Origin of the sequence: Priestia megaterium, from assembly GCF_009497655.1 — a bacterium.
GTDB classification, from domain to species: domain Bacteria; phylum Bacillota; class Bacilli; order Bacillales; family Bacillaceae_H; genus Priestia; species Priestia zanthoxyli.
This window is the reverse complement of record NZ_CP023317.1, coordinates 3,975,842-4,437,214: the sequence shown is the minus strand read 5'-3', so window position 1 is coordinate 4,437,214 and position 461,373 is coordinate 3,975,842. Positions and strand designations below refer to the sequence as shown.

The following is a 461,373-nucleotide window of genomic DNA, read 5'->3' as shown; positions in this document are numbered from 1 at the left end:
ATTAATTCATTTCTCATCTGAAACAGGTGAAGGAAAAGATAAAGCGTGGAAATCTTTGCAGTATCGCATGACTCACTAAACAAAGGAATAGAAGCTAAAAAAATGGAACGTTTATCATCACTCTACCAGGAAGTGAGTCAAACGTTCCATTTTTTTAACTTGTTTACATAGATTACTTTCGTTTGAAAAATAATAAATATAGCCCAACTAGTAACAATAAAATAGGCCAGAAGGTTGTTAAATAATTTACGCCGTCTTCAACTTTTGGCAAAAATAGTTTAAGACGGTCTGAAAACATCATTAAAATGGCAATAATTAAAAGGGTGCCGCCTTGGAAAAAGCCCGATTTGGCTTTTCTAGCACTGAGTAAAAAGCTAATGGCCACCATAAAAACGACCATGCTAATATTCGTAGGCCAAAAGGGAATTTGTTCACTTACATAGAAATGAATACCTAAAGTGATTAATATGTAACTTGCAAGCAAGTTTGAATGATCTTGAGATAAAGCAGACTCAGTTAACAGTGCCGCTCCTATTAAAATTAACAGTACAGGCCACGTGTATACCTTTGCTGCAATGCTCATATGTAGTTCATTCAGTAAGAAAAAGATTCCAAATCCAACTAGTAAGACACCAAAAAACATTGATTGCTTTTTCATAGTAACCTCCAGGTGTTTCAAAACAGAAAACGTGATAAAACGCTGCTTTTTTGATACAATTTATTACGGAATAACAGTTAATATCTTAACACATGTTTTCAAAGACTGTTCACATTTTTTTTTCGAATGACTTATAGAACATGTTATAATAGTTAGAGATAAGGCGAAGATTACATCTGTGTAATGTCCGCCGGTTTTTACGAATAGTAGAATGAAGAACGCCGGATTTTACGGGCAGTTATCTCACTGTAGCTCTTTGGAAATTTAGGGGTTACTGCCCGTCAAATTCGGATAAATAAGCACATTTCAATTATAGGGGGTATGTACAAATGCATATTATAGCAGTCGGCTTAAACTTTCGAACAGCCCCTGTTGAAATAAGAGAAAAGCTTAGTTTTAATGAGCAAGAACTAGCATCTGCCATGAAAACGTTAAGCGGCCAAAAAAGCATTTTGGAGAACATCATTGTTTCAACATGCAATCGTACGGAAATTTATGCTGTTGTTGATCAATTACACACGGGCCGTTATTATGTAAAAGCATTTTTAGCTGAATGGTTCGGAATAGATAAAGAAGAGTTTTCGCCTTATTTAACGATCTATGAAAATGATGGAGCCATCGAACACTTATACCGAGTAGCATGTGGATTAGATTCAATGGTGATTGGTGAAACACAAATTCTTGGACAAGTGCGTTCAAGCTTTTTGCTTGCTCAAGAAGAAGAAACAATTGGAACGGTTTTTAATCAGCTGTTTAAACAAGCTGTGACATTAGCCAAAAAAGCTCATCATGAAACAGAAATTGGTGCGAATGCAGTTTCTGTCAGCTACGCAGCCGTAGAGCTTGCTAAAAAGATTTTTGGAGACTTATCATCTAAACACGTATTGATTCTTGGTGCGGGAAAAATGGGTCAGCTGGCCGTGCAGAATTTATATGGCAGCGGAGCTAAAAAAGTAACGGTAGTGAATCGAACATTTGAAAAGGCACAGGAGCTAGCAAACCGTTTTTCTGGAGAAGCCAAACCATTTGCTGATCTTCAACATGCTTTAAGCGAAGCAGATATTTTAATTAGTTCAACAGGAGCTAATGACTATGTAGTAACGAAACGAATGATGAGTGAAGCAGAGCGTACGCGTAAAGGTCGTCCATTGTTTATGGTAGACATCGCCGTTCCGCGTGACTTAGATCCAGAACTAGATGAGCTAGAGACGGTCTTTTTATACGATATCGACGATTTAAACGGGATTGTAGAATCTAATTTGCAAGAGCGTCAAAAAGCTGCGGATGAAATTGAAATTATGCTTGAAGCTGAAATTGTTGCTTTCAAGTCTTGGCTTGGTACATTAGGCGTTGTACCTGTTATTTCTGCACTTCGTCAAAAAGCACTTACCATTCAAGCTGAAACGATGAAAAGCATTGATCGTAAGCTCCCAGATTTATCTGAGCGTGAGCGCAAAGTGTTAAATAAACATACAAAAAGTATAATTAATCAACTTCTTCGCGATCCAATTTTACACGCGAAAGAATTGGCTGGAGAGAAACATGCTGAAGAGTCTTTAGAGCTGTTCATGAAGATTTTTAATATTGAACAGGAAGTTGCTTTGCAAAAAGAAAAAGAAGAGCAGCTTCATACATCGATTACGTCTCATTCAGTAGCTTATCAGTCTTAAGTGAGGATTGAATAATGGTTGATATGGAATTAACCAGAATCTATGAATTGATTGTGATTTTATACGCGGTGAGCGTTTTATTATATTTTATTGATTTTGTACAAAATAACCGGAAGGCAAACTCGATAGCCTTCTGGTTACTTTCTATTGTATGGGTTTTGCAAACAGCCTTTTTAATTTTACGAATGTTTGAGACGGGAAGGTTTCCTATTCTTACTGTTTCTGAAGGGCTGTATTTTTACGCGTGGGTGTTAATTACTCTTTCACTTGTGATTAATCGCCTGTTCCGCGTTGATTTTATGGTGTTTTTTACAAATGTGATTGGTTTCTTAATTATGGCTATTCATACGTTTGCTCCACTTGAAACATACACGGCTGTCCAGTCGGAGCGCCTTGTGTCAGAATTATTAATCATCCATATTACCATGGCTATTTTATCTTACGGCGCTTTTTCAGTTTCTTTTGTTTTTTCTGCACTGTATCTTGTTCAGTATAATTTATTGAAAAAGAAGAAATGGGGCAAGCGCTTGCTAAGAATTGAAGATTTAACAAAGCTAGATTACATGTCCTATGTATTAATTTTAATTGGTGTACCGCTGTTATTGCTTTCGTTAATCTTAGGAATCATATGGGCTTATATTAAATACGTAGATTTTCATTGGTACGATACAAAAGTGTTAGGTTCATTTTTAATGTTTGTTGCATACAGCGCTTACTTGTATGCTAGACTGCGTAGAGGTATTCAAGGAAAGGCAATCGCGATGTGGAATATTGGATTGTTCTTAGTCTTACTTATTAATTTCTTTTTATTTGGCAGTTTATCGAATTTTCACTTTTGGGGTTCGTAATTAGGAGGACAACATGCGAAAAATTATTGTCGGCTCTCGTCGAAGCAAACTTGCGTTAACACAGACCAAGTGGGTCATTGAACAGTTAAAAAAACAAGGTCTTCCTTTTGAGTTTGAAATTAAAGAAATGGTGACAAAAGGGGACAAAATTTTAAATGTAACGCTGTCCAAAGTAGGCGGTAAAGGTCTTTTTGTAAAAGAAATTGAACAAGCCATGTTAGATAAAGAAATTGATATGGCCGTTCATAGTATGAAAGATATGCCGGCTGTTTTGCCAGAAGGATTAACGATTGGATGTATTCCTTTACGAGAAGATCACCGTGATGCGCTTATTTCAAAAAATGGTGAGCGATTTGAGGAGCTGCCAAGCGGTGCTGTGATTGGGACAAGCAGCTTGCGTCGAGGGGCACAGCTTCTATCTATGCGTTCAGATATCGAAATTAAATGGATTCGAGGAAATATCGATACACGCCTAGAGAAATTAAAAAATGAAGATTACGATGCGATTATCTTGGCCGCTGCAGGACTATCTCGTATGGGCTGGTCGAGAGATACGGTCACTCAGTACCTAGAGCCGGAAATAAGTGTTCCTGCTGTAGGACAAGGAGCTTTAGCTATCGAATGCCGAGAAAATGACGATGAATTATTATCGCTTCTTCAAACTCTAAATCATGATGAAACGGCTCGTGCTGTTAGAGCTGAACGCGTATTTTTAAAAGAGATGGAAGGCGGATGCCAAGTGCCGATTGCGGGATATGGGCGTATAGTAGACGGTGGAAATATTGAGCTAACGTCGCTAGTCGCATCTCCTGATGGCAAAACGATTTATAAAGAGCACATTACGGGAAAAGACCCCGTTGCTATCGGTTCAGAAGCTGCTAGTCGCTTAACATCTCAAGGAGCTAAGCTTTTAATTGACCGCGTAAAAGAGGAGCTGGACAAATAATGAGTCATGAGGCTCCTCTTTTTTTGAAAAAAGTTTTGATTACAAGAGAAGCGAAGCAGGCTCATTCATTTGCAGCACAGATTAAAAAGCTTGGAGGCATACCTTTAAGCTTACCAGTCCTCACGTTTGCACGTTCTAACAATGAAAAAGAAGTGGAAGATGTCCTGCTGTCGATTGACTGTTTTGATTGGATTGTTTTTACAAGTCAAAACGGCATTTCTTTTTTCTTTGAATGGCTAAAAGAGTTAAATATCAGTCGGAGTGCTTTAAAAAGATTAAAAGTGGCTGCGGTTGGAGAAAAAACCGCAAAATTGCTGGAAAAATACGATGTTAACGTGCAACTTGTTCCAAAAGAATACGTTGCCGAATCACTTCTTGAGTCGTTAAAAGCAAATGTGTTACATCACGAGCGAGTTCTCCTTGTACGAGGACAATTAGCCCGCTCTGTTTTAAAAGATGGGTTAAAAGAGTGTGAGGTAACGGATTTAGTTGTATATCAGACCATTCGAAATCAAGGCTCTGAACGCTTGGTTAAGCAACATTTAGAAACAGGAATTGATGCCATTACTTTTACAAGTTCTTCTACAGTGAGATTTTTTGTCGAGTCAGTTAAAGATATTCCGAATTGGCTTGAGCTTATAAATGAAACCAAAGTTGTTTGCATCGGTCCTATTACGAGTCAGACAGCGAGCGAATATGGAATTAAGCATCTTGTTCCTAACACATACACAATAAATGGTATGATAGATATGTTGGTTAGTTGTTTTGAATAATAAAGGAGGATTTTAACATGAAAGATTTACAAATTACACGTCATCGTCGTCTTCGTAATTCTGTAAATATGCGTGCGCTTGTACGTGAAACACATTTACATCCGGAAGACTTTATATATCCTATTTTTATTGTAGAAGGTGAACAAAAAAGAAATGCTGTAAAATCAATGCCAGGTGTGGACCAAATTTCTTTAGACTACTTGAATGATGAAATCCAAGAGTTAGTCGATTTAGGAATCAAGTCAGCTATGGTATTTGGTGTTCCCGCTGAAAAAGATGCGGTCGGCTCACAGGCATACCATGACCACGGAATTGTCCAAAAAGGTATTCGTCAAATTAAAGAAAATTTTCCAGATTTTGTTGTTATCGCAGATACATGCTTGTGTCAATACACAGATCATGGCCACTGTGGTGTAATTGAAGACGGAAAAATCTTAAACGATCCTAGCCTTGACTTATTAGCGCGTACAGCGGTTAGTCAAGCTAAAGCAGGAGCGGATATTATTGCGCCTTCAAACATGATGGACGGTTTCGTGGCAGCTATTCGCCACGGTCTAGACGAAGCTGGATTTGAAGATGTGCCGGTGATGTCTTATGCTGTTAAATATGCATCTGCTTTTTACGGACCATTCCGTGATGCAGCGCATTCTTCTCCTCAATTTGGAGACCGTAAAACATATCAAATGGACCCAGCTAATCGCTTAGAGGCACTTCGAGAAGCGGAATCTGATGTCGAAGAAGGAGCAGATTTCTTAATTGTAAAACCAGCTCTATCATATTTAGATATTATGCGCGATGTGAAAAATACGTTTAATTTACCTGTAGTGGCTTATAATGTGAGCGGTGAATATTCAATGATTAAAGCGGCAGCTCAAAACGGCTGGGTAAATGAAAAAGAGATTGTTCTTGAAAAATTAATTAGCATGAAGCGTGCAGGAGCGGATTTAATTGTAACGTATCATGCTAAAGACGCAGCACGCTGGTTATCTGACAAGTAATTAAGGAGGCTTACACATGAGAAGTTATGAAAAGTCAAAAGCAGCTTTTTTAGAAGCGCAGCAACTAATGCCGGGTGGAGTAAACAGTCCTGTTCGTGCATTTAAATCAGTAGATATGGATCCTATTTTTATGGAACGAGGAAAAGGCGCTACGATTTACGATATTGACGGCAACAAATATATTGACTACGTCTTATCATGGGGACCTTTAATTCACGGACATTCCAACGATCAAGTAGTTGAAGCAGTAAAAAAAGTAACGGAATCTGGTACAAGCTTTGGTGCACCAACATTAATTGAAAATGAGCTCGCTAAAGTTGTGATTGAGCGCGTTCCTTCAATCGAAATCGTCCGTATGGTGAGTTCAGGTACGGAAGCAACGATGAGCGCACTGCGTTTAGCGCGTGGCTATACGGGCCGCAACAAAATTTTAAAATTTGAAGGCTGTTACCATGGACACGGTGACTCTCTTCTCATTAAAGCTGGCTCAGGCGTTGCAACGTTAGGCCTACCAGATAGCCCGGGAGTGCCTGAAGGAATCGCTAAAAACACGATTACAGTGCCGTACAATGATTTAGAAAGCGTACAATATGCTTTTAAAGAATTCGGAGATGACATTGCCGGAGTAATCGTTGAACCGGTAGCAGGAAATATGGGTGTGGTACCACCTCAGCCCGGTTTCTTACAAGGGCTTCGTGATATCACATCAGAATATGGCTCACTGCTCATTTTTGATGAAGTAATGACAGGGTTCCGCGTAGCGTACAACTGTGCACAGGGCTACTACAACATTACGCCTGACTTAACTTGCTTAGGAAAAGTAATCGGTGGTGGTTTACCAGTAGGTGCTTACGGTGGTAAAGCTGAAATTATGGAGCGAGTTGCACCAAGCGGCCCGATTTATCAAGCAGGTACATTATCAGGTAATCCGCTTGCGATGACAGCTGGATACGAGACATTAACACAGCTGACACCTCAATCCTACGATGAGTTCATTCGTAAAGCAGATCGCTTAGAAGAAGGATTGATGGCAGCAGCTGAAAAATATGATGTGCCGTTTACCGTAAACCGAGCTGGTTCAATGATCGGTTTCTTCTTCACAAACGAACAGGTCATAAATTACGAAACAGCGAAAACATCGAATTTAGATTATTTTGCAGCTTACTATCGTGAAATGGCTAATGAAGGCGTGTTTTTACCTCCTTCTCAATTCGAAGGAATGTTTTTATCAACTTCTCATACAGATGCAGACATTGAACATACAATTGCAGCAGCTGAAAAAGCTTTTTCAAAGTTGCGTGGATAAACAGCTAAATAGAAATAACTTTTATAAAGAAGCTTACGGAGGATTCCGTAAGCTTTTTTAGTTTTCAAGACATATTTTAATTTATTTGTTCATACATCTTTAATGACCGCGCTATTACCTGGCGGGTGTTGGAAGGGGGAGAACAATTTGTCGCAGGATAATTTATCATGTCTGCGTTTTTCCGTAGAAGAATCAGTATGGTTTCAAAAAGGACAGGAAGTCTCACAACTTTTGTCTATCTCCTTAGAGCCTCAAGTATCTATTCAAGAATATGACCAATATGTGTCTATTCGAGGAGCATTACAATTAACAGGTGAATACGAAACGTACGAGGGAGAGCACTCGTTACGCGAATATACAAATGAGAATCAAGTGCAATCTATCTCTGTCCGTGAAGACGGAACGGCTGAATTATCACATCAATTTCCTGTTGATATTACCATTCCTAAAAATCGTATTCAAAGTATTGAAGATGTATATGTATCTATTGATTTATTTGATTATGAATTACCAGGCACAAATCAGCTGCAGCTAATGGCTGACTTGTCCATCACAGGATTGTACGGGGAACAGCATGAAGAACAAGAACGAGAAGAAGAGGAAGAGTTTGCGGAAGAACAGCACATCGTCTCCTATGAAGAAGCAGACGATGCTGAAGAGGTATATACTGAAAACTTTGCTCAAGAAGAAGAGAAACAAGAGGAGCAAGAGTTTGACGTAAGCTATCGTGAAGCTCCCGCACTTTTAGAGGCAGAGGCTATTGAAGAAGATCATTCAGAAAAGCCTCCTAGTTATTTTTCATCTGTATTTAAAAAAGAATCTCGTGCTGAGCCGGTCGTGGAATATGAAGAGGAAGCATATGAACCATTTGAAGTCGAAGTGAAAAAAGAGGCACCAATCGAGGAAGAAAGAGAAGACAACGTGATTGAGCTCTTTCAGCTTCGTCAAGAGCAAGAAAGCTTCGAAGAATCGCAAGCTAGTGAATTAAATACGTATGCTGACGTTCAACAAGAGGCTGAGCAAGAAAAGGAAAAGATTATTGTTGAATTTCGGAAAGAAGAAAATGAAAGCGGCCGAAATGAAAACGCCCTTTATTTAACAAAGCTCTTTTCGCGGGAAGAAGAAGCTTTTTCAACGTGGAAGCTTTGTATTGTTCAAGACGGAGATTCGCTTGATACGATAGCAAACCGCTATAATACGAATGTACAAAACATTTTACGAGTGAATAATTTAGGAGATGAATATGAGCTGGAAGAAGGAAGCATCTTAAATATTCCCGTTCGTTAAAGTCGGAAAGAAAACAGTTTTGACGCATATAATGTCTTAACTGTTTTCTTTATTTTTTACGAGGAAGGAGAATATAGATGCAGCGGACAGTAGCAGACTACAAAGTATTGTTAAAAGAATATGACTTAGATGTTGACTTTATCGAAGACTACGGAAAAGTAAAAAAAGTCTATACAAAAACTGGCGTATTTGCGCTTAAAGAAATGGCGAATCATCAAGAGCGAAATCAGAACTTCATTCAAAAGTTGCAGAACGTGTATCAAAAAGGGTGGATGGGCTTTGTCCCTATTTATCAAACGAAGCGTTCTCAGCCCATTGTTTCAGATGAAAGCGGCTCGTATTACTTAATGCCGTGGCTCCCAAATAACCCAACCGAAGAGCGTGATATTCGATATCATAAATTATTTCAAGAGCTTGCTAAGCTTCACGGTGCTTCGGCGCAGGAAGTAGAAGTAAAAAAAGAAGATATAGAAAATCATTATACATCGATGAAAGAAACGTGGGAAAAACGTCAGGAAGAGCTGAAGCAGTACGTAGTAGAATGCGAGAAGAAAGTGTATATGTCCCCGTTTGAGTTGCATTACTGTACATTTTATTATGAAATGACAAGAGCGCTTGAGTTTGGTTTTGGAAAGCTCGATCAGTGGAACGATGAAATGGAAGAAAAGGAAAAGATCCGGCTGGTTACGTCTCATGGAAAGCTATCGGCTAAACATTTTATCTATGACGAACGGGGAAATGGTTTTTTTATTAACTTTGAACATGCAAAAGATGCTTCACCGATTTATGATTTGGTCTCATTTTATTTCCGTACTCTTCGCACGTACCCAGTAACTACCTATGACAGCTATGAGTGGTTTAGTACGTATGAAAAACATTTTGCTCTCAGAGAAGAGGAAAGACTGCTTTTGCACAGTTATTTAGCGTTTCCAGAACCCTTGTATCAGTGTATCGTTCAATATAGGCAGCATAAAGAAAGTAAAACGGAGCTTGAACATATGCAGTCATTTATTCGAGCATACTGGCTGACGAAAAACATTGAACAGCTCAATATTAAAATATTTGAAGTAGATCAGCAAAAAAAAATGGCAGCGGAAGCAGCTGCACAAGCCCAAGCGAACGAATAGCGCTTGGGTTTTTAAATCCAGTCCGAATATAAAGCAACCGCTAGTATGGCAAGAAGTGCCAACAACAGTACATCAAAGGTTGTGGGGAAGAATAGTGTACGTATACCTTGAAAAATTGTTAAAGGAACAATAAACTGTCCACAAGCCGCTCCTGCTGTTTTGAGCCACCGCTGCAGCTGATACGAATTTACATTTATTCGTTTCTTCATTTGTACATGCCCCTTTCAATCCACGTGCCCAGGTTAAAGTAAGTATATGAAAAAAGAAAGAAATGGTGCCATTTTTTTGAGCGGACTTTTCATTTTATTTCCAAAATTAGCGAGTGAATGAAAAAATAAAGAGCAGAACAAAAAAATTATGAATATAATCATAAAAAAATGGAGAAGATTATTGACGATTCAACATTTTTTCATATAGTATAATTAAGAGAAATTCATACATAAATACAGTGAATAGGAAGAGTACGGGATGTTCGTCTTTCAGAGAGAGAAATCAGCTGCTGTGAGATTTCTTAAGAATGTGCACTCGGAATGTCGCCTATGAGTAGCTTTTTTGAACAGCTGCATAGCTCAGTAGAAAAAGCCGGTTAATCAACCGTTATGAAATGAAGTGTATAGGCTTATCAAACGGGATACGTCTATAAAAAAAGGTGGTACCGCGAAATCAACTCCTTTCGTCCTTTTATTAGGAAAGGAGTTTTTTTATGTTTATAAAAGCTTTACACAGTTTCTAAAGACTGAAACTTTATATTATGGAGGTATACATTATGTCTGAAAAAGAAGTGACTCTTCCAACGAAGTATGATCCAAAAGCCGTTGAAGAAAATCGTTATCAGTATTGGTTAGACGGGAAGTTTTTTGAAGCAACAAATGACCCTGAAAAAGAGCCATATACAATTGTAATTCCACCCCCAAACGTAACGGGCAAGCTGCATTTAGGCCACGCTTGGGATACAACGTTACAAGACATCTTAACGCGTATGAAGCGCATGCAAGGCTATGACGTTTTATGGCTTCCCGGCATGGACCATGCGGGGATTGCAACGCAGGCAAAAGTAGAAGAAAAGCTTCGCAGCGAAGGGAAAAGCCGCTACGATCTAGGCCGCGAAAATTTTGTAGCCGAAACGTGGAAATGGAAAGAAGAATATGCAAGCTTTATTCGCCAGCAGTGGTCGAAGCTAGGACTTGGCTTAGACTATTCACGCGAGCGCTTCACGCTTGATGAAGGCCTTTCTAAAGCAGTGCGCGAAGTATTCGTAACGCTTTACAAAAAAGGGTTAATCTATCGCGGAGAATATATTATTAACTGGGATCCAGCTACAAAAACAGCTCTTTCAGACATCGAGGTTATTTACAAAGATGTACAAGGTGCGTTTTATCATATGCGCTATCCGTTGGCAGATGGTTCTGGACATATTGAAATCGCAACAACTCGTCCTGAAACAATGCTAGGAGATACGGCTGTAGCTGTTCACCCTGAAGATGATCGCTATAAGCACTTAATCGGCAAAAAGGTTGTCCTTCCGATTGTAGGTCGTGAAATTCCAATCGTAGGCGATGATTATGTAGATATGGAATTCGGTTCTGGTGCAGTAAAAATTACGCCTGCTCATGACCCGAACGATTTTGAAATTGGAAACCGTCATAATTTAGAGCGTATTTTAGTGATGAATCAAGACGGTACGATGAATGACAAAGCAGGTAAATATGAAGGAATGGATCGTTTTGCTTGCCGTAAGCAAATTGTTAAAGACCTTCAAGAAGACGGCGTATTGTTCGACATTGAAGACCACATGCATTCAGTAGGTCACAGTGAACGAAGCGGTGCCGTTGTTGAACCTTATTTATCAACTCAGTGGTTTGTAAAAATGCAGCCGTTAGCAGATAAAGCAGTAGATCTTCAAAAACAAGAAGAAAAAGTAAACTTTGTGCCTGATCGTTTTGAAAAGACATACTTACACTGGATGGAAAATATTCGCGACTGGTGTATTTCGCGTCAGCTTTGGTGGGGACACCGCATTCCAGCTTGGTATCATAAAGAAACTGGAGAAGTATACGTAGATCATGAGGCTCCAGCAGATATCGAAAACTGGGAACAGGATTCAGATGTATTAGACACATGGTTCAGTTCAGCGCTATGGCCGTTCTCAACAATGGGCTGGCCGGATGTGGATGCAGCTGATTTCAAACGCTACTACCCAACAAATGTGCTTGTAACGGGCTACGACATTATTTTCTTCTGGGTATCTCGTATGATTTTCCAAGGTCTTGAATTTACGGGTAAACGTCCGTTTGACGATGTACTTATTCACGGTCTTGTACGAGATGCTGAAGGTCGTAAAATGAGTAAATCACTTGGTAACGGCGTAGATCCAATGGAAGTAATCGAGAAATACGGTGCAGATTCTCTTCGCTATTTCTTATCTACAGGAAGCTCACCGGGACAAGATTTACGCTTTAGCTTTGAAAAAGTCGAAGCGACATGGAACTTTGCAAATAAAATTTGGAATGCTTCTCGTTTCGCATTAATGAACATGGACGGCATCACATTTGAAGAGCTTGATTTATCAGGCGAAAAGTCAGTTGCGGATAAATGGATTTTAACGCGCTTAAATGAAACGATTGAGCACGTAACAAAATTAGCTGACAAATATGAATTTGGTGAAGTTGGACGCATTCTTTATAACTTTATTTGGGATGACTTCTGCGATTGGTACATTGAAATGGCTAAACTTCCTCTTTACGGAGAAGATGAAGCAGCTAAAAAGACCACTCGCTCAATTTTAGCTTATGTACTTGATAACACAATGCGACTTTTACATCCATTCATGCCGTTTATTACTGAAGAAATTTGGCAAAGCTTGCCGCATGAAGGTGAATCAATTACAGTAGCTAAATGGCCGGAAGTACGCGCTGAGCTTTCGGATAAAGAAGCTGCTAACGATATGCGTTTACTTGTAGATATTATCCGTGCTGTTCGTAACATTCGTGCTGAAGTGAACACGCCGATGAGCAAACAAGTAAAATTATTTATTAAAGCTAAAGATGAAAATATTCAAAGTCAGCTTGAAAAGAATCGTGCGTATGTAGAACGTTTCTGTAATCCAAGTGAGCTTGTAATTTCAACCGATGTTTCATTAGATGAAAAAGCGATGACTGCTGTTGTAACAGGCGCAGAATTAATTTTACCTCTTGAAGGTTTAATTAATATCGAAGAAGAAATCGCCCGTTTAGAAAAAGAACACGATAAGTTAAACAAAGAAGTAGAACGTGTACAAAAGAAATTAAACAACCAAGGCTTTATTGCAAAAGCGCCTGCTAAAGTAGTAGAAGAAGAGCGTGCAAAAGAGCAAGATTACGTTGAAAAACGTGAAGCTGTTCAGTCTCGTATTGCTGAATTACGCGGATAATCAATGGGTTAATAAACCAACAGAAAAAGCGTGGCTTGTATAGCGACGCTTTTTCTTTACATAATAATAGCGATGGAAAAGAAAGGTGAATAAAAGATGATAACGACATATGAAGAAGCGCTTGATTGGATTCATAACAGACTTCGCTTTGGAATCAAGCCGGGGTTAGAACGAATGGAATGGATGCTAGAGCAGCTTGATTTTCCGCAGCAAAATATAAATGCTATTCACGTTGCTGGGACGAATGGTAAAGGTTCTACTGTTTCGTATTTGCGAAATATGTTAGAAGAAGCAGGGTATAAAGTTGGAACGTTTACTTCCCCTTATATCGAAACATTTAATGAGCGGATTAGCGTGAATGGACAGCCTATTTCAAATGAAGCAATGACCGCTCTTGTTCAGGAAGTAAAGCCTGTAGTGGAGCGACTAGAACATACGGACTTAGGGTCAGCAACGGAATTTGAAGTGATTACAATCATGGCTTTTCTTTATTTCGGCTATCATGATTCAGTTGACTATGTTGTGTTTGAAACAGGTCTTGGGGGACGATATGATTCAACAAACGTTGTGAATCCTATGGTGAGTATTATTACAAACATTGGATTTGATCACATGGCGATACTAGGTGATACGGTAGAAGAAATTGCAGCAGAAAAAGCGGGGATTATTAAAAAAGAAGTCCCTATTATTACTGGTGCAGAGCAAGTAAAGGCGCTTGACGTCATTACAGAAGAGGCAAATTTGAAGCAGGCTTCGTTATTTGTGTTAGGAAAAGAATTTAAAATTGAAAACTATGAGCCCTTAGCAAATGGAGAAGGCTTTACGTTAAAAACGCCGTATGGTACATTTGAACACTTGCAATTAAATATGCTTGGCTATCATCAAGTTAAAAATGCAGCTTTGGCTGTGATGGCCGTTTGTTATTTAAAAGAAAAGAAAAAGCTTTCTATCTCCAATGAGCAAATGATAAAAGGGATTCAGCATACAAAGTGGAACGGCCGCTTTGAGATAGTAAATGAGCATCCTTTAACGATTATTGACGGGGCTCATAATGCAGAAGGCATTGATAGCTTGTTATCTACTTTACGCCTTCATTATGAAGATCGAAACATTCATTTAATCTTCAGCTGCTTAAATGATAAAAGCGCTGATCGAATGGTCCAAGAACTTGAAACAATCGCTGCAAGTATTACATTTACGTCGTTTGACTTTCCTCGTGCTCGCGCAGCTGGGGAGCTTTATGAGATGAGTACTCATCGTAATAAGCATATGGACGAGGAGTGGAAAAAAGCAATTGCTTACGTAAAGGAAAAGGCGACAGGTGAACAAGACATGGTCGTGATTACAGGGTCTCTGTATTTTATATCAGAAGTGCGGGCCTTTCTTCTCAAATGAGCAGAAGCAGCAAGTGAACTCTTGCTGCTTTTAACATAATGTAAGAAAGGGATACAAATAATAAGGAAGCACTAAGTTCAAAGTATTGTCACTTTCACCCCCTAGGTAAGTGATATATAATAAACATGTACATCACTAAATAAGGAGATTGTTAACATGAGTAAGAATAATGAAAAAATTGTACCGAAAAGTAATAAAAACTTTACCGGTATTATTCTTACCTTTTCAGTGATAGCGAATGTTATTATCTTACTGCTATTCTTTTCGAATATTGGCTATCAAGGAAAAGTAAGTTTTGATTTGACTATCTTTCCACGGTTAAATGCTATTTTGAATAGTTTTACGTTTATTTTTTTAGTTGCAGCGTTGATTTCAATCTTTAGAAAAAACATCAATGCTCATAGAGGGTTTATCTTAGCGGCATTCACTTCTACACTGCTCTTTTTAGTTTCATATTTAACGTTCCACTATATCTCAACGGAAACAGCTACGTTTGGTGGAGAAGGAATTGTTCGTCCCATTTACTTCTTTATTTTGATCACACACAGTTTCTTAGCAGCGATTATCGTTCCGCTGGCACTGTTTGCACTTGTGTGGGGCTGGACAATGCAAGTTGAAAAACATAAAAAAATTGTGCGATGGACAATGCCAATCTGGCTTTATGTAAGCCTTACAGGTGTAATTGTCTACTTATTTATGGCTCCTTACTATTAAAAAACGTCTGCTTTTGCAGACGTTTTTTTATGCTGTTTTTGTTTTTTAGTGGTATAATCCTTATTACCTATAAAAGGTGTGTTTTAAGGAAGGAGGCATACAGAATATGACTTTTATGGGTATTAAGATTCAGTTTATTAATGAAGGAGCTGTTTGATACTAATCAATAAAAGAGAGGTGTGGAAATGGATAAACTGTCAAAAGAGAATAAAGGACTTTCTCTCACGCAAGTGATCATACTGGTTATCGTAATAGGTCTTCTAGCAGCTTTTCTCATACCGTTTATTGGCAGCTATTTAAAAGGAAAAGATACATTGCCCCATTCAAAAGAAAATCTACAGTTAGTATTCTATACCCCTGAAATGGAAGGAGTCGTATGAGTATAATTTACCTTTATCTATTCGTTTCAGGTATCACTCTAGGTTCATTTTACAACGTAGCAGGCCTTAGAATTCCTCAGGGAAAATCTATTTTATCTCCAAGATCTCATTGTCCACACTGTTTATACGTTCTTTCTCCACAACAGTTAATCCCCGTAGTCTCCTACATTAAAAATGCAGGAAAATGTAGTATGTGTCGCAAAAAAATCTCCTTCATCTACCCGTTCGTAGAATTTTCGACAGGAAGTTTATTTGTATATGCTTTTTTAAAATTGAATATGACGTTAGAACTGATTGTCATATTAACTTTTGTTTCTTTTTTAACAATTATCGTTGTCTCAGATATAGCCTATATGATTGTCCCAAATAAGGTGCTGCTTTTCTTTTTGCCTATCTTTCTTCTTGAGCGTCTTTTCATTCCATTAACTTCGTGGAGTGATTCTTTAATGGGAGGAGGAATCGCATTTTTTCTCCTCTTTCTAATCGCATTTCTCAGCAGAGGAGGCCTTGGAGAAGGAGATATTAAATTGTATGGTTTGATTGGTATTGTGCTTGGAGTAAAGCTTGTTTTGCTATCACTTTTTTTAGCTATATTAATAGGCGGAACCGTTAGTATAGGAGCATTATTAATGAAAAAGGCAAAGGTAGGTGTACCAATTCCTTTCGTTCCTTTTATTTTTATAGGGACAATCGCTGCTTATTTTCATGGAAACGAATTGATAGATTGGTATGTTAGCAACTATTTTTATTGAGCTTCAAGTCTTCGACAAAGTTAAAATTTCTGTAACTAAATAGCGAAAACCTTTTGTAACAAGACGACAAATGTCTTGTTATTTTTTTTTTCTTCTATGATAGCATGGAAAAAAGTGTATGTTTTATGTCGGTTTACCTCAGCTTACAACCGGTACTAAGACTACGTTAACTAAAGGCGGTGGGGCAGTGGACAAGCAGGAACGAAAAATTTCAATTAAAATCAATGGTCAATCTAAGGATGAGAAGGAAGAACAAGCGCCGGAAAAAGACGAATTTACGTGGGTTCTTCCGGAACCGGCATCCAAAGATTCTCATGTGGAAGAAAATAAAGTGGTGTTTATTGAAGATGTAAGAAATGAAAAGAAGAAAAAGCCGCGATTACACCCTAAAAATGTTTCGATTAAAACAGTAAACGGCGGTGTGATCAAACGAACGGCTGTGATTGTATTACTAGCAGTCGGAATAGGCAGCGGCATCGGTATGGTTGGTGTGAAAATGATGACAGGAAGCGAACAGCCTGTAGGAAAAGCACAAACAAGTGAGCGAGCGAAAGAAGAAAAAGCTGCTCAAACAGCGTCTGCCACTGAAAGTGTTGGTAAAGCTGAAAAGAAAAGCGAACAGGAATCGAAGGATACGTCAGCTGCTGCTTCTACTTTAGACCCTTTTTCCTTTTACATTGTGCAAGCAGGTGCTTTTTCATCAAAAACTGCTGCAAATAAAGCAATGGATAAATGGAAAGAAGAGAACGAAGCAGGCGAGATTTTTTCACCTAAAACCTATTCTCTTGTCGTTGGTGCTGCCACTGGAGAAGAAAAAGCAAAGGCACTTAGTAAAACGTATAAACAACAAGGTAAAGATGTATATGTAAAGTCTTATGAAATTAAGCCCACCAGCGAATTAGGGAAAAAAGATCAAACGGTTATAACAACAGCGCAGCCGTTTATGGCTAATCTCTTAGATCAATCTGTTAAAGCGATTGAGGGAGAGCGGGTAGCCGATATCAAATCTTTGAAAAAAGAGCTGACAAAAGTTCAGAAAGAAGCGTCAAATGAAGACATTAAAACCATGGTGAGAACCCTTCAAAAGGCTGCGGCTTCTCTTTCTTCATATGAAGACAATAAAAGCAGTAAAGACGCTTGGCTTGCTCAGGGATACGTGTTAAAAGCTCTTCAGCAGTATGAAAGCCTTGTAACGTCTTAACAGGTGAGGTAGTGTAATGCTGCCTCACTTGTTTATTGTCATTTAGAGATGAAATTGCTAAAATAACGGTGTGTCCTTCTTTTTTTAAATCAAAATGCAAAGGTGAGATGTATGAAACAAACATTAATTTTAGCCTCAGGCTCTCCTCGTCGAAAAGAATTACTTCAGCAGCTTCACATTTCCTTTACCGTTCACGTTAGTACAATTGAAGAAATCGTCAATCCATCATACACTCCGTCCGAGGTAGTAATGGATTTAGCTAGGCAAAAAGCAGTGGACGTCGCTTCGCATTATAAAGAGGATATGGTCCTAGGCGCCGATACAGTTGTCGTATATGGCAATCGTATTTTAGGAAAGCCAAAAACGAAACAAGAAGCGATTGAAACACTTACGATGCTGTCAGGTCAAAAACATCAGGTGTTAACTGGAGTAGCGTTCGTATCAAATGCAAAAGTTCATACGTTTTATGAACAAACTGATGTAGAGTTTTGGCCGATTGAACAAGATGAAATCGTACAGTACGTAGAGTCAGGAGAGCCTATGGATAAGGCTGGTTCTTATGGAATTCAAGGTCTCGGTGCTGCGCTAGTTAAAAAAATTGAAGGAGACTATTTCTCCGTGGTGGGCTTGCCGCTCTCCCGAACAATACGTGAGCTAAAACAATACGGTTTCGTCTACTAAAAAGGAGTGACGAAATTGGATCAATCATTGCTAATTAAAGATTTTCCTCAAGATGAAAGACCTCGAGAGCGCCTTGTGGCAATGGGTGCTTCTAGTCTTTCTAACCACGAGCTTATTGCTATTTTGCTGCGCACCGGAACCAAAGATGAATCTGTTCTTCAGCTGTCCAATCGCATATTAACGCATTTTGAAGGTCTTCAACTTTTACAGCATGCATCGCTTGATGAAATGATGAATATTAAAGGTATCGGACCTGCAAAAGCGATTCAAATTATAGCGGCTATTGAAATAGGTAAGAGGATTGTACAGCGGAAATCTAGTGAGCGATATACCATTCATGGCCCTGAAGACGGAGCTAATTATGTGATGGAAGAAATGCGCGTGCTGTCCCAAGAGCATTTCGTCTGTTTATACCTCAACACGAAAAATCAAGTTCTCCACAAGCAAACCATTTTTATCGGAAGCCTCAATTCATCTATTGTCCATCCAAGAGAAGTATTTAAAGAAGCCTTTCGCCGTTCAGCTGCATCTCTTATTTGTATTCATAATCATCCCTCCGGCGACCCTACTCCCAGCAGAGAAGATATAGAGGTAACGAAGCGCTTAAAAGAGTGCGGATTTATCATAGGAATTGAATTGTTAGATCATTTAATTATCGGAGATCGAAAATATATTAGTTTAAAAGAAAAAGGATACATGTAAGGCTATGCTTTTTAAAATCCTTGGGTTATAATAGTAGTCATGATTTTAAATGACAAGTTCTTTACAATCATTCGTTATTAATAGACAAAGTATGACTTTTTATCATACAATATTTGGCGTTGACATCTATGAAAAAAGTATAGAAAATAAAAAATGTTACTTATGAAATGAAGAAATTGAATTATGGAATTTTTACCTTTGCATTTTGGTAAGAGAAAGGAAGAGACACATGTTTGGAATCGGTACTAGAGACCTTGGAATAGATTTGGGTACTGCAAATACGCTCGTTTATGTAAAAGGAAAAGGAATTGTTGTGCGTGAGCCGTCTGTTGTGGCTTTGCAAACTGATACAAAACAAATCGTTGCGGTAGGTAACGATGCAAAAAATATGATTGGTCGTACACCTGGGAACGTAGTAGCCCTTCGTCCAATGAAAGATGGAGTTATTGCAGATTACGAAACAACTGCGACGATGATGAAATATTACATCAATCAAGCTCAAAAAACAAAAAGTTTGTTTGCGGGTAAGCCGTATGTAATGGTTTGTGTACCTTCTGGCATTACAGCTGTTGAGAAGCGTGCCGTTATTGATGCGACTCGTCAGGCTGGCGCGCGTGATGCGTATACAATTGAAGAACCGTTTGCTGCAGCAATCGGCGCCAATCTACCGGTTTGGGAGCCAACGGGAAGTATGGTAGTAGATATTGGTGGAGGAACAACAGAAGTTGCGATTATTTCTTTAGGCGGAATCGTAACATGTCAGTCAATCCGTATCGCTGGGGACGAGATGGATGAAGCGATTATTCAATATATTCGCAAGAATTACAATTTAATGATCGGTGAGCGTACGTCAGAAGCATTAAAAGTAGAAGTCGGTTCTGCCGGAATTCCAGAAGGTATTGAAAACATGGAAATTCGCGGACGTGACTTACTAACAGGTCTACCGAAAACAATCGAAATTTCAGCAGAAGAAATTGCAGAAGCGCTAAAAGATACAGTGGCTTCTATTGTCGATTCAGTAAAAAGTACATTAGAAAAAACACCACCTGAACTTGCGGCAGATATTATGGATCGCGGTATTGTATTAACAGGCGGTGGCGCATTGCTACGTAATTTAGATAAAGTTATTAGTGAAGAAACAAATATGCCGGTTGTCATCGCAGAAGATCCGCTTGACTGTGTTGCAATTGGAACTGGTAAAGCGTTAGAACACATTGATTTATTTAAAAATCGTACAAGCGATTCATATCGCTAAATATTAAGAGGTGTAGATCGTGCCACAATTTTTCTTAAATAAACGTTTAGTTATTTTATTGGTCAGTATTATTGTATTAGTGGCATTGATTGGTTTTTCGTTAAATGGTCGTAAAAATGTAACGTGGCCTGAACAGTTTGTCAAAGATACGGTTGGTCTTGTTCAGGCTACCTTTAATGAACCCGCACAATTTGTAGCGGGTTTCTTTCAGAATGTAGGTGACTTAAAGCGTACATACGAAGAAAACGAGGTATTAAAAGCCCGTTTAGACGAACGCATGCAATTAGAAACGAAAGCCAACGCTTTGCAGCAAGAAAATAAAAAATTAAGAGCACAGCTCGACAAAAAAACGGATTTAAGTCAATACAATCCAATCGAAGCAACAGTTATTGCTCGTAATCCAGACCGTTGGCATGAGGTAATTGCCATTGATAAAGGGACGGTTCATAATGTACAGGAAAATATGGCTGTTATGACTCCTGAAGGGCTGATTGGTAAAGTGAAGCATGCATCTAAGTTCACATCTACTGTGCAGTTAATTAGTTCATCAGATCGTACAAACCGTGTATCTGCTAAAATTCAGGCTAAAAAAGAAGTGTTTGGTTTAATTGAAGGCTATGATGATAAAGAACAGGCGCTTGTTATGCGTCGTATTCCTTTTGATGCTGATATTAAAGAAAAGCAAAAAGTAGTAACGTCCGGTCTAGGACAAGAAGACGGCATTTTTCCTAGCAATCTTCCAATTGGCGTTATCACAAAAATTGAGCCTGATGAATATGGATTAACGAAAAAAGCTTATATCAAACCTGCTGCTGACTTGTATGACTTAGATAACGTAGTTGTAGCTAAAAGAAGTGCGCCCGCTGCTGAAGACGATTTAGGGGCGGAGGAGGCTAACTGATGAAGCGGTTTGTCCTTCCTATTCTCGTGCTTGTCGTTTTTATGTTTGAAAGTATCTTTGTTAATTTTGTCGCCATGGCATCACCATGGCGAGACTGGATTCTATCGCCTCACTTTGTTGTAGTGGTACTGGCTTTTATGGCAGTGTATTATCACCCAAAGCAAGCGATGCTATATGGGGTAATCCTTGGATTCATGTACGATATTGCCTTTACGGATGTCTTAGGAGTATACGCGCTTGGATTGCCGGCCGTATGCTATATCGTATCAAAACTAATGAAGATTTTTCAGCAAAATACGCTTATCGTGATCTGCATGTCGCTATTAGCTGTAGCCATTATTGAGTTTTATGTATATGGAATTAATAGCATTATTAATATATCCGATATGACCATTGGTCGCTTCTTGCAAGAGCGATTTTACGCAACCATCATTTTAAATGCCATATTTGCACTCATTTTTGCATTTCCGCTTCAAAGATGTTTTCAATATTTCGCTAAATTTATCGATGAACGCTGATCCGAAAATATATTACGCTTCTCGTTCGTGATGTGATAAAAATGCTGATTGAAGAAACGAAAAAAAGGAATTGAGTAAGTCTCTGTCGAAATTATATATTCGTTGAGGTGAGCGTCTTGAATAAACAAAAGCAACAAAATGTGACAATTAAAGGAACAAAAGATGGATTAACGTTGCATCTCAATGATACATGTTCATTTGCAGAGCTTTTGACGGAACTTAAGACGAAGCTTTTGACAAATAAGCATGGCGATGCCGATCAAATCGTCACAGTGTATGTCAAAATCGGAAATCGTTATTTAACTACAGAGCAGGAAACCGAATTGAAGGCGCTCATAGAAGAAAATCAGTATTTAGTAGTTAAACAAATTGATAGTAACGTTATTTTAAAGCAAGATGCAGTCCGAGTAAGAGAAGAAAGTGAATTAGTATCTGTTACAAAGGTAGTTCGTTCAGGACAGGTTCTCCATGTAGAAGGCGATTTGCTTCTAGTCGGAGACGTAAATCCCGGAGGAACCGTTGTAGCTGGAGGAAATTTATTTGTATTAGGTGCTTTAAAAGGGATTGCTCATGCAGGATATCGCGGCAATAAAAACGCCGTTATTGCTGCATCGTTAATGAAACCTTCACAGCTGCGCATTGCTGATATCATTACCCGATCAGAAGAAGAGCGCAGTGAGAAGGAAGAGAATATAATGGAATGTGCATACTTAGATGATAATGATCAAATGGTGATAGATCGCGTGCAAGCTTTACCGCATCTAAGACCGAATTTGACCAGGGTAGAAAGGAGAATTTGACAGTGGGAGAGGCTATTGTTGTTACGTCTGGTAAAGGTGGAGTTGGAAAAACAACGACATCAGCCAATTTAGGTACTGCTCTAGCATTAGCTGGAAAGCGCGTGTGTCTAGTAGACACTGATATCGGCTTACGCAACTTGGATGTTGTAATGGGGCTTGAAAATCGTATTATTTATGATCTTGTAGACGTGGTAGAAGGTCGATGCCAACCGCAAAAAGCCTTGATTAAGGACAAGCGTTTTGAATGTTTGTACTTACTTCCTGCTGCTCAAACGAGTGACAAAACAGCTGTTCAACCAGAACAAATGCGAGAGTTAGTTCTTCAGTTAAAGCAAGACTATGACTATGTGGTTATTGATTGCCCAGCTGGTATTGAACAAGGCTATAAGAATGCCGTAGCTGGCGCTGATAAGGCACTCGTTGTGACAACACCGGAAGTTTCAGCTGTTCGTGATGCTGACCGTATTATTGGATTATTGGAGCAAGAGGATATCGAATCTCCAAAACTGGTTATTAACCGAATCCGTAGTCATATGATGAAAAATGGAGACATGCTGGACGTGGAAGAAATTTCTCAGCTTCTGGCTGTTGATTTAATTGGAATCGTTGCTGACGATGAAAATGTTATTCGTGCTTCTAACAACGGTGAACCAATTGTCATGGATCCATCAAGCAAAGCATCAATTGCATATCGTAATATTGCAAGACGTATTCTAGGTGAAACGGTTCCTCTTCAATCGTTAGATGAAGAAGATAAGGGAATGTTTGCACGTATTAAACGATTCTTTGGTGTTCGTTCTTAAAAAGCTTCCGATAGAGGAAGCTTTTTTTATTTGTGTGATTTTGTAGAGTCAAGCTGTCATAAGCTCCACGGACAAGTCATATAGTTGATTATACGATAAGAACAAGGAGAATGATGAATCATGAATCGACGTGCTGATGAAATCCGTAAACGAATTGCTGAGCGCAAGCGAAAACAATTAAATACAACGAAGCGTCTTCCTCAAGAACCTCTTCATACGTCCTTAATGAGTGAAGAAGAAAAATATGGATCGATGGATTATTCTGCGGTTGAATACACACCATCAGCAAAGGAATATCACCCGTTATTTCGAAAAGAACGCTTTTTATTTAAAATTTTAGCTTCGGCCTGCTTAGTGTTAATTGTAGGGATTATGTTCAAGAACGCTTCTCCTGCTTTTGAACAGGCCAGAGTGGTGGTTCAACAAACAATGGATAAAGAATTTCAGTTTGCAGCTGTTTCCTCTTGGTATGAAGATAAGTTTGGGAAGCCGTTAACGCTACTGCCGAATAAGGAGTCTAGCAAAACGGAGCAAAGTGTAAGCGGAGAATACGCTACTCCAGCTTCAGGGAAAGTAACGGAAACATTTGCTCAAAGTAAGCAAGGCGTGACGGTTCAAACAGGAGTGGATTCTGTTGTAGAAGCAATGAGTGAAGGTATTGTAAGGTATGTAGGAAAACGTGATGATACTGGGAATACCGTTATCATTCAACATGCCGATGGAACTGAAACTTGGTATGGACAGCTCAAAAAAATCAATGTTAGCATGTATGATTTTGTGAATAAAGGCAAAGAAGTAGGAATTGTGGAAAACAGTAAAAAAGGCGATGCTGGAACGTTCTATTTTGCTATTAAAAAAGGCGATAAGTTTGTGGATCCTAGTCAGGTGATTCAATTTGAATAGTGCTTTTTCGTTATTAATGAAAATTCACATTCATCCATTGTTTTGGGGGATTTTCGTAATTGGTATCTTAACGGCTACGGTAAAGCAGCTTTTTTTGTTATTTATTATTGTAATTATTCATGAACTGGGCCACGCCGTAGCGGCTCAGTGTTTTTCTTGGCGAATTCGTAGAATTATGCTCTTACCTTTTGGAGGAGTAGCAGAAGTAGATGAACATGGTAATCGTCCATTTCGAGAAGAGTTTATTGTGACAATAAGTGGACCTCTTCAGCATCTTTGGATGTTTGGAGCTGCTTTCTTATTAATGAAAATAAATGTGTTGTCTTTGGAAACGTATGAGCAATTTATGTTTCAATGCACAGTAATTTTACTGTTTAACCTTTTGCCCATTTGGCCATTGGACGGAGGGAAGCTGCTTTTTTTAATGTGCAGTCGTTCTTTACCATTTTTAGAAGCGCATAAGCTTGCACTCCGGTTATCAACGTTTTTTTTAGCTATCGGTATTATATACGCCGTCATTATGCATCCTTTTCAGCTGCACTTATGGATTGTTATTTCATTTTTAATTATATCCGGATATTTGGAATGGAAGAGCAGGCAATTTGTCTACATGCGCTTTTTGTTGGAGAGGTATCATGGAAAAGAGCATCCAATTGGAGTTTTAAAAACGCTAAGTGTATCAACCAGTGAGACGCTCCATCAAGTCCTGCAAAAATTCCAAAGAGGTTGTAAGCATATGATTATTGCTACATCTCAAACAGGCGAGCATGTACAAATTGATGAAAATGAACTTTTACACGCTTACTTTGTAGAAAAAAGAACAAATAGCCCACTAGATGAACTTGTAACAGTTTACTGATTTCTAGTAACATAGAATAGAATGAAAAAAGTTCGGTTGCACTGACCGAACTTTTTCCTATGAATTTAGATTAAAGTGAGGCAATGTATGTGAAGGCATGTATCATTAACGCGGCTACTTCTTCCAAACGTATAGCCGTGATAAACGATAAAACACTAGAAAAAATATATTTAGAAGAACAAAGCGAGAATCAAATTATTGGTGATATATATTGGGGTAAAGTCGTAAAAGTCCTGCCGCATATGCAAGCAGCCTTTATCGATATTGGTTTATCAATGAACGGATTTATTCATCGAAATGAACTTGTATCCTATCAGCAGTCAGATAATCCTCACAAGGATCAGCAGCCGATGTCTGCTTTTATTCGTGAAGGAGAAAAAGTATTGGTTCAAGTTGTAAAAGAAGGCATTGGAACAAAAGGGCCGAAGCTGACGGGTATTATTGAATTTTCTTCTGATGAGCTTGTATATTTACCGCACGGAAACTATGTCGCTGTATCCAAAAAAATAGATGAGCCAAAACGCCAACAGTGGAAACAGCTTGGCGAGCGGTTAAAACAGGGGATGGAAGGCTTTTTATTTCGAACAGCGATTGAGGAAAAATCAGAAGCTGCGGTCCAACACAAAATAAAAGAGCTACAGAAGAAATATGAGCGCCTTGAACGACAGACACAGGGAATGAAAGCTCCTGCCCTAGTCAGCAAAGGACAAGATTTTCTCGAAACAAGAGTGCAAGCTGCACTTCAACAAGGAATTGACGGGATAGTAGTAGATGACTTTGACCTATATCAACATTTTCAAGCTGCCTACCCTAACTCGTCAATAGAGTACTATAAAGGAAATGAAAATATTTTCTCCTTTTATGATGTGGAACGGCAAATAGAGAAGCTTTTAAAGCGAATCGTGTGGCTCAAAAGTGGAGGTTATATCGTTATTGACGAAACGGAAGCGATGACGGTCGTAGACGTGAACACGGGGAAGTTTTCAGGAAAAGATAATATTCGAAAGACGATGCTTCAAACAAATATGGAAGCTGCGTATGAACTGTCCAAACAGATGCAATTACGTCACTTAGGCGGCATGATCTTAATTGATTTTATAAATATGTCTCATAAAGAAGATCGGACAGAAGTAGAAAGGTATATGAAAAAGCTATGTGAACAAGATGAAGTGCGGACGAATGTAGTTGGCTTTACAGAGCTCGGCATATTGCAATTAACGCGGAAGAAAGTGCGCAATAGCATTGGGTCAACATTAACTATGCCTTGTGAAGTATGTGAAGGAACCGGTAAAATGATTGATTCCAAAACGGTTGCTTTTCAAATTGAACGTGTAATTTGGGAACATCGCGGCGCGGAAGAAGAGGCTATTTGGATTGAGACGCGAAGTGATGTTATAAATGAAATGAAAGCTCAAGGGTTTCTCAAAGCTCTAGAGAAAATGGTTAAAAAAACCGTATATCTTACGCCAAACGATGATTATACAAACGCATTTGTTTTGCGTCAATTGGGGTCGAAAGAGCAGATTCAAAAAAGGGTCTCTGCTTCTATATAAATTTTTAGAAGAAAACATGAATTCCAATTGACACTAACCTTTGATTTGTAGTAAGATTTAATATGTTGGTTTGTAGCACCCGTGCTACAACCGCTCAGAACAGGTTTTAAGTTCACTTGAACACCTGTGATGGCGAGTCTTAGTTTTTAGAGGAGGTGCAGAGAATGTACGCAATTATTGAAACTGGTGGTAAGCAAATTAAAGTAGAGGCTGGTCAAGCAATCTACGTTGAAAAACTTGCTGGTGAACAAGGCGAAACAGTTACTTTTGACAAAGTATTATTTGTAGGTGGCGACAGCGTGAAAGTTGGTGTTCCTTTCGTAGAAGGTGCAACAGTTACGGCTAAAGTTGAAAAACAAGGTCGCGCTAAAAAGATCACTGTATTTAAATACAAAGCAAAGAAAAACTATCGTCGTAAGCAAGGTCACCGTCAACCTTACACAAAAGTTGTAATCGACGCTATCAACGCGTAATTATAACAAATGATTAAGGTGACGATTTCTCGTGATGCAAATAAGAAAGTTGACGGGTTCACGATGAGTGGACATGCTGACTTTTCCGAACACGGAAAAGATCTTGTTTGTGCGGGAGCATCTGCAGTTTCATTTGGAACAATTAATGCTATCTTTTCAATAAGTGGGGTTGAACCGCACTTAGAGCAAGGTGGAGATGGTGGCTATCTCCGTTGTGAGATTCCGAAAGATGTGGATTCGTTCACATTGGAACAGATTCAATTGCTATTAGAAGGTATGGTTGTTTCACTGAAAACGATCGAATTAGATTACAGTAATTATATAAAAATTAACGACAACTAAACAGGAGGTGGATGTCATGTTAGTAAGATTAGACCTTCAATTCTTCGCTTCTAAAAAAGGAGTAGGTAGTACTAAAAACGGTCGTGATTCAATCTCGAAACGTCTTGGTGCTAAACGTGCTGATGGCCAATTCGTATCTGGTGGTTCAATTTTATACCGTCAACGCGGTACTAAAATTTACCCAGGTGCAAACGTAGGTCGTGGTGGAGATGATACTTTATTCGCTCAAATCGACGGTATCGTTAAATTTGAACGTTTCGGTCGTGACCGTAAAAAAGTATCTGTATACCCTGTTGCTCAAGAAGCATAAGATACAAAAAGAAAACTCTAACCCAAGTAGGTTAGAGTTTTCTTTTTGTAGAATATTTCACCTATTACCCATTGGAATTTGTTATAATCGAACATATCTAAGAAGATTGATACGAGATGTTTGTCAGCGTTGTGAAATACTTATGCTCGAGTCAAAGTTAGGAGTGCTAAGATGGAAAAAGAATGGGATGTCGTAGAGGTATTAAGATACGCGCGGCATGATTGGTTAAATAAGCTGCAATTAATCAAAGGCAATCTAGCGTTGAATCGGCTTGATCGAGCGAATGAAATCATTGAAGAAATTGTAAATGAATCCAAACATGAATCCAAGTTAACAAACATCAATATGCGACTGTTTGCGGGCTTTGTTATGACCTATCATTGGAATAACCATGCTGTTCGCTTAGATGTGGAAGTGCTTGGAGAATTGAAGGATTTATCACAATACGATGAGTTCGTATACAACTGGTGTTGCTATTTGACAGAAGCACTCGAAAAATATGTTGATTATCATGCAGAAAACTATTTGAGTATTTCAGTATGCATTGAAGAACAGGGAATTCGTTTCTTTTTTGACTTTAGTGGAATACTAACAGATATACAGAAGCTACAAAACAAGCTACAATGTTATGAGTGCGCTCAAGGAGCTGCATTGGTTGAACAGCATATGTCTGAAGATGAATTTAGCCTTATGCTCACAATAAGTTAAAAGCGCTTTTGCTATGGCAAGAGCTAAGATATAGAACGGAGTGAAAAAGAAATGTTTGTAGATCAGGTCAAGGTATATGTAAAAGGTGGCGACGGAGGAAATGGAATGGTTGCCTTCCGTCGCGAAAAGTACGTACCAAAAGGAGGTCCTGCAGGTGGTGACGGTGGTCACGGTGCAGATGTCATTTTTGAAGTAGAAGAAGGATTACGTACGCTGATGGATTTCCGCTATAAGCGTCACTTTAAAGCAAGCCGTGGTGAACATGGAATGTCAAAAGGACAGCACGGACGTAACGCTGAGCCGATGATTGTAAAAGTTCCACCAGGTACCGTTGTGTTGGATGAAGATACGAACGAAACGATTGCTGATTTAGTTGAGCACGGCCAGCGCGCAGTGATTGCTAAAGGTGGACGCGGAGGGCGTGGGAATACGCGTTTTGCTACACCTGCAAATCCAGCACCGGAGCTTTCAGAAAATGGAGAGCCAGGTAAAGAGAGAAATGTCATTCTTGAATTAAAAGTATTAGCCGATGTAGGATTAGTTGGTTTCCCAAGTGTTGGAAAGTCAACGTTATTATCCGTAACGTCTGCTGCAAAGCCAAAAATTGCTGAATATCATTTTACAACAATTAATCCGAATTTGGGAGTAGTTGAAACAGAAGATAATCGCAGTTTTGTGATGGCAGATTTACCAGGGCTAATCGAAGGTGCACATGAAGGTGTAGGATTAGGTCATCAGTTTTTACGTCACATTGAACGTACCCGCGTGATTGTCCATGTAATCGATATGTCAGGTTTAGAAGGCCGTGATCCATATGAAGATTACTTAACTATTAATGAAGAGCTGCGTCAGTATAATATGCGTTTAACGGAACGTCCGCAAGTAGTGGTAGCAAATAAAATGGATATCCCGCAAGCCGAAGAGAATTTAGCTGCATTCAAAGAAAAAGTAGGGGACGAAGTGAAAATCTTTCCAATTTCTGCGGCAACGCGTGATGGAATACGCGAACTGTTATTTACAGTAGCTGATCTTGTAGAAACGACGCCGGAATTCCCAATGCAAGAAGAGGAAGATCTATCTATGCACCGCGTACTGTACAAGCATGAAAAGAAAGAAGTGGAATTTGTTATTACGCGTGATAGCGATGGCTCATACGTATTAAGCGGTGAAAAAATCGAAAAATTATTCAAGATGACTGACTTCTCACGTGAAGAATCAGTTCGTCGATTCGCGCGCCAGCTTCGAGGCATGGGCGTCGATGAAGCCCTTCGTGAACGAGGAGCAAAAGATGGCGACATTGTAAAGCTGTTTGAATATGAATTTGAATTTATCGACTAATTGTTGTTCATAGGATAAGGGGAGGGGCTTTACTTGCATAAGAGCGATAAGCAGTTTTATTTAGTTCGCGAAGATGTATTACCAGAAGCGATGAAAAAAACATTGGATGCGAAGCTGTTAATTGAACGGGGAAAAGCTGAGTCGGTAGCAGATGCTGTACAAGCCGTAGACTTGAGTCGCAGTGCTTTTTATAAGTACCGCGACACGGTCTTTCCGTTTCAGACGGTTGTCAAACAGCGCATTATTTCACTATTTTTTCATATTGAAGATCGATCAGGAACTTTATCACATTTATTGAGCACCGTTGCATCATCAGGATGCAATGTGCTAACAATTCACCAAACCATCCCTTTACAAGGGCGTGCCAACGTAACTCTTTCATTAGATACAGCAAGTATGAGTGTTGAGTTAAATGAAATGCTGCGAAGACTGAAAAGCTTAGAGTTTGTAGATAAAGTGGACGTGCTTGGTTCAGGGGCATAATGGTAAACAGATATAGATAAGGAGAGGCATGATTGTGGGGAAAGTAGGATATTTAGGACCAAAGGCAACATTTACACATGTGGCCGTCCAAGGCGTATTTAAACAGCACGACCATATTCCATACAAAACAATTCCAGCATGCATTGATGCAGTGGATAAAGGAAAGATTGAGTATGGAATTGTACCGTTAGAAAATGCACTTGAAGGATCTGTAAATTTAACACTTGATTATCTTATTCACGAACGTCGTCTGCCGATTGTTGGAGAAATTGTGCTTCCAATTCGTCAGCATTTAATGGTTCATCCATCTCATGCAGAACAGTGGAAAAACATTGAAACGATTTATTCTCATCCTCATGCAATTGCGCAGTGTCATAAATTTTTACACGGAGAATGTACGTCAACTGCAGTAGAAGAGATGACATCAACGGCGTTTGCTGCTAAATATGTAAGCGAACACCCTGAGCTTAATATTGGAGCTATTGCGAATGGATTAGCAGCCCGTGAATATGGATTACATATTGCTTGCCCGAATATTCATGATTATGATCATAATACAACAAGGTTTGTTATTTTGCATAAAGATGGAGGGCAAGAGGTGCCATTTTTAGCTGGAAACGGGTGCAAGACAACGTTAATGATTACACTTCCATCTGATCAGGCAGGAGCGCTTCATCAAGTGCTTTCAGCTTTCTCCTGGCGTAAGCTAAATCTGTCTAAAATTGAATCCCGTCCCATGAAAACAGGGCTTGGAAACTATTTCTTTATCGTTGATATTGAACAAAAAATGGATGAAGTATTAATCCCTGGGGCTATGGCTGAACTTGAGGCACTGGGCTGTAGCGTAGAGCTGTTAGGAAGCTATCCTCATACACTACTTGAAACAGAAATCCCGCTTTAAAGCGGGATTTTTTTTGTTATAACACCTTTTTACTCATTCGAAACTAAATAACCTTCCGCTTCAAGAGCTAAGCAGGCAGCATTCAGTTTTTCAATTGTATCTGCTTCAATCGTATGAAGGTGAATCCCCTCTGTTAACTGAGATAAATAAGTTGCGTTTGTTTCTTGAATTTTTTTTATGAACGTTTCTACTTCTTTTCGGGTTTGAATCATAACGGAAGCCGTTAATTCACCATACACAGGGTGTTCAACGGTTACATTTTTTACAAGAACGCCGTGGTCAACAAGCAGGAGAAGCTCCTTTTCAGCATCTTCTGGCGTATGCTGACAGGCAATAATTCGCTGATGCACGGTAGTTTGAGATGGATTTTGAATATAAATATATCCTTGGCTTGTTGCGATAATGGGCTCATTTTTAGCTTTAAGCAGCGAAATATCTTGTACAATGACTTGGCGGCTAACGTTTGTTCTTTTCGAAAGCTCACTGCCCGTCATTGGTTTATTCTCTGTTTGTAACCATTGTAGAATAAGTTCTCTTCTTTCTTCTCCAAGAATTTTTTTTTGAGTTCCTGGCACCTTTAATCCCTCCTTTTACACTGTCATAAATTCTTGCTGTAATAAATGAAAAACGGATATGAGTCGATCAATATGCTTAAACGTTGAATGTTGACTAAATGAAAGACGTACAAAGTTCTTAGCATTCGCAGTCGATTTGCCAATCGCAAGTAAAGAAGCTAATGGTTCCTGCTGATTTACATGGCAGGCACTTCCCGTAGATATAGCAATTCCGTGACGATTACATTGTAACATAACATATTGACCCTGTATGTTTGAAAATGTCAGTCCAATAATTCCAGGAAAATGAGAGTTCCCAAGGCCTTCTACCTCTATAAAAGGAGCAAGAGATTCTAGTTTTTCCAGTAAGTACGATTTTAAGCGCTCATAATGGCTTCTGGCGGTCTTCATTTCTGCATATGCGCATTCAGCTGCTGCAGTAAAGGCAGCAATGCCTGTGGTATTTACAGTCCCAGGGCGAAAGCCTTTTTCATGAGTTGCTTTATGATAAATAGGCTTCCAAGAAGAACTTGAATTCATGTATACCATTCCTACACCTTTTGGTCCGTAAATTTTATGACTAGAAACTGAGATGCTATCAGCTTTCAGCTTTTTAACATCAATAGGAAGCTTACCGAAAGATTGAACACAATCACAGTGAAAGAGAATTTCTTTTTTAGATAAAAAATGGCCAATATCCTCAACTGGCTGAATTGTACCGAGCTCATGATTGATATGCTGAATGGCTACTAGCACAGTGTCAGGTCGAATCGTCTTCTTTAAGTCGTCTACAGACACAACGCCGTTTTGATCTACAGGTACGTAAGATAAGGAAAAGCCTTCTTTTTCAAGCTGCTGCAACGTATGAAGAACTGAAGAATGTTCAAGCTTCGTTGTAACCAAATGTTTTCGTTTGCTAGTGTTTCCTTTTAAAAGAGAGTGGATAGCTAAGTAATTAGCTTCTGTTCCCCCGCTTGTAAAAAAAAGATCATCCTCTCGGCAATTTACTAACAGACTTAATTTTTTTCTGCATAGTGTAAGCAGATTCTCTGCTTGTGTTCCAAGTGTGTGAAGACTGCTGGAATTTCCATAATAGCTCGTTGCCGCTTCAGTATATACCTCAATTGCTTCTTGTCTCATTGGCGTTGTTGCTGCATAGTCCAGATAAATCATTTTCTCCCCCCGATAAAAAAACTTCTTGTCTTTCATTTAATAATATGTAAATATAGGTGTCAAGACACATGTAAATAAAGAGGTGTAAAATGTTAGAGACGGATGTTTTAATTATTGGAAGCGGATTAGCAGCGTTTTCTGCAGCTTATGAACTGTGTCGTCATAACAGAGTTGTAATGGTAACGAAAGGGAAAATTGACCGCAATAACTCAGTTCTTGCTCAAGGCGGAGTAGCAGCTGCTATTGGAAGCAGCGATCACTGGAGTGAACATCTCTATGATACGTTGATTGCGGGCAATAAGCATTGCAATGAACAAGCGGTACGCACTTTAGTGGAAGAAGGTGCGGCTGTAGTAAATGAATTGATTCATAAAGGAATGAAGTTTGATAAAAATCCAGATGGTACGCTGCATTTTGGAAAAGAAGGAGCCCATCGTGTCAATCGTATTCTGCATGCAGGTGGGGATGCAACAGGACAAGCGCTGTTCGCTTTTTTGAAAAAAGAAGTACTGCCATATATTACAGTGATTGAAAACGAAATGATTCAGCATTTAGTAACTGTAGATGGAACGTGTAGAGGTGCTATCGGACAAGGTGAAAACAACAAAATTACTATATATTATGCTCGCCAAACCATTATTGCTACCGGAGGAATCGGCGCTTTGTACAAGCATACATCTAACCAGCCGCTTGCGACAGGAGATGGGCTAGCGCTTGCGTACAGGGCTGGAGCAAAATTAGCGGACTTAGAATTTGTTCAGTTTCATCCGACCCTTTTGTATCAAAAGGAAGCGAAAGGTCTAGTATCCGAAGCGGTTCGAGGTGAAGGTGGTGTACTGGTAAATGAATGGAATGAACGCATAATGGAAGGCGTTCATCTCTTTAAGGATTTAGCACCGCGAGATGTTGTAGCAAGGACGATTTTTAATGAAATGAAAAAAGGAAGATCCGTATTTTTAGACATTGAAAAAGTGGCTCATTTTGAACAAAAATTTCCTACGATTACGGCACTGTGTCGAAAGTATAAAATTCAATTGGACAAAAAACGAATACCTGTTACTCCGGGCGCACATTTTTTAATGGGTGGAATTGAAGTAGATGCTTACGGACAAACAAGTGTTGAAGGATTGTATGCCGTGGGGGAAGTTTCTTCTACAGGCGTTCATGGAGCAAATCGTCTAGCAAGCAATTCATTGTTAGAGTGTCTTGTATTCGGAAAACGGGCAGGGCGTCATATTTTACATAAAGCGAGAACGGTATCTCGTTATACTCCCGTTCGTTACGTCTATAAAGGCATGCCTAAAATACTGCCTGCCACAAGACAAATTCAGCATAAAATGATGGATTGTGTAGGAATCATTCGTCATGAAAACGAATTGGCTACCATTGTGCATGAATTCACAAATTATTTGGATGGAATACCTCTTGATCAAGAAGTTATATATTCGAGGGAAGCTGCAACCATCTGCAATATGCTAACTGCAGGTCTGCTTATTGCCGAGTCCTCTCTTGCAAGAAAAGAAAGTAGAGGAGGTCATTACCGAAGTGACTTTCCGCATGAAAAGCAAGAGTGGGAGCATAAGCGAATTATTAAGCAGTCTGCTGCTTCAACAAAACAATCATTGATTTTATAAGCAAGGAAATCTAAAAAGAAAGGTGAGGTAGCATAATGAACACGTTGAAATTACAAACACTGTTGCATTCTTTTTTTATAGAAGACATTGGAGATGGAGATATAACTTGTGAAGCTATTTTTTCTCCGTCTGACCAAGGGAAGGCTGTGTTTACGGCAAAGCAATCAGGTATTATCGCAGGAGTGGAATTGATTAAAGAAGGATTTCATTTAATAGACCCTAATGTGAAAGTGGATTTCGAAAAAAAAGATGGAGATGTTCTTAAGCCTGGAGATAAAATAGCTGCCGTTTCAGGATCCGTGCGATCTATTTTGACCGGTGAACGGGTAATTTTAAACTTACTTCAAAGAATGAGCGGCATTGCCACGATGACGCACAAAGCCGTAGCGATGCTTGGCAGCTCACATACCCGCATATGTGACACGCGAAAAACAACGCCTGGTCTGCGAATGTTAGAGAAGTATGCCGTTCGTGCTGGAGGAGGTTATAATCATCGTTTTGGCTTGTACGATGGCGTCATGTTAAAAGATAACCATATTGCACATGCAGGATCTATTCTAGACGCTGTTGTGAGAGTAAGAGAGCAGCTTGGACATATGGTTAAGGTGGAAGTAGAAATTGAAAATAAAAGTCAATTGCTAGAAGCAATAGAGGCAGGAGCAGATGTCATTATGTTCGATAACTGTTCTCCAGAAGTCATTAAAGATTGGATACCGCTGGTTCCCGCTCATATTGTCACAGAAGCATCCGGTGGAATTACGCTTGGCACGCTCCATTCTTTTAGAGACAGCGGAGTGGACTATATTTCACTTGGAGCTTTAACGCATTCAGCAGGGTCTATCGATATCAGCTTGGACTTATTAACAGAAAGGGGAACAGAAAATGATGAGTTTATTACAAACGCTTCAGCAGCAAACGCTGCCCGCTAAATATACGGAGCTCACAGAAAATGAAATGAAAAGAAGAGTATTAGAAATCAAGAAAAAACTCGGAAGCAAATTGTTTCTGCTCGGCCACCATTATCAAAAAGACGAAGTGTACGAGTTTGCAGATGCGGTAGGAGACTCCTTACAGCTGGCTCAAATAGCGGCTGAAAATAGAGAAGCTGAGCATATTGTGTTTTGCGGCGTTCACTTCATGGCAGAAACAGCTGATATTTTAACAGATGAAAACCAAAAAGTCATTTTACCCGATATGCGAGCTGGCTGTTCAATGGCTGATATGGCTACTATTCAGCAAACAGAAAAGGCATGGCCTGTCTTGCAGGATCTTTTCGGAGATACGATTATTCCGCTTACGTATGTAAATTCTACAGCTGCAATTAAATCTTTTGTAGGCGAACATGATGGTGCAACAGTAACATCTTCAAATGCAAAAAATATGGTGGAGTGGGCATTTTCTAAAAAAGAGCGCATTCTCTTTTTACCAGATCAGCATTTGGGCAGAAACACAGCTTATGATTTAGGTGTTGGACTAGATGAAATGGCCATTTGGAATCCTATTGAAGAAATGCTCGAATATGAAGGCGATATAAACAACATCAAGGTGATTCTATGGAAAGGTCACTGTTCTGTGCACGAAAATTTCACGGTTAAAAATATTGATTATTTACGCGAGAAGCAGCCTAGGATGAATATTATTGTTCATCCGGAGTGTTCCTATGAAGTGGTGCAAAAATCAGATTATGCAGGTTCTACAAAATATATTATTGATACAATTGAAAAAGCTCCTTCAGGCTCTAAATGGGCCATTGGCACGGAAATGAACTTAGTGAAACGGATTATCAACAGTCATCCGGATAAAGAAATTGTTTCGCTTAATCCCTATATGTGTCCTTGTTTGACGATGAACCGAATTGATTTGCCTCACTTGCTGTGGGCTTTAGAAAGCATTGAAGAAGGAATAGAAGTAAATCAAATCAAGGTAGATAAGCATACAGCGCAAGGTGCAATCAAAGCGCTAACGAATATGCTAGAACGAGCATAAAGATTTTTAAGACAATTGAAAAGAGAAGGTCTAAAAGAAGACTTATTGACATATTGTTTGTGTTGATAAGTCTTTTTTTCTTTATCATAAAAACTTGAACCAAACTGTGGGCAAAATGAATAAAAAAATGGTTCAAGGCATATCTTGTGATGAACAAACAGAACTTACTTTGATTTTGCACATATAGATGGCAGAGACTCTACTCGGGAGGGGAATGACGTTGAAAATCCATATCGTTCAAAAAGGGGATACCCTTTGGAAAATCGCTGAAAAGTATGGGGTTAATTTTGAAGAGTTAAAAAAAGCGAATTCTCAATTAAGCAATCCAGACATGATCATGCCTGGAATGAAAATTAAAGTGCCGACAAGCGGAGTGCCTGTTCAAAAAGAAGGAGCTCCTTCACCTGGTATAAAAGAAATGCCTAAAGTTCAACACCCTTATAGTGACCAATCCACTAAAGCTTATCCAGTAACGGAAATTGATGAAAGTTCAGATGACAATAAATCAGCTAATCAGCCTGCTCAGACGCCCTTTATGCAGCCGATAAAAGAAGCACCAATTGCGCAGCCAAAGAAAGAAGCACCGATTGCTCAACCGAAAAAGGAAGCGCCCATTGCGCAGCCAAAGAAAGAAGCGCCGGTCGCGCAGCCTAAAAAAGAGGCACCAATTGCGCAGCCTAAAAAAGAAATGCCTGTTGCACCAAAGCTTCCTAAATTAAAGCCGATTGCACCTGAGATTGATATTAACAACTATTACACGGTTAATATGGCGATGCAGGCTCCAAAAAAAGAAGCGCCAAAAGAACTGCCAAAGCATGAATCGCCAGAAAGTCCTGAAATGGAGAGTATCGAAATGCCTCCTCAAATGCCATGTTATCCAATCACGCCGATATCGCCTGTGATGCCAGGCTACGGATTTAATTATATGCCGTGTCATCCGCCAATGTATGCACCACAGCCGTATCCAATGCCAATGTATCAACAGGCTCCAATGTATCATCACGGTTATGAAAACGAATCGTTTGAAGAACATGCAATGGGTGCTCATATGGCACCGATGCCAATGTATCCAATGATGCCACACAGCTGCTATGGACCGGTACAATGCTCTCCTTGTCCGCCTCCATGGGGATATCAGCAGCCCGTTTATCCGGCCTATCATCAAGCACCAATGTATCCACAAGTGCAGGGAGCCATGACAGGTGGACATTATGAAAGTTCTTCGGAAGGTTTTGGAAACGTGCCTTACCATTATGGGCAGCACTATGTCCCACAGCAGCAAGGAGACTGCGGCTGCGGTGAACCAAGACCTGACGACTATGCCACACAGCAGCCTTATCCACAGTATCAGCAGCCGGTACCTTACGGCTTTCAGGATCCAAGGGCACTCTATCCAGCCCCATATGGCATGATTGGTGTACCTCCGTATCCTGCGTTTGACCCAAATGCATTTAGTATTCCAGAATATGATGAGTACGACGAAGATGAAGATTGATTATTATAGACGAGACGATTTTAATTTAAATCGTCTCTTTCTCTATTTGAAAAAAAGAGATATTCACGTTGAGACCTACCGTATGAAAAAGCCTCACGTCATCATCGCGGATACGAATAAAGGAAGAAAAGTAATAAAAGCATACAGAGACAAAGGTAAAATTGAACATGTTTATCACGTTTTATCTCAAATTAAGCAGGGGTATGCGGTTAATTTTGAAACTTACCCAGAAGGTGAACTTTATATAAAGGACCGTCATTTGTATTGGGCGATGATGCCCTTTGTTAAGCAAGTAAAAGAGATAACGTACGAAAGTTTTCAGGATCGGGAAGAGGTATTACAAACATTGATCCGCTATCATGGAGAAGTTCGTAAAAAGAAAATAGCTGCGTATACAAAGCTTCCTGAATATGATCTTATTTTAAAATGGAAAAAGCGGCTTTCCTCTTTTCGAGAAACGTCGTATATATTTAAAGAGTGTAATCAATTTCATGTATATAAAGATATTGTGACTTGGGGGGAAAAAGCTTTAGTTTTAATGGAGCGTTTCAGAGATAGTCAGTTGAACCACTCCATTATTCATGGTGACGTTGCTTCACATAATTTCTTGAAAACAAACCACTTGGATATTGTTATGATTGATTTTGACTTAGCGGCTAAAGCTCCTGCTCTTTATGACTATGTTCAGCTGGCCCAGCGCTTTTTGCCTTACGTCCAGTGGTCGATGAAAGAACTACTTCAACACTCGAAAATAAAAGAATTAAGCAAGCAGCGTTTTTTTCTTGCTTCTTTGCTATTTCCATCGATGCTGATGAGAAACTGGAATATAAACCCCTCTGCTTTATCATGGGCAAACCGTCAAAGGTTAATGCAGCAATCAGTTGAAGAATGGTCACAGCGTACACGGTTTTATCGAGTGATTTACCAGCACTTACAAAACCTACATGACATGTAAAGAGTTTATAAACACTTCATCGAATAAGAAACGGCTTGTCTTTTAATCCTAATAGTAAGCTCAGAGTAAATAGAGCTTAAATTAGGGGGCGATTATGTTGAATAGGTATGTAGCAACTTCTTTAGCTTTTGCATGTATGATGGGACTTGGCGCTTGCAATAACAAAGACCAAGGTATGGAACAACGCTATACAGATACGACACAGCCTGTTGGGTATCATACAAATGAAAAAGCGAATGAACATCGCGTAGATAATCCGAAAGGTCCAATGACTGAAGTTTTAGATGGGAATGGAACACCTAATTATCCGTTAAACGTAAGTGATGGACGTTTTGACAATCCGACAAACCCTTATGGAAACATCAATAATACAAATGATCGTACAAATGGCGTGGCTAATATGTATTACGGTGAAGATTATCCAAGAGACTTTACGGAAAAAGTGGCTGATCGAGCTGCAAGCGTTAAAGGTGTAGAAAATAGTCGCGCCGTTGTCCGTGGAGATCAGCTATTAGTTGCTGTGGATCCTGCCAAAGACATAAATAACGGCCGTTTAAGACAAAATGTGCTCGATAAAGTAAAGCCTATTGCGAAGGACTACAATGTTCAAGTAAAAGTAGATCACGATGTATTTATGAATGCTCGTTCTCTTGATGACGATATTCGAAATGGAAAAGACCGAAATACGATTCAAACTAATTTCAATGGTCTATTTGAATCAGTCGATGAGAATGTCAATCATAAACATCGTTAAATGAAGAAGCAGCTGTCTGTGAAGGGCGGCTGTTTTTTTGATGAGAATACATATAAAAAAGCTGCCATTGAAGCCAGGCAGCTATTCCTCGAACATGTAACTATTAATTTTTCTTGTTAGAAGCAGATTTGTTTGTTGTTTTAGATTCCGCTTCTTCATTTTGAGCGTTAGTTTCGTTTTGTTTGAGGCGACCTTCTCTTTTTTTCGTATCTGCTGGTGCCGTAGCGACACTCTTTGTATTTTTAACATTTTTTGCAGAAGAGCTTGTCTTATTAGCTTGTGTGTTTGGCTTCTCGTTGTTAGTTGTCTGACTATTTTCGTATTCAGCTTCCACGTCGCTTGCTAGAGCTGCAGAAACTTGAGCGTAAGTATGGTCTGTATAGTTCATCATATTTTCGTATACTTCAGGGCTCGCGAGTCCATCAGGTTCTACGCTTGCTTCTTCTTTCTTAATCGTTTCAGTCCATTCTTTTGTTTCTTGAATAAGTTTTTTTCCTATAATTACTTCTTCAACAATAACTGGTCTTTTGGTTATTTCTACTCGTTCTTCCATGATTGGAACACGAATAATTTCATCTTCTGTAAGTGGGCCAGCGTTATAGTCTCCGTCAATTACAGGGCGGCGTTCAATATAAAACTCTTCTCTTGTAACAGGAACGTGTACAGTTCTTTCTTCCTCTATTACTTTTTTGTGGAGTTTTACTTCACCTACTTGAACGCGTTCTTTTAAGACATCTAATTTTTCTTCACGCAGTTGGACAGCTCTATGCTCGTTGTGTTCCGTATAGGTTCCGTACGCTGGAGTTTGTTCAGAGCTTACGGCATCTATCAAAATTAGAATTTTACCAGCAGCTACATCTGTCTCGCACTGCACGGCTGAGATGTCTGGGATGCCCATGCGGATTAATTTTGATTTCAAGCCGCTTCCTTGTTTGAGCCCCATGCCGCCTGTCATCATGGTAAAAAAGTTATCCATCATGACGCCAGCTAATGAACTTACGGCAGGCGAACCAGCTTCAATAATTACATTTGTATCATGACCTATTTGAAATGTATTGCTTTTACTATTAGAAATGACCATGATGTCTGTTTCTCGATAACCTTGACGTTTTAAATTATGGATAACATCTAAAGCTTCTTTTTCTGAAAAAAAAGTTCCGACTACACGTTTATTCATTCTCATTACTTCAGCTCCCTTTTTTATGAAAATAGATAATAGAAGTCCTTACAATTACTTCCACTATGTACATACCCTGCGAAAATTTAATTAAAACGTTTAAGAGAAAATTTTACAAATAGTGTGCAAATGTAACAAATACTCCATGTTTTCTTAACATAATATCGTGAAAAGGATTCGCTTCATAAAATAAGAGGATAAAAGAAAATAAGTAGGTCAAACTATTAGTGTAGATTTTCACAAAACCTTTTTAGATAATACTAAAAAGAGTATGATTAACGTGTGAGGTGAAGGTGAGTGAAGAAAGTCATTCATCAAGCAGCTTTTTTAATGCTAGTAAGTATTGTGCTTTGTATAATGCCATACCGTGCAGATGCGAATGAAAAGGAGCCGATGACATTATTTCTTGAGCGCGTGTATGTGGATGGAGTCGTAAGTCAAGAGATGATCAAAAGCCCTTCTATGACAAAAAAACAATTAATGAAAAAATATAAAAATTGGCGACTGCTTAAAGAAACCGATCGAGAGCTAGTTTTTAGAACAAGCATAGACGATATTTCACCTATTTTAAAAGACAACGGCTACGTAGGGCTTTCTGTTAACGGTATTCTCTCAGCATTTGAAGGCAAGCCAGCTTCGTCGCAGCACATTATACAGTCGTTTTTTCAAATTGACATCAAAAGGCTTGAAAGCTATCAGCATGAACAATTAAAGAAAGGTATTCGCGTTCAATCAAAAGATGAATATCTTTCCCTCATTAATTTCTATAAAATCTATCAGCTCCAGCAGCGGCCGCTTTCGATCAAGCAGCCGTTTTTTAGTATGGTAAAATAATTATTGAATTCAACATTCTAAATTGCTTCTATTTGCTTTTGGCGATATGTTAAAATGGTATTCAGCAGTCTAGTATTGTATATAACTTAAAAGGTCATTCATCAATAAAAGTGGGCGGTTCTATTTTTTACAGCTATTGTAAAAGTGGGTTGAGAAAGATGAAAAGAGGCGAACGTTCTCTTGAACGTCTTTTTAAAAGGAACTGTAAAGGAAAATAGAGAACGATGCGGGCAGGACTCTTCATAGGTAAGATGGAAGGTCACTGCCCGCGCGTACGTGAGTAAGGAGAGAGCTTATTGTTTGATTATATCAAAGGCACGGTTACATATATAAATCCTGAGTATATAGTAATTGAAAACAACGGAATAGGCTATCAGGTCTTTACGCCGAATCCATACGTGTTTTCAATTGATGAACAACCAAAAACGGTTTACACCTATCAATATGTAAGAGAAGATGTAATTGCACTTTACGGGTTTGCTTCGCGAGAACAAAAGGATTTATTTATGAAGTTAATTAGCGTGTCAGGAATCGGCCCAAAAGGCGGTTTAGCTATTTTAGCGTCAGGTAATCCAGCGCAGGTTGTCCAAGCTGTGGAGGAGGAAGACGAGAAGTTTTTAGTTAAGTTTCCAGGAGTAGGTAAAAAAACAGCTCGACAGATGATTCTAGATTTAAAAGGAAAGCTGCATGATATTGTGCCAGATGCCGTTCCTTCTTTATTTGCAGATTTGGACGCACAAGAAGTCAAATCTCAAAGTTCAGAAGCACTCGATGAAGCGATTGAAGCACTTAAAGTATTAGGTTACGCAGAAAGAGAAATCAAAAAAATTGTTCCAGCTTTAATGAAGGAAACGATGACAACAGATCAGTATATTAAAGAAGCGCTAAAACGATTATTGAAACAATAAGTAAGGGAGGAGTAAAATGGACGATCGTATTGTAACGGGAGATGTTCTTGGTGAAGAAGAAATCATCGAGCAAAGTTTGCGGCCGCAAACCTTACAGCAGTATATTGGTCAGCATAAAGTAAAATCCCATCTTGACATTTTTATTAAAGCTGCCAAAATGCGAAGCGAAACGTTAGATCACGTGCTCTTATATGGTCCTCCAGGATTAGGTAAAACAACCCTTGCCACTATTATCGCTAATGAAATGGGCGTGCAAATCCGAACGACCTCAGGGCCAGCCATTGAGCGTCCAGGCGACTTAGCCGCGGTTTTAACCAGCTTAGAGCCTGGAGATGTGCTTTTTATTGATGAAATTCATCGATTAAATCGTTCAGTTGAAGAAGTACTGTACCCAGCAATGGAAGACTTCTGTTTGGACATTGTGATTGGAAAAGGGCCGAGTGCACGTTCTGTCCGTCTTGATTTGCCTCCGTTTACGCTAGTAGGTGCAACAACAAGAGCAGGGCTTTTATCTTCTCCTTTACGTGATCGCTTCGGCGTTTTAAGCCGTTTGGAATACTATCAAGAAGAAGATCTTGCTTCGATAGTAGAAAGAACAGCAGCTATTTTAGATGTAGAGATTGATCAGAAAGCGACGTTTGAGATGGCTAGGCGTGCTAGGGGAACTCCACGTATTGCGAATCGCTTGCTTCGAAGAGTCAGAGATTTTGCCCAGGTAAAAGGAGACGGAGCTATAACTGAAACCCTTGCTACTGAAGCATTAGAAATGTTACAGGTGGACCGTTTAGGTCTTGATCATATTGACCATAAATTATTAAGAGGGATTATTGAAAAATTTAGAGGCGGGCCTGTAGGCTTAGATACAATATCAGCTACTATTGGTGAAGAATCTCACACGATTGAAGATGTATACGAGCCTTATTTACTACAAATTGGCTTTTTGCAGCGAACGCCTCGAGGACGAATTGTGACTCCTTTGGTTTATGATCATTTTCAGCTGGAGGTGCCTGATCAGTGAATGATATGCCTAAGATGCTGATCACATTAGGAGGCATTTTAGTAGTCATTGGGCTGTTATGGCAGTTCGTTGGCAAGCTTCCTGGCGATATTTTTATTAAAAAAGGAAATACAACCTTTTATTTCCCGATTGTGACATGTATCCTAGTAAGCGTTGTGTTATCACTTATTTTTTATGTAATTGGCAGGTTTAAATAATTAAGTAGAAACAGGTGAACATTTTGAAAGTAGATTTATTTGATTTTCATTTACCAGAAGAATTGATTGCGCAAACACCACTTGAGCAGCGAGATGCATCAAGACTCATGGTATTAAACAAAGAAACAGGAAATGTGAAACATCATATGTTTCATGACCTTCTTGATTATGTGCAAGAAGGAGATTGTTTAGTGTTAAACGATACGCGTGTTCTTCCTGCACGTTTATTTGGCACAAAAGAAGATACAGGTGCTAATATTGAAGTATTGCTTTTAAAACAAACACAAGGCGATACGTGGGAGACGCTTGTAAAACCGGCTAAGAGAGTAAAAGAAGGAACGGTTATTTCGTTTGGTGACGGACGTCTGACTGCTGTATGTAAAGAAACGAGCGATCAAGGCGGACGTTTGCTAGAATTCAACTATGAAGGCATCTTTTATGAGGTGCTTGAACAGTTAGGAGAAATGCCGCTGCCGCCTTATATTAAAGAACGTTTGGATGATCAAGAGCGCTATCAAACGGTTTTTGCCCGTGAGCAAGGTTCTGCAGCAGCGCCAACAGCAGGTCTTCACTTTACAGAAGAGATGCTTGAACAGTTAAAAACAAAAGGTGTGCATATTGCATTTTTAACGCTTCATGTCGGATTAGGTACGTTCCGTCCAGTCAGCGTTGACGACTTAGAAGAGCACGATATGCACGCAGAGTTTTATCAAGTGAGTGAAGGAACCGCGGCTTTACTAAACAGCGTACGCGAAAAAGGCGGACGCATTATTTCAGTAGGTACAACTTCTACCCGTACTCTTGAAACAATTGCAACTGAGCATAACGGAAAATTTGTTGCTTCTTCAGGCTGGACCAATATTTTTATTTTCCCAGGGTATGAATTTAAAGCAATTGATGGAATGATTACAAACTTCCATCTTCCAAAATCTACGCTCATTATGCTTGTAAGTGCCTTAGCAGGAAGAGAAAACGTCATTTCTGCCTATGAACAAGCTGTAGCAGAGAAGTATCGCTTTTTCAGCTTCGGCGACGCGATGCTAATCGTGTAATTTAACATGAAAGGAATACATCAATGACAGCAATTCGTTACGAACATATAAAAACTTGTAAACAAACAGGAGCGCGTTTAGGTATTGTCCACACGCCTCATGGTTCATTTGAAACGCCTATTTTTATGCCAGTAGGCACATTAGCTACAGTAAAAACAATGTCTCCGGAAGATTTAAAAGCAATGGGGGCAGGCATTATTTTAAGTAATACGTACCATTTATGGCTTCGTCCAGGTCATGAAATTGTTAAAAAAGCAGGTGGTCTGCATAAATTTATGAACTGGGATCGTCCTATCTTAACAGATTCAGGCGGCTTCCAAGTTTTTAGTTTAAGCGATTTGCGCCGTATTGAAGAAGAAGGCGTTCATTTCCGCAACCATTTGAATGGAGACAAGCTTTTCCTATCTCCAGAAAAAGCGATGGACATTCAAAATGCGCTTGGGTCTGATATTATGATGGCATTTGATGAATGCCCACCTTATCCAGCAGAATATGACTACTTAAAACGTTCAGTAGAGCGTACTAGCCGATGGGCAGAGCGATGCCTTGAGGCTCACAGCCGCCCTCAAGACCAAGGTCTTTTTGGAATTGTTCAAGGCGGAGAGTTTGAAGATTTACGCCGTCAAAGTGCAGCTGATTTAGTATCAATGGACTTCCCAGGTTATGCTGTGGGAGGCCTGTCAGTTGGAGAACCAAAAGATGTGATGAATCGTGTGCTTGAGTTTACGACGCCATACTTGCCAACTGACAAACCTCGTTATTTAATGGGAGTAGGATCACCTGACTCGTTAATTGATGGAGCAATTCGCGGGATTGACATGTTTGACTGCGTATTACCAACGCGTATTGCACGTAACGGAACGCTTATGACAAGTGAAGGTCGTCTTGTTGTTAAAAATGCCAAATATGCAGAAGACTTCGGTCCGATTGATCCAAACTGTGACTGCTACACATGTCAAAATTATTCAAGAGCGTATATTCGCCACTTAATTCGCTGTAATGAAACGTTTGGAATTCGTTTAACATCTTACCATAACTTATATTTTCTGCTAAACTTAATGGAGCAAGTCCGTGAAGCCATTCGCGAAGACCGACTTGGCGATTTCCGCGATGAGTTCTTTGAAAAATATGGGTTTAACGGCCCAGACGCAAAGAATTTCTAGGTCACTACAGGAATTTTCATCAAATTTATGAATGAGTACCTGTTGATAATATAAATAAAAGGAGGAGTTTTCATGGGTGTTTTACAAAATATTTGGCCATTACTTTTAATGTTTGTCATTTTCTATTTCTTGTTAATCCGTCCACAGCAAAAACGTCAAAAAAACGTACAGCAAATGCAATCAGCACTTAAAAAAGGTGATAAGATTGTTACAATTGGCGGTATGCACGGTTTGGTAGAAGCAATCGATGAGTCACAAGTTGTGGTTCGCAGCACTGACGGTTCAAAATTAACATTTGACCGCAATGCTATTCGTGAAGTAAGAAGCGTAGATTAATAAAAAAACGTCACGTACATGTACGTGACGTTTTTTTATGCTTCTCGTGAACCGGCAATGTTTACGCCAACAATTCCCCCGAGAATAGCGACTCCAATAAACCCAGCGTGAAATAAAAGCTGCTGTGCAGAAAACAGGTGACTATAGCCGAGGAATTGTAGTAAAAACATTAAAAAAGAATAAGAAATACCAGTGGCTCCTCCAACAAGCAGTCCCTTTGAACCGTTTCGTCCTCCCGCGATAAATCCTCCGATAAACAGTGTAATAAATGAGAGAATAAGTAAAAATAAACGTACGGACTGTTCTTCAAGCGATGTGAATTTTAAAATAAGCGAAAAGATAATGCTAATCGCTAAAGCCATCACTAAGATTGTTGCTACCCCTGCAAATACAGCGTTGCTCATTCGTTTTGCACCCAACTTGTTTCCCCCTCATGAAATAAAAAGATAGGTGAACCCTTAGTACGAGCATATTCGGGATGACTTCAAAATAGACGCATAAAAGTAAGGCTATTTTAAAATAAATGGTACAAACTACAAGGGAATACATAAAGGAGGTCTTTGCAGTGGAACTATTAATCATGGTTGCGCGAACCGTGCTTTTGTATGTAGTAGTTTTAATTATTTTTCGCGTTATGGGCAAAAGGGAAATAGGAGAGCTGAGCATTTTGGATTTAGTTGTCTTTATTATGATTGCTGAAATGGCAGTAATGGCTATTGAAAACCCAAAAGATCCTTTGCTGTATTCAATTCTTCCGATGTTAACGCTTCTTATTATTCAAATTGGTTTAGCTATATGGTCTCTTAAAAGCAATCGAATGCGAAATTTTATTGATGGTAAACCTAGTATTATCATTGAAAATGGAAAAATAAATGAACATGAAATGAAAAGGCAGCGATATAACTTCAATGATTTGCTTGTGCAGCTACGAGATAAAAATATAAAAAATGTAGCTGATGTTGAATTTGCTATTTTAGAATCTTCAGGAAGGCTATCCGTGTTTGAAAAAGATCAGCAATCAGGTAAAAAAGGCAATTTGAATTTGCCTTTTATCATTGACGGCGTTATTCAAGAAGAGCATCTGTTGCATGAACATAAAACAACGGAATGGTTAAGGCAGGAGTTAGAGAAACTGGGGCATTCAAACTTAGACAAGATTTCATATTGCAGCTACGACAACGGAAAATTTTTTATAGATTTAATAGATGTGAAACAATAAAACGCGGAGTGCTCCGCGTTTTATTTTCGTTTAAAATAACGTAAAACAGAAAAGCGATTTAATTCTTCTTTTGTTATCAGTCTAAAAAGCAGCAAAAACAGTACATATACAAAGCTTGTCAGTGCAATTGATAAAATGGTTCGTAAGCTTAACGGGATGGAAGTGAAAAGGTTCATATAAGCAAAGTGTCCAATAAAGCCTGATATGCCCATTACAGCAAAGCTGCGAAGATACTCAAACACATGAAGCTTATACGTGATTTTTTTCATGACCGTAGACAGATGTAAAAGAGTGACAAGCATCATTCCCACAACAATTGCAAGGCCAGCTCCCATAATGCCTAGATTGGGCTGAGTTGCGAGTAAGAAGATAAGAGACGTTTTGACCGCTGCTCCTATAAAACTGTTAATCATGGCGGCTTTTGCAAGGTCTAGCGCCTGCAAAACAGCTTGAAGCGGCCCTTGAAAGTAATAAAAGATAAAAAAAGGCGCCATGACTTTGACAAAAATAGCAGCTTTGTCAGAACCATACATCAATTCCATTACCGGATTAGCAAATACATAAAGAACAACAACGGCCAGTCCGCCTGTTACAAACGACAAGCGGAGAGCTTGATGAAGCCGATATTCGATTTGTTTCATTTGATTCTGTGCAAGAGATTCACTGATTGCGGGAACCAAAGAAGTGGATAGAGACACCGTTACAAAAGAAGGCAGCATCAGGAGAGGGAGTGCAAAGCCTGTTAATTCTCCGTACTGCTTCGTTGCTACCGCTGTCGCTACTCCTGCAATTGCTAAACTTTGAGCTACTACAATAGGTTCTAAAAACCAAGAAATTGACCCAATCATGCGGCTTCCTGTCGTGGGAAGAGCGATTCGCATTAAGTCAAGGAACGTATCTTTGCCCGCATGTAAAGAAGCAAAAAATTTTCGTCTTACCGTTATTTTCTTCTTTCGCTTGAACATAAACACCATGTAAAACAGGGAAGCGAGCTCTCCAAATACCGAAGAGAGCATAGCGCCAGCCGCGGCGTACTCAATTCCATAAGGTAAAAATGCTTTTGTACAGACAGCAATTAACGTAATTCGCACCACTTGTTCAATAATTTGAGAATAAGCAGCGGGCTTCATTTGCTGCTTTCCTTGAAAATATCCGCGAATGACAGACGACACGGCGATGATCGGAATAACAGGAATAATCGCAAGCAGCGGATAGATCGTACGTGAATCTGTAAAGAAGGTTTTTGCTACAACGGGAGCGAATAATATTAGTCCGAGCGTAAATAAAACGCTCAGCGTACACGTAATACTTAAAGAGACGACAAGTATTTTTTTTATTTTATGCCTGTCACCTAAAGCTTCTGCTTCTGCCACTAACTTCGATATGGCAACCGGTAGCCCAAGCTGTGTTAAGGTGATTACTAATACCAGCGTGGGGACCGCCATCATATAAAGTCCCACACCTTCGTCTCCAATCATTCGAGCCACCACAATTCGATTGACAAACCCGAGTACACGTGTAATTAAGCCAGCAATTATTAAAATAATAGTTCCCTGTAAAAATTTAGACATATACTCACTGCTTTCTTGAGGTTTATACAGTGAATATATGCGCCGTCGGTGTCCAAGCATGACAAGTATTCCTCATACGAGAAAGAAATTTTACGCAAAATGTCAAACGGAAAGGAGGATCAATATGACACATCCATTTATTTCAGCTTCGAAAGAACTTATACAGCCTGTCGTATCCAGCAAAATGGAAGAATTTCATATGCTCGGATATGAAGAAGTAACGGAGAACGATTTATTGAGTTATTTGGAAATGAAAAAATGGAAAAAAGAAAAGGAGCTATCTCTCCATCAAGTTGTAAATGATATTTTATCTGTTAAGATCACGCAGGTGATGAGCTATGTAACCATTGAATCTTATAAATCTGATATGTTCTCAAGTGTTAATAATGGAGAAGACTGGAAAGAATTATTAAAGTAGAGTTTGTAAAATACATGTATTAAAATTTGATAAGGTCTTTATTTGACAGACATTAGGTTATGAATGATAATTAGATTGGTCATTTATCTATTGTTATCATTTCATGTTTTTTACATAAGAAGGAGGATTTTCTGTCGATGGTTAAAAGAGGACGTATCGTTGCCTTTTTCCTCTTAGTACTGCTTGTGTTTAGTACAATCGGAACAACGATGACTGGAATTACAAAAGATATTAAACTTGGCCTCGACCTTCAAGGTGGATTTGAAATTTTATATAAAGTCAGTCCAGCTAAAAAAGGCGATGTCATTGACAAAAAGGCACTTAACAGCACGGTTGAAGCGCTGCGTCAACGTGTCGATGTACTGGGAGTTAGTGAGCCCAGCATTCAAATTGAAGGAAACGACCGCATCCGTGTTCAGCTAGCTGGTGTCACGAATCAAAAGCAGGCCAGGGATCTGTTATCAACTCAAGCAAACTTAACGTTCCGTGACGTGAACGATAAGGTGCTGATGGATGGTACAGACTTAGCGCAAGGCGGAGCAAAGCAATCGTTTGACCAAAGCAATCAGCCTAGCGTCTCACTAAAGTTAAAAAATGCGAAAAAATTTGAAAAGATTACGCGAGAGCTTTCTCAAAAACCAGCACCTAACAATTTAATTGTCATTTGGCTGGATTATGAAGAAGGAAAAGACTCGTACCAAAAAGAATCAGCAAAACAAAATCCGAAGTACCTGTCTGCAGCTTCTGTTAGCAGCGTGTTAACACAGCCAGATGTTGAAATTTCAGGTGGAAACTTCACAGTGAAAAGTGCAACGCAGCTGGCGGAATTGTTAAATGCCGGGTCGCTGCCAGTTAAATTAGATGAGCTATACTCTACATCCGTTGGAGCTCAGTTTGGAGAAGAAGCTCTTCATACGACTATATTAGCGGGTATTATCGGCATCGGAATTATCTTCCTTTACATGCTGTTTTTCTACCGTTTACCGGGGCTTATTGCCATTATTACACTCAGTTTTTATATCTACTTAAACTTAGTTGTATTTGACTGGATGCACGTGGTTATGACGCTTCCAGGGATTGCGGCTCTTATTCTCGGCGTAGGTATGGCAGTAGATGCGAATATTATTACCTACGAGCGGATTAAAGATGAACTGAAAACAGGAAGGTCTGTTATATCGGCTTACCGGGCAGGAAATCGTCGCTCACTTGCGACCATTTTTGATGCCAATATTACAACAATGTTAGCGGCTCTTGTACTGTTCTTTTATGGTCAAAGTTCAGTAAAGGGATTTGCAACAACATTAATGATTGGGATTGTGCTAAGTTTTATTACGGCCGTATACGGTACGCGTTTATTAATGAGCCTTTTAGTAAACAGCCGCTGGTTTGATAAAAAACCAGGCTACTTTGGCGTGAAGAAAGAGCAAATTCACGATTTAAGCAAAGATGACGGCACAACCGTTTTACCTACAGCGTGGGATAAAATTGACTTTGTTAAATACCGTAAAGCGTTCTTCACATTCTCAAGCGTGCTCGTGATTATCGGTATTATCTCGGTTGCTGTGTTTAGGCTGAACCTCGGTATTGACTTTACGAGCGGAACTCGCATAGAGATTCCCGCAAATCATACCGTTACGCAGGCTGAGATACAGCGTGAAATGAAGTCTCTTGATATCAAAACGGATGACATAGTTATTACAGGAAAAAGTAATGATACGGGTGTCGTACGTGTAGTTGGGGTCTTGAATAAAAAAGAAATTGCCAATTTAAAAGACCACTTTAAAGACAAATACGGTTCTGAACCAAACGTAAGCACCGTTTCGCCGACAGTTGGAAAAGAACTGGCGAAAAATGCAATGATGGCGATCGTGATTGCTTCAATTGGAATTATCATCTATGTAACGATTCGATTCGAGTTTTACATGGCGCTTGCAGCCGTGCTTGCTCTGCTGCATGATGCGTTCTTTATCGTTACGGTCTTTAGCTTAACAAAGTTAGAAGTAGATTTAACGTTTATCGCCGCTGTCTTGACGATTGTTGGTTACTCAATTAACGATACAATCGTTACGTTTGACCGCATTCGTGAAAATATGCAGAAATTCAAATCCAAAACGTTTGACGATTTGGCATTTATCGTAAATCTAAGTTTACGCGAAACGTTTACTCGTTCGATGAATACCGTGTTAACAGTTGTGATTGCAGTTGTAGCACTTCTTGTATTCGGAAGTGAGTCCATTCAAAACTTCTCAATTGCCCTGTTAGTAGGTTTAATTCTTGGTGCATATTCATCTGTGTTTATTGCTGCGCAGCTATGGCTTGTGTGGAAAGGTAAACAGTTGAAGCGTGAGGAACAAAAAGAAGTAGAAAGCAAGTAATTCAAAAACGTGCGAAGTGTTCGCACGTTTTTTTGTACGTGAAAATTTAAGGCGCACTGTCAGAAAAATATGCTTATTTTCTTTCGTTGCTCCATTTCATCCACTCTAGTATAATAATGTGGGTTAAGGGGTGAAGAGACATGTTACAGTCAAAAAAACGTTGGAATGTTCAAGAATGTGATGAACAACTTGTTAATGAATTTGTAGAAAACCTCAATATTACACCTCTAGTAGCTTCGTTATTACTTAATAGAGGCATGACAACAGTAGAAGCGGCACGTGAGTTTTTACACGTTGATGCACAAACGTTCCACGATCCGTTTTTATTGCACGATATGGACAAAGCAGTAGCTCGTATTCAGCAAGCAATTGATCATAATGAAAAAATTATGATCTATGGAGATTACGATGCGGACGGCGTCAGCAGTACTTCAGTTATGTTATCTGCTTTACAGCAGCTCGGCGCTGATACTGATTTTTATATTCCTAATCGCTTTACAGAAGGTTATGGGCCGAATAAGGCAGCATTTGATAAAATAAACGCAGGCGGCTATCAGCTGGTGATTACGGTAGACACAGGTATTTCGGCAGTCGAAGAAACGGCGTATGCACGTGAATTAGATTTTGATTTAATTATTACTGATCACCACGAGCCGGGTCCGGTTTTACCCGATGCCTATGCAATTATTCATCCAAAGCTGCCGGGCAGTACATATCCATTTAAAGAACTGGCAGGTGTAGGAGTTGCTTTTAAACTTGCTCATGCGCTGTTAGGGGAGCTTCCGGAACATTTGTTAGAACTAGCAGTGATTGGGACGATTGCTGACTTAGTTCCTTTAGTCGACGAAAACCGCTTAATTGCTCGCAAAGGTCTTGACTATCTCAAGCTCACGAAGCGTACTGGAATTGAAGCGCTGCTGAGCGTATGTGGAGTAAAACGCGAAGAAATTACTGAAGATACAATTGGATTTGCCATGGCTCCTCGCATTAATGCAGTAGGACGTCTTCAAGATGCTGATCCAGCTGTTCATTTGCTTATGACAACAAATGCTGAAGAAGCAAAAGGTTTAGCTAAAGAAATTGATGCGTTAAACAAGGAAAGGCAGCAAATCGTAAACGATATTACGGAAGAAGCCGTTGAATTTGTTGAAAGTATGTATCCTCCGGATGAAAATAGCGTTCTTATTGTAGAGGGAGAAGGATGGAATGCAGGCGTTGTTGGAATTGTTGCTTCTAGGCTCGTAGAAAAGTTCTACAGACCAACAATTGTATTAAGTGTTGACTCTGAAAACCGTATTGCTAAAGGTTCAGCAAGAAGTATCCAAGGCTTTGACTTATTCGCGAACTTATCTAAATGCCGTGACATTTTGCCGCATTTTGGAGGGCATCCAATGGCAGCCGGCATGACGTTAAACAGCGAGGATGTAGAAGAACTGCGCAGACGCCTTAATGAACAAGCAAGCAACGTGTTAACTCAACAGGACTTTATTCCAATTACATCAGTTGATACAGTATGCAAAACAGAGGAAATTACCCTGGAAAACATTGAACAAATGAGTGCGCTTGCTCCATTTGGTATGCATAATCCGAAGCCAAAAGTTCTCATTAAAGATGTTCATACAACATCTATGCGGAAAATTGGTGCGAATAAAAATCATTTAAAACTCGTATTTGAAGACAGCGGTGTATCGGTTGATGCAGTAGGATTTGGGTTAGGCTATATATTAGATGAAGTATCTCCTATAGCTAAGGTATCATTAGTAGGTGAACTATCCATTAATGAGTGGAACAATATGCGCAAACCGCAGCTGATGGTAGAAGATATCTCTGTAGATGAGTGGCAGATGTTTGATTATCGCAGCGCGGTTGATGTCAAACGTTTCTTTGAACAGGTATTCACAGATCAAATGAAAGTTGTTGCTTTTCACGATTCAACAATTGATAAATACAAGTCGATGCTGCCGATGGAACATGTTGTTCTTATTCAAAATGAAGAACAGGCAAAAGCATGCATGTTTGCAGGAGAACAGATCGTTTTATTAGATTTGCCTCCATCACAGAAGTGGCTTGAAGCTTTGTTTGTCCAAGGTATTCCTTCTAGGATATACGCTATTTTCTTAACGGAAGAAGACCATTATTTTGATACAATCCCAACTCGCGATCACTTTAAATGGTTCTACGGCTTTTTAGCGAAAAAGGGTCCTTTTGATTTAAAACGCTACAAAGAAGATTTAGCAATTCATAAGGGCTGGTCGAAAGAAACGATTGATTTTATGGCAAAGGTGTTTTTTGAGTTAGAATTTGTTACAATAAACAATGGCTTAATTTCGTTAGTGAAAAATTCTACGAAACGTGATTTAATAGAATCTGCGACTTATCGCCAAAAGCAGCAGCAGATTGAAATAGAAAAAAACTTTATTTATACGTCATATGTACAGCTTAAAAATCAATTTCAAGATATTTTTAAGCGTTCGATTGAATGAGGAGGCAACATTAGAATGAATTTTAAAGATTATATTACAATTGTACCTGACTGGCCAAAACCAGGTATTACATTTAAAGATATCTCAACATTAATGGATAACGGTGACGCATACCGTGCCGCAACGGATGAGATTGTAAAATATGCCAATGATAAACAAGTTGATATTATCGTAGGACCGGAAGCTCGCGGATTTATCGTTGGTTGTCCAGTAGCCTATGCGTTAGGTATCGGCTTTGCACCTGTTCGTAAAGAAGGAAAATTACCGCGTGAAGTAATTAAAGTAGATTACGGTTTAGAATACGGTAAAGACGTATTAACGATTCACAAAGATGCAATTAAGCCAGGTCAGCGCGTGTTGATTACAGATGATTTATTAGCAACAGGCGGTACAATTGAAGCGACAATTAAGCTTGTTGAAGAATTAGGCGGAATTGTTGTTGGAGCTGCGTTCTTAATTGAACTTTCTTACCTTGACGGCCGTGACAAACTAGACGGTTACGATGTATTCACATTAATGACGTATTAAGAAGAACGATCACATAAAAAAGAGTACCTGATACAGGTGCTCTTTTTTCGTTAAAAAACGTGAATACGTAAAATGGAAATGATGTAAATTTCATAAATTAGACGCAAAGGCTTTACATCCTTGGATTTTTTCAAGATAATAGTTACAATATGAATTAAAAATGCTAGTTGATAAAAGGTGATTTCATGGCAAATGAGCAAGTCCTAACAGCGGAACAGGTCATTGACAATACGAAGCGATATTTAAATGAAGAAGACGTGGCTTTTGTACAAAAAGCATATGATTTTGCAAAAGAAGCTCACAAAGAACAATATCGCAAGTCGGGTGAACCATATATTATCCACCCGATTCAAGTCGCAGGAATTTTAGTTGATCTAGATATGGATCCAGCAACAATTGCAGCTGGATTTCTACATGATGTGGTCGAAGATACAGAGATAACACTAAAGGATTTAGAAAAAGCTTTTAACGAAGAAGTAGCAATGCTAGTAGACGGCGTAACGAAACTTGGAAAAATTAAATATAAGTCTAAAGAAGAGCAGCAGGCTGAAAATCACCGCAAGATGTTTGTGGCAATGGCTCAAGATATTCGAGTCATACTGATCAAACTTGCGGATCGTCTTCATAACATGCGTACGCTGAAGCATTTACCGCAGGAAAAGCAGCGACGCATTTCAAATGAAACGCTTGAAATTTTTGCTCCTCTTGCTCATCGTCTTGGTATTTCAAAAATTAAGTGGGAGCTTGAAGATACAGCTTTACGTTACTTAAATCCTCAGCAATATTATCGCATTGTCAATTTGATGAAGAAAAAGCGTGCGGAACGCGAGCAATATTTGGCTGAAGTTATTGATGAAGTTCGTGAGCAAGTAGATGAAGTGTCGATTAAAGTTGAAATTTCAGGACGTCCAAAACATATTTATTCCATTTATCGTAAAATGGCACTGCAAAACAAGCAGTTTAATGAAATTTACGATTTACTAGCTGTGCGCATTATTGTAAATAGCATTAAAGACTGCTATGCGGTGTTAGGGATTATTCACACGTGCTGGAAACCAATGCCAGGACGTTTCAAAGATTATATTGCGATGCCAAAACAAAATATGTACCAGTCTCTTCATACGACGGTTATCGGACCAAAAGGTGATCCGTTAGAAGTTCAAATTCGAACATTTGACATGCACCAAATTGCTGAGTATGGAATTGCTGCTCACTGGGCTTACAAAGAGGGAAAAACAGCTGAGCATGCTTCATTTGAAGAAAAGTTAACGTGGTTTAGAGAAATTTTAGAATTTCAAAATGATGCAAACGATGCAGAAGAGTTTATGGAATCTCTAAAAGTTGATTTGTTTTCTGACATGGTTTATATTTTTACGCCAAAAGGCGACGTCATTGAGCTTCCTTCGGGTTCTGTTCCAATTGATTTTTCCTATCGTATTCATTCTGAAATCGGAAATAAAACCATTGGAGCAAAAGTCAACGGCAAGATGGTTACGCTTGATTACCGTTTGAAAACGGGGGACATTATCGAAATTTTGACGTCTAAGCATTCATATGGTCCAAGCAAGGACTGGTTAAAGCTTGCTCAAACGTCTCAAGCCAAAAATAAAATTCGCCAATTCTTTAAAAAGCAAAGCCGCGATGAAAATATTGAAAAAGGCAAAGAGCTGGTTGAAAAAGAAATTCGTCAAATGGAGTTTGACTTAAAAGAAGTATTAACAGCTGATAATATCAAACGAGTAGCGGAGAAGTTTAATTTCTCAAATGAAGATGATATGTATGCAGCTATTGGATATAACGGATTAACTGCGGCTCAAGTAGCTAATCGTTTAACCGAGAAGTGGAGAAAGCAGCGCGATCAAGAACAAGAGATCCAAATTGATGACATTGCACGCGACACTGCGGCTAAACGTGTTCGCCAGCATAAACGAAAAGATTCCGGTGTTATCGTACCGGGTGTAGAGAACATGCTGATTCGCTTGTCTAAATGCTGTAATCCAGTTCCCGGAGATGAGATTGTTGGTTTTATTACAAAGGGGCGGGGAGTATCTGTTCATAGAGCAGATTGTTTAAACGTTCACACAGATGATGCTGAAAGCCGTCTTATTCCTGTAGAGTGGGAAACACATATTAAAGAGGGCAAAGAGTTTAATGTGGAAATTGAAATTTCGGGCTACGACCGTCGAGGCTTACTAAATGAAGTTCTGCAGGTTGTAAACGAGACTAAAACGAATATTTCAGCCGTTTCAGGAAAATCGGACCGAAACAAAATGGCTACGATTCATATGTCAATTTCTATTCATAACATCAGTCATCTTCATAAAGTGGTCGAGCGCATTAAGCAGCTTCGAGACATTTATTCAGTTCGCCGAATTATGCATTAAGAAAGGTCGTTATACATGAGAGTAGTCGTACAAAGAGCAAAGAATGCAAAAGTAACTGTTGCAGGGGAGACGGTCGGCGAGATTGAGCACGGATATATGCTTTTAGTCGGTATTACCCACGAGGATACTGAAGCCGATGCAGAGTATGTAGCAGACAAAATTGTAAATTTGCGAGTGTTTGAAGATGAGTCTGGCAAAATGAATTTGTCGCTTCTAGATGTAGAAGGAGAAATTTTATCGGTATCTCAATTTACGCTTTACGGAGATTGCCGAAAAGGCAGAAGACCAAACTTTATGGAAGCTGCTAGGCCAGATCATGCTGTAACGATTTACAACTATTTTAATAAAGTATTATCAGGAAAAAATATTCGAGTAGAAACCGGCGCATTTGGCGAAATGATGGACGTATCATTTACGAATGACGGACCGGTCACACTTATTGTAGAAAGCAAAGAAAAAACGCAGGCTCACAGATGAGTCTGCGTTTTTTCTTTGTTTTGAAAGTAGTGATTTAATCCTTCAGCGATAGCGGATGTAATCATTTGCTGATAACTGATGGAATTAATATACGTTTCTTCCCGTTCGTTGCTTAAAAAGCCCAGTTCAATTAATGTACTCGGACGTGTATTTTCGCGAAGAACATAATAGTTTCCAAATCGTTCTCCTTTGTCTTTCAATTTTGCATGTTCAATGAGTGACTGATGAATAGAATGTGTGAGTGGACTGTCCTGATGCTGATGATAATAATACGTCATAAGGCCAGTTAGCTGTGAGCTGTTCGTACTGTTGTAGTGAACGCTTATAAAAGCATCTGCTTTAGTCGATTGCAGCGTGCGCTGTGAAAGCAGAACGTACTCATCACGGGTGCGGGTTAAAATGACGTGTGCGCCTTCTTTTTGAAGTTTGTTTTGTAAAATCAGCGCTGTTCGGAGAGTGAGATCTTTTTCATATGTGCCCTGTGTGCCGATGGCTCCTTTGTCTTTTCCTCCATGGCCTGCATCAATAATAATGGTTTTGCCCTTTAGGTGCTGCAAGCTTTTACTCAGCGTATAAACAGGCTGGCGCTGCGCTACTTGCATGCTAGGCTGAACGCTGCGGAGCGCTACGGTTTTCGTGAATTTTTTAAACACCCAGCCTTGAATACCCGAGCTTTCTACATAATACCAATCTCCTTGACGGTCTGAAACGGATAGTCTTGTATTCTTCGTCAATTTATTTGTAATTGAAAATGAACGTCCTGGACCGCTGCGTACATGAAGAGAGTCAGCTGTTACAACAATGGGTTGATGCACCGGTACATTTGGGCGCTCAAATGAGGAAGAGCACAGTAACAAAAGGATACTTGCAGCCAAAACAGATACAGACTTCATGTTAAGATGGCGAATAGATAGACCTCCTTTTTATAACAAAATAGAGTATTCGATGAAAAGAAAAAAAATCCTTTCTCTTATGTAAAAACATCTTTTTTGGGCAATGCTAATAAAAGGATAAGTAAGTGTAGGCAGGGAGGAAGAAACGATGAAGTTTAGTGAAAAAGGTGAACAATCATTTCAGCAGGTAAATCCGGTATTTGGCATTCATTTTCATGATTTTATTGATAGAGAAAGTGAAGCTTCATCCCTTGAATTGGCTTCTGAATTTGGTTTAACGCTTCGAGATATTCAGAAACTAAGAAAACAATTAGACCGCTCTTAACATGAAAGGTGCTTGACAACTGCTCATTTCATTCGTAATATAGAAAGCAATTGCTAAATTAAAATGAATGTATAACATTTTTATATTGATAAGCCAAAGATCGAGAAAAGTAGTAAAGATGACACATGGCTAGAGAGGAAATGTCTTAGGCTGAAAGCATTTCTACATGATGACTTTATGAAAGAACACTCAGGAGGCTTCACTCTGAAAAGGGAAACTTAGTAGGAGATGAACGTGTTCGTGCGTTAACGAAATGAGTGGAAACATGTCATATGTTTCAATTAGGGTGGTACCACGTGAGATTAACTCTCGTCCCTACTATGGAAAAATAGTAGAGGCGAGAGTTTTTTTGTATTGTAAATTTTAAATATAGGAGGCATATCACGTTATGTCAGTTCAAATACCTAGAGGCACACAAGATATTTTACCGGGCAAAGTAGAATATTGGCAGTTTGTTGAACAGCGAGCAAGAGAAATCTGCCGTGCGTTCAACTACCAAGAAATTCGTACACCAATGTTTGAACACACTGAATTATTTTTGCGCGGAGTGGGAGAAACAACGGATATCGTGCAAAAAGAAATGTACACATTTAAGGATCGAGGCGACCGCAGCTTAACACTTCGTCCAGAAGGAACAGCTGCAGTTGGACGATCATTTGTTTCAAATAAAATGTTTGGAAATCCAACGCAGCCAACAAAGCTGTTTTATATCGGTCCTATGTTTCGTTATGAACGCCCTCAAGCGGGACGTTTCCGTCAATTCGTTCAGTTTGGCGTAGAAGCATTAGGGGTAAATGATCCAGCTATCGACGCTGAAGTTCTTGCCCTGTTAATGAGCTTTTACCAATCGCTTGGATTAAAAAAATTAAAGCTGGTTGTTAACAGTTTAGGAGATACAGAAAGTCGTCAAGCTCACCGTCAAGCACTTATCGATCACTTTGCACCTCGCATCGGAGAGTTTTGCAGCGACTGTCAAAGCCGATTGGAGAAAAATCCTCTTCGTATTTTAGATTGTAAAAAAGATCGTGACCATGAACTGATGGCTACAGCGCCGTCTATTCTTGATTATTTAAACGACTATTCAAAAGAATATTTTGAAAAAGTACAGCAGTACTTAACCGATTTAGACATTGACTATGTTGTAGATCCGACGCTAGTACGCGGGTTAGATTATTATAATCACACAGCATTTGAACTAATGAGTGAAGCAGAAGGATTTGGCGCCATTACAACTCTTTGCGGCGGAGGCCGTTATAATGGGCTGATTCAAGAAATCGGCGGACCTGAAACACCAGGTATCGGATTCGCTTTAAGCATTGAACGTTTATTATCTGCATTGGAAGCAGAAGGAATTGAGCTTCCGGTAGAAACTGGCGTAGATTGCTATGTAGTGACAATGGGCGATGAGGCGAAAGAAAAATCTGTTTCAATTGTAAATACGCTTCGACGTGCAGGTTTTGTAGCAGATAAAGATTATCAAGATAAAAAAATGAAAGCTCAGTTCAAAGCAGCCGATCGTGTACAAGCAAAATTTGTTGTTGTTCTAGGTGAAGATGAGCTAGCAAAACAAATTGTAAACGTAAAGAATATGGAATCTGGCGAACAGCAAGAAGTATCAATTGATCAATTGGTTAGCTATTTGCAGGAACAAGTATAAGGGGGAACCATGATGACAAAACGTTCATACTACTGTGGAGATGTAACAGAACAAGCAACTGGCGAAACAGTTCTATTAAAAGGATGGGTTCAAAAGCGCCGTGATTTAGGCGGATTAATTTTTATTGATTTACGCGACCGCGGCGGAGTTGTGCAAGTTGTATTTAATCCTGAAAAATCTGCTGAAGCGCTAAAAATTGCTGAAGATGTACGTAATGAATTCGTACTGGAAGTGCAGGGAACTGTTGTAGCTCGTGAAGAGGGAACCGTTAACCCGAACTTAAAAACAGGTAAAATTGAAGTTCACGCTGAGCAAATTACGGTGTTGAATAAAGCCAAAACACCTCCTTTTGCCATTGCGGATCAAACCGAAGTATCAGAAGATGTTCGATTAAAATATCGTTATTTAGATCTTCGACGTTCTGAAATGTTTAACACGCTTAAAATGCGCAATGACATTACAAAAACAATTCGCGACTTCTTAGATCAAAATGACTTTTTAGATGTTGAAACACCTATTTTAACAAAAAGCACGCCAGAAGGTGCACGTGATTATCTTGTGCCGAGCCGCGTACACGAAGGTGAGTTTTATGCTCTTCCTCAATCACCGCAAATCTTTAAGCAGCTGTTAATGGTAAGCGGAGTTGAGCGTTATTATCAAATTGCTCGCTGCTTCCGCGATGAGGACTTGCGTGCAGATCGTCAGCCTGAATTTACTCAAATCGATATTGAAACATCATTTTTATCTCAAGAGGACATCATGACAATGACGGAAGAAATGATGTCTAAAGTAATGAAGCGCGTAAAAGATTTAGATGTAACGACGCCTTTCCCGCGCATGTCATATGATGAAGCGATGAGCCGCTATGGTTCAGATAAGCCGGATACACGTTTTGAAATGGAGCTAGTCAACTTATCAGAGCTTGTGAAAGACTGCGGGTTTAAAGTATTTAGCGCAGCAGTTGAAAACGGCGGAGAAGTAAAAGCGATTAACGTAAAAGGTGCCGCTTCTAGCTATTCACGTAAAGATATCGATGCTTTAACAGAGTTCGTGAAAATTTACGGTGCTAAAGGGTTAGCATGGCTGAAAGTTGAAGCAGACGGCTTAAAAGGACCTATTGCAAAATTCTTCAACGAAGATGAGCAAAAGCAATTTGCTGAAGCTCTTCAAACGGAAGAAGGAGATTTACTTTTATTTGTAGCTGATAAAAAGTCAGTTGTAGCAGATGCACTTGGCGCTCTTCGTCTAAAGCTTGCAAAAGAACAAGGGATTATTGATGAAACGAAATTTAACTTCCTATGGGTAACAGATTGGCCTCTTCTTGAGCATGACGAAGAAGACAACCGTTACTACGCGGCTCATCATCCATTCACAATGCCAGTTCGTGAAGATTTACCAATGTTAGAAAGCGATCCTGGACAAGTCCGTGCACAAGCATATGACTTAGTGTTGAATGGTTACGAACTTGGCGGAGGATCTTTACGTATTTATGAGCGTGATATTCAAGAAAAAATGTTTAAAACGCTTGGATTTACATTAGAAGAAGCATATGAGCAGTTCGGTTTCTTACTTGAAGCATTTGAATACGGTACTCCTCCTCACGGCGGAATTGCGTTAGGTCTTGACCGTTTGGTTATGCTTTTAGCAGGACGCACAAACTTGCGCGATACAATTGCCTTCCCTAAAACAGCAAGTGCAAGCTGTCTATTAACAAACGCACCTGGTGAAGTAAGTGAAGCGCAATTAGACGAGCTGCATTTGCAGGTAAAAAAGCAAAAAACAGAAGCGTAATCGATTAAACCATCTGTTAAATCGAGCCTGTCACTGGAGCACGACAGGCTCGATTTTTTTTGTTTTACTTATTAATTGCAAAGTGATTTTTTCTGTGATAAGATACTTTCAAGAACTAAATAGTCCTGATGTGTTCGTCCTTAATCCAGTTTTGACCGAACAATTTTTTGCTTGGGAGCTCGGAGTTTTTAACGAGCGTACATGCCTCATCTCGAGGACTTACAATGGTTAAAGCAGAGCACCCACCTGCCGAGAGCGGGTTCAAAACGAAGGCACTCGAGACGGCACGATCGGGACTAGCATACATATAAGAAATCCTCTATGTAATGATTTGCATAGAGTTTTTTTATGGAGAAATAACGAATGCTCATGTTCGTTTTGCTAAAAATATGGTATAGTCAATTTCGTTGTTTATTTGAATTAATCATACACGTTGGTGTATTTAATAGAGGAGTGTTTTAACATGTTGCATCAGTTTTCGCGTAATGAACTGGCGATAGGAAAAGAAGGGTTAGCTACTTTAAAAGGCAGCACGGTTGCTATTTTAGGGATAGGAGGAGTAGGGTCGTTTTCTGCTGAGGCTTTGGCTCGGTCAGGAGTAGGTCGTTTAATTCTTGTAGATAAAGACGATGTTGATATTACAAACGTAAATCGTCAAATTCATGCGCTGCTTTCGACGGTAGGTCAGCCCAAGACAGAATTAATGAAACAGCGTATTTTGGATATTAACCCAGACTGTGACGTCGTTTCTCTTCAAATGTTTTATACGGAAGAAACGTATGAAGAGTTCTTTAGTTACAAACCGGACTTTGTAGTGGATGCATCCGATACGATTTCGTATAAAATTCATTTAATGAAAGAATGTTTAAAACGTGATATTCCGATTATTTCAAGTATGGGTGCTGCGAATAAAATGGATCCAACACGTTTTAAAATTGCAGACATTTCAAAGACGCATACAGATCCGATTGCAAAAGTGGTTCGTACTCGTCTGCGTAAAGAAGGAATTCGCAAAGGAATTAACGTCGTTTTTTCTGATGAACGTCCAATCGTTATTCGCGAAGAAGTTCGCAAAGAAGTAGGAAACGATCAAGCGCAAATTCGAAAAGCGAAAATGCCCCCATCTTCTAATGCTTTTGTTCCATCTGTAGCGGGATTAATTATGGGCGGTCATGTTATCAATGAATTATTAAGTAATATTAAGATTCGCCGCGTAGGTGATCAATAAAAAGAAGGCTATCGCAGCCTTCTTTTTTTATGGAAATATCTGTTCTATTTATGCTTTGGATGGAATCTTCTGTTTGATATGTATAAAAAGTACTAATAAATTGAAAAATATGGCTTGATGGTGAATTTACACTGTAGTAAAAAAAGAGATTTATGTAAATTTATTTAACGCTTTATTTACATAAAATTTACGTTTTGGCTTTCTTTCTGTTGTATCTTCTACAGTAATATTCAGAAAGTCTTATATATCAAGGGTTTTGATAGAAATAAGAAAAAATAAACCCCAAATAAGTAAGTTTACAGTAACTTAAAATTCACTTCATATAAAGACAACAATCTACTCGTATAATGTGTCTTGTACCTGTTGTTCGAGTACAAAGGACTAGTACTAATTACACATATATTTATTGGAGGGTAATGTAATGAAAACAAAGGGTTTTAAAGTAACATTAGCAGCTTTTTTAATGGTAGGAGCACTAGCAGCATGTGGTAAAGACGGAGCAAGCAACGACAGTGGTTCGGGCAGCAAAGAAGAAGTGTCAGGTACGTTAACAGCGGCGGGATCTACAGCTTTACAACCACTTGCAGAAGAAGCAGCGAATGGAATTACGGAAAAATATCCAAACCTTTCAGTAACGGTACAAGGTGGAGGTAGTGGAACTGGTGTTAACCAAGTAGCATCAGGAGCAGTTGACATTGGAAACTCTGACGTTCCAGCAGCCGATAAAATCGAAGATAAATCAAAAGCAGATAAACTTGTCGATACGAAAGTAGCGGGCATTGGGTTCGCACTTGTTGTAAATAAAGATGTAAAAGTAGAATCGTTAACAAAAGAGCAAATTCAAAAGATTTTCTCTGGTGAAATTAAAAACTGGAAAGAAGTTGGCGGAAACGACGAAAAAATTAACGTAATCAACCGTCCAGCATCATCTGGTACACGTGCTACATTTGAGAAAACATTAATGGGTGACGCAAAAGTAAATGACAGCGTTGGTACAGCTCAAGATTCAAACGGAGCGGTTGAGCAATCAGTAAACTCAACTCCAGGAGCAGTAAGTTACCTTGCTATGTCGTATTTAATTGGCGATAAAAAAGAAAGTTTAAAAATGCTTAATATTGATGGTGTGGAGCCAACAACAGAAAATATTGTTTCTAAAAAATATCCGTTCTGGTCTTATGAGTACATGATTACAAACGGTGAGCCAAAAGATGGTGCAAAAGAGTACATTGATTATGTATCTGGTAAAGACTTTGCTAAGCAAGTAGAAGATATGGGCTATATCCCAATGACTGAATTCAAAAAATAAAAGTGTTTTTAAAAAGAATAGGGCTGACTAACACAGTCAGTCTTATTCTATTTGAATGTTAATAAAGTATATAGCAAATAAAAAGAAAAGCGAATATATACTGAATATGTAAGGAGACAGAGCGATGAAGGGGAAAAAATCCATTAATTATGTAAAAAGCGAATACATTGGCCGTACGCTTTCTACATTTTGCGGTATTTTAATTGTACTTGTTACGTTAGCTATTATCGTATTTATTTGTGAAAAAGGCATACAGTCATTTTTACAAAGCAATATATCAATCGGTGAAATGTTGACTTCAACAAAATGGAGCCCAAACAATAAAGAATACGGGGCACTTGTGTTTATTCTGGGTTCAATGCTTGTATCAATCGGAGCCGTTATTATAAGTGCTCCAATTGGAATTGCTATTGCCATTTTTAACAACTATATTTCGCCTAAATTTGGGTCAACGGTTTTACGACCGGTTTTAGAGCTTTTAGTCGGAGTTCCTTCAGTGGTATACGGTCTTTTAGGGGTTACCATTTTAGTGCCGCTTCTTCGCGATAACTTCGGCGGAGTGGGCTTTAGTTTGATTGCCGGAATTATTGTCTTAAGCGTCATGATTCTTCCGACAATTGCAAGTATTGCTGACGATGCAATTCGAAGCGTAGCACCTGAATATTTAGAAGCTTCTTATGGACTAGGTTCAACAAGATGGCAGGCAATTAGCCGAGTTATTATTCCATCTGCTAAAACAGGTATTTTAACAGGTATCGTGTTAGGGCTTGCCCGTGCATTCGGAGAAGCGCTAGCTGTTCAAATGGTTATCGGAAATACGGTTAAGCTTCCTGAAAGCTTATACAGCCCAACGGCAACATTAACAGGTATTTTAACAATGGATATGTCTAATACGTTAAACGGAACGGCATGGAATAACGCATTGTGGACGTTAGCCATGATTTTACTGCTTATTTCTTTCGTGTTCATTTTAATTATCCGAGCAATTGGGAAACGAGGTGCTCATCAATGAGAAACAAAAATGCACGCACAGTAAATAATATATGGACAGGTATTTTTTATGGCATTGCCGCTCTAGTTGTGGCGCTATTAGTGTATTTAGTTGTTGAAATTATCGCCAAGGGCTGGGGATTTTGGGATCCGAACTTTTTATTTGGAAAGCCAAGCAATACGATGGCAGGTGGCGGTATTGGACCGCAGCTGTTTAACTCGTTTTACATGCTTGTTTTAACGCTGATCATTTCTATTCCTCTTGGTTTAGGAGCCGGAATTTACTTAGCGGAGTACGCGAAGCAAGGTCGTTTCCTAAATTTCGTCCGCTTATGTATTGAGACAATGGCGTCATTACCGTCCATTGTAGTTGGTTTATTTGGATTATTAATTTTCGTCACATTTTCAGGCTGGGGCTATACGCTTATCGGCGGAGCACTTGTGATTACAATTTTAAATTTACCGGGTTTAACGCGCGTATGTGAAAGTGCGATTGCATCTGTTCCTGCGAGTGTAAAAGAAGCGAGTTTAGGCTTGGGTGCGACTAAATGGCAAACAATTGTCAAAGTAGTGATTCCATCAGCGATTCAACAAATTATCACGGGCGTTATTTTAACAGCGGGACGAATCTTTGGAGAGGCAGCTGCGCTGATTTATACAGCTGGCTTAACGACGCCGATGTTAAATTCAAATGCCGACTTAACGAGTCCTGTAAACCCGTTTAATATTTTTCGACCAGCGGAGACGCTTGCCGTCCACATTTGGAAATTAAACTCTGAAGGAATTGTACCTGATGCGAGATTGATTGCAACAAAGTCAGCTGCTATTCTAATCATTATGGTTCTGTTGTTTAATATAATCGCTCGTTTAGTAGCAAAACTTTTAGACAGCTACTTTAAAGGTTCAACAAAAACGAAAAAACGAAAAGACGTTAAAAGTGCAGCTTAATAGATAAAGACAAAAAAGAAAATGGCTTTGAAACTGAGCAACAGTTTCAGCCATTTTCTTTTTTTAATGTCTCTAAACGATTGAAAACTTTTGAAAAGTATTTTTCTTGTCCATTTTGTTTAGGATGAAAATATTGTTTGTTTTTGATGCGATCCGGTAAATACTGTTGAAGGACCCATCCGTTATCAAAATCATGCGGGTATTGATATTCAACGCCTCGTCCAAGGTTCTCTGCTCCTTTGTAATGAGCATCCTTCAAATGAATGGGAACGTCGCCGGACAACCCTTTTTTAATATCACTTATCGCTTCATCTAATGCTTTGTAAGCAGCGTTGGACTTCGGTGATAGGCAAAGCTCAATAACGGCGTTTGCAAGCGGGATGCGTGCTTCTGGAAGTCCTAATCGCTCAGTTGCTTGAATAGCTGCTAGTGTCCTCATGCCGGCATCCGGATCAGCTAGTCCAATGTCTTCATAGGCAATGACTAAAAGGCGACGATTGATGCTGATCAAGTCTCCTGCTTCAATTAGCCGTCCCAAATAATGAAGAGCGGCATTTACGTCGCTCCCGCGAATCGATTTTTGAAAAGCCGATAATACATCATAGTGAGCGTCACCATTTTTATCATGTGAAAAATACTTTTGCTGCAGACATTCTTCTGCCGTTTGTAAGGTAATAACGATTTTACCATCGCTTTCACTTGTTGATAAAACAGCTAGTTCCAGAGCATTCAAAGCCGAGCGCACGTCACCGTTACAGCTGTTGGCAAAGTGGTTCATGGCGTCATCTTCTACGACAATTTTTCTATCCCCAAATCCATTGGATGAGTCGTTGAGTGCTCTTGTTAGCGCCATTTTGATATCATCTGGCGTAAGAGATTTTAATTCGAAGATTTGGCATCTGCTTCGAATAGCAGGATTAATCGCGTGATAAGGATTGCTTGTTGTCGCTCCGATTAGAATGATCATGCCGTTTTCTAAATAAGGAAGCAAAAAGTCTTGCTTGGCTTTGTCAAGGCGATGAACTTCATCTAGCAGAAGAATTACTTTGCCTGACATTTTGGCCTCTTCGGCGACAATTTCCATATCTTTTTTATTGTTTACAACGGCATTTAACTGACGAAACGCCGTGTTGGTTGTTTTTGCAATAGCTGTGGCAATTGTTGTTTTCCCGACGCCTGGAGGCCCATATAAAATCATCGAGCTTAAGTGATTTGCTTTTACCATTCGATAAATCATTTTATCTTTGCCAACTAAATGCTGCTGCCCGATAACGTCATCTAAATGAGTCGGACGCATTCGAAATGCGAGAGGTTTTGTAGACATGTTTTTCTCCTTTCTTTTCTTTCACTGTATCACAAGAGGTGAATAGGTGGTGGAAATTTATCTTATAGGCATAGTATGTTATAATATCAACAGTTACATTTGCAAGAAACGCGTATAGAGAAGTTCATATAGCTTAGTAAAAAACGACTCATCACAGCATTCAGTGACAACGTGAGGGTCTTATTTTTTTCATAAATAAAAAAAGTGTATTAAAGGAGTGTATCGTATGAAAATTTCAACAAAAGGACGCTACGGTTTAACGATTATGATTGAGCTTGCGAAGCGCTTTGGAGAAGGTCCTATCTCGCTTAAAACTATTGCTCAAACGCATGATTTATCTGAACATTATTTAGAACAGCTTATTTCACCGCTGCGTAACGCTGGGCTTGTAAAAAGCGTGCGCGGAGCTTATGGAGGTTACATCTTGGCACATGAACCTGCTAACATTACTTCTGGCGATATTATTTCCGTTTTAGAAGGTCCTATTAGTCCTGTAGAAGGAATTGAAGATGAAGAGCCTGCAAAACGCGAGCTGTGGATTCGTATTCGAGATGCAGTTAAAGAAGTGCTAGATAGCACAACGCTTGAAGATTTAGCAAATCATTCTGATGATGATCAAGCGTCTTATATGTTTTATATTTAATAATGAGCTAGGAGGCGTTTATTTTGGAACGTATTTATGTTGATCATGCAGCAACGTCTCCAATACATCCAGCAGTCGTTGAGAAAATGACGACTTTTATGCATGAGTACTTTGGAAATCCGTCTAGTATTCATCACTACGGGCGGGAAAGTCGACGCTATTTAGACGAAGCTCGCCAAACGATTGCAGCAAGTATTGGAGCACACGAAAATGAACTGATTTTTACAAGTGGTGGGACAGAAGCAGATAATATGGCACTGATCGGAGTCGCTCTTGCAAACCGCCATAAAGGAAATCATATTATTACCACGCAAATTGAACACCACGCTGTGCTTCATACGTGTGAATATTTAGAAACACAGGGCTTTGAAGTGACTTACCTACCAGTTAATGAGTACGGACAAGTATCTGTGGATGAAATAAAATCAGCCCTAACGGATCAAACAATTCTTGTGTCGGTGATGTTTGGAAATAATGAAGTAGGTGCTATTCAGCCAATTGGAGAAATTGGAGTTCTATTAAAAGAGCATGGAGCATATTTCCACACGGATGCAGTGCAAGCTTATGGATTAATTCCGTTAAATGTGCAACAATTAGGTGTCGATCTTTTATCCGTTTCGGCTCATAAAATTAACGGACCAAAAGGGATGGGCTTTTTATATGCAGCTGCTCACGTTTCACTGTCTCCTTTGCTATTTGGAGGAGAACAAGAGCGCAAACGACGAGCTGGAACTGAGAACATGACAAGTATCGTCGGGTTTGAAGAAGCTGTGAAAATTTCGCAACAAACGCTGCAAACACGTGCAGATGAATATAGAAGATACAAAGAAATAATGGTAGCTGTGTTGAAAGAAGAAGGTATTTCATTTGAAATTAACGGACATCTTGAAAATGCTCTGCCACATGTGTTAAATTTATCATTTCCAAAAACAAATGTTGAATCGATGCTCGTAAATTTAGACTTAGCAGGAATTGCGGCATCGAGCGGTTCAGCTTGCACAGCGGGAGCAATCGATCCTTCTCATGTGCTTGTTGCTATGTTTGGAAAAGGGTCTGAGCGTTTAACAACTTCTATTCGATTTAGCTTTGGCCTAGGAAACTCTGCTGAGCAAATTGAAAAAACCGCACGTCAAACAGCAAACATCGTTAAGCGACTAACGATGTAAATAGCAGCCATCAGTAGGGTCTTCATCCCTCACTGATGGTTTGTGTCGTTTCTTTCGCTTTTTAGCGAACAATTTAATTAAAATGAAGAAAACGGAGGTGGCGAAGTTGACAAAATCACCTAAAGATACACGTGTAGTAGTCGGAATGAGCGGAGGCGTTGATTCATCTGTAGCAGCTCTTTTATTAAAACAACAAGGATACGATGTGATCGGAATCTTTATGAAAAACTGGGACGATACGGATGAAAACGGCGTTTGTACTGCGACTGAAGATTATAACGATGTTATTCGCGTATGTAATCAAATTGGTATTCCCTACTATGCAGTCAACTTTGAGAAACAATATTGGGATAAAGTATTTACCTACTTTTTAGATGAATATAAAGCAGGTCGTACACCGAATCCTGATGTAATGTGTAATAAAGAAATTAAATTCAAAGCCTTTTTGGAGCATGCAATGACGCTAGGAGCAGACTATCTAGCGACAGGACATTATGCACGCGTTGCGTATCGTGACGGGGAGTATAAAATGCTTCGAGGCGTAGATGGAAATAAAGATCAAACGTATTTCTTAAATCAATTAGGACAAGATCAGCTTTCAAAAGTAATGTTCCCAATTGGAGAAATTGAGAAATCAAAAGTGCGTGAAATTGCAAAAGAAGCAGGCCTTGCTACAGCAACGAAAAAAGACAGCACAGGTATTTGCTTTATTGGCGAACGCAACTTCAAGGAATTTTTAAGTCAGTATCTTCCTGCTCAGCCAGGTGTGATGCAAACGCTTGACGGCGAAGTGAAAGGCAAGCATGACGGCCTTATGTACTACACGATTGGTCAACGCCATGGTTTGGGTATCGGAGGCAGCGGCGAACCTTGGTTTGTAGTTGGAAAAGATTTAGAAAAAAACGTTTTATACGTCGATCAAGGCTTTCACAATGAGCTGCTTTATTCTACATCTCTTACAGCAACAAATGTCAGCTGGGTAAGCGACCGTGACTGGTCGTCACCAATGACGTGCACAGCAAAATTCCGCTATCGTCAAACCGATTCAGCAGTAACCGTTGAGAAAGTCGATGATGATACAATTAAAGTTATTTTTGCTGAACCCGTGCGGGCAATTACGCCAGGTCAAGCAGTTGTGTTTTACAAAGATGACGAATGTCTTGGCGGAGCAACTATTGACAAAGTATTTCAAGAAGAAGAGCAAATTTGGTACGTATAATTTATATAAGCAAGAACGAAAAACCTCAGCTGTATATAGCTGAGGTTTTTCTATGATATACTTTACTTATTGGGTAAACTAATAACTTACATATTCTAGATTTTCATGATGTGAAAATCTTTTAAATCATAACTAAAACAGTGGAGTGAACGAAAAAATGACAGATAAAAATCAGCTAGGAATTCAGTATATGCAGGAAGGGAAATTTGAAGAGGCTGCTAAAACATTTTCAGAAGCAATTGAAGATAATCCAAAAGATCCAATTGTGTATGTGAATTTTGGCAATTTGTTAGCGGCTGTTAGTGAGATGGATCGTGCTTTGAAATTTTATGAACGTGCGATTGAATTAGATGAAGAAACGGCAACAGCGTATTACGGAGCAGGAAATATTTATTTTAATGCAGAGCAGCTTGAGCAGGCAAAGCACTACTTTGATTTAGCAATCAAAAAAGGCTTAGATTCATCCGATGCCTACTTTATGCTTGGTTTAACGCTGTTTCATATGGAAGAAATTCGTTTTGCGATGCCTTATCTGCAGCGAGCGGTAGAACTAAACGAACATGATGTAGAAGCAAAATTTCAGTACGGTCTTTGTTTAGCACAGCTCGAAATGGTAGATGAAGCGATTGCTGAATTTCTTAAGGTAGTAAATCAAGAGCCAGAACATGCCGATGCTTTCTATAATTTGGGCGTAGCGTATGCCATGAAAGATGATAAGGACAAAGCAATTGAGATGTTAGATGAAGCTTTAAACGTGCAGCCAGATCACGTAATGGCAGCAAATGCTAAACAAGTTCTGTCTACATTAGAACATTAAGAAAGCGGGTAAAGGAAGGATAACATGAACGAAGAACTAGTGAACCCTTCACAGCCAGAACGTCATTATATAAGCGGCACGTCAATTGTAACGGTTTTTCATAACGAAGAAAACTTATATAACGTTACGCGGATACGGATCAAAAAAACAAATTTAGAGATTGAAGATAAAGAAACGGTCGTTACAGGCTATTTTCCTAAGCTTAATGAAGATGAAGTATACACATTTTACGGGGACTTCAAAGAGCATCCAAAGTTTGGTCTGCAATTTCATGTTGAGCAGTTTAAAAAAGAACTTCCGCAATCAAGGCAAGGGGTTGTTCAGTACCTATCAAGCGATTTATTTCACGGAATCGGTAAAAAAACCGCTGAAAATATTGTGGACGCCCTAGGAGAACGCGCTATTTTTCGTATTTTGCAAAATGAGTCCGTGCTAAAAGAGGTTCCGAGGCTTTCAGCCGACAAGGCAGAGGCTTTAGTAACGCAGCTTCGTGAACATCAAGGGTTAGAAGAAGTAATGGTAAAGCTGACAGACCTCGGGTTTGGACCGCAGCTTTCGATGAAGATTTTCCAAGCGTACAAACAAGAAGCGCTTGAAATTGTTCAAAATAATCCTTATCAGCTCGTAGAAGATATTCAAGGTATTGGTTTTAGCAGGGCCGATGAACTTGGAAAGAGGCTTGGTATGGCAACCAACCATCCTGATCGTTTGCGTGCAGGTATTTTATACGTCATTGAGCAAGAATGTAATCAAATGGGACATGTATACGTCACGGCAGATCAGCTGTATGGAAAAACAGCAGAGCTTCTTCGAAAAAGCAGGCATGAGAATCTGTCTGAAATGGATCTTACAAGAGAAGTGGACGCATTAAAAGCAGACAAAAAGCTTATCATTCAAGACGAAAAAATTTATTTTCCTCCCCTTTTCTATGCTGAAAAAGGGCTGGTTAAAGCTATTCAAAAAATTATGGCCCAAACGCAATACGAAGAGCAGTTTCCAGAATCAGAATTTTTACTAGCTTTAGGTGAACTAGAAGAGCGATTAGACGTGCAATATGCACCGTCTCAGCGCAAGGGCATACAAACTGCTTTAATGTCTCCAATGCTTCTTTTAACAGGTGGACCAGGTACAGGGAAAACAACGGTTATTAAAGGAATAGTCGAACTCTATGCAGAACTTCACGGATGTTCGTTAAATCCAGGGGATTATAAAAAAGATGAAGCTTTTCCTGTTTTACTTGTGGCACCTACTGGACGCGCTGCTAAACGAATGAGCGAAGCGACCGGACTTCCGGCAGTTACGATTCACAGATTATTAAAATGGAACGGACAAGAAGGATTTGACCATAATGAGGAGAATCCAATTGACGGAAAATTATTGATTGTGGATGAAGTATCGATGGTAGATTTGTGGCTTGCTCATCAGCTGTTTAAGTCTCTTCCTGCTAATTTACAGGTTATTTTAGTTGGAGACGAAGACCAGCTTCCTTCAGTAGGTCCGGGACAGGTGTTAAAAGATTTACTGAGTTCAGAAGTAGTTCCTACCGTCCGTCTGACAGATGTATACCGGCAAGCGGAAGGGTCATCGATTATTGATTTGGCTCATGAAATAAAAAAAGGAAAGCTTCCGGAAGACTTATCGAGGCAGCAAGGAGATCGTTCCTTTATTCGCTGTCACGGACAGCACATCACGAATGTCGTGCAACAAGTTTGCGGGAATGCGTTAAAAAAAGGCTATACGGCTAAAGATATTCAAGTTCTAGCTCCTATGTATAAAGGTCCTGCAGGGATTGATAAACTGAATGAAGTTCTTCAGGAATTATTTAACCCGGCTTCTGAGCAAAGAAGAGAGCTTAAGCACGGAGATATTACGTACCGAGTCGGAGATAAAGTGCTGCAGCTTGTAAATCAGCCGGATAGCAACGTATTTAACGGAGATATGGGAGAAATCGTCTCAGTTTTCTTTGCCAAAGAAAATACGGAAAAACAGGATATGCTGGTTATTTCATATGAAGGAAACGAAGTAACTTATACAAAGCAAGACTTTAATCAAATAACTCATGCATACTGCTGTTCCATTCATAAATCGCAGGGAAGTGAATTTCCCATTGTTGTGCTTCCAATTGTCAAAAGCTATTACCGGATGCTGCGACGCAATTTACTTTATACCGCCGTTACGCGAAGTAAACAGTTTTTAATTTTATGCGGCGAAGACGAAGCGTTTCAGCTTGGAGTCAGCCGGAATGAAGACAGCGTTCGACAAACGAATTTACAGCCCCTGCTTCGAGAAAGCTTGGATAACGACATAGAAGATCCCGAAATTCCATTTATGAAAGATGCAAATATTGGGATGGAAAACGTTACGCCGTATGATTTCATGTAACCTTTCGCATGCTAACAAAGAGTTAAATAAACTCCTTTGTTGCCATCCTTCTTTGCTAATTGTCAGAAAATAAAGTATGGGCGTGAAAAAAAGTGGACATAATGCGTTTATATAAGTAGAACGTATAAAGAGGTGTCGACTTTGTTTAAATGTCCAAACTGTAAAAGTATTGACGTTGGCAAAATTGGTGTAAATCAGTATTACTGCTGGAATTGTTTTATTGAAATGACTATTTCAAAAGGACAAATTAATACTCACCAAGTAGAAGAAGATGGAACATTGAGCTCGCTTGATGATTTGTTCTCAGATGACGAGCGCACAATCAATTTCTAATTCTTTTTTACCGGGAGGAAGAGCAATGGGCAGAATCATTCCGTCAGTAGTCGCTTTCGGTCTTGGAGCTTATGCATTTAAAATGGCAGATGATCGAGAGATGTTTACAAAAAGAAATATGAAAAAAATGCGTAAACGTATGATGAAAGCTATTCACTAATAAAAAAGCACTATTGCACTGAGCTGCAATAGTGCTTTTTTGCAGGCAGAAGATACAACTGCATGTATAAACTCCTTTCTTTATCAAAAAATAGAAGAGAGGAGGAGTTTACGTTGAAAGATAGTTCATTCAAATGGTTCTATAGATTCGGACTGCTGTTATTAGCACTGCTGTGCATATTAGTCTTTTTTAAAGTCCAGTTTTTATGGCTGCCTGTTATTTACATGTTTTTAAAAGCACTGCTGCCTTTTTTTATTGCAGCATTCATTACATATTTACTTCATCCGCTTATTGAAAAAACGCATGATAAAGGCGTGCCTCGTCCTCTAGCTATTTTACTGATCTACATTATCTTTTTTGGAGGAATCGGGTTCGGAGCCTATAAGTCGTATCCTATTTTTGTGGAACAAGTAAAAGATTTAAATGAACAGCTGCCTCATTTTACGAATACATATAGACATTGGGTAGAATCGATTCATGATCGTACAACTTCACTTCCAAACGGTGTACATGAGAAAATTGAAGGCAGCATTGATGATGTAGAGGCTACGCTCAACGTGTGGCTTACAAAAGTGGCGGAAGGATTAAAATCATTGATTACCTCTTTTTTGATTTTAATCATTATTCCATTTATTGTTTTTTATATGCTGAAGGATTTTTCCTCTATTAAGAAAGCAACAGCTTATGTCACACCTAAAAAGTGGCACAAACCAGGCGAACGTTTTTTATCGGATGTGAATGAATCGCTTGGCAATTATATTAGAGGACAATTTTTTGTTTGTCTCATTATTGGTGTGATTGCCACAGCAGCACTTTGGTTCTTTCATGTACCTTATGCACTTCTTTTAGGCTTTATTATTGGCGTAACGAATATCATTCCGTATTTTGGCCCGATTATTGGTGCGGTTCCAGCAGCTATTATTGCAGCAACTATCTCGATAAAGTTGGTTATTACCATTGTCATTATTATCTTTGTGCTGCAGTTTCTAGAAGGAAATGTGCTGTCTCCGCTTATCGTAGGAAAGAGCCTTCATATTCATCCTTTGTTTATCATGCTTGCGCTCCTTTTAGGAGGAGAGTTTGGAGGAGTATTGGGTCTCATTTTGGCTGTGCCAATTTTAGCAGTCGTTAAAATATCTATTTTGCATATCCGCTCTTATACGCTCAAACATTGACAAAGAGCGGTTAATTTGTCATAATATCGCCATAAGAAAACGCTACATATTTTGAACACAATGATGGATCGAGTACGTTGCACACTGGTTTTTAGAGAAGGGCTTCCTTGGCTGAAAGAAGCGCTAAACAAAGAGCAGCTGAACGCTAGTCCAGAGTGCAGGCTAAAACCTGCCGTGTCAGCAACGTTAACGCTATGAAGGTGATAAATGCTTTTGGCATTTATAATCAGGGTGGTACCGCGAGTTCAACTCTCGTCCCTGCTACAGGGATGAGAGTTTTTTTGTGTGCAAATAACTAGCAATTACTTTTGGACACAGGCAAAATAGATGCTTTTATGTCATCATTTTTTTGTCTATAAATAAGAAGAGTATTAAAGGAGGACCAATCATGAAAAAACTGACGTCAGCACAAGTTCGTCAAATGTATTTAGATTTCTTTAAAGAAAAAGGCCATGATGTAGAACCAAGCGCATCTTTAGTTCCGCATGAAGATCCATCTTTATTATGGATTAACAGTGGAGTAGCTACATTAAAAAAATATTTTGATGGTCGTGTTATTCCTCAAAATCCGCGTATTTGTAACGCACAAAAATCTATTCGTACAAACGATATCGAAAACGTAGGTAAAACGGCTCGCCATCATACGTTTTTTGAAATGCTTGGTAACTTCTCTATCGGTGATTATTTCAAAGAAGAAGCAATCCAATGGGCATGGGAATTCTTAACGAGCGATAAATGGATTGGATTCGACGCAGATAAGCTATCTGTAACAGTTCACCCTGAAGATGAAGAAGCATTTAAGATCTGGAATGAAAAAATGGGCGTGCCTAAAGAGCGTATCATTCGTTTAGAAGGTAACTTCTGGGATATTGGAGAAGGTCCGAGTGGTCCAAATACAGAGATCTTTTATGATCGCGGAGAAGCATATGGAAATGACCTAACTGATCCGGAATTATATCCAGGTGGAGAAAATGAGCGTTATTTAGAAATTTGGAACCTTGTATTTTCTCAGTTTAATCATAATCCTGATAATACGTACACGCCGCTTCCAAAGAAAAATATTGATACAGGAATGGGCTTAGAGCGTATGGTTTCTGTTATTCAAGATGTGCAAACAAACTTTGATACAGATTTGTTTATGCCAATTATTGAAGCAACAGAAAATATTTCAGGCGCTAAATATCGTACAAATGATGAGCAAGATACGGCATTTAAAGTCATTGCTGACCACATTCGTACGGTAACATTTGCTGTAGGTGATGGTGCTCTTCCTTCAAATGAAGGCCGCGGGTATGTGCTGCGTCGTTTGTTACGCCGAGCAGTTCGCTATGCTAAAAAGTTAAACATTAATCGTCCGTTCATGTACGACCTAGTGCCGGTAGTAGGTGAAATCATGGTTGATTTCTATCCGGAAGTAAAGGAAAAAACGGATTTTATCCAGCGCGTAGTCAAAAATGAAGAAGAGCGTTTTCACGAAACGTTAAATGACGGACTAGCTATCTTGGCAACTGTTATTAAAAAAGAAAAAGCGCAAAACAGTGATACGGTACAAGGCGAAGATGTTTTCCGTCTATATGATACGTATGGCTTCCCTGTTGAATTAACGGAAGAATACGCAGAAGATGAGAACATGAAAATCGATCATGCAGGTTTTGAACGTGAAATGGAAGCACAGCGTGAGCGTGCGCGTGCTGCTCGTCAAGATTCTAGTTCTATGCAAGTTCAAGGCGGCGTACTTGGTGAAGTAACGGTTGCAAGTGAGTTTGTGGGCTATGATAAAAATGAAGTAGAAACAGTTGTTGAAGCAATTATTGTAGACGGTGAGCTTGTTGACCGTGCTGAAGCTGGAACAGAAGCGCAAGTCATCTTAAGCCACACGCCATTCTACGCAGAAAGCGGCGGTCAAATTGCGGACCAAGGTACGATCCAAAGTGCTTCAGGAAAAGCGGAAGTAAAAGACGTTCAAAAAGCGCCAAATGGTCAAAATGTCCAAACGGTATCTGTAACAAGCGGTGAGCTTGTAAAAGGTGAAACATACATGGCAACGCTTGATGAAGAAAACCGCAGTGCGATTGTGAAAAACCATACGGCAACGCATTTATTGCATCAAGCATTAAAAGATACGTTAGGAACGCATGTTAATCAAGCGGGTTCTTTAGTAACAGCGGATCGCTTGCGCTTTGACTTCTCTCACTTTGGTCAAGTGACACAAGAAGAGATTGAGAAAATTGAACAAATCGTTAATGAAAAGATTTGGGACAGCATCTCTGTACAAATTGAAAACAAAGCAATTGACGAAGCAAAAGCGATGGGTGCAATGGCACTATTTGGTGAGAAATACGGAGATATCGTGCGCGTAGTACAAGTAGGCGACTACAGCTTAGAATTATGTGGTGGATGTCACGTACCAAATACATCTGTTATCGGTTTATTTAAAATTGTATCAGAATCTGGAATCGGTGCAGGTACTCGACGTATTGAAGCTGTAACTGGAAAAGCTGCCTATCAGTTAATGAATGATCAAGTAGGTTTACTAAAAGAAGTTGCGGCAAAAGTAAAATCCAACCCGCGCGATTTAGTAGGGCGCGTTGAAGGATTACTAGAAGAAATTCGTAATCTTCAGCGTGAAAATGATTCACTATCTACAAAGCTTGGCAATATTGAAGCTGGCAATCTTGTTGACCGCGTACAAAACATTAATGGTGTAAATGTCCTAGCAGCAAAAGTGAATGCAACGGATATGAATAACCTTCGTGCAATGGTTGATGATTTAAAACAAAAATTAGAATCTGCTGTGATCGTATTAGCTTCTCCACAAGGTGAAAAGGTAAATATTATTGCAGGTGTAACAAAAGATTTAATTGCTAAAGGCCATCATGCTGGCAAACTTGTTAAAGAAGTAGCAACGATTTGCGGCGGAGGCGGAGGCGGACGCCCTGACATGGCGCAAGCTGGAGGAAAAGACGCTAGCCAAATTGAAAAAGCACTTAGCACTGTAGAAGAATGGGTTAAATCCGTTTAATTCTCCTCTTTCTTGGTGTACAATATAAATAAGACTTAGCATAGTGCACAATGTGTTCACAAATTAAGAGAGTGAGGTGGGACCGTGAGTTCATTTGATAAAACCATGCAATTTAATTTTCAAGATGAGCCAGCTGAAACAAACGTACATGAAGTATTGTTTACGGTTTATGACGCACTGCAAGAAAAAGGCTACAACCCGATTAACCAAATCGTTGGGTATTTGTTATCAGGAGACCCTGCTTACATTCCTCGTCATAACGATGCGAGAAACACAATTCGCCAGTTAGAGCGAGACGAGCTCATTGAAGAACTTGTTAAATCTTATTTACAACAGCATCGAAAGGATTCATAAATGCGCGTATTAGGATTAGATGTAGGAACCAAAACAATTGGTGTGGCAGTTAGTGATGAAATGGGATGGACAGCGCAAGGAATTGAAACAATTAAAATTGCAGATGAGCAGATGGAGCAATCATATCCTCGTTTACAGCAGTTAATTGACGAATATTCCGTAGAGAAAATCGTAGTGGGTCTTCCTAAAAATATGAATGGTACGATTGGCCCTCGAGGCGAAGCGTGCATCGAGTTTGCTGACAACGTCAAAGAAAAACTTAACATTGAAACGATGATGTGGGACGAGCGCTTGTCAACGATGGCAGCAGAGCGAGTACTGCTGTCTGCCGACGTAAGCCGCAAGAAACGCAAAAAAGTAATCGATAAAATGGCAGCTGTTATGATTCTTCAAGGATACTTAGACAGCAAGCAATAAGAAAAGCAGCAGGCTTTGCTTAAGCTGACAAGTTATGACTTTCCCTTTTACATATTCTTTCGTACGTAAAAGGGAAGTGAAATAACTGAACAGCTTGCTTTTCGCTGAAGAAAAAGTTAAGCTAAGAGCTTACAATATAAAATGAGGTGCAAACATGAGCGTAGAAGAAAATAAAATTACAATCGTCGATGAGAATGGAAATGAGCAGCTATGCGAAATTTTATTCACATTTGATTCTGATCAATATAACAAATCATATGTAATTTACTATCCAATCGGAGCAGACCAAGATGATGAAGAAGAAATTGAAATTCATGCATCTGCTTTCACACCAAGTGAAGACGGTCAAGACGGCGAGCTTCAACCGATTGAAACAGAAGAAGAGTGGGACATGGTTGAGGAAATGGTTAACACATTCCTTGACGAAGAAGGCGAATAATTATAGTGAAAAAGCTGATGACAATCGTTATCAGCTTTTTTTTACATAGCGGCCGTTCTTTTTAGATATAAAAAAGGTTTTTCCTTGCATTCTTAGGGGAGATTGTATGATAATGACGAAAAATGAGATAAATTGTAGTATAATAATTCCTGCGTGTGAGAGTGCATTTTAATAAAAGAATTCATTGTTTGAACGGATGAAACTAGACTTTGGGCAGACAATAACATAAATCATGGAAAAAATTTAGGAGAGGCGATAGTTTAAGGAAGCGATACCATCTCACACCTATAGGAGATACGAATGAATCGCAATCTCATGTATCCTCTCTGTTCATACTTACAAAAAATCAAGAAGAAAAGAGGTGAAACTGGTTGTATCTTCTTTTACAGAAGTAGATTTAACCAGGAAGCTGCTTGTCGCAACAAACATTTTTACCACCTAATCGTTCAAGGAAAAAACGAGTTATTTTTATTACAATTATCGTACTTCTTTTACTTGTTGGCGGTGCATTTTTCTATGCTCAATCCCGCTTAACACCCGTGGATCGAAACAGCAATAAAAAAGTAAATGTGACCATTCCACAAGGTTCTTCCGTTCAATCGATTGGTACGGTATTGAAAAAAGAAGATTTAATTAAAAGTAAAAGTGCCTTTCGCTATTACGTAAAATTAACCCATGTATCTGGATTTCAAGCTGGAACGTATTTATTTTCTCCTTCCATGAGCTTAGGGGAAATGGTTGAAAAAATGGAAAAAGGCGAGGTTTCAAAACAACCTGATATTCGTGTCACCATTCCAGAAGGACGCCAGCTTGTCGAAATTGCTGATATCATTGCTAAAAATACAAAGTTTACAAAAGACGAAGTCATGAAAAAGCTAGACGATAAGGCATTCATCAATAAAATGAAAGAAAAGTATCCAGATTTAGTAACGGATGAAGTGATGCAAAAAGATATTAAACATCCGCTAGAAGGTTATTTATATCCCGTTACGTATGATTTTTATGATAAAAATGTGTCGTTAGATGAAATATTGGATAAAATGGTAGGGAAAACAAATAATGTATTAGGTCAGTACAGTGGGCAAATGGAAAAGAAAAAATTCAGTGCACATAAATTGTTAACCATGTCTTCTCTAATTGAAGAGGAAGCGACTGCGAAAGTCGACCGAGAAAAAATTGCCAGCGTCTTTTATAATCGCCTTGAAAAAAACATGCCTCTTCAAACGGATCCAACCGTATTATATGCCTTAGGAGAGCATAAAGACCGGGTGTTCTATAAGCATTTAGAAGTGGACTCTCCTTACAATACGTATAAAGTAAAGGGGTTGCCTCCAGGACCAATTGCCAGCTCTGGATTGATGTCAATCAAAGCTGCGTTACATCCAGCCAATACAGATTATTTATACTTCTTGGCTACACCTGAAGGAAAAGTTATTTTTACCAAAACGTTAGAAGAACATAACAAAGAAAAAGCCAAGCATATTACAGGTAAAGAAAAGCAAAATACCGAAAAATAATTGGAAATTTAAAATTGGGGAATCGCGATACTTCGCATTCCCCATCTTTTATGTTAAAATATATCGGGTTTACGTAAAAACGAAAAAAACTTATAATAGACTAGTTGTCTTACTATTTTGCAGTAATGAAACGTTATGAAAACATAATGTAAAATGTACTTCTGAGAACGGAGGAAGTGTTTTGCTTTTACAAAACGTAGAGCAGTATGTGGAAAAGCTTATTCCTAAGCGCCAGGAGCTTATTGAAGAAATGGAAGCTTATGCAGAAGAACATCACGTTCCGATTATGGAATTGATTGGTGTTGAAACGCTATTGCAAATTCTTCGTCTTCATCAGCCAAAACATATATTAGAAATTGGAACAGCGATTGCATATTCGTCTATTCGAATCACCCATGCGCTTCCAGAGGCACGAGTGGTTACGGTAGAACGAAATGAAGAGCGTTACCAAAAAGCGCAAGAGTTTATTGAACGGGCGGGAAAACAAGATAAAATTGTGTCGTTGTTTGGAGATGCACTTGAGCTTAGAGATGAAATTGAACGTCATGGTCCTTATGATGCAGTCTTTATCGATGCAGCTAAAGGTCAGTATCAGCGTTTTTTCGAACATTATGAGCCGATGCTATCTTCTAAAGGAATGATTATTTCGGATAACGTACTATTTAAAGGTGACGTAGCGACCGATTTGGCGGAAGTAGAAACACGTCGACGCCGCAGCTTAATTAAAAAAATTCAGGCATACAATACGTGGCTGATGAATCATCCCGATTATTATACAACTATTCTCCCTATTGGAGACGGAATCGCGATTAGTATTAAAAGAGGTGACCAAGAATGAAAAAACCAGAACTATTAGTGACACCAACTGCAGTTTCGGAAATCGAATCATTACTACAAGCTGGAGCAACGGCTATTATGGTTGGTGAACAGCGCTACGGTTTGCGTTTAGCAGGTGAATTCAAACGTGAAGATATCGTAGAAGCTGTAAATATTGCTCATCAGCATGATGCAAAAGTCTACGTAGCGATGAACGGATTATTTCACAATGATAAAATCGCCGAATTAAATGAATATATTTTATTCTTAAAAGAAGCAAGCGTGGATGCGATTGTATTTGGAGATCCGGCTGTATTAATGGCAGTGCGTGAAACAGCTCCAGAAATGAAGATGCACTGGAGTACTGAAACAACGGGAACAAACTGGTATTCATGTAACTACTGGGGCCGCAAAGGAGCTAAGCGTGCAGTTCTTGCTCGTGAGCTAAGCATGGATAGCATCATTGATATCAAAGAAAAAGCCGAAGTAGAAATTGAAGTTCAGGTGCATGGCATGACGTGTATGTTCCAATCGAAACGTTCACTTCTTGGCAACTACTTTGAGTATCAAGGAAAAGTCATGGAAATTGAAAATCGTAAAGTAGAAAAAGATATGTTTTTACTTGATAATGAGCGAAACAATAAGTATCCAATTTTCGAAGATGAAAATGGAACGCACATTATGAGTCCAAATGATATGTGCATTATCGATGAGCTTTCCGAAATGATTGACGCTGAAGTAGATGTATTTAAAATTGACGGCGTATTAAAGTCACCGCAATATATTTTAGAAGTAACAAAAAAATATCGTCAAGCGATTGATTTATGTGTAGATGACCGTGAAGAATACGAAAACGTTAAAGACGATTTGTTAGAAGAAATTGAAAGCTTGCAGCCAATTAACCGCCCGTTAGACACAGGGTTTTTCTTTAAAGAAACTGTATATTAAAAAGCATGCAAAGAAAGATAAACAAAGGAGGTACAAACGATGGCTGTTCAAATCGATACTGTAGTAGAAGGTAAACGAGTTATTACGAAAAAGCCTGAGTTGTTAGCTCCAGCCGGTAACCTTGAAAAATTAAAAGTTGCCGTACACTATGGAGCAGATGCTGTGTTTATCGGAGGAAAAGAGTTTGGCCTTCGTTCAAATGCAGATAACTTTACATTTGAAGAAATGGCAGAAGGTGTTCAGTTTGCAAACAAATACGGCGCACGTATTTATGTTACAACAAACATTTTTGCTCACAATGAAAATATGGACGGACTTGAAGATTATTTAATGGGATTAGAGCGCGCTGGCGTTTCTGGAATCATCGTAGCTGATCCGTTAATTATCGAAACCTGTCGACGCGTTGCACCTAAGCTTGAAGTACACTTAAGTACGCAGCAATCACTTTCAAACTGGAAAGCCGTTCAATTCTGGAAAGAAGAAGGATTAGAACGTGTTGTACTTGCTCGTGAAACGGGTGCTGAAGAAATGCGCGAAATGAAAGAAAAAGTGGATATTGAAATTGAAGCTTTTATTCACGGAGCGATGTGTATTGCTTATTCAGGCCGCTGCGTGCTAAGTAACCACATGACAGCGCGTGATTCAAACCGTGGAGGCTGCTGTCAATCATGCCGTTGGGACTATGATTTATTTAAAGTAGAAGACGGTAAAACGGAAACGCCTTTATTTGATGAGCAAGACGATCCGTTTGCAATGAGTCCAAAAGATTTAAATTTAATTCAATCTATCCCTCAAATGATTGAGCTGGGTATTGATAGCTTGAAAATTGAAGGACGTATGAAGTCGATCCACTATATTGCAACAGTGGTGAGCGTATATCGCAAAGTGATTGACGCATACTGTGCAGATCCTGAGAATTTTGTGATTCAAAAAGAATGGCTTGATGAGCTAGACAAATGTGCGAACCGCGATACGGCTCCCGCCTTTTTTGAAGGGGTTCCTGGAGTGGATGAACAAATGTTTGGCGTACACGGCAAGAAAACAAAATTTGATTTTGCTGGTTTAGTATTGAATTATGATGAAGAAAAAAGCATCGTGACATTGCAACAGCGTAACTATTTTAAACCGGGAGAAGAAGTGGAATTTTTTGGTCCGGAAATTAAAAACTTTACGCAAAAAATAGATAAAATTTGGGACGAAGATGGCAATGAACTAGATGCTGCGCGTCATCCGCTGCAAATTGTGAAATTTAAAGTGGACCAACCTCTATTTTCATATAACATGATGCGAAAGGGGATTTAAATATAAAATGGGGAAAAAGCCCGTTGTAATCGGTATCGCTGGTGGATCCGGTTCTGGTAAAACAACTGTAACCAAAGCTATTTATGAGTATTTTAAAGGGCATTCTATTATGCTTCTTGAGCAAGACTATTATTATAAAGATCAAAGCGATGTACCGTTTGAACAGCGTTTGCAAACAAATTACGATCATCCTCTAGCATTTGATAATGATTTGCTGATTGAACACTTGCAAAACTTATTAAATTATGAGAGCATTGACAAACCGGTATATGATTACGCAATTCATACGCGCTCTGAGAAGGTAATTAAAGAAGAACCAAAAGATGTTATTATCTTAGAAGGTATTCTTGTACTAGAAGATCAGCGCTTGCGTAATTTAATGGATATCAAGCTATACGTAGATACAGATGCGGATCTTCGTATCATTCGTCGTATGCTTCGTGATATTAAAGAACGAGAGCGTACGCTTGAGTCAGTTGTTGATCAATACGTATCTGTCGTTCGCCCGATGCATAATCAGTTTGTTGAACCAACAAAACGCTATGCAGATATTATCATTCCTGAAGGCGGTCAAAACCACGTAGCGATTGACTTGATGGTCACTAAAATTCAAACAATTCTTGAACAAAATGCCATTTTATAATAACATAGCATAGATGCAGGAATTTTTTTGAAGACAATGCAGACATATTCTGCTAACTAAACACAAACATTATAAAGAATAGAGAAACGAGCAGCTTCTATTTTGAAGCTGTCATTTCTCTATTAACTGATTTTTCCACAGAGTGGAAAATTTTTTGTACATACAGAAATCGACTGTATACACTAGAGATTTTGAGTTCAAGAAGGAGTGAAGGGATTATGGCACAAGAAAAAGTATTTCCAATGACAGAAGAAGGAAAGCTAAAGCTAGAGCAAGAGCTAGAATATTTAAAAACAGTAAAACGTAAAGAAGTTGTAGAGCGTATCAAGATCGCCCGCAGTTTTGGAGATTTATCGGAGAACTCTGAGTACGATTCTGCAAAAGACGAGCAGGCTTTCGTGGAAGGACGTATTACAACGCTTGAGAATATGATTCGCAATGCGAAAATTATTGAAGAAGATGTAGAAAATTCTTCTATCGTATCATTAGGTAAATCTGTAACATTTGTAGAGTTGCCAGATGGTGACGAAGAAACGTATACAATTGTAGGTAGTGCAGAAGCAGATCCATTTGAAGGGAAAATTTCAAATGATTCGCCAATTGCTAAAAGTCTAATGGGCAAACAAATTGGAGATCAAGTAACTGTTCAAACTCCTGGTGGAGATATGTCAGTGAAAATTGTATCTGTTAAGTAAAACATATGGTTGGAAGCGTTCTACTGAATGCTCGTAAGTAAAAAAGCTGACACGCGTCAGCTTTTTTTATATGATTTAAAAAAACGGAGAGAATAGAAAAGATATGTAGGAAAGGAAAGATGAAGATGAAAGATATCGATTTTACTAAAACAGCGCTTGTTTTAATTGATTTACAAAAAGGGATTGTGCCAATTGGAGGAGACGAAATTGTAGAAAAATCTGTTCAGCTTGTGAATCATTTCCGCGAACAAAATGGATTTATTAGCTTTGTACGAGTAGATTTTCAAGATGGAAAAGATGCGTTGACGCCAGAAACGGATCAAAAGCCATCTGCTCCTCAAGAAAGACCTGCAGACTGGGCAGAATTCGATCCAAGACTTAATGTTCAAGAGACTGATTACATTGTGACAAAACGTCAGTGGGGAGCCTTTTTTGGGACAGATTTAGACCTTCAGCTTCGCCGAAGAGGAATTGATACAATTGTCCTTTGCGGAATTGCAACAAACATTGGTGTGGAAAGCACAGCTCGTGAAGCATTTCAGTATGGATATAACCAAATTTTTATCACGGATGCCATGGCGACATTTACAAAAGAAGAGCATGAGGCCACTCTTTCTTACATCTTTCCGAAAATAGGAAAGCTACGAACAACTCAACAATTTTTAACGGAAAATGAATAATAAAAACTTGCTGAATCAGCAAGTTTTTTTATGGAATGAAAAAAAGAATGAATATTTCTTAAGATAATGGTTTTAAAAGTAATGGCAACGTCGACACTTGTAAAGAGTGAGGTGTAGTCATGAAAATAATTCACAAGCGAATTTATATTACTCTTATTTTTATTTTATTATTAATTAGTGGACTGGGAGCACGGCTTGTTCAACTCCAGCTTGTCAGCACAGAATCTTTTACTGATAAAAATATTAACTTAATTGAAGGAAGCGTAAAACAGCGTACGCAGGAAATGGTGGTAGACGACGGGCGAGGGAAATTTGAAGATAAAAATGGGCAGTCTTTAACATCTATCACGCATAATCGCTTAGTCCTATTTCCGTTTTTAGAAAAAATGAAGTGGCCCGTTCAGCAAGTAAGCGAAATTGTGGGAATGCAACCACAGGAATTAACGAACAGACTAGCAAATGCTAAAACACCGGTTGTTATTACAAAAGAATTATCACATGCACAAGTCGAAAAAATAAATGCATTAAAGGTACCTGGCGTGTTTGGAATTCCTCTAAAAGATGAGCGTCCAGTTCCTCTTGCTGAACATTTAATCGGACTAGAAGCACAAAGCAAACAAATAATTGAAGAGAAGTACAGTGATAAATTGAAAAATGGAGCTATTAAATCAACTACGCCTGTAGGTATCTCAGGGATGCAGAGGGCTTTTGACGAGTTTTTGCTGCCTGAACAAGAGTCTAAGCTCCTTTATCATGTTGATCGCCTAGGTGGACCTATGTTTGGCATCGATGTAAAATATACGGGCACAGCTAACCCTTATTATCCAGTCAGTGTGCGTACGACGCTTGATTTGTCTGCTCAGGAGCTAGTGGAGAATACATTGAATCATTATAAGTTAAAAGACGGAGGAGCCGTCTTAATTGATATAAAAAACAATAAAGTAATTGCGATGGCCAGCAGGCCTTCGATTAATAAGAAAGATCCATTTAAAAAGCAAAACGGTTCAGACAGCGTAGAAAATCGTTTGCTGACGCCGCAAACTCCTGGATCTATATTTAAAACCGTAACAGCAGCTGCAGCGCTTGAACAAAATAAAATTCAGCCTTCTTTTACCTATAACTGCGATAAAAGTATTTATGGCAATAATGTAGAAGAAGATCATCAAAAAGGGCAGCTGACGTTTGAAGAAAGCTTTGCGCAAAGTTGTAATGCAACGTTTGCCCAGCTAGCAAAAGAAATGATAATATCTAATCCGGATATCATTGAACAATATGCTGATAAGTTAGGGCTTCTTCAGCCTGTAGGATGGACGGGTGATGTGTTTCACTTTGAACATTTTAAGCAGTTTTTAGGAGAAAAATCGGGAAGAGTTTGGACAAATGATAGAGAAAAAAAAGTACCAAATGCTGTAGCGCAAACAGCAATTGGACAGCTTGACGTAAAAGTGACTCCGCTTGCAGTAGCAAATATGATGGCGACAATTGCACGGGGAGGAGAAAAGAAGCAGGTAAAAGCGGTAGATGCGCTGGACTATAAGAACAATACGTCACTGTATACGTTTAAAGAGCATGAGCTAAAAGGAGATACGATTAATGAAGCCACAGCTGCTTCTATGCAGCAGCTTTTAAAAGGCGTCGTACAGAGCGAAAAAGGAACAGGAAGAAGATTTCAAACGCTTCCTTATGAAGTGGCAGGAAAGTCAGGAACTGCTGAAATCAATGTGAAGGCCGATATCGTCAATAAATGGTTTGCGGGTTACTTTCCGGCAGATGATCCAAAATACGCAATGGTAGTAGTGGATTTAAATACAAAAAGTGCGATATCTCCCACAAACAGCGTATTTTATGATATTGTTAAAGGGATGTATGACTTAAATACACGTTAAAATAAGAAGAATTTGTAAAAAATATTACAAATATACTTCAAATAAATTTTGATGCTTCATGTATAAGAAAACACATGTTAGAATAAAGCATTATAAAAGTTGGAGGAAATTGTAGCAATGAATAACAATCGTTCTTCAAGACACGAAAACAAAGAAAAAAAAGTAAACCGATTATATAATCTGTTAATTGCTGTCGTAGCAGTTTTAATTGTATTTGTCGGTGGTACGATGATTCTTGGAAACAAGGATAAATCGGATAACCAAGCGGAAACAACTCAAAACAATCCGCAAACAAATGACCAAAAAACGGACAAGACGGCTAAAAAAGACGATGATTCTTCGAAAGATGATCAAGCAACAGATGATCAAGCAACGGACGATCAAAGTTCTGAAGATGACCAAAGCTCTGAAGATGATCAAGCAACAGATGAAGAATCAAATGACTCAGATTCACAGGCTGAAGTAGAGAAAAATCCAGAGCCTGGCGTGGCAGAACGCAAGGTAGATCCTTCATGGGATTCAGTAGGTACGTCACAAGATGCACCTGCAGCAACTTATAAAAAAGGATCAACGGATTGGAACGAAATGCTAAAAGCTGTAGGCGAAGGATCAGGCATTAGCCCAAGCAATATGACCGTATGGCGTTTAGGGAATAACGGTGGCGTAGGTAAAGCCGTAGCTACGGTTAGTCCTAAAGGCAACTCATCAACAAAATACCGCGTTCAAATTGAATGGGTAGATGGAGAAGGCTGGAAGCCCGCAGTAGTGGATAAGCTTCAATAAGAAAAGCAGCGCGCTAGCGCTGCTTTTTTAATTTGAAATGAACAACTGCAGAGTACAGTTTTTTACCTTGTTCATAGTCCACAGACATTTGATGAGATACGCTGTGCACCTCAAGCAAAATCGCCTTATTTTGATCAATTTTTTCCGCAATTTGTTTCTCAAGCATTTTAACATCAGGCGCTTCAAAAAATTCTATTTTATCTTCAATCATTTCAAATTCAAAATTCATCTTACGACCTCCTTACCTCATTACTATAGTATAGCAAATAGAAAGTTAAAAGCTTAAAATATTTGTAAATGAAGAACAAACGATAGTTAAAAACATACTATATCCATAAGAATTGTTAGTTATAAGGAGGCGTTTTTTATGGGTCTAGAGTTTTTAGATATCTTTGAAAAGTGGGCGAATGAGTATGATGCATCGGTAAGCGGGAAAGATGAACAGTATAAAGAAGTGTTTCGCAATTATAATGAAATCTTAGAGTATGTAGCAAATCGTTCAATAGGGCATGTGATCGAATTTGGAACAGGGACTGGAAACTTAACAAAAAAACTTTTAGAAAAAGAACTTACGGTAGTAGGAATTGAGCCGTCAGTGCCAATGAGACAATTGGCACACCAGAAATTAGGAGCAGATGTTTTAGTCACACCGGGAGACTTTTTACAGTTTGATACATCGTTGTTTCCAGCAGAGAGCTTAGTTAGTACGTATGCATTTCATCATTTAACAGATAAAGAAAAAGAAGAAGCTGTGATAAACTATGGAAAGTTACTTCAAACCGGTGGTAAAATAGTGTTTGCCGATACAATGTTTGAAACAGCGGATTCATTTGCTGATACCATTGTTCAGGCAAAACAAAAAGGGTATACGCAACTAGCAGAAGATCTAGAGAGGGAATACTATACAACGATCCCTGTCTTAAAGCAAATCTTTGAAAGCAATGGTTTTCACATAACCTTTACACAATTTAATCACTTTGTGTGGGTATTGGAGGCAACGAAACAATAGTAGAAAGAGGTTTTAAAATGAAAGTAGCAATCATTGGAGCAATGGAAGAAGAAGTGACGATTTTACGCGATAAAATTGAGAATCGTCAAGAAACAGTAATCGCAGGATGTGAATACTCAACAGGAACAATCAGCGGCGTGGAGGTTGTATTATTAAAATCAGGTATTGGAAAAGTAAATGCGGCGTTATCTACAGCCATCTTACTAGAGAAGTTCAAACCTGATTACGTTATTAACACAGGATCAGCAGGCGGTTTCCATCCAGAGTTAAACGTAGGGGATGCGGTTATTTCAACAGAAGTTCGTCATCATGATGTAGATGTAACGGTATTCAACTATGAATACGGTCAAGTGCCAAACTTGCCTGCAGCTTTTAAAGCAGATGAAAAACTAGTTCGTCTTGCTGAAGAAAGCGCTCTTGAAGTAACGGATATGAAAATTGTAAAAGGATTAATTGCTACAGGAGATTCGTTCATGAACGATCCTGTGCGCGTAGAGTTTGTTCGCTCTAAGTTTCCAGACCTTTATGCAGCTGAAATGGAAGCAGCGGCTGTTGCTCAAGTATGCTATCAATTTGGCGTACCGTTCGTTATTCTTCGTGCTCTTTCTGACATCGCCGGCAAAGAATCAAATGTTTCTTTTGAGCAATTTTTAGAAAAAGCAGCTGTTAATTCAACAAAATTAGTATTGAATTTTATTACAAAATTAAAATAAGCTGTTCATAAAATATAGAGTTTGTTTTCGTCTACACTCTGCATCGTTTGTCATAACATGGGGTGTAGACTATATTTTCATCTTAATTCCTACTTTATTTATAGGTTAAGTTATATTATTTCGATAGCGAGGTGTTCAAGATTATGAAGGTAGTCAAAAACGTTCATGAATTGATTGGAAACACACCTATGATTGAGATTACACAATTTGATTTACCTAGGGAAATCAGGATATTTGCCAAGCTGGAATATGTTAATCCAGGAGGAAGTGTAAAAGATCGTTTAGGAAAAGAACTGCTGCAAGAAGCTCTTGGCTCTGGAAGACTGAAGCGAGGCGGAACGCTGGTTGAGCCTACTGCTGGGAATACGGGGATCGGGCTGGCTTTAGCTGCTCTTCAGTACGAAATAAACGTCATACTATGTGTTCCAGAAAAATTCAGTATTGAAAAACAGCAGCTTATGAAGGCTTTGGGGGCAACGGTGGTTCAAACGCCTACTGAAGCTGGTATGAAAGGTGCTATAAACAAAGCTCAAGAGCTGTTGCGTGAAATCCCTGGTTCTTATTGTCCTCAACAGTTTGCTAATCCGGCCAACCCTATGACTTATTATAAAACCTTAGGGCCAGAAATATATGAACAGCTTGATGGAAAAGTTGACGTGTTTGTAGCTGGAGCAGGTACAGGGGGAACATTTATGGGTACAGCGAAATTTTTGAAAGAAAAAAATCCTTCTCTAAAAACAGTCATCGTGGAGCCAGAAGGTTCAATTTTAAACGGGGGGAAATCCGGTCCTCACTTAACTGAAGGAATTGGAATGGAGTTCATCCCTGATTATATGGAGCGGTCTTATTTTAATGCTATTCATACTGTTGAAGATGTTTATGCTTTTCAAAGAGTGAAAGAGCTGGCTTTAAAAGAGGGGTTACTAGTAGGTAGCTCTTCAGGAGCAGCCTTTGAAGCAGCCCTGATCGAAGCAAAAAATGCAGAAAAAGGGGCTCATATCGTCACGATTTTTCCGGATAGCAGTGAACGGTACTTAAGTAAAAATATTTACAGTGGAGGAAGATAAGATGAAACGTAAAACACAGTTGATTCATGGTGGAATTGTTGGCGATGAACAGACGGGTGCTGTCTCTGTTCCTATTTATCAAGTGAGTACTTATAAACAAGAGGGAGCGGGAAAACATACGGGATATGAGTATTCGAGAACCGGTAACCCTACACGTCATGCCCTAGAAGAACTTATCAAAGAAATTGAAGGAGGATATGCTGGGTTTGCGTTTGGATCTGGTATGGCCGCTACTACTGCCGTGTTCATGCTATTTAACAGCGGAGATCATGTGTTAATTACAGATGACGTATACGGAGGAACGTATCGAGTGATCACAAAGGTACTAAGCCGTATCGGCATTGAGGCTACTTTTATTGATACAAGCGATATCCAAAATATCGAGAAAGAAATTCGCCCTAACACAAAAGCCATTTTTATTGAAACTCCAACGAATCCTCTTCTAAAAATTACTGACTTGCAGCATGCTTCTTCAGTAGCTAAACAACACCATTTACTTACCATCGTTGACAACACATTCAGTACGCCGTATTGGCAAAATCCTATCGAAAAAGGCGCAGATATTGTTCTGCACAGTGCAACTAAGTATTTAGGGGGACACAGTGACGTTGTAGCAGGGCTAGCAGTGGTGAATTCGCCTAAATTAGCTGAAGACCTTCATTTTATTCAAAATGCGACTGGAGGCATTTTAGGACCTCAGGATTCTTGGCTTTTAATGAGAGGGATTAAAACATTAGGAATACGAATGGAAGAACATGAATTCAACACGGGGAAAATAGTAGAATTTTTACTTGCCCATCCTGCTGTGGCAAAAGTATATTATCCAGGATTAAAAACCCACCCAAACCACCTCATTGCTAAAAAGCAAGCAAGAGGTTTTGGGGGAATGGTTTCGTTTGATGTGGGAAGCGAAGAGAAAGCGGAAGAAGTACTGAGCAAAGTGAAGTATTTTACATTAGCAGAAAGTTTAGGAGCCATCGAAAGCCTCATTTCCATTCCTTCTAAAATGACTCATGCTTCTATACCGAGCGACCGACGTAAAGAGCTAGGAATTACAGATGGATTAATTCGTATTTCTGTAGGTCTTGAAGATGTAGAAGATTTAATTGAAGACTTAGAAAGAGCATTGGAATAAAGGTGGTAAAAATAGGATTTTTATAGACCTATAGATCTATGATAGAGTAGAGTTATAACATTCTACTGAGAAGGTGATTGTATGAAAGCTCAACACATCAAAGCAAAAATTGAAGATTACAGCCGCTTTATTTACGTCCTTCTAGCCGTAAGTACATTCTTGTATATTGGTGTTATGATTGGCCAAGGTGAAAAAAGTGATATGCAGCTTGGAATAATGGAAGCGATCGTTATTCTTTTTACCGCCCTTGCTTTTTATTTTAGTTATCAAACTAAAAAACTAAAAAAAGAATTAATGAAAGAAAAAGAATAATAGATACAAAAAGGCGATGATCCATCGTCTTTTTTTTATGAGGGTTAAAAAAATAAAAAAATTCCCTATTTTTCAAAAAAACAGTTTACTTTTTATAAGTTCGTGGATATAATTACCATTGTAAGGAAAATACTTTATTAAAAGGAGGTCGAGTCATATGTTAAGACGTTTATCAGGTATGGATCATTCAGTTTGGGCTATGTTCAAAAATCGTCTATATATGTATACTATTCGGCCGTGTTCCTGTATCAAGTAACTTTCTTACCTTGATCGTTAAAACACGTTAATTCACCACAGGTGCGAATAGTAGCCCTGTGGTTTTTATTGTCTTTCAGCCACAGGATGCTTATGCATAACTGTGGTTTTTTTTGTATAAGGAGGTGATTGGAATGACACTGAATATTTTCTTTTTAACTATTACCATAAAGTCCCGTCAATACTCAGAGGAAGAAATTAAGCATGAACAGTATGTAAGACAATTAGAAGAAGAAATAAAAGACCGCAAGTATGAATTTTATCGTCATTTCTAATTTGAATAGTGGAAAGGAGTGGATGAATGATGATTAATCAAAAAGGATATATCGTTGTATGGCTGCTTGTGGAGAAAGATTCCACCTAAATGACTAGTAGGGGGAGTAATGATGTGTTTGCTGCGGATTATCATTTGGAAATTATTTTAAAAAAAGAGCGGAAAGAAGGATTAATTCTCCTTCTTTCCGCTCTTTTTTTTCTCTTTTTCGGCTCTGTAAAATTCGTGAAACATTTTCATCAGCGCTCGCTTTTCAATTCGCGAAACATAACTTCTTGAAATATTTAATTCCTTTGCAATTTCTCGCTGGGTTTTTTCATCCTGCAAATCCAAACCGAAGCGGCCAACAATTACTTCTTTTTCTCGATCATCGAGGATATCGATGTATTCTTTTATTTTTTCTAATTCCATATTTAGTTGAATCATATCAATTACATCGTCTGATTCTGATTTTAATACATCAATCAAACTGATTTCATTTCCTTCTTTATCCTGGCCAATTGGATCATGCAGCGACACATCTTTTTTTGTTTTTTTGAGCGCTCGCAAGTGCATCAATATTTCATTTTCAATACAGCGTGCGGCATAAGTAGCTAATTTTGTTCCTTTTCCTTGCGAATAACTTTCGATTGCTTTAATTAAACCGATTGTCCCAATTGAAATTAAATCTTCCGCATCCTCTCCCGTGTTTTCAAACTTTTTAACAATATGCGCAACGAGTCGGAGATTGTGTTCAATAAGAAGGTTTCGCGCTTCTTGATCTCCTTGTTCCATTAAAGATAAATATCTCTTTTCTTCAGCAGCAGACAAGGGTTGAGGAAACGCATTGTTTTTTACGTAGGAAACAAGGAAAACCAATTCTTTAAAGAAATAGCCTAGTGCGGTAAATAATGCAGACATCTCTTCACCTCCATAAGGGGATATCAACCTGTGAGAGACTAACATTACACTATATGTAAAAAGAAGGATGTCTTTGCCTGTACGTTTAAAATTCCCCCCAGGGACAAGAGAGTTTGAAAAAGTCCACAGATTTTTCTTTAGAGATAGTTACCAGCCTATACAGAGAAAAAGTATGTACATACGCTAGTAGTAGTTCATAGTGTAAGGAGGGAGAGTATGTACGGTTACGGAGGCTGCTGTTATCCTAATTATCCAGCTTACCCATGTGGAGGAGGGTTCGGCTGGGGACTTGGATTGTTGATTGTTCTATTTGTTCTGTTATTAATTTTCGGAAGCTTCTATTGGTTTTTTAGCTGCTGGTGTTAAAAAAAACTCATGCATGTGCATGAGTTTTTTTTAGATGACATATCCTACCGAATAGAACCATTCATTTTTAAGAATTCTTAAGGAATTTTCGCTTTGTTTCTTAAAGAAGATGATTTATTCTATAATTAAGAAAAGAAGCAAGATGATAATATTCCTTTGTAAAAGTAAATGGAGCTCTATACTTTTTTTAGCTTGAACGTACTAATCATCAAGCAAGCGAGTACGATAATTAAAAACATATAAAAGTGTGAAGGCAAATAAGGGACGCCCAAGTAGCTAAGAGTTAATAAACAACCTGCTGCGGTAATAGGGAGCCCTGTAAAATACCCAGTATTTTCTGTGATGTTAAAGCGGGCAAGACGAAGTGCTCCGCAAGCAATGTAACAGATGGTAACAATTGAACCTGCAGCACCAAAGTGAGATAAAATACTTTGATAAAGTAGTAGAGCTGGAGCGATGCCAAATGATATAATATCGCACATGGAGTCCAGTTGTTTTCCAAGTTCAGATTCAATTTGCAGCTTTCTGGCTACCATGCCGTCGAATCGGTCTGCTAACGCTGCTAAAAAAATTAGTAATAAACTTAAGTTCAATTCATTTTTCATGACAAATAAAATAGCAAAGCTTCCTAAACTTAAATTAACAATCGTTAAGGAGTTTGCCGCTTGGGATCTCAGCTTTTTAATTGTATGATCTAGATAGTCTAATAAAAACAATTTCCTCACTCCTTTAAAGGATGGAATGAACTAAAGGTAAAAATAATGGTAATTTCATTGTAGACGCAAACCTTATTCTAGTAAAGAACTATTCAGTATGTGGAGGTAAAATTATTGTTGCAGCACCTGTATCGAACGTTTATTGAGCTTACGAATCACCAGGGATCATCGAAGCTCATTCGAAAATTCACTTTCTCTAAATGGAGTCGGTTTATTATACCCTCCTATACAAAAGTTTTTAAAGTAAATAAAGAAGAAATGGACAAGCCTCTGCATCATTATCAAAACTTACACGAGCTATTTATTCGTCGTTTGAAGCCTTCTGCCCGTCCGGTCGATCAGCAGAAAGACAGCGTTGTCAGTCCTGTAGATGCAAAGATAGAAGCATATGGAGTCATTACGCCTCAAAAAGAAATGATTGTAAAAAACAAACCTTATTCTATACAGGAAATGGTTTCAAATGATCTCATTCTTGAAAAATATATAGAAGGACAGTTTATCATCCTCTATCTTAGTCCAAAAGACTATCATCGCATTCACAGTCCTCTTAAAGCACAAGTAGGGAATACGTGGACCGTTGGACAAAAGTCTTATCCAGTAAATTCATTAGGAATCAAGTATGGGAAAGAACCGCTTGTGAAAAATTTCCGGAAGCTCACGGAGTTAACATTTGAAAATGGTCACATGCTGATGGTAAAAGTAGGAGCCATGTTTATAAACAGCATTGAAGCGGTTTCTAAAAAAGAAGTAGTCGAAAAAGGGGAAGAAATGGCTTACTTCACGTTTGGCTCGACTGTCATTTTATTATTTGAGAAGAACTCAATCACTTTTGATTCTAACGTCCACTCAGGTTCTTACGTAAAATGTGGAGAACCAATTGCTCATTTGAAAAAATAGAGCCTATATAATAAAAGAGTAGATAGATAAATGAAGATGCAGCTTTCTTTTATTAAGAAGGCTCTTTTATTCGTTAAGAAGGAATTTGTATGCTAATCTTTAATGATCTTCTTTCAATTTCCTCTTCAATTAATTTTATAAAATCAGGGCTTAATTGCAGTTCGGTTGCTTTGCTGTATGACTCAATAAGCAGCTCATCTGATAATTTTCTCATAAGATTGCCGCCACCTCCTACTAAAATAAATATCCTAAAAAGTTATATTTAAATGCTAATAAATTCCTTATTTATAATCTAACATGAATCAAATAAAGGAACAATCGTTCTGTTATCCACAGCTTTCGGTGGATAAAATGTGGGTATGTTGTTTATAATTACCATTAATTGCTGAACTATAACAGAGGATAATGTGTATAACCTTATCCACATAGTTGGGGTTATCATTTTTTGTCGAAAACTTTTAACAGAATTTGTTTACCACTTACCCTATTTGATAAGTAATAAACGTTTTCTGCACTATTTTTTATTTTAAGTTTGCAGTGGGTAAATATATCGTAAGCTCACGAACAAATGGAGGTTTACTGCCTTTTGTCAATAACTTTCTGTATAAAGTTAAAGCATTCACAAGGCATATCCTTTATACTAAGAAAAGACCTGTTTTTGAAGAGAATAAAATTTTAGGTTGGAAAATAACAAGAAGTCGTTATAATGATAGACGGCGTTAATTTTAGTATGTAACTATATATTCGAGGTGCATGATACGTGTTGAAACTTTTTTTACCAAATGAACATGTGAAAAACGTGTTTCAAATTAAGCCAGACGATTTGAAAGAGCGCGGGATAAAAGGAATTATTACCGACTTAGATAACACGTTGGTGGAATGGGATCGCCCTGATGCCACTCCGGAATTAATTGAGTGGTTTCAGTTAATGAAAGATAGTGGAATTAAAATTACGATTGTATCGAATAATGTGGAGAAACGAGTCAAGCTGTTTTCAGATCCAGTTGGACTTCCATTTGTATATAAAGCACGCAAACCGATGCGTAAAGCATTTAGAAGAGCTCTTCGTGATATGGAGCTGCAAAAAGATGAGGTTGTGGTCATTGGCGACCAGCTTTTAACGGATGTATTAGGAGGAAATCGCCTAGGCGTATATACGGTTTTGGTTGTACCAGTTGCGCAAACAGATGGATTTGTAACGAAATTTAACCGTAAAATGGAACGAAGAATTTTAGGTTGGATGAAACGAAAAGGTATGATTAACTGGGAGGATTAAAACGTGAGTGAAGAAAAAATACAGTGCGTAGGATGCGGAGTGGAGATTCAAACAGAACGACCGAATGAACTTGGCTACGCTCCAAAATCAGCATTAGAAAAAGAAGCTATTATTTGCCAGCGATGCTTTCGCTTGAAGCATTATAATGAAGTACAAGATGTTTCCTTAACAGACGATGATTTTTTAAAAATCTTAAATGGAATTGGTCAAACGGACGGTTTGGTTGTAAAAGTTGTAGATATCTTTGACTTTAACGGCAGCTGGTTACCTGGTTTGCATCGATTTGTTGGAAATAATAAGGTTCTTTTAGTGGGAAATAAAGCAGATTTACTGCCGAAGTCTATAAAGAAAAATAAACTAATTCATTGGATGAAGCGAGAAGCGAAAGAGCTTGGCCTAAAATCAGTGGATGTGTTCCTCATGAGCGCGCAAAAAGGACAAGGAATTCGAGAAATTGCCGAAGCCATTGAACATTATCGCGAAGGTAAAGATGTATATGTTGTTGGATGTACAAACGTTGGTAAATCGACATTTATTAATGCCATTATTAAAGAAGTAACGGGAGAAAAAGATATTATTACTACGTCTCAATATCCGGGCACAACGCTTGATATGATTGATATCCCGCTTGATAACGGCGCGTCTTTATATGATACGCCTGGCATTATTAATCATCATCAAATGGCTCACTATGTAGATAAACGAGACTTAAAGTTAATTTCTCCTAAAAAAGAAATAAAGCCGAAGGTTTATCAGCTAAACGAAGGGCAAACGCTATACTTTGGAGGACTGGCGCGCTTAGATTATGTACAGGGAGGCCGCAAGTCGTTAACATGTTATGTATCGAATGATTTGCATATCCATCGTACAAAGCTTGAAAAAGCAGATGAGTTGTATGAAAAGCAAGCAGGTGAACTGCTTCAGCCGCCGCGCCCAGAGCAAATGAGTGAGTTTCCTGAACTTGTTGCACATGAATTTACAATCAAAAATGAAAAGACGGATATTGTTTTTTCAGGGCTTGGCTGGGTGACGGTTAATGAGTCAGGTTCAAAAGTTGTGGCGCATGCACCAAAAGGAGTCGGCGTATTTGTGCGCGATTCTTTAATTTAAACAAAAAGGGGAAAAAATCTTGAGTACATTATATGGGCTAGTTGGTTATCCGCTTGGGCATTCACTATCGCCATTGATGCAAAATGATGCCTTTAAACGTCTGAACATGGATGCGCATTATGAGGCTTTTCCAATTGAACCTGTTCATTTTGAGTCAGCTATTGGAGAGCTAAAAGATAAAAACATTCAAGGATTTAATGTCACGATTCCGTATAAAGTTGATATTATGAATCATTTGGATGAAGTCGATTCATTAGCAAAGGCAATTGGCGCTGTAAATACAGTTGTTAATCAAGATGGCCGTTATATTGGATACAATACCGACGGAGAGGGGTATGTGACTTCTTTACTCAAAGCAGTAGAAGGCGGCTTATCCCAAAAAAGAATTTTAATTATTGGAGCTGGAGGAGCTGCAAAAGCTATTTTTTATACAATTGCAGCTCAGCACGCTCCCGATGTAATTGCGATATGCAATCGTACCGTCGAAAAAGCAGCTTTACTAGCTAACGAGCTGCCTTTTTCGACGAAAACGGCGGCGATGTCTATTTCTGATGCGGAAAAACAACTAGATACATTCGATATTATTATTAATACCACTTCGGTGGGGATGTATCCTAACGTTGATGAGCTGCCTTTAGCACTTACTTTATTGCAAAAAGAAGCGGTAGTCAGCGATATTATTTACAACCCTTTAAAAACAAAGCTTTTGAAAGAGGCTGAAGCAAAAGGGGCAGGCACTCATAACGGTGTCGGTATGTTTGTACTGCAAGGTGCACTTGCATTTGAAAAATGGACGAAGGTCCGTCCTGACGAAGAGGCAATGGAACACATTGTTCTTTCAACACTAACTAAGAGATAAGATACAACGGAGGTTTTTATGTTAACAGGTAAACAAAAACGTTTTTTACGTTCAAAAGCACATCATTTAAATCCAATTTTCCAAGTAGGAAAAGGTGGAGTCAATGAAAATATGATTGGTCAAATTGCTGATGCATTAGAAGCAAGAGAATTATTAAAAGTAAGCATTCTGCAAAACTGTGACGAAGATCGTGACACGGTTGCTGCTCGATTAACAAAAGGAACAAAAGCAGAGCTTGTACAAGTGATTGGAAATACAATTGTGTTATATAAAGAATCACGTGAAAATAAGCAGTTAATGCTTCCAAAAGTGAAATGAAATAGAGCGGGGAAACCCGCTCTATTTAAAAATGAAGTAAATTAAAGGAGTCGGGGATTGTTGAAGAGTATTGGAATTTTAGGTGGAACGTTCAATCCGCCTCATTTGGGGCATTTAATGATGGCAAATGAGGTTTTGCATGCCTTGAAATTAGATGAGATATGGTTCATGCCGTCATATATTCCACCTCATAAAACAATCAAAGAGCCTATTGAGCCATATCATCGTTTACAAATGCTAAAGCTAGCTATTGAAGAACATGATCAATTCACCCTGCAGCCGATTGAATTTGAGCGCAAAGAGCCTTCATATACATATGATACGATGAGAATACTAACAGAGAAATATCCAACGTATCAGTTTCATTTCATCATTGGTGCTGATATGGTAGAATATTTGCCGAAGTGGTATGAAATTGATGAATTAGTCAATTTGGTTACATTTGTAGGTGTAAAGCGCCCGGGGTATACCATTACGTCCCCTTACCCGATAAAAGAAGTAGAAGTTCCGCAGTTTGATGTCTCCTCTTCCTTTATTCGCGAACGAGTAGTAAAGAAAGAAACCATTCGTTATTTTATACCTGCTGGTGTTAAACAATATATCGAGGAGAATCAATTATATGAATCGAACTGAGGCATTAGAAATCGTAAAGAAACAGTTAACAGAACGTCGTTATATTCATACTGTCGGGGTAATGGAAACAGCAATTGAATTAGCTAAACGTTTTGAAGCAGACGAAAAAAAAGCAGAACTGGCTGCTATTTTTCATGACTATGCCAAGTTTCGTCCAAAGGAAGAGATGAAGCAAATTATTATTGATCAAAACATGAACCCTTCTTTATTGGAATACAATACCGAATTATGGCATGCTCCAGTAGGCGCGTTTTTAGTGAGAAATGAAGTAGGGATTACGGATAAGGAAGTATTGGATGCAATTGCTTACCATACATCCGGAAGACCTGGCATGACGTTACTTGAAAAAATTGTGTACGTTGCTGATTATATTGAACCTGGAAGGAGATTTCCAGGTGTTGATGAAGTGCGGGAGTTAGCTAAAACCGACTTAAATGCAGCACTTATTCAATCATTAAAGAATACTATTTCTTTTTTAATGACCAAACATCAGGCCGTTTATCCCGATACGATGATGACATATAATGATTTAATCTTAGGAGGTCAAACACATGACTGAACGTGAATTGCTATCTCTTGTTGTAGAAGCAGCCGATGATAAAAAAGCAATCGATATCGTAGCGTTAAATATGGAAGGAATCTCACTTGTGGCAGATTATTTTGTTATTTGTCACGGTAACTCAGATAAACAAGTGCAGGCAATTGCTCGTGAAATTAAAGAAAAAGCACACGAACAAGGCATTTCTGTGAAGCGTTTAGAAGGGTTTGAGCAGGCTAAGTGGGTGCTTGTTGATCTTGGAGATGTTGTGGTTCACATTTTCCATAAAGATGAGCGCGGATATTATAACTTAGAACGCTTATGGGGAGATGCACCATTTGTAAGTTCAGAAGAGCTACAGCTATGAGCAGGTACGGAGAATTTGCCTACGTATATGATCAGCTAATGGCAGACGTTCCGTATGACGATTGGGCTGAATTTTTTAATCAGCAGGTGGCAAAAGCAAAAACAAAGCCTAACAGTATATTAGACCTTGCCTGCGGCACGGGAGAACTCTCCGTTCGATTTGCAAAAGAAGGTTTCTCCGTAGTCGGCGTTGATTTGTCTGATGATATGCTTATGGTAGCTCAAGAGAAGGCAGCAGAAGCAGGGGTAACGCTATCTCTTTTTCAGCAAAACATGGCGGAACTTGAGTTATTGAAAGAGTTTGATTGTGTAGTAATCTTTTGTGATTCTTTGAACTATTTGCAAAGTGATAAAGAAGTTCAAGAAACCATTCAACGTGTATATAAACACTTAAAACCAGGTGGGCTCTTTATATTTGATGTTCATTCAGTGCACAAGATGAAGGACGTATTTGGAAATCAATCTTTTTCTTATGTAGATGAAGACGTGTCATATATTTGGAACTGCACCTATGACGATACAGACATGCGTGTAGAGCATGATATTACGTTTTTTGCTTATGATGAAGAAATCGATGCATATCATCGCTTTGATGAGGTGCATGCTCAGCGCACTTGGTCGATTGACCATTATCAATCATGGTTGAGCCAAGCTGGTTTTATAAATATAGAAGTAAGTGCAGATTTCAAAATGAGTAAGCCTACTTCAAACAGTGAGCGCATCTTTTTCTCTGCGCAAAAAAAAGAAGCCGAGTAGAGGCTTCTTTTTTTGTTTCAAAGCAGGATTTCTACAGAAATTATGGAATAAGACTATCAAACTGATTGTGAACAAGCTCAATGTCTTCGTCAAATTTTTCGTGTGTTTTTTGAAATACGTGCACAAACATCTCTCCGAGTTCAGCTTCTAAAACTTTAATACCTTCTCCGGTTACACCGCCTTTTACGCATACTTTATCCTGCAAGGTAGGAAGCGTAAATATTTCTTTTTCCAACAGTTTTCCCATTCCAATAATCATATCGCTGGCCATGACGGTAGCTTCTTCTTCAGAAATATTTGTTTCTTGAACTGCTGCATCAATAAAGCGTTGAAGCAAAAAGCTGAAGAATGCAGGACCGCAGCTTACGATATCGGATGATACGCGGGTAATCGTTTGATCAATAGCCACAGGCTTTGACATAGATGAAAATAATTCATGTAAATAATTTTGGTAAAAAGGCGTACATCTTTCTCCAAACGTGAAAAGAGAAACACCTGCTAATGCCCGATTCGTAATGCTAGGGATAATTCTAGCTGCTTGACTCGGAATGAGGCGTTCGATTTGTTCTACGCTAATTGGACTGGTAATGGATACAATGCAGTGATCTTTCGTCAGCAGTGGTTCTAATTTTATTAAAAGGGGGTGAATATCCAATGGCTTAACACAAATAAAAATGACTTTGGATGCGTGAACAACTTCTTCAGCTGTATCAGCAACATGAATTTTTTTATGCTGCTGTTGAATCTCTTTGGCCCTTTTTTTTGTACGATTCATAATAGTAATTTTAGAAGGACGTACGGCTTTTGATTCAATAAACGCATCAATTAATATTTTCCCCATGTTTCCTGTTCCGATAAACCCTATGTTCACTGATTCATTCCCTCCTTCAAAAGCCTTTTCTTCTAAACACTATGAAGACGTAATGGAATTTATGACGTTACTTCAAAATTCAAAGGAGTGTACAAGTTGACTTTTTCAAAAAAACAATGGCTAATTGGGTGTATTTGCTTAGCAGTTGGGTTGGCTTTTTATATCTATCGCACAGGCGGAGAGAAACCGGAAAGTTCTCTTCAAACCTCAGATATAATCAAGGCAGAATCTTCTGGTACAAAAAAAGAAGGAGAGTCGTCTAATCAAGTAATTTCAAGCCAAGATTCCCCGTTTGTGATGGTGGATATTAAAGGAGCTGTTCAGAAGCCTGGTGTATACCAGCTTCCGAAAGATGCAAGGGTAAAAGATGCTCTAGCACAAGCCGGAGGCGCTACGAAAGAAGCGGACTTAAGACAGCTCAATTTAGCTAGCAAGCTACAAGATGAAATGGCTGTGTATATTCCAGCTGCTGGAGAAGAAATCCCCCCTTCATCTCCAGTTTCTTCAATTTCTTCCTCAGGAACTTCAAATGATCAGCCCCTTGTTAATATCAATACAGCGAACACTGATGAACTGCAAACGTTAAATGGCATTGGACCTTCAAAAGCCAGTGCCATCGTTTCATATCGAGAGGAAAATGGCTTGTTTCAAACAGTAGAGGATTTGGGAAAAGTATCAGGTATTGGCGAGAAGTCGCTAGAAAAAATCAAAGCTCAAATTACAGTACAGTAGAGACTTATTGACGAAAAAGGAAAAAAAACGCTACACTATGAAAGAGAAAAGTATCATTATTCAGTTTTAAATAAAAAGGCAGGGAATGAGATGAACCGGATTTCATGGGATCAATATTTTATGGCACAAAGCCATTTGCTAGCTTTAAGAAGCACTTGTGAACGTCTGGCTGTTGGAGCTACAGTGGTGCGTGATAAACGTATTATAGCTGGAGGATACAACGGTTCGATCAGCGGAGGCGTGCATTGTGCTGACGAAGGCTGCTATGTAATTGATGGCCACTGCGTAAGAACTGTCCATGCAGAAGTGAATGCACTCTTGCAGTGTGCTAAGTTTGGTGTAAAGACAGAAGATGCGGAAGTATACGTCACGCATTTTCCTTGTTTAAACTGCTGTAAAGCTCTTATTCAAGCGGGAATTAAAACAGTATATTATGCTAATGATTACAAAAATCATCCGTATGCTGTTGAGTTATTTGAACAGGCGGGAGTGAAAACAGCAAAAGTTGAACTTGATGAAGCAATCATTGACTTAAAAAGTAAAGAGAAGCTTCAATTTGTAACGGATGTTCTCGCTCGTTTAGAAAAAAGCGGAGCTGACGAAGCAGAAGTGATGAATTTACAGCGTGAAGCTCTCGCTTTGTTTACGGCAAATTAAAGGTAAAAGAGGTTTTTTACTTGGTAACAGTAAGAAGCCTCTTTCTTTTAAGGAAGAAAGGAGCTAAAAGTGAAAGGATATTATATTTACTGTGCTTTTAGCATGATGCTAGCCTTATATGTATATGATAATCATTCCGCTGTAAGCCTGTTTTTGCTAATCGTGCTTTTCATTTTTCAATGGCTACAATGTCCGAGGAAAGTGGTTATTGCTTCTGCACTGTTGAGCGTTTTGTGCGTCTACCTATTAGCTGAGGCAAATAACCATAACAAAACGGTTCTTTTAGCTGAATCTTCTACTTTTATAGGCGAAATTTCATCTGTTCCGCATAGTGACGGCGACAAGCTTACTTTTAAGTTTACGGTTCAAAATGAAGAAGTCATGGCTTTTTATAAACTAAAAACGCTGGAAGAGAAACAGCAGCTCGAAAAGCTAACGATTCATCAAGTTTGTCAACTAGCAGGGCAATTAACTTCTCCTTCAGCTGCTCGCAACCTTCATGCATTTGATTATCAGCAATATTTATACCATCAGTCTATTCATTGGCAGCTTAACGTCAAGAGACTTGATTTGGCAAAATGCCAGCTCCCCACCTTAACTCCACTTACGTACCTTACCTTTATTCTTCAAAAAGGAATTAATTATATTCAACAAAACATGTCGGATCCAGGCGCTGGATTTATGCAGGCACTAATTTACGGCGAGCGTACTGGGATCGAAGAAGAGAGTATCAAGCGCTATCAGCAATTTGGTTTAATACACTTGCTTGCCATATCAGGTCTTCATGTTGGACTGCTGACAGCGATGTGTTTTTATTTGCTTATTCGGATTGGAATAACGCGCGAGCGAGCCATTATGCTTTTACTTTTGCTTCTTCCTGTATACATGGTTTTGGCCGGTGGCAGCGCTTCAGTTGTCCGAGCTGTTTTTATGAGTATGCTGATGCTTATATCGATAAAAATACAAAGAAAAATTCTTTTGGTTGATAGCATCAGCCTTGCTTTTATGAGCATGCTTCTTTTCAAACCGTACTATTTATTTGATGTAGGATTTCAGCTTTCTTTTGCCGTTAGTTTTGCCTTGATTTTATCGAGTCAGACAATTTTACCTCGTTTTCATTCTTCTTTCAGCCAGCTCATGGCTGTTTCAGCGATTGCACAAGTCAGTTCACTTCCTTTATTGTTGTACTATTTTTATGGAGTATCTCTCCTCAGTTTGCCATTAAATATGGTTTTTGTACCGTTGTTTTCTCTTGTTGTATTACCTCTTTGTTTGCTCATTCTTTTTGTTCGTATCATCTTGCCGGGAGTGAGTGAATTGCTGGAGCAAATTCTTCATGTTCTTTTACTTGCTTGTGAAAAATTGCTTGATTTTTTTGAGTGGATTCCCGCTGATTTCGTAACGGGAAAACCCCATATTTTGCTGTTTTTGGGCATGTACCTATGCATTTATGCTTTATTTGTGGCGGTCGAAGCAGGGAAATTTTTCGTTCGCTATATGTTTCTTCTCGCGGCATTGTTAGCCGCACAATGTATGTATCCTTATTTGAATCCAAAAGGAACGGTCACAATGGTCGATGTAGGACAAGGAGACTGCTTTATCATTGAGCTTCCTTATCGAAAAGGCGTGTATATGATCGATACCGGAGGAACCGTTTCATTTCCAAAAGAACCATGGCAAAAACGCCGTTCTTCTTTTGACGTGGGAGAAGACGTACTTGTTCCCTTTTTGCATTCAAAAGGAATGACAAAGGTAGATAAAATGATTATCACACACGGCGATTATGATCACGCAGGGGCGGCACAACATTTATTTTCACAAGTGGCTGTCGGAGAGCTGGTGCTTGGAAAAAAAGCCGAATTAAATGACGTAGAGACTGGCTTGGTGATCGCTGCTCAAAAACAAAGCGTGCCTGTTCAAATTGTTCAACAAGGAGATAGCTGGCAAGAAGGAGGTGTCTTATTTCAGGTTATTTCTCCGACAGGTTTCGAAGAAACGAGCAACAACGGCTCAATTGTAATAGACGCTAAGTTAGGAAATTTAAGATGGCTATTCACCGGAGATTTAGAAAAGGAAGGAGAACAAAGAATATTGAAAGACTTTCCCAACCTTAAAGCAGATGTATTAAAAGTGGGTCATCATGGCAGTAAAACCTCAACTTCAGAAGAGTTTGTTCAACATTTAAACCCTAAAGTAGCGCTTGTTTCAGCGGGGCAAAAAAATCGTTATGGTCATCCCCATCAAGAAATATTAGAGCTTCTGAAAAGCTACGGGGTGTACATTTACCGAACGGATGAAGATGGTGGGGTAATGTATGAATTTACAAAAAAGTCAGGAACGTTTTCGCAGCAACTTCCATAGTCTATAGTAAGAAAAACGAACTGAAAAAGACTGCTAAGAAGCAGCCTTGAAGCAATTTTACGAACCCAAGTAGTGAATCACAGTTGCAATAACAAATAAGGCAGTGAAAAAGCCAAATGAAACACCAAATCCTACGGCAGAATCGACAGCGTCGTTTCGTTTACTTTGGACACTTTCTTCAAATTGGTTCATTAACACCCCTCCTGTTTACAGTATAATCTAACTTTTTTTAAAAATCTAGACAATTTAAAAGCGTTTTCACAAACTGACAACAGTTAACAACTATACTTTATGAGCATGAGGAGAAAATAGAGATAAGGGTTTAATCATTAACAAATAAGTAACCTAGGGCTTATATTGTTGATGTTTATCATAAACTGAGGAATTGTCGTTTTAAGACAATTCCTTTTGTATTGTTGCCAAAAACTCATAACACCTTTACGATAGAAATTGTATTTTGTTTATCAGTAACTATACATAATCAATATAGATGAATAAAAAAAGAGGAGCGTATATACGTTGGCAGTTGATAGCTTAAAAAGTATTACCAAAAATAATATCGCCCCCGTTTATTTAATACACGGGGTTAATGCATTTATGAGTAAAAAGATTAGAGATAAAATCGTCGACTATACGTTGAATGAAGAAGATAAAGAATTTAACTTGTCCCTATACGATTTAGAAGAGACATCGATTGATCAAGTTCTAGAAGATGCTGAAACGCTTCCTTTTTTAGGAGACAAGCGTGTAGTGGTTGCGAAAAATGCAGCATTTTTAACGGCTGAAAAATCAAAAGATAAAGTTGAGCATGATCTGGCAAAACTTCAGCAATATGTCGAACAGCCCCCGTCTTTTTCAACGTTAATTCTTCTAGCCCCTTATGAAAAGCTGGATGAAAGAAAAAAAATAACAAAATTATTAAAAAAACAAGCAGCTTACATCGAAGCGAACGAATTTGGTGAAAAAGAAATGAAGCAGTGGATTCATAATTTGCTTTCAAAAGATGGAGTGAATATGGATGAAGATGCTGAAACGCTGCTTATTCAGCTTGTGGGGCTTAATGTAACGCTTGTGACAAATGAAATTGAAAAAATGGTGTTATACGTTGGACAAGGAGGAGTCATTACAAAAGAAGTAGTGCTTAAGCTTGTGGCAAAAACGCTTGAACAAAACGTATTTACGCTTATTGACGCTGTTATTCAGCGAAAGGTTTCTATCGCTTTAAATATGTATCAGGATTTGCTGCGTAACAACGAAGAGCCTATTAAAATTTTATCTTTGTTAGCGACGCAGTTTCGTTTAATTTATCATACGAAGCAGCTGTCTAGCCAAGGGTACGGTCAGCAGCAAATTGCTCAAACGATTAAAGTTCATCCGTTTCGTGTGAAAATTGCTTTGCAGCAGAGCCGAAGTTTTGAGGAACAGCAGCTTAAAGAAATTTTAAAGGATTTAGCAGAGGCGGATTATGAAATGAAGACGGGGAAAATGGATAAAGCGCTTATTTTACAGCTGTTTTTATTAAAAAGAGCGCAATAAAAAAACGATCCTAATGGGATCGTTTTTGTCTCAATTATGCAGATAAACCGTTAAGTTTTACTGCTAAGCGAGATTTTTGACGAGCTGCAGCATTTTTGTGGATAAGACCAGATTGTGCGGCTTTGTCTAATTTTTTAGAAGCAACAGCAAATGCTGCTTTTGCGTTATCTACATCGTTGTTTTCAACTAAAGCTTCAAAGTTTTTGATTGCAGTACGCATAGCTGATTTAGCTTGAATGTTATGAGCACGGCGAGCTTCAGTAGTTTTTACACGTTTGATAGCTGATTTAATGTTTGGCATCCGTTTCACCTCCCGAAATGATAACAATCGAGATTATATAGAACTCGACATTCTTCACAATAAGAACAAAAGATATTTTATCAAACACAAGGACAGAATGCAATAGCCTTGACAAGGAATTTTATATGACAGACCTCTCTTTAAAAGCTTGTAGCTGATATTGCGCCCTTCCTTCTACTTTTCATTTCTTAAATGCATGAATCTGCCAGTCCTCGGTGACAATAATTTCAACAAAGATTGTCTAGGAGGTTAAGAAATGGAAAAAGAACTTGATTTAAGTCAATATAGCGTGCGCACGGATTTAGCTGTCGAAGCAAAAGACATAGCGTTAGAAAATCAGCCTAAACCGAATAACCAGTCAGAAATCAACGGCGTAATTGTAAAAGAAAAAGAAGAACAAGGTGTCAAAATTTCAATGGTAGAAATTACGGAAGAGGGCGCAGAAGCAATCGGTAAGAAAAAAGGCCGATATGTAACCCTTGAATCGGTAGGCATTCGCGAGCAGGATACTGAAAAGCAAGAGGCTATGGAAGAAGTATTTGCTAAAGAGCTGAATTTTTTTATTAAAAGCCTCAACATTCCAGATGATGCTAGCTGTCTTGTAGTAGGTCTTGGAAACTTAAGTGTGACACCAGATGCGCTTGGACCAAAGGCAGTAGATAATTTGTTGATTACAAGACATTTGTTTGAGTTACAGCCTGAAAGCGTGCAAGATGGCTTTAGACCCGTTAGCGCCATTGTTCCGGGAGTAATGGGAATGACGGGTATTGAGACAAGTGATATTATCTTTGGCGTTGTAAAGAAAGTGAATCCAGATTTTATTATTGCAATCGATGCGCTGGCCGCTCGCTCGATTGAACGGGTAAATGCTACCATTCAAATTTCAGATTCAGGTATTCATCCTGGGTCTGGGGTTGGAAACAAGCGCAAAGAAATCAGTTATGAAACACTTGGCATTCCAGTTATTGCAATAGGTATTCCAACGGTGGTGGATGCTGTGTCCATTACAAGCGATACAATTGACTTTATCCTAAAACATTTCGGCCGAGAAATGAAAGAGCAGGGAAAGCCGTCTAAGTCGCTGCTTCCGTCCGGTATGACGTTTGGAGAAAAAAAGAAGCTCACGGAGGATGATTTACCCAATGAAGAGCAGCGTCAAACGTACCTCGGTATGATTGGCACTCTTCCCGATGAAGAAAAAAGACGTCTTATTCATGAAGTGCTTGCACCTTTAGGTCATAATTTGATGGTTACGCCAAAAGAAGTGGATATGTTTATTGAAGATATGGCTAATGTAGTTGCAGGAGGACTTAACGCTGCTTTGCATCATGAAGTGGACCAAGAGAACTTTGGGGCATATACTCATTAATACGCTTTTAGATGAATGAGTTCTTCAGAATATAGTCATAATGGTTAGTACTACAGAAGATAAAGAAGTAAGGGGCCTAATAATATGATTAAATTTACTTTAAAATCAGTAGTGCTAACTATTTTTTTACTGTTCGTCGTATTTTTAGGAATGCAGACGGCTCAGCAAGGGTTGATTAAAATGAAGGGATATAATGATCCTTCGATTGAACATGTTATTAATGTGTCTAAAACGTCAGATGGTCAGGTGGAAGCTGCTGTTTTAGGTTCAAAAAAAGTTGTGAACATTGATGAAAAACAGCAGCTTTTAGAAAAACGAAAGGCTTTTAACTTTTTCTCCTCGCTAGGTCAAAGTCTAGCAGAAGGCGTGAAAAGTACAATAGGAAAAGCTTTTAAGGCTATCCATCATCTTCTTAATTAAAAGCAGAATCTCTTTCTGCTTTTTTGTATGGAAAAATCCCCAATGGAATGCTTATTGAATGTTGACGAATGTGTTGTTATAATTTAGTTTAGTGTATTTTGCCGATTTTCAGTAGGAGTGAAAAAAATATGGATAGAGAAGCAAGATTGAAACGACAATCGAAAATCAGAAACTTTTCGATTATTGCTCATATAGACCACGGTAAGTCAACATTAGCAGACCGTATTTTAGAAAAAACAAATGCGTTAACACAGCGAGAAATGAAAGCTCAGCTTTTAGATTCGATGGATTTAGAACGTGAACGTGGAATTACCATTAAATTAAATGCTGTGCAGCTTCAATACAAAGCAAAAGATGGAGAAGAGTATACTTTTCATCTAATTGACACACCGGGACACGTCGATTTTACATATGAAGTGTCGCGAAGTTTAGCCGCGTGTGAAGGTGCTATTCTAGTAGTAGATGCAGCTCAAGGTATTGAAGCTCAAACACTAGCAAACGTATATTTAGCGCTTGATAACAACCTTGAAATTTTACCTGTCATTAATAAGATTGACCTGCCGAGCGCAGAGCCAGAGCGAGTGCGCCAAGAGGTTGAAGACGTAATTGGATTAGATGCGTCAGAAGCAGTATTAGCTTCAGCTAAAGCAGGAATTGGAATCGAAGAAATTTTAGAACAAATTGTTGAAAAAGTTCCTGCTCCTGAAGGGGATCCAGATGCACCGCTTCAAGCGCTAATCTTTGATTCATTTTATGATGCATACCGAGGTGTAGTTGCATCTATTCGTATCGTACAGGGACGAGTAAAAGTAGGCGACAAAATTAAAATGATGGCAACAGGAAAAGAGTTTGAGGTAACGGAGCTAGGTGTGTTAACCCCAAAAGCCGTTGCTAAAGATGAACTTTCTGTTGGCGACGTAGGGTTTTTAACAGCAGCTATTAAAAATGTTGGAGATACGCGAGTAGGGGACACGATTACTCTTGCCAAAAACGGAGCAAGTGAACCTCTTCCTGGCTATCGTCGTCTGAATCCAATGGTATACTGCGGACTGTATCCGATTGATACAGCGAAGTATAACGATCTTCGTGAAGCACTAGAAAAGTTAGAGCTAAATGACTCTGCACTTCAGTTTGAGCCAGAGACGTCTCAGGCCTTAGGGTTTGGTTTCCGATGTGGATTCTTAGGACTGCTTCACATGGAGATTATCCAAGAGCGTATTGAGCGTGAATTTAAAATCGATTTAATTACAACAGCTCCAAGCGTTATTTATGACGTATATTTAACAGACGAGACTCATCTGTCTGTAGATAACCCTTCTAATATGCCGGACCCACAAAAGATTGAACGCGTGGAAGAACCGTATGTGAAGGCCACAATGATGGTACCAAACGATTATGTTGGTGCTGTGATGGAGCTTTGTCAGAAGAAGCGAGGCAACTTTATTGATATGCAGTACTTGGATGCTAATCGCGTGAGTATTGTATACGAAATTCCGCTGGCTGAAATTGTATATGATTTCTTTGATCAACTAAAATCAAATACAAAAGGCTACGCGTCGTTTGACTACGAGCTTATCGGATATCAGCCTTCGAAGCTTGTGAAGATGGATATTCTCTTAAACGGTGAAACGGTCGATGCGCTGTCCTTTATCGTTCACAGAGATTCAGCTTACGATCGTGGTAAAGTCATTGTAGAAAAGCTTAAAGAGCTTATTCCACGTCAACAGTTCGAAGTGCCGATTCAAGCGGCAATCGGTCAAAAAATTGTGGCGCGTTCAACAATTAAAGCCATTCGCAAAAACGTTTTAGCAAAATGTTACGGAGGAGATATCTCTCGTAAACGTAAACTTCTTGAAAAACAAAAAGAAGGTAAAAAACGTATGAAGCAGGTCGGTTCTGTTGAAGTACCGCAGGAAGCATTCATGGCTGTGCTTCGCATGGACGAAGATTAATAGCTGAAATTCTATTATTTAACATGTCAAATTAGTTTTGAAAATGAAGCGAATCTGATACGATAGTAAAGAGTTTTGAGCGCTGTAAATAAGTGTGAACGAACATAGATAAAAATACCGCAGAGAGACTCTGCGGTATTTTTATCATTTATAAATGTGATTGAGGTGAAAGTCCATGGTGAAGGCAGCATATCTGCATATCCCGTTTTGTCATCATATTTGTCACTATTGTGACTTTAATAAAGTGTTTTTCAAAAATCAGCCCGTTATGCCGTATTTGAAAAGCATGCGAGAAGAAATGAAACAAACAGTCGAACGTTATCCAACGACCAATTTGAACACGATATTCGTTGGGGGTGGAACGCCCACAGCCTTAGATGAACAGCAGCTGGAGTATTTTTTAGAATCCATTCGTATGTATCTTCCTTATGATGAGAAAGGTGAGTTTACATTTGAAGCGAATCCGAATGAATTGACAAAAGAAAAGCTTCAGCTTCTCCATGACTATGGCGTGAATCGTTTAAGTATTGGTGTACAAACGTTTAATGAAAGGTTATTGGAGAAAATTGGACGTGTGCATTCAAATAGGCAGGTATTTGATTGTATTGAGCAAGCGAGAAAGATTGGAATGTCGAATATAAGCTTAGACTTAATTTATAGCTTGCCGGAACAAACGGTAGCTGATTTTTCTTCTACGCTTCAAACCGCTTTTTCATTAGAGGTAGAGCATATGTCTGCCTATTCGTTAATTATTGAACCTAAAACGGTATTTTATAATTTAATGAATAAAGGGAAGCTGCCGCTGCCTGCTCAAGAAGAAGAAGCAGCTATGTATGAGCTGCTTATGAAAGAAATGGACAAACAAGGTTTTCATCAATATGAAATCAGTAATTTCGCAAAGTCAGGCTACGAGAGTATTCATAATCTAACATATTGGAACAACGACGATTATTACGGAATTGGTGCAGGCGCACACAGCTATATTGACGGAATAAGACGAGCAAATATTGGACCATTAAAAAAGTACATTGATTCAGTCGAGCAAAAAGGAAATGCATATCTTAATGAAGTGAGCGTGACCGAGGCTGAAAAAATGGAAGAAGAAATGTTTTTGGGCCTTCGTAAAACGAAAGGAGTCTCAAAAGAGGAGTTTAAGCAAAAATTCAATCGAGAATTAAAAGATGTATTTGGAGAACCTATTCAAGAATACAAAGAGAAAGGACTTCTGGGTGAAGACAATAGCTCCGTCTTTTTAACACACAATGGTCGATTTTTGGGGAATGAAGTTTTTCAAGCCTTTATTGGGATAATCTAATACCAAATCGTTGACATCGCTATAGTGATTTGGTAATTTATTATTAGATTTAGCACTCAGAGTTTTAGAGTGCTAACAGAGGTGATGAAGCGTGCTTACTGATCGACAGTTATTAATTTTACAAGTCATTATTGATGATTTCATTCGATCTGCGCAGCCGGTAGGCTCTCGAACATTATCTAAGAAAGAAGAGTTTAATTTTAGTTCGGCTACGATTCGTAATGAGATGTCAGACCTAGAAGAACTTGGATTTATTGAAAAAACTCATACTTCTTCAGGGCGCGTTCCGTCTGAGAAAGGCTATCGTTATTATGTTGATCACCTAGTGTCCCCGCAGCACTTGAAAGCAAGCGATGTTTCTACAGTACGTTCGGTATTTGCTGAGCGCATTGTAGAACTGGAGCAGCTCGTTCAAAAATCAGCGCAAATTTTATCTGATTTAACGAGTTTAACGTCCATTGTGCTAGGGCCAAAAGCGGTCAGCCATAAGTTAAAACAGCTGCAGATTTTACCTTTAACGGCTCAGTCAGCTGTTGCCATTATTGTGACTGATACAGGACACGTTGAAAGTCGGACGATTACGTTACCGAGCAGTATTCAACCTTCCGATATTGAAAAGATGGTTAACATTTTGAACGAAAAGCTCATCGGCGTTCGCATTACTGATTTACATGATAAAATGTACAAAGAAGTAGCGACGCTCTTAAAAAGCCACATTCAAGGGTATGAGCAGACGATGGACATACTCAATGATGCATTAAAGCTCAACATGAATGGCAAATTAGTAGTTGGCGGCAAAACGAATATGTTTGCTCAGCCGGAATTTCATGATCTTAATAAAATTCGCGGGCTGTTCAACATTATTGAACATGAACAGCAGTTTTATAAGCTGCTAAGCCCAAATGAGGCTGGCATACACGTGAAAATTGGTCATGAAAATAAGTTGAATGAAATGGTAGGCTGCAGCTTAATTACAGCTAGTTATTCTTTTGGTCACGAACAGCTCGGCACAATTGCTATACTGGGACCGACCCGCATGGAATATGCGCGTGTGATTAGTTTGCTTACACTGCTATCATCAGATATGTCTCAAGTGTTAACAAACTTGTATAAAGAATAAAGGAATCGGGTGGAATATATTACTTCCATCCTTTCCCTGTGATAAAATAAAAATCGTTGTTTAAAATGTGAAAATGTGTGTAAACATTTAAGGGAGGTGAATGAATTGTCAAACGAAAAGCAAGTAGAAGAACAAAACGAAGAAGTGGTTGAAGAAGTTCAAACAGAAGCTGCTGAAGCAACTGAAGCTGAAGCGTCTGAGGAAGTAAACCCTCTTCAACAAGAAAATGATCAATTAAAGCAACAGCTTGAAGAAGAAGAGAATCGCTACTTACGTCTACAAGCTGATTTCGATAATTTCCGTCGTCGTTCACGTCTCGATGCAGAAGCTGCTCAAAAATACCGTGCTCAATCATTGGTTGCGGATATTTTACCAGCACTTGATAACTTTGAACGTGCATTACAAGTTAACACAGCGGACGAACAAACCAAATCTGTGCTACAAGGTGTAGAAATGGTATACCGTCAATTGGTAGAGGCACTTCAAAAAGAAGGTGTTGAAGCAATTGAGTCAGTTGGGAAAACATTTGATCCATACGAGCATCAAGCAGTGATGCAAGTAGAAGACGATGAATACGAACCGAACACGGTAGTAGAAGAGCTTCAAAAAGGTTACAAATTAAAAGATAAAATCATCCGCCCTGCGATGGTTAAAGTGAATCAATAACACTACATATTATGAAGGAGGTCATTGTCAATGAGTAAGATCATTGGTATCGATTTAGGTACAACTAACTCTTGTGTCGCTGTATTAGAAGGCGGCGAACCAAAAGTAATTCCAAACCCAGAAGGAAACCGTACAACGCCATCAGTTGTGGCATTCAAAAACGGTGAGCGTCAAGTTGGGGAAGTAGCGAAACGTCAAGCTATTACAAACCCTAACACAATTATTTCAGTTAAACGTCATATGGGTACAGACCATAAGGTGGAAGCTGAAGGCAAGCAATACACGCCTCAAGAAATGTCAGCTATCATTCTTCAACATTTGAAAGGTTATGCTGAAGAGTATTTAGGTGAGCCTGTAACAAAAGCTGTTATCACAGTTCCTGCTTACTTTAATGATGCTGAGCGTCAAGCAACAAAAGATGCTGGTAAAATTGCTGGTTTAGAAGTAGAGCGTATTATTAACGAGCCTACTGCAGCAGCGCTTGCATACGGATTAGAAAAAACAGATGAAGATCAAACAGTTTTAGTTTATGACCTTGGTGGCGGTACGTTTGACGTATCTATTCTAGAACTTGGCGACGGCGTATTTGAAGTTCGCGCAACTGCAGGTGACAATCGCCTTGGTGGTGACGACTTTGACCAAGTAATCATCGACTATTTAGTAGCTGAATTCAAAAAAGAAAACGGCGTTGATTTAAGCAAAGATAAAATGGCGCTTCAACGTTTAAAAGATGCGGCTGAAAAAGCGAAAAAAGATTTATCAGGCGTAACATCTACACAAATTTCTTTACCATTTATCACTGCTGGAGAAGCTGGTCCTCTTCACTTAGAAGTATCTTTATCACGTGCTAAATTTGACGAGTTATCAGCAGGTCTTGTTGAACGTACAATGGCCCCTGTGCGTCAAGCTTTAAAAGATGCAGGTCTTTCTGCAAGCGAACTTGATAAAGTAATCTTAGTTGGTGGTTCAACTCGTATCCCAGCGGTACAAGATGCAATCAAAAAAGAAACTGGTCAAGATCCTCATAAAGGTGTAAACCCTGATGAAGTAGTTGCACTTGGTGCAGCAATTCAAGGTGGCGTATTAACTGGTGATGTAAAAGACGTTGTATTACTAGACGTAACGCCTTTATCACTAGGTATCGAAACAATGGGTGGCGTATTTACAAAGCTAATTGAGCGTAATACGACAATTCCAACAAGCAAATCACAAGTATTCTCAACGGCTGCAGATAGCCAAACGGCTGTAGATATTCACGTTCTTCAAGGTGAGCGTCCAATGTCTGCAGACAATAAAACGCTAGGACGTTTCCAATTAACAGACATTCCTCCTGCACCACGCGGAGTACCTCAAATCGAAGTATCATTCGATATTGATAAGAACGGTATCGTAAACGTTCGTGCAAAAGATTTAGGTACAAACAAAGAGCAGGCGATTACAATTAAATCTTCAACTGGTTTATCAGATGACGAAATCGAACGCATGGTAAAAGAGGCGGAAGAAAACGCAGATGCTGATAAGCAACGTAAAGAAGAAGTGGAACTACGCAACGAAGCAGATCAACTAGTGTTTACAACTGAAAAAACATTAAAAGATCTTGAAGGAAAAGTAGAAGAAGCTGAAGTAACAAAAGCTAACGAAGCAAAAGATGCTTTAAAAGCTGCGATTGAAAAGAATGACCTTGAAGAAATCAAAGCGAAAAAAGATGAACTTCAAGAAATCGTTCAAGCGTTAACTGTAAAATTGTATGAGCAAGCTCAACAAGCTCAGCAAGCAGGTGAACAAGGCGCTCAAAATGATGATGTTGTAGATGCAGAGTTTGAAGAAGTAAACGACGACAAAAAATAATGCATCTTGACGACTAACGTGAATGACGCCATGGTGCGATTCACATCTTTTTAAAAAGTCAAAGTCAAGCTTATTTCTTGGCTTTGACTTTTTTAACGTGGAAAAGCGAAAGGGGAAGTTTTTCTCTTGGCTCTCTGCGTGCACGTGAGCAATAGAAAGTAACTTTTATGTTGCTATGGAATTATTAATAATGATACAATTACGTTTATGTGAAACGATTCGGGAGTGAGTATTGATGAGTAAGCGAGATTACTATGAAGTACTCGGTATCAGTAAGAGCGCTACAAAAGATGAAATAAAAAAAGCATACCGCAAGCTTTCTAAACAATATCATCCAGATATTAATAAAGCGGAAGATGCTGCTGACAAATTTAAAGAAGTAAAAGAAGCATATGAAGTATTGAGTGATGACCAAAAAAAAGCACAATACGATCAATTTGGTCATACTGATCCAAATCAAGGCTTTGGCGGCTTTGGTGGAGGCGGCTCAGACTTTGGCGGCTTCGGCTTTGAAGATATTTTCAGCTCGATCTTTGGTGGTGGTGGTCGCAGACGTGACCCTAATGCTCCGAGACAAGGTGCCGATTTACAATACACGATGACACTTTCTTTTGAAGAAGCTGTTTTCGGAAAAGAAACAACAATTGAAATTCCACGTGAAGAAACGTGTGAAACATGTCACGGTTCAGGTGCAAAACCTGGAACAAAAGTTGATACATGTTCGCACTGTAATGGTTCAGGTCAGTTAAACGTTGAACAAAACACGCCGTTTGGTCGCGTGGTAAATCGACGTGCGTGTCATCATTGTAATGGTACGGGAAAAATCATTAAAGACAAATGTGCAACGTGCCACGGTGACGGTAAAGTAACAAAACGACGTAAAATTAATGTTAAAATCCCAGCTGGTGTAGATGATGGTCAACAGCTGCGCGTTAGTGCTCAAGGAGAACCAGGGGTAAATGGTGGTCCTCCGGGAGATTTATACGTAGTGTTCCACGTGCGCACTCATGAATTCTTTGAACGTGATGGAGACGATATCTACTGCGAAATGCCTTTAACGTTTGCTCAGGCAGCACTAGGTGATGAAGTAGAAGTACCAACTCTACACGGCAAGGTGAAGCTGAAGATTCCTGCTGGTACACAAACGGGGACGAAATTCCGTTTAAAAGGAAAAGGTGTGGCAAACGTACGAGGGTATGGTCAAGGAGATCAGCATATTCACGTTCGCGTTGTAACGCCAACAAAAATATCAGAAAAACAAAAACAATTATTGCGTGAGTTCGCTGAACTGAGCGGTCAAGAAGCCGTTGATGAGCAGCATGATTCCTTTTTTGCAAAAGTAAAACGAGCAATTAAAGGAGAATAATTGTCTTTCATAATAAACAGAGACAGGTTGGTAAAGGTACTTTGCCAACCTGTCATCTGTCATGTTCATATTTAAAATCCTATATTACTGAAGGCAGAAAGGATGAAGTTGGTAGCAATGAAATGGTCTGAAATTTGTATTCATACAGCGCAAGAAGCAATTGAACCCATCTCACATATTTTACATGAATCAGGAGCTAGCGGGGTAGTCATTGAAGATCCTGCTGATTTAGTGAAGGACAGAGATACAACTTTTGGTGAAATCTATGATTTAAACGTAGAAGACTACCCAGAGGAAGGTGTAGTGATTAAAGCATACCTTCCAGTTAACAGCTTTTTAGCAGAAACTGTGGATGGTATCAAAAAAGAAATTAATGGACTGCTTGTTTACGACTTTGATTTAGGAGCTAACAAAGTTACGATCAGTGAAGTGAACGAGGAAGAGTGGGCCACTGCTTGGAAAAAATATTACCACCCTGTGAAAATTTCAGAGCGTTTTACGATTGTACCAACTTGGGAAAACTATGAGAAAGTAAGCACAGATGAATTGATTATCGAGCTTGATCCCGGAATGGCTTTTGGTACAGGTACGCATCCAACGACGGTTATGTCTCTTCAAGCATTGGAAAGAACAGTGAAAGCAGGAGATACCGTTATTGACGTGGGTACAGGCTCAGGAGTGCTAAGTATTGGCGCAGCCCTGTTAGGAGCAAGTAATGTACAAGCTCTAGATCTTGATGAAGTAGCCGTACGTTCTGCCCGCGAAAATATTGAACTGAATCAAGTTGGAAATATCGTAACAGTAGGTCAAAACAACTTATTGCAAGGCATAGAAGGACCGGTTGACATTGTTGTGGCGAATATTCTAGCTGAGGTAATCGTTCGTTTTGTAGACGATGCTGCAAAGGTATTAAAGCCAGGAGGCATGTTCATTACATCAGGTATTATTAGTGCGAAAAAAGAAGATGTCAAAAAAGCGTTAACGGGAGCGGGCTTTGTTATTCAAGAAGTAACGCTTATGGAAGATTGGGTAGCAATTATTGCGCAAAAACAAGCTTAACAAGTGAGAAGGTGTCAAGATGCAACGTTATTTTCTGCCAAATGATCAATTTCAAGAGCAAAGTGTCATAGTGATACAAGATGATGCCCATCATATCTCACGCGTCATGAGAATGAATGAAGGATCACAGTTTATTGCCTGTAATGAACAGGGGCAAGCTGCTTTGTGTGAAATTGAAAATATTTCCGCTAACGAAGTGAAAGCATCTATTATAGAATGGATAAGCGAAGAAAAAGAGCTTCCAGTCCATGTTACAATTGTGAACGGTCTGCCTAAAGGGGATAAGCTCGAGCTTATTATCCAAAAAGGGACAGAACTTGGAGCGTATAGGTTTATCCCTTTTATTGCGGCTCGTTCAGTTGTTAAATGGGATGATAAAAAGAGTCAAAAAAAAGTAGATCGCTGGAACAAGATTGCTAAAGAGGCTGCAGAACAATCTCATCGTACGATTGTACCAGCAGTAGAAGCCCCAATTTCTTTTAAGAAACTAGTAGAAATTAGCGGTGACTATACTCATAAAGTTGTAGCCTATGAAGAAAGAGCAAAGCAAGGAGAAACATCTCATCTGCACGCTGTTCTTTCAGCTTTAAAACCCGGCAATTCCGTGCTTGTGGTTGTAGGCCCCGAGGGTGGTTTGACCGAGCAGGAAGTAGAAGTATTAGAAGAAAATGAATTTACAATAAGCGGATTTGGTCCGCGGATTTTACGAGCAGAAACAGCTCCATTATATGCGCTGTCTGCTATATCTTATCAAACTGAGTTAATGAGGTGACGATTATGTCAACAGTTGCTTTTCACACGCTAGGGTGTAAAGTAAATCACTATGAAACAGAAGCAATTTGGCAATTGTTCAAAGGCCAAGGCTATGAGCGTGTTGAATATGAACAAACTGCCGATGTATATGTAATTAATACATGTACGGTAACAAATACAGGAGATAAAAAGAGCCGTCAAGTTATTCGCAGAGCTGTGCGAAAAAATCCAGATGCGGTTATTTGTGTAACTGGATGTTATGCTCAAACTTCGCCAGCTGAAATTATGGCCATTCCTGGTGTTGATATCGTAGTAGGTACACAAGATCGTGTTAAGATGCTTGATTATATTGAACAATTTAAAAAAGAGCGTCAGCCGATTAACGGTGTAGGAAACATTATGAAAACACGCGTATATGAAGAGCTAGATGTACCGGCATTTACAGACCGTACGCGTGCTTCGTTAAAAATTCAAGAAGGCTGTAACAACTTCTGTACATTCTGTATTATTCCATGGGCACGCGGTTTAATGCGATCTCGTGATCCTAAAGAAGTAGTAGCACAAGCACAGCAGCTAGTGGATGCAGGCTATAAAGAAATCGTGTTAACAGGTATTCACACTGGCGGATACGGAGAAGACATGAAAGATTACAATCTTGCCCAGCTTCTTCGTGATTTAGAGTCTCAAGTAAAAGGATTAAAACGCATTCGTATTTCGTCAATTGAAGCAAGTCAAATTACGGACGAAGTGATAGAGGTACTAGATCAGTCAGAAATGGTTGTACGTCATTTGCATATCCCTCTTCAATCAGGTTCAAATACGGTATTGAAGCGCATGCGTCGTAAGTATACAATGGAGTTCTTTGGCGAGCGCTTAAACCGTCTGAAAGAAGCTCTTCCTGGATTAGCGATTACATCAGATGTGATTGTCGGGTTCCCAGGTGAGACAGAAGAAGAGTTTATGGAGACGTATAACTTTATTAAAGAGCACGGTTTTTCAGAGCTTCACGTATTCCCGTATTCTAAACGTACAGGTACGCCAGCAGCTCGTATGACCGACCAGATTGATGAAGAAGTAAAAAATCAACGTGTGCACCGTTTAATCGAACTTTCAAACCAATTGGCAAAAGAATATGCTTCAACGTTTGAAGGAGAAGTACTAGAAGTAATTCCGGAAGAAAAATATAAAGAAGATCCTGAAAGTGGTTTATATGTAGGATATACTGATAACTACTTAAAGGTTGTGTTTAAAGCGTCTGAAGAAATGGTTGGAAAGCTTGTAAAAGTGAAAATTTCAAAAGCTGGATATCCTTATAATGAAGGTGAGTTTGTTCGCGTGCTAGATGAGGTTCATCTTCAAGATCAGGTGAAAATGAGCTCATAACACTTATTGGAAAGCTGCGTGTTTGCGCAGCTTTTTTCATACGTATAAAACAGCTGAGTGAGTAATCTTTTATCAAGAAAGTTCATAAAATAAAGGGGGAATAACTGCATTACTTTATGTAAAGCGGTTGACCTTAAGGAATCATTATATTATAATTGCAAAAGACATGTCTAACATGTCATTTCATTATGATGTTAGTGGTTTTGTTCGGAGGGAGGGAATTAGAATGTCAAGAACAGTTGTTCGTAAAAACGAATCGCTTGAAGATGCTCTTCGTCGCTTCAAACGTTCAGTTTCAAAAACTGGTACGTTACAAGAAGCAAGAAAGCGCGAATTCTATGAAAAGCCTAGCGTAAAGCGTAAGAAGAAATCTGAAGCTGCTAGAAAACGCAAGTTCTAATAAGAGGGTGGATTTATGAGTCTTCTCGAGCGTTTAAATAGTGATATGAAACAAGCGATGAAAAACAAAGAGAAAGAGAAGCTTGGGGTCATTCGTATGGTCAAAGCATCTCTTCAAAACGAAGCCATTAAGTTAGGCACTGACCTAACTGAAGCAGACGAGTTGACGGTTATTTCTCGCGAATTCAAACAACGTAAAGACTCCCTCCATGAATTTGAGAAAGCAGGTCGTCAAGATCTTGTTGATAAAATTCATTCTGAATTAGCGGTTTTAGAAGTTTACGCTCCTAAACAGCTAACTGAAGAAGAGTTATCTGAAATTATTAAAACGACGATTGAAGAAACGCAGTCTTCCTCTAAAGCTGATATGGGGAAAGTTATGGGAGCGCTTATGCCGAAAGTAAAAGGCAAAGCGGATGGCTCTCTTGTTAATAAGCTTGTCCTTCAACACTTATCATAAAAAACACCTTACCTTGTGTAAGGTGTTTTTTATATAGATAATATCCGAACGTATGTTTTGTTTCTCTAGTGCAAAGAATAAAATAGATAAATTTTAAAAAATTTGAAACTATTGTTAAAGTTATTCGTATATACAGATACATACTCATACTATCTATGGAAGGAGGGAAGTGTATTCGGTGAAAACCTTATTTTCTTTCGTGTGCTTTCTTATTTTAGCCACTGGGTTATTCCCCACTATTAGCACCGCTGACGTGAAGCGTGTACACATTATTCCTGTCAATAAAACGGTAGAAAATGGACTGCTTTCTTTTTTAAACAGATCCATTGAAGATGCGGAAAATGACGGTGCAGATTTGATTATATTGGACATAGATACTCCTGGAGGAGCTGTAGATGCAGCTTCTGAAATAGCTAAAAGCTTAACCTCAACACCTATTCCTACCGCTGCTTTTGTCGACAAAAAAGCATTATCGGCCGGAGCGTATATTGCACTTAACGCCGATCAAATTTATATGACACCCGGCTCTACAATGGGATCGGCAGCTGTGATTGACCAACAGGGAAATGCAGCAGGAAAAAAAGCTCAGTCCTACTGGTTATCGGCTATGAAGAGCGCAGCAGAACAAAATAACCGAAACCCTAAATATGCAGAAGCGATGGCAAACACAAAGATGGTCATACCTGAGCTCAACTTAAAAGGAAACGAATTGTTGACGCTAACTCCGAAGCAAGCCGAGCAAGTTGGTTATTCAGAAGGAACTGTAAAAAATTTAGATGATCTCCTGAGCGTGCTTGGCTATGAAGATGCTAAACTGACGTATGCAAAAATGAGTGTAAGTGAACAAATTGCTCGTTTTCTTACCCATCCGCTTGTTGTTCCCATTTTATTATCCATTGGTGCTTTAGGAATTGTAATTGAATTGTTTACGCCTTCATTTGGTATTGCGGGCTCCATTGGAGTAGCTTCACTTCTTTTATTTTTCTATGGTCATATGGTAGCAGGATTAGCAGGAATGGAAGCCCTCGTTTTATTTATAGCAGGAATTATACTGCTTCTATTAGAGATTGTAGTGCCAGGCGGCGTTTTAGGGCTGCTAGGGCTTGGAGCTATCATTTTAAGTTTTTTTATGTCAACAGATAATAATGTCGAAATGGGAATTTCTCTTGTAATTGCAATAGTGGTGGCACTGGGAGGTGCGTTTGTGATGATGAAATTTTTTAAAAGAAAGCTTACACCTTTCAAAAAAATGGTGCTTAATGATTCACTTAATACCGAATCTGGTTATGTATCGAATCAAAATCGGTATGAATTAATAGGAAAACAAGGTAAAACAACAACACCGCTGCGTCCTTCAGGCACCGTGCTCATCGATGAAGAGTATGTGGATGTAGTCACTGAAGGCGGATATTTAGACAAAGATGTGTTAGTAAATATTATAAAAGTAGAGGGATCAAGGGTTGTGGTGCGGAAGCTCACAGAGCCTTTGAAAAAGGAGGACCTTAATTAATGGAAGCAGGTAGCGTATTGTTTTTTGTAGTTATTGGCCTAGCAATTATTGCTTTAGCTGTTTTTTTCACTTTTGTACCGATTATGTTATGGATCTCAGCATTAGCAGCAGGCGTTCGTATTAGTATTTTCACACTGGTCGGAATGAGACTTCGTCGAGTGATACCATCTCGCGTTGTGAACCCGTTAATTAAAGCAAGTAAAGCCGGTTTAGGTATTACCATTAATCAATTAGAAAGCCACTATTTAGCAGGCGGTAACGTGGACCGCGTGGTAAATGCGTTGATTGCAGCGCACCGAGCAAATATTGAGTTAACATTTGAGCGCGGAGCAGCTATCGACTTAGCGGGCCGTGATGTGCTAGAAGCTGTACAAATGAGCGTTAATCCAAAAGTTATTGAAACACCTTTTATTGCAGGGGTGGCTATGGATGGAATCGAAGTCAAAGCAAAAGCCCGAATTACCGTTCGTGCAAACATTGATCGACTAGTAGGGGGAGCTGGAGAAGAAACGATTATTGCCCGTGTTGGCGAGGGGATTGTTTCTACAATCGGTTCACAAAAAGATCACAAAAAAGTATTGGAAAACCCTGATATGATCTCTCAAACGGTTTTAGGAAAAGGGTTGGATTCCGGAACAGCGTTTGAAATCTTATCCATTGATATTGCTGATATCGACATTGGTAAAAATATTGGGGCAGTTCTTCAAACAGACCAAGCAGAAGCAGATAAAAATATTGCCCAAGCAAAAGCCGAAGAACGTCGTGCTATGGCCGTTGCTCAAGAACAAGAAATGCGTGCAAAAGTAGAAGAAATGCGTGCAAAAGTAGTAGAAGCAGAAGCAGAAGTACCATTAGCGATGGCAGAAGCACTGCGCTCTGGCAATATTGGCGTCATGGATTATATGAATATTCAAAACTTGACTGCTGATACGGATATGCGTGATTCAATTGGAAAAATGTCTAAAGAAGACGATGAGAAATAATGAATCAGTTTAACAAGGAGGTTTTCTCCTAATGAATATCGTTGAAACGCTTATTAAACTAATTATTAATAATGCTTTCATTTTTGTCATCATTGGAGGGATTATTTTTAACGTTGTGCAGCGTTTTATGGCTCAGTCAAAAGAGGAAGAACAGCAGCGTTCTAAAAGAGCTCCTATGCCTCCTGTAAACAATCCTTCAAGGCGGGAAAGACCTAGATATCGCCCTGTCAAAGAAGAGCCAAAAACAGCTCGTATGGAGCCAGAAATCGCTCCTTCAGCAGAAACAAATCCTTTGCAAGAAAAACTGGAAGAGCTAAAAAACCGTTCGTATCATGAACCTTCTATTCAAAAGAAAATCGCAGTTGAAAAACCAAAAACAACTGATGAGAAAAACGTTTTTAAGCCCATTTCTCGTAAAGAAGCTGTTCAAGGAGTGATATGGTCCGAAATTCTAGGGCCGCCAAAATCGAAACAACGTAAATATAAACGATAAATAGATGTGATACATTAACCCCCTTTCTCATAAACATGAGATGAAAGGGGGTTCTTTTTATGAGCAAAAAGTGGAGACACCAAATGAAAAGATGGATGACAAAAACAATGGAACTACCCGCTGATGTATTAATGGATCTTCCCCGTATTACGTTAGTTGGACAAATACACATTTATATTGAAAATCATAAAGGTTTATTAGCCTTTTCTGATACTGAAATACGCGTGTTACTAAAACAGGGACAAATGTTAATTCGAGGTGAAGGACTGGTCATTAAAGTAATACTGCCAGAAGAACTGGTTTTAGAAGGTAAAATCAATCAAGTTCTTTATTTAGAACAATAACACAAGGAGGAAAAAAATGAAGAATGGATGGACAAACTTTGTTATTGGTACCGTACGTATTCGAATTGTTGGAAAAGGAATTGAACGTTTCTTAAATAATTGTGTGAGACAACAGATTATGATCTCGAATGTCCATAAAGTTGACGGTCAGCTAGCGACAGCAACGATATTATTGAAAGATGTAAAGAAAATTCGTATACTAATTCGCAACGCAGACTGTAAAATTTATTTTATAAGAGGCCGAGGTTTTCCTTTTTTAACAAAACGAGTGATTAAAAATAGTGGATTTGCTTTAGGTTTTCTTTCTTTTTTTATTATTCTTGGTTTGCTTTCCAACATGGTGTGGAAAGTGGAAATTAGCGGTGCAGAACCACAAACAGAACATCAAATGACGAAGCAGCTGGCCAAAATAGGTGTAAAAAGAGGAGAGTTTCAATTTCTGTTAGAGAGTCCTGAAAAAATTCAGCGCTATTTAACGGATAATATGAACAATATTACCTGGGTGGGAGTAGAAGTGCGCGGCACTTCTTATCACTTCCAAGTGGTTGAAAAAAATGAGCCCAAGCCTCAGCAAAAAACACCTTACCAACATTTAATTGCTAAAAAGAAAGCTATTATTACGAATTTGTTTGTCGAAAAAGGACAACCTTTAGTCAAGGTTAATGATTTTGTCAACGAAGGCGAGGTCTTAGTTTCCGGTATTATTGGAAACGAAAAAAATAAAAAAGTAGTAGCTGCTAAAGGAAAAGTCTACGGTGAAACATGGTATAAGTCTGAGGTGGAAGTGCCTTTAAAAACTGATTTTCAAGTATTAACGGGTAATGGATATACGAAGCACTATTTAGATTTTCAAGCTTTTAAAATGCCTCTTTGGGCTTTTAACAAAGAGAAATACGGCTCAAAGGTGACAGAAAAAGTGGAGCATCCACTCTATTTTTTTAAATGGAAATTACCTCTGTCGTATGAGAAAGTTGCTGTACGAGAAGAACAGAATTCGCAGCGCGTCTATTCTAAACAAGAGGCGGTGGAAAAAGCTTTGGAAATCGGTCGAAAAAAATTACTATCAACTTTAGGTGAGGATGCTAAAATAAAAGGTGAAAAAGTTTTGCACCAAGAACAGGACAATGGTAAAGTTAGATTATCAATACATTACCAAGTTATAGAAAATATTGCGAACACTCAACCAATTATTCAAGGAGATTGATGAATGTCAGAACAGCTAGTAACAATTAACGTACAACTTGATGATTCAAACGAAGCCATTTCATTATTTGGCGTACAAGATGCGAATTTAAAGCGAATTGAAGAAGAAATGCAGGTCTCGATCATTTCAAGAGGTGAGACTGTTGTAGTCTCCGGAAGTACAGAAAATGTTCAGCTAGTGGAAGAAATGCTTAAAAAGTTACTGAACATTATCCGCAAAAATATTTCCATATCTGAACGAGATGTTGTGTATGCGATTCAATTAGCTAAGAAAAATTCTCTCGAGTTTTTTGAAGATGTATATGAAGAAGAGATTGGTAAAAACGTAAAAGGTAAGACTATTCGTGTTAAGACATTAGGACAAAGTCACTACATTTCTGCTATTAAGAAAAATGATTTGGTATTTGGAATTGGGCCTGCTGGTACGGGTAAAACGTATTTAGCCGTTGTCATGGCCGTTAATGCTCTTAAAAATGGTCACGTACAGCGTATTATTTTAACACGTCCTGCTGTTGAAGCAGGTGAAAGTCTTGGCTTCTTGCCAGGAGATTTGAAAGAAAAAGTAGATCCGTACTTGCGGCCTCTGTACGATGCATTACATGATGTATTAGGAACAGAACATACGCAACGCCTAATCGAACGCGGAGTTATTGAAATAGCACCCCTTGCTTATATGCGAGGTCGTACACTAGATGATGCGTTTGTTATCTTAGACGAAGCACAAAACACCACGATGGCGCAAATGAAGATGTTTTTAACACGACTAGGATTTGGGTCTAAAATGGTGATTACAGGAGATATTTCACAAATTGATTTACCAAAAGGAGCTCAGTCTGGTCTAGCGGCTGTCTCGAAAATCCTGACCAATGTTAAAGGTATTTCGTTTGTTCATCTAGAACAGTCAGATGTTGTGCGCCATCCACTTGTGGGACGTATCATTCAAGCGTACGAACACGCTGACCAAAAGACCCTTTCTTAATAGGGTCTATTTTTTGTAAAAGGGGGTACGTTTGTGTCAACGTTTCGGATAATCAAGCAAACAATGGCACAGATCGAGCGATTACGGTTAATTCAAATTGGGTTATATGCCTTGTTAGGTATAATGATGTTTGCGTCTATGTATAGCAATGTAAAGCCGCAGGAATTAGATCTTAGACTACTGTCTATTTCCCCGCAAACCATTTACTCACCCGTTACCATTGAAGATAAAGAGAGCACAGAGAAAAAACGGGCAGAGGCAGAACAAGCCGTTGAAGATGTGTATACACAAAAAACAGAATACGCACAGAACCAAGTCGATCTTGTTGCATCTATTTTTGATGCGATGATGGAAGTTAATACAAAATATGAAAAAGAAGATCATGAAGATGACAGTATCGATGCCGTATTAAAAACCAAACAAAAAATGCTAGAGGATAAGCTTCCTGAAGACATTCAAAAAAACTTGCCAAAGGATACCATCAAGCAGCTGCTTCAGTCTTCTAACAGTGATTTATCGATTGCGAAAGACGCTGTAGTTACAGCCGTTCATCATGTGATGAAAGATCAAGTGAAGATTAGCGATGTAGAAGAGAAAAAAGACCAGGTAGAAGGTCAGCTTGTTTACACCAATGTCAGCAACTCCCTAAAGGATTCAATGAATGCAATTGCTAAATTCGCTATCATTCCAAATGTGATTTATGATCCCAAAAAAACAGCTGAAAACCGTCAAGCAGCTGTGGAAAAAGTGGAGCCTGTTCGAATTAAACAAGGTCAGATTATTGTAGAAGAAAATCAGCTTATTAATCCTGATATATATCGTCAGCTCCAGCTCGCGGGATTGTTGAATAATAAAGGATCTATTCAGCCTTTTGCGGGATTAGCTTTGCTGATTGTGATGATGATAGCCGGCCTCATTTACTATTTGCGTGAATTTCACACCAAGACATATCAGCCCTTGTTGTTGTATGTATTGGTAGCAACCATTACGATTGGCCTCATGAAAATCTTAAGCTTGTTTCAACAAATTGATTTATCGGAAATTGGTTTCTTAGCTCCTGTTGCGGTGGGAGGTTTGCTGATTCGAATTTTAATGGATGAACGCATTGCTATTTTATCAAGTATTGTATTTGCTATTTGTGGAAGCATTATTTTTAATGGTGAATTGACAACCTCGTTTAATATGAACATTGGGATTTACTTTTTAATTAGCAATATTGCTGCTATTTTATTTTTAAGCAGGCAGCACAGGCGTTCACGGATTTTGCAGGCAGGTCTATTTGTGGCTATGGTAAACGTAATTATTAGCTTTGCTATTATTTTTATTAAAAATGGCCAAATTGGTACTGTAGAGCTTGGCTATTACAGCATGATGTCAATTGCATCTGGTGTTATTGCTTCCGTTTTAGCTATAGGTTTGCTTCCGTTTTTTGAAAGTGGATTTGGCATTTTATCTACGATGAAGCTGATTGAATTATCGAGTCCTAATCATCCGCTATTACGTAAAATCTTAACCGAAACACCGGGAACGTATCATCACAGTGTAATGGTGGCAAACTTATCTGAAGCGGCGTGCGAAACGATAGGAGCTAACGGTTTATTAGCGAGAGTGGGGGCTTATTACCACGATATTGGTAAAACGAAGCGACCGCAGTATTTTATTGAAAATCAAATGAATATTACCAATCCGCATGATAAACTAAGTCCGAAGACTAGTAAAAATATTATAATCGCACATGCTACAGATGGAGCGACCATTTTGCGAAATCACAAGTTTCCAAAAGAGATTGTAGATATTGCAGAGCAGCATCACGGAACGACCCTGCTTAAGTTTTTCTATCATAAGGCACTTGAACAAACAGAAGAAAAAATTGATGAAAAAGAATATCGCTATCCTGGACCAAAGCCTCAGTCAAAAGAAGCAGCGGTTATTTGCATAGCTGATAGTGTAGAAGCAGCCGTAAGGTCAATGTCCAATCCAACTCCGGAAAAGATTGAGAACTTGGTGCGAAATATTATTAAAGATCGCTTGCAGGATGAGCAGCTTAGCGAGTGTAACGTAACGCTCAAAGAGCTAGAGTTAATTCGCCAAGCACTATGTGAAACTTTAAATGGGATTTTTCATTCCCGAATTGAATATCCAGAGATAAAAAAAGAGAAGGTGAAGGTATGAGTTTAGTTATTGATTTTATTGATGAAACAAACGAAGTGAGTAAAGAGCAGCAAAAAGAGCTTGAGAAGCTGCTTGAAGCCGCTGCTATATATGAAAATCTTCAAGAGGATGCAGAAGTATCCGTTACATTTGTGGATAATGATCGAATTCAAGAAATCAATCATCAATACCGCCATAAAAATCAGCCAACGGATGTAATATCGTTTGCGCTAGAAGAAATGGGCGAAGATGAAATGCAAATTATCGGAGATGAGATGCCAAGAGTCCTGGGGGATATTGTCATTTCGATTCCAAAAGCTCATGAGCAAGCAGAAGAATACAATCACTCGTTTATGAGGGAGCTAGGATTCTTAACGGTTCACGGTTTCTTGCACTTGCTTGGGTATGACCATGAAACATCAGAAGATGAAAAAGAGATGTTTACACGTCAAAAAGATATTTTAGAACAATATGGACTCTCGCGATAAAAAAGGGATAGCTAAAGTTGTCAGTAGCTTTGGTTATGCAATAGAGGGGTTTCTCTATGTTTGTAAAACACAGAGAAATATGCAAATTCACGTAGCAGCTTCTTTCATCGTCCTTCTCTTAGGAGCCGTGCTGTCAATTACAGCTGGTGAATGGACGGTTGTGCTGCTTCTGATTGCAGGCATGTTCAGCTTAGAGTTAATGAATACAGCGGTTGAAAAAGTTGTTGATTTAGTTTCTCCTGAATATCACATACTAGCAAAACACGCAAAAGATGCAGCCGCAGCCGCGGTGTTGGTCTATGCGTGTTTTGCTGTCCTTATAGGAGGAATTATTTTCTTAAAGTATTTGTTTTAAAAAGGATTCTTTTTGGTTCTTTACACCCCCGTGGTATAATAAAAAAGGACAAGTTAAAAGACATGTAGAAGCGCAAAAGGAGAGCGGATAAATGGATAAGACCGGACTGATTGATGAGGCGAAAAAAGCTCGTGAAATGGCTTATGTACCGTATTCAAAATTTAAAGTTGGTGCAGCTTTATTGACGAAAGATGGAAAGGTTTATCGCGGCTGCAATATTGAAAATGCAGCTTATAGCATGTGCAATTGTGCTGAGCGTACGGCTTTATTTAAAGCCTATTCAGAAGGAGATAAAGAGTATAAAGCACTTGTTGTAGTAGCTGATACTGATCGTCCTGTTTCTCCGTGTGGAGCATGCAGACAAGTAATCTCTGAGCTTTGTCCAAAAGAAATGAAAGTTATATTAACCAATTTAAAAAATGACATACAAGAACTAACTGTGGAAGAATTACTTCCAGGAGCATTTTCATCGGAGGATTTACATGAGTAATAATGAATTTAAGTCAGGTTTTGTTTCAATTATTGGAAGACCAAACGTAGGGAAATCAACTTTTTTGAACCGAGTGATTGGTCAAAAGATTGCGATTATGAGTGACAAACCGCAAACAACTAGAAATAAAATTCAGGGTGTGTACACGGAAGATCAGGCGCAAATTGTGTTTATAGATACACCAGGAATTCACAAACCAAAGCATAAATTAGGCGACTTTATGATGAAGGTAGCACAAAATACGCTTAAAGAAGTAGATTTAATTTTATTTATGATTAACGCAACAGAAGGCTTAGGTCGAGGCGATGAATTTATTATCGAGCGTTTAAAAGATACAAAAACGCCTGTTTTCCTTGTGATTAATAAAATTGATGAAATTCATCCAGACGAATTGTTTTCAATTATCACGAATTATAAAGACTTATATCCTTTTGCTGAAATTGTGCCAATTTCAGCTTTACAAGGAAATAACGTGGAGCGTTTGCTTGATCAAATCAAGCAGCGATTGCCGGAAGGTCCGCAATATTACCCGGCAGATCAGGTAACAGATCACCCAGAGCGCTTTATTATTACGGAATTAATTCGTGAAAAAGTGCTGCATGCAACGAGGGAAGAAATACCTCATTCTATTGCCGTTGTGATGGATTCTATGCAAAGACGAGATAATGGCGCTGTTTACGTCGGGGCTACAATTATCGTCGAAAGAGATTCACAAAAAGGCATCGTAATTGGAAAGCAAGGAAAGATGTTAAAAGAGGTAGGAAGAAAAGCAAGAGCAGACATTGAAGCCCTTTTAGGTTCAAAAGTATTTTTAGAACTATGGGTAAAAGTACAAAAAGATTGGCGAAACCGAGCGTCGCATCTCCGTGACTTTGGATTTAGAGAAGACGAATATTAATCATTTGAGTTCTTGTTTGCGTCGATTTATATCCCTTCATAAAAGAAGGTGATTTGTAAAAAATTGTGTTACATGATTTTACGTCGGAAGGCTATTCTAAACATAAGGAATTGAAATATGTATCTGATCTTTATGGTTAGAAAGGTGGGAGTTCTATGTTGAATTTTACTTGGAACATTTTTTCACAAACAGGTAGCATTGATACTTATCTCATTTTTAAGGAACTTGAAAATGAAGTGAAAGAAAGACCCGAAACATATGAGGACAACAGCGAAAGTCTCAATTCTCCCTTGTCTTAGCCTTCTGTAAGATGGCGGTGATGATGATTGTTTAAAAAGTGTGAAGGAATTGTCATTCGAACGAATGATTACGGTGAATCAAATAAAATTGTCACCATTTATTCACGTGAACTCGGAAAAGTGGGTCTCATGGCAAGAGGGGCAAAAAAGCCCAGTAGTCGCTTAGCTTCCGTCACACAATTATTTACGTATGGATACTTTTTTATACAAGCAGGTTCAGGAATGGGTACTCTCCATCAAGGAGAAGTTATCTCATCTATGAGAAGCATACGCGAAGATATCTTCACAACAGCGTATGCTTCTTATATTCTTGAATTAACAGATAAAGCTACTGAGAACAATAAACCAAATCCATTTCTATTTGAACTGCTGCATCAAACCATTCATTATATGAACGAAGAGTATGATGCAGAGATCTTAACATTTATTTATGAAATGAAAATGTTAAACGTTCTAGGTCTTCATCCTACATTAAATGAATGTGCAGTCTGCCATCAAGGTGAAGGAACCTTTCATTTTTCCATTCGAGAAGGCGGGTTTATTTGTCATCGATGCTTAGAAAAAGATCCTTATCATTTGAAAATTAGTCCGATGACGGTTAAACTATTAAGGCTATTTTATTACATTGATTTAAAGCGGTTAGGTTCTATTTCTGTTAAACCCGAAACAAAAAAACAATTAAAGTTTGTAATTGATCAATATTATGAAGAATATTCAGGATTGTTTTTAAAAACAAAGCGGTTTTTGAATCAGATGGAGTCTTTAAAACAATCGCTCTCTGATGAGAAATAGAAAAGATAATCAGTGATATGCAAGGAATTGCTGTCGCTAGGGTGCCTCGTAGTGTGTAGAGGACACCCTTTTTACTGTGGAGCGAAGGGGTAGTTTCGCTTATTGTAAGCGTAATGTCTGCTTTTTTTGAGAAGCCATGGTAAAATAAACGGCATTCTAAAAAGATAAAATGCTAAAATTAATAAGTTATAGCTTTTACTTTTGCTTAAAAAGTATATAATGTTTTATAAATAGTATGTCACATTTAATGATTAGGTGGTGAGTACAATCGAACTGAACAAACGACAAGAACAAATTTTACAAATTGTCAAAGACGAAGGCCCTATTACAGGCGAGCATATTGCAGATCAGCTTAGCCTTACGCGGGCCACGCTAAGACCGGACCTTGCTATTTTAACAATGGCTGGTTATCTAGAAGCGCGACCGCGCGTAGGTTACTTTTACACAGGTAAAACAGGAGCACAGCTTCTTACAGATAAAATAAAAAAAATACAGGTGCAAGAGTATCAGTCTATCCCTGTAGTCGTGAACGAAAATGTGTCGGTATATGATGCTATTTGTACAATGTTTCTAGAAGACGTGGGGACCCTTTTTGTAGTGGATGAGAAATCACAGCTAGTGGGAGTACTGTCGCGTAAAGATTTATTGCGCGCGAGTATCGGAAAGCAAGAGCTCACATCTATTCCTGTTCATATTATCATGACGAGAATGCCCAACATTACATATTGCTATCGCGAAGATTTGTTAATTGATATTGCTAAGATCTTAATTGAAAAACAGATTGATGCTATGCCCGTTATTAAAGAGGGAGACGGCAATTTTGAAGTGGTGGGACGCATTACCAAAACAAATATTACAAAATTACTAGTAGCATTAGCAAATGATGAAGTATTATAAGTGAAAAAGGATTAAAAAGGGGATGCACAAAATATGAACAACCCATGTCTTTATGTCATTTCGGATTCTGTAGGTGAGACAGCTGAACTAGTTGTAAAGGCTGCCTCTAGTCAGTTCAATATGACAGACTTTGTAATTAAAAGAGTACCTTATGTAGAGGACATCGCAACACTTTCAGAAGTGGTTTCAGTAGCAAAGTTGAACAACGCTATTATTGGCTTTACGTTAGTAAAGCCCGAAATGAGAGAATTTTTAATTCAAGAAGCGTCCAAGAACGGGGTAGAGGTATTTGATATTATTGGACCTTTAATTGATAAAATTCAATCTTCTTATCAACTTTCTCCTCGCTATGAGCCTGGTATGGCTAGAAAATTAGACGAAGATTATTTTAAGAAAGTAGAAGCGATTGAATTTGCAGTGAAATATGATGATGGGCGTGATCCGAGAGGAATTCTTAGAGCGGATATCGTATTAATCGGTGTATCAAGAACGTCTAAAACGCCTCTTTCTCAATTTTTAGCACACAAGCGTTTGAAAGTAGCCAATGTTCCGATTGTACCTGAAGTAGATCCACCAGAAGAGCTGTTTCACGTATCACCTGAGAAGTGTATAGGGCTTACTATTAGTCCCGAAAAATTAAACGATATTCGTAAAGAGCGTTTAAAGTCTCTTGGTCTAAACGATAAAGCAATTTATGCTAATATTGGTCGTATTAAAGAAGAACTTGAATTTTTTCAAGGGATTGTAGATAAGATTGGCTGTGAAGTGGTTGACGTATCCAACAGGGCCGTAGAAGAAACAGCCGGTATCATTCTCAATACCATCAAAAAGAAATAAACGATGGATCTCCTCCGTGCGTAATATAAAGGAGATTGCTTTCTTATGTTTGTATGCTGTAAGCCTAAGAAAATATACCAAAGATGAATATGACAGAACTTTTAAAAACAAGTGACTTTGGTATAGAAAATATAGGTTGTTTATATTATAATAAAAAATTGTGATAAAAAAGAATAGTTTTAGGTTTAGACTTTGTTAAGAACGAATAAACTATTTATATAAAAGTCAAGTCAAAATCGAAAAAAGTATTCGACAAATGCCATCTACAGGAAATAACAATTTGTTAGAAGGAATCTCTGGAGGGATGTAGAATACAGAGTTATAGCAAAAGAAAAAGTAAAGTTTTTGTCGATGCTGATGCATGCCCTGTCAAAGCAGAAATCGTTGAACTTACACATACATATGACATCGAGCTTGTGTTTGTTGCTTCCTATGCTCACATGCAAACAAATCCTACACCAGGAAAATGGGTCTATGTGGATGCAGAAAAGGAAGCCGCAGATTTATATATTTTAAATCACGCAGCCAAGCAGGATATTGTCGTAACTCAAGATACTGGCTTGGCAAGCATGTTAGTAAGTCGAGGGGTTTATGCACTGTCTCCTCGTGGAAAGTACTATAATGACGACGAAATGAATACGGTGCTTTTCTTTCGCTATGTTTCTGCAAAAGAGCGACGATCAGGGCGTCATACTAAAGGCCCGAAGGCATTTAGTGAAGAAGATCGCCAGCATTTCATTCAAGCTTTTGAAAAAATGTTGTCGAAACTTGCAGGAATTTAGCACTTAGTGAAGAATATTATATGAAATACGGAGCTGTTACTATGGCAAATCGAATTCCTGATGAAGTAATCGACCGTATTCGGCATTCAGTAGATATTGTCGACGTCATAAGCGATTATGTACAACTAAAAAAACAAGGGCGCAATTATTTTGGACTCTGTCCGTTTCATGGGGAAAGCACACCATCTTTTTCAGTATCGCCTGATAAACAAATTTATCATTGCTTTGGATGCGGTGCAGGAGGGAATTCATTTTCATTCATAATGGAATTAGAAGGACTGTCCTTCACGGAAGCAGCTCAGCAGCTTGCTGAAAAAGGAGATATTCCTTTTGAACATGAGATACATCCTCATGAAGAAGATAATCAAAAGCCTAGCAATAAAATGATTGAAGCACACGAGCTTTTAAAGAAATTTTACCATCATTTATTGGTAAATACAAAAGAAGGCCAAGATGCTTATGATTATTTAATAAATCGAGGGTTTTCACGAGAAATTATCGATGAATTTGAGATAGGTTTTGCTTTAGATTCGTGGGAATTTGTAAGTAAGTTCTTAACAAAACGTGGGTTTAATCCGCAAGAGATGGAACATGCAGGTTTAATCATTAAACGCAACCAAGATGAAACGTACTTTGATCGTTTTCGCGATCGAATTATGTTTCCTATTGCTGACTTGCAAGGCAAAACAATTGCATTTTCAGGGCGCCTGCTAAAAGAGATAAAAGGGCAGCCTAAATATTTAAACAGTCCCGAAACTTCTATTTTTAACAAAAGTCGCACACTCTACAACTTTCACCGCGCTAAAAAACATATACGCAAAAATCAGCAGGTTATTTTATTTGAAGGATTTGCAGATGTTATTTCAGCTGTTAAAGCGGGGTGCCCAAACGCAATTGCAACAATGGGAACTGCCTTAACAGAAGAACAAGCCAAAATTATTCGCCGAAATGTAGAGTCCGTTATCATTTGCTATGATGCAGATTCTGCTGGAATTGAAGCAGCGCACAAAGCAACTGCTATCTTAACAAATGTGGGTTGTACCGTTAAGATTGCTGTGATGCCGGATGGTTATGACCCGGATGATTATATTAAAGAATACGGGGCAGAGAAGTTTCAAAATGATGTTATTAATAGCAGCTTGACCTTTATGGCATTTCAAATGAGGTATCTCCGCCGAAAGCGAAATCTACAAAATGAATCTGAACGTATGCAATACATTGAAGACGTTTTGAAAGAAATAAGCCTCCTTACAAAAGCTGTAGAGCGAGATCATTATTTACGCCAATTGGCACAAGAGTTTTCCATTTCATTAGATGCGCTTAAAGAACAGCAGTATCAAGTGTATCGAACGGAAAAAAAGAAAAAGGATAATGATTCTCCAAATCGAAATAATATAAATAGACAACCAGTCGTAAAGAGAAGCTTATTACCGGCTTATCAAAATGCAGAACGTTTTTTGATCGCTCATATGTTGAAAGATAAGGATGTAGCATTTAGAATTCAAGACCGACTTCAAGGTCAGTTCAATGTCGAAGAACATCGTGCGCTTGTTCTATATTTGTATGCCTATTACGAGGAAGGACACGAGCCTAATCCGAGCGGATTTATTGAGCGGTTGCCCGAATCTTCGTTGTCTAGTCTAGCTTCAGAATTGGCGATGATGTCAATCAATGATGAATTGTCGGAGCAAGCTTTGAATGATTATATCCAAACGATATTGATTTATCCACAAAGGGTAGCGATAGAAAAAAAAGAAGCAGAAAAGCAAGAAGCAGAGCGTCAAAAAGATTATTTAAAAGCTGCGACAATAGCAATGGAAATTTTACAGTTGAAAAAAACGTTAAAATAAACGATGTTGCGTATTAGTCCCACTTTTAGAAGGTTTTCCTTAAAATTTTGGAAGGAGGGGATCTGATGGCTGAAAAATCAGCTCAATCAAAACAACTTGATTCAGATTTAACAATTGAACAAGTAAAAGATCAATTGACCGAAATCGGAAAAAAACGTGGTGTGCTAACATACGAAGAAATTGCAGAGCGTATGGCGAACTTCGAAATTGAATCCGATCAAATGGATGAATATTATGAATACCTTGGAGAACAAGGTGTTGAAGTAATGAGTGAATCTGAAGCAAATGATGACGATGCCGATCCCGATATTCAAGAACTGTCAAAAGAAGAAGAGTTTGATTTAAATGATTTAAGTGTACCTCCTGGTGTGAAAATTAATGATCCAGTTCGTATGTACTTAAAAGAAATCGGACGCGTTGACTTATTGTCGGCAGAGGAAGAAATCAATTTAGCAAAACGTATTGAAGAAGGCGATGAAGAAGCGAAACGTCGTCTTGCTGAAGCAAACTTACGTCTTGTTGTAAGTATAGCTAAACGCTATGTTGGACGCGGTATGCTGTTTCTTGATTTAATTCAAGAAGGAAACATGGGTCTTATTAAAGCGGTAGAAAAATTTGATTATCGCAAAGGTTATAAATTCAGTACGTATGCGACATGGTGGATTCGTCAAGCTATTACTCGTGCGATTGCTGACCAAGCAAGAACGATTCGTATCCCTGTTCATATGGTTGAAACGATTAACAAACTAATTCGTGTTCAACGTCAGCTTCTACAAGATTTAGGTCGCGAACCATCTCCTGAAGAAATTGCAGAAGATATGGACTTAACACCAGAAAAAGTTCGTGAAATCTTAAAAATTGCCCAAGAGCCGGTTTCTCTTGAAACGCCAATTGGTGAGGAAGATGATTCTCATTTAGGTGACTTCATTGAAGACCAGGATGCAACATCACCTTCTGAACATGCTGCATATGAATTATTAAAAGAGCAGTTAGAAGACGTCCTTGATACGTTAACAGATCGCGAAGAAAATGTTCTTAGACTCCGCTTTGGTCTGGACGATGGGCGTACGCGTACGCTTGAAGAAGTAGGAAAAGTATTTGGCGTAACGCGTGAGCGTATTCGTCAAATTGAAGCTAAAGCGCTTCGCAAGCTTCGTCACCCTAGCCGAAGCAAACGTTTAAAAGATTTCTTAGAATAGATAAAAGCGTAAATAGCGCTTATGAGATAGCTTCTTTCCCTGCGGAAAGAGGCTATCTGTTTTTTATGGAATAAATTTCATGAAAACGCATTTTAAAGAAGTATATTGATTTTTTTACCAACTTTTCTTCTTTCATATATTTTACTGAATTGTCCTTCGTTTTGCAAATGCTCCTTTATATTCTTTTGTTATAGAAGCGTAAGATGTTCAAATTTCATTTAAACATCCGAAAAAAAATGGAATCGCTCTCATTTTATTCTTGCATTGATGAATACTCCTCTATTATAACATGAAAAAATTAAAACGTTTTAAAAGTTGAGAAAATTTACAAAAATGAATTATAATTAGATAATGTAAGCGTATACATTTTTAGGGGGAATAAAAATGAATTATGAATTAACCAATGAACAAAAGATGATTCAACGGACGCTGAGAGAATTTTCAGAAGCTGAGGTAGCACCAAATGCACTAGAGCGCGATCGAAGTAAGCAATTTCCGCTTGATGTTTTTAAAAAGTTAAGTGAGCTTGGTGTAATGGGCCTTCCTTTTCCTGAAGAGTATGGTGGCGGAGGCGCAGATACGGTTAGTTTTGCTATTGTCGTAGAGGAGTTAAGTAAAGCTTGTGGCTCTACAGGAATTACATACTCAGCTCATGTTTCGCTCGGGGGGGCACCTATTTATTTATTCGGAACAAAGGAGCAAAAAGAACAGTACCTACCTGCTTTATGCTCCGGGGAATCTTTTGGAGCGTTTGGTTTAACCGAACCGAACGCAGGAAGTGACGCGGGGGGAACGGAGACCGAAGCAGTGTTGAAGGATGGAACATTTAGGATTAATGGAAGTAAATGCTATATTACGAATGCCAGCTATGCAAAGTTTTTAGCTTTAACAGCTGTTACAAACCGTACAGAAGGTAAAAAAGAAATTTCAGCTATTATCGTGCCTACAGAAGCTCGAGGTTTTACTGTAATAGACAATTACGAGAAAATGGGTCTACATGCTTCAAATACAACTGAACTCGTTTTAGAGGATGTTCAAGTGCCTGAAGAGAATTTACTCGGTGTAAGAGGAGAAGGATTCAAACAATTTCTAATGACGCTTGACGGGGGAAGAATTGGAATTGGGGCAATGGCCGTTGGAATCGCTCAAGCGGCTTATGAAAAAGCACTGTCATATGCGCAGGAAAGAAAGCAGTTTGGGAAAGCTATTTCATCGTTTCAAGCGATTCAGTTTAAATTAGCTGATATGGCCATGAAAATTGAGTTAGCAAGAAATATGGTGTATAAAGCAGCGTGGTTAAAAGACCAAGGAAAGCCATTTACGAAAGAAGCAGCTATGTGTAAACTGTATGCTTCTGAAATTTGTATGGAAGTAGCCAGTCAAGCTGTGCAGATTCATGGAGGATACGGCTACATGAAAGAGTATCACGTGGAGCGGTATTTACGGGATGCCAAGCTTTTAGAAATTGGAGAAGGAACTTCGGAAATTCAGCGCTCTGTTATTGCAAGGCAAATTGGCTGTTAAGATAAGTAATAAGAAATTAGTTAATTATGTAAATAAAACCCTTTCACTTATGAGCATTTTCAAGTAAAATAAAAGTGCTTATACTATTTTGTTATTTCTAGGGATGGGAATACATAAAGGGGGTATAGTGAGTGAAGCGAAATCCGCTAATACCATTTTTATTAATTGCGGTAATCGGGATTGCTTTAATGTTAACGCTTTCGTTCAACGGATTGAACAATGCAAAAGAAATCGCGGCTGAAAAAGAAGGCGGTGGCGCGGAACAGCAGGCTTCAGCTAAACCAGAAGAAATTTATCAAAAAACTTGTATTGGTTGTCACGGTGATCAGTATCAAGGTGGAGTAGGTCCTTCGTTAAAAGGAATTGGGAAAAAAGTTTCTCAAGACGAAATTGCAAATATTGTTGTAAACGGTAAAGGAAACATGCCGGCCGGGCTGGTTCCACCGGAAAAAGCGAAGGAAATGGCTAAATGGGTATCCGAAATTAAATAGAGTTCAGAAACATGATTTTCTGGAAAGCCGCTCATTTATAAAGCAGGCTTTTTTTTTATGATTTTTTTATACGCATTCAGCTAGAAGGAAAACATGAAGAGAAATAGGAATCATGCAACTATCTATGTTAAAATAATGAACAGTAATCACATAGAGAATAGGTGACAAAATGAATGAATTAAACTTATCAACAAGACTTGAAGAAGTAGTAAAGTCGATTCCTTTGGGAGCAAAGATAGCAGACATTGGCTCAGATCATGCGTATTTGCCATGTTTTGCTTATTTAAATGGATATATTAGCGGCGCTGTAGCAGGTGAAATTACAGAAGGTCCCCTGCAATCGGCTATTCAGCAGGTGAAAAAAACAAGCTTAACGGATGTTATTGATGTTCGAAAAGGAAACGGCCTAGAAGTAATATCACCGAATGAAGTAGACTGTATTACAATCTGCGGAATGGGCGGAACGCTTATTACGATGATTTTAGAAGAAGGAAAGGCAAAATTAGAAGGAGTAAAAAGACTGGTGCTTCAGCCGAATATTGGTTCACATCATATTCGCAGCTGGCTGATTCAACACAACTGGGAAATCATTGATGAAAAAATCATCGAAGAAGACGGTCGTATGTATGAAGTCATCGTCGCTGAACCTGGAAACCCTTTAGCTCCGTATAACGGGGAAGTGGAAGCCGGTGTGTTAATGGGCCCTATTTTAAAAGAAAAGCGCTCTTCTGCTTTTATGACAAAGTGGACGCATGAACTAAATCATCTTAAACAAATTGTCAGTCAAATGGAACAGGCTCAGTCAGAGGAAAGCAAAGCAAAACTTCAAAAACTTACCCAAGACATCTCATTAATTGAGGAGGCGTTAAAATGAGTAAAATCCCTAACGGATTTCAAGTAATTGAGGCATTTGAATCATTTTCCCCCAAGCATTTAGCGGTTGAAGGAGATAAAATTGGTTTACAGATTGGAACGTTAAACAAGCCTGTAAAAAAAGTAATGGTAACGTTAGATGTTCTTGAAACGGTCGTAGACGAAGCAATTGAAAAACAAGTGGATTTAATTATTGCTCACCATCCTCCTATTTTTAGACCACTAAAACAAGTGGTTACAGATCGTCCTGAAGGGCGTATTTTAGAGAAATGCATTAAGCATGATATTGCCGTATATGCTGCTCATACAAACTTAGATATAGCTAAAGGCGGAGTAAATGACTTGTTAGCCGAAGCGTTGGGGCTACAAGAGACAAAAGTGCTGGTTCCAACAACGTCGATTCAATTGAAAAAGCTAGCTGTATTTGTTCCTTTAAATGACGCTGAAGCAGTGCGCACAGCTATTTGTGATGCGGGAGCTGGACATGTTGGCCTTTACAGCGACTGTACGTTTTCAACAGAAGGCGAAGGCACATTTAAACCTTCTTCAGAAGCCAATCCATACATTGGCTCAAAAGGAGAGCTAGAACGTGTCAATGAAACAAAAGTTGAAACTATTTTTGAAGCGGGTCAACAAAATAAAATTATTCGTGCCATGCTCAGTGCTCATCCTTACGAAGAAGTAGCCTATGACATTTATCCAGTGGAACAAACGGGCGAAACGCTTGGACTTGGACGAGTTGGTAAGTTAAAAGAAGAGATGACGTTAAAACAGTTTGCCGATCACGTTAAACAAGCATTGGATGTAGATGGTGTCAGAGTAGTAGGGTCTATGGATGCCACTGTGAAAAAAGTAGCTGTTCTTGGCGGAGACGGAAACAAATATATTACAAACGCAAAATTTAGCGGAGCAGATGCCTATGTAACAGGTGATTTGTATTTCCACGTTGCGCATGATGCAATGGCAATGGGATTAAACGTTGTAGATCCTGGTCATCATGTTGAAAAAGTCATGAGACAAGGTGTAACACGCGTATTAAACAGTCTTTTTGAAGCGAAAAACTTTGAGTGTGAAGTATTTGATTCAAAAGTAGACACAAACCCATTTACGTTTAGGTAACAAAGAAGGTGTTGACGAATGTCAACACCTTCTTTTGCGTCTATTAAGACGATTTTTTTGTTCGAACTTTTGGTAAAATTTTCGAAAGAGGCACACTTTTTTCACGTGTCCATGTTGTTTCATCTTCCGGATCGAACTGATCTAGAAAATTGATGACCTCTTTTGTGATTGGAGTAGGGGTAGATGCGCCTGCCGTAACAGCTACGGTTTTCGCGTTCATCAACCATTCGATCTGAAGCTCTGAGATGTCACCGATGCGATATGCCTCAGTGCCGGCAATCTCCATTGATACTTGAGCTAAACGGTTTGAATTGTTACTTTTAGGATCTCCTACTACGATTGTAACATCTGCTTCACCTGCTTGCTCAGCTACAGCTTCTTGGCGAACTTGTGTAGCTAAACAAATTTCCTTGTGAACTTCAGCGTGCGGATATTTTTCTTTTACTTTTTCCATTACATCTGCAACGTCCCACTGACTCATTGTTGTCTGATTGGTTACAATGACTTTTTCACGTTGAATATTTAAATGGGCTACGTCTTCTGCTTTCTCAATTAAATGAACGATATCTGGTGCGATGCCAAGTGCACCTTCTGGCTCAGGATGATTTCTTTTTCCGATATAAATAACGTCATAACCTTCTTTTTCTTTTTGGCGAATAAGGTCGTGGGTTTTTGTAACATCCGGACATGTAGCATCGATTGTTGTTAAACCTTTTTCTTTTGCTCGTTCTTTTACTTCTGGAGATACTCCGTGCGCCGTAAAAATAACGGTTCCTTCATTTATTTGGTCTAAGATTTCTAAGCGATTAGCACCGTCCAGTGTGATAATGCCGTCCTCTTCAAACGCATCTGTAACGTGTTTATTATGAACAATCATTCCTAAGATATAGATTGGTCGAGGCAATGATTTATCTAAAGCGGCGTTTCGTGCAATGACCATTGCGTCTACTACACCATAACAATAGCCGCGCGGTGCGATTTTAATAACTTTCATTTCAATTTCCTCCTCATCATAATCCTGACGAGCAATTCAACTCGCTTCTATTATATAAAAGAGGAAGGAAGAATACAAAGATATTCTTTTTTTACTTACTGTCTTTGCTTACGGAACTAGCAGATTTATCAAATATAAAGTTTTGGTTTAGACACTCGATCTCTAGAGGAAAGTTCAATTTCTTCTTCGAAGAAATCCAGCTCATCATCAGATGAATCCGTGCTTTCTGCGCCTGTTGACAAAACCTTACTGTCTTTGCTTTCATCAGTTTCAGCAACCTCTGTTCCTTCTGCTTCGAGTACTTCATCTGTATCGTCACTTGAGCGCAGGGCCTGATAGATTTTCCATAGAGAAGGAGCATTTTTGACAAGAGGTCCGTATTGTTGAATCATAGGTCCCATCGTTTCCGCAGCTTTTAATACTCGTTGAACATTTCCCATCATGGAGCTTAAGTTAGCAGGGTTCGTTAAACCTTGCAAACCTCCAAGCAGGGAAGAAGAGTTGGTCGCTCCTGCAGCACCTTGGGCTCCTGAAAGGCCTGAAAACAAAGAACCTCGAGGAGCAGCAGCTGCTGCTTGTTGAAAGGGGATGTTTCTATTCCCGCCTCTTCGGAATAGGCGAGTTAAGAAGTTACCTCCTCCACGGTTCAGGCCTTGCTGATTCGGGTAAAATGATTGTTGAGCATTTGTTTGCTGGGCAAAGTTACGAAACTGCTGTAATGGATTAAATTGGCCAAAGTTACCAGGTTGTTGCCCAAAACCGTTTTGCGGTGGCATTCCTGGCATCATTCTTCTTTGCATACCGGGTGGAAATGGTGGTCTTCGCTGTAGCAAAGGACGCACCTCCTTTAGTAAAGTAGATTTTCTTTTACTATCGTATGCAACTCGCGATAAAATGTTTTTGAAACAGGTAATAAGTTTTAGTAATATGAATGAGAAGTAGTCACAGAAGGAAAAATCGATTATAATCATATATTGTGCCTTAAAAGATGAACGTGAATGTAAAAAAGGAGACTATTATGGAAAAAACAAACTTTGAACGTTTTGAGTTTCAACCATTTTTAATAGAAGCAATTAAACAATTAGGTTTTTATCAGCCTACAGAGATTCAAGAGCGCTTAATTCCTTCCGTTTTAAAAGGGGAAAGTGTAATTGGTCAGTCACAAACAGGGACGGGCAAAACACACGCTTATTTATTGCCTTTACTTGAAAAGGTAGATCATAAAAAAGAAGAAGTACAAGTTGTAATTACCGCTCCAACTCGTGAGCTTGCTTCTCAAATTTATCAAGAAGTCTTAAAGCTAACAAAACACAGTGCTGAAGGAGAAGAAATTTCAGCAAAATGTTTTATCGGCGGTACAGATAAGCAGCGTACAATCGACAAATTAAAGAAACAGCCTCAAGTGGTTGTAGGAACACCGGCTCGTTTGTTTGATTTAGTAAATGAAAAAGCGTTAGTTGTGTATACAACTAAGGCGTTAGTAGTAGACGAAGCTGATTTAATGCTTGATATGGGATTTTTAGAAGATGTGGACCGTTTGGCAAGCAACATGCCTGAAAAATTACAGATGCTTGTTTTTTCAGCAACGATTCCTGAAAAATTAAAGCCATTCTTAAAAAAATACATGGAAAATCCAAAATTTACGCATGTTTCGCCGAAGCAAGCAGCAGCGGCTAAATTAGAGCATGTATTAGTTCCACTACGTCATCGTAACAAGTTTAAGCTGCTGCACGATATGCTTATTTCGTATAATCCTTATTTAGCTATCGTCTTTACAAATACAAAGAAAATGGCGGACGAAGTAGCAGATGACCTACTGTCTAAAGGCTTAAAAGTAGGAAGAATTCACGGAGACTTATCTCCTCGTGACCGTAAGAAAATGATGAAGCAAATTAATAATTTAGAATTTCAATACGTAGTAGCGACAGATTTAGCAGCTCGCGGTATTGATATTGAAGGGATTTCACACGTTATTAACTTTGAGCTTCCTTCAGATCTAGATTTCTACATTCACCGCGTAGGCCGTACAGCTCGTGCTGGTCATTCTGGAATTGCTGCTACAATCTTCGATGTGGAAGATGAAGATGCAGTAAATAAGCTAGAGAAAATGGGAATCGAGTTTGTAAACAAAGATCTTCAAAAGCAAGAGTGGGTTTCTATTGATGACCGTAACCGCCGTAAAAAGCGTGTGAAGAAAGCGGATGAAGTGGGAGAAGAGGCACATCGCTTTATTCAAAAGCCTAAGAAAGTAAAGCCTGGCTATAAGAAAAAACGTGCTCGTGAAATTACAAAGTACGTGCAAAAGAAAAAGCGTAGTGAAAGACGAAACAATCGTTAATCGCAATAGGTTAGAGGTGTAAAAAAGAATGTTGAAAATTGGTTCTCACGTATCGATGAGCGGCAAAAAGATGCTTTTAGGAGCAAGTGAAGAGGCAGCTTCTTATGGAGCAAATACGTTTATGATCTATACAGGCGCTCCACAAAATACTCGTCGCAAAAAGATTGAAGAGCTTAATATTGAAGCTGGTCTTTTGCATATGAAAGAGCATGGAATGAAAGATATTGTTGTACATGCTCCTTATATCATTAATTTAGGGAATACAACAAAGCCCGAAACATTTGAGCTTGGAGTAGATTTCTTAACGTCTGAAATTCAGCGCACCCATGCTCTTGGCGCAAAGCAAATTGTTCTTCATCCAGGGGCTCATGTGGGGGCAGGAGCAGATGCTGGTATTCAGCAAATTATCAACGGTCTAAACGAAGTGTTGACAGCTGATCAAGAAGTTCAAATTGCGCTTGAGACAATGGCTGGAAAAGGAACAGAGTGTGGAAGAAGCTTTGAAGAAATCGCCCAAATTATTGATGGTGTGACGCACAATGAAAAGCTCTCTGTTTGTTTTGACACATGTCACGTACATGATGCTGGTTACGATATCGTTCAAGACTTTGACGGTGTATTAAATGAATTTGACAAAACCGTAGGAATACAGCGAATTAAAGTGCTTCACATCAATGATAGTAAAAATGTATGCGGTGCTCGAAAAGACCGTCATGAAAACATTGGGTTTGGTGAAATCGGATTTGGTGCACTGAATTATATTGTTCATCACCCAGCGTTTAAAGAAGTTCCTAAAATTCTAGAAACTCCTTATGTAGGAGAAGATAAGAAAAATAAAAAAGCGCCATATCAATTGGAAATTGATATGATTCGTGCACAAAGCTTTGATTCAGAGTTAAAACAAAAGCTTATGTAATTTCATATGTGATTGAAAGAGGTCATGTCTACAGACATGACCTCTTCTTTTACATTAACTGCTGAAATAATTCGTTCACGCGTCTGGCAGTTTCACGATCTGTTACTTGAGCAATTTGTTTGATTAAATTTCGGCGCTCTTCAAGGTTATAAATATTTACGGGCTGCTGTCTAATGACAGATACAAGGGTGTGTGCCTGCTGATCTGTAATGGGGATGTTGTATTGTTTGCTATACTTTAAAAGCTCTTTCGGGGTAATATTGTTTACTTTCTTATTGACAATCTGCTGTACAATTTTCATATGATTACCTCCTCGTCATATACAGTTTATGAATAAAAAAGAAAGATGTGACTATATTGTGTAATAAAACAACATTTTGAGTCGGATGAACCTACGGGGTAAGAAAGCGAAAGAGTGAAACGGCTTAGTTTACAAATAAAAGACAATCCTGTATACTACATTAATGACTAAATCGTAATGATTCTGAGAAAGTAAATGGGTAACGGAGTATACGATAGAAACCGTGCCCTCTTTTGTATGGAGAAATATAAAAAAAGAATGGTGAGGCGCATATGAATACACCTGATATCATTGAAATTGATCATTTATCATTTCAATATGATGGAGTGAATGTATTAGAAGATATAAGTTTTTCAATTCCAAAAGGAGCTTTTTTGGGGCTCGTTGGTCCAAATGGTTCTGGGAAATCAACGCTAATTAAATGTTTGCTTGGTTTGCAAAAACCATCTCAAGGTTCAATTCGTTTATTTGGAAAAGATCAGAGAAGGTTTAAAGAACGAAGTAAAATTGGATATGTATCGCAAAAAGCGAATAGTTTCAACAGCGGCTTTCCTGCTACCGTTTTTGAAGTGGTTTCCACGGGCCTTACTTCAAAACTAGGTTTGTTTCGCTTTATGAATGCTTCTCATAAACAAAAAGTAAAAGAAGCGGTAGAAGCAGTGGGGATGAGCAAATTTTTAAATCGAAACATAGGAGAGCTATCCGGTGGTCAGCAGCAGCGAATTTTTATTGCACGCGCGCTTGTAAGTGAGCCCGAGCTGTTGATTTTAGATGAGCCTACGGTCGGAGTGGATGCACAAAATGTGTACACTTTTTATGAGCTTCTTGAAAAGTTAAATAAAGAAAAAGGAATTACGCTTGTGCTTGTTACTCACGATATTGGAACTGTCTCGGAAAAAGTAACCCACGTTGCTTGTTTAAATAAATTTTTACACTTTCATGGGAATGCCAAAGAATTCGAACAGCTTTGTGAACATGACGTATCTATGTTTTATGGTCATAATGTTCATGTGTTAACCCATGATCATCATCATGGAGGGCAGCACGTATGATAAGCAGTTTATTTCAATTTGAGTTTTTGCGAAATGCATTTTTAACAGGTATGATTATTGGCGTCTTAGCTCCTTTATTGGGCACGTTCATCGTAGTAAGACGTCTTTCTTTAATTGCAGACGCGTTAAGTCACGTGACGCTAGCCGGAATTTCTGCGAGCTTGCTTCTTAGTCAGAAAATAGGGTTTATGCAAGGAGTGAACCCCGTCTATTTAGGAATGGTGTCTTCCGTTACAGGGGCTCTTTTTATCGAGAAGCTTCGAGGGGTCTACAAGCACTATCAAGAGCTGGCCATTCCGATTATTTTATCGGGCGGAATTGGTATTAGTGCAATTTGTATCTCGCTGGCAGACGGTTTTAATAATGATTTAATGAATTATTTGTTTGGAAGCGTGAGTGCAGTTAGTCGTTCGGATCTTTGGACAGTTGTTGTCATAGCCGTATTTGTAATAGCTATTGTCTTTTTCTTATATAAAGAATTATTTATTTTATCTTTTGACGAGGAGCATGCTTCTGCTTCTGGAATTAAATCGAAGTGGATGCACTTTTTATTTATCGTGATGGTTGCTCTTGTCATTGCTGTATCGATGCGTATCGTCGGTATTCTATTGGTGTCATCGCTTATGACTCTTCCTGTAGCAGCAAGCATTCGCTTAGCTAGAGGCTTTAAACAAACGATTCTGCTTTCGGTGATTTTTGGTGAAATATCTGTTTTAGGCGGATTATTTTCAGCGTACTACTTGGATTTAGCACCAGGCGGTACAATTGTTGTCATTGCTGTTGTTATTTTAATCATATCTATTATGATTAATAAAGGACGGAAGGGGAAACAAAAATGAATTTAACTGAAGCCATTCATTTATTAAAAGATCAAGGATATAAACATACAGGAAAACGTGAAGAAATGCTTGCCTTGTTTTCAAAATCAAATAAGTACTTAACGGCAAAAGATGTATTAGAATATATGAAGCCTGATTATCCTGGTCTAAGTTTTGATACAATCTACCGTAATTTATCATTATTTGTGGAGTTAGGCGTACTTGAAATGACGGAGCTTTCGAGCGAAAAGCACTTTCGATTTAAATGTGCAACTGCTCATCATCATCACCACTTCATTTGTTTAGATTGTGGAAAAACAAAAGAAATTGAAGCTTGTCCGATGGAGTATGTAGACGAGGATTTGCGAGGGTATAATATTACAGGCCATAAATTCGAAATTTACGGTCAATGTATAGAATGTAATCAATAAAAAAGAGAGGGTGCTATGCACCTCTCTTTTTTATTTTTGCTGTTCTTTTAACCAGTCGGCTACCCACTGATCTGCTTCTAGCCAGTTATATAGGCGAACCACTCCTTTTGGAACAGGTAAGCGATTATAAGGAGTATCAAATAAGATAACGGGAATATTGCATTCTTCACTGATTTCACAAGCATTATCATGTTTGTCTTCAAAAAAGATATCAACATCGTATCGTTTTGCTGTCTCAACTTTAAAATGAGAGCCGACTAACTCAATGTGATGAAACGATAGCTCATTTTTTTGAAACCATTCTTCCGTGACGTCCAATAGCTGATCGTGCCTTGCACTAATAAAGAATAATTCGTGCTTTTGATGCCACTTTTGCAAAACCGCTTTTGCATCGTCTGCAAGTGGAGAGGTTTCGTAAATAGAGCGTTCATTTGCTTTAAACCATTTCCCGAGTTCTGCAGGTGATACATTTACAAAAGGGCTGAAATCATATTCTGTAATATCTTCAAGTGTTAAATTTAAGTTAAAGGCTTTATTTAAATGAGGAACAAAAGTTTCAGGAGAGGTAACAGTTCCATCAATGTCAATTCCAAACTTTTTTGTCAACTACGTGCACTCCTTTAATACGTTTATTCTGCTTAGGTGCTTGATTATTCTTGTCTAGTGTAACATAAAGCCTAAAGAGAAACAGTAATACTTTTTATACTCCTTAAGAAAAAAGATAAGGATGATTATACGGTGTGGGAATCGTGCAGGTATCTATTTTTGCAAGAAAATGAGCAGCTGTATAAGATTAACACTTATAATTTTTTCTCGCATTCAGATACTATAAATGCTCCTTATTTACGAAAGCGAGGGATTAAGCATGGAGAATGAAGAACAAAGGCGTAGAAAAGATGTATATGAAGCTGATTTCATGGAAGAAACTGCAGCTGAAGTGGGCGTTCCTTACCGAGTAGGAGAGCCACATGCAGAGCGTGAAGTTATAGATATTGACCGCAATCGCAATCATGAAGTCGCTGGACAAGGAGAAGGAACGGGATACGGTCGTTTCGCACTCGTGCTTTCGATTCTTTCACTATTCTTTTTACCAATTATTCTTGGTGCCGCTGGGATTATTCTAGGGTTTATCGCACGCAGAAAAGGAGCACTTACGCTAGGAGCATGGGCAATAGGGATCGGAGTTGTATCGATTATTGTCGGTACGTTTATATTACCGTTCTTTTCATAAAAAAAGCGAGGCGCATATGCGCCTCGCTTTTTTTGGTTATGATTTAGCTGCAGCTTTTTCAGCTTCTTGCTTTGCGTGATATTCAGCAGCAATTTTATCAATTTCTTTTTTTAGTTCCTCAACCATTGTTTCTTCCGGAACTTTGCGTACGATTTCACCTTTGCGGAATAGAAGACCTTCACCGCGTGCTCCTGCAATCCCGATATCAGCTTCACGAGCTTCGCCAGGACCGTTTACAGCGCAGCCAAGTACCGCTACTTTAATCGGTGCTTTTACAGTTGAAATATACTCTTCAACTTCATTAGCAATGCTAATTAAATCAATTTCAATACGTCCGCAAGTTGGGCAAGAAATAAGCGTTGCAGCATTGGAAGCTAAACCGAATGATTTTAGCAACTCGCGTGCAACTTTTACTTCTTCTACAGGATCCGCACTTAAAGAAATACGTAATGTATTTCCGATTCCTTTAGACAAAATAGCGCCAAGACCTGCTGCACTTTTTACAGTTCCCGCAAATAATGTACCCGATTCTGTAATTCCTAAGTGAAGAGGGTAGTCAAAAGCTTGAGCAGCTTTTTCATATGCTTCAATTGCCAAGTTAACATCGGATGCTTTCATTGAAACGATGATGTCATGGAAATCAAGGTCTTCTAAAATTTTAATGTGATGAAGTGCACTTTCTACCATGCCATCTGCTGTCGGATAGCCGTATTTATCTAAAATACGTTTTTCCAGTGAACCGGCGTTAACTCCAATACGAATTGGAATATTTTTAGCTTTTGCAGCATTTACAACAGCTTCCACTTTTTCACGGCGTCCAATATTACCTGGGTTGATACGGATTTTATCCGCTCCGCCTTCAATTGCTTTTAACGCTAAGCGATAGTCAAAATGAATATCTACAACTAATGGAATGTTAATGCGTTTTTTAATTTCAGGGATTGCATCTGCTGCGCGCTCATCTGGACAAGCAACACGAACAACTTGGCATCCTGCTTCTTCTAAACGTTTAATTTCTGCAACCGTTGCTTCAACATCATGTGTTTTAGTGGTTGTCATACTTTGAATAACTAATTCGTTACTGCCCCCAATTGTTAAATCTCCAACTTTAACGGGGCGTGTTTTTGTACGATGTATAATTTCACTCACGTGATAATCTCTCCTTCAAAATGAAATCAAGAATTTGAATTCATTAATAGAATAACTCTTTATGAACAAAATAACTAGTAGAAAGTACTACCTTAGCTATTTTAACAATGACTATCCCATCTTGACAAGAAGAATGCTGTCATTACTTGTAAATAGGGAACTTATACGTTTTTCCAATTTGAATATCTTCAGGCGCTGTACCGTTATTTAACTTCTTAAAGTCTTTAATCATTTGGTTCATAGAAACCGGTATCGATTTTTTTGTAAGCTCTTCAATGACGGACAAAACTGTATCGCCTGGCTTAATTTTTATTTTTGTATAGGTGGAAGAAGAGCTGGCGGCTTTTGTTTCTGCAGGCTGCGCTTTGCTGACTTGAACTGCTTCAGTCGCAGTAGGAATGGTCCCGTATTTAATGTCGTAGTGACAAATATATCCGATAAAAGCGAAAGCGGCTAATGCACATAGCTTTTTCATTATGCTCCTCCTTCATTCTTTTGCTTATGTGTAAAGCCTATGCTTGTCTTACTTAAATATGATTGGAGAACGAAAATTGAAAGAAAAATTAATGATTGTTTCATTAGGCTTATTGCCTTTAATCATGGTGCTGGGAAATTCCATGCTCATTCCTCTGCTGCCAAGCATTCAAAAGTCACTTCACTTAAGTGGAGTCCAAACCAGTTTGATACTGAGTGTATTTTCGATTCCGGCTGCATTGTGTATTCCTGCGGTAGGAATTTTATCAGATCGATATGGACGTAAAAAATTAATTATGTATTCCCTCATCGTGATGATAATCGGTAGCCTTGTCGCTGCTAGTAGCGCTTTGGTCTCTTCTGGAAGCTTTGCTGTGTTGATGGCTGGAAGAGTGATTCAAGGGATTGGCGCTGCTGGTACTACAACGTTGGCAATGGCATTAACTGGAGATGTATTTACAGGGGAAAAAAGAGCAAAAGTCCTTGGGATTTTAGAAGTATATAATGGAGCTGGAAAAGTGGTTGCACCTATAATTGGAGCAACGGCGGCACTCGTTGTATGGTATGCCGCATTTTTTGTGTATCCTTTAGCTGCAGGTGCTGCTTTAGTAGGTATAGCCATGTATGTGAGAGAAGCGAAAACAGGTTCAGATTCAGTATCTGTTGGAGAGTATTTAAAGAGAGCCATTGGGATCGTCTATGATAAAAGAAAATCGCTTTTTCCTTTATTCTTTGTCGGGGGACTGGGGTTGTTTTTATTATTTGGCATTTTATATTACTTATCTTTTTTAATAGAGGAAACGTATCATATAGACGGTTTTTTCAAAGGAACCGCTTTTTTATTTCCTCTTGGCGCGATGACGCTCGTTTCTTATTGGACCGGTCAGCGAATCAAAACAGATGTAGTGCTCATGAAAAAATTGATGATAGTAGGAATGATTCTTTTATTCGTAATGTTTGGAGTATTAACGGTGATTTATACGCTTCCTGTGCTGATGTTTTGTTTGACAGTCGCCTTTGGCGGCTTAGGATTTGTTCTTCCTTGTATTAATATGATGATTACTTCAGCGGCTTCAGACGAAGAAAGAGGATTTATTGTATCCATTTATGGAACGGTGAGATTTTTAGGAGTAGCGTTGGGACCCGTTGTTTTTGAAGTGTGGATGCATACTGAAAGGCTGATGTTTATTTATAGCTTTAGTTTGCTCGCAGCAGGAGGTTTGTGGGTTTTGTATCAGTTGAAAATTTTTTCTTCTGCAATGGGGAGAAGAAAAGTTGTACAGAAATAAAGAGGCTGGGACAAAAGTATGTTAGTTGAAGAAGCTCCCAACAAATTTGATTCTTGATCAAGAATTAAATTCGTTCGGAGCTTTTCATTGGCAGGGTAAACATAGATTTTATGTATGTAGGTGCTTCTAGCGGTTGATTGGATTCATTTCGTTATGTTTCAATCGCTTTATTAGGTTTTACCTTTTTTCTCATAGGAACCCTTGTGACGAGCAATAAGTAAATGAAGAACGTTCCTATCCAGTAAAGAGAGCTATGTGTTGCTAGAGAAAAAGAAAAAGCTTCAAAAAGCATATAAAGCAGCGTGAAGGCTACCGTACTATAAGCGCTCAGTGCCCATAGCTGTTTGAAAGGAAGCTGCTTCTTAGTGATGAGTCCAATCAGTTTTCCAAGATAAGCAAGGCAGGTAATAGAAAGGAAGTTTAGTCCAGATGTTAATACGTACAGTAAAAGCATAGCGATAGGGACAAGTATGTATAAAGAAAATTTTTGTTCGTGCAGCAAGTTTAACAGTTCATTTTTATCTTTATGATGCCAGTTTAGCAACTCATATGAATACGTTTGTGTTTGTGAATTAGTCGTGATGTAAATTCCATCCTTTAAAAAACCAATTGCATGAGCAGGGGAATGAAACCGTTCAATAGACTGTGAGGGGTCTAAGATAAAAGCGGTACCGTTTACTTTTTTTGTGAAAGGTTGGCTTGACGTAAGCTGTGAATTTGAAATAGAAAAAGAAGAAACAGATTTCGGGAGCTCTGTTGTAGCAATGTGATAGCCGTTTACAATTGTCAACGTCATAAAGAAAAATGTAGGCAGCAAAGAAATAAGTGTTAAAAACAATATGAAGCCAATGGTTTTGTTTGTATGCTCAAAGCGAAGAGACCTCATTTTTTGAAAAGAAGTAAGACTCCATCCCATCTTTTTTAACATGATTATTGTAAACCCTCCTTTTATTAAAAAATTCTAACTATAATTTATTCTATAGCGGAAATTCAAGGTTTACAATAGATTCTAGAAATCGTTTCCAATTACAATGTAAATATACTGTTAAGTTATTGTAAACATTAGCGTAAAAACGTTTACAGTGCTTTTAAGATTCGTTAATAATAGTGGGGACTTCTCTATGTCGTTAGAAAAAAATCAAGGAGTTGAGGTGTTTGGAACTAGATGTTCAAAAAATGATTTTTGAATTTATCGGTGGACTCGGAATCTTTTTATTCGGGATTAAGTTCATGGGAGATGGGTTGCAAAAATCAGCAGGAGATAGATTGCGCGATATTTTAGACAGATTCACAACTAATCCGTTTATGGGAGTTCTAGCAGGTATTCTGGTTACCGTTCTTATTCAGAGCAGCTCAGGAACCACTGTTATTACGGTAGGCTTAGTAAGTGCCGGTTTTATGACTTTGCGCCAAGCTATAGGGGTTATTATGGGCGCAAATATCGGTACGACAGTTACAGCTTTTATAATCGGAATTGACATTTCGAGCTACGCTCTTCCTATTCTCGCAGTGGGAGCGATTTTACTCTTTTTCTTTAAAAGTAAACCTGTTCAAAATTTTGGTCAAATCGCTTTTGGGTTTGGAATGTTATTCTTTGGTCTAGAGCTTATGGGAAGCGGGATGAAGCCGCTTCGCTCACTTCAACAGTTTCATGATTTAACTGTAAGCATGAGTGATAATCCGATTTTAGGAGTTGTAATTGGCACTTTATTTACGGTGATTGTGCAAAGCTCTAGCGCTACTATCGGAATTCTACAAGAACTTTTTGGACAGGGCGCTATTGATATACATGCCGCGCTGCCTGTATTGTTTGGAGACAACATTGGTACGACTATTACCGCTATTTTAGCTTCAATCGGGGCAAGTGTGGCAGCAAGAAGGGCTGCTTTAACGCACGTAATGTTCAACTTAATTGGTACAACTATCTTTTTAATTATCTTGCCGTTATTTACTCGTCTTGTGGAGTACTTGAGAGAGACGATGGGCTTAAACCCAGAAATGACGATTGCATTTGCTCATGGTCTCTTTAACACAACCAATACAATTATTCAGTTCCCTCTTATCGGTCTGCTTGCGTTAATTGTTACAAAGCTGATTCCTGGTGAAGATGCTGTTATAGACTTTAAACCTAAACATCTTGATCCTATTTTTATTGAACAGTCTTCTTCAATTGCTCTTGGGCAGGCAAAAGCAGAGCTTATTCGTATGGGAGAATTCGCGACGATTGGGTTAGAAGAAGCCAATAGTTATTTGAAGACGCGCCATCCTAAACATTCTGATGCTACTATGCAAATTGAAAATGCCATTAACAATTTAGATAAAAAAATCACGAATTATTTAGTGTTGTTATCCCGCTCTTCCATGTCAGAAGCTGAAAGCGAAGAGCATTCTGTGCTTCTAGATACTGCGCGAGATATTGAGCGTATTGGCGATCATTTTGAAAATATCATTGAACTTGTTGATTATCAAATTACAAATAAGGTGAGAATGACAAAAGAAGCTAATACCGACTTAGCTGATATGTTCGAATTGACTATTGTAACAGTTAAAGAAGCTGTTTTTGCTTTAGAAAAAGTAGATAGAGAAAAAGCAGTCCAGGTCATTCAAAAAGAAGAGCAGATTGATGCAATGGAGCGTCTGCTTCGTAAGAAGCACATTTTACGTCTAAATGAAAATGTATGTACAGGTTCTGCTGCTATTGTTTTTGTCGATATCATTAGCAATTTAGAACGAATTGGAGATCATGCTGTTAATATTGCGGAAGCGGTACTCGGAGATCGCTATCTAAAGACATATTCAAAGGTAAAATAAAGAAAGGCCTTGCTCATGCAAGGCCTTTCTTTATAAGAGTGGTTATTGTATGATAAATAGTAATAATAAAAAGGATAGGTGCGGGCATGGCTATTTTATGTTGGGCATTAGTTATCATTAGCTTTGTTGTATCGTTTGTTGGGTTGGTTTATCCCATCATCCCAAGCGTGCTATTTGTAGCGCTAGGATTTGTTATATACGGTTTATTTTATGATTTTAGCTCCTATAGCTGGTTATTTTGGGTGATACAAGGATTGTTAGTTGTCGCACTTTTTTTAGCAGACTATATCGCTAATATTATTGGTGTGAAAAAATTCGGAGGCACTAAAGCAGGCGTTTGGGGAAGTACAGTTGGATTGCTTGTGGGTCCGTTTGTTATTCCGGGATTTGGAATTATTTTAGGGCCGTTTATCGGAGCGATTGTAGGAGAACTGATTGTTCATCGGACCACAATTAGCAACGCAGTAAAAATTGGAGTAGGTTCGGTTATTGGCTTTTTTAGTGGCGCTATCTCGAAAGGATTTATTCAACTGTTGATGATTGCCTATTTTTTATACGCTGTTTTAAAATAATATATTGACTTTAGGCCAGAAACATGTTAAATTTTTAATGTCGCTAGTAAATGTTATATTGTTCCACAGTAGCTCAGTGGTAGAGCTATCGGCTGTTAACCGATCGGTCGTAGGTTCGAGTCCTACCTGTGGAGCCATGGCGGTGTAGCTCAGCTGGCTAGAGCGTACGGTTCATACCCGTGAGGTCGGGGGTTCGATCCCCTCCGCCGCTATTTTCCAATTTACGTTTGTGACATACATAATTCATATTGTTCCACAGTAGCTCAGTGGTAGAGCTATCGGCTGTTAACCGATCGGTCGTAGGTTCGAGTCCTACCTGTGGAGCCACGTGGACCCTTAGCTCAGCTGGTTAGAGCAGACGGCTCATAACCGTCCGGTCGCAGGTTCGAGTCCTGCAGGGTCCACCATTTATAGGGTTGGAGGAATACCCAAGTCCGGCTGAAGGGATCGGTCTTGAAAACCGACAGGGGTGTTAAAGCCCGCGGGGGTTCGAATCCCTCTTCCTCCGCCATACTATTGTCTATTCAAAGCTTCTTTTGAGAAAAAGAAGCTTTTTTTATGTTTAAAAGAATAGCGAATGGGAATTAGGTAAATATAAATCATGGATTAGGTACTTTTTATTTGAAAGAGTAGGGTAAATTTGCTAATCTAAACGTATATGGTGCTTTTGCGCCAAAATGCTTACATATTTTGAAGGAGGAATTATTCATGGCTTACAAATTACCAGAACTACCTTATGCATACGATGCACTGGAACCACATATCGACAAAGAAACAATGAATATTCACCACACAAAACATCACAACACATATGTTACAAACCTAAACGCTGCTGTTGAAGGCAAAGCGGATTTAGAAAGCAAAAGTATTGAAGAGTTAATTTCAAACTTAGATGCTGTTCCTGAAGATATCCGTACAGCAGTACGCAATAACGGTGGCGGTCATGCGAACCACTCATTATTTTGGACAATCCTTTGCCCTAACGGCGGCGGTGCTCCAACTGGTGAATTAGCAGACGCTATCGCTAGCAAATTCGGCAGCTTTGATCAATTCAAAGAAGAATTTGCAAATGCAGCTAAAACTCGCTTCGGTTCTGGCTGGGCTTGGTTAGTTGTAAACAACGGCCAATTAGAAGTAACAAGCACACCAAACCAAGATAGCCCATTAATGGAAGGCAAAACGCCAATTCTTGGTCTAGACGTTTGGGAGCACGCTTACTACTTAAATTATCAAAACCGCCGTCCAGATTACATTTCAGCATTCTTTAATGTTGTAAAATGGGACGAAGTTGCTAAGCGTTACGACGCTGCAAAATAAGCTGAAGACGTATTTAAGAGCCAGTAAAGTAATTATTACCTTTACTGGCTTTTTTGTTTTCCAATTCTTTTACATATCTCCTTTTCTTTTTCACACACTAGGTGTAGAAGAGAAAAGGAGTTTTTTGATATGCCTTTATTAAAAAAAGTAGTTGGAGATATAGAAGTTAGTAAAGATTTACTTTTGCTTTTAATTATAGGCGGTCTTTATGCCTTGGCTATTTCAATTTCCAATTCGTTTGTTAACATTTATCTGTGGAAACAATCAGGCGAATTTTCGGATCTCGCTATTTATAATTTAGCGGTAGTGGTGCTTCAGCCGCTTACGTTTATTTTAGCAGGTAAATGGGCCAAACGAATTGACCGGGTTGTGGTTTTAAGGTTAGGCGTATCTTTTTTAGCTGTTTTTTATATCGCTGTATTGGTCAGTGGAGCTAACGCAGCCGAGTATTTAGTATTGCTTGGTGGACTGCTGGGTATAGGATATGGCTTTTATTGGCTAGCTTTTAATGTGCTAACTTTTGAAATTACAGAACCTGATACAAGAGACTTTTTTAACGGATTTTTAGGGATCTTAAACTCTTTTGCAGGGATGATTGGTCCTTTAGGAGCGGGCTTTGTTATTTCCGCTTTGTATGAATCACTTGGGTATAAAATTGTGTTTGGTGTATCTCTGCTATTGTTTGTCGGTGCCGTTGTGCTTAGTTTTTTTATTACAAGACGCGCAGCTGAAGGAGTATACAAATTTAAAGAAGTGTGGGCTGAACGAAAAGTCAACAAAGACTGGAATCGAATATTACAGGCTCATTTCTTTCAAGGATTGCGTGAAGGTACGTTCATTTTTGTCGTATCCGTCATGGTATTTATTACGACGGGAAGTGAATTAGCTTTAGGAACTTATGGACTGGTGAATTCAGCGGTGGCGTTTGTAGGATACTATGTAGCCTCAAGATTTATTAAGCAAAAAAATCGCCTTCGATTTATTTTCACCGGGGGCCTCCTTCTCTATGGAGCAGTCTTTTTGCTTATCTTTAACTTATCGTATCCAAAGTTAATTATATATGCTGTTTGTATTGCTATTGCCTATCCTATTTTGTTGGTTCCATTCATTTCTCTAACGTACGATGTGATTGGACGAGCAAAGGACGTTGTTTCAAAAAGAATCGAATACATTGTTGTCAGAGAAGTATTTCTGAATATTGGGCGGGTCGTTTCCATATCTTTATTTTTAATAGCCGTACTATTTTTTGATGAAGCAAAAAGTATTCCCATTTTATTAGCTATTGTTGGAGCAGGGCATACGATCATTTATTTTTGTGTAAGACATATCTCACAGCCTCTGCACAAAAAAGAAACGACTGTTACTCCTCCAGTATTAAATGAAGGAGACGGAGAGTCTCCAGCTTAGAGTATTATTAGCTCCTTCATTTGTACTATGGAAAATGCCTCGCTTTTCTTTTAGAATAAATACGTTGTGTAAATAGGCACCTGCCAGGTGTCTATTTATTTGCTAAATGTCTGATTTTATGGTGTTATGGTATATATGTTTTATAAAGTGTAGGTGTTGGTATGAAAAAGAAAAAAAGAAGAAAAAGTCACGTGCCTTTTCGTGTGAACTTACTTTTCTTGACCGTATTTGCCCTATTTTCCGTATTAATTTTGCGGTTGGGACTTGTTCAAATTGTGTACGGTGAGAATTACGAACGAGAAGTCGAAAAAACACAGGACGTTACAGTCAGTACGCCTGTTCCTCGAGGGAAAATGTACGATCGGTATAACCGCGTAATTGTAGATAATACCTCTTTAAATACGATTACATATACTCGTTTTCAAGGAAATACAGCTGAAGAAAGGCTGCGTATCGCTAAAAAGTTAGCCACTATGATCGATGTTCCTTACACCACAAATGTGATTGATATTCCAGAAAATAGAAAGAATAAAGATGCTAAAAACGTGGTAAAAATTACAGAACGCGACATGAAGGATTATTGGATTATGCTTCACCCTAAAGAAGCGGAGCAGAAAATTACGAAAGCTGATCGCAAAAAAGTTCAAGATGGTGAAATGACTGATGACGAACTGTATCAACGTCAGTTAGACCGCATTTCTAAAAAAGATTTAGAAAGTTTAAAGAGTGATTTAGAAGTTCTAGCTATTAAGCGCCAAATGGAGGCAGGTTATTCTAGCACCCCGCAAATTGTTAAAAGCGGTGTGACAAATGAAGAGTATGCCGTTGTAAGTGAGCATTTAGATGAACTTCCGGGTGTTGATACAACAACGTATTGGGATCGCTCATACCCAGAAAACAGCACTCTCCGTACTTTGCTTGGAAATGTATCCTCTGCCAACGAGGGTCTGCCCAAAGATAAAGTACAGTATTACTTATCAAGAGGCTATAGTCGAAATGACCAAGTTGGGACGAGCTATTTAGAGAAGCAATACGAAGCTCAGCTCAGCGGTCAAAAAGAAAAAGTCCAGTATGTAACAGATGATAAAGGAAATCTCCTTGATACAATTCAAGTGTCGAAAGGCGAACGCGGCAGTGATTTAGTTTTAACTATTGATATGGAGCTTCAAAAAGCGGTAGAAAAACAAATTACGGACCAGCTTTTAGCCAAAAAGAAAATGAAAGGAACGCAGTTTTTAGACCGTGCTTTTGTGATTATGATGGATCCTCACACAGGAGAAATCTTAACAATGGCAGGTAAAAAATACACCATTGATAAGAAGACTGGGGTACCTAAAATAGAAGATTTTGCACTAGGGAATATTTCAACATCTTATACAATGGGCTCTGTTGTAAAAGGGGCAACGGTTCTAGCTGGCTTAGATTCAGGAGCTATTAAGCCAAACACAGTGTTCGTTGATGAACCGTTAAAAATTAAAGGAACACCAATTAAGAAATCAGCTGAGGCTGAGGGGTTAGGACCCTTAACGTATTCATCCGCGTTAAAATATTCATCCAACGTATTTATGTTTAAAACGGTAATGGCGATGGCTGGATTACAGTACCACAAGAACATGACTTTACCGATTAAACCTGACACATTCAGCGAACTGCGTTCGTACTACAGTCAGTTCGGCTTAGGCGTATCAACAGGCATAAACCTCGATAACGAATCAACAGGTGTACAAGGCGGAAGCAATGTTCCAGGTACAGCGCTTGATTTAGGAATTGGCCAGTATGATACGTACACGCCGCTGCAGCTTGTTCAATATACTTCTGCAATAGCTAATGGAGGGTATCGCATCAAGCCGCAGCTAGTAAAAGAAATCCGAAAGCCAACAATAAAAATCGATGAAATTGGCGGTACGCAGCATTCATTTGAACCTGATGTGTTAAATCGTATCACGATGAAAGAAGAATACATTAAAGATGTTCAAAATGGCTTTAAACGGGTTACGCAGGAACAAGGCGGTACAGGGTACGCAGCTTTCCATACAGCGAACTATAATCCTGCTGGTAAATCTGGAACGGCACAAGCCTATGAGAAAAACCCAAGCGGAGGGGATCCAATTAAAGTTAATAATTCAAACTTTGTGGCCTTTGCTCCGGCAAATGATCCTGAAATTGCAGTAGCTGTCGTGGTACCATCGGCATTTGTGCCAAGTGCACCAAATACCATTACAAAAGAGCTTGCTCGTTCTGCGCTCGATACGTATTTTGATTTAAAGAAAAAAGGTGAACAAGAAGTAAAAGATCAAGAAGAGAATCAACAGGCTGTCATTGCAAACGACGCCAATTAAAGAGGCTGGGAAAAAGCATATTAGTTGAAGTAAGATCCGAACGACGTTGATTAAGAATTAACGCTGTTCGGATTTTTTTATTGAGAGGGTGAACGTAGATTTCATGTAAGTAGGTGCTTTAAGCGGTTGATTGGAGGGCAGGGCGAAGACTTCTGCCGGAAAAGCGGAAGAAGTGAGACCCCGCAGGAGCGGAAGCGACAACGAGGCTCACCGGCCGCCTGCTTGCACGGAAATCAACAGTGGTGTCAGAAGTGATTCGTACTGGCTTATTTATCTAATTTACTTGTCTTTATATCAAATTAATTTAGTTATGTCTCAACCTCTTCTTTTTTTTGTTAGAAATCTTTACATATATGGTTTTTTATTGAATTTAAGGGTCGTAAGAACTAGTTTTTTACCTAAAAAACACGCAGATAGGCCTTCGTTTACAAAAGCTTTACATTGAGTTAAAACACAATTAATAGTCGGCTATTATTCTGTAAGTGTAAGGATTAATAGAAATGATCAAAATAAGGGGAAGCGTTCGGCTTCTCGTATGTATTTACACTAATAGTAAACAATAGATATTAAATAGACATAGAGAGACTTTTATTGTGCTCAAAACGGTTAAAGACGATGAAGGAGGATTATCCAATGGCAATAACAATGGAATTGACTAACAAAGAAAAAGTAAATACTCCGCAAACAAAAGAAATTGTATATAAAACAAAAGGTTTGAATTTATGGTATGGCAACACACATGCCTTAAAAAATATTGATTTAGACATTCATGCTAACGAAGTTACCGCGATCATCGGTCCATCAGGCTGCGGAAAATCAACATATATTAAAACGTTAAATCGTATGGTAGAAATGACGCCAATTGTCCGTACATCAGGTGAAATTGAGTATAGAGGAAAAAATATTTTTGATAAATCGTACCATGTGGAAGAGCTGCGCACGCAAGTAGGAATGGTTTTCCAAAAGCCAAATCCGTTCCCAAAATCTATTTATGATAATATCGCGTACGGTCCAAGAATTCATGGCGTTCGCAACAAGAAAAAACTAGATGAAATTGTTGAAAAAAGTTTACGAGGAGCAGCTATTTGGGACGAAGTTAAAGATCGTTTGAATCAAAATGCGAATGGGTTGTCAGGTGGACAACAGCAGCGTATCTGTATTGCGCGCTGCTTGGCTATTGAACCCGACGTTATTTTAATGGATGAGCCTACTTCTGCACTCGATCCAATTTCGACATTAAAAGTAGAAGAGTTAGTACAAGAATTAAAGAAAGACTTCAGCATTATTATTGTTACACATAATATGCAGCAAGCGGCACGTATTTCAGATAAAACAGCATTTTTCTTAAATGGAGAAGTGGTAGAGTACGCAGAAACAGATAAAATCTTCTCAATGCCATCTGATAAACGCACAGAAGATTATATTACAGGTCGTTTCGGTTAAGACATACAAGGAGATGGGATGAGTGGTTGTACGCGAAAAGTTTCATGGTGATTTAAAGATATTACGTGAAAAATTATTAGAAATAGGGCGCTTAACGCATGAGGCGTTATCAAAATCAATTGAAGCGTTGCAAACAAGTAACGTTGAGCTGGCGCTAGAAATTATCGACGGTGATTCATACGTGGATGACTTAGAAGAAGAAATTAATGACCTAGCTATCCTACTGATTGCAAAGCAGCAGCCCGTGGCTATTGATTTAAGACGTATTATTGTGGCAATTAAAATTGCTTCGGATGTTGAGCGTATGGCAGATTTTGCCGTTAATGTAGCAAAATCAGCTATACGAATTGGAAACGAAGAATTAATTAAGCCGTTAGAACATGTAAAGAAAATGCACGATATTTCGATTGAAATGCTGAGCCTTTCGTTAAAAGCTTATCACGAAGAAGATCTTGTGTTGGCTAAAAAAGTAGCGGAAATGGACGATCAAGTGGATGAGCTTTACGGAATAACAATTAAAGAACTTTTAAGTCTTGCTAAAGAAAAGCAGGAGGCTATGAACCAAATTACACAGCTTTTATTTGTAGCCCGTTATTTAGAGCGTATGGCTGATCATACCACTAACGTAGCAGAAAGCGTATTTTACCTTGTAAAAGGCAAACGCTACGATTTAAATGAATAGTGGAAAAAGAGGCTGGGACAAAAGTGTTTTAGTTGAAGGAAGATCCGAACGATGAATCGTTCGGATTTTTTTCATTGTATCGAGAAACGTAGGTTTAATGTAGCTGCTTCTAGCTGTTAATGAGAGGGAAGGGCAAAGACTCCTGCAGGAAAAGCGGAAGCGACGAGGAGGCTCATCGCCGCCCTCGGAAAGCGACATTTTGCACGGAAATCAACAGCGGTGTAACAAACGATTCATACGGGCTCATGCATCCAATTTGCTGGGCTGGATTTTTTAACACAAATCGACAAATTGCGTTTATTGTGGCAACTTTTTCTGAATGGTAAGATGTTAATAAGTTTATACGGCATTTATACGTAGAAAAAACAATCTAAGAAACGAAGTGATAAAACAGTGGCTCCTAATCTTATTCAAAACTTAAATGTGTGTATAGCTACTCAGCTTGACTCATCTCGTATTTATGTTCACTGGTCGTTTTCAGAGCATATTCGAGACATGGTAGAAAGTATGTTTTCGACACGATGGGAAGAATTGAATCTAGCTATGTGTACGTATGATATAACAGGCCTTCATTTTAACGGCCATGAATCAAACCGCTATTATATGAAGGGTCTTACTCCTAAGCAAGACTTCATGTTTATGAATAGCTTGGAAAGTGAGCGCACGTATGTAATAGATATTGGTATTCAAGATAAAGAAGGAAGTTTTTTTTCCCTTCTTCGTTCGAATCCGGTTTATTTGATGAAAGAACAGCATGAACAAGTGAATGTAAAGTCGTTGAGCTGGATGTACGAACCTGTAAAAGTTCACCAAGGTGTTCAAAATGAATTTAGCACATATTCCTTATATTCAAATGACTTGGAGCAGGTGAAGAAGCAATATGAATAGTGATGACTGTATTCTTTTAACTTATATGCATTATCCGTTGCTACATGTACTTCAAGCAGAGAGTGAGTATCCGCTGTTTGAACAAGTAACGAACGAATTCATCCCTTTTTTAGATCAAATTGAGTCTGAAAAATTGATAGGTGCAACAGCTGTGATGTCTTGTGTATTTTTGAACGTATTAAACGACGAGGAGTTTAATACTCGTTACGCTCAGTATTTACACCAGTTTTCAAGCCGGCAGCATCAGAGAGCACTCACTTTTTTAAAAAAGTGGGACGGGAGCTTGTTCTCAGCCTGCAAATATTTCTTTCAGCATGACATGATGGAATGTATTCCTACTACCGTAACGAACGCGTTCGTTTCCATCCTTAAAACAGAACAAACATTAAATCTCCAAATTACAGAAGCAATACGTGTTTTTCAACAGTTTTTTGAAAAAAAGCCCGTCGGTTTTTTTATACAGCAAGGAGAGTATACTCATCAAGTAGATATGCTCCTGAAATCTCATGAAATGCGCTATACCTTTGTGAAGTCATCAACAGATGAACTAAAAAAGTCCCCTGCTGGTATTATCTTGTTTCCATATCCTAAGCAAGGAAAACAAGTTGAGGAAGGAACAATGAATAAAGCGAGCGCTGTTTTGGATTTGAAAGCGAAGGACACGCTTGGCTTTCAGCGAATGCAAGCAGCAAGCGGTACATTTCAATATCCTTTAGATTACGCGAGGGATATACAGTTTCATCAAAACGAAACTCTTGCACTCTACGGTGCAACAAAAAGCGCCGAATTTGTCAGTGAGAACAATGAATTGTTTATTTCAACCGTACAGAAGTCAGAGGCGATGCTAGGTGTGATCGATTTTAAACATCCTAGCGTGGTGAATGCCATCTACCGACAGTGGCTCCTTTTAAGTAGCAGCGATTGGCTTTATACTTTTGAAAAAGTCAGAGGTGAATACGAAAGGCAAATAAAGCTGTTTGATTTTCTCTGTCACGAAGAGAATCCAAGGATGGATAGTGAAAACAGTTTTCTTTCAGGAAGTTCTTTTTTATACCCTGTAAAAGAGATAGAGCCGTCGGCTTTATCAGTAAATCAATATAAAGGCGGTCTCTCCATTTTAATGCTTGCATGGGAATTCCCTCCTCTAGTTATCGGAGGACTTGCACGACATGTATTTGATTTATCCAGAGCGTTAGCTAGAGCGGGCCATCACGTTAGTGTATTAACGACGTATGTAGAGGGGCTGCCGGAATATGAACGTTTATACGGTGTTCACGTTTACAGAGTTAAAAGCCTGCAGCCTCATCATCCGGATTTTTTGACATGGGTAAACAGTTTGAACGTGGCTATGGCTCTTAGAGGACTGCAGTTAGGCTACAAGCTGTCTTTTGACGTTATTCATGCTCATGACTGGCTTGTTGCATCCGCAGCAAAATGTTTAGCAGATAAAACGGATAGGCCGCTAATTACGACCATTCATGCGACAGAACATGGGCGCAATAATGGTATTCATAATGACATGCAGCAGAAAATTCACTTGCAAGAAGAGGAGCTGATTCGACAATCAAGCTCAATCATTGTCTGCAGCGACTATATGAAGAAAGAATTAATCACTTTATTTCACGTAGAACAGGATAAAATTGCTATATTTCCAAATGGAATTGACAAGCAGCTGGTAGTCGACGCAGTAAATGAACGGTTAAAAGAAAGTTTACAAAAGAAATATAATTTTAGAAAGGCCCCTATTATTTTTTCAATTGGACGAATTGTATATGAAAAAGGATTTCAGCTATTTATTGAAGCAGCGGAACTATTTAAGAAAAAACAAATAGATGTTCAATTTGTTGTGGCGGGAAAAGGGCCTTTACTTCATGAATTTCGAACACAGGTAAGTGAAAAGCAATTAGACAAATACGTGTATTTTATTGGATACATTACCGATAACGAACGAAATCAACTTCTTCAAGCTTGCAAAATGGTTGTTTTTCCAAGTCTATATGAACCTTTTGGAATTGTGGCTTTAGAGGGGATGGTAGCCAAGAAGCCAACCATCGTTGCCGATACAGGAGGTCTAAGCGATATTGTTTCACATTTCGACACGGGCCTGACGTTTGCCAGAGGAGATACGCTCGAATTAATCAACTGTATTGAATTTTTGTTAAAAAATGAAAAAATAGCTGCGAAAATCAGCGAAAATGGGTATAGAAAAGCAACAACGATGTTTAGCTGGGAGAAAATCGCTATCGATACAAGTAAGCTGTTTCAACATCACATTTGCCAGGATAAAAAAAGGAGGGAGGCAAAAAATTGAAAGCCATTATACTTGCTGGCGGTAAAGGAACAAGACTGCAGCCCTTGACCTACACGATTCCAAAGCCTATGCTGCCGCTTTACGATAAACCTGTGATGGAATATAGCATTGAACTGCTTAAGAAACATGGAATTACAGAGATTGGGATTACGCTGCAGTATAGGCATGAACAAATTATTGAATACTTTGGGGATGGCTCTCAGTGGGGAGTGACGCTTACTTATTTTATCGAAAAAGAGCCTCTTGGAACAGCGGGCGGAATTAAGCGAGCAGAGGCCTTTATTGAGGAAGACTGTATTATTATTAGTGGAGATGCCTTAACAGAAATTAATCTTCAAGACGTTATTCATTTTCATTATGAACAAAAAAGCGAAATGACTATTGTTACAAAAGAAGTAAACGACGTGCGGGGTTATGGAGTGGTGACGATAGATGAAGGGAATCGAGTCACGGGATTTGTAGAGAAACCGACCTACGAACAGGCCAATAGCCGATTGATTAATACGGGAGTGTATGTGATCAAAAAATCCGTTCTTGATTACGTGAATTCTTATGGTCCTACAGATTTTAGCTTTGACATTATCCCGCTTCTTTTGGAATATAATCATACTGTGTGCAGTTTTGTAACAGAGGATTATTGGATTGATATTGGGCAAATCCACCATTATCGTCAAGCACACTATGATCTGTGGAGCAAGTGGTTTGGCGATAGACAGGAAAGTATTGTCTCAGATGCCGCGCTTATAGAAGAAGGGGTGACTGTTTACGATCCGGTTTACGTAGGAGAAAATGTGGTGATTAGAAAAGGTGCTTCAATTGGTCCTTACACGATTATCGGAACCAATAGTATCATAGAAGCACATGCTGCAATCGATAAAACGATTTTGCTTCAAAACGTAACGGTGGGGGCAGAATCGTTTTTATACAACGCTACGATAGGTCCGTATGTAAATGTTCAAGCGATGACTACGTATGTCCAAGATACAGTAGCTGAAAATCAAGTGCTACCTCACCTTTCTGTAAAACCAGATGTTTCTATCTTCAAAAACGGTCGCCTGTATGTACATTCATCTGTTGATCGAGAAAGACTATACAATGCGTTATTACTTGTATGCAAACATCAAGGATCGTTCTGTCTAGCAAGCGATGATGAAGGAGAAGCCACTCAACTTCGCAAAGAATGCTTTTCTTTTTTACGGAGTAATCATTCAGCTGTGTATGATATTAAAAAAGAAGCTCTTCCGGTATTTCGATATTACATGATGACTTCACAAGCGAGCATTGGTATTTATATTGGTGTGGATAGCAAAAACAGCGGTCTATTTTTAGAAATATATGATAATAAAGGACAATTAGTTAATCAGCTTATTGAAAAAAAGATTGAGCGGATGTATCTTCAAGCTAAAAAAGCAAACATAACGACTTCTGTTTCACTTAAAGAAACAAGCATAGGAAATATCAAGGAAGAATATTGTGATGCTTTAGTAAAATCAATTAATCAGCATATTTTATTAGAAGACAGTACGCGGATTGGTGTGATTTGTTCACCGTTTATACAGGAAGTTGTCGAATTATTATGTAAGCGTCTTCGTATCCATGTGTTATTTTTAAACAAGTGGGAGAAAACAGAAGAAACCAAACGAATAATTAAACGAAATAAGCTGTCTTTTTGTATTCAGATTAAAGAAGATGGAGAAACATTTGCTCTATATGATGAAAAAGGCTGCAGCGTAAATGACTCAGAAATTATGTCGCTTTATATTTATAGCGTATACATGACAAAAAAAGTAGCATTCGTTCCTATTCCTATACACTATTCATCCACATTAGAAACATTTGCTCAATCTCTCAATCAATCATTTATGAGGACAAAAGCAAAAAAACGTGATTTGCTTAGTCTTTTGGGGCCTGTTCAATTTCAGTTAGATGCCATGTACGCTTTATGTCAGCTGATCGAATTAATTATGGTGCAGCAGCGGAAAATTTCTGAAATGATTCAATATGTCCCCCACGCTTATATGAACTGGCGCTATATTTCATGTCCGCTAGAAATTCAAGAACAAGTGATGAAGAAGTTATTAGAAGAAGCAATCGGTAAACAAGTGTATGTCATTGATGGTTTAAAAATTTACCATGATCCTCATGAATGGACGCTTATTTTGCCCGATGGTCACTTGCCTGTATTAAATATTTATTCAGAGGCGTTAAACACTCAGACTGCCAAGAAGCTGTCGGCATATTTTGTAGAAAAAATACAAGAATATCAAAGAGTGTAAATAATGGATTTTATTTAAAAGAAAGGAAGTACGCCTCTCATAAAAAGAGTTCCGCCTATTTTAAGAAACTTCATCTATGTATAAGGCGTAGCAGAGAAGGAGCTCAGGACTCTAAGAGGAAAGAAAAAGTGAAGAAATGAAATTAAATGACTTTCTTCAAAAAAACAGACTGGCATTTCCTTTCGAAAAATGATATTATATTAAAGTCTGATTTATGTTTATAATGTTTGGAGGGAAAATAGATGCGCGTAAACGTTACATTAGCTTGCACTGAAACTGGTGACCGTAATTACATTACAACTAAAAACAAGCGTAATAACCCAGATCGTCTTGAGTTAAAAAAATACAGCCCAAGACTTAAAAAAGTTACACTTCATCGTGAAACAAAGTAAGCAGTAGGAGTACAATCCTGCTGTTTTTTTTTATAGGGGGGAATTAAAATGAAATCTCATCTGCGCAAAGAGATGAAGCGCGTTCTTAATTTAATTTCTGAAGAGCAGCACGAGGCACATTCAACGAGCATAGCAAATGCACTGTATGAAACTTGTTTATGGAAAGAGGCTAGAGTCATTGCAGCTACGGTTTCAAGAAATAAAGAAGTTAATACGAAAGCCATCATTGAACGGGCTTGGAAAGATGGAAAGAAAGTAGCTGTTCCAAAATGCAACCCCACAACATCTCAAATGGTTTTCTACGAGATTACGAATTTTTCACAGCTTGAAACAGTGTACTACGGGTTAGCCGAACCAATTGTTGAAGAAACGGTTCCCGTTTCAAAATCTTCAATTGATTTACTCCTTGTGCCTGGCGTGGTATATAGCAAGAATGGATATCGTATCGGCTATGGAGGCGGCTATTACGATCGTTATTTAACAGATTATACCGGACAGAAGCTAAGCCTTGCGTTTGATTGTCAAGTCGTTTCAGAGGTTCCATATGAATCTCATGATATTCCCGTTGAATATATTTTGACAGAGAAGGAGCTTATTTGCTGTGAATCCGTTTGATGCTGTCATGATAATCGTGATATTACTCATGGCAGGAGCGGGCTACATAGCAAAAGCACTGACAGTATCGGGAGCCTGCATGTCTTTCATCGTAGGAGCGAGCGTTTATATCGGTTTTTCGCTTCAAGGTTTTTTACTCTTACTCTTATTTTTTAGCACTTCTACGTTGTGTAGTAAGTATAAAAAAGAAAAAAAACGCGCATTAGAAGAAAAGCTAGAGAAGCACGACAGGCGAGATTACATTCAAGTCCTTGCTAATGGAGGTGTAGCTGCTGCTTGCGGTTTGTTATATGCTGCAACAGCTTTGCCTGTTTACATGTGGATGTTTATGATTAGTATCTCAGCTGCTAATGCTGACACATGGGCATCTGAAATAGGGTCTCTTAGTAAGAAGCCGCCGTTTTACATTTGGACGTTAAAGAGAGTAGAAGCGGGTACTTCAGGAGCCGTTTCACTTTTAGGTACAGCAGCCGGAGCAGCCGGAACTTTTCTTATTGCTGCCGCTTGTTATTTTGCTTTTCCATCCGTATCGCTGAGTAGTATATTGCTAGTTGGGTGCTTTGGTTTTATTGGAAACGCTATAGACACTCTTCTTGGAGCAAGTGTGCAAGTTCGCTTTCGCTGTCAAAGCTGCGGTATTGAAACGGAACGGAAAGATCATTGCGGCAAGCCAACCGTAAAAGAAAAAGGAATAACGTTCTTTAACAATGATGTTGTGAATCTTGCCGCTATTTTGCTTGCTGCTTTTACAGGCGGAATCCTTATCCTGCTTTTACCTATATAAGAGCATAAAATGTTCGTCATAGGAGCAAAGTAAACGTAAGGAGGCTTGAAAATGAGACATATTGTATTAGTACTTACGCTTTTAGTTGTTGGAACGCTGGGCTACCAAATGAGATACCGTGTTTTAAATTCGCTGTTTGGAAATTCATTTATCCGCAGTCTAGCTGTTCGTTCATTTTTTAATTTGCCGTTTGTTCGGGATCGTTTAATGAAGCAGGTCTTCCGCTAAGAGCGAAAGATACATAAAAAACACCTTACAGACATGTAAGGTGTTTTTTCGTAGAAAAAGAAAAAGGGAAAATCGTTGCTTTTTTCCTGGCTTTCTGCCATCTTTACATATAGAGAGTGTGAGGAGGTGACTATTTGTCTAGGCAAGATTTTTATTATTTGCAGGTGGCACAGCAATTGCTTGGCCATTCTTCATATGAGCTGATTTCGATGAAAGCTGATGCTTCAGAGCTATGGTTTCAATCTCACTATCGCAAAGATAAGTCAATAATCCGCATAGTCCGCCGTAATTTCAAATCAGTCGTTGAGCAGCAAAAAGATGTACTGTATGCATTACAAAGAGCTGAGAATGTGCGAAAGCAGAGCGGTAAATCAACGCTTACTCTTAACACAATTTACTTTGCTGATTTTGATCCTTTTTATACAGAGCAGTCCTTAGAAAGTGCGCCGAGTCCCTCTAAAGTGAATAGTTATGTTGAACAACTAACGGCAGAGAAAGCAAGCGCTTATGAACCTCTATTCGAACGGCTGGGTCTTACATTAGAAAGCGCAGACAATTTCTCTTCCGAAGAAGAAGCTCAGCGGATAGAACAGTGGAAACATAAAATTGTGCTTTTTGTGCAGAAAAAACAAAGCGAAGAACAGCAAATAGCTGGATACGGAAAGCCTATTTTTACATATATATTTTTAGCGATGCAAATCTTAATGTTTCTATTTCTGGAGTGGAAAAGCAGTACGCAAAATACGCTCACTCTGATTCAATACGGAGCTAAATATAACCCCTTAATTATAGAAGGCGAATGGTGGCGTTTTTTTACACCTATAATTTTGCATATAGGACTTCTGCATTTGCTTATGAATAGTGTAGCCCTGTATTATTTAGGAACGCTTGTAGAGAGGATATATGGCAGCGGGCGTTTTGTCTTTATTTATATATTTGCCGGGTTTGCAGGATCTCTAGGAAGTTTTATATGGAATACGTCTATTTCCGCAGGAGCCTCAGGGGCCATTTTCGGTTGCTTTGGAGCTTTACTGTTTTTAGCAAGAACAAATCCACGCTTCTTTTTTCGAACAATGGGATCGAGTTTCATTGTCATCATTGTGATTAACTTGATTTTTGGATTTGTTGCGCCGAACGTCGATAATGCAGGGCATATTGGCGGTTTGGTTGGCGGATTTTTAGCTGCAAGCATCGTCAGTTTACCGAAACAAAAAAAGCTGTATATTCAGATTCCGGCTTTCATTTGCACGCTTTTATTAGTAGGAAGTCTGCTTTTTTATGGATATCATGAGCGTTCTGTTTATCAAGATGAGCCATATGCACTCAGCGTAGCGGCTACGTATCTTCAGCAGAAGCAGTATGAAGAAGCAAAAGACGCCATCAAGCTTTTTATTGAAAAAGGGACAAGCAATAGTGACATATATTTTATCAGTGCTAGCGCAGAACTTTATCTTGAAAATTATAAAGAAGCTAAACAGCAATTGAATCAGGCTGTAAAGTATGATTCAACTTTTCATGAGGCGTATTACTATTTAGCTTTGGTGAATATAAAACTGAACGATATTTCAGCGGCCACACAAAATATCGACAAAGCAATTGCGCTTGAACCACAAAGTAAAAAATATGAAAAGCTGAAGCAACAGCTAGAAAATTAAAACTGTTGAATGACGAATTTAATATTTTATACTTTACTATTGTGAGAACGTTTACTAGAATATTAATATGTAGACCTAGCAGTGGGCGTTAAATACGGCCGCTGTTTATGACTGAATGACTGTTGAGTTATCTCAAAATAAATGAATCATATCACCTAGAAAATAGGATAAAGGTGACAGAATGAATACGTTATATGATGTACAACAATTATTAAAGTCCTTCGGCATTTTTATATACGTAGGCGATCGTACTGCTGATTTAGAGCTGATGGAAGCGGAAGTAAAAGAATTATATCAGTCTAATTTGATTGATGTACGTGATTACCAAATGGCAATTCTTTTGCTTCGTCGAGAGTTAAAACAACAAAAAGAGAAAAAGGATGAATGAACATGGATGACAAATGGTTAGTTGGAGTTGATTTAGGCGGTACAACAATAAAAATGGCCTTTATTAATCATTATGGAGAAATCATTCACAAGTGGGAAATTAATACGGATGTGAGCGAGCAAGGCCGTAAAATTCCAACAGATATTGCAAAAGCAATTGATAAAAAGTTAAACGATCTTGGAGAAGTAAAGTCAAGGTTGGTAGGAATTGGTATTGGTGCACCGGGGCCTGTCAACTTTGCAAACGGTTCGATTGAAGTAGCTGTCAATTTAGGTTGGGAAAAATTCCCTATCAAAGATATCTTGGAAGTAGAAACTTCTCTTCCTGTTGTAGTAGACAATGATGCAAACATTGCAGCCATTGGAGAAATGTGGAAAGGTGCTGGAGACGGAGCAAAAGATTTGCTGTGCGTTACGCTTGGCACAGGTGTTGGCGGCGGTGTCATTGCCAACGGTGAAATTGTACAAGGCGTAAATGGAGCCGCTGGTGAGATCGGGCACATTACTTCTATTCCTGAAGGCGGAGCACCGTGTAACTGCGGCAAAACCGGCTGTTTAGAAACAATCGCTTCAGCAACTGGAATTGTACGTTTAACAATGGAAGAATTAACGGAAACGGACAAACCAAGTGAGCTTCGCACAGTGTTAGAACAAAATGGACAAGTTACATCTAAAGATGTATTTGATGCAGCTCGTTCAAAAGACGAGTTAGCGATGCATGTTGTAGATAAAGTTGCCTTTCATTTAGGTCTAGCACTAGCAAACTCTGCTAATGCATTAAACCCTGAGAAAATCGTTCTAGGCGGCGGTGTGTCTCGTGCAGGCGAGGTATTACTTGCACCGGTAAGAGGTTATTTCAAACGTTTTGCATTTCCTCGCGTAGCACAAGGTGCTGAACTAGCAATCGCTACTTTAGGAAACGATGCGGGAATTATTGGAGGAGCTTGGTTAGTTAAATCTTATTTTGAATAATAAGCAAGAATCTAACTGAGATAAAAAAGCGCTTTGACTAAATGTCAAAGCGCTTTTTTATCATGCATCTTTTCAATCTTTACATATACATAGTGTAAAGGAGTGAAGATTATGCGAATTATAGATATCCAAAAGCCTTACGATTACAAGCGAACCATAAAAGACATACAAACACTTTTGACTTATTATCCCTATGGTTCTCTTGAATGGATAGGGTGCAGCGTGCTTGGAAAGCCGATTCCTCATATTTTAATTGGAAACGGAAAGAGAAAGGTTCATATCAATGCGTCGTTTCATGCTAATGAATGGATTACGACAAATGTTCTTCTACAGTTTATGGAAGATTATTTAGCTGCTCTTCATTATGATCAGGCGTTGAACGGGCAAGATTCAAGAGCTCTTTTTAATCAAATTACGCTTTCTGCAGTTCCAATTGTTAACCCAGACGGAGTAGATCTGGTCTTAAAAGGTCCTGGTGTAGGCGAACCTTATGCGTCTTTTCTTTCTAAAATAGGGAGAGATTTTCCGGATTTTCAAAGCTGGAAAGCAAATATCCGAGGGGTGGACTTAAACAATCAGTTTCCGGCTTATTGGGAAATCGAAAAAAAGCGTAAAGAACCTAAAGCGCCGCATTATCGAGATTTTCCAGGCTATGAATCTCTCTCTGAACCTGAAGCTCAGGCAATGGTAAAACTCGTTGAGCGTCATGATTTTGATTGTGTGATTGCTTTACATACCCAAGGAGAAGAATTTTATTGGGGGTATATGAATGAAGAGCCTGAGGAAGCAGAGGAAATAGCAAGCTATTTTGAAAGGGTAAGCGGTTATAAAGCTGTCAAAACGATTGATAGTCACGCGGGATTTAAGGATTGGTTTATTTTAGAAAAGAAAAAGCTGGGGTTCACCCTAGAATTGGGAAAAGGGATTAATCCGCTGCCTTTATCTCAAATATCGCGCGTATATAATCCGACTAAAGCTATTTTAGTTGCGGCAATGGATTATCTGTCTATTTAAAAAGCCACGCAAAGCATATGCTTTGCATGGCTTTTTTAATGATGTACCGCCGGATAACCGTGATGTATGATGGTCATCACGGTAAACCATCCGAATACACCGAATGTTAGTACCGAAAAACCAATGCCTAATATGTTTTTATTTCTCAAAGATGAAATAGCTGCAAATACGCCTAGCAATGTTGTTAGTGCAAAAATAATCATAAGACCCACTCGAAGAAACCTCCTTTAGGTAACTTAAAATTAAAGCGCTATCATTAGCTTATCCCTTCAATTGTAAAACTTTTCTAACCGTTTGTCGAGATGAAAACCAATCTTTCTTTTGCTTCTTTGGCTTAGAAAGGTCCTTACTTTCATTTATAAGATGATGTGTGTATGATAATGCATATAACGGAAATAAATTTACACAAGGAGGACACATTATGAACTATCATCGTATACCGCTAGGACCTATTCAAACGAATTGTTATGTCGTTGCTAACGAAAAAAAAGAATGTTTAATTTTTGATCCGGGAGCTCAGGGAAAACAGCTCGTTGAATTTCTCGAAAAACAAACGTATAAACCATTAGCTATTTTGCTGACACACGCTCATTTCGATCACATTGGAGGAGTAGATGAGGTGATGAATCACTACTCTATCCCGCTTTATGTACATAAAAACGAAAAAGAATGGCTTCATAATAGTGACTTAAACGGGTCGAAATTTTTTGACCTAGGAGAAATTACAGCTCCAGATGCAACCGATATTATTTCATCAGAAGGCAATTTAACAATCGGTTCATTCCAATTTGAGGTGTATGAAACGCCTGGTCATTCTCCTGGCAGCGTTTCATATTATTTCAAACCGGGTAACTTTGTAGTATCTGGTGACGCGCTTTTTGCAGGCGGCATCGGGCGCACAGATTTACCTGGAGGTAATCAAGCTCAGCTGTTAGAAAGCATCGAATCGAAATTGCTGTCCCTTCCAGAAGATACGCTTGTACTAAGCGGTCACGGACCTGAAACAACTGTGGGACACGAAATGGATCAAAATCCTTTTCTAAATGGGTTTTAAGAATACAAAAAGCGATGGAAGCCCATCGCTTTTCTCTTTACTGTCCTGGTGTCATCATAAAAGTTGACCAGTACGTGAACCCCACAAAAAAGACGGTCAAATATGCTCCAAAAACGTAAATGTACATTCTTTCAGACAGCTTTAAATAACTAAGAATTACAAAAAAACCTGTTTGAGCTAAAAAGAGTAAAGAAGTCTTATGCATGTGACCGAGGTAAAACATTACAGTGAAAATTGCTGTCCAGAACCCCATTACACGGTACATTCGTTCCACGTCCATTTCCTCCTTTATCAAACTTAGTTAGTGTCATGATGAATGTCATCGCTGTGTAAGCACTAGAAAGCACTTATGAAACTATATCGATACTTTTCCATTATAATACATCCTTTCTTTCCTGAAAACGCTATCTTTTCCTTGAAATACGACAGAAGAAAAAAAGTTATACAAAACGTATGCAAAATACTATACAAAGGTTATACAAAACGTGTACAATGTATATAAACAATCTATAACTAAAAAACGGGAGGGTTTCATATGGAAGAAATTAAATTTTATACGTACCCGAGCTGTACATCATGTCGTAAAACGAAAAAGTGGCTAGTGAAGGAAGATGTAAATTTTAAAGAGCGTCATTTATTTAGAGAAACACCTACTCATAAAGAAATGCTTGAACTTCTTTCTATGACAACAGAAGGGATGGATGAACTTCTTGCTAAAAGAAGTCAGGAATATAAAAAGTTAAATGTTGATGTGGACAGCATGACGTTATCACAAGTAGTCAATCTATTAATTGAACATCCTCGTTTGCTTCGCCGCCCCATTTTAACGGATGGCAAAAAGCTTGTAGTAGGTTATAACGAATCTGCACTTAAAAATTTGGTCAAGAAAAAAACAAGTCTTGCGTCTCTAGTTGTGTAAGCATACATGATGAAGAAGCTCAATTCAGTAAATAACGAATAAAACGACAGCGTAGAGTTTTACATCACGTTGTCTTTTTTTTATGTAATCGTTTAGAGGTGTACAGAAGTTGTACATCGTGTACAAGGACTGAAGCGAAGAAAAGAAGCGTATACGAAAAAAATTATAAAAAATGAAAAAAGAAGGAGGGAAATCTCGAAAAAGGTCGAAATTACTGTTTCTAGGTGTTTTAAGAATCATCTTCATTACAAATAAAGGAGTGATGATCGTTTGACCGAAATTGAACAGTTTGCTACTTACGTTATACGAGATGCATGTGAGTGTCGAAGTTCTGATGTGCATATTGTGCCCCGAAAGAAAGATGCTGTGATTCAGCTGCGAATTGACCAGGAGCTTATTTTAAAGAGGGTTATTTCAAAGGAAATGTCTGAACGGCTCATTTCGCATTTTAAGTTTTTAGGGGGAATGGATATTGGGGAGCGCAGAAAACCTCAAAATGGTGCATTGACCACTTCCGTTGATCACTATCAAGTAAATTTGCGTTTATCAACTCTTCCTACTTCTCATGATGAAAGTCTTGTTATTCGGCTTTTGCCTCATCAACAATCTACCTCTCTCAAACATTTATCTCTTTTTCCTGAACATACTAAAAAGCTTATTTCTCTCTTGAAATTCTCTCATGGATTAATTATTTTTACCGGTCCTACAGGATCAGGTAAAACCACTACTCTATATACTCTTTTACACGAAGTAAAGCACCTTTTTAATCGAAATGTTATTACACTAGAAGATCCTATTGAAAAACCGAGTGAAACCGTGCTTCAAGTGCAGGTAAATGAACGCGCAGGGATTACGTATACGACTGGTTTAAAAGCTATATTGCGCCATGATCCAGACATTATCATGGTGGGAGAAATAAGAGATAGTGAGACCGCCAAAATTGCTGTGAGAGCAGCGCTTACCGGACACTTGGTTTTGACAACGATGCATACTAAAGATACAAAAGGATCTTTGTACAGGCTGCTTGAGTTTGGCGTTAGCTTTCAAGAAATGGAGCAGACTCTTGTAGCAGTAGCTGCACAGCGTCTTGTAGAAATTCGCTGTCCGCTGTGTTCGGGAAAATGCCACCCTGCTTGTAAAAAAATGAGGAAGCATCGTCAGTCCAGCATATACGAATTGCTTTATGGCAAGGAGCTTAGCGCAGTGATGAGAGAAGTGAAAGGAGAAAATGCGGATTATGATTATAAGACGCTCCGAGATGTTATTCTAAAAGGAATCGCGCTAGGCTATTTATATCCGCATTCGCTAGACGGATGGGGGTAAAGACAAATAGACAAAAAAGGTGGTCTCTGGCTCAGCAAGCAAAAATTCTTAAGCAGGTCTCCAAGCTCTTAGAAAAAGGCTACACTCTTTCTCAAGCTCTTTCATTTTTGACGTTTCAAGTATCTAACAAAGAAAAAACGGATATTGAAAAATGTCTTGAGCAGTTAAAACGAGGAGAATCTTTGCACGATGCTTTTGTTAAACTTCAGTTTCACCGTGATATTTTAAGCTATTTATATTTTGCGGAACAGCATGGAAATCTTCAATTTGCTTTAAAAGAAAGTAGCTCAATGATTGAAGAAAAAGTAAGGCATCGTAAAAAATTTCAAAAGCTTGTTCAATATCCCGTATTGCTGCTTCTGTTTATTCTTTCCATTTCATTTGTTTTAAGTACGGTTTTACTTCCGCAGTTTGAAGCTCTGTACTTATCCTTTGGAAACAAGCAGTCTTCGTTTATCCTCTTATTTATGCAGGCGATGTCGTTCTTTCCTTTTGTGTTACCTGCAGTCATCAGTATGCCAATCATCCTTTATTTGTTTTATGTAATTTACATTAAAAAATTGCCTCCAGTAGTTCAAATGCAGCTTTTTATGAGAGTTCCCGTTATCCGAACGTTCACACGGCTATTTAACTCCTACTTTTTTTCTGTTCATATGAGCAATTTATTAAACGGTGGTTTATCTATTTATGAATGTTTTGCTCTTTTTCAAAAGCAGGAGCATCATCCGTTCTTTCAAGTGGAAGCTTTTGCTTTTACAGATCAACTTTCCTCAGGAATGCGATTAGATCATATCGTTTCAGCTAAATCTCATTATGAAAAAGACTTGGCTCATGTTATTGTGCATGGCCAGCAGAACGGTGAGCTTTCTCAAGAGCTGTATGATTACAGTCTATTTATGATGGAAAGAATGGAACAATTTATTTTTCGTATTTTAAAATATGTACAGCCGCTTACATTTTTGTTCATCGGAATGGTCATTCTGCTTATGTATATGTCTGTTATGCTTCCGATGTTAGAAGTGATGTCGAGCTTGTAGAAGGGTGAAAGAATATGATTCTAAAAGGTAATAAAGGGTTTACCCTTATTGAAATGTTAATCGTTATGCTCGTTATTACCGTGCTTTTGCTCATTATGATTCCAAATGTATTAAAGCATAATACGGTTATTAACAACAAAGGCTGCTCAGCTCTTGTCAAAACCGTAGAGGCTGAGGTACAAGTATATGAGCTTGAAAACGGCGAAAAACCAAGTCTAGAAGAGCTTGAAGCAGGAGGCTACTTAAAAGAAGGCACCGTGTGTCCAAATGGTCAAGCTATTCAAATTGACGGTACCGGAAAGGTTACGGCTAGTGGTTCTTCTTAAGCAAAAAGGATTTACCCTCATTGAGATGCTGATGGTTTTATTTATTGTGCAAGTGATGATGTTTTCCATTATCGTAACCATTCGGCCGCTTGTGGAATATTACAAAATCACATTATTCTTGCGACAGCTGCAAAGCGACACGTTTTATGTGCAGCAGACAGCCATGAACCGAGAATCTCCAATTAAAATTAACTTCGCACCGAAGGGAACAGAATATATTGTTTCTGATTCTCGTGCCGTTCTTTATAAGCGCGCCTATGACTCCACCATTCATATCACGTTTGGAAGCGGCAATTCCACGATACAATACAACAAAAACGGCAATATTTCTCAAGCAAAGACCATTTTTATCAGCAGTCAAAAGTTTAAATACAAAGTTACTTTTCAAATAGGTAGAGGGCGTTTTTATGTGGACAAGATGTAAGGGTCAGCAGGGCTATACCTTGTTAGAAATGCTTGTTTCATTTAGCATGCTTTTACTCCTAACCGGTACAATTATTCCTTTGTATGTTCAGATGAAGGAAGCAGAAAAGAAGCAATATGTTTCGTATCAAGCTGATGCTATCTTGCACGAAGAGCTATTGAAATATAAATATGAAGCAGGATATAAACAGCGAGAAAAAATCATAAAAGAAAACGTTGTGTTTTATCTGAAGTGGAACGGAGAAAGTGCTCAAAAGCTTTGTGTAGAATGGACAGATTCCGCTGATAAAATGAAAAAGAAGTGTGATGTGATGTTGAAGTGAAAAGTGAAAAAGGCTTTACGCTTGTAGAGATGTTAGTCAGTTTTACTCTTTTTTTGATCATTGTTTCATTTTTCCCCATTATCATTCCGCTAGCTAAGCAAACGTATAATCCGGACTTTAGTATGAATGAAATGGAGTGGGGAATTTTTGTGAATCAACTTGCTATGGAATATCGAGAAGCAAAAGAAGTGGGAATTCATGCGACTACGCTTACGTTGAAAATGGAAAATAATCAGATCATCACTTATGAACGCTATGAAGATAAGATAAGAAGACGAGTGGATGAAAGCGGTCATGAAGTGGTGCTGCAGCACATTAAGAATATTATGTATGAACAGCAAAAAGAAAGGCTGCTGATTCGTTCAACAGACGGTGTTAACAAAGTTAGAGAAGAAACCATTACGACGTTTTTGATGCTTGCTTATGAAACATAATGAGCAAGGGTTTATTCTCCCGGTTGTGTTGGCATTCTGTGCGCTTTTTCTTCTGTTAGTAGCTCAGCAAACCACTTATTTTGTGACGAAAAGTTCATTTTATCAAGAAGTAGAGCAGAAAAATCGTCTGCAGCATCTTCTAGAAAACGCGGTGGTACATGTGAAAAAAGAAATAAAAGAACAGAATAAATCTCCATCTGCACCCTTAGTATTAGAAACGGGTACGGTTTCATACGAAGTAGTAAGTGAAGATGAACAGATGATTATTCTAAAAATAAAGTGTCAAACACTGCAAGGAAGAGCATTGACAGAAACCGCATATATTCAAAAAAAGGATCAGCACATTGTGAAGTGGACGGATTAAGTCTCTTTCTCTCCGGATATAATAGTGCTGAGGAGATGATTATATGAAAACGAATGATTATGTAAAATATATGACTCAGCAATTTGTACAATATATGGATCAGCCAAAAGAAGAGAGGAAAACGAAAAAGATTCAAAAAAAAGAAGAGCGAGCACCTTTTGCAAACAGATGGTTTGGAATGATTCCGCTGTCGTTTATGCTGTGGTACAGAAAGAAAAAAGAAAGATGAGCATATCATATGCTCATCTTTTTTTAACCGGCTTGTGTTTTATTAAATTGACGAGACATCGTTTCAGGCGATATGTAAAATAAGCCACCGTTTATAAACTTGAATAAAATAGTCGGTTCGTACAGCTCTTGAAGCGCTGTTTTTTCGGTCATATATATTTCTGGCAGCTCCTCCGCCGTTTCGTAAAAATGATCAAGAAGCGCTAAGTCTTCATACCATCTTTCCTGCGCTTTTTCAGCCCATTCAGTTGGCTGAGTTTTAACATAGTCAGTCACATATGATGTGAGTCGTGAGATGGCACTTTTCGGTTTAATAAAAGGTGAAAGAGTAAAGCAATAGTCTGAGATTTTAGATGACAAATTTTGATTAATGATTAATTCATGAAATGATTCAACGATTTGTCCATTGATTAAATTAATACCAAGCGACAAAAGCTCATCTTTTTTGCGATCGCATTTGTACGAGACTTTAATATTTAACGCAAGCCAAGGATGTAAAGGCTGATTTGTTTGCTGAGCTGATGCAACTTGTTCATACAAGTGAATAAACCCGCCTAGTTTTTGAGTAGAAGCGAAAATTTGGTGCAGCCTAGGTGAGCCAAAATGAATTCGTTCGCCTTGAACGGAATCGTCTTCAAATGCTGGGTCTGTAATGAAAGTGAGCGAAGCAGGAATTGCTTCTCCTCCCGTCTTTTCAATATAGTGCCAATAAAATGGACGATTCATCAATTCTTTGTCGAGTTCAATCGTTAATTGAACCGTCAGATAAGACGGTGTTTCTGTAACAATAGAACAATTATTAGCTAGAAAGTAACGCTTTAAAAATTGATGAATATCAGTTTGCTGCATGCTGATCCTCCTCGCTGTCTTCGTATTGAATAATAGACGTCAAGTTCTCCATTTTGATTTTTATTTCTCCTTCACTCCGTGAATGAAATAAAATATCTTGAATATGCTCTTCGATATTTTTTAAATCAAGCTTTGTTAAAATATCATCTAGCTCTCCAACAACTCGTTCAAACAGGTTTATTTTTTCGTATAACAATTTTAAAATATGTTCTTCGACCGTATGTTGAATGGCTAAATTGTAAATGTGAACATCATGTTTTTGACCTAAACGATGGACCCTTCCAATTCGCTGTTCTAGACGCATTGGATTCCACGGCAGATCATAGTTAATAATATGATGACAAAACTGAAGGTTGATTCCTTCGCCGCCCGCTTCAGTGGCAATAAATACTTGCGCGTGGCTTTCAAAAAGCTGCTTCATCCAGTCTTTTTTACCTCGCTTAAATCCTCCTCTAAACGGTACAGAGGTAATTCCATGCTGTTTTAAATACCACTGTAAGTACAGTTGAGTTGCTCTGTACTCAGTGAAAATAATAACTTTGTCATCAATTTTTTGAACGAGCTCCAGAACTTTTTCTGCTTTTGCATTTTGCGGTACTTGTTGAAGTAGTTGCATTAACGGAGTAATCATATGTTCCGTTAATGCGCTGTTTTGATCTTCCTGACGTTCCAGCATGTTTTTTAATGTCATATACACCGCTTCACGGCTGCTGCAGGCCTCTCGCTGCAGGGTTAAAATTGAAAAAGCACTTGAAGGGTGCAGTCCGTTTCCTTTAAAAGACGTAATCGCATCGTATAGCTCGCGTTCTTTCGGTGAAAATTCAACAGGAATGGTTTGAACAATTCGCTTCGTCCATTCGATACCCGTATCATGGCGGCGATTTCGAATCATAACTTTGTTAACAAGCTCTTTTAAGTGCTCATCGTTTTGCAAAGAGCGTTTTTTAGCAGAAAATAATTCTTCAAAATAGTCTTTATTGCCGAGATGGCCAGGCTTTAAAAGAGAGACTAAGTTGAAAATTTCTTCAATTCGATTTTGAATCGGTGTTGCGGTTAGCAACAGACAAAATTTCTTTTTCAGGCTTTGAACAAATTCATAGTTTTTTGTTTTGTTGTTTTTAAGTTTATGAGCTTCATCAATGATGATGAGGTCGTAGTCTTGTTCTAGCACAATTTCTCGATGAGGAGAACGTTTTGCTGTATCAATTGAAGACACAACGATGTCACACTGATCCCACACATATGATTTTCTTTGAGGGACCGCGGGAATATAAAATTTTTGATTCAATTCCATAGCCCACTGTGAAACAAGCGAAGCTGGAACTAAAATGAGAACTTTTTTAACAAGCCCGCGAATCATATATTCCTTCAAAATTAACCCTGCTTCAATCGTTTTCCCTAGTCCTACTTCATCTGCTAAAATGGCTTTCCCATTCATTGTTTCGACTACTTGTTTGGCTACTTCGAGCTGATGAGGAAGCGGCGTTAAATCGGCTAGATGTTTTGGGCTTTGTAGTCCTTCAAATTCTGAGATAAGCGTTTGGTCTTCTATTTCATAGGCAAGTTTATACAAATCCCATGCAGACCAAGGGCCGTCTTGCTCCAATTTAGTTGAGAAGGCTGCTTCCCATGTTTCATCGATGTTTAATTTCACTTTCATGATAAAAATGCTCCTTTGTAAAAAATTTTTATTGAACAAATGATAAGAATCAGGTAGGATAAAAATATATTTAGAAAATTTGAAAAAGAAAATAGATTAGCACTTTACAAATGATTGTGTGAATAAAGATAAATACATCTTTCAGTAGTATGCCCAACTTTACCAACTTTATAGAAGCGAATGACGACACGGGGAGAGACTACTTGAATGTAGCGCCGAAGGAGCAAGCAATAAAATTGTGAATCTCTCAGGCAAAAAGACTCTTGTTTGACGCAGCTCTGGAGAGTGTCTATGCGTTTATAGACCACCCACGAGGCAAACCTATTCGTTTATAGGTAAACTTTCAGGTGAAAAGGACAGAGACTTCCTACTAAATACAGTAGGGGGTTTTCTGTCCTTTTTTGTTTGGATACATAGTGATTCCCACACTATTTGAAAACTCCCCGTTATGAAAAGTTTCACGTGAAAAAGAGGAGGACATAAATATGACAACAGAATTACACAAAACGCCGCTTTATGATACCTATCAAAAATATGGTGCCAAAACAATTGATTTTGGAGGATGGGCTCTTCCCGTTCAATTTTCTTCTATTAAAGAAGAGCATGAAGCTGTACGTACAAAGGCAGGTCTTTTTGATGTCTCTCATATGGGAGAAATTCTTGTGACAGGAGCTGATAGCTTAGCTTTTCTTCAGCATACGATGACAAATGACGTTTCTACCCTTGTAGATGGAAAAGCGCAGTATACGGCTATGTGTTATGAAGACGGAGGCACGGTAGATGATTTGCTGATTTACAAAAAAGCAGATCAAGAGTATTTGCTGGTAGTAAACGCTGCTAATATTCAAAAAGACTATGAGTGGCTTGTGTCTCACAAGCAAGGAGATGTAACGCTCGTTAATCAATCTGATGAAACTGCGCAGCTAGCATTACAAGGTCCTTTAGCAGAAAAAGTTTTACAAACGTTAACGAATGAAAATTTAGCTTCATTAAAGCCATTTACATTTGCTGATGATGTAGAAGTAGCGAATGTAAATGCTCTTGTTTCACGTACTGGATATACCGGAGAAGATGGTTTTGAAATTTATTGTTCTTCAGCTGACGCCTCTCACTTGTGGACGGCTATTTTAGAAGCAGGAAGTGAGGACGGGGTGTTGCCTTGCGGACTAGGCGCTCGTGATACGCTTCGTTTTGAAGCTACTTTGGCTTTATATGGCCAAGAGCTTTCAAAAGATATTACGCCCATTGAAGCTCGAATTGGATTTGCAGTAAAGACGAACAAAGACAGCTTTATTGGAAAAGAAGTTTTAAAAGAACAGCGTGAAAGCGGGGCACCTCGTAAGCTGGTAGGAATTGAAATGATTGATAAAGGTATACCAAGACACGGTTACGAAGTATTTGCAGATGAAGAACAAATTGGATTTGTGACAACAGGTACACAGTCACCGACATTAAAGAAAAACATCGGTTTAGCGCTATTATCAGCAGAGTATACAGAGCTTGGTCAAGAAGTGGAAGTGCAGGTTCGGAAAAAACGCTTAAAAGCAAAAGTGGTTTCAACACCTTTTTATAAACGTTCAAAGTAAGCTTTGGGGAGGAATTTAACATGTTACATCGCTATTTACCAATGACAGAACAAGATCAGCAGCAAATGTTAGCAGCAATTGGTGTTTCATCTGTTGGTGATTTATTTTCAGATATTCCGCAGCGCGTTCGTTTTCAAGGAGAATACAATATTAAAAAAGCGGCTTCAGAGCCTCAGCTGTTAAAAGAATTAAATAATATGGCTGCTAAAAATGCTCATTTAAAAGACTATGCTTCTTTTTTAGGAGCAGGAGTTTACGATCATTACATGCCGGTTATTGTTGATCATGTTATTTCTCGTTCGGAATTTTATACGGCCTATACTCCGTATCAACCGGAAATTTCTCAAGGAGAACTTCAGGCCATCTTTGAATTTCAAACAATGATTTGTGAGTTAACGGGGATGGACGTGGCCAATTCTTCTATGTATGACGGAGGAACTGCTTTAGCAGAAGCCGCTATGCTCAGTGCGGGTCAAACGAAAAAGAAAAAAGTACTTGTCTCTGCGGCCGTTCACCCTGAGTCAAAAGATGTGTTAAAAACGTATGCGAAGGGTCAATACATTGAAGTGGTAGAAATCCCTGCAGCAGACGGCGTAACAGATATGATTGCATTAGAAAAAGAGATGGGAAGTGACGTGGCAGCTGTTATTGTCCAGTATCCAAATTTCTACGGACAAATCGAGCCGTTAAAAGAAATTGAAGAAATTACTCATCAAGAAAAATGTATGTTTGTGGTTTCAAGCAATCCTTTATCATTAGGTTTACTTACGCCTCCTGGAGAATTTGGAGCTGATATTGTCATTGGAGATGCACAGCCATTTGGTATTCCAAGTCAATTTGGAGGCCCGCACTGCGGATACTTTGCAACTACGTCTAAGCTTATGCGAAAAATTCCAGGACGATTAGTAGGGCAAACGGTGGATGAAAACGGTAAGCGAGGGTTTGTTTTAACCCTTCAAGCGCGTGAGCAGCATATACGCCGCGATAAAGCGACGTCTAACATTTGTTCAAATCAAGCGTTAAATGCTTTAGCAGCATCAGTTGCCATGACAGCTTTAGGCAAGCAAGGTGTAAAAGAAATGGCGCTGCAAAACTTATCAAAAACGCATTATGCATATGAAGCGTTAAAGGCAAAAGGGGTAAATGTAGCATTTGAAGGACCGTTTTTTAACGAACTAGTCGTGAAGCTTCCTGTTTCGGTAACAGAAGCAAACAATCATTTATTAGCATCAAAAATAATTGGCGGTTATGATCTTAGCCGTGATAACCAAGCGCTTGAAAATCACATGCTGCTTGCTTTTACAGAACTCCGTACAAAAGAGGAAATTGACCAACTTGTAAATGAATTGGGGGATCTTCATGCTTAATCAAAATCAATCACTTATTTTTGAAAGCAGTAAAGAAGGGCGAATCGGCTATTCATTGCCGGAGTTAGATGTTCCGCAAGTAAATGCTGAAGAGCTGCTTGGAAAAGCGTATGTCCGTACCGAAGCTCCTGAGCTTCCTGAAGTATCAGAACTCGATATTATGCGTCATTACACCGCGCTTTCAAAACGAAATCATGGAGTGGACTCAGGGTTTTATCCGCTTGGTTCATGTACGATGAAATATAATCCAAAAGTGAATGAACAAGCAGCACGCATTGCTGGGTTAGCGCATATTCATCCGCTTCAAGATGAGCAAACGGTTCAAGGTGCTCTCGAACTTTTATATGATTTACAAGAGCATTTAACAGAAATTACGGGAATGGATGAAGTAACACTTCAGCCAGCAGCGGGTGCTCATGGCGAGTGGACCGGGCTTATGATGATTCGTGCCTATCATGAAGCAAATGGTGAGACGCAGCGAACAAAAGTCATTGTTCCAGACTCAGCTCACGGAACGAACCCTGCTTCGGCAACAGTTGCAGGATTTGAAACGGTAACGGTAAAATCAAATGAACATGGTTTAGTGGACTTAGAGGATTTACGCCGCGTAGTGGGAGAAGATACAGCCGCTTTAATGTTAACAAACCCAAATACGCTAGGGTTATTTGAAGAAGATATTTTAGAAATGGCTGAAATTGTTCACGCAGCAGGTGGAAAACTTTATTATGATGGTGCAAATTTAAACGCAGTATTAAGCAAAGCTCGTCCTGGAGATATGGGATTTGACGTTGTTCATTTAAATCTTCATAAAACCTTTACAGGTCCTCATGGAGGCGGCGGTCCTGGTTCTGGTCCGGTAGGGGTAAAAGCAGATTTAATTCCGTATCTGCCTAAACCAGTGCTTGTGAAAACAGAACAAGGCTATCACTTTGACTATAACCGTCCTCAGTCAATTGGACGCGTAAAGCCGTTTTACGGCAACTTCGGTATCAACGTTCGCGCTTATACGTATATTCGTTCAATGGGTCCAGACGGCTTAAAAGCCGTAACGGAAAACGCTGTGCTAAATGCCAACTATATGATGCGTCGTTTAGCAGAACACTATGAGCTGCCGTTTGACCGTCACTGTAAGCACGAATTTGTTTTATCAGGAAAACGTCAGAAAAAGCTTGGTGTGCGCACATTGGATATCGCGAAACGACTGCTTGATTTTGGCTATCATCCGCCGACTATCTACTTCCCTCTTATCGTAGAAGAGTGCATGATGATCGAACCAACGGAAACGGAGTCGAAAGAAACGCTAGATGCGTTTATCGATGCGATGATTCAAATTGCAAAAGAAGCAGAAGAGACGCCTGAACTCGTACAGGAAGCTCCGCATACAACGGTTGTGAAGCGCCTTGACGAAACGCTGGCAGCGAGAAAACCAGTTCTTCGCTATCAGAAAGAACAGGCTGTTCAAAACGTCTAACAAAAAACCTCGCCCAAAGGCGAGGTTTTTCTATATACATACCATTATTTTTTCTTTTTTACTTTACCGTTCCACATTTTGAAGCCGCCTTTTAAATCATAGATTTCTTGAACACCGTGGCGACGAAGCATTTGTGCTGCACGTCCTGTGCGCATTCCGCTTTGACAATAGATGTACACAGGCTGATCCGCACGAAATTCTTTAATGCGCATACGGAACTGTGAAAGAGGAATATTTCGTGCGCCTAAAATATGTCCGTTTTCGAATTCATTCGGTTCGCGAATATCAACTAGCTGCGCCTTGCGGTAGCCGCTGCGGAATTCTTCTTCAGTTAACGTTTTCATAATGCGACGTTGGATAAAGAACATAACGACAGAGTATATGATGATTACTCCAAGTAAAATGAGTACTGCTGTAATTGCTGACATGCTGATTCTTCCTTTCTTCGACAAAATCCATACTCTTATTATATAAGTGAATGAAATTAGAAGTAAAGCGATTTTGCCTTGAATCTAGCGTATTTCTTCCCCGAAATGAAAAAACTACCACATTTGAATTCGTAGTTTTATGTTGCTCTTTGCTTTTCCTTAGCTCAATCTTTTGGTAGACTAAAAAACGGATTTATTTTTTATATTACATATAGCTGAGGATGAGGTAGATGAAAGCAAAGTGGAGATTTATTGATTCCAACAACCGTTCGCCTTATTACAATATGGCGTTAGATGAAGCGTTATTAGAATGGCATAGTAAAGGAGAAATTCCACCTACGATTCGTTTTTACGGATGGAACCCTCCAACGCTGTCGATCGGTTATTTTCAAAAAGCTGAAAAAGAAATTAACTTTGATAAAGTAAAAGAATTAGGATTAGGCTTTGTGAGACGTCCAACGGGCGGCAGGGGCGTGCTTCATGATGAAGAGCTTACTTACAGCGTCATTGTATCTGAAGAGTATCCTAATATGCCTAAGACAGTTACAGAGGCATATCGCGTCATCTCTGAAGGTTTACTGGAAGGATTTCGTTCGTTAGGGCTCGAGGCTTATTTTGCTATTCCTCGTTCAGAAGAAGAAAAAAATAGCTTAAAAAACCCTCGTTCGTCCGTGTGCTTTGATGCTCCTTCTTGGTATGAACTTGTTGTAGAGGGCCGCAAAATTGCTGGAAGTGCCCAAACTAGACAAAAAGGAGTTATTCTACAGCACGGCTCTATTCTGTTAGAGATTGATGAAGATAAATTATTCAGCGTGTTTAATTATCCAAATGACCGCGTGAAAGAAAGAATGCAGCGCGCATTTCGTTCTAAAGCGGTAGCCATCAATGCAATTGCGGGCCGCAAAATTTCTATCGAAGAAGCAAAAGAAGCGTTTTATAAAGGATTTGCTTCTGCTCTTGATATCGATTTAGAACCGTATACACTGTCTGAAGAAGAGGAAGCATATGTAGAAGAACTAGCGCGCACAAAGTACGGATCGGATGAATGGAACTTTAAGCGCTAAACGAATGCGGATGGTAAATAGATAAAAGTGCAACTTCTTATAAGTTGCACTTTTTATTGGAATTTTTAGAAACAATGCTTGGCTAATAGAATACATAGGGAAGAAAAGTCAAACACTTTTTTTACGAAAAAAAAAATATTTCACTTGACACCCTTCTATATGTAGATGTTTGGAGAAGTGTCAAATACTATATATTGAATTCGTCCAAGCCGTGTGGTAAGTTATTGATAGTTGATTGAAAAACTCTATTTCCTTTAAAAGGAAATAGAGTTAATAAATTTATAGATGTTCGATAGGTAAGGAGTTGTGAGAATGACTGTTTTGTTAAATCAAAAAGTGAATATGAATGTTGAAAAGCTCAATTCAGATATTGAACGCTTTCCGCAAGTACATCCGATTACACCGGATATGAAGTTAACTCATAAAGGTGTTTCAAGATTGGTAATGTTAGACCGCTATGCGTTTAAAGATACGGAAAAATTAACGTTATCAGAAGGAGATTTTGTTGTTCTAACTGTAAAGGAAGACCCAAAATTTCCAGCACGAGGACTTGGCTATGTGGAAAGCATTAATTTTGAGCAAAAAACCGCTGTTGTCAAGGTAGAAGATGAGTTTAGAGGAGCTTTATCACCTGAAGAAGCAGAAAATGGGTTAATTACTCGTTCTTTAGATGTCATTGAAAAACCTCTAGAGGTCTTCTATGAGCAAATTGCAAAACGTAATGCAACAGGATTAGCTTCTGTGGAAAAAACAGAAGAAAAGCGCAAAGAGTGGTTTGAAAAGTTCTATCAAGAGCTTGTTCAGCTAAACTTTGTACCCGCTGGCCGCGTTCTTTACGGTGCAGGTGCTGACACGGACGTAACGTACTTTAACTGTTACGTAATGCCTTATGTAAAAGATTCACGTGAAGGTATTTCAGAACACCGCAAACAAGTAATGGAAATCATGAGCCGCGGAGGCGGTGTTGGAACGAATGGTTCAACTCTTCGCCCGCGCAACACGCTGGCTCGCGGTGTAAACGGCAAATCATCTGGTTCGGTTTCATGGTTAGATGATATTGCTAAACTGACGCATCTTGTTGAGCAAGGTGGGTCGCGTCGTGGGGCTCAAATGATCATGCTTGCCGACTGGCATCCTGACATTGTAGAGTTTATTATTTCTAAAATGCAAAACCCTCGCATTTTACGTTTCTTAATTGAAAACACAAATGACGAAATGATTAAAAAGCACGCGCAAGATAAATTGAAGTTCACGCCGCTAACAGAGTCTGAAGAAGCAATGTACCAAGGAATCATTAACTATAAACAAATTCCTGGTCTTGGTGGATTTAATGAAAAAATCATTAAAGATGCAGAAGAAAAGCTGCAAACTGGCGGAACGTACAGCGTTCATAACTCAGAGTTTTTAACAGGAGCAAACATTTCTGTATGCTTAACAAAAGATTTTATGGATGCTGTTGAAAACGACGGTGAATACGAACTTCGCTTCCCAGACGTAGAAAGCTATTCAAAAGAAGAAATGGCTAACTACAATGAAAACTGGCACGAAGTAGGCGACGTGCGCGAGTGGGCAAAACAAGGAAACAAAGTTCGTACGTACCGTACTATCCGTGCAAAAGAGCTATGGAACTTAATTAATATTTGTGCAACGTACTCAGCTGAACCAGGCATTTTCTTCTTCGACAATGCCAATGACATGACAAATGCTCAAGCATATGGTCAGCACGTTGTTGCAACGAATCCATGTGGTGAATAGTTTGCCTCATGTAAAACATTGCGGAATAAAGCAGGAACCCTGAGATGGGAATCTGAACCGAAGGCTAAACGTAAAGGTTTAGTCAGGGGCAACGCATAGAAGCTGATCCTGTATAACAGACTATAATGCTTCCACGAGGCCGCAACGTTACAATTTTAAAGCTTTGAAAAAGTACTTGAGAGAAATGGCTGAATAATTGTAACGAAAACGTATGCTGAACTTACGTAAATATGAAGCGTAAGAGGTAGAGGATAAAAAGCCTTTACGATAACAAATTTGGAACAACCACTTGCACCATTCTCTGTTTGTAACTTAGCTGCTGTTAACTTAGCGCAAATGGCAGATAAAGAAACAAAAACAGTTAACTTTGAAAAGCTACGTCAAACGGTTGAAACGGGCGTTAGAATGCAAGATAACGTTATTGATGCAACTCCTTATTTCTTAGAAGAAAACCAAAAGCAAGCGCTTGGCGAACGCCGCGTTGGTCTTGGTGTAATGGGTCTTCACGATCTTCTTATTTATTGTGAAACAGAATACGGCTCTGACAAAGGCAATGAGTTAGTAGATAAAGTGTTTGAAACAATTGCCACGACGGCTTACCGCGCGTCTGTAGAGCTTGGAAAAGAAAAAGGAAGCTTCCCGTTCTTAGTGGGCGAAACAGATGCTGAAACGGCTTCTTTACGTGAAGCATTCACAAATACAGGCTTCATGAAAAAAATGCCTGAAGATATTCGTGAAAACATTAAAGAGCACGGTATTCGAAACTCTCATTTATTAACAGTAGCGCCAACAGGCAGTACTGGAACGATGGTTGGAGTATCAACGGGTCTTGAACCTTATTTCTCATTCTCATACTTCCGAAGCGGTCGTTTAGGTAAGTTTATTGAAGTGAAAGCTGATATCGTTCAAGAGTATTTAGATCAGCATCCAGAAGCAGATCCAAACAATCTTCCTGAATGGTTCATTTCAGCTATGGAACTTGCACCACAAGCTCACGCGGACGTGCAATGTGTGATTCAGCGCTGGATTGATAGCTCAATTAGTAAAACAGTAAACGCTCCTCGTGGTTACACGGTAGAGCAAGTTCAAAAAGTGTACGAGCGTCTGTATAAAGGCGGAGCAAAAGGCGGTACGGTGTACGTAGACGGAAGCCGTGATGCACAAGTCTTAACGCTAAAAGCAGAAGAAAATACGTTTGATGAAGAAATTGAAGCGCCAAAAGAAGAAACAAAACCACACGTTGTGTTAGTTGATACAATTAATGAAATTCGTTCAACTGATGTAACAATCGGTTCTGAAGTAGGTAATACGTGTCCGGTTTGCCGTCAAGGAACGGTAGAGGAAATGGGCGGATGCAACACATGTACAAACTGTGGTGCACAGCTGAAATGCGGCCTTTAATTTTTAATCATGATTGACTAGTAAAAGCTGACTCAAGTGAGTCGGCTTTTATTATGTATGAAAATGGGGCATAAATAAGAAGCGGGAGAGAACGGTTCTTGTATTTGAATAAGCATTGTAGTATGATTTTAATTGAATGTCTTTTATCCAGTTTTATCTTATGACATCGCTTTATTTACACGTTTTTTTCACATAGATTATCAAACATGAACACGATATCACTATAAGAAACAGACATTTATGACTTATTATTAGCAATACATAATATTAATTGGGGGAGATTTCATGCCTACACCGAGTATGGAAGATTATATTGAACAAATATATATGCTAATTGAAGATAAAGGATACGCTCGAGTGTCTGATATTGCTGATGCATTGGCGGTTCACCCCTCATCTGTAACAAAGATGGTTCAAAAACTAGACAAAGATGAGTACTTAATTTATGAAAAATATCGAGGCCTTGTTTTAACAGCTAAGGGACAGAAGATTGGAAAACGTCTTGTTTATCGCCACGAGCTCTTAGAGCAGCTATTGCGAATCATTGGCGTGGATGAGAAGAATATTTATGATGACGTAGAAGGAATTGAACATCATTTAAGCTGGAATTCCATTGATCGAATTGGGGACTTGGTTCAATACTTTGAAGAAAATCATAACCGTATTCAAGATCTTCGCAATGTACAGAAACGAAATGAAGAAGAGCAAAAATTATAAGGAAAAAGCAGCGGCCAATAGCGTCACTGCTTTTTTTCTTTTTATCATAACTTGTTGCTGAGTCGACTACAAATGTAGAGTAGGTAGTTTGGAGGAGAGGCTGTGTACGTCGACGGAGTATTTTCAGGTGGCGGTATTAAAGGGCTTGCACTGATTGGTGCGTTACAAGCTCTAGAAGAAAAAGGCTTTATTTTTCGCCGGTTAGCGGGAACGAGTGCGGGTTCCATTATTTGTGCATTTGTAGCAGCTGGTTATACAAGTGAAGAAATCGTTGAAATGATGAATGAAATTGAGTTATCTTCTTTCCTAGATCAAAGAATGTCCTTTTTACCATCGAGCTTGACAAAATGGCTGTTTTTATATTGGAAAATGGGATTATATAAAGGAGAAAGGCTTGAAAAGTGGATTGCTGAGAAGTTGCGGAGCAGAGGAATTCGTACATTTGCTGATTTGCCTGATCAGTCGCTGCGTATTATTGCGTCAGATTTGACCAACAGTACGATGCTTGTTCTTCCAGATGATTTGCCTAAATATCACATTGATCCGAATCGTTTTTCTGTAGCAAGAGCCGTTCGGATGAGCTGCAGCATTCCATATTTTTTTGAGCCGGTTAAATTAAAATCTACTCCAAGCAGTTTAATAGTCGACGGGGGAGTGTTAAGCAACTTTCCAATTTTTTTATTTGATGATGATAAAAGTTTGAAGAAACGACCGGTAATTGGTGTGAAGCTGAGTCCGAAGGACGAAGAGAGAGAACGGAATAAAATTAAAAATGCCGTTGGTTTATTCAGTGCGCTTTTTGAGACGATGAAAGATGCGCACGATGCAAGACATATTTCAAAACGTCACGAAAAAAATATTATCTTTTTACCTGTTAATCAAGTTTTTGCGACAGAATTTACCCTCACAGAAGAACGGAAGGAAGAGCTGATTGCGTTTGGCAAAAAGCGTACAAGGGCATTTTTGAAAAAATGGTGCTATTAAAAAAACAAGGAGGCTTTTCTCCTTGTTTTTTTAAAAGAATGCTCTATTTTTCTTTTTTCCTTTTTTACCTTCGATGACGGTCAAGTGTGAGTTGTTTTTCTTTTTCTTTAGCGGTTTCGTTGATTTGGATACCGGGCGCTTATTTGAGCTTCGGTACGTATGCATATCAACTTTGTTGCTTCCTCGCTCTTTTTCTTTTTGACGCAGTTTCGATTGCTTTACTGCGCGCACATAGCCTCTATCTTGACCTTTTGTCTGAGAAGGGCGGAGAATAAACCGATAAACTAAGTAAAACAAAATGATAAACAGAAAAATATAACCTGCTTGACGTAATAAAACAGCTGGATCTGTAATCAACGTAAATGCAAAGCCAATGACTCCTAACCCGATTAGACCATATACAAGTGGTTTCACGAATGGACGTCTCATTTTGTTCACCTCCTAAAATAGTAAAAAAAGAAAGCAAAACGGTGTGGATTAGACAACTTGTTCGTCAGTGGTAGAAGAAAGTTCATTTTCAACGCGTAAAAGTTCTTTAAATGAAGCAATCGCAACTTCAACTTGATCATCTTTTGGTTCTTTGGTTGTTAAAAGCTGAAGCCATAAACCGGGATAACCTAAAAAGCGAAGAAGAGGGACATGACGAACTTTATTGGTTAACTGTAACACTTCAAATGATAAACCAAGGACAACTGGAATTAATGCAAGGCGATCCACAATTCGTAACCAAAGAGGATCCGTTGGAACTAGTAGGTAGACAAACATTCCTACAACTACGGTAAAGAGGATAAAGCTACTTCCGCAGCGATAATGAAGTCGAGATTGTGCTTGAACGGCTTCTACCGTAAGTTCAGCATTGTTTTCATATGCATTAATGACCTTGTGTTCTGCTCCATGATATTGAAACACCCGTTTAATAAGTGGCGTTTGTGAAATCACATAAATATAGCCAAGGAGCAATAATAGTTTAAATACTCCTTCAATAAAAACTTGAGCTACACTTGAAGTGAAAACAGGACGTGTCAATTGTGCTAAAAACACAGGAATCAATGTAAATAGTACTTTCCCGAAAAGAAAGGATATTACACCAATAGTTGCAACGCCAAATATTAAAGATAGTTTTGATTCTTTTTTCTCTTTTTGTTGTTCTGCTGCTACTTGAGCATCATCTTCTGGATTCACGTCATAGCGTTCAGAGGAAAAGTTCAAGTGCTGCGTACCGTTTGCACTGGCTTCAACAATAGCAGCAATTCCTCGTAAAAAAGGAATTTTTTTTAAAGCAGTGAGTACGGAATTTGATTTTCTTTTTGAATGAAAATAATCAATAGATTGATCTTTGCGGCGAATAGCCGTCACCATCATACGTTTGCCACCGAACATGACACCTTCTATAACGGCTTGACCACCATACGCAGGTTTTTGTAATTTAGACATTTCAGGCACCAACCTAACTTAACTAGACTAGACTTCTTAGTATTTTATATTCTACAGCAAAATCAAATAAACCTCTAGGCGGATGCATGTTATCTAGTTTAGCCAATATTTTTCATCTCCACACCCTTCATATGAATTTTTTTCCTTTCATTTATAAAATTTGTTTATGAAACTCTGTGCGAAGTAGTTTTAAAATGTCTCTGCGATATCAGGCGCCCTTCTTGCGTATAGGAAGAGTAATAAACGTAAAAACTTAGAAATGAGTCGGTAGGAAATGAGAAAAAAGTTCATACTACATCAAGAGGTGATTAATATGTCAGAACCTAAAGAACAGCATGAAAAAAAACAGGATAACCAACCTACGCATAAACAGGAAATATCTTTTTTATTTAAAGCCATCTTTATTTCCTTTTTTGGAGGGGTTTTCTGGAGCTTTATTGGCTATTTAAATTATCTGTTTAGCTTTAGTGTTATCAATCCAAATATGCTTTTAGATCCATGGGCATTAGGTGATTGGAAGGATAAAGGAATAGGTGTTATCGTCAGTATTTTTCTCATAGGGGTATTATCTATTGTTGTCGGGTTGTTATACTACGTCCTATTAAAGAAGTTTAAAACAATTTGGATAGGTTTTGCTTACGGCTTATTATGGTGGGCAATCGTATTCGTTGTTTTGAATCCGCTCTTTCCTAACTTGAAAACAATTGGAGAGCTTCCAGCTAACACAATTATTTCATCCCTCTGTATTTATATTTTATATGGTGTATTCATCGGATATTCCATTTCTTTTGAAGCGGCAGAGCTTCAAACAAAAGATGAATCTACAGATTTTCAAACGGCGAATAAGTAGTGTGAATGTTCCAACGTATGCTAATATATTCTATATAATGATTTAAAAAGAAAAATAAAGTGTAAATTCACACAAGTGAGCTGCATAAAGGGTTCGTAGTAGGGGAGAGTGTTGAAATAAGATGAATAAGATTTTAGTAATAAACGGTCCTAATTTAAACCGTTTAGGCGTACGCGAACCAGCGGTATATGGGACAGATAATCTTCAAAATCTTGAAGAGAAGCTTCAGCGAGCAGGCAGAGACCATGGGGTAGAAGTTGAGTGCGTACAGTCTAATCACGAAGGTGTAATTATCGACTGGATTCACGAAGCGGATGAGAAGTTTGATGGGATTATGATCAATCCTGGTGCTTTTACTCACTACAGTTATGCCATTCGAGATGCGATTGCCAGTATATCTGTTCCTGTTATTGAAGTGCATATTTCGAACGTACATAAGCGTGAAGAGTTTCGCCACCATTCGGTGACGGCACCTGTTACGCATGGTCAAATTGTCGGGTTAGGTTTATACGGATACGAGCTTGCTCTGCAGGCACTTTTACAATTAAGGGGGAAATAAAATGAAAATCGAAAAACTACGCGAACAGTTTTCAAAGTTGAATGTAGACGGTGTTGTCGTTACAAGTGAATATAACAGACGCTATATGACCAATTTTACAGGATCTGCTGGTGTCGTTATCATTTCTGAAGACAAAGCGGCATTTGTAACAGATTTTCGTTATGTTGAACAAGCAACTAGTCAAACAGAAGGTTTTGATATCGTTCAGCACAAGGGTCCTATTGTAGAAGAAGTAGCGAATGTAGTGAAACAATTTGGAATTAAAAAGCTTGGTTTTGAACAGAATTATGTTACATATGGACAGCATCAATTATTTGATAAGCATATCGGAGCGGAACTTGTTCCAATCTCGCACGCAATCGAAAACTTACGCTTGATAAAGAGTGACTCAGAGATTAAGATATTAAAGGAAGCTGCAAAAATAGCAGATGCAGCATATGAACATATTTTAACCTTTGTTCGTCCTGGTTTAACAGAGCTTCAAGTATCGAATGAACTGGAGTTCTTTATGAGAAAACAAGGCGCAACATCTTCATCTTTTGATACAATTGTTGCTTCAGGGCATCGCGGGGCTTTACCGCATGGTGTTGCTTCTGACAAAGTAATTGAAAAAGGCGAACTTGTAACGCTTGATTTTGGCGCATACTATAATGGTTACTGTTCAGATATCACACGAACATTTGCCGTCGGTGAAGTAAGTGATAAGCTAAAAGAAATTTATAATGTCGTACTGCAAGCAGAGCTTAACGGAATGAACGGTATCAAAGCAGGTATGACGGGTAAAGAAGCAGATGCGCTAACGCGTGATTATATTACAGAACACGGATACGGCCAGTATTTTGGACATTCGACCGGTCACGGCGTAGGGTTAGAAGTACACGAAGGCCCATCGCTTTCTGTGAAATCTACAGATGTACTGCAGCCAGGTATGATTGTAACCGTTGAACCAGGTATTTACATACCAGACTTAGGGGGCGTTCGTATTGAAGATGATACGGTCGTCACAGCAGAAGGTAATGAGGCATTATCGCACTCATCAAAAGAGTTCATTATTTTATAAAATGTAGGAGGATTTCTTCATGATTTCAGTAAATGATTTTCGTACAGGTTTGACAGTAGAAGTAGACGGGGGTATTTGGCGTGTAATGGATTTCCAACACGTAAAGCCTGGTAAAGGCGCTGCATTCGTTCGCTCAAAACTACGTAACCTTCGTACAGGAGCTGTGCAAGAAAAAACGTTCCGTGCAGGTGAAAAGGTAGGAAAAGCTCAAATTGATAATCGTAAAATGCAATATCTATACGCAAGCGGCGATCAGCACGTATTCATGGACAACCAGTCTTATGAGCAATTAGAGCTTCCGGCAAGTACAATTGAATATGAACTAAAATTCTTAAAAGAAAATATGGAAGTAGCAATTATGATGTACCAAGGTGAGACATTAGGTGTTGAACTTCCAAACACAGTTGAGCTTAAAGTAACAGAAACTGAACCTGGTATTAAAGGTGACACAGCTTCTGGCGGTACAAAACCGGCAACTGTTGAAACTGGTTTAACAGTAAACGTTCCTTTCTTCGTAAATGAAGGCGACGTATTAATTATTAACACAACAGACAGCAGCTACGTATCACGCGCGTAATTCGGTCGTGTAAGCAAGCTGCAAACACACGAAAAAGGCAGAGAATGATTCTCTGCCTTTTTTGTGTGTTTTTTTGTGCTAACCCTTCCTTATTTTGCATAGGTTGTACTAAACAACGCAGAGATATAGGAGGGGCTTATGAAGCAGTGGTTGGATCATTTAAACGGTACGGTATTAACGATGGCGTGCCTTCGATTTATTTCTTCATTTATTGAGTTTATTGCCGCTATTTTAATTGTCACAAACAATGATGTGAAAAAAGCGTTAATGATTAATGGAATGCTAGCGCTTGTTGGTCCGATTGTAATGGTGAGTTCTTTCACCATTGGTTTAGTGTCCGTAGCAGATCAATTATCTTTTGGAAAATTAATCATGATTGTAATAGGAGTGCTCTTCATTTTAATCGGTGTTTTTAAATAAAAGGTAGGCATAAAATGGTCAAGCTCATAATACATTGAAGTGAGTTCAAATATGAGGGGATGAATATGTTAAACGAAATACTTGCAATTTTTCCGCCTAATTTAAAAAAGACTGTTGAATTTTATGTCACAAACCATTCTCATGTGCTAGAAGAAATTCGAGTGCGCATAGGAAGACCTGTCGAATTTACAATCAACAATCAGCCTTATTTCGAATCGTATCTTCCAAGTGCAGAAGATGCTTTATTTATCTTAAATAAACTAAGCCAGTTTTCGATTTATATGATTGAAGAAGAATTAAAAAAAGGATATGTCACCATTGAAGGCGGACACCGGGTTGGACTAGCGGGAAAAGTTGTAACGGAAAATGGACAGGTTCGTGTGATTCGTGATGTATCATCCTTTAATATCCGGATTGCTAAACAAAAGATTGGCATTTCGAATCAGCTTATTCCTTTTTTATACAATCGCTATTGGCAAAGTACGGTCATTATAGGACCTCCTCAAACAGGAAAAACAACCATGATTCGTGATTTAGCCAGAGTAATAAGCACTGGCATAGAGCGCTCTAAGATTCCTCCGTTTAAAGTAGGGATTGTAGATGAACGATCAGAAATTGCTGGGGCTGTTAAAGGGGTTCCTCAGCATACATTCGGATCTAGAATGGATTTATTAGATAGCTGTCCGAAAGCTGAAGGCATGATGATGATGATTCGCTCCATGAGTCCCGATGTACTGATCGTGGATGAAGTTGGAAGTGAAGAAGATTGTAAGGCCGTACTTGAAGCCGTTAATGCTGGTGTTCGTGTCATTATGACTGTTCATGGGTATGACATTGACGATTTAATGAAGCGTCCCACTTTGCAAGCTTTAATGAAACTTCACGTATTTAAAAAGTATGTTGTGCTATCGAACAGCCGAGGTCCTGGAACACTTCAGGCTATCTATGATGAGCATTATAACTCCATGAAATTGACCGCTGAAAAGTCGCTTATTGAAAATAGTAAAGGGTGATGGTGTATGAAACTGTTTGGTGCCATCTTTATCTTATTTGCTTCCACTTACACAGGATTTGAGTTTGCAAAGCAGCTTAGCGAAAGACCTAGGCAGCTCAGGCAATTAAAAACGGCTCTTCGGTCGTTAGAAGCGGAAATTATGTATAGCAACCGGCCTCTTCAAGAAGTTGCTCATTTGTTATCTCTACAGCTTCCTAACCCTTTAGCTTCTTTATTTAGTGAGTTTTCAATGAAATTAAAAGAAGGTACTGAAAGTGTCAAGGAAGCTTGGGAAAAGACGTTGGACCAATTTTGGAAACAAACCGCACTTAAAACAGGAGAACTGGAAATCTTAAAACAATTTGGTGAAACGCTTGGTCAGCATGATCGTTATTCGCAGCAAAAGCATATTTTGCTGACGCTGAACCATCTCGAACGCGAAGAACAAGATGCAGTTGATAAGCAGAATCGCTATGAAAAAATGGTTAAAAGTTTAGGCTTTCTATCTGGATTGCTACTGGTCATCCTATTGATGTAGCGATGGAGGAGGATTGAATGTGGGAATTGATATGAACACCATTTTTCAGATTGCTGGGATTGGTATCGTCGTAGCTTTTTTAGTCACCGTACTCGAACAGATGGGAAAAAAAGATTACGCGAATTGGGTTACCCTCATCGGTTTTATTTATATTTTATTTATGGTTGCTTCGATTGTGGAGGACTTATTTCAAAAAATCAAATCGGTTTTTTTATTTCAAGGGTAGAGGGGTGATTTGCCATTGAAATGCTTCAAATTGTGGGCTTAGGATTAGTAGCGACATTTTTGGCACTCATTTTAAAAGAACATAAATCACCTATTGCTTTTTTACTTGTCGTATTCGTGGGATCCGTGATCTTTCTTTTTTTAATTGATCAAATCTACGAGATTATTAAGATGGTCGAGCGGCTGTCGATCAATGCTCACGTTAACATGATTTATGTGGAAACCATTTTGAAAATCATTGGTATTGCCTATATCGCCGAATTTGGTGCTCAAATTACGAAAGATGCAGGACAAGGTGCCATTGCTTCTAAAATTGAATTAGGTGGAAAAGTGCTGATTCTCTCCATGGCAATTCCTATTTTGACGGTCATTATTGAAACGATTATTTCAATGCTGCCCAATTAATTTTACTTAATATGAGGTGACGAAATGAAGCGGTGGACGTTTAAAGTGAATATACTCGCTCTTCTTTTGTTCCTCTTTTTTTTCTTTCCAGAAAATGTACAAGCTTCCGAACCCCCGAAGCAGCAAGAACTTGTCAATGAACAAATTGATAAGCTCGGTATCGATGAAGTCAAACAGTTTTGGGACGATATTATTACCCAATACGGCGGCTTTTTACCCGAGAGTCAGAAGGGAAGTTTAGTCGATTTTTTAAAAGGAGAAAAAGAGTTCTCTCTTAAAGAATGGCTAGGAGGTCTTGTAAAGTTTTTATTTCACGAAGTATTAGCGAATGGAAAGCTCCTCGGTACACTCATTATGCTAACGGTTTTTAGCGTGTTTTTGCAAACGCTCCAAAGTGCGTTTAATCAGCAAACCGTAAGTAAAGTAGCGTATGCGCTTGTATATATGGTTTTGATCATCATTGCTCTTAATAGTTTTCAAATTGCTATTTCTTATGCAACAGGAGCGATCGAGACCATGACTAAATTCATTTTAGCTCTGGTGCCGCTGCTGCTTGCCTTAATGGCATCATCAGGAGGAGTTGTATCGGCAGCCTTTTTTCATCCGATGATTTTGTTTTTAATGAACACCAGCGGTTTGCTTATTCAATACGTAGTGATGCCGCTGCTTTTTCTTTCAGCACTGCTTAGCATTGTGAGTACGATTTCAGATGAGCATAAGGTTACACAGCTTGCTCAGCTGTTGAGAAATATAAGCATTGGCGTGCTTGGAATATTCCTAACTGTTTTTTTAGGTGTGCTATCCGTCCAAGGTGCCACATCAGCTGTTGCTGACGGTATTACGATTCGAACGGCAAAGTTCGTCACAGGGAACTTTATACCTGTTGTAGGGCGTGTGTTCACAGATGCGGCTGATACAGTCATCAGTGCCTCGCTTCTATTAAAGAATTCAGTAGGGATTGCTGGAGTAGCAGTCTTACTGTTAATCGTCGCATTTCCGGCTATTAAAGTGTTAACGCTCGCTTTTATCTATAAGCTAGCAGCAGCTCTTCTTCAACCCATTGGAGGAGGACCGGTTATTTCCTGCTTGAGCATTATCAGCAAAAGCGTCATCTATATTTTTGCGGCGCTTGCTGTTGTCTCGCTTATGTTTTTCTTATGTTTAACGGTCATCATTACAGCGAGCAACGTCACAATGATGGTGAGGTGAAGAAATTGCAGGCCTTAACGACGTGGATTACGAATATCGTTCTTTTTATCTTATTAGCTACCATTATTAATTTACTGTTGCCCAATTCTAGTTTTCAAAAGTATACGAAGCTGGTGGTTGGACTTCTTTTGATGCTGATTATTATTACACCCGTTTTTCAAATTTTTAAAGTGGATGTTAATCAAATGCTGAAATCACTTAGCTTATCATCTATTCGATCCGATCAACAGGTAGAAAATTCAATAGAAAATCAGAAAAAAGAAATACAAGCTTCACAACGTGCATATATTTTAGAACAAATGGCTGTCCAAATGGAGGCAGATGTAAAAGAGGAGTTGATGGATCAGTATGGTGTAGCAATTGATCGAATTCACATTGAAACAAAAAAGCCGAACGACGAACCTACCGCTGATAATATTAAATCCATTTCAGTTGCCGTAAGTAAAAAAGCATCGGGTGATTCCGAGGTTGTTTCAGCTGTGAAAGTTATTTCTATTGATACCTCCACACCGATCGAAACAAACAAACCAACAGAATCCAAGAAATTATCCAACTATTTAGCAGCAAAATGGGATGTAAAACAAGGCCAAGTTGTTGTGAATATGGAGGAGGGAGACACGAAATGAGTCAAAAGCCAGAAAAAGGTGACCCATCATTTTTTCAGCGGTTCTTTTCACTTAAACAGTCATCAACTACGAAGAAACCTTCAAAGTTAATGTATATAGGTATTTTACTAGCTGCAGGCGTTATCTTTATGGTATTTAGCAACTCACTCACAACATCTATGAATTCAGGCGGATTATTAAAGAGTGCAAGCAAAGAAACCAGCGCACCACCCGTATCACAGGATGTTCCCGCTTTTAGCTCCAAAAAGACAACAACGATGACAGGTTATGAAGAGCGGTATGAGGAAGAATTGAAAGATATTTTAGATCAAGTTAGAGGCGTAAGTAAGGTAAAAGTAATTGTGAACCTAGATGCAACAGAATCCAAAATATATGAAAAAAACAGCGTGACAAAATCGCAAACGACCAACGAGACGGACCGTGAAGGAGGGACTCGTAAAGTTGAAGATTCCTCAACAGATGAACAGCTGGTCATTGTAAGAAGTGGAGAACAAGAAAAGCCTGTTGTAGTCAAAACCGAAAAGCCAAAAGTCAGAGGTGTGTTAGTTGTCGCTAAAGGAGCTGATAATATCGAGGTAAAGAAATCTATTATTGAAGCCGTGACAAGAGCGCTCGATATACCAAGTCATAGAGTAGCAGTATTAGCGAAAAAAGGATGAGGGGGAAATGAATATGTTATTAAAAAAGCAAACGGTTTGGTTATTAACAATGTTAAGTTTAGTTGTTGTGTTATCGGTGTACTATATGACAACGCCAGAAAATCCTCAGAGTAATGTTGCGCTAGTAGACAATGAAAAACAAAGCGAAAAACAGGCTGATGACAAGGCTCCTGCAGAAGATACAAAACAACAGGCAGATGAGAAATCAGGAACAAAAGAAGATTCAAAAACCGAAGGCTCAGCAGAAGATGTAAAAAAGGAAACGGCTAAAAATGCAAAAGAATCAGCGGTTGTATCAAGCACAGATAGCGACGAGCTATTTACGGCGCTCCGCTTGGAATTAAATGATGAAAGAAGTCAGCTGAAAGAAGAGTATCAGGAAGTAGCGGCATCAAAAAATGTAACGCCTGCAGAAGTAAGCAAAGCGATGGATAAAATCGATGAATTATCAAAGCTCGGGGAAAAAGAAGCAACGCTGGAAACATTAATTAAAGCAAAAGGATACAGCGACGCGCTAGTAAGAGCAGATGGAAAACAAGTGCAAATTACCGTTAAGACAGAAAAACACTCAAAAACAAAAGCCAATCAAATCATTCAGCTAGTCAAAAAAGAAATGGGTCCAAAAGAAGTAGCGGTAGAGTTTCAGCCAACTAAATAAAGGGAATAAAAGAAGTGTAAAACAGCCGCAAATTGGGGTTGTTTACACTTCTTTTTTTATGAAATGACTAAAATCTAAGCGAGACGGGAAAAATTTTAACATGGCTTTCTTTTTTTACTTCGGTTATAATAGGTTTCATAATCTTATATTAGTACTAGGTGACAAATGTTTTCATAAGTATTGTCATCTGTAAAGCTATGTTTCCATTTATAAAACAATAACGCTAAAAAGTTATTATAGAGTAAGTGGAACTTCTTTTTAATGTTTGCCAAACGAATTGAATGGCTGTAGCCATTTATCGTATTATTAACATTGTAGAGAATTCTATTTTCATGAGGTAGGAGTGTTCAATATGTTAAAAATTCAAGAGATCCGTGAGATCATTAAACTAGTTGATCAATCATCAATCGAGGAGTTCACCTATGAGCACGAAGGCTCCAAAATCAAGATGAAGAAAAAAGACGCAATTGTTTCCAAACAAGCGCAGCAAGTAGTGGTTTCGGCACCTGAACAAGCAGCAGCACCTGCACCGCAGGCAGCAGCGGCTCCAGCGCCAGCCCCGGCAGCACAGTCTGCACAGCCAAAAGAAGAACAAGCGGCCCCAGCGGTTGATGAAAGCTTACATAAAATTACATCTCCGATGGTAGGGACATTCTATGCGTCATCATCGCCAGAAACAGATGTATACGTAACGCCTGGAGATAAAGTACAAAAAGATTCGGTTGTATGTATCGTAGAAGCAATGAAATTATTTAATGAAATCGAAGCAGAAGTTAAAGGTGAAATCGTTGACGTATTAGTTGAAAATGGACAACTTGTAGAATACGGTCAACCTCTTTTCTTAGTAAAGCCTGAATAAGGAGCGGTAAATATGATTAAAAAGCTATTAATTGCGAATCGAGGAGAAATTGCGGTTCGAATTATTCGAGCGTGTAAAGAGTTAGGTGTAGAATCAGTAGCTGTTCATTCTCAAGCTGATCGCGATTCTTTGCATGTACAATTAGCAGACGAAGCGTATTGTATTGGACCAACGTCATCTAAAGACAGCTATTTAAACTTTACAAACATTATGAGTGTTGCGATGCTAACGGGCTGTGACGCTATTCACCCTGGATACGGCTTTTTAGCTGAAAACGCTGATTTTGCAGAGCTATGCAGAGAGTGTAACGTTACATTTGTAGGACCAAGTCCTGAAGCCATTAACAAAATGGGAACAAAAGACGTAGCGAGAGAAACGATGCGTGAAGCGGGTGTTCCAATTGTTCCTGGTTCCACTGGAATTGTAGAGTCAGTGGAAGACGGTATGTCAATCGCTAATGATATTGGCTATCCTGTTATTATTAAAGCAACGGCAGGAGGCGGAGGAAAAGGAATCCGCGTTGCGAAAAATGAACAAGAGCTTATTAAAGGTATTACAATTACGCAGCAAGAAGCTGCTACAGCTTTCGGTAACCCTGGTGTGTACATTGAAAAGTTCATTGAGGATTTCCGTCACGTTGAGATCCAAGTGTTGGCTGATTCTCATGGAAATACTGTACATTTAGGAGAGCGTGATTGCTCGATTCAACGCCGTCTTCAAAAATTAATTGAAGAAACGCCTTCTCCAGCGTTGGACGAAAAAACGCGTGAATTAATGGGCGACGCTGCTGTTAAAGCCGCTCAAGCCGTTAATTACACAGGAGCCGGAACCGTGGAATTCATTTATGATTATCGTGAAAACAAATTTTACTTCATGGAAATGAATACGCGTATCCAAGTAGAACATCCTGTTACAGAGATGGTGACAGGAGTTGACTTAATTAAAGAACAAATCAACGTGGCAAATGGTGAAACTTTACCGTTTACGCAAGAAGAAGTGACGTTTAACGGATGGGCAATTGAGTGCCGAATCAACGCAGAAAACCCAGAGAAAAACTTTATGCCATCACCAGGTACGATTCAAATGTACTTGCCGCCAGGTGGCTACGGAGTGCGCGTAGACTCTGCTGCATATCCGGGCTATGCAATCCCACCTTACTATGATTCAATGGTGGCTAAATTGATTGTTCATGCGCCAACTCGTGAGGAAGCTATTGAACGAATGAAGCGCGCGTTAGATGAATTTGTTATCGATGGCGTTGCGACCACTATTCCTTTTCACCAAAAGCTATTAAATCATGAAAAATTTGTTAGCGGTGAATTCAACACGAAGTTTCTTGAGCTATATGACGTAATGAATTCTTAGTATAATATAAACTATAGGAGGTGCTGTACATGAATGAAAATCATGTATTAGAAATGGAAGAACACCCAAATTCTCTTGGCAAAGTAGAAATTGCTCCTGAGGTTATTGAAGTCATTGCGGGTATTGCTGCTTCTGAAGTAGAAGGCGTTTCTGCAATGAGAGGAAATTTTGCAGCTGGCGTTGTGGAGAAACTAGGAAAGAAAAACCACGGTAAAGGTGTAAAAGTGGACTTAACAGAAAACGGGATAAAAGTAGACGTGTTTTGTATGATGAAGTTTGGTGTGTCTATTCCAAACGTAGCGCAGCAAGTACAAGATAACATTCGTCAAGCCCTTAAAAATATGACAGCTATTGATCTCGATGAAGTAAACATTCATATCGTAGGGATTCAGTTTGATACGCAAAAAACTGATATTGAAGAAGTTGAATAAAACAAACGTTTACCTAACGGCTGTTGCTAAAATGGAATAACGTATGATTACTTGTTCCTTTTCAACACAAGCTATGGTAAAGTGAAAAAGACTGTCTCGTCATAAAGACGGTCTTTTTCGTGTTCTACAAACTTCGTATAAGAACAATCAAGTATCGTTTCATAAACTATGCTATTATCTAGGTATACTAGTTGAAGAAGATAAATAAAGGAGCAAAAATAATGAAAAGACATACAGCACGCCAAAAAGCATTACAAGCACTATTTCAGCATGATTTAGGGCAAACCGAGCCAATGGAGGCAATCGGAAATGTTGTACAAAACGAAAAGTCTGATCAATTTTTAGAAAGTCTTGTGCTAGGTGTAGTTGAGCATCAGCAAGAAATTGATGAACTTTTACGCAATCATTTAGAAAAATGGACGTTAGACCGCGTAGCTACTGTAGACCGCGTAATCCTGCGTATTGCCGTATACGAAATGAAGTATGAAGAAGAAATTCCTACGAGCGTTACGTTAAATGAAGCGATTGAATTAGCAAAAACATTTGGCGATGATCAATCAAGCAAGTTTATCAACGGCGTATTGTCTAAAGTGTTAACAACTTTATCTAAATAAACGTTCATCTTGCCAAATCAAGTGACTAAAATGCTTCTCTCCTTTATATAAAGGGGAGAGGGTGACTGCAAAGGAGGCAAAATGATGAGTGAAGTGCGTTATCTAACCGTTACGGCTCTTACACGATACATCAAGCGCAAGTTTGACGTAGACCCTCACATGCAAGATGTATGGATTAAAGGAGAAATTTCTAACTTTAAACGTCATAGTCGAGGACATATGTATTTCACCTTAAAAGATCAAAATGCTCGTATCGCAGCCGTTATGTTTGCTGGGCATAACCGTCAGCTTAATTTTCAGCCTGAAGAAGGAATGAATGTACTGATTCGAGCTGAAATTTCGGTTTATGAACCAAGCGGAAATTATCAAATGTACGTAAAAGAAATGCAGCCTGACGGCGTTGGAAACTTATACTTGGCCTACGAACAGCTGAAAAAAAAGCTGGAAAAAGAAGGCTTGTTTGATCATGCTAGAAAACGAAAACTTCCGAAGTATCCAACAACAATAGGTGTGATTACATCTCCTACTGGAGCCGCCGTACGTGATATTATTACGACATTAAAGCGCAGATATAACGCGAACATTATTGTTATGCCCGCTCTTGTTCAAGGAGTGAATGCGGCACCGTCTATCATCAAGGCAATTGAAGAAGCAAACCGTCGTAAAGAAGCAGACGTATTAATTGTCGGCCGCGGCGGCGGGTCAATTGAAGAGCTTTGGGCGTTTAACGAAGAAAGCGTAGCTCGTGCAATTTTCACTTCTACTATTCCCGTTATTTCAGCGGTTGGACATGAAACCGATTTTACAATTGCAGACTTTGTAGCAGATTTGCGAGCCCCTACTCCAACGGGTGCTGCGGAGCTGGCCGTACCTCATATCAGTGAAATTACAGAAAGATTGACTCAGCGAAATATCCGTCTTCTTCGTTCGATGAAAGAGATGCTTCAGTCTAGTAGCCGCAGGCTTGAACGATCTCAGAAATCATATGCTTTTCGTTACCCTCAAAAGTTGGTCGAGCAAAAAGAGCAGCAGTTAGATCAGCTGATGGAGCGTTTTTATCGTGAAGGTAGAAGGTACATTGAGCATAAACGGACGAACTACGAGCAGCTAACAGCCGCTTTGTTGCGCAATCACCCCGAGCATCAGTTAACGAAAGCGGCAGACCGTCAACAGCAGCTGACGAAAATGCTGACAAAAGAGATGCAGCAGCTGCTAAAGCAAAAACAGCTTTTATTTGCCACGGCAACGTCAAAATTACATACGCTTAGTCCATTAAAAACAATGGAAAGAGGCTACAGCTTAGTATACGATAAAGAAAAAGAGTTAATTAAATCAACCAAACAAGTATCCAAAGGTGATGTGGTAAACGTTCGTTTGACCGATGGACAGTTGCAGTGTGAAGTTTCGAAAATAGAGGAGCGATGAAAAATGGCGACAAATAAAGAGTATACGTTTGAAGAGGCGATGGAGCAGTTAGAAACCATCGTAAACAAGCTAGAAGAAGGCGACGTGCCTTTAGAAGAAGCAATTCAACAATTCCAAGAAGGAATGACTCTTTCAAAATTCTGTCACGATCGTCTTCAGCATATTGAAAAGCAAATGGAAACTATTTTACGTGAAGACGGAACGCTTGAGCCATTCTCGGTACAGGAGGAAGAGTGATGGTGAATGAAATGAATTTAAAAGAGTATATTTCTTTTACAAAAGATCGAGTAGAAACACGCTTGCCTGAAGTGGTAAAGGCATTACATGCTCCGGTTAACTTAAAGGAATCCATGCTTTACTCGCTTACGGCAGGAGGAAAGCGACTTCGCCCAGTGCTGTTGTTTGCAACGCTACATGCATTTGGAAAAGACGAGAGCATCGGACTAGAAACAGCCTGTGCAGTGGAAATGATTCATACATATTCGCTCATTCATGATGATTTACCTAGTATGGATGATGACGACTTAAGAAGAGGTAAACCGACAAATCACAAGGTGTACGGCGAAGCAACGGCTATATTAGCTGGAGATGCTCTTTTAACAAATAGCTTTCAGCTCATTTCTGAAGCGGTACATCCTGAAATTACATCACATATGAAACTTCAGCTCATTACAGAACTGGTAAAAGCAAGCGGAACAGAAGGTATGATCAGCGGACAGGTTGCAGATATGGAAGGTGAAAAAAAGCAGCTCACGCTAGATGAGCTTGAATATATTCATCTTCATAAAACGGGGAAGCTGCTAGGATTCTGTGTAAAAGCAGGAGCAATTCTTGCAAAAGCTACGCCTCTACAGCAAGAATTATTAGAAGAATTCAGTAAGCATGTAGGGTTAGCGTTTCAAATTCAAGATGATATCTTGGATGTGGAAGGGTCTGAAGAAAAGTTAGGAAAGCCAATTGGCAGTGATACAGAAAATGAAAAAACGACATATCCTTCTTTATTAGGTATGGAAGCGGCCAAAGAAAAGTTACAGTATCATGTTGAACAAGCACTTCTCTCGTTACGTCAAGCTCAAATTAAGCACGGATTACTAGAAGAAATTTGTTTATATATAGCAAAACGTGATAGTTAATGACGATTTCTGTCAGGTTTTTTGAGTGATACAGTAAAATAAGATTGAGTCCCAATAGGGGCTATGCTATAATGATTTTACTACTGTATAAAAGCGTAGTGCATAGGTTTGAAAGACATATACAATATCTTGGTGGCCGTTATCACATTTGTGTTAGCGGCTATTTTTTCACTATTTTCCTTTGAATATCACTGGTTTACTGATAGAATATCAAAGGTATTGTAAGTAATAAGGAAATACTAAAAATTGACTATACGTATAAAACAATAGACAATGTATTAAGGTAACTTTATAACAAGTACGAAAGTGAGTGATCCACCTTGGATCTTACAACGATAAAAAATCCTGAGTTTTTAAAGAAAATGTCAGTAACACAATTAGAAGAACTAAGTGAAGAGATTCGTCGTTTTTTAATTACAAAGCTTTCTGCAACTGGTGGTCATATAGGGCCAAATTTAGGGGTTGTTGAGTTAACGCTTGCACTCCATAAAGTGTTCGACAGTCCAAAAGATAAATTTTTATGGGACGTCGGGCATCAGTCGTATGTCCATAAAATTTTAACAGGACGAGCGGGAGAGTTTGATACAATCCGTCAATATAAAGGATTATGCGGCTTTCCAAAGCGAGATGAAAGTGAGCATGATGTATGGGAAACGGGACATAGTTCTACATCTCTTTCAGCCGCAATGGGAATGGCTGCTGCAAGAGATTTGCAAAAAACAAAAGCTCACATTGTTCCTATCATTGGTGACGGAGCTTTAACAGGTGGTATGGCTCTTGAAGCGCTTAACCACATCGGGCACGAGCAAACGGATATGACCGTTATTTTAAATGACAATGAAATGTCTATCGCTCCTAACGTCGGGGCTGTACACAGCATTCTGGGGCGTTTGCGCACGGCGGGCAAATACAACTGGGTAAAAGATGAGCTTGAAGTTCTACTGAAAAAAGTGCCTGCGGTAGGCGGTAAGCTCGCGGCAACGGCAGAACGTGTAAAAGATGGCCTAAAGTACATGGTTGTGTCAGGCATGTTCTTTGAAGATCTTGGCTTTACGTATTTAGGACCGGTTGACGGCCATAGCTATGACGATTTATTGGAAACGTTACAATATGCAAAGAAAACAAAAGGACCGGTACTGATTCATGTGATTACGAAAAAAGGGAAAGGGTACTTGCCAGCGGAAAGCGATAAAAGCGGAGCGTGGCATGGTACAGGCCCTTACAAAATTGAGTCCGGTGACTTTATTAAAGACAAAAATGTTCCGATTGCTTGGAGTAAATTAGTAAGTGATACGGTATTGGAAATGGCTAGGGAAGATGAGCGTATCGTAGCAGTAACGCCAGCAATGCCTGTAGGTTCAAAACTTGAAGCGTTTCAAAAAGAGTTTCCGCATCGCATGTTTGATGTTGGGATTGCAGAGCAGCATGCAACAACAATGGCCGCTGGTCTTGCAACTCAAAATATGAAGCCCTTTTTAGCTATTTATTCGACGTTTTTACAGCGTGCATACGATCAAGTGGTTCATGATATTTGCCGTCAGAAGCTAAATGTATTTATTGGGATTGATCGAGCTGGACTAGTAGGTGCTGATGGTGAAACGCACCAAGGTGTATTTGACATTGCGTTTTTACGTCATTTGCCTAACCTTGTTATTATGATGCCAAAAGACGAAAATGAAGGTCAGCACATGGTTCACACTGCTTTGACTTATGAAGAAGGTCCGATTGCGATGCGCTATGCGAGAGGAAACGGATTAGGTGTTGAACTAGATTCAGAACTGAAAAACATTCCGATCGGTACATGGGACGTATTAAAAGAAGGTTCGGATACAACCATTTTAACGTTTGGTACAACGATTTCAATGGCGATGGATGCAGCAGCAGAACTTGAGAAGCAAGGAATCAGCGTCAAAGTGGTCAATGCTCGTTTTATTAAACCGCTGGATGAAAAAATGCTTCACGAGATTTTCCAAACGAATAAGCCTGTGATTACGGTGGAAGAAGCGGTACTTCAAGGCGGTTTTGGAAGTGCGGTGTTAGAGTTTGCATCAGAGCACGGCTATTATAATACTCGCGTTGAACGTATGGGTATTCCTGATCGCTTTATCGAGCACGGCAGCGTAACAAAACTTTTAGAAGAAATTGGCTTAACCAAAGAAGAGATTATAAATCGAGTTAAAAAACTCGTAACACCAACACAAAAGAGGCTTGAAGTTAAGTGACAAAAAAAGAACGAGTAGATGTATTATTAGTAGAACGAGGTTTGATTGAAACAAGAGAAAAAGCAAAGCGTACAGTGATGGCAGGACTTGTTTATGCGAATGAAGTCCGTTTGGATAAGCCGGGAGAGAAAATTGAACGCGATACGCCGCTGACAATTAAAGGTGCAGTGATGCCTTACGTCAGCAGAGGCGGCTTTAAGCTTGAAAAAGCGATTAAAGAATTTAATGTCCATGTAGCGGATAAAATCATGATTGATATTGGTTCTTCTACTGGAGGCTTTACCGATTGTGCGCTTCAAAATGGAGCGAAGATGTCCTATGCGCTAGACGTAGGCTATAATCAGCTAGCTTGGAAGCTTCGTCAAGATGAGCGAGTAGAAGTAATGGAACGAACAAATTTCCGTTATGTGACACCAGCTGATTTATCAAGAGGCTTGCCTGAATTCGCTTCTATTGATGTATCGTTTATTTCCTTAAGACTCATTCTCCCTGTGTTAAAAACACTTCTTGTTCCATACAGCGATGTTGTTGCACTTGTTAAGCCACAGTTTGAGGCTGGAAGAGAGCAAGTTGGGAAAAAAGGAATCGTGCGTGACTCAAAAGTGCATGAAGAAGTCCTTCAAGGAATGGTGGATTTCTCCCTTCGTCAAGGATACGATGTATATAACATGTCGTATTCACCGATAACAGGAGGAGATGGAAATATCGAATTTCTTCTTCATCTGAGCTGGAAAGGCGAGCGTGAACTTGGTGAAAATCAAGCTCCGCTTACTGTGCGTGAAGTGGTCGAAGAAGCACATAAGACGTTAAAAGAGAAAAAGTAATAATGGCCAATGTTAAGCAAAAACTTAGCATTGGCGATTTGATTATGACTCTTTATACAAAAGGTGCATAATCAAGTTGAACACATTATGATACTTAATTAGTGAAAGACTTATAAACAACAAAACAAAAAGAAGATTACATATTAATGTGAGGTGCCAACATGAATAAAGGGCAAAGACATATTAAAATTCGTGACATTATCACGAATAATGATATTGAAACACAGGATGAATTGGTAGATATTTTAAAAAACCAAGGTTTTAATGTAACACAGGCAACAATCTCTCGTGATATTAAAGAACTGCACTTAGTCAAAGTGCCTTTGATGGACGGACGATACAAATACAGCTTGCCTGCAGATCAGCGTTTTAATCCCTTACAAAAGTTAAAGCGCTCTCTTATGGACGCATTTGTAAAAATTGATTCAGCCGGGCATATGCTGGTGATGAAAACATTGCCGGGAAACGCAAATGCGATTGGCGCATTGATTGATCATTTGGACTGGGATGAAATATTAGGAACAATTTGTGGAGACGATACATGTTTGATTATTTGCCGTACTCCTGAAGATACGCAAATTATATCAGACCGATTCTTAGAAATGTTATAAAGGTGAGTGAAGCAGGTTGTTAGCTGAATTATCCATTAAAAACTTTGCGATTATTGATGAACTTTCTGTTTCATTTGAAAAAGGCTTAACGGTATTAACAGGCGAAACAGGAGCGGGAAAGTCGATTATTATTGATGCCATTTCATTGTTAGTAGGTGGAAGAGGCTCTTCGGAGTTTGTCCGCCATGGAACAGACAGAGCCGAAATTGAAGGGCTTTTCTTATTTGATGAAGAACAGCATCCGAGTCACGAAAAAGCCAAACAAGTCGGTTTGGAAGTGGAAGATGGAATGATTGTGCTTCGCCGAGATATCACTACAAATGGGAAAAGTATTTGCCGTATCAATGGGAAGCTCGTCACGTTAGCTATCCTACGTGAAGTCGGACAGACGTTAATTGATATACATGGACAGCACGAGCACCAAGATTTAATGAATCAAGATCGTCACTTAACTCTTCTTGATCAATATGGAGGAGAAAAAGTAGAAGAGGCTTTGACGGAGTATCGAGAGGTATTTTCGAGGTATACGTCGCTAAAAAAGCAGTTGGATCAATTAACTGAAAATGAGCAGCAGATGGCACATCGCCTCGATCTTATTCAATTTCAATTAGATGAAATCAAAGCCGCAAATTTGCAGCTCAATGAAGACGAGGAACTAAATGAAGAGCGTTTGAAGATTTCCAACTTTGAAAAGATCTATACGTCGCTAAACGATGCGTACAATGCGCTGCACGGTGAACATCAAGGTCTGGATTGGGTAGGCGTAGCAATGAATCATACGGAGGATATTTCGTCACTGGAAAAAAACTATGCCGAAATTTCGGAGATTATTTCATCGAGCTTCTATCAGTTAGAAGACGCATCTTATAAAATTCGTCAGCAGCTGGATTTATTAGAATTTGATCCGAAACGCTTAGACTTTATTGAAGCGCGTTTAAATGAAATTAATCACTTAAAGCGTAAATACGGTCAAAGTGTAGATGAAATTCTAGAATATGCAGCACAAATTGAAGATGAAATTGATCGTATTGAAAATCGAGATACGCACGTGAGCAAGATCAAAGAACAGTTAAACAGCGTAGCACAGGATTTATTAGTAGAAGCTAACAACGTTTCAGCTATTCGAAAAAAACTTGCTCAGGAGTTAACGGACAGCATCCATCATGAGCTTCAAGAACTCTATATGGCTAAAACCGTATTTCAAATTAAATTCTCTGTCGTAAATGCAGGTAAAAATGACGTTGAAGTAAATGGCGAAAGAATAAAATTCACCAAAGACGGCATTGACAACGTAGAGTTTTATATTTCTACCAACCCTGGTGAACCGTTAAAGCCTCTTGCGAAAGTAGCATCAGGCGGAGAACTGTCAAGGATCATGCTGGCGTTAAAGAGCATCTTCTCTAAGCATCAAGGCGTGACGTCCATTATCTTTGATGAAGTTGATACAGGCGTAAGTGGAAGAGTAGCTCAATCGATCGGTGAAAAAATACATGCCATTTCCGTTGATTCGCAGGTTCTTTGCATATCTCATTTGCCGCAGGTAGCAGCTATGGCAGATACTCATCTCTTTATTGCTAAAGAGATAAAAGGTGATCGTACAACGACATCTGTTCTTCCATTAACTCTTGATGAAAAAGTAAAAGAAATTGGTCGAATGATTGCAGGAGCTGAAATTACAAGCTTAACGAAGGAGCATGCCAAAGAGCTTTTAGATTTAGCGGATAAGATGAAGCAGACCATTTAACAAAACACCTTTTAACACGTAACAGTATGTGTTAAAGGTGTTTTTTTATACAAAATGGAGGAACTGAAAATGTTTCCTTGCACTTCTTTTCATTTTTCTCTGAACTTCTGTTATAAATGCGCTCTAAGAAGGCTAAATTAAATGTGTAGCCATTTAGGCGAGGAAGCGAGGAGAGTGAAAACATGCAAAATCGATACAGACATATAATTGGTGCGATTCTCCTTGTTTCGTTCATTTTTGTAGGATTTATTCCAGTTGTGCAACAATATATACACATTCCAAAACAAATCGTCTTATTTGAACAGCAAAAAGAAAAAATTAATACGACATTACCGCTTAGCGTAGAAGCTTCATCACCTGTTTACGATGTAACAAGTAACAAGGCGAAGCTGACCGTAGCAGGCAAACAGGTAGGCAAAGAAGAGTTGATGCTTCATTTGGCCGGTATTCCTGTAAAGCGTGTAGACGTGCAGGTATTATCTGATTTTAAAGTCATTCCTGGTGGACAATCAATCGGTGTGAAATTAAATTCAAAAGGTGTTCTTGTTGTAGGCTATCATCAGGTAGATACAGCAAAAGGTAAAAAATCTCCTGGCGAAATTGCGGGTATTCAAGTTGGAGATATGATTACGAAGATTAATGGTAAAACCATTGAAAAAATGAGTGATATTACACCGTTTATTCAGCAGGCAGGGAAAACGGGTGAACCATTAAATCTGCATATTTTAAGAGAAAAAAAGCAGTTTGACACGAAGCTGTATCCGTTAAAAGATAAGCAAGATTATGCGTACAGAATCGGTTTATACATCCGTGATTCAGCTGCAGGAATTGGCACAATGACTTTTTATGATCCAAAATCTAAAAAATACGGCGCTTTAGGCCATGTTATTTCGGATATGGATACAAAAAAGCCAATCGTAGTAGAAGATGGACAAATTGTCCGTTCGACCGTTACATCAATTGAGAAAGGTTCGAACGGCGTTCCCGGCGAAAAGCTAGCGAGGTTTTCTGAAGATAGACAAATCATTGGAAATATTACACGAAATAGTCCTTTCGGTATTTTTGGAAAATTGTCTTCAACGATGGAAAACGGAATAATGGATAAAGCAATGCCAATTGCTCTATCTCATCAAGTAAAAGAAGGACCGGCTAAAATTCTAACGGTAGTAGATGATGATCAAGTGGAAGAATTTGATATTGAAATTATGAGTACTATACCTCAAAAGTTTCCGGCTACTAAAGGAATGGTTATTAAAATTACAGATCCTAAATTGTTAAAGAAAACAGGTGGAATTGTTCAAGGAATGAGCGGGAGTCCGATTATTCAAAACGGTAAAGTCGTTGGAGCGGTTACCCATGTTTTTGTAAATGATCCTACCTCCGGTTACGGTGTCCATATTGAATGGATGCTTAACGAAGCAGGAATCGATATTTATAAAAATAATCGAAAAAAAGCGAGCTAATGTTGTCATTAGTTCGCTTTTTTTGATAAAAATTATTGTCGTAAATGTACGAGAAAAACGTCGAAAAACAAAGAAAATAAGAGAAAATCGAATAAATTCCATTTAAAAGACTTTTTTCTAAAAAAATAAAGGAAATAATGTTGCATTGTCGAATTTGTCCTTTAGAATAAAGAATAGAGACACGTAGGAAACGACGTATAACATAAAGGACTGAGGAGGAAGCTGCATTGAAAAAAATTAAAGTATGCTTGGTTGATGATAATCGGGAACTAATTGGTTTGCTTGAAGATTATATTTCAGAGCAAGAAGACATGGAAGTAATCGGAGTAGCTTACAATGGACAAGAGTGTTTATCCATTTTAAAAGATAAAGATCCGGATGTTCTTGTATTAGACATTATTATGCCGCATCTAGATGGATTAGCAGTTTTAGGTCAGTTAAAAGAAATGAAAAAAGAAAATTATCCAAATGTCATCATGCTAACAGCATTTGGGCAAGAAGACGTAACGAAAAAAGCGGTTGATTTAGGAGCTGCTTATTTTATTCTAAAGCCGTTTGATATGGAAAACTTAGTGAATCATATTCGTCAAGTTAGCGGACAAACATCTTCATTTATGCAACGTTCATCTTCTTCCATGCGTTCGCATCGCGACAGCAAACCAGCAAATTTAGATGCAAGCATTACGAGCATCATTCACGAAATTGGTGTACCTGCTCATATTAAAGGCTATTTATATTTGAGAGAAGCCATTTCAATGGTATATAAGGATATTGAGCTGCTTGGGTCGATTACAAAAGTGCTGTATCCTGACATTGCAAAAAAATACAATACAACAGCAAGCCGCGTTGAGCGCGCCATTCGTCATGCCATTGAAGTAGCATGGAGCCGAGGGAACATTGATTCTATTTCTTCATTATTCGGATATACTGTCAGCATGTCAAAAGCAAAGCCGACAAATAGTGAATTTATCGCCATGGTTGCGGATAAATTACGCCTTGAACATAAAGCGAGTTGAAAGGGATAGGACTGCTGGAATTACGGGGTTTTGAGTGAGCTGATACCTTTTGTAATACAGAGTAGTACATGCCGATAAACTTTTGGAATTTACACTAGATAGCAAACTGCAAATCAATAAACTTTTTACTGCAGGGCCGATGAATTTTAATCATTCATGGGTCCTTTCATTTTGTTTTAAGAGTTGGAAATAGGGAGGTTAAGGGAATGTACATCTTGTGATCCATAGTAGTGTATTTTATTGAAATAATTTATTTAATTGTTATGAGGGCTTTGTGTTTGAAAGAAGATTTAGAAGATGTGTTAAAAAATTCATCTACATATATGGATAAGTAAATGATAAAAAAAGCAGCCTTCAGAAAAGGCTGCTTTTTTTAATCCATTAATTTAGCAATCGATTTTGAAAGGAACAAAACAATAATTCCAAGTACAATTGTTACAGCTCCGATTAAGCTGAAGATGTCGAAATAACCTAACGACTGTGTATAAGATGCAAGAACACCCGCTAGCTTATTAGCAACAGCAGAGCTTGCCATCCATACGCCCATTAAAAGAGAAGCAAGCTTTAATGGAGCCAGTCTACTTACCATAGACAACCCTACTGGCGAAATCATAAGCTCAGCTAGCGTGTGCAGGAAGTAAGTGAAAATCATAAATAGGATATTTACTTTTAAAGCTGGGTCATTACCAGTATACATAACGGCTGGAATTAAAATTAAGAATCCTAATCCGACTGTTACAAGTCCCATACCCATTTTTGTTGGTGTTTTAAAATCACCGCGTTTTGAATTTCCTAGCTTGTACCAAACAAGTGACATAATTGGTGCTAAAATCATGATAAACAGTGGATTCAATGATTGGAACCACTCTGTTGGAACCGTAAAACTACCGATTTGACGATCAATTTGATCTTGAGCATATAGCGTTAAAGAACTTCCAGCCTGTTCAAAAGCTGTCCAGAAAGCAATAACAACGAAAGCTAGAATAACGATAGCAACCGTTCTTTTCTTTTCTCGTGCTGTCAGCGGAGCAGTTGATGTTTGAGATGCTGCTGCATGAACTTTTCCTGTAGGCTCTTTCCCAATATCACCTAAATAGCGATTAGCCAGTAGGTTAAATAAAATTTGTCCAACAACCATTCCGATAGCTGCTGTTAAAAATCCGTATTTATAACTCATTAATCCAACAACTAATGGGGCGAAAAATGCACCAAAGTTAATACCCATATAAAAAATGGTAAAAGCACCGTCACGGCGAGGATCATTTTCTGCATAAAGATCTCCGACCAATGTGGAGATATTTGGTTTGAAAAATCCGTTTCCGATAATTAATAAAGCAAGTCCGATATACAAAGCGGCTACGCTTTGATGAATGAAGATGGAAAAATTCCCGAGTGCCATAATCACACCACCGATTGTGATGGCTAGCCTTCTTCCGAGGAAGCGGTCTGTTAAATATCCGCCAATCATCGGCGTAATGTAAACAGCACTAGTGAATGTTCCATATAAGCTCAGTGCAGTTGCTTTATCTACCCCGAGTCCACCTTGAGCAGCGGTAGCAGTTAAATAAAGAACCAGAATGGCTCTCATTCCATAATAACTAAATCTTTCCCATGCCTCAGTCGCGAATAATAAGTACAGTCCAGGAGGGTGTTTTTTCCTAGACTCATTTTGCTGCTGATTTTCGTGTTGTACAGCTGCTTGCATAATGAAGTCCCCCTAAAATTTCTCTCATACTATTTAATTCTTTTATTTGAATTGATCAAAAAATCAGAATATAAGTACTGGAATAAATATAATGTATTTTTATTTTAGTAGAAAAACAATAATTTCGTCAATGAAATTATATGGAAAAATCAAAAAATAATTAAATATACACAAAAAAGTATTAAATTACTTATTTAAAAGCATTTTTAAAAATACATTTATATTATTAAATATTCTAATATATGTTATGGGAAATGAAGTAAGAAAGTAATACTATTTTTGGAAACGAAAATTCGAAAGAAAAAAGGATCTGTTATTCAGATCCTTTTTTATCTTCGCTCGCATTTAATTCAGCAAGTTTCTGTAGCAAAATATGCTGAGGCATATGCATTAATTGCTCGAGAGGGATATTTAATTGTTCTGCTAATTTTACGGCTGTATCCGGTGAAATTTGCAGTGGTCTCATACACAACGACCTCCTTTTGCATATAAAGTAATGAAAGTGAAAAAGTATAAACAGTAAATTCGTGCTTTCACTATTAAGTAATGCTAAAGTTAATAATAAGTGATAATAGAGGAGTTGAGCAAGTATGTTTGTAATAGGTCATCGCGGCGCAGCTGGAACGTTTCCTGAAAATACGATGATTTCCTTCAAAGAAGCAGCGAGAGTCGGAGCACACGGAATTGAACTTGATGTGCATATGACAAAGGATGGAGAACTTGCTGTAATTCATGATGAAAAAGTAGATCGAACGACGAATGGAAAAGGGTATGTAAAAGATTTTACGTATCAAGATTTACAAAAATTAGATGCGAGCTATAAGTTCAAAAAAAAGTATGGAGTATGTAAAATTCCCATGTTAAATGAAGTAATGGAGTGGGCTTCAAGTGAAGGAATTAGCGTAAATATCGAGTTGAAAAACAATATATTTGACTATCCATACTTGGAAATGAAAGTCTTGGATTTAATTTATTTATACAAGATGAAGGATCGAACGATGATTTCATCTTTTAATCATAACAGCTTAGCCCGAATTAGTTCCCTGGATTCTACGATTGAAACAGCTATTTTATATTCTTATCCGATGTATGAGCCTTGGGTATATGCTCAGCATCTTGGCGCAAAAGCTCTTCACCCTAATCAGCGTACCGTTAATGAAGTAAATGTAGCCGCTTCAAAAGATTGTCAAATTCCAGTGCGACCTTACACAGTAAATGATGTAAAAGTAGCTGAGCAGCTTCGGAAATATGGATGTGAATCCGTTATTACCGATTATCCAGAAAAAATGGTGAAGCAATTTGGAGGGCGCTTTTCGTAAAAAAACATCGCATTAATGCGATGTTTTTTTATCTTTTTGAAATCTGTTTTGAACTTTGTTTCGCTTGCGGTCTCTGTGAAGAATAAAGCCAGCAACAAATCCAAGACCGACTAAAAATAATAGAAGACCGACTGAAAATTGCAAAAATAAAGAAGGGAACGGGGATTGCAGGATGCCAAAAATCATATCTCTCATAAGTTTAATGCCATATCCAGCGAGTATACCAGGAATAAGTAAGATTAGCAGTGCGATAATTCGAACCATAGCTTCTCCTTTCGCTTCTCTTTTTTAAAATGAATGCGTTTACATTATAAAACCGTTATACTTGAATCATAAAAGAACTAAATAAATTGTCAAGAGCGTTTCTTTTTTTATATGATAGGTATATGCAATATTTTGCACGGAATATGTACATATTAAGTAGAAAAGGTGAAAAAATATGCAAAAAGTGTTGATCGTTGGAGGAGGAAAAGGCGGATTAGCTATTCTGAAAATCTTGTTGGAAACAGAATTTATGAAAGTGATTGGTGTAGTAGACGTACGAGCTGACGCGCCGGCTGTTTTGCATGCGCAAGAACAAGATATTTCAACTGGAATGAATTGGGATCCTTATATGACAAAGCAGCTCGATGTCATTGTTGAAACAACAGGTAAACAAGGTGTTTTTCAACAATTGCAGAGAAGCAAACCTGCTGATGCACTGGTAGTTCCGGGATTGGTTGCTGAAATTATGGCCAATCTGATGGAGGAAAAAGAAGAGTTAATTCAGCGGTTAAAGCAAGAATCGTATAAATATGATCTTATTTTTAACGCGGCTCATGATGCGATGGTCGTGATTGATAAGAATGGATATATTACGCTATTTAATCAAAGCGCCGAGCGTTTGACGAACTTTTCACACAGAGATGTAATTGGTAAGCATCTTCATGAAGTTATTCCAAATAGTAAACTTGTTGATGTTCTTCATACAAAAACGATTGATCAAAATAGTGAATTTGTGTTAGATAGCGGACGGAAGGTCATTACGACTAGAATACCAATACTCGACGAGAATAGAGAGCTGTTTGGTGCCTTTTCGATTTTTAAAGATATTACGGACGTTGTCGGATTGGCAGAAGAAGTTACGAACTTAAAAGAAGTACAAACTATGCTTCAAGCTATTATTCAATCTTCTGAAGAAGCTATTTCGGTTGTCGATGAAGAAGGAAGAGGGATTTTAATTAATCCTGCTTATACGAGAATTACGGGTTTAAAAAAGACGGATATTATTGGTCAGCCCGCGACTGCCGATATCTCTGAAGGAGACAGTATGCACATGAAGGTGCTGCAAACAAGACGTCCTGTTCGAGGTGTAAGAATGAGGCTTGGTCCGAGTAAAAGAGACGTAGTTGTGAATGTTGCCCCCGTTATTGTCGATGGAAAATTAAAAGGCAGCGTTGGAGTTATTCATGATATGTCTGAAATTCAAGAGCTTACAAATGAACTCAAAAGAGCGCGTCAAATTATCCGAACGCTTGAAGCGAAATATTCATTTGCTGATATCATTGGTCAGTCTGAAGAATTTCAGTTAGCAATTGAGCAGGCTAGACTTGCTGCTAAAACACCAGCTACTGTTTTGCTTAGAGGTGAATCTGGGACGGGTAAGGAGCTGTTTGCACATGCGATTCATAATGCGAGCAGCCGAAAGTTTAATAAATTTGTTCGGATCAACTGTGCTGCACTTTCTGAGTCTTTGCTTGAAAGTGAACTTTTTGGGTATGAAGAAGGAGCTTTTTCCGGGGCAAAACGAGGCGGAAAACGAGGTGTTTTTGAAGAAGCCAATAACGGTAGCATCTTTTTGGATGAAATCGGGGAGCTTTCAGCTCATATGCAGGCTAAGCTGCTTCGAGTGCTTCAAGAAAAAGAGCTTATTCGCGTTGGAGGCACGACCCCTATTCCGGTGAATGTTCGCGTGATTGCAGCTACGAATGTGAATTTAGAAAAAGGAATGGCTGATGGAAGCATCAGACAGGACTTGTATTATCGGCTAAACAAAATTCCGATTCACATACCTCCTCTTCGGAAGAGAAAAGAGGATATTGGAGCGCTTGTTACACACTTAATTACAAAAATTAATCAAGATTACGGCCGACATGTTGAAGGGGTAACAGAGCGGGCCTTACAATCATTGAGATCATACGACTGGCCAGGAAACGTCAGAGAGCTTGAAAACATATTAGGAAGAGCTATTATTTATATGCACTATACGGAAACAATGATTGATTCTGTTCATCTCCCTTCACTTGAAGGCAAGGGCAAAAAAGAAAAAAATCAGGCGAATGAAGAGGTAGTATTCGAAGGGAAGACTTTAGCGCACATGATGGAAAATTATGAAGCTGAACTTATTCAAAAAGTGCTGATTGCAAACAAGTATAACCGAACGAAAACAGCAAAACAGCTCAATATTTCCCTGCGTTCTCTGTATTATAAGTTGGAAAAATACAATCTTGCAAATAACAGCATGCAATAAAATGCATGGTGTGCAAGTTATTGCATATAAATAGAGAGGTATTCTTTTTTTCTGTTTGTCGTTAGAATCAATAAAAAAATTTTTTTGTGCGTAGAAACGGATATAAGCAGCTATATTATGTAATATATGCAGAGTGTGGCACAAATCTTGCATATATTTTAAGTGACTGCATAAACGCGCAGTATGCTCTTTAAAAAGGGGCAAAAGAAAGAATGAAAAAGGAGAGGTCGAACATTCCATGACTCTTGCTACCATCTTATCTCGGGTTGCTAAGCAGTCTTCTTTGACTGTTGCTGTTGCTGCAGCTGAAGACTTAGAAACAATTGAGGCAGTGTATGAAGCTGTGTCAAGGGAAGTTTCTGAATTTATTTTGTTTGGCAACGAAACAACAATTAATGAATTATTCAGGCAGTACCGCCCATCCTTACTCACTCATAAGGCTGTGACGGTCGTACATACGGAGTCCGTTTTAGAAGCGGCTCAATTGGCTGTGCGTTCAGTTCAGCAAGGTCAAGCTCATATCGTAATGAAAGGGAATTTATCCACATCGCTTATTTTAAAAGCTGTGTTAAATAAAGAGCATGGTTTGCGTACGGGAAATGTTTTATCACACGTAGCTGTGTTTGATGTTCCTCACTATGACCGCCCTATTCTTGTAACAGATGCAGCTATGAATATTACGCCATCTCTGGAAGAGAAAGTTCAAATCATTCAAAACGCGGTGAACGTTGCTCACTCGATTGGGATAGAGGTGCCAAAGGTAGCTCCTGTTGCAGCGGTTGAAGTTGTGAACCCTTTGATGCCTGCCACAGTAGAGGCTGCACTTCTTACACAGATGAACCGCAGAGGACAAATTAAAGGCTGCGTTATTGATGGACCTTTAGCACTCGACAATGCCATTAACATAGAAGCAGCCAAGCAAAAAGGCATTCAAAGTGAAGTTGCCGGTCAAGCAGATATATTACTCGTTCCAGCAATTGAAACAGGGAACGTCTTATATAAATCCCTTATTTATTTTGCTAAAGCAAAAGTTGGAGCTATTCTAGCGGGGGCAAAAGCTCCGGTCGTCTTAACATCCAGAGCAGATTCATCAGAAAGTAAATTATACTCACTGGCGCTTGCTATAAGCGTCGCTCAACAGAATTCTTAGGAGGCACTAACAATGAAAATTTTTGACTATATGGAAACATACGATTATGAGCAGTTATTATTTTGCCAAGATAAAGATTCAGGCTTAAAAGCCATTATTGCGATTCATGATACAACAATTGGACCAGCTCTAGGCGGTACGAGAATGTGGACATATGAATCAGAAGAGGCTGCAATTGAAGATGCGCTTCGTTTATCACGCGGAATGACTTATAAAAATGCAGCAGCAGGCTTGAATTTAGGAGGAGGAAAAACGGTTATTATCGGAGATCCTCGCAAAGACAAAAATGAAGCGATGTTCCGTGCATTTGGCCGCTTTATTCAAGGGTTAAATGGTCGATATATTACAGCAGAAGATGTGGGCACAACGGTAGAGGATATGGATATTGTATATGAGGAAACGGATTATGTAACGGGTGTATCTCCTGCCTTCGGTTCATCAGGCAATCCATCACCAGTCACAGCCTACGGCGTATACCGAGGAATTAAAGCAGCAGCAAAAGAAGCATTTGGAACAGATATGCTTGAAGGAAAAGTAGTAGCTGTCCAAGGTGTAGGAAACGTAGCATATAATTTATGCCGCCACCTTCACGAAGAAGGGGCAAAACTTATTGTAACGGATATTAATAAAGAAGCTGTTCAGCGTGCGGTAGAAGAATTTGGTGCGCAAGCAGTAGACCCAAATGATATTTATGGTGTAGAATGTGATATCTATGCTCCTTGTGCACTCGGAGCAACGATTAACGATGAAACGATCCCTCAAATAAAAGCAAAAGTTATTGCAGGGGCAGCTAATAATCAATTGAAAGAAACGCGTCATGGTGATTTAATTCATGAATTAGGCATTGTATATGCACCGGACTATGTTATTAATGCAGGAGGCGTTATTAACGTAGCTGATGAGCTAGTTGGATATAACCGTGAGCGTGCGCTGAAAAAAGTTGAAGGTATTTATGATAATATTGAAAAGGTAGTTGAAATCTCAAAGCGAGATGGCATTCCAACCTATCTAGCAGCAGATCGCTTAGCTGAAGAAAGAATTGAAAAGCTGCGTCGTTCACGCAGTCAATTTTTACAAAATGGACAGCATATTTTAAGTAGACGTCATACGCGCTAATGTTTGAGCTGAAGGCTAGGCAAAAGGAATAAATGAAATCCTTTCGACCTAGCCTTCGTTTATGAGAATGATAAGGTAGGAGGACATGTGTTGGATATGCACGAATATCGAATGCTGATAATAAATCCGGGTTCAACGTCCACAAAAATTGGCGTGTTTCACAACGATAAACCAATTTTTGATCGAACAATCCGCTACGATTCACAGCAAATGAATCAGTTTGAGACGATATATGCACAGTATGAGTTCCGTAAAAACTCGATTTTAGAGGCACTTGATGAAGAAGGGATTAATTTATCTAAATTAAGTGCAGTATGTGGAAGAGGAGGGCTTTTACGCCCGATTGAAGGCGGCACATACGAAGTAAATCAAGCCATGCTCAAAGATTTAAAAGACGGTTATGCCGGCCATCATGCTTCAAATTTAGGCGGGATTTTAGCGTTTGAGATTGCGTCTGGATTAAATATTCCAGCATACATTGTTGATCCAGTGGTGGTAGATGAGCTAAGTGACATCGCTCGTATCTCAGGAACTCCTTTTATGGAAAGGAAAAGCATCTTTCATGCGCTGAATCAAAAATCGGTGGCTCGAAAAGTGGCCAAAGAAATGAATAGCACATACGAACAAATGAACGTTATTGTTACCCATATGGGCGGGGGCATTACGGTTGGAGTTCACAAGTGCGGAAAAGTAATTGATGTGAACAATGGCCTGCACGGCGACGGTCCTTTTAGTCCAGAGCGCGCTGGCGGTGTACCGGTTGGTGAATTAGTTCGTCTTTGCTTTTCAGGTCAGTATTACCGCGAGGAGATTATGAAAATGCTTGTAGGAAAAGGCGGACTTGTCGGTTATTTGGGCACATCTGACGTGCAGAAAGTCGAAGCGCTAGTGAAAAATGGAAACGAAAAAGCTAAGCTTATCTACGAAGCAATGGCTTATCAAATTTCGAAGGAAATTGGAGCTGCCAGTACGGTATTGCATGGAAAAGTAGATGCCATTATTCTAACGGGAGGCATTGCTTATTCAAAAGCGTTTGTTGAGCTGATTATTAATCATGTAAAGTGGATTGCAGATGTCATTGTTTATCCTGGAGAAAATGAGCTTCAAGCGCTAGCTGAAGGGGCTCTCCGAGTGCTTACAGGTGAAGAAGAAGTAAAGGAATATAAAGGCGCTTAATAGCGTTTGCAGAAAGGTGTGAAGCAGTGTGGCAAAAGAATATGATTTGGTCATTCTCGGCGGTGGAACCGGAGGGTACGTAGCAGCTATTCGTGCCTCTCAGTTAGGTCTATCGGTAGCGGTTGTGGAAAAAAATAAGTTAGGCGGCACATGCCTGCACGCAGGGTGTATCCCAAGCAAAGCTTTACTAAGAAGTGCAGAAGTCTATCAAACGGCTAAGAAAAGCAGTGAATTTGGCGTAGAAACGTCCAATGTACTATTGAACTATGCTCGTGTACAAGAACGAAAGTCAGAAATTGTTTCACAGTTACATAATGGTGTCAAACAGCTAATGAAAAAAGGTAAAATTGACGTATATGAAGGAATTGGACGTATTTTAGGACCTTCTATTTTTTCTCCTATGCCAGGAACCATCTCCGTTGAATTAAAAAGCGGTGAAGAAAACGAAATGCTTATTCCAAAGAATGTAATTGTCGCAACAGGGTCTCGCCCTAGAACATTACCTGGTTTAACAATCGATGGAGAGAAAGTAATCACTTCAGATGAAGCATTAAAGATGGAAACACTTCCTGCTTCTATTATTATTGTGGGAGGCGGCGTCATTGGAATTGAATGGGCGTCAATGCTCACAGATTTTGATGTTGATGTAACGGTTGTTGAATACAGCGATCGAATTTTACCAACAGAAGATCAAGATATCTCCCGTGAAATGACGAAGCTTTTAAAAGCAAAAGGAGTGACCATTATTACTTCTGCTAAAGTAATGGCTGATACACTGTCTGTTGGTGGTCAGGTGAAAATTTCTGCTCAAGTAGGAGACGATATGCAAGAATATGAAGCAGAAAAGCTGCTTGTATCTGTAGGGCGTCAAGCGAATGTCGAAGGAATTGGTCTCGAGAATACCGATATTGTAGTAGAAAACGGTGTGATTGCCACAAATGATTTTTATCAAACGAAAGAATCTCATATCTACGCAATTGGAGATGTGATTGGCGGACTGCAGCTTGCACATGTAGCTTCTCACGAAGGAATCGTAGCTGTTGAGCATTTACACGGTGACAAGCCTTTGAAGATTGATTACACAACAATTTCTAAATGCGTATACAGCAGCCCGGAGGCAGCAAGTGTAGGATTAACAGAACAAGAAGCAAAACAGCAAGGATTTCAGCTGAAGGTTGGAAAGTTTCCGTTTAAGGCCGTTGGAAAAGCTCTTGTATATGGAGAGGCAGAGGGATTTGTTAAAATTATTGCCGATGCCGACACAAATGATGTTCTTGGTGTGCATATGATTGGACCTCACGTGACGGATATGATTTCTGAAGCGGGTCTTGCAAAGGTATTGGATGCTACACCATGGGAAATTGCTCATACCATTCATCCTCATCCTAGCCTTTCAGAAGCGATGGGAGAAGCTTCATTAGCTGTAGATGGAAAAGCGATTCATTTTTGATGATTAAAGGAGGTTTAAACATGACAAAAAACCGTCATGAATCATTAGGATTAACTGATGAACAAGTACTTGAAATGTACCGCACTATGCTGCTTGCACGAAAAATTGATGAGCGTATGTGGCTATTAAACCGTGCAGGGAAGGTGCCTTTTGTTATTTCATGTCAAGGTCAAGAAGCCGCTCAAGTTGGCGCAGCTTTTGCCTTAAACAGAGAGAATGATTACATATTACCTTATTACCGCGATCTGGGTGTTGTGCTGGCATTTGGAATGACTGCGCGCGATTTAATGCTTTCTGGGTTTGCTAAAGCAGAAGATCCAAACTCAGGAGGTCGTCAAATGCCAGGTCACTTTGGCCATAAGGAAAAGCGAATTGTAACAGGATCTTCTCCCGTTACAACACAGGTGCCTCATGCAGTAGGAATCGCTTTAGCAGGACGGTTGGAGAAAAAAGACTTAGTCACGTTTGTCACGTTTGGAGAAGGATCTTCTAACCAAGGAGATTTCCATGAAGGCGCGAACTTTGCAGGTGTTCATAAGCTTCCTGTTATCTTTATGTGTGAAAATAACAAGTATGCGATTTCTGTTCCGGTTGAAAAGCAGCTAGGATGCGCAAAAGTATCTGATCGTGCGATTGGATATGGTATGCCGGGCTACACAATTGATGGAAACGACGTCCTTGAAGTATACCGAGTGGTAAAAGAAGCAAGAGATCGTGCATCTAGAGGAGAAGGGCCTACTCTTATTGAAACTGTTTCAGAGCGCTTGACTGCCCATTCAAGTGATGACGATGATCGTGCATATCGCGGAGCAGAAGAATTGTCTGAAGCTAAAAAGAGTGATCCGCTTGCGTACTTTGCGGCTTATTTAAAAGAGGTTAACGTGTTAACCGATGAACGAGAAAAACAAATGCTTGATGATATTATGAATATCGTTAATGATGCAACAGATTATGCTGAAAACGCTCCTTATGCAGAAGCGGAATCGGCTTTAAAATACGTGTACGGTGAGTAAGGAGGAGAATATATGCCGGTTATTTCATATATTGATGCAGTAACAATGGCCATTCGTGAAGAAATGGAAAGAGATTCCCGCGTGTTTGTATTAGGAGAAGACGTAGGGAAAAAAGGCGGCGTATTTAAAGCAACCAACGGACTGTACGAACAGTTCGGAGAAGAAAGAGTCATTGACACACCTCTTGCAGAGTCCGCCATTGCGGGGGTAGGAATCGGAGCGGCAATGTACGGCATGCGTCCAATTGCTGAAATGCAGTTTGCTGATTTTATTATGCCTGCAGTCAATCAAATTGTGTCAGAAGCAGCAAAAATTCGCTATCGTTCTAATAATGATTGGAGTTGTCCAATTACAATTCGAGCTCCTTACGGCGGGGGAGTTCACGGTGCTCTTTATCATTCTCAATCTGTTGAAGCACTCTTTGCCAATACGCCAGGGTTAAAGATTGTGATGCCTTCTACGCCTTATGATGTAAAAGGATTATTAAAAGCAGCTATTCGTGATGATGACCCAGTTCTTTTCTTTGAGCATAAGCGTGCGTACCGTTTGATTAAAGGAGAAGTCCCTGAAGATGAGTATGTACTGCCGATTGGCAAAGCAGATGTAAAGAGAGAAGGAGACGACATCACGGTTATTACATATGGTCTTTGTGTACACTTTGCTCTTCAAGCTGCTGAAAAACTAGAAGCAGACGGTATTTCAGCACACATCTTAGATTTAAGAACGGTCTATCCGCTTGATAAAGAAGCTATTATTGAAGCAGCCTCTAAAACAGGTAAGGTCCTGCTTTTAACGGAAGACAACAAAGAAGGCAGCATTATGAGCGAAGTAGCAGCTATTATTGCTGAACACTGCTTATTCGATTTAGATGCGCCAATTCAGCGCCTTGCTGGCCCTGATGTTCCAGCTATGCCGTATGCACCAACAATGGAAAAATATTTTATGGTGAATCCAGATAAAGTAGAAAAAGCAATGAGAGAATTAGCTCAATTTTAAAAGGAGTTGTATCAATTGGCTATTGAAAAAATTACGATGCCGCAGCTCGGTGAAAGTGTAACAGAAGGTACAATTAGCAAATGGCTCGTTTCTGTTGGAGATCACGTAAATAAGTACGACCCGTTAGCTGAAGTCATGACGGATAAAGTAAATGCTGAAGTGCCTTCTTCTTTTAGCGGAACAATTAAAGAGTTAATTGCAGGTGAAGATGATACTTTACCCGTGGGAGAAGTGATTTGTTTAATTGAAGTAGAAGGAACTGTCCCTCAAAAAGAACAGAAAACGTCTGATAAGACTGTAGAAGAATCAGCGCCAAAAACAGCGGACAGTCAATCCAATAAAAGCCGATACTCTCCAGCTGTTATGCGTCTGTCACAAGAGCATAATATTAATTTAGATACCGTGACAGGAACAGGTGCGGGCGGCCGCATTACGAGAAAAGATATTTTAGCTGTTATCGAAAAAGGCGGAGCTTCTGAAGTGAAAGAAACACCTGCATCAACAGTTCAGCCAGAAGCACCCGTAGCGGCAGCTGCTCCGAAAACGAAGCAACCCGCGCCGGTTGTGTCTGCAGCCGGAGATCAAGAAATCCCTGTTTCAGGCGTGCGTAAAGCTATTGCAGCAAATATGCTTCGCAGTAAACACGAAATTCCGCATGCATGGACAATGGTTGAAGTTGATGTAACGAACTTAGTTTCTTATCGTGATGCATTAAAGACGGAGTTCAAACAAAAAGAAGGTTTTAACTTAACTTATTTTGCGTTCTTCGTAAAAGCAGTGGCTCAGGCTTTAAAAGAATTCCCTCAAATGAATTCAATGTGGGCAGGAGACCGTATTGTTCAGAAAAAAGATATTAATGTATCTATTGCTGTTGCAACAGACGATGCTTTATTTGTGCCGGTTATTAAACAAGCCGATGAAAAGACAATCAAAGGCATTGCGCGTGAAATTACAGAGCTTGCGCAAAAAGTTCGTACGGGTTCATTGAAGTCTGAAGACATGCAGGGCGGAACATTTACTGTTAACAACACAGGCTCATTTGGTTCCGTGCAATCAATGGGGATTATTAATTACCCGCAAGCGGCTATTTTACAAGTAGAATCTATTGTAAAACGTCCGGTTATTATTGATAACATGATTGCTGTTCGAGATATGGTTAACTTATGTTTATCACTTGATCACCGCGTGTTGGACGGCTTGGTGTGCGGCAGGTTCTTGGAAAGAGTTAAAGAGATTTTAGAATCTACGTCTAAAGAGAATACGTCCGTCTATTAAAAAAAGCAAATGGAGCTTTCTCCATTTGCTTTTTTATTTTGAAGCAATGATTGAACAATTTGTAAAAGATGTATTAAAATAAAAGAAGAATCATCAAACTTCAAAGTGTAATCATCTAGGTCTAGCAGGCAGCTATTAACTGTAAAGGGGCATGGAAATGAAAACAAATACATTATCATTTCATGAATTTACACGTACACCTAAAGAAGATTGGGCACAGGAAGTTAGCAAAAACACCGCGCTCCGCTCAAAAGAAACGTTAGAAAACATCTTTTTGAAACCGCTTTATTTTGAAAGTGATACGGCACATTTAGACTACTTGCAGCAGAGTCCGGCGGGAATAGATTGTTTAAGAGGAGCCGGTAAAGAATCATACATACTAGGGGAATGGGAAATCACCCAAAAAATCGACTTACCTTCTATTAAAGAAAGCAATAAACTTCTTTTACACAGTTTGAGAAATGGGCAAAATACGGCCGCTTTTACGTGCAGTGAAGCAATGAGGCAAGGAAAAGACGTTGATGAAGCAACTGAAGCTGAAGTAGCCTCAGGCGCTACAATTTCTACTTTAGAGGATGTTGCTCATTTGTTTCAGCATGTAGCTCTTGAAGCTGTGCCTTTATTTTTAAATACGGGATGTACATCCGTTCCACTTCTTTCGTTTCTAAAAGCATACTGTGTTGATCATAACTTTGATATGAGACAGCTAACAGGTACGGTTGGAATGGATCCGCTCGGCACTCTTGCTGAATACGGGAGAGTTCCACTTTCTACTCGAGATTTATACGATCATTTAGCTTACGCAACGCGTTTGGCTCACAGTAATGTTCCAGAGCTCAAAACGATCATTGTATCAAGCATTCCTTACCATAACAGCGGTGCAAACGCTGTTCAAGAACTAGCTTATATGCTTGCTACAGGAGTGCAGTATATTGATGAATGCATGAAACGCGGTCTGTCCTTACATCAAGTTTTACCTCACATGACCTTTTCTTTTTCAGTTAGCTCACATTTATTTATGGAAATATCAAAACTTCGTGCTTTTCGCATGCTTTGGGCAAATGTGGTTCGTGCTTTTGATGACACGGCCGTTTCAGTGCCGTTTATTCATACGGAAACGTCACGTCTTACACAGTCTAAAGAAGATATGTATACAAATGCATTAAGGAGCACGGTTCAAGCGTTTGCTTCTATTGTAGGAGGAGCGGATAGTCTGCATATTGAACCATATGATTCCGTTACATCCTCATCTTCTCAGTTCGCTCATCGCCTTTCCCGTAATACTCACTTAATTTTGCAGCACGAAACACATATATCAAAAGTAATGGATCCTGCCGGAGGCTCTTGGTACGTTGAAGCTTACACACATGAATTAATGACAAAAGCTTGGGAGTTATTTGGCAACATTGAAGACCACGGCGGAATGGAAGAAGCTTTAAAACAAGGGCGAATTCAAGATGAAGTTGAACAAATGAGAGTAAAAAGACAAGGAGATATAGAGTGCCGAATTGAGCGCTTGATCGGAGTCACACACTATGCTCCTAAGCAACACGCTGCATCTGAAGAGATAAAAAGCACTCTGTCTAAAAAAGAAGAAAGAAAAATGAATAAATACAGTGACCAGAACACTTCGGAATTTTCATCAAATCTTTCGCTAGAGGACTATACAAAGCTAGCATCTAAAGGGGTAACAGCAGGGTGGATGCTAAAACAAATGGCGAAGCAGTCACAGCCAGACAGTGTTGTGCCGCTCACTAAGTGGAGAGCAGCAGAGAAGTTTGAAAAAATACGGGTTTATACAAAGGGAATGAGCATTGGCATTATGGAGCTCGCCGATCCTAGCAGCCATAAAAAAGCTGAGATTGCCCGGTCTTTATTTGAAAGCGCAGGCTTTGCGTGTGAAACAATTAAAAACATAGATTCCTACGTCGAGATAGCAGATTGGATGAATGAACAAAAGCACGAAGCATATGTAATCTGTGGAAGTGATGAACTCGTGGAAAAGCTCTTAACAAAAGCGATGACTTATTTTGAGGAAGATTCTGTTTATGTGTACGTAGTAGGGGAAGAACACGTATCACGCAAAACGCAGTGGCAGCAAAAAGGTGTAATGAGCGTCATACATCCTAAGACAAATGTTATTCAATGCGTTAAGAAGTTATTATGTGCTTTGGAGGTAGAAGTTCATGTATAAAAAGCCTTCTTTTTCTAATATTCCATTATCATTTTCAAAGCAGCAAAGGGAAGAGGACGTGACTCAAAGTTCATTCACTGCTTTTCAAACAAATGAACAAATTGAATTAAAATCATTATATACAAAAAAAGACAGAGATGACCTCGACTTTATTCACTTTGCACCTGGTATTCCACCGTTTGTGAGAGGACCGTATGCAACGATGTATGTGAATCGGCCTTGGACGATTAGACAGTATGCAGGATACTCAACGGCGGAGGAAAGCAATGCCTTTTACCGCCGAAACCTAGCTGCTGGACAGAAAGGGCTGTCTGTTGCTTTTGACCTAGCTACCCACCGCGGCTATGACTCTGATCATCCAAGAGTTGTTGGAGATGTAGGGAAAGCAGGAGTGGCAATTGATTCAATGATTGATATGAAGCAGCTGTTTGAAGGGATTCCGCTTGATCAAATGTCCGTGTCGATGACGATGAACGGGGCGGTTCTTCCTATTTTAGCTTTCTACATCGTAACAGCTGAAGAACAAGGAGTAAAAAAAGAAAAGCTGGCTGGAACGATTCAAAACGATATTTTAAAAGAATATATGGTGCGCAATACGTATATTTATCCTCCTGAAATGTCCATGCGAATCATTGCGGATATTTTTAAATATACAGCGGAGCATATGCCGAAATTTAACAGTATTAGTATATCAGGCTATCATATGCAAGAAGCAGGCGCTCCAGCAGACTTAGAGCTTGCTTATACGCTTGCAGATGGACTTGAATATGTACGAACCGGCTTGAAAGCAGGAATTTCAATTGACGCGTTTGCACCGAGACTATCCTTTTTCTGGGCAATTGGAATGAACTACTTTATGGAAGTAGCGAAAATGAGAGCGGGGAGGCTGCTGTGGGCAAAACTCATGAAACAGTTTGAGCCGGACAACCCTAAATCACTTGCTCTTAGAACGCATTCTCAAACGTCCGGATGGAGCTTAACCGAGCAGGATCCATTTAATAATGTTATTAGAACATGCGTCGAAGCTCTGGCTGCAGTGTCAGGACATACGCAATCGCTTCATACAAACGCACTGGATGAAGCGATTGCTCTTCCGACTGATTTTTCAGCTAGAATTGCTCGAAATACGCAGCTTTATTTGCAAAATGAAACGGAGATTTGTTCCGTCATTGACCCTTGGGGAGGCTCTTATTATGTGGAATCATTAACGAATGAATTAATGATAAAAGCGTGGAAGCACCTTGAAGAAATAGAGCAGCTCGGCGGAATGACAAAAGCAATAGAAGCAGGCGTACCTAAAATGAAGATAGAAGAAGCTGCTGCGCGCAGACAAGCAAGAATAGACTCGCAGGTAGAAATTATTGTAGGTGTGAATCAGTTTCAGCCGGAGCAAGAAGAACCGCTCGATATTCTTGATATTGATAACACAGCAGTTCGAATGAAGCAGCTGGAAAAGCTAAAGAAAATACGCAGTGAACGTAACGAACAAGCGGTACTCGAAGCGCTTAATCGACTGACCACTTGTGCCAAAACAGGCGAAGGGAATCTCCTTGCTTTTGCGGTTGAAGCTGCAAGAGCTAGAGCTACACTAGGTGAAATTTCAGAAGCCATTGAGAAAGTGGCTGGAAGACATCAGGCTACTTCTAAGTCAGTCAGCGGGGTATACAGTGCGGAGTTTGCGCATCGAGATCAAATCGAAGAAGTTCGAAAGCTCACGGCTGAATTTTTAGAGGAAGAAGGAAGACGCCCAAGGATTTTAGTGGCGAAAATGGGGCAAGACGGTCATGACAGAGGATCAAAAGTGATTTCAACAGCCTTTGCTGACCTTGGATTTGATGTGGATATTGGCCCTTTATTTCAAACGCCTGAAGAGACAGCAAGGCAAGCTGTAGAAAACGACGTACATGTGATTGGCATAAGCTCTTTGGCAGCCGGGCATAAAACGTTACTGCCGCAGCTTGTTGATGAGTTAAAGAAATTAGAGCGCGACGATATCGTTGTTATTGTCGGAGGCGTTATTCCTAAACAAGACTACTCATTTCTTTTAGAGCACGGCGCTTCTGCAATCTTTGGACCTGGAACAGTAATCCCAAAAGCGGCCGTTTCCGTCTTACATGAAATAAAGAAACGGTTAGAAGAATAGTTGGTGAAGACAATTGGTGAAATTAAAAACGGTACAAGATTATAAACAAGGGCTGCTTGAAGGGAAAAGAACAGCGTTAGCTCAAGCCATTACTTTAATTGAAAGTAAAGCGCCGAAGCATAAAGCAATAGCACAACAGCTGATTAAAGAAATCTATCCCCATACGGGGCATTCAGTGCGCATTGGTTTTACTGGCGTACCAGGAGCAGGAAAAAGTACGCTGATTGACAAATTTGGATCGTATCTATGCAAAAATGGCCATTCCGTTGCAGTTTTAGCAGTCGATCCAAGCAGTACCTTGTCTGGAGGAAGTATTTTAGGAGATAAAACCAGAATGGAGCTGCTTGCCAAACAAGAGAACGCTTTTGTCCGTCCTTCACCTTCTCAAGGAACGCTTGGAGGTGTTCATCTTAAAACGAGAGAAGCCATTTTTCTTTGTGAAGCGGCTGGGTATAACATCATATTTGTCGAAACGATGGGTGTTGGCCAAGGTGAAATGATTGTAAAAGAGATGGTAGACTTCTTTGTTTTACTTGCTTTAACCGGAGCAGGAGATGATTTGCAAGGAATTAAAAAAGGGCTGCTTGAATGGGTTAATTTAATTTGTGTAAATAAAGCAGACGGGGATAACCGGCTAAAAGCAGAAGTGACTGCAAAAGAATACAAAAGTGTCATCGGTTTTCTTCACGGTCATTCCGGAGGGTGGAAACCACAGGTCATCACAACTTCTGCTTATGAAGAAGCGTCGTTTCAACATTTATGGCAGATAATTTGTGACTATAAGGAATGGATGAATAAAAAAGATCTGTTTTATGCAGTAAGACAAAAGCAAATGAAGGCATGGTTACAAGCAAGTGTTAATGAATATTTACAAGAATCATTTTATGAACATCCTTTAGTTAAGCAAACATTAGGGGATGTTGAAAAACAAATGATGACCGGAGATGCCACAATGGCTGAAGCTCTCCAACACTTGATTAAAATCTATCAGCAGGCGATGAAAGAAATGTAAAAAAGGATCCTGCATTTTATGCGGATCCTTCTACACTAGGGAGTTAAGAGTATGGTTTTCTAGCTGTAAAAACAGTATCACCATTTCTTTTCTTGTTTAATCTTGATTACCAAGAAAAAATGAGTCAAAGCAATCGCCTTTTTAGTTTTCGTTTGCTATGATAAAGGATAGATAGCAAAAGGGAGGTATGAAAATGAATATCGATTTTAACTTGTTTATGAACGACGTTGTTCGTCAGGCCCGTAAAGAAATTACAGCTGCTGGTTATACAGAATTAACGACGGCTGAAGCGGTAGATGAAACGTTTAAACAGCCTGGCACAACGCTTGTAATGGTGAATTCAGTTTGCGGTTGTGCAGGAGGTATTGCAAGACCTGCTGCAGCGCACGCTGTACATTATGATAAACGTCCAACAAACTTGGTTACAGTATTTGCTGGGCAAGATAAAGAAGCAACTGCGCGTGCACGCGAATACTTTGAAGGTTATCCGCCTTCATCTCCATCTTTCGCTTTATTAAAAGACGGAAAAATTATCACAATGGTAGAGCGTCACGAAATTGAAGGCCATGAGCCAATGTCAGTTGTGATGAAGCTGCAAGAAGCGTTCGAACAGAACTGTGAAGAAGTGTAAGAGAGAAGCCGTTTTGAACGGCTTCTTTTTTTATGCATTTTTTTATCCGTCTGTATGCAGGCTTTCTAATGAGTGGAAAATGTTGAGAAAAGGTATTTTCAAATAGTGAAACTTATATTTAAAAAAGATATTGCATATTTATAATGTTGTGTTAAAATACATTTATATGAATATATATTTAAATTTCGACATTTACTTGCAATAGTAAAAAACTTATTTCATAATATTATTAATTTTTAAAAAATAATGTAAGGAATAAACTAGGGGGAACGAAGATGAAATTGAAAAAGTGGTTATCGGTAACGGCAATTGGTCTCTTAACAGCAGGCGTTTTAGCTGCATGCGGAGCAGGAGAAGGAACGTCTAATGGCGGAGCAAGCAGCGACGACAAAGATAAAAAAGTACTTGTAATGGGAACATCAGCAGATTACCCACCCTTTGAATATATTGATACGGCAAAAGGTGATAGTGAAGCAATCGGATTTGACGTAGATTTAGCAAAAACAATCGGTAAAAAGTTAGGCTATGACGTGCAGGTAAAGGATATGGAATTTGGCGGATTAATTCCAGCTTTACAATCTAATAAAGTCGATTTAGTTTTAGCCGGTATGACGCCAACTGAAAAGCGTAAAAAGAACGTGGACTTCTCAGACGTATACTACGAAGCAAAAAACATGATTGTATCGAAGAAAGATGCGCCAATTAAAAACGCAGAAGAACTAAAAGGAAAAACAGTCGGTGTACAAACTTCTTCTATTCAAGCAGACGAAGCAAAAGAAATTGCAAAAGAAGTTGACGGAGTAAATGTAACAACGCGTGACCGTATTCCAGAACTAATTCAAGAAATGAAATCAAATCGTATCGATGCAGCGATTATTGAAGATACAGTAGCTAAAGGGTATGTGAACAAAGACAAAAGCTTGCAAATGTCTGATACAGGACGTCCCGATTCAAGTAAAGGATCAGCAATCGCATTTCCTAAAGACAGCAAGCTAACGAATGACTTTAACCGTGAATTAAAGAAAATGAAAGAAAACGGTGAATTGGATAAATTAATCGTTAAGTGGTTTGACGACCAAAAATAAGAATGATAGTTAGAGAGGAATGGAACTAGGCATGAATTTGGATTTTTCGCAAATCGTGCCTTCTATGCCTTATATTTTAAAAGGGATAGGGGTAACGATACAGATAGTCCTAGCTTCAGCAATTTTAGGGTTTGTGCTGGGAGTTATTTTATCTTTATGTAAAATCAGCCGCAATAAACCTCTTCAATGGTTTGCGGATGCATATACGTCCGTGTTTCGCGGAACACCGCTTGTACTGCAATTATTATTAATATACTTTGGATTACCTCAGCTGCTCGGGTTTGATATTGCCCCGTTTCCAGCGGCCGTTGCTGCGTTCGGGCTAAACTCTGCAGCATATATATCTGAAATTATTCGCGCTGGTATTTTAGCTGTTGATAAAGGACAGCGTGAAGCGGCATTAGCGTTAGGAATTCCTTATCGCCGCATGATGGGACAAATTATTTTGCCACAGGCACTTAAAAATATTTTACCTGCTTTAATGAATGAGTTCATTACATTAACAAAGGAATCAGCTATCGTTACAGTTATTGGAGCACTCGACATTATGCGCCGTGCTTACATTGTAGGGGGAGAAAAATTCGCCTACCTTGAACCGTTAATTTTTGCAGGGTTGATTTATTATGTAATGGTAATGGGCTTAACGCTCCTTGGTAAAGCAGTCGAGAGGAGAATGAGAAAAGGTGATTAACGTTGAAAATTTACACAAATCATTTGGTAAGAATGACGTTTTAAAAGGTATTTCAACTACGATTAAGGAAAAAGAAGTCGTAGCTGTTATTGGCCCTTCTGGTTCTGGTAAATCTACTTTTTTACGCTGTATGAACCTGCTTGAAGAACCGACGAGCGGATTAGTTTCCATTAACGGTCAAGTGATTACAGATAAAAAAACAAACATTATGCGTGTGCGTGAAAATGTAGGAATGGTATTTCAGCATTTTCACTTGTTTCCACATATGACAGTGCTTGAAAATTTGACGTATGCTCCGATGACGGTAAAAGGCGTGTCAAGAGAAACGGCTGTTGCTAAAGGCAAAGAATTACTCCAAAAAGTTGGACTTGCTCAAAAAGCCAACGAGTTTCCAAGTCGCTTATCGGGCGGTCAAAAGCAGCGTGTAGCTATTGCAAGAGCATTGGCAATGGAGCCGAAAGTAATGCTGTTTGACGAACCAACATCAGCATTGGATCCAGAGATGGTAAAAGAAGTACTAGATGTAATGAAGTCGCTAACAGAAACAGGAATGACGATGGTCATTGTAACGCATGAAATGGGATTTGCACGAGAAGTAGCAGATCGCGTGCTGTTTTTAGACGGCGGTGTGCTTGTTGAAGATGCGCCTCCGGCTGAATTTTTTTCAGCGCCTAAAAGCAAGCGTGCTAAAGATTTCTTAGAAAAGATTTTATAATAAAAAAGTGCAGGAAGAGTACGATCTTTTCTGCACTTTTTTTATTGAAATTTATACGGTACAGCAAGATTTAAGGTTGTGTTATTTTTCTATTCGTGTTAATAAAGAATAGAGTATTTTATCACACTAAAAAGAAACCAACATGTAGGAGTCTAGAAAATGAAATTTAAAATTGGGTACCGGACAATTAAAACAGCCGTCGGTACATCACTGGCTATTATTATAGCTCAGTTCTTTCACCTCGAGTTTTTTGTATCAGCTGGAATTATCACCATTTTGTGCATTCAAAATTCAAAGAAAAAATCGTTGCGAAGTGCAAGCGATCGTTTTATTGCTTGTTCTTTATCCATTCTGTTTTCGTTTATATTCTTTGAAGGGATTGCTTATCATCCACTTGTTATAGGACTGATGCTGCTTTTGTTTATCCCGGTTACGGTTATATTCAAAGTTAATGCAGGCATTGTTACAAGCTCCGTTATTTTGCTTCATATTTACTCCAAAGGCAATATGACATGGGGAATCGTCTTTAATGAACTTGGCTTAATTGTAATTGGGATAGGTGTTGCCCTGCTTGTGAATTTATATATGCCAAGTTTAGATCAAGAGCTTCGCACGTATCAGCAAGAAATTGAAGAAAATTTCCGGTCGATGTTAAAGGAAATCGCCCTGTATCTCAGAACCAATGACAGCAGTTGGGACGGTAAGGAAATTGCAGATACGGTAAAAATTTTAGAAAAAGCAAAAAGCCTTGCGTTTCGTGATGTAGAAAATCATTTTGTTCGTGGGGAAAATTATTATTACCGCTATTTTAAAATTCGTGAAAAACAGCTTGAAATTATTGAACGCACGCTTCCTCTCATTACCGCTATTGATCTGGTAGTAGAACAGCGCTACATGATTGCCGATTTCATTGAAGAATTAAGTCTATCCATCCACCCTGGTAATACAGCAAAATTATTTTTAGCCAAACTTCAGCATCTACGAGAAGCGTTTGCAGAGATGCCGCTTCCTAAAACGCGGGAAGAGTTTGAAGCGCGTGCCGATTTACTGCACGTAGTCAAAGAAATTGAACAATATTTGGTTATTAAACAAACCTTAAAAATAAGTTAAACAGCATGCATGTTGTTTATCTTGCTTACGAACACTAAATAAGACAAGAGATATCTCTCTTGTCTTTTACTTAGGACTAACGTAAGGTGGTGGATTACGTGCATGTGTTTGCTTTTATCCTTTTACTACTATCTCCGGTTTGGCCATTAGGAGAAAATCCGTTGCCAAATGATCCTTATATTATTATTAATAAACAAAGCAATGAGCTTGCTTATATTCAAAATAAAGAAATTAAACAAATTATTAAAGTAGCAACGGGGAAAACAGTTAATCTGACGCCCGAAGGAGAGTTCACGGTAACAGTAAAAGCTGTTAATCCTTATTATCGGAGAAGTAACATTGAAGGAGGCGCTCCTCAAAATCCTCTAGGTGTAAGGTGGATTGGATTTGATGCAAGAGAGACTGACGGACGTATTTATGGCATCCATGGTACAAATCAGCCGGATTCCATCGGTAAATATGTATCGAATGGCTGTATTCGCGTAGAAAATCGTGAAGTAAGCCATCTATATGATCAAGTCCCGTTAGGTACAAAAGTATGGATTGTATCTACAGATCAATCTTTTGAAGAGTTAGCCGCCCAAAAAGGGATTGTGAATATACAGCAAAAGACTGGTGACTAGTCACCAGTCTTTTTATATGTTTGCATTGCACACAGAAACAGCAGTGCAGCTATGTTTTTCGTCATCAGTCCCGATTAAAACCACATGGCAAGTCCCGCTAAAAGCGTGGATATTAACATGACAAGAAGCATTAAAAACACAATGGTTTTTTGGATTTTCTTATTAGACATACAACCAAAGTCCTCCTACACGTTTTTTTCTTATTTTACATGTCTTCCGCTGCTTAGACAAGCAACTTTCTGTAGATACGCGAGCAGGAGATTTCTTTTGTTTTCAAGAATATGTGTAAATGAAAACGCTTTTTTAAGAGGTGAGAAAGTGATAAAAGGAATTGACCACATAGGAATAGCTGTAAAATCAATTGAAGGCAGCCTCCCATTTTATGAAAAGGTATTAGGACTGTCTCTATTAAAAGTAGAAGAAGTAGAAGAACAAGGAGTAAAAGTTGCTTTTATTCAGTGCGGCAACGTAAAAATTGAATTATTAGAGCCACTCTTTGAAGACAGTGCGGTCGGCGCGTTTATCAAAAAGAGAGGTGAAGGTCTTCATCATGTTGCTTTAGGTGTGCGCACGATTGAAGAACGGATTAACGAGTTAAAGGAAAAGGGTGTACAAATGATTGACGATGTTCCGCGAAAAGGCGCAGGGGAAGCATCCATTGCTTTTTTGCATCCAAAATCAGCAAACGGTGTTCTTTATGAGCTCTGTGAAAAAACACTAGAGGAGGAGAAGAAACATGGTTGACATTTATGATAAATTAAATGAATTGTACGATAAGCGTCGGAAGATCGAGTTAGGCGGTGGAGACGAAAAAATTGAAAAACAGCACCATAAAGGAAAGCTAACGGCGCGCGAACGAATTGAAATTCTTTTGGACGAACATACATTTGTGGAATTAAATCCGTTTATTGAACATCGGTGTGCGGATTTCAGTATGAATAATCAAGTAGGACCAGGAGACGGGGTAGTAACAGGTTACGGCAAGATAAACGGTCGCTCAGTCTACTTGTTTTCGCAAGATTTTACAGTATTCGGAGGCGCGTTAGGTGAAATGCATGCTAAAAAAATTGCGCACGTAATGGACTTAGCGGCTAAAACAGGCGTGCCGTTTATTGGCTTAAATGATTCAGGCGGGGCTCGTATTCAAGAGGGCGTCATGTCTCTTGATGGATACGGTCATATTTTTTATCGAAATGCCATTTATTCGGGTGTCATGCCTCAAATATCTGTTATTATGGGTCCTTGTGCAGGCGGAGCCGTGTACTCACCGGCGATTACGGACTTTGTTTTTATGGTAGAAGAAACAAGTCAAATGTTCATTACAGGACCAAAAGTAATTGAAACGGTAACGGGAGAAAGCATTTCCTCTGAAAATCTTGGAGGAGCAGCTGTTCATAACGAAATTAGCGGTAATGCCCATTTTAGAGGTGCAACAGAACAAGAGGTGCTAGAACAAGTACGAACGCTCTTAAGCTATCTTCCTCAGTCTAGTCAAGAGCAGCCTCCTTTAGCCTCAAAAGCAGAGTCTGATCATTATCGTCCGGATTTATTAGACGTTGTCCCGTTTGATGCCGTGCGCCCTTACGATGTGCGTCAAGTTATTCAGCAAGTAGTGGACGAGCGCTCATTTTTTGAAGTGCAAAAAGACTTTGCAAGAAATATTGTCATTGGTTTTGCTCGCATAGATGGAAAAGTTGTCGGACTTGTGTGTAACCAGCCTAAAGTAATGGCAGGCAGTTTAGATATTAACTCCTCAGATAAAGCAGCAAGGTTTATTCGATTTTGCGATTCATTTAATATCCCACTTATTACATTTGAAGATGTTACAGGTTTTTTCCCAGGTATCAAGCAGGAACATGGCGGAATTATACGTCATGGTGCTAAAATTTTATATGCATACTCCGAAGCTACCGTTCCGAAAATCACAGTGATTTTGCGAAAGGCGTACGGAGGTGCATACGTAGCTTTAAATAGTAAATCGATTGGAGCGGACCTTGTGTATTCGTGGCCGAATGCAGAAATCGCTGTTATGGGTCCTCAAGGTGCTGCAAATATTATCTTTGCAAACGACATTCGAGGCAGTGAAAACCCAGATGAAACAAGACATGAAAAAATTGAACAGTATCGCGAGAAATTTGCTAATCCTTACGTAGCAGCAAGCGCTGGAATGGTGGATGATGTTATTGATCCTCGGGAAACACGAATAAAATTAATACAAGCGCTTGAAATGTTGCACAATAAAAAGGAAGAGCGTCCAGCAAAAAAACATGGTAACATACCATTGTAGGTTATTTTTGGAGGGATTACATATTATGATTAATGAACAACGAATCGTTGATTTATTTATTGAATTAGTACAAGTAGACTCAGAAACAAAGCATGAAGAAAAAATTGCTGTTGTACTAAAAGAAAAATTTACTGCATTAGGCGTCGAAGTAGTAGAAGATGATGCCAAAGAAAAAACCGGACACGGAGCCAACAACTTAATCTGCACACTGCCAGCTACAAAAGAAGGAGTAGACACAATCTACTTTACTTCTCATATGGATACAGTCGTACCTGGAAACGGTATTAAACCGTCTATTGAAGATGGCTATATTAAAAGTGACGGCACGACAATTCTTGGAGCGGATGATAAAGCAGGCTTAGCAGCAATGCTAGAAGCCATTACCGTATTAAAAGAAGAAAACATCGCGCACGGCAAAATTGAATTTATTATTACAGTAGGAGAAGAATCTGGCTTAGTGGGCGCTAAAGCTCTTGATTCTAGTCTCGTAACGGCAAAATTCGGCTATGCTTTAGATAGCGATGGCAAAGTGGGAGACATTATTGTTGCTGCGCCGACGCAAGCAAAAGTAAATGCAACAATTTATGGAAAAACAGCTCATGCAGGTGTAGCTCCTGAACGAGGCGTTTCTGCTATTACGATTGCTTCAAGAGCCATTTCTAAAATGCCGCTTGGACGTATTGATGAAGAGACTACAGCGAATATTGGACGTTTTGAAGGTGGAACGCAAACGAATATCGTGTGTGACCGCGTCGATATTTTAGCAGAAGCTCGTTCATTAATTCCAGAAAAAATGGAAGCACAAGTAGCGAAAATGAAAGAAGCGTTTGAAACAGCTGCACAAGAAATGGGCGGACGTGCAGAAGTTGATATTAAAGTGATGTATCCAGGCTTTAAATTTGGCGATGGAGATCATGTTGTCGAAGTTGCTAAAAAAGCTGTGGCTAATATCGATCGTCCTTCACGCCTGCTTCAAAGCGGAGGCGGAAGCGATGCAAATGTAATCGCAGGGTTTGATATCCCAACAGTAAATTTAGCAGTTGGTTATGAAGACATTCATACAACCAATGAAAAAATTCCGGTAGAAGAACTGGTGAAGACATCTGAACTAGTAGTGTCGATTATTAAAGAAGTAGCAAAATAATAGTTGAAGCCTTGCTTTTATATAAAAGCAAGGCTTTTTACATAGTGAATAGTAAATAGTCTGAATTTTTTAACATAATGTATAATGAAGAAAAGACGGTCGTTTTGTACAATAAAGTTAGTAATACATTTTACAAAGTAGAAGTTGAAAATAACGTATATAAAAAATATGTAAGCGCTTTCAATTTAAGTTTTATCAACAGATATTCTTGGGAGGTTGATGCAATGCGATCACCGGAAAGTTTGCAGTCCATCATTCAAAACTTTAATGAAGTAGAAAAAGGGTTGTCCAATAGAGAAGCAGTCGAAGAATCTAATCGATGTTTGTACTGTTATGATGCACCCTGTATTCAGGCATGCCCTACAGGAATTGACATCCCGACGTTTATTAAAAAAATTGCATCGGGCAATTTAAAGGGCTCTGCCGAAACGATTATGTCTTCGAATCCAGTAGGAGCAAGCTGTTCGAGAGTCTGTCCAACCGATGAACTATGTGAAGGAGCGTGTGTGCTAAACCATTCAACCAAACCAATTATGATTGGAGATTTGCAGCGCTACGCAACGGATTGGGCTATTCAAAATGAACAGGTGCTGTTTGAGAAAGGAAAAGCCAACGGCAAAAAGGTAGCGATTGTTGGGGGAGGTCCGGCTGGTCTCTCTGCAGCAAGAGAACTGGCCCGATTCGGGTACGACGTAACCATTTTTGAAGCGGAAAAACAAGCAGGAGGGTTAAATACATATGGAATCGTGTCGTTTCGTCTTCCTCAAGCGATTTCATTCTGGGAAGTTGAACAAGTAAAAAGCTTAGATGTAAAAATTAAAACAAACGTAAGAATTGGAGAAGATATTCTTCCAAGCGAATTACTGCAGTCATATGACGCGGTTGTATTAGCTATTGGTATGAGTAAGGTGCCTTCTCTACATGTTGAAGGTGAAGAGCTAGACGGTGTGTATGATGCGATTGATTTTGTGAAAAAAACGAAGTCAAAAGCGCTATCAACAGAATTTGTTGGTAAGCGTGTAGCCGTCATTGGAGCGGGAAATACTGCGATTGATGGTGCTACGTGTTCCGTGCGCTTGGGGGCTGAAAATGTTCAAATTTTATACCGTCGTACACGAGAAGAAATGACGGCTTATGATTTTGAATTTGAATTTGCGAAACAAGATGGTGTTGAATTCCGCTGGTTAACGGCTCCTATACGAATTATTGGAGATGAAAATGGTAAGGTGAGCGGGATTGAATGTGTAAAAATGACCCTAACAGATCCAGATGCAGACGGCCGCAGGAAGCCTGTTCCTGTTGAAGGTTCAACGTTTACGATTCCAGTCGATGCTGTTGTTAAAGCAATTGGTCAAGAACGTTACCTGTCTTTGATTCAACAATTCCAGCTGAACCATGAAGACGGAGTTGTCTTAATCAATCAAGAGACGTTCCAAACATCAAATCCAAAAGTATTTGCTTGTGGAGACGTCATTTTTGGTAAAGGACAAGGAGAAGCAATGGTTGTGACCGCTGCTCAGCAAGGAAAACAAACGGCGTTAAATATTCATATGCAGTTAACAAAAGAAACAATGGAAACAGCTTAAAATCAGGAGGAGGAGAAATCTATGGCAGATTTAACAACAAATTTAGCAGGTATTCAATCACCAAATCCGTTTTGGCTGGCATCCGCACCGCCAACCAATTCAGGTTATCAAGTGCAGCGTGCATTTGAAGCAGGATGGGGAGGCGCAGTTTGGAAAACGCTTGGTGATCCGATTTTAAATGTTTCCTCTCGATTTGCTGCCGTTGGCTTCAACGGTCAGCGCGTAGCCGGCTTTAACAATATTGAGCTAATCACCGATCGTCCGCTTGAAGTTAATTTGAAGGAAATCTATGAAACGAAAAAGAAGTTTCCTAACCACGCAATTATTGCCTCTCTTATGGTAGAGCCTCAGCAAGAAAAATGGCATGAGATTGTCAAAAAAGTAGAAGATGTAGGAGTAGATGGATTAGAGCTGAACTTTGGCTGTCCGCATGGAATGGCAGAACGAGGGATGGGTGCTGCCTCTGGGCAAGTCCCTGATTTAGTTGAAAAACAAACGTATTGGGCTAAAGAAGTAGCCCAAACGCCGGTCATTGTTAAGCTAACCCCAAATATCACAGATATTACCGTTACAGCAGAAGCAGCGGTTCGAGGTGGTGCCGACGCTGTTAGTATGATTAACACCATTAATAGTTTAGCAGGAGTAGACATTCATTCATGGAATACAATTCCACACGTAGCGGGAAAAGGCGCTCACGGAGGCTATTGCGGCCCGGCTGTTAAGCCGATTGCATTAAACATGGTTGCTGAATGTGCAAGAAGTCCGTTTATTAACGTTCCAATATCTGGTATGGGGGGCGTTTCGAACTGGCAAGAAGCAGTGGAATTTATGCTCATGGGTGCTACAGGTGTGCAAGTATGTACAGCTGCTATGCATCACGGATTCCGCATTGTAGAGGATATGATTCAAGGTCTCAACTATTACTTGGATGAAAGAGGAATCGAAAAAGTAAGCGATATTGTAGGGAAAGCCGTTTCAAAATATTCCGACTGGGGCAACTTAGATCTCAATTATAAAGTAGTGGCTCGCATCGACCCTGATACGTGTATTAACTGCAATAAGTGTCATATTTCTTGTGAAGATACTTCTCACCAATGTATTGATATGTTGAAAGATCCTTCAGGGAAACCTTATTTAAAAGTACGAGAAGAAGATTGTGTAGGCTGTAATTTATGTTCGATTGTATGTCCTGTGGACGGAGCTATATCTATGGTTGAATTACCAAATGAACAACCGCCAATGACGTGGAATGAACGCCAAGCTGCTTTACAAGCGACGGCTGCACAGCGATTGGACGTATAAATACAAAGGGGATGAAGAAATGAAGAAAATCGTTAAAAATGGTGTCATAGTCACAGCAACAGATACGTATAAAGCCGATATTTTAATTGAGAATGGAGTGATTTCGGCAATTGGCTCAGCTTTTGAAGAACAGGGATGCGAAGTGATTGATGCAAAAGGCAACTATGTATTCCCAGGAGGCATCGATCCCCATACTCATTTGGATATGCCGTTTGGAGGGACCGTTACAAAAGACGACTTTGAAACAGGTACAAGAGCAGCAGCTTTTGGAGGTACGACAACTGTTATTGATTTTTGCTTAACCAATAAAGGCGAACCGCTCCAAAAAGCGATCGGCACATGGCATGAAAAATCAAAAGGAAAAGCGGCTATCGATTACAGCTTTCATCTAATGATTGGAGAAATCACGGAAGATGTATTAAATGAGCTTCCTACGATTATTGAAAAAGAAGGAATTACTTCTTTTAAAGTGTTCATGGCCTATAAAAATGTTTTTCAAGCAGACGATGCTACCCTTTACCAAACGCTAGTGCAAGCTAAAAAACTAGGGGCGCTTGTGATGGTACATGCTGAAAATGGAGATGTTATTGAGTATTTAACGGCAAAAGCGCTGGAGCAAGGACAAACTGATCCTATCTATCATGCACTCACTCGTCCTCCGGAAATAGAAGGAGAAGCTACGGGAAGAGCCGCAGTGCTAACCGAGCTTGCTGACTCACAGCTCTATGTTGTTCACGTATCTTGCGCTGAAGCAGTTAAAAAGATTGCTGAAGCAAGGGAAAAAGGCGTAAATATCTGGGGCGAAACGTGTCCGCAGTATTTGACGCTTGACCAAACCTATTTAGAGAAACCGGATTTTGAAGGAGCAAAATACGTATGGTCGCCGCCTTTACGTGAAAAATGGAACCAAGATGTTTTGTGGAATGCCCTGCGTAATGGCGACTTGCAAACGATTGGATCAGATCAGTGCTCGTTTGATTTTAACGGTCAAAAAGATCTAGGAAAAGGAGATTTTACAAAGATTCCAAACGGAGGACCTATTATCGAGGATCGCATGAGCCTTTTATTTTCAGAAGGAGTAGTGAAAAACCGAATTAATATCAATCAGTTTGTGGATATAACGTCAACAAAAATCGCGAAGCTGTTCGGACTGTATCCGAAAAAAGGAACGATAGCAGTTGGTGCAGACGCGGATCTGCTTATATTTGACCCTTCTGTTGAACGTGCGATTTCAGCTAAAACGCATCATATGGCAGTTGATTATAGCGCATTTGAGGGAATGAAAGTTACAGGTGAGCCGGTTTCAGTGCTTTGCCGAGGAGAATTTGTCGTAAAAGATAAGCAGTTTGTCGGTCAAAAAGGCTATGGACAGTATACAAAAAGAGCAAAGTTTAATGAGTTAAACACGGCTAACGAAGCTGAAAAATTAACGTTATAAAAACAGATGCCAAAATAGATTGGAGGCAGGGGAATGTCAAGTTACCATGAATATATGGCAGAGCGGGAAAAGATTGATTTTTTGCTGCAAAAAGGATTTAAAATAACGGCTGTAACAGAGAATCTAAGCGGGGCGTTTGTGACGTTTGAACGCATCGAAAAGAATCAAACCGAACAAGAAACGCTTCATATATTGACGGCGGATGCTAGAAAGTATTTTTCATCCTTACTGATTCAACAAGTATAAAAACGAAGGCTGAGACAAAATTATTTTAGCTGAAGGAAGATCCGAACGATGAATCGTTCGGATTTTTTTATTGGTAGGGTGAACGTAGGTTTCACGTATGCAGGAGCTCCTAGATGTTGATGGAAGTAATTTAGTTATGTCTCAATCCCTTTCTTTGTTTACTAAGACCTATAAGTTTTTTACTATATTGGCTGACAAAAGTGATCCGTTTTTGTGTTTTTTTCGTTTTGGATGTGAAACAAAATAACTAGATATTATCCATTGACTGTATTACAGTTGTTACATTTCGTTTACATCGAAAGAGAAAAGGTTTAGTTATCTAGTAAATTGTAGTAAATATTATAGTAGAACGTTTTCACAATAAATCTATTAAATATAAAAAGGGTGTGACACGGATGGATCAAGCTACGCAGTGTATGACACAAGAAGAAACAAAAATTATTGATAAATTAAAAATGGAAATGTTAAATGCAGTGTCACTACAAGATTTGCGTTTTTATAAAAAAGAAATTCACCGAATTAAAGAACAAGCGGTTAAGCGCCACGGTTTTTTTAATAAATTACAGCAAACGGCTCAGAAGCTGTAACGATCCATTATCGTTACAGCTTTTTTCGTTTCTTTTATTAAATATTTTATTTCTTCTAAATATTTAATATAATGTAAGAAGATATAGCTTTTGTTCTACACATATGCGAAATACGCGTTAATGATCCAGGAGACATGATGTGAAATTCGCTAGGGGCGGTGTTGACTTGAAATCATATTTAACAGTAACAGAGATTTTAACAAGGAAACATTTTGTAAACTGTGAAGTAATAGCTGGAGAGAAAGGGCTTACTAATTCTGTGAAGTGGGTGCACGTGATGGAAGTGACGCGCATTAATGAGCTGCTAAAAGGAAACGAGCTCATTTTATCAACAGGGGTAGGCTGGGGAGAAGATCCTCAATCTTGTTTATCATTTCTTCAGCAATTAATTTCTTGTAAGGCATCAGGACTGTGTATTGAACTTGGCACTTATACTTCTAAGATTCCGCAAATTGTCATTGATAAAGCGAACGAATGTGATTTTCCGATTATTTTATTTCACGAAGAAGTTCCGTTCGTTGAAATTACGCAAGATGTTCACTCACTTTTAATTAATCAGCATTATCAAATGATTTCCGATTTAGAACAGTATTCTCATCGGCTAAATCAGCTGCTGTTAACAGTTAATGACCCGGCCGTTATCTTACAGTGTTTATATGAATCTACGGGGCTTCTTGTCGGCCTTAAAGTTTCAAATGAATTATTTACCTTTGCTCCGGAGATGGACTTACTCAAACAGCAGCTTCTACTTCATTATATAAGCAGGGAAAATGAGAGTCCGCATTTTACTGAGCAGCCTATTCATTTATTAGGACAAGATTATGCTCAGCTGTATGTCGCCTCTATAAATGAAGCGTTAACAGAACTTGAAGTGCTCACCGTTGATCGGACGGCAACTGCACTTGCTCAGCATTTTTTGAAGGACTTGTATGTCGAAGAGAAAAAAAGAGTAGATGAAACTGAATGGATGACGAAATGGATGAACGGAGAGCTAACTCTTGAACAAATAAAAGATTCTATGCACGAGGTGTGTTCAGATTCTCCTATTCGCGGGGGTATCGTTGTTTGCTGTAAGTGGCAAAGACGGGAAAAGTTTGATCGAACGTATTTTAAGCTGATCTTACGAAGCATCTTTGAACAAGAAGGCTTTCACTTATTAGTCTCCGAGCGAAATCGCGAAGTGTTATTTATTCTTTTGAACAAACGAATGGTTAGCACGTGGAGAGAGAGATTAGAAAGCAGCCTTCACCGCTGGATGAATCAATACGAATCGGATGAAAACTCAAAGCGGAACGCTATTAGCTTTATCGGAATTGGCCAATACTGTGAACAGCTTGACTGTATGCATAAAAGCTATGAAACGGCTAAAGAAACAATTTCGATTCAAGAAATGCTGCAAAAACAAACCATTATTCATTTTTATGATGATTTGCATATGTACCGAATTATTTCGCTTTTACATCAGCATGAAGACTTACAGGAAGTGGTGTTTGAATATCTGCAGCCCGTTATTACATATGATGAAACGTACAATGCAAAACTCATGGAAACATTAAAAATTTATTTAGCATGCAACGGATCTAAACAAGAGACGGCTAAGCGTTTATACATTGTGCGGCAAACGCTGTATCACCGCATTGAAAAACTAGAAAAGCTGCTGGGTGAAGATTTTATGGAGCCGGAAAAACGATTGGCGATTGAATTTATGATTATGGCATATGAATATTTGTTTATGATGAAAAAGTCGCGTGCGGAATTTATAAACGGATAAGTAAGCAGCTGGAAACAGCTGTTTTTTTATGTTGAGGATGATTTTACTATATGTTCATTTTAGTTCATGCTTTCTCCGAGTTCACTGCGCAAAATGTGAAACGAGAATCTAGAGTTGTTTCACATTTTGTCTAATGCAACCACCATTTATTTATTCAATAATAAAGGTAGATTTGTCATTTCTTATTTTTTGAGGAGGCCAAGCGATATGTCAGTTGTGAATAATGATACGCAAGTTTTAAAAAATTACGTGGGCGGAAAATGGGTTGATACGGCAGGGCAAAAATTTGGAGAGGTAATTAATCCATCGACGGGCGAAGTAATTGCAAAAGTACCGCTTTCTACAAAAGAAGACGTAGCCAATGCGGTGGAAACAGCGCAAAAAACATTTGAAACATGGCGTAACGTTCCTGCTCCAAAACGAGCAAGATTAATGTTTGCGTTTCAGCATTTACTAGTTAAGCATCACGAAGAGTTAGCGAAATTAGTTGTACAAGAAAACGGCAAGGCTTTTAAAGAAGCTTACGGTGAAGTACAGCGCGGTATTGAATGCGTGGAGTTTGCTGCGGGTGCTCCTACTTTATTAATGGGAGAATCATTAAATAACATAGCGGAAGAAATTGATTCTGAAATGTTCCGTTTCCCACTTGGTGTTGTCGGAGGCATCACACCTTTTAATTTTCCAATGATGGTACCGCTGTGGATGTTCCCGCTTGCCATTGTATGTGGAAATACGTTTGTATTAAAACCGTCTGAGCGAACGCCGCTTTTAGCAACGCGACTTGCTGAACTTTTTACAGAAGCAGGAGCACCGGATGGATTATTAAATATTGTACACGGGGCACATGATGTCGTGAATGGATTAATAGAGCACGAAAAAGTTAAAGCGATTTCATTCGTCGGATCGCAGCCGGTAGCAAAGTATGTTTATGAACAAGCTGCAGCTCAAGGGAAACGAGTTCAGGCTTTATCCGGAGCTAAAAATCATCATGTTGTGATGCCAGACTGCGATATGGATAAAGCGGTATCCCATATTATCAGCTCGGCTTATGGAAGTGCCGGCCAGCGATGCATGGCTTGCAGCGCGGTGGTCGTAGTTGGTGAAAAAGGAGATGAATTCGTCGCGAAATTAAAGCAAAAAGCAGATGAATTAATTATGGGAAGCGGATTTGATGATGAAGTGCTTCTAACGCCCGTGATTCGAAAAGAGCACCGTGATAAGGTGCTGGATTATATTGAACTTGGCATGAAAGAAGGGGCGGAACTCATTCGTGACGGACGTAAAGAAATGGATGAACATGCAGAAGGAAATTTCTTAGGAGCAACCATTTTTGACCGCGTAACTCTTGATATGACCATTGCTAAAGAAGAGATTTTTGCACCTGTACTAAGCTTGCTTCGCGCTGACACATTAGATGAAGCACTTCGCTATATGGAAAAATCTCGTTTTGGAAATGGAGCAACGATTTATACAAAAGATGCAAAAGCGGTGCGTCAATTTAGAGAAGAAGCAGATGCGGGTATGCTCGGCATTAACGTAGGAGTACCTGCTACGATGGCCTTCTTCCCATTCTCCGGCTGGAAAGACTCTTTTTACGGAGATTTGCATGTAAACGGCAAAGACGGTTTGAACTTCTTTACACGTAAAAAGATGGTTACATCACGCTTTGACTTTTAACATATAGATGAATATAGCAAGTGGCTTCGGCATTTTGTCGAAGTCTTTTCATACAGAAAAAAATACCGCGCTAGCGATTTGGGAGTGGATAAGATGGTACAGGTCAGTCAAAATGAAAAAGATCTGCGTGCAAAAGATGAGCAGTATGTATGGCATGGAATGAAACCATACAGTCCGGATGCAACGATGGTAGCTACAAAAGCAAAAGGTGCTTGGATTACAGATGAACAAGGAAATCGCTATTTAGATGCAATGGCAGGGCTTTGGTGTGTAAATACCGGGTATGGACGGGATGAGTTAGCGCTCGCAGCTTACGAGCAGCTAAAAGAACTGGCTTATTTTCCGCTCACTCAATCTCACGTACCTGCTATCAAACTAGCAGAGAAGCTAAATGAAATGCTAGGTGATGGCTATGTTATCTTCTTTTCAAATAGCGGATCTGAAGCAAATGAAACGGCTTTTAAAATTGTGCGTCAATACCATCAGCAAAAAGGAGAGCATTCTCGCTACAAATTTATTTCGCGTTACCGAGGGTATCATGGAAATTCAATGGGCGCACTAGCAGCAACGGGCCAAGCTCAGCGTAAATATAAATATGAACCGCTTGCTCCTGGCTTTATTCACGTTGCGCCGCCTGATTCATACCGAGGGCAAGATGACTACCATGCGCCAAAAGAAGAGCTTCAATCTGTAAAAGATATTGACAATGTCATGACGTGGGAGCTAAGCGAAACGATTGCCGCTGTTATTATGGAGCCAATTATTACAGGTGGAGGAATTCTTTTACCGCCTCAAAATTATATGAAAGGCGTAAAAGAAACGTGTGAAAAACACGGTGCACTTCTAATTGTAGATGAAGTTATTTGCGGCTTTGGACGTACAGGAGAAGCCTTTGGTTTTATGAACTACGATGTAAAACCAGATATCATTACCATGGCAAAAGGAATTACAAGCGCATATCTTCCGCTCTCGGCAACTGCTGTTAAAAAAGAAATCTATGAAGCGTTCAAAGATAGCGATCAGTACGAGTATTTTCGTCACGTTAATACATTTGGAGGAAGCCCGGCTGCGTGTGCACTGGCATTAAAGAATTTAGAAATTATGGAAAGAGAAAATCTGTTTGATCGTTCTAAACAGCTCGGGGCTTACGTATTAAGTGAGCTAACGCCGCTTATTGATAGCCACCCATACGTTGGAGATGTAAGAGGTAAAGGGCTTTTAATCGGAATTGAACTTGTAGCTGATAAGCAAACGAAGGAACCGCTAGACGTTAATCTTGTAAATGAAGTGATTGCTAAATGTAAAAGCAAAGGAGTCATTATTGGGAAAAATGGAGCAACGGTAGCCGGCTATAATAATGTTCTCACGCTCTCGCCGCCGCTCAACATTGAGGAAAGTGATATTGAGCTGTTATTAGCTACTATTACGTATGCGCTTGACAGCATCAAATAGGTAAGTTTGCAAAAAGCCTGTATAATATACTTACAGGCTTTTTGTGCGTGTGAAGGAGGAAGTAGAAAATGGAATTGTTATTTTTAGGAACGGGTGCAGGAGTACCAGCAAAACAGCGGAATGTTTCATCTCTTGCGCTCGAACTTTTGCAAGAAAGAGGGGCGGTGTGGCTTTTTGATTGCGGAGAAGCAACGCAGCATCAAATTTTACATACAACCGTTAAACCGAGACGAATTGAGAAAATTTTTATTACGCACCTTCACGGTGATCATATTTATGGCTTACCTGGACTCCTTGGAAGCCGTTCGTTTCAAGGCGGAGAATCGCTGCTTACTGTATACGGGCCAAAAGGAATTAAAGAATTTATTGAAGTCACGCTGGCTGTAAGTCAAACTCATCTGCAATATCCTCTAGAGGTTGTTGAAATAGAAGAGGAAAGTGAAAGTGGAACGATTTTTGAAGATGAAACTTTTTCAGTGAAGTTTGGCAAACTTGAACATGGCATTTTATCTTATGGATATCGCGTTGTCGAAAAAGATTTGCCAGGGTCACTGGACGTTCAGCGTTTAAGAGAAATGAATATTCCCCCAGGGCCTCATTATCAGCAGTTAAAAGAAGGGAAAGAAGTAGTATTAAAAGATGGGCGTCTAATCAATGGACAAGAGTTTGTAGGAGAACCTAAAAAAGGGAAGGTCATCACGGTTTTAGGAGATACAAGAAGGTGCACGCAAAGTGTTCAGCTTGCTATGCATGCGAATGTGTTAATCCATGAAGCTACGTTTGCAGCGGGAGACGAGGAGCTTGCTTACAACTATTTTCATTCTACTGCAAAAGAAGCCGCTGAAATTGCTAAAACAGCATCGGCCGAGCGTCTTATTTTATCTCATATCAGTTCGCGTTACCAAGGAGACGCAGTCAGCCAGTTAGCAGAAGGAGCAAAAGAAATTTTTCCGAATACCGATATAGCAGAAGACTTAAAAAGGTTTACGATTTCATAAAAAAAGCCGAGGATATCCTCGGCTTTTTTTACCATCCGCGTTCGTACTGAACGGGTGCTGAAAGTGTTTCATTTAATTCTTTTGCCGCCGTGCGCGGGAAGTACGGATCGCGCAGAAGTTCGCGCGCAACAAAAATTAAATCAGCGCGTTCGCTTTGTAAAACCTCTTCAGCTTGTCGTCCAGTTGTAATTAATCCAACTGCGCCTGTATCAATATTTGCCTGCTGCTTAATTTTATCTGCAAACGGAACTTGATAGCCAGGGTATACGTTAATTGGAGCATGTACAAGAGCACCGGAACTAACGTCAATTAAGTCGACGCCTTGTTCTTTCATCCATTTTGCAAATACAACGTGATCATCGACTGTTAATCCGCCTTCTGTATAGTCAGAAGCAGAAACACGGACAAATAAAGGACCGTCCCACTCTGTTTTCACAGCGTCAATAATTTCCTTTAAGAAACGATAGCGGTTTTCTGCGCTGCCGCCATATTCGTCGCTGCGTTTATTGCTTAGCGGTGATAGGAATTGATGTACTAAATAACCGTGTGCCGCGTGAAGCTCGATAATATCAAATCCAGCTTCCTTTGAGCGTCGAGCGCTTTCTTTAAAGGCAGAAATCGTTTCATGAATTTGTTCTGTGGTCATTTCCACAGGTTTTTTACTTTTATCATCAAAAGCAATCGCAGAAGGAGCATAAATATCGCCTTCAACAGTTGCTTTACGTCCTGCGTGTGCAAGTTGAATGGCCGTTTTTGCACCGTTTTCTTTTAGCTGTGTCACAAGTTTTGTTAATCCATCTCTTTGCTCATCATTCCAAATCCCTAAGTCTTGAGCTGAAATACGACCTTGTGGGACGACAGCTGAGGCTTCAACCATAATGAGACCTACTTGTCCAACCGCGCGAGTTGTGTAGTGAACCATATGAAAGTCGGTTACTACTCCGTCTTCTTTTTCGCATGAATACATGCACATTGGTGACATTACAATTCGGTTTTTTAATGTTACGTCTTTCACTGTATAAGGTGAAAATAGTTTTGTTGTCATTCGGTTTAACCTCCAATTATTTCGATACTCTAAACAAAAGTTATTATATCACCGCATTGAAATATCTTTCACATAATCTGCTTATCCATTTTTAATCATAAAAAAAACCTCTTTCTTTTTTTAGAAAGAGGTGAACCTTTACGAACGTTTACTCGAGATTTTTTCGTCAATCGTATCTCCTAAATATTTAGAGCGAATGGTAGCTTGTTCAATACACTGCATCATCGCTTCTTGGAAGTTATGAGAAATAAGCTGTTCGATACCTGCTTCTGTTGTACCGCCAGGACTCATAACTTCTTTTCGAAGTACGGCCGGTGTTTTAGGTGACTGTTTCAGCATTTCTGCAGCACCGATAAGCGTTTGAAGAATTAGTTCATTTGACACTGACGTATCCAAGCCTTGTTTTTCAGCTGCTTTTTCCATTGCTTCTACTAGATAATAGACATACGCTGGGCCGCTTCCAGATAGTCCTGTTACAGCGTGAAGCTGCTCTTCCTCTACAGTTGTAACCGTACCAATCGTTTCAAATAAAGCAGTAGTAACGTTCATATGCTCCGCTGTAGCAAACTTCCCGGGTGCAATGGCTGTAGCCGATAATCCAATAGAAGCAGATGTATTTGGCATAGCTCTTACAACCGCTACTTCTTGGTCAAACAAGTTTACAATTGTGGCAGTCGATACACCCGCTAAAACAGAGAGAACGAGGTGATGGGGACGAATATAGGACTTAATCGTATTGATGCTTTCGGCTACGTCTTTTGGTTTAATAGCAAGCATGACGATATCGCTTTTTTCTATTAACAAGGCATGATTACGCGTAATGTTAATTCCATAGGCGTTTCGAAGTTCGTGAAGTCTTTTATCGCTGCTATGATTTGTTACGGTGATTTGATTGGGGCGAAGCTTTTTATCTGACAGCAGCCCTGAGATCATGGCTTCAGCCATTGATCCAGCTCCAATAAAGGCGATGTTTAAATCCGTTTTCATTAAAATTTCCTCCAGTCATTTGCTATCCAATGAAAACAGATACTGAAATTTCAGTATCTGTTAAAGGTTTGTGTTTGTGTATCTCTTCTTTATAAAATGCATAGTTATCTAAAGATATGAATAAAACTTCACTATATTTCTGTCATTATGCAATGAAAAAGAGAGGGATGTCAATGTAATTTTCAGAAAACGAAAGCAATTGTATAAATAAGGGGGGAAATCGTGTAAACTTAAAAGAAAATGCGATGGTAAAGGAGCAAAAATACAGATGAATGAGCAATTGTATAAAATTGTGCTGCCTACTCCTTTTGCGGTAGGAGATGTGAATGTTTTTGTTATAAAAGGTCAGACCGTTACGCTAATCGATGCTGGTATTAAAACGGAGGCAGCGTGGTCTGTATTTAAAGAAAAGCTTAATGAAATAGGATTAAAACCAGATGATATTAAACAAGTTGTCCTAACTCATCACCATCCTGATCACGTAGGAATGCTTGATTTTTTTGATAAAGATATCGCCATAGTCGGTCATGCGAAAAATCAGCCTTGGATCTCTCAGAATCCGGATTTTTTTGAGTGGTACGATGCGTTTTTTGAAGATCACTTTATGAAAGCGGGCGTAGATGAAAGATTTCGCCCCTATTTAAAACGTTTAAAAGCATCAATGAAGTATTCATGTCACCGTTCTCTTACGACTTCTGTGCAGGAAGGAGATTACATTCCGGGCCTAGAGAGTTGGAAAGTGCTTGAAGTGCCCGGTCATGCTCAAAGCCATATTGCATTATACAATGAAAAAACAGCGGTTATGATTGGAGGAGATTTGCTGTTAAAGCATATTTCATCTAATCCGCTTATTGAACCTCCTATGAAACCAAGCGGCGAGCGGCCTAAAACGCTTCTTCAATATAATCATTCGTTAAGACGTCTGCTTGACTTAGAGATAAGCTGTATCTATACAGGTCATGGAGATGAAGTATTACATGTCCGTGAACTTGTACAAGAGAGGTTACAAAAGCAAAGCGACCGAGCGGATAAAGTGCTTAGCATGATAAAAGAACGCCCTCAAACAGCGTTTGATATTTGCAAACAGCTATTTCCTACTATTTATGAAAAAGAACTAGGGCTAACTCTTTCTGAAACAATTGGTCAGCTCGATTTTTTAGAAGATGCAAATAAAATCAGTACACATGAAAAGGAAAGTACGCTTATTTATTCTGTGTGCTCTTAACTTACAAAAAAGGTGTGTTATATTTGAAATCCTCGTTAAAGAACCAACATGTCGTGATTACAGGCGCTTCAGGAGGTCTTGGAGAACATTTAGCTTATGAAGTGGCCAAAAGAGGGGGCGTCCCCGTTTTACTTGCACGTACAGAAGAAAAGCTGCAGCGAGTAGCTGAGCAAATTAATCAAAAGTATGGGATTACCTCTTACATATATAAAGCTGACGTAGCGAACGTAGAGGAAGTCAGAAGTGTTGTTCAGAAAATGATAAGTGAAATTAAGCGTGTTGATGTGCTGATTAATAATGCAGGCTTTGGTGTATTTGAAGAAGTGAAAGAAGCATCCATTTCGACAATTGCATCAATGTTTCAAGTCAATGTTATTGGATTAATTGCATGTACACAAGAAATTTTAGCTTATATGCTAAAAGAAAACAAAGGACATATTATTAACATTGCTTCTCAAGCAGGCAAACTGGCAACGCCTAAATCCAGTGGCTATTCAGCTTCTAAACATGCCGTGCTAGGGTTTACCAACAGCCTGCGAATGGAATTAGCAAAAACGGATATCTATGTAACCGCAGTGAATCCAGGTCCTATTCAAACCAACTTTTTTTCAATAGCGGATCAGTCAGGAAACTATGAAAAAAGTGTAGAAAAGTTTATGTTAAAACCTCAATACGTAGCTGAAAAAACGGTCAATATTATTGGGAAATCAAAACGAGAAGTCAACTTGCCTAAGTGGATGAACATGGGTTCGAAGGTGTATCAGCTTGCCCCGGGGCTCGTAGAAAAATTGGCAGGGGATGCGTTTAATAGAAAATAACCTGTGCTTTAATCACAGGTTATCAATGTTTTTCGTTAATGCTTTCGTTCAGTAAAGCTGTATTTCTATGAATCTACTGCTCGTCTAAAACTTTTGCAGCGCGCACACAAGAGTCGAATTTTCCTTTATGATTTCCGTCGCAAAAGGGCATCTTTTGCGACTGGCCACATCGGCATAGTGAAAATGTCGGCTTTGTTTCAAATTTATTGCCGTCTGCATCAATTAATTCAACGTCTCCAGTGACACGGAAAGAACCGTTATCCATTACTTTAATTTGTACTTTTGACATAGAAAAACCTCCTTTTTGTACACACCTATATGAAGCGCCAGAGTTTAATGAAAGCAAGATGTGTATTATACTCATTATATAAGCAATTTTCGTTTGTTTATACAATTAGTTTAAAAGGAGTTAAAGGAAAATGAATATTACCTTTACAGATAAAGCAATAACAAAAATACAAGAAAAGTACGGAAAAGATTCTTCACTATATTTAAAATTGAAATACGATACGGATGGATGCGGCTGTGTGGTGAGCGGTGTAACGACGCTATGGATTGTTGATGAAAAAGAGAGCGATGATGTGACCATCGAGACGAATTTTGTTCCCGTTCTTGTCGAAAAAACAAAGCAAGTATTTCTAGATGATAATATGACGGTTGACTACAATGAAAGTGCATATGCGTTTATGCTAAAATGTCCTTCTCAAATTTTAAATCCGCGCATGTCATTCATCGATAAAACAAAAGAAGCGCTTTAATGCGCTTCTTTTTGTATTTTTTCTAAAAATGATTCAATAACTTGTTCATATTCCCCTGGATTATCAGCATACGAGCGGGCATGAGTGCCTACAGGTGCCAAATACATCCGTTTTGCACCCATTTTTTTTGCATGCAGCTGCTCCGTCATTTTAGGAAGAATATAGTCATCTTCTTTACTATGGATAAACAGAACAGGATGTTTGATTTGATCTACGACTGAAATGGGGGATACGTCTTTAAATGAATAGCCTTCTCGCCATTTTAAAATAATATTGGCTGCTGGCATCACAAGCTGTTTGGGCAGGTGAAAATCTTGTTTTAAGCGATAGGCAAGAAGTTCTTCCAAGTCTGAAAAAGGGCAGTCGACAATATAAAAATCAGCTCCGTCTTCCATTCCAGCATATAAAAGAGTGGTCGCAGCTCCCATAGACTCCCCGTGAATCCCAAGGGAAATAGTTGAACCGAATTGTTCTTTTACCCAGTGAACAACAGATTGAAGGTCCAGCTTTTCATAATAGCCGTAGCTCGTTGTTTTCCCTTCAGACTTGCCGTGACGGCGATGATCATAAAGAACGACGTTCCATCCAAGCTTCAGAAAAAGCCGAGCATATTTCATAGAATTCAGTGAATGAACTGTGACTCCATGCGAAAGAATCATAAATCGGTTGTTATCGTGTTGTTTAATAACGGTTCCAGCTATGTTATAGCCTAGAGAAGAAGGAAGTACAAATGCTTCTTTAGGAAGAGTGCTATAGACTTTCTCATCATAAAAGCCATCTTCCGTATCGCGGTCAATAATAACTTTGTCGGTCTTTTTACGGATGTACATCATTTGATTTGTAAAAAAGATGCCAAGAGCGGCAAATGCTCCGAGAACGCTTCCTACTAATAATAGCCATTTTTTCATGATTAGCGGCTCCTTTTGTTAATATAGCTATTAGTTATTATAGCATCGCTCTCATAAAAACCTAATTTTTAACGCTGTGCAAATAAAGAGTATTGCTTGCTTTCAATCGGTCTTGAAATGTAAGGAGCGATAAAATCGACCGCTTCGAGCAGCTTTTCTTCATTAATAGAAGTGGAAATACCCATTTCATGAAGCATAAAGACAAGATCTTCGGTAGCTACGTTTCCCGTTGCTCCCTTAGCAAATGGACATCCTCCTAGCCCGCCAGCGGATGAATCGAACCTGTTAATACCGGCTTGCAGAGCTGCATAGATATTGGCAATAGCCAATCCTCTCGTATCGTGAAAGTGCGCAGCAAGTAGCGTGTGGGGGAAACTTTGTTTTAATTTCGGGAAAAGTGAAAATACATCTTTAGGATTTGCCATGCCAATTGTATCGGCAACGCTTAGCTCATCTACTCCAGCTTCCACAAAGCTTTCGCAAAGGCTCAGCACGTCACGTTCATTTATTTTTCCTTCATATGGGCAATAAAAGGCGGTGGAAATGCAGGTGCGAATAAAACATTCTTGCTGCTTAAGCTGCTGAATGAGAGGAAGCAGCGTTTGGACAGCTTCTTCGGTGTTTTTGTTAATATTTTTTTGATTAAAAGTATCGCTTACGCCAATAAAAAGCGCAACCGAGCGGCAATCAGCTTGCAGTGCCTTTTCCAAGCCTTTTTGATTCGGCACCAGTACAATGTTTCGGCATGTATCAGGCTGGAATATAGGTGCAATAGTAGAAGCATCTTTCATTTGAGGAACCCATTTTGGAGAAACAAAGGATGTAATTTCGATTTCAGATAGTCCAGCTTCTTTTAATTTTTTGATAAAATTAATTTTTTTATCAGTTGGAACAAAATTTTTTTCATTTTGAAGTCCATCTCGTGGACCAACTTCTATAATTGTTACTTTTTCAGGAAATCCCATAAACCGCTCTCCTCCCACAATGTAAACGCTTACTAATATTTATTTTAATTCTAAAAAATTAAAATTCAATAAAAATTATAAATTTTTACAAAAAAAGAGGAATTTCGCAAGCGATGTCGAAATTAATACAAGTGACAGTTAATCACAGTAATCAAACAGTAAGGAGAGGTTTTCGACATGGGTCAAACAGAAGTAGTCATTGTAAGCGCTGTACGTACAGCAATCGGCAGCTTTGGGGGAAGCTTACAAAATGTATCCGCAACAACTTTAGGTGGTACTGTAATTAAAGAAGCTTTAAACAAAGCAGGGGTATCAGCAAACGAAGTAGATGAAGTTATTATGGGAAATGTCTTACAAGCAGGTTTAGGACAAAATCCAGCACGACAAGCAACTTTAGCAGCAGGGTTACCTGAAACTGTTTCAGCATTAACCATCAATAAAGTATGCGGATCAGGACTAAAAGCAGTACATCTCGCTACACAGGCGATTCTTGCTGGGGATGCTGATGTGATTGTTGCTGGTGGAATGGAAAACATGAGCCAAGCACCATACCTATTAAAAAATGCACGCAACGGGTTTAAAATGGGCGATCAAAAAGTAGTCGACAGCATGATCCAAGATGGATTATGGTGTGCATTTAACGACTACCATATGGGCGTTACAGCTGAAAACCTGTGTGATAAATATGAAATTACTCGCGACGAACAAGATGCATTTGCAGCTTCAAGTCAGCAAAAAGCAGAAGCAGCTATTCAATCTGGCCGTTTCGCAGATGAAATTGTGCCAGTAGAAGTGCCTGGAAGAAAAGGCCAAGTAACAATTTTTGAACAAGATGAGTTCCCACGCGCAGGCACAACGGCTGAAAGTCTAGGAAAGCTACGTCCAGCTTTCAAAAAAGACGGTTCAGTAACAGCTGGTAATGCATCTGGTATCAATGACGGTGCAGCTGCAGTAGTGGTAATGAGCCGTAAAAAAGCAGACGAGTTAGGCCTAACACCATTAGTGTCTATTAAAGCTAATGCAACTGCTGGAGTAGACCCAAGCATTATGGGAATCGGTCCTGTAAGCGCAGTGAAAAAGGCGCTTGAAAGAGCTGCTGTTTCATTAGAAGATGTTCAATTAGTAGAAGCAAACGAAGCATTCGCTGCACAGTCAATCGCTGTGGATCGTGAACTTCAATTTAACCATGATATTTTAAATGTAAACGGTGGAGCAATTGCGCTTGGACATCCTATTGGTGCAAGTGGTACACGTGTCCTAGTTTCACTTATTCATGAAATGCAAAAACGCGACGCAAAACTTGGTTTAGCAACGTTATGTATTGGCGGAGGCCAAGGTGTTGCAACAATCGTTGAACGTCCTTAATTTTTGATATAGCTTTAACAAACATTAAAGCTATATCATAACGCCACAGATTCCAAACATACTGCTTTGGAACTCGTGGCGTTTTTGTTTTTCTTTGAATTTTGTCTACTAATATAACTTTTTTGACAAAAAAATGATTAAATTATAATTTTTAGTTATATATATATTTAAAAAGAAATAAAAATCTTTTATAATAGATTAGAAAGCGTTTTCAAAAATAACGAAGGGGTGGTTATGTATGAAACAAGTACATACGTCGTTTAAAGAAGCGGTGAAAGATATTCACGACGGTGCTACGATGATGGTCGGTGGTTTTGGTTTATGTGGAATTCCGGAGAATTTGATTTTAGCGTTAGTTGAAACAGGGGTAAAAGATTTAACCGTAATTTCAAATAACTGCGGCGTAGACGACTGGGGACTTGGACTGCTTCTGAAAAACAAACAAATTAAAAAGATGATTGGCTCTTACGTGGGAGAAAATAAAGAGTTTGAAAGACAAGTATTGTCAGGAGAAATTGAAGTAGAATTGCTACCTCAAGGCACGCTAGCTGAAAAGATTCGCGCCGGCGGAGCGGGCATACCTGCATTTTATACACCAGCGGGAGTGGGAACACCCATTGCTGAAGGAAAAGAAGTTCGTGTGTTTGATGGGAAAGAATATTTACTAGAAGAGGCGTTAAAAGCTGATTTTAGTTTGGTTAGAGCTTGGAAAGCCGATCATATGGGGAATTTAGTGTATAACAAGACAGCGCGCAATTTCAGCCCAATGATTGCAGCAGCAGGAAAAGTGACGATAGCAGAAGTAGAGGAACTTCATCCAACAGGTTCACTTGATCCAAATATTATCCACACACCTAGTGTATATGTTCAATCGTTAATTATTGGTGAACAAGAAAAACGTATTGAGCGTTTAACCGTTCAAAAATAACAAAAGGGGAGAGATTTTTCATGATTGAAAACGGCGTGAACGTGAGAGAGCGAATTGCAAAACGTGCTGAAAAAGAAATTTTGGACGGATTTTATGTAAACCTTGGAATTGGTATTCCAACGCTTGTGGCTAATCATATCTCAGATAATAAAACGGTTGTGCTTCAGTCCGAAAACGGTCTGTTAGGCATTGGACCATATCCGAAAGAAGGAGAAGTAGATCCTGATTTAATTAATGCAGGCAAAGAAACCGTAACGGCGACAAAAGGGGCTTCTTACTTCGACAGTGCTGAATCGTTTGGCATGATTCGCGGAGGGCATATTAATATTGCGATTTTAGGAGGCATGGAAGTCTCAAAAACTGGTGACTTAGCTAACTGGATGATTCCTGGAAAAATGATTAAAGGAATGGGCGGTGCAATGGATTTAGTTCATGGAGCGCAGCGCATCATTGTTATTATGGAACATGTGACGAGAAAAGACCAACCTAAAATCTTAAGTGAGTGCACCCTCCCTCTGACAGGAAAAGGGGTAGTAGATCGTATTATTACAGATCGAGCGGTCATTGACATTACGGCAGAAGGCCTAAAACTTGTCGAAGTAGCGAAAGGCTATACGGTAGAAGATATTCAACAGTCTACAGAGCCAACTTTAATCATTGATGAACATGTAAAACTAGATGCATTTTGATTTTTGGTAACAAAAGCAAGAATATGATACAATATCTCTCAATTAAAGTAGCGGGGGAATTGTGATGGCTAAAAAAAAGCAAAAACAATCAGCACAAAAACAAAATAATCAGCTCAGTATCAAAGATCAGCTAAATGATAGCTTATTAAAACAGCTTCAGGCTAAAAAACAGGCGCTTTCTTTAAAAGAAGAAGAGCAGAAAGAAACAGAACGTAAAGAAGCTGCTCGAATTCGAAAAGAAAAAGAAAAAAATAAATCGTTTGAAGAACTGTTAAATGAAAGTGATATGAACTGGTCCGAATTTAAAAAATAAAAGCGCCGATAAAGGCGCTTTTATTTTTTAACGATGAGCTTCATATTGGTTTGCTTTAAAGATCGAGTGCAGTTTGTTAACTTCAGTAGGCTGTAGGGGGGAGGTCTCGACAGCCTTTACGTTTTCACGAAGCTGTGAAGAAGAGCTTGCTCCCGCTACAACTGAGGCTACCGCAGGATTAGCTAAACAGTATTGAAGTGCAGTTGAATTCAGAGAGTGATTTGGTCGTACGTGACGAAATGCTTCAATCGTTTTTGATAATTCCGTACCGCTATAGTCTAAGTATCCCTTACCTTCGAATGCAGCAAGCTTTTGCTCTCCTTTTTCGGTTAGCAGCCCTTTGGCTACTGGACCTCTGGCTACAACGCTAATGCCGTTATCGTGCAAAAGGGGAAGTGCACTTTCTTCAGGACGTCTGTCTAACAAGCTGTATTGCATCATGACACTGACAATAGAAGAGTTTTGCACATACTCTCGAATCACATTCGGGCGGATAGATGAAATACCATAGTAGCGAATGACGCCTTCTTGTTTTAATTCTTCAAATGCTTCAATCGTTTCTTCAATATTGTCTTCAACAGTCCCTCCGTGCAGTTGATATAAATCGATGTAATCCGTTTGAAGCCGGCGCAGGCTTTCTTTTACTTCATCTTTTATGTAAGCTTTAGACGGATCCCACGTCCAGCTGTCTTTTGCATCATTCCAGCGATTTCCTACTTTTGTGGCTAAAACAATATCATGTCTGCGGTTTTTTAAAGCTTGTCCCACAAACTCCTCGTTTAAGCCAAAGTCATATAAATCTGCTGTATCAAAATAATTAATGCCATATTCCAGAGCTTCATCAATCATATTGACAGCGTGTTTCTGTTCCGTGCCAAGAGACATGCATCCTAAACCTAATGTACTGACTAGCAAATCTGAAGTACCTAAGCGTCTTTTTTCCATATATGCCACTCCTTATTTTTTACTTGTTTCTATCTATTGTAGCGCTATGATAGAGAGAAACTCAAATAAGAAGATTAAAAAACTGCAGCACAATTAGTGTCTGCAGTCTGCTTGTTGTTTGTAAGAATTAAAATTTTGAGAGATAGCGTTCGTCCACTCATCAACATACTGAAATTGTTCGCCGTATTCTTTTAACTTTTGCTTAATTTCCCATGCTTTACCGACTAAAATGATTTGCTTCTCGTGAACATAAACTTTCATTTTTTCTACCTCCCAAGATTCGTATGATAGAATATATGTAAGAGTCAAAAAAATAGAACGAGGTGGAGAAAATGGATCATTTAACAGAAAAAATGCGGTCTTCTGAAAAGCTGTTTGGAGGCAGAGTGATTGATTTGTACTTAGAAGAAGTAGAGCTTCCGAACGGAAAAACGAGTACAAGAGAAGTAGTTAAGCATCCTGGAGCTGTCGCTGTCATTGCGTTAACAAGCGATCATAAAATGGTTATGGTCAAACAGTATCGCAGACCGATGGATCGTATTTTAGTGGAAATTCCAGCCGGAAAGCTAGAAAAAGGAGAAGAGCCGATTGTAACGGCAAAACGTGAGTTAGAAGAAGAAACGGGCTATACAACAGATTCCCTTAGCCATATTATTTCTTTTTACACATCGCCAGGTTTTGCAGATGAGTTGGTTCACGTTTATTTAGCAGAAGATTTAAAAGTGATGACCACCAAAGCGGAATTGGACGAAGATGAATTTGTTGAAGTGATGGAAGTTACTGTAGATGAGGCCCTTACTCTTATTCAAAACAAAGAAATTTACGATGCAAAAACAGCATATGCTGTGCAGTACTTACAGTTAAAAAGCGGATTAGGAGAGTAAGAGAGTTTTTTCTTTTACATACGTACGGCAATCTAGCAATTTAGAGGTTTACATTGAAACGTCATTTGATGTGAGAAAAAACAGGCATGCGCGTATCTCTAGCTTAAAAAATGTGTGACAACCATATTTTAGTTGAAGAAAAATCCGAACGATAAATAGAGATTCTTGATTTAGAATCAAATTCGTTCGGATTTTTTTTAAGTTGATGGTGAACGTAGCTTTCATTTATGTAGTTGGTTCTAGCGGTTGATTGGAGGGCAAGGCGAAGACTCCTGCGGGAAAAGCGGAATAGGTGAGACCCCGCAGGAGCGTACGCGACGAGGAGGCTCACCGGCCGCCCGCGGAAAGCGAAGCCTTGCATGAAAATCAACAGCGGTGTCACAAGCTATCCATACTATCTCATTTGTTCTTATTTAGATTAGATTAATTTCATTATGTCTTAATCTCTTTTTTATGTGATAGATTTAAAAGATTCTTGGCATAGTTTTTGTACTCTATCATACACTCTATTAAGCGATTAATAGGAGGAAGACGATGAGAAAAAAACAATTGCCATTATCGTATGCAAGACATTTTCAAGAAAACAGTTCTATTTATTTATTTGTAACCGTGCTGTTTTTAATGGGAATCATTTTTGGGGCTATTGTTGTAAATAGTTTGACGCTTGATCAAAAAGAAGACCTGTACTTCTATTTAAACCGGTTTTTCGGACAGGTAAAGAGTGGGGAAGTAGCAAGCAGCGTTGAAATGTTTCAGCAAAGTTTTTTTCACAATGTTAAATACTTAGGGCTCATTTGGATACTAGGAATTGCTATTATTGGTTTGCCTGTAGTGTTAATTCTGCTGTTTTTAAAAGGAATGGTGATTGGTTTTACCGTAGGCTTTTTAGTCAATCAAATGGGACTCTCTGGGTTTGCGCTATCTTTTGTATCTGTTATGCCGCAAAATATCTTTCTCATACCGGCATTTCTGATTCTGTCTGCAGCTTCAGTTGCCTTTTCTTTGAAGCTCGTGCGGCAGCAGTTTTTTAAAAAAGCAGCGGAGCCTATTTCTGCATCCTTTTTACGCTATAGCGGCACGATGATTGCAATGATATGTTTGGTTGCCTGTGCAGCTACAGTTGAAGCTTACGTATCACCTACTTTAATGAAAAGTGTAATGGCTCTATTAAATAAGTAAGAATAAGTATTAAATAAAAAGAATTCTTTTTTCTTATTAAGAATAACTTTATTTTGACACCCTCGACACATCTGATATAATGGATTAGTGAATGGCGAGGGAGGGAATAATTATGGAAAGTCGAATTGAGCGAATTAAGCAGCAGTTGCACTCAGCTAGCTATAAATTGACACCTCAACGTGAGGCGACTGTAAGAGTACTTCTTGAACATGAAGAGGATCATTTAAGTGCCGAAGATGTATATCTCCTCGTCAAGGAAAAGTCTCCGGAAATTGGATTGGCAACTGTTTATCGTACGTTAGAATTGTTAACTGAACTTAAAATTGTTGATAAAATAAACTTTGGCGATGGCGTTTCTCGCTACGATTTAAGACAAGAAGGAGCCGCACACTTTCATCATCACCTTGTGTGTATGGAATGTGGATCTGTGGACGAAATTCAAGAAGATTTGCTTGAAGACGTTGAAGAAATTGTGGAAAAGCAATGGAATTTTAAAATTAAAGATCACCGCTTGACATTTCATGGCATTTGCCATCGCTGTCAGGATAAAGAAGACAAGCAGTAAAAGCCTTTTCCATAATGGAGAAGGTTTTTTGTTGTACATAAATAGAAAAAATAACGAGGTTACAAGCTATATGGTTTTATAGAAAGGAAGGAAATGACAAGGAGAGAACTCAGCGTATAAAGGCAAGAAACATGTATAAAACCTGTCCCAATTGGCATATCTTCTAATAGAATCAAAAATTGGAGGAATTGTTTCATGAAATCATGGGCTGAAATGGTATATAATACATGTAAAGTATTTATCTTATTTACCGGGTTTACTCTTTTGTTTTATTTTGGAATGATATGGGTATCTCAAGAGTATCAAAATTATAAACGTTATGATGAGCCGTCGGGTTCAGCAGTTAAGGTCATGCAAGCAAGTGTGAACAAAGATCAGACGTGGCTGGAGCGTTTATTTATGTTTTATCAAAACGGGGAGTAGAGGCTATTGAATGATCAAATTCAAGATTTTATTCATTATTTAGTAGTAGAGCGGGGACTGGCGAAAAATACGATTGATTCGTATGAACGAGATTTAAAAAAGTATGCTCAATATTTAGAGCATGTAGAGCAGCTGAAATCATTTAATGAAGTAACAAGACTCCACATCGTTAATTTTCTGAAATATTTAAGTGATCAGCAAAAATCATCTAAAACGATTGCGAGACATGTGGCTTCAACTAGATCTTTTCATCAATTCTTACTAAGGGAAAAAGCAGCGGATACAGATCCATCCGTTCATATTGATACTCCGCAGCTTGAGCGCAAGCTGCCAAAAGTGCTAAATGCAGAGGAAGTAGAGGCGCTGTTAAATGTGTTTGATACTTCGACGCCTTTTGGCATACGAGACAAAGCGATGCTTGAATTGCTTTATGCTACTGGAATTCGTGTATCTGAACTCGTTAACTTAAATATTGATGATGCACATTTGACGATGGGATTTATTCGGTGTATCGGAAAAGGGAATAAAGAAAGAATTGTCCCCATCGGAAGGTTGGCAACAGAGGCGATTGAAGAGTACTTACAGCATGGCCGGAGTATTTTAACAAAGCAAAAGGAACAGGACAAAGCACTTTTTGTTAATCATCATGGAAGGCGCTTGACAAGGCAGGGGTTTTGGAAAATATTAAAAAAGTTAGCTTCTGAAGCAAAAATTGAAAAAGAATTAACTCCACATACGTTACGCCATTCGTTTGCTACTCATTTGTTAGAGAACGGCGCGGATTTGAGAGCTGTTCAAGAAATGCTCGGGCATGCGGATATTTCGACCACTCAAATTTATACACATGTCACAAAAGCGCGTTTAAAAGATGTATACAATCAGTTTCACCCGCGAGCGTAGGAAGATCCCAATGTCCAGTAAGTTCATAGACATTGGTTTTTTTGATTGAAAACACTTTCATTCCTGTGTACAAAAAAATAAAAAGCGTCTATACTAATAGAGAGGTCAGACTTCTGACCAATAAGAGAAGATGGTTAAATTATTTCCAAACGGGAATTTTATAGAGAATAAATAAATTGATATTTGGAGGGAATAAAATGGCGCATACATATAAACGCGTATTTTTAGTTGTCATGGATTCAGTAGGTATCGGTGAATCACCGGATGCTGAAAAATACAATGATAAAGGTGCCGATACGTTTGGTCATATTGCAGAACACTGCAACGGTCTTCATATGCCTAATATGGCTAAGCTTGGTCTAAGCAATATCCGTGAAATTAAAGGAATTGATAAAGCCGAAAAGCCGTTGGCTTACTATACAAAAATGCAGGAAGCTTCTGCCGGAAAAGATACAATGACAGGTCATTGGGAAATTATGGGTCTTAATATTGATACGCCTTTTAATGTGTTTCCAGACGGATTTCCAGAAGAGCTGATTTCACAATTAGAAGAAAAAACAGGCCGTAAAATTATTGGAAACAAACCAGCATCTGGTACAGAAATTTTAGATGAGCTAGGAAAACAGCATATGGAAACAGGTGACTTAATCGTCTATACATCAGCAGATTCTGTTTTGCAAATTGCTGCTCATGAAGAAATTGTTCCAATTGATGAATTGTACAAAATTTGTGAGATTGCTCGTGAATTAACGCTTGATGATCCATATATGATTGGACGTGTTATCGCTCGCCCGTTTTTAGGTGAACCAGGTAACTTCACTCGTACATCCAATCGTCATGACTATGCATTAAAGCCTTTTGGACGTACAGTAATGAATGAATTAAAAGACAATGACATCGATGTTATTGCTATCGGTAAAATTTCTGATATTTACGACGGAGAAGGGGTCACAAAATCTCTTCGTACCAAGTCGAATATGGACGGCATGGATAAGCTAGTTGATACATTAAACATGGACTTCACAGGCTTAAGCTTCTTAAATTTAGTTGATTTTGATGCTCTCTATGGCCATCGCCGCGATCCACAAGGATATGGGCAAGCGCTTGAAGAATATGATGCACGCTTGGAAGAAGTATTTGATTTATTAAAAGAAGATGATTTATTGATTATTACAGCGGATCATGGAAATGACCCTGTTCATCATGGGACAGACCATACGCGTGAATACGTGCCGCTTCTTGTGTACAATAAAGGCATGAAAGAAGGAAAAGAACTTTCTATTCGTCAAACGTTTGCGGATATTGGCGCAACGGTAGCAGAAAATTTTGGCGTAGCAATGCCTAAGCATGGAAAAAGTTTTTTACAAGAGCTGAATTAAGCAGGGGGAATGGAGTATGAAAAAAGAATATATTGAAAAAGCAGCAGCATATATTAAAAATCAATCAGCTGTTACACCAACCATTGGGCTTATTTTAGGTTCTGGACTAGGGGTATTAGCTGACGAAATTGAAGGCGCGGTAAAAATTTCGTACAACGACATTCCTGAGTTCCCGGTTTCAACAGTTGAAGGTCACGCAGGTCAATTAGTAATAGGTACTATTCATGACGTACCGGTTGTAGCTATGCAAGGACGTTTTCACTTTTATGAAGGGTACGCCCTTGATAAAGTAACATTTCCAGTGCGCGTAATGAAAGAAATCGGTGTAGAAACGTTGATTGTAACGAATGCAGCAGGCGGAGTAAACGAATCCTTTAATCCAGGAGACTTAATGATTATTTCTGATCATATTAATAACTTTGGAACGAACCCTTTGATTGGACCTAATGACTCTGATTTTGGCGTAAGATTCCCGGATATGTCAACTGCTTACTGCAAGGACCTTCGTCAATTAGCGAAGAAAGTAGGAGCTGATTTAAATATCGCCTTACAAGAAGGTGTATATGTAGGAAATACAGGTCCAACATATGAAACGCCTGCTGAAGTACGAATGCTTCGCATTATCGGGGGAGACGCGGTCGGTATGTCTACAGTACCAGAAGTTATTGTAGCACGCCATGCAGGTATGAAAGTACTGGGTATTTCTTGTATTTCTAATATGGCAGCTGGTATTTTAGATCAGCCGTTAAATCATGAAGAAGTGATTGAAACGACTGAAAAAGTAAAACAGCAGTTTTTATCGCTTGTAAAAGAAGTAGTAAAGCAACTTCCAGCTGATCAAAAATAAGAAGAAAATATGACTTCAAGCATCGAGAATTTCTCGATGCTTTTTTTATTTCGTTTAGTATAAATCGATTATACCTTGGAAAAAATAGGTTGTATAAAGAATGGAGGTTTGTGGAGATGAAGCGAACTATTGTAAAGTTACTCGTTGTCATATTTTTATTTCCACTTATGACGCAACCTGTTTTAGCCGCAGAAAAAAAGAGTTCTGAGCTTGCTGACAGTGCTAGGTCAGCTATTTTAATTGAACGGGATACAGGAAAAATTCTATACGAAAAAAATAGTAATCAAGAACTTCCCCCTGCCAGTATGACTAAAATTATGACAATGATTTTAATTATGGAGGCTTTGGATAAAGGGAAAATTACCTTAAAAGATAAAGTGCGAGCAAGTGAATATGCCGCTTCAATGGGAGGCTCACAAATCTTTTTAGAGCCCGGAGAAGAAATGACGGTAAATGATTTGCTAAAAGGGATTGCGATAGGTTCTGGTAACGATGCTTCTATGGCAATGGCTGAATATTTAGCTGGATCAGAAGAAAAATTTGTAGCAAAGATGAACCAAAAAGCGAAAGAGCTTGGTTTGACTCATACAAAATTTCAAAATCCGACAGGCCTGCCTGTAGAAAATCACTATAGTACAGCTCATGATATGGCCATGATGGGCAGAGAGCTACTAAAGTATGAAAAAATTATTAACTATACAAGTAAATACGAAGCTTATTTACGCACGGATACAGATAAGAAGTTTTGGTTAGTAAATACGAATCGCTTAGTGAAGTTTTATCCCGGGGTTGATGGACTCAAAACGGGATTTACAGGTCAAGCTAAGTATTGCCTGACAGCTACCGCTAAAAAGGGAAATATGCGTGTGTTAGCGGTTGTATTCGGTGCAAGCACGCCAAAAGATCGCAATAATCAAGTAACCAAAATGTTAGACTACGCATTCAGTCAATATACAACGAAGCCTTTATACAAAAAAGGAGACGTTATTGCCAAGATAGATGTAAACAAGGGTAGTGAAGATCAGGTAACAGCCGTTACGTCAGAGCCTATTTCTGTTTTATTGAAAAAAGGAAATGCAGCCAAAGATGTTAAAACAGAAGTGAAAATGAACGAGAAGTTAAATGCGCCTATTCAAAAAGGCGACAAAATTGGAACGTTGACCATTAAGAAGGATAACAAAGTAATGAGTTCTTCACCGCTTCTTGCAAAAGAAGATATCGATGCTGCTTCTTGGTGGAAGCTATTTAAACGTACGTTCTCTATTTTCTCTCAAACATCTTAAACAGCTAAATGTGACGAAATAGAACTAGTTTTGTCGGTGAGAAGGATTCTATTCTGTTGGCAGCGAAAGATTGACTATAAGATTTCCGAGGAGGTTTGTATAGTGAGTCTTTCAATTGAACTGGAATTCAAACAAGATGTCTTGTTGGTTCGATTAACAGGAGAATTAGATCATCATACGGCAGAAGAGCTAAGAAGCAAAATCACCCAAGCGATAGAGAAGGAATCTATCAGCCATTTGATTTTAAATCTACAGCATTTAACCTTTATGGACAGCTCTGGCTTGGGGGTTATTTTAGGGAGATACAAACAAGTTCATAATAACGGTGGGGAAATGGTTGTATGCGCTATTTCTCCCGCTGTAGAACGTTTGTTTAATATGTCAGGCTTATTTAAAATTATTCGTTTTGAACCTAATGAAGAAAACGCGCTTCAAAAATTGGGGGTGGCATAATGAAAAATCAAATGAACCTCCAATTTTCCGCGCTTAGTCAAAATGAATCGTTTGCCCGCGTCACGGTAGCATCATTTATTACACAGTTAGATCCAACAATGGATGAGTTAACAGAAATTAAAACAGTCGTATCTGAAGCAGTAACAAATGCTATTATTCACGGCTACGAAAGCAATCCGGATGGTGTGGTATATATTTCTGTGACGCTTCATGAAGACGGTGTAGTGGAGCTGATGATTCGTGATGAAGGAATTGGTATCGATAACGTGGATGAAGCAAAGCAGCCTTTATACACAACGAAACCAGATCTAGAACGCTCTGGAATGGGTTTCACCATAATGGAAAACTTTATGGACGAAATTCGAGTAGAGTCTACTGTATTAGAAGGTACGACCTTATATTTAAAAAAGCACTTAACAAATAGTAAAGCGCTATGTAATTAAGGAGACTTGCCAATGGATGTGGAGGTCAAAAAAAATAAAAACGAACCGTATTTAAAGGATCATGAAGTTAAAGACCTCATCAAGCGCAGTCAGCAAGGTGATCAAATTGCACGAGATACAATCGTCCAAAAAAATATGCGGCTCGTTTGGTCGGTTGTTCAACGTTTTATTAACCGTGGTTATGAGCCCGATGATTTATTTCAAATTGGATGTATAGGACTATTAAAGTCCGTTGATAAATTTGACCTATCGTATGATGTTAAATTTTCAACATATGCTGTTCCGATGATTATTGGTGAAATTCAGCGGTTTATTCGTGATGATGGCACGGTAAAGGTTAGCCGTTCTCTGAAAGAAATGAGCAATAAAATACGTAAAGCAAAAGATGAGCTTTCCAAATTGCTTGGACGCGTCCCTACAGTCGCTGAGGTTGCAGAACATTTGGATCTCACTCCTGAAGAAGTAGTGCTGGCTCAAGAAGCTAATCGTGCTCCTTCGTCTATTCACGAGACCGTCTATGAAAATGATGGAGATCCAATTACCCTTCTTGACCAAATTGCTGATCATACGGAAGCGAAGTGGTTTGATAAAATTGCTTTAAAAGAAGCAATTGAAGAACTTGATGAGCGTGAAAAGCTCATTGTCTATTTGAGGTATTACAAAGATCAAACTCAGTCCGAAGTGGCCGCAAGGCTAGGAATTTCTCAGGTTCAGGTATCGAGGCTTGAGAAGAAAATCTTAAAACAAATGAAGCTGCATATGAATGACACGTAATACTTAAGAAGCAATCCGTTTTGCTATTCAAAGAAGAATAGTGAAACGGATTGCTTTTTTTATTTGGTAATTAATGGTCTGTTCAGAAACGTGAATTAGAAAATTTAAGAAAATCCATACTACACGTACAGGGAGATAATGAATCGTAAGGTGTGATATGAATGGAAAACGTTCTTTATCTTAAAATGAGGCATCGTATTCAAGTAAAACCTGATGAAGCTGTAAATATTGGACAATTAGCAATGGTTATAGCAGGAGATTCTGTTCAAAAGCAAATTGAAAAGCTAATTGTCTATCAAGTAAGTATGAGTGATCGAAATATTATCATTGTTGATTTAATGAAGGTAATTGAAAAAGTTGCCTCTCAGTATCCGCACTTAGACATTCAGACGATTGGACCCGCTCAAACAATTGTAGAGGTCGTGTATAAAAAGAGACAATATTCCTTTTTGTTTTTTCTAGCTGTTTGGTTTCTTCTCTTCATCGGAGCTGCTTTAGCAATTATGAACTTTCACGAAGATGTGAGTATGAGACAAGTACATCAAAAATTGTTCTATATGCTGACCGGTCTGAGAGATAAGCAGCCTTTGCTGATTCAAGTACCTTACTCTATCGGTTTAGGGTTGGGAATGATTCTGTTTTTTAACCACGTCTTTAGAAAACGAATTAATGAAGAGCCTAGTCCTCTCGAAGTCGAAATGTTTAATTACCAGCAAGACTTAGATCAATACGTCATTATGCACGAGAATAAAGAAAGTATGAAAAAAATTGATGATCATTAACATTGTGATGACCATTGTAATTGGACTTGCGGGAGGATTGGCTGCAGGTGCTGGATTTGTAGCATTTTTAACGGTGCTGGGCATTATTCCGCGTTTGATGCAGCTGACCAAAACCATGAAATACATTCAAGCATATGAGTGGGGAGTCGTAGGTGGTGCCGTTACAGGCGGTTGGTGCAGTCTTCATCAATACACGTGGCAGTTTCCTGCGGTGCTTATTATGATCATAGGTCTAACGAGCGGTATTTTTATTGGGATGCTGGCAGCAGCGTTAACAGAAGTGCTTAATGTATTGCCGACGTTAACGAAACGAATAGGAATGGAAGGCAAGCTTATTTTATTGTTAATGGCCATTGTACTAGGCAAAGTATGCGGGTCATTATTTCATTGGATTTATTTTGTTAATCAATAAGAAAAGGATGTATGTAACATGGCAAATAATCAAAAATTAAAAGATAACTATCAAGAAAGCATTAAACCATTTCAGCCTAAACCTTCATATGTGGCAAATTGCCTAAAGGCCTTTTTGGTAGGGGGAATCATTTGTACATTAGGACAGGCAATTCAAAATTTCTATATTGCATTTTTTGACTTTAATGAAAAAAATGCAGGTAATCCTACCGTCGCAACCCTTATTTTAATATCTGCGCTCTTAACCGGGTTTGGGATATATGATCGTATTGGTCAATTCGCAGGTGCAGGTTCAGCCGTTCCTGTTACGGGTTTTGCCAATTCCATGACGAGTGCAGCGCTTGAACATCGAAGTGAAGGAATTGTTCTCGGCGTTGCGACCAACATGTTCAAGCTGGCTGGAAACGTCATTGTATTTGGAACGGTTTCGGCTTACGTTGTAGGAATCATTCGCTACCTTTTTAAAACTTATTTGCTATGAAAAGAGGGGGATTATGAGAAAAACTGGAAAGCAAACGTGGGTTTATGAAAATCCTATTTACATTAATGCTACAGGAACAGCAGTAGGGCCAAAAGAAGCAGATGGACCGTTGGGAGAAACATTTGATATTACACATAAAGATTTGCACTGTGAAGAAGACAACTGGGAGTTAGCTGAAAGAAGACTGATGACGGAGTCCATTGACTCCTGCTTGCAAAAAATAAATTTATCCTATGAAGACATTGATTTGTTTTTGGCTGGAGATTTATTAAATCAAAACGTAACGGCTAATTTTGTAGCTCGACATAACCAAATTCCATTTCTATGCATGTTTGGCGCTTGCTCCACATCAATGGAAACGCTGGCAACAGGGGCAGCTCTTGTGGATGCGGGATTTGCTAATCGTGTTATTGCATCAGCGAGCAGTCATAACGCAACCGCTGAGCGCCAATTTCGAAATCCTACCGAGTACGGAGGACAAAAACCAGATACGGCAACGGCAACTATTACGGGAGCAGGGGCAGCGCTGGTCTCGAAAGAAAAAGGTATTGTGCGTCTCACGTCTGCAACGATTGGGCGTGTAATGGATTATGGGATTAAAAACGCAAACGATATGGGTTCTGCTATGGCACCAGCTGCTGCAGATACCATTCAAAGGCATTTGGAAGACTTAAACGTCGCGCCAAGCGAGTATGATCTTATTTTAACAGGAGATTTATCTGGTGTAGGCAGTCCAATTTTAAAACAGCTGCTCAAGGACGAAGGCTACGATATATCAACCAATCATAATGATTGCGGATTAATGGTATATCGCCCCGACCAAAATGTATTTGCAGGAGGAAGCGGCTGCGGCTGCTCGGCTATTGTCACGTATGGTCATATTTTAAATGAATTAAAATCGGGAAACTTAAAGAAAGTGTTTATGGTGGCAACAGGAGCTCTTTTAAGTCCAACGATGATTCAGCAAAAAGAGTCAATTCCAACAATTGCTCATGGCGTCGTCTTAGAACATATCGGGGAGGGGGATGATCAATGGAGTATGTAATAGCTTTTGCTGTAGGAGGAATCATTTGCGTTATTGGGCAGCTGCTGCTGGATCTTGCTAAACTTACTCCAGCGCATGTTATGAGTTCGTTTGTAGTTGCGGGAGCGATTTTAGATGGATTTGGTCTTTATGATAAGTTGATTGAATTTGCTGGCGCCGGAGCGACGGTTCCAATTACAAGCTTTGGTCATTCCTTGTTGCACGGAGCGATGAAGCAAGCGGATGACCATGGATTTATCGGGATTGGGATTGGAATTTTTGAACTTACCTCCGCTGGAATTTCAGCAGCTATTTTATTTGCTTTTATTATCGCGTTAATCTTTAAACCGAAAGGATAAAAGATTATGAAAAAAAGAAGGATCATTATTGTAACCGATGGCGATGAATATGCGCGCAAAGCAATTGAGCATGTAGCTAAATCCGTTGGTGGCAGGTGCATTTCGAGGTCATATGGAAACCCTACTACGTTAACAGGTAGTCAAACGGTAGATTTAATTCTTCAAGCACCATATGATCCCGTCTTTGTGATGTTCGACGATAGCGGTTTCTTAGAGGAAGGACCTGGGGAAATTGCTTTGCTGCATGTAGCAAAGCATCCTCAAGTAGAAGTTCTTGGAGTGATTGCCGTTGCATCACGTACTCATCAAAGCGAATGGACAAGAGTGGATGTGACCATTGATCGTTTTGGGGAAATATCGCATTACGGCGTGGATAAAAGCGGAATTCAAGAGTTAGAAGTCGGACGAATTAATGGAGATACAGTTTACTGCTTGGATCAGCTCGATATTCCCTTAGTTGTAGGAATAGGAGATATCGGCAAAATGGCTAGGATGGATGATGTCAAACTGGGATGTCCTATTACTGAAAAAGCAGCAAGACTTATTTTAGAAAGGAGCGGTTCGTTTGGGTAAGCTAGCAGAGAAGAAAACAGCTATTTTTTCAAAAGTGCAAAAAAACGATCAGTGGTTCAAGGAAAACGCTAGTATGAACACAAGCTTTGATGTGGGCGTACGTAAACTGCTTATTTTGGATCGAGAAGTTCATATTTACTACGTAACGGGGCTGTGTGATAGTTCATTTATTATTGAAATTGCAAAAGTACTCATTCAAATTAATGATAATGAAGTTGAACGAGCAAAGTTAAAGGATATTGTTGAAAACCGTCTTATTCATCAGCAAGTCAAGCCTTTAAAGACGCTGGATGATGGAATGGTATCGGTTTTATCAGGACTGCTATTCGTTTTAATTGACGGTGAAGAAGTTGGCTTTGAAGTCGATGTGCGTACATATCCTGGCAGATCCCCTGAAGAAGCGGATACAGAGAAAGTGATTCGCGGAGCACGAGATGGATACACTGAAAACATCATTATCAATACAGCGTTAACAAGAAGACGAATTCGTGACGGAAGATTTCGTTTTGAAATTATGAAGGTAGGCGAACGATCAAAACTGGACGTAGCGATTGGGTACATAAATGGCGTAGCTGATCCAGGGCTGGTTAAACTGATAAAAGATGAACTGGAAGCAATTGATATAGATGGTTTGCCGATGGCTGACAAATCAATTGAAGAGTTCTTAGTCAAACAAGGAATTAATCCTTTTCCAATGGTACGCTATACAGAACGACCGGACACAGCAGCAGCTCATGTGCTAGAAGGGCATGTGATCATTATTACCGATACGTCTCCAAGCGTTATTATTACGCCAACTACGCTGTTTCATCACGTGCAGCATGCGGAAGAATACAGGCAGTCTCCTTCTGTAGGAACGTTTATCCGCTGGATACGTTTTTTAGGAATTCTTGCTTCTCTTTTCTTATTACCGCTATGGCTATTATTTGTACTTGAACCAGATCTGCTGCCGGCAAAATTGCAATTTATTGGGCCAAACGAAGAAACAAATATTCCAACTGTTGTTCAAATTTTCTTAGCTGATTTTGGGATTGAGTTTCTGAGGATGGCGGCGATTCATACGCCGACACCGCTTGCCACGGCGATGGGCTTGATTGCAGCCGCGCTTATTGGGCAAATTGCTATTGATGTAGGTCTTTTTGTTCCGGAGGTTATTTTGTATGTGGCTATTGCAGCAATTGGTTCATTCGCGACGCCAAGCTATGAGCTAGCGGTAGCAAATAAAATGCTGCGATTGTTTCTGTTAATTTTCGTGGCGGCCTTTCATACTCCAGGGTTTCTTATTGCGACAACGTGTATCATTCTCTACATGGCGCGACTAAAATCATTAAATACGCCTTATTTGTGGCCGTTTCTTCCATTTAATCCGCAGGCTTTGTGGCAGATTCTTATCCGCACACCGGTTCCTGGAGCGAATCCGCGACCTAGTATTGTGCATCCGCAGGATAAAGACCGCCAGCCTGCAAAACCTTAAACAAAATATGTGGTTGAAACCTGTATGAAGATGTGATAGATTTGTTTTAAATATGGAAAATAATAAATATTTAGACAGTTAGCAGCGAATTGCCGTTAACTGTCTTTTTTACACTATACACAGGAACGGGGTCTAAACATGTTTTTACACGGAACAAGTCGCATAAATAAGCAGGGGCATCTGGAAATTGGTGGAGTTGATACGGTTGAATTAGCATCAAATTTTGGGACACCCCTTTACGTATATGACGTGGCTTTAATTCGGCAGCGTGCTAGAGGATTTAAAGAAACATTTGAAAAGCATGGGGTAAAAGCACAGGTCGCTTATGCAAGCAAAGCTTTTTCGACAATTGCAATGGTCCAAGTCGTTCATGAAGAAGGTCTTTCGTTAGACGTTGTTTCGGGGGGAGAACTGTATACGGCTTTAGCAGCTGACTTTCCAAAAGAACGGATTCATTTTCACGGAAACAATAAAAGCCGAGCAGAACTAGAAATGGCCGTCAAAGAAGATGTAGGATGCATTGTAGTTGATAATTTTTATGAAATTGCATTGCTTGAGGAAATAACGGAACAGTATCAAAAAAAGATGCCTGTTCTTCTCAGATTAACACCTGGAATTGAAGCTCATACACATGATTATATCTTGACAGGGCAAGAAGACTCGAAGTTTGGATTTGATCTTCAAAACGGTCAAGCAGACGAAGCTGTGCGTCTTGTGCAAAATAGCAAGGGGCTAGAACTTTTAGGCATTCACTGTCATATAGGATCGCAAATTTTTGAAACAACGGGATTTATTATGGCGACTCAAAAGCTTTTTGCAAAAATGAAAGAGTGGAAACAACGTATAAAATTTGTTCCGCAAGTATTAAATTTAGGCGGGGGTTTTGGCATTCGTTATACGGAAGAAGATCAGCCTATCCCTGTTTCTCAGTATGTGGAAGTTATTATAGAAGAGGTCAAAAAGCAGTCCAAACAGTTAGAAGTAGAAATTCCTGAAATTTGGATTGAGCCCGGGCGCTCTCTTGTAGGAGATGCTGGAACGACCCTGTATTCAATTGGTTCTCGTAAACACGTACCGAATGTACGTGAATATGTAGCGATTGATGGAGGCATGAACGACAATATTCGTCCCGCACTGTATCAAGCGAAATATGAAGCGGTCATTGCCAATCGAATGAATGATGAGAGTGATGAGCTCGTATCCATCGCAGGTAAGTGCTGCGAATCGGGGGATATGCTGATGTGGGATGTACATCTTCCAAAAGCAAACCCAGATGATTTATTAGCGATGTTTTGTACAGGCGCATACGGTTATTCTATGGCAAGTCACTATAACCGTTTGCCAAAGCCAGCTGTCGTGTTCGTAGAAGATGGAGAAGCACAGCTAGTCGTAAAACGCGAAACGTATGAAGACATTGTAAAAAATGACGTGAAATACAAAGTGACGGTAAAAAAGTAACGAGTGATTAACGTAAAAAAAGAGCCTCTTGTTCAAGAGGCTCTTTTTTATGAGAATAACGATTTAATAGCATCAATAATATCAACAAAGAATTGCTTTAATTTATCAAGAAATGATTGGCCTTCTTCTGACTGAAGAAATGTTGTTACTTTTTCCTTTGTCGCAGAAAGCTGGTCTTTTACTTGGTTCCAATCGATGTTCATATCTTTTAACCGATTGAAAAAGTCAACCAGTGTATTAAGCTCTGAATCTGTTAATTTAATACCTAAATCATCAGCCACGCGCTGAATTAACGTGCGTAAATCGTCCTTTGTTTGAGGATTTTCTTTAGCAATTTCTTCTTTAATCGTTGCCATAAACTGCGCTGCTTTTTCTTTACCGATTTTTTCACCAAGTTCAGATGTTTGGACCATCTCTTCGTTGGCTGCTTTTTTTACTTCTTCTGGGATTTTTTGATCTGTTTGAACTTCATATGCTTTCATAATACCTGTTAAAGCGGCTGTACCAGATACTTCAAATGGAGCAGTAATCTGGATTTTTGCATCTTTAACGCCGGCGGTCATTAAAGCATTAATATACATGTCATCTGTAATACCATTAATATTTTGAGTTGATACGCTTAAACCAGAATCTTTTGAGCCAAGGGTAATACTAGAAGATGAAATAGCACGAGATCCAATAGTAGCCTTTGGAATAAAGTCACCTAAGTATTCATGCTCTTCTTGGTTTGTCACGGTTACTGTTTGAGCATTGCTTGGTGCATCAAGGTCATTTAATACCTGTTGCTTCTGAGAGCTGGTTAAGTCCTGACCTAATGTAATAATCACATCGCCCGGAGCAGCATCTGCAAAACTTTTTAAGGGTGCGGTTAGGAATAGAAGAAGACCTAATGTCACCATCATTGCTTTTATCGTTAATTTCAAACCTTTTTCCTCCTTTAATCCCATACTTGCCCTATTATAATACGGGCAGGTCTGAAGTAACAGAGTCAATTCATCATTTTCCCATAAATCAGTCTAGAGGCGTAGATTTCTATATAAAATGAAATCTATGTATCTCCATCACTGTATTAGACGGATGATACTATAAAAAGTTTCATCTCACAACTATTATTTTTTATTTAGAGCCCTATGAGAAGAAAGTGAAAAAGTGCATTCATTGAATTCATGAGCTTGTTTGTAGTAGAATAGAGTGAGTTTATAAATGTAAGTGTTCTGCCTCTAGGTGGCATTTACAACTTTTACGTTTTGCCGCTTTGACGGGGAAGATAGAGCCTGTAGCGGTACTAATACATATATTGGAGGTCATTTATATGAAAAAAGCAAGTATTTTAATGGAAAATGGTGAAAAAATTCTAATCGATTTATTTCCGAACGAAGCACCAGGAACAGTAGAAAACTTTGAAAAGTTAGCTAATGAAGGATTCTACAACGGCGTAACGTTCCACCGCGTTATCCCTGGATTTGTTTCTCAAGGAGGAGACCCAACTGGTACAGGTGCTGGCGGCCCTGGCTATTCAATTAAATGTGAAACAGAAGGAAACCCTCACAAACACGAAGCGGGTTCTCTATCAATGGCGCATGCTGGTAAAGACACAGGCGGCAGTCAGTTCTTTCTTGTTCATGAGCCACAGCCTCATTTGAACGGTGTTCACACTGTATTTGGAAAAGTAACAGAAGGACTTGATACAGTGTTGAAAATGAAAAATGGCGACGTAATGAAAGAAGTAAAAGTCTGGGAAGAATAAGAGCATACTGCTATAAATGGATATCAGCTAATAAAACGTCATAACAACCTTTTACAGGGGGTTACGGCGTTTTTTCTTCGCGCAACAGCTCAAAAAGCGTAATAGATTAGGTTTCTCATACACGCGTGACATATGACAAGCTTTTGTGTAATATTGCTATTTACTTATAAATTTTGTATGATAAAAGCAGTAAAAAACGCAGCGCATTAATTTGTAGGAAAGTTTGAGGACGAGGGAGAATCGTATGCTTATTCGCTATAAACGAAACTATGAAAAAATTGCCATGGGTCTTCTATCGTTTGTACCTACGGAAAAAGATTTAAAAAAACTTCAACAAACGATGAAAGAATATGAGCAAAACGAACATTGGCAGCTGTATCTTTGGAAGCAAGAAGAAGATATTATTGGAATTGTTGGCATTTCCATGCTCGATAAAAGTTTGATTGAGGTTCAACACGTCAGTGTAAACCCTTCACACCGCCAACAGGGCATTGGCAAAAAAATGATTAAAGCTCTTAAAGAAATGTATACGACTGCACAAATTAAGCCGAGTGAAATCATCGCTCCTTTTTATGAAAAGTGTCAGGCGGATGAATAAAGAAAAGCATGATTAGTTGAGGTGCGAAAGCGTCTTTCACATCTTAGTCATCATAAAACAACAGGTAGCTTCTAGCTACCTGTTGTTTTGTTTTGCCAATAAGTTCGCTTGTCTTTCCGCAATCACATCTGAACGATCTCGTGTACTGTGACGATGAACAATCGCATCATTTTGCAGATTAGAAGCTGATAACCAGACAAGCTGTTTATCAGTGCTTCTTCGTTTGCAAGCTCGTAATAATGCTGGATCTTCAATAGGTAAGTTAATGCTTTTATATGGCTGATAGGTATCGATTAAAGCTAATTGTTTGCGAAGAAGTTTAAGCAGTGAAGGATAATTAAGTCCAAGCTGTGCAATGTTTTCTTCTTCCTTCGTTAAAATTGCCAGTGCCTTTTGCATCGTTCTTTTGGCTCCGGCGAAATTTTGACGTCGATGATGATAGAGTGAAACAGCAATTTGAATAAGGCCAACCCAAATAATATTGCGGTGTCCTCTTTCGTCTTTTTTCCAGTGTTCTTCTAGCAGTTCATGACATTCAAAGTAATCCCGGTCGCCATGAAAATGAACTAAATAATCAATATAGGCTTGTGAATACAATCTTGTTCCCTCCTGGTAAGACTCTATATGTAGTGTATCACAAAAATTAGCTATTCATCAGCGCTGTGCCTTTAAAGAGACAAACGTGCTCAAGGTATGGCGAACACGTTTGTTTTTATTCAATATGTGTGGTTAGAAGCGTAAGCAAGAACAACCAACAATAATTAATAAAATAAACAGTACAACAATTAAAGCGAAACCGCTACCGTATCCACAAGATTTTTCACCCATGCGAGTTCCTCCTTCAGCCATTTGAAAATGTTATTACCTTGACATCATATGTATGTTTAAACTTTTTGTATGGGCAAATGACCTATTTTTACGTTAATTTGTATTGGACATGTGTCTATAATCCTCTATACTAATGATAGTGACGTTATATAAAGCAGCAGAAATGATAAGCAATTGAAAAGTGTTGGTGAGATAAAAGTGGAGTACAGTGTAAAAGTAGATGCGTTTGAAGGACCTTTAGATCTTCTTCTGCATTTGATTAACCGATTTGAAATTGATATTTACGATATCCCAGTAGCGACAATTACTGAGCAATATATGATGTTTATACATACAATGAATGAGCTTCAGCTAGACGTTGCCAGTGAGTATCTAGTCATGGCAGCAACTTTGCTTCAAATTAAAAGTAAAATGCTTCTGCCTACGTATGAAGAAGATATGGATGAAATTGAAATGGTCGATGAAGAAGATCCGCGTGAAGAATTGATGCAGCGCTTAATTGAATATCGAAAGTTTAAAGAAGCGGCAGTAGAGCTTCAAAAGCTGGAAGAAGACCAAAGTCATGTGTATACAAAACCTCCAAGTAATGTGCAAATAAATGCAGAAGAACGTACGCAGCCTCAGGACGAAGGATTGGATATATCACTGTATGATATGCTAAGTGCTTTTCAAAAGTTAATGAAACGAAAGCAAAACAAAAAGCCTATGCAGACGAAAATAGCAAGACAAGATATTCCAATTGACAAGCGCATGAGTGAAATTGTGAATGAATTAAAAGCCTTTAAAGGGAAAAAAAGTTTTTATCAGCTGTTTCCTTATCAAGAGCGTGATCATATTGTTGTAACGTTTTTAGCTGTGCTGGAATTAATGAAAGAAAATGAAATCGTTGTGGAACAGCAGCACAATCTAGACGAGCTTTATGTATCGTATCGAGAAAGGAATGAAGAGGAATGACAACGAATAATTTACATGCTATTATTGAGAGCTTACTTTTTGTTTCTGGTGATGAAGGTCTGTCTATTAGCCGGTTAGCTGAGATTATAGAAAAGCCTCATGAAGACATTCAAGGTGCTTTGGAAAGCTTAGAGCAAGAGTGTAAGTCCAGAGGAGTTACACTTGTTGAAATAGGCGGGGCCTATCAGCTTGTTACAAAAAAAGAGCATGCACCATATATTGAGAAGCTCGTAGAAGCTCCTGCTAATCAATCATTGTCACAAGCAGCGCTTGAAACGTTAGCTATTGTAGCTTATAAGCAGCCAATTACAAGAGCTGAAATCGAAGAGATTCGCGGAGTGAAAACGGAAAGACCTCTTCAAACTTTAATTGGAAAGGTTCTGTTAAAAGAAGTGGGACGAGCGGAAGGCGCAGGGCGTGCCATCTTATACGGAACGACAAAAGAATTTTTAGGCTATTTTGGGCTTAAAAGTATCGAAGAGCTGCCGCCGCTTCCAGAAGATTTGTTACAAGAAGGAACCGATCAAGAGGCAGATTTATTTTTTCAATCGTTTCAAGAAATGAAGTGAAACCGTAAAAGAACATAGAGTTTTTCTATGTTCTTTTTTGTATGGACAAATCTTTTCATTCATAACCAAAAAAGACGAGCATAAACTTGTACAAACAGGTAGAGGGACGGGGATGACATGAAAAGAAGCAAAAAAAGTATCATCTATCTATTTATTGTATTGCTATGTCTCAGCGGTTGGCCTTCCGTATCATCTGCAGCAGGGAGTGTAAGTGCTCATAGTGCTATTTTGATGGAACAGAAGTCAGGAAGAGTGTTATACGCTAAAAATGCAGATCAAGTTAGCCGAATTGCTAGCATCACAAAAATTATGACAGCAATACTGGCGATTGAATCTGGCAAAATAAATAAAAAAGTTACCGTTAGCCACAACGCAGTTGGCGTTGAAGGTTCTTCTGTGTATTTAGTTGAAGGTGAAAAAATAAAATTAAAAGATTTAGTGTATGGCTTGATGCTTCGCTCAGGTAATGATGCTGCTGTAGCTATCGCAGAAGCCGTTGGAGGAAGCGAAGATGGATTTGTTTATTTGATGAATAAAAAAGCAGAAGAAATTGGCATGACGAATACAACATTTCAAAATCCGCATGGATTAGACGATCATGAAAATCATCGCTCAACAGCGCACGATATGGCTCTGCTTATGCGCTATGCAATGAATAATAAAATTTTCAAAGAGATTTCAGGAACAAAAGTCTATCGAATGAAGCACCCTGAAGAGAAATGGGATCGAGTGTGGAAAAACAAAAATAAACTGCTGACAACACTATATGCATACTGTACTGGCGGAAAAACAGGATATACAAAATTAGCAAAACGAACGCTTGTGACAACTGCTACAAAAGATGGAATGGATTTAATCGCCGTAACGATTAATGCGCCAGATGATTGGAACGATCACATTTCCATGTATGAAAATGCATTTGATAAATATGATATGACCAGTTTAGCTGCAAAAGGCGAATTGGCAGATATAAAAGATTCTTTCTATAAAGATCAGTTGTATATTAAACGAAATGTCGTCTATCCTCTTACAAAGAAAGAACAGAGCTCTGTAGAAGTGAAAACAACGTTAATTCAGCCTAAAAAACAGTGGGAAGAAACAGGGAAAGTTCCTAATGTTGTAGGGAAGCTCGATATTTATAGAAGTGGAGAAACGATTGACAGTGTTCCTATTTATTTCGAAAAGCAGGCCGAGCAGCAAGAAGGTTTCTTTAATCGAGTGAAGCGATTAATGTTTATTCAGTCTGGAGCCAAAACAGATGGTTAATATTATTTGGATGCTGCTGACCATTATCGGAATTGTTTTTGCAATTATAAATGGGAAAATTGGTGATGTAAACAAAGCAATTTTTCAAGGAGCAGGCGAAGCGGTGACCATCAGCATTGGATTAATCAGCGTGCTGGTCTTTTGGTTAGGTATGATGAATATTGCTCAAAGTGCAGGGCTTCTCGACAAGTTAGCGAAACTATTTCGACCCATTATTACTAGACTTTTCCCTGATGTTCCAAAAGATCATCCGGCCTTAGGATACATATTGTCCAATATGATGGCGAATATGTTTGGGCTGGGGAATGCGGCAACTCCTCTTGGTATTAAAGCGATGGAGCAGCTTAAAAAACTGAACGGCGACAGAGATGAAGCAAGCCGTTCTATGATCACACTTTTAGCACTTAACACAACCAGTTTAACGCTTATACCGACCACAGTTATTGCCATTCGAATTACGTATAACTCGGCTAATCCTACTGAAATTGTGGGTACTACGCTTTTAGCAACTGTTGTAGCTACGATAGGAGCTATCATCATCGATCGCTTCTTTTATTATCGACGTACGCGAAAAGGAGGAAAACGAAAATGACGATGCTTAATCAAGTATCATTGATGTTTATTCCTCTTATCGTAGGCTGTATTTTACTTTATGGAACCTACAAAAAAATTCCTACGTATGAAAAGTTTGTAGAGGGAGGGAAAGACGGATTACAAATTGCTTTTTCCATCATTCCTTACTTAGTCGGCATGTTAGTGAGCATCTCTATTTTTCGAGCTTCAGGAGCCCTTGATTTTTTCTTATCTGTTTTAAAACCTATGCTGCAAGCAGTCGGCGTTCCGGCTGAAATTGTACCTTTAGCTCTTATTAAACCGATATCTGGAACGGCTGCCCTTGGTATCACAACGGATCTAATTTCTACATATGGACCTGATTCTTTTATCGGTCGTTTGGCATCGACCATGCAGGGAAGTACAGATACCACGTTTTATATTTTAACGGTTTATTTCGGAGCAGTAGGTATTAAAAAAATGGGAGATGCGCTGAAGGTTGGTTTACTGGCGGATTTGGTAGGGATTATTGCATCAGTTGTGATCGTAATCCTTGTATTTGGCCGGTAAGAAATCGAAAATTCTACCTCTGTGTGGCAAATAGACTTGTGTATTACTTCGTAAACAAGTAAGATGTTACAAGAGGTGAAGTGTTAATGGAACGATTACAAAAAGTGATTGCTCACGCAGGTGTAGCATCAAGACGTAAAGCTGAAGAATTAATCGGCCAAGGCCGAGTGAAAGTAAATGGAAAAGTTGTAAAAGAATTGGGCACGAAAGTAGGTCCTAACGATAAAATTGAAGTAGACGAAGTGCCGGTAGAAAGCGAAGCGCCCGTTTATTTTATGCTATACAAACCAAGAGGCGTGATTTCAGCTGCTAACGACGACAAAGGAAGAAAAACAGTCGTTGACTTCTTTCCGCATGTAGAAGAAAGAATTTACCCGATTGGACGTCTGGACTATGATACGTCGGGTCTACTTCTTTTAACAAATGATGGTGAATTTGCTAATCAGCTAATGCACCCGAAATTTGAAGTGGATAAAGTGTATGTAGCTAAAATTAAAGGAATCCCAAGTCGTGAAAGCATCAGACAGCTGCAACGCGGAGTGATGCTTGAAGACGGAAAAACAGCACCAGCTCGTGCAAAAGTTCTTTCCATTGATAAAAGCAAGCAGACGGCGATCGTAGAACTGACGATTCACGAAGGGAAAAATCGTCAAGTACGTCGCATGTTCGATGCAATCGGACATTCTGTATTAAAGTTAAAACGTGAGCGCTACGGACCTTTAGACTTACGCGGATTAAATGCAGGAGAAGCACGCGAGCTTACGGCTCATGAAGTCAAACAATTATATTCAATGTCTCAAACAGGTAAGTAATTTTCACTTACCTGTTTTTTTTATGAAAAATGTCGTGAATTAGAAAATCAAGCAAGGTTTTTTGAAAAAATGTCGAACTTGTAGAATGAGAGGAAGACTTCACAGAAACGTCGAAATATTATCGGAAAGCCACTACCAAAAAAATGATATAATGGTAGAAAAAAAGCGTATTGAAAGCGGTTAAAAGGAGTTCGTGCTATGAAAAAAAAGCGCTTGATTATTCGAACAGTTATATTAGCAGTTTTACTGTGCGCGGTTGGATATACCCTTTATGCTCAATTTTTTGCTGATAAACAAAAGGTATCGGTAGGAGATGAGGCACCTGACTTTATATTAAGAGATATTAATGGAGAAACTCATCAGCTATCAGATTACAAAGGCAAAGGAGTTTTTTTGAATTTTTGGGGAACATGGTGCAAGCCCTGTAAACAAGAGATGCCGGCGATGGAAAAGCAGTATGCAGCATATAAAAAGCAAGGCGTTGAAATTTTAGCTGTTAACGTTGCAGAAACGAATATAGCGGTAGAGCAGTTTGCTAAACAGTATGGGCTATCTTTTCCAATTTTGATGGATAAAGATTCACAAGTGTTGGGTGCGTACGGGATAGATCCTCTTCCGACTACGTTTTTAATTGATAAAAACGGAAAGATTGTAGACAGCTTTATTGGCGGATTAGAAGAATCTAAAATAAAAGAATATATGGAAGAAATTAAACCATAGGGAGTGTTGACAATGAAACACGTAAAATGTGAATGTGGACACGTTAACCCGCATGGTACGATTTTGTGTGAAGCCTGTGGTAAACCAATTGCAGAAGAAACAACTGAAAAATTAGTAGATATGCGTTATGAAGGAAGCGCAAGGCGATCGCAAACGTACAATAAAACAGTTATCGATAAAATATGGAATTTTTTCTCTTCTGTAAAGGTAGGCATTTGGATCATTATTGTGACGCTTGTTGCGTCTGCAGTCGGAACCATTTATCCTCAAGAAGCTTACATACCTCCTAATGTGACAGCAGGTGAGTATTATCAAAAGGAATATGGATGGACAGGAGAGCTTTATTATAAGTTAGGTTTTCATCATCTCTATGAATCGTGGTGGTACTTGCTTTTAATTGCTGCTTTAGGAATGTCGTTAGTCATTTGCAGTTTAGATCGAGTAGTGCCTTTGTACCGAGCTCTAAAAAAGCAGAGTGTAACAAAACATCCAAACTTCTTAAAGAGACAGCGTTTATACAGCACTTCATCATCGTGGACGGATCAAGATTATGAACATGTAAAAAGCATGCTGAAAAAAAGAAGATACTCTATTCGCGAAGAAAAGGGCAATCTGCTGGCTGAAAAAGGACGCTTCTCAAGATGGGGTCCATACGTTAATCATATCGGTCTCATTATCTTTTTACTAGGTGCTATGCTTAGATTTGTACCAGGTATGTATATAGATGAAGTTCTTTGGATCCGTGAAGGTGAAACAAAAGTTATTCCTGGGACGAACGGAGAGTATTTTTTGAAAAACCATCGTTTTACTGTGGAAACGTATGATAAAGATAGCGAAAGCGCCGTGTTTCAAGAAGCAATTGATCGTGCAGGGAATAATAAAGTAGCCAAAAAATATGAAGCGGATGTTAGTCTGTATAAGCGCGAAGGAAAGCTTATACCGGGAGCAGATCCAAAGCTAAAGAAAATAAAAGATTCAGAGATTCGTGTGAATCAGCCGCTTAAGTTTGAAGGATATGCCATGTACCAAGTGGACTTCAAGTTAAATGAGTTTAGCTCTATGTCTTTCCATTTAACAGATAAAAATGCAAATAAAAACGTTGGTTCACTTACAGTAGATTTACATAATCCAAAAGCAACATATGATTTAAAAAACGGATATAAAGTCAAGCTCATGAGCTACTTTCCAGACTTTTTCTTTGATGATGAAGGAAACCCAAATACAAAAACAAGAGTGCCTAACAACCCGGCTTTTGTATTTAAAATGATTACGCCTCAGCATAAAAAAGGCGAAGTTGCTTTTGTTGGAATTAGAGAGAACTTGGAACCGCTAGGAAATAACGATTATAAAATGACCTTTGCTGGTGTGGAAACGAAAAATGTAACGGGATTAACCGTTCGCAGAGACTATACGCTTTGGTTTTTAGGGATTGGCGGAGCCATCTTTATGATTGGTGTGATTCAAGGGATGTATTGGAATCATCGCCGCATGTGGATTCAAAAAGTCAATAATGAGATATGGTTGGCCGCACATACAAATAAAAACTGGTATGGTCTTAAAAAAGAATTAAATGGTTTATTAGAATCCACATCCCTCACACAGCTGAAGGACCAAAATGATAAAGAAACAAAATAGGAGGAAAAAGCATGGATTACGCGAGTATAAGTAGTAATTTACTGTATGTGGCGTTTATTGCTTATTTAGTTGCAACCTTTTTTTTCGGAGGAGCTATTCGAGATAAGCGAGCAGCTCAAAAGAAAACAAAGTGGGCAACGTTTGGAATTGCGGTTACCATCATCGGTTTTATTGCACAGATTGGCTATTTCATTACAAGATGGATTGCATCAGGCCACGCTCCTGTTAGTAATTTATTTGAATTTACGACGTTTTTTGGCATGATGCTTGTTGGCGCATTTATTGTTATTTACTTTATTTATCGTCTTAGCATGCTTGGACTTTTTGCCTTGCCGGTGGCTCTTTTAATCATTGCTTATGCAAGCATGTTTCCAACTGAAATTACGCCGCTGATACCAGCTCTCCAGACGAATTGGCTGCATATTCACGTTACAACCGCAGCTACGGGTGAAGCCGTGCTTTCCATTAGCTTTGTTGCAGGATTGATTTATTTAATCAAAACAATTGATCAATCCAAGCGAAATAAAAAAGCATTTTGGCTGGAATTCATCCTGTATACGCTTATTAGTACGCTTGGATTTGTAGCGGTGACGCTGGCTTTTAATGCGGCTCACTACGAGTCATCATTTAATTGGGTTAATAAAAGTGGCGAACAAGAGCAAGTCGTATATCATATGGTTCCGCTAGTGGGGCCTCATCAAAGTGAGTGGACAGACGGGAACGACATAAAGCCGCTTGTTGATATGCCGGCTATTATCAATGCTAAAAAATTAAATACAGTTATTTGGTCGTTAGCCGGTGGGTTTGTCTTATATTGGCTGATTCGTCTTATTTTACGGAAGCGAATTGGAGCCGCACTGCAGCCGCTTGTGAAGCAGGTAAACAGCGACTTGCTTGATGAAGTAAGCTACAGAGCAGTGGCGATTGGATTTCCTATTTTTACATTAGGAGCACTTATTTTCGCTATGATTTGGGCTCAGATGGCCTGGACGCGCTTTTGGGGATGGGACCCCAAAGAGGTGTGGGCGCTGATCACCTTTTTATTTTATGCCGCTTTTCTTCATCTTCGGCTGTCTAAAGGATGGCACGGTGAAAAATCAGCTTGGCTGGCAGTTGGCGGATTTGCCATCATCATGTTCAACTTAGTGGCCGTGAACCTAGTTATTGCAGGTTTACATTCATATGCGTAACCTTTAAAAATAGAATAGAGGCTGAAATAAAGATATTTTAGTTGAAGAAGATCCGAACGATGAGTTGAGATTCTTGATGGAGAATCACATTCGTTCGGATTTTTTTATTTGCATGGTGAACGGAGGCTTCATATATCTAGGTGCTTCTAGCTGTTGATTGGAGGGCAAGGCGAAGACTCCTGCGGGAAAAGCGGAAAAGGTGAGACCCCGCAGGAGCGGAAGCGACGAGGAGGCTCACCGGCCGCCCGCGGAAAGCAAAGTCTTGCACGGAAATCAACAGCGATGGAATAAGCGATCCCTACTAGCTCCTGTATTTTATTTGTTCGTCTTTAGATTGAATGGATTTCGTTGCGTCTCAGCCTCTTTTTGGTAAAAAAAGCTGTTTTTCCTAAAGGTGTTCACGAATTGTCACATTGTTTGGGTATCATAAGTAGAACTCGCCGGTTTTTTTTTGTACACTAAGACTAGGAGGTTGAAAATACATGCAAAACGAACAAAGATTACTGCTAGTAGACGATGAAGATCGCATTAGACGATTGTTAAAAATGTACTTAGAAAAAGAAGGATACATCATTGAAGAAGCAGCCGACGGGCATGAAGCAATCGAAAAAGCGTTACACATAGATTATGATTTGATTGTATTAGATTTAATGATGCCTGGCATAGACGGTATTGAGGTCTGTAAACAAATTCGCGAGAAAAAAGCAACTCCTATTATCATGCTTACAGCTAAAGGTGAAGAAGTAAACAGAGTCCAAGGGTTTGAAGTAGGTACAGATGATTACATCGTTAAGCCGTTTAGCCCAAGAGAAGTGGTTCTTCGCGTAAAAGCACTGCTTCGACGTTCTTCTCAAGCAACGTTTATTCAGCCAGAAACGAGCGTGAAAAACCTTATTGTCTTTGATCACTTAACGATTGATAATGATGCACATCGCGTTACAGCAGACGGAAAAGAAGTTAACTTAACTCCAAAAGAATATGAATTATTGTGCTACCTTGCAAAAACGCCAGATAAAGTATACGACAGAGAGCAGCTGCTGCGTGAAGTGTGGCATTATGATTTCTTTGGAGATCTTCGTACGGTAGATACGCACGTCAAGCGTTTGCGTGAAAAGTTAAATCGCGTATCGTCACAAGCGGCGAAAATGATCGTAACCGTTTGGGGAGTAGGGTATAAATTTGAGGTTGAAAATAACTGATGTTTTGGAGAAGTGTAGTTGGTAAACTATGGTTTACTATCCTATTGCTCGTTACGCTTGTTTTATTTATTTTGACCATTTTACTGCTTCAGTTTTTTGAAAATTATCATGTTGTAGACGCAGAAAACCGTTTAACTAAAACGGCTGCTAAAATCTCTACCATTGTGCAGGAAACAGAGGATGAAAAGCTAGGACTATCCATTGCTCGTGAACTTGCAGATCAAGCAAGTGTAGTTATTGTTCAAGATAAAGATTTCTATTGGCATTCCACACATCCTGATAAAGAAAATAAGAAAGCTATTTCGGCCATTGTTAAACAAAACGATCAGCTAAATCAAGTGGTTGAAAAAGGTAAAGTAATACGGGAAAAAATGTACATGACCACAAAGAAAGACACGAGTGATGAGCCTTTAATGTTTGTTGTCGGTGTACCTTTAATGAAAGATAATAAACCGACAGGCGGCGTTTATCTGTATCAATCTCTTTCTGAAATTGAAGAGCCCGCTCAATATACGACTAAGTTCATTTTATTGGCTGCAGGTATTGCTATTATTTTAACTACTATCTTTGCTTTTTTCTTATCTACTCGAATTACAGCACCTCTTAGAAAAATGAGGCAGGCGGCATTTGAAGTAACAAAAGGGAACTTTGATACAAAAGTACCTATTTTAACTCACGATGAAATTGGAGAGTTAGCGATTGCTTTTAATCAAATGGGCAGGCAGTTAAAGTTTAATCTCAATGCGCTCAATCAGGAAAAAGAACAGCTTTCAAGTATTTTAAGCAGTATGGCAGACGGTGTTATTACGTTTAGTAGAGACGGATCGATTTTAATTACCAATCCCCCAGCGGAGCATTTTCTTCAGACTTGGTATTACGAGCAGGATGTGAACAACCAGCAGGTGCCTGAGCTTCCAGCAAACGTCGTGCATTTGTTTCAAACGGTAGTAGAGACTGAAACGGAGCGAAGTGCAGAGTTGAAAATTCAAGGGAAAACGTGGGTCATTTTAATGTCACCGCTCTATAATCAAACGAAAATCCGCGGTGCTGTAGCTGTACTGCGAGACATGTCTGAAGAGCGTAAACTTGATAAATCGAGAAAAGATTTTATTGCAAACGTGTCTCATGAATTGCGTACACCTATTTCTATGCTTCAAGGTTATAGTGAAGCTATTATTGACGATATTGCAAGTACGGATGAAGAAAAGAAAGAAATTGCACAGGTGATTTATGATGAATCACTCCGTATGGGCCGGCTTGTAAATGAACTTTTAGATTTAGCGCGAATGGAAGCGGGACATGTGCAGCTTCACTTAGAATCTGTAGCAATGGTTGAATTTACAGAACGTGTTTTGCGCAAGTTTCAAGGGTTAGCTAAAGAAAAACATATTAAACTGTCTCTTAATGGAAAAATAGAAGATGAATTTGAAGCGATGATTGATTCAGACCGTATGGAACAAGTGCTGACAAACTTAATTGATAATGCCATTCGTCATACGGATGACTACGGAGAAGTAAAGCTGCATCTTGATAAAAGTCAATCCGAAATCCATCTTTCTGTTCAAGATACGGGAGCAGGGATTCCAAAAGAAGATCTTCCGTTTGTATTCGAGCGATTTTATAAAGCTGATAAAGCCAGAACGAGAGGAAAGTCAGGAACTGGTCTTGGGCTTGCGATCGCTAAAAATATCGTGGAGGCACACCAAGGGATTATTGCGGTTGAAAGTGAATTAAATGAAGGAACAACTTTCTTTATCAAACTGCCAAAGTAAACACATGCTAAATAACAGTTTGTCTTCGGCTGAAATATTAAGAATAGCAAAGAGATGTGATTCATTGGAGAATCACATCTCTTTATTTTTTCTATAAACAAGTCTAAAAGAGAAGGAATTGGCATATAGTATGTTTTGTGTGCAATGATCTACATAGGAGGTTCTTTCTTCATGATTGACGTGTTAAGAAGAATATTGGTTGTATTAGTGATGGGATTGTGTATAGGTCTTTTATTTTTGGGCGGGCAAATGGTAAAGGCAGAAGAGAAGCAGTGGGAGTGGCCGGTTGAAGGAGTCTTAACTGATATATTTGGTTCTCGTCACGCCAAACACTTTGGAATCGATATAGCAGCACCTGTTGGTACACAGGTGTATGCTGTTGCAAAAGGAGTGGTGAGCCGCTCTTATTATTCAAATACATACGGGCAAGTTGTTTTTATCAAACAAACGAATGGATACGAAACGGTCTATGCTCATCTAGAGAAACGACTTGTTGCAGAAGGAAATTCTGTATCCGCAGGTCAAAACATTGGATGGGTTGGCAATACAGGACGATCTTCAGGTGCACATTTGCATTTTGAAGTTCATCAAGGAAGTTGGAATCCGGATAAAACCAATGCGGTAAACCCACTTGCCAAATTGGACAAGCAAAAACTATCGGCATACGTAAAAAACGATTTAGCTGCCACGGTTTTTCAGCAGTTACATCAGGCTTCTGATAACTGTATTCTTATCCATCAAGGAGATACATTATCTGAACTTGCGGCCAAATATGGAGTCGATGTGGAGCAGCTAAGAAAGTGGAATCATTTAAAGAACACCGCTTTAAATGCAGGACAAGTGTTAAAAATAAGTCCATAAAAAAAGAGCCGCTAAGGCTCTTTTTTCAATGTCACAACTCAATGCGCTGTATGGTCACAATTTCGCTTGTTTGTTTTAATGAAGTGATGACAGAATCATCTAAAAGTTTATCAAACGTGAGCATCATAATGGCTTCTCCGCCTTTTTGCTTACGGCCCACTTGCATGGTAGCAATGTTAATACGTAAATCTCCAAGTACTTTCCCTACATTTCCAATAACTCCGGGCTGATCACTGTGACGGATATAAAGAAGATGTCCTTCCGGATAAAAATCAATATCAAACGAATCAATATTAACAATTCGAGGTCCATATCCTGCTATATAAGTGCCCGTAATGGTAAATGTACGCTGTTCGCCTGTTACTGTAACGTCAATTATATTAGAATATCCTTGCGTATCTTCCGATGTTTTTTCACCAAATGTAATTCCTCGTTCTTTGGCAATCATAGAAGCATTGACTTCGTTAACAGGTGAGTCAATACGATGGGTTAAAAAGCCTGATAACAAGCTCCGTGTAATATAAGTGGTTTCTAAATCCGTCACTGTACCTCCGTAGGAGATCGAGATATGCTGAACGGGTTCTCGCATGCATTGAGATAAAATAGCTCCCATTTGTTTAGTAAGGCTCGTAAACGGCTGAATTTTTTCAAAAACTTCTTTAGAAAGCGTTGGTAAATTAATGGATGAACTTACAGGATTACCTTCTAGAAAACGCAGAACGTCATGTGCCACGTCTTCAGCAACGTTAAGCTGGGCTTCTTTTGTAGAAGCTCCTAAATGGGGAGTTGTAATAACTTGATCAAAATGTAACAAAGGGTTATCAATCGGCGGTTCAACTTCAAATACGTCAATAGCTGCACCTTGAACATGGCCAATTTCTAAATAATGAACTAAGGCTTTTTCATCAATGATCCCGCCGCGTGCGCAGTTTAATAAAAATACACCCTTCTTTGTTTTGGCTAATGTTTCATGATTGAGCAATCCCTTGGTTTCTTTCGTAAGCGGAGTGTGTACGGTAATTACATCCGCTGCTGCTAGTAATTCATCCAGGGATAATAGTTCTACGCCTAGCTTTTCAGCTCGGGAAGAGGTTAAAAAAGGATCGTAAACGTGAACGCTCATATTGAAGGCTTTTGCGCGTTTAGCAAGCTCTGAGCCAATTCGTCCAAATCCGATAATGCCCAGGTGTTTGCGATTAAGCTCTGTTCCAACAAATGCTGAGCGGTTCCATTCGCGCGCTTTGACTGAAGCATTTCCTTGGGGGATATGCCGAAACAAGCTAGCCATCATAGCAAATGTATGTTCCGCCGTTGAAATGGTATTTCCGTTCGGCGCGTTAATAACGACAACCCCTCGTTTGGTTGAGGCTTCAATATCAATATTATCGACACCTACTCCAGCGCGAGCAACAATTTTTAAATTCGGCATTTTTGCCAGCAAATCCTCTGTAACCGTCGTAGCACTCCGTACTAAAAGCGCATCGTACGTATGCAAATCATTCTCAACTTCTTCAACTTTTTTTCGCGTAAGATTCACATGAGGAGCTTCAAGTAGTGGAGCAAGACCTTCATTGCTAATTGAATCAGCTACTAATACGTTATACATGACGTGAACATCTCCCTTGGATTTTACTATCATCAAATATTTGATAATTTACCATGTTAAAAAAATTCTGTCAATTATATTTTTTAAACTTTACAATTAGTTATCAAATACACAATTGTAAACGTAAAATTGAAACTATAAATATGTCATAATGCTGTTGGTTATGCACTTATTTCCTTATTTTACATATAAAACAGTAATGAAGTTTATAAAAGACATCAATTTAATAGGAATTAAAAAACTTCTTTATTTACTTTTAATTCGAGATAACATATAATAAATTCATAATTAAATATTGGTCTATCTTCGGGGCAGGGTGAAATTCCCGACCGGCGGTAAAAAAACAAATTGTTTTGAGCCCGCGAGCTTATATGTAATACATACGAGCAGATTTGGTGAAATTCCAAAGCCGACAGTACAGTCTGGATGGGAGAAGGTGGAGGTTCAGCGTTCAAAACCTAATGTGATGAACGTTTATTAAATATGCCTGCCATGTCTCCTCTCAACGAATCATTTGTTGGGAGGTTTTTGCGTGGGGATATGAAGTTGAACCTTTCTTCTTTGAAGAGTGGATCACAAAGAAGGAGAGAGGCAAGATGCAACAAAGTAAGAAAACTCAAAAGCTGGTTATACTAGGAATGTTAAGCAGTATTGCTTACATTTTAATGATGATTAATTTTCCGATTCCTGGATTACCTCCGTTTTTAACAATTGATTTTAGCGAAATTCCTGCACTCGTAGCAGCACTTGTATTTGGACCTATGGCTGCTGTTATAGTAGAAGGAATAAAAAATTTATTGAATTATTTAATTCAAGGAAGTGCTACAGGGGTTCCGGTTGGTCAAGTGGCGAACTTTGTAGCTGGTTTACTGTTCGTTCTTCCTGTATCATATATGTTCCGTCGATTTAAAACAGCCAAAGGCGTAACGATAGGTTTGGTTACGGGTACGGTTGTAATGACGGTACTCATGGCTGTCTTAAATTATTATGTCTTTTTACCGGCGTATACAATCTTCTTACAATCGCCAGAAATGTCTAGTGAACAAGCGCGTCAATATATCGTTGCAGGTATTTTGCCGTTTAACTTAATAAAAGGAGCAGCAACAGGGGTTATTTTTGTCTTATTGTTTTCAAAAATGAAGCAATGGATCACGCGCCGCGTTGCTGTTTAATTCAATCGCTCTCCCGGGGAGAGCGATTTTTATATATAAAAAAACCTGCAGCATGTACTATACTACAGGTTTGTTCAATACTTATTCGAATTTATTAGCATCGCCTTCGAATTTTTCATCCGCTACGCGAATTGAATCCGTAGGGCAGCCTTCCATTGCATCCATCATATCATCTTCTAGATCTTCTGGAATTTCTACTACACCTTGGTTATCATCTAATGTTACGAATGCAATACCTTCATCATCATAATCATAAATGTCTGGTGCTGCTGCTCCGCAAGCGCCGCATGCGATGCAAGTATCTTTATCAACAATTGTATATTTTGGCATAACAAGACCTCCTGTAAAGTGTTCGAAAATTTCTTATTATATAATCTCTTCGCGAATCAAGAGTGAAATTTCTCCTTATTCATTGTAAAATGATTTATAAAACTTTTCAATAGAAAAGTCACTGAGAATGCTTATCAAATCAAGGTTTCTTCACTTATCCAAACGTTTTGATACATAAAGGAAAGAGCTAAAAAGCCTTTATCTCACATGCTATTGGTCACTTTTGGTACAATGAATGAGAAAGGAAGTTGACACCTTTGAATTATATTCAAGTTAGCATTTTATTTTGTATAAAACAGTTAAAAGGTGAGCGAACCGCCTATGGTATTTATCATTTATTAACAGGTAAAAAGTCAGCGCAAACAATTCAAGACGGAAAAATTTTTGGAATCTCTTTTCTTTTTCAGTCATTTCTTTACTTAGATAAACGGTCTTTTGAAACCTGCGTTGCATATTTAAAAGAACAGCAGTATATCGAAGAAACTGAAAATCAAAAGTATGTGATGACAGATAAGGGACGAACACGCCTTGAAGATGAACTGACGGCTCGGCCCTTTCATCCAGCTTTAGACGGATGGAAATTCGCAAGCAGTACTCAATTATTTTTAGCAAGAATCACTTTGTTCATTCAGACCTTATCCAACCTACAGTATTTTCAAAAAGGGTTTTTACCCATTTCCAAAAATCCTGAGGTCATTCAATGGGTCAAAACGTATATTATGTCTCAAAAGCAAACGCGTCAAGAGTTAGCCGCCGAGCTATTCAAAGAGCTCCGAACGTGCTTGAAAGATTGTAGGGAACGGGATGCGTCTCTTTTTGTTTTGCAACTGACTGGATACGAAAGAGTAGGCTTTACAAAAAATCAGTTAGCATATCAATATGAACTCGATGAGCATTATGTGCATATTCAACTTTTAGGGGTTATTCATCATATCATTGAAAAAGTGAGTCAAAATAATGAAAGCTTTCATGTACTTTCTTCTTTTTTGCATGATCTATATTTAGAATTGCCTTTGACAAGCTCGACGTTAAAAACGTATAGCTGGCTTCAAAAAGGAAAGACGCTTGAAGAAATTGCTTATATAAGGCGTTTAAAAGAAAGTACAATTGAAGATCATATTGCAGAATTAGCTCTGTTTGTTCCATCTTTTTCAATCGATGCATACGTATCGCCTAAGCAGCAGGAAGAAATTATCTCGGCTTTTGAAAGTTTGCGTACAAATAAATTAAAGGCGATAAAGGAAGAAGTAAAAGACGACGTTACCTATTTTCAGATTCGTCTCGTATTAGCAAAACATTTTACCTGATACTAAAAAAAGTGGTGTTTGATGTGAAGATAGAACAACTTCTACAGAAACAATTTGGCTATAGCCAATTTCGACTAGGACAAAAAGAGATTATTCAAGATATTTTAACAGGTCATAATGTGTTAGCGGTTCTTCCTACAGGAACAGGGAAATCATTGTGCTATCAGCTCCCCGCTTATGTGTTGAACCGACCGGTGCTGATTGTATCTCCTTTAATTTCACTGATGGAAGATCAAGTTCAACAACTAAAGGCAAGTGGAGAAAAGAGAGTTATTGCCTTAAATAGTTTCCTACAACAAGAAGAAAAAAGACGGGCGCTAAAAGATTTAGCTTTTTATCGTTTTATTTATGCATCTCCTGAAATTTTGCAAAACGCTGTTGTGGTAGAAGCATTAAAACAGGCAAAGGTAGGCCTTTTCGTTGTGGACGAGGCGCACTGTATTTCTCAGTGGGGACATGATTTCCGTTTGGATTATCTTCAGTTAGGAGATATATGGAAGGAACTTGGCAGTCCGCTATGTCTGGCACTAACAGGAACTGCGACTAAGGAAGTAGTGGAAGATATTAAGCGCTACTTATCGCTGCCTGCTGTCAACGAGCACATCTATTCCATGAATCGAAGTAATATTGCGATGAAAGTTGATTTTGTTGCAAGTATTGAAGAGAAAAAAGAGAAGTTGCTGATGTACGTTAGTGAACTGCAAAGTCCAGGAATTATCTATTGTTCCAGCCGATCTTGGACAGAAGCATTAACACAGCTTCTAAAGGAAAATGGGATACAGCGAGTGCAGTATTACCATGGGGGAATGGAACCGAGTGAAAGAATGCTTGTTCAACAGCAATTTTTAGAAAATCAGCTGGATATCATTTGCTGCACAAGTGCATTTGGAATGGGGGTTAATAAATCGAATGTTCGCTTTGTTATTCATTTTCATACACCTACGCAGCTAGAAGCATACGTACAGGAAATTGGAAGAAGTGGACGCGATCAGCAAAACAGTATTGCGATTTTGCTTTATGCTGAAGGAGACGATGATTTTGCTCATTCTTTACTTGAAATTGAGCTTCCTTCTTCAGATATCATCTTATACTGCCTGTCGTATTTACGAAATCATGATCAGGCCATTCCTTTAAAACAAGTAGAGTCTCATTTTCTTCATACAGTGGGTATTCAAGAAACACATTGGCGATTTATTCGTTATTATTTGTACAGAGAAAATGTAGTGGAAAATGAACATGTTGAACCTAGGAAAATCCCTGAATCGCTGCATGAAACGATTGTTGCAGCTGTAAATAAACGTCTTCGAAACAAACATGACAAGTACCGTGCGATGAAGGAATTTATTGAGGCAAAAGAATGCCGTCGTCAGGTGCTGCTTGGCTATTTCAATGAGCTGGGAAAATCAGAGCTTCAGAATTGTTGCGATTGCTGCGGATTGGATTTAGAAGCCTATAAAAAAACAAATGGTGAGCAAGAGCAATGGACATTTCAAGGCTGGGAATTAGAATTAGCTCGTTTGCTTCGTCAAGGAGAGATATAATGGCAAAGTCACAGCAAGAGCTTATTTCATCCATGACGGATGCAGAGCTGGTTAAAAATTTATATGTAACGCAGCTGCTCATCTGCTTTATTGCTTTAGGCATCGGTTTTTTCACATTTGATTCGTGGCATTCCTTTTTACAGTTTTTTGAGCTGGATTGGGCTTCTATTTTATTGTACGGGGGAGGTACAGCTCTCTTGGTAGTAGGAGGAGATATGCTTCTAATGAAGTGTGTACCCGAGCATTTATATGATGACGGAGGGATTAATGAACGTTTATTTGCTAATCGTTCCATTCCTCATCTAGCCCTTATTTGCCTAATCGTTGCATGTTCAGAAGAAATATTATTTCGAGGGGTTATACAAGTTCAGTTCGGCCTTTTTTGGGCGAGTATCGTATTTGCACTCGTTCACATTCGATATTTAAAAAAGTGGTTTCTTTTTATTTCGGTTGTGGTTTTAAGCTTTTTAATAGGGTTGCTGTTTTGGTGGACTGAAAATTTGTATGTCACGATTTTCACTCATTTTCTCATTGATTTTTTATTAGGCCTGCAGATACGAAAGTCAAAAGGGAAATCTGTACAGCCAGAAGAACTCATGCAGTAAAGGTTAAGGAAACAGCCATTATTTTCAGTGTTATCCACATAATCTTTTATATTCACTCATATGTTGTACTAGCATACGAGGGGGTGGAATGTTGGAAAACAAGTTGATAGACTTTGAAAGCGATGAAACACTTCAATATATATTAGCGAGCGTTATCAAAAGAAAAGAGACGGTTAATAAGCTGAAAGCTAAAGAGAAAAGATGGAAGCTTTTGTTTTTAGCCAGCTTAACGGCTGTTATTAGCTACTTTTTTTTCATATTTCAAAGCGGTTTTTTTACGACGTTTAGCGAATTTTTCTCATTTTTGTTAGGTAACATAGGGCATTTGATGTTTCTATTGCTCACCGTCTCCCTTTATTTTTATACTGTACAGCTGCAGAAAAAAAGCGAGAAAGCGGAAAAGACTTTTCAAGACTTGCGCTGTGAGATTATTAAAAGAAGCAAAGAGCTATGGGCGACGCCTGAAACATGGGAGAACCGAAAAGAAACGTTCCGCTGGATGCAGTCCACTTATGGAATTAATTTATATCATGAAAATAAATAGAATCGCATGAAAAAGCCTCTTTTTACATAGAAGTTTAGTGAAGGGGGTTTTTTTGTGAGAGATTGGTTTAACTTGCTGGCTGCGTGGTTATGCAGTTATTATATCAGCAGTTTAACGGCTGTAGGCTCAAAAGCTTCGTTAACCTATTTACTTATTCAAATGATTTTACATCCGTTAGATGTGTTTGGTATTATAATCTTATTTTTCACGGCTCTTTTTTGTCTGTCGGCGGCAGTTCGTAAAGTGTTTCTGCAAAGTCGGTTGTTTCTAAAAGGCTATAAGGTAAAATGGCATGAATATCTTGTTTCATGTCTATGTGTGATAGGAGTTTTATCGTTAAGTACAGTTGCGCTTTATCAAGTAGTAGGTTTGTTAACAATTGCGACAATTTATGCCCTTTCTTCTTTAACAGAAACACACCGTGTATAAAATGAAAAGAAGGAGAATATATGGTTATTTCTTTAATTATTTTAGCGTTAGGCATAGGCCTGCTGATTTTTATGTTTTCGGAAGCCCATCGTACATATGTAGAAGAAAGAACGATTCATTTATCAAAATTTCCCGGAAATCAGCAGCCTTTACGCCTGTTTTTTATATCGGATGTACATAAGCGAACAGTTTCGTCGAAGCTGTTGGAAAAAATACCTGGTGAAGTAGATTTTGTGATCATAGGCGGTGACTTACTAGAAGGAGGAGTACCTTTATTGCGTGCTCGTCAAAATATTCAAAAGCTTAAAACGCTTGGACCGGTCTATTTTGTATGGGGAAATAATGATTACGAAGTAAGTCAAGTGCAATTGAAGCAGATGCTTAAGGATGAGGGAGTTATTACCCTTAAAAACGAGCATGTCTCTGCAGTTTCTAAACATGGTACTACATGCAATTTTGCGGGAGTAGATGATTTATCCGAAGGTGAGATGGATCTAAAGCGAGCTGTTTCTTCCATTGAACCTGACCAGCTTACCATTCTTCTAAGCCACAATCCTGATGTTATCTATTATGTAGATGAAGAATCAAAAGTAGATTTAATTTTGAGCGGACATACACACGGAGGACAGATACGCTTATTTAATTTTGGTATGTATGAATTAGGAGGGCTGAAAGAGAAAAGACAGATTCCTCTTTTTGTTAGTAATGGATATGGTACAACCTCCCTGCCTCTCCGTTTACAAGCTAGAGCACAAACGCATTATATCACTTTAAAAAGGAAAGAATAGCCTTGAACAAACTCTTTACATAGCATATACAAATTTTACACACAGGATAACTTATCCTATAATTCAATTAATAGAAACAGTTCACGAAGAGTAGTTGGAGGTTACGTATGGCTCACGAAGGGAAGTATAATATTAAAGCCATCTCAAATATGGTCGGGATCCAGCCGGGAACTTTGCGTGCATGGGAACGACGCTATCAAATTTTAAATCCTGTCCGCAATGAATCGGGGCATCGGTTATATACAGAGGAAGATTTGCGGAAATTAAAATGGCTCACGGAAAAAGTGAGCGGAGGTTTTACGATTAGTCAAGCGGTTTCGTTATTAGAAACGGAAAGTAGTACAGTAGGAGCGTTTGAAGAAGAAGGAGAAGTAGATTCCCCTCAGAAAATTAGGGATGAGCTGTTAACGATGCTTCTATCTTTTGAAGAAGGAAAAGCACAGGATTTAATTAATCATGCGTTTAGCCTGTATTCGGTAGAAAAAGTGGTTATTGATATTTTGGGTTCTCTACTCGTGACGGTTGGAGATATGTGGGAAAAAGGGCAAATCACAAGTGCTCATGAGCATTATACGACTCAAGTATTAAAAACGCGTATCAGCATGATTTTTTATTCGCTGCCTTCAAATGGCTTATTGCCTAAAGCGATTGCTGTATGTGGGCCTAGTGAGACACATGAAGTTGGACTTCTAGTCTTTACGCTATTTTTACGCCGTAAAGGGTTTGAGGTTATTTATTTAGGAAGCAGCATTGAAGATAAAGATGTTGAGCTAATTGTTAAAGAAGTAGACCCAACGTTTTTATTTATGTCATGCACAATGATGGAAAATGCCGAGAAAACACTGAATTTGACGAACCAAATGATAAAGAAATTCCCGCATCTTAAAGTAGGATTAGGCGGTTATGTGTTTGATGGTTTAGATAGCAAAAGAAAAGGCGAGGCTCAGCCGTTTATTTTAGGAAATACAAAAGAAGAGTGGAACAGCTGGCTAACAAAAAAATTAGCAGAAATTGATTGAGAATAGCTTGTCTTTCCTTTCATAAACCTGTAAACTCGTAAGTAAACATCACGAACCGTTTTCCAAAAAATACATATACTGCATTATCGAACCATGTGGTTATGAGTGCAAGCGGGGAGGGACGCTAATGAGGCTTGAACGATTAAACTATAATAAGCTAAAAGTTTTTTTGACCTACGATGATTTAAAAGAAAGAGGGTTAACAAAAGAAGATCTATGGACAGATACATTCAAAGTAAAACAGCTCTTTCGTGAGATGATAGAGCAAGCTTCTCAAGAACTGAACTTTGAACCTACAAATTCTCTTTCGGTAGAAGTTTTTTCACTTCAAGCACAGGGAATGGTTGTATTTGTGACAAAGCAGTATGAAGAAGAAACCAGCTACGGTGAGTTCGATGAAGACGAGTTCGAGGACTTCATTGAAATGCAGGTCATGCTAGATGAAAGCGAAGACATGTTTTTTGAGTTTGATTCATTTGAAGATGTCATTCAGCTGACCAAGCGCATGTCAAACTTTTACGATACGGATAGCGTACTCTATTCATTCGAAAAACGTTTTTACGTGCTGTTGGATTATCACATGCTGTCACCGGCTGAAGTTGGGAATATGATTGCGGTTTTGGCGGAGTATGGAAATCCCTCTACAATTACAAAGCACCGCGTAAATGAATATGGAAAAATATTAGTAGAAAAGAGAGCTCTGGAGTATATTAACTCTGTCTTTTCTTAACTGTTTAATTGAAATTATTACACCCGTGAAGGATAAAGCACTTTTATTAAAATAAGAGTGGCTGCACTTTCAGCTTGTACAAAGTTGTTGAAAGTGCTCTTTATCACCGGGTGTTTTTTATTTTTTTAAGACGATTAACGCATACTAGGAAAGAGGCAGACTTAAAACATTGTAGCATACCTTGTAAAGTTATTGGAAGCGTTTTCTTAGAAGAACACAAAAAATACTAAAAGTTCGATATTTTCCTTTGCAATGTAAAACTAAGGGTGTATACTATGTCATGAAAGAAGCACCATTCAATTAAAAACGAATAATTTTCGATACATTTTAGGAGGTTTACAGATGGTAGCCGACAAGATGCAAGACAGTAAAAATAGTCAAGAAGAGAAGCATGATGTTTTAAAATCTACACAAACAGTGATACATAAAGCGTTAGAAAAACTAGGCTATCCTGATGAAGTGTATGAACTATTAAAAGAGCCATTACGAATGATGACAGTAAAAATTCCTGTTCGTATGGATGACGGATCAGTTAAGATTTTTACAGGTCACCGAGCGCAGCATAACGATGCAGTTGGTCCTACGAAAGGTGGAATTCGTTTTCACCCAAACGTAACTGAAAAAGAAGTAAAAGCTCTATCTATATGGATGAGTTTAAAATGTGGAATCGTTGACCTTCCTTACGGTGGAGGAAAAGGTGGAATTGTTTGTGATCCTCGAAATATGTCTTTTGGAGAATTAGAGCGTTTAAGCCGCGGATATGTTCGTGCGATTAGCCAAATTGTTGGACCAACAAAGGATATTCCAGCGCCGGATGTGTTTACAAATTCACAAATTATGGCTTGGATGATGGATGAATACAGCCGGATTGATGAATTTAACTCGCCTGGCTTTATTACTGGAAAGCCCCTTGTCTTAGGTGGTTCGCACGGCCGTGAAACAGCGACTGCAAAAGGAGTAACTATTTGTATTCGTGAAGCAGCGAAAAAACGAGGCATTGAATTACAAGGTGCACGGGTAGTAGTACAAGGGTTTGGAAATGCAGGAAGCTTTTTAGCTAAGTTCATGCACGACGCTGGTGCTAAAATTGTAGGGATATCTGATGCATACGGAGCGCTGCATGATCCTAATGGTTTAGACATTGATTATTTATTAGATCGACGCGATAGCTTTGGTACAGTAACGAAATTATTCAATAATACTATCAGCAACAAAGAGCTGCTTGAACTTGACTGTGACATCCTAGTTCCAGCTGCGATTGAAAATCAAATTACAGAAGAAAATGCCCATAACATTCAAGCGAGTATTGTGGTGGAAGCAGCAAATGGACCAACAACTCTTGAAGCAACGCGCATCTTGTCAGAGAGAGGGATTTTATTAGTTCCAGACGTTTTGGCAAGTGCGGGCGGTGTAACAGTCTCTTATTTTGAATGGGTGCAAAATAACCAAGGTTATTATTGGACGGAAGAAGAAGTAGAAGAAAAGCTTGAAAAAGTAATGGTGAAATCATTTAATAACATCTACGAAACTTCTACAACTCGAAAAGTCGACATGCGTCTAGCTGCTTATATGATAGGCGTAAGAAAAATGGCAGAAGGCTCTCGCTTCAGAGGCTGGATTTAAAAACAGAACAGCAGAACAGCAGAGCAATTGCGTAAATAGAAAAAATCTCCTATCATTAATGAGGAGATTTTTTTGTTTTACACTGCGTTAAAATAAAAAAAAGGTGCGTTTACAACTGAAGGAGTGACAGGCATGAAGAAAGAAAAAGTAATTATTGTTGGCGGAGGACCATGCGGGCTTTCAGCAGCTATTGAGCTTCAACATACAGGTATTGATGCCCTTGTAATTGAAAAAGGCAATATTGTGAATGCAATTTATAACTATCCGACCCACCAAACGTTTTTTAGTTCAAGTGAAAAACTAGAAATTGGGGATGTCCCTTTTATTACCGAAAATCGTAAGCCTGTGCGCAACCAAGCTCTTGCTTACTACCGAGAAGTGGTGAAGCGCAAGCAAGTTCGAATTCAGCCGTTTGAACGTGTCTTGCAGGTAGACAAACAAGCGGAAAACCAAATTATTGTCACAACATCCAAAGAGACATATGAAGCGGAGAATGTCATTATAGCTACGGGCTATTACGATCATCCTAATTATATGAATGTTCCTGGTGAAGATTTATCAAAGGTATTTCATTATTTCAAAGAAGCGCATCCGTATTTTGATAAAGATGTAGTCGTTATAGGCGGAAAAAACTCTAGCGTCGATGCAGCTCTGGAATTGGTGAAGTGTGATGCAAGGGTGACGGTTATTTATCGTGGCTCAGATTACTCCCCTAGCGTAAAACCTTGGATATTGCCTGAATTTGAAGCGCTGGTTCGAAATGGAACGATTGGGATGCATTTTAACGCTCATGTAACAAAGATAACGGATGAAGCGGTAACATATGAGCAGGAAGGGAAAGAATTTACGATTAGTAACGATTTTGTTTTTGCCATGACTGGCTATCACCCTGATCACTCGTTTTTAACAAAAATGGGTGTGGAATTAGATGATGAAACAGGCCGCCCTTCTTTTAACGAAGAGACGATGGAAACAAACGTGGAAGGAATTTATATCGCTGGTGTGATTGCTGCAGGAAACAATGCTAATGAGATTTTTATTGAAAATGGACGTTTTCATGGGAAATCAATCGCTTCTCATATTATCAACAAAAACAACGCATAGGCTTCTATGCGTTGTTTTACTAATGATTAAATAGCTGCTGCAGCTCATCATGATTCGTTGTTACTTGGAGAGCAACCAACAGTTTAATGCGTGCTTTAGGACCATTTAAGCCATTTGAAAAAATAACGCCCATCTCTTTTAACAGCTTGCCACCGCCTTCATACCCATATACATCTTGAGCAATTCCATTAAAACAGCGAGAAACGAGCACGATGGGTATCTTTCGCTTCAAAAGCAATTGAATTCCTGGAATGGTGAGAGGAGGCAGATTTCCTTGACCGAGGGCTTCAATTATAAGTCCGTCAACATTCATTGAAGCCACTGCTTGAAATAAATGGTCGTCCATTCCTGCATAAGCTTTTAATAAAGTGATTTGTTTATCTATTTGATTAACAGGATAAAATTCATGTTCTGTAGGCATGTGGTGAAAAGATACGCCGCGTTTTGTGATTAATCCTATTGGCCCGTACTGAGGGCTTTGAAATGTCGCCACGTTGCTTGTGTGGGTCTTGGTCACATTTTCAGCGGTATGAATTTCATCGTTCATCACAACTAAGACACCTTTTCCTTTTGCCCCGTCACTAATAGCCACCCGAACCGCAGATATAAAATTATAAGGACCGTCTGAACCGATTTCATTGCTTGATCTCATAGCTCCAGTTAAGACAATTGGAATATCTGTATGCACGGTTAAATCTAAAAAATAAGCGGTTTCTTCCAGCGTGTCCGTGCCGTGGGTTAACACGACTGCATCAATTTTGCCTTCATTAATTTTATCGCGTATTTTTTTTGAAAGTATAAGCATTTCCTTAGGAGTAATATGAGGAGAAGGCAGATGAAATGCTTCTTCTACGATTACATTGGCCATACCTGAAACAGATGATGTTGAGCGGTGAAGCGGGTTTTGAATATCTGGTGCTACCGCTCCAGTTTCCATGTCTTCTTTCATCGAGATTGTGCCGCCGGTGTGAAGAATATAAACAGTTTTCATAGAGAGCTCCTTTCAATTTTTCGTATAAGTATGATACATTTTTTGGTATACTTGTTTAAGGTCTTTGTTAGGCTTTGTAAATCGACAGCAAGTTATGTGAGCATTTACATATAAAGATAAGGACATTATAGACGGAGATTTTCATCCTAAAGATAACATGTTACTATTAAAAAAAATAGAGGAGATGAGGCGCTATTTATGTTGGCGATTGTATCTGCAGGCATTGCGCCAGGATTGGCATTGTTAAGTTTTTTTTATTTGAAAGATGAATATGAAACTGAGCCTATTTCAATGGTATTAAAAACATTTATTTTTGGAGCAATGCTTGTTTTGCCAATTATGTTTATTCAATATGTATTTGGTGAAGAACACGTTTTTCAATCACCTTTTCTTGAAGCATTTTTTACGACAAGCTTTTTAGAAGAATTTTTCAAATGGTTCATTTTATATTTCACGATTTATCAGCATGTGGAATTTGATGAGCATTACGATGGAATTGTTTACGGGGCAGCTGTTTCATTAGGTTTTGCTACCGTTGAAAATATTTTATATTTATTTGCAAATGGTTTAGAATCAGCGCTAGGAAGAGCCATTTTACCCGTATCTAGTCATGCTTTATTCGGCGTCATTATGGGGTATTATTTAGGGAAAGCAAAGTTTTCTGAAGGAAAGGAAAAAACGAAGTGGACGCTGTATTCCGTATTTGCGCCGCTCATTTTACATGGAACATATGATTATATTTTAAAAACAATGGATCATTGGGTATTTATTATTATTCCATTTATGATTTATTTATGGTGGCTGGCATTAAGAAAAGTAAAAAAGGCCAAACAGCCATCGATTGTCTAGGCTCAGCTTGTAAATCTTTTTTGAGAGATTTACGAGCTGAGTTTTTTCATTTCGGTAAATTTTGCGCATCTTGTATAAAAAAACAACCTTTACAAAAAATACTCCTATCATCTTATCAGTTACATACGATGTAGGAGGTTTTGTCATGTTATCATTTCGATGTTTTAAAAAGTATGCATGTCTCATATGCATATGTTCATTTATTGCAGCGTCCGTTGTGAGTCCAAAGGCCGCTCACGCGTTTTCAAATCAAGTCATTCAACACGGAGCAGTTGGAGATGACGTTATTGAGCTGCAGTCGAGACTTCAGTATTTAGGTTATTATAACGGGAAAATTGACGGTGTATTTGGATGGAGCACATACTGGGCACTGCGCAATTTTCAATATGAATTTGGCATTAAAAAGATTGACGGTTTAGCAGGCTGGCAAACAAAGATTAAATTAGCTAACGCAACAAAATATCACGAAAGCTATGTGAAAAATCAAATTAGAAAAGGCAATAAGTTTACGCACTATGGCGGTAAGTCTCTTGATCAGCAGTCTAAAGGAAGCGGTAGCAGTGGAAAAAGCAGCGGGAACAATGGTCAGCAAAAAGCACAAAGCGGATCTTCTCAAGCAAAAAAACCTGCCAGTCAGCCGCAGCGTAATACGTCTAAAGGAAATTCTGAACAACAGAAAGAAAAAGCACAAAAGCCAACAGCGGTGAATGTACCGAGCGGGTTTTCACAAAATGATATTCAGCTCATGGCAAATGCTGTGCATGGTGAAGCACGGGGTGAACCATATAATGGCCAAGTAGCCGTAGCGGCCGTTATTTTAAACCGAGTTAACAGTCCGTCATTTCCAAATACAGTCGCTGGAGTTATTTTTGAACCGCGTGCATTTACTGCCGTAGCAGATGGGCAAATTTGGCTTGAACCCAATCCAACATCTAAAAAAGCGGTTATGGATGCGATTAACGGATGGGATCCTACTGGGAATGCTATTTATTACTTTAATCCGGATACAGCAACAAGCGCATGGATTTGGTCACGTCCTCAAATTAAGCAAATCGGGAAACACATTTTCTGTCGATAAAGAGAGGTGAAGGAAACATGATTCGAACAATTTTAATTGTATTATTAGCTATTGGTGTTGTAGGTGTAGGGTATTGGGGGTACAGCGAACATCAAGAAAAAGATGCTGTGCTGCTTCAAGCGGAGAATACGTATCAACGAGCATTTCATGATTTGTCATATCAGCTAGATTTATTAAATGATAAAATCGGTGGCACGCTTGCCATGAGTTCGAGAGATCAGCTTTCGCCCGCGCTTGCAGAAGTATGGCGTTTAACTTCTGAAGCTCATAACAATGTAGGACAGCTGCCTTTATCGCTTTTACCGTTCAATAAAACAGAAGAGTTTCTTTCAGATGTTGGTGACTTTACGTACAAAGTGGCGGTAAGGGATTTAAGCAAATCTCCCTTAACAGATAAAGAGTATAAAACGTTAAATTCGCTTTATGATCAGTCAGGCGAAATTCAAAATGAAATGCGCCAAGTACAGCATCTAGTCATTGATAATAACTTGCGCTGGATGGATGTTGAGCTAGCTCTAGCCACAAAAGAAAAGCAAGGGGACAATACGATTATTGACGGATTAAAAACCGTTGAAAAAAGTATGGATTCTTTTGCCGAAACAGATTTAGGGGTTATGAATGCAACGAATGAACAGGAAAAAAACGCTTTTCATCAATTAAAAGGTAGAGAAGTTAGTGAAGATGTTGCTAAACAAGTGGCGCGTTCGTTTTTGAATTTAAAAGGAAATGAACAAATTCATATTGTAAAGAGCGGAAAAGATGCCGATTATGAGGTGTACAGCTTAACCATTACAGATCCAAAGACTAAACAAGAGACGTATATGGATATTACCCAAAAAGGTGGATATCCGCTTTGGGTGCTCGAAGATCGAGATATTAAAAAACAAAATATTAGTTTAAACGATGCTATGAACAAAGCGACTAAGTTTTTAAAAGATCATCGTTTTGAAAGCCTAGTGATGGCTGAAAGCGCTCAATACGATAACATGGGAGTCTTTACATTCGTTGAGCAAACGGAAAGTGGAGTTCGGATTTATCCGGATTCAGTTAAAATGAAAATGTCTTTAGAAGATGGATCTGTGATTGGCTTCTCAGCTAAAGACTTCTTATTAAAACATCGTACAAGAGATATTCCAAAACCTAAAATTTCGAAAGAACAGGCAAAAACCAAGCTAAACTCGAATGTAAAAGTGATGGAAGACCGCTTGGCAATTATTACAAATGATTTAAACGAAGAAGTGCTATGCTATGAGTTTTTAGGGACAATTAAAAATGATACGTATCGTATTTTTATCAATGCCGATACGGGTTTTGAAGAGAAAGTCGAAAAACTGCAAAACTCAGAACCTTTATATAATGAAGTATAAAGCTGAGAAACCGGTGTCTATAGACACCGGTTTTTTGTATTGTATAAGTTTTTTTGAGTCTAAATGACTAATTTTTATTTACAAAATAAATATATTTGACTATGTTTAAATAAAGGGAAAAAGTGTATATAGTGGAACTGAAGGAGAGAGAAGATGATAAAAGCGGGAATGAGGTTGACGTTAGAGAGCGGGCACAGAGAGTCTACCTTACAACAAACGTATCGATGTAAGGTAGTTGAGTTTACGGAAGACGTGATTTATATTAGCTATCCGCTAAATGAAGAAACGCAGCGAAGTGCTTTTTTACTAAAAGGTACAAAATTGCTGGCTACGTTTATTGGATATAATCAAAATGTATATACCTTTCCAACTGAAGTAACAGGACGCGAAATAAAAGGCATGCCTGTAGTAAAGCTCTTTTACCCGGGCGATAAAAAGTTAAAATCTATCCAAAGAAGAAATTTTTTCCGTGTGCCGCTTACAGTGAAGGCGGTGATAAAAAGTGAACAAGAACAGCAGGCCGTAATGGAAATCATGACTAAAAACATCAGTGCAGGTGGAGTAGCCGGCTCCTTCCATCATTCGCTGCTTTTTAATGAGAAAGATTCCGTTGTTGTACGATTAAGTCTTCCTAATCGTGAGGGAACTTTGCAGCATCTTGAATTAAAAGGGGAAGTTGTACGAATTACCGCCCCGACTTCCTGTAAAGTAGGTCAGCTATCTATTAAATTTATGGACATGGAAAAACAAACGAAAGAAATGATGATTCGTTATACCTTAAAGCGTCAGCTCGACCTAAGGAGAAAAGGTCTTCTTTAGCGTATAAAAAAAACTTCTCTTTCCTAAACTGTAAGCAAAGGTATTACTTCTTACAAAAGGAGAAAAAGATGAATCGAATAGAACGAATTTTAATTAAATTAGTGGTTATTCAATTTGTGTTTTTAATAATTGCCCAATGTATTTTACTATCTAGCAGTCACAGTACATATTTCTCAAAGGTCATTCAGTATGAGGGAGTTAGCAAAAATAATTTTAATAAAATTATTGAAACATTCGACCAGTAGTCGGACGTATGGTAGAATAACTAGGAAAGAAACATGCAGTGAACACCAGGCAGGAGAAGACCCCCTGCTCTTTTTTTCGTTTATAAACGTTTCATATAAAATGGCTCATTGTATAAAAGATGAAAGTGGTTTGTTCCTGTTTTGAAATTAAGGGAGGCACTTATGGAAAAACAAATTTCAATCGCGATTGACGGTCCTGCAGCTGCTGGGAAAAGTACAGTGGCAAAGATTATAGCAGAAACCTTATCATATATTTATGTTGATACAGGAGCGATGTATCGTGCTCTAACGTATCAAGCGCAGAAAAACCAGGTGGATTTGCAAAATGAAGAAGAGCTATTGCATTTGCTTAATGAAACAGTAATCGATTTAAAACCGTCTGAATCTGGGCAGGTAGTCATCTTAAATGGACAGAATGTTACAAGTGAAATTCGTTCCGCAGAAGTAACTAACTCTGTATCCATTGTAGCGAAACATCGTGCAGTTCGTGAAGAGATGGTAGCGAGACAGCAGGGCCTTGCTAAAGATGGAGGCGTTGTAATGGATGGACGTGATATCGGTACACACGTGCTTCCTCAGGCAGAAGTTAAAATCTTTTTATTAGCGTCTGTGGATGAAAGAGCACAGCGACGCCATGATGAAAACATAAAAAAAGGTTTTGAATCAAATTTAGAGCGTTTAAAAGAAGAAATTGCCCGCAGAGACAAGCTGGATTCTGAGCGTGAAGTAGCACCTCTTAAAAAAGCTGAAGATGCAATTGAAATCGATACAACTTCCTTATCGATTGAAGGAGTTGTAGAAAAAATACTTTCTATTACAAACGAAAGGATTGGATGATTTTGAGCTTTTATATGTTTGCACGTGGCATTGTAAAAGGTATTTTAACACCAGTTTATCGTTATGAAGTAATCGGTGCAGAAAATATCCCTTCAGAAGGCGGAGTTTTGCTTTGTTCAAATCATATTGACAACTTAGATCCGCCTACGGTAGGTGTGACATGTCCAAGGCCTATTTCGTTTATGGCAAAAGCAGAGCTGTTTAAAGCACCTTTTCTGAAGACGGTTCTGCCAAAGTTAGAAACGTTCCCTGTAAAGCGGGGGATGGCAGATCGTGAAGCTTTGCGCCAAGGGTTAAAGATTTTAAAAGAAGGAAAAGTGCTTGGATTATTTCCAGAAGGAACAAGAAGTAAAGATGGAAAATTAGGAAAAGGAATGGCTGGAGTAGGCTTTTTTGCTTTGCGTTCAAAAGCAGCTGTTGTTCCTTGTGCTGTTATTGGTCCATATAAGCGTTTTGCAAGGTTAAAAGTAGTGTACGGACCGCCAATTCAGATGGATGAACTTCGTGAACGAAAGGCATCAGCCGAGGAAGTAACCGAAGTTATTATGAAAAGCATTGGTGAATTAATTGAAAAATATCAATAGTTTGTAACCTTATGACTTGACAAAAGATTCTATTTATTAGAAGTTAGTAACAAAGAGAGTTTTTTCTATACAGAGCTATATACAATAATGATGAGCTAAAAGAGTGAAGAACTCTTACAAGGGAATACATATTGTAGATGGATATTGGAGGAGGAAAAGACGATGACAGAAGATATGAATCAAGTAGAGGTAACGTCATTAGAAGTAGGAGAAACAGTAAAAGGTACTATTACAAAAGTAGAAGAAAAGCAAGTGTATGTAGATGTGCCTAACAGCAAACTAGACGGTATTATTCCAATTAGTGAATTAGCGAGCTTACATATTGAAAAAGCAGGGGATGTAATCCAAGAAGGTGCCGAAGTCGAAGCGAAAGTAATTAAAGTGGAAGACGATGTGCTTGTGTTATCTAAACGGGCTGTAGATGCTGAAAAAGCATGGGACGGTTTAGAAGCAAAACTTTCTTCAGGTGAAGTGTTTGAAGCGGTAGTCAAAGAAATTGTCAAAGGCGGATTAGTAGTAGATATTGGTGTAAGAGGGTTCATTCCAGCTTCTCTTGTTGAAACTCATTTCGTTGATGATTTCGCAGAATATCAAGATCAAACTCTTACAGTCAAAGTAGTGGAATTAGATAAAGAAAAAAATCGCGTGATCCTTTCGCATCGTGCAGTTGTAGAAGAAGAGCTTGTACAACAAAAAGAAAATGTTCTTGAGTCATTAAAAGAAGGTCAGGTTTTAGAAGGAACCGTTCAGCGCTTAACAGACTTTGGTGCGTTTGTAGATGTAGGCGGAGTAGATGGGCTAGTGCATATCTCTCAGCTTTCACATACGCGTGTAGAAAAGCCTTCAGACGTAGTAGCTGAGGGAGATACTGTGAAAGTCAAAGTATTATCTGTTGACAAATCAACGGGTCGTGTTTCATTATCTATTAAAGATACGTTAGAAGGTCCATGGTCCAACATTTCTACGAAGCTTCGCCAAGGTGATGTAGTAGATGGAACTGTTAAAAGACTTGTATCTTTTGGAGCTTTTGTGGAAGTTCTACCTGGAGTAGAAGGACTTGTACACATTTCTCAAATTTCACATAAGCATATCGGGACACCGCATGAAGTGCTTTCTGAAGGCGAAAAAGTGACGGTAAAAGTACTTGATGTGAATGAACAAGAACGACGCGTTTCGTTAAGCATTCGTGACCTTGAGGAAGAAGAGCAAGAAGATTACGGTGACTATGAATTACAAGAAGAGTCAAAAGGCTTCCAATTAGGTGATATGATTGGGGATCAATTAAAAAAATTAAGATAAGTAATGGTGATGATTTGTGAGCAGAGCAAAACGTAAAATTGATCACATTCATCATGCGATTCAAACGGGACAGCATCGGCTGCACGGGCTAGATGATATTCGCTTCGTTCATAATAGCTTACCAAATACAGGCGTGCACGATGTTCATATTGATACAAAAATTGGCGAACTTTTGTTAAGTTCGCCAATTTTTATAAATGCTATGACGGGTGGAGGCGGACAAGAAACGGAACGGATTAACCGTTCGTTTGCTCAAATTGCTCATCATGGTCAATTAGCAATGGCCGTTGGATCGCAGATGGCTGCGATTAAAGATGAAAAGGAAGAACAATCATACAGAGTAGTGCGTCAAGAAAACCCTAACGGAATTATTTTTGCCAACCTAGGCAGTGAAGCTACAGTTGAACAAGCTAAAAAAGCGGTTGATATGCTTGAAGCAAATGGACTTCAAATTCATTTAAATGTTATACAAGAACTGGTCATGCCAGAGGGAGATCGTGATTTTACCGATGCATTACATCGTATTGAACGAATTGTCCGAGAAGTAACCGTTCCTGTAATTGTCAAAGAAGTAGGTTTTGGGATGAGCGCTCAAGCAGTGCAAAAACTTAAAGATGTTGGTGTTGAAATCGTTGATATTGGTGGGTACGGTGGTACCAATTTTTCGAAAATCGAAAATGAAAGACGAGCAAAACATTTTCACTTCTTTAATGATTGGGGAATTTCCACAGCAGCTTCTTTAGCGGAAGTATCTCAGCACGTAGAAGGTATATCCATTATTGGTTCAGGAGGTATTCAAACCTCTATGGATGTTGCTAAGTCCATTGCGTTAGGAGCTTCTGCAACGGGAATGGCAGGATATTTTCTATCCATTTTAATGAAGTCTGGTTTAGAAGCAGTCGTAGAAGAGATAGCCGAGCTGCATGAGGAGTTAACGTTTATAATGGCTGCATTAGGAGCAACTTCTATTGCTAAGCTTCAGCAAATGCCTCTAGTTATTACAGGGGATACCCATAGCTGGCTGACTCAGCGAAATGTATCTATAGAAACATTTAATAACAGATGATAAAAAAGCAAGCAGTTAACTGCTTGCTTTTTTATTTCCTTAGAAGATGAATGATCGCGTTTTCATTAAAAAAACAAAAAATATTGGCAGAAGAAGTGACAAAAAGCATGAAATCCCAAACGTTAGCCACTTATAATAAGTTAAATAAACAGAAAAATCAGAAAAAAGAGGTGGCGTAATGAAAAAGGGACATCCTATATTTACAATTTTTCTTTTCTTTTTAGGCTGGGTTTTCATGTATGCAGATCGTAATATTTTATCTCCAGTTATGGGAGATATCGGTGCGCAGTGGGATCTTAATAAAGCTGAACTTGGGCTAATGTCTACCGTATTTTTTGCAGCGTATGCAGCTATGCAGATTCCAACGGGTTTTTTGGCAGATCGATTTGGTCGCGTTAAGATCTTAGTGGCTGGATACATTTTGTTTGGAGTTGCCACATTCTTTACAGGACTTACGACTACTTTTGGTATGTTCTTGCTCATGCGGGCGCTGACAGGACTTGGAGAAGGAACGTATTATGGTTCACAATACGGAATTTCTTCAAGCATCACGTCTGAACGATACCGAGGTCTAGTGTCTGCGCTCATCAATAGTGGAATGGCTTTTGGTATATCGCTTGGTTTTATCGGTTCTACATACATTACATATACGTTAGAAAAAGACTGGCAGTTTACTTTTTACTTATTTGCTATTCCGACTATAGTAATAGCTATTTTAATAGCTTTCTTTGTAAAAGATAAGCAAAGGGATCAAGAAAAAAATTCGCTAAATAAAGAAACAAAGCAGTCGCTAAAAGTATTATTTACAAAAAATCATATTTTCGTATACATTTTAATCTTCTGCTCTCTTTACGGATTTTTTGGGATGCTGACGTGGCTTCCTTATTATTTGCAGCACTCGCGCGGCTTAGAAGGGTCTCAAACAGGCATCATAGCATCTTTAGTACCGTGGGCGTCTATTCCAGGAGCAATCTTCTTTGGATATATATCGGATCGAATTGCAAATAAAAAAGCATTAATTGTGAGTTTGTCAGTAGCGGGCGCTTTATGTCAATTTTTTATTCCCTATACAGAGAGTTATTCTTGGCTATTAATCGGCTTAATTGTGTACGGTCTGATAGGGAAATTAGCATTAGATCCGATTTTAATTTCGTATATGGCGGATATTACTCCCTCTTCCATGTACTCTAAAGTGTACGGTTTTTTTAACTTCAGCGGCATGCTGTCATCGATCTTTGCACCTTACATTACCGGATATTTTGCAGATAAACTTGGAAGTATGGAATTCGGATTTTATTTGTCAGGAGCACTATTGTTAGTGGGAGGAGTTCTCTTTTTGTTTACAGGAAAGAAAGAACGTTCCTATCCTGTTTCACATCCAGTTTTAAAATAAAAAATGCGCTGACTTAGTCAGCGCATTTTTTTATTTATGCTCATTTAACTCGCGCGCTTCTTCAGGACTTTGCAAGCTAGTTGCTCCCGGATAGTGAAGTCCTTGATCACGGTCAGATTCAACTCGTTTTGATTCCTTTAATTTTTTCTCTTGACGATCTTTTCCCATTTTATATTCCCTCCTTTTTTCTGATAGGTTGTCCAAAATAAGCGGTTCTATTCTAAAACTCCGATTAAGTTTTCCAAAATTGATACATACTGATGACAGATAGGGGAGGTGCCATATTCAGTGGACGGAATTTTCTTTTATTGGCTTTCGTGGATGGGATGGATTGTTGCGACTTTTCTTATGCCCAAAACAGCTAGGCGTTGGAAGGTAGCAGCCATTATATTAATCAGTATACTCCTAAGCGGAATGAACATGCATATGACTCAGTTTTCATGTAGCTACACCGCTTTGTTTTTAGTGGGAGTAGCGTGTGTGTATGCTTCAGGCTACAGCCGATTTCAGCAGTTATATTATGTTATTGTATGCGGCATTATAATAATTGCCTATGCTAGTTTTTGTTTACTTGAGCTCTATGATCCTGTCTGGATTTTTATTGATCGTAAGTGGATTTTGACTGGACTTATCTTATATATTTGCTTTATGGTGGTTAAAGATGCTGAAAAAAGATTCGCAGCAATCATTTTAGGTGTAGTTGGAGGAGACTTTTTATACGCAGTTGTCATTCGGGATATCGCATCTTATGAAATAGGGTCTCTTCGTACACTCGACGTTTTAGCCACAGCAGTAGGAGCGATGTTTATTTGGGAGATGCTGGTTTATTTCTCTGCTTATTTAGATTTGTACGTGCTGAAGTCTCACAGGCAAAAGCAAAGTACTTACAAATAGAAGAAGAGATTTCGTAAAATTATATTGTTGTTACCGGTGATTTTTGATAAAATTGTTTGATTGAAAGAGTAATGCTTATTCAGCGGATAGGCAGTTAATCAGTTCAGTATAAGAAAGAGCTGATAAAAATCCTGCTTTATCGCTTATGATCGATTAGTAGAGGTCATGCCACGCTGCATGGCCTCAATTTTTGAAAAACGAATGATCTTATTTATTTGTACATGTAGATAAATACCTTTAGTCGATTAAAGACTGGTTGCCGATACATAAAAAAGATCAAGGAAAGGGAAGAATCGTATGCCAAAACCAATTATTGCGATTGTTGGTCGTCCCAACGTAGGAAAATCAACAATTTTCAACCGAATTGTAGGAGAGCGAGTATCTATTGTAGAAGATATTCCGGGTGTAACTCGTGATCGTATCTATAGTTCAGGTGAGTGGCTGAATTTGGACTTTAACATTATTGATACTGGCGGTATTGATATTGGAGATGAGCCATTTTTAGAACAAATCAAACAGCAGGCAGAAATTGCAATTGATGAAGCGGACGTAATCATTTTTCTAGTGAATGGACGCGATGGAATTACTGCAGCTGATGAAGAAGTGGCGAAAATTTTATACAAATCCAAAAAGCCCGTCGTCCTAGCCGTTAATAAAGTAGATAATCCTGAAATGAGAGAATTAATCTATGATTTCTACGCACTAGGATATGGAGAACCGTTCCCAATCTCAGGAACGCATGGTTTAGGTTTAGGTGACCTGTTAGACGAGGCAGCTAAGCATTTTCCAAAAGAAAAAGACGAAGACTACGGAGAAGACGTCATTAAATTTTCATTGATTGGTCGTCCTAACGTAGGGAAATCTTCATTAGTTAATGCTCTTCTAGGTGAAGATCGTGTTATTGTCAGTGATCTCGCCGGTACGACACGCGATGCTATTGATACGAAGTTTACAAAAGAAGATCAAGAATATGTTGTTATTGATACAGCTGGAATGAGAAAGCGTGGAAAAGTGTACGAGAGTACTGAAAAATACAGCGTACTTCGCGCATTAAAGGCAATTGAACGCTCAGACGTTGTCTTAATTGTATTAAATGCTGAAGAGGGTATTATTGAACAAGATAAGAAAATTGCTGGCTATGCACAAGAAGCTGGAAAAGCTGTCGTCATTGTTGTGAACAAATGGGATACAGTAGAAAAAGATGAAAAAACAATGAAAAAATTTGAAGAAAATATACGCGAGCATTTTCAGTTCTTAACATATGCTCCAATTGTATTCCTTTCAGCTAAAACGAAAAAACGTACGCATACGCTATTGCCAATGATTGATCTTGCAAGCGAAAGCCATGCGGTACGTGTAGAAACAAGCATCTTAAACGATGTAATTATGGATGCAGTAGCAATGAACCCTACGCCTACTCACAACGGCAACCGCTTAAAAATCTATTACACAACTCAAGTAGCAATCAAGCCGCCAACTTTTGTTGTGTTTGTAAATGATCCTGAGCTAATGCATTTTTCATATAAACGTTTCTTAGAAAATAAGCTTCGTGAAGCTTTTGGATTCGAAGGAACTCCAATTAAAATTATTGCAAGACCAAGAAAATAACAGAGGATGTGATCGGCGTGGAAAGAATAGCTGTACTAGGAGCAGGGAGTTGGGGAACTGCATTAGCTTTCGTATTGGCGGAAAATGGACACGATGTTCGCATTTGGGGACATAGACAACAAGTCATTGATCAAATCAACGAGACGCATCAGAATGAAAAATATCTGCCTGGTGTAGAGCTTCCTCATCAGATTAAAGGTTTTACGTCATTAGAAAAGGCAATAGAGGGTGTTGAAACCCTTATTTTAGCTGTTCCAACGAAGGCCATTCGTGAAGTGTTGCAACAGCTAAAATCCCTTACCGATGAACTGTTTACAATTGTTCACGTAAGTAAAGGAATTGAACCGGATTCTCTTTTACGTATATCTCAAATGATTCAACAAGAAATTGATACAAAAGACATCGTTGTCTTATCAGGCCCGAGTCATGCTGAAGAAGTAAGTAGAAGGCAGCCGACAACCGTGACGTCAGCTTCAACAAATATACAAGCAGCAGAAAAAGTACAGGATTTATTTAATAATCAACAGTACTTCCGTGTTTATACAAATCCTGATGTGATTGGTGTGGAAATTGGGGGAGCGTTAAAAAATATTATTGCTCTTGCTGCTGGTATTACGGATGGACTTGGATATGGTGACAATGCGAAGGCCGCTCTTATGACTCGTGGCTTAGCTGAAATCGCTCGTTTAGGTACGGTGCTTGGCGCCAATCCTCTGACGTTCTCAGGTTTAACCGGGATTGGAGACTTGATTGTAACGTGTACAAGCGTTCATTCTCGAAATTGGCGCGCTGGTAATCTTCTTGGAAAAGGCAAAAATTTAGACGAAGTATTAGAAAATATGGGAATGGTTGTAGAAGGTGTACGCACGACGAAAGCAGCTTACCAGCTATCTCAAAAATACGACGTGAAAATGCCGATTGCTGATGCTTTATATAATGTACTGTTTAATGATGTGAAGGCAAAAGATGCAGTAGACGCGCTTATGTCTCGTACTAAAACACATGAAATGGAAGATTTAGCGAATGTTTTAGGAGAAAAATTAAATTAAGTGCAAAGAAATATGAAAAAATAGGCAATTGGTGATACCCAAAATCATTTACTTGCATAAAATAACGTGTAAATAAAGATGAGTAGAACTGTTAGTATGGGAATATTTAGTTACGGTCGAAGCGAAGAGCCCCCTTCGCTTCGATTTTTTTATGTGAAAAAGCAGGAATTTGTCAATTTAATAGGAAAGTAATTACTATAGAGCGTAAATCAATGGAAGGTAAATAAATATTAAATTTAGAATGTTCTATTAATATCCGTCTTAACTATAAGTCCTTATGTTATAATAACGGTGAAAAAAGGAGTGGATGCAATTTGTCGCCAGGTTTGTTAAAGATGTGGATTTCATTGGGTTCCATTGTATTTATGTTTATTGCGGTATTTTCTATTTACTTTAGTCGTTATAAAATCACGAACCGCGTTGGTAAAATTGTACTCGCTTTCATTGCCTATTCGCTCATGATTGTAGCAGGTCTTATTATGGTAATTGTTGTATTCAGCGGTCCGACAGATGCTTAATGTACATATGGTAGGGTGAGGAAAATGAAAAAATTCATGCTAACGTCTATTGTTGGGTTAACCATTTTTGTATTATCCGGTTGTTTGTACCCGACGGAAAGAATGTCTCAAAATCAAGTTCCTTATAAAGATCAAGTTGCTTCCGTACAAACGGCCGTTGATCAATTTAAAGAAGAAAGCGGAGGCTTATTGCCGATAAAAACGAAAGATATGGACACGCCGATTTATCAAAAATATCCGATTGACTTTACAAAAATTGTTCCTAGATACATGCAAGACGCACCTGGGAATTCGTATGAAAGCGGAGGGATATTTGCGTACGTGCTTGTGGATGCAGAAACAAAGCCCACGGTTAAATTATTAGACTTACGGATGGCGGATACGATTCAAGATGTTAATGTACATTTGAATATATACCGTCAAAACCATAAAGGGTACGTACCGTTTAAAGACGTCATCGCTCCCGGCGTATTCTCTATTAACTATAAGAAATTGAATATGAAAGAACCCCCTGTCGTTACTAGCCCGTATACAGGGAATAGTCTTTCTTTAATTGTTAATGGGCAGGGAGATGTATTTGTAGATTATCGTCCTGATTTGTATGATGCCATTCAAAAGCATAAAAGCTCCTACAAACCGGGTGAAGATATCCGAAAGCTCCTTGTGGAAAACAGTGATTTTGTACCTGCTTACTCTCTTCCTTATACAGTTAACGATAAGAATGAACCAATATTTTTTAAAAAATAAGTCATGAACCCCTTCTCCTTGAATAATATTCAGAGAGAAGGGGTTTTCTCTTTCTTGTACACCAATAATGAAAATCAGAATGACTAAGTCAGCATGTGCATGAAAAAAATCATAAATTTTTCTATCAAAAGTCATATTTTAATAGGACAACGTCATAACTATATAGTGTCCTAATTTACTCTCGCAATGGATGTCATATTCCATGAACTCATAGATCGGAGGGGATCTTTTGGAAAAGGTGGATGTATTTAAAGATATCGCTGAACGTACAGGAGGCGATATATATTTAGGTGTGGTGGGAGCAGTTCGAACAGGAAAATCTACATTTATTAAAAAGTTTATGGAGCTGGTGGTCCTGCCTCACATCGAGAACGAGGCAGAAAGAGCTCGCACACAAGATGAACTACCACAAAGTGCAGCTGGAAAAACGATTATGACAACTGAGCCAAAATTCGTACCGAATCAAGCAGTCAATGTTTTGGTAGATGACGGGCTAGAAGTTAACATACGGTTAGTAGATTGTGTAGGATATACAGTGCCAGGCGCTAAAGGGTACGAAGATGAAAATGGACCTCGAATGATCAATACACCTTGGTATGAAGAACCAATTCCATTTCACGAAGCGGCTGAAATTGGAACGAGAAAGGTCATTCAAGAACACTCAACGATTGGTGTCGTCATTACAACAGATGGCTCAATTGGAGATATACCTCGTCAAGATTACGTGGAAGCAGAAGAGCGCGTCATTAATGAGCTAAAAGAAGTAGGCAAACCATTTATCATGGTTATTAATACCGTACAGCCATATCATCCCGATACAGAAAAGCTTCGTGCAAAGCTTAATGAAAAATATGATATCCCAGTATTAGCGATGAGTGTGGAAAGCATGCGCGATACTGATGTGATGAACGTATTAAGAGAAGCACTATACGAGTTCCCTGTATTAGAAGTCAACGTTAATCTACCAAGCTGGGTAATGATTTTAAAAGATAAACATTGGCTGCGTGAAAGCTATCAAGAAGCCGTTAAAGAAACGGTAAAAGATATTAAGAGACTGAGAGACGTTGAACGGGTAGTAGAGCAATTTAGCCAGTTTGAGTTTATCGATCAGGCTCGATTAGCCGGAATTGAGATGGGGCAGGGGATTGCCGAAATTGACTTATACGCTCCAGATGACTTATATGATCAGATTTTGAAAGAAATCGTGGGAGTAGAAATTCGCGGAAGAGATCATTTGCTGCAGTTAATGCAAGACTTTGTGCATGCAAAAACCGAGTATGATCAAGTCTCTGATGCACTTCGCATGGTTAAGCAAACGGGTTATGGTGTAGCTGCACCTTCGCTTTCAGATATGAGCCTTGATGAACCTGAAATTATTCGCCAAGGATCGCGTTTTGGAGTTCGTTTAAAAGCAGTGGCACCTTCTATACACATGATTAAAGTGGATGTAGAATCAGAATTTGCGCCGATTATCGGAACGGAGAAGCAAAGCGAAGAATTAGTTCGTTATTTGATGCAAGACTTTGAAGATGATCCGCTTTCAATTTGGAATTCAGATATATTTGGCCGCTCTCTAAGTTCAATCGTAAGAGAAGGGATTCAAGGAAAGCTGTCGCTGATGCCTGAAAATGCGCGATATAAGTTAAAAGAAACGCTAGAACGGATTATTAACGAAGGATCTGGAGGTTTAATCGCGATTATTTTATAAGAATATAAGGTTAGGCTCCTCATAAAGGAGCCTCTTCTTTTTGGATAGATCATACAAAACTTTACATATATTGTGATAGAACGCGTGGTTATCCTATTCCTGCGTTATTTTCTGCTTGCTATGCCTTGTTCAATATGTTAATCTTTTAACAGAAATCGATCGATCATACTGTTTTCACTACATACATACGGCAGATGAATGAAAAACATTGAATTATTTAGTTCAATCGTTTATGATTAGGCTTGTCGATACATAGGTTATGTATAATATCCATTTGTTTTGTTAAAGAATGAGATATAACGAATTACTAGATTCCTTTTCTAACAAGGTTTTTAGTTATTATATGATCCGATTTTGGGAGGAGGTGAATGGCATGAACAAGACAGAATTAATTAATGCTGTTGCAGAAGCAAGTGAGCTTTCAAAAAAGGATGCTACAAAAGCAGTTGATGCTGTTTTCGATACAATTTTAGAAGCTTTAAAAGCTGAGGACAAAGTTCAACTTATCGGTTTTGGTAACTTCGAAGTACGTGAACGTGCTGCTCGTAAAGGACGCAATCCACAAACTGGCGAAGAAATCGAAATTCCTGCTAGCAAAGTTCCTGCATTCAAACCAGGTAAAGCTCTTAAAGATGCTGTAAAATAATATCTACATAAAATGGCTTTATTCATAGCCGTTGATGAAGAGCTTTGAAAGGTCGCACATTTGCGACCTTTCTTTTTTGCCTTTGGTATATACATATGCTAGAATTTTTTTCATAAAGTCGTAATGCAACGAATTGGAGGGCAACAACATGTCATCTGTAAATAAACCACAGATCGAACAAGCTGTGAGACTAATTTTAGAAGCAATTGGCGAAGATCCAAACCGTGAAGGATTATTAGATACACCAAAGCGAGTAGCTAAAATGTATGAGGAAGTCTTTTCCGGGTTGAATGAAGATCCAAAAGAGCATTTTAAAACAGTTTTTGGAGAAGATCATGAAGAGCTAGTGCTTGTAAAAGATATTCCTTTTTACTCTATGTGTGAACACCACTTAGTGCCTTTTTACGGAAAAGCTCATGTTGCGTATATTCCAAAAGGCGGACGAGTGACCGGTTTAAGTAAGCTGGCAAGAGCGGTAGAAGCTGTTGCGAAACGTCCTCAGCTTCAGGAGAGAATTACATCTACAGTGGCGGATTCTATTGTAGAAACATTAGAGCCGCACGGGGTAATGGTAGTAGTGGAAGCAGAGCACATGTGTATGACCATGCGAGGCATTAAAAAGCCTGGGGCTATGACAATTACTTCTGCTGTGCGTGGAGTGTTAGAACACGATGCAAGTTCTAGAGCTGAAGTTTTATCATTGATCAAATCATAATGTGGATGATGAAGGAGAAGAGAATATGACACAAAAAGGAACGCCAGAGTATATTGTCATTAAAGCGGTCGAAGATGGAGTTAACGTAATTGGCTTAACGCGAGGAGCAGATACGCGATTTCATCATTCAGAAAAACTAGATAAAGGCGAAGTGATGATTGCGCAGTTTACTGAGCATACATCCGCAATTAAAATTCGTGGCAAAGCCGTCGTTCAGACTGTTCACGGAGAAATTGAATCCGATACGAAAAAATAAGCAGGGATTTTCCTGCTTTTATTTATATTTAAAATAAATGAATAAGAACAGGAAAAACATGGTGAAACTAAAAGCAATATCTTAAATTACTGTCTAAGAAATCAAGATGGTATGTAGATGAACGGTGTTCAAGCGGATGAGCAGCTAAAGGATTTAAACCGTGAAAAAGCTTCAAAAGAATTTAAAGGATATTTTATAATGTAATTATGTTATAATTGACACTATCGATTTGGAGTTAAAAGAACTTTAAACAAATAGTGATGGAAAGGGAGACAAGGATGATGAGCGTAAAAACCATCTATGATATTGTGGCCAACATGAAAGAACAGCTTCATGTTGAATTAAGTCATCCATATGTAAAAAAATATATTCATCATCCGCGTATTGATGAAAATAGATTACTGTACATGTGTTCGTTCTTAGATACTCTTTCAATGGAAGAAGAAAAAAAGAACAGCTCTGTGCTATCTGTGATGCTCGTTCAAACCGCACTTGATACCCACGATCTAGTCTCCACTCAAAATGTTAGCGGAAATGAAGGGAAGCTGCATGAGAGGCAGCTGGTAGTTTTGGCCGGAGATTATTACAGCGGCCTGTACTATTACTATTTAGCTCAAAGCAGCCAGCTGAATTTAATGAAAGTTATAGCATCTGCTATTAAAGAAATTAATATCGCTAAGATACACATTTATAACAATCGCTCTACTAATCCACACGACGTTATGAATAGTTTTTTAGCAGCAGAATCATCGTTTGTAAGATGCTTATGTGACTATTTTGAACGTGAAGAGTGGAAAGAACTTTTAAAACATGCAGCGTATTTGAATGGGATATTAAAGCAATTAAAGTCATTACAGCATAAAGAGCCTACTCTCTTGCTAAACTATTGCAAACAAATTGGCATGAATCAAGAACAAATAAAAGAATACCTTTATTCGTATACTCAACAGTCTGTAGATATTGTTAGAGGGTACTTACGAAGTGAATTTGCGATGAATGAGTTTTTAAGAGAGCACTTAGATGAACTTACATCTAGCTTAGAAGTGTTGAAAAATGTCGTAGGAGAAGGATAGAGATATGCAGCAATCAAAAGAACAGCGTGTCCATGGCGTATTTGAAAAAATATACAAAAATTATGATCAAATGAATTCTGTTATTAGTTTTCAGCGTCATAAGGCATGGCGCAAAGATACGATGAAGCGAATGAATGTTCAAAAAGGAACAAAAGCTTTAGATGTTTGTTGCGGAACTGCGGATTGGACGCTAGCTATGGCTGAAGCAGTTGGAGAAACAGGAGAGGCAGTTGGCCTGGATTTTAGTCAAAATATGCTAAAGATTGGTGAAGAGAAAGTAAAAAACTCACCTTTTTCAAATATTACTTTACTACATGGCAATGCAATGGAGCTTCCTTTTGAAGATAATTCATTTGACTATGTAACGATTGGATTCGGACTGCGCAACGTGCCCGATTACCTTCAAGTTTTAAAGGAAATGCAGCGCGTCGTGAAACCTGGCGGAAAAGTGGTTTGCCTTGAAACGTCTCAGCCAACGATGATTGGTTACCGACAAATGTACTTGCTTTATTTTAAGTATATTATGCCTGCGCTTGGAAAGATGGTCGCTAAAAGCTATGATGAATATTCATGGCTTCAAGAGTCAGCTAGGGACTTTCCAGGTCAAAAGCAATTGGCTGATATGTTCCGTGAAGCCGGTTTGACAGATGTTGAAGTGAAATCTTACACAGGTGGAGTAGCGGCGATGCATCTAGGGTACAAACGATAAAAGAGAAAAAGCTTGTCCTACAGGTGCAACAGCCTGTAGGATAAGGAGTAAAGAATGAATATATAATGCAAGGTGAGTCCAATGAAACTAAAAATGATGTACGCTTTTTTGAATACGGATATTACCCTTATTGAGAAAGAACTTGAACAAACTGTTCATACCGATGAAACACTTATCACAGATGCTTCTCTTCACCTTTTACAAGCAGGGGGGAAACGAATTCGCCCTGTATTTGTTTTGTTGGCAGCTAAATTTGGGCATTACAATATCGACCAAATCAAACATGTGGCAGTAGCGCTTGAGCTGATTCATATGGCGTCTCTTGTTCATGATGATGTTATTGATGACGCTGATAAGCGACGGGGAAAACCAACAATTAAGGCAAAATGGGACAATCGTATTGCTATGTATACAGGGGATTACATCTTTGCTCGTGCACTTGAAGTTATGAGTGAGGTTAAAGATGTGGAAGCACATAAAATTTTATCTAATACGATGGTGGAATTAACGCTCGGTGAAATTGAACAGATTAAGGACAAATACAACCTAAACCAAAACTTACGCGTGTATCTGCGTAGAATTAAACGTAAAACGGCACTGCTAATTGCTGCAAGCTGTCAGTTAGGCGCAATTGCAGCGGGAGCTCCTGAAGATATACATAAACGTTTATTTTGGTTTGGATATTACGTGGGAATGTCATTTCAAATTACGGATGACATTTTAGATTTTATCTCATCAGAAGAACAGCTTGGGAAACCAGTTGGCAGCGACTTACTGCAAGGAAATATTACGCTGCCAGTTTTGTATGCCATTGAAAATGCTGAGTTTCGAGATAAAGTAGAACAGCTTTTCGAGAGGGAATATGAGCAAGAGCTGATCGATGAAATTATTTCTGATATTAAATCTTCTAACGCCATTGAACGTTCATTTGAGATGAGCGATCGTTATCTGCAAAAAGCGATGAGCATTTTAGAAGAACTGCCGCCAAACAAGGCGAAAAAAACGCTGCATCAAATTGCGAAGTACATTGGAAAACGGAAATTTTGATTTATTTACTTTCATAAGTTGTAAACTGCTCGAAACAATGTTAATATCTTCATGAGGTGTGATTGCGCTTTCAAAACTTGTTTACATATCATGAACTTCAGGGGTGGAGAGTAAAATGATACAAAAAACGTTTTTAATGGTCAAACCAGACGGGGTACAAAGAAGCATTATTGGTGAGGTTATTTCTCGCTTTGAGAAAAAAGGTTTTCAATTAGTTGGAGCTAAGCTTATGCATATTTCGCAGGAATTAGCTGAAACACACTATGGTGAACATAAAGAGAAACCTTTCTTCGGTGAGTTAGTGAAATTTATCACATCAGGTCCAGTTTTTGCTATGGTATGGGAAGGTGAAAACGTGATTTCAGTATCACGTCAAATGGTGGGGAAAACTAACCCTCAAGAAGCGCTTCCTGGGACTATTCGAGGTGATTATGGACTGATTGTGGATAAGAATATTATTCACGGCTCAGATTCACCAGAAAGTGCGGAGCGTGAAATCAGCTTATTCTTTGAAAGTGAAGAGCTGACTTTCTATAAAAAAGACGCAGACGCTTGGATTTACTAATTTAGATAGCGCAAAAAGACGAATGAATTTTCATTCGTCTTTTTTATTGTGTGTATAAATAGGCTTCTAGGCTATTAAGTGCAAAGATTTCCCCGCATAAACATTTTCATAATGTATTCCGATATATTAATAAGAAGATAAGCGTATATAAAGGTTTTATTTCTTTATACGTCTAACATAAACGTATAGGAATGAGAAAGGAGAGTCAAAAATGATAGATGAATACGACGCGTTTGTGGAGAAAATAAAAACAAAAACAGGCATTGATTTATCACTATATAAGCAGTCTCAAATGCACCGCCGCCTCACCTCGCTGTATGAAAAAAAAGGTTTTTCTAGTTTTTTTGAATATTATCGAGCAATGAACAGTAACAACGAACTGCTTGAGGAGTTTTTAGATCGGATGACGATTAACGTGTCAGAGTTTTATCGCAACTATCAGCGGTGGGATATATTGGAGCAAAAAATTTTACCGACTCTTGTAAAAGGAAAAACAGATCTGAAAGTGTGGAGCGCTGCCTGTTCAACAGGGGAAGAGCCGTATACACTAGCGATGGTTTTATCAACATTTTTTCCGCTTTCGCGTATTTCTATATTGGCGACCGATCTGGATGAAAAAGTGATAGAAAAAGCAAAAATAGGCTTTTATGATGAACGTTCACTTCAGGAAATGCCTGTTTCGATGAAAAATAAGTACTTTCAACAAAGAGGAACCGGGTACTTATTAGATGAAAAAATCAAAAAAACAGTTATTTTTCAAAAACATAACTTACTGTCAGACTCTTTTCCTAAAAACGTTGACTTGATTGTTTGTCGAAACGTGCTTATTTATTTTACCGATGAAGCAAAGCATGCTTTATATGAAAAGTTTAGCAGAGCTTTAGCACCTGGAGGCATCTTATTTGTAGGGAGCACAGAGCAGATTTTCACTCCGCAAAAGTATGGGTTTGAAACGGCTGATACGTTTTTTTACAGAAAAGTAAAGACCATTTAATTGAGATAACCTGAAGCGATTTCTTACAAGCTGAGGTGAAACTTTTTATATATTCTTATGTTATAGTATGGTATAGTCATATTTAAAAATGGAAAAATTCTGACGAATAATACATATTAAGCGGAGGTACGATTATGCGATATTTAACAGCAGGAGAATCACATGGTCCACAGTTGACTACTATTTTAGAGGGTGTTCCCGCAGGACTTCCTTTAACAGCCGAAGACATCAATACAGATTTAGCGCGAAGACAAAAAGGTCATGGTCGCGGAAGACGTATGCAAATTGAAAAAGATCAAGCGGAAATTTTAAGCGGTGTTCGCCACGGCTATACGCTAGGATCTCCTATTACGTTAGCGGTAGAAAATAACGACTGGAAACACTGGACAAAAATTATGGGCATCGAGCCAATTTCTGAAGAAGAATCAGAAGAAGTAAAGCGTAAAATCTCAAGACCAAGACCAGGGCATGCCGATTTAAACGGCGCTATTAAATATGGTCATCGCGATATGAGAAATGTATTAGAACGTTCTTCAGCTCGTGAAACAACTGTAAGGGTAGCAGCAGGTGCTGTGGCTCGTCAAATCCTTGCTCAGTTCGGGATTTCTGTAGCTGGACATGTATTAGAAATTGGCGGCGTACAGGCAAATCCTCCTCAATACAAAAGCTTAGAGGAACTTCAAGAAGTCACTGAAGCTTCTCCAGTAAGATGTTTTGACTCAGCTGTTGAGAAAGACATGATGCAAGCAATCGATGATGCTAAGAAAAACGGCGATTCGATCGGAGGCGTAGTAGAAGTTATTATTGAAGGCGTGCCAGCAGGAGTGGGCAGCTATGTCCATTACGATCGTAAATTAGATGCGAAGATTGCTGCAGCTGTTATGAGCATTAATGCATTTAAAGGCGTTGAGTTTGGGATTGGATTTGAAGCGGCTCGCAGACCAGGAAGCGAAGTTCATGACGAAATTCTATGGGATGAAGAGAATGGATATACCCGTAAAACAAACAACTTAGGCGGCTTTGAAGGTGGCATGACAACAGGTATGCCAATTGTAGTACGCGGTGTAATGAAACCTATTCCAACGCTTTACAAGCCGTTAAAAAGTGTTGATATTGAAACAAAAGAAGCCTTCGAGGCAAGCATCGAACGTTCAGACAGCTGTGCTGTGCCGGCAGCAAGCGTTGTAGCAGAAGCCGTTGTAGCTTGGGAATTGGCTGATGCGCTAATCGAACAGTTTGGACAAGACCGAATTGATTTAATTGCTGAAAATATTGAGAAAATGCGTGTACATGCGAGGGAGTTTTAATGTTGCAAATTGATATTCAAACTTTATCCAAAACATATCCTCTTTATTTAGGAAATGGATTAATTGAAAAGCTGCCTTCTATTATTGAGAGTGTAAAACCTAATCTGTCGTCAGTGTTAATCATCACTGATTCAGCTGTAGATTCATATTATGGAGAAGCGGTTGTAAAAGCGATTGAGACGCAGTTTAAAGTGGCTAAATACGTAGTACCAAGCGGTGAACACGCAAAGTCATTTCAACATTACTACGATTGTCAGACTTTTGCACTCGAGCAGCAGCTTGACCGCAATGCGCTCGTTATTGCTTTCGGCGGAGGGGTAGTTGGCGATTTAGCTGGATTTGTAGCCGCTACATACATGAGAGGGGTTTCGTTTATTCAAGTGCCAACGACGCTTCTTGCTCACGATAGTGCTGTAGGCGGTAAAGTAGCCATTAATCATGAGCTTGGAAAAAATATGATTGGCGCTTTTTATCAGCCTGAAGCGGTTGTTTATGACATTGATCTTCTTAAAACGCTTCCTGAAAGAGAGTGGCGTTCCGGTTTTGCAGAAGTGATTAAACATGCTTTTATTCACGATGAAGCATTTTATGAATGGCTTCAGCAAAATATACAATCGCTGACTGATTTACAAGGTGAAAAATTAATTTATGCTATTCAAAGCGGTATTTTAGTCAAAGCATCTGTTGTAAAAGAAGATGAGACAGAAGCTGGCGTTCGCGCTCACCTGAACTTTGGACATACGTTAGGTCATGCGATCGAAGCAGAGTGCGGCTATGGACAAATCAGTCACGGAGAAGGCGTAGCCATTGGGATGCTGTTTGCTATGAAAGTCAGCAATACGCTTGGGAAAAGCGAGTTCCCTGTAGCTGAAATTGCGAAATGGTTTGAAAAATTTGGCTATGAGACGTCTGTTCCAAACCACCTTTCAGCTGAAAAGCTGCTCGTGAGAATGAAAGCAGACAAGAAGTCCAAATCAAGCAATGTTCATATGGTACTGCTTGAAGGCATAGGAAAACCTTTTGTTCAACAAGTAGAAGATGAAGTGATTCTTAAGCTGCTGAATGAAGAGCTTCAAGCGTAGTTTCTTCAAAAGCCAAGTAGATAGTAGTTGACAAATGAATTTGAAACGTACTACAATTGGTAACAAGTTAGTTTAGAGATTTTAGTTATGAGAAAACAATAGACAGTTTAGTTGAGATTAGGGTAGACGAGAATGAGACAGTTGAGCAGAGTTTAGTTGAGTGAATTTTACCATTCGTATACCCAAAGGCCCATTTTTGATGTGTCTTTGGGTTTATTTATTATATCCTCTTTTATATAACCTCATCTATTCTCATTCTCCATGAAATGGAGGATTGAAAGATATGACGAACACGTATACTTCTTTTTTAGAAGACTCTACAAAGTATTTAACCATTCCAATCATAAAAAAAATATTTATCGATAGCATGACACCTGTTGATCTTTTTCAGCAAGTAAAAGATGAAGCTGTATATTTACTTGAAAGCAATGATGAATCATCACCATGGTCTAATTATTCTTTTATTGGCTTGAATCCATTTTTGTATGTAGAAGAAGAGAACGGAACCTATCTAGCAAAAAACAAGCAGCTTCAACCTGTGCTGCAAGGAGACAGCTTTAAAGAGGTATTTTGTAAAATTCAGCAAGAGCTGAAAGTGAAAGTACCAGATCTTGCACTTCCTTTTAAAGGAGGAGCAGTAGGATTTATCAGCTACGACGCAGTATCGCAAATTGAAAAAGTAAACGTACATGCCCAAAACGATTTGAACATGCCTACTTTTCACTTTATCTATTGTCAAACGATGCTCGCTTATAATCACCAAACAAAAGAGCTTATGGTGATTCACTACATTCAGCTTGATGAGAAAGATAAAGAACAGCAGAAAAAAGAAAAACATGATGAAGCTCTAGCAGAGATCAATCGATATGTTGAAAGAATAGCGCAGACGGTGAAAGAAAAGCCAATGATGTTTGAAAGCGAGCAGCGCGAAGTTAGCTTTGAAGGCGTGACATCGTCATACCAAAAAGATAAATTTGTGCAAGATGTGGAAAAAATTAAGGAATACATTAAAAGCGGAGATGTTTTTCAAGCCGTATTGTCGCAGAGATTTCAAATTGATACGACCGTAGCTGGATTTGATATTTACAGAGTATTGCGATTAGTTAATCCATCTCCTTATTTATTTTACGTGAAAGTAAAGGGAGTGGAATTGATTGGAAGTTCCCCTGAGCGGTTGATTCAAATTGAAAACGGTCATTTAGAAATTCATCCAATTGCAGGAACGAGAAGACGCGGCAGAGATGCAGAAGAAGATGCGCGCTTGTATGAAGACTTAATTAGCGATGAAAAAGAGCGGGCAGAACACTATATGCTCGTGGACTTAGCAAGAAATGACATCGGCCGAGTTGCACAGTATGGAAGTGTCCAAACGCCGGTATTAATGCAGCAGGTTAATTTTTCGCACGTCATGCACTTGATTTCTAAAGTGACAGGACGCCTAGATGAAAAAGTACATCCTATTGATGCGCTGCTTTCTGCATTTCCAGCGGGTACTGTATCTGGCGCTCCAAAAGTGCGGGCGATGCAAATCTTAAATGAAATTGAACCAGTTGCGCGAAATGTATATGCAGGAACCGTAGCATATCTCGGATTTGATGGAAACATTGATTCGTGCATTGCAATTCGTACCATTCTTTTGAAAGACCAAACCGCTTATATACAGGCCGGAGCAGGAGTGGTTGCTGACTCAAAACCGGAGCTTGAGTGGAAAGAAACCCGCAATAAAGCTAGCGCTTTAATTAAAACAATTCAATTAGCTCAAGACATCTACGATAAAAAGGAGGATGTATATGTTTAAAGAATTGTTGAAAAAGTGTTTGCGCGGGGAGTCACTTTCAGCGGAAGAAGCAGAAAAAATTATGAATGATATTATGAACGGTAAAGTCCCGGCAGCTCAAATTGCTAGCGTGCTAACCATTTTAACGTACCGAGGAGAAACCGTCGATGAAATTGTTGGTTTTGTCCGGGGTATGAAAAACAATATGAATGCTATTTCTCTAGACGAATTAAACGTAGTAGATACGTGCGGTACGGGAGGAGACGGCGCCTCTACGTTTAATATTTCAACGGCTAGTGCGATTGTGGCATCTGCTGCTGGAGTAAAGGTTGCGAAACATGGGAATCGCGCGGTATCTTCTAAAAGCGGAAGTGCAGACGTGTTAGAACATTTGGATATATGGATTCAAGGAAATGAAAAAGAAGTGAAAAATGCGGTGGCTGACCTCAACATGTCCTTTTTATTTGCGCCGCTTTATCACCCTGCTATGAAGCACGTTGCTGCTACTCGAAAGGAATTAGGGTTTAGAACCGTTTTTAATGCATTAGGTCCGTTAGCAAACCCTACTAACTGCACAAAGCAAGTAATTGGCGTTTATTCTATTGAGCTTGCACGAAAATTAGCAGAAGCGCTTGTTGTACTGGGAGCTAATCACGTCCTGCTTGTTGCCGGCAGAGATGGTTTAGATGAAATTAGTGCCACGGATGTAACGGATATTGTAGAAGTACAAGGCAATGTTATTACAGAATATACGCTTGCACCAGAGGATGTACACTTACAGAGAGGGAAGCTTGAAGATTTGGTGGTAGAAGACGCGAAATCGAGTGCAGAGCTCATTGAATCGCTATTTTTAAATAAAAGTAATGTAACTGCTAAAAATGCAGTCGTGTTGAACTCTGCTGCAGCTATTTACGTTAGCGGAAACGTTTCTACTTTTGAAGAAGGAGTAGCTGTAGCTTTAGAAACAATTGAATCAGGTGCTGCATACACGCAATTACAACGATTGAAATCGAAAAAGGTGGTTGAACATGCTCAATAAAATTATTGAAACAAAAAAAGAAGAAATTCAAAACCTACAGTTACCCGAACAGCAAAATGTTACAAAACGATCATTTTTAGAAGCTTTATCAAATCCGAATCGAGAGCTGGCTCTTATTGCAGAAGTAAAAAAAGCCTCTCCTTCCAAAGGATTAATAAAAGAGAATTTTCAGCCTGTGGAAATTGCTAAAGCCTACGAGGAAGGAAAAGCAGATGCTTTGTCTGTGTTAACGGATCAGCACTATTTTCAAGGACACCGAACGTTTTTAAGTGATATTAAACAGCATGTCTCTATTCCTGTGCTTCGCAAGGATTTCATCATTGATTCCATTCAAGTGGAAGAAAGTGCAAGAATCGGTGCCGATGCGATTTTACTCATCGGAGAAGCACTTGAACCATTAAAATTGCAAGAGCTTTATCTTCAAGCTGCTGAAAAAGAGTTAGATTGTTTAGTAGAAGTGCATTCTTTAGAAACGCTTGAACAGCTGTTAGCTGTATTTACACCGAAGATTATCGGGATTAATAATCGAAATCTTCATACGTTTGAAACCAGCGTGCAGCAGACAAAAGAAATCGCTAAGCATGTGCCGAAAGATCAGCTTTTAGTAAGTGAAAGCGGCATTTACTTATACGATGATGTTTCCTACGTAAAAGAAGCCGGAGCAAAAGCTATTTTAGTAGGAGAATCGCTTATGAGACAGGATAATCAAACCAAAGCGATTAAAAAGCTGTTTGGGGAAAGTGAATATGCTTATTAAGTACTGCGGTATTCGATCAAAACAAGATATAGCTTTAATCGAAAAGTCGGCTGCTACTCACATTGGCTTTATTTTCTACCCTAAAAGTAAACGATATGTAAAGCCTGAACGAGTAAATGAGTTTGTAACGGATGAAATAAAAAAACAAGTCGCGCTAGTAGGGGTATTTGTTAATACACCGGTGGATCAAATACTTGAAATTGCCTCCGTGACAAATTTAGATGTGATTCAGTGCCACGGGCAAGAAACAGCTGCTGAAGTACGTGAGTTAAAGCAGCGTGGATATGAAGTATGGAAAGCACTCCCGCACAATAAAGATACGCTGCAGCAAATGCATGTATATGAAGAAGCTGACGGTTATGTAATTGACAGCAAGGTTAAAGAACAATTCGGAGGAACGGGCGTCGCTTTTGATTGGAGCTTCGTTCCTCAGTATGAATCAGCTGCACGAAAGTTAGGTAAAAAATGCTTTATTGCTGGAGGAATCAATGCTTTTAACATTGAGAACTTGTTACCCTACAAGCCTGGGGCGATTGATATTTCTGGCGGTATTGAAACAAATGGAACGAAGGACTATACAAAAATTATAGAGATTGAAAGGAAGATCCATACTATGACATACAATCATCCTGATGAATTTGGCCGCTTTGGTGAATTTGGCGGAAAATACGTACCTGAAACATTAATGAAACCACTTGAAGAAGTAGAAGCAGCTTTGAATCAAGCAATGAAAGATCCGGCATTTAAAGATGAGTATCTATCCTTACTCGTCAATTACTCAGGGCGACCAACGGCTTTAACATATGCTGATAATATTACCGAAACACTCGGCGGGGCAAAAATTTATTTAAAACGTGAAGACTTAAATCATACGGGTGCTCACAAAATCAACAATGCCATTGGACAGATTTTACTTGCTAAACGGATGGGCAAAACAAAAATTATTGCTGAAACAGGAGCGGGTCAGCACGGGGTAGCCACAGCTACAGTAGCTGCAAAGTTCGGAATGGAATGTAAAGTATTCATGGGAGAAGAAGATATTGAACGTCAGGCGTTGAACGTCTTTCGCATGAAGCTTCTAGGAGCGGAAGTCATTCCTGCAACTTCTGGAACAAAAACGCTAAAAGATGCAACAAATGAAGCAATCCGCTACTGGGTTCAACACTGTGAAGATCATTTTTACTTAATTGGTTCGGCAATTGGACCGCATCCTTATCCTAAAATGGTTCGAGATTTCCAAAAAATTATTGGAGAAGAAGCAAAAGAACAGTTTACAGCGGTAGAAGGAAAACTTCCAAATGCTGTCGTGGCATGCGTCGGAGGCGGTAGTAATGCAATCGGTATGTTTTATGATTTTATTAAAGAAGAACATGTACGCTTGATTGGAGTAGAAGCAGGGGGGAAAGGACTAAATACAGCTCTTCATGCTGCTAAAATGGCTAAAGGCACAAAAGGTGTTATCCACGGAACGCTCACGTATTTACTTCAAGATGAAAATGGTCAAATTACAGAGCCTTATTCTATTTCAGCAGGTTTGGATTATCCGGGTATCGGTCCAGAGCATTCTCACCTTTCATCTATTGGACGAGTAGAATATGAAAGTGTAACGGATGATGAATCAATCGAAGCTCTTCAGCTGCTGGCGAAAACGGAGGGAATCATCCCGGCTATCGAATCCGCCCATGCGCTGGCAAAAGCATTTGAACTGGCTAAAAGCATGACGAAAGAAGAAACCATTTTAATTTGCTTATCAGGTCGAGGAGATAAGGACGTTCATACATTAGTAAACTTGCTAGAAGGGAAGGAAGAAGAACATGAATACGTTTGAAGCGAGACTACCTAAACATGAAACATTATTTATTCCATTTATTACAGCAGGAGATCCTCATGAAGATGCAACGGTGGAAATTGCTTTGTCTTTGCAAAAGCAAGGTGCTTCTATTTTAGAGCTGGGCGTACCGTATTCCGATCCTTTAGCAGATGGTCCGATTATTCAAGAGGCGTCCAAAAGAGCTTTATCTGGCGGTATGTCTATTTCAAAAGCTATTAAGCTTGTATCGGTGATGAGAAAAAAAGGTGTGAAAATACCGGTAATTCTCTTTACCTATTTTAATCCTGTGTTACAATTAGGTTTAGAATCCTTTTTCGCGTTAATGCGAGAAAATGAAATAGATGGAGTGCTAATTCCGGATTTACCGTACGAAGAGAGTGGCCGTATCCGGGAGCTTGCCGCTGAAAATGAAGTTGCGTACATTTCAATGGTTGCTCCTACATCTAAAGAGCGTATTCAAAAAATTGCTGCAGATGCAACGGGCTTCTTATACTGCGTGTCGTCTTTAGGCGTTACTGGGGTTCGCTCTACGCTGCCAGCTGATATTGGCACCTTTTTAGAAGATGTGAAAGCAGCAGCTTCTATACCGGTTGCCGTCGGTTTTGGGATTTCAACAAGCGAACAAGTAGAGGTATTAAAAGAACACAGCGACGGCATTGTAATTGGAAGTGCAATTGTTAATAAAATTGGCCAGCTTGAACAAGTTCTTTTAAATAAGGATACACGCCGAGACGGATTAAATCAAATTGAGGAGTATGTTGCATCCATCGTTTCGCCTATACAAAAATGCGAGGTGTAACACGGTGAAGGTAAAAGAACAATTACTAACTTTATCTCCATATAAACCAGGTAAGCCAATTGAAGAAGTGAAGCGTGAATTTAATTTAGATCGCGTTGTAAAATTAGCATCCAATGAAAATCCTTACGGCAGCTCTGCTTTAGTAAAAGAGGCGATTGCTGCAGAAATTGAAAATATGGCGCTTTATCCAGACGGTTATGCAGCTGAACTGCGTGCAGCAGTAGCAAAACACGTAGGTGTAGAGCAAGATCAGCTGATTTTTGGAAATGGGTCTGATGAAGTCATTCAAATTATTTGCCGAGCTTTACTATCGGCTGATACAAACACTGTCATGCCAACGCCATCATTTCCTCAATATAAGCACAATGCCGTAATTGAAGGTGCAGAAATTCGTGAAGTACCGCTGCGCGGCGGAGATCATGATTTAAATGCTATGCTTCGTGCAATTGATGAAAATACGACAATTGTATGGGTATGCAGTCCTAATAACCCAACGGGAACGTATGTGAAGGGCGATGAGTTAATTTCCTTTATGAAGCAAGTTCCTAAGCATACGTTAATCGTTATGGATGAAGCGTATTTTGAGTATGCAGCAGACCAAGCCGACTATCCGAATACGGTAGAGCTTTTGAATGAATACGAAAACTTAATTGTACTTCGCACATTTTCAAAAGCATACGGCTTAGCTTCTTTGCGTATTGGTTACGGTATTGCAAACGAATCATTGCTACAAAAAATTGAGCCGGCTCGCGAACCTTTTAATACAAGCCGCATGGCTCAAAAAGCAGCAATCGTTGCTCTTGAAGACCAAGCGTTCATTGAAGAGTGCAAAAAGAAAAATGAAGCAGGTTTGCAGCAGTACTATGCTTTCTGTGATAAGAATGGCTTAAACTATTATCCTTCTTTCACTAATTTTGTTCTAATTGATTTTGGCCGTCAAGGCGATGAAGTGTTTCAATTTTTATTGCAGCGCGGATTTATCGTTCGTTCAGGGAATGCATTAGGCTTCCCAACTTCCGTTCGTATTACGGTGGGAACAAAAGAACAAAATGAACAAATCATTGAATTGCTTCAGCAGTTTGTTAACCAAGAAACGGCGAAAGCTTAATACCTAATATAGTAAAAGATGAGAGTGTGATTTCACACTCTCATCTTCATATGCACAATGAGGTGAAGGAAAGTGAAAGAAAATGTTTTTGTTGTAGGCCTGGGATTAATTGGAGGATCTCTTGCACTTAATATAAAAAAGACGCAGCATCATCTTGATGTAATAGGTTTTGACATTAATCAAGAGCAGCTGGAGCTCGCTAAAACTCTAGGCGTAATTGACCAAGCGGCTTCTTCTTTGCAACAAGGCGCTGAGCAAGCGGATTATATTGTTATTGCCATTCCGGTCACCCAAGCAGCGGAAGTGCTAAAACAGTTCGAACATTTTACGCTCAAACAGTCTGTCATCGTAACAGACGTAGGAAGTACAAAAGAAGAAGTAGTGAAGACAGCCGAGGCTCTTATTTCTAAAGGCATTGAGTTTATCGGGGGTCATCCAATGGCGGGGTCTCATAAAAGCGGAGTAGCTGCTTCTAAAGCTCATTTATTTGAAAATGCAATGTATGTATTAACACCTTCATCTTCTACTTCTTCGGAGGCTTTAAACAGCTTAAAGGAATTGCTAAGTGGTACAAAAGCTAAAATTATTGTAATGTCACCAAAAGAACATGATAAATTAGCAGGTGTCATTAGCCATTTTCCACATATTATTGCTGCAAGCCTTGTTCATCAAGCAGAATATTACCAACAAGACAATCAGCTAGTTTCGCAGCTTGCGGCTGGAGGGTTTCGTGATATTACACGTATTGCTTCAAGCAGTCCAGCGATGTGGAGAGATATTTTGCTTCATAACCAGGATGCGCTTCTTTCAATGTTTGACCACTGGCTTGAAGAAATGAACGACGTGCGAAATATGATCGAACGAAAAGATGCGAATGATATCTATACATATTTTTCACAAGCGAAACAATTTAGAGATCAGCTTCCTGTACGAACCAAAGGAGCGATTCCATCCTTTTATGATCTCTATGTGGATGTTCCTGACTATCCGGGTATTATCTCAGAAGTAACCGGTTATTTAGCAGAAGATGAAATCAGTATTACAAACATTCGAATTTTGGAAACACGAGAAGATATATACGGAGTATTACGTTTGAGCTTTCAAACAGAGGAAGATAGAAAGCGGGCAAGAGCGTGTCTCCATCAGCATCAATATCAGACGTTTATTTCTTAATGTATGAAAGGTGTGAATGAAATGAGTGGAAAACCATTAAAAACGAATCTTTCATCTCTTCAAGGAGAAATTTCTATTCCCGGGGATAAGTCAATTTCTCACAGAGCTGTGATGTTCGGAGCGATGGCAGAAGGGAAAACTACGATTAATCATTTTTTAGCAGGTGAAGATTGCTTAAGTACTATCTCTTGTTTTGAAAAGATGGGCGTATCGATTAAAAGAGAAGGCGAGTATGTTGAAGTGGAAGGTAAAGGTATCGAAGGATTAAGTGAACCTACTTCCATCTTAGATGTAGGAAATTCAGGAACAACTACTCGTTTAATGCTGGGGATTCTTGCCGGTGTGCCATTTCATACATCTCTAATTGGAGATGAGTCGATTGCCAAGCGTCCAATGAGCCGTGTTACGGTGCCGCTGCGCTCTATGGGTGCAAAGATTGATGGGCGTGAGCATGGCCAATATACGCCTTTATCTACTAGAGGAGGAGCATTAAAAGCAATTCATTACCATTCTCCTGTAGCAAGTGCACAAGTAAAATCGGCGATTTTACTAGCGGGACTTCATGCCGAAGGCACAACAAAAGTAACCGAGCCTTTTACATCACGCGACCATACCGAGCGTATGCTTCGCGCATTTGGAGTAGACGTAGAGGTAGATGGAACGACTGTAAGTATTGAAGGGGGACAATCCCTGCGCGGAACGGATGTGTACGTCCCTGGAGACATTTCTTCAGCTGCATTCTTTCTTGTTGCAGGAGCCATTGTTCCAAACAGCCGAATCGTTTTGAAAAACGTCGGACTCAATCCTACAAGAACAGGTATTATTGATGTGCTTCAGCAAATGGGTGCACGCCTTACAATTTCCAATGAACGTATTCAAAATGGAGAGCCTATTGGCGATTTGACGATTGAAACGTCTCAGTTGAAAGGGATTGAAATTGGGGGCGATTTAATTCCTCGTTTAATTGATGAAATTCCGGTAATCGCTCTTTTGGCGACTCAGGCAACTGGGAAAACGGTGATTAAAGATGCGGAAGAACTAAAAGTAAAAGAAACGAACCGCATCGATACGGTTGCAACCGAGCTAAGCAAGCTGGGTGCCTCCGTTACGCCAACACCTGATGGACTTATTATCGAAGGCAAGACGGCCCTGCGAAGCGGGGAAGTAGACAGCTACGGAGATCATCGAATTGGAATGATGCTTGCGGTCGCAGCAGCCATTGCAACGGGAGAGGTAACGCTAATGAGAAGTGATGCCATTCACGTCTCCTACCCTACTTTTTTTGAAGATCTTGATGAGCTAAGCCAATAAGGAAGAGGCTGGAACAAACGTATTTTGGTTGAAGGGAAATCCGAACGAGGAATTGATATTGTTGATGAAAAATCAAACTCGTTCGGATTTTTTATTGAGATGGTGAACGAAGGTTTCATGTCTCAATCTCGTTTTTACCTAAAAAAATGTAAGCGTATTCAAATTGATTTGTTGAACAAACGCTCAAACTATTTTATCATGGTGTATAGAAGCATGTGTTCTTGCTTCGAGTTTGGAAAAATAGAAAATTAATTCGTTTTATTTTTATATAAAAAGTGAATGTAATAATAAAGGAGAATTGTGTGTGAAAGAACTAGACCGCGCGATAGGTTACGTAGAATCCAATGAAATTGAAAAAGGTCTTGCCCTTATTCATGAATTGAAAGATAAAGCTACAGACGAAGAAAAGTTTTTAATGGCTGAACAGCTACAGGAGTGGGGACTAGTAAATGATGCGCTGCCTTTAATAGACGAGCTCATTGCTAAATACCCAGAAGAAGGCGAGCTGTATTTATTAAAAGCTGAAATGCTCATTGATTTAGAAGAAGAAGAAGAAGCCATTCATATTTTAAATCAAATTAGCAGCGAAGACGATAATTACGTGCCAGCTCTGCTTCTTGTAGCTGACTTATATCAAATGCAAGGCCTTAGTGAAGTAAGTGAGCAAAAGTTAATGGAAGCGAAAAAAATGCTTCCAAATGAGCCGGTTATCGATTTTGGGCTCGGTGAATTTTACAGCAGTCAAGGAATTTATCAAAAGGCAATTCCTTTTTATCAAACGCTGCTAAAAACAGAAAAAGAATTTAACGGTACGGATCTTCGTCAGCGATTAGCTGAAAGTCTAGCAGGTATCGGCCAGTTCGAAGAAGCGCTTCCTTACTTTGATCAAGCGTTAAAAGATAAGCTTGAGATTAACACACTATTTGAATATGCGATTTCAGCGTATCAAGCAGGTCATTATCAGACCGCTATTGAAAAGTTTACAGAACTAAAAGAGTTAGACCGTGAGTACCATTCTCTTTATTTATATTTAGCAAAGTCATATGAACATGAAGAGATGCTAGAAGAGGCTGCGGTGGCTGTCAACGAAGGTATTGCGCAGGATGAATTTCAAAAAGAACTTTACTTTTTTAAAGGTAAAATAGCATTAAAGCGCGGTCTAGAAGAAGAGGCTGAATCGGCGTTTCAACAAGCGATTGCACTAGATCCAGGGTACATTGAAGCTATTTTAACTCTCTCTAAACTTTATATGAGTCAAGAGAGATATGAAGATGTAGTAGAGAATATCGAGCATGCCAAAGAATATAATGAGCATGACCCTCATTTTGAATGGGATTTAGCAAAAGCTTATCAGGAATTAGAAAATTATGAAGAAGCGCTAAAATACTACGAATCTGCATATACTGTTTTTAAAGAAGAGTATGCGTTTTTAGAAGAGTATGGCTATTTCTTATTAGAAGAAGGACAGCGCTCGAAAGCGAAGGGGATTTTCCAAGCTTTATTAGCCATGGATCCAACAGTAGATGAAATTCAAGACATATTATTTCAATTAGAAGAATAAATAATAGTTCAGAGGATTTTATTGCTGCCGTGTGGAATAAATAACTGTAAAAGGTGTTTTAACTGAGAGTTTAAACACAGAGGAGGGAAGTGAGAATATGACGACCCCTGTTACTGTCAACGAGAAAAAAGAATTTGTTCGCTGGTTTTTAACGAATTATCAGCTGAAGCGCAGAGAATGTGTATGGATTTTAAATTATTTGATGAGCCATGATCAATTGATGAAACGAGTTCACTTCGTTGAGCAAGCACAGTTTTGTCCTCGCGGGATGGTGATGTCTACGCACTGTGTGGAAGACCCTCCATTTCGTTTTTATAAAGAAAATATCATGACAACCGATGCAGAAAAATCATTTCATGATATTCGTTTGAATCGAGAAGAAGACATTTATATTCAATTAAACTTCCGATCGTTGTATTCATCGCCTCAATATGTGGCTGTACTGGAAGACAATCCGTATATGCCAAAAGCTAATCAAACAAATGAAAAAGACAGAGTATTAGCTGAGCAAATATTGGAAGAATCTATTCAGAAATTTCAACGATCAAAAATCATGGAACTAATTGATAAAGCATTAGATGAAAATGATAAAGAGGAATTTCAGCGCTTAAGCGAATATTTAAATAACCATTATGTACAGTAGATAAACGAGAGATTGGCTAGCTTCTTAGAAAAAGGTCAATCTCTTTTTTTATCTCCTTATTCAGTTTGAAAAATAAATAAGACAAGCCTTAGCAAGCTTGCTGAGAGGAGAAGAAAGTTGAAGCTGCAGGCGAAGGAAATGGATGTGTATTTACAATCCAAAAGTTATGTTGATACCGTATTGGTTCCACTCATTCCTATTGATTTCGGAGAAGATTTAAAGCTTACTGCATCTATGAGTGAATATACGACTGCTCTTACTGAAGAGTTAGAGAGACAATTTAAAGGAAGAGTGATTTTAACACCTAGTTTTACATACTTAAAAAAAGATGGAGTAGCTGCTGTTTATGAAACATTACTTCGTTGGAATGAGCATATAAATGACAATGAAGTCAAACATCTTTTTGTGCTTACTAGCGACCGAGATTGGCTGCAGTATGAAAAAGAAATAGGGGCTCACTGCATTTGGATACCTGCTTTACCGCTTGAGCATATAGACGACTCGCATAAGTATACGCTCATACATGAACAAGTCCAACAGCTCCTGCCGATTTTTGTAGAGAAATGGAGTGTTTAAAAAGGCTGTAGAATAAGCAATGGAAGCGCAAACAAAATAATGACGAAAAATTTAGAAAAATAAAGATTATTTCCATGTTTTAGGTTTTTATTGTATTGACCTTCCAGAAATATTAATATATCATGATTATGTCCTAGTTTAATAGAATGGTCCATCATGTGTCCAAAATTCTCTGGACTGAACTTTTTTAAAGGGGGGAAAAGCATGGGTGATCGGGTATCAAGACGACAGTTTTTAAACTATACGCTCACTGGTGTAGGGGGATTTATGGCTGCTGGAATGTTAATGCCAATGGTGCGCTTTGCAGTAGATCCAATTTTGGAAAAAGAAGCGGGTCAGGATTTAGTAGCTGTAGCGCAGGTTAAAGACATTACAAAAGAGCCGAAACGTGTCGATTTTAAAATCAAGCAAGTGGATGCGTGGCATAAATCAGAAGAACCAAGATCGGCTTGGGTGTACAAAACTGATAAAGGTGAAATCGTTGCGCTGTCACCAATTTGTAAGCATTTAGGCTGTACGGTTAACTGGGCTGGTGACAAAAACTATCCACATCGTTTCTACTGCCCTTGTCATGGGGGAATGTATGAAAAAAGCGGTAAAAATGTACCGGGGACACCACCGATGGGACCGTTAGATGTATACGTTCAAAAGGTAAAAGGCGGTACGTTATATCTAGGAAAAGCCAAACCACAAGGAGGGGCATAGAAAATGTTGAATAAAATCTATGACTGGGTGGATGAACGGCTAGATATTACTCCTTTATGGCGAGATGTGGCCGATCATGAAGTGCCAGAACACGTAAATCCTGCACATCACTTTTCAGCATTTGTGTATTGTTTTGGTGGATTGACGTTTTTTGTTACCGTTATTCAAATTTTATCAGGCATGTTTTTGACCATGTATTATGTACCAGATATAAAAAATGCATGGGAATCCGTTTATTATCTTCAAAATGAAGTCGCTTTCGGACAAATTGTTCGAGGTATGCATCACTGGGGAGCAAGTTTGGTTATCGTCATGATGTTTTTACATACACTTCGTGTTTTCTTCCAAGGAGCATACAAAAAACCCCGCGAGTTAAACTGGATTGTGGGTGTGTTAATTTTCTTTGTTATGTTAGGTTTAGGTTTTACAGGTTATTTGTTGCCGTGGGATATGAAAGCGCTATTTGCAACGAAAGTAGGTTTGCAAATTGCTGAATCCACACCAATTATAGGCCAGCAAGTGAAGACATTACTCTCAGGACATCCAGACATCGTTGGTGCTCAAACACTAACTCGCTTTTTCGCCATTCACGTATTCTTTTTACCCGGAGCCCTGCTTGGCTTAATGGGTGCCCACTTCTTAATGATTCGTAAACAAGGAATTTCAGGACCACTATAAAAGTTTATACGCTTTATTCAATTAGTCAATCACACTAGTCATCATATGCATCAAGCACATACTCCGTTGTTAGTACTTTCACTAGAACAGTGAGAAAAAGGAGGGAGAACATGCATCGTGGTAAAGGGATGAAGTTTGTTGGAGATTCACGTGTTCCTGCAGAACGAAAACCCAATATTCCAAAAGATTACTCTGAATTTCCAGGGAAAACAGAAGCATTCTGGCCAAACTTTTTACTAAAAGAATGGATGGTAGGAGCAGTTTTTTTAATTGGTTATTTATGTTTAACCATCGCTCATCCATCTCCGCTTGAACGTATTGCCGATCCGACTGATACGGGGTACTTGCCTCTTCCCGACTGGTATTTTTTGTTTCTATATCAATTGCTTAAATATTCATTTGCTTCTGGTCCATATAATATTATAGGTGCATTTATTATTCCTGGGATTGCATTTGGCGCATTAATGCTTGCTCCTTTCATTGATCGCGGACCAGAAAGAAGACCGGCTAAGAGACCGTTTGCGACAGGATTCATGCTTCTGGCTATAGCAGCAGTCTTTTTCCTAACGTGGCAGTCAGCGACACAGGTAGATTGGAAAGCACGTGAAGAGCAAGGGAAAATTAGAGAAGAAGTAGCGATTGACAAAAATTCAGAAGGCTACAAAATTATGCAAAAGCAAACGTGCTTGACCTGTCATGGTGATAATTTACAGGGAGGCCCTGCGGCTCCGGCTTTAACAGGAATTGATTTATCTCCTGAAGAAATCGCCAATATCGCAAAAAATGGTAAAGGCAATATGCCAAAAGGTGTTTTCAAAGGTTCAGATAAAGAATTGAAAACGCTCTCGGAATTTGTCGGAAACTTAGGAAAAGAATAATGAAAACCAGCCAAAAGGCTGGTTTTTTTTGAATTTATTTAATGTTGTGGTTTATATCAATGAGATAGGTGCTTGCTATTGTCCAAAAACTGTACATAATAAAGAAGAGATTAAATGTAAAGGAGACTTTCTGAATGGCTTGGTTATGGTATACCTTAAAAGATAAGCGTTTTTTAACGCTTTTGCTGATTGTAAATATACTAGGAACAATCTACGGATATATTTGGTATGGGAGTCAATTAGCGGAAACACCTAAGAAGTTTTTATTATTTGTACCTGATAGTCCAACGGCAAGCTTGTTTTTTGTTATCGTACTTATCGGTCTTTTACTTGGAAAACATTTTTCACTATTTGAAGCTTTAGCCATGGTCACGCTGTTTAAATACGGGATTTGGGCCGTTATAATGAATGTATTGGTCTATGTGTTAACAGGATACATTGATTGGATGATGCTTATGTTAATGGCTTCTCATGCAGCAATGGCTTTTCAAGGGCTTTTATACGTACCGTTTTACCGGATTAAGTTATGGCATGTAGCGGTTGCCGCTGTATGGGCCGTACATAATGATATCATTGATTACGTTTTTTCTATGATGCCAAGATACAGCATGCTCAATGCGTATATGTCTGAAATTGGTTATTTTACATTTTGGCTAAGCATTTTATCTATTTTCATTACATACTGGTTCACAGTTCGTGCTTCTTCAAAAAAACAGCTATAAAAAATTTTTGAAATAGGCGCACGAAACGAGCTCTCTTTTTCTAAGATATAGTAGGCTATATTTAAGTATGAGGTGAGTGACTGTGAAGGAAACCAAACGAGAGCTTCATCCGTCCGTTGTGGAATTTAAACAATTTGTAAAATCACATCCCAAATTAGTAGAACAGGTTCGAAAGCAGCAAAAAACGTGGAAAGAGCTTTATGAAGATTGGTATTTATTCGGTGCAGAAGACCCAATGTGGGAGGCATATCGTTCAGAAGAAAGTGAAAAGGCTGAACCAGCTGCTGCCACAGAGGAGAAAAAAGATATTATGGGTACAATTGTATCCTCGCTAAAAAACATGGACTTGAATCAAATGCAAAATCATATCACAAATGTAAATTCCGCTATTTCGAATATTCAACAAGTACTGCAACAATTTCAACCATCTAAGCCATCAGGTGGAGGAGCAGCTTCCGGGCCAGGGAATCCATTTGGCTTTAGGAAAGATTAAGCGCAATGAGAAAGGATATATACGAGTATATGCAGTCTCGTCCTAAACTCAACGACTTCGTTCGTGAACAGCCAATGTGGTACCGGCGTTTATCTAGAAACCCTGAAGAACTGGAGAAATTTGAATTAGAATCCAAACACTACTACAAACAAACCATTCCTCATAAAGTAGAAAAGTTTTCGAATTCGATTCAAATGGCGAATATGATGTTTCATATGTTTCAATCCATGAAAAATCAATGATCTCTGCATACATAGCGATGCAGAGATTTTTGCACGTCATGAGTAAAAACAAAGAGTTTGTAAACACTATGGAGAAACGAATGATAAAGGAATGGTATTATGCGCTTACTATTAACGACGGCCTTATGTGCAGTTTCTCTGCTAGGATGCAACCATGATAAACCAAAACCTGAGACTAAAACTTCCTCTCAACCGTGGGCAGCTGAAACGTTTGGTGCAATGAATACAAAACCTTCACTGATGGTACACCAGCATGTGAAAGGACAGAACGTATACGTCGAATGTATTCTAAGCGGGTTTTCATTTTCAACAGAGAGTGGATTCCTTCAAATCACAGTAGATGGAAAACCATTTAAAGAAATGAAGCAAGCAGCCTTTGTTTTAAGTGATCTTCCAAAAGGATCTCATACTGTTACGATTGAACTGATGAAATCTAAAGAAGAAAGTTATCAAGTGAGGAATACCTTTACGGTTGAAATTATATAGTTAAAAAGTAGAACTTGTAGTAAATCAGTGTAAGCTGTTTTAGCAAGTTCTTTTTCTTTAGATCCAAAACGTGATAAGATAAAAACGGAGGTGCACAGCCATGCTGACAACAATGAGAACTGTTGAATTACTCGACGAGTCTGATCACGTAGCGAACATGGTGTTACAATCAGACGTAGCCGAGAACTATCGTCAATGTTTATATAGATTAAATAAAGATTCACATGCACAGGCATTAATTGCTCAATTTGTGAAAATAAAGGAACAGTATGAGGATGTTCAGCGATTTGGAAAATATCATCCTGACTATAAAACCATTACGAGACAAGTACGTGATGTAAAGCGTCAAGTTGATTTACATGCGACAATCGCTGCGTTCAAAAAAGCAGAAAATGAATTGCAAAAACTGCTTGATGAAATTAGCGTTATCCTTGGTCAAGCTGTTTCAGAGCATGTTAAAGTACCGACGGGAAATCCGTTTTTTGATACGGGAAGCAGCTGCGGCGGTGGCTGCGGATCTGGTGGAAGCTGCGGGTGCAGCGCATAAGCCGTTCACTGTATAAATCGAACGCAATCAGCACAGGAATTTCCGCAGCAGGCCATTTTACGCTGTGGAACGTAAAACCTGTGCTGATAGACATAAGTAAGATGCTGACTTCTGACAAAACTTGAGCGCCACGTAGCATTTGTATTGGATGTAGCAAAAATAGATGAAGCTTCTAGAAGCTCATCTATTTTTCTACGCTCAATTGATGTGTTTATATACAAAAAGGGTATATTTGTGATTTTTTTGAAAATGACTTGTTCAATAGCTCTGTGCTCGTTAAAATGAGTAAGAAAGAGCATCCAGATATCATCTAAATTCATACATAAAGCACCTACTTCATATAAAAGAATTTATGATAAAGAAAACCAATATAACGTATGCAAAAGGGGAACTAAATATGTTTGTTGAACGTCAAGGAATTGTAGCGTATGTGCATTCTGTTAAGCAAGCAAAAGCATTGCGAAAGTACGGAAATGTACATTACGTATCTAAAGAATTAAAGTATGTTGTCTTATATTGCAACCAAGATGGCATTGAAAAAACAATCCATAAACTTCAGTCTCTACCTTTTGTGAAGAAAGTAGATCCTTCTTATCGGCCGTTTTTAAAAACAGAATTCGAAAATTCAAAGCCGGATAAAGCGAAGGAATATGACTATAAGATAGGAATTTAAACAAAAAAGGAATGTAATGTACATTCCTTTTTTTATTTTACTTGGCCTTAGCAAACGAATAGGCAGGGATGAGGTTATTGCATTGGCGGAATAAAGCGGTTCATTCGCAAAATGCCAATAAGGTGCTGATAGTATAGTGCTGTTTCTGGAAAGGTAGTAGATGGTTTGACATCGAGTACCACAATTTCTTTTCCCGCTTCCTCAGCTGCTCGTTTAAATAACTCAACGCGCTTGCTGTCGTTTTGTTTTAAAACAATTCCTTCTCGGCAAACGTAAAGCGGTTGGAAATTCCCTTCAGCTGTTGGATGCAAGACAGCGACAAAAGAAGCTACTTGTCGATCTTCTTTTACTGTTCGCAGCATAATAAGATGGGCAAGACGATGTTTGTTGCTTTTGACAATCTCTAACAGCTCATAAATATCTGAATACCCTTCTCCGAGCTCAATAAAACGCTGAATCATATGTATTTCCCCCTCTATGTATTAAAAAAGCAAACTCACGTAGTTTAATGTATCACTGAATATTTTAGGAGTAAATAAAAAAATCCCTACAACTACTCATTGTAGGGCCCTTCAATAAAGGGGTGTAATCACCTCTGCGATTACAAGCACCTTGATGAAGGCAAAGGGAGAGGAGAAACCGGAGGAAGAACTTATGGGGAAACGTAAGTCTTCTCCGCGGTTGGCAACAACATCGGTTAGATGATGTTGTTACTAGTCAGTATGTCCGTTTTAAACGTTCATATACCTGTCTCGTGAAATTCACTTTTTAAAATATAAAAGACTGATAACATGACAGAGAAAAAGGGTAAATTTACGTTTATGATGACATATTAAAGTAAAGGAAATCTTTTATGAACGAAATGCCGAATGATCTGCATAGGTGTATCTAAGGAGACGGTCGTAAAAGTCCAGCATAAAAGCAAGCTGCTGGGTTATTGCACAGAATGCATACAGCATTGAATAAATTGAGGATTTTTGCTAGTCTTTGTAATTCAAAATATGTTAGGATAATGAAGAATAAGGAAGTAAAAGTAAGGTAGTGATAAGGATGAGAGTAGTAGCAGGTTTATATAAAGGCCATGCGTTAAAGGCGGTTCCAGGATACTCAACCCGCCCTACAACAGATAAGGTGAAAGAAGCTATTTTTAATATGATTGGACCGTTTTTTGAAGGTGGAACAGCTCTTGATTTGTTCGGTGGAAGCGGTGGCTTGGGAATTGAAGCTCTAAGTCGAGGAATAGATAAAGTCATTTTTGTGGATCGGGATGGCAAAGCGATTCAGACGATTAAAGCAAACTTAGCATCCTGTCGGTTAGAAGACCGCGCTGAAGTGTATCGAAATGATGCAGAGCGTGCACTGAAAGCGATAAAGAAAAGGGAGCTGACTGTCGATTTACTTTTGCTTGACCCACCGTATAAAGCACAAAAGTTGAAAGCGCTTATCGAAACGGTAAGTGAAGAAAACCTTCTGGCAAAAACAGGAATTATTGTAGCGGAGCATTCTCATGATGTACATTTAGATAATGAGATTGGTTTATTTGAAAAAATAAAAAGCGAAACGTACGGTATCATTGGTGTTTCTATTTATACATACAAGAAAGAAGAATCAGTTGAATAAATCAATGAGCTGTTAGATGTAGAAAGGGGATACGTATGGGCAGTATAGCTGTTTGTCCAGGAAGCTTTGATCCAGTTACGAATGGACATTTTGATATTATTAAACGAGGCGCAAATGTATTTGATACGATTTATGTGGTTGTTTTAAATAACTCCTCAAAAAGTCCTCTATTTACAGGGGAAGAGCGAGTAGCTTTGCTGAAAGAAGTAACAAAATCACTTCCTAATGTGGTAGTAGAGTCGTACAGCGGATTATTAATGGAGTATGCAAAAGAAAAGCAGGCAAAGACCATTTTAAGAGGTTTGCGTGCAGTATCAGATTTTGAGTACGAAATGCAAATCACATCTGTAAATCGCGTATTAGATAAAGAAATCGAAACGTTATTTATGATGACAAATAATCAATACTCGTTTTTAAGTTCTAGTATTGTAAAAGAGGTAGCTAAATATGGCGGGAATATTTCTGAATTAGTTCCTCCCCCTGTTAGAGAAGCGCTTGCAGAAAAATTTGAACAGCTGTCTCAAAAATAAGATAAAAAAGAACGTGACGTTTTCTTTGCCGATAAGAAAACGTCACGTTCTTTTTTTACTAGGAACGATGAAGAAACGCTCGTTTTGAATATAGATAAATATAGCAGCACAGCGTAAAAATCGTTAGGAGCGGGCCGTACACGTTTAGCCACTGCGATAGAATCGTAACGGACTCCAAGTGAGAAAAAACCGGCAGTGCTCCTTCAGATGCTTGAAAAGTAGTAATGGATTCCCGAAGAGGACCCCATAGAAAGATAGTGAATACTACCGCAAAACAGCCGTGAAAAATTCGGGCAATAAAAAACGGGAAAAATCGAATATCTGTTTCGGCGAGTATGCTAGCTACTTGTGCTTGAACAGAGAAACCGCTAAAGCCTAATACAAAGCTAACGATGATAATTTGATGAAACAGCAGCGTGTCCGGTGCTTCGCTTGCTAGGCGGCTTCCTAACGTAATTTCAAAAAGCCCCGAAATAAAGGGAAGGCTCAGCTCAGTCCCTATATGACAAAGGGAAAATAAATAAGCTAGACCGCTGCTTAAAACGGCCGTGATATGAGTCACATATAAAAGTTTGTTTAATACAGAAAATAAAATGATAAAACCGCCAATCATTAAGAGAGATTGAACTGCAGAAGTAACCGCATCTCCTAAAAGCTTCCCGATAGGACGCTTATCTTTTAATCGCGTTTTATGCATTTCGTGAAAAGCTAACGATAAAGAAGGTTTTTGAATTACTTGTCCTTTAGGTTTTGCTGATCCATAAAACCGCATCACCAGTCCTACACAAATATTCCCTATGTAATGAGAGAGAGCTAATATGATACCGACAGCTGGATTGTGAAAAAAGCCAACTGCCACAGCTCCAAAAATAAAAATAGGGTTAGATGAGTTAGTAAATGATACGAGTCTTTCAGCTTCAATAGCTGTTAGCTGTTTTTCTTGGCGCAGCCGGGAAGTGATTTTTGCACCTGAAGGAAATCCAGAAGCCATGCCCATTGCTAAAGCAAAACCCCCTACTCCAGGTACTCGGAATAAAGGCCTCATAAACGGCTCTAATAAGATCCCAATGAACTTCACTACGCCAAACCCAATAAGCATTTCTGAAACAATAAAAAAGGGCAGCAGAGAAGGAAAGACGACCTTCCACCATGTGTTGAGACCTCTTACTGAACCTTCTAGCGCTTCTTTTGGATATACAATAAGCGCAATAGCGAGAAGTGTTACGCTCGTCCCGAGCAGAAGTGTTTTCACCATCGATTTATTCAACGAACGATTCATCTCCTTTTCTAAGCTCACGTCATTTTGATAGGAATGAAATGAGGAGTTTTAGGCAAATGTACAAGTTCTTCTATATATCAATATACGAAGCTATGCATCGACTTTATGCCTATGTGTAAGGAGAAAATAAATTCATACTGAATAAAAAGGCGTCTTGTCACATTTGGAAATACAATTCATATACATAAATCAATGCACTTCTAGAATAGTCAAGGAGTAAAAAAACGTATACGCAGCAAGAGAAGAGTAAGAATTTCTTAAAACAACCTTCAGTATAGTATAATGCTTAATAACCACCGTTGATTGAGCAAAACATATCTTTAGCTTCATACAAAATGAACAAATAGAAAATGAAGAATAGTCCTATTGAAGACAGGGCAACAATGATAGAGAAGCTCATCAAAAGTTTTTACATTTTTAGAAGTCTATAAGGTAAAACGAGGGGGCAGGTAAAGTGGAAAGCCCAAAAATAGGAGTTGCGTTAGGCTCAGGTGGAGCTAGAGGTTTTGCACATTTAGGAGTAATCAAAGCGCTAACAGAAAATAACATTCCTATTGATTTTCTAGCTGGCAGCAGCATGGGAGCTTTAGTTGGTGCACTATATGCGTCAGGTATTGAACTGGCAACTCTTTATAAAATGGCGCTAACGTTCAAACGAAAGTATTATTTGGATTTTACCGTGCCAAAAATGGGATTTATTACGGGCAACAGAGTAAAGTCGTTGGTTCGCACTTTTACGCAAAATAGAAACATTGAACAGTTATCTATACCGTTTGCCATTGTAGCGACAGATTTGAAAACAGGAGAGAAAGTGGTATTTAAAAAAGGACCTATCGCTGAAGCGGTGAGAGCAAGTATTTCAATTCCAGGAATCTTTGCTCCCGAAGTAATTGATGGGCGATTGCTTGTAGACGGCGGGGTAGTGGATCGTATTCCTGTATCGGTTGTAAAAGAGATGGGATCTGATATTGTCATTGGAGTCGATGTATCAAAAGCGAAAGTGAATGCAGAAATCAGCTCCATTTTTGATGTGATTATGCAAAGTTTAGATATTTTGCAAGATGAGCTAGTAGCTCATCGAACTATTGCTTCAGACGTTATGATTCGTCCTAATCTCGATACTTTTAGTTCCAGAGCATTTACAAACATTCAAGAAATGATGTCAATTGGTGAACAAGCAGCACATGAGCAGTTGCCTTCTATTCTACAAGCAATTGATCATTGGAAGGAGAACAAAAAAAGTGAAATCTAGAATTAGAATTTTGGTATATTTGGCTGTTATTGCAGTGGTGGCAATGCTTTGTTTTTATCCATTGCCGTACTACATTACAAAGCCTGGAATGGCAGAAGAACTTGCGCCTATTATTAAGGTAGAAGATGGATACCATGAAAAAGGGACGTTTATGCTTACAACTGTAAGAATGGGCAGAGCAACTCCTCTTTCATATGGTCTTGCGAAAATACAGGACTTTCATGAAATTTTCCCTACAAAGCAAATTTTGCAGCAGGGTGAAAGCGATGAAGATTACTCGACAAGGCAATTACATATGATGGATACGTCAAAAAATGCCGCTATTTCAGTAGCATATGAAGCAGCTGGAAAGAGCGTTTCCTACCACAATAAAGGCGTATATGTTACATATGTTGTAGAAAATATGCCTGCACATGGAAAACTTCATGTTGGAGATGTCGTGACAAAAGTAGATGAGAAAAAAATTCAAACTGCTGAGGACTTAATCAACTACGTATCGACTAAAAAAGCAGGAGATTCAGTATCAATTTATGTGAAAAGAGATGGCAAAGAAAGCAAACGTACTCTAAAAGTTAAAGCATTTCCTGACGAGCCGAAACGAGTAGGCCTAGGAATTGCCTTAGAAACGAACCAAGAATTAAAAGTCAAGCCCGATATACATATTGATACTGAAAAAATAGGAGGGCCTTCAGCGGGACTGATGTTCTCACTTGAAATCTATAATCAGCTTGTTAAAGAGGACATGACAAAAGGCCACCGCGTTGCAGGTACAGGGACTATCAATGATAAAGGAGAGGTAGGACCAATCGGAGGTATTTCACAAAAGATTGTAGCCGCAGATAAAGAAGGAGCAGAGATTTTCTTTGCACCAAATGAAAAAGGGGCTGCTGGCTCTAACTACCGAGAAGCAGTGAAGACAGCCAAAAAAATAAACAGTGATATGAAAATTGTACCCGTAGATTCATTTTCGGATGCCGTAACCTATTTAGAAAAGCTGAAACCATAAAAAAATCGTCTCTTGCAGACGATTTTTTTATGGCCAAATGATAGGAGGCTGCGTATATTCTTGTTTCATAAACTGAGAGCGCAGAGGCTCCTGAAACGGCATACTATAAACATGTGTCGCTTTAATATCGGTATCAATTTCTTTCAGTTTACATTGCGATACAGTGGATACAATAGGAAGGGACAGCTTTTTCTTAATTGTTTTTAAATAGGCTTGTCCGGTCTTTGACATTCCCAATAAGCGAATATAAGGATCAGCTTGTTGCATCTCACTTTTTGTTGTATTGGTTAAAAGGTGAACGCACATGCGCTGTAAACGGGTTCTCGTATATCGCTTCGTTTTAACATTTGTTAAAAAATCTTCAAATGAAGTAGATGAAGAAATATAAGATAGCAGTCGATGTTCAATACCTTCTTCTATTTCATAAATACGCTGTAAGTCATAAAGTGGAGTAGTTAATAGTTTGTATTTCAAAAATGGGAAATAGTGCTCCCAATGATGAAACTGTCCGTGTGCTTGTTTGTAAGCTGCTAATTCGTTTGCTGTACTAACTGGCATATGCTTGCCCAGGTCCCCATGGCTGCTGCTGTCAAAAATAGCTTTACGTATGCTTGTAGCGCTTGAAATAAAAGAGGAAGACAGGGAATCATCGTGATAATGTGATTGAATTCGAGTGATTGTATATGGTTTAATAGATGCATGCTGTTTTTTTATGGCAGCTACATAGCTCATTCCAAGCACATTATTTGGCTGAGATAGATCAATAGGAGCCTCCGTGAAAAGCTGTAAGAAAGCATTGGAAGCTGATTTTGGATAACTGTTTCCTTTTTTCATCTCTTGTTGAATTAAAGCGGATAGTTCTGATTCATGAGCTTCGAGCAAATCAGCGGTGCGGGTAAATGAGTCAATATTGCCATTTTCGCTGCCAAAGCATACAAAGTCAGCGTGAAGGGATTCCAAAATAGAAATAGCGCCGCTTGCGAATGTTTCAGCTTTTTGAGTAGAAAAAGCATAGGGTAATTCAACGACTAAGTCTGCACCAGCGGCTAAAGCCATTCTTGTGCGGGACCATTTCGATACAAGAGCAGGCTCTCCGCGCTGCAAAAAGTGCCCGCTCATCACAGCAATCACACAATCTGCTCCGGTTTGTTGTTTGGCTTGCTGCAAATGATAAGCGTGTCCGTTATGAAAAGGATTATATTCGACAATTATTCCAACTGCTTGCATAATGTCTCCTTTTAATTTATTATTTTTAGTCTAGCTCTTTGTTTTAAAAACATTTTTTTATGAAAGTAAGAAATTTTTACAAAAAAGCATATTTAAGTACATTATAGTGTAAAGAAAAAATATTGACAAATAATCTTGTGAAAGCTATAATAACCTTTGTTGCCTTGAGGTGATTAACAATGAAATGGACAATACATCAATTGTATCAGTTGCAAAATAAAGGTCTAACATTTGACGAAGTGATTGACGGCAAAGAGTTTATGAATGCTGATCCTCAAATTCGTAGAATGTCAGATGTAAACGTGAAAGGAAGAGCCGACATTAGCTCTTCGAAAGTAACGTTTCACCTTAAAATTTCAGGAGAAATGACGTTGCCTTGTGCTCGTACATTAGTTGACGTTCCGTATCCGTTTGAAATTAACGCAACTGAAACGTTTTTATTGAATGTGAATGCTGATTATGAAGAAGATGCTGAAGTACGCATTGTAGAGGGAGAAACGGTTGATTTACAACCTTTGATTCAAGAGTTAATTATTGTTGAAATTCCTCTGCAGGTATTTAGTGAAAATCAGCAAGCGGCAGGAGCAGCTCCACAGTCAGGAAAAGACTGGGAAGTTGTTACCGAAGAAGAACAGCAGGAAAAAGTAGATCCCCGCTTAGCCGTACTCGAAAATTTCTTTAAAGACAAAAAGAAATAAAAATGCGAAGATCCGGCTTTCGGGCCTTCATATGATTTTAAAATTCTTTTAAGGAGGTGGGAATAATGGCTGTACCTTTTAGAAGAACATCTAAAATGAAGAAAAGAACGCGTCGTACGCACTTTAAATTACAAGTTCCTGGTATGGTAGAGTGCCCAAATTGTGGTGAAATGAAACTATCACACCGCGTATGTAAAGCTTGTGGTACTTACAAAGGAAATGACGTAGTAAGCAAATAATTGCTTATTTAAATAAAAGACCCTCTTAAAGGGTCTTTTATTTTTTTTGCCTTTTTTCCTTCTCTGCCCTTTGGAAGAGAAGGATTTTTCTTATAGAACAAGAACTCTTTTTAAATAAACAATTACTGTTGTAAAAGGATTCATACCTTGTTCATAAGGAGGAAAAAGCATGAAAAAAAGCGAGCTGTTTACTACAAGCCAAGGCATTGCTACATTTGTGATTAATCGCCCTGAAAAGCGTAATGCTATTGATTATGATGTGATGAATGAACTGCAGCAAGCTGTAGATTATGTGAAACATAATCAGTTAGTAAAAGCTTTTGTAATTACAGGTGCTGGTTCAGACGCATTTTGCAGTGGAGGAGATTTAAGCGTATTTCATGAGCTAAAGACTTCGAAAGAGGCGTCTCAAATGTTAACGAAAATGGGGAGAATTCTTTATGAAATTTTAACGCTCCCAAAACCAACAGTTGCCCTTTTGAATGGAACATCGGTTGGGGGGGGATGTGAGCTTGCGATTGCATGTGACTTCCGTATAAGTGCAACACATAGCGAAATGGGCTTTATTCAAGGGAATTTAGGAATTACAACAGGCTGGGGAGGCGGAACCATTCTTCTTGAAAAGCTGCGGTATCAAGAAGCGATGGAAATGATCTACAGTGCTCAGCTGTATGGAGTAGAACGAGCAAAGCAAATTGGATTTCTTTCCTATGTTACGTCGTTTAAAGAGCTAACTATGAGGTGTGAGGAGTGGTTAGCTCCTATTACTCATAAATCGACCCAAGTATTGCAAGCTTACAAAGAAATCGCTATTGAGAAATGGGAGCAAAGCCAGGTTTGGAATCGAATGGAACAAGAAATTCATCGCTGTTCGATATTGTGGGAATCGCCTGAGCATGAAGAAGCGGTTCAAAAGGTCATCGTTAAAAAAACATAGTTATGAACTGCATTTCCATAGCAATATAGTTAATAAGCAAAAGATGAAAGAATCACGGGTTTCCCATTTTGCTTCAAAGTATATGAAAGATTTTCTTGATTGAGAAGAGGAACAATAGTCTATCTTATCTAGTAGGTGCATATTCATTTAATAAGTACGGATAAGGAGGGATAGAAAAATGACTTCTTCTCGTCAAGATGCATGGACTCATGATGAAGATTTATTACTCGCAGAAATTGTACTGCGTCATATACGTGAAGGTGGCACTCAGCTAGCTGCATTTGAAGAAGTGGGGAAGAAACTTACACGAACATCAGCAGCTTGTGGCTTCCGCTGGAATTCTTTTGTGCGCAAACAATACAAGACTGGTATTGACCTTGCGAAAAAACAGAGAAAAGAATTAAAAGCAAGAACTGTTTCAAAAGACGACGAGCAGCCTGCACGCTTATCATATATGGAAGCAGAGAAACATATTTCGCTTAATGAGGTAATTAAGTATTTAGAAAATGTAGATCAAGGGCAAAAACACTCGTCGGAGCTTCTCGAAGCTAATGAAGAACTGCAGCAAAAGATTGAACGTTTACAAGAGAAAGTAACGATTTTGGAAAAAGAAAAAAAAGCTTTGCAAAACAATTTGTTAATTGTGGAAGATGACTATAAAGCTCTTATTGAAATTATGGAGAGGGCTCGTAAAATGGTTGTATTAAAAGAGGATGAAAAAAGTAGAAAAGTGAAATTTCAAGTGGATAAAAATTTAAATTTAGAAAAAGTTCAAAAGTAAAGCGATAGCTTGAATGCTCCCTACTTCATGTTAATCATATATACCACATAGATATAAAATAAACAGCTGGAAATCAGCTGTTTATTTTTGTTCGCTTACACCGTTTGGTAGCCAAATAAGAGGGTTTTCTCCCAAATCACGATCGATATCATACGTTACAGGTACGAACCCCATTTTTGACCAAAAATCACTCGATTTTACTCGCGGGCTTGTTTTGATAGGTAATTGAAAGGATTTGGCATATTCAACGAGCGTTTGACCTAATCCTTTGCGCTGAAAATCGCTGAGCACTTCAAGTTTCCACACTTCAATATACGTTTGAGGCGGCTCGAAATATTGATCGTACTGTTTGTTTCGTTTATAGAGACTCATGCGAGCCACTAAGCTATTTCCAAAATAAATGCCGTAAAACGGAGAATTTATTTCATTATCGGAAATCTTGGCATGTAATTCTTCTAGCATTGAAAGTTCTTGAATGCCATATTCTTTGAATTTCTTGAACTCTTCTAGCGTTTTAAAATTAATTTTTAAATGCTTCACTTCGTAATTCATCCCATATCCCCCTTGTTATGTCTCCTTGCTAGATGAACGAACTGGATTGGTTCGTTCATCTAATATTATATAACAAAAATACAAAATATTCTGTTTTCGTGATTGGTGAACGAATATTCAATGCGCACAAAGAAAAATGAATTCTTTCGGTTAAATACGAAGAATACATTACTATAAACATCACTTTTTAGAAAGGAGGCAAAAGGGAAACAGAATTCAAATAGAAAGCGTTTTCAAAAATTGTAGAGGAGTTTTAAAATTATTGTAGAATTATATGGGGGAAAGTAGAAATTTGAGGAAAGGGGAGAGAAAGGTGAAAAAAATACTGATTGCAAATCGAGGAGAAATTGCTCTTCGTATTATTCATACATGCAAACAAATGGGCATTGAAACGGTGGCTGTCTATTCCGATGCAGATGCAGAACTTCCTTATGTTCAAGCGGCTACAAAAGCACGTCGAATTGGAGAGCCTCCTGTGCAAAAGTCATATTTGAATGTGGAAGAGCTGCTTAGAATTAGTCATGAAGAAAAAGTAGACGCCATTCATCCTGGATATGGATTTTTATCGGAAAATAGTGCATTTGCTAAAAGAGCGATTGATGAAGGTTTTTGTTTTATCGGTCCTTCTCCCGAAATCATTTCGATGATGGGCGACAAAATTGCTGCCCGCGCTGCGATGAAAGAAGCGGGTGTACCTGTTGTCCCCGGCAGCGAAGGTGATGTGACGTCGGTTGAAGAGGCTTGTAAAGTAGCGGGGGTAATTGGATATCCCGTTATGTTAAAAGCAAGCGGAGGCGGCGGAGGAATTGGGATGGTGCGCTGCGATAACGAAGAAGCAGTAAAACAGGTATATGCCTCAACAAAAGCAAGAGCAAAAGCATATTTTGGTCATGAAGGAATGTTTATTGAAAAGCTTATCACAAACGCAAAACATATCGAGGTACAGGTCTTTGGAGATCAGCATGGTAATGTCGTTCATCTTTTTGAACGCGATTGTTCTGTACAAAGAAGAAATCAAAAAGTGATTGAAGAAGCCCCTGCGCTTTCTTTAAAAGAAAGTACGCGACAAGCCATGCAAAACCAAGCCGTTCAAGCGGCTAAAGCAATCGGCTATTATAATGCGGGTACGGTGGAGTTTATCGTGGATGAAGACGAAAATTTTTATTTTCTTGAAATGAACACGCGGCTGCAAGTTGAGCATCCGATCACCGAGCAAATTGCAGGGGTCGATTTAGTTAAGTGGCAGATCTTAGCTGCGCGCGGTGAAAAGCTTCCTCGTATGCAAGAGGAAATAGCAGCAAATAACTACGCCATTGAATTTCGAATTTATGCAGAAGATCCGTTTACTTTTTTACCGGCTCCGGGGAAAATTACGGGTTATCACTTGCCGGAGCGAACCTACGCGCGCGTAGATAGCGGCTACAGTGATATGAATGCGGTTACACCTTTTTATGATCCAATGATTGCAAAGGTTATCATTACTGGTCGTACGCGTTCAAATGCAATTGAACTAGCTAAATCATATTTTACAGAAGCTGTTGTAGAGGGAATCAAAACAAATATTCCTCTATTTAAGCAGTTGTTAAATGAAGAGTTATATGAAAAGGGCACCTATAACACATCGTTATTATCAACAGTATTAAATAAAGGAGGAGCACCACAATGAGTGAAATCAAAGCGACAATGGCAGGCATGGTATTTAATGTGTTTGTTCAGCAAGGAGCAAGTGTAACTAAAGGAGAAGTTGTTGTTGTATTAGAATCTATGAAAATGGAAATTCCTATTGAAAGCGATCAAGCTGGTATTGCAGAGACTGTCCATATAGCCGTGGGGGATTTTGTGAACGAAGGCGACGTTTTGGTGACTATTTCATAACTCATAAAGGGGAGATATCATGATACATACAGGTGAATCTCAGAAAAAATATGATGAAAATCGTCAAAAAGTAGAGCGTGGCAACGCCGAGAAGTATAAAGAGAAACTTGCAAAACAACAGAAGCTTTTTGTAAGAGATCGTTTAGCCCTTTTATTCGATGACGGGAAATATGAAGAAGACGGCATGTTTGCAAATAATAAAGCCGAAGGGTTGCCGGCAGACGGTGTTGTAACTGCGATTGGAAAAGTAAACGGTGAAACGGTTTGTGTAATGGCTAATGATTCTACTGTAAAAGCAGGGTCTTGGGGAGCTAGAACAGTAGAAAAAATTATTCGGATTCAAGAAGTTGCAGAAAAACTGCATGTGCCTTTACTGTACCTAGTGGATTCTGCTGGAGCGCGTATTACGGATCAATTAGATATGTTTCCAAACCGCCGAGGAGCTGGAAGGATCTTTCACAATCAAGTAAAACTTTCCGGCGTCATTCCTCAAATTTGTTTGCTTTTCGGTCCGTCAGCAGCTGGAGGGGCTTATATCCCTGCATTTTGTGATATTGTTGTGATGGTAGATGGAAACGCTTCTATGTACTTAGGGTCGCCGCGTATGGCCGAAGCCGTTATTGGAGAAAAGGTTACGCTAGAAGAAATGGGAGGAGCGCATATGCACTGCAGCGTTAGCGGGTGCGGGGATGTGCTGGCTTATTCTGAAGAAGAAGCTATTTCGTATGCCAAATCTTATTTAACGTACTTTCCACAAAACTATCAAGAAAAGCCTAAAGTACAAAAAGCTAAAGAGCCTAAGCAGACAAAAGATTTAGTAGAACTAATTCCGGAGAATCAAAATGTTCCATTTGATATCTATGAAGCAATTGATACCCTTATTGACGAGGGGAGCTTTTTTGAAATAAAAAAACTGTTTGCCGCCGAATTGGTAACAGGGCTTGCACGAATAGATGGAAAAGTAGTAGGGATTGTTGCTAATCAGCCAAAAGTTAAAGGGGGAGTGCTGTTTGTAGATTCAGCAGATAAAGGCGCAAAATTTATTCAATTGTGCGATGCATTCCATATTCCTTTGCTGTTTTTAGCTGACGTGCCTGGATTTATGATTGGAACCAAAGTAGAAAGAGCTGGCATCATTAGACATGGAGCCAAATTAATTGCAGCGATGAGTTCAGCTACAGTTCCTAAAATTTCCGTAGTCATGCGTAAAGCTTATGGCGCAGGGCTTTACGCTATGGCTGGTCCGGCTTTTGAACCAGATTGCTGCATTGCATTGCCTACTGCTCAAATTGCCGTAATGGGTCCTGAAGCTGCAGTAAATGCCGTCTATTCTAATAAAATTAATGAAATTGAAGATCCGAAAGAGCGGTTCATGTTTGTTAAACAGAAACAGCAAGAGTATAAAGAACACATCGATATCTATACGCTGGCATCTGAACTTATTATTGACGACATCGTTCCTGCTAACGAACTGCGTCGAACGTTAATTGACCGCTTTCGATTATATGAAACAAAGAATGTGACCTTTAGCCGTCGTAAACATCCGGTGTATCCCGTATAATAGAAAAAAACGGGATCACTCTAAATAATTTACAATAAGCCCGGTGATTTTTAATCACACGGGCTATATGAATAGGTAAAATTTAAAGAATGCATTTAATTCAAAGCATTTTTTTGCTAAAATGAAACTCAATAATAGAAAGAGGAACAAAAAATACGATGAAAACTATAGGTATTATTGGAGGCGGATCATTAGGTCTGTTGTTTAGCGCGTATTTATCAGATTGTTATGATGTAACCTTGTACACGAAAACACCAACTCAAGCAAAGTGTATTAACGAAAATGGAATTACCTTACATAGACAAGGGGAACATCACACGAAAAAAGTCAGTGCTATCCCTCTGGAAAAAAACATAAAAGAAGCAGATTTAATCATTATTACTGTAAAACAGTATCATTTAAAAGAGATTATTCCTTTTATTAAAACCCTTACTATACATACTCCCCTTTTGTTTATCCAAAACGGTATGAGCCATATTGAAATTCTCAAAAACCTCCCGCAGCGCACTCTCTATTTGGGTACAGTTGAACATGGGGCAATGCGTACAAATATGGATAGCGTCCATCATACAGGAATAGGAACAACCCGTATTGCTTCGTACAGAGGAGAAATGGAGTCTATCTTACCGATTGTGAATTTTCCTTGGGTAATTGAAAAAGATTGGTATGCGATGCTGGTGAAGAAATTAGTTGTAAATGCGCTCATTAATCCTCTTACGGCACTGTATCGCGTGAAAAATGGGCAGCTGATTCACAACAGCTACTTTTATAAAACGATGCGTCTATTGTATGAAGAGATTGCAGATGTGTTAAAACTGGATTCAGCTTTTAATTATTGGGAAAATGCGATGGGGGTTTGTTCGCGCACGAGTACAAATCAATCTTCTATGCTAAAAGATATACAGGAGGGGCGGCAAACCGAGATTGATGCTATCTTAGGTTATATCCAAACACAAGCTGCTGAAAAAAGAACGTCGACGCCTATTGTTGACTTTTTATATAGGTCAATAAAAGGAATCGAAGAAGAAAAGGGTGAGTAACATGGGAAGTTTTATTGCTGGCGTTTTTGCGACGTTTGTCACTCTGCCGCTCGTCGGTTTTTTTATTCTATACATGCTTTTACGCAAACTGACGAAAAATAAAAGGAAATCTGTCCACATAGCAACGTACATTACTACGGTTTTTCTTATTTTGTCCGTGCATTATGCAGCTGTGGAAATTTTTGGGCACTCTTTTTTGTGGTTGATTGCGTTAGTCCTTTTAGTTGTGGCAATGATTATGATGTTTGTACATTGGAAAGTCAAACATGACTTAGAAATGAAGCTTATTGCGAAAGGGTTCTTTCGAATGAATTTCGTTTTGTTTCTTATTGCACATATTGTGTTAAATATAGGTGGAATCGCTTTTCGTATTTCCTCTCTGTAAAGCATGTTACTAGACGTGAGCAGTTACATTATGGATAATGAAGCTATATGTAGAGAATATAAGTATTAGGAAAAGAAAGGAAGTTCTTTCATGGAGATTACAGACGTCTCTTTAAAGGCGGGAAACAAACTAACGAACGATTACATAAAAGGTGAAAAGCAAGCACTTTCCTTTTTTCATTATAATATACACGAAAAAGACGTATATGAAAAACGTTTAGCGGACGTTCAAAAGCAGTCTTATCCAAGAGAACAGCTTGCTGAGTATCTGCTTGATTTTAATAAGCGCTACGGAGCATCTTCTAAGACGATTGAAAATATTGAAAAGCTAAAAGATCCTAACAGCGTAGTGGTCGTTGGAGGTCAGCAAGCGGGGCTGCTTACGGGTCCTTTGTACACCATTCATAAAGTGATTTCAATTGTGCTGCTAGCTAAACAACAAGAGGCAGCTCTAAACGTGCCCGTGCTTCCGGTATTTTGGATTGCTGGAGAAGATCATGATTTTGCTGAGATCAACCATGTATACACAGAGCATAAAAACCAGCTTTTAAAGAAAACGTTAAAGCATTCTTTAAAGAAAAAGCAAATGGTTTCTCAAATCGAATTAGATCAGGAAGCCTGTAGAAGCTGGGTTCGTGATGTTTTTCAAACGTTTAACGAAACGGCGCATACAAATCAGGTGTTACACTTTGTTTTAGAGGCGTTAGATAAATCACGTACCTATGTCGATTTCTTTGCTCATTTGGTTACCACATTGTTTGCAGAGTCAGGTCTTATTTTAATGGATGCAGCTTCTAAAGAAGTGCGCAGCATTGAATCTTCTTTCTTTGTGACGTTAATTGAACAAAATGACAAATTATCGTCAGCCGTTATGGAACAGCAAACAGAGATTCAAAAACAATACGGACGAATGATTGAAGTGGGAGAAGAAACGGCTCATCTCTTTTATTCACACAACGAAAACAGAGTACTTTTAGAAAGAGACGCAGAGCAAGAGCAGTTTGTTGGAAAGCAAAATGAACTCGCGCTGTCTAAAGAAGAGCTGGTTCAAATTGCTAAACAAACGCCAGAGCTTCTTAGTAATAACGTTGTGACTAGACCCCTTATGCAGGAGTACTTACTTCCTACCCTTGCGTTTATTGCAGGTCCAGGGGAAGTAGCGTATTGGGCAGAGCTTGAAAAAGCATTTTCTTTATTTAGCTTTAAAATGCCTCCCGTGGTTCCGAGGTTATCCTATGCAATCGTAGAAAGACATATCGAGAAGTATATGGATGAACTTCAGTTAGACCTTTCGAATGTCATTAACAAAGGCGTAGATGCAGAGAGGGAGCACTGGCTTAAGACAGAAGTTCACAACCCGTACGAAATGTATTTTGAAAAAGCGAAAGAAGATTTTGAAAAAATTCATAAAACTCTTCGTGAAAATATTCAAAAAGAAGACAAAACATTTGATGAAGTCATGCTTAAAAATCGAGCGATTATTCAAAAGCAGTTTGAAACCATTCAAAAGATTGTCGAATCCAAACAGCTCATTAAGCACGATGTGAAGCATTCAAAATATGCTCAAATTGAACTTGCTCTTCGTCCCTACAATGCTCCACAAGAACGCATGTGGAATATTATGTATTATTTAAACGGCTATGGTATGCAATTTGTGTCAGATTTACTAAGTGCTGAAGTCGAATTAAATCACCAGTTAAAAGTCTGCTATGTCTAATAAAATCCTGCTGAAAAGCAGGATTTTTATTTTGGAAAAGAGAACAAGTTTACAAGGTGAATGTCAGCCAATTGAATCCTTATAAGGTATTTATTTCTAATTACGCAAAAAAACCTTATATTCCTTACATTTTATTCTACGAATATGTCCTACTTTTAACAAAATGACACTATTTGTGACAAAAAGACAAAATTCTACTTAATTCTTATATAAATAGCTGAAATAATGTTGAACTTTGATATATAATATAAACGTGTATATATATCAAAGAAAAACACCGTTTTTTGCTTTTTGTATACATAACTAAGTAGTTTAGAAAGAAGTAGGTGTCATAATGTTTAATCACACAACTGTTTTGCTTAAAGAAGCAGCGGAAGGCTTAAATATTAAGCCGGATGGAGTATATGTCGACTGCACGCTTGGCGGAGCAGGTCATAGTGAATATATCGTAAAACAGCTATCAGAAAAAGGGAAATTAATTGCGTTTGATCAAGACGATGTTGCTCTTGAAAATGCAAAAGAAAAATTAGCCCCGTATCTAGACAGAGTTATTCTAATCAAAAGTAATTTTCGCTATTTAAAAGAGCAGCTAATGAAACATGGAATTGAAGAAGTAGATGGAGTATTGTTTGACCTAGGCGTCTCGTCTCCTCAGTTGGATACACCAGAGCGAGGGTTCAGCTTTCATCATGAGGCCCCGCTTGATATGCGCATGGATCAAAACTCAAAGTTTTCTGCGTACAACGTAGTAAATGAATGGCCTTATGAAAAACTTGTAAAAATCTTTTTCCAATACGGAGAAGAAAAGTTTTCGAAACAAATTGCCCGCAAGATTGAAGCATATCGAGAGTCTAAACCAATTGAAACAACGCTAGAGCTGGTTGATCTTATTAAAGATGGTATTCCAGCACCAGCTAGACGAACGGGCGGACATCCGGCAAAACGGATTTTCCAGGCTATTCGCATTGCTGTAAATGATGAGCTTCAAGTATTTGAAGATGCAATTGAACAGGCCATGGATGTAATCAAAAAAGGTGGACGTGTAAGTGTTATTACCTTCCATTCACTTGAAGACCGAATTTGTAAAGTAGCGTTTAAAAATGCAAGCACGGTTCCGCAGCTTCCTCATGGACTGCCGGTTATTCCAGAAGAATTTAAACCTAAAATGAAAGTCATCACAAGAAAACCTATTTTACCTTCAGAAGAAGAGGTAGAAGAAAATAAGCGCGCGCGTTCGGCAAAGCTTCGAATTGTTGAGAAATTAGTCTAATAAAAGGGTTTAATCAAAGAGGAGGGGACGAGAATGAACAATGCAGCATACAAAGTAAGAGAGCAAGACCAGCAGCAGAAGCAGCAAAAGACGGTACGTCAAGTTGTTCGAAAGACAAAAAGAAAAATCACGGTTGGTGAAAAAATTGTGTATTCTGGGTTTGTCGCACTCATGCTGTTTGGGTCTGTGCAAATCATTTCAAATCAATCTTCGCTTTATAGCATCAGTGAAGAAGTGCAATCACTCGATGGAAAGATTGACAAGCAAGAAGCAAAAAACAATGAGTTAAAATTACAGGTAACAGAGTTAAGTGCATACGATCGTATTTGGACAAAAGCAAAAGAACTTGGACTAAAATTGAATGAAAATAACGTAAAAGTCGTTAACGATTAATTGCGATGACTACGCCAAGAAAAAATAGCAATATTAGTACAGGAGCAGCAATATTAATTTTAATATTTGCATTGCTCTTTTTTGTATTAGCCATCAGGTTCTTTTACATCCAAGCGACGGGCAAAGCAGACGGAGAAGCTTTAGCCGAAATTGCACAAAAACAGCATACGCGAACGTCTAAAATTGAAGGACAGCGCGGTACGATTTACGATCGAAATGGAGAAGCAATCGCCCAAGACACGGGTGCTTATACGGTTGTGGCGATTTTAGATAAAAAACAAACAAAAGATAAAGATCACCCGCAACATGTGGTAGACCCAGAAAAGACGGCTCAAAAATTAGCCCCGTTGTTGAAGATGGACGAATCGAAAATTGAAAGCATGTTAACAAGAGGAATTAAACGTGGTACCTTCCAAGTAGAACTTGGCCCAGGCGGACGTGATATTGATAACGTGCTAAAGCAAAAAATTGAGAAGCTAAATCTCCCGGGCATCACGTTTTTACGCGATTCGAAGCGCTTCTATCCAAACGGTGTATTTGCCTCAAGTATTTTAGGATATGCACAAAAAGATGATACGGGTAAAATCGTAGGGAAAATGGGAATTGAAAAAGTATTTGATAAGCAGCTTTCTGAAGAAGATGGATATGTAAAATACGAAGCTGCTAAAAACGGAATTAAGCTTCCGGATCCAAAAGAGTCAATTGTAGCTCCTAAAAACGGAGACAGCGTTACGCTTACGATTGATGAAAAAATTCAAACGTTTTTAGAGGATGCGATGACAGCTGCTGCTAAAGAATATAAACCAGAAGAGCTAATGGCAACGGTAGTGAATCCGAAAACCGGTGAAATTTTGGCGATGTCAAACCGACCTTCATTTGATCCAAATATTCGTGATATCACTTCTTATCGCAATCCGTTTGTTGAAAACAGCTATGAGCTTGGTTCAACGATGAAAATCTTTACGCTAGCAGCCGCGATTGATGCAGGCGTTTATAACGGCGAAGACCGCTATCAGTCGGGATCTTATAAAGTAACGAAAAACAGCGTTCCGATTAACGATCACAACGGCGGAGTCGGCTGGGGAGCTATTACATTTAATGAAGGAATTCAAAGGTCTTCAAATGTAGCGGTTGCCATTTTAGCCAACGAAAAATTAGGTACCGACCGTTTGTATAAATACTTGGACAAGTTTGGCTTTATGGATAAGACGGGAATTGACTTGCCAAATGAAGCTTCTAGCAAGTTAGTGACGAAGTACCCGAGAGACCGCGTAACCACTGCGTTTGGACAGGCGTCTGCTTTTACGCCTATTCAAGAAATTCAAGCGGCTACTGCGATTGCAAATGACGGGAAAATGATGAAGCCTTACGTGATTAAACAAGTAGTCGATGAAACAAATAAGAAAACAATTAAGAAAACAAAACCTACCGTAGTAGGCCAGCCTATTTCTAAAAAAGCAGCGAACGAAACGCTAGGTATTTTAGAAACCGTTGTTTCTTCTGATGATGGAACAGGCAAACCTTACGCGATTGAAGGATACGATGTCGCTGGAAAGACGGGAACAGCTCAAATTCCTGGGCCTACCGGAGGTTACCTGCATGGACACGGGAAAAATTTCATTTCCTTTATGGGCTTTGCACCTGCTAAGGATCCAAAGCTCCTTGTCTATGTAGCCGTTAAAAATCCAACTCTCACGCCTCAAGAAACGGGTACTGCGCCGCTTACAGCTGTATTTAATCCGGTGATGAAAAATAGTCTGCAGTATTTAGGAGTGGAGCCTCAAAAAACGGATGAAGACGGAAAAGAAACGAAAGAAAAGAAAGTGGATTCAGAAATCAAGCTTAAATCTTACGTTAATGAATCAGTTGATAGTACCGTGAAAGACTTAAAACAAAAAGGGCTTGTTCCTGTTGTAATAGGTAAAGGAGATACGGTAGAAAGCCAATCACCGACTTCTGATACCATTGTCACTGGTCAACGCGTGTTCATTAAGACAAACGGAAAAGCCACAATGCCTGATTTAACAGGTTTTTCACATCGTGACGTTATTCGCTTTAGTGAATTTGTCAACGTTCGACCTAGCGCACTTGAAAATGGTTATGTTGTAAGTCAAAGTATTAAAGCAGGAGATCCGCTAAAAGCAGGAACGTACCTGAAAGTGGAACTTGAAACGCCTAAAGAATTTTCAAGCACGTTAAATAAGCTAAAAGAAACGGAAAAAAGTGAATCTGACAGTAAAAAAGACGATAAGCAACTTGACTAGAAAATAAGTTCTAGTGAATCCTGTACAAGCATATATTGGAACGAGCCGATTCAGAGGAGGTTCTAATATATGCGGGTATCAGGAGTCACAGTTCGTAAAAGGCTAGCCATTGTTTTGTTTGTCGGTTTTATTGTGTTTTTGATTATTGATACAAGGCTTGGATATGTACAGTTGCTGACTGGGGATACGCTAACTGAAAAAGCCAAAGACTTATGGAGTCGGAATATTCCTTTTGAACCTGAAAGAGGAAAGATACTAGATCGCAATGATGTGGCACTTGCTACAAATAAAAGTGCACCGACCGTTTTAGTTATGCCAAGACAAGTTGAAAATCCAGCTGTTACGGCTGAAAAGTTAGCAAAAGTGCTGGGAGCATCAAAAGAAAAAGTATATGAACAAATAACAAAAGCTTCTTCTAGCGTATATTTGCGTCCTGAAGGAAGAAAAATTTCACATGCGAAAGCAAATGAAGTGCGAAATTTAAATTTAAAAGGCGTATATATAGCTGAGGATTCGAAGCGGTACTATCCGTTTGGAAGTTATTTGTCGCATGTATTAGGCTTTGCGGGAGTAGATAATCAAGGGTTAACGGGCCTTGAATTATATTATGATAAAGAGCTAAAAGGACAAAAAGGTTCAGTTAAATTGTATTCTGATGCTAAAGGTAAAAAGATGCCCAATATAGCCGATGACTACACAGCGCCTGTGGACGGGCTCGATTTGAGATTGACCATTGATTCACGTGTGCAAACAATCATGGAGCGTGAGTTGGATAATGCTCAGACAGCTTATAATCCAGATGGTATGATTGCCATTGCTATGAATCCTAAAAACGGTGAAATTTTAGGTATGTCAAGTCGTCCGGGCTTTGATCCGACGGATTTTAAAAATGTGAAGCCTGAGGTGTATAATCGCAATCTTCCAATCTGGAGCGTATATGAGCCCGGATCAACGTTTAAGATTATTACACTGGCAGCTGCTCTTGAAGAAAAGAAAGTGGATTTACTAAAAGATCAATTCTACGATGATGGGGCGGCGGAAGTTGGAGGAGCGAGACTTCGCTGCTGGAAAAAAGGGGGACACGGACAGCAGTCTTTTTTAGAAGTTGTACAGAACTCATGTAACCCTGGTTTTGTGGAGCTTGGGGAACGTTTAGGAAAAGAGAAATTGTTCAAATACATTAAAGAATTTGGCTTTGGTCAAAAAACAGGTATTGATTTACAAGGGGAAGCAAAAGGAATTTTGTTCCCGCTTGAGCGCGTAGGGCCGGTTGAACAAGCTACAACAGCTTTTGGGCAAGGGGTTGCCGTTACGCCTATTCAACAAGTAGCTGCTGTTTCCGCAGCCGTAAACGGTGGAACACTTTATGAACCTTATATTGCAAAAGAGTGGGTGGATCCAACTACCGGAAAAGTTGTAAGCAGTCATAAACCGGTTGCTAAGCGAAAAGTTATTTCCGAGGAAACGTCTAAGCAAGTGCGTTTTGCTCTTGAAAGTGTAGTCGCACAAGGAAGCGGAAAAGGAGCTTTTGTGGAAGGGTACCGCGTTGGAGGAAAGACGGGTACGGCGCAGAAAGCTCAAAATGGAAAGTATTTAAAAAATAATCACATCGTTTCTTTTATCGGTGTTGCACCAGCAGATAACCCTGAAATTGTCGTGTATGTTGCGGTTGATAATCCAAAGGGCACCATTCAGTTTGGTGGAGTGGTAGCAGCTCCGATTGTAGGTAAAATGATTGAAGACAGTTTGCGTGTGATGGACGTTAAACCGCGTAAAGGACAAATTGAAAAAGAGTTAACGTGGCTGGACACACCAATGATAAAAGTACCAAATGTCGTAGGAATGTCAAAAAAAGAGTTACAAGAACAGCTACTTAATTTAAAATTAGATGTGAGTGGCGAAGGAGATAAAGTGGTCAAGCAGTCTCCTGCAGCCGGAACGAAAGTTAAAGAAGGCGAAACGGTTAGAATTTATATGGGAAAATAAAAATCTCTATAAACTATTATTCTTCCTTGCATGATAATCAGCAGGTTACGCTGCGTGTGAACATGAAATCAACAAATAAGCCTTGGGGGTGTTCCCTCCGGGCTTCTTTTTCTGTAAAATGTAATAGGTTAGGTGCTAGAAAAAGAAGAATAGTTGCCATAGCGTCTTATAACAAACGTTTCACTTTACAAATAGAGAGGACATGGTAGGAATGGATTTACGAGAACTACTAACACATTTACATGATTTTGTTCAGCTTCCTGAACAGAATATTGATATTACGTCAATTGAAATGGATTCAAGAGAAGTTAAGCCCGGAGCATTGTTCATTTGTATAGACGGCTATACGGTTGATGGTCATAGCTTTGCACAGATGGCTGTGGAAAAAGGGGCAGTAGCAATCTTAGCAGAAAAGCCTGTGGATGTAGAAGTGCCCGTTGTACGCGTGAAGAGTACAAAGCGAGCAATGGCAGTGCTGGCGGATGCTTTCTACAATCAGCCCACACAAAAAATGCATTTAATTGGTGTAACAGGCACAAATGGAAAAACAACGATTACACATTTAATTGAGCATATCTTTAAATCACAGCATAAAAAGACGGGTCTAATTGGAACGATTGAAATTCGTATTGGTGATACGTCTTATGATGTGAAAAACACAACGCCTGAATCGCTGACTCTTCAAAAAACATTTAATCAAATGGTGGAAGAGAATGTAGAAGTAGCGATGATGGAAGTATCATCTCACGCGCTTGACTTAGGACGCGTACACGGGTGCGACTTTGACGTGGCGGTATTTAGTAACTTAACGCAAGATCACCTCGACTATCATCATACAATGGAAGATTATCGTCGTGCGAAAGGGTTGCTATTTGCACAGTTAGGAAATGCTTATAACCATAATCGTCCTAAATTTGCTGTTCTTAATGTCGATGATGCGGCAACCGAGGAATATATTAAAAACACGGCTGCTACAGTGATTACGTACGGTATTGACCGTGAAAGTGATATTCGTGCAACGAATATTCAAATTACAAACAGCGGCACAACGTTCGATTTGACAACACCGACAGAAACGGTTTCTGTAGAAATGAAGCTTATTGGGAAATTTAGCGTCTACAACGTATTAGCGGCTACGGCTGCATGTTTAGTATCTGGTCTCCCTCTGTCAGTTATTGTCGAGGAAATAAAAGTGTTAGAAGGTGTGTCTGGGCGTTTTGAAGTGGTTGATGCGCAGCAAGATTTTACGGTTATCGTGGATTATGCCCACACGCCGGACAGCTTAGAGAACGTGTTAAAAACTGTAAAAGAATTCGCAAAACGCAATATATATGTTATTGTTGGTTGTGGCGGAGATCGAGATCGTACAAAACGACCAATCATGGCTCGGATTGCAGCTGAATACAGTACACAAGCTATTTTGACATCTGATAATCCACGAAGTGAAGATCCATTGGCTATTTTAAAAGATATGGAAGAAGGTTTGGATACAGATAACTATGTGACGATTGCTGATCGTGCAGAAGCTATTCGCTATGCAGTGGAAACAGCGCATGCAGATGATGTTATTGTCATTGCTGGAAAAGGGCACGAGACCTATCAAATTATTGGTAAAAAAGTATTCGATTTTGACGATCGAGAAGTAGCACGCAAAATGATTGAGGAGCGAAAGTAGTAATGAAATGGGTAGAGAACAAAATGAGTCGGAATGAGTTGGAAGTTAAGGAGGGGACATCGTGCTAGAACAATCAATTTTATTGACAATCGGCGTAGCCTTTTTGATTACGGTTGTATTGTCGCCGATTTTTATTCCCTTCTTAAGAAGATTAAAGTTTGGTCAAAGTATTCGTGATGAAGGCCCGAAATCTCACCAGAAAAAATCAGGTACACCTACAATGGGCGGTATCATGATTTTATTATCTATTATTGTGGCAACTCTTATTATGGTCAATCAATATGCAGAACTTACATATAAGACGTTTCTATTATTATTTGTCACAATCGGATTTGGTTTATTAGGATTTTTAGATGATTTTATAAAAGTAGTGTTAAAGCGTAACCTTGGATTAACATCTAAACAAAAGTTTTTAGGTCAGGTTGTCATTTCAATTATTTTTTACTTTATTGCAAGACAGTTTGAGTTTTCAACTGAAGTGACGATTCCAGGAATTAAAGACCCAATCGATTTAGGTTGGTTTTATGTTGTTTTCCTCATCATCTGGCTTGTTGGTTTTTCAAACGCGGTCAACTTAACGGATGGATTAGACGGACTTGTATCTGGTACAAGTGCGATTGCTTTTGGTGCATTTGCAGTTCTCGCCTGGAATGCAGAGCAGTTTGAACTATCTATTTTCTCAGTTGCTGTAGTAGGAGCTGTGTTAGGATTTTTAGTTTTTAATGCCCATCCTGCAAAAGTATTTATGGGAGATACGGGTTCTTTAGCGCTAGGAGGAGCTATCGCTACGGTGGCTGTCTTAATGAAAATGGAATTCTTGCTTGTTATTATTGGTGGTGTGTTTGTTATTGAAACATTATCTGTTATTATTCAAGTCGCATCTTTCAAAACAACAGGAAAACGTGTGTTTAAAATGAGCCCGCTTCATCACCATTACGAGCTAAGCGGCTGGTCTGAATGGCGCGTAGTTATGACTTTTTGGGCTGTAGGACTATTATTTGCAATGCTTGGAATTTATATCGAGGTGTGGATTTAAATGAAATCAGTCAATACGTATCAAGGTAAACAAGTACTTATTTTAGGATTAGCCAAGAGCGGTTTAGCAGCCGCTCAGTTAGTTAAACAGCTTGGTGCTAAAGTAGTCGTTAATGATCAAAAACCGTACGAAGAGAACGCAGCAGCACAGGAATTAGAAAAAACGGGCATTGAAGTTGTCTGTGGACATCATCCGCTTGAGCTTTTAGACAAAGCGGATGTTATTGTAAAAAACCCTGGGATTCCGTATTCAAATGTTCTATTGCAAGAAGCATTAAAGCGACATATTCCGATTTTAACAGAGGTAGAATTAGCTTATGAAATTAGCGAAGCTCCTTTTATCGGAATTACGGGAAGCAATGGGAAGACAACAACAACAACGCTCATTTATAAAATGTTAGAAGAAGATCAAAAGCAGCCGTTGATTGCTGGAAATATTGGAACAGTAGCTTGTGAAGTGGCGCAAAAAGCAACAAAGGACAATGTAATTGTAACGGAGCTTTCTTCTTTTCAGCTGATGGGAATTGAAAAATTCCGTCCGAAAATCTCTTTATTATTGAATTTGTTTGATGCTCACTTAGACTATCATGGTACAAAAGAGGAATATATCAAAGCGAAAGCAAATCTCTTTAACAATCAAACAAGTGAAGACTTTGCCGTTATTAATGCGGATGATGAGCTAGTGATGAAAGCTAGTGCAAATATTAAAGCGACAAAAGTACCTTTTTCTGTTACAGCTCAAACGACAGAAGGAGCGTATATTAAAAACGAAACGATTTTCTTTAAAGATGAAGAAGTGATGTCGTTAAAAGATGTGGTGCTGCCAGGCAAACATAATCAAGAAAATATTTTAGCAGCTGTATCCGTTGTGAAGCTGTACGGCTGTTCAAATGAAGCTATCTACTCCGTGCTCACAACGTTTGCTGGTGTTAAACACCGCGTTCAATATGTCACGACAATCAACAAACGTAAGTTTTATAATGACTCTAAAGCTACAAATATGCTTGCTACAAAAGTAGCTCTTTCCGCTTTTTCACAGCCGACGATTCTACTTGCAGGCGGACTCGATCGCGGCAATGAGTTTGATGATTTAAAAGAAGAGTTTAAAAATGTGAAAGCTGTTATTACGTTTGGTGAAACGGCTCCTAAAATTGAACGCGTAGCCAAAGAAGAGGGAATACAAATTGTAAAACGTGTCGATAATGTTAAACAAGCAGTTTCAGAAGCATATGCTTGTTCAGATGAAGAAGATGTTATTTTATTATCTCCTGCTTGTGCAAGCTGGGATCAATTTAAAACTTTTGAAGAACGTGGTGACATCTTTATTGAATCTGTGCATAAACTGAAATAAGGGCTTGTCTAAACACCTAGAAAATACACTAGCCCTAATCTATTTTTAGAGGTGTGTGACAGTGTCGACAAAAAGGTCTACCCCAGATTTTTTTCTCATAATCGTTACGCTTTCCTTGCTAACCATCGGCCTTATCATGGTATACAGTGCAAGTGCGGTATGGGCTACATACAAGTTTAATGATTCTTTTTTCTTTGCTAAACGCCAGCTCTTATTTGCAGGGCTTGGTGTATGCGCGATGTTTGTCATCATGAATATTGATTATTGGATGTGGCGTACGTGGGCAAAGCCAATTGTAATCATTTGCTTTGTTATGCTGGTACTTGTATTGATTCCGGGAGTAGGGCTAGTACGGAATGGGTCGCAAAGTTGGATAGGAGTTGGAGCGTTTTCGATTCAGCCTTCAGAATTTATGAAGTTTGCTATGATTATATTTTTAGCGAAATATTTATCAGAAAACCAGAAGAAAATTACATCCTTTAGAAAAGGAATGTTACCGGCGTTATTACTGGTTTTCTTACCGTTTGGCATTATTATGATGCAGCCGGATTTAGGAACTGGAACGGTGCTTGTTGGAACTTGTTTAGTCATGATTTTTGTTTCAGGAGCAAAGGTAAGTCACTTTGCAGGTCTTGGGTTGCTTGGCGTTGCCGGTTTTGTAGGGCTTGTTTTATCAGCTCCTTATCGGATTAAACGCATCACCTCATTTTTAAATCCTTGGGAAGATCCGCTTGGAAGCGGGTTTCAAATCATTCAATCTCTTTATGCAATTGGGCCGGGGGGATTGCTTGGATTAGGGTTAGGGCAAAGTAGACAAAAGTTCTTTTATTTGCCGGAGCCTCAAACTGATTTTATTTTTGCTATTCTGGCAGAAGAGCTCGGTTTTATCGGCGGAACACTTGTTCTACTTTTGTTTAGCTTATTGCTTTGGAGAGGAATTAAAGTAGCGCTCGGAGCACCTGATCTTTACGGAACGTTTTTAGCCTTAGGAATTATTTCAATGGTTGCGATTCAAGTCATGATCAATATAGGCGTGGTAACAGGTCTTATGCCTGTTACGGGAATTACGCTTCCATTTTTAAGTTACGGCGGATCGTCGCTGACGCTCATGCTGGCAGCAGTTGGAGTTTTGTTAAATGTTAGTAGATATTCTCGCTATTAATTGAAAAAAATTGTATAATGTCAAGTAGGCAATGGTCTACTGAAGTAAACCGTCATCTTAAATCCAAGTGCACGCCGGATTTTGTTGGCGGTTTATTTTCGATTTTTTACAGGTAGATGATATTTTTGTATGAAATGTTTTTAAAATGTAATGTTGTGATAACCAATTTTGAGTCCAACTATGGTATGATGTGTAAGGTTAAATGTTTTATCTTAGTGAGTAGGTGAACGTATGTGCACTTATGAGCGTAGCGTTTTTTTATGACTGTCAGCATGTGTTTAACTTCTAAATGAAAAACGATAAAAAAACAATCAAAATTACTTTATATAGCAGATGAACGTACATTCTATGGGTGAATGTCATACGATAAATAAAAATGATGAAATTGACAACAGAATAGAGTGCCTTCGTAGAAAAAAGGTATCTTACAAGGTGCTGCTGCTTAGTTATGAATCTGTTCTTATTATTCTTATGCATTAGAAGTAAGGGCGCATTGACATGAAAGTTTTATAACAGCAAAGAGGGTTTTAGGAGGTTCTTATGGAAGCGTTAGTAAAAGAGTTAGTCGAAGCGAATATTGGAAAGGTTCGTGAAAATGAACCGCTAGCAAAACATACAACAATGAAAATTGGTGGTCCAGCAGATGTGCTTGTAGAACCTGATTCTGTTGATCACTTAAAAGTTACAATGGATATGATTAAAAAACACGGCGTGAAATGGAGAGCGATTGGTCGAGGATCTAATCTTCTTGTTTCTGATAAGGGAATTGAAGGTGTGGTCATTAAGCTCGGAGCCGGATTAGATGATTTAACAGTAGATGGAGAGACGGTTACTGTAGGTGGGGGATACCCTAGCATCAAGCTTGCAACAGTTATTACAAAACAAGGTCTGTCTGGATTGGAGTTTTCAAGTGGAATTCCTGGATCTGTGGGAGGCGCTGTTTATATGAATGCAGGTGCCCATGGTTCTGATATGTCTCATGTAGTCGAAAAAGCGCTGATTTTATTTGAAGATGGCACTCTGGAGTGGCTGACAAATGAAGAGCTTCAATTTTCGTATCGTCATTCCATTCTACAAAAAGACCGTCCTGGAGTATGTGTAGAAGCTGTGCTGCGTTTGAAAAAGGGAACGAAAGATGATATTGTGGCGGTCATGCAGAAAAATAAAGACTATCGCCGCGAAACACAGCCTTGGAATTTCCCTTGTGCAGGAAGTATTTTTAGAAATCCGCTTCCAAATTATGCAGGAGACTTAATTGAAAAGTCCAACTTAAAAGGTTTTTCAGTAGGCGGTGCGCAAATTAGTGAGCAGCATGCGAACTTCATTGTCAATACAGGAGATGCAACGGCTTCAGACGTGCTGAATTTAATTGCTCATGTTAAGAAAACAATTAAAGAGAAATTCGATATTGATATTCATACAGAAGTTGAGATTATCGGTCGCTAATTACTCAGCCCGTCGCTGTATGGTTATGCGTGAAAAGGTAGCTTTTATGTGTTTATTCTATGCTATAATGGGGATATTCTCATGAAGCAAAGATTGGAAATAAATAGATGGTAAGTCCTCGTTTATTTTCTCAAATGGATAAGGGTGAAAAAAATGGAAAAAGGTAAGTTAATTGTTTTAGAAGATCGTGTACCGAAGCTGCAAGAACAGCGAAAGCAAAAAGCAAATAGACGGCTTATTTTGTATTTATCACTCTTTTTCATCCTTATTTTATTTATTGTATATTCTCAATCTTCTCTGAGTAATGTTTCTAACATTGAAGTACAAGGGAATAAACATGTAAGTGATAAGGATATTGTCAAAGCGAGTGGTCTGTCCAAAAAAACTAGCTACTGGAAAGCTGATGCTGATCAAATTCAAGAAAAAGTCGAAAAAAATCCTGAGGTAAAGGAAGCTGTCATTCACAAAACATTTCCTAATAAGGTCGTAATCGACGTAAAAGAGTACGCAAGAATTGCATATGTAACCTCGGGGAATAAATATTTCCCTGTGAATGAAAATGGAAAAGTTTTAAAAGAAGTAAGTGCTAAGAAAGTGTCATCCGACGCTCCGCTGCTAATTGACTGGAAAGACGGAGACGCTATACAAAGCATGGTTCAAGAATTAGCTAAAACGCCTAAGAGCATAAAAGGGGCTATTTCTGAGATTTACTATGCGCCGACAAAATCAGAACCTCTTCACATCGAGGTATTTATGAATGATACGCGTGAAGTAAGCGGGAAAATTAGCAACTTCTCTGATAAAATTGTTCATTACCCAGCTATTGCAAGTAAATTGAGTGATGATCAAAAAGGCATTATTGATTTAGAAGAAGGATATGCATTTAAACCTTATAAAAAGAGCAAGCAGTAATTATTTTTTATAAGTGTTAATTAAAGGAAATAGATGAGTTGAGACTGGCAAACTAGCCCTTGTACATTGTATAATCACATGCAAGTATTCTGCATACATATGATTTTCTTCTCCGCTGCTGTGAAATGGAAATGTAATATTTGTTCTAGGTAAGTTTCGCTTTTCTCAGTGTACATCTTAGTGTAGACTTGTAGTTAAATAGCTTTTTTTCAGTGAATTTGAGGCTTAAATCTAAAAAAAAGTCAAAACAAGAACGTTTTGTTCTTTGAAAGAGATAAAGTCTGTGAAAAACTTGAAAAAAATTGATTTTACAAAAGGGAAACAGATGTATTTGTTGAATATTTTCATATAATAAAAAATTAATATTGTTGTTCTTCTTAATTTATTTAAGATGACATGTGCAGAAAGAAAAAGGAGGTGCCAAAGAATGAACAGCAATGAAATATACGTTAGTTTAGACATCGGTACATCCAGTGTGAAAGTAATCATCGGAGAGATGAGTAACGATTCATTGAATATCATTGGTGTAGGGAATGTTAAATCACACGGACTAAAAAAAGGTTCTATCGTTGATATAGATGCAACAGTTCAATCTATTCGAAAAGCAGTAGAACAAGCTGAACGAATGGTAGGCATTACAATTAAAAAGGTTGTAGTGGGCATAAGCGGAAATCATGTATTTTTACAGGATTGTCACGGAGTAGTAGCCGTGTCAAGCGAAAATCGTGAAATTACAAACGAAGATATTCATCGAGTAATTGATGCTGCTCAAGTCATGTCTATCCCGCCAGATCGTGAAATCATTGATGTTATTCCAAAGCAATTTATTGTAGATGGCTTAGAAGGTATTAACGATCCTAGAGGTATGATTGGGGTACGTTTAGAAATGGAAGGCACAATCATAACAGGATCTAGAACGGTTTTACATAACTTATTACGCTGTGTAGAAAGAGCTGGTTTAGAAATCAGTGATATTTGTTTACAGCCTCTAGCCGCTGGTTCAATTGCATTATCTCGTGATGAAAAAAACTTAGGTGTCGCACTGGTAGATATCGGTGGAGGTTCAACAACGGTTGCGATCTTTGACCAAGGACATTTGAAAGTAACAAATGTACTAGCTGTTGGCGGAGAGCACATTACCAAAGATTTATCGATTGGCCTTCGCACATCGACTGAAGACGCGGAAAATATTAAGATAAAGCATGGACATGCTTTCTACGATCATGCTTCTGAAGAAGAAGTATTTAGTGTACCGATCATTGGAAGCGATCAGCATCAGCAGTTTAATCAGCTCGAAATCTCTGATATTATTGAAGCTAGATTAGAAGAGATTTTAGATATGATTACGCAGGAGGTAAATCGCCTAGGATACAAAGATATTCCAGGAGGATTTGTTTTAACAGGCGGAGTAGTAGCGATGCCTGGTATTCTTGAGCTAGCTCAAGTGATTTTAAAGAATAACGTGCGCATAGCAGTGCCTGATTATATTGGAGTACGTGAGCCGCATTATACAACAGGCGTAGGATTAATAAAATTTGCATACAAAAATGCTAAAATACAAGGCCGGGAAATTGGAGCGCCAGTTGTGGAAGAAGAGCCGATTGAACAAGAAATGATCAAGCCTAGCCCGAAACCACAGCAGCCGCAACAATCAGCTGAGCAGCCGAAAAAGAAAAATGACCAAAATTTAATGAAGAAGTTTTTTGGATACTTCTTTGATTAACGTTACGGATTGGTAATTTCGAAGAATTAGGAGGAACTATCATGTTGGAGTTTGATACAAGTGTAGACCAATTAGCGACGATTAAAGTAATCGGTGTCGGAGGCGGCGGTAACAACGCGGTTAACCGAATGATTGAACATGGCGTCCAAGGTGTAGAATTTATTGCAGTTAATACAGATGCACAGGCATTAAATTTATCAAAAGCTGAAACAAAAATGCAAATCGGCGCTAAATTAACAAGAGGATTAGGTGCAGGTGCTAATCCAGAAGTTGGTAAAAAAGCAGCTGAAGAAAGTAAGGAACAAATACAAGAAGCACTAAAAGGTGCAGACATGGTTTTCGTAACAGCTGGTATGGGTGGAGGAACTGGAACTGGTGCAGCTCCAGTCATTGCCCAAATTGCTCGTGAGCTAGGAGCACTAACGGTAGGTGTTGTTACTCGTCCATTTACGTTTGAAGGCCGTAAGCGTTCTACTCAAGCGGCAGGTGGCATTGCGTCAATGAAAGAAGCAGTGGATACGCTGATTGTTATTCCAAATGATCGCTTATTAGAAATCGTTGATAAAAACACGCCAATGCTAGAAGCGTTCCGTGAAGCGGATAACGTATTACGACAAGGTGTGCAAGGTATTTCAGATTTAATCGCAGTTCCTGGATTAATTAACTTAGACTTCGCGGACGTGAAAACAATTATGTCTAACAAAGGATCTGCACTTATGGGTATCGGTATTGCGACTGGTGAAAACCGCGCTGCTGAAGCAGCTAAAAAAGCTATTTCAAGTCCACTTCTTGAAACATCTATCGATGGAGCTCAAGGTGTATTAATGAATATCACAGGCGGTACAAACCTAAGTCTTTACGAAGTACAAGAAGCTGCAGATATCGTTGCTTCGGCTTCTGACCAAGAAGTGAACATGATCTTTGGATCTGTTATTAACGAAAACCTAAAAGATGAGATTGTTGTTACAGTTATTGCAACTGGCTTTAGTGACCAAGATTTATCACAGCCAAAACCAGGTCGTCCTTCGTTATCGGCGAATCGCATGCAGCAATCGACACAGCAACCGGCTCCACAGCCGAAGCGTGAAGTAAAGCGTGAAGAACCTGTACAGCAAGAATATACGCGTCCATCTCAGCCACAGTCTGAAGATGCGCTAGATATTCCAACATTCTTACGAAACCGTAATCGTAGACGCTAAGAAAATAAAAAGCCAAGACCTCTGTTTTATACAGAGGTCTTTTTTTATGCAATGAATCTAGAAAACTCAAAAAGAGTATAAAAAACATTCGACATGGTCAATATGACGCCTTCAAAGGGTTTGTGTTTTCTTTCTAAAAGTAGTGTGACAAATATCGAATGATTTCCTCAAAAATACTGCTTGTTTCTCGGCATGAACTGACAGACTTTCTAATAGGATGTACTATATACTAATTTTTAACAGAAAAATTCAGAAAGAATGGAGAGGTTATAAACATTGCCAATCTATTTAGATTTAATATGGATGCTGAATTTTGGGTTAGATACGATCTTACTAATGTTATGTGCTGTTGTACTTAAACGGAATTACAAGTGGTGGCGGCTTTTGCTTGGCGGCTTTATCGGTTCATTGATTGTCCTTCTTATGTTTACACCTTTTTCTCATCTTATGGTTCACCCTGCTATTAAAATTTTATTCTCGTTTTTTATGGTATTGATGGCGTTTGGTTATAAACGACTGCGCTTTTTCTTTGAGAATTTATTAACGTTTTATTTTGCAACCTTTGTTGTGGGTGGAGGGTTAATGGGCGTTCACTTTTTATTTCAAGATCAGTTCCTTGTTCTTAATCAAATGGTTGATACGAAATCTCCACAGTTTGGTGATCCTATTAGCTGGATATTTGTTCTTATTGGTTTTCCGCTATTATCTTATTTTTCAAAAGCACGAGTTGATGATTTGCGAATGAAAAATATTACATTTGATCAGCTGGTAGATGTAGAAGTTATTTTAAACGAACAGACGCTGTCGATGAAAGGACTTATTGATAGTGGGAATCAGCTTGTAGATCCGCTGACGAAAACCCCGGTTATGATTGTTACAGCAGATTCTTTAAAAGAAATATTGCCTGAAGGCTTAATGGAATTAAGCAAAAATGTTCAATCCTTTTCACACAGCGAAGATATTGATCAAGAGTGGTATTCAAAAGTCCGCTTTGTCCCTTATCGAAGCGTAGGCCAAGCCAATCAGCTGCTGCTTGCTCTAAAGCCAGATATGGTAAGGCTGGTTCATCAGTCCAACACGATTGAAGTCACTAAAGTATTAGTAGGTATTAGTCATACAACGCTTTCAGTGGAGAAGCAATATGAATGTATTGTTCATCCCAAGCTTATCGTTATTGGAGAAGTAAGTTCCGCATCGTAAAAGGTGTGAACAAATAAAGGAGGATACACAATGGCTACATATCGAATTCGATTTCAATTATGGTGGTACAAATTATTAATTAAACTTAAGCTAAAAACAGATGAAGTGTACTATATAGGAGGAAGTGAAGCTCTTCCACCACCTTTAACAAAAGATGAAGAAGAAGTGCTCTTGAAGAAACTTCCATCAGGAGATGAAGCAGCACGTTCACTGTTGATTGAGCGTAATTTGCGACTTGTTGTTTATATTGCCCGCAAGTTTGAAAATACGGGAATCAATATTGAGGATTTAATTAGCATCGGCACCATCGGTTTAATTAAAGCAGTAAACACGTTTAATCCTGAAAAGAAAATTAAGCTAGCGACGTACGCCTCTCGCTGTATTGAAAATGAAATTTTAATGTATTTGCGCCGCAACAATAAAATTCGATCTGAAGTTTCATTTGATGAGCCGTTAAATATTGATTGGGATGGAAACGAACTGTTATTGTCTGACGTGATGGGAACCGAAGAAGATATCATCACAAAAGACCTAGAAGCGAATGTAGATCGAAAACTTTTGCTGAAAGCACTGCACCAATTAAATGATCGTGAAAAGCAAATTATGGAGCTGCGCTTTGGGCTAGCCGGCGGAGAAGAAAAAACGCAAAAAGATGTAGCCGATATGCTAGGCATTTCTCAGTCTTATATTTCAAGGCTCGAAAAACGAATTATTAAACGGCTGCGAAAAGAATTTAATAAAATGGTTTAAGTAAAAAAGCTGATTGTATAAGGGCTGAGAAGCATCTTATACAATCAGCTTTTTTAGCGTGAAATTGTCAGAATTGTAAAAGTGCATATTTTTTCCTCCGGAGGAGATACTGAATTCAGAACATCATCTCCTGTTAGGAGGGAAAGAGTTGACAAGAAATAAAGTAGAAATTTGTGGAGTAGATACTTCGAAACTTCCCGTATTAAAAAATGAAGAAATGCGAAAGTTGTTTAAACAAATGCAGGCTGGAGATGGAACAGCAAGAGAAAAGCTAGTAAGCGGAAATTTACGTCTCGTACTCAGCGTGATCCAACGTTTTAACAATCGTGGAGAATTTGTTGATGACTTATTTCAGGTTGGGTGTATTGGATTAATGAAATCCATTGACAATTTTGATTTAAGTCAAAACGTGAAGTTTTCTACATATGCTGTCCCAATGATTATAGGGGAAATTCGCCGCTATTTACGTGACAATAATCCAATCCGTGTTTCTCGTTCCCTTCGTGATATTGCTTATAAAGCTCTTCAAGTTCGTGAAAGGCTTATGAGTGAAACATCCAAGGAACCTACAGCTGAGGAAATTTCAAAAGTCCTAGAAGTACCGCATGAAGAAATTGTGTTTGCTTTAGATGCTATCCAAGATCCGGTTTCTTTATTTGAACCTATTTACAATGATGGCGGAGACCCAATCTATGTGATGGATCAGCTAAGCGATGAACGCAACCGTGATTCAACTTGGATTGAAGAAATTGCTTTGCAAGAAGGTATGAGAAGATTGAACGAGCGAGAAAAACTAATTTTACGAAAGCGCTTCTTCCAAGGTAAAACACAGATGGAAGTTGCTGAAGAAATTGGTATTTCTCAAGCGCAGGTTTCTCGTTTAGAAAAAGCTGCTATTAAACAGATGAATAAAAATATTCAAAGTTAACAAAAGCTCTCTAAACTGGCAGCTGCTCTTGTTCATACAATCAATACCATTCACTTTATTTGATGTTCAACTTAATAAGCATCGTGTCTATAAAAACAGACACGATGCTTATTTTGTATGTATCAATGAATACATAACCAAAAGATATTCATGTTAGATTTCCTATTGCTATGAGGACTTCTCGCTGCTTGTTGAGAATGTCTCTTGATGAAAAACTGTGTAATTAGTGAACAAAATGCTTATAGAAAGAGAATGGCAGAGAAAAAATAAGCTTTTCCTTCATGAAATGAAAATTTGAAAATATATATAGGCTAAGGAATAAAGTTGGCTATAGGAGGAGAGAGCATGTTAAAGATTTCAGAGTTTCAGCTGAAAGATGTAGTGAATGTAGCTGATGGCAAAAAACTTGGAAATGTAGGGGATATTGATATTGACTTAACAACGGGAAAAATACAGGCCGTCATTATCGGAGGCTCTCGTGTATTGGGCTTCTTTGGAAAAGATGATGAAATTGTGATTCCATGGAAAAATATTGTGAAAATTGGTTCCGATGTCATTTTAGTACGTTATAAAGACGCATTTCAGCCTGAAGAGAATTAGTTTTTTGTCAACAGCACCTAGCAATCTGTGGTACAATATGTGAGAACAAATGAAACAAGGGATGTGTCACATACATGAATCCTGAGCCATTAAAAAAAAGCCATCACGAGTCGTTTATGTGGCTGAGCCCTTGGGTAGAAAAGAATGATATGCTTGTTGCTGGTTTCACCACAAAAAATGGTGGCGTGAGTAAACCTCCATTTGCTTCTTTTAACCTAGGGCTTCACGTAAACGATAACGTAGAAGATGTTATTACAAATAGAAAAATTTTAGCAGCCGAACTAGACATGTCTTTTGAAAGCTTTGTATGTGCTGAACAAGTACATGAAGCAACTGTTCAAAAAGTAACAAAAGCCGACTGTGCAAAAGGACTCTACAAGTATGAAGAGGGCATAAAAGCAGCGGATGGCATTTATACAAATGAATCTGATATTTTGTTAGCTTTATGTTATGCAGATTGTGTTCCGCTGTACTTCTATGCGCCTGATCACCATTTAGTTGGTCTTGCTCATGCCGGGTGGAAGGGAACAGTAAAAGATATTGCAGGAAATATGATTCGGCGGTGGGTAGAGCAAGAAAATGTTCCGGTTGAAGATATTTACGTGGCGATTGGCCCTTCGATTGAAGATTGCTGTTATGTTGTCGATAACCGCGTCATTACACAAGTAAACGAAGTAGTTGGCCAAAATGGATATCAAGAAGTAAGCCCTGGACAATACGCGCTTAATTTAAAAAAAGTCAATAAGCTGCTGATTCAAAACGCAGGCGTATTGCCGCAACGAATTTTAACATCGTCGTATTGTACAAGCTGTGAAGATGACCTGTTCTTCTCACATCGCCGCGACCAAGGGAAAACAGGACGCATGTTTAACTTCATAGGCTTTAAGGAGGAGTAATTACATAGTGACAGCTAGCGTAAGTGAAAATCTAGAAGCAGTTCAACAAACAATTGCTGAAGCATGTAAAAAAGTTAATCGAAATCGAGAAGATGTAGAGCTGATTGCTGTAACAAAATACGTTTCCACAAAACGAGCAGCAGAAGCAGTGGATGCAGGCATTTTACATCTTGGAGAAAACAGGGATGAAGGTCTTCTAGAAAAGTATGAATCAATCGGTGAGAAAGCGACCTGGCATTTTATCGGAAGCTTACAAACAAGAAAAGTAAAAAATGTGATTGATAAAGTTGACTATATTCATTCACTGGACCGATTATCTTTAGCAAAAGAAATTGATAAACGTGCAGGACATCGTATAAAATGTTTTGTACAAGTTAATGTTGCCGAAGAACAATCAAAGCATGGCCTTGCTGTAGAAGAGGTAATTCCATTTATTCAATCTCTTGAAACATTTACAAATATCCAAGTAGTTGGATTAATGACCATGGCTCCTCACACAGATGACGAGTCCTTGCTTCGCAGCTGTTTTCAAGGTTTAAAGAAATTGCAGGATCGTATACAAGAACTAAACCTCCCGTATGCACCTTGTACGGAGCTATCAATGGGAATGTCAAACGATTATGCAATTGCAATTGAAGAAGGAGCAACATTCATTCGACTAGGAACCACGCTAGTTGGGAATGAACGTTAAGGAGGTGTAATTCAAGATGAGTATGAAAAATCGCTTTAGAAGTTTTTTTGCTCTTGATGACGATACTGAATATGTAGAAGAACATTACGAACAAGAAGAGTCGGTAGAAGAGCCTGTACAGCAGTCGAGACCAGTGAAAGCTAGTCAGCAGCCGAATCAGCAGCAAAACGTGATTAGCTTGCAAAGCGTTCAAAAATCATCAAAAATGATGCTTTGCGAACCTCGCGTCTATGCCGAAGCACAAGAAATTACGGATCATTTAAAAAATCGTAAAGTCGTAGTTGTTAATTTACAGCGCATTCAACGAGATCAAGCAGTGAGAATTGTCGACTTTTTAAGTGGTACAGTTTATGCTTTAGGCGGGGACATTCAAAAAATTGGAACCGACATCTTTTTATGTACACCTGATAATGTAGACGTAAGCGGAAGCATTTCAGATATGATGGGAGAACACGATACAACAAACGTAAAGAGGTGGTAGTTTTTGGACATCGTTTTTGGGATTCTTGGGCAATTGATTGGTCTTTACTCATGGGCACTGATTATTTACATTTTGATGTCTTGGGTACCCGATGTAAGGGCGTCTAAGTTTGGTCAGCTGCTTGGCAGCATTTGCGAGCCTTACTTAGAGCCTTTTCGTAAAATCATTCCGCCTATTGGCATGATTGATATTTCACCTCTTGTTGCAATCTTTTTACTACGATTTGCGCAAGCAGGTGTACGTTCACTTCACAGTATGGTTGGATTTATTTAAAAAGGAATCGCTGGATTCCTTTTTTACATACCAATAGTAGGAGTAATAATATGTCTATTTATGAACATTTTAGGCAAGAAGAACATGGATTTATTGACCAGGTTCTTCAGTGGAAAGAAGATGTCCTACATCAATACAGCCCAAAATTAACGGATTTTTTAGATCCAAGAGAGCAGCAGATTGTGACAGCTATTGTTGGGACTGAAGGAGAGGTTCAAGTTTCATTTGATGGTGGACAACCGTTTGCTGAACGCAAGCGTGCGCTGCTATATCCGGATTACTATGTGCCTGAAAGCGAAGATTTTCAGTTGCATATGTACGAATTGAATTATCCTAAAAAGTTTGTGACGATTGAACATCCTCAAGTTCTTGGTTCGGCGATGTCCTTAGGACTGCGCCGTTCAAAATTTGGCGATATTTTGGTCGCGGGAGACGATATTCAGCTTGTAGCCGCAGAGGAAATTTCTTCTTATATTGAGATGAATTTAACATCAATTGGAAAAGCCAAAGTTTCACTTTCTTCTATTCAAAGAGAGCAGCTGCATGTGGTAAAAGAAGAGCTGATTGAACACGTTTATACAGTTTCTTCAATGAGGCTTGATGTTTTGCTGTCGACCATTCACAATTTATCAAGACAAAAAGTCCAGCCGTTTATTGCAAATGGAGCGGTAAAAGTAAATTTTAAAGTCATTGAACAGCCTTCTTTTGAATGTCATGAAGGTGATATTTTGTCGCTTCGTGGCCACGGCAGAAGTCGTATCGTTTCACTTGAAGGCAAAACCAAAAAAGAAAAATGGCGAATTGTTGTAGGGAAGCAGAAATAAAGAAATCTACTAGCAGGAAATTTTAAAAATATGTCGAATAAACCATTACTAATGATGTAATGAGACAACACGGAGGTGGCCTAGATGCCTTTAACCCCTTTGGATATTCATAACAAAGAGTTTAATCGCGGGTTTCGCGGATATGATGAAGATGAAGTAAATGAGTTTCTTGACCAAGTAATTAAAGACTATGAGCTGGTAATGCGTGATAAAAAGGAGTTAGAAGGAAGAGTATCTGAATTAACAGATCGTCTTGGACATTTTACTAACATCGAAGAAACGTTAAATAAATCAATTTTAATTGCTCAAGAAGCAGCGGAAGATGTAAAGCGAAACGCTGAAAAAGAAGCGAAGCTCATTATAAAAGAAGCAGAAAAAAATGCGGACCGTATTATTAATGAAGCACTGTCTAAGTCTCGTAAAATTGCGATGGACATTGAGGAGACGAAAAAGCAGTCTAAAGTATTTAGAACTCGTTTCAAAATGTTAATTGAAGCACAGCTTGAAATGTTAAACAGCGATGACTGGGATCAGTTGATGGATTATGAGATGCCAGCGCTAGAAGAAAAAATTGACTAGTCAAGACATCATCTTGACTTCTCACGTTTTGTTGTCATATAATTTGGTAACAGATGAAATTTCATATCAAACAGTACGGAGACAGGGACAGTAGCTTTTTTAGTTTGTCAAAGCGAATCGAGGATGGTGCGAGCTCGATAACAAACAAAAAAGTGAAAATCACCCTAGAGTACCATTGCTGAAATGATGATAGTAAGCAGTGGCGGTTTATTCACGTTACGAATGCAAAGAGGATTTGCGTGCAGCAAATCTACTAGGGTGGTACCGCGGGAGGCCTTCTCGTCCCTTTTTGGGATGAGGAGGTCTTTTTGTTATGGTGCAAAAAGATATGAAATTTACGTTTTTTTTTGGAGGGTAAAACATGGAATATAAAGATACATTATTGATGCCAAAAACTGAATTTCCTATGCGTGGAAATTTACCGAACCGCGAGCCTAAAATGCAAGAACAGTGGGCTGAAATGAATATTTATGAAAAAGTACAAAAACGTACGGAAGGCCGTCCGCTATTCGTCCTGCATGATGGACCTCCATATGCCAATGGCGATATTCACATGGGACATGCCTTAAATAAAATTTTAAAAGATTTTATCGTTCGCTATAAGTCGATGTCAGGCTTCTGCGCACCTTATGTGCCAGGCTGGGATACACACGGCTTGCCAATTGAAACGGCTTTAACAAAAAATAAAAAAGTAAACCGCAAAGAAATGACAGTAGCTGAATTCCGTAAGCTTTGCGAACAGTATGCTTGGGAACAAGTAAACGGCCAGCGTGAGCAGTTCAAGCGTTTAGGCGTACGCGGAGATTGGGATAATCCATATGTAACGCTTCAGCCACAGTACGAAGCGCAGCAAATCAAAGTATTTGGCGATATGGCGAAAAAAGGCTATATCTACAAAGGATTAAAACCTGTATACTGGTCCCCTTCAAGTGAATCTGCTTTAGCAGAAGCGGAAATTGAATACTATGACAAGCGTTCAGCTTCTATTTACGTAGCGTTTAATGTGAAAGATGGTAAAGGCGTGCTTGAACAAGATGAAAAATTCATCATTTGGACGACAACACCATGGACAATGCCAGCTAACCAAGGGATTGCTGTCAATCCCGAGCTTCAGTACAGCGTAGTTGAAGCAGATGGAGCAAAATATGTAGTAGCAACTGAACTTATTGAAACAGTTGCTAAAGAAATTGAATGGGCTGACTATAAGACACTTCGTACAGTAAAAGGTTCAGAACTTGAACGCGTGGTAGCTGAACATCCAATCTATAAGCGTGATTCTTTAGTTGTTCTTGGCGATCACGTAACGACTGATGCTGGTACTGGCTGTGTTCATACAGCACCGGGACACGGGGAAGACGACTTTATCGTTGGTCAAAAATATGGTTTGGAAGTTCTTTGTCCAGTTGATAGTAAGGGTCATATGACGAATGAAGCACCAGGATTTGAAGGATTATTCTATGATAAAGCGAATAAGGCGATTACAGACAAACTAGAAGAAGAAGGCGCGCTGTTAAAATTAAGTTTCATTACCCACTCATATCCACATGACTGGCGTACGAAGAAACCAACAATTTTCCGTGCAACAGCACAGTGGTTTGCGTCTATTAAAGATTTCCGTGAAGATTTATTAAAAGCAGTAGAAAAAACAGAATGGGTGCCTACTTGGGGTGAAACGCGACTTTATAACATGGTGCGTGACCGCGGAGACTGGTGTATTTCTCGTCAACGTGCATGGGGCGTTCCGATTCCAGTATTTTATGCTGAAAATGATGAGCCAATCATTACGGACGAGACAATTGAGCACGTATCAAATCTATTTAGAGAACATGGATCAAACGTATGGTTTGAGCGTGAAGCAAAAGACTTGCTTCCAGAAGGCTTTACTCATGAAGGAAGCCCAAATGGCCGTTTCACAAAAGAAACAGACATCATGGACGTATGGTTTGACTCTGGTTCTTCACATCAAGCTGTTCTTGAAGAGCGTGAAGACTTACAGCGTCCGGCTGATTTGTATTTAGAAGGTTCTGACCAATACCGCGGCTGGTTTAATTCAAGTCTTTCTACAAGTGTAGCTGTAACAGGTGAAGCACCTTATAAAGGCGTACTTAGCCACGGATTTGCTTTAGACGGTGAAGGTCGCAAAATGAGTAAGTCATTAGGGAATGTTGTAATTCCAGAAAAAGTAATGAAACAACTAGGTGCGGATATTTTACGTCTATGGGTAGCTTCTGTAGATTACCAAGCGGATGTTCGTGTATCTGATAACATTTTAAAACAAGTAGCAGAAGTATATCGTAAAATCCGCAACACGTTCCGTTTCTTACTAGGAAACCTAGCGGACTTTAATCCAACAACTGACGCTGTAGCCGTTGAAGACCTTCGTGAAGTAGATCGCTACATGCTTGTGAAGCTGAACAAATTAATTGATAAAGTGAAAAAATCTTATGATTCATATGAATTCTCAAGCATTTATCACGCAGTGCATAATTTCTGTACAATTGATATGAGTTCATTCTACTTAGACTTTGCAAAAGATGTATTGTACATTGAAGCAGAAAATAATGTAGAGCGTCGCAGCATTCAAACGGTTCTTTATGAAACGTTATTATCGTTAACGAAATTAGTGTCTCCAATTCTTTCTCATACAGCAGACGAAGTATGGGTTCACATTCCGAACGTAACGGAAGAAAGCGCGCAGCTAGTTGATATGCCAGAGGTTCAAGAAATTGAAGGAGCAGATCAATTGGTAGAGAAATGGGATGCGTTCATGGAGCTTCGCGATGAAGTCTTAAAAGCGCTAGAACAAGCTCGTAATGAAAAAGTAATCGGTAAGTCTTTAGAAGCAAAATTAACGCTGTATCCAACAGCAGATACGAAAGAGCTGTTAGCCTCTATTTCTGAAAATGTAGGTCAACTCTTCATCGTTTCAGATCTTGAAGTAGCAGAAGGTGAAGCGCCTGCTGAAGCACAAAAATTCAGCTATGCTTCAATTGTTGTAAGTAAAGCAGAAGGTGAGAAGTGTGAGCGCTGCTGGGTAGTATCACCAACAGTTGGCGAAGATCAAGATCACCCAACTTTATGTACACGCTGTGCGGATGTTGTGAAAAATCACTACGTTCAGCAGTAATGAACAAAAGCACGTCCTTTTTGGGCGTGTTTTTTGCTGTACGAAATTCCCAAATACAATGGTATAAAGCATTCAAAGCCTTAGGAAAAACTTGTGTTGTAGATTCGATGGAAAACTCGGTAAACCTAACATCATTAATACTTCATCTTATCAGCACAGGAGGCGTTTGCATGTATGAAAATTATCTTTCCATTGGACAGGAATTAGCTCTTATCAAAGAAGAATTACAAGATCGCCTATTGAGATATGCTACAGAACAATCTGGTTATATAGATGAAAAGGAACGTTACGTAATAGAAATGATTAAAGCCGATTTAAAAGATGTAGAACACGCGCTAGCAAAGCTTGACGTTGGTGCGTTTGGAATTGATGAACTAACTGGCGAAGTGATGTCTATTCATAAATTAAAAGTAATGCCGACGGCCCGCACAAACGAAGATTTATTTGTTTTCTGGTGAGAAGCGAGAAAAAAAATGAATTATGTGCTAAAATGCTTTAGTATGGATTCGTTTGATTTTATTGCGGGAGGAAAACGTTTGTGTTTTATTATCTTATCGCTTTAGCTGTTATACTTATTGATCAGGTAACAAAATGGATGATTGTAAAAGAAATGTATTATGGACAAAGCATTACCGTAATTGAAAACTTTCTTTACATTACCTCTCATCGTAACAGAGGAGCCGCGTGGGGTATTCTACAAGGACAGATGTGGTTCTTTTATCTCATTACGGTGGTTGTGGTAGTCGGTTTAATAATTTATATTCAAAAGCTCAAAAAACAAGATAAATGGTTCGGTATTGCGCTAGCATTAATGTTAGGCGGCGCCATTGGAAACTTTATTGATCGAGTGGTCCGTAAAGAAGTAGTTGATTTCGTAAATACATACATCTTTACGTATGATTTTCCGATTTTTAACGTAGCTGATTCGGCACTTGTCGTCGGAGTAATCATCATGTTTATTATGACGCTGTTTGAAGGGAAAATGAAGAAGGAGCACAAAGAATGAATGTAATTGAAACAGTTATAAATGAAGAACAAGCGGGAGAACGTATTGATAAAGTACTTTCGACTGTAAATGCAGAATGGTCACGTTCACAAGTGCAGCAGTGGATCAAAGAAGGTCATGCAAAAGTGAATGATAAAACCGTTAAAGGAAACTATAAATGTAAAACAGGAGACGCTATTATTATTGAAGTGCCGGAACTAGAGGAGCTTGATGTGGTAGCGGAAGAAATGGATTTAGATATTTATTATGAAGATCAAGATGTGCTTGTTGTAAATAAACCTCGCGGCATGGTTGTACATCCAGCTCCAGGTCATCATAGCGGCACGCTTGTAAACGGCTTAATGGCTCACTGTAAAGATTTATCCGGTATTAACGGCGTTATGCGCCCTGGTATCGTTCATCGAATTGATAAAGATACGTCCGGTTTACTTATGGTTGCAAAAAATGATTTAGCTCATGAATCACTAGTTAGTCAGCTTGTAGCTAAAACAGTGACGCGTCGCTATAAAGCTATCGTTCACGGAGTAATTGCGCACGATCACGGTACAATTGATGCGCCAATCGGCCGAGATAAGCAAGATCGTCAAAGCATGACGGTCACTGATGAAAACAGTCGTGATGCAGTGACGCACTTTACTGTATTACAGCGTTTTAAAGATTTTTCACTTGTCGAATGTAAGCTAGAAACGGGGCGAACACACCAAATTCGCGTTCACATGAAGTATATTGGCTTTCCGCTTGCCGGGGATCCGAAGTACGGACCGAAAAAAACGCTTCCGATTGACGGACAAGCACTTCATGCAGGTGTATTAGGCTTTATTCACCCTCGTACAAATGAATATATGGAATTTGAAGCACCGGCTCCAAAAGAGTTTAATGAGATGCTAGAGCTTATTGAAAAAAGAAGTTGACAACTGTCATAAGTGATGGCATACTTGTATTAACTTAATAAGAACCTTTAAGAACAGTCCAGAGAGGCTGAGAAGGAAACGGTGCAGAAAAGGCATACTTATAGCCTTTTTGAAGAAATATATCTAAAACCAAATCCTCTTGCCTCAAGGCAAGAGGATTTTTTTATGTCAACAACTTGAGGTGAAAAACAGTGAACGTAAAAGCTACCGTCCTTGACGAACAGGCTATCCGCCGCGCTTTAACTCGAATTGCACATGAGATTATTGAAAAGAATAAAGGAATCGAAAATTGTGTGCTAGTGGGGATTAAAACGCGAGGTATTTATATTGCAAAACGTTTAGCAGAACGAATTGCACAAATTGAAGGAAACACATTGCCAGTCGGAGAACTAGACATCACGCTTTACCGGGATGATTTATCGAAAGTGACAAGCAATGACGAACCTCTCGTAAAAGGATCAGATATTCCGACAGATATTGCAAATAAGAACGTCATCTTAGTAGACGATGTGTTATATACGGGCCGTACGGTTCGAGCAGCACTTGATGCACTAATTGATATCGGTCGACCGGAACTCATTCAGCTGGCTGTTTTAGTGGATAGAGGACACCGCGAGCTGCCGATTCGAGCAGACTATGTTGGTAAAAACGTACCGACAGCTAAAAGTGAAAAAATTGCGGTACATTTGATGGAAGTAGACGAAAAAGACCACGTGTCTATTTACGAAAAATAAATTATATACCCTTTTAAATAGTAGTCCCGTGAGGCTGCAAAAGGGGGGTCACTATACAAGGAAAACTATACTGCGGTATAGCGTCTTCCTTGTATGCTGAAAACCTCTTTGCCTCTGCGTAAAGAGGTTTTTTTATAGTGATAGGAGGAAAAACATATGAGTCAACAACGAGATTTTGTACTTGATATACATGATAAACCAAAAGCAGTAAATTGGTTAACATTGAGTCTGCAGCATTTGTTTGCAATGTTTGGATCGACGGTGTTAGTGCCGTTCCTAGTCGGATTCAGCCCGGCAATTGCTTTGATTTCAAGCGGGGTAGGAACGCTTGCTTTCCTGCTCATTACAAGAGGTCAAATTCCTTCTTACCTTGGTTCATCGTTCGCGTTCATCACGCCAATCATTTTCGCAAAAGCTTCGTTTGGACCTGAAGAAACGATGGTTGGCTGTTTCTTAGCCGGACTTGTGTATGGAATCGTTGCTTTGATTATAAAAGGAACAGGAATCAATTGGATTATGAAGCTGCTTCCTCCGGTTGTAGTAGGACCAGTTATTATGGTTATAGGCTTAGGATTAGCTAATACAGCAGTAGGCATGGCGATGAACGATGCAAAAGGAAATTACAGCTTAACTTACCTGATGGTTGCGCTTGTGACACTAGCGATAACAGTTGCTTGCTCAATCTTCTTTAAAAACATTATCAGCCTGATTCCGGTACTGATGGGAATTATCGGCGGATACATCTTCGCTTATACACAAGGATTGGTAGACTTTTCAAAGGTAATGAAAGCAGAGTGGATTGAAATACCTCACTTCTACGTGCCGTTCGTCACATACACGCCGTCCATTTCATTAGGGATTGTGCTTATCATGGTACCTGTAGCAGTCGTAACACTTTCAGAACATATTGGACACATTCTTGTTTTAAATAAGATTGTGGATCGAAACTATATTGAAAAGCCAGGGCTGCACAGATCGATTTTAGGAGACGGAGTAGCCACTATGCTTGCTGCGCTGATCGGCGGACCGCCAAACACAACATATGGTGAGAACATCGGAGTGTTAGCCATCACAAAGGTGCTTAGCGTATTTGTAATAGCAGGAGCAGCAGTCTTCGCGATTTTGTTCGGGTTTGTCGGCAAAATCAACGCTCTTATTTCAAGTATACCAACTCCGGTCATGGGTGGGATTTCAATTCTCTTATTCGGAATCATTGCTTCATCAGGCTTGCGCATGATGGTGGATGCAAAGGTAGATCTTGGATCAAAACGAAACTTAATGATTGCTTCGATTATCTTAGTGTTAGGAATCGGAGGAGCACACTTAGATATCTCAGAACATGTAAAGATTGATAGCATGGCACTGTCTGCTATCATGGGAGTTCTGCTGAATCTAGTTCTGCCGAAAGAGAAGATAAAAGAAGCGGAAAACGTTCAACAAACGTCAGCACGAAAAATTTCATAGAACGCCTTTTAATTGAAATCCAGAGAGGTTTCTAAGGGTGTGTGAAAAGCGCGTTATAGACGAAGCTTGTTTTCTTACACCCTTTCTAAGTTAGAAAGGGTGTTTTTTATAAAGAAATGCGAGGAAAGCAAAAATGGAGGGAATCGATATGAAACATTTAGTGACAGTCTCAACACTAGAAACAAATGAAATTCTAGAGATTTTAGACAGCGCTGAAAACTATCGAACGAATAAACAAGGATGGAAACCGGAAGAGAAAATGTTTGTTGCCAACTTATTTTTTGAAGCGAGCACGCGTACTCGATGCAGCTTTGAAATGGCAGAACAGCAGCTAGGATTAACAACAATTCCGTTTGAAGTAACAACTTCAAGCGTCCAAAAAGGAGAAACGCTTTATGACACGATTGAAACATTAGCTTCAATCGGTGTTCAGTCAGTTGTTATTCGCCACCCGCAAGATCGTTATTATGAAGCACTGCAGGAAAAAGTATCGATTCCCATCATTAATGCAGGAGACGGATGCGGTCAGCATCCAACTCAGTGTCTGCTTGATCTACTGACAATTCGCCAAGAGTTCGGCTCGTTTAAAGGATTAAAAGTCGCAATAGTCGGAGATTTGCGACATAGCCGCGTAGCGAGATCGAATGCAGAAATGCTGACAAAACTAGGGGCGACCGTATATTTTGCGGGACCTGAAGAATGGAAAGATGAAGAGAACAGACACGGTACATATCTTGATATCGATGAAGCAATCGAAACGGTCGATGTTGTGATGCTACTGCGTATTCAATTTGAAAGGCATGAAGAGAACACTTCAGAGCTTGCAAAGAACTACCATAGCCGCTTCGGATTAACCGTTGAACGAGAGCGGAAAATGAAATCACATAGCATTATTCTTCATCCAGCTCCGGTGAACAGAGGAGTCGAAATTGCAGATGAGCTCGTTGAATGTGAACGCTCAAGAATTTTTAAACAAATGCAAAATGGCGTATACATTCGCATGGCAGTATTAGCAAGAGCGCTACAACCAATTGAAAGGGGACTTAATAATGACAACAATTATCAAAAATGCTACATGGTTAAATGAAGGAAAAATTGAAAAAGTCGAACTGAAAATTGAAAATGGTGTAATTGCTGAAATAGCTTCACACATTGACGTAGAGAATGAAGAAGTCATTGATGCAGGCGGGAACTTCTTATCACCGGGTTTAATCGATGTCCACGTTCACTTGCGTGAGCCAGGGGGAGAAAAGAAAGAAACAATTGAAACAGGTACTCTAGCAGCTGCAAAGGGCGGTTTTACAGCAATTGCTGCAATGCCGAACACGCGTCCAGTGCCTGATACTGTTGAACAAATGGAGTGGGTAAACAAGCGCATTGAAGAAACAGCACATGTGCGCGTATTACCGTACGCATCGATTACTACTCGTCAATTGGGAAAAGAATTAACGGACTTTGAAGGCTTAAAAGAAGCGGGAGCATTTGCTTTTACAGATGATGGAGTAGGGGTTCAGTCAACAGGAATGATGCTAGAAGCGATGAAAAAAGCCGCTTCATTAAACAAAGCAATCGTTGCACACTGTGAAGATAATGATTTAATTAACAAAGGCTGCGTACACGACGGGAAATTTGCAAAAGAACATGGACTAAACGGTATCCCATCTATCTGCGAAGCCGTTCAAATTGCACGAGATGTCCTGCTTGCTGAAGCAGCAAACTGTCACTACCATGTGTGTCACGTAAGTACAAAAGAATCCATTCGCGCCATTCGTGATGCGAAAAAAGCAGGCATTCGCGTAACTGCAGAAGTAACGCCTCATCATCTGTTACTAAATGAAGAAGATATCCCGGGACTTGATTCGAATTTCAAAATGAATCCGCCGCTTCGAGGAAAAGATGATCAACAGGCATTAATTGAAGCTTTATTAGACGGAACGCTTGATTTTATCGCCACTGATCACGCACCGCACACAGCGGACGAAAAAGCAGAAGGCATGGAGCTTGCGCCGTTTGGAATTGTGGGACTTGAAACAGCTTTCCCGCTTCTTTATACAAACTTGGTATTAAAAGAAGTAATGACGCTAGAGCAGCTAGTATCGTATTTAACAAACAAGCCGGCTGAAACATTCAATCTTCCTTATGGCACGATTGAAGTGGGAAAAACAGCGGATTTAACCATCATTGATCTTGAAACAGAAAAAGCAATTAATCCAGAAGAATTTGTATCCAAAGGTAAAAACACGCCGTTTGCTAACTGGGTATGCAAAGGTTGGCCGGTAATGACATTAGTAGAAGGTAAACGAGTATGGGAGGATGTTAAAGCATGCAACGTCAACTAATTTTAGAAGATGGAACAGTATTTATCGGAAAAGGATTCGGCAGCGACAAAGAAATGACAGGAGAAGTTGTTTTCAACACGGGAATGACAGGATATCAAGAAATTCTGTCTGATCCATCATACTGTGCACAAATTGTGACATTAACATATCCTTTAATCGGAAACTACGGTATTAACCGCGATGACTTTGAGTCGATTGAACCAGCTGTACACGGTTTGATTGTAAAAGAAATTTGTGATGCTCCTTCAAACTTCAGAAGCGAACTATCAGTAGATGAATTTTTAAAACAAAAAGATATTCCAGGATTAGCTGGAATCGACACGCGAAAATTAACGCGAAAAATTCGTCAGCACGGTGCGCTTCGTGGACGCGTGTGCAGCATGGAAGTCAATGTAGAAGAAGTGGTAGCACAGCTTCAAAATCATGAACTTCCGACTGATTCAGTTAAAAAAGTATCAACGGTGAAGCCTTACCCAAGCCCAGGCAGAGGTAAAAAAGTGGTACTCGTTGACTTTGGAATGAAACACGGAATTTTACGTGAATTAACAGCTCGTCAATGCGACGTGATTGTGGTTCCTTATAACGTAACTGCGCAAGAAATTCTTCAATTAAATCCAGATGGCATTATGTTAAGCAACGGACCTGGAGACCCAAAAGACGTACCTGAAGCAATCGAGATGATTCAAGGGGTTTTAGGGAAGGTTCCGCTTTTCGGAATTTGTTTAGGACATCAGCTGTTTGCCCTAGCATGCGGAGCAGATACAGAAAAAATGAAATTTGGTCATCGTGGATCCAACCATCCTGTAAAGGATCTAAAAACCAATAAAGTAGCTCTTACATCTCAAAACCACGGCTATACAGTGTGTGAGCCATCTCTTGTCAACACGCCATTAGAAGTGACGCACGTTGCGCTTAACGATGGAACAGTTGAAGGAGTAAAGCATAAAGAATATCCGGCATTTACGGTTCAGTATCACCCTGAAGCATCACCGGGACCTGAAGATGCAAACGGATTGTTCAACGAATTTATGGATCTTATGAAAAACAATCAGAAAGTAGGTAATTGCTAATGCCAAAACGTCAAGATATTAACACAATTCTCGTAATCGGATCAGGACCAATCGTCATTGGACAGGCGGCAGAGTTTGACTATGCAGGAGCGCAAGCATGTATTGCGTTAAAAGAAGAAGGATACAAAGTTATTCTTGTGAACTCCAATCCTGCAACAATCATGACAGATTCAGAAATGGCAGACAAAGTATATATTGAACCTCTAACGGTTGAATTTGTAAGCTCAATTATTCGTAAAGAACGCCCGGATGCACTGCTTCCAACGCTTGGCGGTCAAACGGGACTGAACTTAGCGGTAGAATTACACGAAACGGGCATTTTAGAAGAATTTAACGTAGAAATTCTCGGGACAAAATTATCAGCGATTGAACAAGCTGAAGACCGTGAGCAGTTCCGTTCATTAATGAATGAACTAAATCAGCCTGTCCCAGCAAGTGAAATCATTCATTCACTAGACGAAGCGTATGCGTTTGTTGAACAAGTAAACTATCCGGTAATCGTGCGTCCTGCTTATACGCTTGGCGGTACGGGAGGCGGAATTTGTAACAACGAGCAAGAGCTGATTGAAATTGTAACAAGTGGGTTAAAACACAGTCCTGTAACACAGTGCTTACTTGAGAAAAGCATTGCAGGCTTTAAAGAAATTGAATATGAAGTAATGCGCGATGCAAACGATAATGCGATTGTAGTATGTAATATGGAAAACTTTGACCCGGTCGGTATTCATACGGGAGATTCAATTGTTGTAGCACCAAGCCAAACGCTAAGCGACCGTGAGTATCAGCTGCTTAGAAATGCGTCACTAACAATTATCCGAGCGCTTAAAATCGAAGGCGGATGTAACGTTCAGCTAGCACTAGACCCAGAAAGCTTCCAGTATTACGTAATTGAAGTAAACCCTCGTGTAAGCCGTTCGTCGGCCTTAGCATCAAAAGCAACAGGGTATCCAATTGCAAAATTAGCCGCAAAAATTGCGGTAGGGTTAACATTAGATGAAATGATGAACCCGGTAACTGGGAAGACATACGCATGTTTCGAACCTGCACTAGATTACATCGTATCTAAAATTCCACGCTGGCCGTTTGATAAATTTGAATCAGCTAACCGTAAACTAGGTACACAGATGAAGGCAACAGGGGAAGTAATGGCAATTGGCCGCACGTTCGAAGAGTCAATTTTAAAAGCCGTACGCTCACTTGAGTCAAACGTTCATCACTTAGAGTTAAAAGATGCGCATGAATTTGATGATGCCATTATTGAAAAACGTATTCGCAAAGCTGGCGATGAGCGATTATTCTACGTCGCAGAAGCCATTCGCCGCGGCGTAACGATTCAGCAAATTCACGAGTGGAGCAAAATCGATCTTTTCTTCTTAGTAAAACTTGAAAAAGTGATTGCTTTTGAAAATGTGTTAAAAGAAGAGATTCATAATGTAGAAGTTTTACAGGAAGCAAAAGAAATGGGATTTGCAGACTGCACGATTGCTAAGCTATGGAATCAAACAGAGCGTGAAGTATACGACTTCCGCAAACAAAACGGCGTGATGCCAGTATACAAAACGGTAGATACATGTGCAGCAGAATTTGAATCTACAACACCATATTTCTACGGTACGTTTGAAGATGAAAATGAATCGATTGTTACAGATCGTAAAAGCGTTGTAGTGTTAGGGTCAGGTCCGATCCGCATCGGGCAAGGAATTGAGTTTGACTATGCAACGGTTCACTCGGTGTGGGCGATTAAAGAAGCTGGATACGAAGCGATTATTGTCAATAACAATCCAGAAACAGTGTCAACTGACTTCAGTATTTCAGATAAATTATACTTCGAGCCGCTGACGATTGAAGATGTGATGCATATCATCGATTTAGAAAAACCAGAAGGTGTGGTTGTACAGTTCGGTGGTCAAACAGCAATCAACTTAGCGGATGAGCTAGAAGCAAGAGGGGTCAAGATCTTAGGTACGTCGCTTGAAAGCTTAGATGCAGCGGAAGACCGTAAAAAATTCGAAGCGACGCTAGCGCGTTTAGAAGTACCTCAGCCGCTTGGAAAGACGGTTACTTCAGTTGAAGAAGCAGTGGTTGTCGCAAAAGAAATTGGTTATCCGGTGCTTGTACGTCCTTCATACGTACTGGGCGGACGCGCGATGGAAATTGTGTATAAAGAAGAAGAGCTGCTTCATTATATGAAACACGCGGTAAAAGTACACGCTGATCATCCTGTATTAATCGACCGCTACTTAACAGGAAAAGAAATTGAAGTCGATGCCATTTCAGACGGTGAAACAGTGGTTATTCCAGGAATCATGGAGCATGTAGAGCGCGCGGGTGTCCACTCAGGCGACTCCATCGCTGTATACCCACCGCAAACTCTGTCACAGGACGTAAAAGATACGATCATTGATTACACAACACGAATTGCAAAAGGCTTAAACATTATTGGCCTGCTTAACATTCAGTTCGTCTTATCAAAAGGAGAAGTGTTTGTTCTTGAAGTAAATCCTCGTTCAAGCCGTACGGTGCCGTTCTTAAGTAAAATCACGCGTATTCCGATGGCGAATGTGGCAACAAAAGTAATTTTAGGAACAAGTTTAAAAGATCTTGGCTATGAATCAGGCATGCACCCTGAAGAAGAAGGCGTCTACGTAAAAGTGCCGGTCTTCTCATTTGCAAAGCTGCGCCGCGTAGATATTACGCTTGGACCTGAAATGAAATCTACTGGAGAAGTAATGGGGCAAGATTCAACGTACGAAAAAGCATTATATAAAGGACTAATTGCGTCAGGTATGTCCATTAAGCCGTACGGTTCAGTACTTATGACAGTAGCGGATAAAGATAAGGAAGAGGCAACAGCGTTAGCAAAGCGCTTTGCTAATATTGGCTACCAGGTGATTGCAACGGAAGGAACAGCTTCAACGTTTACAAAAGAAGACATTCGCGTAAAAATAGTAAATAAAATTCATCATGAAGATCACAATCTTTTAGATGTGATACGAAAAGGTGAAGCCCAGCTGGTCATCAACACGCTAACAAAAGGAAAACAGCCTGCGCGTGACGGATTTAAAATTCGCCGTGAAGCAGTTGAAAATGGCGTACCTTGCTTAACATCACTTGATACAGCAGAAGCGATTTTAAGAGTGCTTGAAACGATCAGCTTCCATACAACGCCAATGAAAAAAGTTCGTCCAACCAAAGAGGTGACAACCGTATGATCAAACATGAAATGATGCAAGTCGTCAGTCAGCGACCGTTAACACACAATGTATATGAATTAACCCTTCAAGGCGAGCTTGTTCGTTTCATGAATGAGCCGGGGCAGTTTGTGCATATCCGCGTCAACAACGACTATTTGCCACTGCTTCGCAGACCAATCAGTATTGCAGAAATTGATCAAACGCACGAACAATTTACGATGATTTACCGTGCAGAAGGAGCGGGAACATCGCTGCTGGCTGAAAAACAAGCCGGACAGTCGATTGACGTGTTAGGTCCCCTTGGCCACGGTTTTCCATTAGATGCAATAGAGTCAGGTCAAACGGCTTTATTAGTAGGGGGAGGCATTGGAGTGCCTCCGCTCTATGAGCTTTCAAAAAGACTTCGTGAAAAAGGCGTGCAGGTTATCCACGTCCTGGGTTTTCAATCAAAAGCAGACGTATTTTATGAACGAGAGTTTTTAGCTTTAGGAGAAACATATATTGCAACGGTAGACGGCTCTTACGGAACAAAAGGTTTTGTCACAACGGTGATTGACGAGCATCAGTTTTCATATGACGTTATGTTTTCATGCGGTCCAACTCCGATGTTAAAAGCACTAGAAAATAATTATACAAACAAGCCGCTTTACATTTCTTTAGAAGAAAGAATGGGCTGTGGAATCGGCGCTTGCTTTGCATGTGTATGCAGGGAAAGTGATGATTCTACGGCGTATAAAAAAATCTGCAGCGACGGTCCCGTCTTTCAAGCAGGGGAGGTGCTTCTATGAGTATGCTAAAAACGACATTACCAGGGTTAGATTTGAAAAATCCAATTATGCCAGCATCCGGCTGCTTTGGATTTGGGCGTGAGTATGCTCAATTTTATTCACTTGATGCACTTGGAGCCATTATGATTAAAGCGACTACTGCTGAAACTCGTTTTGGCAATCCAACTCCTCGCGTAGCGGAAACATCTGCAGGAATGTTAAATGCGATTGGATTACAAAATCCTGGGCTAGAAAAAGTAATGAATGAAGAGCTCGTTTGGCTTCAGCAATATGATGTGCCGATTATCGCGAACGTAGCCGGTGCTTCAATTGAAGAATATGTGCACGTGGCAAAAGAAATTTCAACCGTATCAAATGTGAAAGCACTTGAATTGAATATTTCATGTCCTAACGTAAAGGAAGGCGGAATTGCGTTTGGCGTAGATCCTGTCATCGCCGCTCGTTTAACAAAAGCGGTAAAAGATGTTTCAAATGTTCCAGTTTATGTTAAACTATCACCAAACGTATCCAATATTGTAGACATGGCAATGGCTGTTGAAGAAGCTGGCGCGGATGGCTTAACGATGATCAATACGCTTCTCGGGATGCGTCTGGATTTGAAAACAGCTCAGCCGGTTTTAGCGAACGGCACAGGCGGACTGTCAGGACCTTCAATTAAACCGGTAGCGATTCGAATGGTGTATGAAGTGAGCCAAAAAGTAAACATTCCAATTATCGGTATGGGCGGAGTGACGACTGCTGAAGATGCACTTGAATTTTTATATGCAGGTGCAAGTGCCGTAGCGGTTGGTACAGCAAACTTTGTCGATCCGTATGTATGCCCAACCATCATTGACGAATTGCCAAGGCTATTAACATCATTAGGATACGAGCATGTTTCAGAATGTATCGGAAGGAGCTGGAAAAAGCGTGAAGCAACCGTTAATCATTGCTCTTGATTTTTCATCAATTAACGATGTACAGCAGTTTTTAATGCCTTTTCAACAAGAATCATTATTTGTGAAAGTAGGCATGGAACTGTTTTATAAAGAAGGGCTATCCATTATTTCTGCATTAAAAGAGCAAAACCACCAGATCTTTTTAGACTTAAAGCTTCACGATATTCCAAACACGGTAAAGCAAGGAATGAAGTCTTTGGCTTCTCTTGAAGTGGATTTGGTTAACGTTCACGCAGCCGGCGGAACGAATATGATGCAAGCAGCCGTTGAAGGACTTGACTTAGGAACCGCTGCTGGCAAAAAACGTCCGGATTGTATTGCGGTTACTCAGCTAACAAGTACATCGGATGAAATGCTAAAAGAGCAGCAGCTGATTACGCACTCGATGCAAGAAGTGGTTACGCATTATGCAGCGCTTGCTAAAAAAAGCGGACTAGACGGCGTTGTATGTTCTACTCATGAAGTGCCTTCGATTCGAAAAGCAGCAGGAGAGGACTTTTTGACCGTAACGCCGGGTATTCGTATGGGCGCAGATTCAGTAGATGACCAAGTCCGCGTAGCAACGCCTCAGCTAGCGAGAGAATATGGCTCAAGTGCCATTGTGGTTGGACGTTCTATTACTAAAGCAAAAGACCCGCTTAAAGCATATTATGAGATGTTACAGCAGTGGAAAGGGGAGCGTATTACGCGATGACAAAACTACGAAAAGAAATTGCAAAACAATTAATTGATATTGAGGCAGTAAGCCTTCAACCGAACGATCCGTTTACGTGGGCCTCTGGAATTAAGTCGCCTATTTATTGTGACAACCGTCTAACGCTTAGCTACCCAAAAGTGCGAAAAGAAATTGCAAAAGGTCTGCAGCATTTAATTAAAACGTATTTTGCCAATGCAGAAGTGATTGCTGGTACAGCTACAGCTGGTATTCCTCATGCAGCATGGGTAAGTGAAGCGCTAGAGCTTCCAATGTGCTATGTGCGAAGCAAAGCAAAAGAACATGGCCAAGGAAATCAAATTGAAGGAAAAGTAACAAAAGGTCAAAAAGTAGTTGTGATTGAAGATTTGATTTCAACTGGCGGAAGTGTATTTACCGCAGTCGATGCATTAAAAGCGCAGGGTTGTGAAGTACTGGGAGTTGTTTCTATCTTTACATATGAGCTGGAAAAAGCGCGTCAGCTGTTTAAAGAAAAAGAACTTCAAGTTTATTCTTTAACAGACTACTCTACGCTAGTAGAGGCGGCAAACGAAGCGGGATACATTGAAGAAGAAGCGATGGAAAAGCTATTTAAATGGCGTGAAAATCCTTCAGATCCTTCATGGATGAACTAAACTAAAAACCCCCTATATAGAAAGGGGGTTTTTGTTATGACTGGCGCAGCTTCAGTACAAGTTCTTCGCTAGGCGTTACGTACACCGTTTGCTGATTATCGTACGTCACAAAACCAGGTTTAGCACCGCTTGGTTTTTTTACGTGGCGAATTTTTGTATAGTCCACTGGTACCGAACTTGAATTCTTGGCTTTACTAAAGTAAGCAGCAAGGTGAGCCGCTTCTAAAATTGTTTCTTCTGAAGGCTCTTGGCTGCGGATAACAACGTGAGAACCCGGTATATCTTTCGTATGAAACCAAACGTCATCACGAGCAGCAAGGCGATTTGTTAAATACTCATTTTGCTTATTGTTTTTTCCAACTAAAATCGTCGTGCCGTCGCTTGAAACGTATTGTTCAAGTGTAGGCGTGGTGTTTTTTTGTTTTTTTGCTTGCTTTTGCTGACGGTTGCGCAAATATCCTTCTTCCACAAGCTCTTCGCGAATCTCGGCAATGTCTTTGTGAGTAGCAGTATCCATTTGCTGAATAAGTGATTCAAAATACTGTACTTCTTCGTTTGCTTTTTCAATCTGTTCGATTACAATCGAAACGGAATTTTTCGCTTTTTGATACTTTGTAAAATAGCTTTGAGCATTTTGAGACGGTGATTTTTGCGGATCTAATGAAATCGTAAGTGTACCGCTATTTTCATCGTAATAATTAATAACATCCACTTTCGCATCTCCTTTTTTGACAAGGTGTAAATTTGCCGTAAGGAGTTCACCGGCTAGCTGGTAATCAGATGCTTTTTCTGCATTTTGCAGCGTTTGCTCAAGTTTTTTTATTTTTTTCTCATTTTTCTTTTTCTCGGTGGAAATAAACTGTACCAAATCATGCGCTTGCTGCTTTACACGATCTCGCTCTGCTTTCCCGTAGTAATAGCGGTCAAGAAGCTCGCTGATAGTTGCATACGTTTTTTTCGTACCCTCTAAATGCGTTAATTCGAGTAAATAAAAATAGTCTTTTTGATTAACGGTTGTCAGAGTCGGTGTAAACTGACCTTCTTTGATCAGCGTCATGGTTTCGACGAATGATTTTGGAAGGGTAGAACGATTCGCTAAGCCAGAGCGAAACACTACTTCATTTGCAATTAAAGGAGAAAGCCCTGAGAAGGTCTGCACTAGCTGACTGGCTAGCTTTCCGCTATTAAAATCAATTTTTTTAACCACGGTTTCCTCGTCCGCTTCAAATGGATGAAGCTTATCTTGGCTAGGAGGCAGTACGTAAGGAGCTCCGGGTAGAAGCGTACGATGCCTGTTCAAGGCCATTGGAACATGCTTAATACTGTCGATAATCGTTTGTTTTTCTTTATCTACAAGTACAACATTACTATGTCTTCCCATGATTTCAATAATAAGCTGCTTGTACGTCACGTCGCCAATTTCATTTCGTCCTTTTGTTTCAATGACTAAAATGCGGTCTAATCCAAGCTGATACACTTGTTCAATAATGCTTCCTTCTAAATGCTTGCGAAGAAGCATACAAAACATAGGAGGCTCAGATGGATTTTCATAGGGCTCATTTGTAAAATGAACGCGTGAATAGTTAGGGTGAGCTGAGATTAAAAGTTTGCGGTTTTCACCTTTAGCGCGTACTTGTAAAATCAACTCGTTTGGAAACGGCTGATATATTTTTGAAATTCGTCCTGAAACCAAGGTCTCAGATAATTCTTGTAAAATGCCATATGTAAAAATACCATCAAATGACACAGTGCTCACATCCTTAAGTAATTGAAAATTGTCCTATAGAAAAGTATAGCATTTTTTAGGACGAGTCTGAATAAGCATACGATATAAGATTGTAACAATCTAATAGGTGCATTTACAAATAAAAGGGTGTGAAAAGATGCAATGAAATGGTATGAATTAGGTGAAAAAGCAATAGTAGAAGTAACAAAAACAGACAGGCAGCATGGTCTTACACACAAAGAAGTAAAAGCACGTCAGCAGCAACAAGGGTTTAATGAATTGACTGAAGGAGAGAAAAAACCAGCCATTCTTGTGTTTCTAGAGCAGTTTAAAGATTTTATGGTACTGGTTTTACTAGCTGCCACGCTTATTTCAGGGCTTTTAGGAGAATACATCGATGCAATTGCTATCATTGCTATTGTGGTAATTAATGGATTTCTCGGGTTCTTCCAAGAAAGAAAAGCAGAGAAATCTCTTCATGCATTAAAAGAGCTTTCGGCTCCTCAAGTAGCAGCCATGCGTGAAGGGAAATGGGTTAAGTTACCATCTAAAGAGCTGGTAGTAGGAGACGTTGTAAAGTTTTCGAGCGGAGACCGTATTGGAGCTGACCTTCGGATTATGGAAGCCAAAAGTCTAGAAATTGAAGAATCAGCGCTTACGGGAGAGTCTTTGCCTGTTGGTAAGCAAATAAAAGCATTGTCAGGAGATGAAGTGCCGCTTGGAGATCAGGACAATATGGCGTTTATGGGTACCCTTGTAACCAGAGGAAGCGGAACAGGTATCGTTGTAGGGATTGGAATGAAAACAGCAATGGGGCAAATTGCTGATTTACTTCAAAATGCTGAAGCCATGATTACTCCTCTTCAACGGAAGTTAGAGCAATTGGGCAAAATTTTAATTGTTGTAGCTCTTGCACTTACTGTATTAGTTGTTGGGATTGGTGTGCTGCAAGGGCATGATTTATACAGTATGTTCTTAGCGGGAGTTTCCTTAGCTGTTGCTGCCATACCCGAAGGTCTTCCTGCCATCGTAACCGTGGCGCTATCTCTTGGTGTACAGCGCATGATTAAGCAAAGATCCATTGTTCGCAAACTTCCTGCTGTTGAGACACTAGGATGCGCGTCAGTCATTTGCTCAGACAAAACGGGCACATTAACGCAAAATAAAATGACGGTTACCCACCTCTGGTCGGGAGGAATGACGTGGAGAGTATCAGGGACAGGGTATGAACCTACGGGCGTATTTTCACGAGAGGAAAGAGAAGTTGATACACGGAGTGAAAAACCGCTTCAGCAGCTTTTGGTGTTTGGTCTGCTTTGCAATCAAACGTCCATCTCGAGAAAAGATAAAGAATATGTTATCGACGGGGATCCTACTGAAGCGGCTTTGCTTGTTGCCGCGATGAAAGCGGGGCTGACAAAAGAAAATATTCAAAAGCAGTTTACGATTATTGAAGAGTTTCCATTTGATTCAACGCGTAAAATGATGAGTGTAGTCATTGAAGACGCATCTCATAAACGCTATGTGATAACAAAAGGTGCTCCGGATGTGCTGCTTATAAACAGCAAAAATATTTTGTGGGAAAGCAGACAACAAACGCTGTCGGTAACGGTTCATAATGAAGTAAAAGGAGCGATTGATCACTTAGCTAGCCAAGCGCTTCGAACCATTGCTATTGCATATCGACCGTTAGGAGAACATGAGAGCGTTCATACAGAGAAGGAAGCAGAAAAAGACCTGACTTTCCTCGGGCTTCAAGGAATGATTGATCCGCCAAGACCAGAGGTCAAGCAAGCGGTCAAAGAATGCCGAGACGCAGGCATCAAAACCGTTATGATTACAGGTGACCACGTTATTACAGCACAGGCGATTGCAAAACAGCTCGGAATTTTACCGAAAAACGGTCAAGTCTTGGAAGGAACGGATTTATCCAAAATGACGCAGGAAGAGCTAGAAGAAGTAGTAGATGATGTTTATGTATATGCAAGGGTATCACCTGAGCATAAGCTTAAAATTGTTAAAGCTCTTCAAGCAAAAGATCACATTGTAGCCATGACGGGCGACGGCGTAAATGACGCACCGGCTATTAAAGCAGCAGACATAGGCATTGCGATGGGCATCACCGGGACAGACGTAGCAAAAGAAGCGTCTTCACTCGTTTTGCTTGATGATAATTTTGCCACTATTAAATCAGCGATCAAAGAAGGGCGAAATATCTATGAAAATATTCGGAAGTTTATCCGTTACTTGCTTGCATCAAATGTAGGAGAAATTTTAGTTATGCTCTTTGCGATGATTTTAGCACTTCCGCTTCCGCTAGTGCCCATTCAGATACTATGGGTAAACTTAGTAACAGACGGTTTGCCTGCGATGGCTCTTGGCTTAGACCAGCCAGAGGACAACGTGATGAAGCGCCATCCAAGGCATCCGCGCGAAGGTATTTTTGCAAGAGGATTGGGATGGAAAGTAGTCAGCCGTGGATTTTTAATTGGAGCTGCTACACTTGCTGCGTTTATGATTGTTTACGACAATGACCCAGATCGGTTGCAGTATGCTCAGACGATTGCATTTGCCACGCTTGTCATGGCACAGCTTATTCACGTATTTGACTGCCGAAGTGAAAAATCAATTTTTGATCGGAATCCATTTCAGAACTTATATCTTGTAGGGGCTGTTATTTCATCTATTATCCTTATGCTGGTGGCCATCTACTATCCGCCGCTGCAGCCTATTTTCCATACAATGGCCATTGCACCGCGGGAATGGCTCGTTATCTTAGGACTTGCAAGCCTTCCAACTTTTTTACTTGCTGGTTCACTTTTAACAAGAAAACCTTCATAAATTGTGCTATACTTTAATACAGGCTGTCCCAAATGAGAAAACTCATGAAGGCAGCCTTTACAGGTTGAATAAAGAAGAGAGATTTCTTTTTTTTGCTAACACTTTCTTTTACGATACTTTTTATGTAAGATGTACATAGTGGATGTGATGATAATGATAAAAAGTATGACTGGTTTTGGCCGCGGAAAAGCGGAAGTGGAAAATCGATCAGTAACAGTGGAAATGAAGTCTGTTAATCATCGTTTTTGTGAAATTGTTATCCGTATGCCAAGACAATTAATTGAAATTGAAGATAAAATAAAAAAAATCGTTCAAACATACATAAAACGTGGTAGAGTAGAAGTATTTGTTACTATTTCAGGTGAAGAAATGGCAAAAAAGAAACTGCAGACGGATTGGCAGCTGCTTGATGAATACATGAATGCGTTGCAGCAAGTAAAAGAAAAGCACGGGCTGTCACAATCTGTTCAAATTCAAGACATTTTACACATGCCTGAAGTGATGACAACTTATGAAGAAGAAGCTGATCAGACGAGTATTCATGGTGCAATCTTTGAAGCCGTTGAAGCTGCTGTTCATCAGTTAGTGGATATGCGGAAACGAGAGGGATCAGAGCTGTATCACGATTTAATGGGATACTTACAGGACATTCAAGACATTCGCGAAAAAATTACACAGCTTGCTCCTGAAGTTGCTGAACAATATCGCGAGCGTATTAAAAGAAAGCTGAGCGACTATTTAGAAGGTACTTTCGATGAGCAGCGAGTGCTGACTGAAGTAGCTATTTTTGCTGAAAAAGCAGATATTAGCGAAGAACTTACGCGAATTCAAAGTCATGTTTCACAATTTATTCAAGCATTAAATACACCTGATTCAGTAGGACGCAAGCTGGATTTTCTTGTTCAAGAGCTGAATCGTGAAATGAATACAATCGGTGCGAAGGCAAATAATGGTACTATTGCTCAGTATGTTATTAGTATGAAAGCACAACTAGAACGCATAAAAGAGCAGGTTCAAAATATTGAATAGCCTTCGTGTAAGATAAAGATTATATTGGTATAGCAGGAGGCTTCTTATGAGCGGTAAATTAGTGAACGTTGGATTTGGAAATTTTATTTCTTCTAATCGTATAATCTCTGTCGTTCATCCTGAATCAGCTCCAATCAAACGCATTATTCAAGATGCAAAAGATCGAGGCTCTTTAATAGATGCAACGCAAGGACGTAAAACACGATCTGTTATTGTTATGGATAGCGATCATGTTATTTTAGCTCCTGTACAGCCAGAAACTGTGTCGCAGCGACTTATAAACAAAGAAGAATTATTAGAAGGGTAGGTCACTTGAACCGATGATTGAAAGAGGTTTATTAATTGTTCTTTCCGGACCATCAGGTGTTGGAAAAGGAACGGTACGAAAAGCATTGTTTGAGCAAGAAGACATTAAATTGCAGTATTCTATCTCTGCAACAACAAGGAAGCCCCGCGAAGGTGAAGTAGACGGCGTTGACTATTTCTTCAAACCACGCGAAGAGTTTGAGCGCATGATTGAAAACAAGAAATTATTAGAGTGGGCTGAATACGTAGGCAACTACTACGGTACCCCGGTTGATTATGTAGAACAAACGTTATCTGAAGGAAAAGACGTATTTCTAGAAATTGAAGTGCAAGGTGCTCTTCAAGTGAAAGAAGCATTTCCAGAAGGTTTGTTCATCTTCTTGGCACCGCCGAGTTTATCAGAGCTTAAAAGTCGTATCGTAAACCGCGGTACTGAAACAGAAGACTTAATCAATAACCGTATGCGCGTGGCAAAAGAAGAAATTGAACTTATGGACGCCTACGATTATGTTGTAGAAAATGACAAAGTAGAAAATGCTTGTGCTCGCATCCGTGCTATCGTAACGGCTGAACACTGCCGTCGTGATCGTATTTCTGCGCGCTATAAAAGAATGCTGGAGGTAGAATAAACATGCTTTATCCATCAATTGATTCCCTAATGGAAAAATTAGATTCTAAGTACACGCTTGTGACAGTAGCTGCAAAACGCGCTCGTCAATTACAGCTTCACAATGATACGCCGATTGAAAAGCCGGTTTCTTATAAGTTTGTAGGCTGTGCTTTAGAAGAAATTAATGCTGAACAATTAAGCTATAAGCAAGGTGTAGCAGAAGAAGATTCTAAACATCAGTAAGTGAAAAAATAACAACCTACTTTATAGGTTGTTATTTTTTTGATGCTTTTGTTTGTATTCAAGCAGGATAGTGAATGTCTCACTACAAAAATGGTATAATAATTGAATTGAAAAGCTTTAGATAGTTACCCGAGTAAACAAGCGGATGCTGGTTGAGCGGGATAAATAGATGGGGGCATAATGATGAAGGGAAAACGAATTTTATTATGTGTTAGCGGCGGAATCGCCGTATATAAAGCCGTAGCTTTAACAAGTAAATTAGTACAAGCAGGAGCGGAAGTTAAAGTAATGATGACTGCTTCAGCACGCGAGTTCGTAACGCCGCTTACGTTTCAAGCTCTGTCTCGAAACCCAGTTTATACAGATACGTTTGATGAAAAAGATCCATCTGTGATTGCACATATTGATTTAGCCGATTGGCCCGATTTAATTTTAGTGGCTCCTGCTACGGCTAATATGATAGGGAAAATAGCAAATGGTCTTGCAGATGATATGATTTCCACAACGCTGCTGGCTTCTACTGCACCTGTGTGGATTGCGCCTGCAATGAATGTTCATATGTACGATCATCCCGCTGTTAAAAAAAATATGAGCACTCTTTCATCATTTGGTTACTCTTTTGTAGAACCAGGAGAAGGGTATTTGGCATGCGGTTATGTAGGAAAAGGTCGTCTTGAAGAGCCAGAAACAATTGTTTCACTAATCGGCTCTTATTTTTCCAAAGTATCAGATACACAAAAAATCTTTGACGGTATCAATGTATTGGTTACAGCAGGACCTACGGTAGAACGCGTTGATCCCGTCCGATTTTTCACCAATCGCTCTACTGGGAAAATGGGCTATGCTCTTGCAGAACAAGCTGCTAAGTTAGGTGCATCGGTAACACTTGTAACGGGACCGACGAATTTAGAGTATCCAAAAGGGGTGCAGGTTGTTCAAATTGAAAGTGCGCAGCAGATGCTTGAAGCTGTTATGCAGCGCTATCATGAAGCAGATGTTGTCATTAAATCAGCCGCAGTGGCAGATTACCGACCAAAGTATGTGTTTGATCAAAAGATGAAAAAGCAGCCTGGTGAAGCAGTATTAGAGCTAGAGAGAACAACAGATATTTTACGCACGCTTGGAGAGCGAAAAGAACACCAGCTTTTAGTCGGCTTTGCAGCAGAAACAGAACAAGTGGATGAATATGCACAAAAGAAACTTGCATCTAAAAACTTGGATATGATTGTAGCCAATAACGTGACGACAGAAGGAGCAGGTTTTGGGACGGACACAAATATTGTGACGCTCTATAAGCGAAGCGGAGAGTCTAAAGAACTTCCCATTCTTTCAAAACACGATGTAGCTACCGAGGTGTTAAAAGAAGTGAAGGAAATGTTAGAAGGGCTGAGAAAATGAGTGTAGCTAGTGTAATTGTGGACGTGGCTGCTAAACAAACAGATCGAGCTTTTGACTACGCCATTCCTGACAAATGGAAAGGAATTATTGTTCCGGGTATGCGAGTTGTCGTTCCGTTTGGTCCAAGAAAAGTTCAAGGGTTTGTGGTGGCTCTTAAAGAAGAGGCTGAAGTTAAGCGTGTTAAACCAATCGCTGACTTGCTTGATTTAACGCCGGTTCTGACTCCTGAACTGTTAGAGATTGGGCACTGGCTAACAGAAAAAACGCTTTGTTTTATGATATCGGCTTTTCAAGTCATGCTGCCTGCGGCGATGAAAGCAAAATATGATAAAGAACTGTCACTCCTTTCAAAAGAGGCATACGAACAGCTTCATGAGCAAGTCAAGCCGTTTTTTCAGTCAAGATCCTCGCTGAAGTGGAGTGAAGTGGAAAAAACAGCCGCTGCTCCTGCTTTTCACCGTGATATTCAAAAAGGTCTAATTGAAGTCGTCTACGTGGTGAAAAACAAAGGAAACAAAAAAACGACAAAAGGCGTAAAACTGAATCAAAGCCTTGAAGACATTCAACAGTTTATGAACGAGTTAAATAAGCAGGCAGAAAAGCAAAAGCAAGTGCTGGCTTTTATGCTCGAGCGAAATGAAGAAGTAGCCATAAAAGAAATAGCGGAAGATTTGCAGATTACCTCCGCTCCTATAAAAGCGCTGATTAACAAAGGACTCTTAGAGGAAACGGAAATTGAAATATACCGTGATCCTTATCAAGATCGATACTTTACACCGTCAAAGCCATTTCAATTGACCGATGAACAAGCTGAGGCAATCGCACCGATTCTGCAGGACATCGAAGAAAATCTTCACGATGTGTTTTTAATGTATGGAGTAACGGGAAGCGGAAAAACAGAAGTGTATCTCCAATCGATTGATCAAGTATTAAAAAAAGGAAAAGAAGCGATTATGCTTGTTCCGGAGATTTCACTTACCCCTCAGATGGTCAAGCGGTTTAAAGAGCGGTTCGGCTCAAAAGTTGCTGTGCTTCATAGCGGCTTGTCTACTGGAGAAAAATACGATGAATGGCGAAAAATTCAGCGAAAAGAAGTATCCGTTGTAGTAGGGGCCCGCTCTGCTGTATTTGCTCCATTTGAAAATTTGGGCCTTCTTATTATCGATGAAGAACATGAGACGAGTTATAAACAAGAAGAAAACCCCCGTTATCATGCCAGAGATGTAGCCATTTACCGAGGGCAGCATCATCAGTGTCCAGTCATTTTAGGAAGTGCAACACCAACGCTTGAGTCCTTTGCAAGAGCGCAAAAAGGTGTATATAAGCTACTGACGTTAAAGCAAAGAATGAATAAGTCATCGATGCCGTCGGTGGATATTGTTGATATGAGAGAGGAACTTCGCAGCGGCAATCGCTCTATGTTTTCAACTATGCTGTTTGAAAAGATGAAAAACCGTTTGGGAAAAGGAGAGCAAATCGTTTTATTTTTAAATAAAAGAGGCCATTCTTCTTTTGTTATGTGCAGGGACTGCGGTTACGTTCCGACATGTGAGCACTGTGAAATTTCACTAACGTATCACCGCTATCAAAATAAATTAAAATGCCATTACTGCGGACACGAAGAACATGTGCACACTGAGTGCCCGGAATGCCACAGCGAACATATCCGCTTTTTTGGATCTGGTACACAAAAAGTGGAAGAAGAATTAACAAAAGTGCTGCCTGAGGCTAGAGTCGTGCGAATGGATGTTGATACGACAAGCCGAAAAGGCGCGCATGAAAAGCTCCTGAACAAGTTTGCAAGTGGAGAAGCGCAAATTTTACTAGGGACCCAGATGATTGCCAAAGGGCTAGACTTTCCAAACGTCACGCTTGTAGGCGTTTTAACAGCAGATACGATGCTGAATTTACCTGACTTTCGTGCATCTGAAAAAACGTTTCAGCTTTTAACACAAGTAAGCGGAAGAGCAGGACGCCACAAGCTTCCAGGAGAAGTAGTGATTCAAACGTACACGCCTGAGCACTACAGCATTCAACTTGCGAGTCAGCATGATTACGATGCGTTTTATAAGCAGGAGATGGAAATTCGTAAAATGCATAAATATCCGCCTTTCTTTTACTTGGCGCTTGTAACGGTATCTCATGAAAATATTGCAAAAGTGGTGTCTGTTACAGACAAAATTTCGCAGTATCTGGGTCAGAAACTTTCGCCGCAAACAACAATCTTAGGGCCAGTCGCATCTCCCATTGCTAAGATAAAAGATAGATATCGCTATCAATGCATGTTAAAATACAAGCTGGAACCAAGCCTGATTCCGCTGTTGAAATATATATTAGAACGTTATCAAGCGGAAATGCAGAAGGAAAATTTAACGATTACAATTGATTTGAATCCATACTCGATGATGTAACTAGTCGTCTTGATGGCGTTAAAGAAGAAGCTTTTTGGATATAAATAGAAAGAATAAAGGAGGTGCCTATTTGGCTAAGCTTAAGCTTGTTTACCATCCTAATGAAGTACTTGAACAAGAGTGTGAAGTGGTTAAAAACTTTGATAATAAATTAGCGAAATTACTAAACGGCATGTATGATTTAATGCTTGAAGCAGACGGTGTGGGTCTAGCTGCTCCTCAAGTAGGAGTTCTGCAGCAAGTGGCAGTGGTAGACGTGGACGATCGACACGGTAAAATTGAGTTAATTAATCCGGTAATTATTGAGCAACGAGGCGAACAAATCGGTCCAGAAGGCTGCCTAAGTTTTCCGGGCCTTTTTGGTGACGTGGCTCGAGCTGATTATGTGAAAGTACGTGCGCAAAATCGTAAAGGGAAACCTTATTTTATAGAAGCAAAAGGTTTTTTAGCACGAGCCATTCAACATGAAATTGATCACTTACACGGTGTATTGTTCACGGAAAAAGTAACAAAGTATTACGAAGAGGATGAACTAGAAGGGTAGGTTTTACACGATGAAAGTCGTATTTATGGGAACGCCGGATTTTTCAGTGCCGGTTTTACAAACATTACTTAAAGATGGATATGAAGTGGTCGCAGTGGTTACACAGCCGGACCGACCAAAAGGACGCAAGCGCGTATTAACACCTCCTCCTGTAAAAGTTGAGGCGTTAAAACATGAAATACCTGTACTGCAGCCAGAAAAGATTCGTTTAGAAGAAGAATATCAGCAAGTGTTAGCGTATGAGCCTGACCTAATTGTAACAGCGGCTTTTGGTCAAATTTTACCAACTCCTATTTTAGAAGCGCCTAAATACGGCTGTATTAACGTACATGCTTCTCTGTTACCTGAACTGCGCGGAGGCGCGCCGATTCACTATTCAATTCTACAAGGTAAGCCGAAAACTGGTGTTACAATTATGTATATGGTAGAAAAATTAGATGCAGGTGATATCTTAACACAGGTAGAAGTTCCGATTGAAGAACGTGATCACGTGGGCACACTTCACGATAAACTCAGCGCTGCTGGTGCAAAATTGCTTTCAGAAACCATTCCTTCTCTTGTGAAAGGTGAAATTACGCCGGTTAAACAAAACGATGGCGAAGCGACATTTGCTTCTAATATTAAGCGTGAACAAGAGAAAATTGATTGGGCCCGTACAGGAGAAGAAATTTATAATCATATCCGCGGACTTCATCCTTGGCCCGTTGCTTATACAACAGCAGACGGTCAAGTCATGAAAATTTGGTGGGGAGAGAAAGTATCCGCATCAGGCAAACCGGGTACCGTTTTATCACTTGAAGAGGACGGATTTGTAGTAGCAACTGGAAATGAAACAGCTATTAAAGTGACGGAACTTCAGCCGGCTGGAAAAAAACGTATGGATGCAGCGCAGTATTTACGAGGTACATCCGTTGAAGTCGGAACAGTATTAGGGGATGTCAATGAGTAAGTACAACGTTCGAGACATAGCTTTAGATATTTTACTAGCTATTGAAAAAAATCAGGCATTCAGCAATCTATTGTTAAATAACAGTATACAAAAACGTGGTATTCAAGGGAAAGATGCAGGGCTGCTAACGGAAATTGTGTATGGAACGATTCAAAGACGTGATACGTTAGATTACGGGTTAGCCCCTTTCTTGAAAAATCCCAAAAAACTTCAGCCTTGGGTGCGAGTGCTGCTTCGTTTATCTCTTTATCAGATGATGTATTTAGATCGAGTACCTGACCGGGCAATCCTTCATGAAGCAGTAGAAATTGCTAAAAAACGTGGTCACAAAGGAATTGCCTCAATGGTAAACGGCGTTTTACGAAATATTCAGCGCAGCGGCACGCCTTCTTTAGAAGAAATACAAAATCCTGTGGAGCGCTTGGCAATTGAAACGAGTCATCCAGTATGGCTTGTAAAACGCTGGGTGGAACAATATGGATTGGACAAAACACGCGGAATCTGTTTAGCTAATTTAATGGCCCCTAAACAAACAATCCGAGTAAACAGTGCACGCTTTACGCAAAATGAAGTAAAAGAAGCGCTTGAAAAAGAAGGTATTGTTGTAGAACCAGGCCATTTTGTAGAAGAAGCGCTAGAAGTTCAAAAAGGAAATGCAGCTCATACACAAGCATTTCGTGAAGGAATGTTTACCGTTCAAGATGAAAGCTCTATGTTAGTAGCTCATGCGCTAGGTGCAGAAGCAGAAGAGCTGATTTTAGATAGCTGTGCTGCACCGGGAGGAAAATCAACTCATATTGCAGAGCAGCTTAAAAACAGTGGTAGAGTTATTTCCTTGGACATTCATGACCATAAAGTAAAGCTGATTGCCCAGCAGGCAGAGCGTCTGCATCTTACCAATATTGAGCCAACGGTTCAAGACAGCCGCAAAGCCGGTGAACAGTTTGATAAAGAAATGTTTGACCGCATTTTAGTAGATGCCCCGTGCTCAGGTTTTGGTGTGATGAGACGTAAACCTGATTTGAAATATACAAAAACTGAGCAGGATGTAAAGCAGCTGGCGCGTATTCAACAAGATATTTTAAATGCGGTTGCGCCTTTATTAAAAAAAGGTGGGACCCTCGTATATAGTACATGTACAATCGATCGGGATGAAAATGGGGATGTTGTAGCAGCATTTTTAGCAGATCATGCTGATTTTCAAAAAGACGAAACGCTTGCTGCACGCATGCCGCAAAGACTTAAACAAAACGTAAAACATGGTGAAATTCAATTGCTGCCAGATGCACAAAGCGATGGATTTTATATTGCATGTTTACAGAAGAAGGTGTAAAAATGGAAGAAGTAGCTAAAAGAAAAGCAAAAGCAGAAGAAAAAACGCAAAAACCATCTATTTATTCATTAGAAATGCACGACCTAGAAAATTGGTTAGTGGAACATGGTGATAAGAAGTTCCGTGCTAAACAAATTTTTGACTGGTTATATGTTAAACGCGTAACGGACTTTGACGATATGTCAAACTTATCTAAAGGATTACGTGAACAATTAAAAGACAAATTTGCATTAACGACATTAAAAACAGTTGTTCAGCAAACGTCTGGAGACGGCACGATGAAGTTTTTATTCGAACTCCATGACGGTTATACGATTGAAACGGTGCTTATGCGTCATGAATACGGAAATTCTGTCTGCGTAACAACTCAAGTTGGCTGTCGCATCGGCTGTACGTTCTGTGCGTCTACTCTTGGAGGTTTAAAGCGTAACTTAGAAGCTGGAGAAATCGTAGCGCAAGTAGTAAAAGTACAAAAAGCGCTAGATGAACAAGGAGAACGCGTGAGCTCTGTCGTAATTATGGGTATTGGGGAGCCATTTGATAACTATGATGAAATGATGCGCTTCTTAAAAACAATTAACAGTGATGATGGATTAAATATTGGTGCACGTCATATCACAGTATCGACAAGTGGAATCATTCCAAAAATCTATAAGTTTGCTGATGAAAAAATGCAAATCAATTTTGCGATTTCACTTCACGCTCCAAACAATGACATCCGCTCACGCTTAATGCCGATTAACCGCGCGTATAAACTTCCTGATTTGATGGAAGCCATTAAATATTATACGGATAAAACGGGAAGACGTATTAGCTTTGAGTATGGTCTATTCGGAGGAGTAAACGATCAAGTAGAGCATGCGGAGGAATTAGCGGATTTGATTAAAGACGTTAAATGTCACGTGAACTTGATTCCGGTAAACTATGTGCCTGAGCGTGATTATGTTCGTACACCGCGTGAACAGATTTTTGCATTTGAACGTACGCTTAAAAAGCGTGGCGTTAACGTGACTATTCGACGTGAGCAAGGTCATGACATCGATGCAGCTTGTGGCCAATTACGTGCGAAGGAGCGTAAAGAAGAGACGAGGTGATTGTATGGCAACTGTCTTCATGACAGACCGAGGGAGAGTTAGACAACACAATGAAGATAACGGAGGGGTATTTTTGAACCAACATAATCAGCTGCTTGCAATTGTGGCTGATGGTATGGGAGGTCATCGAGCTGGCGACATCGCCAGTGAGATGGCGGTTCAAAAATTGCAAATAGCGTGGGAAGAAGCGAACAAAGTAACGTCTCCTGATGAGGCGACGCAGTGGATTCGTACGCATGTTTCCCAAATTAATCAAGATATTTATCGGTATGCTCAGGAGCATGAAGAGTGTAAAGGCATGGGTACGACAGTTGTACTTGCTTTATGCGCCGATACGTTTTGTGCGATTGGTAATATAGGAGACAGCAGGTGCTATATTTCCAATGAATATGGATTTCAACAAGTAACAGAAGATCATTCTCTTGTGAATGAACTCGTAAAAAATGGTCAAATCACAAAAGAAGATGCTGAACATCATCCGCGAAAAAATATCTTATTGCGAGCACTAGGTACCGAAGAAAATGTTAGTTTAGATGTAAAAACAATTGAAGTGGAAAAAGAAGATCGATTATTATTATGTTCAGATGGACTGACAAATAAGGTAACGGAACAAAAGCTGAACGAAACGTTATCAACAAGTTCATCACTTCACGAAAAGGGTACGAGCCTGATTCAATTAGCAAATGAGCTTGGTGGAGAAGACAATATTACACTTGCAATTGTGGACTTTACATCTGAAAGTGGGTGAGAGTGTTGCTAATAGGTAGACGGCTAAACGACCGTTATAAGGTATTGCAAGTAATTGGTGGAGGCGGAATGGCAAACGTCTATTTAGGTCGCGACATGATTTTGGATCGTGATGTGGCAATTAAAGTGCTTCGTTTAGACTTTGCAAGTGACGATGCGTTTATAAAGCGTTTCCATCGAGAAGCTCAATCTGCTACGAGTATTGCTCATCCTAATATTGTCAGCATTTATGATGTTGGAGAAGAAGAAGATATTTACTATATCATCATGGAATATGTACCGGGTATGACATTAAAGCAATACATTCTGCAAGAATCACCATTATCTCTTGATAAAGCCATACATATTATGACGCAGATTACATCAGCTATTGCCCATGCTCATCAGTACGGAATTATTCACCGGGATATTAAGCCTCAAAATATTTTAATTGATCATGATGATACCATTAAAGTTACTGACTTCGGCATTGCCGTAGCACTAAGTTCTACAACCATTACGCATACTAATTCTGTTTTGGGCTCTGTTCATTATTTATCTCCTGAACAGGCAAGGGGAGGGCTTGCGAATAAGCGTTCTGATATTTATTCGCTTGGCATCGTCCTATTTGAATTGCTAACGGGTCGAGTCCCTTTTTCTGGGGAATCGGCTGTGTCAATTGCATTAAAACATTTACAGACAGAAACACCTTCTCCAAAAAGGTGGAATCCATCTATCCCTCAAAGCGTGGAGAATGTTGTATTAAAAGCAACAACTAAAGATCCATTTTACCGATACAGTTCCGTCGAAGAACTCGAAGCGGATTTACAGTCTGCTGTTCATCCAAATCGTTATAATGAACAAAGATTTACGGTGCCTGATGATGAAGAAGTGACAAAAGCCATTCCCGTTATTAAGGAGGATTTTGTTGAATCCGAAGAAACGCACGTACCTGTGAGAAAACCACCTCACTTAGAGCGCGAAGAACAAGAAGAAGAAGAAGTAAAGCCGAAGAAAAAAAAGAAGAAAAAGAAAAAAGGCAAAAGCAAGCTGATTGTAACGCTTGTTTTAATTTTTTTGCTGCTGGCAGCTGCTAGCGTAGCCGCCGTTACATTCATTCCGGCTTTATTACTGCCAAAAGACGTAAAGGTTCCTGATTTACATAATCAAGATTATGAATCAGCTGTAACCGATTTAGTTTCTTTAGGCTTTAAAGTGAAGAATCCTAAAGATATATCTGATAATGAGGTGGAAGAAGGCGACGTGGTTAAAACGATGCCAGAAGCGGGAGACGTGATCAAAGAAGGCTCTAACGTCATTATTTATCGAAGTACAGGAAAGAAAAAAGAAGGATTTAACCGGTACATTGGAAGAAGCTTTACGGAAGTAAAAAGTCTGTTAGAAAAGCAGAATTATAAAGATATCCAATCCATCGAAGTTGAAAGCACAGAACCAAAAGGCAATATTACAGATCAGACGCCTAAAGAAACCGAACAAGTCGTGCCGGAAGATACAACGGTTACTCTATGGGTAAGTAAAGGTCCGCCGAAGATTGCATTAAAGGATTTCTCGGGCTGGACGGAAAAAAGCGTAAAAGATTATGCATCAGATGAAGATATTGAAGTGGACGTAAAAACAGCGTATTCCGACACTGTTGAAAAAGGTCTTGTGATGTCTCAAAAGCCTGCAGCGGAGCAGAGTATTGAGCAAGGTGATAAGCTCACCATTACGGTCTCAATGGGCAAAGAGCCAAAAGCTCCTCAAACGGTGTCAGTGGATGTTACCATTCCGTATAAAGAAGAGGCTGACACCGAAGCAAGCACGGAACAAGGCGACGCAACGGAAACAGGCGATGCCACTGAAACAGAAGAGGAAAAGCCAAAGCCGCAAAAAGTACAAATTTATATCGAAGATGCAGATAACGATATGTCGGTTCCTGCTAAAGAACTAACGATTACTGAAACAACAAAAGAATCATTCGATGTTTTAGTTGATGAAAATGAAAAAGCGTCTTATAAAATTGTCCGAGACGGGGAAGTTATTGAAGAAAAAGACGTTGAATATCCAGAGTGATAGGAGTGAGGTTATGCCAGAAGGAAGAATTATTAAATCCCTTAGCGGATTTTATTATGTTCTTCATGACGGACAAGTAACGCAATGTCGAGGACGAGGTGTTTTTCGTAAAAAGAAGGTAACGCCTTTAGTCGGTGACAATGTAGTATTTCAGGCGGAAAATAAGCTTGAAGGATATATACTTGAAATTAAAGAACGTAAAAATGAATTAGTTCGTCCCCCAATTTCAAATGTTGATCAGGCGCTGCTTGTTTTTTCAGCGATTGAACCTGATTTTAGTACAATGCTTCTTAACCGATTTTTAGTGTTAGTGGAGTCTAATCATATTGAACCTATTATTTGTATTTCAAAAGTAGATCTTTTATCACAGCAACAAAAGCAAGAAATCGAGCAATATGCCGAAGAATATCGTAAAATAGGATATGAGGTCATTTTAACGTCGACAGTCACAGAAAAAGGCATGGAACAAATTCAGCCGTTATTTGAAGATCGCGTAACGGTTATTGCTGGACAGTCAGGTGTAGGTAAATCTTCACTGCTAAATACGCTTAAACCAGAGCTTGAGTTAAAGACAAATGATATTTCAATGTCACTTGGAAGAGGAAAGCATACAACACGTCATGTAGAACTGATTTCGTTTGGTGAAGGTTTAGTAGCTGATACGCCAGGCTTTAGCTCACTGGAATTTTTAACGTTAGAAGTAGAAGAGTTGACCGATTGTTTTCCTGAAATGTCGCGTTTGAGTGAACAGTGTAAATTTCGAGGTTGTTTGCATGTGAAAGAACCAAAATGTGCGGTGAAAGAAGCATACGAACAAAAAGAAATTCCGAGTTATCGCTACGAACATTACTTGCAATTTATTGAGGAAATTAAGCAAAGAAAGCCGAGGTATTAAAAATGACAAAAATCGCACCTTCCATTTTATCTGCCAATTTTTCAAAGCTTGCTGAAGAAATTCGTGAAGTTGAAGCAGGTGGAGCAGACTACATCCATATAGACGTTATGGATGGCCATTTTGTTCCTAATATTACAATTGGACCGCTTATCGTTGAGGCTGTACGCCCTGTCACAACACTGCCATTAGATGTGCATTTAATGATTGAAAACCCAGATCAATACGTTCCAATGTTTGCAAAGGCAGGTGCTGATATTTTAACGGTACATGCTGAAGCGTGTACTCATTTGCACCGCACCATTCAATTAATCAAAGAGCACGGTATGAAAGCAGGCGTTGCTTTAAATCCTGCAACGCCAATTGACGTGGTAAAGCATATCTTAGAAGATATCGATCTTATTTTATTAATGACGGTGAACCCAGGCTTTGGAGGACAAAACTTCATTCCAAGTGTACTGCCGAAAATTGAGCAAATCTCTCAGCTTATTGAAATCCGTCACCTTTCTATTGAAGTAGAGGTTGATGGAGGAATTAATGAAGAAACAGCAAGAAAATGTGTAGAAGCAGGAGCAAATGTCTTAGTGGCTGGCTCAGCTATTTATAATCAAGAAGATCGAGCTGGCGCAATCAGCCAAATTCGCACAACTGTTCAAGCGTAAGTAATAAAAGCTGCTGTGTACAACGGGTAGAACTTGTACACAGCAGCTTTTTCTTTTAGGATAAAGAAAACATATTTATTTCGTTCATTTTTTAATAGAAAAGGAGCATATACATAATGAAAATTCATATTCTAGCAGGGGGACCGGATGAACATATGCCACTCCTGCACCAATCAAATGATGTAAAGTGGGTAGGAGTAGACCGGGGCGTATTCCTGCTTCTTCAACAAGACATTTTGCCCGTGAAAGCATTCGGAGATTTTGATTCCATTACAAATGCGCAGCTTAAGCTAGTGAGAGAAGCATTACAAGATGTTGAATTGTATCCTGCGGAAAAAGATGCAACTGATTTGGAACTTGCTTTTGAGTGGGCAATAGAGCAAAAACCGGACAGTATTTGTATCTTTGGAGCAACAGGTGGAAGACTTGACCACATGTTTGGAAGCATTCAGCTCCTGTACAAAGGCTTAAAAAAGAAAGCGAATGTACAAATGATTGACAATCAAAATATCATTCAATTGTTTGAACCAGGCACTTATCATGTTGATCGTTTAAAGGAGTTTCACTATATTTCATTCGTTCCTTTTGCAGGCGGTGTAAAAGAGCTTACGCTAGAAGGTTTCAAATATCCGCTCAATAAGCATGAAGTAGAACTCGGCTCAACTTTATGTATTAGCAATGAACTTATTCAACAAAGAGGTACTTTTTCATTTACAAAAGGCATATTAATGATGGTAAGAAGCAATGATAAACGTTGCTTGTGATGAAGTATGGAAAATGAGAGCAGGACATAGGGCTTTCTTTAAAAGGAGATAAAGTGTGGAGACGGTTAGGAGGGACAGTATGAAATTCTATACAATCAAACTTCCAAAGTTTTTAGGTGGGATCGTAAAGGTCATGCTTAATTCGTTTAAAAAAGATTAACAACGCCGGAATAATAAAAGAAGCACCATAAAATATGGTGCTTTTTCATTATAAAGATTAAACGCGTTGAACTTTACCAGACTTAAGGGCTCTAGCTGAAACGTACACACGTTTTGGTTTACCGTTCACTAAGATACGTACTTTTTGAACGTTAGCACCCCATTTACGCTTAGTAGCGTTCATTGCGTGAGAACGTGCGTTACCTGAACGAGCTTTTCTACCAGTTACTACACATTTGCGTGCCATGATTTTCCCTCCTAACACCAAAAAAACTACTCAATTCTGTTTTGAGAAATACTATATTAATTTATCACAGCCTTAAAGAGAATGCAATAGTTCTGGAGAAAAGCTTTCAAGAAATTTTCCTTGACATATAAAATGAATCTATGTTCAATAATATAGAGAGTAGAAATAGGTATAACTTGGGCAATTACTTATTTTAAGACAAGTTGATACCCAATACTGTCATCTTTAAAAGGGACAAGCTGGACGCCTCTTTTAAAACGAGATTGATTATAGTAGAATATTTATAACCTATGAAAGTAGAAAGGGGAACGAGTATGTCCATCGAAATGAAAACGAAGTATGGTCAAATTGATATCTCTACAGATGTAATTGCAACAATTGCTGGAGGAGCAGCTGTTGATTGTTACGGGATTGTCGGAATGGCTTCAAAAAATCAGCTTAAAGATGGTCTTACAGAAATTCTTCGCAAAGAAAACTTTACACGAGGTATTGTAGTAAGACAAGAAGAGGATGACGTACATATCGACATGTACATTATCGTAAGCTATGGAACAAAAATTTCTGAAATTGCTCATAATGTGCAAACAAAAGTAAAATACACGCTGGAACAAACGGTTGGTTTAACGGTTGATTCAGTAAATATTTATGTGCAGGGTGTTCGTGTAACGAACGTTTAATTAAGGAGGAAGATTCGTGTCAATGACAACGTTGGACGGAAAGCGGTTTAGAGAAATGGTGCTTCAAGGAGCCCAGCATCTATCTAACAATGCAGACTATGTAGATGCACTGAACGTTTTTCCTGTGCCAGATGGCGATACTGGAACAAATATGAACTTATCAATTACGTCTGGTGCTAAAGAAGTAAAAAATAAACTATCTGATCACATCGGCCAAGTGAGTCAAGCTTTGTCTAAGGGCTTATTGATGGGCGCGCGCGGTAATTCAGGAGTTATTTTATCTCAATTATTCCGCGGTTTTGCGAAATCGGTTGAGCAAAAGTCAGCGATTACAACAGTTGAGTTTGCTGAAGCTCTTGAGCTTGGTGTAGAAACTGCTTATAAAGCTGTTATGAAACCAATTGAAGGAACCATTTTAACAGTAGCTAAGGATACTGCTAAAAAAGCAGCTGCTGCTGCTAAAAAGCAATCTGATATGATTCTGTTCATGGAAGAAGTACTTAAGGAAGCTAATGCTTCGTTAAATCGCACGCCAGATCTTTTACCCGTGTTAAAAGAAGTAGGCGTAGTGGATAGCGGAGGTCAAGGGCTTGTTTTAATTTATGAAGGGTTTTTAGCTGAATTAAAAGGTGAAAAACTTCCGGGTGTACCCATGTCAGCTCCTTCGATGAATGAACTCGTAAATGCTGAGCATCATAAGCATGCGCAAAGCCATATGAATACAGAAGATATTGAATTTGGCTATTGTACAGAATTTATGGTAAGGCTGGAAGAGGATAAGCCTGCAGCTAAAACATTTTCTGAAGAAACGTTTCGTCAAGACTTAAGTAAATGGGGCGACTCATTGCTTGTAGTATCTGATGATGAAATCGTGAAAGTTCATATTCACGCCGAGCATCCTGGAGAAGTGTTAAACTACGGGCAGCAATATGGAAGTTTAATTAAAATGAAGATTGAAAACATGAGAGAACAGCATAGCAGCATTGTTTCAGATGAAGAAAAGCCTGCAGTAAAAAAGGCTGAAAAACAGCCCTTTGGCATTGTTACTGTATCAATGGGAAAAGGAATTGCTGAATTGTTCAAGAGCCTTGGGGCAACGGTTGTCATTGAAGGCGGACAAACAATGAATCCAAGTACGGAGGATATTGTCAAAGCGATTGAAGAAACAAATGCAGAACAGGTACTTATTTTACCTAATAACGGAAATATTGTAATGGCTGCTAACCAAGCGGCTGCTGTTGCGGGCAGTCACGTTTCGGTTGTCCCGTCTAAAACGGTTCCTCAAGGAATGACAGCGCTGCTATCATTTAATCCTCAGCAAAGCTTAAAAGAAAACGAGGAAGCAATGACAGAAGCTCTGCAGCACGTAAAAACAGGGCAAGTAACGTATGCAGTTCGCGATACAAATATTGATGGCCTTGAATTAGCTAAAGGCGATTTTATGGGTATTGCCGAAAAGAAAATCGTCGTAAAAGATTCAGAGAAATTAGAAGCAGCGAAAAAGCTATTGACTTATATGATTGATGACGAAGCGGAAATCCTTACGATTCTTCAAGGAGAGGATGTCTCAGACGATGAAGCTGAAGCGCTAACATCGTTTGTAGAAGAAACGTTTGAAGAAGTTGAGGTAGAGCTTCATAAAGGAGATCAACCTTTATATTCTTACATTTTTGCAATTGAATAACAAAAAAAGAAGCACTCCTCTCAAGGGGCGCTTCTTTTTTGTGTTTTTTAAGTTAAATACGAACTATTTTATTTTTACATGTTGTAATCGTTCGGCATATTAGGTATATTAGTTGAAAAGAACCCGTTTGTATGGTAGTTTTGAAAACTGATTGAGTCAAATGTGAAAGAAAACAGCATGAGAGGAGAGGCAACAGTGGATATTTTAAAAGGAACAGGTTTATTATTATTAGTTTTATTTTTATTTTGGTTGTTTAGCAACAAGGCACCTTATGGCATGAAAGCAATGGGGGCTCTGGCAAGCGGAGCGGTGGCTGCGTTTCTCGTAGAGGCCTTTCAGTCATATGTAGGAGGAGATTTACTAGGTATTTCATTCTTAGGTGAAGTTGGAAAGGCTGCAGGAGGAATGGGAGGAGTTGCAGCAGCTGCACTAGTTGCTTTGGCGTTAGGAGTATCTCCTGTATATGCTCTTATGATGGGCGTGGTGTGTTCAGGACTAGGCTTGCTCCCTGGATTTTTTGCGGGATACCTCATGGCATTTGTAGTGAAATTTATTGAGAAAAAGGCACCTGCTGGTCTAGACTTATTAGGCAATATCTTAATTGCAGCACCTTTAACAAGATTAATTGGTAATGCATTCTCACCTATTGTAGATGCGACGCTTTTAAATATTGGAGGAATTATTAAAGATACAACAAGTGCTAGCCCTATTTTGATGGGAATTATTTTAGGGGGAGTTATTACAGTAGTAGCAACGGCTCCGCTTAGCTCAATGGCTTTAACGGCTATGCTAGGGTTAACGGGATTGCCTATGGCGATTGGAGCTCTTGCTGTATTTGGTTCTTCTTTCATGAACTATGTGCTGTTTGATCGATTAAAAATTGGGGATCGTCGTACAACCATTTCAGTTGCAGTTGAACCTTTAACACAAGCGAATATTATTTCAGCCAATCCAATTCCTATTTACATTACCAACTTTGTTGGAGGGGCGCTAGCGGGTGTAGTTGTGGCTCTGTTCGGATTAGTAAATGATGCTGCAGGCACGGCAACGCCAATCGCAGGACTTGCAGTGATGTTTGGGTTTAATGACCCTATGAAGGTCACAATTTGTGCAGTACTTTGTGCACTAGCGGGAGCATTAGCTGGGTTTATAGGTTCAGTTGTTTTTAAAAACTTTAAAATTAAAACAGTAGACGATGTAGCTTCAGAGCAAGAAGCAGCGTAAGTAATTCATCTTTTCCTGCATAACATAGCAAAAAAAACGGTGTGCTTATCCTATTTTTATGGATAAATACACCGCTTTTTTTGTGCGTGAATCTCTAACAAAAATGAGAATTTTTAAATTTTTTAAGAGCGTGAAACAAAGCTTCCAAAAAGTCAAAAGCTCAAGTAACATATAAGTAATAACAATGTCTAAATAGCAGGGGGAAAATCCTTATGAAATATAAATCTGTCTTTGATATTATTGGTCCGGTAATGATTGGACCATCTAGTTCACATACGGCTGGTGCAGCGCGTATTGGACGCGTTGCCCGAACACTCTTTGGTAAGCAGCCCACAAAAGTTGTGGTTTCATTGTACGGTTCTTTTGCTCAAACGTATAAAGGGCACGGAACAGACGTAGCGTTGATTGGCGGTATTTTAGATTTTGATACATTCGATCAGCGTATTCCGGAGTCTTTGGACTTGGCTAAAAAAGAAGGAATTGACGTCACATTTGTTGAGGAAGCGGCAATCACAGACCATCCGAATACTGCTCGCATCAAAATGAGCGACGGATTAAAGGAAATTGAAGTTGTTGGAATTTCAATTGGCGGAGGAAAAATTCAAATTACGGAGCTTAACGGATTTGAATTAAATTTATCAGGCATGAATCCAGCTATTCTCGTTGTGCATAATGATCGATTTGGTGCCATTGCGACCGTTACAAATATTTTGATGAAACATTCAATTAATATCGGACATATGGAAGTATCTCGCAAAGAGCGCGGCGAAGTAGCGCTTATGGCAATTGAAATGGATACGAATATTGAAGATGATGTAATTGAAGAGTTAAAAACATTGCCTCACATTATTCAAGTAACAAGAATGGTTGAATAGGAAAGGCCTGGGAGAATAAATCGAATAATTATATATGGTTCTAAAGTGAAAATAAGACAGAATAATAGCGGAGGTTACTATGTTTCGAAATGTAGCAGAACTAGTAGAATTAGCAGAAAGTCAAAATGTAAAAATTGCAGAGATTATGATTCAACAGGAAATAGATATCACGGGAGTTACTCGTGAAGAAATCATGGAAAAAATGGACCGGAACTTAACGGTTATGGAAGAAGCGGTTGAACGCGGTTTAAAAGGGGTACAGTCTGTTACAGGTTTAACAGGCGGGGATGCAGTGCTGCTTCAAAACTATATTCAAAGCGGAAAATCTTTATCTGGAAATTTAATTTTAGATGCAGTTAGCAAAGCTGTAGCGACAAACGAAGTAAATGCGGCAATGGGTACAATCTGTGCAACGCCTACTGCTGGATCTGCAGGGGTAGTGCCAGGAACGCTGTTTGCAGTGCAACATAAGCTAAATCCCACTCGTAAAGAAATGATTGAATTTTTATTTACATCAGGTGCTTTTGGGTTTGTTGTAGCCAATAATGCGTCTATTTCAGGAGCAGCAGGCGGATGTCAAGCAGAAGTTGGTTCAGCTTCAGGTATGGCAGCTGCAGCGATCGTTGAAATGGCAGGAGGTACACCTAGTCAGGCAGCTGAAGCAATGGCAATTACTCTCAAAAATATGCTAGGATTAGTATGTGACCCAGTAGCGGGGCTAGTAGAAGTTCCATGTGTGAAACGAAACGCAATGGGAGCGGCGAATGCAATGATTGCAGCAGATATGGCCTTAGCAGGCATTACAAGTCGTATTCCATGTGATGAAGTCATTGATGCTATGTATAAAATTGGTCAAACAATGCCGGTTGCATTACGAGAAACTGCACAAGGAGGCTTAGCGGCAACACCAACAGGTCGCGAGCTTGAAGCGAAGATCTTTGGTATTGCATTAAATAAAAGTGAATGAACTAACAACTATTTCAATTAAAACCATTAAAGGTATTGGAGATGAAACAGCACAAGCATTAGAGGATATGCATATTCACAGTGTGCATGACTTGTTAGAACATTTCCCATACCGCTATGAAGATTATGAGTTAAAAGATTTGGCTGAAGCAAAGCACGACGAAAAGGTCACCGTAGAAGGAAAGGTTCACAGCGTCCCCTCACTTACGTATTACGGAAAAAAACGTTCGCGCCTTACGTTTCGGCTGCTAGTAAACCGCTATTTGATTACGGTTACTTGTTTTAATCGCCCTTACTATAAATCGAAGTTAGAAATCGATCAAACTGTTACGGTTACGGGGAAATGGGATCAGCATCGGCAAACGATTAACTTGCAGGAGCTTCAATTTTCTCCGTTTGTTAAAAATCAAACGATTGAGCCTGTTTACTCAGTTAAAGGCAGCTTAACGGTCAAAGGAATGCGGAAGTTCGTCTCTCTTGCGTTGAAGAATTATGGCAGCAGCATTCAGGATATGCTCCCGGCCTCTATTCGTTCTAGGTACAAACTAGTAACGCGTGAAGAAGCGGTTAGAAGTATTCACTTACCTCGTGATCATGAAGATTTAAAACAAGCGAGACGTCGATTTGTCTATGAAGAATTTCTACTTTTTCAATTAAAAATGCAGGCGCTGAGAAAGCGCGAAAGAGAAGAAACGCCTGGAATGAAGCAAGCATTTGATTCAACTGAGCTGGTAAACTTCACGAACTTGCTGCCGTTTCCGTTAACAAGCGCTCAAAAACGTGTAGTAAACGAAATTACGCACGATATGAAATCGCCTTATCGCATGAATCGCTTGCTGCAAGGTGATGTAGGGTCAGGTAAAACAGTCGTAGCAGCGGTTGCTTTATACGCCACTGTTTTAGCGGGACATCAAGGTGCTTTAATGGTACCGACTGAAATTTTAGCTGAACAGCATGCAGAGTCATTAACTGCGATGCTTGAAAAGGTAGGCATCAGCGTAGGCTTGCTAACAGGGTCTGTTAAAGGAAAAGCAAGAAGAGAGCTGCTTCAGCGAGTGAGAGACGGAGATGTTCATGTATTAGTAGGTACACATGCCTTAATTCAAGACGAAGTTATATATAATAGTTTAGGGCTCGTCATTACGGATGAACAGCACCGCTTTGGAGTTGGACAGCGCCGGGTTTTACGTGAAAAAGGAGAAAGTCCGGATGTACTGTTTATGACGGCGACTCCTATTCCAAGAACCCTTGCTATTACGGTGTTTGGAGAAATGGATGTGTCCATTATTGATGAAATGCCAGCAGGACGTAAGGCTATTGAAACGTACTGGGTAAAACATGATATGCTTGAACGTATTTTACATTTCGTTGAAAAAGAAATACACGATGGCAGACAAGCTTATGTTATTTGTCCATTGATTGAAGAATCGGACAAGCTGGATGTTCAAAATGCAATTGATGTGCATGCAACACTCACTCACTATTTTAATGGAAAAGCAAGCGTTGGTCTCATGCACGGAAGATTGTCACCTGATGAAAAAGAAGAAGTGATGAAACAGTTTAGCGTAAATGACGTGCAGATTTTAGTATCCACAACGGTTGTAGAAGTAGGAGTGAACGTTCCGAATGCAACCGTGATGGTCATTTATGATGCAGAGCGCTTTGGGTTATCTCAGCTTCATCAGCTAAGAGGACGCGTAGGACGAGGAGATGCACAGTCGTATTGTATTCTGCTCGCGGATCCCAAATCAGAAGTTGGAAAAGAACGAATGACCATCATGACGGAAACAAACGATGGATTTGTATTATCAGAAAGAGACCTAGAGCTTCGTGGGCCTGGTGATTTCTTTGGTAGAAAGCAAAGCGGGATGCCTGAGTTTAAAGTAGCAGACATGGTGCACGATTACCGTGCGCTTGAAGTAGCTCGAGAAGATGCTGCTAAGCTTGTAAATTCCGACAGCTTTTGGACAGAAGATCAGTTTGCACTGCTGAGAATACAATTAGAAGCAACGGGCGTATTAACTGGAGAAAAATTTGATTAGTAAAAGAGGCTGAAAGTAGTTTAGTTGAAGGGAAATCCGAACGATGAATCGAGATTCTTGATGAAGAATCCAACTCGTTCGGATTTTTTCATTGGTAGGGTGAACGTCGGTTTCATGTATGTAGATACTTTTAGCGGCTGTTAATAGTCATGAATATCCATAGTGTGATTCACAGAATACAGCATGTGAAAAATGTTGCAATTAGAAGGCAATGATTATATACTGCTATTAGTACCTAGTATTAAAAGTTCGGATGGTGGACAATGAAGCGCAGTAAAAAAGAAAGACAGCAGCTATTAAAAACGACAATTGAAGAAAACCCATTTATTACGGATGAAGAACTAGCAGACCGTTTTTCAGTGAGCGTTCAAACAATTCGATTAGACCGCCTAGAGTTGTCGATTCCTGAACTGCGAGAACGTATTAAGCATGTAGCTTCAAAACAACTAGACGAGGAAGTGCGTTCGCTTCCGATTGAAGAAGTAATTGGAGAAGTTATCGACATTGAACTAGATCAATCAGCGATATCTATTTTTGATGTGAAAACAGAGCATGTGTTTCAGCGTAATCAAATTGCTCGTGGTCACCACCTTTTTGCGCAAGCTAATTCGTTAGCTGTCGCTGTTATTAACAACGAACTAGCGCTCACAGCAGATGCGTCGATCCGTTATCATCGCCCTGTGAAGCTTCATGAGCGAGTGATAGCAAAAGCGAAAGTTCTGTCAACTAGTGAAGTGCGAACCACCGTTGAGGTAAACAGCTATGTAGGGCAAGAGCAAGTGTTCTCTGGCACTTTTAAAATGTATCGTTCTACAAAGGATAAATAATAAAAAGGATGAGACCCAACATGAAACTAGCTATTGATGCAATGGGCGGAGATCATGCACCGAAAGCCATTATTGAAGGTGTAGAAAAAGCTACTGCTCAATTTAAAAAATTACATATTACGTTAATTGGAAACGAATCAGAAATAAAAAAGCATTTAACAAATTCAGATCGTATTTCAATTATTCATACAGAAGAAACCATTGATGCAACTGATGAGCCAGTGCGAGCTGTGCGCCGTAAAAAACAAGCATCTATGGTATTAATGGCAAATGAAGTAGCCGAAGGTCGTGCTGATGCTTGTATTTCAGCAGGAAACACAGGTGCGTTAATGACAGCGGGACTTTTTATTGTAGGTCGCATCAAAGGCATTGAACGTCCAGCACTTGCTCCGACGCTTCCGACACTAGATGGAAAAGGCTTTTTAATGCTAGACGTTGGTGCAAACGTTGATGCCAAGCCTGAACATTTGCTCCAGTACGCTGTGATGGGGTCGGTGTATGCCGAAAAAGTACGCGGCATTCAAGCTCCTAGAGTGGGACTGTTGAACATTGGAACTGAAGATAAAAAAGGAAATGACTTAACCAAACAAGCTTTTCAGCTACTAAAAAACGCTGATCTCAATTTTGTAGGCAACGTGGAATCTCGTGATTTGCTAAACGGCGTAGCCGATGTGGTTGTAACAGATGGTTTTACAGGAAATATGACTCTTAAGAGCATTGAGGGAACGGCGCTTTCCTTGTTTTCAATGATTAAACAAGAATTAATGAGCACGTTAAAAAGCAAGTTAGCCGCAGCGGTACTCAAGCCTCAACTGCAGGGTTTAAAAGCGAAAATGGATTACAGTGAATATGGAGGAGCAGGGCTGTTTGGATTGCATGCGCCTGTTATCAAAGCGCACGGTTCGTCGGATGCGAATGCAGTATTTAGCGCGATTAAGCAAGCTGTGAATATGGTGGAAAACAATGTGTCTTCCACTATTCAAAAAGCAATCGAACAAACTGCTAATGAAGAAAAGGAGAGATAAGAAATGGGGAAAATTGCTTTTATCTTTCCAGGCCAAGGGTCACAAACTGTTGGTATGGGAAAAGATTTATATGATGAAACAGAGGAAGCAAAAAAGCTGATTCATACAGCTGACGAAGCTTTAGGGTTCAGTCTTTCAAACATTATTTTTGAAGGGCCTCAAGAAGAATTGACTTTAACTTATCACGCTCAACCTGCTCTTTTAACAACGAGTACAATGCTGCTTGAAGCGTTTAAAACGAGCGGAATTACACCCGATTTTGTTGCGGGTCACAGTCTAGGAGAATACAGTGCGCTTGTGGCTGCTGAGGTTTTATCGTTTAAAGATGCTGTTGTGGCTGTTCACAAAAGAGGTCGCTATATGGACGAAGCTGTACCAGCAGGTCAAGGTACAATGGCAGCAGTGCTTGGCATGTCTGCGGAAGATCTAGAAGCCGTTACCGCTCAAATTACAAACGAAGGCGACGCTGTTCAGCTTGCAAATATTAACTGTCCGGGTCAAATTGTTATTTCAGGTACGGTAAATGGCGTAGAAAAAGCAGGAGCTCTTGCCAAAGAAAAAGGTGCAAAACGCGTGATTCCTCTAGTGGTAAGCGGTCCGTTTCACTCTAGTTTAATGAAGCCAGCTGCTGAAAAATTACGTGATACGCTAGAAACAGTGGGCTTTAGCGATGCGAAAGTTCCAGTAGTAGCAAACGTAACAGCAAAGCCGGTTACTGACAGTCAAGATATTCAAAACAAGCTAGTGGAACAACTGTATTCTCCAGTGAGATGGGAAGAAACAGTTGAGACACTTCTTGCAGAAGGTGTAGATACATTTGTTGAAATTGGACCAGGAAAAGTATTATCAGGTCTTGTGAAAAAAGTAAATCGCCGTGCGGCTGTTTACGCTGTTAATGATCTTACATCATTAAAATCAACGATTGACGCACTAAAAGGGGGAGAATAAAATGTTACAAGGGAAAGTTGCAGTTGTAACAGGCGCTTCTCGCGGAATTGGTCGTGCCGTTGCAATTGAGCTGGGAAAGCTTGGTGCTAAAGTAGTTGTAAACTATTCTGGAAGCGAAGCGAAAGCTCTTGAAGTTGTGGATGAAATTAAAGGACTAGGAACGGATGCAATTGCTGTACAAGCAAATGTGGCAGAAAGTGATTCTGTACAAGCAATGATAAAAGAAGCGATTTCTACATTTGGTTCAGTAGATATTTTAGTAAACAATGCGGGCATCACACGTGATAATCTTCTTATGCGTATGAAAGAAGACGAATGGGATGATGTTATTAATACAAACTTAAAAGGCGTGTTTTTGTGTACAAAAGCGGTTACTCGTCAAATGATGAAGCAGCGCGCAGGACGCATCATTAACATTTCATCAATTGTCGGCGTCAGCGGTAATGCTGGACAAGCAAATTATGTAGCAGCAAAATCAGGCGTGATTGGTTTAACAAAAACAACTGCCAAAGAATTAGCAAGCCGCAATATTACAGTGAATGCAGTTGCTCCAGGTTTCATTGCAACAGACATGACGGATAAATTGAATGAAGAAGTTCAGGCGGAAATGTTAAAGCAAATTCCTCTTGCAAGCTTTGGCCAGCCTGAGGATGTTGCGAACGCAGTTGCGTTTTTAGCATCAGATGCAAGCCGTTATATTACGGGTCAAACGATTCACGTTGACGGCGGAATGGTGATGTAAAAAAGGCACTTTACGAAAAGTGCAATTTGGTGATAAAGTACAAAGGGACGTTTACTAGGCGACCGATAAACTTTATTATTCAACCATAGTATTTTAGATGGAAATCATCTATAATGACTTGAGGGGAGGTGAAGAACAATGGCAGAGGTACTAGAACGCGTAACAACAATCATTGTTGATCGTCTTGGTGTAGACAAAAGTGAAGTGAAACTAGAATCTAGTTTCAAAGAAGACTTAGGTGCTGACTCTCTAGACGTAGTTGAATTTGTAATGGAGCTTGAAGAGGAATTCGATATTGAAATTTCTGACGAAGAAGCTGAAAAAATTTCAACTGTAGGAGATGCAGTTAATTACATACAGAGCCAAATTTAATCTGTAGTATATGTATGAAAAGCCCCGTTAAACAGCGGGGCTTTCTCTTCTTTTTAAGAATTTCAAAAAAAGACCTCTTTTTTTTGAAAAGGTAGTGTATCTTTTAGGATACCTCGTTTTATAATGAGAGATGGTAGGGAAAAACTACGAAACAATTGAAGCAGGTAAGCGGAGGTATTTTATGCCTAAACAATATTCAAATCGAGATCGAAAGATGAACGTGAAATTCAAGCAAAATTTTGCCGAGTTTCAAAAGGAAATTGGTATTCAGTTTACAAATGAAGCGCTTCTTTTTCAAGCATTTACACATTCATCCTATGTGAATGAGCATCGCAGAAGACCGTATGAAGACAACGAGCGTCTTGAGTTTTTAGGAGATGCCGTATTAGAGCTAACCGTATCACAATTTTTATTTAAAAAGTATCCAACGATGAGTGAAGGTGAGTTAACGAAGCTTCGTGCAGCAGTTGTGTGTGAACCGTCGCTTGTTACTTTTGCAAATGAAATGGATTTTGGTAAACTAGTGTTACTTGGAAAAGGTGAAGAGATGACGGGCGGCCGATCTAGACCGGCTTTACTGGCCGATGTGTTTGAAGCATTTATCGGAGCTCTTTATTTAGACCAAGGGCTTGATACGGTAGTAACGATTCTAAAAAAAGTTGTCTTTCCGAAAATTAATGAAGGTGCTTTTTCTCATGTGATGGATTTCAAAAGCCAGCTTCAAGAAGTGATTCAACGTGATGGAGTTGGACAATTAGAATACAAAGTTTTGCAAGAAAAAGGTCCAGCGCATAATCGCGAATTCTTATCTCGCGTATCGTTAAATGGTGAAGAGCTCGGCGTTGGTGTAGGCCGTTCGAAAAAAGAAGCAGAGCAAAAAGCAGCTCAAGTAGCTATTACGAAAATTAGAGCAAGTCAAACGAAATAAAATGATCCCCCTCTTAACGCATTCGTTATAAAGGGGGATTTGCTATGAAAAGATTACATGTGTGAGGGGGGATTTCTATGTTCCTCAAACGATTAGATATTGCAGGGTTCAAATCGTTTGCAGAAAAAGTATCGATAGATTTTGTGCCAGGTGTAACGGCGGTAGTAGGACCGAATGGGAGCGGAAAAAGCAACATTACGGATGCTATACGCTGGGTGCTTGGAGAACAGTCAGCCAAATCGCTTCGTGGAGGGAAAATGGAGGACATTATTTTTGCAGGAAGCGAATCACGCCGTGCGGTAAACGTGGCTGACGTAACGCTGACTTTGGAAAATGATGACCAGTTTCTCCCGCTTGATTATCATGAAGTTAGTATTACAAGGCGCGTGTACCGCTCAGGAGACAGTGAATTTTTTATTAACAACCAGCCGTGCCGTTTAAAAGATATTGTCGATTTATTTATGGACTCAGGACTTGGAAGAGAAGCTTTTTCGATTATCAGTCAAGGAAAAGTAGAAGAAGTACTAAGCAGTAAATCTGACGAGCGCCGTAAAATTTTTGAAGAAGCAGCAGGTGTATTAAAATACAAAACGCGTAAACGAAAAGCGGAGCTTCGGCTTCTCGAAACGCAAGAAAATTTAAATCGAGTAGTAGATATTCTTCATGAAATTGAAGGTCAGTTAGAGCCTTTACAGATTCAATCGTCTATTGCAAAAGATTATTTGCAGAAAAAAGAAGAATTAGAGCACATTGATGTGGCTGTTACGGTATTTGAAGTTGAAGATCTTCATCAGAAATGGGAAAAATTAAAAGCTGAAATGGCTCAGCACGAGCAGCTTGAAGAATCTCTCGCGACCAATATTCGCACGCGTGAAGGAGAAATCCAGACCCTTCGTTCGCATATTCAGCAAATTGATGAACAGCTAGACTCTTTACATAAAAAACTACTATATGTAAGTGAAGAAGTAGAAAAGCTAGAAGGCAAAAAAGAAGTATTAAAAGAGCGTAAGAAAAATGCTTTTCAAAATAAAGAGCAGCTGGAACGTTTAGTAAAAGAGTATACTCATAAGCATCAAGAGCTAAGTAAAGCAAAAGACAGCGAAGGAAAAGATCTTGAGCAATCTCAAAAAGAAGTGCAAGAGATACGTCTGAAGCTTACTGAGCAGGAACAGTTGTTCAGGCAGTACAGTGAGAATCTAGAAGAAAAACTGGAACAGATGAAAAGCGAATATTTTGAATTAGCGAACGCTCAAACATCCGCTCGAAATGAAATTTCATTTTTAGAGCAGCAAAAAATGCAAACGTTTGAAAAAGAGCAGCGCTTAACAAAATCCAACGAGCAATACGTCGAACAGCGCCGTGAATTAGCGCAGCGAAAAGAAGCGGCGATCAAAAGGCTCGCTCAGTTTCGTCAAGAGCTTCAGCAGGCTGTACAAGTGTATAAGCAGCAAGGAGAGAAGCTTGAGTCATTAAGGCAAGCCTATCGTAAACAAGAGTCTACGCTTTATCAAGCTTATCAGTACGTGCAACAGACAAAATCACGAAAAGAAATGCTTGAAGAGATGCAAGAAGACTATGAAGGTTATTTTCACGGTGTAAAAGAAGTATTAAAAGCGCGTGATGGGAAGCTTGCAGGTATTAAAGGTGCCATTGCTGAGCTAATTAATGTCCCAAAAGAGTATGAAACAGCGCTTGAAATTGCGCTTGGAGGAGCAGCTCAGCACATTGTCGTTCAAGACGAACAAAGTGCCCGTCAGGCAATTGGCTTTTTGAAACAAAACGGTTACGGAAGAGCTACATTTTTACCACTGACGTCTGTAAAAGACCGTTATGTTCCGGCTCAAACTATTTCTATGCTAGAGAGTCACGAAGCGTATGTAGGAATCGCTTCATCTCTTGTTAAATACGAAGCTACTTACGACCGAGTTATTAAAAATTTGCTTGGAACCGTTATTGTTGTCAATGATTTAAAAGGCGCGAATGAACTTGCCCGCCTTGTGCAGCATCGCTATCGTTTTGTGACCGTTAAAGGGGATGTGGTCAACCCCGGTGGTTCGATGACAGGCGGTTCAATGAAGCAAAAGTCCAACTCTTTGTTAGGCCGTCAGCGTGAAGTGGAAGCCATTACGGCAAAAATAGAAGAGATGGAACAAAAGACGCTTGTGCTCGAGCAAGATGTGAAAGATAAAAAGTCACAGATTGAAGAGCTTCAACAGGAAATTAATAAACAGCAGGCATTTGTGGAACGCTTGAAAGACAAAGAGCAGGAATCTGACCGAGAAGTAAAGCAAATTGACATCGAAGAAAAAGCAGTGAATGACCGCTTAACCATGTATGATCATGATATTGCTAGCTTTAGACAAGATCAAACAAGCTTGTCCGCTCGAATTGATGAGCTGCATACGAGTTTGCAGGGAAATCAGCAGCAGGCAAATGTATTAGAGAAAAACATTGAAGAGTTAGCTGCACGCAAGCATACACAGCAAACGTCTAAAGAAACGGTTCAACATGAGCTTACAGAAGTAAAAGTGCTTCTTGCGAAAAAAGAACAGTTCCTCACAAATCAGCAAGAAAAATACGAAAGAGTGTGCTTTGAGCTTGATCAAACCATTCAGCGTTTGTCTGAAGCTACAGATGATCTTTCTCTTTTAACGAGTGAAATCACGAGCAACGACTCGGGTGAACTTCAGCTCGAAGAAGCGGCGCATGAGCGAATAAAAGAAAAGACAGAAACGTTACAATTAATGGATGACTGCAGATCAGAGCGGTTGAAAGCCCAGAATAAGCTTGAAGACGAAGAAAGGGTTGTAAAAGAGCTCCAGCGTCAGTACAAACAAATTACGGATGCTTTAAAAGATGAAGAAGTCAAAATCAATCGAATTGACGTAGAGCTAGACAGCCGTCTCCAGCAGCTGACAGAAGAGTACGAAATTAGCTTTGAAGCAGCAAAAGAAAAGTATCCTTTAACATTAGATATTCAAGAAGCAAGGAAAAAAATCAAGCTCATTAAGCTGGCAATTGATGAATTAGGAACCGTAAACTTAGGTTCTATCGAACAATACGAACGCGTTTCAGAACGCTATGAATTTTTAAATACGCAGCGAGCTGACCTCGACGAAGCGAAAAATACCCTGTATCAAGTGATTGAAGAAATGGACGAGGAAATGAAGAAACGTTTTTCTGATACGTTCTCTCGTATCCGCAATGAATTTGGTACAGTGTTCTCTTCACTATTCGGAGGAGGAAAAGCGGATTTGAAATTAACAGATCCGAAAGATTTATTAAATACAGGAGTGGAAATTGTTGCCCAGCCTCCTGGGAAAAAACTGCAGAATCTAGGGTTGCTGTCAGGCGGCGAGCGTTCGTTAACAGCCATTGCCCTCCTGTTTTCTATTTTGAAAGTACGTCCGGTGCCGTTTTGTGTGCTAGATGAAGTGGAAGCGGCGCTTGATGAAGCGAACGTTCATCGCTTCGCTACGTATCTACGCAAATTTAGTAATCAAACACAGTTCATTGTTATTACTCACCGAAAAGGTACAATGGAAGAAGCTGACGTACTGTACGGTGTGACAATGCAAGAATCTGGCGTATCGAAATTAGTCTCTGTTCGTTTAGAAGAATCAAAGCAATATGTTTAACTCATAGAATGAAAGGGTGGTACGAATGAGCTTTTTTAAGAAATTAAAAGAAAAAATTACAATGCAAACGGATTCTGTTACACAAAAATTTAAAGATGGACTATCAAAAACACGCAATTCTTTTTCGGAACGTGTGAATGATCTAGTGTCTCGCTATCGTCAAGTAGACGAAGAGTTTTTTGAGGAATTAGAGGAAATTTTAATTAGCGCTGATGTCGGCGTGGCTACCGTGTTGGATTTAATTGATGACTTAAAATCGGAAGTGAAACGCCGTAATATTAAGGACCCTCAAGATGTACAGGCTGTCATCTCTGAGAAATTAATTGATATTTATGAATCTGGTGAAGAGCAGATTGGTGAATTAAATATGCAGCAAAATGATTTAACGGTTATTTTGTTTGTAGGGGTAAACGGCGTTGGGAAAACAACAACAATTGGGAAAATTGCACATAAATTCAAACAAGAAGGCAAAAAAGTCGTAATGGCGGCAGGAGATACGTTCCGTGCTGGTGCGATTGAGCAGTTAGAAGTATGGGGAGAACGCGTTGGTGTTGATGTTATTAAGCAATCTGCAGGCTCTGACCCTGCCGCTGTCATGTATGACGCTGTTCAGTCAGCCAAGGCTCGAAAAGCAGATGTTTTATTATGTGATACAGCAGGTCGCCTTCAAAACAAAGTGAATTTAATGAAAGAATTAGAGAAAGTAAAGCGTGTTATTGAGCGAGAAATTCCTGGTGCTCCGCATGAAGTGCTTCTCGTACTTGATGCGACGACGGGTCAAAACGCTTTAAGTCAGGCTAAAACATTCTCAGAAGCAACGAACGTGACTGGAATTGTGTTAACAAAACTAGATGGTACGGCTAAAGGCGGGATTGTTCTTGCCATTCGAAACGAACTGAAGCTTCCTGTTAAATTCGTTGGACTTGGAGAAAAAGTAGACGACCTTCAGCCGTTTGACACGGAGCAATATATCTATGGGTTATTTGCCAATGCTGTAGAAGAAGAAACAGAAAAAGAGGCGTAATCTAAAAAGAGGCTGGGATAAAAGTATCTTCGTTGAAGGAAGATCCGAACGATTAATCGTTCGGATCTTTTTATTAGTAGGGTGGACGCAGGTTTCATATTTAGTCGTCTTTAAATTGAAGTAATTTAGTTATGTTTCCATCTCTTTTAAGTGGAAAAATGTGAGGTGTTAAGGAAAAAACTTGACATTCAAACCTCGCCTAGTTAAACTAATAACATGTAAAGGCTTTTCACTTAACAAGGGGGCGGTCAGATGGTTGAAAAGAGCGTGCATATGCTCGAGAAAACAACAAGAATGAATTACTTATTTGACTTCTATCAGGCGCTGTTGACGCCCAAACAAAGAAGTTATATGTCACTTTATTACTTGGATGATTATTCCCTCGGTGAAATAGCGGAAGAATTTGATGTGAGTCGTCAAGCAGTTTATGATAATATAAAACGTACAGAGCAAATGCTTGAACAATATGAGGAAAAGCTATTGTTATTTCAACGGTTTCAAGAGCGTCAATCAATTGTTCAACAACTGAAAGACGAACTTGCAGCCGACTTACACAAGAACAGTAAGCTTTCTTCTCTTCTTGATTCGCTCGAGAAATTAGATTAGGGGGCGGCGTATATGGCATTTGAAGGATTAGCCGACCGTTTGCAAAGCACACTGCAAAAGTTAAAAGGAAAAGGAAAAGTTAACGAAGCTGATGTTAAAGAAATGATGCGTGAAGTTAGACTTGCCCTTTTAGAAGCCGATGTAAACTTTAAAGTAGTAAAAGACTTTGTTAAGCGCGTAAGCGAACGTGCTGTAGGTCAAGACGTTCTTAAGAGCTTAACGCCTGGACAGCAAGTTATTAAGGTTGTACAAGAAGAATTAACTGCACTTATGGGCGGAGAGCAAAGCAAGATTGCAGTAGCTCCAAAAGCTCCAACTGTAATTATGATGGTTGGACTTCAAGGTGCAGGTAAAACAACAACAACTGGTAAACTTGCCAATTTATTACGTAAAAAATATAACCGTAATCCATTGCTTGTAGCAGCAGATATTTATCGTCCGGCAGCTATTAAACAGCTTGAAACACTAGGGAAACAGCTTAGCATGTCTGTTTTTTCATTAGGTGATCAAGTAAGTCCTGTGGAGATTGCGAAACAAGCTATTGCTCATGCGAAAGAAGAGCATCACGATTATGTATTAATTGATACAGCGGGACGTTTGCATGTTGATGAAAATCTAATGGAGGAGTTAGAACAGATCAAAGAGCTTTCTAACCCAGACGAAATTTTCCTTGTTGTCGATGCGATGACGGGTCAAGATGCAGTAAACGTTGCGGATAGCTTTAATAAGCAATTAGGATTAACTGGCGTTGTATTAACGAAACTAGACGGCGATACGCGCGGTGGTGCAGCGCTTTCTATTCGTGCAGTAACTGATACACCAATTAAGTTTGTCGGTCTTGGAGAAAAGATGGATGCTATTGAAGCATTCCACCCAGAGCGTATGGCTTCCCGTATCTTAGGTATGGGTGATGTGCTGACGCTTATCGAAAAGGCTCAGGCAAATGTAGATGCTGAAAAGGCAAAAGAGCTTGAAGCTAAGCTGCGCACGCAGTCATTTACATTTGATGACTTTTTAGATCAACTTGCTCAGGTGCGTCAAATGGGACCGCTTGATGAGCTAATTGGTATGCTTCCGGGCGCCAATAAAGTAAAGGGGCTCAAAAACCTGCAGGTTGATGAAAAGCAAATTAATCATGTAGAAGCAATTATTCGTTCGATGACGAAAGCGGAAAAAACAAACCCTGAAATCATTAATTCAAGTCGAAGAAAGCGTATTGCAAAAGGAAGCGGACGTTCTGTACAAGAAGTCAATCGTTTGCTTAAACAATTTGAAGACATGAAAAAAATGATGAAACAAATGACAAATATGTCAAAAGGCAAGAAAAAGGGTATGAAACTTCCATTCTTTTCATGATAAAATGCTTGATTTGAACTGAAAAAACCAAAGAAAATAAAATATTTTTCTAGTGTTAAGAAAAAAACCTTTACAAACATTTTACCTATTTGATATTATATTATCTTGTTGAAACATATTCGGAGGTGCTTTATAAAATGGCAGTAAAAATTCGTTTAAAACGTATGGGAGCTAAAAAATCTCCTTTCTATCGTATCGTAGCAGCAGACTCTCGTTCACCACGTGATGGACGTTACATCGAAGTAGTTGGAACTTACAATCCTGTAGTTCAACCAGCTGAAGTTAAAATCGATGAAGAGCTAGCTCTTAAATGGTTACAAAATGGTGCTAAACCATCTGATACAGTTCGTAACCTTTTCTCTAACGAAGGCATCATGGAAAAATTCCATAATGCTAAATTAGGAAAATAATTTCACTCGAGATGACATCACTAATCGAAACAATTGTAAAGCCGCTTGTTGATTATCCAGCTGATGTTAAAGTGGAGGAACAAGAAGATGAACGTCAAGTGACTTACATCCTTACTGTTCACCAAGAAGATGTCGGCAAAGTAATCGGCAAACAAGGCCGCGTTGCAAAAGCGATTCGAACTGTTGTGAATGCAGCAGCATCACAGCAAGGTAAAAAAGTGTATGTGAAAATTCAAGAGTAATCAAAAAGGGAGAGGGATAACCTCCCCCTTTTTTTATGTTATGATAAGATGAACGTTTTGATCACAGTAAGTCTTTTGCGAGCAAGAAGCAGCTATTTCAATATGCATGTAAAAAGCACAAGGTCACTATCTTGAGGGCGGAGGGAACGTTTTGAACATTATTCAAAAAGTGGTTGTGAAACAAGTGTTAACTGAAGCAAGCAAACAAGATCTTGAAAATCGTTTTATAAACCGCAAGCAGGCGCTTGAAAAGGAAATGGAACAGCTGAAATTTCAGTTAAAGCACATGGAAAAAGCCAATAAAGGTTCTTCTTTATTACATAGTCAATTTGAAAAAGAAAAATCCGCTCGCCTTGAAAAAATTGAAGTGTTGAACTTTCAGCTGACGCAATTAGAAAAGCTTCCTTTAGGGAGCGAACTCGTTGAAACGGAACTGGATGCCTTAGTAGAGGTAAAAATCGGCGATGATTGGGAAAAGATAAAAGAAAGTAAAACAATTATTATAAAAGATAGCAAAGTTGTTGAGATTAGATAGAGGTGAAGAAGCATGAAATGGTTTAAGGTTGGAAAAATTGTGAATACCCATGGTGTAAAAGGAGAAATTCGTATTGTATCAACTACGGATTTTGCTGATGAGCGCTATGAAAAAGGAAATAAACTTTATATCTTCAAAGAAAAGCAAAGCGAGCCGGTAGAAGTAACGGTAGCAAGCCATCGCAGGCATAAAAATTTTGATCTGCTTACATTCGAAGGCTATCACAACGTAAATGATGTTGAGCAGTACAAAAACTGCGAAGTGAAAATTCCTGAGGAGCAGCTAACGGATTTAGAAGACGGTGAATTTTATTTCCACGAAATTATTGGCTGTACAGTAAAAACAGAAGACGGAGTAGAGGTAGGAACGGTCAAAGAAATTTTAACGCCGGGAGCTAATGATGTGTGGGTCGTTAAAAAAGGCGGAAAAGAAGTTCTTATTCCTTACATCGACGACGTTGTACAATCTATTGATATAGAGGAAAAAGAGATTGTTATTACAGTAATGGAAGGGTTATTGGACTAATGAAAATTGATGTACTATCGCTATTTCCTTCTATGTTTGACGGTGTTTTTGGTGAATCAATTTTGAAAAAAGCACAGGAAAAAAATGCGGTTGAACTGAATGTAGTTAATTTCCGAGAATATTCTACGAACAAACATCAAAATGTGGACGATTATCCTTACGGCGGAGGTGCTGGAATGGTATTGACACCTCAGCCTATTTTTGACGCTGTAGAAAAGCTGACTGAATCAGCTAAGAAGCCCCGGGTAGTTTTGCTTTGTCCGCAGGGCGAACGCTATACACAGGCAAAAGCAGAAGAACTAGCAGCAGAAGAGCATTTAATTTTTATTTGCGGTCATTACGAAGGATATGATGAACGAATTCGTGAGCAGCTGGTAACTGATGAAATTTCAATTGGTGACTATGTATTAACTGGAGGAGAGCTTGGTGCAATGGTTGTGATCGATAGCGTTGTTCGCTTGCTTCCCGATGTGCTTGGCAATAATCATTCAGCTGTACAAGACTCACACAGTACAGGTTTACTAGAGCACCCCCACTATACGCGTCCTGCTGATTTTAGAGGCTTAACAGTTCCTGAAGTACTTATGTCAGGAAATCATAAAAAAATTGAACAGTGGCGCCAAAAAGAGTCTTTAAAGCGCACGTTGCTTCGAAGACCCGATATGCTTGAAAAGATGGAGCTAACGGAAGAGCAAAAGAAACTAGTAGCTCAATTAAAAGAGGAAAACAACCTTTCATAAATCCATAAAATTTATGCATAAACTCTGTTGCATACAGTATAAGAGTGTGCTAAGATAGATTTTGTGGCTTGGGCAGATGTCTGGTCACCTATAACGATGTTCCGCTGCAATGATTGAAAAGCATTGGTATGAGCGTCTGTTGGAAGGAGTTGAAACACGCGATGCAAAAATTAATCGAAGAGATTACAAAAGAACAATTAAAAACAGATCTTCCTACGTTCCGTCCTGGTGATACTGTACGTGTACACGTAAATATCGTTGAGGGTACTCGTGAACGTGTTCAGGTATTTGAAGGTGTTGTTATTAAGCGTCGTGGCGGTGGTATCAGCGAAACATTTACAGTACGTAAGATTTCTTACGGTGTAGGTGTAGAGCGTACATTCCCACTTCATACGCCAAAAATTGCAAAAATCGAAGTAATGCGCCGCGGTAAAGTACGCCGTGCGAAACTTTATTACCTACGTGAATTACGTGGTAAAGCTGCGCGTATTAAAGAAATTCGATAATAGTAAAGGGGAGCTTGTTTATACAAGCTCCTTTTTTCAAATGTTTTTTTAGAACGATTCGTTCTCTGACAGTGAAAAATAGACGTACAAGTCATCATTTTTTTATTCTATTTATTTATTAGGCGTTTCAAACATTATCGTTTAAAATAAAGGTATGACATAAGAGTTGGAGGACTGAAGATGGCTCGAAAGAAAAATGAACTGTGGGAATGGATAAAAGCAATCGCCATTGCCGTACTGTTAGCTGTTGTAATTCGCTATTTTTTGTTTGCACCGATTGTAGTAGATGGACTTTCTATGATGCCTACGCTGCATGACCAGAATCGAATGATTGTAAATAAGTTCTCCTATAAGATTGGTGATCCTGATCGCTTTGATATTATTGTTTTTCATGCTACAGCGGAAAAAGATTACATAAAACGTATTATCGGACTGCCGGGTGATCATATTGAGTATCGAAATGATACGCTATATGTAAATGGAAAAGCTTATAAAGAGCCCTATTTAGATCAGTATAAAAAAGAAGTGATTGACGGTAATTTAACCGAAGATTTTAAACTAGAAGACGTAACGGGTAAAAAGACCGTGCCAGAAGGCTATTTGTTCGTGATGGGAGACAATCGACGCTACAGTAAAGACAGCCGTCAGATTGGCTTTGTGAGTATGGACAAGGTGCTTGGTAAAACGAGTGCCGTATACTGGCCGATTAAAGAAGCGCGTTTTGCAAAGTAAAATATAAAAGGTGAGTAAAATATGACAATTCAATGGTTTCCTGGCCATATGGCCAAGGCCAGAAGACAAGTAACTGAAAAGCTAAAATTGATTGATATTGTATACGAACTGGTTGATGCACGCATTCCGCAATCATCGCGAAATCCAATGATTGATGAGATTATTGTGAACAAGCCCAGAATCGTATTGTTGAATAAAGTGGACAAAGCGGATCCGCGCGTCACTCAGCAGTGGTTAGATTATTACAAAGAACAAGGTATTTATGCCTTAGCTATTGACGCACAAGCAGGTAAAGGAATGAAACAAATTGTTTCGTCTTCTAAAGAACTTCTTCAAGAGAAGTTTGACCGCATGCGCGCAAAAGGAGTTAAAAAACCCCGCGCTATCCGTGCGATGATTGTAGGGATTCCTAACGTCGGTAAATCAACGCTAATTAATCGCCTTGCCAGCAAAAAAATCGCCAAGACGGGAGATCGTCCAGGTGTGACGCAGGCACAGCAGTGGATTAAGGTAGGAAACGAGCTAGAGCTGCTTGATACGCCAGGTATTTTGTGGCCTAAGTTTGAAGATGAAACAGTTGGATATAAGCTTGCGACAACGGGTGCTATCAAAGATACCATTTTAAATATGCAAGATGTCGCTGTTTATGCGCTGCGCTTCTTAACTAGCCATTACCCAGAACAATTAAAGCAGCGTTATGATTTAAATGAAATCCCTGAAGACATTGTAGAGCTTTTTGATGCAATTGGGTCGCGCCGCGGCTGTTTAATGGGTGGCGGCATGGTGGATTACGATAAAACAGCTGAGCTTGTTCTTCGAGAAATTCGAACGGATAAAATTGGCACCTTTACATTTGATGATCCAAGTGAAGCTGAACAACAGCTGTAAGCAACACATTGCGAACTGAAGCAAAAAACGCCTCTGCCTTTTCAGCATGAGGCGTTTTTTATGTGAAAGTGCCGCGTGAAAATGTTGATATAAAGAAGGTGGAGCTAATGAAAAAGAGTATTAAGGAAATAAAAGAGGAACTAAAGCAAGTGAGAAGCCCGGAAGATGCTTTATTTAAGGCATATGCGCAAGATGAGCGTAAAGGTGTGCAGCAGGTTATTATTCAAAAACAAAGGCAATTTGAAGCGGCTGAGCGCTTGAAGCAACAGTTTGATGAAATGATGGCATATGAAAATGAATTATATAGGCAAGGAGCAACTTATATTGCCGGAGTAGACGAAGTAGGAAGAGGACCGTTAGCAGGACCGGTAGTAGCGGCTGCTGTTATTTTGCCTCCCGATTTTTTTCTCCCTGGTCTGACGGATTCAAAGAAGTTATCAGAAGCAAAGCGAGAAGCGTTTTATGAAGAAATTTGTAAAAAAGCTGTCGCTATCGGTATAGGGATTATAGACGCAGAGGTCATTGATTCTATTAATATTTACGAAGCAACAAAAAAGGCAATGACTGAAGCCATTGAACTGCTGGCAGTTCAGCCTGATGAACTGCTCATTGATGCGATGAAGCTGCCGGTGCCTATTTCACAGCAGTCAATCATTAAAGGCGATGCTACAAGCATTTCAATTGCTGCAAGTTCTGTTATTGCAAAAGTGACGCGAGATCGAATGATGAAAGAACTTGGTGAACGCTATCCTGCATACGGACTCGAAAAACATATGGGATATGGAACAAAACAACATTTAGAAGCAATCGAACAATATGGAATTTTGCCAGAACACCGCCGATCTTTTGCACCGATAAAAAACCAAGTAAACTAGAACATGATACCCGAGCATATCTCTGCTTTTTAGCGCATGTTTCAATGCGGGATTCTAGGCTTAAAAAGAATATAGCCTATGTAAGCGGAGATATTGCAGCGGGAAAAATTCGTAAATTATTTTCCTCTCAGTGTGCTTTAGTTATGAAGGTTGATTTACATGATCAACCACACGTTTAACGTCCGCAGAGCCTCATCTACTTCATAAGGTATGGTTAAGTACTATCTCCATAAAAATATCAATTTTCTTATTATTTCAATATTTTTCACTAGAATAGTAGACAATTAGACAATTATTTTTATACAATGAAAGCGCAGTCTATTTTGTGCAGTATAGTTTTGTGGTTGATTATGTTAGGAGGATGGGAAATGAATATCCATGAGTATCAAGGAAAAGAACTACTCAGAAAATATGGGGTTGCAGTACCAAACGGTCGAGTAGCTTTTACTGTTGAAGAAGCAGTTGAAGCAGCAAAGGAATTAGGTTCACAAGTATCAGTGGTGAAAGCACAAATCCATGCTGGTGGACGCGGTAAAGCGGGCGGTGTCAAAGTAGCAAAAAACTTAGATGAAGTTCGTACATATGCACAAGATATTTTAGGAAAGACCCTCGTAACGCACCAAACAGGCCCTGAAGGAAAAGAAGTTAAGCGCTTGTTAGTTGAAGAGGGATGCGATATTAAGAAAGAATACTACATCGGTTTAGTTCTTGATCGTGCAACGTCTCAAGTTGTATTGATGGGTTCTGAAGAAGGTGGAACTGAAATTGAAGAAGTGGCGGAAAAAACGCCTGAAAAAATCTTTAAAGAATATGTAGATCCTGCGATTGGTTTACAAGCATTCCAAGCTCGCAGACTTGCATTTAATATTAATATTCCAAAAGAACTAGTTGGAAAAGCAGTTAAATTCATGACAGGTTTATATACAGTATTTGTTGAAAAAGACTGCTCAATTGCAGAGATTAACCCTCTAGTTGTAACAGGTGACGGAGACGTTATGGCATTGGATGCGAAGTTAAACTTTGATTCAAATGCGCTGTATCGCCAAAAAGATATTCTTGAATATCGTGACCTTGAAGAGGAAGATGCTAAAGAAATTGAAGCATCTAAATACGACTTAAGCTACATTTCACTAGACGGTAATATCGGTTGTATGGTAAACGGTGCAGGTTTAGCGATGGCAACGATGGATATTATTAAGCATTACGGAGGCGACCCTGCTAACTTCCTGGATGTTGGGGGCGGCGCAACTGCTGAAAAAGTAACAGAAGCATTTAAAATTATTTTATCTGACCAAAATGTAAAAGGTATTTTCGTTAATATTTTCGGCGGAATTATGAAATGTGATGTTATTGCAACAGGTGTTGTTGAAGCAACAAAACAAGTTGGATTAAGCCTTCCATTAGTTGTTCGCTTAGAAGGAACAAACGTTGAACTTGGAAAAGAAATTTTACAAAAATCAGGCTTAAATATCACAGCTGCTGAATCTATGGCAGACGGCGCACAAAAAATCGTTTCACTAGTGAAATAGAAAGGCTGGGGGATAGGAATGAGCGTATTTATTAATCAAGATACAAAAGTAATTGTACAAGGAATTACAGGCGGAGTTGGCCTTTTTCATACACAGCAAATGTTAGAATATGGAACAAAAATTGTTGGTGGCGTAACGCCGGGTAAAGGCGGCTTAGAAGTAGAAGGTGTTCCGGTATTTAATACGGTTGCCGAGGCGAAAGAAAAAACAGGCGCAACGGCTTCTGTTGTATATGTTCCACCAGCATTCGCAGCTGACTCCATTATTGAAGCAGTTGACGCAGATTTAGATTTAGTTATTTGTATTACAGAAGGTATTCCAGTATTAGATATGGTAAAAGTAAAGCGTTATATGGAAGGAAAACGTACGCGTCTTGTAGGGCCTAACTGCCCAGGTGTTATTACACCGGAAGAATGTAAAATTGGCATTATGCCAGGGTACATTCACAAAAAAGGTCATGTAGGTGTAGTTTCGCGTTCTGGTACATTAACATATGAAGCTGTTCACCAACTTTCTGAAGCTGGAATTGGCCAATCAACAGCTGTTGGTATCGGCGGTGACCCGGTGAATGGCACGAACTTTATCGATGTATTAAAAGCGTTTAATGAAGATGAAGATACGTATGCAGTAATTATGATTGGGGAAATCGGCGGTACAGCAGAAGAAGAAGCGGCAGAATGGGTAAAAGCAAATATGACAAAACCTGTTGTCGGCTTCATTGGCGGTCAAACAGCGCCTCCAGGAAAACGTATGGGCCATGCTGGTGCGAT

At 39.1% G+C, this 461,373-nt stretch carries 481 protein-coding genes, 5 tRNA genes, 1 other RNA gene, 3 pseudogenes, 2 riboswitches and 4 other annotated features (2 of these 496 only partly in view); of the genes and pseudogenes, 435 read left to right on the top strand and 55 right to left on the bottom strand.

Features of this window, described 5'->3' with window-relative positions:
- Nucleotides 1–79: the end of a ribosome biogenesis GTP-binding protein YihA/YsxC gene (gene yihA, locus CEQ83_RS22750; RefSeq protein ID WP_013059364.1), read on the top strand. Its footprint begins 509 nt before the window's first position; only the last 79 of its 588 coding nucleotides appear in the window; its start codon lies off the left edge, out of view; its stop codon occupies nucleotides 77–79.
- 93 nt (nucleotides 80–172) lie between these two features.
- On the opposite strand, the gene CEQ83_RS22745 is transcribed toward yihA, so the two are convergent.
- Nucleotides 173–658, bottom strand: a complete 486-nt coding sequence (locus CEQ83_RS22745) for a LiaF transmembrane domain-containing protein (RefSeq protein WP_013059363.1) — start codon at nucleotides 656–658, stop codon at nucleotides 173–175.
- Between the two features lie 329 nt (nucleotides 659–987).
- On the opposite strand from CEQ83_RS22745, the gene hemA reads away from it, so the two are divergent.
- The 8 genes from hemA (at nucleotide 988) to ysxE (ending at nucleotide 9,613) form a co-directional block, all read left to right on the top strand.
- A complete protein-coding gene (gene hemA / locus CEQ83_RS22740; protein WP_033579644.1) occupies nucleotides 988–2,328 on the top strand; it encodes a glutamyl-tRNA reductase in 1,341 nt (446 codons plus the stop codon).
- A 14-nt stretch (nucleotides 2,329–2,342) separates the two neighbouring features.
- Complete coding sequence (locus tag CEQ83_RS22735; protein ID WP_013059361.1) at nucleotides 2,343–3,176, top strand: cytochrome C assembly family protein; 834 nt, start codon at nucleotides 2,343–2,345, stop codon at nucleotides 3,174–3,176.
- Between the two features lie 13 nt (nucleotides 3,177–3,189).
- The gene (gene hemC, locus CEQ83_RS22730) at nucleotides 3,190–4,122 is read left to right on the top strand and encodes a hydroxymethylbilane synthase (RefSeq protein WP_028411729.1); all 933 of its coding nucleotides are present in this window, start codon (nucleotides 3,190–3,192) and stop codon (nucleotides 4,120–4,122) included.
- The gene (locus CEQ83_RS22725) at nucleotides 4,122–4,895 is read left to right on the top strand and encodes a uroporphyrinogen-III synthase (protein ID WP_049166235.1); all 774 of its coding nucleotides are present in this window, start codon (nucleotides 4,122–4,124) and stop codon (nucleotides 4,893–4,895) included. Before hemC ends, CEQ83_RS22725 begins: the two co-directional genes overlap by 1 nt.
- A 17-nt stretch (nucleotides 4,896–4,912) precedes the next feature.
- Complete coding sequence (hemB, locus tag CEQ83_RS22720; RefSeq protein ID WP_108674320.1) at nucleotides 4,913–5,893, top strand: porphobilinogen synthase; 981 nt, start codon at nucleotides 4,913–4,915, stop codon at nucleotides 5,891–5,893.
- Between the two features lie 16 nt (nucleotides 5,894–5,909).
- A complete protein-coding gene (gene hemL, locus CEQ83_RS22715; RefSeq protein WP_013059357.1) occupies nucleotides 5,910–7,199 on the top strand; it encodes a glutamate-1-semialdehyde 2,1-aminomutase in 1,290 nt (429 codons plus the stop codon).
- Nucleotides 7,200–7,346: 147 nt separating this feature from the next.
- Nucleotides 7,347–8,486, top strand: a complete 1,140-nt coding sequence (gene spoVID, locus CEQ83_RS22710; RefSeq protein ID WP_028411727.1) for a stage VI sporulation protein D — start codon at nucleotides 7,347–7,349, stop codon at nucleotides 8,484–8,486.
- A gap of 77 nt (nucleotides 8,487–8,563) precedes the next feature.
- The gene (ysxE, locus tag CEQ83_RS22705) at nucleotides 8,564–9,613 is read left to right on the top strand and encodes a spore coat protein YsxE (protein ID WP_013085128.1); all 1,050 of its coding nucleotides are present in this window, start codon (nucleotides 8,564–8,566) and stop codon (nucleotides 9,611–9,613) included.
- An 11-nt stretch (nucleotides 9,614–9,624) separates the two neighbouring features.
- On the opposite strand, the gene CEQ83_RS22700 is transcribed toward ysxE, so the two are convergent.
- Nucleotides 9,625–9,822: a hypothetical protein gene (locus CEQ83_RS22700; RefSeq protein WP_013059354.1), complete on the bottom strand. Its 198-nt coding sequence runs from the start codon at nucleotides 9,820–9,822 to the stop codon at nucleotides 9,625–9,627.
- A gap of 230 nt (nucleotides 9,823–10,052) precedes the next feature.
- Nucleotides 10,053–10,297: a binding site (T-box leader), on the top strand.
- Between the two features lie 82 nt (nucleotides 10,298–10,379).
- On the opposite strand from CEQ83_RS22700, the gene CEQ83_RS22695 reads away from it, so the two are divergent.
- From CEQ83_RS22695 to pheA, 23 genes are all read left to right on the top strand, one after another.
- Nucleotides 10,380–13,022, top strand: a complete 2,643-nt coding sequence (locus tag CEQ83_RS22695) for a valine--tRNA ligase (RefSeq protein ID WP_108674319.1) — start codon at nucleotides 10,380–10,382, stop codon at nucleotides 13,020–13,022.
- A gap of 96 nt (nucleotides 13,023–13,118) precedes the next feature.
- The gene (locus CEQ83_RS22690; RefSeq protein ID WP_028411724.1) at nucleotides 13,119–14,417 is read left to right on the top strand and encodes a bifunctional folylpolyglutamate synthase/dihydrofolate synthase; all 1,299 of its coding nucleotides are present in this window, start codon (nucleotides 13,119–13,121) and stop codon (nucleotides 14,415–14,417) included.
- 156 nt (nucleotides 14,418–14,573) lie between these two features.
- Nucleotides 14,574–15,131 carry a DUF420 domain-containing protein gene (locus tag CEQ83_RS22685; RefSeq protein WP_028411723.1) on the top strand — a complete coding sequence of 186 codons (558 nt, stop codon included), beginning with the start codon at nucleotides 14,574–14,576 and terminating at the stop codon, nucleotides 15,129–15,131.
- 185 nt (nucleotides 15,132–15,316) lie between these two features.
- Nucleotides 15,317–15,511, top strand: coding sequence for an ATP synthase subunit B family protein (locus CEQ83_RS22680; protein WP_033579647.1), 195 nt, complete (start codon nucleotides 15,317–15,319; stop codon nucleotides 15,509–15,511).
- Nucleotides 15,508–16,263 carry a prepilin peptidase gene (locus tag CEQ83_RS22675; RefSeq protein WP_034265545.1) on the top strand — a complete coding sequence of 252 codons (756 nt, stop codon included), beginning with the start codon at nucleotides 15,508–15,510 and terminating at the stop codon, nucleotides 16,261–16,263. Before CEQ83_RS22680 ends, CEQ83_RS22675 begins: the two co-directional genes overlap by 4 nt.
- A 118-nt stretch (nucleotides 16,264–16,381) precedes the next feature.
- Nucleotides 16,382–17,464 (top strand): SPOR domain-containing protein, encoded by a 1,083-nt coding sequence (locus CEQ83_RS22670; protein WP_033579649.1) that lies wholly within the window; start codon nucleotides 16,382–16,384, stop codon nucleotides 17,462–17,464.
- A gap of 111 nt (nucleotides 17,465–17,575) precedes the next feature.
- Complete coding sequence (locus CEQ83_RS22665) at nucleotides 17,576–18,145, top strand: Maf family protein (protein ID WP_108674318.1); 570 nt, start codon at nucleotides 17,576–17,578, stop codon at nucleotides 18,143–18,145.
- Between the two features lie 15 nt (nucleotides 18,146–18,160).
- Nucleotides 18,161–18,847: a RadC family protein gene (gene radC / locus CEQ83_RS22660; RefSeq protein WP_028411718.1), complete on the top strand. Its 687-nt coding sequence runs from the start codon at nucleotides 18,161–18,163 to the stop codon at nucleotides 18,845–18,847.
- Between the two features lie 229 nt (nucleotides 18,848–19,076).
- Nucleotides 19,077–20,102, top strand: coding sequence for a rod shape-determining protein (locus tag CEQ83_RS22655; protein ID WP_013059345.1), 1,026 nt, complete (start codon nucleotides 19,077–19,079; stop codon nucleotides 20,100–20,102).
- A 19-nt stretch (nucleotides 20,103–20,121) separates the two neighbouring features.
- On the top strand, nucleotides 20,122–21,003 hold the full coding sequence (gene mreC, locus CEQ83_RS22650; protein ID WP_013059344.1) for a rod shape-determining protein MreC: 882 nt from the start codon (nucleotides 20,122–20,124) through the stop codon (nucleotides 21,001–21,003).
- Nucleotides 21,003–21,521 carry a rod shape-determining protein MreD gene (gene mreD, locus CEQ83_RS22645; RefSeq protein ID WP_014458115.1) on the top strand — a complete coding sequence of 173 codons (519 nt, stop codon included), beginning with the start codon at nucleotides 21,003–21,005 and terminating at the stop codon, nucleotides 21,519–21,521. Before mreC ends, mreD begins: the two co-directional genes overlap by 1 nt.
- A gap of 116 nt (nucleotides 21,522–21,637) precedes the next feature.
- On the top strand, nucleotides 21,638–22,321 hold the full coding sequence (gene minC / locus CEQ83_RS22640; RefSeq protein ID WP_028411717.1) for a septum site-determining protein MinC: 684 nt from the start codon (nucleotides 21,638–21,640) through the stop codon (nucleotides 22,319–22,321).
- A 2-nt stretch (nucleotides 22,322–22,323) separates the two neighbouring features.
- Nucleotides 22,324–23,124 (top strand): septum site-determining protein MinD, encoded by an 801-nt coding sequence (gene minD / locus CEQ83_RS22635; protein WP_013059341.1) that lies wholly within the window; start codon nucleotides 22,324–22,326, stop codon nucleotides 23,122–23,124.
- A gap of 120 nt (nucleotides 23,125–23,244) precedes the next feature.
- On the top strand, nucleotides 23,245–24,027 hold the full coding sequence (locus tag CEQ83_RS22630) for a M23 family metallopeptidase (RefSeq protein ID WP_028411716.1): 783 nt from the start codon (nucleotides 23,245–23,247) through the stop codon (nucleotides 24,025–24,027).
- The gene (locus CEQ83_RS22625) at nucleotides 24,020–24,886 is read left to right on the top strand and encodes a M50 family metallopeptidase (protein ID WP_028411715.1); all 867 of its coding nucleotides are present in this window, start codon (nucleotides 24,020–24,022) and stop codon (nucleotides 24,884–24,886) included. The genes CEQ83_RS22630 and CEQ83_RS22625 overlap by 8 nt, the downstream gene beginning before the upstream one ends.
- 83 nt (nucleotides 24,887–24,969) lie before the next feature.
- A complete protein-coding gene (locus CEQ83_RS22620) occupies nucleotides 24,970–26,439 on the top strand; it encodes an Rne/Rng family ribonuclease (RefSeq protein ID WP_028411714.1) in 1,470 nt (489 codons plus the stop codon).
- Between the two features lie 78 nt (nucleotides 26,440–26,517).
- Nucleotides 26,518–26,589, top strand: a sequence feature (ribosomal protein L21 leader region).
- A 14-nt stretch (nucleotides 26,590–26,603) separates the two neighbouring features.
- Nucleotides 26,604–26,912, top strand: coding sequence for a 50S ribosomal protein L21 (gene rplU / locus CEQ83_RS22615; RefSeq protein ID WP_013059337.1), 309 nt, complete (start codon nucleotides 26,604–26,606; stop codon nucleotides 26,910–26,912).
- Nucleotides 26,913–26,921: 9 nt separating this feature from the next.
- Nucleotides 26,922–27,254, top strand: coding sequence for a ribosomal-processing cysteine protease Prp (locus tag CEQ83_RS22610; protein ID WP_013059336.1), 333 nt, complete (start codon nucleotides 26,922–26,924; stop codon nucleotides 27,252–27,254).
- Between the two features lie 16 nt (nucleotides 27,255–27,270).
- A complete protein-coding gene (rpmA, locus tag CEQ83_RS22605) occupies nucleotides 27,271–27,564 on the top strand; it encodes a 50S ribosomal protein L27 (RefSeq protein ID WP_013059335.1) in 294 nt (97 codons plus the stop codon).
- 171 nt (nucleotides 27,565–27,735) lie between these two features.
- Nucleotides 27,736–28,272, top strand: coding sequence for a Spo0B C-terminal domain-containing protein (locus tag CEQ83_RS22600; RefSeq protein ID WP_028411713.1), 537 nt, complete (start codon nucleotides 27,736–27,738; stop codon nucleotides 28,270–28,272).
- Between the two features lie 51 nt (nucleotides 28,273–28,323).
- A complete protein-coding gene (gene obgE, locus CEQ83_RS22595; protein WP_028411712.1) occupies nucleotides 28,324–29,610 on the top strand; it encodes a GTPase ObgE in 1,287 nt (428 codons plus the stop codon).
- Nucleotides 29,611–29,643: 33 nt separating this feature from the next.
- Nucleotides 29,644–30,093, top strand: a complete 450-nt coding sequence (locus CEQ83_RS22590; RefSeq protein WP_028411711.1) for an ACT domain-containing protein — start codon at nucleotides 29,644–29,646, stop codon at nucleotides 30,091–30,093.
- 28 nt (nucleotides 30,094–30,121) lie between these two features.
- On the top strand, nucleotides 30,122–30,994 hold the full coding sequence (gene pheA, locus CEQ83_RS22585) for a prephenate dehydratase (protein WP_155017515.1): 873 nt from the start codon (nucleotides 30,122–30,124) through the stop codon (nucleotides 30,992–30,994).
- Between the two features lie 29 nt (nucleotides 30,995–31,023).
- Here the strand turns inward: pheA and CEQ83_RS22580 are convergent, their stop codons facing one another.
- Entirely contained in the window at nucleotides 31,024–31,569 is a 546-nt protein-coding gene (locus CEQ83_RS22580; protein WP_028411709.1) for a transcription repressor NadR, read from the bottom strand.
- A 15-nt stretch (nucleotides 31,570–31,584) separates the two neighbouring features.
- On the bottom strand, nucleotides 31,585–32,721 hold the full coding sequence (locus CEQ83_RS22575) for an IscS subfamily cysteine desulfurase (protein ID WP_028411708.1): 1,137 nt from the start codon (nucleotides 32,719–32,721) through the stop codon (nucleotides 31,585–31,587).
- A gap of 89 nt (nucleotides 32,722–32,810) precedes the next feature.
- On the opposite strand from CEQ83_RS22575, the gene nadB reads away from it, so the two are divergent.
- The 6 genes from nadB (at nucleotide 32,811) to CEQ83_RS22545 (ending at nucleotide 39,545) form a co-directional block, all read left to right on the top strand.
- Nucleotides 32,811–34,355, top strand: coding sequence for an L-aspartate oxidase (nadB, locus tag CEQ83_RS22570; RefSeq protein ID WP_028411707.1), 1,545 nt, complete (start codon nucleotides 32,811–32,813; stop codon nucleotides 34,353–34,355).
- Between the two features lie 35 nt (nucleotides 34,356–34,390).
- Nucleotides 34,391–35,284: a carboxylating nicotinate-nucleotide diphosphorylase gene (gene nadC / locus CEQ83_RS22565; RefSeq protein WP_028411706.1), complete on the top strand. Its 894-nt coding sequence runs from the start codon at nucleotides 34,391–34,393 to the stop codon at nucleotides 35,282–35,284.
- Nucleotides 35,241–36,341 carry a quinolinate synthase NadA gene (nadA, locus tag CEQ83_RS22560; RefSeq protein WP_155017585.1) on the top strand — a complete coding sequence of 367 codons (1,101 nt, stop codon included), beginning with the start codon at nucleotides 35,241–35,243 and terminating at the stop codon, nucleotides 36,339–36,341. The genes nadC and nadA overlap by 44 nt, the downstream gene beginning before the upstream one ends.
- Before the next feature lie 214 nt (nucleotides 36,342–36,555).
- Nucleotides 36,556–37,836, top strand: a complete 1,281-nt coding sequence (gene safA, locus CEQ83_RS22555; RefSeq protein WP_099000507.1) for a SafA/ExsA family spore coat assembly protein — start codon at nucleotides 36,556–36,558, stop codon at nucleotides 37,834–37,836.
- Nucleotides 37,826–38,791 (top strand): phosphotransferase, encoded by a 966-nt coding sequence (locus CEQ83_RS22550; protein ID WP_228123022.1) that lies wholly within the window; start codon nucleotides 37,826–37,828, stop codon nucleotides 38,789–38,791. Before safA ends, CEQ83_RS22550 begins: the two co-directional genes overlap by 11 nt.
- 94 nt (nucleotides 38,792–38,885) lie before the next feature.
- On the top strand, nucleotides 38,886–39,545 hold the full coding sequence (locus tag CEQ83_RS22545) for a YhcN/YlaJ family sporulation lipoprotein (RefSeq protein WP_033579658.1): 660 nt from the start codon (nucleotides 38,886–38,888) through the stop codon (nucleotides 39,543–39,545).
- A 103-nt stretch (nucleotides 39,546–39,648) separates the two neighbouring features.
- On the opposite strand, the gene CEQ83_RS22540 is transcribed toward CEQ83_RS22545, so the two are convergent.
- Nucleotides 39,649–40,728, bottom strand: coding sequence for a YsnF/AvaK domain-containing protein (locus tag CEQ83_RS22540; RefSeq protein ID WP_028411701.1), 1,080 nt, complete (start codon nucleotides 40,726–40,728; stop codon nucleotides 39,649–39,651).
- Between the two features lie 291 nt (nucleotides 40,729–41,019).
- Here CEQ83_RS22540 and CEQ83_RS22535 point away from each other — a divergent pair, with 291 nt between their 5' ends.
- From CEQ83_RS22535 to yajC, 7 genes are all read left to right on the top strand, one after another.
- The gene (locus tag CEQ83_RS22535) at nucleotides 41,020–41,556 is read left to right on the top strand and encodes a BofC C-terminal domain-containing protein (RefSeq protein ID WP_028411700.1); all 537 of its coding nucleotides are present in this window, start codon (nucleotides 41,020–41,022) and stop codon (nucleotides 41,554–41,556) included.
- A 296-nt stretch (nucleotides 41,557–41,852) separates the two neighbouring features.
- The gene (gene ruvA / locus CEQ83_RS22530) at nucleotides 41,853–42,464 is read left to right on the top strand and encodes a Holliday junction branch migration protein RuvA (RefSeq protein ID WP_028411699.1); all 612 of its coding nucleotides are present in this window, start codon (nucleotides 41,853–41,855) and stop codon (nucleotides 42,462–42,464) included.
- Between the two features lie 16 nt (nucleotides 42,465–42,480).
- Nucleotides 42,481–43,482, top strand: a complete 1,002-nt coding sequence (ruvB, locus tag CEQ83_RS22525) for a Holliday junction branch migration DNA helicase RuvB (RefSeq protein WP_028411698.1) — start codon at nucleotides 42,481–42,483, stop codon at nucleotides 43,480–43,482.
- Nucleotides 43,479–43,679 carry a DUF2905 domain-containing protein gene (locus tag CEQ83_RS22520; protein ID WP_028411697.1) on the top strand — a complete coding sequence of 67 codons (201 nt, stop codon included), beginning with the start codon at nucleotides 43,479–43,481 and terminating at the stop codon, nucleotides 43,677–43,679. Before ruvB ends, CEQ83_RS22520 begins: the two co-directional genes overlap by 4 nt.
- A 23-nt stretch (nucleotides 43,680–43,702) precedes the next feature.
- Nucleotides 43,703–44,731: a tRNA preQ1(34) S-adenosylmethionine ribosyltransferase-isomerase QueA gene (gene queA / locus CEQ83_RS22515; protein ID WP_028411696.1), complete on the top strand. Its 1,029-nt coding sequence runs from the start codon at nucleotides 43,703–43,705 to the stop codon at nucleotides 44,729–44,731.
- A gap of 23 nt (nucleotides 44,732–44,754) precedes the next feature.
- The gene (gene tgt, locus CEQ83_RS22510; RefSeq protein ID WP_013059317.1) at nucleotides 44,755–45,894 is read left to right on the top strand and encodes a tRNA guanosine(34) transglycosylase Tgt; all 1,140 of its coding nucleotides are present in this window, start codon (nucleotides 44,755–44,757) and stop codon (nucleotides 45,892–45,894) included.
- A 72-nt stretch (nucleotides 45,895–45,966) separates the two neighbouring features.
- The gene (yajC, locus tag CEQ83_RS22505) at nucleotides 45,967–46,230 is read left to right on the top strand and encodes a preprotein translocase subunit YajC (protein ID WP_028411695.1); all 264 of its coding nucleotides are present in this window, start codon (nucleotides 45,967–45,969) and stop codon (nucleotides 46,228–46,230) included.
- Nucleotides 46,231–46,265: 35 nt separating this feature from the next.
- On the opposite strand, the gene CEQ83_RS22500 is transcribed toward yajC, so the two are convergent.
- Nucleotides 46,266–46,649, bottom strand: coding sequence for a TIGR04086 family membrane protein (locus CEQ83_RS22500; protein ID WP_014458132.1), 384 nt, complete (start codon nucleotides 46,647–46,649; stop codon nucleotides 46,266–46,268).
- 146 nt (nucleotides 46,650–46,795) lie between these two features.
- On the opposite strand from CEQ83_RS22500, the gene CEQ83_RS22495 reads away from it, so the two are divergent.
- Complete coding sequence (locus CEQ83_RS22495; RefSeq protein WP_028411694.1) at nucleotides 46,796–47,449, top strand: DUF421 domain-containing protein; 654 nt, start codon at nucleotides 46,796–46,798, stop codon at nucleotides 47,447–47,449.
- 20 nt (nucleotides 47,450–47,469) lie between these two features.
- Here the strand turns inward: CEQ83_RS22495 and spoVB are convergent, their stop codons facing one another.
- Nucleotides 47,470–49,080, bottom strand: coding sequence for a stage V sporulation protein B (spoVB, locus tag CEQ83_RS22490; RefSeq protein ID WP_028411693.1), 1,611 nt, complete (start codon nucleotides 49,078–49,080; stop codon nucleotides 47,470–47,472).
- Between the two features lie 64 nt (nucleotides 49,081–49,144).
- Between spoVB and CEQ83_RS22485 the strand changes: the two genes are divergently transcribed.
- From CEQ83_RS22485 to dtd, 6 genes are all read left to right on the top strand, one after another.
- Complete coding sequence (locus CEQ83_RS22485) at nucleotides 49,145–49,438, top strand: post-transcriptional regulator (RefSeq protein ID WP_028411692.1); 294 nt, start codon at nucleotides 49,145–49,147, stop codon at nucleotides 49,436–49,438.
- 137 nt (nucleotides 49,439–49,575) lie between these two features.
- The gene (secDF, locus tag CEQ83_RS22480; protein WP_028411691.1) at nucleotides 49,576–51,813 is read left to right on the top strand and encodes a protein translocase subunit SecDF; all 2,238 of its coding nucleotides are present in this window, start codon (nucleotides 49,576–49,578) and stop codon (nucleotides 51,811–51,813) included.
- Nucleotides 51,814–51,953: 140 nt separating this feature from the next.
- Nucleotides 51,954–54,296, top strand: a complete 2,343-nt coding sequence (recJ, locus tag CEQ83_RS22475) for a single-stranded-DNA-specific exonuclease RecJ (RefSeq protein ID WP_028411690.1) — start codon at nucleotides 51,954–51,956, stop codon at nucleotides 54,294–54,296.
- A 15-nt stretch (nucleotides 54,297–54,311) separates the two neighbouring features.
- Complete coding sequence (locus CEQ83_RS22470; RefSeq protein ID WP_013059309.1) at nucleotides 54,312–54,824, top strand: adenine phosphoribosyltransferase; 513 nt, start codon at nucleotides 54,312–54,314, stop codon at nucleotides 54,822–54,824.
- Between the two features lie 185 nt (nucleotides 54,825–55,009).
- Nucleotides 55,010–57,208: a RelA/SpoT family protein gene (locus CEQ83_RS22465; protein ID WP_013059308.1), complete on the top strand. Its 2,199-nt coding sequence runs from the start codon at nucleotides 55,010–55,012 to the stop codon at nucleotides 57,206–57,208.
- A gap of 15 nt (nucleotides 57,209–57,223) precedes the next feature.
- Nucleotides 57,224–57,685 carry a D-aminoacyl-tRNA deacylase gene (gene dtd, locus CEQ83_RS22460; RefSeq protein WP_028411689.1) on the top strand — a complete coding sequence of 154 codons (462 nt, stop codon included), beginning with the start codon at nucleotides 57,224–57,226 and terminating at the stop codon, nucleotides 57,683–57,685.
- On the opposite strand, the gene CEQ83_RS22455 is transcribed toward dtd, so the two are convergent.
- Nucleotides 57,676–58,560 (bottom strand): N-acetylmuramoyl-L-alanine amidase family protein, encoded by an 885-nt coding sequence (locus tag CEQ83_RS22455; RefSeq protein WP_223546263.1) that lies wholly within the window; start codon nucleotides 58,558–58,560, stop codon nucleotides 57,676–57,678. The genes dtd and CEQ83_RS22455 overlap by 10 nt on opposite strands.
- A gap of 166 nt (nucleotides 58,561–58,726) precedes the next feature.
- On the opposite strand from CEQ83_RS22455, the gene CEQ83_RS22450 reads away from it, so the two are divergent.
- The 8 genes from CEQ83_RS22450 (at nucleotide 58,727) to pstA (ending at nucleotide 66,823) form a co-directional block, all read left to right on the top strand.
- Entirely contained in the window at nucleotides 58,727–58,903 is a 177-nt protein-coding gene (locus CEQ83_RS22450; protein ID WP_013059305.1) for a hypothetical protein, read from the top strand.
- A gap of 87 nt (nucleotides 58,904–58,990) precedes the next feature.
- Nucleotides 58,991–59,223 (top strand) — a binding site (T-box leader).
- Nucleotides 59,224–59,291: 68 nt separating this feature from the next.
- Nucleotides 59,292–60,560, top strand: coding sequence for a histidine--tRNA ligase (gene hisS, locus CEQ83_RS22445; protein WP_098112960.1), 1,269 nt, complete (start codon nucleotides 59,292–59,294; stop codon nucleotides 60,558–60,560).
- Between the two features lie 12 nt (nucleotides 60,561–60,572).
- Nucleotides 60,573–62,351, top strand: a complete 1,779-nt coding sequence (gene aspS, locus CEQ83_RS22440; RefSeq protein WP_013059303.1) for an aspartate--tRNA ligase — start codon at nucleotides 60,573–60,575, stop codon at nucleotides 62,349–62,351.
- Nucleotides 62,352–62,470: 119 nt separating this feature from the next.
- Nucleotides 62,471–62,652: non-coding RNA, 6S RNA (gene ssrS / locus CEQ83_RS22435), on the top strand.
- A 162-nt stretch (nucleotides 62,653–62,814) separates the two neighbouring features.
- The gene (locus CEQ83_RS22430) at nucleotides 62,815–63,579 is read left to right on the top strand and encodes a tRNA threonylcarbamoyladenosine dehydratase (protein WP_028411687.1); all 765 of its coding nucleotides are present in this window, start codon (nucleotides 62,815–62,817) and stop codon (nucleotides 63,577–63,579) included.
- Nucleotides 63,580–64,000: 421 nt separating this feature from the next.
- Complete coding sequence (locus tag CEQ83_RS22425; RefSeq protein ID WP_033579664.1) at nucleotides 64,001–64,885, top strand: phosphate ABC transporter substrate-binding protein PstS family protein; 885 nt, start codon at nucleotides 64,001–64,003, stop codon at nucleotides 64,883–64,885.
- 124 nt (nucleotides 64,886–65,009) lie between these two features.
- Nucleotides 65,010–65,897, top strand: a complete 888-nt coding sequence (pstC, locus tag CEQ83_RS22420) for a phosphate ABC transporter permease subunit PstC (RefSeq protein WP_013059300.1) — start codon at nucleotides 65,010–65,012, stop codon at nucleotides 65,895–65,897.
- Nucleotides 65,894–66,823 (top strand): phosphate ABC transporter permease PstA, encoded by a 930-nt coding sequence (gene pstA, locus CEQ83_RS22415; RefSeq protein ID WP_025750576.1) that lies wholly within the window; start codon nucleotides 65,894–65,896, stop codon nucleotides 66,821–66,823. Before pstC ends, pstA begins: the two co-directional genes overlap by 4 nt.
- Before the next feature lie 46 nt (nucleotides 66,824–66,869).
- Here the strand turns inward: pstA and CEQ83_RS22410 are convergent, their stop codons facing one another.
- Entirely contained in the window at nucleotides 66,870–68,147 is a 1,278-nt protein-coding gene (locus CEQ83_RS22410; protein WP_033579665.1) for a replication-associated recombination protein A, read from the bottom strand.
- Between the two features lie 226 nt (nucleotides 68,148–68,373).
- Between CEQ83_RS22410 and cymR the strand changes: the two genes are divergently transcribed.
- From cymR to CEQ83_RS22300, 21 genes are all read left to right on the top strand, one after another.
- Nucleotides 68,374–68,790 (top strand): cysteine metabolism transcriptional regulator CymR, encoded by a 417-nt coding sequence (gene cymR / locus CEQ83_RS22405; protein WP_013059297.1) that lies wholly within the window; start codon nucleotides 68,374–68,376, stop codon nucleotides 68,788–68,790.
- Between the two features lie 23 nt (nucleotides 68,791–68,813).
- Nucleotides 68,814–69,956, top strand: a complete 1,143-nt coding sequence (locus tag CEQ83_RS22400; RefSeq protein WP_028411684.1) for a cysteine desulfurase family protein — start codon at nucleotides 68,814–68,816, stop codon at nucleotides 69,954–69,956.
- A 106-nt stretch (nucleotides 69,957–70,062) separates the two neighbouring features.
- Nucleotides 70,063–71,175 carry a tRNA 2-thiouridine(34) synthase MnmA gene (gene mnmA, locus CEQ83_RS22395; RefSeq protein WP_028411683.1) on the top strand — a complete coding sequence of 371 codons (1,113 nt, stop codon included), beginning with the start codon at nucleotides 70,063–70,065 and terminating at the stop codon, nucleotides 71,173–71,175.
- A gap of 157 nt (nucleotides 71,176–71,332) precedes the next feature.
- Nucleotides 71,333–71,992 (top strand): tetratricopeptide repeat protein, encoded by a 660-nt coding sequence (locus tag CEQ83_RS22390; RefSeq protein ID WP_013085089.1) that lies wholly within the window; start codon nucleotides 71,333–71,335, stop codon nucleotides 71,990–71,992.
- Between the two features lie 24 nt (nucleotides 71,993–72,016).
- Entirely contained in the window at nucleotides 72,017–74,374 is a 2,358-nt protein-coding gene (gene recD2, locus CEQ83_RS22385) for an SF1B family DNA helicase RecD2 (RefSeq protein ID WP_047749816.1), read from the top strand.
- A gap of 141 nt (nucleotides 74,375–74,515) precedes the next feature.
- Nucleotides 74,516–74,707: a hypothetical protein gene (locus tag CEQ83_RS22380; RefSeq protein WP_013059292.1), complete on the top strand. Its 192-nt coding sequence runs from the start codon at nucleotides 74,516–74,518 to the stop codon at nucleotides 74,705–74,707.
- Between the two features lie 25 nt (nucleotides 74,708–74,732).
- The gene (locus CEQ83_RS22375; RefSeq protein ID WP_013059291.1) at nucleotides 74,733–74,867 is read left to right on the top strand and encodes a YrzQ family protein; all 135 of its coding nucleotides are present in this window, start codon (nucleotides 74,733–74,735) and stop codon (nucleotides 74,865–74,867) included.
- 113 nt (nucleotides 74,868–74,980) lie between these two features.
- Nucleotides 74,981–76,042, top strand: a complete 1,062-nt coding sequence (locus tag CEQ83_RS22370; protein ID WP_048019728.1) for an AI-2E family transporter — start codon at nucleotides 74,981–74,983, stop codon at nucleotides 76,040–76,042.
- Between the two features lie 388 nt (nucleotides 76,043–76,430).
- On the top strand, nucleotides 76,431–79,064 hold the full coding sequence (gene alaS / locus CEQ83_RS22360; protein ID WP_155017513.1) for an alanine--tRNA ligase: 2,634 nt from the start codon (nucleotides 76,431–76,433) through the stop codon (nucleotides 79,062–79,064).
- Nucleotides 79,065–79,148: 84 nt separating this feature from the next.
- Nucleotides 79,149–79,418 (top strand): IreB family regulatory phosphoprotein, encoded by a 270-nt coding sequence (locus tag CEQ83_RS22355; protein ID WP_013059287.1) that lies wholly within the window; start codon nucleotides 79,149–79,151, stop codon nucleotides 79,416–79,418.
- Complete coding sequence (ruvX, locus tag CEQ83_RS22350) at nucleotides 79,419–79,835, top strand: Holliday junction resolvase RuvX (protein WP_013059286.1); 417 nt, start codon at nucleotides 79,419–79,421, stop codon at nucleotides 79,833–79,835.
- A gap of 154 nt (nucleotides 79,836–79,989) precedes the next feature.
- Nucleotides 79,990–80,274: a DUF1292 domain-containing protein gene (locus tag CEQ83_RS22345; RefSeq protein WP_013059285.1), complete on the top strand. Its 285-nt coding sequence runs from the start codon at nucleotides 79,990–79,992 to the stop codon at nucleotides 80,272–80,274.
- Between the two features lie 413 nt (nucleotides 80,275–80,687).
- Nucleotides 80,688–81,791 (top strand): endolytic transglycosylase MltG, encoded by a 1,104-nt coding sequence (gene mltG, locus CEQ83_RS22340; protein ID WP_028411679.1) that lies wholly within the window; start codon nucleotides 80,688–80,690, stop codon nucleotides 81,789–81,791.
- Nucleotides 81,792–81,972: 181 nt separating this feature from the next.
- A complete protein-coding gene (locus CEQ83_RS22335; protein WP_155017512.1) occupies nucleotides 81,973–82,629 on the top strand; it encodes an O-methyltransferase in 657 nt (218 codons plus the stop codon).
- Nucleotides 82,626–83,555: a peptidase U32 family protein gene (locus tag CEQ83_RS22330; RefSeq protein ID WP_028411677.1), complete on the top strand. Its 930-nt coding sequence runs from the start codon at nucleotides 82,626–82,628 to the stop codon at nucleotides 83,553–83,555. The genes CEQ83_RS22335 and CEQ83_RS22330 overlap by 4 nt, the downstream gene beginning before the upstream one ends.
- 39 nt (nucleotides 83,556–83,594) lie before the next feature.
- Nucleotides 83,595–84,857: a peptidase U32 family protein gene (locus tag CEQ83_RS22325; RefSeq protein WP_098112957.1), complete on the top strand. Its 1,263-nt coding sequence runs from the start codon at nucleotides 83,595–83,597 to the stop codon at nucleotides 84,855–84,857.
- 7 nt (nucleotides 84,858–84,864) lie between these two features.
- Nucleotides 84,865–85,500: a uridine kinase gene (gene udk / locus CEQ83_RS22320; RefSeq protein ID WP_028411675.1), complete on the top strand. Its 636-nt coding sequence runs from the start codon at nucleotides 84,865–84,867 to the stop codon at nucleotides 85,498–85,500.
- Nucleotides 85,501–85,718: 218 nt separating this feature from the next.
- Nucleotides 85,719–86,195, top strand: coding sequence for a transcription elongation factor GreA (gene greA / locus CEQ83_RS22315; RefSeq protein ID WP_013059279.1), 477 nt, complete (start codon nucleotides 85,719–85,721; stop codon nucleotides 86,193–86,195).
- A gap of 119 nt (nucleotides 86,196–86,314) precedes the next feature.
- Entirely contained in the window at nucleotides 86,315–86,875 is a 561-nt protein-coding gene (locus tag CEQ83_RS22310; RefSeq protein ID WP_028411674.1) for an isochorismatase family protein, read from the top strand.
- 119 nt (nucleotides 86,876–86,994) lie between these two features.
- Entirely contained in the window at nucleotides 86,995–88,761 is a 1,767-nt protein-coding gene (locus CEQ83_RS22305) for a peptidoglycan D,D-transpeptidase FtsI family protein (RefSeq protein WP_028411673.1), read from the top strand.
- A gap of 117 nt (nucleotides 88,762–88,878) precedes the next feature.
- On the top strand, nucleotides 88,879–89,544 hold the full coding sequence (locus CEQ83_RS22300) for a YrrS family protein (RefSeq protein ID WP_013059276.1): 666 nt from the start codon (nucleotides 88,879–88,881) through the stop codon (nucleotides 89,542–89,544).
- A gap of 13 nt (nucleotides 89,545–89,557) precedes the next feature.
- Here CEQ83_RS22300 and CEQ83_RS22295 read toward each other — a convergent pair whose 3' ends face one another.
- Nucleotides 89,558–89,773 (bottom strand): DUF2536 family protein, encoded by a 216-nt coding sequence (locus CEQ83_RS22295; RefSeq protein ID WP_013085082.1) that lies wholly within the window; start codon nucleotides 89,771–89,773, stop codon nucleotides 89,558–89,560.
- Between the two features lie 138 nt (nucleotides 89,774–89,911).
- On the opposite strand from CEQ83_RS22295, the gene CEQ83_RS22290 reads away from it, so the two are divergent.
- From CEQ83_RS22290 to CEQ83_RS22265, 6 genes are all read left to right on the top strand, one after another.
- Nucleotides 89,912–90,553, top strand: a complete 642-nt coding sequence (locus tag CEQ83_RS22290) for a class I SAM-dependent methyltransferase (RefSeq protein WP_028411672.1) — start codon at nucleotides 89,912–89,914, stop codon at nucleotides 90,551–90,553.
- A 17-nt stretch (nucleotides 90,554–90,570) separates the two neighbouring features.
- Entirely contained in the window at nucleotides 90,571–91,266 is a 696-nt protein-coding gene (gene mtnN / locus CEQ83_RS22285) for a 5'-methylthioadenosine/S-adenosylhomocysteine nucleosidase (RefSeq protein ID WP_028411671.1), read from the top strand.
- Nucleotides 91,267–91,409: 143 nt separating this feature from the next.
- A complete protein-coding gene (locus CEQ83_RS22280; RefSeq protein ID WP_028411670.1) occupies nucleotides 91,410–92,333 on the top strand; it encodes a PLP-dependent cysteine synthase family protein in 924 nt (307 codons plus the stop codon).
- 1 nt (nucleotide 92,334) lies between these two features.
- Nucleotides 92,335–93,468, top strand: coding sequence for a bifunctional cystathionine gamma-lyase/homocysteine desulfhydrase (locus tag CEQ83_RS22275; protein WP_028411669.1), 1,134 nt, complete (start codon nucleotides 92,335–92,337; stop codon nucleotides 93,466–93,468).
- 81 nt (nucleotides 93,469–93,549) lie between these two features.
- Complete coding sequence (locus CEQ83_RS22270) at nucleotides 93,550–93,780, top strand: YrhC family protein (RefSeq protein ID WP_028411668.1); 231 nt, start codon at nucleotides 93,550–93,552, stop codon at nucleotides 93,778–93,780.
- 389 nt (nucleotides 93,781–94,169) lie between these two features.
- Nucleotides 94,170–94,310 carry a YrzI family small protein gene (locus tag CEQ83_RS22265; RefSeq protein ID WP_014458165.1) on the top strand — a complete coding sequence of 47 codons (141 nt, stop codon included), beginning with the start codon at nucleotides 94,170–94,172 and terminating at the stop codon, nucleotides 94,308–94,310.
- Between the two features lie 170 nt (nucleotides 94,311–94,480).
- On the opposite strand, the gene sigK is transcribed toward CEQ83_RS22265, so the two are convergent.
- Nucleotides 94,481–95,209, bottom strand: coding sequence for an RNA polymerase sporulation sigma factor SigK (gene sigK, locus CEQ83_RS22260; RefSeq protein WP_013059268.1), 729 nt, complete (start codon nucleotides 95,207–95,209; stop codon nucleotides 94,481–94,483).
- Between the two features lie 216 nt (nucleotides 95,210–95,425).
- Here sigK and CEQ83_RS27280 point away from each other — a divergent pair, with 216 nt between their 5' ends.
- Nucleotides 95,426–95,575, top strand: a complete 150-nt coding sequence (locus tag CEQ83_RS27280; RefSeq protein WP_014458166.1) for a hypothetical protein — start codon at nucleotides 95,426–95,428, stop codon at nucleotides 95,573–95,575.
- A gap of 176 nt (nucleotides 95,576–95,751) precedes the next feature.
- Here the strand turns inward: CEQ83_RS27280 and pssA are convergent, their stop codons facing one another.
- Nucleotides 95,752–96,291, bottom strand: a complete 540-nt coding sequence (gene pssA / locus CEQ83_RS22255; RefSeq protein WP_013059266.1) for a CDP-diacylglycerol--serine O-phosphatidyltransferase — start codon at nucleotides 96,289–96,291, stop codon at nucleotides 95,752–95,754.
- Nucleotides 96,292–96,405: 114 nt separating this feature from the next.
- On the opposite strand from pssA, the gene CEQ83_RS22250 reads away from it, so the two are divergent.
- Nucleotides 96,406–97,188 carry a phosphatidylserine decarboxylase gene (locus tag CEQ83_RS22250; RefSeq protein ID WP_028411667.1) on the top strand — a complete coding sequence of 261 codons (783 nt, stop codon included), beginning with the start codon at nucleotides 96,406–96,408 and terminating at the stop codon, nucleotides 97,186–97,188.
- A gap of 73 nt (nucleotides 97,189–97,261) precedes the next feature.
- Here CEQ83_RS22250 and CEQ83_RS22245 read toward each other — a convergent pair whose 3' ends face one another.
- The gene (locus tag CEQ83_RS22245; protein ID WP_013059264.1) at nucleotides 97,262–97,402 is read right to left on the bottom strand and encodes a sporulation histidine kinase inhibitor Sda; all 141 of its coding nucleotides are present in this window, start codon (nucleotides 97,400–97,402) and stop codon (nucleotides 97,262–97,264) included.
- Between the two features lie 549 nt (nucleotides 97,403–97,951).
- Between CEQ83_RS22245 and CEQ83_RS22240 the strand changes: the two genes are divergently transcribed.
- From CEQ83_RS22240 to CEQ83_RS22205, 8 genes are read left to right on the top strand one after another with little or no spacing between them, the layout of a single operon-like run.
- Nucleotides 97,952–98,464 (top strand): YqeG family HAD IIIA-type phosphatase, encoded by a 513-nt coding sequence (locus CEQ83_RS22240; protein ID WP_013059263.1) that lies wholly within the window; start codon nucleotides 97,952–97,954, stop codon nucleotides 98,462–98,464.
- 3 nt (nucleotides 98,465–98,467) lie between these two features.
- Nucleotides 98,468–99,574 (top strand): ribosome biogenesis GTPase YqeH, encoded by a 1,107-nt coding sequence (yqeH, locus tag CEQ83_RS22235; protein ID WP_028411666.1) that lies wholly within the window; start codon nucleotides 98,468–98,470, stop codon nucleotides 99,572–99,574.
- A gap of 19 nt (nucleotides 99,575–99,593) precedes the next feature.
- Nucleotides 99,594–100,433 (top strand): shikimate dehydrogenase, encoded by an 840-nt coding sequence (gene aroE / locus CEQ83_RS22230; RefSeq protein ID WP_028411665.1) that lies wholly within the window; start codon nucleotides 99,594–99,596, stop codon nucleotides 100,431–100,433.
- A gap of 18 nt (nucleotides 100,434–100,451) precedes the next feature.
- Nucleotides 100,452–100,751: a ribosome assembly RNA-binding protein YhbY gene (gene yhbY, locus CEQ83_RS22225; RefSeq protein WP_013059260.1), complete on the top strand. Its 300-nt coding sequence runs from the start codon at nucleotides 100,452–100,454 to the stop codon at nucleotides 100,749–100,751.
- A 60-nt stretch (nucleotides 100,752–100,811) separates the two neighbouring features.
- Nucleotides 100,812–101,384, top strand: a complete 573-nt coding sequence (locus CEQ83_RS22220; protein ID WP_025750563.1) for a nicotinate-nucleotide adenylyltransferase — start codon at nucleotides 100,812–100,814, stop codon at nucleotides 101,382–101,384.
- On the top strand, nucleotides 101,371–101,943 hold the full coding sequence (gene yqeK, locus CEQ83_RS22215; protein ID WP_028411664.1) for a bis(5'-nucleosyl)-tetraphosphatase (symmetrical) YqeK: 573 nt from the start codon (nucleotides 101,371–101,373) through the stop codon (nucleotides 101,941–101,943). Before CEQ83_RS22220 ends, yqeK begins: the two co-directional genes overlap by 14 nt.
- A complete protein-coding gene (rsfS, locus tag CEQ83_RS22210; RefSeq protein ID WP_013085071.1) occupies nucleotides 101,936–102,289 on the top strand; it encodes a ribosome silencing factor in 354 nt (117 codons plus the stop codon). Before yqeK ends, rsfS begins: the two co-directional genes overlap by 8 nt.
- On the top strand, nucleotides 102,286–103,044 hold the full coding sequence (locus CEQ83_RS22205) for a class I SAM-dependent DNA methyltransferase (RefSeq protein ID WP_028411663.1): 759 nt from the start codon (nucleotides 102,286–102,288) through the stop codon (nucleotides 103,042–103,044). The genes rsfS and CEQ83_RS22205 overlap by 4 nt, the downstream gene beginning before the upstream one ends.
- Before the next feature lie 40 nt (nucleotides 103,045–103,084).
- On the opposite strand, the gene comER is transcribed toward CEQ83_RS22205, so the two are convergent.
- Nucleotides 103,085–103,915: a late competence protein ComER gene (gene comER / locus CEQ83_RS22200; RefSeq protein ID WP_025750559.1), complete on the bottom strand. Its 831-nt coding sequence runs from the start codon at nucleotides 103,913–103,915 to the stop codon at nucleotides 103,085–103,087.
- 96 nt (nucleotides 103,916–104,011) lie between these two features.
- Between comER and CEQ83_RS22195 the strand changes: the two genes are divergently transcribed.
- The 3 genes from CEQ83_RS22195 (at nucleotide 104,012) to CEQ83_RS22185 (ending at nucleotide 107,665) form a co-directional block, all read left to right on the top strand.
- Nucleotides 104,012–104,647 carry a helix-hairpin-helix domain-containing protein gene (locus CEQ83_RS22195; protein ID WP_028411662.1) on the top strand — a complete coding sequence of 212 codons (636 nt, stop codon included), beginning with the start codon at nucleotides 104,012–104,014 and terminating at the stop codon, nucleotides 104,645–104,647.
- 90 nt (nucleotides 104,648–104,737) lie between these two features.
- Nucleotides 104,738–105,304 carry a ComE operon protein 2 gene (locus tag CEQ83_RS22190; RefSeq protein WP_028411661.1) on the top strand — a complete coding sequence of 189 codons (567 nt, stop codon included), beginning with the start codon at nucleotides 104,738–104,740 and terminating at the stop codon, nucleotides 105,302–105,304.
- Nucleotides 105,305–105,373: 69 nt separating this feature from the next.
- On the top strand, nucleotides 105,374–107,665 hold the full coding sequence (locus CEQ83_RS22185; RefSeq protein WP_155017511.1) for a DNA internalization-related competence protein ComEC/Rec2: 2,292 nt from the start codon (nucleotides 105,374–105,376) through the stop codon (nucleotides 107,663–107,665).
- 57 nt (nucleotides 107,666–107,722) lie between these two features.
- Here CEQ83_RS22185 and CEQ83_RS22180 read toward each other — a convergent pair whose 3' ends face one another.
- Nucleotides 107,723–107,857 (bottom strand): YqzM family protein, encoded by a 135-nt coding sequence (locus tag CEQ83_RS22180; protein ID WP_013059251.1) that lies wholly within the window; start codon nucleotides 107,855–107,857, stop codon nucleotides 107,723–107,725.
- A gap of 327 nt (nucleotides 107,858–108,184) precedes the next feature.
- On the opposite strand from CEQ83_RS22180, the gene holA reads away from it, so the two are divergent.
- The gene (gene holA, locus CEQ83_RS22175) at nucleotides 108,185–109,201 is read left to right on the top strand and encodes a DNA polymerase III subunit delta (RefSeq protein WP_028411659.1); all 1,017 of its coding nucleotides are present in this window, start codon (nucleotides 108,185–108,187) and stop codon (nucleotides 109,199–109,201) included.
- 34 nt (nucleotides 109,202–109,235) lie between these two features.
- Here holA and rpsT read toward each other — a convergent pair whose 3' ends face one another.
- Nucleotides 109,236–109,502 carry a 30S ribosomal protein S20 gene (gene rpsT, locus CEQ83_RS22170; protein ID WP_013085065.1) on the bottom strand — a complete coding sequence of 89 codons (267 nt, stop codon included), beginning with the start codon at nucleotides 109,500–109,502 and terminating at the stop codon, nucleotides 109,236–109,238.
- A gap of 256 nt (nucleotides 109,503–109,758) precedes the next feature.
- On the opposite strand from rpsT, the gene gpr reads away from it, so the two are divergent.
- The 35 genes from gpr to CEQ83_RS21995 all read left to right on the top strand — a co-directional run bounded on the left by gpr (nucleotide 109,759) and on the right by CEQ83_RS21995 (nucleotide 144,169).
- Nucleotides 109,759–110,871, top strand: coding sequence for a GPR endopeptidase (gpr, locus tag CEQ83_RS22165; protein ID WP_028411658.1), 1,113 nt, complete (start codon nucleotides 109,759–109,761; stop codon nucleotides 110,869–110,871).
- Nucleotides 110,872–110,955: 84 nt separating this feature from the next.
- Entirely contained in the window at nucleotides 110,956–111,291 is a 336-nt protein-coding gene (locus CEQ83_RS22160) for a YqxA family protein (RefSeq protein ID WP_028411657.1), read from the top strand.
- A 128-nt stretch (nucleotides 111,292–111,419) separates the two neighbouring features.
- Complete coding sequence (lepA, locus tag CEQ83_RS22155) at nucleotides 111,420–113,243, top strand: translation elongation factor 4 (protein WP_013059246.1); 1,824 nt, start codon at nucleotides 111,420–111,422, stop codon at nucleotides 113,241–113,243.
- A gap of 175 nt (nucleotides 113,244–113,418) precedes the next feature.
- Entirely contained in the window at nucleotides 113,419–114,558 is a 1,140-nt protein-coding gene (gene hemW / locus CEQ83_RS22150) for a radical SAM family heme chaperone HemW (protein ID WP_028411656.1), read from the top strand.
- 91 nt (nucleotides 114,559–114,649) lie between these two features.
- Complete coding sequence (gene hrcA, locus CEQ83_RS22145) at nucleotides 114,650–115,678, top strand: heat-inducible transcriptional repressor HrcA (protein ID WP_013059244.1); 1,029 nt, start codon at nucleotides 114,650–114,652, stop codon at nucleotides 115,676–115,678.
- A gap of 105 nt (nucleotides 115,679–115,783) precedes the next feature.
- A complete protein-coding gene (gene grpE / locus CEQ83_RS22140) occupies nucleotides 115,784–116,344 on the top strand; it encodes a nucleotide exchange factor GrpE (RefSeq protein ID WP_028411655.1) in 561 nt (186 codons plus the stop codon).
- Between the two features lie 30 nt (nucleotides 116,345–116,374).
- Entirely contained in the window at nucleotides 116,375–118,192 is a 1,818-nt protein-coding gene (dnaK, locus tag CEQ83_RS22135; protein ID WP_014458181.1) for a molecular chaperone DnaK, read from the top strand.
- Nucleotides 118,193–118,427: 235 nt separating this feature from the next.
- Nucleotides 118,428–119,558: a molecular chaperone DnaJ gene (dnaJ, locus tag CEQ83_RS22130; RefSeq protein ID WP_013059241.1), complete on the top strand. Its 1,131-nt coding sequence runs from the start codon at nucleotides 118,428–118,430 to the stop codon at nucleotides 119,556–119,558.
- A 117-nt stretch (nucleotides 119,559–119,675) separates the two neighbouring features.
- On the top strand, nucleotides 119,676–120,617 hold the full coding sequence (prmA, locus tag CEQ83_RS22125; protein ID WP_028411654.1) for a 50S ribosomal protein L11 methyltransferase: 942 nt from the start codon (nucleotides 119,676–119,678) through the stop codon (nucleotides 120,615–120,617).
- A gap of 19 nt (nucleotides 120,618–120,636) precedes the next feature.
- A complete protein-coding gene (locus tag CEQ83_RS22120) occupies nucleotides 120,637–121,389 on the top strand; it encodes a 16S rRNA (uracil(1498)-N(3))-methyltransferase (protein WP_028411653.1) in 753 nt (250 codons plus the stop codon).
- A 5-nt stretch (nucleotides 121,390–121,394) separates the two neighbouring features.
- Nucleotides 121,395–122,753 (top strand): tRNA (N(6)-L-threonylcarbamoyladenosine(37)-C(2))-methylthiotransferase MtaB, encoded by a 1,359-nt coding sequence (gene mtaB, locus CEQ83_RS22115; protein WP_025750549.1) that lies wholly within the window; start codon nucleotides 121,395–121,397, stop codon nucleotides 122,751–122,753.
- Between the two features lie 226 nt (nucleotides 122,754–122,979).
- Nucleotides 122,980–123,153 (top strand): 30S ribosomal protein S21, encoded by a 174-nt coding sequence (rpsU, locus tag CEQ83_RS22110; RefSeq protein ID WP_013059237.1) that lies wholly within the window; start codon nucleotides 122,980–122,982, stop codon nucleotides 123,151–123,153.
- Nucleotides 123,154–123,168: 15 nt separating this feature from the next.
- On the top strand, nucleotides 123,169–123,612 hold the full coding sequence (locus CEQ83_RS22105; RefSeq protein ID WP_013059236.1) for a GatB/YqeY domain-containing protein: 444 nt from the start codon (nucleotides 123,169–123,171) through the stop codon (nucleotides 123,610–123,612).
- A gap of 178 nt (nucleotides 123,613–123,790) precedes the next feature.
- Nucleotides 123,791–125,122 carry an NfeD family protein gene (locus tag CEQ83_RS22100; RefSeq protein WP_028411652.1) on the top strand — a complete coding sequence of 444 codons (1,332 nt, stop codon included), beginning with the start codon at nucleotides 123,791–123,793 and terminating at the stop codon, nucleotides 125,120–125,122.
- A complete protein-coding gene (gene floA, locus CEQ83_RS22095; RefSeq protein WP_028411651.1) occupies nucleotides 125,122–126,105 on the top strand; it encodes a flotillin-like protein FloA in 984 nt (327 codons plus the stop codon). The genes CEQ83_RS22100 and floA overlap by 1 nt, the downstream gene beginning before the upstream one ends.
- Nucleotides 126,106–126,136: 31 nt before the next feature.
- Nucleotides 126,137–126,598 (top strand): hypothetical protein, encoded by a 462-nt coding sequence (locus CEQ83_RS22090; protein WP_098112952.1) that lies wholly within the window; start codon nucleotides 126,137–126,139, stop codon nucleotides 126,596–126,598.
- 59 nt (nucleotides 126,599–126,657) lie between these two features.
- Nucleotides 126,658–126,942: a sporulation protein YqfC gene (gene yqfC / locus CEQ83_RS22085; protein WP_013059232.1), complete on the top strand. Its 285-nt coding sequence runs from the start codon at nucleotides 126,658–126,660 to the stop codon at nucleotides 126,940–126,942.
- Between the two features lie 16 nt (nucleotides 126,943–126,958).
- Nucleotides 126,959–128,146, top strand: coding sequence for a sporulation protein YqfD (yqfD, locus tag CEQ83_RS22080; RefSeq protein ID WP_028411649.1), 1,188 nt, complete (start codon nucleotides 126,959–126,961; stop codon nucleotides 128,144–128,146).
- A gap of 3 nt (nucleotides 128,147–128,149) precedes the next feature.
- The gene (locus CEQ83_RS22075; protein ID WP_028411648.1) at nucleotides 128,150–129,124 is read left to right on the top strand and encodes a PhoH family protein; all 975 of its coding nucleotides are present in this window, start codon (nucleotides 128,150–128,152) and stop codon (nucleotides 129,122–129,124) included.
- 63 nt (nucleotides 129,125–129,187) lie between these two features.
- Complete coding sequence (locus CEQ83_RS22070; protein WP_034327270.1) at nucleotides 129,188–131,296, top strand: HD family phosphohydrolase; 2,109 nt, start codon at nucleotides 129,188–129,190, stop codon at nucleotides 131,294–131,296.
- On the top strand, nucleotides 131,293–131,763 hold the full coding sequence (ybeY, locus tag CEQ83_RS22065) for an rRNA maturation RNase YbeY (protein WP_028411646.1): 471 nt from the start codon (nucleotides 131,293–131,295) through the stop codon (nucleotides 131,761–131,763). The genes CEQ83_RS22070 and ybeY overlap by 4 nt, the downstream gene beginning before the upstream one ends.
- Nucleotides 131,747–132,118: a diacylglycerol kinase family protein gene (locus tag CEQ83_RS22060; protein WP_016765589.1), complete on the top strand. Its 372-nt coding sequence runs from the start codon at nucleotides 131,747–131,749 to the stop codon at nucleotides 132,116–132,118. The genes ybeY and CEQ83_RS22060 overlap by 17 nt, the downstream gene beginning before the upstream one ends.
- A 91-nt stretch (nucleotides 132,119–132,209) precedes the next feature.
- Nucleotides 132,210–132,608 (top strand): cytidine deaminase, encoded by a 399-nt coding sequence (locus CEQ83_RS22055; RefSeq protein WP_028411644.1) that lies wholly within the window; start codon nucleotides 132,210–132,212, stop codon nucleotides 132,606–132,608.
- Entirely contained in the window at nucleotides 132,601–133,506 is a 906-nt protein-coding gene (gene era / locus CEQ83_RS22050; protein ID WP_013059225.1) for a GTPase Era, read from the top strand. Before CEQ83_RS22055 ends, era begins: the two co-directional genes overlap by 8 nt.
- 155 nt (nucleotides 133,507–133,661) lie before the next feature.
- A complete protein-coding gene (locus CEQ83_RS22045) occupies nucleotides 133,662–133,805 on the top strand; it encodes a YqzL family protein (RefSeq protein ID WP_014458193.1) in 144 nt (47 codons plus the stop codon).
- A gap of 27 nt (nucleotides 133,806–133,832) precedes the next feature.
- Entirely contained in the window at nucleotides 133,833–134,597 is a 765-nt protein-coding gene (recO, locus tag CEQ83_RS22040; protein ID WP_013059224.1) for a DNA repair protein RecO, read from the top strand.
- A gap of 258 nt (nucleotides 134,598–134,855) precedes the next feature.
- Complete coding sequence (locus tag CEQ83_RS22035) at nucleotides 134,856–135,494, top strand: transcriptional regulator CcpN (protein ID WP_025750542.1); 639 nt, start codon at nucleotides 134,856–134,858, stop codon at nucleotides 135,492–135,494.
- Between the two features lie 33 nt (nucleotides 135,495–135,527).
- On the top strand, nucleotides 135,528–136,331 hold the full coding sequence (locus CEQ83_RS22030; RefSeq protein WP_014458195.1) for a pyruvate, water dikinase regulatory protein: 804 nt from the start codon (nucleotides 135,528–135,530) through the stop codon (nucleotides 136,329–136,331).
- A gap of 311 nt (nucleotides 136,332–136,642) precedes the next feature.
- Entirely contained in the window at nucleotides 136,643–137,113 is a 471-nt protein-coding gene (locus CEQ83_RS22025; protein WP_028411643.1) for a YaiI/YqxD family protein, read from the top strand.
- Nucleotides 137,114–137,154: 41 nt separating this feature from the next.
- Complete coding sequence (gene dnaG / locus CEQ83_RS22020; RefSeq protein ID WP_016765586.1) at nucleotides 137,155–138,963, top strand: DNA primase; 1,809 nt, start codon at nucleotides 137,155–137,157, stop codon at nucleotides 138,961–138,963.
- A gap of 65 nt (nucleotides 138,964–139,028) precedes the next feature.
- Entirely contained in the window at nucleotides 139,029–140,162 is a 1,134-nt protein-coding gene (gene rpoD, locus CEQ83_RS22015; RefSeq protein ID WP_013059219.1) for an RNA polymerase sigma factor RpoD, read from the top strand.
- A gap of 384 nt (nucleotides 140,163–140,546) precedes the next feature.
- On the top strand, nucleotides 140,547–141,686 hold the full coding sequence (locus CEQ83_RS22010; protein WP_155017510.1) for an acyl-CoA dehydrogenase family protein: 1,140 nt from the start codon (nucleotides 140,547–140,549) through the stop codon (nucleotides 141,684–141,686).
- Between the two features lie 131 nt (nucleotides 141,687–141,817).
- Nucleotides 141,818–142,177, top strand: a complete 360-nt coding sequence (gene cccA / locus CEQ83_RS22005; RefSeq protein WP_028411641.1) for a cytochrome c550 — start codon at nucleotides 141,818–141,820, stop codon at nucleotides 142,175–142,177.
- Between the two features lie 169 nt (nucleotides 142,178–142,346).
- A complete protein-coding gene (locus tag CEQ83_RS22000; protein ID WP_028411640.1) occupies nucleotides 142,347–143,051 on the top strand; it encodes a tRNA (adenine(22)-N(1))-methyltransferase in 705 nt (234 codons plus the stop codon).
- Nucleotides 143,048–144,169 (top strand): Nif3-like dinuclear metal center hexameric protein, encoded by a 1,122-nt coding sequence (locus CEQ83_RS21995; protein WP_028411639.1) that lies wholly within the window; start codon nucleotides 143,048–143,050, stop codon nucleotides 144,167–144,169. Before CEQ83_RS22000 ends, CEQ83_RS21995 begins: the two co-directional genes overlap by 4 nt.
- Nucleotides 144,170–144,212: 43 nt before the next feature.
- Here CEQ83_RS21995 and CEQ83_RS21990 read toward each other — a convergent pair whose 3' ends face one another.
- Nucleotides 144,213–145,163, bottom strand: a complete 951-nt coding sequence (locus tag CEQ83_RS21990) for a 4-hydroxy-3-methylbut-2-enyl diphosphate reductase (protein WP_028411638.1) — start codon at nucleotides 145,161–145,163, stop codon at nucleotides 144,213–144,215.
- Between the two features lie 128 nt (nucleotides 145,164–145,291).
- Nucleotides 145,292–146,005, bottom strand: a complete 714-nt coding sequence (locus CEQ83_RS21985; protein ID WP_223546251.1) for a YqfQ family protein — start codon at nucleotides 146,003–146,005, stop codon at nucleotides 145,292–145,294.
- A gap of 176 nt (nucleotides 146,006–146,181) precedes the next feature.
- On the opposite strand from CEQ83_RS21985, the gene CEQ83_RS21980 reads away from it, so the two are divergent.
- Both CEQ83_RS21980 and CEQ83_RS21975 read left to right on the top strand, forming a co-directional pair.
- Nucleotides 146,182–147,501 (top strand): DEAD/DEAH box helicase, encoded by a 1,320-nt coding sequence (locus tag CEQ83_RS21980; protein WP_028411636.1) that lies wholly within the window; start codon nucleotides 146,182–146,184, stop codon nucleotides 147,499–147,501.
- A gap of 28 nt (nucleotides 147,502–147,529) precedes the next feature.
- Nucleotides 147,530–148,417: a deoxyribonuclease IV gene (locus CEQ83_RS21975; protein WP_028411635.1), complete on the top strand. Its 888-nt coding sequence runs from the start codon at nucleotides 147,530–147,532 to the stop codon at nucleotides 148,415–148,417.
- Between the two features lie 49 nt (nucleotides 148,418–148,466).
- Here CEQ83_RS21975 and CEQ83_RS21970 read toward each other — a convergent pair whose 3' ends face one another.
- Complete coding sequence (locus tag CEQ83_RS21970) at nucleotides 148,467–148,718, bottom strand: DUF2624 domain-containing protein (protein ID WP_013059210.1); 252 nt, start codon at nucleotides 148,716–148,718, stop codon at nucleotides 148,467–148,469.
- Nucleotides 148,719–148,990: 272 nt separating this feature from the next.
- Between CEQ83_RS21970 and CEQ83_RS21965 the strand changes: the two genes are divergently transcribed.
- Genes CEQ83_RS21965 through CEQ83_RS21955 form a run of 3 tightly spaced genes read left to right on the top strand, consistent with a single transcriptional unit; the run spans nucleotide 148,991 to nucleotide 151,019 of the window.
- A complete protein-coding gene (locus CEQ83_RS21965; RefSeq protein ID WP_098112951.1) occupies nucleotides 148,991–149,770 on the top strand; it encodes a metal ABC transporter ATP-binding protein in 780 nt (259 codons plus the stop codon).
- A complete protein-coding gene (locus tag CEQ83_RS21960) occupies nucleotides 149,767–150,609 on the top strand; it encodes a metal ABC transporter permease (RefSeq protein WP_028411633.1) in 843 nt (280 codons plus the stop codon). Before CEQ83_RS21965 ends, CEQ83_RS21960 begins: the two co-directional genes overlap by 4 nt.
- Nucleotides 150,606–151,019 carry a Fur family transcriptional regulator gene (locus CEQ83_RS21955; protein WP_013059207.1) on the top strand — a complete coding sequence of 138 codons (414 nt, stop codon included), beginning with the start codon at nucleotides 150,606–150,608 and terminating at the stop codon, nucleotides 151,017–151,019. Before CEQ83_RS21960 ends, CEQ83_RS21955 begins: the two co-directional genes overlap by 4 nt.
- Nucleotides 151,020–151,049: 30 nt before the next feature.
- Here the strand turns inward: CEQ83_RS21955 and CEQ83_RS21950 are convergent, their stop codons facing one another.
- A complete protein-coding gene (locus CEQ83_RS21950) occupies nucleotides 151,050–151,625 on the bottom strand; it encodes a 5' nucleotidase, NT5C type (protein WP_028411632.1) in 576 nt (191 codons plus the stop codon).
- 259 nt (nucleotides 151,626–151,884) lie between these two features.
- Between CEQ83_RS21950 and CEQ83_RS21945 the strand changes: the two genes are divergently transcribed.
- Complete coding sequence (locus CEQ83_RS21945) at nucleotides 151,885–152,250, top strand: G protein-coupled receptor family protein (RefSeq protein ID WP_028411631.1); 366 nt, start codon at nucleotides 151,885–151,887, stop codon at nucleotides 152,248–152,250.
- 36 nt (nucleotides 152,251–152,286) lie between these two features.
- Here CEQ83_RS21945 and ispG read toward each other — a convergent pair whose 3' ends face one another.
- Nucleotides 152,287–153,390, bottom strand: coding sequence for a flavodoxin-dependent (E)-4-hydroxy-3-methylbut-2-enyl-diphosphate synthase (gene ispG / locus CEQ83_RS21940; protein ID WP_201763664.1), 1,104 nt, complete (start codon nucleotides 153,388–153,390; stop codon nucleotides 152,287–152,289).
- A gap of 151 nt (nucleotides 153,391–153,541) precedes the next feature.
- The gene (locus CEQ83_RS21935; RefSeq protein ID WP_028411630.1) at nucleotides 153,542–153,874 is read right to left on the bottom strand and encodes a hypothetical protein; all 333 of its coding nucleotides are present in this window, start codon (nucleotides 153,872–153,874) and stop codon (nucleotides 153,542–153,544) included.
- Nucleotides 153,875–153,950: 76 nt separating this feature from the next.
- On the opposite strand from CEQ83_RS21935, the gene CEQ83_RS21930 reads away from it, so the two are divergent.
- Entirely contained in the window at nucleotides 153,951–155,162 is a 1,212-nt protein-coding gene (locus CEQ83_RS21930) for an MFS transporter (protein WP_028411629.1), read from the top strand.
- A gap of 151 nt (nucleotides 155,163–155,313) precedes the next feature.
- Here the strand turns inward: CEQ83_RS21930 and CEQ83_RS21925 are convergent, their stop codons facing one another.
- Nucleotides 155,314–156,090, bottom strand: coding sequence for a DUF1189 domain-containing protein (locus tag CEQ83_RS21925; protein WP_228123020.1), 777 nt, complete (start codon nucleotides 156,088–156,090; stop codon nucleotides 155,314–155,316).
- Nucleotides 156,091–156,317: 227 nt separating this feature from the next.
- On the opposite strand from CEQ83_RS21925, the gene CEQ83_RS21920 reads away from it, so the two are divergent.
- From CEQ83_RS21920 to CEQ83_RS21810, 25 genes are all read left to right on the top strand, one after another.
- On the top strand, nucleotides 156,318–157,973 hold the full coding sequence (locus tag CEQ83_RS21920) for a Na/Pi cotransporter family protein (protein ID WP_028411627.1): 1,656 nt from the start codon (nucleotides 156,318–156,320) through the stop codon (nucleotides 157,971–157,973).
- A gap of 86 nt (nucleotides 157,974–158,059) precedes the next feature.
- Nucleotides 158,060–158,545: a DUF456 domain-containing protein gene (locus tag CEQ83_RS21915; RefSeq protein ID WP_028411626.1), complete on the top strand. Its 486-nt coding sequence runs from the start codon at nucleotides 158,060–158,062 to the stop codon at nucleotides 158,543–158,545.
- A gap of 62 nt (nucleotides 158,546–158,607) precedes the next feature.
- Nucleotides 158,608–158,682 (top strand) — tRNA-Asn (locus tag CEQ83_RS21910).
- A gap of 1 nt (nucleotide 158,683) precedes the next feature.
- Nucleotides 158,684–158,757: transfer RNA gene (locus CEQ83_RS21905), tRNA-Met, on the top strand.
- 40 nt (nucleotides 158,758–158,797) lie between these two features.
- Nucleotides 158,798–158,872: transfer RNA gene (locus tag CEQ83_RS21900), tRNA-Asn, on the top strand.
- Nucleotides 158,873–158,875: 3 nt separating this feature from the next.
- Nucleotides 158,876–158,952, top strand: a tRNA-Ile gene (locus CEQ83_RS21895).
- Nucleotides 158,953–158,963: 11 nt separating this feature from the next.
- A tRNA-Ser gene (locus tag CEQ83_RS21890) sits at nucleotides 158,964–159,056 on the top strand.
- Between the two features lie 197 nt (nucleotides 159,057–159,253).
- On the top strand, nucleotides 159,254–159,862 hold the full coding sequence (sodA, locus tag CEQ83_RS21885) for a superoxide dismutase SodA (protein WP_014458213.1): 609 nt from the start codon (nucleotides 159,254–159,256) through the stop codon (nucleotides 159,860–159,862).
- A gap of 129 nt (nucleotides 159,863–159,991) precedes the next feature.
- On the top strand, nucleotides 159,992–161,269 hold the full coding sequence (locus tag CEQ83_RS21880) for an MFS transporter (RefSeq protein WP_028411625.1): 1,278 nt from the start codon (nucleotides 159,992–159,994) through the stop codon (nucleotides 161,267–161,269).
- A 161-nt stretch (nucleotides 161,270–161,430) separates the two neighbouring features.
- Nucleotides 161,431–163,608, top strand: coding sequence for a peptidoglycan D,D-transpeptidase FtsI family protein (locus CEQ83_RS21875; RefSeq protein ID WP_028411624.1), 2,178 nt, complete (start codon nucleotides 161,431–161,433; stop codon nucleotides 163,606–163,608).
- A 126-nt stretch (nucleotides 163,609–163,734) separates the two neighbouring features.
- A complete protein-coding gene (locus tag CEQ83_RS27695; RefSeq protein ID WP_255256887.1) occupies nucleotides 163,735–163,863 on the top strand; it encodes a hypothetical protein in 129 nt (42 codons plus the stop codon).
- A 390-nt stretch (nucleotides 163,864–164,253) separates the two neighbouring features.
- Entirely contained in the window at nucleotides 164,254–165,051 is a 798-nt protein-coding gene (pstB, locus tag CEQ83_RS21870; RefSeq protein ID WP_370506071.1) for a phosphate ABC transporter ATP-binding protein PstB, read from the top strand.
- A gap of 22 nt (nucleotides 165,052–165,073) precedes the next feature.
- The gene (gene phoU / locus CEQ83_RS21865) at nucleotides 165,074–165,733 is read left to right on the top strand and encodes a phosphate signaling complex protein PhoU (RefSeq protein ID WP_013059193.1); all 660 of its coding nucleotides are present in this window, start codon (nucleotides 165,074–165,076) and stop codon (nucleotides 165,731–165,733) included.
- Between the two features lie 119 nt (nucleotides 165,734–165,852).
- Nucleotides 165,853–166,059 carry a hypothetical protein gene (locus CEQ83_RS21860; protein ID WP_141483538.1) on the top strand — a complete coding sequence of 69 codons (207 nt, stop codon included), beginning with the start codon at nucleotides 165,853–165,855 and terminating at the stop codon, nucleotides 166,057–166,059.
- 67 nt (nucleotides 166,060–166,126) lie between these two features.
- A complete protein-coding gene (locus CEQ83_RS21855) occupies nucleotides 166,127–166,621 on the top strand; it encodes a DUF4912 domain-containing protein (RefSeq protein ID WP_028411623.1) in 495 nt (164 codons plus the stop codon).
- The gene (locus tag CEQ83_RS21850) at nucleotides 166,614–168,932 is read left to right on the top strand and encodes a glycosyltransferase (protein WP_028411622.1); all 2,319 of its coding nucleotides are present in this window, start codon (nucleotides 166,614–166,616) and stop codon (nucleotides 168,930–168,932) included. The genes CEQ83_RS21855 and CEQ83_RS21850 overlap by 8 nt, the downstream gene beginning before the upstream one ends.
- On the top strand, nucleotides 168,929–171,208 hold the full coding sequence (locus CEQ83_RS21845) for a sugar phosphate nucleotidyltransferase (protein ID WP_098112949.1): 2,280 nt from the start codon (nucleotides 168,929–168,931) through the stop codon (nucleotides 171,206–171,208). The genes CEQ83_RS21850 and CEQ83_RS21845 overlap by 4 nt, the downstream gene beginning before the upstream one ends.
- Nucleotides 171,209–171,450: 242 nt before the next feature.
- Entirely contained in the window at nucleotides 171,451–171,600 is a 150-nt protein-coding gene (rpmG, locus tag CEQ83_RS21840; protein WP_013059189.1) for a 50S ribosomal protein L33, read from the top strand.
- Between the two features lie 48 nt (nucleotides 171,601–171,648).
- Complete coding sequence (locus CEQ83_RS21835; protein WP_028411620.1) at nucleotides 171,649–172,215, top strand: 5-formyltetrahydrofolate cyclo-ligase; 567 nt, start codon at nucleotides 171,649–171,651, stop codon at nucleotides 172,213–172,215.
- Nucleotides 172,202–172,999 carry a DUF92 domain-containing protein gene (locus CEQ83_RS21830; protein WP_028411619.1) on the top strand — a complete coding sequence of 266 codons (798 nt, stop codon included), beginning with the start codon at nucleotides 172,202–172,204 and terminating at the stop codon, nucleotides 172,997–172,999. Before CEQ83_RS21835 ends, CEQ83_RS21830 begins: the two co-directional genes overlap by 14 nt.
- A gap of 51 nt (nucleotides 173,000–173,050) precedes the next feature.
- Nucleotides 173,051–173,227 (top strand): hypothetical protein, encoded by a 177-nt coding sequence (locus CEQ83_RS27275; RefSeq protein ID WP_013059186.1) that lies wholly within the window; start codon nucleotides 173,051–173,053, stop codon nucleotides 173,225–173,227.
- Nucleotides 173,228–173,361: 134 nt separating this feature from the next.
- Nucleotides 173,362–174,882, top strand: a complete 1,521-nt coding sequence (locus CEQ83_RS21825; protein ID WP_028411618.1) for a rhomboid family protein — start codon at nucleotides 173,362–173,364, stop codon at nucleotides 174,880–174,882.
- A 181-nt stretch (nucleotides 174,883–175,063) separates the two neighbouring features.
- Nucleotides 175,064–175,270, top strand: a complete 207-nt coding sequence (locus CEQ83_RS21820; RefSeq protein WP_028411617.1) for a YqgQ family protein — start codon at nucleotides 175,064–175,066, stop codon at nucleotides 175,268–175,270.
- A gap of 2 nt (nucleotides 175,271–175,272) precedes the next feature.
- Complete coding sequence (locus CEQ83_RS21815; RefSeq protein ID WP_098112947.1) at nucleotides 175,273–176,241, top strand: ROK family glucokinase; 969 nt, start codon at nucleotides 175,273–175,275, stop codon at nucleotides 176,239–176,241.
- Nucleotides 176,242–176,352: 111 nt separating this feature from the next.
- Nucleotides 176,353–177,255 (top strand): M14 family metallopeptidase, encoded by a 903-nt coding sequence (locus CEQ83_RS21810; protein WP_028411615.1) that lies wholly within the window; start codon nucleotides 176,353–176,355, stop codon nucleotides 177,253–177,255.
- Between the two features lie 35 nt (nucleotides 177,256–177,290).
- Here the strand turns inward: CEQ83_RS21810 and CEQ83_RS21805 are convergent, their stop codons facing one another.
- Nucleotides 177,291–177,467 (bottom strand): DUF2759 domain-containing protein, encoded by a 177-nt coding sequence (locus CEQ83_RS21805; protein ID WP_028411614.1) that lies wholly within the window; start codon nucleotides 177,465–177,467, stop codon nucleotides 177,291–177,293.
- 209 nt (nucleotides 177,468–177,676) lie between these two features.
- On the opposite strand from CEQ83_RS21805, the gene CEQ83_RS21800 reads away from it, so the two are divergent.
- Complete coding sequence (locus CEQ83_RS21800; RefSeq protein WP_028411613.1) at nucleotides 177,677–178,309, top strand: MBL fold metallo-hydrolase; 633 nt, start codon at nucleotides 177,677–177,679, stop codon at nucleotides 178,307–178,309.
- 37 nt (nucleotides 178,310–178,346) lie between these two features.
- Here CEQ83_RS21800 and CEQ83_RS21795 read toward each other — a convergent pair whose 3' ends face one another.
- Nucleotides 178,347–178,583: a DUF2626 domain-containing protein gene (locus tag CEQ83_RS21795; RefSeq protein ID WP_013059179.1), complete on the bottom strand. Its 237-nt coding sequence runs from the start codon at nucleotides 178,581–178,583 to the stop codon at nucleotides 178,347–178,349.
- Nucleotides 178,584–178,844: 261 nt separating this feature from the next.
- Here CEQ83_RS21795 and CEQ83_RS21790 point away from each other — a divergent pair, with 261 nt between their 5' ends.
- The 9 genes from CEQ83_RS21790 (at nucleotide 178,845) to CEQ83_RS21750 (ending at nucleotide 183,687) form a co-directional block, all read left to right on the top strand.
- The gene (locus tag CEQ83_RS21790) at nucleotides 178,845–179,228 is read left to right on the top strand and encodes a Spx/MgsR family RNA polymerase-binding regulatory protein (protein WP_028411612.1); all 384 of its coding nucleotides are present in this window, start codon (nucleotides 178,845–178,847) and stop codon (nucleotides 179,226–179,228) included.
- 270 nt (nucleotides 179,229–179,498) lie between these two features.
- Nucleotides 179,499–180,551 carry a competence type IV pilus ATPase ComGA gene (comGA, locus tag CEQ83_RS21785; protein ID WP_028411611.1) on the top strand — a complete coding sequence of 351 codons (1,053 nt, stop codon included), beginning with the start codon at nucleotides 179,499–179,501 and terminating at the stop codon, nucleotides 180,549–180,551.
- Complete coding sequence (gene comGB, locus CEQ83_RS21780; protein ID WP_155017509.1) at nucleotides 180,542–181,588, top strand: competence type IV pilus assembly protein ComGB; 1,047 nt, start codon at nucleotides 180,542–180,544, stop codon at nucleotides 181,586–181,588. Before comGA ends, comGB begins: the two co-directional genes overlap by 10 nt.
- 14 nt (nucleotides 181,589–181,602) lie before the next feature.
- Nucleotides 181,603–181,914 carry a competence type IV pilus major pilin ComGC gene (comGC, locus tag CEQ83_RS21775; RefSeq protein ID WP_016765560.1) on the top strand — a complete coding sequence of 104 codons (312 nt, stop codon included), beginning with the start codon at nucleotides 181,603–181,605 and terminating at the stop codon, nucleotides 181,912–181,914.
- Complete coding sequence (comGD, locus tag CEQ83_RS21770; RefSeq protein WP_016765559.1) at nucleotides 181,901–182,338, top strand: competence type IV pilus minor pilin ComGD; 438 nt, start codon at nucleotides 181,901–181,903, stop codon at nucleotides 182,336–182,338. The genes comGC and comGD overlap by 14 nt, the downstream gene beginning before the upstream one ends.
- Nucleotides 182,322–182,660 carry a type II secretion system protein gene (locus CEQ83_RS21765; RefSeq protein ID WP_098112946.1) on the top strand — a complete coding sequence of 113 codons (339 nt, stop codon included), beginning with the start codon at nucleotides 182,322–182,324 and terminating at the stop codon, nucleotides 182,658–182,660. The genes comGD and CEQ83_RS21765 overlap by 17 nt, the downstream gene beginning before the upstream one ends.
- A complete protein-coding gene (gene comGF / locus CEQ83_RS21760; RefSeq protein ID WP_098112945.1) occupies nucleotides 182,657–183,094 on the top strand; it encodes a competence type IV pilus minor pilin ComGF in 438 nt (145 codons plus the stop codon). The genes CEQ83_RS21765 and comGF overlap by 4 nt, the downstream gene beginning before the upstream one ends.
- Nucleotides 183,084–183,458 (top strand): competence type IV pilus minor pilin ComGG, encoded by a 375-nt coding sequence (gene comGG / locus CEQ83_RS21755; RefSeq protein ID WP_098112944.1) that lies wholly within the window; start codon nucleotides 183,084–183,086, stop codon nucleotides 183,456–183,458. Before comGF ends, comGG begins: the two co-directional genes overlap by 11 nt.
- A gap of 43 nt (nucleotides 183,459–183,501) precedes the next feature.
- The gene (locus tag CEQ83_RS21750) at nucleotides 183,502–183,687 is read left to right on the top strand and encodes a YqzE family protein (protein ID WP_013059170.1); all 186 of its coding nucleotides are present in this window, start codon (nucleotides 183,502–183,504) and stop codon (nucleotides 183,685–183,687) included.
- A 23-nt stretch (nucleotides 183,688–183,710) separates the two neighbouring features.
- On the opposite strand, the gene CEQ83_RS21745 is transcribed toward CEQ83_RS21750, so the two are convergent.
- Both CEQ83_RS21745 and CEQ83_RS21740 read right to left on the bottom strand, forming a co-directional pair.
- A complete protein-coding gene (locus tag CEQ83_RS21745; protein ID WP_098112943.1) occupies nucleotides 183,711–184,535 on the bottom strand; it encodes a YqhG family protein in 825 nt (274 codons plus the stop codon).
- Complete coding sequence (locus tag CEQ83_RS21740; protein ID WP_033579702.1) at nucleotides 184,522–186,195, bottom strand: DEAD/DEAH box helicase; 1,674 nt, start codon at nucleotides 186,193–186,195, stop codon at nucleotides 184,522–184,524. Before CEQ83_RS21740 ends, CEQ83_RS21745 begins: the two co-directional genes overlap by 14 nt.
- 180 nt (nucleotides 186,196–186,375) lie before the next feature.
- A riboswitch (glycine riboswitch) is annotated at nucleotides 186,376–186,468 on the top strand.
- A 212-nt stretch (nucleotides 186,469–186,680) separates the two neighbouring features.
- On the opposite strand from CEQ83_RS21740, the gene gcvT reads away from it, so the two are divergent.
- Genes gcvT through gcvPB form a run of 3 tightly spaced genes read left to right on the top strand, consistent with a single transcriptional unit; the run spans nucleotide 186,681 to nucleotide 190,619 of the window.
- Entirely contained in the window at nucleotides 186,681–187,781 is a 1,101-nt protein-coding gene (gcvT, locus tag CEQ83_RS21735) for a glycine cleavage system aminomethyltransferase GcvT (protein ID WP_098112942.1), read from the top strand.
- 20 nt (nucleotides 187,782–187,801) lie between these two features.
- Nucleotides 187,802–189,148: an aminomethyl-transferring glycine dehydrogenase subunit GcvPA gene (gene gcvPA / locus CEQ83_RS21730; RefSeq protein WP_028411606.1), complete on the top strand. Its 1,347-nt coding sequence runs from the start codon at nucleotides 187,802–187,804 to the stop codon at nucleotides 189,146–189,148.
- Nucleotides 189,141–190,619 (top strand): aminomethyl-transferring glycine dehydrogenase subunit GcvPB, encoded by a 1,479-nt coding sequence (gene gcvPB, locus CEQ83_RS21725; RefSeq protein ID WP_028411605.1) that lies wholly within the window; start codon nucleotides 189,141–189,143, stop codon nucleotides 190,617–190,619. The genes gcvPA and gcvPB overlap by 8 nt, the downstream gene beginning before the upstream one ends.
- Nucleotides 190,620–190,663: 44 nt before the next feature.
- On the opposite strand, the gene CEQ83_RS21720 is transcribed toward gcvPB, so the two are convergent.
- Complete coding sequence (locus CEQ83_RS21720) at nucleotides 190,664–191,047, bottom strand: rhodanese-like domain-containing protein (RefSeq protein WP_034327235.1); 384 nt, start codon at nucleotides 191,045–191,047, stop codon at nucleotides 190,664–190,666.
- A 230-nt stretch (nucleotides 191,048–191,277) separates the two neighbouring features.
- On the opposite strand from CEQ83_RS21720, the gene CEQ83_RS21715 reads away from it, so the two are divergent.
- The 5 genes and pseudogenes from CEQ83_RS21715 (at nucleotide 191,278) to CEQ83_RS21695 (ending at nucleotide 196,968) form a co-directional block, all read left to right on the top strand.
- Nucleotides 191,278–192,111: a lipoate--protein ligase family protein gene (locus CEQ83_RS21715; RefSeq protein WP_013085005.1), complete on the top strand. Its 834-nt coding sequence runs from the start codon at nucleotides 191,278–191,280 to the stop codon at nucleotides 192,109–192,111.
- Nucleotides 192,112–192,423: 312 nt separating this feature from the next.
- Nucleotides 192,424–193,863 (top strand): annotated as a pseudogene (locus CEQ83_RS21710) (vitamin B12-dependent ribonucleotide reductase); the annotation flags it as partial.
- 282 nt (nucleotides 193,864–194,145) lie between these two features.
- Nucleotides 194,146–195,267 (top strand): annotated as a pseudogene (locus CEQ83_RS21705) (hypothetical protein); the annotation flags it as partial.
- Nucleotides 195,268–195,552: 285 nt separating this feature from the next.
- Nucleotides 195,553–195,984, top strand: a complete 432-nt coding sequence (mntR, locus tag CEQ83_RS21700; protein ID WP_013085004.1) for a transcriptional regulator MntR — start codon at nucleotides 195,553–195,555, stop codon at nucleotides 195,982–195,984.
- Between the two features lie 102 nt (nucleotides 195,985–196,086).
- Nucleotides 196,087–196,968 (top strand): patatin-like phospholipase family protein, encoded by an 882-nt coding sequence (locus tag CEQ83_RS21695; protein ID WP_028411603.1) that lies wholly within the window; start codon nucleotides 196,087–196,089, stop codon nucleotides 196,966–196,968.
- 30 nt (nucleotides 196,969–196,998) lie between these two features.
- On the opposite strand, the gene CEQ83_RS21690 is transcribed toward CEQ83_RS21695, so the two are convergent.
- Both CEQ83_RS21690 and CEQ83_RS21685 read right to left on the bottom strand, forming a co-directional pair.
- On the bottom strand, nucleotides 196,999–197,397 hold the full coding sequence (locus CEQ83_RS21690) for an SA1362 family protein (protein ID WP_013059160.1): 399 nt from the start codon (nucleotides 197,395–197,397) through the stop codon (nucleotides 196,999–197,001).
- Between the two features lie 48 nt (nucleotides 197,398–197,445).
- Nucleotides 197,446–198,402, bottom strand: a complete 957-nt coding sequence (locus CEQ83_RS21685; RefSeq protein WP_014458240.1) for a DUF1385 domain-containing protein — start codon at nucleotides 198,400–198,402, stop codon at nucleotides 197,446–197,448.
- Nucleotides 198,403–198,715: 313 nt separating this feature from the next.
- Between CEQ83_RS21685 and CEQ83_RS21680 the strand changes: the two genes are divergently transcribed.
- The 26 genes from CEQ83_RS21680 to spo0A all read left to right on the top strand — a co-directional run bounded on the left by CEQ83_RS21680 (nucleotide 198,716) and on the right by spo0A (nucleotide 220,889).
- Nucleotides 198,716–199,252 carry a YqhR family membrane protein gene (locus CEQ83_RS21680; RefSeq protein WP_028411601.1) on the top strand — a complete coding sequence of 179 codons (537 nt, stop codon included), beginning with the start codon at nucleotides 198,716–198,718 and terminating at the stop codon, nucleotides 199,250–199,252.
- Between the two features lie 121 nt (nucleotides 199,253–199,373).
- Nucleotides 199,374–199,811 (top strand): type II 3-dehydroquinate dehydratase, encoded by a 438-nt coding sequence (aroQ, locus tag CEQ83_RS21675; protein WP_013059157.1) that lies wholly within the window; start codon nucleotides 199,374–199,376, stop codon nucleotides 199,809–199,811.
- 1 nt (nucleotide 199,812) lies between these two features.
- Entirely contained in the window at nucleotides 199,813–200,871 is a 1,059-nt protein-coding gene (locus CEQ83_RS21670) for a M24 family metallopeptidase (RefSeq protein WP_033579709.1), read from the top strand.
- 19 nt (nucleotides 200,872–200,890) lie between these two features.
- Nucleotides 200,891–201,448, top strand: coding sequence for an elongation factor P (gene efp / locus CEQ83_RS21665; protein ID WP_098112940.1), 558 nt, complete (start codon nucleotides 200,891–200,893; stop codon nucleotides 201,446–201,448).
- A 138-nt stretch (nucleotides 201,449–201,586) separates the two neighbouring features.
- On the top strand, nucleotides 201,587–201,868 hold the full coding sequence (locus CEQ83_RS21660; RefSeq protein WP_028411599.1) for a YqhV family protein: 282 nt from the start codon (nucleotides 201,587–201,589) through the stop codon (nucleotides 201,866–201,868).
- A gap of 65 nt (nucleotides 201,869–201,933) precedes the next feature.
- A complete protein-coding gene (spoIIIAA, locus tag CEQ83_RS21655; protein WP_028411598.1) occupies nucleotides 201,934–202,881 on the top strand; it encodes a stage III sporulation protein AA in 948 nt (315 codons plus the stop codon).
- A 6-nt stretch (nucleotides 202,882–202,887) separates the two neighbouring features.
- Nucleotides 202,888–203,400 (top strand): stage III sporulation protein SpoIIIAB, encoded by a 513-nt coding sequence (gene spoIIIAB, locus CEQ83_RS21650; protein ID WP_028411597.1) that lies wholly within the window; start codon nucleotides 202,888–202,890, stop codon nucleotides 203,398–203,400.
- Between the two features lie 19 nt (nucleotides 203,401–203,419).
- Nucleotides 203,420–203,626 carry a stage III sporulation protein AC gene (spoIIIAC, locus tag CEQ83_RS21645; RefSeq protein ID WP_013059151.1) on the top strand — a complete coding sequence of 69 codons (207 nt, stop codon included), beginning with the start codon at nucleotides 203,420–203,422 and terminating at the stop codon, nucleotides 203,624–203,626.
- A 20-nt stretch (nucleotides 203,627–203,646) separates the two neighbouring features.
- Complete coding sequence (gene spoIIIAD / locus CEQ83_RS21640) at nucleotides 203,647–204,030, top strand: stage III sporulation protein AD (RefSeq protein WP_013059150.1); 384 nt, start codon at nucleotides 203,647–203,649, stop codon at nucleotides 204,028–204,030.
- Nucleotides 204,031–204,054: 24 nt separating this feature from the next.
- Nucleotides 204,055–205,239, top strand: a complete 1,185-nt coding sequence (spoIIIAE, locus tag CEQ83_RS21635; protein WP_013059149.1) for a stage III sporulation protein AE — start codon at nucleotides 204,055–204,057, stop codon at nucleotides 205,237–205,239.
- The gene (spoIIIAF, locus tag CEQ83_RS21630; protein ID WP_224980536.1) at nucleotides 205,236–205,865 is read left to right on the top strand and encodes a stage III sporulation protein AF; all 630 of its coding nucleotides are present in this window, start codon (nucleotides 205,236–205,238) and stop codon (nucleotides 205,863–205,865) included. The genes spoIIIAE and spoIIIAF overlap by 4 nt, the downstream gene beginning before the upstream one ends.
- Nucleotides 205,862–206,524: a stage III sporulation protein AG gene (gene spoIIIAG, locus CEQ83_RS21625; RefSeq protein WP_013084996.1), complete on the top strand. Its 663-nt coding sequence runs from the start codon at nucleotides 205,862–205,864 to the stop codon at nucleotides 206,522–206,524. Before spoIIIAF ends, spoIIIAG begins: the two co-directional genes overlap by 4 nt.
- 7 nt (nucleotides 206,525–206,531) lie before the next feature.
- Complete coding sequence (locus CEQ83_RS21620; RefSeq protein ID WP_223268967.1) at nucleotides 206,532–207,182, top strand: SpoIIIAH-like family protein; 651 nt, start codon at nucleotides 206,532–206,534, stop codon at nucleotides 207,180–207,182.
- A 352-nt stretch (nucleotides 207,183–207,534) separates the two neighbouring features.
- A complete protein-coding gene (accB, locus tag CEQ83_RS21615) occupies nucleotides 207,535–208,041 on the top strand; it encodes an acetyl-CoA carboxylase biotin carboxyl carrier protein (RefSeq protein WP_098112938.1) in 507 nt (168 codons plus the stop codon).
- Between the two features lie 12 nt (nucleotides 208,042–208,053).
- The gene (accC, locus tag CEQ83_RS21610) at nucleotides 208,054–209,406 is read left to right on the top strand and encodes an acetyl-CoA carboxylase biotin carboxylase subunit (protein ID WP_028411593.1); all 1,353 of its coding nucleotides are present in this window, start codon (nucleotides 208,054–208,056) and stop codon (nucleotides 209,404–209,406) included.
- Nucleotides 209,407–209,435: 29 nt separating this feature from the next.
- A complete protein-coding gene (locus tag CEQ83_RS21605) occupies nucleotides 209,436–209,837 on the top strand; it encodes an Asp23/Gls24 family envelope stress response protein (protein ID WP_013059143.1) in 402 nt (133 codons plus the stop codon).
- Nucleotides 209,838–210,058: 221 nt separating this feature from the next.
- On the top strand, nucleotides 210,059–210,451 hold the full coding sequence (nusB, locus tag CEQ83_RS21600) for a transcription antitermination factor NusB (RefSeq protein WP_013059142.1): 393 nt from the start codon (nucleotides 210,059–210,061) through the stop codon (nucleotides 210,449–210,451).
- Between the two features lie 84 nt (nucleotides 210,452–210,535).
- Nucleotides 210,536–211,876: an exodeoxyribonuclease VII large subunit gene (xseA, locus tag CEQ83_RS21595; protein ID WP_034271010.1), complete on the top strand. Its 1,341-nt coding sequence runs from the start codon at nucleotides 210,536–210,538 to the stop codon at nucleotides 211,874–211,876.
- Between the two features lie 3 nt (nucleotides 211,877–211,879).
- Nucleotides 211,880–212,113: an exodeoxyribonuclease VII small subunit gene (locus tag CEQ83_RS21590; protein ID WP_013059140.1), complete on the top strand. Its 234-nt coding sequence runs from the start codon at nucleotides 211,880–211,882 to the stop codon at nucleotides 212,111–212,113.
- Entirely contained in the window at nucleotides 212,113–213,009 is an 897-nt protein-coding gene (locus CEQ83_RS21585; RefSeq protein WP_028411591.1) for a polyprenyl synthetase family protein, read from the top strand. Before CEQ83_RS21590 ends, CEQ83_RS21585 begins: the two co-directional genes overlap by 1 nt.
- A 320-nt stretch (nucleotides 213,010–213,329) precedes the next feature.
- The gene (gene dxs / locus CEQ83_RS21580) at nucleotides 213,330–215,231 is read left to right on the top strand and encodes a 1-deoxy-D-xylulose-5-phosphate synthase (RefSeq protein WP_098112936.1); all 1,902 of its coding nucleotides are present in this window, start codon (nucleotides 213,330–213,332) and stop codon (nucleotides 215,229–215,231) included.
- Entirely contained in the window at nucleotides 215,228–216,055 is an 828-nt protein-coding gene (locus CEQ83_RS21575; protein WP_028411589.1) for a TlyA family RNA methyltransferase, read from the top strand. Before dxs ends, CEQ83_RS21575 begins: the two co-directional genes overlap by 4 nt.
- Before the next feature lie 161 nt (nucleotides 216,056–216,216).
- On the top strand, nucleotides 216,217–216,666 hold the full coding sequence (gene ahrC / locus CEQ83_RS21570) for a transcriptional regulator AhrC/ArgR (RefSeq protein WP_013059136.1): 450 nt from the start codon (nucleotides 216,217–216,219) through the stop codon (nucleotides 216,664–216,666).
- 16 nt (nucleotides 216,667–216,682) lie between these two features.
- Nucleotides 216,683–218,410 (top strand): DNA repair protein RecN, encoded by a 1,728-nt coding sequence (gene recN / locus CEQ83_RS21565; RefSeq protein WP_028411588.1) that lies wholly within the window; start codon nucleotides 216,683–216,685, stop codon nucleotides 218,408–218,410.
- A gap of 182 nt (nucleotides 218,411–218,592) precedes the next feature.
- On the top strand, nucleotides 218,593–219,873 hold the full coding sequence (gene spoIVB / locus CEQ83_RS21560) for a SpoIVB peptidase (protein ID WP_028411587.1): 1,281 nt from the start codon (nucleotides 218,593–218,595) through the stop codon (nucleotides 219,871–219,873).
- A gap of 227 nt (nucleotides 219,874–220,100) precedes the next feature.
- Complete coding sequence (spo0A, locus tag CEQ83_RS21555; RefSeq protein WP_013084985.1) at nucleotides 220,101–220,889, top strand: sporulation transcription factor Spo0A; 789 nt, start codon at nucleotides 220,101–220,103, stop codon at nucleotides 220,887–220,889.
- Nucleotides 220,890–221,262: 373 nt separating this feature from the next.
- On the opposite strand, the gene CEQ83_RS21550 is transcribed toward spo0A, so the two are convergent.
- Complete coding sequence (locus CEQ83_RS21550; protein ID WP_098112935.1) at nucleotides 221,263–222,594, bottom strand: peptide MFS transporter; 1,332 nt, start codon at nucleotides 222,592–222,594, stop codon at nucleotides 221,263–221,265.
- A gap of 313 nt (nucleotides 222,595–222,907) precedes the next feature.
- Nucleotides 222,908–223,060: a YycC family protein gene (locus CEQ83_RS21545; protein WP_013059130.1), complete on the bottom strand. Its 153-nt coding sequence runs from the start codon at nucleotides 223,058–223,060 to the stop codon at nucleotides 222,908–222,910.
- A 124-nt stretch (nucleotides 223,061–223,184) separates the two neighbouring features.
- Between CEQ83_RS21545 and CEQ83_RS21540 the strand changes: the two genes are divergently transcribed.
- Nucleotides 223,185–223,913 (top strand): glycerophosphodiester phosphodiesterase, encoded by a 729-nt coding sequence (locus tag CEQ83_RS21540; protein WP_098112934.1) that lies wholly within the window; start codon nucleotides 223,185–223,187, stop codon nucleotides 223,911–223,913.
- Between the two features lie 12 nt (nucleotides 223,914–223,925).
- Here CEQ83_RS21540 and CEQ83_RS21535 read toward each other — a convergent pair whose 3' ends face one another.
- The gene (locus CEQ83_RS21535; protein WP_098112933.1) at nucleotides 223,926–224,177 is read right to left on the bottom strand and encodes a DUF2627 domain-containing protein; all 252 of its coding nucleotides are present in this window, start codon (nucleotides 224,175–224,177) and stop codon (nucleotides 223,926–223,928) included.
- 175 nt (nucleotides 224,178–224,352) lie between these two features.
- Here CEQ83_RS21535 and CEQ83_RS21530 point away from each other — a divergent pair, with 175 nt between their 5' ends.
- The 17 genes from CEQ83_RS21530 to CEQ83_RS21450 all read left to right on the top strand — a co-directional run bounded on the left by CEQ83_RS21530 (nucleotide 224,353) and on the right by CEQ83_RS21450 (nucleotide 244,802).
- Nucleotides 224,353–226,422: a sigma-54 interaction domain-containing protein gene (locus CEQ83_RS21530; protein ID WP_098112932.1), complete on the top strand. Its 2,070-nt coding sequence runs from the start codon at nucleotides 224,353–224,355 to the stop codon at nucleotides 226,420–226,422.
- Between the two features lie 238 nt (nucleotides 226,423–226,660).
- Nucleotides 226,661–227,572: a phosphate butyryltransferase gene (gene yqiS, locus CEQ83_RS21525; RefSeq protein WP_028411582.1), complete on the top strand. Its 912-nt coding sequence runs from the start codon at nucleotides 226,661–226,663 to the stop codon at nucleotides 227,570–227,572.
- 12 nt (nucleotides 227,573–227,584) lie between these two features.
- Nucleotides 227,585–228,688, top strand: coding sequence for a branched-chain amino acid dehydrogenase (bcd, locus tag CEQ83_RS21520; RefSeq protein ID WP_013059125.1), 1,104 nt, complete (start codon nucleotides 227,585–227,587; stop codon nucleotides 228,686–228,688).
- A gap of 96 nt (nucleotides 228,689–228,784) precedes the next feature.
- Nucleotides 228,785–229,864 carry a butyrate kinase gene (gene buk / locus CEQ83_RS21515; protein ID WP_372492011.1) on the top strand — a complete coding sequence of 360 codons (1,080 nt, stop codon included), beginning with the start codon at nucleotides 228,785–228,787 and terminating at the stop codon, nucleotides 229,862–229,864.
- A gap of 28 nt (nucleotides 229,865–229,892) precedes the next feature.
- Nucleotides 229,893–231,314 (top strand): dihydrolipoyl dehydrogenase, encoded by a 1,422-nt coding sequence (gene lpdA, locus CEQ83_RS21510; protein ID WP_028411580.1) that lies wholly within the window; start codon nucleotides 229,893–229,895, stop codon nucleotides 231,312–231,314.
- A 20-nt stretch (nucleotides 231,315–231,334) separates the two neighbouring features.
- Nucleotides 231,335–232,327 carry a thiamine pyrophosphate-dependent dehydrogenase E1 component subunit alpha gene (locus CEQ83_RS21505; RefSeq protein WP_014458261.1) on the top strand — a complete coding sequence of 331 codons (993 nt, stop codon included), beginning with the start codon at nucleotides 231,335–231,337 and terminating at the stop codon, nucleotides 232,325–232,327.
- Between the two features lie 12 nt (nucleotides 232,328–232,339).
- A complete protein-coding gene (locus CEQ83_RS21500; protein WP_155017508.1) occupies nucleotides 232,340–233,323 on the top strand; it encodes an alpha-ketoacid dehydrogenase subunit beta in 984 nt (327 codons plus the stop codon).
- Nucleotides 233,324–233,338: 15 nt separating this feature from the next.
- Nucleotides 233,339–234,598: a dihydrolipoamide acetyltransferase family protein gene (locus CEQ83_RS21495; RefSeq protein ID WP_098112931.1), complete on the top strand. Its 1,260-nt coding sequence runs from the start codon at nucleotides 233,339–233,341 to the stop codon at nucleotides 234,596–234,598.
- A 157-nt stretch (nucleotides 234,599–234,755) separates the two neighbouring features.
- Nucleotides 234,756–236,792: a methylmalonyl-CoA mutase family protein gene (locus CEQ83_RS21490; RefSeq protein WP_099000487.1), complete on the top strand. Its 2,037-nt coding sequence runs from the start codon at nucleotides 234,756–234,758 to the stop codon at nucleotides 236,790–236,792.
- On the top strand, nucleotides 236,785–238,935 hold the full coding sequence (scpA, locus tag CEQ83_RS21485) for a methylmalonyl-CoA mutase (RefSeq protein WP_048019778.1): 2,151 nt from the start codon (nucleotides 236,785–236,787) through the stop codon (nucleotides 238,933–238,935). Before CEQ83_RS21490 ends, scpA begins: the two co-directional genes overlap by 8 nt.
- A gap of 16 nt (nucleotides 238,936–238,951) precedes the next feature.
- Nucleotides 238,952–239,947 carry a methylmalonyl Co-A mutase-associated GTPase MeaB gene (gene meaB / locus CEQ83_RS21480; RefSeq protein ID WP_033579718.1) on the top strand — a complete coding sequence of 332 codons (996 nt, stop codon included), beginning with the start codon at nucleotides 238,952–238,954 and terminating at the stop codon, nucleotides 239,945–239,947.
- 193 nt (nucleotides 239,948–240,140) lie between these two features.
- On the top strand, nucleotides 240,141–240,578 hold the full coding sequence (locus CEQ83_RS21475; RefSeq protein ID WP_028411575.1) for a BrxA/BrxB family bacilliredoxin: 438 nt from the start codon (nucleotides 240,141–240,143) through the stop codon (nucleotides 240,576–240,578).
- 281 nt (nucleotides 240,579–240,859) lie between these two features.
- Complete coding sequence (locus tag CEQ83_RS21470; protein ID WP_026106695.1) at nucleotides 240,860–241,663, top strand: transporter substrate-binding domain-containing protein; 804 nt, start codon at nucleotides 240,860–240,862, stop codon at nucleotides 241,661–241,663.
- Between the two features lie 31 nt (nucleotides 241,664–241,694).
- Nucleotides 241,695–242,354: an amino acid ABC transporter permease gene (locus CEQ83_RS21465; protein ID WP_013059114.1), complete on the top strand. Its 660-nt coding sequence runs from the start codon at nucleotides 241,695–241,697 to the stop codon at nucleotides 242,352–242,354.
- A complete protein-coding gene (locus CEQ83_RS21460) occupies nucleotides 242,347–243,069 on the top strand; it encodes an amino acid ABC transporter ATP-binding protein (protein ID WP_028411574.1) in 723 nt (240 codons plus the stop codon). The genes CEQ83_RS21465 and CEQ83_RS21460 overlap by 8 nt, the downstream gene beginning before the upstream one ends.
- A gap of 159 nt (nucleotides 243,070–243,228) precedes the next feature.
- Complete coding sequence (locus CEQ83_RS21455) at nucleotides 243,229–244,179, top strand: aromatic acid exporter family protein (RefSeq protein ID WP_013059112.1); 951 nt, start codon at nucleotides 243,229–243,231, stop codon at nucleotides 244,177–244,179.
- Between the two features lie 98 nt (nucleotides 244,180–244,277).
- Complete coding sequence (locus tag CEQ83_RS21450) at nucleotides 244,278–244,802, top strand: L,D-transpeptidase (RefSeq protein ID WP_014458269.1); 525 nt, start codon at nucleotides 244,278–244,280, stop codon at nucleotides 244,800–244,802.
- Nucleotides 244,803–244,876: 74 nt separating this feature from the next.
- Here CEQ83_RS21450 and prli42 read toward each other — a convergent pair whose 3' ends face one another.
- Nucleotides 244,877–244,972 carry a stressosome-associated protein Prli42 gene (gene prli42 / locus CEQ83_RS21445; protein ID WP_149917156.1) on the bottom strand — a complete coding sequence of 32 codons (96 nt, stop codon included), beginning with the start codon at nucleotides 244,970–244,972 and terminating at the stop codon, nucleotides 244,877–244,879.
- Between the two features lie 148 nt (nucleotides 244,973–245,120).
- Between prli42 and mce the strand changes: the two genes are divergently transcribed.
- The 12 genes from mce to rnz all read left to right on the top strand — a co-directional run bounded on the left by mce (nucleotide 245,121) and on the right by rnz (nucleotide 259,290).
- A complete protein-coding gene (gene mce / locus CEQ83_RS21440; protein WP_028411573.1) occupies nucleotides 245,121–245,546 on the top strand; it encodes a methylmalonyl-CoA epimerase in 426 nt (141 codons plus the stop codon).
- Nucleotides 245,539–247,089, top strand: a complete 1,551-nt coding sequence (locus CEQ83_RS21435; protein WP_028411572.1) for an acyl-CoA carboxylase subunit beta — start codon at nucleotides 245,539–245,541, stop codon at nucleotides 247,087–247,089. The genes mce and CEQ83_RS21435 overlap by 8 nt, the downstream gene beginning before the upstream one ends.
- Before the next feature lie 25 nt (nucleotides 247,090–247,114).
- A complete protein-coding gene (locus CEQ83_RS21430) occupies nucleotides 247,115–248,233 on the top strand; it encodes a tripeptidase T (RefSeq protein WP_013084962.1) in 1,119 nt (372 codons plus the stop codon).
- Nucleotides 248,234–248,457: 224 nt separating this feature from the next.
- Nucleotides 248,458–249,819: an NAD(P)-dependent oxidoreductase gene (locus CEQ83_RS21425; RefSeq protein ID WP_034270985.1), complete on the top strand. Its 1,362-nt coding sequence runs from the start codon at nucleotides 248,458–248,460 to the stop codon at nucleotides 249,817–249,819.
- A gap of 21 nt (nucleotides 249,820–249,840) precedes the next feature.
- Entirely contained in the window at nucleotides 249,841–251,121 is a 1,281-nt protein-coding gene (preA, locus tag CEQ83_RS21420) for an NAD-dependent dihydropyrimidine dehydrogenase subunit PreA (RefSeq protein ID WP_028411570.1), read from the top strand.
- A 19-nt stretch (nucleotides 251,122–251,140) separates the two neighbouring features.
- A complete protein-coding gene (gene hydA / locus CEQ83_RS21415) occupies nucleotides 251,141–252,559 on the top strand; it encodes a dihydropyrimidinase (protein ID WP_033579723.1) in 1,419 nt (472 codons plus the stop codon).
- Nucleotides 252,560–252,592: 33 nt separating this feature from the next.
- Nucleotides 252,593–252,805, top strand: a complete 213-nt coding sequence (locus tag CEQ83_RS21410; RefSeq protein ID WP_028411568.1) for a hypothetical protein — start codon at nucleotides 252,593–252,595, stop codon at nucleotides 252,803–252,805.
- 395 nt (nucleotides 252,806–253,200) lie between these two features.
- Nucleotides 253,201–253,392 (top strand): hypothetical protein, encoded by a 192-nt coding sequence (locus tag CEQ83_RS21405; protein WP_013059103.1) that lies wholly within the window; start codon nucleotides 253,201–253,203, stop codon nucleotides 253,390–253,392.
- A gap of 139 nt (nucleotides 253,393–253,531) precedes the next feature.
- Nucleotides 253,532–255,163, top strand: a complete 1,632-nt coding sequence (locus CEQ83_RS21400) for a PucR family transcriptional regulator (protein ID WP_033579724.1) — start codon at nucleotides 253,532–253,534, stop codon at nucleotides 255,161–255,163.
- 207 nt (nucleotides 255,164–255,370) lie between these two features.
- Nucleotides 255,371–256,840, top strand: coding sequence for a CoA-acylating methylmalonate-semialdehyde dehydrogenase (locus CEQ83_RS21395; RefSeq protein WP_099000484.1), 1,470 nt, complete (start codon nucleotides 255,371–255,373; stop codon nucleotides 256,838–256,840).
- A gap of 93 nt (nucleotides 256,841–256,933) precedes the next feature.
- Nucleotides 256,934–258,292: an aspartate aminotransferase family protein gene (locus CEQ83_RS21390; protein WP_155017507.1), complete on the top strand. Its 1,359-nt coding sequence runs from the start codon at nucleotides 256,934–256,936 to the stop codon at nucleotides 258,290–258,292.
- Nucleotides 258,293–258,360: 68 nt separating this feature from the next.
- Nucleotides 258,361–259,290, top strand: a complete 930-nt coding sequence (rnz, locus tag CEQ83_RS21385; protein WP_028411564.1) for a ribonuclease Z — start codon at nucleotides 258,361–258,363, stop codon at nucleotides 259,288–259,290.
- 28 nt (nucleotides 259,291–259,318) lie between these two features.
- Here the strand turns inward: rnz and namA are convergent, their stop codons facing one another.
- Nucleotides 259,319–260,335, bottom strand: coding sequence for an NADPH dehydrogenase NamA (gene namA / locus CEQ83_RS21380; protein ID WP_028411563.1), 1,017 nt, complete (start codon nucleotides 260,333–260,335; stop codon nucleotides 259,319–259,321).
- Nucleotides 260,336–260,473: 138 nt separating this feature from the next.
- On the bottom strand, nucleotides 260,474–261,322 hold the full coding sequence (proI, locus tag CEQ83_RS21375) for a pyrroline-5-carboxylate reductase ProI (protein WP_099000482.1): 849 nt from the start codon (nucleotides 261,320–261,322) through the stop codon (nucleotides 260,474–260,476).
- Between the two features lie 268 nt (nucleotides 261,323–261,590).
- Here proI and CEQ83_RS21370 point away from each other — a divergent pair, with 268 nt between their 5' ends.
- Entirely contained in the window at nucleotides 261,591–262,547 is a 957-nt protein-coding gene (locus tag CEQ83_RS21370) for an MBL fold metallo-hydrolase (RefSeq protein WP_028411561.1), read from the top strand.
- 23 nt (nucleotides 262,548–262,570) lie between these two features.
- A complete protein-coding gene (locus CEQ83_RS21365) occupies nucleotides 262,571–263,365 on the top strand; it encodes an SDR family NAD(P)-dependent oxidoreductase (RefSeq protein ID WP_028411560.1) in 795 nt (264 codons plus the stop codon).
- A gap of 73 nt (nucleotides 263,366–263,438) precedes the next feature.
- On the opposite strand, the gene CEQ83_RS21360 is transcribed toward CEQ83_RS21365, so the two are convergent.
- On the bottom strand, nucleotides 263,439–263,654 hold the full coding sequence (locus CEQ83_RS21360) for a CDGSH iron-sulfur domain-containing protein (protein ID WP_028410691.1): 216 nt from the start codon (nucleotides 263,652–263,654) through the stop codon (nucleotides 263,439–263,441).
- Between the two features lie 130 nt (nucleotides 263,655–263,784).
- On the opposite strand from CEQ83_RS21360, the gene CEQ83_RS21355 reads away from it, so the two are divergent.
- Nucleotides 263,785–264,123: an iron-sulfur cluster biosynthesis family protein gene (locus CEQ83_RS21355; protein ID WP_028411559.1), complete on the top strand. Its 339-nt coding sequence runs from the start codon at nucleotides 263,785–263,787 to the stop codon at nucleotides 264,121–264,123.
- On the opposite strand, the gene CEQ83_RS21350 is transcribed toward CEQ83_RS21355, so the two are convergent.
- Both CEQ83_RS21350 and CEQ83_RS21345 read right to left on the bottom strand, forming a co-directional pair.
- Nucleotides 264,120–265,031: an alpha/beta hydrolase gene (locus CEQ83_RS21350; RefSeq protein ID WP_028411558.1), complete on the bottom strand. Its 912-nt coding sequence runs from the start codon at nucleotides 265,029–265,031 to the stop codon at nucleotides 264,120–264,122. The two genes, CEQ83_RS21355 and CEQ83_RS21350, sit on opposite strands and share 4 nt — an antisense overlap.
- Nucleotides 265,032–265,099: 68 nt before the next feature.
- Complete coding sequence (locus tag CEQ83_RS21345) at nucleotides 265,100–265,996, bottom strand: hydroxymethylglutaryl-CoA lyase (RefSeq protein ID WP_155017506.1); 897 nt, start codon at nucleotides 265,994–265,996, stop codon at nucleotides 265,100–265,102.
- A gap of 177 nt (nucleotides 265,997–266,173) precedes the next feature.
- Between CEQ83_RS21345 and CEQ83_RS21340 the strand changes: the two genes are divergently transcribed.
- The 4 genes from CEQ83_RS21340 to CEQ83_RS21325 all read left to right on the top strand — a co-directional run bounded on the left by CEQ83_RS21340 (nucleotide 266,174) and on the right by CEQ83_RS21325 (nucleotide 269,291).
- Nucleotides 266,174–267,361 (top strand): acetyl-CoA C-acetyltransferase, encoded by a 1,188-nt coding sequence (locus CEQ83_RS21340; RefSeq protein WP_028411556.1) that lies wholly within the window; start codon nucleotides 266,174–266,176, stop codon nucleotides 267,359–267,361.
- Nucleotides 267,362–267,599: 238 nt separating this feature from the next.
- A complete protein-coding gene (locus CEQ83_RS21335; protein WP_028411555.1) occupies nucleotides 267,600–268,289 on the top strand; it encodes a CoA transferase subunit A in 690 nt (229 codons plus the stop codon).
- A 20-nt stretch (nucleotides 268,290–268,309) separates the two neighbouring features.
- Nucleotides 268,310–268,978 (top strand): CoA transferase subunit B, encoded by a 669-nt coding sequence (locus CEQ83_RS21330; protein ID WP_099000481.1) that lies wholly within the window; start codon nucleotides 268,310–268,312, stop codon nucleotides 268,976–268,978.
- A 64-nt stretch (nucleotides 268,979–269,042) separates the two neighbouring features.
- Nucleotides 269,043–269,291 carry a YqkE family protein gene (locus tag CEQ83_RS21325; protein ID WP_099000480.1) on the top strand — a complete coding sequence of 83 codons (249 nt, stop codon included), beginning with the start codon at nucleotides 269,043–269,045 and terminating at the stop codon, nucleotides 269,289–269,291.
- A 27-nt stretch (nucleotides 269,292–269,318) separates the two neighbouring features.
- Here the strand turns inward: CEQ83_RS21325 and CEQ83_RS21320 are convergent, their stop codons facing one another.
- Together CEQ83_RS21320 and mciZ are read right to left on the bottom strand one after the other, a co-directional pair.
- Nucleotides 269,319–270,236, bottom strand: a complete 918-nt coding sequence (locus tag CEQ83_RS21320; protein WP_099000479.1) for an aldo/keto reductase — start codon at nucleotides 270,234–270,236, stop codon at nucleotides 269,319–269,321.
- A 93-nt stretch (nucleotides 270,237–270,329) separates the two neighbouring features.
- Nucleotides 270,330–270,497 carry a Z-ring formation inhibitor MciZ gene (gene mciZ / locus CEQ83_RS21315; RefSeq protein ID WP_033579730.1) on the bottom strand — a complete coding sequence of 56 codons (168 nt, stop codon included), beginning with the start codon at nucleotides 270,495–270,497 and terminating at the stop codon, nucleotides 270,330–270,332.
- Between the two features lie 71 nt (nucleotides 270,498–270,568).
- On the opposite strand from mciZ, the gene CEQ83_RS21310 reads away from it, so the two are divergent.
- The 19 genes from CEQ83_RS21310 (at nucleotide 270,569) to lysA (ending at nucleotide 285,928) form a co-directional block, all read left to right on the top strand.
- Nucleotides 270,569–271,120, top strand: coding sequence for an NUDIX hydrolase (locus tag CEQ83_RS21310; protein WP_028411551.1), 552 nt, complete (start codon nucleotides 270,569–270,571; stop codon nucleotides 271,118–271,120).
- Between the two features lie 534 nt (nucleotides 271,121–271,654).
- Nucleotides 271,655–272,299 carry a stage II sporulation protein M gene (gene spoIIM / locus CEQ83_RS21305; protein ID WP_025750451.1) on the top strand — a complete coding sequence of 215 codons (645 nt, stop codon included), beginning with the start codon at nucleotides 271,655–271,657 and terminating at the stop codon, nucleotides 272,297–272,299.
- Between the two features lie 112 nt (nucleotides 272,300–272,411).
- Complete coding sequence (fur, locus tag CEQ83_RS21300; RefSeq protein WP_013059082.1) at nucleotides 272,412–272,864, top strand: ferric iron uptake transcriptional regulator; 453 nt, start codon at nucleotides 272,412–272,414, stop codon at nucleotides 272,862–272,864.
- 195 nt (nucleotides 272,865–273,059) lie between these two features.
- Nucleotides 273,060–273,287 carry a YqzK family protein gene (locus CEQ83_RS21295; RefSeq protein WP_013059081.1) on the top strand — a complete coding sequence of 76 codons (228 nt, stop codon included), beginning with the start codon at nucleotides 273,060–273,062 and terminating at the stop codon, nucleotides 273,285–273,287.
- A 6-nt stretch (nucleotides 273,288–273,293) separates the two neighbouring features.
- Nucleotides 273,294–274,187: a site-specific tyrosine recombinase XerD gene (gene xerD, locus CEQ83_RS21290; RefSeq protein WP_028411550.1), complete on the top strand. Its 894-nt coding sequence runs from the start codon at nucleotides 273,294–273,296 to the stop codon at nucleotides 274,185–274,187.
- Between the two features lie 197 nt (nucleotides 274,188–274,384).
- Nucleotides 274,385–275,566 carry a phosphopentomutase gene (gene deoB / locus CEQ83_RS21285; protein WP_028411549.1) on the top strand — a complete coding sequence of 394 codons (1,182 nt, stop codon included), beginning with the start codon at nucleotides 274,385–274,387 and terminating at the stop codon, nucleotides 275,564–275,566.
- Nucleotides 275,567–275,582: 16 nt separating this feature from the next.
- Nucleotides 275,583–276,413, top strand: coding sequence for a purine-nucleoside phosphorylase (locus CEQ83_RS21280; RefSeq protein ID WP_155017505.1), 831 nt, complete (start codon nucleotides 275,583–275,585; stop codon nucleotides 276,411–276,413).
- Between the two features lie 116 nt (nucleotides 276,414–276,529).
- Nucleotides 276,530–277,696, top strand: a complete 1,167-nt coding sequence (locus tag CEQ83_RS21275) for a D-alanyl-D-alanine carboxypeptidase family protein (protein ID WP_033579732.1) — start codon at nucleotides 276,530–276,532, stop codon at nucleotides 277,694–277,696.
- A 102-nt stretch (nucleotides 277,697–277,798) separates the two neighbouring features.
- Nucleotides 277,799–278,149: an anti-sigma F factor antagonist gene (spoIIAA, locus tag CEQ83_RS21270; protein ID WP_014458299.1), complete on the top strand. Its 351-nt coding sequence runs from the start codon at nucleotides 277,799–277,801 to the stop codon at nucleotides 278,147–278,149.
- Nucleotides 278,149–278,592: an anti-sigma F factor gene (gene spoIIAB / locus CEQ83_RS21265; RefSeq protein WP_013084935.1), complete on the top strand. Its 444-nt coding sequence runs from the start codon at nucleotides 278,149–278,151 to the stop codon at nucleotides 278,590–278,592. Before spoIIAA ends, spoIIAB begins: the two co-directional genes overlap by 1 nt.
- 12 nt (nucleotides 278,593–278,604) lie before the next feature.
- Complete coding sequence (gene sigF / locus CEQ83_RS21260) at nucleotides 278,605–279,366, top strand: RNA polymerase sporulation sigma factor SigF (protein ID WP_013059074.1); 762 nt, start codon at nucleotides 278,605–278,607, stop codon at nucleotides 279,364–279,366.
- A gap of 161 nt (nucleotides 279,367–279,527) precedes the next feature.
- Nucleotides 279,528–280,148, top strand: a complete 621-nt coding sequence (locus CEQ83_RS21255; RefSeq protein WP_028411546.1) for a stage V sporulation protein AA — start codon at nucleotides 279,528–279,530, stop codon at nucleotides 280,146–280,148.
- Entirely contained in the window at nucleotides 280,138–280,560 is a 423-nt protein-coding gene (locus CEQ83_RS21250) for a stage V sporulation protein AB (protein WP_014458301.1), read from the top strand. Before CEQ83_RS21255 ends, CEQ83_RS21250 begins: the two co-directional genes overlap by 11 nt.
- 18 nt (nucleotides 280,561–280,578) lie before the next feature.
- Nucleotides 280,579–281,040, top strand: a complete 462-nt coding sequence (gene spoVAC / locus CEQ83_RS21245) for a stage V sporulation protein AC (RefSeq protein ID WP_028411545.1) — start codon at nucleotides 280,579–280,581, stop codon at nucleotides 281,038–281,040.
- A gap of 13 nt (nucleotides 281,041–281,053) precedes the next feature.
- Nucleotides 281,054–282,085, top strand: a complete 1,032-nt coding sequence (gene spoVAD / locus CEQ83_RS21240; RefSeq protein ID WP_028411544.1) for a stage V sporulation protein AD — start codon at nucleotides 281,054–281,056, stop codon at nucleotides 282,083–282,085.
- Complete coding sequence (gene spoVAE, locus CEQ83_RS21235; RefSeq protein ID WP_013059069.1) at nucleotides 282,073–282,423, top strand: stage V sporulation protein AE; 351 nt, start codon at nucleotides 282,073–282,075, stop codon at nucleotides 282,421–282,423. The genes spoVAD and spoVAE overlap by 13 nt, the downstream gene beginning before the upstream one ends.
- 6 nt (nucleotides 282,424–282,429) lie before the next feature.
- Nucleotides 282,430–282,996, top strand: a complete 567-nt coding sequence (locus tag CEQ83_RS21230; RefSeq protein ID WP_014458304.1) for a stage V sporulation protein SpoVABEA — start codon at nucleotides 282,430–282,432, stop codon at nucleotides 282,994–282,996.
- Nucleotides 282,989–284,470, top strand: a complete 1,482-nt coding sequence (locus CEQ83_RS21225) for a spore germination protein (RefSeq protein ID WP_034270946.1) — start codon at nucleotides 282,989–282,991, stop codon at nucleotides 284,468–284,470. Before CEQ83_RS21230 ends, CEQ83_RS21225 begins: the two co-directional genes overlap by 8 nt.
- Before the next feature lie 138 nt (nucleotides 284,471–284,608).
- On the top strand, nucleotides 284,609–285,928 hold the full coding sequence (gene lysA / locus CEQ83_RS21220; protein ID WP_028411542.1) for a diaminopimelate decarboxylase: 1,320 nt from the start codon (nucleotides 284,609–284,611) through the stop codon (nucleotides 285,926–285,928).
- A 47-nt stretch (nucleotides 285,929–285,975) separates the two neighbouring features.
- Here lysA and CEQ83_RS21215 read toward each other — a convergent pair whose 3' ends face one another.
- Entirely contained in the window at nucleotides 285,976–286,851 is an 876-nt protein-coding gene (locus tag CEQ83_RS21215) for a DUF1002 domain-containing protein (protein ID WP_014458307.1), read from the bottom strand.
- Nucleotides 286,852–287,240: 389 nt separating this feature from the next.
- Between CEQ83_RS21215 and CEQ83_RS21210 the strand changes: the two genes are divergently transcribed.
- Together CEQ83_RS21210 and CEQ83_RS21205 are read left to right on the top strand one after the other, a co-directional pair.
- Nucleotides 287,241–287,675 carry a peptidylprolyl isomerase gene (locus CEQ83_RS21210; protein ID WP_013059064.1) on the top strand — a complete coding sequence of 145 codons (435 nt, stop codon included), beginning with the start codon at nucleotides 287,241–287,243 and terminating at the stop codon, nucleotides 287,673–287,675.
- Nucleotides 287,676–287,919: 244 nt separating this feature from the next.
- Complete coding sequence (locus CEQ83_RS21205; RefSeq protein WP_013059063.1) at nucleotides 287,920–288,273, top strand: GNAT family N-acetyltransferase; 354 nt, start codon at nucleotides 287,920–287,922, stop codon at nucleotides 288,271–288,273.
- Between the two features lie 75 nt (nucleotides 288,274–288,348).
- On the opposite strand, the gene CEQ83_RS21200 is transcribed toward CEQ83_RS21205, so the two are convergent.
- Entirely contained in the window at nucleotides 288,349–288,870 is a 522-nt protein-coding gene (locus tag CEQ83_RS21200) for a DUF309 domain-containing protein (RefSeq protein WP_028411540.1), read from the bottom strand.
- Between the two features lie 132 nt (nucleotides 288,871–289,002).
- Nucleotides 289,003–289,101 carry a YjcZ family sporulation protein gene (locus tag CEQ83_RS21195; RefSeq protein WP_170836726.1) on the bottom strand — a complete coding sequence of 33 codons (99 nt, stop codon included), beginning with the start codon at nucleotides 289,099–289,101 and terminating at the stop codon, nucleotides 289,003–289,005.
- Between the two features lie 198 nt (nucleotides 289,102–289,299).
- On the opposite strand from CEQ83_RS21195, the gene CEQ83_RS21190 reads away from it, so the two are divergent.
- From CEQ83_RS21190 to CEQ83_RS21135, 13 genes are all read left to right on the top strand, one after another.
- Entirely contained in the window at nucleotides 289,300–290,055 is a 756-nt protein-coding gene (locus tag CEQ83_RS21190) for a segregation/condensation protein A (RefSeq protein WP_013059060.1), read from the top strand.
- Entirely contained in the window at nucleotides 290,052–290,624 is a 573-nt protein-coding gene (gene scpB / locus CEQ83_RS21185) for an SMC-Scp complex subunit ScpB (protein WP_155017504.1), read from the top strand. Before CEQ83_RS21190 ends, scpB begins: the two co-directional genes overlap by 4 nt.
- Nucleotides 290,625–290,741: 117 nt before the next feature.
- A complete protein-coding gene (locus CEQ83_RS21180) occupies nucleotides 290,742–291,890 on the top strand; it encodes a D-alanyl-D-alanine carboxypeptidase family protein (protein ID WP_033579737.1) in 1,149 nt (382 codons plus the stop codon).
- Nucleotides 291,883–292,482 carry a nucleoside recognition domain-containing protein gene (locus tag CEQ83_RS21175; protein WP_013059057.1) on the top strand — a complete coding sequence of 200 codons (600 nt, stop codon included), beginning with the start codon at nucleotides 291,883–291,885 and terminating at the stop codon, nucleotides 292,480–292,482. Before CEQ83_RS21180 ends, CEQ83_RS21175 begins: the two co-directional genes overlap by 8 nt.
- A complete protein-coding gene (locus tag CEQ83_RS21170; RefSeq protein ID WP_013084923.1) occupies nucleotides 292,479–293,012 on the top strand; it encodes a spore maturation protein in 534 nt (177 codons plus the stop codon). Before CEQ83_RS21175 ends, CEQ83_RS21170 begins: the two co-directional genes overlap by 4 nt.
- 86 nt (nucleotides 293,013–293,098) lie before the next feature.
- The gene (locus CEQ83_RS21165; RefSeq protein ID WP_028411537.1) at nucleotides 293,099–293,824 is read left to right on the top strand and encodes a pseudouridine synthase; all 726 of its coding nucleotides are present in this window, start codon (nucleotides 293,099–293,101) and stop codon (nucleotides 293,822–293,824) included.
- A 198-nt stretch (nucleotides 293,825–294,022) separates the two neighbouring features.
- Nucleotides 294,023–294,544, top strand: coding sequence for a thiol-disulfide oxidoreductase ResA (gene resA / locus CEQ83_RS21160; protein ID WP_028411536.1), 522 nt, complete (start codon nucleotides 294,023–294,025; stop codon nucleotides 294,542–294,544).
- A gap of 12 nt (nucleotides 294,545–294,556) precedes the next feature.
- A complete protein-coding gene (locus CEQ83_RS21155) occupies nucleotides 294,557–296,179 on the top strand; it encodes a cytochrome c biogenesis protein ResB (RefSeq protein ID WP_028411535.1) in 1,623 nt (540 codons plus the stop codon).
- Between the two features lie 11 nt (nucleotides 296,180–296,190).
- The gene (ccsB, locus tag CEQ83_RS21150) at nucleotides 296,191–297,369 is read left to right on the top strand and encodes a c-type cytochrome biogenesis protein CcsB (RefSeq protein ID WP_099331267.1); all 1,179 of its coding nucleotides are present in this window, start codon (nucleotides 296,191–296,193) and stop codon (nucleotides 297,367–297,369) included.
- A gap of 153 nt (nucleotides 297,370–297,522) precedes the next feature.
- Entirely contained in the window at nucleotides 297,523–297,660 is a 138-nt protein-coding gene (locus CEQ83_RS27270) for a hypothetical protein (protein ID WP_165573695.1), read from the top strand.
- Nucleotides 297,661–297,851: 191 nt separating this feature from the next.
- Nucleotides 297,852–298,568 carry a response regulator transcription factor gene (locus CEQ83_RS21145; RefSeq protein WP_013059051.1) on the top strand — a complete coding sequence of 239 codons (717 nt, stop codon included), beginning with the start codon at nucleotides 297,852–297,854 and terminating at the stop codon, nucleotides 298,566–298,568.
- Nucleotides 298,568–300,340 (top strand): ATP-binding protein, encoded by a 1,773-nt coding sequence (locus CEQ83_RS21140; RefSeq protein WP_033579740.1) that lies wholly within the window; start codon nucleotides 298,568–298,570, stop codon nucleotides 300,338–300,340. The genes CEQ83_RS21145 and CEQ83_RS21140 overlap by 1 nt, the downstream gene beginning before the upstream one ends.
- 171 nt (nucleotides 300,341–300,511) lie before the next feature.
- Complete coding sequence (locus CEQ83_RS21135) at nucleotides 300,512–301,201, top strand: peptidoglycan DD-metalloendopeptidase family protein (protein ID WP_155017503.1); 690 nt, start codon at nucleotides 300,512–300,514, stop codon at nucleotides 301,199–301,201.
- A 31-nt stretch (nucleotides 301,202–301,232) separates the two neighbouring features.
- Here the strand turns inward: CEQ83_RS21135 and serA are convergent, their stop codons facing one another.
- The gene (gene serA, locus CEQ83_RS21130) at nucleotides 301,233–302,807 is read right to left on the bottom strand and encodes a phosphoglycerate dehydrogenase (protein WP_028411531.1); all 1,575 of its coding nucleotides are present in this window, start codon (nucleotides 302,805–302,807) and stop codon (nucleotides 301,233–301,235) included.
- Nucleotides 302,808–303,105: 298 nt separating this feature from the next.
- A riboswitch (FMN riboswitch) is annotated at nucleotides 303,106–303,249 on the top strand.
- Nucleotides 303,250–303,403: 154 nt separating this feature from the next.
- Between serA and CEQ83_RS21125 the strand changes: the two genes are divergently transcribed.
- On the top strand, nucleotides 303,404–303,979 hold the full coding sequence (locus tag CEQ83_RS21125) for an ECF transporter S component (protein ID WP_028411530.1): 576 nt from the start codon (nucleotides 303,404–303,406) through the stop codon (nucleotides 303,977–303,979).
- Nucleotides 303,980–304,060: 81 nt separating this feature from the next.
- Here CEQ83_RS21125 and CEQ83_RS21120 read toward each other — a convergent pair whose 3' ends face one another.
- Complete coding sequence (locus CEQ83_RS21120; protein ID WP_013059046.1) at nucleotides 304,061–304,309, bottom strand: ferredoxin; 249 nt, start codon at nucleotides 304,307–304,309, stop codon at nucleotides 304,061–304,063.
- 257 nt (nucleotides 304,310–304,566) lie between these two features.
- Here CEQ83_RS21120 and CEQ83_RS21115 point away from each other — a divergent pair, with 257 nt between their 5' ends.
- The 10 genes from CEQ83_RS21115 (at nucleotide 304,567) to CEQ83_RS21070 (ending at nucleotide 313,999) form a co-directional block, all read left to right on the top strand.
- The gene (locus tag CEQ83_RS21115) at nucleotides 304,567–305,616 is read left to right on the top strand and encodes a YpbB family protein (RefSeq protein ID WP_155017502.1); all 1,050 of its coding nucleotides are present in this window, start codon (nucleotides 304,567–304,569) and stop codon (nucleotides 305,614–305,616) included.
- Between the two features lie 23 nt (nucleotides 305,617–305,639).
- Nucleotides 305,640–307,157 (top strand): RecQ family ATP-dependent DNA helicase, encoded by a 1,518-nt coding sequence (locus tag CEQ83_RS21110; protein ID WP_155017501.1) that lies wholly within the window; start codon nucleotides 305,640–305,642, stop codon nucleotides 307,155–307,157.
- Nucleotides 307,157–307,762, top strand: a complete 606-nt coding sequence (locus tag CEQ83_RS21105; protein WP_047749868.1) for a CPBP family intramembrane glutamic endopeptidase — start codon at nucleotides 307,157–307,159, stop codon at nucleotides 307,760–307,762. The genes CEQ83_RS21110 and CEQ83_RS21105 overlap by 1 nt, the downstream gene beginning before the upstream one ends.
- An 88-nt stretch (nucleotides 307,763–307,850) precedes the next feature.
- Nucleotides 307,851–308,306 carry a DUF2663 family protein gene (locus tag CEQ83_RS21100; RefSeq protein ID WP_047749869.1) on the top strand — a complete coding sequence of 152 codons (456 nt, stop codon included), beginning with the start codon at nucleotides 307,851–307,853 and terminating at the stop codon, nucleotides 308,304–308,306.
- A 54-nt stretch (nucleotides 308,307–308,360) separates the two neighbouring features.
- Entirely contained in the window at nucleotides 308,361–308,735 is a 375-nt protein-coding gene (locus CEQ83_RS21095) for a hypothetical protein (protein WP_028411525.1), read from the top strand.
- 20 nt (nucleotides 308,736–308,755) lie between these two features.
- Entirely contained in the window at nucleotides 308,756–309,523 is a 768-nt protein-coding gene (locus CEQ83_RS21090) for a metallophosphoesterase (RefSeq protein WP_155017500.1), read from the top strand.
- A 107-nt stretch (nucleotides 309,524–309,630) separates the two neighbouring features.
- Nucleotides 309,631–310,542 (top strand): MerR family transcriptional regulator, encoded by a 912-nt coding sequence (locus tag CEQ83_RS21085; protein ID WP_155010542.1) that lies wholly within the window; start codon nucleotides 309,631–309,633, stop codon nucleotides 310,540–310,542.
- Between the two features lie 127 nt (nucleotides 310,543–310,669).
- On the top strand, nucleotides 310,670–311,272 hold the full coding sequence (locus tag CEQ83_RS21080; protein ID WP_025750420.1) for a genetic competence negative regulator: 603 nt from the start codon (nucleotides 310,670–310,672) through the stop codon (nucleotides 311,270–311,272).
- A 357-nt stretch (nucleotides 311,273–311,629) separates the two neighbouring features.
- The gene (locus tag CEQ83_RS21075) at nucleotides 311,630–312,895 is read left to right on the top strand and encodes a Glu/Leu/Phe/Val family dehydrogenase (RefSeq protein WP_370506064.1); all 1,266 of its coding nucleotides are present in this window, start codon (nucleotides 311,630–311,632) and stop codon (nucleotides 312,893–312,895) included.
- Between the two features lie 132 nt (nucleotides 312,896–313,027).
- Complete coding sequence (locus CEQ83_RS21070) at nucleotides 313,028–313,999, top strand: YpdA family putative bacillithiol disulfide reductase (protein ID WP_099331263.1); 972 nt, start codon at nucleotides 313,028–313,030, stop codon at nucleotides 313,997–313,999.
- 19 nt (nucleotides 314,000–314,018) lie between these two features.
- Here the strand turns inward: CEQ83_RS21070 and CEQ83_RS21065 are convergent, their stop codons facing one another.
- Entirely contained in the window at nucleotides 314,019–314,990 is a 972-nt protein-coding gene (locus CEQ83_RS21065) for an asparaginase (protein ID WP_099331262.1), read from the bottom strand.
- Between the two features lie 198 nt (nucleotides 314,991–315,188).
- Between CEQ83_RS21065 and prsW the strand changes: the two genes are divergently transcribed.
- The 10 genes from prsW to CEQ83_RS21020 all read left to right on the top strand — a co-directional run bounded on the left by prsW (nucleotide 315,189) and on the right by CEQ83_RS21020 (nucleotide 324,527).
- The gene (gene prsW / locus CEQ83_RS21060; protein WP_028411520.1) at nucleotides 315,189–315,839 is read left to right on the top strand and encodes a glutamic-type intramembrane protease PrsW; all 651 of its coding nucleotides are present in this window, start codon (nucleotides 315,189–315,191) and stop codon (nucleotides 315,837–315,839) included.
- Between the two features lie 145 nt (nucleotides 315,840–315,984).
- Nucleotides 315,985–316,917, top strand: a complete 933-nt coding sequence (gene sleB / locus CEQ83_RS21055) for a spore cortex-lytic enzyme (RefSeq protein ID WP_155017499.1) — start codon at nucleotides 315,985–315,987, stop codon at nucleotides 316,915–316,917.
- Nucleotides 316,918–316,934: 17 nt separating this feature from the next.
- A complete protein-coding gene (ypeB, locus tag CEQ83_RS21050) occupies nucleotides 316,935–318,284 on the top strand; it encodes a germination protein YpeB (RefSeq protein ID WP_014458333.1) in 1,350 nt (449 codons plus the stop codon).
- A 153-nt stretch (nucleotides 318,285–318,437) separates the two neighbouring features.
- Nucleotides 318,438–319,103 carry a flagellar brake protein gene (locus CEQ83_RS21045; RefSeq protein WP_028411518.1) on the top strand — a complete coding sequence of 222 codons (666 nt, stop codon included), beginning with the start codon at nucleotides 318,438–318,440 and terminating at the stop codon, nucleotides 319,101–319,103.
- 68 nt (nucleotides 319,104–319,171) lie between these two features.
- The gene (locus CEQ83_RS27265) at nucleotides 319,172–319,348 is read left to right on the top strand and encodes a YpfB family protein (RefSeq protein WP_013059030.1); all 177 of its coding nucleotides are present in this window, start codon (nucleotides 319,172–319,174) and stop codon (nucleotides 319,346–319,348) included.
- Nucleotides 319,349–319,510: 162 nt separating this feature from the next.
- The gene (cmk, locus tag CEQ83_RS21040; RefSeq protein WP_028411517.1) at nucleotides 319,511–320,185 is read left to right on the top strand and encodes a (d)CMP kinase; all 675 of its coding nucleotides are present in this window, start codon (nucleotides 319,511–319,513) and stop codon (nucleotides 320,183–320,185) included.
- Nucleotides 320,182–320,769 (top strand): lysophospholipid acyltransferase family protein, encoded by a 588-nt coding sequence (locus tag CEQ83_RS21035; protein ID WP_033579748.1) that lies wholly within the window; start codon nucleotides 320,182–320,184, stop codon nucleotides 320,767–320,769. Before cmk ends, CEQ83_RS21035 begins: the two co-directional genes overlap by 4 nt.
- Before the next feature lie 162 nt (nucleotides 320,770–320,931).
- On the top strand, nucleotides 320,932–322,068 hold the full coding sequence (gene rpsA / locus CEQ83_RS21030) for a 30S ribosomal protein S1 (protein WP_028410732.1): 1,137 nt from the start codon (nucleotides 320,932–320,934) through the stop codon (nucleotides 322,066–322,068).
- Between the two features lie 16 nt (nucleotides 322,069–322,084).
- Nucleotides 322,085–323,134, top strand: coding sequence for a type 2 isopentenyl-diphosphate Delta-isomerase (gene fni / locus CEQ83_RS21025; protein ID WP_099000472.1), 1,050 nt, complete (start codon nucleotides 322,085–322,087; stop codon nucleotides 323,132–323,134).
- A 178-nt stretch (nucleotides 323,135–323,312) separates the two neighbouring features.
- Nucleotides 323,313–324,527, top strand: a complete 1,215-nt coding sequence (locus CEQ83_RS21020) for an MFS transporter (RefSeq protein WP_028411514.1) — start codon at nucleotides 323,313–323,315, stop codon at nucleotides 324,525–324,527.
- A gap of 30 nt (nucleotides 324,528–324,557) precedes the next feature.
- Here CEQ83_RS21020 and CEQ83_RS21015 read toward each other — a convergent pair whose 3' ends face one another.
- Nucleotides 324,558–324,695 (bottom strand): YpzI family protein, encoded by a 138-nt coding sequence (locus CEQ83_RS21015; RefSeq protein ID WP_013059024.1) that lies wholly within the window; start codon nucleotides 324,693–324,695, stop codon nucleotides 324,558–324,560.
- A 120-nt stretch (nucleotides 324,696–324,815) separates the two neighbouring features.
- Here CEQ83_RS21015 and CEQ83_RS21010 point away from each other — a divergent pair, with 120 nt between their 5' ends.
- The 36 genes and pseudogenes from CEQ83_RS21010 (at nucleotide 324,816) to CEQ83_RS20840 (ending at nucleotide 356,771) form a co-directional block, all read left to right on the top strand.
- Nucleotides 324,816–325,421 carry a YphA family membrane protein gene (locus CEQ83_RS21010; protein WP_028411513.1) on the top strand — a complete coding sequence of 202 codons (606 nt, stop codon included), beginning with the start codon at nucleotides 324,816–324,818 and terminating at the stop codon, nucleotides 325,419–325,421.
- Nucleotides 325,422–325,718: 297 nt separating this feature from the next.
- Nucleotides 325,719–327,029 carry a ribosome biogenesis GTPase Der gene (der, locus tag CEQ83_RS21005; protein ID WP_028411512.1) on the top strand — a complete coding sequence of 437 codons (1,311 nt, stop codon included), beginning with the start codon at nucleotides 325,719–325,721 and terminating at the stop codon, nucleotides 327,027–327,029.
- 17 nt (nucleotides 327,030–327,046) lie between these two features.
- Nucleotides 327,047–328,078, top strand: coding sequence for an NAD(P)H-dependent glycerol-3-phosphate dehydrogenase (locus CEQ83_RS21000; protein ID WP_013059021.1), 1,032 nt, complete (start codon nucleotides 327,047–327,049; stop codon nucleotides 328,076–328,078).
- Nucleotides 328,079–328,392: 314 nt separating this feature from the next.
- Entirely contained in the window at nucleotides 328,393–328,596 is a 204-nt protein-coding gene (locus tag CEQ83_RS20995; RefSeq protein ID WP_028411511.1) for a DUF2768 domain-containing protein, read from the top strand.
- A 24-nt stretch (nucleotides 328,597–328,620) separates the two neighbouring features.
- Nucleotides 328,621–329,343: a hypothetical protein gene (locus CEQ83_RS20990; protein ID WP_028411510.1), complete on the top strand. Its 723-nt coding sequence runs from the start codon at nucleotides 328,621–328,623 to the stop codon at nucleotides 329,341–329,343.
- A 229-nt stretch (nucleotides 329,344–329,572) separates the two neighbouring features.
- On the top strand, nucleotides 329,573–331,051 hold the full coding sequence (gene spoIVA, locus CEQ83_RS20985) for a stage IV sporulation protein A (RefSeq protein WP_155017498.1): 1,479 nt from the start codon (nucleotides 329,573–329,575) through the stop codon (nucleotides 331,049–331,051).
- Between the two features lie 373 nt (nucleotides 331,052–331,424).
- Complete coding sequence (locus CEQ83_RS20980) at nucleotides 331,425–331,697, top strand: HU family DNA-binding protein (protein ID WP_013059016.1); 273 nt, start codon at nucleotides 331,425–331,427, stop codon at nucleotides 331,695–331,697.
- A 148-nt stretch (nucleotides 331,698–331,845) separates the two neighbouring features.
- Nucleotides 331,846–332,412, top strand: a complete 567-nt coding sequence (gene folE / locus CEQ83_RS20975) for a GTP cyclohydrolase I FolE (protein ID WP_013059015.1) — start codon at nucleotides 331,846–331,848, stop codon at nucleotides 332,410–332,412.
- 25 nt (nucleotides 332,413–332,437) lie between these two features.
- Nucleotides 332,438–332,668, top strand: a complete 231-nt coding sequence (gene mtrB, locus CEQ83_RS20970) for a trp RNA-binding attenuation protein MtrB (protein WP_028411509.1) — start codon at nucleotides 332,438–332,440, stop codon at nucleotides 332,666–332,668.
- Between the two features lie 281 nt (nucleotides 332,669–332,949).
- A complete protein-coding gene (locus tag CEQ83_RS20965; RefSeq protein WP_226313308.1) occupies nucleotides 332,950–333,741 on the top strand; it encodes a heptaprenyl diphosphate synthase component 1 in 792 nt (263 codons plus the stop codon).
- Nucleotides 333,742–333,745: 4 nt separating this feature from the next.
- Nucleotides 333,746–334,450: a demethylmenaquinone methyltransferase gene (locus CEQ83_RS20960; RefSeq protein ID WP_013059012.1), complete on the top strand. Its 705-nt coding sequence runs from the start codon at nucleotides 333,746–333,748 to the stop codon at nucleotides 334,448–334,450.
- Nucleotides 334,451–334,531: 81 nt separating this feature from the next.
- Nucleotides 334,532–335,497 carry a heptaprenyl diphosphate synthase component II gene (gene hepT, locus CEQ83_RS20955; RefSeq protein ID WP_028411507.1) on the top strand — a complete coding sequence of 322 codons (966 nt, stop codon included), beginning with the start codon at nucleotides 334,532–334,534 and terminating at the stop codon, nucleotides 335,495–335,497.
- A gap of 115 nt (nucleotides 335,498–335,612) precedes the next feature.
- Nucleotides 335,613–336,062 (top strand): nucleoside-diphosphate kinase, encoded by a 450-nt coding sequence (ndk, locus tag CEQ83_RS20950; protein WP_013059010.1) that lies wholly within the window; start codon nucleotides 335,613–335,615, stop codon nucleotides 336,060–336,062.
- 211 nt (nucleotides 336,063–336,273) lie between these two features.
- A complete protein-coding gene (locus CEQ83_RS20945; protein ID WP_028411506.1) occupies nucleotides 336,274–337,056 on the top strand; it encodes a CheR family methyltransferase in 783 nt (260 codons plus the stop codon).
- 134 nt (nucleotides 337,057–337,190) lie between these two features.
- Nucleotides 337,191–338,363 carry a chorismate synthase gene (aroC, locus tag CEQ83_RS20940; RefSeq protein ID WP_028411505.1) on the top strand — a complete coding sequence of 391 codons (1,173 nt, stop codon included), beginning with the start codon at nucleotides 337,191–337,193 and terminating at the stop codon, nucleotides 338,361–338,363.
- On the top strand, nucleotides 338,363–339,445 hold the full coding sequence (aroB, locus tag CEQ83_RS20935; protein WP_155017497.1) for a 3-dehydroquinate synthase: 1,083 nt from the start codon (nucleotides 338,363–338,365) through the stop codon (nucleotides 339,443–339,445). Before aroC ends, aroB begins: the two co-directional genes overlap by 1 nt.
- A gap of 283 nt (nucleotides 339,446–339,728) precedes the next feature.
- On the top strand, nucleotides 339,729–341,243 hold the full coding sequence (trpE, locus tag CEQ83_RS20930; RefSeq protein WP_155017496.1) for an anthranilate synthase component I: 1,515 nt from the start codon (nucleotides 339,729–339,731) through the stop codon (nucleotides 341,241–341,243).
- The gene (gene trpD, locus CEQ83_RS20925; protein ID WP_155017495.1) at nucleotides 341,236–342,261 is read left to right on the top strand and encodes an anthranilate phosphoribosyltransferase; all 1,026 of its coding nucleotides are present in this window, start codon (nucleotides 341,236–341,238) and stop codon (nucleotides 342,259–342,261) included. Before trpE ends, trpD begins: the two co-directional genes overlap by 8 nt.
- Nucleotides 342,251–343,018: an indole-3-glycerol phosphate synthase TrpC gene (trpC, locus tag CEQ83_RS20920; RefSeq protein WP_028411501.1), complete on the top strand. Its 768-nt coding sequence runs from the start codon at nucleotides 342,251–342,253 to the stop codon at nucleotides 343,016–343,018. Before trpD ends, trpC begins: the two co-directional genes overlap by 11 nt.
- Nucleotides 343,008–343,601, top strand: a pseudogene (locus CEQ83_RS27690) (phosphoribosylanthranilate isomerase); the annotation flags it as partial. The gene trpC and the pseudogene CEQ83_RS27690, both read left to right, overlap by 11 nt.
- A gap of 30 nt (nucleotides 343,602–343,631) precedes the next feature.
- Entirely contained in the window at nucleotides 343,632–344,846 is a 1,215-nt protein-coding gene (gene trpB, locus CEQ83_RS20915; protein ID WP_028411500.1) for a tryptophan synthase subunit beta, read from the top strand.
- On the top strand, nucleotides 344,833–345,648 hold the full coding sequence (trpA, locus tag CEQ83_RS20910) for a tryptophan synthase subunit alpha (RefSeq protein ID WP_013084883.1): 816 nt from the start codon (nucleotides 344,833–344,835) through the stop codon (nucleotides 345,646–345,648). The genes trpB and trpA overlap by 14 nt, the downstream gene beginning before the upstream one ends.
- Before the next feature lie 4 nt (nucleotides 345,649–345,652).
- Nucleotides 345,653–346,756, top strand: a complete 1,104-nt coding sequence (hisC, locus tag CEQ83_RS20905; protein ID WP_155017494.1) for a histidinol-phosphate transaminase — start codon at nucleotides 345,653–345,655, stop codon at nucleotides 346,754–346,756.
- A gap of 72 nt (nucleotides 346,757–346,828) precedes the next feature.
- A complete protein-coding gene (locus tag CEQ83_RS20900; protein ID WP_155017493.1) occupies nucleotides 346,829–347,929 on the top strand; it encodes a prephenate dehydrogenase in 1,101 nt (366 codons plus the stop codon).
- Nucleotides 347,930–347,950: 21 nt separating this feature from the next.
- Nucleotides 347,951–349,240, top strand: coding sequence for a 3-phosphoshikimate 1-carboxyvinyltransferase (aroA, locus tag CEQ83_RS20895; RefSeq protein WP_155010539.1), 1,290 nt, complete (start codon nucleotides 347,951–347,953; stop codon nucleotides 349,238–349,240).
- Nucleotides 349,241–349,538: 298 nt separating this feature from the next.
- Entirely contained in the window at nucleotides 349,539–350,801 is a 1,263-nt protein-coding gene (locus CEQ83_RS20890; protein ID WP_205689540.1) for a tetratricopeptide repeat protein, read from the top strand.
- Nucleotides 350,802–350,898: 97 nt separating this feature from the next.
- Entirely contained in the window at nucleotides 350,899–351,444 is a 546-nt protein-coding gene (locus tag CEQ83_RS20885) for a ReoY family proteolytic degradation factor (RefSeq protein ID WP_013058996.1), read from the top strand.
- A 117-nt stretch (nucleotides 351,445–351,561) separates the two neighbouring features.
- Nucleotides 351,562–352,020, top strand: coding sequence for a YpiF family protein (locus CEQ83_RS20880; RefSeq protein WP_028411494.1), 459 nt, complete (start codon nucleotides 351,562–351,564; stop codon nucleotides 352,018–352,020).
- Between the two features lie 204 nt (nucleotides 352,021–352,224).
- On the top strand, nucleotides 352,225–352,725 hold the full coding sequence (locus CEQ83_RS20875; protein WP_013058993.1) for a QcrA and Rieske domain-containing protein: 501 nt from the start codon (nucleotides 352,225–352,227) through the stop codon (nucleotides 352,723–352,725).
- A gap of 3 nt (nucleotides 352,726–352,728) precedes the next feature.
- Nucleotides 352,729–353,403, top strand: a complete 675-nt coding sequence (gene qcrB / locus CEQ83_RS20870) for a menaquinol-cytochrome c reductase cytochrome b subunit (protein ID WP_013058992.1) — start codon at nucleotides 352,729–352,731, stop codon at nucleotides 353,401–353,403.
- Nucleotides 353,404–353,513: 110 nt separating this feature from the next.
- Entirely contained in the window at nucleotides 353,514–354,281 is a 768-nt protein-coding gene (locus CEQ83_RS20865) for a menaquinol-cytochrome c reductase cytochrome b/c subunit (protein WP_028411493.1), read from the top strand.
- A gap of 134 nt (nucleotides 354,282–354,415) precedes the next feature.
- Nucleotides 354,416–355,003 carry a lipoprotein heptaprenylglyceryl N-acetyltransferase LhaT gene (lhaT, locus tag CEQ83_RS20860; RefSeq protein ID WP_028411492.1) on the top strand — a complete coding sequence of 196 codons (588 nt, stop codon included), beginning with the start codon at nucleotides 354,416–354,418 and terminating at the stop codon, nucleotides 355,001–355,003.
- A gap of 82 nt (nucleotides 355,004–355,085) precedes the next feature.
- Entirely contained in the window at nucleotides 355,086–355,496 is a 411-nt protein-coding gene (gene ylbD, locus CEQ83_RS20855; RefSeq protein ID WP_033579755.1) for a YlbD family protein, read from the top strand.
- A 5-nt stretch (nucleotides 355,497–355,501) separates the two neighbouring features.
- Nucleotides 355,502–355,738 (top strand): YlbE-like family protein, encoded by a 237-nt coding sequence (locus tag CEQ83_RS20850; protein ID WP_013058988.1) that lies wholly within the window; start codon nucleotides 355,502–355,504, stop codon nucleotides 355,736–355,738.
- 99 nt (nucleotides 355,739–355,837) lie between these two features.
- Complete coding sequence (locus tag CEQ83_RS20845) at nucleotides 355,838–356,224, top strand: carbohydrate-binding protein (protein ID WP_099000467.1); 387 nt, start codon at nucleotides 355,838–355,840, stop codon at nucleotides 356,222–356,224.
- A 100-nt stretch (nucleotides 356,225–356,324) separates the two neighbouring features.
- Entirely contained in the window at nucleotides 356,325–356,771 is a 447-nt protein-coding gene (locus CEQ83_RS20840) for a YlbF/YmcA family competence regulator (RefSeq protein ID WP_028411490.1), read from the top strand.
- 5 nt (nucleotides 356,772–356,776) lie between these two features.
- On the opposite strand, the gene CEQ83_RS20835 is transcribed toward CEQ83_RS20840, so the two are convergent.
- A complete protein-coding gene (locus CEQ83_RS20835; RefSeq protein ID WP_033579757.1) occupies nucleotides 356,777–357,091 on the bottom strand; it encodes a hypothetical protein in 315 nt (104 codons plus the stop codon).
- Nucleotides 357,092–357,168: 77 nt separating this feature from the next.
- On the opposite strand from CEQ83_RS20835, the gene CEQ83_RS20830 reads away from it, so the two are divergent.
- Nucleotides 357,169–357,444, top strand: coding sequence for a YlbG family protein (locus CEQ83_RS20830; protein ID WP_013058985.1), 276 nt, complete (start codon nucleotides 357,169–357,171; stop codon nucleotides 357,442–357,444).
- A 74-nt stretch (nucleotides 357,445–357,518) separates the two neighbouring features.
- On the opposite strand, the gene CEQ83_RS20825 is transcribed toward CEQ83_RS20830, so the two are convergent.
- Nucleotides 357,519–357,905: a DUF7147 family protein gene (locus tag CEQ83_RS20825; protein WP_013084871.1), complete on the bottom strand. Its 387-nt coding sequence runs from the start codon at nucleotides 357,903–357,905 to the stop codon at nucleotides 357,519–357,521.
- Between the two features lie 589 nt (nucleotides 357,906–358,494).
- Here CEQ83_RS20825 and rsmD point away from each other — a divergent pair.
- On the top strand, nucleotides 358,495–359,064 hold the full coding sequence (gene rsmD, locus CEQ83_RS20820) for a 16S rRNA (guanine(966)-N(2))-methyltransferase RsmD (protein ID WP_013084870.1): 570 nt from the start codon (nucleotides 358,495–358,497) through the stop codon (nucleotides 359,062–359,064).
- A 35-nt stretch (nucleotides 359,065–359,099) separates the two neighbouring features.
- Nucleotides 359,100–359,594: a pantetheine-phosphate adenylyltransferase gene (gene coaD / locus CEQ83_RS20815; protein WP_013058982.1), complete on the top strand. Its 495-nt coding sequence runs from the start codon at nucleotides 359,100–359,102 to the stop codon at nucleotides 359,592–359,594.
- Nucleotides 359,595–359,652: 58 nt separating this feature from the next.
- Here the strand turns inward: coaD and ylbJ are convergent, their stop codons facing one another.
- Nucleotides 359,653–360,861, bottom strand: coding sequence for a sporulation integral membrane protein YlbJ (gene ylbJ, locus CEQ83_RS20810; protein ID WP_033579758.1), 1,209 nt, complete (start codon nucleotides 360,859–360,861; stop codon nucleotides 359,653–359,655).
- Nucleotides 360,862–361,327: 466 nt separating this feature from the next.
- On the opposite strand from ylbJ, the gene CEQ83_RS20805 reads away from it, so the two are divergent.
- Together CEQ83_RS20805 and CEQ83_RS20800 are read left to right on the top strand one after the other, a co-directional pair.
- On the top strand, nucleotides 361,328–362,125 hold the full coding sequence (locus CEQ83_RS20805; RefSeq protein ID WP_028411486.1) for a patatin-like phospholipase family protein: 798 nt from the start codon (nucleotides 361,328–361,330) through the stop codon (nucleotides 362,123–362,125).
- Nucleotides 362,115–363,131 carry a SepM family pheromone-processing serine protease gene (locus CEQ83_RS20800; protein ID WP_308012705.1) on the top strand — a complete coding sequence of 339 codons (1,017 nt, stop codon included), beginning with the start codon at nucleotides 362,115–362,117 and terminating at the stop codon, nucleotides 363,129–363,131. The genes CEQ83_RS20805 and CEQ83_RS20800 overlap by 11 nt, the downstream gene beginning before the upstream one ends.
- A gap of 27 nt (nucleotides 363,132–363,158) precedes the next feature.
- On the opposite strand, the gene CEQ83_RS20795 is transcribed toward CEQ83_RS20800, so the two are convergent.
- Nucleotides 363,159–364,358, bottom strand: coding sequence for a nucleotidyltransferase (locus tag CEQ83_RS20795; RefSeq protein ID WP_154973124.1), 1,200 nt, complete (start codon nucleotides 364,356–364,358; stop codon nucleotides 363,159–363,161).
- A gap of 179 nt (nucleotides 364,359–364,537) precedes the next feature.
- Between CEQ83_RS20795 and CEQ83_RS20790 the strand changes: the two genes are divergently transcribed.
- The 4 genes from CEQ83_RS20790 to CEQ83_RS20775 all read left to right on the top strand — a co-directional run bounded on the left by CEQ83_RS20790 (nucleotide 364,538) and on the right by CEQ83_RS20775 (nucleotide 367,013).
- Nucleotides 364,538–365,056: a YceD family protein gene (locus CEQ83_RS20790; protein ID WP_014458367.1), complete on the top strand. Its 519-nt coding sequence runs from the start codon at nucleotides 364,538–364,540 to the stop codon at nucleotides 365,054–365,056.
- A 65-nt stretch (nucleotides 365,057–365,121) separates the two neighbouring features.
- The gene (rpmF, locus tag CEQ83_RS20785; protein WP_013058976.1) at nucleotides 365,122–365,295 is read left to right on the top strand and encodes a 50S ribosomal protein L32; all 174 of its coding nucleotides are present in this window, start codon (nucleotides 365,122–365,124) and stop codon (nucleotides 365,293–365,295) included.
- Nucleotides 365,296–365,464: 169 nt separating this feature from the next.
- Complete coding sequence (locus CEQ83_RS20780; protein ID WP_155017492.1) at nucleotides 365,465–366,232, top strand: enoyl-CoA hydratase/isomerase family protein; 768 nt, start codon at nucleotides 365,465–365,467, stop codon at nucleotides 366,230–366,232.
- Nucleotides 366,233–366,410: 178 nt separating this feature from the next.
- Nucleotides 366,411–367,013, top strand: a complete 603-nt coding sequence (locus CEQ83_RS20775; protein ID WP_028411482.1) for an RsfA family transcriptional regulator — start codon at nucleotides 366,411–366,413, stop codon at nucleotides 367,011–367,013.
- 81 nt (nucleotides 367,014–367,094) lie between these two features.
- On the opposite strand, the gene CEQ83_RS20770 is transcribed toward CEQ83_RS20775, so the two are convergent.
- Nucleotides 367,095–367,565 carry an N-acetyltransferase gene (locus CEQ83_RS20770; RefSeq protein WP_013058973.1) on the bottom strand — a complete coding sequence of 157 codons (471 nt, stop codon included), beginning with the start codon at nucleotides 367,563–367,565 and terminating at the stop codon, nucleotides 367,095–367,097.
- A 313-nt stretch (nucleotides 367,566–367,878) separates the two neighbouring features.
- Here CEQ83_RS20770 and CEQ83_RS20765 point away from each other — a divergent pair, with 313 nt between their 5' ends.
- The 42 genes from CEQ83_RS20765 to pyrE all read left to right on the top strand — a co-directional run bounded on the left by CEQ83_RS20765 (nucleotide 367,879) and on the right by pyrE (nucleotide 414,680).
- Complete coding sequence (locus CEQ83_RS20765; RefSeq protein WP_033579760.1) at nucleotides 367,879–369,231, top strand: acetyl-CoA carboxylase biotin carboxylase subunit; 1,353 nt, start codon at nucleotides 367,879–367,881, stop codon at nucleotides 369,229–369,231.
- On the top strand, nucleotides 369,228–369,440 hold the full coding sequence (locus CEQ83_RS20760; protein ID WP_033579761.1) for a biotin/lipoyl-containing protein: 213 nt from the start codon (nucleotides 369,228–369,230) through the stop codon (nucleotides 369,438–369,440). Before CEQ83_RS20765 ends, CEQ83_RS20760 begins: the two co-directional genes overlap by 4 nt.
- Before the next feature lie 19 nt (nucleotides 369,441–369,459).
- Entirely contained in the window at nucleotides 369,460–371,001 is a 1,542-nt protein-coding gene (locus CEQ83_RS20755) for an acyl-CoA carboxylase subunit beta (protein ID WP_154973126.1), read from the top strand.
- Nucleotides 371,002–371,159: 158 nt separating this feature from the next.
- Complete coding sequence (locus tag CEQ83_RS20750) at nucleotides 371,160–372,041, top strand: 2-dehydropantoate 2-reductase (protein ID WP_063248566.1); 882 nt, start codon at nucleotides 371,160–371,162, stop codon at nucleotides 372,039–372,041.
- A 1-nt stretch (nucleotide 372,042) separates the two neighbouring features.
- Nucleotides 372,043–372,426 (top strand): DUF3397 domain-containing protein, encoded by a 384-nt coding sequence (locus tag CEQ83_RS20745; RefSeq protein WP_013058968.1) that lies wholly within the window; start codon nucleotides 372,043–372,045, stop codon nucleotides 372,424–372,426.
- 90 nt (nucleotides 372,427–372,516) lie between these two features.
- Nucleotides 372,517–374,142 carry a bacillithiol biosynthesis cysteine-adding enzyme BshC gene (gene bshC, locus CEQ83_RS20740; RefSeq protein ID WP_155017491.1) on the top strand — a complete coding sequence of 542 codons (1,626 nt, stop codon included), beginning with the start codon at nucleotides 372,517–372,519 and terminating at the stop codon, nucleotides 374,140–374,142.
- Between the two features lie 334 nt (nucleotides 374,143–374,476).
- On the top strand, nucleotides 374,477–375,412 hold the full coding sequence (gene rsmH, locus CEQ83_RS20735; RefSeq protein ID WP_028411477.1) for a 16S rRNA (cytosine(1402)-N(4))-methyltransferase RsmH: 936 nt from the start codon (nucleotides 374,477–374,479) through the stop codon (nucleotides 375,410–375,412).
- A gap of 33 nt (nucleotides 375,413–375,445) precedes the next feature.
- Nucleotides 375,446–375,805 (top strand): cell division protein FtsL, encoded by a 360-nt coding sequence (gene ftsL, locus CEQ83_RS20730; RefSeq protein WP_028410764.1) that lies wholly within the window; start codon nucleotides 375,446–375,448, stop codon nucleotides 375,803–375,805.
- Between the two features lie 5 nt (nucleotides 375,806–375,810).
- On the top strand, nucleotides 375,811–378,069 hold the full coding sequence (locus CEQ83_RS20725; RefSeq protein ID WP_028411476.1) for a penicillin-binding protein: 2,259 nt from the start codon (nucleotides 375,811–375,813) through the stop codon (nucleotides 378,067–378,069).
- 69 nt (nucleotides 378,070–378,138) lie between these two features.
- Complete coding sequence (locus CEQ83_RS20720) at nucleotides 378,139–380,055, top strand: stage V sporulation protein D (protein ID WP_013084856.1); 1,917 nt, start codon at nucleotides 378,139–378,141, stop codon at nucleotides 380,053–380,055.
- Nucleotides 380,056–380,266: 211 nt separating this feature from the next.
- The gene (locus CEQ83_RS20715) at nucleotides 380,267–381,730 is read left to right on the top strand and encodes a UDP-N-acetylmuramoyl-L-alanyl-D-glutamate--2,6-diaminopimelate ligase (protein ID WP_155017490.1); all 1,464 of its coding nucleotides are present in this window, start codon (nucleotides 380,267–380,269) and stop codon (nucleotides 381,728–381,730) included.
- A gap of 61 nt (nucleotides 381,731–381,791) precedes the next feature.
- Entirely contained in the window at nucleotides 381,792–382,766 is a 975-nt protein-coding gene (mraY, locus tag CEQ83_RS20710) for a phospho-N-acetylmuramoyl-pentapeptide-transferase (protein ID WP_013058961.1), read from the top strand.
- On the top strand, nucleotides 382,767–384,116 hold the full coding sequence (gene murD, locus CEQ83_RS20705; RefSeq protein ID WP_028411474.1) for a UDP-N-acetylmuramoyl-L-alanine--D-glutamate ligase: 1,350 nt from the start codon (nucleotides 382,767–382,769) through the stop codon (nucleotides 384,114–384,116).
- Nucleotides 384,117–384,177: 61 nt separating this feature from the next.
- Entirely contained in the window at nucleotides 384,178–385,278 is a 1,101-nt protein-coding gene (spoVE, locus tag CEQ83_RS20700; protein WP_013058959.1) for a stage V sporulation protein E, read from the top strand.
- Between the two features lie 540 nt (nucleotides 385,279–385,818).
- Nucleotides 385,819–386,724 carry a UDP-N-acetylmuramate dehydrogenase gene (gene murB, locus CEQ83_RS20695; protein WP_028411473.1) on the top strand — a complete coding sequence of 302 codons (906 nt, stop codon included), beginning with the start codon at nucleotides 385,819–385,821 and terminating at the stop codon, nucleotides 386,722–386,724.
- 153 nt (nucleotides 386,725–386,877) lie between these two features.
- Nucleotides 386,878–387,636, top strand: coding sequence for a cell division protein FtsQ/DivIB (locus tag CEQ83_RS20690; RefSeq protein WP_016765445.1), 759 nt, complete (start codon nucleotides 386,878–386,880; stop codon nucleotides 387,634–387,636).
- Nucleotides 387,637–388,063: 427 nt separating this feature from the next.
- Nucleotides 388,064–389,359 carry a cell division protein FtsA gene (gene ftsA, locus CEQ83_RS20685; protein WP_013058956.1) on the top strand — a complete coding sequence of 432 codons (1,296 nt, stop codon included), beginning with the start codon at nucleotides 388,064–388,066 and terminating at the stop codon, nucleotides 389,357–389,359.
- Nucleotides 389,360–389,400: 41 nt separating this feature from the next.
- Nucleotides 389,401–390,558, top strand: coding sequence for a cell division protein FtsZ (gene ftsZ / locus CEQ83_RS20680; protein ID WP_013058955.1), 1,158 nt, complete (start codon nucleotides 389,401–389,403; stop codon nucleotides 390,556–390,558).
- A 276-nt stretch (nucleotides 390,559–390,834) separates the two neighbouring features.
- Nucleotides 390,835–391,758 carry a sigma-E processing peptidase SpoIIGA gene (gene spoIIGA, locus CEQ83_RS20675; RefSeq protein ID WP_014458377.1) on the top strand — a complete coding sequence of 308 codons (924 nt, stop codon included), beginning with the start codon at nucleotides 390,835–390,837 and terminating at the stop codon, nucleotides 391,756–391,758.
- Nucleotides 391,759–391,788: 30 nt separating this feature from the next.
- Entirely contained in the window at nucleotides 391,789–392,508 is a 720-nt protein-coding gene (gene sigE, locus CEQ83_RS20670; RefSeq protein WP_013058953.1) for an RNA polymerase sporulation sigma factor SigE, read from the top strand.
- Between the two features lie 148 nt (nucleotides 392,509–392,656).
- Nucleotides 392,657–393,436 (top strand): RNA polymerase sporulation sigma factor SigG, encoded by a 780-nt coding sequence (gene sigG, locus CEQ83_RS20665; protein WP_013058952.1) that lies wholly within the window; start codon nucleotides 392,657–392,659, stop codon nucleotides 393,434–393,436.
- A 345-nt stretch (nucleotides 393,437–393,781) separates the two neighbouring features.
- The gene (locus CEQ83_RS20660; protein ID WP_013058951.1) at nucleotides 393,782–394,036 is read left to right on the top strand and encodes a YlmC/YmxH family sporulation protein; all 255 of its coding nucleotides are present in this window, start codon (nucleotides 393,782–393,784) and stop codon (nucleotides 394,034–394,036) included.
- 74 nt (nucleotides 394,037–394,110) lie between these two features.
- Nucleotides 394,111–394,932 (top strand): peptidoglycan editing factor PgeF, encoded by an 822-nt coding sequence (pgeF, locus tag CEQ83_RS20655; protein ID WP_155017489.1) that lies wholly within the window; start codon nucleotides 394,111–394,113, stop codon nucleotides 394,930–394,932.
- Between the two features lie 7 nt (nucleotides 394,933–394,939).
- On the top strand, nucleotides 394,940–395,623 hold the full coding sequence (locus CEQ83_RS20650) for a YggS family pyridoxal phosphate-dependent enzyme (RefSeq protein WP_028411471.1): 684 nt from the start codon (nucleotides 394,940–394,942) through the stop codon (nucleotides 395,621–395,623).
- Between the two features lie 16 nt (nucleotides 395,624–395,639).
- Entirely contained in the window at nucleotides 395,640–396,104 is a 465-nt protein-coding gene (locus CEQ83_RS20645) for a cell division protein SepF (protein ID WP_028411470.1), read from the top strand.
- A gap of 3 nt (nucleotides 396,105–396,107) precedes the next feature.
- Nucleotides 396,108–396,377 (top strand): YggT family protein, encoded by a 270-nt coding sequence (locus CEQ83_RS20640; RefSeq protein ID WP_014458382.1) that lies wholly within the window; start codon nucleotides 396,108–396,110, stop codon nucleotides 396,375–396,377.
- Nucleotides 396,378–396,427: 50 nt separating this feature from the next.
- Nucleotides 396,428–397,201, top strand: a complete 774-nt coding sequence (locus CEQ83_RS20635) for a YlmH family RNA-binding protein (RefSeq protein ID WP_013058946.1) — start codon at nucleotides 396,428–396,430, stop codon at nucleotides 397,199–397,201.
- Nucleotides 397,202–397,285: 84 nt separating this feature from the next.
- Nucleotides 397,286–397,780, top strand: a complete 495-nt coding sequence (locus CEQ83_RS20630) for a DivIVA domain-containing protein (protein ID WP_013058945.1) — start codon at nucleotides 397,286–397,288, stop codon at nucleotides 397,778–397,780.
- A gap of 69 nt (nucleotides 397,781–397,849) precedes the next feature.
- Nucleotides 397,850–398,070: a binding site (T-box leader), on the top strand.
- A gap of 71 nt (nucleotides 398,071–398,141) precedes the next feature.
- Nucleotides 398,142–400,907, top strand: a complete 2,766-nt coding sequence (ileS, locus tag CEQ83_RS20625; protein ID WP_154973131.1) for an isoleucine--tRNA ligase — start codon at nucleotides 398,142–398,144, stop codon at nucleotides 400,905–400,907.
- Nucleotides 400,908–401,077: 170 nt separating this feature from the next.
- A complete protein-coding gene (locus CEQ83_RS20620) occupies nucleotides 401,078–401,365 on the top strand; it encodes a conjugal transfer protein TraR (RefSeq protein WP_028411468.1) in 288 nt (95 codons plus the stop codon).
- Nucleotides 401,366–401,445: 80 nt separating this feature from the next.
- Complete coding sequence (lspA, locus tag CEQ83_RS20615) at nucleotides 401,446–401,913, top strand: signal peptidase II (RefSeq protein ID WP_013084844.1); 468 nt, start codon at nucleotides 401,446–401,448, stop codon at nucleotides 401,911–401,913.
- Nucleotides 401,910–402,824 carry an RluA family pseudouridine synthase gene (locus tag CEQ83_RS20610; protein ID WP_013058941.1) on the top strand — a complete coding sequence of 305 codons (915 nt, stop codon included), beginning with the start codon at nucleotides 401,910–401,912 and terminating at the stop codon, nucleotides 402,822–402,824. Before lspA ends, CEQ83_RS20610 begins: the two co-directional genes overlap by 4 nt.
- 191 nt (nucleotides 402,825–403,015) lie before the next feature.
- The gene (gene pyrR, locus CEQ83_RS20605) at nucleotides 403,016–403,558 is read left to right on the top strand and encodes a bifunctional pyr operon transcriptional regulator/uracil phosphoribosyltransferase PyrR (RefSeq protein ID WP_013058940.1); all 543 of its coding nucleotides are present in this window, start codon (nucleotides 403,016–403,018) and stop codon (nucleotides 403,556–403,558) included.
- 156 nt (nucleotides 403,559–403,714) lie between these two features.
- Nucleotides 403,715–405,022: a uracil-xanthine permease family protein gene (locus tag CEQ83_RS20600; RefSeq protein ID WP_028411467.1), complete on the top strand. Its 1,308-nt coding sequence runs from the start codon at nucleotides 403,715–403,717 to the stop codon at nucleotides 405,020–405,022.
- A 148-nt stretch (nucleotides 405,023–405,170) separates the two neighbouring features.
- The gene (locus CEQ83_RS20595; protein WP_028411466.1) at nucleotides 405,171–406,109 is read left to right on the top strand and encodes an aspartate carbamoyltransferase catalytic subunit; all 939 of its coding nucleotides are present in this window, start codon (nucleotides 405,171–405,173) and stop codon (nucleotides 406,107–406,109) included.
- Complete coding sequence (locus tag CEQ83_RS20590) at nucleotides 406,072–407,361, top strand: dihydroorotase (RefSeq protein WP_154973132.1); 1,290 nt, start codon at nucleotides 406,072–406,074, stop codon at nucleotides 407,359–407,361. Before CEQ83_RS20595 ends, CEQ83_RS20590 begins: the two co-directional genes overlap by 38 nt.
- Nucleotides 407,346–408,431 (top strand): carbamoyl phosphate synthase small subunit, encoded by a 1,086-nt coding sequence (locus CEQ83_RS20585; protein WP_028411464.1) that lies wholly within the window; start codon nucleotides 407,346–407,348, stop codon nucleotides 408,429–408,431. The genes CEQ83_RS20590 and CEQ83_RS20585 overlap by 16 nt, the downstream gene beginning before the upstream one ends.
- Nucleotides 408,431–411,643 carry a carbamoyl-phosphate synthase large subunit gene (carB, locus tag CEQ83_RS20580; protein ID WP_014458390.1) on the top strand — a complete coding sequence of 1,071 codons (3,213 nt, stop codon included), beginning with the start codon at nucleotides 408,431–408,433 and terminating at the stop codon, nucleotides 411,641–411,643. Before CEQ83_RS20585 ends, carB begins: the two co-directional genes overlap by 1 nt.
- Nucleotides 411,640–412,413, top strand: coding sequence for a dihydroorotate dehydrogenase electron transfer subunit (locus CEQ83_RS20575; protein WP_154973134.1), 774 nt, complete (start codon nucleotides 411,640–411,642; stop codon nucleotides 412,411–412,413). The genes carB and CEQ83_RS20575 overlap by 4 nt, the downstream gene beginning before the upstream one ends.
- Nucleotides 412,410–413,351 (top strand): dihydroorotate dehydrogenase, encoded by a 942-nt coding sequence (locus CEQ83_RS20570; protein ID WP_013058933.1) that lies wholly within the window; start codon nucleotides 412,410–412,412, stop codon nucleotides 413,349–413,351. The genes CEQ83_RS20575 and CEQ83_RS20570 overlap by 4 nt, the downstream gene beginning before the upstream one ends.
- Nucleotides 413,323–414,045 carry an orotidine-5'-phosphate decarboxylase gene (gene pyrF, locus CEQ83_RS20565; RefSeq protein ID WP_028411462.1) on the top strand — a complete coding sequence of 241 codons (723 nt, stop codon included), beginning with the start codon at nucleotides 413,323–413,325 and terminating at the stop codon, nucleotides 414,043–414,045. Before CEQ83_RS20570 ends, pyrF begins: the two co-directional genes overlap by 29 nt.
- Nucleotides 414,042–414,680, top strand: a complete 639-nt coding sequence (pyrE, locus tag CEQ83_RS20560) for an orotate phosphoribosyltransferase (protein ID WP_029715075.1) — start codon at nucleotides 414,042–414,044, stop codon at nucleotides 414,678–414,680. Before pyrF ends, pyrE begins: the two co-directional genes overlap by 4 nt.
- 34 nt (nucleotides 414,681–414,714) lie before the next feature.
- On the opposite strand, the gene CEQ83_RS20555 is transcribed toward pyrE, so the two are convergent.
- Nucleotides 414,715–416,427, bottom strand: coding sequence for an Rqc2 family fibronectin-binding protein (locus CEQ83_RS20555; RefSeq protein WP_176343453.1), 1,713 nt, complete (start codon nucleotides 416,425–416,427; stop codon nucleotides 414,715–414,717).
- Between the two features lie 141 nt (nucleotides 416,428–416,568).
- On the opposite strand from CEQ83_RS20555, the gene CEQ83_RS20550 reads away from it, so the two are divergent.
- From CEQ83_RS20550 to spoVM, 17 genes are all read left to right on the top strand, one after another.
- A complete protein-coding gene (locus tag CEQ83_RS20550; protein ID WP_098999575.1) occupies nucleotides 416,569–419,247 on the top strand; it encodes a cation-translocating P-type ATPase in 2,679 nt (892 codons plus the stop codon).
- Between the two features lie 153 nt (nucleotides 419,248–419,400).
- On the top strand, nucleotides 419,401–420,276 hold the full coding sequence (locus tag CEQ83_RS20545) for a YicC/YloC family endoribonuclease (protein ID WP_028411458.1): 876 nt from the start codon (nucleotides 419,401–419,403) through the stop codon (nucleotides 420,274–420,276).
- A 46-nt stretch (nucleotides 420,277–420,322) separates the two neighbouring features.
- On the top strand, nucleotides 420,323–420,583 hold the full coding sequence (locus CEQ83_RS20540; RefSeq protein ID WP_013084831.1) for a DUF370 domain-containing protein: 261 nt from the start codon (nucleotides 420,323–420,325) through the stop codon (nucleotides 420,581–420,583).
- Nucleotides 420,584–420,596: 13 nt separating this feature from the next.
- Nucleotides 420,597–421,211: a guanylate kinase gene (gene gmk, locus CEQ83_RS20535; RefSeq protein ID WP_013058927.1), complete on the top strand. Its 615-nt coding sequence runs from the start codon at nucleotides 420,597–420,599 to the stop codon at nucleotides 421,209–421,211.
- Nucleotides 421,212–421,213: 2 nt separating this feature from the next.
- Nucleotides 421,214–421,435: a DNA-directed RNA polymerase subunit omega gene (gene rpoZ, locus CEQ83_RS20530; protein WP_013058926.1), complete on the top strand. Its 222-nt coding sequence runs from the start codon at nucleotides 421,214–421,216 to the stop codon at nucleotides 421,433–421,435.
- A gap of 180 nt (nucleotides 421,436–421,615) precedes the next feature.
- Nucleotides 421,616–422,833 (top strand): bifunctional phosphopantothenoylcysteine decarboxylase/phosphopantothenate--cysteine ligase CoaBC, encoded by a 1,218-nt coding sequence (coaBC, locus tag CEQ83_RS20525; RefSeq protein ID WP_098999577.1) that lies wholly within the window; start codon nucleotides 421,616–421,618, stop codon nucleotides 422,831–422,833.
- Nucleotides 422,830–425,244 carry a primosomal protein N' gene (gene priA, locus CEQ83_RS20520; protein ID WP_155017488.1) on the top strand — a complete coding sequence of 805 codons (2,415 nt, stop codon included), beginning with the start codon at nucleotides 422,830–422,832 and terminating at the stop codon, nucleotides 425,242–425,244. The genes coaBC and priA overlap by 4 nt, the downstream gene beginning before the upstream one ends.
- Before the next feature lie 70 nt (nucleotides 425,245–425,314).
- Nucleotides 425,315–425,788 carry a peptide deformylase gene (gene def / locus CEQ83_RS20515; protein ID WP_013084828.1) on the top strand — a complete coding sequence of 158 codons (474 nt, stop codon included), beginning with the start codon at nucleotides 425,315–425,317 and terminating at the stop codon, nucleotides 425,786–425,788.
- Between the two features lie 10 nt (nucleotides 425,789–425,798).
- On the top strand, nucleotides 425,799–426,737 hold the full coding sequence (fmt, locus tag CEQ83_RS20510; protein WP_028411455.1) for a methionyl-tRNA formyltransferase: 939 nt from the start codon (nucleotides 425,799–425,801) through the stop codon (nucleotides 426,735–426,737).
- Nucleotides 426,730–428,070 (top strand): 16S rRNA (cytosine(967)-C(5))-methyltransferase RsmB, encoded by a 1,341-nt coding sequence (gene rsmB / locus CEQ83_RS20505; protein WP_028411454.1) that lies wholly within the window; start codon nucleotides 426,730–426,732, stop codon nucleotides 428,068–428,070. Before fmt ends, rsmB begins: the two co-directional genes overlap by 8 nt.
- Nucleotides 428,071–428,072: 2 nt before the next feature.
- Nucleotides 428,073–429,164, top strand: a complete 1,092-nt coding sequence (rlmN, locus tag CEQ83_RS20500) for a dual-specificity RNA methyltransferase RlmN (protein ID WP_028411453.1) — start codon at nucleotides 428,073–428,075, stop codon at nucleotides 429,162–429,164.
- 4 nt (nucleotides 429,165–429,168) lie between these two features.
- On the top strand, nucleotides 429,169–429,912 hold the full coding sequence (locus CEQ83_RS20495) for a Stp1/IreP family PP2C-type Ser/Thr phosphatase (RefSeq protein WP_028411452.1): 744 nt from the start codon (nucleotides 429,169–429,171) through the stop codon (nucleotides 429,910–429,912).
- A 5-nt stretch (nucleotides 429,913–429,917) separates the two neighbouring features.
- Nucleotides 429,918–431,963 carry a Stk1 family PASTA domain-containing Ser/Thr kinase gene (gene pknB, locus CEQ83_RS20490; protein ID WP_186806720.1) on the top strand — a complete coding sequence of 682 codons (2,046 nt, stop codon included), beginning with the start codon at nucleotides 429,918–429,920 and terminating at the stop codon, nucleotides 431,961–431,963.
- Nucleotides 431,964–431,976: 13 nt separating this feature from the next.
- Nucleotides 431,977–432,858, top strand: coding sequence for a ribosome small subunit-dependent GTPase A (rsgA, locus tag CEQ83_RS20485; protein WP_155017487.1), 882 nt, complete (start codon nucleotides 431,977–431,979; stop codon nucleotides 432,856–432,858).
- 2 nt (nucleotides 432,859–432,860) lie between these two features.
- On the top strand, nucleotides 432,861–433,517 hold the full coding sequence (gene rpe / locus CEQ83_RS20480; RefSeq protein WP_013058916.1) for a ribulose-phosphate 3-epimerase: 657 nt from the start codon (nucleotides 432,861–432,863) through the stop codon (nucleotides 433,515–433,517).
- A 116-nt stretch (nucleotides 433,518–433,633) separates the two neighbouring features.
- Entirely contained in the window at nucleotides 433,634–434,281 is a 648-nt protein-coding gene (locus CEQ83_RS20475; RefSeq protein WP_098999581.1) for a thiamine diphosphokinase, read from the top strand.
- A gap of 79 nt (nucleotides 434,282–434,360) precedes the next feature.
- Complete coding sequence (gene spoVM, locus CEQ83_RS20470; RefSeq protein WP_016765421.1) at nucleotides 434,361–434,441, top strand: stage V sporulation protein SpoVM; 81 nt, start codon at nucleotides 434,361–434,363, stop codon at nucleotides 434,439–434,441.
- A gap of 57 nt (nucleotides 434,442–434,498) precedes the next feature.
- Here spoVM and rpmB read toward each other — a convergent pair whose 3' ends face one another.
- On the bottom strand, nucleotides 434,499–434,687 hold the full coding sequence (rpmB, locus tag CEQ83_RS20465) for a 50S ribosomal protein L28 (RefSeq protein ID WP_013058914.1): 189 nt from the start codon (nucleotides 434,685–434,687) through the stop codon (nucleotides 434,499–434,501).
- A 314-nt stretch (nucleotides 434,688–435,001) separates the two neighbouring features.
- Between rpmB and CEQ83_RS20460 the strand changes: the two genes are divergently transcribed.
- The 27 genes from CEQ83_RS20460 to sucD form a co-directional block, all read left to right on the top strand.
- Nucleotides 435,002–435,364 carry an Asp23/Gls24 family envelope stress response protein gene (locus CEQ83_RS20460; RefSeq protein ID WP_013058913.1) on the top strand — a complete coding sequence of 121 codons (363 nt, stop codon included), beginning with the start codon at nucleotides 435,002–435,004 and terminating at the stop codon, nucleotides 435,362–435,364.
- A 16-nt stretch (nucleotides 435,365–435,380) separates the two neighbouring features.
- On the top strand, nucleotides 435,381–437,048 hold the full coding sequence (locus tag CEQ83_RS20455) for a DAK2 domain-containing protein (RefSeq protein WP_154973138.1): 1,668 nt from the start codon (nucleotides 435,381–435,383) through the stop codon (nucleotides 437,046–437,048).
- 195 nt (nucleotides 437,049–437,243) lie between these two features.
- Entirely contained in the window at nucleotides 437,244–438,272 is a 1,029-nt protein-coding gene (locus tag CEQ83_RS20450) for a PTS sugar transporter subunit IIC (RefSeq protein WP_016765419.1), read from the top strand.
- A 212-nt stretch (nucleotides 438,273–438,484) separates the two neighbouring features.
- A complete protein-coding gene (sdaAB, locus tag CEQ83_RS20445; RefSeq protein ID WP_028411448.1) occupies nucleotides 438,485–439,147 on the top strand; it encodes an L-serine ammonia-lyase, iron-sulfur-dependent subunit beta in 663 nt (220 codons plus the stop codon).
- A 79-nt stretch (nucleotides 439,148–439,226) separates the two neighbouring features.
- Nucleotides 439,227–440,114 carry an L-serine ammonia-lyase, iron-sulfur-dependent, subunit alpha gene (sdaAA, locus tag CEQ83_RS20440; RefSeq protein WP_013084817.1) on the top strand — a complete coding sequence of 296 codons (888 nt, stop codon included), beginning with the start codon at nucleotides 439,227–439,229 and terminating at the stop codon, nucleotides 440,112–440,114.
- Nucleotides 440,107–442,155: an ATP-dependent DNA helicase RecG gene (gene recG, locus CEQ83_RS20435; RefSeq protein WP_154973139.1), complete on the top strand. Its 2,049-nt coding sequence runs from the start codon at nucleotides 440,107–440,109 to the stop codon at nucleotides 442,153–442,155. Before sdaAA ends, recG begins: the two co-directional genes overlap by 8 nt.
- A 263-nt stretch (nucleotides 442,156–442,418) precedes the next feature.
- Complete coding sequence (gene fapR, locus CEQ83_RS20430; RefSeq protein WP_013058909.1) at nucleotides 442,419–442,982, top strand: transcription factor FapR; 564 nt, start codon at nucleotides 442,419–442,421, stop codon at nucleotides 442,980–442,982.
- A 20-nt stretch (nucleotides 442,983–443,002) separates the two neighbouring features.
- The gene (gene plsX, locus CEQ83_RS20425) at nucleotides 443,003–444,007 is read left to right on the top strand and encodes a phosphate acyltransferase PlsX (protein WP_155017486.1); all 1,005 of its coding nucleotides are present in this window, start codon (nucleotides 443,003–443,005) and stop codon (nucleotides 444,005–444,007) included.
- 3 nt (nucleotides 444,008–444,010) lie between these two features.
- Nucleotides 444,011–444,955 (top strand): ACP S-malonyltransferase, encoded by a 945-nt coding sequence (gene fabD / locus CEQ83_RS20420; protein WP_028411445.1) that lies wholly within the window; start codon nucleotides 444,011–444,013, stop codon nucleotides 444,953–444,955.
- A gap of 1 nt (nucleotide 444,956) precedes the next feature.
- Entirely contained in the window at nucleotides 444,957–445,697 is a 741-nt protein-coding gene (fabG, locus tag CEQ83_RS20415; RefSeq protein ID WP_013058906.1) for a 3-oxoacyl-[acyl-carrier-protein] reductase, read from the top strand.
- 138 nt (nucleotides 445,698–445,835) lie between these two features.
- Entirely contained in the window at nucleotides 445,836–446,069 is a 234-nt protein-coding gene (gene acpP, locus CEQ83_RS20410; RefSeq protein ID WP_013058905.1) for an acyl carrier protein, read from the top strand.
- 181 nt (nucleotides 446,070–446,250) lie between these two features.
- Nucleotides 446,251–446,997, top strand: coding sequence for a ribonuclease III (gene rnc / locus CEQ83_RS20405; protein WP_013058904.1), 747 nt, complete (start codon nucleotides 446,251–446,253; stop codon nucleotides 446,995–446,997).
- 77 nt (nucleotides 446,998–447,074) lie between these two features.
- The gene (smc, locus tag CEQ83_RS20400; protein WP_063248577.1) at nucleotides 447,075–450,635 is read left to right on the top strand and encodes a chromosome segregation protein SMC; all 3,561 of its coding nucleotides are present in this window, start codon (nucleotides 447,075–447,077) and stop codon (nucleotides 450,633–450,635) included.
- A gap of 25 nt (nucleotides 450,636–450,660) precedes the next feature.
- On the top strand, nucleotides 450,661–451,659 hold the full coding sequence (gene ftsY, locus CEQ83_RS20395) for a signal recognition particle-docking protein FtsY (RefSeq protein ID WP_013058902.1): 999 nt from the start codon (nucleotides 450,661–450,663) through the stop codon (nucleotides 451,657–451,659).
- A 273-nt stretch (nucleotides 451,660–451,932) separates the two neighbouring features.
- On the top strand, nucleotides 451,933–452,265 hold the full coding sequence (locus CEQ83_RS20390) for a putative DNA-binding protein (RefSeq protein ID WP_025750337.1): 333 nt from the start codon (nucleotides 451,933–451,935) through the stop codon (nucleotides 452,263–452,265).
- Nucleotides 452,266–452,277: 12 nt separating this feature from the next.
- Nucleotides 452,278–453,621, top strand: a complete 1,344-nt coding sequence (ffh, locus tag CEQ83_RS20385; RefSeq protein ID WP_028411443.1) for a signal recognition particle protein — start codon at nucleotides 452,278–452,280, stop codon at nucleotides 453,619–453,621.
- Between the two features lie 137 nt (nucleotides 453,622–453,758).
- Nucleotides 453,759–454,031: a 30S ribosomal protein S16 gene (rpsP, locus tag CEQ83_RS20380; RefSeq protein ID WP_013058899.1), complete on the top strand. Its 273-nt coding sequence runs from the start codon at nucleotides 453,759–453,761 to the stop codon at nucleotides 454,029–454,031.
- Between the two features lie 11 nt (nucleotides 454,032–454,042).
- Complete coding sequence (locus CEQ83_RS20375; RefSeq protein ID WP_013058898.1) at nucleotides 454,043–454,273, top strand: KH domain-containing protein; 231 nt, start codon at nucleotides 454,043–454,045, stop codon at nucleotides 454,271–454,273.
- 151 nt (nucleotides 454,274–454,424) lie between these two features.
- Nucleotides 454,425–454,808 (top strand): YlqD family protein, encoded by a 384-nt coding sequence (locus tag CEQ83_RS20370; RefSeq protein WP_013058897.1) that lies wholly within the window; start codon nucleotides 454,425–454,427, stop codon nucleotides 454,806–454,808.
- 12 nt (nucleotides 454,809–454,820) lie between these two features.
- Nucleotides 454,821–455,333, top strand: a complete 513-nt coding sequence (rimM, locus tag CEQ83_RS20365) for a ribosome maturation factor RimM (protein WP_028411442.1) — start codon at nucleotides 454,821–454,823, stop codon at nucleotides 455,331–455,333.
- The gene (gene trmD / locus CEQ83_RS20360; protein WP_028411441.1) at nucleotides 455,333–456,073 is read left to right on the top strand and encodes a tRNA (guanosine(37)-N1)-methyltransferase TrmD; all 741 of its coding nucleotides are present in this window, start codon (nucleotides 455,333–455,335) and stop codon (nucleotides 456,071–456,073) included. Before rimM ends, trmD begins: the two co-directional genes overlap by 1 nt.
- Nucleotides 456,074–456,234: 161 nt before the next feature.
- The gene (rplS, locus tag CEQ83_RS20355; RefSeq protein WP_013084808.1) at nucleotides 456,235–456,579 is read left to right on the top strand and encodes a 50S ribosomal protein L19; all 345 of its coding nucleotides are present in this window, start codon (nucleotides 456,235–456,237) and stop codon (nucleotides 456,577–456,579) included.
- Between the two features lie 180 nt (nucleotides 456,580–456,759).
- Nucleotides 456,760–457,311 carry a signal peptidase I gene (gene lepB, locus CEQ83_RS20350; protein WP_013058893.1) on the top strand — a complete coding sequence of 184 codons (552 nt, stop codon included), beginning with the start codon at nucleotides 456,760–456,762 and terminating at the stop codon, nucleotides 457,309–457,311.
- Nucleotides 457,312–457,332: 21 nt separating this feature from the next.
- Nucleotides 457,333–458,199: a ribosome biogenesis GTPase YlqF gene (ylqF, locus tag CEQ83_RS20345; RefSeq protein ID WP_025750333.1), complete on the top strand. Its 867-nt coding sequence runs from the start codon at nucleotides 457,333–457,335 to the stop codon at nucleotides 458,197–458,199.
- 107 nt (nucleotides 458,200–458,306) lie between these two features.
- Nucleotides 458,307–459,074 carry a ribonuclease HII gene (locus CEQ83_RS20340; RefSeq protein WP_155017485.1) on the top strand — a complete coding sequence of 256 codons (768 nt, stop codon included), beginning with the start codon at nucleotides 458,307–458,309 and terminating at the stop codon, nucleotides 459,072–459,074.
- 368 nt (nucleotides 459,075–459,442) lie between these two features.
- On the top strand, nucleotides 459,443–460,603 hold the full coding sequence (sucC, locus tag CEQ83_RS20335; RefSeq protein WP_013058890.1) for an ADP-forming succinate--CoA ligase subunit beta: 1,161 nt from the start codon (nucleotides 459,443–459,445) through the stop codon (nucleotides 460,601–460,603).
- An 18-nt stretch (nucleotides 460,604–460,621) separates the two neighbouring features.
- Nucleotides 460,622–461,373, top strand: partial view of a succinate--CoA ligase subunit alpha gene (gene sucD, locus CEQ83_RS20330; RefSeq protein ID WP_013058889.1) — the 5' portion only. Its footprint extends 151 nt past the window's final position; the window shows 752 of its 903 coding nt (coding positions 1–752); it begins with the start codon at nucleotides 460,622–460,624; its stop codon lies off the right edge, out of view.

What these genes read in the sequence shown, in the direction of transcription:
- CEQ83_RS22745 (WP_013059363.1), bottom strand. Translation starts at nt 658, where the DNA reads ATGAAAAAGCAATCAATGTTTTTTGGTGTCTTACTAGTTGGATTTGGA.
- hemA (WP_033579644.1), top strand. Translation starts at nt 988, where the DNA reads ATGCATATTATAGCAGTCGGCTTAAACTTTCGAACAGCCCCTGTTGAA.
- CEQ83_RS22735 (WP_013059361.1), top strand. Translation starts at nt 2,343, where the DNA reads ATGGTTGATATGGAATTAACCAGAATCTATGAATTGATTGTGATTTTA.
- hemC (WP_028411729.1), top strand. Translation starts at nt 3,190, where the DNA reads ATGCGAAAAATTATTGTCGGCTCTCGTCGAAGCAAACTTGCGTTAACA.
- CEQ83_RS22725 (WP_049166235.1), top strand. Translation starts at nt 4,122, where the DNA reads ATGAGTCATGAGGCTCCTCTTTTTTTGAAAAAAGTTTTGATTACAAGA.
- hemB (WP_108674320.1), top strand. Translation starts at nt 4,913, where the DNA reads ATGAAAGATTTACAAATTACACGTCATCGTCGTCTTCGTAATTCTGTA.
- hemL (WP_013059357.1), top strand. Translation starts at nt 5,910, where the DNA reads ATGAGAAGTTATGAAAAGTCAAAAGCAGCTTTTTTAGAAGCGCAGCAA.
- ysxE (WP_013085128.1), top strand. Translation starts at nt 8,564, where the DNA reads ATGCAGCGGACAGTAGCAGACTACAAAGTATTGTTAAAAGAATATGAC.
- CEQ83_RS22700 (WP_013059354.1), bottom strand. Translation starts at nt 9,822, where the DNA reads ATGAAGAAACGAATAAATGTAAATTCGTATCAGCTGCAGCGGTGGCTC.
- CEQ83_RS22695 (WP_108674319.1), top strand. Translation starts at nt 10,380, where the DNA reads ATGTCTGAAAAAGAAGTGACTCTTCCAACGAAGTATGATCCAAAAGCC.
- CEQ83_RS22690 (WP_028411724.1), top strand. Translation starts at nt 13,119, where the DNA reads ATGATAACGACATATGAAGAAGCGCTTGATTGGATTCATAACAGACTT.
- CEQ83_RS22685 (WP_028411723.1), top strand. Translation starts at nt 14,574, where the DNA reads ATGAGTAAGAATAATGAAAAAATTGTACCGAAAAGTAATAAAAACTTT.
- CEQ83_RS22680 (WP_033579647.1), top strand. Translation starts at nt 15,317, where the DNA reads ATGGATAAACTGTCAAAAGAGAATAAAGGACTTTCTCTCACGCAAGTG.
- CEQ83_RS22675 (WP_034265545.1), top strand. Translation starts at nt 15,508, where the DNA reads ATGAGTATAATTTACCTTTATCTATTCGTTTCAGGTATCACTCTAGGT.
- CEQ83_RS22670 (WP_033579649.1), top strand. Translation starts at nt 16,382, where the DNA reads ATGTTTTATGTCGGTTTACCTCAGCTTACAACCGGTACTAAGACTACG.
- CEQ83_RS22665 (WP_108674318.1), top strand. Translation starts at nt 17,576, where the DNA reads ATGAAACAAACATTAATTTTAGCCTCAGGCTCTCCTCGTCGAAAAGAA.
- CEQ83_RS22655 (WP_013059345.1), top strand. Translation starts at nt 19,077, where the DNA reads ATGTTTGGAATCGGTACTAGAGACCTTGGAATAGATTTGGGTACTGCA.
- mreD (WP_014458115.1), top strand. Translation starts at nt 21,003, where the DNA reads ATGAAGCGGTTTGTCCTTCCTATTCTCGTGCTTGTCGTTTTTATGTTT.
- CEQ83_RS22630 (WP_028411716.1), top strand. Translation starts at nt 23,245, where the DNA reads ATGAATCGACGTGCTGATGAAATCCGTAAACGAATTGCTGAGCGCAAG.
- CEQ83_RS22620 (WP_028411714.1), top strand. Translation starts at nt 24,970, where the DNA reads ATGTATGTGAAGGCATGTATCATTAACGCGGCTACTTCTTCCAAACGT.
- rplU (WP_013059337.1), top strand. Translation starts at nt 26,604, where the DNA reads ATGTACGCAATTATTGAAACTGGTGGTAAGCAAATTAAAGTAGAGGCT.
- CEQ83_RS22610 (WP_013059336.1), top strand. Translation starts at nt 26,922, where the DNA reads ATGATTAAGGTGACGATTTCTCGTGATGCAAATAAGAAAGTTGACGGG.
- rpmA (WP_013059335.1), top strand. Translation starts at nt 27,271, where the DNA reads ATGTTAGTAAGATTAGACCTTCAATTCTTCGCTTCTAAAAAAGGAGTA.
- CEQ83_RS22600 (WP_028411713.1), top strand. Translation starts at nt 27,736, where the DNA reads ATGGAAAAAGAATGGGATGTCGTAGAGGTATTAAGATACGCGCGGCAT.
- obgE (WP_028411712.1), top strand. Translation starts at nt 28,324, where the DNA reads ATGTTTGTAGATCAGGTCAAGGTATATGTAAAAGGTGGCGACGGAGGA.
- pheA (WP_155017515.1), top strand. Translation starts at nt 30,122, where the DNA reads ATGATTGTGGGGAAAGTAGGATATTTAGGACCAAAGGCAACATTTACA.
- CEQ83_RS22575 (WP_028411708.1), bottom strand. Translation starts at nt 32,721, where the DNA reads ATGATTTATCTGGACTATGCAGCAACAACGCCAATGAGACAAGAAGCA.
- nadB (WP_028411707.1), top strand. Translation starts at nt 32,811, where the DNA reads ATGTTAGAGACGGATGTTTTAATTATTGGAAGCGGATTAGCAGCGTTT.
- nadC (WP_028411706.1), top strand. Translation starts at nt 34,391, where the DNA reads ATGAACACGTTGAAATTACAAACACTGTTGCATTCTTTTTTTATAGAA.
- nadA (WP_155017585.1), top strand. Translation starts at nt 35,241, where the DNA reads ATGAGTTTATTACAAACGCTTCAGCAGCAAACGCTGCCCGCTAAATAT.
- safA (WP_099000507.1), top strand. Translation starts at nt 36,556, where the DNA reads ATGACGTTGAAAATCCATATCGTTCAAAAAGGGGATACCCTTTGGAAA.
- CEQ83_RS22550 (WP_228123022.1), top strand. Translation starts at nt 37,826, where the DNA reads ATGAAGATTGATTATTATAGACGAGACGATTTTAATTTAAATCGTCTC.
- CEQ83_RS22545 (WP_033579658.1), top strand. Translation starts at nt 38,886, where the DNA reads ATGTTGAATAGGTATGTAGCAACTTCTTTAGCTTTTGCATGTATGATG.
- CEQ83_RS22540 (WP_028411701.1), bottom strand. Translation starts at nt 40,728, where the DNA reads ATGAGAATGAATAAACGTGTAGTCGGAACTTTTTTTTCAGAAAAAGAA.
- ruvB (WP_028411698.1), top strand. Translation starts at nt 42,481, where the DNA reads ATGGACGATCGTATTGTAACGGGAGATGTTCTTGGTGAAGAAGAAATC.
- tgt (WP_013059317.1), top strand. Translation starts at nt 44,755, where the DNA reads ATGACAGCAATTCGTTACGAACATATAAAAACTTGTAAACAAACAGGA.
- yajC (WP_028411695.1), top strand. Translation starts at nt 45,967, where the DNA reads ATGGGTGTTTTACAAAATATTTGGCCATTACTTTTAATGTTTGTCATT.
- spoVB (WP_028411693.1), bottom strand. Translation starts at nt 49,080, where the DNA reads ATGCTTGGACACCGACGGCGCATATATTCACTGTATAAACCTCAAGAA.
- CEQ83_RS22485 (WP_028411692.1), top strand. Translation starts at nt 49,145, where the DNA reads ATGACACATCCATTTATTTCAGCTTCGAAAGAACTTATACAGCCTGTC.
- secDF (WP_028411691.1), top strand. Translation starts at nt 49,576, where the DNA reads ATGGTTAAAAGAGGACGTATCGTTGCCTTTTTCCTCTTAGTACTGCTT.
- recJ (WP_028411690.1), top strand. Translation starts at nt 51,954, where the DNA reads ATGTTACAGTCAAAAAAACGTTGGAATGTTCAAGAATGTGATGAACAA.
- CEQ83_RS22470 (WP_013059309.1), top strand. Translation starts at nt 54,312, where the DNA reads ATGAATTTTAAAGATTATATTACAATTGTACCTGACTGGCCAAAACCA.
- CEQ83_RS22465 (WP_013059308.1), top strand. Translation starts at nt 55,010, where the DNA reads ATGGCAAATGAGCAAGTCCTAACAGCGGAACAGGTCATTGACAATACG.
- dtd (WP_028411689.1), top strand. Translation starts at nt 57,224, where the DNA reads ATGAGAGTAGTCGTACAAAGAGCAAAGAATGCAAAAGTAACTGTTGCA.
- CEQ83_RS22450 (WP_013059305.1), top strand. Translation starts at nt 58,727, where the DNA reads ATGAAGTTTAGTGAAAAAGGTGAACAATCATTTCAGCAGGTAAATCCG.
- hisS (WP_098112960.1), top strand. Translation starts at nt 59,292, where the DNA reads ATGTCAGTTCAAATACCTAGAGGCACACAAGATATTTTACCGGGCAAA.
- aspS (WP_013059303.1), top strand. Translation starts at nt 60,573, where the DNA reads ATGACAAAACGTTCATACTACTGTGGAGATGTAACAGAACAAGCAACT.
- CEQ83_RS22430 (WP_028411687.1), top strand. Translation starts at nt 62,815, where the DNA reads ATGTTGCATCAGTTTTCGCGTAATGAACTGGCGATAGGAAAAGAAGGG.
- CEQ83_RS22425 (WP_033579664.1), top strand. Translation starts at nt 64,001, where the DNA reads ATGAAAACAAAGGGTTTTAAAGTAACATTAGCAGCTTTTTTAATGGTA.
- pstC (WP_013059300.1), top strand. Translation starts at nt 65,010, where the DNA reads ATGAAGGGGAAAAAATCCATTAATTATGTAAAAAGCGAATACATTGGC.
- pstA (WP_025750576.1), top strand. Translation starts at nt 65,894, where the DNA reads ATGAGAAACAAAAATGCACGCACAGTAAATAATATATGGACAGGTATT.
- CEQ83_RS22410 (WP_033579665.1), bottom strand. Translation starts at nt 68,147, where the DNA reads ATGTCTACAAAACCTCTCGCATTTCGAATGCGTCCGACTCATTTAGAT.
- cymR (WP_013059297.1), top strand. Translation starts at nt 68,374, where the DNA reads ATGAAAATTTCAACAAAAGGACGCTACGGTTTAACGATTATGATTGAG.
- CEQ83_RS22390 (WP_013085089.1), top strand. Translation starts at nt 71,333, where the DNA reads ATGACAGATAAAAATCAGCTAGGAATTCAGTATATGCAGGAAGGGAAA.
- recD2 (WP_047749816.1), top strand. Translation starts at nt 72,017, where the DNA reads ATGAACGAAGAACTAGTGAACCCTTCACAGCCAGAACGTCATTATATA.
- CEQ83_RS22375 (WP_013059291.1), top strand. Translation starts at nt 74,733, where the DNA reads ATGGGCAGAATCATTCCGTCAGTAGTCGCTTTCGGTCTTGGAGCTTAT.
- alaS (WP_155017513.1), top strand. Translation starts at nt 76,431, where the DNA reads ATGAAAAAACTGACGTCAGCACAAGTTCGTCAAATGTATTTAGATTTC.
- ruvX (WP_013059286.1), top strand. Translation starts at nt 79,419, where the DNA reads ATGCGCGTATTAGGATTAGATGTAGGAACCAAAACAATTGGTGTGGCA.
- CEQ83_RS22345 (WP_013059285.1), top strand. Translation starts at nt 79,990, where the DNA reads ATGAGCGTAGAAGAAAATAAAATTACAATCGTCGATGAGAATGGAAAT.
- CEQ83_RS22330 (WP_028411677.1), top strand. Translation starts at nt 82,626, where the DNA reads ATGAAAAAACCAGAACTATTAGTGACACCAACTGCAGTTTCGGAAATC.
- CEQ83_RS22325 (WP_098112957.1), top strand. Translation starts at nt 83,595, where the DNA reads ATGGCTGTTCAAATCGATACTGTAGTAGAAGGTAAACGAGTTATTACG.
- udk (WP_028411675.1), top strand. Translation starts at nt 84,865, where the DNA reads ATGGGGAAAAAGCCCGTTGTAATCGGTATCGCTGGTGGATCCGGTTCT.
- greA (WP_013059279.1), top strand. Translation starts at nt 85,719, where the DNA reads ATGGCACAAGAAAAAGTATTTCCAATGACAGAAGAAGGAAAGCTAAAG.
- CEQ83_RS22310 (WP_028411674.1), top strand. Translation starts at nt 86,315, where the DNA reads ATGAAGATGAAAGATATCGATTTTACTAAAACAGCGCTTGTTTTAATT.
- CEQ83_RS22305 (WP_028411673.1), top strand. Translation starts at nt 86,995, where the DNA reads ATGAAAATAATTCACAAGCGAATTTATATTACTCTTATTTTTATTTTA.
- CEQ83_RS22300 (WP_013059276.1), top strand. Translation starts at nt 88,879, where the DNA reads ATGAATAACAATCGTTCTTCAAGACACGAAAACAAAGAAAAAAAAGTA.
- CEQ83_RS22295 (WP_013085082.1), bottom strand. Translation starts at nt 89,773, where the DNA reads ATGAATTTTGAATTTGAAATGATTGAAGATAAAATAGAATTTTTTGAA.
- CEQ83_RS22290 (WP_028411672.1), top strand. Translation starts at nt 89,912, where the DNA reads ATGGGTCTAGAGTTTTTAGATATCTTTGAAAAGTGGGCGAATGAGTAT.
- mtnN (WP_028411671.1), top strand. Translation starts at nt 90,571, where the DNA reads ATGAAAGTAGCAATCATTGGAGCAATGGAAGAAGAAGTGACGATTTTA.
- CEQ83_RS22280 (WP_028411670.1), top strand. Translation starts at nt 91,410, where the DNA reads ATGAAGGTAGTCAAAAACGTTCATGAATTGATTGGAAACACACCTATG.
- CEQ83_RS22275 (WP_028411669.1), top strand. Translation starts at nt 92,335, where the DNA reads ATGAAACGTAAAACACAGTTGATTCATGGTGGAATTGTTGGCGATGAA.
- CEQ83_RS22270 (WP_028411668.1), top strand. Translation starts at nt 93,550, where the DNA reads ATGAAAGCTCAACACATCAAAGCAAAAATTGAAGATTACAGCCGCTTT.
- CEQ83_RS22265 (WP_014458165.1), top strand. Translation starts at nt 94,170, where the DNA reads ATGACACTGAATATTTTCTTTTTAACTATTACCATAAAGTCCCGTCAA.
- sigK (WP_013059268.1), bottom strand. Translation starts at nt 95,209, where the DNA reads ATGTCTGCATTATTTACCGCACTAGGCTATTTCTTTAAAGAATTGGTT.
- CEQ83_RS27280 (WP_014458166.1), top strand. Translation starts at nt 95,426, where the DNA reads ATGTACGGTTACGGAGGCTGCTGTTATCCTAATTATCCAGCTTACCCA.
- CEQ83_RS22245 (WP_013059264.1), bottom strand. Translation starts at nt 97,402, where the DNA reads ATGAGAAAATTATCAGATGAGCTGCTTATTGAGTCATACAGCAAAGCA.
- yhbY (WP_013059260.1), top strand. Translation starts at nt 100,452, where the DNA reads ATGTTAACAGGTAAACAAAAACGTTTTTTACGTTCAAAAGCACATCAT.
- yqeK (WP_028411664.1), top strand. Translation starts at nt 101,371, where the DNA reads ATGAATCGAACTGAGGCATTAGAAATCGTAAAGAAACAGTTAACAGAA.
- rsfS (WP_013085071.1), top strand. Translation starts at nt 101,936, where the DNA reads ATGACTGAACGTGAATTGCTATCTCTTGTTGTAGAAGCAGCCGATGAT.
- CEQ83_RS22205 (WP_028411663.1), top strand. Translation starts at nt 102,286, where the DNA reads ATGAGCAGGTACGGAGAATTTGCCTACGTATATGATCAGCTAATGGCA.
- CEQ83_RS22190 (WP_028411661.1), top strand. Translation starts at nt 104,738, where the DNA reads ATGAACCGGATTTCATGGGATCAATATTTTATGGCACAAAGCCATTTG.
- CEQ83_RS22180 (WP_013059251.1), bottom strand. Translation starts at nt 107,857, where the DNA reads ATGAACCAATTTGAAGAAAGTGTCCAAAGTAAACGAAACGACGCTGTC.
- rpsT (WP_013085065.1), bottom strand. Translation starts at nt 109,502, where the DNA reads ATGCCAAACATTAAATCAGCTATCAAACGTGTAAAAACTACTGAAGCT.
- gpr (WP_028411658.1), top strand. Translation starts at nt 109,759, where the DNA reads ATGGAAAAAGAACTTGATTTAAGTCAATATAGCGTGCGCACGGATTTA.
- CEQ83_RS22160 (WP_028411657.1), top strand. Translation starts at nt 110,956, where the DNA reads ATGATTAAATTTACTTTAAAATCAGTAGTGCTAACTATTTTTTTACTG.
- lepA (WP_013059246.1), top strand. Translation starts at nt 111,420, where the DNA reads ATGGATAGAGAAGCAAGATTGAAACGACAATCGAAAATCAGAAACTTT.
- hemW (WP_028411656.1), top strand. Translation starts at nt 113,419, where the DNA reads ATGGTGAAGGCAGCATATCTGCATATCCCGTTTTGTCATCATATTTGT.
- dnaK (WP_014458181.1), top strand. Translation starts at nt 116,375, where the DNA reads ATGAGTAAGATCATTGGTATCGATTTAGGTACAACTAACTCTTGTGTC.
- dnaJ (WP_013059241.1), top strand. Translation starts at nt 118,428, where the DNA reads ATGAGTAAGCGAGATTACTATGAAGTACTCGGTATCAGTAAGAGCGCT.
- prmA (WP_028411654.1), top strand. Translation starts at nt 119,676, where the DNA reads ATGAAATGGTCTGAAATTTGTATTCATACAGCGCAAGAAGCAATTGAA.
- CEQ83_RS22120 (WP_028411653.1), top strand. Translation starts at nt 120,637, where the DNA reads ATGCAACGTTATTTTCTGCCAAATGATCAATTTCAAGAGCAAAGTGTC.
- mtaB (WP_025750549.1), top strand. Translation starts at nt 121,395, where the DNA reads ATGTCAACAGTTGCTTTTCACACGCTAGGGTGTAAAGTAAATCACTAT.
- rpsU (WP_013059237.1), top strand. Translation starts at nt 122,980, where the DNA reads ATGTCAAGAACAGTTGTTCGTAAAAACGAATCGCTTGAAGATGCTCTT.
- CEQ83_RS22105 (WP_013059236.1), top strand. Translation starts at nt 123,169, where the DNA reads ATGAGTCTTCTCGAGCGTTTAAATAGTGATATGAAACAAGCGATGAAA.
- floA (WP_028411651.1), top strand. Translation starts at nt 125,122, where the DNA reads ATGGAAGCAGGTAGCGTATTGTTTTTTGTAGTTATTGGCCTAGCAATT.
- CEQ83_RS22090 (WP_098112952.1), top strand. Translation starts at nt 126,137, where the DNA reads ATGAATATCGTTGAAACGCTTATTAAACTAATTATTAATAATGCTTTC.
- yqfC (WP_013059232.1), top strand. Translation starts at nt 126,658, where the DNA reads ATGAGCAAAAAGTGGAGACACCAAATGAAAAGATGGATGACAAAAACA.
- yqfD (WP_028411649.1), top strand. Translation starts at nt 126,959, where the DNA reads ATGAAGAATGGATGGACAAACTTTGTTATTGGTACCGTACGTATTCGA.
- CEQ83_RS22075 (WP_028411648.1), top strand. Translation starts at nt 128,150, where the DNA reads ATGTCAGAACAGCTAGTAACAATTAACGTACAACTTGATGATTCAAAC.
- CEQ83_RS22070 (WP_034327270.1), top strand. Translation starts at nt 129,188, where the DNA reads ATGGCACAGATCGAGCGATTACGGTTAATTCAAATTGGGTTATATGCC.
- ybeY (WP_028411646.1), top strand. Translation starts at nt 131,293, where the DNA reads ATGAGTTTAGTTATTGATTTTATTGATGAAACAAACGAAGTGAGTAAA.
- CEQ83_RS22060 (WP_016765589.1), top strand. Translation starts at nt 131,747, where the DNA reads ATGGACTCTCGCGATAAAAAAGGGATAGCTAAAGTTGTCAGTAGCTTT.
- CEQ83_RS22055 (WP_028411644.1), top strand. Translation starts at nt 132,210, where the DNA reads ATGGATAAGACCGGACTGATTGATGAGGCGAAAAAAGCTCGTGAAATG.
- era (WP_013059225.1), top strand. Translation starts at nt 132,601, where the DNA reads ATGAGTAATAATGAATTTAAGTCAGGTTTTGTTTCAATTATTGGAAGA.
- CEQ83_RS22045 (WP_014458193.1), top strand. Translation starts at nt 133,662, where the DNA reads ATGTTGAATTTTACTTGGAACATTTTTTCACAAACAGGTAGCATTGAT.
- CEQ83_RS22030 (WP_014458195.1), top strand. Translation starts at nt 135,528, where the DNA reads ATGAACAACCCATGTCTTTATGTCATTTCGGATTCTGTAGGTGAGACA.
- dnaG (WP_016765586.1), top strand. Translation starts at nt 137,155, where the DNA reads ATGGCAAATCGAATTCCTGATGAAGTAATCGACCGTATTCGGCATTCA.
- rpoD (WP_013059219.1), top strand. Translation starts at nt 139,029, where the DNA reads ATGGCTGAAAAATCAGCTCAATCAAAACAACTTGATTCAGATTTAACA.
- CEQ83_RS22010 (WP_155017510.1), top strand. Translation starts at nt 140,547, where the DNA reads ATGAATTATGAATTAACCAATGAACAAAAGATGATTCAACGGACGCTG.
- CEQ83_RS22000 (WP_028411640.1), top strand. Translation starts at nt 142,347, where the DNA reads ATGAATGAATTAAACTTATCAACAAGACTTGAAGAAGTAGTAAAGTCG.
- CEQ83_RS21995 (WP_028411639.1), top strand. Translation starts at nt 143,048, where the DNA reads ATGAGTAAAATCCCTAACGGATTTCAAGTAATTGAGGCATTTGAATCA.
- CEQ83_RS21990 (WP_028411638.1), bottom strand. Translation starts at nt 145,163, where the DNA reads ATGAAAGTTATTAAAATCGCACCGCGCGGCTATTGTTATGGTGTAGTA.
- CEQ83_RS21980 (WP_028411636.1), top strand. Translation starts at nt 146,182, where the DNA reads ATGGAAAAAACAAACTTTGAACGTTTTGAGTTTCAACCATTTTTAATA.
- CEQ83_RS21975 (WP_028411635.1), top strand. Translation starts at nt 147,530, where the DNA reads ATGTTGAAAATTGGTTCTCACGTATCGATGAGCGGCAAAAAGATGCTT.
- CEQ83_RS21970 (WP_013059210.1), bottom strand. Translation starts at nt 148,718, where the DNA reads ATGAAAATTGTACAGCAGATTGTCAATAAGAAAGTAAACAATATTACC.
- CEQ83_RS21965 (WP_098112951.1), top strand. Translation starts at nt 148,991, where the DNA reads ATGAATACACCTGATATCATTGAAATTGATCATTTATCATTTCAATAT.
- CEQ83_RS21960 (WP_028411633.1), top strand. Translation starts at nt 149,767, where the DNA reads ATGATAAGCAGTTTATTTCAATTTGAGTTTTTGCGAAATGCATTTTTA.
- CEQ83_RS21955 (WP_013059207.1), top strand. Translation starts at nt 150,606, where the DNA reads ATGAATTTAACTGAAGCCATTCATTTATTAAAAGATCAAGGATATAAA.
- CEQ83_RS21945 (WP_028411631.1), top strand. Translation starts at nt 151,885, where the DNA reads ATGGAGAATGAAGAACAAAGGCGTAGAAAAGATGTATATGAAGCTGAT.
- CEQ83_RS21935 (WP_028411630.1), bottom strand. Translation starts at nt 153,874, where the DNA reads ATGAAAAAGCTATGTGCATTAGCCGCTTTCGCTTTTATCGGATATATT.
- CEQ83_RS21925 (WP_228123020.1), bottom strand. Translation starts at nt 156,090, where the DNA reads ATGTTAAAAAAGATGGGATGGAGTCTTACTTCTTTTCAAAAAATGAGG.
- CEQ83_RS21915 (WP_028411626.1), top strand. Translation starts at nt 158,060, where the DNA reads ATGGCTATTTTATGTTGGGCATTAGTTATCATTAGCTTTGTTGTATCG.
- sodA (WP_014458213.1), top strand. Translation starts at nt 159,254, where the DNA reads ATGGCTTACAAATTACCAGAACTACCTTATGCATACGATGCACTGGAA.
- CEQ83_RS21880 (WP_028411625.1), top strand. Translation starts at nt 159,992, where the DNA reads ATGCCTTTATTAAAAAAAGTAGTTGGAGATATAGAAGTTAGTAAAGAT.
- CEQ83_RS21875 (WP_028411624.1), top strand. Translation starts at nt 161,431, where the DNA reads ATGAAAAAGAAAAAAAGAAGAAAAAGTCACGTGCCTTTTCGTGTGAAC.
- pstB (WP_370506071.1), top strand. Translation starts at nt 164,254, where the DNA reads ATGGAATTGACTAACAAAGAAAAAGTAAATACTCCGCAAACAAAAGAA.
- CEQ83_RS21860 (WP_141483538.1), top strand. Translation starts at nt 165,853, where the DNA reads ATGAGAGGGAAGGGCAAAGACTCCTGCAGGAAAAGCGGAAGCGACGAG.
- CEQ83_RS21850 (WP_028411622.1), top strand. Translation starts at nt 166,614, where the DNA reads ATGAATAGTGATGACTGTATTCTTTTAACTTATATGCATTATCCGTTG.
- rpmG (WP_013059189.1), top strand. Translation starts at nt 171,451, where the DNA reads ATGCGCGTAAACGTTACATTAGCTTGCACTGAAACTGGTGACCGTAAT.
- CEQ83_RS21835 (WP_028411620.1), top strand. Translation starts at nt 171,649, where the DNA reads ATGAAATCTCATCTGCGCAAAGAGATGAAGCGCGTTCTTAATTTAATT.
- CEQ83_RS27275 (WP_013059186.1), top strand. Translation starts at nt 173,051, where the DNA reads ATGAGACATATTGTATTAGTACTTACGCTTTTAGTTGTTGGAACGCTG.
- CEQ83_RS21820 (WP_028411617.1), top strand. Translation starts at nt 175,064, where the DNA reads ATGAATACGTTATATGATGTACAACAATTATTAAAGTCCTTCGGCATT.
- CEQ83_RS21815 (WP_098112947.1), top strand. Translation starts at nt 175,273, where the DNA reads ATGGATGACAAATGGTTAGTTGGAGTTGATTTAGGCGGTACAACAATA.
- CEQ83_RS21810 (WP_028411615.1), top strand. Translation starts at nt 176,353, where the DNA reads ATGCGAATTATAGATATCCAAAAGCCTTACGATTACAAGCGAACCATA.
- CEQ83_RS21800 (WP_028411613.1), top strand. Translation starts at nt 177,677, where the DNA reads ATGAACTATCATCGTATACCGCTAGGACCTATTCAAACGAATTGTTAT.
- CEQ83_RS21790 (WP_028411612.1), top strand. Translation starts at nt 178,845, where the DNA reads ATGGAAGAAATTAAATTTTATACGTACCCGAGCTGTACATCATGTCGT.
- comGB (WP_155017509.1), top strand. Translation starts at nt 180,542, where the DNA reads ATGGGGGTAAAGACAAATAGACAAAAAAGGTGGTCTCTGGCTCAGCAA.
- comGC (WP_016765560.1), top strand. Translation starts at nt 181,603, where the DNA reads ATGATTCTAAAAGGTAATAAAGGGTTTACCCTTATTGAAATGTTAATC.
- CEQ83_RS21765 (WP_098112946.1), top strand. Translation starts at nt 182,322, where the DNA reads ATGTGGACAAGATGTAAGGGTCAGCAGGGCTATACCTTGTTAGAAATG.
- comGG (WP_098112944.1), top strand. Translation starts at nt 183,084, where the DNA reads ATGAAACATAATGAGCAAGGGTTTATTCTCCCGGTTGTGTTGGCATTC.
- CEQ83_RS21750 (WP_013059170.1), top strand. Translation starts at nt 183,502, where the DNA reads ATGAAAACGAATGATTATGTAAAATATATGACTCAGCAATTTGTACAA.
- CEQ83_RS21745 (WP_098112943.1), bottom strand. Translation starts at nt 184,535, where the DNA reads ATGCAGCAAACTGATATTCATCAATTTTTAAAGCGTTACTTTCTAGCT.
- CEQ83_RS21740 (WP_033579702.1), bottom strand. Translation starts at nt 186,195, where the DNA reads ATGAAAGTGAAATTAAACATCGATGAAACATGGGAAGCAGCCTTCTCA.
- gcvT (WP_098112942.1), top strand. Translation starts at nt 186,681, where the DNA reads ATGACAACAGAATTACACAAAACGCCGCTTTATGATACCTATCAAAAA.
- gcvPA (WP_028411606.1), top strand. Translation starts at nt 187,802, where the DNA reads ATGTTACATCGCTATTTACCAATGACAGAACAAGATCAGCAGCAAATG.
- gcvPB (WP_028411605.1), top strand. Translation starts at nt 189,141, where the DNA reads ATGCTTAATCAAAATCAATCACTTATTTTTGAAAGCAGTAAAGAAGGG.
- CEQ83_RS21720 (WP_034327235.1), bottom strand. Translation starts at nt 191,047, where the DNA reads ATGTCAGCAATTACAGCAGTACTCATTTTACTTGGAGTAATCATCATA.
- CEQ83_RS21715 (WP_013085005.1), top strand. Translation starts at nt 191,278, where the DNA reads ATGAAAGCAAAGTGGAGATTTATTGATTCCAACAACCGTTCGCCTTAT.
- mntR (WP_013085004.1), top strand. Translation starts at nt 195,553, where the DNA reads ATGCCTACACCGAGTATGGAAGATTATATTGAACAAATATATATGCTA.
- CEQ83_RS21690 (WP_013059160.1), bottom strand. Translation starts at nt 197,397, where the DNA reads ATGAGACGTCCATTCGTGAAACCACTTGTATATGGTCTAATCGGGTTA.
- CEQ83_RS21685 (WP_014458240.1), bottom strand. Translation starts at nt 198,402, where the DNA reads ATGTCTAAATTACAAAAACCTGCGTATGGTGGTCAAGCCGTTATAGAA.
- CEQ83_RS21680 (WP_028411601.1), top strand. Translation starts at nt 198,716, where the DNA reads ATGTCAGAACCTAAAGAACAGCATGAAAAAAAACAGGATAACCAACCT.
- aroQ (WP_013059157.1), top strand. Translation starts at nt 199,374, where the DNA reads ATGAATAAGATTTTAGTAATAAACGGTCCTAATTTAAACCGTTTAGGC.
- CEQ83_RS21670 (WP_033579709.1), top strand. Translation starts at nt 199,813, where the DNA reads ATGAAAATCGAAAAACTACGCGAACAGTTTTCAAAGTTGAATGTAGAC.
- efp (WP_098112940.1), top strand. Translation starts at nt 200,891, where the DNA reads ATGATTTCAGTAAATGATTTTCGTACAGGTTTGACAGTAGAAGTAGAC.
- CEQ83_RS21660 (WP_028411599.1), top strand. Translation starts at nt 201,587, where the DNA reads ATGAAGCAGTGGTTGGATCATTTAAACGGTACGGTATTAACGATGGCG.
- spoIIIAA (WP_028411598.1), top strand. Translation starts at nt 201,934, where the DNA reads ATGTTAAACGAAATACTTGCAATTTTTCCGCCTAATTTAAAAAAGACT.
- spoIIIAB (WP_028411597.1), top strand. Translation starts at nt 202,888, where the DNA reads ATGAAACTGTTTGGTGCCATCTTTATCTTATTTGCTTCCACTTACACA.
- spoIIIAD (WP_013059150.1), top strand. Translation starts at nt 203,647, where the DNA reads ATGCTTCAAATTGTGGGCTTAGGATTAGTAGCGACATTTTTGGCACTC.
- spoIIIAE (WP_013059149.1), top strand. Translation starts at nt 204,055, where the DNA reads ATGAAGCGGTGGACGTTTAAAGTGAATATACTCGCTCTTCTTTTGTTC.
- spoIIIAG (WP_013084996.1), top strand. Translation starts at nt 205,862, where the DNA reads ATGAGTCAAAAGCCAGAAAAAGGTGACCCATCATTTTTTCAGCGGTTC.
- CEQ83_RS21620 (WP_223268967.1), top strand. Translation starts at nt 206,532, where the DNA reads ATGAATATGTTATTAAAAAAGCAAACGGTTTGGTTATTAACAATGTTA.
- accB (WP_098112938.1), top strand. Translation starts at nt 207,535, where the DNA reads ATGTTAAAAATTCAAGAGATCCGTGAGATCATTAAACTAGTTGATCAA.
- accC (WP_028411593.1), top strand. Translation starts at nt 208,054, where the DNA reads ATGATTAAAAAGCTATTAATTGCGAATCGAGGAGAAATTGCGGTTCGA.
- CEQ83_RS21605 (WP_013059143.1), top strand. Translation starts at nt 209,436, where the DNA reads ATGAATGAAAATCATGTATTAGAAATGGAAGAACACCCAAATTCTCTT.
- nusB (WP_013059142.1), top strand. Translation starts at nt 210,059, where the DNA reads ATGAAAAGACATACAGCACGCCAAAAAGCATTACAAGCACTATTTCAG.
- xseA (WP_034271010.1), top strand. Translation starts at nt 210,536, where the DNA reads ATGAGTGAAGTGCGTTATCTAACCGTTACGGCTCTTACACGATACATC.
- CEQ83_RS21590 (WP_013059140.1), top strand. Translation starts at nt 211,880, where the DNA reads ATGGCGACAAATAAAGAGTATACGTTTGAAGAGGCGATGGAGCAGTTA.
- CEQ83_RS21585 (WP_028411591.1), top strand. Translation starts at nt 212,113, where the DNA reads ATGGTGAATGAAATGAATTTAAAAGAGTATATTTCTTTTACAAAAGAT.
- ahrC (WP_013059136.1), top strand. Translation starts at nt 216,217, where the DNA reads ATGAATAAAGGGCAAAGACATATTAAAATTCGTGACATTATCACGAAT.
- spoIVB (WP_028411587.1), top strand. Translation starts at nt 218,593, where the DNA reads ATGCAAAATCGATACAGACATATAATTGGTGCGATTCTCCTTGTTTCG.
- CEQ83_RS21550 (WP_098112935.1), bottom strand. Translation starts at nt 222,594, where the DNA reads ATGCAAGCAGCTGTACAACACGAAAATCAGCAGCAAAATGAGTCTAGG.
- CEQ83_RS21545 (WP_013059130.1), bottom strand. Translation starts at nt 223,060, where the DNA reads ATGAGACCACTGCAAATTTCACCGGATACAGCCGTAAAATTAGCAGAA.
- CEQ83_RS21540 (WP_098112934.1), top strand. Translation starts at nt 223,185, where the DNA reads ATGTTTGTAATAGGTCATCGCGGCGCAGCTGGAACGTTTCCTGAAAAT.
- CEQ83_RS21535 (WP_098112933.1), bottom strand. Translation starts at nt 224,177, where the DNA reads ATGGTTCGAATTATCGCACTGCTAATCTTACTTATTCCTGGTATACTC.
- CEQ83_RS21530 (WP_098112932.1), top strand. Translation starts at nt 224,353, where the DNA reads ATGCAAAAAGTGTTGATCGTTGGAGGAGGAAAAGGCGGATTAGCTATT.
- yqiS (WP_028411582.1), top strand. Translation starts at nt 226,661, where the DNA reads ATGACTCTTGCTACCATCTTATCTCGGGTTGCTAAGCAGTCTTCTTTG.
- bcd (WP_013059125.1), top strand. Translation starts at nt 227,585, where the DNA reads ATGAAAATTTTTGACTATATGGAAACATACGATTATGAGCAGTTATTA.
- buk (WP_372492011.1), top strand. Translation starts at nt 228,785, where the DNA reads ATGCACGAATATCGAATGCTGATAATAAATCCGGGTTCAACGTCCACA.
- CEQ83_RS21505 (WP_014458261.1), top strand. Translation starts at nt 231,335, where the DNA reads ATGACAAAAAACCGTCATGAATCATTAGGATTAACTGATGAACAAGTA.
- CEQ83_RS21500 (WP_155017508.1), top strand. Translation starts at nt 232,340, where the DNA reads ATGCCGGTTATTTCATATATTGATGCAGTAACAATGGCCATTCGTGAA.
- CEQ83_RS21490 (WP_099000487.1), top strand. Translation starts at nt 234,756, where the DNA reads ATGAAAACAAATACATTATCATTTCATGAATTTACACGTACACCTAAA.
- scpA (WP_048019778.1), top strand. Translation starts at nt 236,785, where the DNA reads ATGTATAAAAAGCCTTCTTTTTCTAATATTCCATTATCATTTTCAAAG.
- CEQ83_RS21475 (WP_028411575.1), top strand. Translation starts at nt 240,141, where the DNA reads ATGAATATCGATTTTAACTTGTTTATGAACGACGTTGTTCGTCAGGCC.
- CEQ83_RS21465 (WP_013059114.1), top strand. Translation starts at nt 241,695, where the DNA reads ATGAATTTGGATTTTTCGCAAATCGTGCCTTCTATGCCTTATATTTTA.
- CEQ83_RS21455 (WP_013059112.1), top strand. Translation starts at nt 243,229, where the DNA reads ATGAAATTTAAAATTGGGTACCGGACAATTAAAACAGCCGTCGGTACA.
- prli42 (WP_149917156.1), bottom strand. Translation starts at nt 244,972, where the DNA reads ATGTCTAATAAGAAAATCCAAAAAACCATTGTGTTTTTAATGCTTCTT.
- CEQ83_RS21435 (WP_028411572.1), top strand. Translation starts at nt 245,539, where the DNA reads ATGGTTGACATTTATGATAAATTAAATGAATTGTACGATAAGCGTCGG.
- CEQ83_RS21430 (WP_013084962.1), top strand. Translation starts at nt 247,115, where the DNA reads ATGATTAATGAACAACGAATCGTTGATTTATTTATTGAATTAGTACAA.
- CEQ83_RS21425 (WP_034270985.1), top strand. Translation starts at nt 248,458, where the DNA reads ATGCGATCACCGGAAAGTTTGCAGTCCATCATTCAAAACTTTAATGAA.
- preA (WP_028411570.1), top strand. Translation starts at nt 249,841, where the DNA reads ATGGCAGATTTAACAACAAATTTAGCAGGTATTCAATCACCAAATCCG.
- hydA (WP_033579723.1), top strand. Translation starts at nt 251,141, where the DNA reads ATGAAGAAAATCGTTAAAAATGGTGTCATAGTCACAGCAACAGATACG.
- CEQ83_RS21410 (WP_028411568.1), top strand. Translation starts at nt 252,593, where the DNA reads ATGTCAAGTTACCATGAATATATGGCAGAGCGGGAAAAGATTGATTTT.
- CEQ83_RS21405 (WP_013059103.1), top strand. Translation starts at nt 253,201, where the DNA reads ATGGATCAAGCTACGCAGTGTATGACACAAGAAGAAACAAAAATTATT.
- CEQ83_RS21395 (WP_099000484.1), top strand. Translation starts at nt 255,371, where the DNA reads ATGTCAGTTGTGAATAATGATACGCAAGTTTTAAAAAATTACGTGGGC.
- CEQ83_RS21390 (WP_155017507.1), top strand. Translation starts at nt 256,934, where the DNA reads ATGGTACAGGTCAGTCAAAATGAAAAAGATCTGCGTGCAAAAGATGAG.
- rnz (WP_028411564.1), top strand. Translation starts at nt 258,361, where the DNA reads ATGGAATTGTTATTTTTAGGAACGGGTGCAGGAGTACCAGCAAAACAG.
- namA (WP_028411563.1), bottom strand. Translation starts at nt 260,335, where the DNA reads ATGACAACAAAACTATTTTCACCTTATACAGTGAAAGACGTAACATTA.
- proI (WP_099000482.1), bottom strand. Translation starts at nt 261,322, where the DNA reads ATGAAAACGGATTTAAACATCGCCTTTATTGGAGCTGGATCAATGGCT.
- CEQ83_RS21370 (WP_028411561.1), top strand. Translation starts at nt 261,591, where the DNA reads ATGAATGAGCAATTGTATAAAATTGTGCTGCCTACTCCTTTTGCGGTA.
- CEQ83_RS21360 (WP_028410691.1), bottom strand. Translation starts at nt 263,654, where the DNA reads ATGTCAAAAGTACAAATTAAAGTAATGGATAACGGTTCTTTCCGTGTC.
- CEQ83_RS21355 (WP_028411559.1), top strand. Translation starts at nt 263,785, where the DNA reads ATGAATATTACCTTTACAGATAAAGCAATAACAAAAATACAAGAAAAG.
- CEQ83_RS21350 (WP_028411558.1), bottom strand. Translation starts at nt 265,031, where the DNA reads ATGAAAAAATGGCTATTATTAGTAGGAAGCGTTCTCGGAGCATTTGCC.
- CEQ83_RS21345 (WP_155017506.1), bottom strand. Translation starts at nt 265,996, where the DNA reads ATGGGATTTCCTGAAAAAGTAACAATTATAGAAGTTGGTCCACGAGAT.
- CEQ83_RS21340 (WP_028411556.1), top strand. Translation starts at nt 266,174, where the DNA reads ATGGGTCAAACAGAAGTAGTCATTGTAAGCGCTGTACGTACAGCAATC.
- CEQ83_RS21335 (WP_028411555.1), top strand. Translation starts at nt 267,600, where the DNA reads ATGAAACAAGTACATACGTCGTTTAAAGAAGCGGTGAAAGATATTCAC.
- CEQ83_RS21330 (WP_099000481.1), top strand. Translation starts at nt 268,310, where the DNA reads ATGATTGAAAACGGCGTGAACGTGAGAGAGCGAATTGCAAAACGTGCT.
- CEQ83_RS21325 (WP_099000480.1), top strand. Translation starts at nt 269,043, where the DNA reads ATGGCTAAAAAAAAGCAAAAACAATCAGCACAAAAACAAAATAATCAG.
- CEQ83_RS21320 (WP_099000479.1), bottom strand. Translation starts at nt 270,236, where the DNA reads ATGGAAAAAAGACGCTTAGGTACTTCAGATTTGCTAGTCAGTACATTA.
- mciZ (WP_033579730.1), bottom strand. Translation starts at nt 270,497, where the DNA reads ATGAAAGTTTATGTTCACGAGAAGCAAATCATTTTAGTCGGTAAAGCA.
- CEQ83_RS21310 (WP_028411551.1), top strand. Translation starts at nt 270,569, where the DNA reads ATGGATCATTTAACAGAAAAAATGCGGTCTTCTGAAAAGCTGTTTGGA.
- spoIIM (WP_025750451.1), top strand. Translation starts at nt 271,655, where the DNA reads ATGAGAAAAAAACAATTGCCATTATCGTATGCAAGACATTTTCAAGAA.
- fur (WP_013059082.1), top strand. Translation starts at nt 272,412, where the DNA reads ATGGAAAGTCGAATTGAGCGAATTAAGCAGCAGTTGCACTCAGCTAGC.
- CEQ83_RS21295 (WP_013059081.1), top strand. Translation starts at nt 273,060, where the DNA reads ATGAAATCATGGGCTGAAATGGTATATAATACATGTAAAGTATTTATC.
- deoB (WP_028411549.1), top strand. Translation starts at nt 274,385, where the DNA reads ATGGCGCATACATATAAACGCGTATTTTTAGTTGTCATGGATTCAGTA.
- CEQ83_RS21280 (WP_155017505.1), top strand. Translation starts at nt 275,583, where the DNA reads ATGAAAAAAGAATATATTGAAAAAGCAGCAGCATATATTAAAAATCAA.
- CEQ83_RS21275 (WP_033579732.1), top strand. Translation starts at nt 276,530, where the DNA reads ATGAAGCGAACTATTGTAAAGTTACTCGTTGTCATATTTTTATTTCCA.
- spoIIAB (WP_013084935.1), top strand. Translation starts at nt 278,149, where the DNA reads ATGAAAAATCAAATGAACCTCCAATTTTCCGCGCTTAGTCAAAATGAA.
- sigF (WP_013059074.1), top strand. Translation starts at nt 278,605, where the DNA reads ATGGATGTGGAGGTCAAAAAAAATAAAAACGAACCGTATTTAAAGGAT.
- CEQ83_RS21255 (WP_028411546.1), top strand. Translation starts at nt 279,528, where the DNA reads ATGGAAAACGTTCTTTATCTTAAAATGAGGCATCGTATTCAAGTAAAA.
- CEQ83_RS21250 (WP_014458301.1), top strand. Translation starts at nt 280,138, where the DNA reads ATGATCATTAACATTGTGATGACCATTGTAATTGGACTTGCGGGAGGA.
- spoVAC (WP_028411545.1), top strand. Translation starts at nt 280,579, where the DNA reads ATGGCAAATAATCAAAAATTAAAAGATAACTATCAAGAAAGCATTAAA.
- spoVAD (WP_028411544.1), top strand. Translation starts at nt 281,054, where the DNA reads ATGAGAAAAACTGGAAAGCAAACGTGGGTTTATGAAAATCCTATTTAC.
- spoVAE (WP_013059069.1), top strand. Translation starts at nt 282,073, where the DNA reads ATGGAGTATGTAATAGCTTTTGCTGTAGGAGGAATCATTTGCGTTATT.
- CEQ83_RS21230 (WP_014458304.1), top strand. Translation starts at nt 282,430, where the DNA reads ATGAAAAAAAGAAGGATCATTATTGTAACCGATGGCGATGAATATGCG.
- lysA (WP_028411542.1), top strand. Translation starts at nt 284,609, where the DNA reads ATGTTTTTACACGGAACAAGTCGCATAAATAAGCAGGGGCATCTGGAA.
- CEQ83_RS21210 (WP_013059064.1), top strand. Translation starts at nt 287,241, where the DNA reads ATGAAAAAAGCAAGTATTTTAATGGAAAATGGTGAAAAAATTCTAATC.
- CEQ83_RS21205 (WP_013059063.1), top strand. Translation starts at nt 287,920, where the DNA reads ATGCTTATTCGCTATAAACGAAACTATGAAAAAATTGCCATGGGTCTT.
- CEQ83_RS21195 (WP_170836726.1), bottom strand. Translation starts at nt 289,101, where the DNA reads ATGGGTGAAAAATCTTGTGGATACGGTAGCGGTTTCGCTTTAATTGTT.
- scpB (WP_155017504.1), top strand. Translation starts at nt 290,052, where the DNA reads ATGACAACGAATAATTTACATGCTATTATTGAGAGCTTACTTTTTGTT.
- CEQ83_RS21180 (WP_033579737.1), top strand. Translation starts at nt 290,742, where the DNA reads ATGAAAAGAAGCAAAAAAAGTATCATCTATCTATTTATTGTATTGCTA.
- CEQ83_RS21175 (WP_013059057.1), top strand. Translation starts at nt 291,883, where the DNA reads ATGGTTAATATTATTTGGATGCTGCTGACCATTATCGGAATTGTTTTT.
- CEQ83_RS21170 (WP_013084923.1), top strand. Translation starts at nt 292,479, where the DNA reads ATGACGATGCTTAATCAAGTATCATTGATGTTTATTCCTCTTATCGTA.
- CEQ83_RS21165 (WP_028411537.1), top strand. Translation starts at nt 293,099, where the DNA reads ATGGAACGATTACAAAAAGTGATTGCTCACGCAGGTGTAGCATCAAGA.
- resA (WP_028411536.1), top strand. Translation starts at nt 294,023, where the DNA reads ATGAAAAAAAAGCGCTTGATTATTCGAACAGTTATATTAGCAGTTTTA.
- CEQ83_RS21155 (WP_028411535.1), top strand. Translation starts at nt 294,557, where the DNA reads ATGAAACACGTAAAATGTGAATGTGGACACGTTAACCCGCATGGTACG.
- ccsB (WP_099331267.1), top strand. Translation starts at nt 296,191, where the DNA reads ATGGATTACGCGAGTATAAGTAGTAATTTACTGTATGTGGCGTTTATT.
- CEQ83_RS21145 (WP_013059051.1), top strand. Translation starts at nt 297,852, where the DNA reads ATGCAAAACGAACAAAGATTACTGCTAGTAGACGATGAAGATCGCATT.
- CEQ83_RS21140 (WP_033579740.1), top strand. Translation starts at nt 298,568, where the DNA reads ATGTTTTGGAGAAGTGTAGTTGGTAAACTATGGTTTACTATCCTATTG.
- CEQ83_RS21135 (WP_155017503.1), top strand. Translation starts at nt 300,512, where the DNA reads ATGATTGACGTGTTAAGAAGAATATTGGTTGTATTAGTGATGGGATTG.
- serA (WP_028411531.1), bottom strand. Translation starts at nt 302,807, where the DNA reads ATGTATAACGTATTAGTAGCTGATTCAATTAGCAATGAAGGTCTTGCT.
- CEQ83_RS21125 (WP_028411530.1), top strand. Translation starts at nt 303,404, where the DNA reads ATGCAACAAAGTAAGAAAACTCAAAAGCTGGTTATACTAGGAATGTTA.
- CEQ83_RS21120 (WP_013059046.1), bottom strand. Translation starts at nt 304,309, where the DNA reads ATGCCAAAATATACAATTGTTGATAAAGATACTTGCATCGCATGCGGC.
- CEQ83_RS21105 (WP_047749868.1), top strand. Translation starts at nt 307,157, where the DNA reads ATGGCAAAGTCACAGCAAGAGCTTATTTCATCCATGACGGATGCAGAG.
- CEQ83_RS21100 (WP_047749869.1), top strand. Translation starts at nt 307,851, where the DNA reads ATGTTGGAAAACAAGTTGATAGACTTTGAAAGCGATGAAACACTTCAA.
- CEQ83_RS21090 (WP_155017500.1), top strand. Translation starts at nt 308,756, where the DNA reads ATGGTTATTTCTTTAATTATTTTAGCGTTAGGCATAGGCCTGCTGATT.
- CEQ83_RS21085 (WP_155010542.1), top strand. Translation starts at nt 309,631, where the DNA reads ATGGCTCACGAAGGGAAGTATAATATTAAAGCCATCTCAAATATGGTC.
- CEQ83_RS21080 (WP_025750420.1), top strand. Translation starts at nt 310,670, where the DNA reads ATGAGGCTTGAACGATTAAACTATAATAAGCTAAAAGTTTTTTTGACC.
- CEQ83_RS21075 (WP_370506064.1), top strand. Translation starts at nt 311,630, where the DNA reads ATGCAAGACAGTAAAAATAGTCAAGAAGAGAAGCATGATGTTTTAAAA.
- CEQ83_RS21070 (WP_099331263.1), top strand. Translation starts at nt 313,028, where the DNA reads ATGAAGAAAGAAAAAGTAATTATTGTTGGCGGAGGACCATGCGGGCTT.
- CEQ83_RS21065 (WP_099331262.1), bottom strand. Translation starts at nt 314,990, where the DNA reads ATGAAAACTGTTTATATTCTTCACACCGGCGGCACAATCTCGATGAAA.
- prsW (WP_028411520.1), top strand. Translation starts at nt 315,189, where the DNA reads ATGTTGGCGATTGTATCTGCAGGCATTGCGCCAGGATTGGCATTGTTA.
- sleB (WP_155017499.1), top strand. Translation starts at nt 315,985, where the DNA reads ATGTTATCATTTCGATGTTTTAAAAAGTATGCATGTCTCATATGCATA.
- ypeB (WP_014458333.1), top strand. Translation starts at nt 316,935, where the DNA reads ATGATTCGAACAATTTTAATTGTATTATTAGCTATTGGTGTTGTAGGT.
- CEQ83_RS21045 (WP_028411518.1), top strand. Translation starts at nt 318,438, where the DNA reads ATGATAAAAGCGGGAATGAGGTTGACGTTAGAGAGCGGGCACAGAGAG.
- CEQ83_RS27265 (WP_013059030.1), top strand. Translation starts at nt 319,172, where the DNA reads ATGAATCGAATAGAACGAATTTTAATTAAATTAGTGGTTATTCAATTT.
- cmk (WP_028411517.1), top strand. Translation starts at nt 319,511, where the DNA reads ATGGAAAAACAAATTTCAATCGCGATTGACGGTCCTGCAGCTGCTGGG.
- CEQ83_RS21035 (WP_033579748.1), top strand. Translation starts at nt 320,182, where the DNA reads ATGATTTTGAGCTTTTATATGTTTGCACGTGGCATTGTAAAAGGTATT.
- rpsA (WP_028410732.1), top strand. Translation starts at nt 320,932, where the DNA reads ATGACAGAAGATATGAATCAAGTAGAGGTAACGTCATTAGAAGTAGGA.
- CEQ83_RS21020 (WP_028411514.1), top strand. Translation starts at nt 323,313, where the DNA reads ATGAAAAAGGGACATCCTATATTTACAATTTTTCTTTTCTTTTTAGGC.
- CEQ83_RS21015 (WP_013059024.1), bottom strand. Translation starts at nt 324,695, where the DNA reads ATGGGAAAAGATCGTCAAGAGAAAAAATTAAAGGAATCAAAACGAGTT.
- der (WP_028411512.1), top strand. Translation starts at nt 325,719, where the DNA reads ATGCCAAAACCAATTATTGCGATTGTTGGTCGTCCCAACGTAGGAAAA.
- CEQ83_RS20990 (WP_028411510.1), top strand. Translation starts at nt 328,621, where the DNA reads ATGAAAAAATTCATGCTAACGTCTATTGTTGGGTTAACCATTTTTGTA.
- CEQ83_RS20980 (WP_013059016.1), top strand. Translation starts at nt 331,425, where the DNA reads ATGAACAAGACAGAATTAATTAATGCTGTTGCAGAAGCAAGTGAGCTT.
- folE (WP_013059015.1), top strand. Translation starts at nt 331,846, where the DNA reads ATGTCATCTGTAAATAAACCACAGATCGAACAAGCTGTGAGACTAATT.
- mtrB (WP_028411509.1), top strand. Translation starts at nt 332,438, where the DNA reads ATGACACAAAAAGGAACGCCAGAGTATATTGTCATTAAAGCGGTCGAA.
- CEQ83_RS20965 (WP_226313308.1), top strand. Translation starts at nt 332,950, where the DNA reads ATGAGCGTAAAAACCATCTATGATATTGTGGCCAACATGAAAGAACAG.
- CEQ83_RS20960 (WP_013059012.1), top strand. Translation starts at nt 333,746, where the DNA reads ATGCAGCAATCAAAAGAACAGCGTGTCCATGGCGTATTTGAAAAAATA.
- hepT (WP_028411507.1), top strand. Translation starts at nt 334,532, where the DNA reads ATGAAACTAAAAATGATGTACGCTTTTTTGAATACGGATATTACCCTT.
- ndk (WP_013059010.1), top strand. Translation starts at nt 335,613, where the DNA reads ATGATACAAAAAACGTTTTTAATGGTCAAACCAGACGGGGTACAAAGA.
- CEQ83_RS20945 (WP_028411506.1), top strand. Translation starts at nt 336,274, where the DNA reads ATGATAGATGAATACGACGCGTTTGTGGAGAAAATAAAAACAAAAACA.
- aroC (WP_028411505.1), top strand. Translation starts at nt 337,191, where the DNA reads ATGCGATATTTAACAGCAGGAGAATCACATGGTCCACAGTTGACTACT.
- aroB (WP_155017497.1), top strand. Translation starts at nt 338,363, where the DNA reads ATGTTGCAAATTGATATTCAAACTTTATCCAAAACATATCCTCTTTAT.
- trpE (WP_155017496.1), top strand. Translation starts at nt 339,729, where the DNA reads ATGACGAACACGTATACTTCTTTTTTAGAAGACTCTACAAAGTATTTA.
- trpD (WP_155017495.1), top strand. Translation starts at nt 341,236, where the DNA reads ATGTTTAAAGAATTGTTGAAAAAGTGTTTGCGCGGGGAGTCACTTTCA.
- trpC (WP_028411501.1), top strand. Translation starts at nt 342,251, where the DNA reads ATGCTCAATAAAATTATTGAAACAAAAAAAGAAGAAATTCAAAACCTA.
- trpB (WP_028411500.1), top strand. Translation starts at nt 343,632, where the DNA reads ATGACATACAATCATCCTGATGAATTTGGCCGCTTTGGTGAATTTGGC.
- trpA (WP_013084883.1), top strand. Translation starts at nt 344,833, where the DNA reads ATGAATACGTTTGAAGCGAGACTACCTAAACATGAAACATTATTTATT.
- aroA (WP_155010539.1), top strand. Translation starts at nt 347,951, where the DNA reads ATGAGTGGAAAACCATTAAAAACGAATCTTTCATCTCTTCAAGGAGAA.
- CEQ83_RS20885 (WP_013058996.1), top strand. Translation starts at nt 350,899, where the DNA reads ATGACGACCCCTGTTACTGTCAACGAGAAAAAAGAATTTGTTCGCTGG.
- CEQ83_RS20875 (WP_013058993.1), top strand. Translation starts at nt 352,225, where the DNA reads ATGGGTGATCGGGTATCAAGACGACAGTTTTTAAACTATACGCTCACT.
- qcrB (WP_013058992.1), top strand. Translation starts at nt 352,729, where the DNA reads ATGTTGAATAAAATCTATGACTGGGTGGATGAACGGCTAGATATTACT.
- CEQ83_RS20865 (WP_028411493.1), top strand. Translation starts at nt 353,514, where the DNA reads ATGCATCGTGGTAAAGGGATGAAGTTTGTTGGAGATTCACGTGTTCCT.
- lhaT (WP_028411492.1), top strand. Translation starts at nt 354,416, where the DNA reads ATGGCTTGGTTATGGTATACCTTAAAAGATAAGCGTTTTTTAACGCTT.
- CEQ83_RS20850 (WP_013058988.1), top strand. Translation starts at nt 355,502, where the DNA reads ATGAGAAAGGATATATACGAGTATATGCAGTCTCGTCCTAAACTCAAC.
- CEQ83_RS20845 (WP_099000467.1), top strand. Translation starts at nt 355,838, where the DNA reads ATGCGCTTACTATTAACGACGGCCTTATGTGCAGTTTCTCTGCTAGGA.
- CEQ83_RS20840 (WP_028411490.1), top strand. Translation starts at nt 356,325, where the DNA reads ATGCTGACAACAATGAGAACTGTTGAATTACTCGACGAGTCTGATCAC.
- CEQ83_RS20835 (WP_033579757.1), bottom strand. Translation starts at nt 357,091, where the DNA reads ATGAATTTAGATGATATCTGGATGCTCTTTCTTACTCATTTTAACGAG.
- CEQ83_RS20830 (WP_013058985.1), top strand. Translation starts at nt 357,169, where the DNA reads ATGTTTGTTGAACGTCAAGGAATTGTAGCGTATGTGCATTCTGTTAAG.
- CEQ83_RS20825 (WP_013084871.1), bottom strand. Translation starts at nt 357,905, where the DNA reads ATGATTCAGCGTTTTATTGAGCTCGGAGAAGGGTATTCAGATATTTAT.
- rsmD (WP_013084870.1), top strand. Translation starts at nt 358,495, where the DNA reads ATGAGAGTAGTAGCAGGTTTATATAAAGGCCATGCGTTAAAGGCGGTT.
- coaD (WP_013058982.1), top strand. Translation starts at nt 359,100, where the DNA reads ATGGGCAGTATAGCTGTTTGTCCAGGAAGCTTTGATCCAGTTACGAAT.
- CEQ83_RS20795 (WP_154973124.1), bottom strand. Translation starts at nt 364,358, where the DNA reads ATGCAAGCAGTTGGAATAATTGTCGAATATAATCCTTTTCATAACGGA.
- CEQ83_RS20790 (WP_014458367.1), top strand. Translation starts at nt 364,538, where the DNA reads ATGAAATGGACAATACATCAATTGTATCAGTTGCAAAATAAAGGTCTA.
- rpmF (WP_013058976.1), top strand. Translation starts at nt 365,122, where the DNA reads ATGGCTGTACCTTTTAGAAGAACATCTAAAATGAAGAAAAGAACGCGT.
- CEQ83_RS20780 (WP_155017492.1), top strand. Translation starts at nt 365,465, where the DNA reads ATGAAAAAAAGCGAGCTGTTTACTACAAGCCAAGGCATTGCTACATTT.
- CEQ83_RS20775 (WP_028411482.1), top strand. Translation starts at nt 366,411, where the DNA reads ATGACTTCTTCTCGTCAAGATGCATGGACTCATGATGAAGATTTATTA.
- CEQ83_RS20770 (WP_013058973.1), bottom strand. Translation starts at nt 367,565, where the DNA reads ATGAATTACGAAGTGAAGCATTTAAAAATTAATTTTAAAACGCTAGAA.
- CEQ83_RS20760 (WP_033579761.1), top strand. Translation starts at nt 369,228, where the DNA reads ATGAGTGAAATCAAAGCGACAATGGCAGGCATGGTATTTAATGTGTTT.
- CEQ83_RS20755 (WP_154973126.1), top strand. Translation starts at nt 369,460, where the DNA reads ATGATACATACAGGTGAATCTCAGAAAAAATATGATGAAAATCGTCAA.
- CEQ83_RS20750 (WP_063248566.1), top strand. Translation starts at nt 371,160, where the DNA reads ATGAAAACTATAGGTATTATTGGAGGCGGATCATTAGGTCTGTTGTTT.
- CEQ83_RS20745 (WP_013058968.1), top strand. Translation starts at nt 372,043, where the DNA reads ATGGGAAGTTTTATTGCTGGCGTTTTTGCGACGTTTGTCACTCTGCCG.
- bshC (WP_155017491.1), top strand. Translation starts at nt 372,517, where the DNA reads ATGGAGATTACAGACGTCTCTTTAAAGGCGGGAAACAAACTAACGAAC.
- rsmH (WP_028411477.1), top strand. Translation starts at nt 374,477, where the DNA reads ATGTTTAATCACACAACTGTTTTGCTTAAAGAAGCAGCGGAAGGCTTA.
- ftsL (WP_028410764.1), top strand. Translation starts at nt 375,446, where the DNA reads ATGAACAATGCAGCATACAAAGTAAGAGAGCAAGACCAGCAGCAGAAG.
- CEQ83_RS20725 (WP_028411476.1), top strand. Translation starts at nt 375,811, where the DNA reads ATGACTACGCCAAGAAAAAATAGCAATATTAGTACAGGAGCAGCAATA.
- CEQ83_RS20720 (WP_013084856.1), top strand. Translation starts at nt 378,139, where the DNA reads ATGCGGGTATCAGGAGTCACAGTTCGTAAAAGGCTAGCCATTGTTTTG.
- CEQ83_RS20715 (WP_155017490.1), top strand. Translation starts at nt 380,267, where the DNA reads ATGGATTTACGAGAACTACTAACACATTTACATGATTTTGTTCAGCTT.
- murD (WP_028411474.1), top strand. Translation starts at nt 382,767, where the DNA reads ATGAAATCAGTCAATACGTATCAAGGTAAACAAGTACTTATTTTAGGA.
- murB (WP_028411473.1), top strand. Translation starts at nt 385,819, where the DNA reads ATGGAAGCGTTAGTAAAAGAGTTAGTCGAAGCGAATATTGGAAAGGTT.
- CEQ83_RS20690 (WP_016765445.1), top strand. Translation starts at nt 386,878, where the DNA reads ATGGAAAAAGGTAAGTTAATTGTTTTAGAAGATCGTGTACCGAAGCTG.
- ftsA (WP_013058956.1), top strand. Translation starts at nt 388,064, where the DNA reads ATGAACAGCAATGAAATATACGTTAGTTTAGACATCGGTACATCCAGT.
- ftsZ (WP_013058955.1), top strand. Translation starts at nt 389,401, where the DNA reads ATGTTGGAGTTTGATACAAGTGTAGACCAATTAGCGACGATTAAAGTA.
- sigE (WP_013058953.1), top strand. Translation starts at nt 391,789, where the DNA reads ATGGCTACATATCGAATTCGATTTCAATTATGGTGGTACAAATTATTA.
- CEQ83_RS20660 (WP_013058951.1), top strand. Translation starts at nt 393,782, where the DNA reads ATGTTAAAGATTTCAGAGTTTCAGCTGAAAGATGTAGTGAATGTAGCT.
- pgeF (WP_155017489.1), top strand. Translation starts at nt 394,111, where the DNA reads ATGAATCCTGAGCCATTAAAAAAAAGCCATCACGAGTCGTTTATGTGG.
- CEQ83_RS20645 (WP_028411470.1), top strand. Translation starts at nt 395,640, where the DNA reads ATGAGTATGAAAAATCGCTTTAGAAGTTTTTTTGCTCTTGATGACGAT.
- CEQ83_RS20635 (WP_013058946.1), top strand. Translation starts at nt 396,428, where the DNA reads ATGTCTATTTATGAACATTTTAGGCAAGAAGAACATGGATTTATTGAC.
- CEQ83_RS20630 (WP_013058945.1), top strand. Translation starts at nt 397,286, where the DNA reads ATGCCTTTAACCCCTTTGGATATTCATAACAAAGAGTTTAATCGCGGG.
- ileS (WP_154973131.1), top strand. Translation starts at nt 398,142, where the DNA reads ATGGAATATAAAGATACATTATTGATGCCAAAAACTGAATTTCCTATG.
- CEQ83_RS20620 (WP_028411468.1), top strand. Translation starts at nt 401,078, where the DNA reads ATGTATGAAAATTATCTTTCCATTGGACAGGAATTAGCTCTTATCAAA.
- CEQ83_RS20610 (WP_013058941.1), top strand. Translation starts at nt 401,910, where the DNA reads ATGAATGTAATTGAAACAGTTATAAATGAAGAACAAGCGGGAGAACGT.
- CEQ83_RS20600 (WP_028411467.1), top strand. Translation starts at nt 403,715, where the DNA reads ATGAGTCAACAACGAGATTTTGTACTTGATATACATGATAAACCAAAA.
- CEQ83_RS20595 (WP_028411466.1), top strand. Translation starts at nt 405,171, where the DNA reads ATGAAACATTTAGTGACAGTCTCAACACTAGAAACAAATGAAATTCTA.
- CEQ83_RS20590 (WP_154973132.1), top strand. Translation starts at nt 406,072, where the DNA reads ATGACAACAATTATCAAAAATGCTACATGGTTAAATGAAGGAAAAATT.
- CEQ83_RS20585 (WP_028411464.1), top strand. Translation starts at nt 407,346, where the DNA reads ATGCAACGTCAACTAATTTTAGAAGATGGAACAGTATTTATCGGAAAA.
- carB (WP_014458390.1), top strand. Translation starts at nt 408,431, where the DNA reads ATGCCAAAACGTCAAGATATTAACACAATTCTCGTAATCGGATCAGGA.
- CEQ83_RS20575 (WP_154973134.1), top strand. Translation starts at nt 411,640, where the DNA reads ATGATCAAACATGAAATGATGCAAGTCGTCAGTCAGCGACCGTTAACA.
- CEQ83_RS20570 (WP_013058933.1), top strand. Translation starts at nt 412,410, where the DNA reads ATGAGTATGCTAAAAACGACATTACCAGGGTTAGATTTGAAAAATCCA.
- pyrE (WP_029715075.1), top strand. Translation starts at nt 414,042, where the DNA reads ATGACAAAACTACGAAAAGAAATTGCAAAACAATTAATTGATATTGAG.
- CEQ83_RS20550 (WP_098999575.1), top strand. Translation starts at nt 416,569, where the DNA reads ATGAAATGGTATGAATTAGGTGAAAAAGCAATAGTAGAAGTAACAAAA.
- CEQ83_RS20545 (WP_028411458.1), top strand. Translation starts at nt 419,401, where the DNA reads ATGATAAAAAGTATGACTGGTTTTGGCCGCGGAAAAGCGGAAGTGGAA.
- CEQ83_RS20540 (WP_013084831.1), top strand. Translation starts at nt 420,323, where the DNA reads ATGAGCGGTAAATTAGTGAACGTTGGATTTGGAAATTTTATTTCTTCT.
- gmk (WP_013058927.1), top strand. Translation starts at nt 420,597, where the DNA reads ATGATTGAAAGAGGTTTATTAATTGTTCTTTCCGGACCATCAGGTGTT.
- rpoZ (WP_013058926.1), top strand. Translation starts at nt 421,214, where the DNA reads ATGCTTTATCCATCAATTGATTCCCTAATGGAAAAATTAGATTCTAAG.
- coaBC (WP_098999577.1), top strand. Translation starts at nt 421,616, where the DNA reads ATGATGAAGGGAAAACGAATTTTATTATGTGTTAGCGGCGGAATCGCC.
- priA (WP_155017488.1), top strand. Translation starts at nt 422,830, where the DNA reads ATGAGTGTAGCTAGTGTAATTGTGGACGTGGCTGCTAAACAAACAGAT.
- fmt (WP_028411455.1), top strand. Translation starts at nt 425,799, where the DNA reads ATGAAAGTCGTATTTATGGGAACGCCGGATTTTTCAGTGCCGGTTTTA.
- rsmB (WP_028411454.1), top strand. Translation starts at nt 426,730, where the DNA reads ATGAGTAAGTACAACGTTCGAGACATAGCTTTAGATATTTTACTAGCT.
- rlmN (WP_028411453.1), top strand. Translation starts at nt 428,073, where the DNA reads ATGGAAGAAGTAGCTAAAAGAAAAGCAAAAGCAGAAGAAAAAACGCAA.
- CEQ83_RS20495 (WP_028411452.1), top strand. Translation starts at nt 429,169, where the DNA reads ATGGCAACTGTCTTCATGACAGACCGAGGGAGAGTTAGACAACACAAT.
- rsgA (WP_155017487.1), top strand. Translation starts at nt 431,977, where the DNA reads ATGCCAGAAGGAAGAATTATTAAATCCCTTAGCGGATTTTATTATGTT.
- rpe (WP_013058916.1), top strand. Translation starts at nt 432,861, where the DNA reads ATGACAAAAATCGCACCTTCCATTTTATCTGCCAATTTTTCAAAGCTT.
- CEQ83_RS20475 (WP_098999581.1), top strand. Translation starts at nt 433,634, where the DNA reads ATGAAAATTCATATTCTAGCAGGGGGACCGGATGAACATATGCCACTC.
- spoVM (WP_016765421.1), top strand. Translation starts at nt 434,361, where the DNA reads ATGAAATTCTATACAATCAAACTTCCAAAGTTTTTAGGTGGGATCGTA.
- rpmB (WP_013058914.1), bottom strand. Translation starts at nt 434,687, where the DNA reads ATGGCACGCAAATGTGTAGTAACTGGTAGAAAAGCTCGTTCAGGTAAC.
- CEQ83_RS20460 (WP_013058913.1), top strand. Translation starts at nt 435,002, where the DNA reads ATGTCCATCGAAATGAAAACGAAGTATGGTCAAATTGATATCTCTACA.
- sdaAB (WP_028411448.1), top strand. Translation starts at nt 438,485, where the DNA reads ATGAAATATAAATCTGTCTTTGATATTATTGGTCCGGTAATGATTGGA.
- sdaAA (WP_013084817.1), top strand. Translation starts at nt 439,227, where the DNA reads ATGTTTCGAAATGTAGCAGAACTAGTAGAATTAGCAGAAAGTCAAAAT.
- fapR (WP_013058909.1), top strand. Translation starts at nt 442,419, where the DNA reads ATGAAGCGCAGTAAAAAAGAAAGACAGCAGCTATTAAAAACGACAATT.
- plsX (WP_155017486.1), top strand. Translation starts at nt 443,003, where the DNA reads ATGAAACTAGCTATTGATGCAATGGGCGGAGATCATGCACCGAAAGCC.
- fabD (WP_028411445.1), top strand. Translation starts at nt 444,011, where the DNA reads ATGGGGAAAATTGCTTTTATCTTTCCAGGCCAAGGGTCACAAACTGTT.
- fabG (WP_013058906.1), top strand. Translation starts at nt 444,957, where the DNA reads ATGTTACAAGGGAAAGTTGCAGTTGTAACAGGCGCTTCTCGCGGAATT.
- acpP (WP_013058905.1), top strand. Translation starts at nt 445,836, where the DNA reads ATGGCAGAGGTACTAGAACGCGTAACAACAATCATTGTTGATCGTCTT.
- rnc (WP_013058904.1), top strand. Translation starts at nt 446,251, where the DNA reads ATGCCTAAACAATATTCAAATCGAGATCGAAAGATGAACGTGAAATTC.
- smc (WP_063248577.1), top strand. Translation starts at nt 447,075, where the DNA reads ATGTTCCTCAAACGATTAGATATTGCAGGGTTCAAATCGTTTGCAGAA.
- ftsY (WP_013058902.1), top strand. Translation starts at nt 450,661, where the DNA reads ATGAGCTTTTTTAAGAAATTAAAAGAAAAAATTACAATGCAAACGGAT.
- CEQ83_RS20390 (WP_025750337.1), top strand. Translation starts at nt 451,933, where the DNA reads ATGCTCGAGAAAACAACAAGAATGAATTACTTATTTGACTTCTATCAG.
- ffh (WP_028411443.1), top strand. Translation starts at nt 452,278, where the DNA reads ATGGCATTTGAAGGATTAGCCGACCGTTTGCAAAGCACACTGCAAAAG.
- rpsP (WP_013058899.1), top strand. Translation starts at nt 453,759, where the DNA reads ATGGCAGTAAAAATTCGTTTAAAACGTATGGGAGCTAAAAAATCTCCT.
- CEQ83_RS20375 (WP_013058898.1), top strand. Translation starts at nt 454,043, where the DNA reads ATGACATCACTAATCGAAACAATTGTAAAGCCGCTTGTTGATTATCCA.
- rimM (WP_028411442.1), top strand. Translation starts at nt 454,821, where the DNA reads ATGAAATGGTTTAAGGTTGGAAAAATTGTGAATACCCATGGTGTAAAA.
- trmD (WP_028411441.1), top strand. Translation starts at nt 455,333, where the DNA reads ATGAAAATTGATGTACTATCGCTATTTCCTTCTATGTTTGACGGTGTT.
- rplS (WP_013084808.1), top strand. Translation starts at nt 456,235, where the DNA reads ATGCAAAAATTAATCGAAGAGATTACAAAAGAACAATTAAAAACAGAT.
- lepB (WP_013058893.1), top strand. Translation starts at nt 456,760, where the DNA reads ATGGCTCGAAAGAAAAATGAACTGTGGGAATGGATAAAAGCAATCGCC.
- ylqF (WP_025750333.1), top strand. Translation starts at nt 457,333, where the DNA reads ATGACAATTCAATGGTTTCCTGGCCATATGGCCAAGGCCAGAAGACAA.
- CEQ83_RS20340 (WP_155017485.1), top strand. Translation starts at nt 458,307, where the DNA reads ATGAAAAAGAGTATTAAGGAAATAAAAGAGGAACTAAAGCAAGTGAGA.
- sucC (WP_013058890.1), top strand. Translation starts at nt 459,443, where the DNA reads ATGAATATCCATGAGTATCAAGGAAAAGAACTACTCAGAAAATATGGG.